The sequence below is a fragment of the Arachidicoccus ginsenosidivorans genome (assembly GCF_007971385.1).
GTDB classification, from domain to species: Bacteria; Bacteroidota; Bacteroidia; order Chitinophagales; family Chitinophagaceae; genus Arachidicoccus; species Arachidicoccus ginsenosidivorans.
This window is the reverse complement of the sequence record NZ_CP042434.1, coordinates 2,595,214-3,056,586: the sequence shown is the minus strand read 5'-3', so window position 1 is coordinate 3,056,586 and position 461,373 is coordinate 2,595,214. Positions and strand designations below refer to the sequence as shown.

At 40.7% G+C, this 461,373-nt stretch carries 375 protein-coding genes, 4 tRNA genes, 3 rRNA genes and 13 pseudogenes (1 of these 395 only partly in view); 154 read left to right on the top strand and 241 right to left on the bottom strand.

What is annotated here, in order from left to right; genetic code table 11:
- The 5 genes from FSB73_RS12185 to FSB73_RS12170 all read left to right on the top strand — a co-directional run.
- Positions 1 to 301, top strand: partial view of a hypothetical protein gene (locus FSB73_RS12185; RefSeq protein ID WP_146782454.1) — the 3' portion only. It extends 125 nt beyond the left edge of the window; only the last 301 of its 426 coding nucleotides appear in the window; its start codon lies beyond the left edge, outside the window; its stop codon occupies positions 299 to 301.
- A 92-nt stretch (positions 302 to 393) separates the two neighbouring features.
- Positions 394 to 3,549 carry a type I restriction endonuclease subunit R gene (locus FSB73_RS12180; protein WP_225973967.1) on the top strand — a complete coding sequence of 1,052 codons (3,156 nt, stop codon included), beginning with the start codon at positions 394 to 396 and terminating at the stop codon, positions 3,547 to 3,549.
- A gap of 89 nt (positions 3,550 to 3,638) precedes the next feature.
- Positions 3,639 to 3,836 carry a hypothetical protein gene (locus FSB73_RS24890; RefSeq protein WP_225973966.1) on the top strand — a complete coding sequence of 66 codons (198 nt, stop codon included), beginning with the start codon at positions 3,639 to 3,641 and terminating at the stop codon, positions 3,834 to 3,836.
- A gap of 2 nt (positions 3,837 to 3,838) precedes the next feature.
- Positions 3,839 to 4,558: a M48 family metallopeptidase gene (locus tag FSB73_RS12175; RefSeq protein WP_146782451.1), complete on the top strand. Its 720-nt coding sequence runs from the start codon at positions 3,839 to 3,841 to the stop codon at positions 4,556 to 4,558.
- A gap of 536 nt (positions 4,559 to 5,094) precedes the next feature.
- Entirely contained in the window at positions 5,095 to 5,538 is a 444-nt protein-coding gene (locus tag FSB73_RS12170) for a DUF7948 domain-containing protein (RefSeq protein ID WP_449371700.1), read from the top strand.
- Positions 5,539 to 5,668: 130 nt separating this feature from the next.
- Here the strand turns inward: FSB73_RS12170 and FSB73_RS27605 are convergent, their stop codons facing one another.
- On the bottom strand, positions 5,669 to 5,815 hold the full coding sequence (locus FSB73_RS27605; RefSeq protein ID WP_146788356.1) for a DUF4372 domain-containing protein: 147 nt from the start codon (positions 5,813 to 5,815) through the stop codon (positions 5,669 to 5,671).
- Between the two features lie 430 nt (positions 5,816 to 6,245).
- Between FSB73_RS27605 and FSB73_RS12160 the strand changes: the two genes are divergently transcribed.
- The 5 genes and pseudogenes from FSB73_RS12160 (at position 6,246) to FSB73_RS12145 (ending at position 11,675) form a co-directional block, all read left to right on the top strand.
- Entirely contained in the window at positions 6,246 to 6,563 is a 318-nt protein-coding gene (locus FSB73_RS12160; protein WP_158639522.1) for a helix-turn-helix domain-containing protein, read from the top strand.
- Positions 6,564 to 6,732: 169 nt separating this feature from the next.
- Entirely contained in the window at positions 6,733 to 9,450 is a 2,718-nt protein-coding gene (locus FSB73_RS12155; RefSeq protein WP_146782443.1) for a DEAD/DEAH box helicase family protein, read from the top strand.
- 1 nt (position 9,451) lies between these two features.
- Positions 9,452 to 10,012 carry a site-specific DNA-methyltransferase gene (locus tag FSB73_RS26695; RefSeq protein ID WP_262712320.1) on the top strand — a complete coding sequence of 187 codons (561 nt, stop codon included), beginning with the start codon at positions 9,452 to 9,454 and terminating at the stop codon, positions 10,010 to 10,012.
- Positions 10,013 to 10,019: 7 nt separating this feature from the next.
- A pseudogene (locus FSB73_RS27600) lies at positions 10,020 to 10,271 on the top strand (DNA methyltransferase); the annotation flags it as partial.
- Between the two features lie 1,077 nt (positions 10,272 to 11,348).
- On the top strand, positions 11,349 to 11,675 hold the full coding sequence (locus FSB73_RS12145; protein WP_146782440.1) for a YegP family protein: 327 nt from the start codon (positions 11,349 to 11,351) through the stop codon (positions 11,673 to 11,675).
- Positions 11,676 to 11,781: 106 nt separating this feature from the next.
- Here FSB73_RS12145 and FSB73_RS12140 read toward each other — a convergent pair whose 3' ends face one another.
- The 3 genes from FSB73_RS12140 to FSB73_RS12130 form a co-directional block, all read right to left on the bottom strand.
- A complete protein-coding gene (locus tag FSB73_RS12140; RefSeq protein WP_146782437.1) occupies positions 11,782 to 12,165 on the bottom strand; it encodes a RidA family protein in 384 nt (127 codons plus the stop codon).
- 185 nt (positions 12,166 to 12,350) lie between these two features.
- Positions 12,351 to 13,220: a murein L,D-transpeptidase catalytic domain family protein gene (locus FSB73_RS12135; RefSeq protein ID WP_158639521.1), complete on the bottom strand. Its 870-nt coding sequence runs from the start codon at positions 13,218 to 13,220 to the stop codon at positions 12,351 to 12,353.
- 259 nt (positions 13,221 to 13,479) lie between these two features.
- Positions 13,480 to 14,508 (bottom strand): NAD-dependent epimerase/dehydratase family protein, encoded by a 1,029-nt coding sequence (locus tag FSB73_RS12130; protein WP_158639520.1) that lies wholly within the window; start codon positions 14,506 to 14,508, stop codon positions 13,480 to 13,482.
- Positions 14,509 to 14,601: 93 nt separating this feature from the next.
- Here FSB73_RS12130 and FSB73_RS24885 point away from each other — a divergent pair, with 93 nt between their 5' ends.
- From FSB73_RS24885 to FSB73_RS27595, 4 genes and pseudogenes are all read left to right on the top strand, one after another.
- Complete coding sequence (locus FSB73_RS24885; protein WP_225973965.1) at positions 14,602 to 16,845, top strand: MerR family transcriptional regulator; 2,244 nt, start codon at positions 14,602 to 14,604, stop codon at positions 16,843 to 16,845.
- A gap of 69 nt (positions 16,846 to 16,914) precedes the next feature.
- Positions 16,915 to 16,987: transfer RNA gene (locus FSB73_RS12120), tRNA-Phe, on the top strand.
- 174 nt (positions 16,988 to 17,161) lie between these two features.
- The gene (locus FSB73_RS12115; protein ID WP_146782428.1) at positions 17,162 to 17,413 is read left to right on the top strand and encodes a hypothetical protein; all 252 of its coding nucleotides are present in this window, start codon (positions 17,162 to 17,164) and stop codon (positions 17,411 to 17,413) included.
- A pseudogene (locus FSB73_RS27595) lies at positions 17,388 to 17,684 on the top strand (putative toxin-antitoxin system toxin component, PIN family); the annotation flags it as partial. The gene FSB73_RS12115 and the pseudogene FSB73_RS27595, both read left to right, overlap by 26 nt.
- Positions 17,685 to 17,828: 144 nt before the next feature.
- Here FSB73_RS27595 and ilvD read toward each other — a convergent pair.
- The 8 genes from ilvD to FSB73_RS12070 all read right to left on the bottom strand — a co-directional run bounded on the left by ilvD (position 17,829) and on the right by FSB73_RS12070 (position 25,882).
- On the bottom strand, positions 17,829 to 19,514 hold the full coding sequence (gene ilvD, locus FSB73_RS12105; protein ID WP_146782425.1) for a dihydroxy-acid dehydratase: 1,686 nt from the start codon (positions 19,512 to 19,514) through the stop codon (positions 17,829 to 17,831).
- Between the two features lie 12 nt (positions 19,515 to 19,526).
- Positions 19,527 to 20,105, bottom strand: coding sequence for a Crp/Fnr family transcriptional regulator (locus FSB73_RS12100; protein WP_225973964.1), 579 nt, complete (start codon positions 20,103 to 20,105; stop codon positions 19,527 to 19,529).
- A 452-nt stretch (positions 20,106 to 20,557) separates the two neighbouring features.
- Positions 20,558 to 21,400, bottom strand: a complete 843-nt coding sequence (gene prs / locus FSB73_RS12095) for a ribose-phosphate diphosphokinase (protein ID WP_146782422.1) — start codon at positions 21,398 to 21,400, stop codon at positions 20,558 to 20,560.
- Between the two features lie 100 nt (positions 21,401 to 21,500).
- The gene (locus FSB73_RS12090) at positions 21,501 to 22,079 is read right to left on the bottom strand and encodes an NADAR family protein (protein WP_146782418.1); all 579 of its coding nucleotides are present in this window, start codon (positions 22,077 to 22,079) and stop codon (positions 21,501 to 21,503) included.
- Positions 22,076 to 22,489 carry an ADP-ribosylation/crystallin J1 gene (locus FSB73_RS12085; RefSeq protein WP_146782416.1) on the bottom strand — a complete coding sequence of 138 codons (414 nt, stop codon included), beginning with the start codon at positions 22,487 to 22,489 and terminating at the stop codon, positions 22,076 to 22,078. The genes FSB73_RS12090 and FSB73_RS12085 overlap by 4 nt, the downstream gene beginning before the upstream one ends.
- Before the next feature lie 171 nt (positions 22,490 to 22,660).
- Positions 22,661 to 23,971, bottom strand: a complete 1,311-nt coding sequence (locus FSB73_RS12080; RefSeq protein ID WP_225973963.1) for a nicotinate phosphoribosyltransferase — start codon at positions 23,969 to 23,971, stop codon at positions 22,661 to 22,663.
- Positions 23,968 to 24,657, bottom strand: a complete 690-nt coding sequence (locus FSB73_RS12075; RefSeq protein WP_146782412.1) for an NUDIX hydrolase — start codon at positions 24,655 to 24,657, stop codon at positions 23,968 to 23,970. The genes FSB73_RS12080 and FSB73_RS12075 overlap by 4 nt, the downstream gene beginning before the upstream one ends.
- A 982-nt stretch (positions 24,658 to 25,639) precedes the next feature.
- On the bottom strand, positions 25,640 to 25,882 hold the full coding sequence (locus FSB73_RS12070; protein WP_146782408.1) for a helix-turn-helix domain-containing protein: 243 nt from the start codon (positions 25,880 to 25,882) through the stop codon (positions 25,640 to 25,642).
- A 579-nt stretch (positions 25,883 to 26,461) separates the two neighbouring features.
- On the opposite strand from FSB73_RS12070, the gene FSB73_RS12065 reads away from it, so the two are divergent.
- The 3 genes from FSB73_RS12065 (at position 26,462) to FSB73_RS12055 (ending at position 32,259) form a co-directional block, all read left to right on the top strand.
- Positions 26,462 to 27,418: a TlpA family protein disulfide reductase gene (locus FSB73_RS12065; RefSeq protein WP_146782405.1), complete on the top strand. Its 957-nt coding sequence runs from the start codon at positions 26,462 to 26,464 to the stop codon at positions 27,416 to 27,418.
- Between the two features lie 328 nt (positions 27,419 to 27,746).
- The gene (locus FSB73_RS12060) at positions 27,747 to 30,905 is read left to right on the top strand and encodes a SusC/RagA family TonB-linked outer membrane protein (RefSeq protein ID WP_146782400.1); all 3,159 of its coding nucleotides are present in this window, start codon (positions 27,747 to 27,749) and stop codon (positions 30,903 to 30,905) included.
- Positions 30,906 to 30,915: 10 nt separating this feature from the next.
- Complete coding sequence (locus FSB73_RS12055) at positions 30,916 to 32,259, top strand: RagB/SusD family nutrient uptake outer membrane protein (protein ID WP_146782397.1); 1,344 nt, start codon at positions 30,916 to 30,918, stop codon at positions 32,257 to 32,259.
- A gap of 29 nt (positions 32,260 to 32,288) precedes the next feature.
- Here the strand turns inward: FSB73_RS12055 and FSB73_RS12050 are convergent, their stop codons facing one another.
- From FSB73_RS12050 to FSB73_RS12035, 4 genes are all read right to left on the bottom strand, one after another.
- Positions 32,289 to 32,621: a hypothetical protein gene (locus tag FSB73_RS12050; protein WP_146782394.1), complete on the bottom strand. Its 333-nt coding sequence runs from the start codon at positions 32,619 to 32,621 to the stop codon at positions 32,289 to 32,291.
- 347 nt (positions 32,622 to 32,968) lie between these two features.
- Positions 32,969 to 33,421: a hypothetical protein gene (locus FSB73_RS12045; RefSeq protein ID WP_146782391.1), complete on the bottom strand. Its 453-nt coding sequence runs from the start codon at positions 33,419 to 33,421 to the stop codon at positions 32,969 to 32,971.
- 253 nt (positions 33,422 to 33,674) lie between these two features.
- The gene (locus tag FSB73_RS12040; RefSeq protein WP_146782388.1) at positions 33,675 to 34,676 is read right to left on the bottom strand and encodes an AraC family transcriptional regulator; all 1,002 of its coding nucleotides are present in this window, start codon (positions 34,674 to 34,676) and stop codon (positions 33,675 to 33,677) included.
- A gap of 580 nt (positions 34,677 to 35,256) precedes the next feature.
- Positions 35,257 to 37,593: a TonB-dependent receptor gene (locus tag FSB73_RS12035; protein WP_146782385.1), complete on the bottom strand. Its 2,337-nt coding sequence runs from the start codon at positions 37,591 to 37,593 to the stop codon at positions 35,257 to 35,259.
- 727 nt (positions 37,594 to 38,320) lie between these two features.
- Between FSB73_RS12035 and FSB73_RS27590 the strand changes: the two genes are divergently transcribed.
- The 5 genes from FSB73_RS27590 (at position 38,321) to FSB73_RS12020 (ending at position 44,634) form a co-directional block, all read left to right on the top strand.
- Entirely contained in the window at positions 38,321 to 38,650 is a 330-nt protein-coding gene (locus FSB73_RS27590) for a DUF6660 family protein (protein WP_394344790.1), read from the top strand.
- A 136-nt stretch (positions 38,651 to 38,786) separates the two neighbouring features.
- Positions 38,787 to 38,948, top strand: coding sequence for a hypothetical protein (locus FSB73_RS23280; protein ID WP_158639519.1), 162 nt, complete (start codon positions 38,787 to 38,789; stop codon positions 38,946 to 38,948).
- A gap of 20 nt (positions 38,949 to 38,968) precedes the next feature.
- Positions 38,969 to 42,115, top strand: coding sequence for an efflux RND transporter permease subunit (locus FSB73_RS12030; protein WP_146782382.1), 3,147 nt, complete (start codon positions 38,969 to 38,971; stop codon positions 42,113 to 42,115).
- A 107-nt stretch (positions 42,116 to 42,222) separates the two neighbouring features.
- Positions 42,223 to 43,377: a TolC family protein gene (locus FSB73_RS12025; protein WP_146782379.1), complete on the top strand. Its 1,155-nt coding sequence runs from the start codon at positions 42,223 to 42,225 to the stop codon at positions 43,375 to 43,377.
- A 99-nt stretch (positions 43,378 to 43,476) separates the two neighbouring features.
- Entirely contained in the window at positions 43,477 to 44,634 is a 1,158-nt protein-coding gene (locus tag FSB73_RS12020; RefSeq protein WP_158639518.1) for an efflux RND transporter periplasmic adaptor subunit, read from the top strand.
- Positions 44,635 to 45,540: 906 nt separating this feature from the next.
- Here FSB73_RS12020 and FSB73_RS12015 read toward each other — a convergent pair.
- From FSB73_RS12015 to FSB73_RS12005, 3 genes are all read right to left on the bottom strand, one after another.
- Positions 45,541 to 47,091 (bottom strand): CotH kinase family protein, encoded by a 1,551-nt coding sequence (locus FSB73_RS12015; RefSeq protein WP_158639517.1) that lies wholly within the window; start codon positions 47,089 to 47,091, stop codon positions 45,541 to 45,543.
- Positions 47,092 to 47,535: 444 nt separating this feature from the next.
- Positions 47,536 to 48,825, bottom strand: a complete 1,290-nt coding sequence (locus tag FSB73_RS12010) for an alpha/beta fold hydrolase (RefSeq protein WP_146782370.1) — start codon at positions 48,823 to 48,825, stop codon at positions 47,536 to 47,538.
- 223 nt (positions 48,826 to 49,048) lie between these two features.
- Positions 49,049 to 51,037, bottom strand: a complete 1,989-nt coding sequence (locus FSB73_RS12005) for a tetratricopeptide repeat-containing sensor histidine kinase (protein ID WP_158639516.1) — start codon at positions 51,035 to 51,037, stop codon at positions 49,049 to 49,051.
- 256 nt (positions 51,038 to 51,293) lie between these two features.
- Between FSB73_RS12005 and FSB73_RS12000 the strand changes: the two genes are divergently transcribed.
- From FSB73_RS12000 to FSB73_RS11965, 8 genes are all read left to right on the top strand, one after another.
- Positions 51,294 to 51,707: a hypothetical protein gene (locus tag FSB73_RS12000; protein WP_146782364.1), complete on the top strand. Its 414-nt coding sequence runs from the start codon at positions 51,294 to 51,296 to the stop codon at positions 51,705 to 51,707.
- Positions 51,629 to 52,618, top strand: coding sequence for a T9SS type A sorting domain-containing protein (locus FSB73_RS11995; RefSeq protein WP_146782361.1), 990 nt, complete (start codon positions 51,629 to 51,631; stop codon positions 52,616 to 52,618). Before FSB73_RS12000 ends, FSB73_RS11995 begins: the two co-directional genes overlap by 79 nt.
- 52 nt (positions 52,619 to 52,670) lie before the next feature.
- Complete coding sequence (locus tag FSB73_RS11990) at positions 52,671 to 53,708, top strand: right-handed parallel beta-helix repeat-containing protein (protein ID WP_146782358.1); 1,038 nt, start codon at positions 52,671 to 52,673, stop codon at positions 53,706 to 53,708.
- 50 nt (positions 53,709 to 53,758) lie between these two features.
- The gene (locus FSB73_RS11985) at positions 53,759 to 54,592 is read left to right on the top strand and encodes a hypothetical protein (RefSeq protein ID WP_146782355.1); all 834 of its coding nucleotides are present in this window, start codon (positions 53,759 to 53,761) and stop codon (positions 54,590 to 54,592) included.
- A gap of 53 nt (positions 54,593 to 54,645) precedes the next feature.
- Positions 54,646 to 55,431 carry a T9SS type A sorting domain-containing protein gene (locus FSB73_RS11980; RefSeq protein WP_146782352.1) on the top strand — a complete coding sequence of 262 codons (786 nt, stop codon included), beginning with the start codon at positions 54,646 to 54,648 and terminating at the stop codon, positions 55,429 to 55,431.
- A gap of 305 nt (positions 55,432 to 55,736) precedes the next feature.
- Positions 55,737 to 57,035 carry an OmpA family protein gene (locus FSB73_RS11975; RefSeq protein ID WP_146782349.1) on the top strand — a complete coding sequence of 433 codons (1,299 nt, stop codon included), beginning with the start codon at positions 55,737 to 55,739 and terminating at the stop codon, positions 57,033 to 57,035.
- Positions 57,036 to 57,046: 11 nt separating this feature from the next.
- Positions 57,047 to 58,171: a hypothetical protein gene (locus FSB73_RS11970; RefSeq protein ID WP_146782345.1), complete on the top strand. Its 1,125-nt coding sequence runs from the start codon at positions 57,047 to 57,049 to the stop codon at positions 58,169 to 58,171.
- Positions 58,172 to 58,293: 122 nt separating this feature from the next.
- A complete protein-coding gene (locus FSB73_RS11965) occupies positions 58,294 to 58,908 on the top strand; it encodes a response regulator (RefSeq protein ID WP_225973962.1) in 615 nt (204 codons plus the stop codon).
- Between the two features lie 49 nt (positions 58,909 to 58,957).
- Here FSB73_RS11965 and FSB73_RS11960 read toward each other — a convergent pair whose 3' ends face one another.
- From FSB73_RS11960 to FSB73_RS11940, 5 genes are all read right to left on the bottom strand, one after another.
- Positions 58,958 to 61,426: a sugar-binding domain-containing protein gene (locus FSB73_RS11960; protein WP_146782339.1), complete on the bottom strand. Its 2,469-nt coding sequence runs from the start codon at positions 61,424 to 61,426 to the stop codon at positions 58,958 to 58,960.
- 348 nt (positions 61,427 to 61,774) lie between these two features.
- Positions 61,775 to 63,751, bottom strand: coding sequence for a conjugal transfer protein MobC (gene mobC, locus FSB73_RS11955; protein ID WP_146782336.1), 1,977 nt, complete (start codon positions 63,749 to 63,751; stop codon positions 61,775 to 61,777).
- A gap of 125 nt (positions 63,752 to 63,876) precedes the next feature.
- Positions 63,877 to 65,223: a relaxase/mobilization nuclease domain-containing protein gene (locus tag FSB73_RS11950; protein WP_146782333.1), complete on the bottom strand. Its 1,347-nt coding sequence runs from the start codon at positions 65,221 to 65,223 to the stop codon at positions 63,877 to 63,879.
- Positions 65,208 to 65,612, bottom strand: coding sequence for a hypothetical protein (locus FSB73_RS11945; RefSeq protein ID WP_146782330.1), 405 nt, complete (start codon positions 65,610 to 65,612; stop codon positions 65,208 to 65,210). The genes FSB73_RS11950 and FSB73_RS11945 overlap by 16 nt, the downstream gene beginning before the upstream one ends.
- An 832-nt stretch (positions 65,613 to 66,444) precedes the next feature.
- The gene (locus tag FSB73_RS11940) at positions 66,445 to 67,452 is read right to left on the bottom strand and encodes a helix-turn-helix transcriptional regulator (RefSeq protein ID WP_146782325.1); all 1,008 of its coding nucleotides are present in this window, start codon (positions 67,450 to 67,452) and stop codon (positions 66,445 to 66,447) included.
- A 364-nt stretch (positions 67,453 to 67,816) separates the two neighbouring features.
- Between FSB73_RS11940 and katG the strand changes: the two genes are divergently transcribed.
- Positions 67,817 to 70,096, top strand: coding sequence for a catalase/peroxidase HPI (gene katG / locus FSB73_RS11935; protein ID WP_146782322.1), 2,280 nt, complete (start codon positions 67,817 to 67,819; stop codon positions 70,094 to 70,096).
- 203 nt (positions 70,097 to 70,299) lie between these two features.
- Here katG and FSB73_RS11930 read toward each other — a convergent pair whose 3' ends face one another.
- The gene (locus FSB73_RS11930; RefSeq protein WP_146782319.1) at positions 70,300 to 70,563 is read right to left on the bottom strand and encodes a LuxR C-terminal-related transcriptional regulator; all 264 of its coding nucleotides are present in this window, start codon (positions 70,561 to 70,563) and stop codon (positions 70,300 to 70,302) included.
- Positions 70,563 to 71,039, bottom strand: a complete 477-nt coding sequence (locus tag FSB73_RS11925) for a response regulator (RefSeq protein WP_146782316.1) — start codon at positions 71,037 to 71,039, stop codon at positions 70,563 to 70,565. Before FSB73_RS11925 ends, FSB73_RS11930 begins: the two co-directional genes overlap by 1 nt.
- A 724-nt stretch (positions 71,040 to 71,763) precedes the next feature.
- Between FSB73_RS11925 and FSB73_RS23275 the strand changes: the two genes are divergently transcribed.
- Positions 71,764 to 71,910, top strand: a complete 147-nt coding sequence (locus FSB73_RS23275) for a hypothetical protein (protein ID WP_158639515.1) — start codon at positions 71,764 to 71,766, stop codon at positions 71,908 to 71,910.
- A gap of 49 nt (positions 71,911 to 71,959) precedes the next feature.
- Here FSB73_RS23275 and FSB73_RS11920 read toward each other — a convergent pair whose 3' ends face one another.
- From FSB73_RS11920 to FSB73_RS27585, 4 genes and pseudogenes are all read right to left on the bottom strand, one after another.
- Positions 71,960 to 73,990 (bottom strand): T9SS type A sorting domain-containing protein, encoded by a 2,031-nt coding sequence (locus tag FSB73_RS11920; RefSeq protein WP_146782313.1) that lies wholly within the window; start codon positions 73,988 to 73,990, stop codon positions 71,960 to 71,962.
- 1,078 nt (positions 73,991 to 75,068) lie between these two features.
- Positions 75,069 to 75,245, bottom strand: a complete 177-nt coding sequence (locus tag FSB73_RS24880) for a hypothetical protein (RefSeq protein ID WP_225973961.1) — start codon at positions 75,243 to 75,245, stop codon at positions 75,069 to 75,071.
- Between the two features lie 23 nt (positions 75,246 to 75,268).
- Entirely contained in the window at positions 75,269 to 76,489 is a 1,221-nt protein-coding gene (locus FSB73_RS11915; RefSeq protein ID WP_394344789.1) for a sulfatase-like hydrolase/transferase, read from the bottom strand.
- Between the two features lie 226 nt (positions 76,490 to 76,715).
- Positions 76,716 to 79,715, bottom strand: a pseudogene (locus FSB73_RS27585) (glycoside hydrolase domain-containing protein).
- A gap of 315 nt (positions 79,716 to 80,030) precedes the next feature.
- Here FSB73_RS27585 and FSB73_RS11895 point away from each other — a divergent pair.
- A complete protein-coding gene (locus FSB73_RS11895; RefSeq protein WP_146782302.1) occupies positions 80,031 to 80,624 on the top strand; it encodes an HD domain-containing protein in 594 nt (197 codons plus the stop codon).
- A 148-nt stretch (positions 80,625 to 80,772) separates the two neighbouring features.
- On the opposite strand, the gene FSB73_RS11890 is transcribed toward FSB73_RS11895, so the two are convergent.
- Positions 80,773 to 81,588, bottom strand: coding sequence for a DUF4249 domain-containing protein (locus FSB73_RS11890; RefSeq protein ID WP_146782298.1), 816 nt, complete (start codon positions 81,586 to 81,588; stop codon positions 80,773 to 80,775).
- A 3-nt stretch (positions 81,589 to 81,591) separates the two neighbouring features.
- Complete coding sequence (locus tag FSB73_RS11885; protein ID WP_146782295.1) at positions 81,592 to 83,913, bottom strand: TonB-dependent receptor; 2,322 nt, start codon at positions 83,911 to 83,913, stop codon at positions 81,592 to 81,594.
- A gap of 490 nt (positions 83,914 to 84,403) precedes the next feature.
- Between FSB73_RS11885 and FSB73_RS11880 the strand changes: the two genes are divergently transcribed.
- The 3 genes from FSB73_RS11880 (at position 84,404) to FSB73_RS11870 (ending at position 87,392) form a co-directional block, all read left to right on the top strand.
- On the top strand, positions 84,404 to 85,276 hold the full coding sequence (locus tag FSB73_RS11880; protein WP_158639514.1) for a sensor histidine kinase: 873 nt from the start codon (positions 84,404 to 84,406) through the stop codon (positions 85,274 to 85,276).
- Positions 85,273 to 85,989 (top strand): LytR/AlgR family response regulator transcription factor, encoded by a 717-nt coding sequence (locus FSB73_RS11875; protein ID WP_146782288.1) that lies wholly within the window; start codon positions 85,273 to 85,275, stop codon positions 85,987 to 85,989. The genes FSB73_RS11880 and FSB73_RS11875 overlap by 4 nt, the downstream gene beginning before the upstream one ends.
- A gap of 566 nt (positions 85,990 to 86,555) precedes the next feature.
- The gene (locus FSB73_RS11870) at positions 86,556 to 87,392 is read left to right on the top strand and encodes an alkaline phosphatase (protein WP_225973960.1); all 837 of its coding nucleotides are present in this window, start codon (positions 86,556 to 86,558) and stop codon (positions 87,390 to 87,392) included.
- A gap of 181 nt (positions 87,393 to 87,573) precedes the next feature.
- Here FSB73_RS11870 and FSB73_RS11865 read toward each other — a convergent pair whose 3' ends face one another.
- From FSB73_RS11865 to FSB73_RS11840, 6 genes are all read right to left on the bottom strand, one after another.
- Positions 87,574 to 88,680, bottom strand: a complete 1,107-nt coding sequence (locus tag FSB73_RS11865; RefSeq protein ID WP_225973959.1) for a fatty acid desaturase family protein — start codon at positions 88,678 to 88,680, stop codon at positions 87,574 to 87,576.
- A 396-nt stretch (positions 88,681 to 89,076) separates the two neighbouring features.
- Positions 89,077 to 89,190, bottom strand: a 5S ribosomal RNA gene (rrf, locus tag FSB73_RS11860).
- A 126-nt stretch (positions 89,191 to 89,316) separates the two neighbouring features.
- Positions 89,317 to 92,126 (bottom strand): 23S ribosomal RNA (locus tag FSB73_RS11855).
- Between the two features lie 324 nt (positions 92,127 to 92,450).
- Positions 92,451 to 92,524 (bottom strand) — tRNA-Ala (locus tag FSB73_RS11850).
- Between the two features lie 49 nt (positions 92,525 to 92,573).
- Positions 92,574 to 92,647, bottom strand: a tRNA-Ile gene (locus tag FSB73_RS11845).
- A gap of 161 nt (positions 92,648 to 92,808) precedes the next feature.
- A 16S ribosomal RNA gene (locus tag FSB73_RS11840) occupies positions 92,809 to 94,338 on the bottom strand.
- Together the 16S, 23S and 5S rRNA genes with 2 tRNA genes alongside form the textbook arrangement of a ribosomal RNA operon.
- Before the next feature lie 787 nt (positions 94,339 to 95,125).
- Here FSB73_RS11840 and FSB73_RS11835 point away from each other — a divergent pair.
- Positions 95,126 to 95,812: an alpha/beta fold hydrolase gene (locus FSB73_RS11835; RefSeq protein ID WP_146782282.1), complete on the top strand. Its 687-nt coding sequence runs from the start codon at positions 95,126 to 95,128 to the stop codon at positions 95,810 to 95,812.
- 41 nt (positions 95,813 to 95,853) lie between these two features.
- Here FSB73_RS11835 and FSB73_RS11830 read toward each other — a convergent pair whose 3' ends face one another.
- The 4 genes from FSB73_RS11830 to FSB73_RS24870 all read right to left on the bottom strand — a co-directional run bounded on the left by FSB73_RS11830 (position 95,854) and on the right by FSB73_RS24870 (position 103,075).
- The gene (locus tag FSB73_RS11830; protein WP_146782279.1) at positions 95,854 to 98,949 is read right to left on the bottom strand and encodes a glycosyl hydrolase family 28-related protein; all 3,096 of its coding nucleotides are present in this window, start codon (positions 98,947 to 98,949) and stop codon (positions 95,854 to 95,856) included.
- A gap of 64 nt (positions 98,950 to 99,013) precedes the next feature.
- On the bottom strand, positions 99,014 to 101,065 hold the full coding sequence (locus FSB73_RS11825; protein ID WP_146782276.1) for a glycoside hydrolase family 9 protein: 2,052 nt from the start codon (positions 101,063 to 101,065) through the stop codon (positions 99,014 to 99,016).
- A gap of 31 nt (positions 101,066 to 101,096) precedes the next feature.
- Complete coding sequence (locus tag FSB73_RS26675) at positions 101,097 to 101,537, bottom strand: ThuA domain-containing protein (RefSeq protein ID WP_262712319.1); 441 nt, start codon at positions 101,535 to 101,537, stop codon at positions 101,097 to 101,099.
- 2 nt (positions 101,538 to 101,539) lie between these two features.
- Entirely contained in the window at positions 101,540 to 103,075 is a 1,536-nt protein-coding gene (locus FSB73_RS24870) for a glycosyl hydrolase family 18 protein (RefSeq protein WP_262712318.1), read from the bottom strand.
- A gap of 161 nt (positions 103,076 to 103,236) precedes the next feature.
- Here FSB73_RS24870 and FSB73_RS11815 point away from each other — a divergent pair, with 161 nt between their 5' ends.
- The gene (locus tag FSB73_RS11815) at positions 103,237 to 103,437 is read left to right on the top strand and encodes a hypothetical protein (RefSeq protein WP_146782273.1); all 201 of its coding nucleotides are present in this window, start codon (positions 103,237 to 103,239) and stop codon (positions 103,435 to 103,437) included.
- On the opposite strand, the gene FSB73_RS11810 is transcribed toward FSB73_RS11815, so the two are convergent.
- The 12 genes from FSB73_RS11810 to FSB73_RS11755 form a co-directional block, all read right to left on the bottom strand.
- Positions 103,402 to 104,520 (bottom strand): DUF5009 domain-containing protein, encoded by a 1,119-nt coding sequence (locus FSB73_RS11810; RefSeq protein ID WP_225973958.1) that lies wholly within the window; start codon positions 104,518 to 104,520, stop codon positions 103,402 to 103,404. The genes FSB73_RS11815 and FSB73_RS11810 overlap by 36 nt on opposite strands.
- A 98-nt stretch (positions 104,521 to 104,618) precedes the next feature.
- Positions 104,619 to 105,494: a ThuA domain-containing protein gene (locus FSB73_RS11805; protein WP_146782270.1), complete on the bottom strand. Its 876-nt coding sequence runs from the start codon at positions 105,492 to 105,494 to the stop codon at positions 104,619 to 104,621.
- Positions 105,495 to 105,638: 144 nt separating this feature from the next.
- Positions 105,639 to 106,574 (bottom strand): ThuA domain-containing protein, encoded by a 936-nt coding sequence (locus tag FSB73_RS11800; RefSeq protein ID WP_225973957.1) that lies wholly within the window; start codon positions 106,572 to 106,574, stop codon positions 105,639 to 105,641.
- 25 nt (positions 106,575 to 106,599) lie between these two features.
- Complete coding sequence (locus tag FSB73_RS11795; protein WP_146782267.1) at positions 106,600 to 107,487, bottom strand: hypothetical protein; 888 nt, start codon at positions 107,485 to 107,487, stop codon at positions 106,600 to 106,602.
- Positions 107,472 to 107,651, bottom strand: a complete 180-nt coding sequence (locus tag FSB73_RS11790; RefSeq protein WP_146782265.1) for a hypothetical protein — start codon at positions 107,649 to 107,651, stop codon at positions 107,472 to 107,474. Before FSB73_RS11790 ends, FSB73_RS11795 begins: the two co-directional genes overlap by 16 nt.
- A 69-nt stretch (positions 107,652 to 107,720) precedes the next feature.
- On the bottom strand, positions 107,721 to 109,415 hold the full coding sequence (locus FSB73_RS11785) for a RagB/SusD family nutrient uptake outer membrane protein (RefSeq protein WP_146782262.1): 1,695 nt from the start codon (positions 109,413 to 109,415) through the stop codon (positions 107,721 to 107,723).
- A gap of 58 nt (positions 109,416 to 109,473) precedes the next feature.
- Positions 109,474 to 112,335 carry a SusC/RagA family TonB-linked outer membrane protein gene (locus FSB73_RS11780; RefSeq protein ID WP_146782259.1) on the bottom strand — a complete coding sequence of 954 codons (2,862 nt, stop codon included), beginning with the start codon at positions 112,333 to 112,335 and terminating at the stop codon, positions 109,474 to 109,476.
- A 59-nt stretch (positions 112,336 to 112,394) separates the two neighbouring features.
- Positions 112,395 to 114,104, bottom strand: a complete 1,710-nt coding sequence (locus FSB73_RS11775) for a RagB/SusD family nutrient uptake outer membrane protein (protein WP_225973956.1) — start codon at positions 114,102 to 114,104, stop codon at positions 112,395 to 112,397.
- Between the two features lie 131 nt (positions 114,105 to 114,235).
- Positions 114,236 to 114,982 carry a hypothetical protein gene (locus FSB73_RS11770; RefSeq protein ID WP_146782256.1) on the bottom strand — a complete coding sequence of 249 codons (747 nt, stop codon included), beginning with the start codon at positions 114,980 to 114,982 and terminating at the stop codon, positions 114,236 to 114,238.
- 514 nt (positions 114,983 to 115,496) lie between these two features.
- Entirely contained in the window at positions 115,497 to 117,728 is a 2,232-nt protein-coding gene (locus FSB73_RS24865; protein WP_158639512.1) for a SusC/RagA family TonB-linked outer membrane protein, read from the bottom strand.
- Positions 117,729 to 118,285: 557 nt separating this feature from the next.
- Positions 118,286 to 119,554, bottom strand: a complete 1,269-nt coding sequence (locus FSB73_RS11760; protein WP_158639511.1) for a FecR family protein — start codon at positions 119,552 to 119,554, stop codon at positions 118,286 to 118,288.
- Between the two features lie 367 nt (positions 119,555 to 119,921).
- A complete protein-coding gene (locus tag FSB73_RS11755; RefSeq protein WP_146782247.1) occupies positions 119,922 to 120,626 on the bottom strand; it encodes an RNA polymerase sigma factor in 705 nt (234 codons plus the stop codon).
- Between the two features lie 329 nt (positions 120,627 to 120,955).
- On the opposite strand from FSB73_RS11755, the gene FSB73_RS11750 reads away from it, so the two are divergent.
- Positions 120,956 to 121,189: a hypothetical protein gene (locus FSB73_RS11750; RefSeq protein WP_146782244.1), complete on the top strand. Its 234-nt coding sequence runs from the start codon at positions 120,956 to 120,958 to the stop codon at positions 121,187 to 121,189.
- 375 nt (positions 121,190 to 121,564) lie between these two features.
- Here the strand turns inward: FSB73_RS11750 and FSB73_RS11745 are convergent, their stop codons facing one another.
- Positions 121,565 to 122,587, bottom strand: a complete 1,023-nt coding sequence (locus tag FSB73_RS11745) for a zinc-binding alcohol dehydrogenase family protein (protein ID WP_146782241.1) — start codon at positions 122,585 to 122,587, stop codon at positions 121,565 to 121,567.
- Positions 122,588 to 122,876: 289 nt separating this feature from the next.
- Here FSB73_RS11745 and FSB73_RS11740 point away from each other — a divergent pair, with 289 nt between their 5' ends.
- Positions 122,877 to 124,361, top strand: coding sequence for an alpha-L-fucosidase (locus tag FSB73_RS11740; protein WP_146782238.1), 1,485 nt, complete (start codon positions 122,877 to 122,879; stop codon positions 124,359 to 124,361).
- Positions 124,362 to 124,399: 38 nt separating this feature from the next.
- Here the strand turns inward: FSB73_RS11740 and FSB73_RS11735 are convergent, their stop codons facing one another.
- The 9 genes from FSB73_RS11735 to FSB73_RS11700 form a co-directional block, all read right to left on the bottom strand.
- On the bottom strand, positions 124,400 to 124,882 hold the full coding sequence (locus FSB73_RS11735) for a DUF6557 family protein (RefSeq protein WP_146782236.1): 483 nt from the start codon (positions 124,880 to 124,882) through the stop codon (positions 124,400 to 124,402).
- A 191-nt stretch (positions 124,883 to 125,073) separates the two neighbouring features.
- Positions 125,074 to 125,835: a PA14 domain-containing protein gene (locus FSB73_RS11730; protein ID WP_158639510.1), complete on the bottom strand. Its 762-nt coding sequence runs from the start codon at positions 125,833 to 125,835 to the stop codon at positions 125,074 to 125,076.
- The gene (locus FSB73_RS11725) at positions 125,835 to 127,280 is read right to left on the bottom strand and encodes a sulfatase-like hydrolase/transferase (protein WP_146782230.1); all 1,446 of its coding nucleotides are present in this window, start codon (positions 127,278 to 127,280) and stop codon (positions 125,835 to 125,837) included. Before FSB73_RS11725 ends, FSB73_RS11730 begins: the two co-directional genes overlap by 1 nt.
- Positions 127,281 to 127,407: 127 nt before the next feature.
- Entirely contained in the window at positions 127,408 to 129,306 is a 1,899-nt protein-coding gene (locus FSB73_RS11720; RefSeq protein ID WP_146782227.1) for a RagB/SusD family nutrient uptake outer membrane protein, read from the bottom strand.
- Between the two features lie 122 nt (positions 129,307 to 129,428).
- Positions 129,429 to 129,764, bottom strand: coding sequence for a hypothetical protein (locus FSB73_RS24860; RefSeq protein WP_225973954.1), 336 nt, complete (start codon positions 129,762 to 129,764; stop codon positions 129,429 to 129,431).
- Positions 129,765 to 129,806: 42 nt separating this feature from the next.
- Positions 129,807 to 132,629, bottom strand: coding sequence for a SusC/RagA family TonB-linked outer membrane protein (locus FSB73_RS11715; RefSeq protein ID WP_225973953.1), 2,823 nt, complete (start codon positions 132,627 to 132,629; stop codon positions 129,807 to 129,809).
- Positions 132,630 to 133,142: 513 nt separating this feature from the next.
- Positions 133,143 to 134,249 carry a FecR family protein gene (locus FSB73_RS11710; protein WP_146782224.1) on the bottom strand — a complete coding sequence of 369 codons (1,107 nt, stop codon included), beginning with the start codon at positions 134,247 to 134,249 and terminating at the stop codon, positions 133,143 to 133,145.
- Positions 134,250 to 134,286: 37 nt separating this feature from the next.
- Entirely contained in the window at positions 134,287 to 134,823 is a 537-nt protein-coding gene (locus FSB73_RS11705; RefSeq protein ID WP_146782221.1) for an RNA polymerase sigma factor, read from the bottom strand.
- Positions 134,824 to 135,423: 600 nt separating this feature from the next.
- The gene (locus FSB73_RS11700) at positions 135,424 to 136,527 is read right to left on the bottom strand and encodes an AAA family ATPase (RefSeq protein ID WP_146782218.1); all 1,104 of its coding nucleotides are present in this window, start codon (positions 136,525 to 136,527) and stop codon (positions 135,424 to 135,426) included.
- A gap of 246 nt (positions 136,528 to 136,773) precedes the next feature.
- Here FSB73_RS11700 and FSB73_RS11695 point away from each other — a divergent pair, with 246 nt between their 5' ends.
- Entirely contained in the window at positions 136,774 to 137,751 is a 978-nt protein-coding gene (locus tag FSB73_RS11695; protein ID WP_146782216.1) for a helix-turn-helix transcriptional regulator, read from the top strand.
- A 16-nt stretch (positions 137,752 to 137,767) separates the two neighbouring features.
- Here FSB73_RS11695 and FSB73_RS11690 read toward each other — a convergent pair whose 3' ends face one another.
- Positions 137,768 to 138,175 (bottom strand): helix-turn-helix domain-containing protein, encoded by a 408-nt coding sequence (locus tag FSB73_RS11690; RefSeq protein WP_146782213.1) that lies wholly within the window; start codon positions 138,173 to 138,175, stop codon positions 137,768 to 137,770.
- A gap of 107 nt (positions 138,176 to 138,282) precedes the next feature.
- Positions 138,283 to 138,810, bottom strand: a complete 528-nt coding sequence (locus tag FSB73_RS11685; RefSeq protein WP_146782210.1) for a helix-turn-helix domain-containing protein — start codon at positions 138,808 to 138,810, stop codon at positions 138,283 to 138,285.
- A gap of 666 nt (positions 138,811 to 139,476) precedes the next feature.
- Between FSB73_RS11685 and FSB73_RS11680 the strand changes: the two genes are divergently transcribed.
- From FSB73_RS11680 to FSB73_RS11665, 4 genes are read left to right on the top strand one after another with little or no spacing between them, the layout of a single operon-like run.
- Positions 139,477 to 140,121, top strand: a complete 645-nt coding sequence (locus FSB73_RS11680; RefSeq protein WP_158639509.1) for a TlpA family protein disulfide reductase — start codon at positions 139,477 to 139,479, stop codon at positions 140,119 to 140,121.
- Positions 140,118 to 142,730, top strand: coding sequence for a SusC/RagA family TonB-linked outer membrane protein (locus FSB73_RS11675; protein ID WP_146782204.1), 2,613 nt, complete (start codon positions 140,118 to 140,120; stop codon positions 142,728 to 142,730). The genes FSB73_RS11680 and FSB73_RS11675 overlap by 4 nt, the downstream gene beginning before the upstream one ends.
- Positions 142,731 to 142,747: 17 nt before the next feature.
- A complete protein-coding gene (locus tag FSB73_RS11670) occupies positions 142,748 to 143,332 on the top strand; it encodes a hypothetical protein (protein ID WP_146782202.1) in 585 nt (194 codons plus the stop codon).
- 11 nt (positions 143,333 to 143,343) lie between these two features.
- On the top strand, positions 143,344 to 144,714 hold the full coding sequence (locus FSB73_RS11665) for a RagB/SusD family nutrient uptake outer membrane protein (RefSeq protein ID WP_146782200.1): 1,371 nt from the start codon (positions 143,344 to 143,346) through the stop codon (positions 144,712 to 144,714).
- Positions 144,715 to 144,760: 46 nt separating this feature from the next.
- On the opposite strand, the gene FSB73_RS11660 is transcribed toward FSB73_RS11665, so the two are convergent.
- The 4 genes from FSB73_RS11660 to FSB73_RS11645 form a co-directional block, all read right to left on the bottom strand.
- Entirely contained in the window at positions 144,761 to 145,138 is a 378-nt protein-coding gene (locus FSB73_RS11660) for a hypothetical protein (RefSeq protein WP_146782197.1), read from the bottom strand.
- 158 nt (positions 145,139 to 145,296) lie between these two features.
- On the bottom strand, positions 145,297 to 145,785 hold the full coding sequence (locus FSB73_RS11655) for a MauE/DoxX family redox-associated membrane protein (RefSeq protein WP_146782194.1): 489 nt from the start codon (positions 145,783 to 145,785) through the stop codon (positions 145,297 to 145,299).
- Positions 145,786 to 145,852: 67 nt separating this feature from the next.
- A complete protein-coding gene (locus FSB73_RS11650; RefSeq protein WP_146782191.1) occupies positions 145,853 to 146,110 on the bottom strand; it encodes a hypothetical protein in 258 nt (85 codons plus the stop codon).
- Between the two features lie 300 nt (positions 146,111 to 146,410).
- Positions 146,411 to 147,460 carry a helix-turn-helix domain-containing protein gene (locus FSB73_RS11645; protein ID WP_146782187.1) on the bottom strand — a complete coding sequence of 350 codons (1,050 nt, stop codon included), beginning with the start codon at positions 147,458 to 147,460 and terminating at the stop codon, positions 146,411 to 146,413.
- A gap of 427 nt (positions 147,461 to 147,887) precedes the next feature.
- Between FSB73_RS11645 and FSB73_RS11640 the strand changes: the two genes are divergently transcribed.
- Positions 147,888 to 149,030 (top strand): acyltransferase family protein, encoded by a 1,143-nt coding sequence (locus FSB73_RS11640; RefSeq protein WP_146782184.1) that lies wholly within the window; start codon positions 147,888 to 147,890, stop codon positions 149,028 to 149,030.
- A gap of 43 nt (positions 149,031 to 149,073) precedes the next feature.
- On the opposite strand, the gene FSB73_RS11635 is transcribed toward FSB73_RS11640, so the two are convergent.
- From FSB73_RS11635 to FSB73_RS26665, 3 genes are all read right to left on the bottom strand, one after another.
- The gene (locus FSB73_RS11635; protein WP_146782180.1) at positions 149,074 to 150,168 is read right to left on the bottom strand and encodes a hypothetical protein; all 1,095 of its coding nucleotides are present in this window, start codon (positions 150,166 to 150,168) and stop codon (positions 149,074 to 149,076) included.
- A 483-nt stretch (positions 150,169 to 150,651) separates the two neighbouring features.
- Positions 150,652 to 151,023, bottom strand: a complete 372-nt coding sequence (locus FSB73_RS26670; RefSeq protein ID WP_262712317.1) for a nitrilase-related carbon-nitrogen hydrolase — start codon at positions 151,021 to 151,023, stop codon at positions 150,652 to 150,654.
- Between the two features lie 29 nt (positions 151,024 to 151,052).
- On the bottom strand, positions 151,053 to 151,439 hold the full coding sequence (locus tag FSB73_RS26665; RefSeq protein WP_262712316.1) for a nitrilase-related carbon-nitrogen hydrolase: 387 nt from the start codon (positions 151,437 to 151,439) through the stop codon (positions 151,053 to 151,055).
- A 171-nt stretch (positions 151,440 to 151,610) separates the two neighbouring features.
- Between FSB73_RS26665 and pafA the strand changes: the two genes are divergently transcribed.
- Positions 151,611 to 153,236, top strand: a complete 1,626-nt coding sequence (pafA, locus tag FSB73_RS11625) for an alkaline phosphatase PafA (protein WP_146782177.1) — start codon at positions 151,611 to 151,613, stop codon at positions 153,234 to 153,236.
- 156 nt (positions 153,237 to 153,392) lie between these two features.
- On the opposite strand, the gene FSB73_RS11620 is transcribed toward pafA, so the two are convergent.
- The gene (locus FSB73_RS11620; protein ID WP_262712636.1) at positions 153,393 to 153,698 is read right to left on the bottom strand and encodes a MerC domain-containing protein; all 306 of its coding nucleotides are present in this window, start codon (positions 153,696 to 153,698) and stop codon (positions 153,393 to 153,395) included.
- 242 nt (positions 153,699 to 153,940) lie between these two features.
- Here FSB73_RS11620 and FSB73_RS11615 point away from each other — a divergent pair, with 242 nt between their 5' ends.
- Together FSB73_RS11615 and FSB73_RS11610 are read left to right on the top strand one after the other, a co-directional pair.
- The gene (locus tag FSB73_RS11615; protein WP_146782174.1) at positions 153,941 to 154,615 is read left to right on the top strand and encodes an SCO family protein; all 675 of its coding nucleotides are present in this window, start codon (positions 153,941 to 153,943) and stop codon (positions 154,613 to 154,615) included.
- Between the two features lie 40 nt (positions 154,616 to 154,655).
- Entirely contained in the window at positions 154,656 to 155,078 is a 423-nt protein-coding gene (locus FSB73_RS11610) for a Fur family transcriptional regulator (protein ID WP_146782169.1), read from the top strand.
- A gap of 173 nt (positions 155,079 to 155,251) precedes the next feature.
- Here the strand turns inward: FSB73_RS11610 and FSB73_RS11605 are convergent, their stop codons facing one another.
- Entirely contained in the window at positions 155,252 to 155,998 is a 747-nt protein-coding gene (locus FSB73_RS11605) for a nucleotidyltransferase family protein (RefSeq protein ID WP_146782166.1), read from the bottom strand.
- Between the two features lie 40 nt (positions 155,999 to 156,038).
- Positions 156,039 to 157,492 (bottom strand): annotated as a pseudogene (locus FSB73_RS11600) (RapZ C-terminal domain-containing protein).
- 311 nt (positions 157,493 to 157,803) lie between these two features.
- On the opposite strand from FSB73_RS11600, the pseudogene FSB73_RS26660 reads away from it, so the two are divergent.
- The 3 genes and pseudogenes from FSB73_RS26660 to FSB73_RS11590 form a co-directional block, all read left to right on the top strand.
- Positions 157,804 to 158,106, top strand: a pseudogene (locus FSB73_RS26660) (DUF255 domain-containing protein); the annotation flags it as partial.
- A 115-nt stretch (positions 158,107 to 158,221) separates the two neighbouring features.
- Positions 158,222 to 159,976, top strand: a complete 1,755-nt coding sequence (locus FSB73_RS23265; RefSeq protein ID WP_262712688.1) for a thioredoxin domain-containing protein — start codon at positions 158,222 to 158,224, stop codon at positions 159,974 to 159,976.
- Positions 159,977 to 160,176: 200 nt separating this feature from the next.
- Positions 160,177 to 160,434 carry a hypothetical protein gene (locus FSB73_RS11590; RefSeq protein WP_158639508.1) on the top strand — a complete coding sequence of 86 codons (258 nt, stop codon included), beginning with the start codon at positions 160,177 to 160,179 and terminating at the stop codon, positions 160,432 to 160,434.
- Between the two features lie 69 nt (positions 160,435 to 160,503).
- On the opposite strand, the gene FSB73_RS24850 is transcribed toward FSB73_RS11590, so the two are convergent.
- The 3 genes from FSB73_RS24850 to uvrC are packed head-to-tail and all read right to left on the bottom strand — an operon-like array spanning position 160,504 to position 162,304.
- Complete coding sequence (locus FSB73_RS24850; protein ID WP_225973950.1) at positions 160,504 to 160,722, bottom strand: helix-hairpin-helix domain-containing protein; 219 nt, start codon at positions 160,720 to 160,722, stop codon at positions 160,504 to 160,506.
- Between the two features lie 20 nt (positions 160,723 to 160,742).
- Positions 160,743 to 161,237 carry an excinuclease ABC subunit UvrC gene (locus FSB73_RS24845; RefSeq protein ID WP_225973949.1) on the bottom strand — a complete coding sequence of 165 codons (495 nt, stop codon included), beginning with the start codon at positions 161,235 to 161,237 and terminating at the stop codon, positions 160,743 to 160,745.
- Positions 161,162 to 162,304, bottom strand: coding sequence for an excinuclease ABC subunit UvrC (gene uvrC / locus FSB73_RS24840; RefSeq protein ID WP_225973948.1), 1,143 nt, complete (start codon positions 162,302 to 162,304; stop codon positions 161,162 to 161,164). Before uvrC ends, FSB73_RS24845 begins: the two co-directional genes overlap by 76 nt.
- Positions 162,305 to 162,515: 211 nt before the next feature.
- Here uvrC and FSB73_RS11580 point away from each other — a divergent pair, with 211 nt between their 5' ends.
- The 3 genes from FSB73_RS11580 to FSB73_RS11570 all read left to right on the top strand — a co-directional run bounded on the left by FSB73_RS11580 (position 162,516) and on the right by FSB73_RS11570 (position 165,193).
- The gene (locus FSB73_RS11580) at positions 162,516 to 163,223 is read left to right on the top strand and encodes a hypothetical protein (protein WP_225973947.1); all 708 of its coding nucleotides are present in this window, start codon (positions 162,516 to 162,518) and stop codon (positions 163,221 to 163,223) included.
- Positions 163,224 to 163,240: 17 nt separating this feature from the next.
- Positions 163,241 to 163,534 carry a winged helix-turn-helix domain-containing protein gene (locus tag FSB73_RS11575; RefSeq protein WP_146782160.1) on the top strand — a complete coding sequence of 98 codons (294 nt, stop codon included), beginning with the start codon at positions 163,241 to 163,243 and terminating at the stop codon, positions 163,532 to 163,534.
- Between the two features lie 63 nt (positions 163,535 to 163,597).
- A complete protein-coding gene (locus FSB73_RS11570) occupies positions 163,598 to 165,193 on the top strand; it encodes a DUF4153 domain-containing protein (RefSeq protein ID WP_146782157.1) in 1,596 nt (531 codons plus the stop codon).
- 188 nt (positions 165,194 to 165,381) lie between these two features.
- Here FSB73_RS11570 and tpiA read toward each other — a convergent pair whose 3' ends face one another.
- The 3 genes from tpiA to FSB73_RS11555 form a co-directional block, all read right to left on the bottom strand.
- Positions 165,382 to 166,143, bottom strand: a complete 762-nt coding sequence (tpiA, locus tag FSB73_RS11565) for a triose-phosphate isomerase (RefSeq protein WP_146782155.1) — start codon at positions 166,141 to 166,143, stop codon at positions 165,382 to 165,384.
- Between the two features lie 70 nt (positions 166,144 to 166,213).
- Positions 166,214 to 166,690: a hypothetical protein gene (locus FSB73_RS11560; protein ID WP_146782152.1), complete on the bottom strand. Its 477-nt coding sequence runs from the start codon at positions 166,688 to 166,690 to the stop codon at positions 166,214 to 166,216.
- 17 nt (positions 166,691 to 166,707) lie between these two features.
- On the bottom strand, positions 166,708 to 167,487 hold the full coding sequence (locus FSB73_RS11555; protein WP_146782149.1) for a hypothetical protein: 780 nt from the start codon (positions 167,485 to 167,487) through the stop codon (positions 166,708 to 166,710).
- Positions 167,488 to 167,681: 194 nt separating this feature from the next.
- Between FSB73_RS11555 and FSB73_RS11550 the strand changes: the two genes are divergently transcribed.
- The 4 genes and pseudogenes from FSB73_RS11550 to FSB73_RS11535 form a co-directional block, all read left to right on the top strand.
- Complete coding sequence (locus FSB73_RS11550; protein WP_146782146.1) at positions 167,682 to 168,836, top strand: serine hydrolase domain-containing protein; 1,155 nt, start codon at positions 167,682 to 167,684, stop codon at positions 168,834 to 168,836.
- A 241-nt stretch (positions 168,837 to 169,077) separates the two neighbouring features.
- Entirely contained in the window at positions 169,078 to 170,007 is a 930-nt protein-coding gene (locus FSB73_RS11545) for a carboxypeptidase-like regulatory domain-containing protein (RefSeq protein WP_158639507.1), read from the top strand.
- A complete protein-coding gene (locus tag FSB73_RS11540; protein WP_146782141.1) occupies positions 169,980 to 170,246 on the top strand; it encodes a hypothetical protein in 267 nt (88 codons plus the stop codon). The genes FSB73_RS11545 and FSB73_RS11540 overlap by 28 nt, the downstream gene beginning before the upstream one ends.
- Before the next feature lie 15 nt (positions 170,247 to 170,261).
- Positions 170,262 to 171,512: pseudogene (locus FSB73_RS11535) on the top strand (outer membrane beta-barrel protein); the annotation flags it as partial.
- Between the two features lie 126 nt (positions 171,513 to 171,638).
- Here the strand turns inward: FSB73_RS11535 and FSB73_RS11530 are convergent.
- The 3 genes from FSB73_RS11530 to xerD form a co-directional block, all read right to left on the bottom strand.
- On the bottom strand, positions 171,639 to 172,304 hold the full coding sequence (locus tag FSB73_RS11530) for a hypothetical protein (RefSeq protein WP_146782135.1): 666 nt from the start codon (positions 172,302 to 172,304) through the stop codon (positions 171,639 to 171,641).
- Between the two features lie 156 nt (positions 172,305 to 172,460).
- Positions 172,461 to 172,712 carry a hypothetical protein gene (locus FSB73_RS11525; protein ID WP_146782132.1) on the bottom strand — a complete coding sequence of 84 codons (252 nt, stop codon included), beginning with the start codon at positions 172,710 to 172,712 and terminating at the stop codon, positions 172,461 to 172,463.
- A gap of 44 nt (positions 172,713 to 172,756) precedes the next feature.
- On the bottom strand, positions 172,757 to 173,656 hold the full coding sequence (gene xerD / locus FSB73_RS11520) for a site-specific tyrosine recombinase XerD (RefSeq protein ID WP_146782129.1): 900 nt from the start codon (positions 173,654 to 173,656) through the stop codon (positions 172,757 to 172,759).
- Positions 173,657 to 173,740: 84 nt separating this feature from the next.
- On the opposite strand from xerD, the gene FSB73_RS11515 reads away from it, so the two are divergent.
- Positions 173,741 to 174,325: a YkgJ family cysteine cluster protein gene (locus FSB73_RS11515; protein WP_146782126.1), complete on the top strand. Its 585-nt coding sequence runs from the start codon at positions 173,741 to 173,743 to the stop codon at positions 174,323 to 174,325.
- Positions 174,326 to 174,400: 75 nt separating this feature from the next.
- On the top strand, positions 174,401 to 175,642 hold the full coding sequence (gene manA / locus FSB73_RS11510; RefSeq protein ID WP_146782123.1) for a mannose-6-phosphate isomerase, class I: 1,242 nt from the start codon (positions 174,401 to 174,403) through the stop codon (positions 175,640 to 175,642).
- 120 nt (positions 175,643 to 175,762) lie between these two features.
- On the opposite strand, the gene FSB73_RS11505 is transcribed toward manA, so the two are convergent.
- Positions 175,763 to 176,545: a L,D-transpeptidase family protein gene (locus tag FSB73_RS11505; RefSeq protein WP_146782121.1), complete on the bottom strand. Its 783-nt coding sequence runs from the start codon at positions 176,543 to 176,545 to the stop codon at positions 175,763 to 175,765.
- Between the two features lie 318 nt (positions 176,546 to 176,863).
- On the opposite strand from FSB73_RS11505, the gene FSB73_RS11500 reads away from it, so the two are divergent.
- The 3 genes from FSB73_RS11500 to FSB73_RS23260 all read left to right on the top strand — a co-directional run bounded on the left by FSB73_RS11500 (position 176,864) and on the right by FSB73_RS23260 (position 180,103).
- On the top strand, positions 176,864 to 178,492 hold the full coding sequence (locus tag FSB73_RS11500) for an acyl-CoA carboxylase subunit beta (RefSeq protein WP_146782118.1): 1,629 nt from the start codon (positions 176,864 to 176,866) through the stop codon (positions 178,490 to 178,492).
- Positions 178,493 to 179,343: 851 nt separating this feature from the next.
- Positions 179,344 to 179,937 carry a hypothetical protein gene (locus tag FSB73_RS11495; RefSeq protein ID WP_146782115.1) on the top strand — a complete coding sequence of 198 codons (594 nt, stop codon included), beginning with the start codon at positions 179,344 to 179,346 and terminating at the stop codon, positions 179,935 to 179,937.
- Between the two features lie 10 nt (positions 179,938 to 179,947).
- Positions 179,948 to 180,103 (top strand): hypothetical protein, encoded by a 156-nt coding sequence (locus FSB73_RS23260; RefSeq protein WP_158639505.1) that lies wholly within the window; start codon positions 179,948 to 179,950, stop codon positions 180,101 to 180,103.
- 51 nt (positions 180,104 to 180,154) lie between these two features.
- Here the strand turns inward: FSB73_RS23260 and FSB73_RS11490 are convergent, their stop codons facing one another.
- From FSB73_RS11490 to FSB73_RS11475, 4 genes are all read right to left on the bottom strand, one after another.
- Positions 180,155 to 180,667 (bottom strand): dihydrofolate reductase, encoded by a 513-nt coding sequence (locus tag FSB73_RS11490; RefSeq protein WP_225974727.1) that lies wholly within the window; start codon positions 180,665 to 180,667, stop codon positions 180,155 to 180,157.
- A gap of 30 nt (positions 180,668 to 180,697) precedes the next feature.
- Entirely contained in the window at positions 180,698 to 181,492 is a 795-nt protein-coding gene (locus tag FSB73_RS11485; RefSeq protein ID WP_146782112.1) for a thymidylate synthase, read from the bottom strand.
- Between the two features lie 202 nt (positions 181,493 to 181,694).
- Complete coding sequence (locus FSB73_RS11480; protein ID WP_146782109.1) at positions 181,695 to 182,741, bottom strand: nucleoid-associated protein; 1,047 nt, start codon at positions 182,739 to 182,741, stop codon at positions 181,695 to 181,697.
- Positions 182,742 to 182,968: 227 nt separating this feature from the next.
- Complete coding sequence (locus tag FSB73_RS11475; RefSeq protein WP_146782106.1) at positions 182,969 to 185,458, bottom strand: M1 family metallopeptidase; 2,490 nt, start codon at positions 185,456 to 185,458, stop codon at positions 182,969 to 182,971.
- A gap of 204 nt (positions 185,459 to 185,662) precedes the next feature.
- Between FSB73_RS11475 and FSB73_RS11470 the strand changes: the two genes are divergently transcribed.
- From FSB73_RS11470 to FSB73_RS11460, 3 genes are all read left to right on the top strand, one after another.
- The gene (locus tag FSB73_RS11470; protein WP_146782103.1) at positions 185,663 to 186,634 is read left to right on the top strand and encodes an MBL fold metallo-hydrolase; all 972 of its coding nucleotides are present in this window, start codon (positions 185,663 to 185,665) and stop codon (positions 186,632 to 186,634) included.
- Positions 186,635 to 187,169: 535 nt separating this feature from the next.
- Positions 187,170 to 188,189: a DUF4097 family beta strand repeat-containing protein gene (locus tag FSB73_RS11465; RefSeq protein ID WP_146782100.1), complete on the top strand. Its 1,020-nt coding sequence runs from the start codon at positions 187,170 to 187,172 to the stop codon at positions 188,187 to 188,189.
- Positions 188,190 to 188,484: 295 nt separating this feature from the next.
- The gene (locus tag FSB73_RS11460; RefSeq protein WP_146782097.1) at positions 188,485 to 189,045 is read left to right on the top strand and encodes a hypothetical protein; all 561 of its coding nucleotides are present in this window, start codon (positions 188,485 to 188,487) and stop codon (positions 189,043 to 189,045) included.
- A gap of 140 nt (positions 189,046 to 189,185) precedes the next feature.
- On the opposite strand, the gene FSB73_RS11455 is transcribed toward FSB73_RS11460, so the two are convergent.
- Complete coding sequence (locus FSB73_RS11455) at positions 189,186 to 190,763, bottom strand: ATP-binding protein (protein WP_225974726.1); 1,578 nt, start codon at positions 190,761 to 190,763, stop codon at positions 189,186 to 189,188.
- 487 nt (positions 190,764 to 191,250) lie between these two features.
- Here FSB73_RS11455 and FSB73_RS11450 point away from each other — a divergent pair, with 487 nt between their 5' ends.
- Positions 191,251 to 192,093: a hypothetical protein gene (locus tag FSB73_RS11450; RefSeq protein ID WP_146782091.1), complete on the top strand. Its 843-nt coding sequence runs from the start codon at positions 191,251 to 191,253 to the stop codon at positions 192,091 to 192,093.
- Between the two features lie 345 nt (positions 192,094 to 192,438).
- On the opposite strand, the gene FSB73_RS11445 is transcribed toward FSB73_RS11450, so the two are convergent.
- The 9 genes from FSB73_RS11445 to FSB73_RS11405 form a co-directional block, all read right to left on the bottom strand.
- Positions 192,439 to 193,500, bottom strand: a complete 1,062-nt coding sequence (locus FSB73_RS11445; RefSeq protein ID WP_146782088.1) for a BamA/TamA family outer membrane protein — start codon at positions 193,498 to 193,500, stop codon at positions 192,439 to 192,441.
- Between the two features lie 109 nt (positions 193,501 to 193,609).
- Positions 193,610 to 195,211 (bottom strand): peptide MFS transporter, encoded by a 1,602-nt coding sequence (locus tag FSB73_RS11440; RefSeq protein ID WP_146782085.1) that lies wholly within the window; start codon positions 195,209 to 195,211, stop codon positions 193,610 to 193,612.
- A 313-nt stretch (positions 195,212 to 195,524) separates the two neighbouring features.
- Positions 195,525 to 196,703, bottom strand: coding sequence for an ABC transporter permease family protein (locus FSB73_RS11435; RefSeq protein WP_146782082.1), 1,179 nt, complete (start codon positions 196,701 to 196,703; stop codon positions 195,525 to 195,527).
- Between the two features lie 14 nt (positions 196,704 to 196,717).
- Positions 196,718 to 197,371: an ATP-binding cassette domain-containing protein gene (locus FSB73_RS11430; protein ID WP_146782079.1), complete on the bottom strand. Its 654-nt coding sequence runs from the start codon at positions 197,369 to 197,371 to the stop codon at positions 196,718 to 196,720.
- 274 nt (positions 197,372 to 197,645) lie between these two features.
- Complete coding sequence (locus FSB73_RS11425; RefSeq protein ID WP_225974725.1) at positions 197,646 to 199,658, bottom strand: alpha-L-fucosidase; 2,013 nt, start codon at positions 199,656 to 199,658, stop codon at positions 197,646 to 197,648.
- A gap of 272 nt (positions 199,659 to 199,930) precedes the next feature.
- Complete coding sequence (locus tag FSB73_RS11420) at positions 199,931 to 200,719, bottom strand: ABC transporter permease (protein ID WP_146782076.1); 789 nt, start codon at positions 200,717 to 200,719, stop codon at positions 199,931 to 199,933.
- Positions 200,720 to 200,779: 60 nt separating this feature from the next.
- On the bottom strand, positions 200,780 to 201,673 hold the full coding sequence (locus tag FSB73_RS11415; protein WP_146782073.1) for an ABC transporter ATP-binding protein: 894 nt from the start codon (positions 201,671 to 201,673) through the stop codon (positions 200,780 to 200,782).
- 410 nt (positions 201,674 to 202,083) lie between these two features.
- Entirely contained in the window at positions 202,084 to 202,506 is a 423-nt protein-coding gene (locus FSB73_RS11410; protein ID WP_146782070.1) for a hypothetical protein, read from the bottom strand.
- 239 nt (positions 202,507 to 202,745) lie between these two features.
- Complete coding sequence (locus FSB73_RS11405) at positions 202,746 to 203,003, bottom strand: tetratricopeptide repeat protein (protein WP_225974724.1); 258 nt, start codon at positions 203,001 to 203,003, stop codon at positions 202,746 to 202,748.
- Between the two features lie 176 nt (positions 203,004 to 203,179).
- Between FSB73_RS11405 and FSB73_RS11400 the strand changes: the two genes are divergently transcribed.
- Together FSB73_RS11400 and FSB73_RS11395 are read left to right on the top strand one after the other, a co-directional pair.
- Complete coding sequence (locus tag FSB73_RS11400) at positions 203,180 to 203,923, top strand: electron transfer flavoprotein subunit beta/FixA family protein (RefSeq protein ID WP_146782067.1); 744 nt, start codon at positions 203,180 to 203,182, stop codon at positions 203,921 to 203,923.
- A gap of 102 nt (positions 203,924 to 204,025) precedes the next feature.
- Complete coding sequence (locus tag FSB73_RS11395; RefSeq protein ID WP_146782064.1) at positions 204,026 to 204,985, top strand: electron transfer flavoprotein subunit alpha/FixB family protein; 960 nt, start codon at positions 204,026 to 204,028, stop codon at positions 204,983 to 204,985.
- A 507-nt stretch (positions 204,986 to 205,492) separates the two neighbouring features.
- Here the strand turns inward: FSB73_RS11395 and FSB73_RS11390 are convergent.
- The 5 genes and pseudogenes from FSB73_RS11390 to FSB73_RS27580 all read right to left on the bottom strand — a co-directional run.
- Positions 205,493 to 205,966 carry an HlyD family efflux transporter periplasmic adaptor subunit gene (locus FSB73_RS11390; protein WP_146782061.1) on the bottom strand — a complete coding sequence of 158 codons (474 nt, stop codon included), beginning with the start codon at positions 205,964 to 205,966 and terminating at the stop codon, positions 205,493 to 205,495.
- A 229-nt stretch (positions 205,967 to 206,195) separates the two neighbouring features.
- Positions 206,196 to 206,324: a hypothetical protein gene (locus FSB73_RS26650; RefSeq protein WP_262712581.1), complete on the bottom strand. Its 129-nt coding sequence runs from the start codon at positions 206,322 to 206,324 to the stop codon at positions 206,196 to 206,198.
- A gap of 230 nt (positions 206,325 to 206,554) precedes the next feature.
- On the bottom strand, positions 206,555 to 207,310 hold the full coding sequence (locus tag FSB73_RS11385; RefSeq protein ID WP_146782057.1) for an ATP-binding protein: 756 nt from the start codon (positions 207,308 to 207,310) through the stop codon (positions 206,555 to 206,557).
- A gap of 407 nt (positions 207,311 to 207,717) precedes the next feature.
- On the bottom strand, positions 207,718 to 209,310 hold the full coding sequence (locus FSB73_RS11380; protein WP_146782054.1) for a Mu transposase domain-containing protein: 1,593 nt from the start codon (positions 209,308 to 209,310) through the stop codon (positions 207,718 to 207,720).
- Between the two features lie 291 nt (positions 209,311 to 209,601).
- A pseudogene (locus tag FSB73_RS27580) lies at positions 209,602 to 210,000 on the bottom strand (cysteine peptidase family C39 domain-containing protein); the annotation flags it as partial.
- A gap of 206 nt (positions 210,001 to 210,206) precedes the next feature.
- Between FSB73_RS27580 and FSB73_RS11370 the strand changes: the two are divergent.
- The 8 genes from FSB73_RS11370 (at position 210,207) to FSB73_RS11335 (ending at position 219,812) form a co-directional block, all read left to right on the top strand.
- A complete protein-coding gene (locus tag FSB73_RS11370; protein ID WP_146782051.1) occupies positions 210,207 to 210,728 on the top strand; it encodes a hypothetical protein in 522 nt (173 codons plus the stop codon).
- Positions 210,729 to 210,732: 4 nt separating this feature from the next.
- Complete coding sequence (locus FSB73_RS11365; RefSeq protein ID WP_146782048.1) at positions 210,733 to 211,974, top strand: erythromycin esterase family protein; 1,242 nt, start codon at positions 210,733 to 210,735, stop codon at positions 211,972 to 211,974.
- 23 nt (positions 211,975 to 211,997) lie between these two features.
- On the top strand, positions 211,998 to 212,585 hold the full coding sequence (locus tag FSB73_RS11360) for a hypothetical protein (RefSeq protein ID WP_146782045.1): 588 nt from the start codon (positions 211,998 to 212,000) through the stop codon (positions 212,583 to 212,585).
- A 1,302-nt stretch (positions 212,586 to 213,887) separates the two neighbouring features.
- Positions 213,888 to 214,655 carry a glycosyltransferase gene (locus FSB73_RS11355; protein WP_146782043.1) on the top strand — a complete coding sequence of 256 codons (768 nt, stop codon included), beginning with the start codon at positions 213,888 to 213,890 and terminating at the stop codon, positions 214,653 to 214,655.
- Positions 214,656 to 214,673: 18 nt separating this feature from the next.
- Positions 214,674 to 215,771, top strand: coding sequence for an alpha-mannosyltransferase (locus tag FSB73_RS11350; RefSeq protein WP_146782040.1), 1,098 nt, complete (start codon positions 214,674 to 214,676; stop codon positions 215,769 to 215,771).
- A 162-nt stretch (positions 215,772 to 215,933) separates the two neighbouring features.
- The gene (locus FSB73_RS11345; protein ID WP_146782037.1) at positions 215,934 to 216,734 is read left to right on the top strand and encodes an FkbM family methyltransferase; all 801 of its coding nucleotides are present in this window, start codon (positions 215,934 to 215,936) and stop codon (positions 216,732 to 216,734) included.
- 232 nt (positions 216,735 to 216,966) lie between these two features.
- Positions 216,967 to 218,799 carry an aromatic amino acid hydroxylase gene (locus tag FSB73_RS11340; RefSeq protein ID WP_146782033.1) on the top strand — a complete coding sequence of 611 codons (1,833 nt, stop codon included), beginning with the start codon at positions 216,967 to 216,969 and terminating at the stop codon, positions 218,797 to 218,799.
- Positions 218,800 to 219,161: 362 nt separating this feature from the next.
- Positions 219,162 to 219,812, top strand: coding sequence for a hypothetical protein (locus FSB73_RS11335; protein ID WP_146782029.1), 651 nt, complete (start codon positions 219,162 to 219,164; stop codon positions 219,810 to 219,812).
- Between the two features lie 217 nt (positions 219,813 to 220,029).
- Here FSB73_RS11335 and FSB73_RS11330 read toward each other — a convergent pair whose 3' ends face one another.
- The 3 genes and pseudogenes from FSB73_RS11330 to FSB73_RS11320 form a co-directional block, all read right to left on the bottom strand.
- Complete coding sequence (locus FSB73_RS11330; RefSeq protein WP_146782026.1) at positions 220,030 to 222,738, bottom strand: DEAD/DEAH box helicase; 2,709 nt, start codon at positions 222,736 to 222,738, stop codon at positions 220,030 to 220,032.
- A gap of 319 nt (positions 222,739 to 223,057) precedes the next feature.
- Positions 223,058 to 223,348, bottom strand: a pseudogene (locus tag FSB73_RS27575) (zinc ribbon domain-containing protein); the annotation flags it as partial.
- 119 nt (positions 223,349 to 223,467) lie between these two features.
- Positions 223,468 to 224,856, bottom strand: a complete 1,389-nt coding sequence (locus tag FSB73_RS11320; RefSeq protein ID WP_146782023.1) for a Fic family protein — start codon at positions 224,854 to 224,856, stop codon at positions 223,468 to 223,470.
- 1,242 nt (positions 224,857 to 226,098) lie between these two features.
- On the opposite strand from FSB73_RS11320, the gene FSB73_RS11315 reads away from it, so the two are divergent.
- Positions 226,099 to 226,257 carry a virulence RhuM family protein gene (locus FSB73_RS11315; protein ID WP_146782020.1) on the top strand — a complete coding sequence of 53 codons (159 nt, stop codon included), beginning with the start codon at positions 226,099 to 226,101 and terminating at the stop codon, positions 226,255 to 226,257.
- Between the two features lie 145 nt (positions 226,258 to 226,402).
- Here FSB73_RS11315 and FSB73_RS11310 read toward each other — a convergent pair whose 3' ends face one another.
- The 9 genes and pseudogenes from FSB73_RS11310 to FSB73_RS24820 form a co-directional block, all read right to left on the bottom strand.
- On the bottom strand, positions 226,403 to 228,979 hold the full coding sequence (locus FSB73_RS11310) for a bifunctional UDP-N-acetylmuramoyl-tripeptide:D-alanyl-D-alanine ligase/alanine racemase (protein WP_146782017.1): 2,577 nt from the start codon (positions 228,977 to 228,979) through the stop codon (positions 226,403 to 226,405).
- 128 nt (positions 228,980 to 229,107) lie between these two features.
- Positions 229,108 to 230,253 (bottom strand): alpha-2-macroglobulin family protein, encoded by a 1,146-nt coding sequence (locus FSB73_RS11305; protein ID WP_146782014.1) that lies wholly within the window; start codon positions 230,251 to 230,253, stop codon positions 229,108 to 229,110.
- A gap of 32 nt (positions 230,254 to 230,285) precedes the next feature.
- Complete coding sequence (locus FSB73_RS11300; protein WP_146782011.1) at positions 230,286 to 235,403, bottom strand: alpha-2-macroglobulin family protein; 5,118 nt, start codon at positions 235,401 to 235,403, stop codon at positions 230,286 to 230,288.
- A gap of 144 nt (positions 235,404 to 235,547) precedes the next feature.
- Positions 235,548 to 236,006: a hypothetical protein gene (locus tag FSB73_RS11295; RefSeq protein WP_146782008.1), complete on the bottom strand. Its 459-nt coding sequence runs from the start codon at positions 236,004 to 236,006 to the stop codon at positions 235,548 to 235,550.
- An 86-nt stretch (positions 236,007 to 236,092) separates the two neighbouring features.
- A pseudogene (locus tag FSB73_RS11290) lies at positions 236,093 to 237,354 on the bottom strand (adenylosuccinate synthase).
- Between the two features lie 103 nt (positions 237,355 to 237,457).
- On the bottom strand, positions 237,458 to 238,879 hold the full coding sequence (gene recJ / locus FSB73_RS11285; RefSeq protein ID WP_262712580.1) for a single-stranded-DNA-specific exonuclease RecJ: 1,422 nt from the start codon (positions 238,877 to 238,879) through the stop codon (positions 237,458 to 237,460).
- The gene (locus FSB73_RS24830) at positions 238,792 to 239,166 is read right to left on the bottom strand and encodes a hypothetical protein (protein WP_225974722.1); all 375 of its coding nucleotides are present in this window, start codon (positions 239,164 to 239,166) and stop codon (positions 238,792 to 238,794) included. The genes recJ and FSB73_RS24830 overlap by 88 nt, the downstream gene beginning before the upstream one ends.
- Positions 239,167 to 239,578: 412 nt before the next feature.
- The gene (locus FSB73_RS24825; protein ID WP_262712579.1) at positions 239,579 to 239,845 is read right to left on the bottom strand and encodes an alanine racemase; all 267 of its coding nucleotides are present in this window, start codon (positions 239,843 to 239,845) and stop codon (positions 239,579 to 239,581) included.
- Between the two features lie 23 nt (positions 239,846 to 239,868).
- Positions 239,869 to 240,288 carry a type III PLP-dependent enzyme domain-containing protein gene (locus FSB73_RS24820; RefSeq protein ID WP_225974721.1) on the bottom strand — a complete coding sequence of 140 codons (420 nt, stop codon included), beginning with the start codon at positions 240,286 to 240,288 and terminating at the stop codon, positions 239,869 to 239,871.
- Positions 240,289 to 240,419: 131 nt separating this feature from the next.
- On the opposite strand from FSB73_RS24820, the gene FSB73_RS11275 reads away from it, so the two are divergent.
- A complete protein-coding gene (locus FSB73_RS11275; protein ID WP_146782005.1) occupies positions 240,420 to 242,057 on the top strand; it encodes a beta-N-acetylhexosaminidase in 1,638 nt (545 codons plus the stop codon).
- Between the two features lie 250 nt (positions 242,058 to 242,307).
- Complete coding sequence (locus FSB73_RS11270; RefSeq protein WP_146782002.1) at positions 242,308 to 242,646, top strand: RNA recognition motif domain-containing protein; 339 nt, start codon at positions 242,308 to 242,310, stop codon at positions 242,644 to 242,646.
- Positions 242,647 to 242,884: 238 nt separating this feature from the next.
- Here FSB73_RS11270 and FSB73_RS11265 read toward each other — a convergent pair whose 3' ends face one another.
- The 11 genes from FSB73_RS11265 to FSB73_RS11220 form a co-directional block, all read right to left on the bottom strand.
- Entirely contained in the window at positions 242,885 to 245,329 is a 2,445-nt protein-coding gene (locus FSB73_RS11265) for an ABC transporter permease (protein ID WP_158639504.1), read from the bottom strand.
- Between the two features lie 411 nt (positions 245,330 to 245,740).
- Positions 245,741 to 246,031, bottom strand: coding sequence for a hypothetical protein (locus FSB73_RS11260; RefSeq protein ID WP_146781996.1), 291 nt, complete (start codon positions 246,029 to 246,031; stop codon positions 245,741 to 245,743).
- Positions 246,028 to 246,309: an OmpH family outer membrane protein gene (locus FSB73_RS11255; RefSeq protein WP_146781992.1), complete on the bottom strand. Its 282-nt coding sequence runs from the start codon at positions 246,307 to 246,309 to the stop codon at positions 246,028 to 246,030. The genes FSB73_RS11260 and FSB73_RS11255 overlap by 4 nt, the downstream gene beginning before the upstream one ends.
- 94 nt (positions 246,310 to 246,403) lie before the next feature.
- Positions 246,404 to 246,976, bottom strand: coding sequence for an OmpH family outer membrane protein (locus FSB73_RS11250; protein WP_146781989.1), 573 nt, complete (start codon positions 246,974 to 246,976; stop codon positions 246,404 to 246,406).
- A gap of 243 nt (positions 246,977 to 247,219) precedes the next feature.
- The gene (locus FSB73_RS24815; RefSeq protein WP_225974720.1) at positions 247,220 to 248,305 is read right to left on the bottom strand and encodes a BamA/TamA family outer membrane protein; all 1,086 of its coding nucleotides are present in this window, start codon (positions 248,303 to 248,305) and stop codon (positions 247,220 to 247,222) included.
- Entirely contained in the window at positions 248,293 to 249,987 is a 1,695-nt protein-coding gene (locus tag FSB73_RS24810) for a BamA/OMP85 family outer membrane protein (RefSeq protein WP_225974719.1), read from the bottom strand. Before FSB73_RS24810 ends, FSB73_RS24815 begins: the two co-directional genes overlap by 13 nt.
- A 309-nt stretch (positions 249,988 to 250,296) precedes the next feature.
- Complete coding sequence (locus tag FSB73_RS11240; protein WP_146781986.1) at positions 250,297 to 250,476, bottom strand: hypothetical protein; 180 nt, start codon at positions 250,474 to 250,476, stop codon at positions 250,297 to 250,299.
- Positions 250,469 to 251,221 carry an isoprenyl transferase gene (locus tag FSB73_RS11235; RefSeq protein WP_146781982.1) on the bottom strand — a complete coding sequence of 251 codons (753 nt, stop codon included), beginning with the start codon at positions 251,219 to 251,221 and terminating at the stop codon, positions 250,469 to 250,471. Before FSB73_RS11235 ends, FSB73_RS11240 begins: the two co-directional genes overlap by 8 nt.
- A gap of 101 nt (positions 251,222 to 251,322) precedes the next feature.
- Entirely contained in the window at positions 251,323 to 252,162 is an 840-nt protein-coding gene (locus FSB73_RS11230; protein ID WP_158639503.1) for a DUF6089 family protein, read from the bottom strand.
- Positions 252,163 to 252,241: 79 nt separating this feature from the next.
- The gene (locus tag FSB73_RS11225) at positions 252,242 to 253,120 is read right to left on the bottom strand and encodes an NAD kinase (RefSeq protein WP_146781976.1); all 879 of its coding nucleotides are present in this window, start codon (positions 253,118 to 253,120) and stop codon (positions 252,242 to 252,244) included.
- A gap of 48 nt (positions 253,121 to 253,168) precedes the next feature.
- Entirely contained in the window at positions 253,169 to 254,146 is a 978-nt protein-coding gene (locus FSB73_RS11220) for a DUF3078 domain-containing protein (RefSeq protein ID WP_146781973.1), read from the bottom strand.
- A gap of 407 nt (positions 254,147 to 254,553) precedes the next feature.
- On the opposite strand from FSB73_RS11220, the gene miaB reads away from it, so the two are divergent.
- Together miaB and FSB73_RS11210 are read left to right on the top strand one after the other, a co-directional pair.
- Positions 254,554 to 255,981: a tRNA (N6-isopentenyl adenosine(37)-C2)-methylthiotransferase MiaB gene (gene miaB / locus FSB73_RS11215; RefSeq protein ID WP_146781970.1), complete on the top strand. Its 1,428-nt coding sequence runs from the start codon at positions 254,554 to 254,556 to the stop codon at positions 255,979 to 255,981.
- A 223-nt stretch (positions 255,982 to 256,204) separates the two neighbouring features.
- The gene (locus FSB73_RS11210) at positions 256,205 to 257,545 is read left to right on the top strand and encodes a sigma-54 interaction domain-containing protein (protein ID WP_146781966.1); all 1,341 of its coding nucleotides are present in this window, start codon (positions 256,205 to 256,207) and stop codon (positions 257,543 to 257,545) included.
- An 85-nt stretch (positions 257,546 to 257,630) separates the two neighbouring features.
- Here the strand turns inward: FSB73_RS11210 and FSB73_RS11205 are convergent, their stop codons facing one another.
- Positions 257,631 to 259,310: a GH39 family glycosyl hydrolase gene (locus tag FSB73_RS11205; RefSeq protein WP_146781963.1), complete on the bottom strand. Its 1,680-nt coding sequence runs from the start codon at positions 259,308 to 259,310 to the stop codon at positions 257,631 to 257,633.
- Positions 259,311 to 259,519: 209 nt separating this feature from the next.
- Between FSB73_RS11205 and FSB73_RS11200 the strand changes: the two genes are divergently transcribed.
- Positions 259,520 to 260,062 (top strand): helix-turn-helix domain-containing protein, encoded by a 543-nt coding sequence (locus FSB73_RS11200; RefSeq protein WP_146781960.1) that lies wholly within the window; start codon positions 259,520 to 259,522, stop codon positions 260,060 to 260,062.
- A gap of 95 nt (positions 260,063 to 260,157) precedes the next feature.
- The gene (locus FSB73_RS23255; RefSeq protein ID WP_158639502.1) at positions 260,158 to 260,346 is read left to right on the top strand and encodes a hypothetical protein; all 189 of its coding nucleotides are present in this window, start codon (positions 260,158 to 260,160) and stop codon (positions 260,344 to 260,346) included.
- A gap of 416 nt (positions 260,347 to 260,762) precedes the next feature.
- Here the strand turns inward: FSB73_RS23255 and FSB73_RS11195 are convergent, their stop codons facing one another.
- Entirely contained in the window at positions 260,763 to 261,905 is a 1,143-nt protein-coding gene (locus tag FSB73_RS11195) for a TlpA disulfide reductase family protein (RefSeq protein ID WP_146781957.1), read from the bottom strand.
- A gap of 116 nt (positions 261,906 to 262,021) precedes the next feature.
- Here FSB73_RS11195 and lptE point away from each other — a divergent pair, with 116 nt between their 5' ends.
- The 11 genes from lptE (at position 262,022) to tatC (ending at position 271,286) form a co-directional block, all read left to right on the top strand.
- Complete coding sequence (gene lptE, locus FSB73_RS11190; RefSeq protein ID WP_146781954.1) at positions 262,022 to 262,414, top strand: LPS assembly lipoprotein LptE; 393 nt, start codon at positions 262,022 to 262,024, stop codon at positions 262,412 to 262,414.
- A 157-nt stretch (positions 262,415 to 262,571) separates the two neighbouring features.
- A complete protein-coding gene (locus FSB73_RS11185; RefSeq protein WP_146781951.1) occupies positions 262,572 to 263,492 on the top strand; it encodes a hypothetical protein in 921 nt (306 codons plus the stop codon).
- 13 nt (positions 263,493 to 263,505) lie between these two features.
- Positions 263,506 to 263,877, top strand: coding sequence for a preprotein translocase subunit SecG (secG, locus tag FSB73_RS11180; RefSeq protein WP_146781947.1), 372 nt, complete (start codon positions 263,506 to 263,508; stop codon positions 263,875 to 263,877).
- A 117-nt stretch (positions 263,878 to 263,994) separates the two neighbouring features.
- Positions 263,995 to 265,017 (top strand): endolytic transglycosylase MltG, encoded by a 1,023-nt coding sequence (gene mltG / locus FSB73_RS11175; RefSeq protein WP_146781944.1) that lies wholly within the window; start codon positions 263,995 to 263,997, stop codon positions 265,015 to 265,017.
- A 139-nt stretch (positions 265,018 to 265,156) separates the two neighbouring features.
- Positions 265,157 to 266,125, top strand: a complete 969-nt coding sequence (locus FSB73_RS11170) for a YihY/virulence factor BrkB family protein (protein ID WP_146781941.1) — start codon at positions 265,157 to 265,159, stop codon at positions 266,123 to 266,125.
- A 155-nt stretch (positions 266,126 to 266,280) separates the two neighbouring features.
- A complete protein-coding gene (locus FSB73_RS11165) occupies positions 266,281 to 267,645 on the top strand; it encodes an RsmB/NOP family class I SAM-dependent RNA methyltransferase (protein ID WP_146781938.1) in 1,365 nt (454 codons plus the stop codon).
- A 37-nt stretch (positions 267,646 to 267,682) separates the two neighbouring features.
- Positions 267,683 to 267,997, top strand: coding sequence for an FtsB family cell division protein (locus tag FSB73_RS11160; protein ID WP_146781935.1), 315 nt, complete (start codon positions 267,683 to 267,685; stop codon positions 267,995 to 267,997).
- Positions 267,998 to 268,093: 96 nt separating this feature from the next.
- Positions 268,094 to 268,318 carry a hypothetical protein gene (locus tag FSB73_RS11155; RefSeq protein WP_146781931.1) on the top strand — a complete coding sequence of 75 codons (225 nt, stop codon included), beginning with the start codon at positions 268,094 to 268,096 and terminating at the stop codon, positions 268,316 to 268,318.
- Positions 268,319 to 268,402: 84 nt separating this feature from the next.
- Positions 268,403 to 269,098 (top strand): endonuclease III, encoded by a 696-nt coding sequence (gene nth, locus FSB73_RS11150; protein ID WP_225974820.1) that lies wholly within the window; start codon positions 268,403 to 268,405, stop codon positions 269,096 to 269,098.
- Positions 269,099 to 269,351: 253 nt separating this feature from the next.
- On the top strand, positions 269,352 to 270,356 hold the full coding sequence (locus FSB73_RS11145) for a zinc-binding dehydrogenase (RefSeq protein ID WP_146781928.1): 1,005 nt from the start codon (positions 269,352 to 269,354) through the stop codon (positions 270,354 to 270,356).
- A 72-nt stretch (positions 270,357 to 270,428) separates the two neighbouring features.
- Positions 270,429 to 271,286 (top strand): twin-arginine translocase subunit TatC, encoded by an 858-nt coding sequence (gene tatC, locus FSB73_RS11140; RefSeq protein ID WP_146781925.1) that lies wholly within the window; start codon positions 270,429 to 270,431, stop codon positions 271,284 to 271,286.
- 134 nt (positions 271,287 to 271,420) lie between these two features.
- Here the strand turns inward: tatC and folK are convergent, their stop codons facing one another.
- On the bottom strand, positions 271,421 to 271,918 hold the full coding sequence (gene folK, locus FSB73_RS11135; RefSeq protein ID WP_146781922.1) for a 2-amino-4-hydroxy-6-hydroxymethyldihydropteridine diphosphokinase: 498 nt from the start codon (positions 271,916 to 271,918) through the stop codon (positions 271,421 to 271,423).
- 172 nt (positions 271,919 to 272,090) lie between these two features.
- On the opposite strand from folK, the pseudogene sppA reads away from it, so the two are divergent.
- The 5 genes and pseudogenes from sppA to FSB73_RS11110 all read left to right on the top strand — a co-directional run bounded on the left by sppA (position 272,091) and on the right by FSB73_RS11110 (position 277,271).
- A pseudogene (gene sppA / locus FSB73_RS11130) lies at positions 272,091 to 273,856 on the top strand (signal peptide peptidase SppA).
- Positions 273,857 to 274,143: 287 nt separating this feature from the next.
- Complete coding sequence (locus tag FSB73_RS11120; protein WP_146781911.1) at positions 274,144 to 275,253, top strand: ABC transporter permease; 1,110 nt, start codon at positions 274,144 to 274,146, stop codon at positions 275,251 to 275,253.
- 46 nt (positions 275,254 to 275,299) lie between these two features.
- Positions 275,300 to 275,806, top strand: a complete 507-nt coding sequence (locus FSB73_RS11115) for an SRPBCC family protein (RefSeq protein WP_146781908.1) — start codon at positions 275,300 to 275,302, stop codon at positions 275,804 to 275,806.
- 224 nt (positions 275,807 to 276,030) lie between these two features.
- Positions 276,031 to 276,399 (top strand): hypothetical protein, encoded by a 369-nt coding sequence (locus tag FSB73_RS24805; RefSeq protein ID WP_225974718.1) that lies wholly within the window; start codon positions 276,031 to 276,033, stop codon positions 276,397 to 276,399.
- Entirely contained in the window at positions 276,396 to 277,271 is an 876-nt protein-coding gene (locus tag FSB73_RS11110; protein ID WP_225974717.1) for a dipeptidase, read from the top strand. Before FSB73_RS24805 ends, FSB73_RS11110 begins: the two co-directional genes overlap by 4 nt.
- Positions 277,272 to 277,470: 199 nt before the next feature.
- Here FSB73_RS11110 and FSB73_RS11105 read toward each other — a convergent pair whose 3' ends face one another.
- Positions 277,471 to 278,682: a glycosyltransferase family 2 protein gene (locus FSB73_RS11105; RefSeq protein ID WP_146781905.1), complete on the bottom strand. Its 1,212-nt coding sequence runs from the start codon at positions 278,680 to 278,682 to the stop codon at positions 277,471 to 277,473.
- Positions 278,683 to 279,061: 379 nt separating this feature from the next.
- On the opposite strand from FSB73_RS11105, the gene pdxA reads away from it, so the two are divergent.
- The 3 genes from pdxA to FSB73_RS24800 are packed head-to-tail and all read left to right on the top strand — an operon-like array spanning position 279,062 to position 281,030.
- Positions 279,062 to 280,153, top strand: a complete 1,092-nt coding sequence (gene pdxA, locus FSB73_RS11100) for a 4-hydroxythreonine-4-phosphate dehydrogenase PdxA (RefSeq protein WP_146781902.1) — start codon at positions 279,062 to 279,064, stop codon at positions 280,151 to 280,153.
- An 8-nt stretch (positions 280,154 to 280,161) separates the two neighbouring features.
- Positions 280,162 to 280,776 carry an aldose epimerase family protein gene (locus FSB73_RS11095; RefSeq protein WP_225974716.1) on the top strand — a complete coding sequence of 205 codons (615 nt, stop codon included), beginning with the start codon at positions 280,162 to 280,164 and terminating at the stop codon, positions 280,774 to 280,776.
- A gap of 11 nt (positions 280,777 to 280,787) precedes the next feature.
- Positions 280,788 to 281,030, top strand: a complete 243-nt coding sequence (locus FSB73_RS24800) for an aldose epimerase family protein (protein WP_225974715.1) — start codon at positions 280,788 to 280,790, stop codon at positions 281,028 to 281,030.
- 267 nt (positions 281,031 to 281,297) lie between these two features.
- Here FSB73_RS24800 and FSB73_RS11090 read toward each other — a convergent pair whose 3' ends face one another.
- The 7 genes from FSB73_RS11090 to rsfS all read right to left on the bottom strand — a co-directional run bounded on the left by FSB73_RS11090 (position 281,298) and on the right by rsfS (position 287,771).
- The gene (locus tag FSB73_RS11090; protein WP_146781899.1) at positions 281,298 to 282,386 is read right to left on the bottom strand and encodes a mechanosensitive ion channel family protein; all 1,089 of its coding nucleotides are present in this window, start codon (positions 282,384 to 282,386) and stop codon (positions 281,298 to 281,300) included.
- A 61-nt stretch (positions 282,387 to 282,447) separates the two neighbouring features.
- A complete protein-coding gene (locus FSB73_RS11085; protein WP_146781896.1) occupies positions 282,448 to 283,470 on the bottom strand; it encodes a hypothetical protein in 1,023 nt (340 codons plus the stop codon).
- Positions 283,458 to 284,249: a UDP-2,3-diacylglucosamine diphosphatase gene (locus tag FSB73_RS11080; RefSeq protein WP_146781893.1), complete on the bottom strand. Its 792-nt coding sequence runs from the start codon at positions 284,247 to 284,249 to the stop codon at positions 283,458 to 283,460. The genes FSB73_RS11085 and FSB73_RS11080 overlap by 13 nt, the downstream gene beginning before the upstream one ends.
- Positions 284,250 to 284,254: 5 nt before the next feature.
- Positions 284,255 to 284,830, bottom strand: coding sequence for a LutC/YkgG family protein (locus FSB73_RS11075; RefSeq protein ID WP_146781890.1), 576 nt, complete (start codon positions 284,828 to 284,830; stop codon positions 284,255 to 284,257).
- Between the two features lie 366 nt (positions 284,831 to 285,196).
- Positions 285,197 to 286,486, bottom strand: a complete 1,290-nt coding sequence (gene ftsH, locus FSB73_RS11070; RefSeq protein ID WP_262712576.1) for an ATP-dependent zinc metalloprotease FtsH — start codon at positions 286,484 to 286,486, stop codon at positions 285,197 to 285,199.
- Positions 286,432 to 287,136 carry a hypothetical protein gene (locus FSB73_RS24795; RefSeq protein ID WP_225974713.1) on the bottom strand — a complete coding sequence of 235 codons (705 nt, stop codon included), beginning with the start codon at positions 287,134 to 287,136 and terminating at the stop codon, positions 286,432 to 286,434. Before FSB73_RS24795 ends, ftsH begins: the two co-directional genes overlap by 55 nt.
- 236 nt (positions 287,137 to 287,372) lie before the next feature.
- Positions 287,373 to 287,771, bottom strand: coding sequence for a ribosome silencing factor (gene rsfS, locus FSB73_RS11065; RefSeq protein ID WP_225974712.1), 399 nt, complete (start codon positions 287,769 to 287,771; stop codon positions 287,373 to 287,375).
- A gap of 152 nt (positions 287,772 to 287,923) precedes the next feature.
- Between rsfS and FSB73_RS11060 the strand changes: the two genes are divergently transcribed.
- The 3 genes from FSB73_RS11060 to FSB73_RS11050 all read left to right on the top strand — a co-directional run bounded on the left by FSB73_RS11060 (position 287,924) and on the right by FSB73_RS11050 (position 290,672).
- Entirely contained in the window at positions 287,924 to 288,676 is a 753-nt protein-coding gene (locus FSB73_RS11060; protein WP_146781884.1) for a biotin--[acetyl-CoA-carboxylase] ligase, read from the top strand.
- 123 nt (positions 288,677 to 288,799) lie between these two features.
- Positions 288,800 to 289,441, top strand: coding sequence for an MBL fold metallo-hydrolase (locus FSB73_RS11055; protein WP_146781881.1), 642 nt, complete (start codon positions 288,800 to 288,802; stop codon positions 289,439 to 289,441).
- Positions 289,442 to 289,493: 52 nt separating this feature from the next.
- On the top strand, positions 289,494 to 290,672 hold the full coding sequence (locus tag FSB73_RS11050) for a TlpA disulfide reductase family protein (RefSeq protein ID WP_158639501.1): 1,179 nt from the start codon (positions 289,494 to 289,496) through the stop codon (positions 290,670 to 290,672).
- A 259-nt stretch (positions 290,673 to 290,931) separates the two neighbouring features.
- Here FSB73_RS11050 and FSB73_RS11045 read toward each other — a convergent pair whose 3' ends face one another.
- Together FSB73_RS11045 and FSB73_RS11040 are read right to left on the bottom strand one after the other, a co-directional pair.
- Entirely contained in the window at positions 290,932 to 291,387 is a 456-nt protein-coding gene (locus FSB73_RS11045) for an FKBP-type peptidyl-prolyl cis-trans isomerase (RefSeq protein ID WP_146781878.1), read from the bottom strand.
- Positions 291,388 to 291,522: 135 nt separating this feature from the next.
- A complete protein-coding gene (locus FSB73_RS11040) occupies positions 291,523 to 292,701 on the bottom strand; it encodes an RluA family pseudouridine synthase (RefSeq protein ID WP_146781875.1) in 1,179 nt (392 codons plus the stop codon).
- Between the two features lie 211 nt (positions 292,702 to 292,912).
- On the opposite strand from FSB73_RS11040, the gene FSB73_RS11035 reads away from it, so the two are divergent.
- Positions 292,913 to 293,989: an NADH:flavin oxidoreductase/NADH oxidase gene (locus tag FSB73_RS11035; protein WP_146781871.1), complete on the top strand. Its 1,077-nt coding sequence runs from the start codon at positions 292,913 to 292,915 to the stop codon at positions 293,987 to 293,989.
- A 25-nt stretch (positions 293,990 to 294,014) separates the two neighbouring features.
- Here the strand turns inward: FSB73_RS11035 and FSB73_RS11030 are convergent, their stop codons facing one another.
- The gene (locus tag FSB73_RS11030; protein ID WP_146781868.1) at positions 294,015 to 295,109 is read right to left on the bottom strand and encodes an ABC transporter permease; all 1,095 of its coding nucleotides are present in this window, start codon (positions 295,107 to 295,109) and stop codon (positions 294,015 to 294,017) included.
- Positions 295,110 to 295,496: 387 nt separating this feature from the next.
- On the opposite strand from FSB73_RS11030, the gene FSB73_RS11025 reads away from it, so the two are divergent.
- The 3 genes from FSB73_RS11025 (at position 295,497) to FSB73_RS11015 (ending at position 298,038) form a co-directional block, all read left to right on the top strand.
- The gene (locus FSB73_RS11025; protein WP_146781865.1) at positions 295,497 to 296,483 is read left to right on the top strand and encodes a c-type cytochrome; all 987 of its coding nucleotides are present in this window, start codon (positions 295,497 to 295,499) and stop codon (positions 296,481 to 296,483) included.
- A 61-nt stretch (positions 296,484 to 296,544) separates the two neighbouring features.
- The gene (locus FSB73_RS11020; protein WP_146781862.1) at positions 296,545 to 297,030 is read left to right on the top strand and encodes a DsrE family protein; all 486 of its coding nucleotides are present in this window, start codon (positions 296,545 to 296,547) and stop codon (positions 297,028 to 297,030) included.
- 69 nt (positions 297,031 to 297,099) lie between these two features.
- On the top strand, positions 297,100 to 298,038 hold the full coding sequence (locus tag FSB73_RS11015) for a substrate-binding domain-containing protein (RefSeq protein ID WP_146781859.1): 939 nt from the start codon (positions 297,100 to 297,102) through the stop codon (positions 298,036 to 298,038).
- Between the two features lie 356 nt (positions 298,039 to 298,394).
- On the opposite strand, the gene FSB73_RS11010 is transcribed toward FSB73_RS11015, so the two are convergent.
- The 30 genes and pseudogenes from FSB73_RS11010 to FSB73_RS10880 form a co-directional block, all read right to left on the bottom strand.
- Positions 298,395 to 300,455: a glycoside hydrolase family 2 TIM barrel-domain containing protein gene (locus FSB73_RS11010; protein ID WP_146781856.1), complete on the bottom strand. Its 2,061-nt coding sequence runs from the start codon at positions 300,453 to 300,455 to the stop codon at positions 298,395 to 298,397.
- Positions 300,449 to 300,958 carry a sugar-binding domain-containing protein gene (locus tag FSB73_RS11005; protein ID WP_146781852.1) on the bottom strand — a complete coding sequence of 170 codons (510 nt, stop codon included), beginning with the start codon at positions 300,956 to 300,958 and terminating at the stop codon, positions 300,449 to 300,451. Before FSB73_RS11005 ends, FSB73_RS11010 begins: the two co-directional genes overlap by 7 nt.
- 31 nt (positions 300,959 to 300,989) lie before the next feature.
- A pseudogene (locus FSB73_RS24790) lies at positions 300,990 to 302,419 on the bottom strand (glycoside hydrolase).
- 364 nt (positions 302,420 to 302,783) lie between these two features.
- The gene (locus FSB73_RS10990) at positions 302,784 to 304,787 is read right to left on the bottom strand and encodes a RagB/SusD family nutrient uptake outer membrane protein (RefSeq protein WP_146781843.1); all 2,004 of its coding nucleotides are present in this window, start codon (positions 304,785 to 304,787) and stop codon (positions 302,784 to 302,786) included.
- A gap of 66 nt (positions 304,788 to 304,853) precedes the next feature.
- Positions 304,854 to 307,799, bottom strand: a complete 2,946-nt coding sequence (locus tag FSB73_RS10985) for a SusC/RagA family TonB-linked outer membrane protein (RefSeq protein ID WP_146781840.1) — start codon at positions 307,797 to 307,799, stop codon at positions 304,854 to 304,856.
- Positions 307,769 to 308,077: a carboxypeptidase-like regulatory domain-containing protein gene (locus FSB73_RS10980; RefSeq protein WP_146781837.1), complete on the bottom strand. Its 309-nt coding sequence runs from the start codon at positions 308,075 to 308,077 to the stop codon at positions 307,769 to 307,771. Before FSB73_RS10980 ends, FSB73_RS10985 begins: the two co-directional genes overlap by 31 nt.
- A 202-nt stretch (positions 308,078 to 308,279) precedes the next feature.
- Positions 308,280 to 308,729 carry a hypothetical protein gene (locus tag FSB73_RS24785; RefSeq protein WP_225974711.1) on the bottom strand — a complete coding sequence of 150 codons (450 nt, stop codon included), beginning with the start codon at positions 308,727 to 308,729 and terminating at the stop codon, positions 308,280 to 308,282.
- A gap of 115 nt (positions 308,730 to 308,844) precedes the next feature.
- Positions 308,845 to 309,549, bottom strand: coding sequence for a right-handed parallel beta-helix repeat-containing protein (locus FSB73_RS24780; protein WP_225974710.1), 705 nt, complete (start codon positions 309,547 to 309,549; stop codon positions 308,845 to 308,847).
- A 35-nt stretch (positions 309,550 to 309,584) separates the two neighbouring features.
- Entirely contained in the window at positions 309,585 to 309,845 is a 261-nt protein-coding gene (locus FSB73_RS24775) for a hypothetical protein (RefSeq protein ID WP_225974709.1), read from the bottom strand.
- Positions 309,846 to 309,885: 40 nt separating this feature from the next.
- Complete coding sequence (locus tag FSB73_RS10970) at positions 309,886 to 310,941, bottom strand: glycoside hydrolase family 88/105 protein (protein ID WP_225974708.1); 1,056 nt, start codon at positions 310,939 to 310,941, stop codon at positions 309,886 to 309,888.
- A 184-nt stretch (positions 310,942 to 311,125) separates the two neighbouring features.
- Positions 311,126 to 313,597, bottom strand: coding sequence for a beta-galactosidase GalA (galA, locus tag FSB73_RS10965; RefSeq protein WP_192904108.1), 2,472 nt, complete (start codon positions 313,595 to 313,597; stop codon positions 311,126 to 311,128).
- Between the two features lie 66 nt (positions 313,598 to 313,663).
- Positions 313,664 to 314,695 (bottom strand): glycoside hydrolase family 43 protein, encoded by a 1,032-nt coding sequence (locus FSB73_RS10960; protein ID WP_225974707.1) that lies wholly within the window; start codon positions 314,693 to 314,695, stop codon positions 313,664 to 313,666.
- 15 nt (positions 314,696 to 314,710) lie between these two features.
- Positions 314,711 to 316,567, bottom strand: a complete 1,857-nt coding sequence (locus tag FSB73_RS10955) for a glycoside hydrolase family 35 protein (protein ID WP_225974706.1) — start codon at positions 316,565 to 316,567, stop codon at positions 314,711 to 314,713.
- Positions 316,568 to 316,769: 202 nt separating this feature from the next.
- Positions 316,770 to 317,963 carry a DUF4998 domain-containing protein gene (locus tag FSB73_RS10950; protein ID WP_146781831.1) on the bottom strand — a complete coding sequence of 398 codons (1,194 nt, stop codon included), beginning with the start codon at positions 317,961 to 317,963 and terminating at the stop codon, positions 316,770 to 316,772.
- A 24-nt stretch (positions 317,964 to 317,987) separates the two neighbouring features.
- Positions 317,988 to 319,196 (bottom strand): DUF4959 domain-containing protein, encoded by a 1,209-nt coding sequence (locus tag FSB73_RS10945; protein ID WP_146781828.1) that lies wholly within the window; start codon positions 319,194 to 319,196, stop codon positions 317,988 to 317,990.
- A gap of 34 nt (positions 319,197 to 319,230) precedes the next feature.
- Positions 319,231 to 319,824: a RagB/SusD family nutrient uptake outer membrane protein gene (locus tag FSB73_RS24770; RefSeq protein WP_262712575.1), complete on the bottom strand. Its 594-nt coding sequence runs from the start codon at positions 319,822 to 319,824 to the stop codon at positions 319,231 to 319,233.
- Positions 319,818 to 321,164, bottom strand: coding sequence for a RagB/SusD family nutrient uptake outer membrane protein (locus tag FSB73_RS10940; RefSeq protein ID WP_225974704.1), 1,347 nt, complete (start codon positions 321,162 to 321,164; stop codon positions 319,818 to 319,820). Before FSB73_RS10940 ends, FSB73_RS24770 begins: the two co-directional genes overlap by 7 nt.
- A gap of 41 nt (positions 321,165 to 321,205) precedes the next feature.
- Entirely contained in the window at positions 321,206 to 324,319 is a 3,114-nt protein-coding gene (locus tag FSB73_RS10935; RefSeq protein ID WP_225974703.1) for a SusC/RagA family TonB-linked outer membrane protein, read from the bottom strand.
- 504 nt (positions 324,320 to 324,823) lie between these two features.
- Positions 324,824 to 325,849 (bottom strand): arabinan endo-1,5-alpha-L-arabinosidase, encoded by a 1,026-nt coding sequence (locus tag FSB73_RS10930; protein ID WP_146781821.1) that lies wholly within the window; start codon positions 325,847 to 325,849, stop codon positions 324,824 to 324,826.
- Positions 325,850 to 325,861: 12 nt separating this feature from the next.
- On the bottom strand, positions 325,862 to 327,142 hold the full coding sequence (locus FSB73_RS10925; RefSeq protein ID WP_225974702.1) for an alpha-L-arabinofuranosidase C-terminal domain-containing protein: 1,281 nt from the start codon (positions 327,140 to 327,142) through the stop codon (positions 325,862 to 325,864).
- Positions 327,139 to 327,822 carry a carbohydrate binding domain-containing protein gene (locus FSB73_RS24765; RefSeq protein ID WP_225974701.1) on the bottom strand — a complete coding sequence of 228 codons (684 nt, stop codon included), beginning with the start codon at positions 327,820 to 327,822 and terminating at the stop codon, positions 327,139 to 327,141. The genes FSB73_RS10925 and FSB73_RS24765 overlap by 4 nt, the downstream gene beginning before the upstream one ends.
- An 18-nt stretch (positions 327,823 to 327,840) precedes the next feature.
- A complete protein-coding gene (locus FSB73_RS10920) occupies positions 327,841 to 329,343 on the bottom strand; it encodes an arabinan endo-1,5-alpha-L-arabinosidase (protein WP_146781818.1) in 1,503 nt (500 codons plus the stop codon).
- A gap of 94 nt (positions 329,344 to 329,437) precedes the next feature.
- Positions 329,438 to 331,045: a RagB/SusD family nutrient uptake outer membrane protein gene (locus FSB73_RS10915; protein WP_146781815.1), complete on the bottom strand. Its 1,608-nt coding sequence runs from the start codon at positions 331,043 to 331,045 to the stop codon at positions 329,438 to 329,440.
- 19 nt (positions 331,046 to 331,064) lie between these two features.
- Positions 331,065 to 332,048, bottom strand: a complete 984-nt coding sequence (locus FSB73_RS10910; protein ID WP_146781812.1) for a SusC/RagA family TonB-linked outer membrane protein — start codon at positions 332,046 to 332,048, stop codon at positions 331,065 to 331,067.
- Positions 332,049 to 332,065: 17 nt separating this feature from the next.
- On the bottom strand, positions 332,066 to 333,082 hold the full coding sequence (locus FSB73_RS10905; RefSeq protein WP_146781809.1) for a SusC/RagA family TonB-linked outer membrane protein: 1,017 nt from the start codon (positions 333,080 to 333,082) through the stop codon (positions 332,066 to 332,068).
- Positions 333,079 to 334,179, bottom strand: a complete 1,101-nt coding sequence (locus tag FSB73_RS10900) for a TonB-dependent receptor plug domain-containing protein (RefSeq protein ID WP_158639499.1) — start codon at positions 334,177 to 334,179, stop codon at positions 333,079 to 333,081. Before FSB73_RS10900 ends, FSB73_RS10905 begins: the two co-directional genes overlap by 4 nt.
- A 573-nt stretch (positions 334,180 to 334,752) precedes the next feature.
- Positions 334,753 to 336,861: a hybrid sensor histidine kinase/response regulator transcription factor gene (locus FSB73_RS10895; protein ID WP_146781803.1), complete on the bottom strand. Its 2,109-nt coding sequence runs from the start codon at positions 336,859 to 336,861 to the stop codon at positions 334,753 to 334,755.
- Between the two features lie 98 nt (positions 336,862 to 336,959).
- The gene (locus FSB73_RS10890) at positions 336,960 to 339,008 is read right to left on the bottom strand and encodes a ligand-binding sensor domain-containing protein (RefSeq protein WP_146781800.1); all 2,049 of its coding nucleotides are present in this window, start codon (positions 339,006 to 339,008) and stop codon (positions 336,960 to 336,962) included.
- A 63-nt stretch (positions 339,009 to 339,071) separates the two neighbouring features.
- The gene (locus FSB73_RS10885) at positions 339,072 to 341,930 is read right to left on the bottom strand and encodes a family 43 glycosylhydrolase (protein WP_225974699.1); all 2,859 of its coding nucleotides are present in this window, start codon (positions 341,928 to 341,930) and stop codon (positions 339,072 to 339,074) included.
- A gap of 10 nt (positions 341,931 to 341,940) precedes the next feature.
- The gene (locus FSB73_RS10880) at positions 341,941 to 343,296 is read right to left on the bottom strand and encodes a glycoside hydrolase family 27 protein (protein WP_146781797.1); all 1,356 of its coding nucleotides are present in this window, start codon (positions 343,294 to 343,296) and stop codon (positions 341,941 to 341,943) included.
- Positions 343,297 to 344,282: 986 nt separating this feature from the next.
- Here FSB73_RS10880 and FSB73_RS10875 point away from each other — a divergent pair.
- The 6 genes from FSB73_RS10875 to rsgA all read left to right on the top strand — a co-directional run bounded on the left by FSB73_RS10875 (position 344,283) and on the right by rsgA (position 350,611).
- The gene (locus tag FSB73_RS10875) at positions 344,283 to 344,699 is read left to right on the top strand and encodes a cytochrome c maturation protein CcmE domain-containing protein (RefSeq protein WP_146781794.1); all 417 of its coding nucleotides are present in this window, start codon (positions 344,283 to 344,285) and stop codon (positions 344,697 to 344,699) included.
- Between the two features lie 79 nt (positions 344,700 to 344,778).
- Positions 344,779 to 347,235 carry a cytochrome c biogenesis protein CcsA gene (gene ccsA / locus FSB73_RS10870; protein WP_146781791.1) on the top strand — a complete coding sequence of 819 codons (2,457 nt, stop codon included), beginning with the start codon at positions 344,779 to 344,781 and terminating at the stop codon, positions 347,233 to 347,235.
- Between the two features lie 77 nt (positions 347,236 to 347,312).
- Positions 347,313 to 347,600, top strand: a complete 288-nt coding sequence (locus tag FSB73_RS10865) for a hypothetical protein (protein WP_225974698.1) — start codon at positions 347,313 to 347,315, stop codon at positions 347,598 to 347,600.
- Between the two features lie 281 nt (positions 347,601 to 347,881).
- The gene (locus tag FSB73_RS10860; protein WP_146781788.1) at positions 347,882 to 348,523 is read left to right on the top strand and encodes a Panacea domain-containing protein; all 642 of its coding nucleotides are present in this window, start codon (positions 347,882 to 347,884) and stop codon (positions 348,521 to 348,523) included.
- A gap of 33 nt (positions 348,524 to 348,556) precedes the next feature.
- Positions 348,557 to 349,063: a hypothetical protein gene (locus FSB73_RS10855; protein ID WP_146781785.1), complete on the top strand. Its 507-nt coding sequence runs from the start codon at positions 348,557 to 348,559 to the stop codon at positions 349,061 to 349,063.
- Positions 349,064 to 349,684: 621 nt separating this feature from the next.
- A complete protein-coding gene (gene rsgA / locus FSB73_RS10850) occupies positions 349,685 to 350,611 on the top strand; it encodes a ribosome small subunit-dependent GTPase A (protein WP_146781782.1) in 927 nt (308 codons plus the stop codon).
- A gap of 232 nt (positions 350,612 to 350,843) precedes the next feature.
- On the opposite strand, the gene FSB73_RS10845 is transcribed toward rsgA, so the two are convergent.
- From FSB73_RS10845 to FSB73_RS10830, 4 genes are all read right to left on the bottom strand, one after another.
- Positions 350,844 to 351,380 carry a gamma carbonic anhydrase family protein gene (locus tag FSB73_RS10845; RefSeq protein WP_192904107.1) on the bottom strand — a complete coding sequence of 179 codons (537 nt, stop codon included), beginning with the start codon at positions 351,378 to 351,380 and terminating at the stop codon, positions 350,844 to 350,846.
- A 64-nt stretch (positions 351,381 to 351,444) separates the two neighbouring features.
- Positions 351,445 to 352,368, bottom strand: coding sequence for a phosphoribosylaminoimidazolesuccinocarboxamide synthase (locus tag FSB73_RS10840; protein WP_146781777.1), 924 nt, complete (start codon positions 352,366 to 352,368; stop codon positions 351,445 to 351,447).
- Positions 352,369 to 352,470: 102 nt separating this feature from the next.
- Complete coding sequence (locus tag FSB73_RS10835) at positions 352,471 to 353,229, bottom strand: CDP-alcohol phosphatidyltransferase family protein (RefSeq protein ID WP_146781775.1); 759 nt, start codon at positions 353,227 to 353,229, stop codon at positions 352,471 to 352,473.
- A 163-nt stretch (positions 353,230 to 353,392) separates the two neighbouring features.
- Complete coding sequence (locus FSB73_RS10830) at positions 353,393 to 354,652, bottom strand: aminopeptidase P family protein (RefSeq protein WP_225974697.1); 1,260 nt, start codon at positions 354,650 to 354,652, stop codon at positions 353,393 to 353,395.
- Positions 354,653 to 355,121: 469 nt separating this feature from the next.
- Here FSB73_RS10830 and gltX point away from each other — a divergent pair, with 469 nt between their 5' ends.
- The 3 genes from gltX (at position 355,122) to FSB73_RS10815 (ending at position 358,516) form a co-directional block, all read left to right on the top strand.
- A complete protein-coding gene (gene gltX, locus FSB73_RS10825) occupies positions 355,122 to 356,681 on the top strand; it encodes a glutamate--tRNA ligase (protein ID WP_146781773.1) in 1,560 nt (519 codons plus the stop codon).
- Between the two features lie 60 nt (positions 356,682 to 356,741).
- The gene (gene proC, locus FSB73_RS10820; protein WP_192904106.1) at positions 356,742 to 357,539 is read left to right on the top strand and encodes a pyrroline-5-carboxylate reductase; all 798 of its coding nucleotides are present in this window, start codon (positions 356,742 to 356,744) and stop codon (positions 357,537 to 357,539) included.
- A gap of 95 nt (positions 357,540 to 357,634) precedes the next feature.
- Entirely contained in the window at positions 357,635 to 358,516 is an 882-nt protein-coding gene (locus FSB73_RS10815; RefSeq protein ID WP_225974819.1) for a 5'-nucleotidase, lipoprotein e(P4) family, read from the top strand.
- A gap of 82 nt (positions 358,517 to 358,598) precedes the next feature.
- Here FSB73_RS10815 and FSB73_RS10810 read toward each other — a convergent pair whose 3' ends face one another.
- From FSB73_RS10810 to lipB, 5 genes are all read right to left on the bottom strand, one after another.
- On the bottom strand, positions 358,599 to 359,642 hold the full coding sequence (locus FSB73_RS10810) for a fatty acid desaturase (RefSeq protein ID WP_146781767.1): 1,044 nt from the start codon (positions 359,640 to 359,642) through the stop codon (positions 358,599 to 358,601).
- A gap of 175 nt (positions 359,643 to 359,817) precedes the next feature.
- On the bottom strand, positions 359,818 to 360,108 hold the full coding sequence (locus tag FSB73_RS10805) for an RNA recognition motif domain-containing protein (protein WP_146781765.1): 291 nt from the start codon (positions 360,106 to 360,108) through the stop codon (positions 359,818 to 359,820).
- Positions 360,109 to 360,477: 369 nt separating this feature from the next.
- On the bottom strand, positions 360,478 to 362,604 hold the full coding sequence (locus FSB73_RS10800) for a TonB-dependent receptor (RefSeq protein WP_146781763.1): 2,127 nt from the start codon (positions 362,602 to 362,604) through the stop codon (positions 360,478 to 360,480).
- Positions 362,511 to 363,059, bottom strand: a complete 549-nt coding sequence (locus tag FSB73_RS10795) for a carboxypeptidase-like regulatory domain-containing protein (RefSeq protein ID WP_146781761.1) — start codon at positions 363,057 to 363,059, stop codon at positions 362,511 to 362,513. The genes FSB73_RS10800 and FSB73_RS10795 overlap by 94 nt, the downstream gene beginning before the upstream one ends.
- Positions 363,060 to 363,219: 160 nt before the next feature.
- Positions 363,220 to 363,909: a lipoyl(octanoyl) transferase LipB gene (lipB, locus tag FSB73_RS10790; RefSeq protein ID WP_146781759.1), complete on the bottom strand. Its 690-nt coding sequence runs from the start codon at positions 363,907 to 363,909 to the stop codon at positions 363,220 to 363,222.
- Positions 363,910 to 364,200: 291 nt separating this feature from the next.
- Here lipB and FSB73_RS10785 point away from each other — a divergent pair, with 291 nt between their 5' ends.
- Entirely contained in the window at positions 364,201 to 364,704 is a 504-nt protein-coding gene (locus FSB73_RS10785; RefSeq protein WP_146781757.1) for a GNAT family N-acetyltransferase, read from the top strand.
- Positions 364,705 to 364,960: 256 nt separating this feature from the next.
- Entirely contained in the window at positions 364,961 to 366,616 is a 1,656-nt protein-coding gene (gene rmuC / locus FSB73_RS10780; RefSeq protein ID WP_146781755.1) for a DNA recombination protein RmuC, read from the top strand.
- A gap of 85 nt (positions 366,617 to 366,701) precedes the next feature.
- On the opposite strand, the gene FSB73_RS10775 is transcribed toward rmuC, so the two are convergent.
- Positions 366,702 to 367,283: a pentapeptide repeat-containing protein gene (locus FSB73_RS10775; protein WP_158639498.1), complete on the bottom strand. Its 582-nt coding sequence runs from the start codon at positions 367,281 to 367,283 to the stop codon at positions 366,702 to 366,704.
- Between the two features lie 265 nt (positions 367,284 to 367,548).
- On the opposite strand from FSB73_RS10775, the gene FSB73_RS10770 reads away from it, so the two are divergent.
- The 6 genes from FSB73_RS10770 to FSB73_RS10745 all read left to right on the top strand — a co-directional run bounded on the left by FSB73_RS10770 (position 367,549) and on the right by FSB73_RS10745 (position 376,396).
- A complete protein-coding gene (locus FSB73_RS10770; protein ID WP_146781750.1) occupies positions 367,549 to 367,896 on the top strand; it encodes a hypothetical protein in 348 nt (115 codons plus the stop codon).
- A 335-nt stretch (positions 367,897 to 368,231) separates the two neighbouring features.
- Positions 368,232 to 369,662 carry a tetratricopeptide repeat protein gene (locus tag FSB73_RS10765; protein ID WP_146781748.1) on the top strand — a complete coding sequence of 477 codons (1,431 nt, stop codon included), beginning with the start codon at positions 368,232 to 368,234 and terminating at the stop codon, positions 369,660 to 369,662.
- Positions 369,663 to 369,697: 35 nt separating this feature from the next.
- Positions 369,698 to 370,333 carry a sensor histidine kinase gene (locus tag FSB73_RS10760; RefSeq protein ID WP_146781746.1) on the top strand — a complete coding sequence of 212 codons (636 nt, stop codon included), beginning with the start codon at positions 369,698 to 369,700 and terminating at the stop codon, positions 370,331 to 370,333.
- A gap of 481 nt (positions 370,334 to 370,814) precedes the next feature.
- Entirely contained in the window at positions 370,815 to 371,963 is a 1,149-nt protein-coding gene (locus FSB73_RS10755; protein WP_146781744.1) for a hypothetical protein, read from the top strand.
- A gap of 690 nt (positions 371,964 to 372,653) precedes the next feature.
- Positions 372,654 to 373,628, top strand: a complete 975-nt coding sequence (locus FSB73_RS10750) for a helix-turn-helix transcriptional regulator (RefSeq protein ID WP_158639497.1) — start codon at positions 372,654 to 372,656, stop codon at positions 373,626 to 373,628.
- 431 nt (positions 373,629 to 374,059) lie between these two features.
- Positions 374,060 to 376,396 carry a T9SS type A sorting domain-containing protein gene (locus FSB73_RS10745; RefSeq protein ID WP_146781740.1) on the top strand — a complete coding sequence of 779 codons (2,337 nt, stop codon included), beginning with the start codon at positions 374,060 to 374,062 and terminating at the stop codon, positions 376,394 to 376,396.
- A 370-nt stretch (positions 376,397 to 376,766) separates the two neighbouring features.
- Here FSB73_RS10745 and FSB73_RS10740 read toward each other — a convergent pair whose 3' ends face one another.
- Positions 376,767 to 377,672 carry a class I SAM-dependent methyltransferase gene (locus FSB73_RS10740; protein WP_146781738.1) on the bottom strand — a complete coding sequence of 302 codons (906 nt, stop codon included), beginning with the start codon at positions 377,670 to 377,672 and terminating at the stop codon, positions 376,767 to 376,769.
- Positions 377,673 to 377,827: 155 nt separating this feature from the next.
- On the opposite strand from FSB73_RS10740, the gene FSB73_RS10735 reads away from it, so the two are divergent.
- From FSB73_RS10735 to FSB73_RS10710, 6 genes are all read left to right on the top strand, one after another.
- Positions 377,828 to 379,189, top strand: coding sequence for a DUF58 domain-containing protein (locus tag FSB73_RS10735; protein ID WP_146781736.1), 1,362 nt, complete (start codon positions 377,828 to 377,830; stop codon positions 379,187 to 379,189).
- 22 nt (positions 379,190 to 379,211) lie between these two features.
- Complete coding sequence (locus FSB73_RS10730) at positions 379,212 to 381,329, top strand: transglutaminase domain-containing protein (protein WP_146781734.1); 2,118 nt, start codon at positions 379,212 to 379,214, stop codon at positions 381,327 to 381,329.
- A 66-nt stretch (positions 381,330 to 381,395) separates the two neighbouring features.
- Positions 381,396 to 381,812, top strand: a complete 417-nt coding sequence (locus FSB73_RS10725) for a hypothetical protein (RefSeq protein WP_146781732.1) — start codon at positions 381,396 to 381,398, stop codon at positions 381,810 to 381,812.
- 6 nt (positions 381,813 to 381,818) lie between these two features.
- Entirely contained in the window at positions 381,819 to 382,832 is a 1,014-nt protein-coding gene (locus FSB73_RS10720; RefSeq protein ID WP_146781730.1) for an AAA family ATPase, read from the top strand.
- Positions 382,833 to 382,888: 56 nt separating this feature from the next.
- Positions 382,889 to 383,398 (top strand): OTU domain-containing protein, encoded by a 510-nt coding sequence (locus FSB73_RS10715; RefSeq protein WP_146781728.1) that lies wholly within the window; start codon positions 382,889 to 382,891, stop codon positions 383,396 to 383,398.
- 26 nt (positions 383,399 to 383,424) lie between these two features.
- Complete coding sequence (locus FSB73_RS10710; RefSeq protein WP_146781726.1) at positions 383,425 to 384,849, top strand: hypothetical protein; 1,425 nt, start codon at positions 383,425 to 383,427, stop codon at positions 384,847 to 384,849.
- A gap of 102 nt (positions 384,850 to 384,951) precedes the next feature.
- Here the strand turns inward: FSB73_RS10710 and FSB73_RS10705 are convergent, their stop codons facing one another.
- The 36 genes from FSB73_RS10705 to FSB73_RS10545 form a co-directional block, all read right to left on the bottom strand.
- Positions 384,952 to 386,265 (bottom strand): cryptochrome/photolyase family protein, encoded by a 1,314-nt coding sequence (locus tag FSB73_RS10705; RefSeq protein ID WP_146781724.1) that lies wholly within the window; start codon positions 386,263 to 386,265, stop codon positions 384,952 to 384,954.
- A gap of 687 nt (positions 386,266 to 386,952) precedes the next feature.
- Positions 386,953 to 387,087, bottom strand: a complete 135-nt coding sequence (locus tag FSB73_RS26640; protein WP_262712572.1) for a hypothetical protein — start codon at positions 387,085 to 387,087, stop codon at positions 386,953 to 386,955.
- Positions 387,088 to 387,386: 299 nt separating this feature from the next.
- On the bottom strand, positions 387,387 to 387,959 hold the full coding sequence (locus FSB73_RS10700; RefSeq protein ID WP_146781722.1) for a hypothetical protein: 573 nt from the start codon (positions 387,957 to 387,959) through the stop codon (positions 387,387 to 387,389).
- A gap of 171 nt (positions 387,960 to 388,130) precedes the next feature.
- Positions 388,131 to 388,700, bottom strand: coding sequence for an outer membrane beta-barrel protein (locus FSB73_RS10695; protein ID WP_146781720.1), 570 nt, complete (start codon positions 388,698 to 388,700; stop codon positions 388,131 to 388,133).
- 376 nt (positions 388,701 to 389,076) lie between these two features.
- Positions 389,077 to 389,640 (bottom strand): hypothetical protein, encoded by a 564-nt coding sequence (locus tag FSB73_RS10690; RefSeq protein ID WP_146781718.1) that lies wholly within the window; start codon positions 389,638 to 389,640, stop codon positions 389,077 to 389,079.
- Between the two features lie 5 nt (positions 389,641 to 389,645).
- A complete protein-coding gene (locus FSB73_RS10685) occupies positions 389,646 to 391,400 on the bottom strand; it encodes a TonB-dependent receptor (protein WP_146781716.1) in 1,755 nt (584 codons plus the stop codon).
- Positions 391,401 to 391,457: 57 nt separating this feature from the next.
- Positions 391,458 to 394,502, bottom strand: coding sequence for a tetratricopeptide repeat protein (locus tag FSB73_RS10680; RefSeq protein ID WP_146781714.1), 3,045 nt, complete (start codon positions 394,500 to 394,502; stop codon positions 391,458 to 391,460).
- 593 nt (positions 394,503 to 395,095) lie between these two features.
- The gene (locus tag FSB73_RS10675; RefSeq protein ID WP_146781712.1) at positions 395,096 to 396,355 is read right to left on the bottom strand and encodes a BaiN/RdsA family NAD(P)/FAD-dependent oxidoreductase; all 1,260 of its coding nucleotides are present in this window, start codon (positions 396,353 to 396,355) and stop codon (positions 395,096 to 395,098) included.
- A 246-nt stretch (positions 396,356 to 396,601) separates the two neighbouring features.
- Positions 396,602 to 397,423: a type I methionyl aminopeptidase gene (gene map / locus FSB73_RS10670; protein WP_146781710.1), complete on the bottom strand. Its 822-nt coding sequence runs from the start codon at positions 397,421 to 397,423 to the stop codon at positions 396,602 to 396,604.
- A gap of 275 nt (positions 397,424 to 397,698) precedes the next feature.
- Positions 397,699 to 398,958 (bottom strand): preprotein translocase subunit SecY, encoded by a 1,260-nt coding sequence (secY, locus tag FSB73_RS10665; RefSeq protein ID WP_394344830.1) that lies wholly within the window; start codon positions 398,956 to 398,958, stop codon positions 397,699 to 397,701.
- 227 nt (positions 398,959 to 399,185) lie between these two features.
- Entirely contained in the window at positions 399,186 to 399,635 is a 450-nt protein-coding gene (gene rplO, locus FSB73_RS10660) for a 50S ribosomal protein L15 (RefSeq protein WP_146781706.1), read from the bottom strand.
- A 106-nt stretch (positions 399,636 to 399,741) separates the two neighbouring features.
- A complete protein-coding gene (rpmD, locus tag FSB73_RS10655; RefSeq protein WP_146781704.1) occupies positions 399,742 to 399,924 on the bottom strand; it encodes a 50S ribosomal protein L30 in 183 nt (60 codons plus the stop codon).
- Between the two features lie 111 nt (positions 399,925 to 400,035).
- The gene (gene rpsE / locus FSB73_RS10650) at positions 400,036 to 400,557 is read right to left on the bottom strand and encodes a 30S ribosomal protein S5 (protein ID WP_146781702.1); all 522 of its coding nucleotides are present in this window, start codon (positions 400,555 to 400,557) and stop codon (positions 400,036 to 400,038) included.
- Between the two features lie 33 nt (positions 400,558 to 400,590).
- Positions 400,591 to 400,944, bottom strand: coding sequence for a 50S ribosomal protein L18 (gene rplR / locus FSB73_RS10645; RefSeq protein ID WP_146781700.1), 354 nt, complete (start codon positions 400,942 to 400,944; stop codon positions 400,591 to 400,593).
- 95 nt (positions 400,945 to 401,039) lie between these two features.
- A complete protein-coding gene (gene rplF / locus FSB73_RS10640) occupies positions 401,040 to 401,594 on the bottom strand; it encodes a 50S ribosomal protein L6 (protein WP_146781698.1) in 555 nt (184 codons plus the stop codon).
- 86 nt (positions 401,595 to 401,680) lie between these two features.
- Positions 401,681 to 402,079: a 30S ribosomal protein S8 gene (gene rpsH / locus FSB73_RS10635; protein WP_146781696.1), complete on the bottom strand. Its 399-nt coding sequence runs from the start codon at positions 402,077 to 402,079 to the stop codon at positions 401,681 to 401,683.
- Between the two features lie 63 nt (positions 402,080 to 402,142).
- Positions 402,143 to 402,412 (bottom strand): 30S ribosomal protein S14, encoded by a 270-nt coding sequence (rpsN, locus tag FSB73_RS10630; protein ID WP_146781694.1) that lies wholly within the window; start codon positions 402,410 to 402,412, stop codon positions 402,143 to 402,145.
- A gap of 62 nt (positions 402,413 to 402,474) precedes the next feature.
- The gene (gene rplE, locus FSB73_RS10625; protein WP_449371699.1) at positions 402,475 to 402,858 is read right to left on the bottom strand and encodes a 50S ribosomal protein L5; all 384 of its coding nucleotides are present in this window, start codon (positions 402,856 to 402,858) and stop codon (positions 402,475 to 402,477) included.
- A 29-nt stretch (positions 402,859 to 402,887) separates the two neighbouring features.
- On the bottom strand, positions 402,888 to 403,052 hold the full coding sequence (locus FSB73_RS27960; RefSeq protein ID WP_449371697.1) for a hypothetical protein: 165 nt from the start codon (positions 403,050 to 403,052) through the stop codon (positions 402,888 to 402,890).
- The gene (gene rplX, locus FSB73_RS10620; RefSeq protein ID WP_146781692.1) at positions 403,052 to 403,390 is read right to left on the bottom strand and encodes a 50S ribosomal protein L24; all 339 of its coding nucleotides are present in this window, start codon (positions 403,388 to 403,390) and stop codon (positions 403,052 to 403,054) included. The genes FSB73_RS27960 and rplX overlap by 1 nt, the downstream gene beginning before the upstream one ends.
- Positions 403,391 to 403,495: 105 nt before the next feature.
- Positions 403,496 to 403,864 carry a 50S ribosomal protein L14 gene (rplN, locus tag FSB73_RS10615; protein WP_091396075.1) on the bottom strand — a complete coding sequence of 123 codons (369 nt, stop codon included), beginning with the start codon at positions 403,862 to 403,864 and terminating at the stop codon, positions 403,496 to 403,498.
- 83 nt (positions 403,865 to 403,947) lie between these two features.
- The gene (rpsQ, locus tag FSB73_RS10610; RefSeq protein WP_146781674.1) at positions 403,948 to 404,205 is read right to left on the bottom strand and encodes a 30S ribosomal protein S17; all 258 of its coding nucleotides are present in this window, start codon (positions 404,203 to 404,205) and stop codon (positions 403,948 to 403,950) included.
- Positions 404,206 to 404,241: 36 nt separating this feature from the next.
- On the bottom strand, positions 404,242 to 404,457 hold the full coding sequence (gene rpmC / locus FSB73_RS10605) for a 50S ribosomal protein L29 (protein ID WP_146781672.1): 216 nt from the start codon (positions 404,455 to 404,457) through the stop codon (positions 404,242 to 404,244).
- A 91-nt stretch (positions 404,458 to 404,548) separates the two neighbouring features.
- A complete protein-coding gene (gene rplP, locus FSB73_RS10600; protein WP_146781670.1) occupies positions 404,549 to 404,962 on the bottom strand; it encodes a 50S ribosomal protein L16 in 414 nt (137 codons plus the stop codon).
- A 94-nt stretch (positions 404,963 to 405,056) separates the two neighbouring features.
- Entirely contained in the window at positions 405,057 to 405,824 is a 768-nt protein-coding gene (gene rpsC / locus FSB73_RS10595) for a 30S ribosomal protein S3 (protein ID WP_146781668.1), read from the bottom strand.
- A 96-nt stretch (positions 405,825 to 405,920) separates the two neighbouring features.
- A complete protein-coding gene (gene rplV, locus FSB73_RS10590; RefSeq protein ID WP_146781666.1) occupies positions 405,921 to 406,265 on the bottom strand; it encodes a 50S ribosomal protein L22 in 345 nt (114 codons plus the stop codon).
- A 47-nt stretch (positions 406,266 to 406,312) separates the two neighbouring features.
- Positions 406,313 to 406,582 (bottom strand): 30S ribosomal protein S19, encoded by a 270-nt coding sequence (rpsS, locus tag FSB73_RS10585; protein ID WP_146781664.1) that lies wholly within the window; start codon positions 406,580 to 406,582, stop codon positions 406,313 to 406,315.
- A 61-nt stretch (positions 406,583 to 406,643) separates the two neighbouring features.
- Positions 406,644 to 407,264 carry a 50S ribosomal protein L2 gene (rplB, locus tag FSB73_RS10580; RefSeq protein ID WP_449371698.1) on the bottom strand — a complete coding sequence of 207 codons (621 nt, stop codon included), beginning with the start codon at positions 407,262 to 407,264 and terminating at the stop codon, positions 406,644 to 406,646.
- Positions 407,249 to 407,482, bottom strand: a complete 234-nt coding sequence (locus tag FSB73_RS27955; RefSeq protein ID WP_449371696.1) for a hypothetical protein — start codon at positions 407,480 to 407,482, stop codon at positions 407,249 to 407,251. The genes rplB and FSB73_RS27955 overlap by 16 nt, the downstream gene beginning before the upstream one ends.
- Before the next feature lie 61 nt (positions 407,483 to 407,543).
- Positions 407,544 to 407,843: a 50S ribosomal protein L23 gene (gene rplW / locus FSB73_RS10575; RefSeq protein WP_091396054.1), complete on the bottom strand. Its 300-nt coding sequence runs from the start codon at positions 407,841 to 407,843 to the stop codon at positions 407,544 to 407,546.
- Between the two features lie 77 nt (positions 407,844 to 407,920).
- Positions 407,921 to 408,556: a 50S ribosomal protein L4 gene (gene rplD / locus FSB73_RS10570; protein ID WP_146781662.1), complete on the bottom strand. Its 636-nt coding sequence runs from the start codon at positions 408,554 to 408,556 to the stop codon at positions 407,921 to 407,923.
- 48 nt (positions 408,557 to 408,604) lie between these two features.
- Positions 408,605 to 409,030, bottom strand: a complete 426-nt coding sequence (rplC, locus tag FSB73_RS10565; RefSeq protein ID WP_262712635.1) for a 50S ribosomal protein L3 — start codon at positions 409,028 to 409,030, stop codon at positions 408,605 to 408,607.
- A 489-nt stretch (positions 409,031 to 409,519) separates the two neighbouring features.
- Positions 409,520 to 409,825 carry a 30S ribosomal protein S10 gene (gene rpsJ / locus FSB73_RS10560; RefSeq protein WP_066209982.1) on the bottom strand — a complete coding sequence of 102 codons (306 nt, stop codon included), beginning with the start codon at positions 409,823 to 409,825 and terminating at the stop codon, positions 409,520 to 409,522.
- A gap of 266 nt (positions 409,826 to 410,091) precedes the next feature.
- On the bottom strand, positions 410,092 to 410,406 hold the full coding sequence (locus FSB73_RS10555) for a hypothetical protein (RefSeq protein WP_146781660.1): 315 nt from the start codon (positions 410,404 to 410,406) through the stop codon (positions 410,092 to 410,094).
- Between the two features lie 2 nt (positions 410,407 to 410,408).
- On the bottom strand, positions 410,409 to 410,780 hold the full coding sequence (locus FSB73_RS10550) for a hypothetical protein (RefSeq protein ID WP_146781658.1): 372 nt from the start codon (positions 410,778 to 410,780) through the stop codon (positions 410,409 to 410,411).
- A gap of 241 nt (positions 410,781 to 411,021) precedes the next feature.
- A complete protein-coding gene (locus tag FSB73_RS10545; RefSeq protein ID WP_225974816.1) occupies positions 411,022 to 411,693 on the bottom strand; it encodes an AAA family ATPase in 672 nt (223 codons plus the stop codon).
- A 294-nt stretch (positions 411,694 to 411,987) separates the two neighbouring features.
- Here FSB73_RS10545 and FSB73_RS10540 point away from each other — a divergent pair, with 294 nt between their 5' ends.
- On the top strand, positions 411,988 to 412,542 hold the full coding sequence (locus FSB73_RS10540; RefSeq protein WP_146781654.1) for a hypothetical protein: 555 nt from the start codon (positions 411,988 to 411,990) through the stop codon (positions 412,540 to 412,542).
- A gap of 74 nt (positions 412,543 to 412,616) precedes the next feature.
- Here the strand turns inward: FSB73_RS10540 and FSB73_RS10535 are convergent, their stop codons facing one another.
- The 3 genes from FSB73_RS10535 to FSB73_RS10525 are packed head-to-tail and all read right to left on the bottom strand — an operon-like array spanning position 412,617 to position 416,640.
- Positions 412,617 to 414,011, bottom strand: a complete 1,395-nt coding sequence (locus tag FSB73_RS10535; protein ID WP_146781652.1) for a hybrid sensor histidine kinase/response regulator transcription factor — start codon at positions 414,009 to 414,011, stop codon at positions 412,617 to 412,619.
- A 41-nt stretch (positions 414,012 to 414,052) separates the two neighbouring features.
- Positions 414,053 to 414,313, bottom strand: coding sequence for a histidine kinase (locus tag FSB73_RS10530; RefSeq protein ID WP_146781650.1), 261 nt, complete (start codon positions 414,311 to 414,313; stop codon positions 414,053 to 414,055).
- Positions 414,314 to 414,318: 5 nt separating this feature from the next.
- Positions 414,319 to 416,640 (bottom strand): ligand-binding sensor domain-containing protein, encoded by a 2,322-nt coding sequence (locus tag FSB73_RS10525; RefSeq protein ID WP_158639496.1) that lies wholly within the window; start codon positions 416,638 to 416,640, stop codon positions 414,319 to 414,321.
- Positions 416,641 to 417,397: 757 nt separating this feature from the next.
- On the opposite strand from FSB73_RS10525, the gene FSB73_RS10520 reads away from it, so the two are divergent.
- The 10 genes from FSB73_RS10520 (at position 417,398) to FSB73_RS26635 (ending at position 432,838) form a co-directional block, all read left to right on the top strand.
- Entirely contained in the window at positions 417,398 to 418,621 is a 1,224-nt protein-coding gene (locus tag FSB73_RS10520) for a hypothetical protein (RefSeq protein ID WP_146781647.1), read from the top strand.
- Between the two features lie 29 nt (positions 418,622 to 418,650).
- Positions 418,651 to 421,743, top strand: a complete 3,093-nt coding sequence (locus FSB73_RS10515; RefSeq protein ID WP_146781645.1) for a SusC/RagA family TonB-linked outer membrane protein — start codon at positions 418,651 to 418,653, stop codon at positions 421,741 to 421,743.
- A 19-nt stretch (positions 421,744 to 421,762) separates the two neighbouring features.
- Positions 421,763 to 423,238 carry a RagB/SusD family nutrient uptake outer membrane protein gene (locus FSB73_RS10510; protein WP_146781643.1) on the top strand — a complete coding sequence of 492 codons (1,476 nt, stop codon included), beginning with the start codon at positions 421,763 to 421,765 and terminating at the stop codon, positions 423,236 to 423,238.
- Positions 423,239 to 423,519: 281 nt separating this feature from the next.
- Complete coding sequence (locus FSB73_RS10505; protein ID WP_146781641.1) at positions 423,520 to 424,641, top strand: family 43 glycosylhydrolase; 1,122 nt, start codon at positions 423,520 to 423,522, stop codon at positions 424,639 to 424,641.
- Between the two features lie 2 nt (positions 424,642 to 424,643).
- Positions 424,644 to 425,816, top strand: coding sequence for a hypothetical protein (locus FSB73_RS10500; RefSeq protein WP_146781639.1), 1,173 nt, complete (start codon positions 424,644 to 424,646; stop codon positions 425,814 to 425,816).
- Between the two features lie 427 nt (positions 425,817 to 426,243).
- Positions 426,244 to 427,347, top strand: a complete 1,104-nt coding sequence (locus FSB73_RS10495; protein ID WP_146781636.1) for a glycoside hydrolase family 43 protein — start codon at positions 426,244 to 426,246, stop codon at positions 427,345 to 427,347.
- Positions 427,348 to 427,445: 98 nt separating this feature from the next.
- The gene (locus tag FSB73_RS10490) at positions 427,446 to 428,939 is read left to right on the top strand and encodes a sulfatase family protein (protein ID WP_146781634.1); all 1,494 of its coding nucleotides are present in this window, start codon (positions 427,446 to 427,448) and stop codon (positions 428,937 to 428,939) included.
- Between the two features lie 62 nt (positions 428,940 to 429,001).
- A complete protein-coding gene (locus FSB73_RS10485; RefSeq protein ID WP_146781632.1) occupies positions 429,002 to 429,265 on the top strand; it encodes a twin-arginine translocation signal domain-containing protein in 264 nt (87 codons plus the stop codon).
- A 101-nt stretch (positions 429,266 to 429,366) separates the two neighbouring features.
- Positions 429,367 to 430,122: a glycoside hydrolase gene (locus FSB73_RS10480; protein WP_146781630.1), complete on the top strand. Its 756-nt coding sequence runs from the start codon at positions 429,367 to 429,369 to the stop codon at positions 430,120 to 430,122.
- Positions 430,123 to 430,474: 352 nt separating this feature from the next.
- Positions 430,475 to 432,838 (top strand): ubiquitin-like protein, encoded by a 2,364-nt coding sequence (locus FSB73_RS26635; protein WP_317132877.1) that lies wholly within the window; start codon positions 430,475 to 430,477, stop codon positions 432,836 to 432,838.
- Between the two features lie 118 nt (positions 432,839 to 432,956).
- On the opposite strand, the gene FSB73_RS10470 is transcribed toward FSB73_RS26635, so the two are convergent.
- The 10 genes from FSB73_RS10470 to istA all read right to left on the bottom strand — a co-directional run bounded on the left by FSB73_RS10470 (position 432,957) and on the right by istA (position 442,101).
- Complete coding sequence (locus tag FSB73_RS10470; protein WP_146781626.1) at positions 432,957 to 433,874, bottom strand: phosphatase domain-containing protein; 918 nt, start codon at positions 433,872 to 433,874, stop codon at positions 432,957 to 432,959.
- Positions 433,875 to 433,891: 17 nt separating this feature from the next.
- Positions 433,892 to 434,890 carry a hypothetical protein gene (locus tag FSB73_RS10465; RefSeq protein ID WP_225974696.1) on the bottom strand — a complete coding sequence of 333 codons (999 nt, stop codon included), beginning with the start codon at positions 434,888 to 434,890 and terminating at the stop codon, positions 433,892 to 433,894.
- A gap of 26 nt (positions 434,891 to 434,916) precedes the next feature.
- A complete protein-coding gene (locus FSB73_RS24750) occupies positions 434,917 to 435,093 on the bottom strand; it encodes a hypothetical protein (RefSeq protein ID WP_225974695.1) in 177 nt (58 codons plus the stop codon).
- Entirely contained in the window at positions 435,077 to 436,429 is a 1,353-nt protein-coding gene (locus FSB73_RS10460; RefSeq protein WP_146781624.1) for a methyltransferase domain-containing protein, read from the bottom strand. The genes FSB73_RS24750 and FSB73_RS10460 overlap by 17 nt, the downstream gene beginning before the upstream one ends.
- A 736-nt stretch (positions 436,430 to 437,165) precedes the next feature.
- On the bottom strand, positions 437,166 to 437,885 hold the full coding sequence (locus tag FSB73_RS10455; RefSeq protein WP_146781622.1) for a hypothetical protein: 720 nt from the start codon (positions 437,883 to 437,885) through the stop codon (positions 437,166 to 437,168).
- Positions 437,882 to 438,595: an AAA family ATPase gene (locus tag FSB73_RS10450; protein ID WP_146781620.1), complete on the bottom strand. Its 714-nt coding sequence runs from the start codon at positions 438,593 to 438,595 to the stop codon at positions 437,882 to 437,884. The genes FSB73_RS10455 and FSB73_RS10450 overlap by 4 nt, the downstream gene beginning before the upstream one ends.
- Before the next feature lie 42 nt (positions 438,596 to 438,637).
- Complete coding sequence (locus FSB73_RS23250; RefSeq protein ID WP_158639495.1) at positions 438,638 to 438,811, bottom strand: hypothetical protein; 174 nt, start codon at positions 438,809 to 438,811, stop codon at positions 438,638 to 438,640.
- Positions 438,812 to 439,237: 426 nt separating this feature from the next.
- The gene (locus tag FSB73_RS10445; RefSeq protein ID WP_146781618.1) at positions 439,238 to 439,555 is read right to left on the bottom strand and encodes a hypothetical protein; all 318 of its coding nucleotides are present in this window, start codon (positions 439,553 to 439,555) and stop codon (positions 439,238 to 439,240) included.
- Positions 439,556 to 439,703: 148 nt separating this feature from the next.
- Positions 439,704 to 440,543, bottom strand: coding sequence for an IS21-like element helper ATPase IstB (gene istB, locus FSB73_RS10440; RefSeq protein WP_158639494.1), 840 nt, complete (start codon positions 440,541 to 440,543; stop codon positions 439,704 to 439,706).
- A 4-nt stretch (positions 440,544 to 440,547) separates the two neighbouring features.
- Positions 440,548 to 442,101, bottom strand: coding sequence for an IS21 family transposase (istA, locus tag FSB73_RS10435; protein WP_146781612.1), 1,554 nt, complete (start codon positions 442,099 to 442,101; stop codon positions 440,548 to 440,550).
- Between the two features lie 682 nt (positions 442,102 to 442,783).
- On the opposite strand from istA, the gene FSB73_RS10430 reads away from it, so the two are divergent.
- Positions 442,784 to 443,017, top strand: a complete 234-nt coding sequence (locus tag FSB73_RS10430) for a putative signal transducing protein (RefSeq protein WP_146781609.1) — start codon at positions 442,784 to 442,786, stop codon at positions 443,015 to 443,017.
- Positions 443,018 to 443,250: 233 nt separating this feature from the next.
- Here FSB73_RS10430 and FSB73_RS10425 read toward each other — a convergent pair.
- The 6 genes and pseudogenes from FSB73_RS10425 to FSB73_RS10400 form a co-directional block, all read right to left on the bottom strand.
- Positions 443,251 to 444,044: pseudogene (locus FSB73_RS10425) on the bottom strand (SDR family NAD(P)-dependent oxidoreductase).
- Positions 444,045 to 444,139: 95 nt separating this feature from the next.
- Positions 444,140 to 444,637: an SRPBCC domain-containing protein gene (locus FSB73_RS10420; protein ID WP_146781606.1), complete on the bottom strand. Its 498-nt coding sequence runs from the start codon at positions 444,635 to 444,637 to the stop codon at positions 444,140 to 444,142.
- A gap of 692 nt (positions 444,638 to 445,329) precedes the next feature.
- Positions 445,330 to 445,623 (bottom strand): Crp/Fnr family transcriptional regulator, encoded by a 294-nt coding sequence (locus tag FSB73_RS24745; RefSeq protein ID WP_225974694.1) that lies wholly within the window; start codon positions 445,621 to 445,623, stop codon positions 445,330 to 445,332.
- A 321-nt stretch (positions 445,624 to 445,944) separates the two neighbouring features.
- Positions 445,945 to 446,015 (bottom strand) — tRNA-Gln (locus FSB73_RS10410).
- A gap of 119 nt (positions 446,016 to 446,134) precedes the next feature.
- A complete protein-coding gene (locus tag FSB73_RS10405; RefSeq protein ID WP_146781604.1) occupies positions 446,135 to 447,037 on the bottom strand; it encodes a 3-keto-disaccharide hydrolase in 903 nt (300 codons plus the stop codon).
- A 555-nt stretch (positions 447,038 to 447,592) separates the two neighbouring features.
- The gene (locus FSB73_RS10400; protein WP_146781602.1) at positions 447,593 to 448,321 is read right to left on the bottom strand and encodes a pirin family protein; all 729 of its coding nucleotides are present in this window, start codon (positions 448,319 to 448,321) and stop codon (positions 447,593 to 447,595) included.
- Positions 448,322 to 448,713: 392 nt separating this feature from the next.
- Between FSB73_RS10400 and FSB73_RS10395 the strand changes: the two genes are divergently transcribed.
- Both FSB73_RS10395 and FSB73_RS10390 read left to right on the top strand, forming a co-directional pair.
- Complete coding sequence (locus tag FSB73_RS10395) at positions 448,714 to 449,565, top strand: hypothetical protein (RefSeq protein ID WP_146781600.1); 852 nt, start codon at positions 448,714 to 448,716, stop codon at positions 449,563 to 449,565.
- Between the two features lie 106 nt (positions 449,566 to 449,671).
- Positions 449,672 to 451,945: a GH92 family glycosyl hydrolase gene (locus tag FSB73_RS10390; RefSeq protein WP_225974693.1), complete on the top strand. Its 2,274-nt coding sequence runs from the start codon at positions 449,672 to 449,674 to the stop codon at positions 451,943 to 451,945.
- Between the two features lie 226 nt (positions 451,946 to 452,171).
- Here the strand turns inward: FSB73_RS10390 and FSB73_RS10385 are convergent, their stop codons facing one another.
- On the bottom strand, positions 452,172 to 454,163 hold the full coding sequence (locus tag FSB73_RS10385; RefSeq protein ID WP_146781598.1) for a glycoside hydrolase family 130 protein: 1,992 nt from the start codon (positions 454,161 to 454,163) through the stop codon (positions 452,172 to 452,174).
- A 370-nt stretch (positions 454,164 to 454,533) separates the two neighbouring features.
- Between FSB73_RS10385 and FSB73_RS10380 the strand changes: the two genes are divergently transcribed.
- Together FSB73_RS10380 and FSB73_RS10375 are read left to right on the top strand one after the other, a co-directional pair.
- Positions 454,534 to 455,535 (top strand): TonB-dependent receptor plug domain-containing protein, encoded by a 1,002-nt coding sequence (locus tag FSB73_RS10380; RefSeq protein ID WP_146781597.1) that lies wholly within the window; start codon positions 454,534 to 454,536, stop codon positions 455,533 to 455,535.
- Positions 455,536 to 455,594: 59 nt separating this feature from the next.
- Positions 455,595 to 457,097 (top strand): TonB-dependent siderophore receptor, encoded by a 1,503-nt coding sequence (locus FSB73_RS10375; RefSeq protein ID WP_146781595.1) that lies wholly within the window; start codon positions 455,595 to 455,597, stop codon positions 457,095 to 457,097.
- Between the two features lie 91 nt (positions 457,098 to 457,188).
- Here FSB73_RS10375 and FSB73_RS10370 read toward each other — a convergent pair whose 3' ends face one another.
- A complete protein-coding gene (locus tag FSB73_RS10370) occupies positions 457,189 to 457,569 on the bottom strand; it encodes a winged helix-turn-helix transcriptional regulator (protein WP_146781593.1) in 381 nt (126 codons plus the stop codon).
- A gap of 95 nt (positions 457,570 to 457,664) precedes the next feature.
- On the opposite strand from FSB73_RS10370, the gene FSB73_RS10365 reads away from it, so the two are divergent.
- Entirely contained in the window at positions 457,665 to 458,264 is a 600-nt protein-coding gene (locus tag FSB73_RS10365) for a nitroreductase family protein (protein ID WP_146781591.1), read from the top strand.
- Between the two features lie 293 nt (positions 458,265 to 458,557).
- Here the strand turns inward: FSB73_RS10365 and FSB73_RS10360 are convergent, their stop codons facing one another.
- On the bottom strand, positions 458,558 to 459,139 hold the full coding sequence (locus FSB73_RS10360; protein ID WP_158639493.1) for a cytochrome b/b6 domain-containing protein: 582 nt from the start codon (positions 459,137 to 459,139) through the stop codon (positions 458,558 to 458,560).
- 447 nt (positions 459,140 to 459,586) lie between these two features.
- On the opposite strand from FSB73_RS10360, the gene mraZ reads away from it, so the two are divergent.
- The 3 genes and pseudogenes from mraZ (at position 459,587) to FSB73_RS10345 (ending at position 461,340) form a co-directional block, all read left to right on the top strand.
- Positions 459,587 to 460,051, top strand: coding sequence for a division/cell wall cluster transcriptional repressor MraZ (gene mraZ, locus FSB73_RS10355; protein ID WP_146781587.1), 465 nt, complete (start codon positions 459,587 to 459,589; stop codon positions 460,049 to 460,051).
- Positions 460,044 to 460,969: pseudogene (rsmH, locus tag FSB73_RS10350) on the top strand (16S rRNA (cytosine(1402)-N(4))-methyltransferase RsmH). Before mraZ ends, rsmH begins: the two are co-directional and overlap by 8 nt.
- Before the next feature lie 26 nt (positions 460,970 to 460,995).
- On the top strand, positions 460,996 to 461,340 hold the full coding sequence (locus tag FSB73_RS10345; protein WP_146781586.1) for an FtsL-like putative cell division protein: 345 nt from the start codon (positions 460,996 to 460,998) through the stop codon (positions 461,338 to 461,340).
- Positions 461,341 to 461,373 lie beyond the last annotated feature (33 nt).

Genomic DNA, 461,373 nt, shown 5'->3' with positions numbered 1-461,373 from the left:
AGTAGTAAATTCTGATTGTTTTTTACCAACTCCATTAAGAGAAGACAGGGCAACACCTGAGGGTTTTGATGATTGTATTGGAAGGTCAGTTTCTGTTTTTGATGATTTGGATAATATGCTTAATGCACTTTTTCGTTTACCTTTTAATAAAGGAAAGAAAAAAACGATTGCTGTTTTGAAGCTTAGTGAAAAAGATGGCGTATTAAAACAAACCTTTGAAAACCCCAGTCATCACTCATGGTGGAGAACCAAAGACTTTGTATGCGAAGGTGTAACCCTTCAAGAAATTGTAATCTCATGAAACTCGAAGTTATAAAGTACCTGTATTACTACGAAGTGCCCACTGTCATGTTTTGCCAGGACGAGCGGCAAAATAACTTCATCTTCATCCTGATGAATGATGATCCTTATGAATATATAGGTAAAAAAGTAAGTGTGGAAGACATTAGCCTTTTCTTAGAAGGAAAACTGGATTTATTACCTATTTATGAAGATACAGACACTAATTTCTATTTCGGTAAATTTCATAATAATGAATTTAGTGCTGAATTATATAAAGGCGAGTATGGTAAACACATTCTTCCTGCAAAAGGTCTGGTGCTGATCAATCATCAAAATGAACTGTCTGCCAGCTTAAAAAAAGAAATTCTGAACAAGCTGATGTCCGGCTCTTCCCAATCCAAAATCGGATCAACAGAAAGAATTACGCAGAATCGTGTCGTCGATCTTTTCCAGAATGAATTAGGCTATAGGCATTTAGGAAAATGGCAAGACCGTGAAGAAAACAGTCAGTTGGAAGAAAGCATTTTAAGAGGTTGGTTATTCAATAAGAAAAAGCTGGATCCTGTTTTGGTGGATAATGCTGTACGAAAATTCCGCAATGCTGTTTATGACCAGAGTAAGAGCATGTATGATGTCAACAAGGAAGTATATACCTTACTGCGATACGGTGTCAATGTAAAAGTGGAAGCGGGCAAAAATAGTGAGGATGTGTATCTAATTGATTGGGAAAACCCTTATGAAAATGATTTTGCTATAGCAGAAGAGGTTACCATAAAAGGCATTCATAAAAAAAGACCGGATATTGTTTTATATGTCAATGGTATAGCCATTGGCGTGCTGGAACTAAAACGAAGCACCGTTTCTATTTCTGAGGGTATCCGTCAAAACCTGGATAACCAACGTCATATATTTATTAAACCATTCTTTAGTACAGTTCAGTTCATTATGGCGGGCAATGACTGGGAAGGTTTGCGTTACGGAGCCATTGACCCGGATACCAACAAAGAGAAATACTATCTGAAATGGAAAGAAGTAAATGAAGATAAGGGCAAAGCTTATCCTTACCTCTTAAAAATCACGGAAGAAATCAGAAAAAAAGCAGGTGAGCACACTTATCTGCTGGATAGGAATATCATTCAGCTACTAAACAAAGACCGTTTAATAGAAATGATGCATGACTTCATTGTATATGACCGAGGTATCAAAAAACTTTGTCGTCCAAACCAATATTTCGGTATCAAATCTGCACAGTACTTTATCGAAAGAAAAGAAGGCGGCATAATTTGGCATACACAAGGTAGCGGTAAAAGCTTAACAATGGTATGGCTCACCAAATGGATAAGGGAATATAATCCCAATGCCCGTGTTCTTATCATTACAGACCGTGAGGAACTGGATGAACAAATAGAAAAAGTGTACAATGGTGTCCAGGAGAACATATACAGGACAAAAAGCGGGAAAGATCTGTTACATACATTAAACAATACATCCCCTTGGCTAATCTGCTCCCTTATCCACAAATTCGGTGGGAAAGAAGAAACGGATGAAAATGATATTGAGGCTTATGTCACGGATTTAAAAAACAATATTCCAAGTGATTACCAACCTAAAGGAGACATCTATGTATTCGTGGATGAATGTCACAGAACACAATCCGACAAACTACACAAGGCTATGACGTATTTTATACCGGATGCTTTGTTTATTGGTTTTACAGGAACACCATTACTTAAAACGAACAAGCAAACCAGCTTAGAGGTTTTTGGTCGCTATATTCATACTTATAAGTTTGATGAAGCAGTATCGGATAAAGTAGTTCTGGATTTAAGATATGAAGCAAGGGATGTAGACCAAAAAATAGGATCTCCTGATAGAATAGATGAATGGTTCGAGCTAAAAACTAAAGGATTAACGGCAATTGCACAGGCAGAGCTCAAACAACGCTGGGGAACCATCAAAAAAATCTACAGCAGTAAATCTCGGTTAGAAAAAATCGTCATGGATATTATGCTCGATATGGAGCGTAAAGAACGATTGCAAAATGGACGAGGTAATGCCATATTGGTTTCTGACAGTATATACAATGCCTGTCGTTATTATGAGCTTTTCCAGCAAGCAGGATTTATAAACTGTGCTATCATTACATCATTTGTACCCAATCACAACGATATTAAAGGAGAAGACAGCGGAGAAGGATATACAGAGAAATTGCAACGATACGAAATCTATCGAAAAATGCTGGCTAATTATTTCAACGAAGATCCTGACGAAGCCATCAAGAAAGTAAACCAATTTGAAACGGAAGTTAAAAGCAAGTTTATCAACGAACCGGCTCAAATGAAGTTGCTTATAGTAGTCAATAAATTGCTGACAGGTTTTGATGCTCCTCCTGCTACCTTTTTATACATAGATAAGAAACTGAGAGATCACGGATTATTTCAGGCGGTATGTAGAGTAAACCGTTTAGATGGTGATGATAAGGATTATGGGTATATAATCGATTATATGGATTTGTTTAAAAGCCTGGAAAAAGCATTTAACGATTATACATCCGAAGCATTTAGCGGTTATGAAAAGTCAGATATTGACGGTTTATTGAAAAACCGTTTGCAAAAAGGTAAAGAACGTTTAGATGAAGCTCTGGAAACCATAAAAGCATTGATTGAGCCGGTAGAACCACCAAAAGGGTCAATAGAATACATTCGCTACTTCTGCGGAGAAAACACTGAAAATCCGGATGAGCTAAAGGATACCGAACCCAGAAGAACAGCCTTGTACAAACACACCATCATCCTTTTAAGAGCATATGCCAATATTGCAGATGAAATGAATGAAGCCGGTTACACAGAGAAAGAAACAGCAGAAATAATAGCCGATTGCAGGTATTTTGAAAACCTGAGAAAGGAAGTTCAGATTGCAAGTGGCGATTATATTGATTTAAAGCAATACGAACCTGCTATGCGTCATTTGATAGACAGTTATATCGATGCAGAAGCAAGCAGGACGTTAGCCAATTTTGATGATTTAAGTTTAGTAGAGCTATTGATTACAAAAGGGAAATATGCTATTGATGATTTACCCGAAAACATCAAAAATAATCCGGATACGATGGCTGAAACCATCGAAAACAACTTAAGAAAGGTAATCATTGAAGAAAGCCCAACTAATCCAATGTATTATGACAAAATGAGTATATTATTAGATGAACTCATCAAGAGAAGAAAAGAACAGTCATTGGAATATGAAAATACCTGCAACAGATCATAGAGCTTTCTTCAAAAGTCAGAAAACCGAGTACTAATAAACAATATCCTAAAACTATAATTTCCCAGGCACAACGTGCTCTATATGACAATGTGGGTAAGAATGAAGAATTAGCTTTGGCTTTAGATATTTGCGTTTTAAAAACGAAGAAAGATGGATGGAAAGAAACTCCGATCAAAACCAAAGCGGTACGCATAGCGATAACCAACGTGTTAAAAATATATAGTATTACGAAAGAAACAGATATCCACCGAATTTTTAATATTGTTAAAAGTCAGCCAGAATATTAATAATGGTACAACAGTTAGAAATAGGAGCAATTAGTATTGATGTCATTAAAAAAGATATTAAAAATATCCATTTGGCTGTATATCCACCGACAGGAAGAGTGCGGATTGCGGCACCATTAAATACGGATGAAGAAGCGATAAGGTTATTTGCCATTTCAAAACTAAGTTGGATCAAAAGGCATCAAAGAAACTTTGAAAATCAGGAGCGTATTCCGACAAGAGAATACAGGCAAAGAGAAAGCCATTATTTTCTAGGAAAACGGTATTTGCTGAATGTTATTGACTTTGAGGGTGTCCCCAAAGTACTTATCCAATCCAAAAAACACATTGACTTGTATATAAGTCCGAATGTTACTGTTGAGAAGAAGCATAAAGTTATTACAAGCTGGTATCGAAAAGAATTGAAAAAATTAATCCCAGATATTATCAACAAATGGAAAAAAATATTAAACGTTGAAGTAAACAGTTGGCAAATAAAGCAGATGAAAACCAAATGGGGCTCTTGCAATATAGAAGAGAAAAAAGTGTGGGTAAATCTTGAGCTTGCCCAAAAACCTGTAAGCTGTTTGGAATACATCATAGTTCATGAAATGATACATCTATTAGAAAGACATCATAATGAACGTTTTTTATACTATATGGACACATTCCTGCCTAGCTGGAAACAAACAAAAAATGACTTAAACAACTTGCCTGTAAGCCACGCAGATTGGGATTATTGAAGTATAAAATTTTAAATTAATACCCATTACACATGGAAAATTCCAAAGTAAAATACAAATACTACTGCGAAAACCGGCACTGTTTTGGCCGTCAATTCCCGATTATTATCGATGCCTTATCTTTCCGCTAAAAAATGTTCGCTTTTTGTTTTTTTTAGTTTCTTTTGTATGCAATAAAACATCATCCAATGCAGATTGTTTGACCTTAAACCTAATTAATATGTGCAATCATTTACTATTCTTATGCCAGTTTGCCCTACAATTTTTAACCAAGGCTAAAAGCGGATTTATTTAGAACAAGGGCCAGGTAACCGACTAAAACGGTTAATCAAAAAATGTTATAGATTTCAACCTAAAAGAAACCAAAGGGCACAACCTGTTTGTTGGATCTGGGCAGCTCATTATCAAAGGGTGAAATCTGACCTGAAAAAAAAGGACAGCCTTGCCCAAAAAACCACAAGAGTATAATACGCCTGTAGCGTTTTACTGGATGAATATGATATCGCGCAACATCCCCGGCTGCTGTTTTACTTCCCCTGGCAGGTATTTTTATTTATTTTTCCTATTACTTCGGCGGCAAAGCGGCAGAAGGGGGCACTACCAACACCACTAATTATTTTAGTAATACAACAGCCGCTTCATTTGAGAAGAAAACCTATAAGAATATGTATCCTCATATTAATTTGGTGCTGTACCATAACCTCTATGGTAGCCTTGAATATGATATTATAGTAAACCCCACTGGCAAAATAAGCGATATAAAGTTACAATATAGTGACGCTACCTCGCTACAATTGAACACTGATAAAACCCTAACCACCAAAACACCGTATGGTAGAACAAATGAAAATGCACCTGTCACTATCGAGAAAGAAACAGATAATAGCATATCAACAGCATTTGCCCTGAAAGATAATAAGCTTTCTTTTTCAGCAGCCAACTACAATGACATCATCGTTATTGATCTGACCCTTATCTAAAGTAATTATTTCGGAGACAATGACTCTGATGTATTTTACAATCAAGATTTAAATACCGATGGCACCCACAATCCTACCGGCGGAACAAGCAGCACAACATATGCGGGACCCGGGGCTAGGGGTTAAAATGTTAATGCGTACATTGGGGCAACTTATAGGTATAAGGAGCTTTTTCGAATCCCAGATGAGTTAACTGCCCCTCAAAAGCCAATAACCCCTCACATAATTCCCTCAATCCGTTGCAATAACTAAAGACACCATACAATAAACTAACCAGATGAACCCGAGCTGATAGCTACTTGAAGTTCCTGTTAGACTGATGTTTCTTTGTGGCGGAGTCAATAGTCTGCGCATGAATAAGATATAAAATTTGAGATAAAACCAGCTGTCCTGGAAATTCATTAGATTTGCCCACAGCAAATATTGATTTGGTGTTATCTCAAATTTACCAAATTTTGGGGTGGGTTTTCTAAATCACCTCATTTTCCCTAAATTTTACCCAGACAATAGTGAATAAAAATCTGTTGATTTTTTCACGGAAAAAGTAAATTTCTTAAAGAACTTGCTGCCTAAATTTCCATCAATATTACTGCTATGACAAATAAAAATAGAACATAATTGGACAGCTAGTAAAAATTTATGGACAAAACTTGTCCTTTAAATCTTCTTTTATTACCTTTGAATAAATTACATTCTAAATGCGGACGATGAAAAAGAGCATTGGAACCATTGGAGAACACTTAAGATCACTGAGAGAGCGAGAATCGCTCTCTTTAAGGGAGGTGGCAAGCCATATTGGCATCGATACTTCTTTGCTAGGGAAAATTGAACGTAACCAACGACAACCGACAAAAGATCAAATAAAACATATTGCCACATTTTTTAAAATAGAAGAAAAATTATTAATTAAGGAGATGCTCAGTGACCAATTCGCTTACCGAATAATAGAAGAAAAGGTGGGTATTGACACACTAAAAATTGCAGGCGATAAAATTGAAATTTTTAAAGCCAATAAGAAAAAATAATGATAGCTCCACTTTTAAGAAAATATTTAACCGGTAGAAAATATTGCTTAATTAACAAGTATGATGAAACTCTATTTCGCAATGATTACTCTTATTCCACTTTTTGAGCTATTGGTTCGGAGCATTGAGAATAATAGAGTTAAACAGATAAAATAGCCAAAAATTAAAAATGAGCCAAAACAAAATAAATGAAAATATAAATTGGTCAAACCTACTTATAAGCAAGGAAAAAGTGGGGTTGCAGGAATATTTAGAATTTTATAAAAACAGAATTACTCAGGAAAGCGAGAGACTTTTCGTTACAGATTTTTTATTCCCCTTGCTTGGTGAAGATAATATAAAATATGTTGTTCCGCAATATCCATTTCTTGATTCGGAAGGCAGGACAAGGCGAATAGACTTTGTATTATGGAAAGGTGATAAAAAATTGGCCTTGGAGGTAAACGGGGAAACTTACCATGCAGAAGGTGTTATTGCAAAAGAAATGTATGACGACAACCTAAACCGTCAGAATGAAATTTTAAGCGCAGGGTATTTTTTATTACGTTTTTCGTACTCGCAACTACAACACCCATTATGGAGAAAACAAGTCAGTGACAGCATAAGACGCCTTATTTACAGAAATATTCCCGAATTATTGTCAGAAAGCTTAGTTAAACCAAATCATTTGCAGCAAGTAACTTTGCAAGAACTAGATTTGCGTAGGTCTTTTGGCTGGAAGAAAGGCATTGTTGTTTTACCGACGGGAACTGGCAAAACATTTTTAGCAGCATTCGATACAAAAAACACAACGGGTAAAATACTATTTATAGTTCATCGCCTTGATATTTTAAGTCAATCGAAAGATGCTTTTGAAAAAATTTATCCTAAACAAACTTTGGGACTACTGACAGGTGATGTAAAAGAAAATACGAATGCCCGTATTCTTTTTGCTTCAAAAGACACATTGAGAAATCCTGACATCTTATATCAATACAAAGCCAGTGAATTTGATTACATTATCGTTGATGAGGTTCATCACGGACAAGCTCAATCTTATCAAATAATCCTGGATTATTTCCGACCAAACTTCTTTATGCTTGGACTCACCGCTACGCCTGACCGAATGGATAGGAAAGATATCTTTGAATTGTTCAATTATCAGAAAGTTTTTGAATACACATTAAACGAAGCAATTGAAAACGGGTTCCTTGTTCCTTACATTTATTACGGGCTAAAAGACAATATTGATTATTCGCTAATCCGCTACAAGGGTAACAAATACAACGTTAACGATCTTGATAAAGCCTTAATTATAAATGAACGTAACGAACAGATATTAAAGGAATATTTAGAAAAAGGGCAAGGATTTAAAGCGGTTGGCTTTTGTGCATCTGTAAAGCACGCAGAAGCAATGGCAAAGTTTTTCAATGCAAACGGCATTCCCTCATATGCGATTACTTCCGAAACAACAAATCGAAATGAACTAATAAAGCAATTTAGAGATAATAAGTTTACCGTTGCATTCACGGTTGATTTGTTTAACGAGGGTGTCGATTTTCCCGATTTAAGAGTTTTGTTATTTTTACGACCAACCGAATCAAAAACCGTTTTCATTCAACAACTTGGTAGAGGATTAAGGCTTTGCGGCGGAAAAGACAATGTAACTATACTTGATTTTATAAGTAACTACCAAAAAGCGAATAAAATCCGAGAATATCTTTCCAATGGAAAGGAAGAACAGATAAATCATCAAACAGGACGAATTGAAAAATTTGTTTACGAATACTCTCCCAAATGCGAAGTTCACTTTGATGCAGAAGTAGAACAAATTCTGGATGCACAAGACAAAGAAGATAGAGAAATAGTTAAAGAAGATTTAATTGCAGCATACTATGACTTAGCAGAAACATTAGGGCATAAACCGACCCAAAAAGAAATCAATGAGCAAGGCGAATTTAAAGTTGCTCGTTATTTAACAATTTTCGGCTCTTGGGTGAAGTTTCTTAGAGAAATCGGAGAGTTTACAGAAGCAAGTTATCATTTTCCGCAAGGCCTACACCTTGGGCATATATTGTTTATTCTGAAAACGTTGCTTGATGGGCGTTTAACAGGAACACACCTGGATGACAAATACATCAGAATTAGAGGAAATCTTGACGAAGGCAGAATAGGTGCCTTTCAACGGCAAACAAAATACAAATTACAGGGGTTAATGGAGCTTGGTTTAATCGTTGATGATAGGAAAATTGGTGCAAATGCCAGATATAACTTACGTCTTACGCCAATGGGAAAAGATATAGCAGAAGCTCTCATACCGTTGTTCAAAATAATTGATCTTACATTTAAGGACAAAAGCAGGGGTGAACCATCTTGGGAAATGACAGCACAACCTTCAGTATTCAACGAAAAACTGAGTGATTTCATTAAGCAGAATCAAATCGAAGGAAAACTAATTACAAAAATATTCTTGACCATGCACGCAGTTGGCTTATTGCTAAATTATCTCTATCGAGTTGAAAGGAAAGCGACGATTGCCAAGAGGAGTGTCTATCAAAATTTTTTTAGGACTTCTTTTGTTGCAAACTATTGTGATCAAAATGGCATTGAAGTTGCTACTGAAATTGGGGCAGAACATCGATGCCCATTTCTTTTCAATATCCTTGAAGCAACAGGGATAATTAAACAAGAACGAACTGAAATTATAGTATTACAGTTCGTTCTTTCTAGCCAAACAATGCAATTACGAGGCAAAGAAAGCGAACAGGAGATTTCAGAATTTATCAACAAAATGCTAAATGCGTCCGATAAGCTCTCTAACGAGGAGGTTTCCTTATTGAAAGAAACATTTGGCGAGGACTTTATGACTGAGGATTATTATTTAAAAACATTCAAAACAATAGAATAATATGGCAAACAAATCACATTTCAATGCAGGTCATATAGCAATGAACACGCTAAAAAAGAATGGTATTGGACATAGCAGTCAAATTAAATCGGAAAAGCCTGCGAAGACCTATCATGGATTATTCACAAAAGATGCAGTTGAGTTTTTAAGACAAATGCCTGATTCTTCGGTGCAATTAATTTTAGTTGACCCACCTTATAATATTGATTTAGCTCATTGGGATACCTTTGAGAACTATCTTGGTTGGGCAAAACAATGGTTAGACCAGATTCATCGAATTCTTAAAGACACCGGAAATTGTGTAATATTTGGCGGTTTTCAATATCAAGATTTGAAAAAAGGAGACTTATTGGAAATCATGCACTACGTAAGACACGACACCGATTTGCGCTTCACCAACCTTGTTATTTGGTATTACAAGAACGGAATGAGTGCGCATCGTTTTTTCGCCAATCGACACGAGGAAGCAATATGGCTTTCCAAAACTAAAATTATTTTTTTGATTTGGATTCCGTTCGAGTGGCTTATGATGAAGAAAGTAAAAAGCAGCACTAAAAGATAAACGCCTTCTGCCAGAAAGTATTGAAAAAGGTAAAAATCCAACAAATGTTTGGGAAATTGGACGACTAAGTGGGAACTCTACGGAGCGTGTCGGACACCCGACACAAAAACCATTTGAACTAATCCGCAGGTTTGTAAAGGGATTGTCTTATCCAGGCTCTTTAGTTCTTGACTTTTTCGGAGGTTCAGGAACAACAGGAAGGGTATGTATAGAAGAAAGCAGGAACTCAATCTTGGTAGATAATGACCCTGCAATGTTGGATTATTTCAAAAAACATATTCAATCAATGAATAGAAGTTTTTTTTCTGCACCGCATGAAATACATACAAACCCCAAATTAAAGGAGTTTCTGGAAGTTGTAGATAATAAAATAGAAACTGTCAGTGGATAATTTAAATCTGTGTGAGAAGGGGAAACCTTTTGATTATTATTCATATATTTAAATTAAAGAAAATAGCGACATTGAAATAAATGTTATCATTTGAGAAGAATATTTATCATTTTGTGTTTGGTTTGAGCATTAACATTTATATCATTAATTGCCTTTTCAGGTTAAGGATTAACTAAAAACGCTCGAAGTAATTAGGATAACTAAGGCTTCGGTTTTAGCATGGTGTTCAAACATCTAGCAGGCGGAGCCACAGTTATTGTTACTGAAATTGCCCATATTGAACAACTATAAAATGTCGGCAGATGTAATCGTAGAAGTCATAATGTCAGATCATTATAAGTGATGACTCAATTGCATAATAATGCATAAAAGCGGTTCCGTTTGGAAGATTCCAATAATATTATTCAGTTTATACTAATGGGCTCATCCAATTGCATTGTTCAGGGGTAAGTTGACTTCGGAGGTCCTCTTTGCATTTATGAATCCCTTATAGTTTTCTTTGATTATTATTGATTCTTGGTTTGTTGCCATAATTACTTGAGAAAGAAATTTGATCCATTCATAAATTAATTCCTGAATGGCAACAGGCCCGCTAATTATCGATAAATCTTTAACTAAATGGCAGTTTATTTGTGAGATAATCCCGAATTTGCGATTGTAGAGTAAGCTAAAATCTTCTTTAATGACCTCAATATGGAGGTAACTTAAATTGAATTGTTGCCGGATCGTGAAGAGTGAAAATTACTCTTTGAAATATTTTATTATCAATGTATTTTCGGCCATTACTACGAGACTCTTGTTTAGTTTACGTAAGATTCGTAAAACCAGCTATTTGTAAAAAATATACTCGATTTACATCTCACTTATAATCAATGGCCATAATTTTAGTCTATAATTGGAATTTTTATTAACTTGAGGAATCTATTCACTTCAAAATAATAAACAATGGGAAAGTTTGTTGTTAAAACTGGTAAGGATAATCAATTCCGCTTCAACCTGAAAGCCGGTAACGGCCAAACCATTTTGACGAGCGAAGGTTATACAACCAAGGCCGCCTGTCATAATGGAATTGAGTCAGTAAAGACCAATGCGCAAGACGATAGTAGGTATGAAAGAAAGACTTCCACCAATGGAAAGCCCTTTTTTAACCTAAGAGCCGGCAATAGCCAGGTGATTGGCACCAGTGAACTGTACGAGACCACCGCAGCAATGGAGAACGGCATCGAATCAGTGAAGAAAAATGCACCAGACGCTGAGGTTACTGTAGAATAATTGTATGCTTAAAAATAAGCCGGAGCATAACTAATCCGTATTAGAAATGCTCCGGCTTGTATTTTCTACTTAATTAGCGTAATAAATCCGAAAAAATTATCGGCAATTACCCTTTGTAAGCAATTACACTTATCTCAACATTTACATTTTTAGGTAAGGTCTTAACGGCCACACATTCCCTGGCAGGAGGGTCTTTATGAAAATATTGCCCGTAAATCTCATTTACCTGCCCAAATAAGCCCATATCGCTTAAAAACACACTCGCCTTTACCACATCTTCAAAACCGTAATCTGCTTCTTTTAAAACAGCTTCCAGATTCTTAAACACCAGATGTGTTTCTCCTGACAGATCACCGCTATATAGCTCATTGGTGCTAGGATCAATGGCAATCTGTCCACTCACATATAAGACACCACCTGCTTTGATCGCCTGATTATAAGGTCCAACGGGTGCTGGCGCTGCACTGGTATTAATAATTTCCTTTCCCATTTTGTAATTTTATAAATTCAGATAATATTTATTGGGCAAGTTAGTCCAAATCCAATAATCTACCAATACCTGACTATCTAGCGCAAAAGAGCGTTTACAGTAAAAATGCCCAATCAGTAGACTGGGCATTCTTGAATTAGAATAACAACATTATGCTGTTATAATCTCCATTGGAATAGGTTATCCTATCCGTTACTGCTGTTATTTACATCTGCTGCGCCATCTAACCCAGCGTTCGCAGTATTATTAATAGGGGCTAATAGTTCTTTAAATTTGCTTTCCTTTTTTAGTACAGGCCATTGGAAGGCTGCATTGAGGATTCTGGAAGTAACCTGATAATGATTATCTGGTGCCCAGATAAATAAGCAACTTCCTTCCTTAATCTTATTGATAATGGCATATTGCTGACCATAGGGTACTGCCGGGCAACCAAAACTGCGACCTGTTTCATTTTCATCGGCACGACGGGCATTGACATAATGGCTGCCATGCATCACAATATATCTTCTATAAATATTATCATTGATACCTGGTTCAACGCCTTTTAAGTGCATACTGAAACCAGAACCTCCGCGGTAAGATTTACCAGTAATAATAAAACCAAGGGAACTTTTATGGGAGTCTACGACATTTGAGAATGCAGTGGCATATTCACCACCGGAGCGTTTGCCATGCGAAACATAGGTATTGAATAACACTTTACCTGCTTTCAGATCTATCACATACAGACGTTTCTGCGAGCTGCTTTGGCTGTAATCTACTATGGTCAGCAAATCTGGCTTATCCAACATGCCTTTACTCTCAAGGTATTCATACCCTTTAAATGCTTTATAAAAAACATCCTTTTTTAAACCAACATCATTTAATTTGATTCTATTGTAAACAGAATCAACATATTTATAGGCCATTGTTTGACCTACTGGTTTATTAGGAAGCAGAGAAGGAAAATCCTTATCTACCGGATGCACGCTGTTTGCGCTTGAAATATTTGTTATAGGAGTCGTAAATGCACACATTACTAGGCCCACCACACTTAGGAATAAGAACTTTTTCACTATTTCCAACTTGTTTTTATGCTTCCCGGCACTGATCCCGGGAATCTTAGAAAAAAGGAATAATATCATCAATGATCCATCCTGGCCGCCCTTAAGGCACAATGGATCGCCATCTTTAATAATGTAATTTTCGGAATAAAATTGCTTTTATCCAAAAAAAAATTAAATAATCTTCAAGAATTGAGGCAAATTTAGCCGATTTTGATGGGTAGGAAGGCTAAAAATTGAATAAAATTCGAGCCAAAACTGTTAAAATCTTCTATAATTCGTATTTCTCTTTCAACAGGTTACAAGTTCTTTCTACCGTTTCTTTTATAGGCATAAAAGAAAATTCCGGTAACACTTTTTTCAGTTTTGAGTTATCGTATTCACATATACTCAAAGCAGTACGTGCCGTGTTTTTATTTAATATGGATGGTTTGCCAGTTAATTTTCCTTTCAAGTACTTGATTCTCCATACAAATTCCGCTAGCAAAGGAGTCACTTTTTTTCCCGGTCGCGGTTTACTAAAACCGTCAGCTATCAAATCAAATAAAAATTTATAGGAGATATTGGCCCCATTTATAATAAATCTTTCCCCTACTACACCACTATTCATTAAATCAATGGCAGCCTTAGCCACATCTTCGACATCCACAAATCCATGAACCCCTTCTGTATACCAGGGAAATTCGTCATAAACGGACTTGAACATCGCAGTTGAACCTATATTCCAGTCCCCCGCCCCTATTATAATAGAAGGATTAATGACAACTGCATCTAAACCTTCGCAGAGCCCCCGCCAGACCTCGATTTCTCCAAGATATTTGCTTTTACCGTAATCAGAAGCGCCATGATCATTCCACTCCAGCTTTTCATGAATGAGATTTTTAGCGCTTTTGGCTTCGCCAATAGCCGCTACAGAGCTTACATGCAGCAATTTCTGCACCCCATTTTTAATACAGGCATTAACAACATTAGCTGTCCCCTCAACATTGATCTTCATCACCTGGTCTTTCATTTTTGGATCAAATGAGACCAGACCAGCTGCGTGATACACGTGAGTTACCCCTTTTAAGGCCTTTTCCAGCGCCACTACATCCAGTATATCGCATTGTATCCAATCGATTTTATCATTTGGGCGGTCATTTGGATGATTACTTAGACTTTCACCTGGATATTCTGGAGGATTTCTGGCCAGGCCAATGATTTTGCAGGCAGTCGGATCCAACATTTGAATGATCTGGCTTCCTACCAGACCTGTCGCTCCTGTCACTAAAATTGTATTCTTTGGATTTAATTGCTCCACTATCCTGCTAAAGTTTGCACAAATTAAAGCCATTCACTCGGCAATTCTGCATAAATTTAGGGTAAAATTGTTCAGGATTATTATTTTTACAATATGCAGCAGTTGTCCCTATTTGATTTTGGTGAACAGGCACCTAAGCCAGAAAAGAAAAAGAAAGCTTCAAAAGATGGTTCCAAGCAAGCAGGCTCTACCCCTGACAAAGCATCTCCAGATGACTCTTCAACGGAGCCGTCAGCCCCTTCCTCTGAGGAACCGGCTGCCTCTTTAGCGCAAGATCTAGTGCTGGTGCAGTCAAAGGAGCAGCCTAATGAGCAAGAGCAGCAGGAACAAGGCCTGGAGCAGGCAGCTGCCATTCCCACACCTCCTGAGCAGCCTGTAATGGCAATGCAAGCGGCTGAAACTACCCTACCACCGTCACAGCTGCAGTCACAATCGAAGGATGAAGCAGCCCAACAAACAGGCTCCACAGCAATCTCAGAAGCGTCAGAAGAGGATTCAGTCACTGATGACACTGAAGTCCCTAATGATCAAACTCAGGCTAATCAGCAACCGAACCAGCAGCCAGCCCAGGAGACTAAAGAACAACCTGAAGCAAACACAGATAAAGCAAAAGAAAACGCATCCTCTGATGAAAATGAACAGATTAATCCAATTGCAGCACAATCCGATACTCCCCAACAAAATACAGTAAATGTTATTTCGGGCCAGGACCAGGACCAGGAGGAGGATGCGCAAATGACCAATAATGCTCAATCAACTTTTGAACTGACTCCGCCTCAACAAAAGCAGGAAATAAAAGCATCTGATTTGGAGCAGGAGAATGATGAATCCAAGGAGATCAATAGTGAAAAAGAACCAGCAGCCAGCGACTTTTCAAAAGACGTTCAAGACTTAAGATCCACTTCTGAATCAAGCGAGGACGCCACGGAAGCATCTACAGAAGCATCTTTAGATGCGAATGAAACTGATTCAGAAACCGAATCGGACGTAACATCCAACGAATCGTCTACCTCTTTACAGGATAGTAATAACAATAATAATCAGGCTAATGATGCCCTGAATACCGAAGGCGTGGAAAATGAATCTGTAGCGCCAGCCACACCAACAGTGCCTGCTGAAGCAACTGACCAGCCATCCGCCCCCGCCCTCACTCAACCCGCATCCGCAGACCCGGGGAAGGAACAAATTCAGACCCAGGAGCAGGAGAAGGATCAGGATCATCATATGCAGGATCAAAATGAAGCACAGGGCGATAATCCACCAGCTAGTGGCGTTGTCTTCGCTAATGAGCAGTTTGGGGTCAAAGTGGTTGTCAAAACCGTTAAGTCTGTCAAGATCGAATCCATTAAGATGCCACCTCGGCCTGTTCAGGAGAATCCGGAAAATCTGGATAACGCAGATGAATCAATTGAAAAGAAAGATGCAAGCCACGAATCAGATCATGAGCCAGATCAAAGCAAAAGCGAAGATTCGCAGCAGCTGTCCACCTCAGAAATAACCCAACAGGATCCAGAGGCTGCATTTGACACATCTTTTTCACCAGATGACTTCTCCAATCATACGGATGCTGACGGCGAATCAGAAGTAGATTCAGCCACTGCCGAAGCAGAAACAGAAGAAGTGGAGGCGGAATTAGAGAAAGAGAAGGAAGTGGAGAAAGAAGAAGAGAAAAAAGTAGTTGCTCCTTTGAACAATACAGGCTTACCTACCCTTCCTACGGTAATTGAAAATACCACTGAAACGGAGGCTGATAGCTTTGCTGATGAGGCTGCTGAACATGCTTCCAAGTCGGAAGTTTCTGATCAATTAGAAGAAAAAAATGAGAAAACACCTGATAATCAATCAAAAGAGGACTTAGACGAAGCTAAAAAGCAACCAAATACTGATAGTAATAGTGCTAAAAAGCCTTATTATATAGAGGACCAGACGGTGCCAATCAGAAAAAGAGGCAGAAAATCATTTAAGGAAATTGATGCCGAGGTGGATTTGATTAATGTGCCGCCAGATGAAGAGTTGTTTCAGAAGCAATATTATCCCATTAGTGTCGTGGCAAAATGGTTCCGAGTAAATAATTCGCTACTCAGATTCTGGGAAAATGAATTTAAGATCCTTAAACCTAGGAAGAATAAAAAGGGTGACCGGTTTTTCCGGCCAGAGGATGTAAAGAATCTGCAATTGATCTATTATTTGCTAAGACAGAAGAAATTGACCATTAATGGCGCTATCAAGCACCTGAATTCTTATAGGGAACAAACCGAGGTCAATTTGCAGCTTATCCATACTTTAAATGAATTTAAGGGATTTCTTTTGGAGCTAAGAGCTGCCACGGAAAAATAATTTTTTAAATAATTCTACCAGAATTTTGTTTTTATTGTTTTCCAATTTACATTTGCACTCCCTTACAGCGGTGCGGTAGCTCAGTCGGTAGAGCAAAGGACTGAAAATCCTTGTGTCGCCGGTTCGATCCCGGCCCACACCACAAAAGAAACGTTCGAATCAGCCTGGTTCGGGCGTTTTTTTATCGCACTTTCTTAAGCCGATTTACCAAATGGGAGTCCATCCCACATATATTGACATTTATTTTACACCTAGGCATGCACAACCTTTTATATGTCAGAAAAAAACACTATTTTAGTATAACAAGTTTTATAAAATGAGCGCCGTTAAATCCATTTCTACACAATTTCAAAACGAGCCTTCCGTTTTCGCTTTACTGGTTGACAATATCAGTCGAATGAGCCTGTCGGAACAGAAATTACTATGGATGAACCTGAATAAAAAAAACATTTCTGACCTTGCCAAAGAAATAGATAGCAGCACTAGATCTGACAATCTCCCCGAAGATGAAGTAGTCGCACTCGTTAAAGAAGCACGTACCAATGCCCGTAAAAAGAAAAAAGGTTAAACGTTTTGTCATTGACGTCAATACACTCATTACTATCTTTATCAACCGGAAGACCGATTGGTTACAAGCGTATGTGATTCAAAATGCTCTGGAAATCTTTATCGACAATAATCTTGTCGAAGAACTCGCCCGCGTCCTTGACTATCCAAAAATTAAAAAACGGCTTCCTTTGAATAAAAGATCTTATTTAACTTTGGTTCATAGTATATCTTCATCTGTAATAGCCGAAGAATTCGATGTTCAATGCCCTGACCCGAAGACGAGTACCTATATAATCTTGCACTCTGCGTCAATGCCAAACTGCTGGTTATTGGTGAAAAAGCATAGTTGGAGTGGCAGGAATCACCCGTCGAAACAATTTCCCTATCCAAGTTCAAAGAACTATTTTAAAACTTTTTTTCTTACAATATTATTATTATTCAGCTTCGAGCACTGCTCCGCTACTGGCATTTTTAACGAGCATTCTATATTGGCTGAGCCACCTGGATGTTACGGTCTTTTTTCTGGGTACAAATGCCACCTTACGCTTTTGAATTTCCTGTTCAGACAGATTTACCGACAGGCAGTAATTATCGACATCGATATGGATTTCATCACCATTTTGTATAAGGCCGATCATTCCACCTTCGGCAGCTTCAGGAGAAACATGGCCAATACAAAGCCCCCTGGTCGCTCCGCTAAACCTTCCATCAGTAATCAGCGCAACGGAACTTCCGAGCCCTTTGCCCATAATCAGACTGGTAGGGCTGAGCATCTCCTGCATGCCGGGTCCTCCTTTAGGCCCTTCATATCTGATCACCACAACATCTCCAGGCTGAACATCCCCGGCCAGAATGCCGGTGATGGCTTCTGTCTGGCCATCAAAACATACAGCCTTCCCCGTAAAGCTCCGCTCTCCTATTATACCCGCGGATTTAATAACTGCACCCTGTTCGGCTAGATTACCGTATAGAATGGCAAGGCCTCCTACTTCACTATAAGGGTTATCAATTGTCCGAATGATACTGGTATCGATAATACGGGCATCCGCTATACGCTCATAAAGCGTCTCTCCCGTTATCATCAAATTATCCATAAGCACGCCATTCCCTCTTTTGGTTATTTCTTTCATCACCGCATTCACTCCACCGGCCTTATTGATATCTTCCATATGAACCGTACTTAGACTAGGAGATATTTTGGCAATATGGGCGACTCTTTTTGACATTTGGTTGACATCTTTTAACTGAAAGTCTACCTGGGCTTCCCTGGCAATCGCCAACATGTGTAACACGGTATTGGTACTTCCGCCCATGGCCATGTCTACCGCAAAAGCATTTCTTACGGCGTTTTCATTGAGGATATTTTTCAACTTGAATTTCTCTCTGGCTGCCTGATCTTTGGCTATAGCACATATCCTCCTGGCGGCTTTCCGGTATAGTTCCTCTCTTTCAGGTGTTTGCGCTAATATGGTGCCATTACCAGGTAATGCAATCCCCATAGCTTCCATAAGGGTATTCATTGAATTTGCAGTAAACATACCAGAACAACTACCACCAGACGGGCATGCATTGCATTCTATATCCAGCAGTTCTGCTTCATTCATCTTTCCTGCTTCATATTTGCCAACGGCCTCAAAGGCCGTTGACAAATCGACTGGTGTTCCATCCTGCTTATAGCCTTTAGACATGGGACCTCCACTGACAAAAACGGTTGGTACGTCTACACGAAGCGCGCCCATGATCATTCCCGGCACAATCTTATCACAGTTAGGAATAGCGATCATAGCATCCAGTTTATGAGCGTTCATCACGCTTTCTATGGAATTTGCGATTAGCTCCCGGCTCGGTAAAGAGTATAACATACCGTCATGGCCCATTGCGATGCCATCATCGATGCCTATTGTATTAAATTCAAAAGGGACACAGCCATTTGCTCTAATTTCTTCTTTAATGATTTCACTCACCTTATTTAAGAAGAAATGGCCTGGGATAATCTCAATAAAAGAATTAGCGACTCCAATAAAGGGTTTATCAAAATCTTCATTTTTAAGTCCAGTAGCTCTTAATAAGGCTCTATGGGGTACGCGCTGCGTACCTTTTTTTACTTCGTCACTTCTCATTATTGATGTATTTTACAAGTTTGATTTGATCCTGCTAAGTGTTTCCGGGGAAATATTCAGGTAGGATGCCAGATTAACATTAGATAGCCGTTGAATGAGTTCTGGATTGTCTCTCAATAAATTACGATACCTTTCTGTGGCATTTTGCGTAATCAGCCCGCTGAGTCTGTTATTGATAACAGTTAACCCATATTCCAAAATATACACGTATACCTTATCCCAAACGGGCATTTGACTTCTGAGCCTAAAAAAGTCCTGGTGGGTTATTGCCAGTAGCTGAGATTCCTCCACGGCTTCTATATATTCAGCAGAGGGATTCCGGGAAATAAAACTGACTATGGAGGTTAAAAAGGTATGTTCAAACGCCATAAACCGGGTAGCCATCGAGAGGTTCTCATTGCTATAATACAGTCGCAAACACCCCTTATTAATAAAAAACAGCCGGCCCGCTATCTGGCCTTTTACCAGAAGATGCTGCCCCTTCTTTATGTCAACAGGTTTAAAAAGCCGTTCTGCCGGGGCTATATCCTCCTTAGAGAGCGCCAGTTTATCCCTTAATAATGTCGCTAGTTCAATATATATAGGATCCATACCACAAATTGAGATTCAAAGATGCGATATTCTACATTAAAAAGTCTTGACATAGGTCAAAATCGACTAATGGTGGCAAAATAGCATGTTCTGGCTGAAATTGGTTAGCGGAAAGATTACCAATCAAGTATACTATTCATATTATTCCAGTACCCGTGTGGGAGTATCTAAATACAAATTCATACTTTTGGGGTAGCGAAGCAGGTGATTCTAGTTCCTGTAGATTTAAGCGCATATGATTGGCCAATATTATTTTTATTTTCCACTTCTTGGGATGATGAATTAAGCTAATAAAGCACTGGATACCACCATTGACAAAAATAATTACACCGCCCAGTACTGCCTGAGAATTTTAAAAAATAATCTTCCTTTATTTTCCGTCTTTTTAATATTGAATTTTGACGTTAAGTGGAAACATTATTTCTCACAAGATTTTCATTTTCAGGCCGACATCAGAGGTATTTTTCAATGGGGAAACACTTCACACCTGCAATCTCCTTATATGAATTGGTAGTATAAATATCATCAATATTTTCAATAGTCACTCCTTTACTGAAAATACCGTGACTTACAATAAGAATAACTTTTGCCGCTCCCTTTGATTTGAGCAGGGACGCTGTACCAGCAAAAGTCCCACCACCATCACAGATATCATCAATAATAAAACAGGTTTTATTATGCAGATCGTCCGCCGTGGTTTTAAAATTGGTCAGTTCACCCGTTTTTAAATCTCTTTCTTTCATGCACTCAACAATCGATGAAGCATTCAAGTAAACGGCTAATTTATGAATCTTCTTCAAGGCTCCAGCATCAGGAGATACAAGGCAATACTGCGTCGCTGGGTGAAAATCATAATAGTGCTCTAAAGCATCCTTCACAAATTCATGATTAGTAATACTATAAGAACGGTTGAATAGTGCGTTGGTCACTTCCGAATGAGGATCGAACACCTTGACCTTCTTAAAATCACCCTGATTTAGGATAGCAGCAACAACTTTCAAAGAGAAAGGCTCTCCATCAAGCATTACCCTGTCCATTCTTGCTGCCAGTAGGTAAGAAACACAAACTTCCACATTTACAAACTCCAGATAATCCAAGGTATTTTTTACAAAAAGCAGTAAAAGCAAATCATTCGCGCTTGCCAGCCGACAAATGATTCTTAATGGAGCTCCTCTATCCAAGCCTCCAATACTATTCATATCCATTTTTATATGGGGCTGCCCATCAGGGAATATAATACGCTGGTATTTGATTGTCGACCCCTGTTCGTTTATTAGGTTTAGAATATTCATCATATTAACTTTTAAATTAATAAAAAAGGCTATCTTTTCTTGAGCGCTTACTATACATATAATATATCCCTTCCGTAGGGAATCATCAAGATATCAACCTTTATCATTTCTCATTTTCATAATTTTCTATTAATAAATCTCGTACTTCCATCAATGCAAACCCTAATAAATTCTGACCCGGCCAAAGAAGTGGATTCCTTATACGGTTATCTTCCATGGATAACCCGATTCCCCAGACCTCATCAGTAGAACTTGCTTCTGCAAGAATGGCCGTCTTAGTGGCCAATAGAATATTTAGAAGCGATTCGTTTTGTAAAAATTTACAATAATTGCCTTCTAATACAATATTATACTTATGACAGTCCCAGACTTCTTCCACAAATCCTGTTATTTTGCGACCAAGGGACTTTACATCGTCAGGATGTTTTGTGCTCATAACCTTTGCTGCGATCTCTTGGTCTTCAAATAGCCTTGCCTTTTGATATATCATCCAATGCTCTGCCGTGGGAAATGTCACGCCATTTACCTTAAATGGCGCAATCCAACTTTGGCTGAGGTAATTGCTGGTCAGCAAAGTCTCTGCTGAAGAAGAATCGGGACTAAAAAACTGAAAATCAATCGCATCGATATCCTCCTGTAATATTCTATAGCTTAGTTTTAAATACTCAATATTGTATTTCATTTTAAAAACTTTGAAAGTGTACTTTGTAAGACCTGATCAGATGGCATAATGAAGCCAGATCCAAAAAATGCATCTATTACCTGGATCCTTCCAACAATATTCATATTAAATTCCTCAAGTTCTTCTGCGGGAACCCAAAGCTCATCATGGATTTTTCCTCCAACATTTCTTACTTCATGTTTTACAAGGTAATCCTGATCCACGTCAAACATGGTCACAATGCCGCAGTTACCTGAGAATGCATCCTGTGTATTCCAATCCCGTGCAATCTGGCAAGCGTACTCCCTGTTCAAAACAGGATAAAAAATTGGCTGCCAGGATAATCTTGCCGGAAATGAGCACCAATCAGTACGGGCAATCAGTTCCAGTTCCTTCAGGCCGACTGGGCGATAGAGTGTTGTTGATTCCATTTTTCTACAATATGTTTTTTTGAATTCTTTCTCTAATTTCGGATAAGGAAACATCAGCCAACAATTTACCATCCTTAAAAACAGTCTTTAGTTCCCCCTCTGCCTCTTCAGCCCAAGTACATTGGTCCTTTAATTCCAGTTTTCCGGTTTTCTCATTTCTAAATACCTGCATCAGGCCTTTCGCTGACTTTTGGTGCCATCGTCCGTTTTAGGATCTTTAAAAATATCTCTTCCTACACCATTCACTTCCCCATAAGTCGCTTTCATCGCAAATCCAAATGTGTCCCTGGTCACGTACTCATAAGTATACGAACCTATTCCCAAAACTACATTATAACTTGCAAAGCCTTTGGCCTTTAACCCATCTAATATAGCATACTGCCGTTCTGTAGTAATGCTATCCCCATATATTAATCCAATATGGCCATCCAGTAACTTATAGCCCCTTGGAGTAATAGTTCCGCCAAACACCTCCCACATACATTCAATAGCGCCCTTATATTGCGGGCTACCGATTGGCGCATTTTCATCTCCTATTATGATCTTTACCGGATCACCACTGTCAGGTCGAATGACCACTTTCCCATCCCTGGTAAGTATCAGGCTTTTTAATGCTGGCAGAAAGACCGTTATTACTTGCCAGAAATCCCAAGTATCACTAACGATGGACACAACACCTTTGGGATAGATTTCCTCAATAAGCCTTCTGAATGTACCGAGCTCATCATCCTGCAACCCCATACACATTACGCTATGCTCGGTGGCAGGAACCGATCCGCCGATCAATTCTTTTTCGCAATCAGCATTATAATAGGATTCCAGAAAATCAATTGCTGGAATGGTATCGGTACCTGCAAATGAAAGCAAATGTGCAGCACCACTAAGCATGGCATCTTCTAAACCGCTCATACCGCGGAAGGAAAAATCATGCCCTTGCCAGGGAATAAAACTTCTATCTGCACCTACCGTTTCATCGGCGAATCTGATAAATGTTTTATAGTATTGAAATGACGTTGTAGCAGAGGTACACGGCTTCCAGATAATATCACTCAAAATGGTTTCCAGCATATTGGTCAGCCAGAAAAACTCAGGTTTCGTATTCTTAATCGTAAAAACGGGGACACGCATTGGAACCAGACTTCCTTCAGGGATGGCTTTTATCTCAAGGGGTAAGTATCCCAGATCATGTAAGGCTGCAATATGATCGTAGCTAATGGAGTCTTTACCCAGATAATGATCCATTCGTCTGGCATAGTTTGAAATTACCTTTTCTTTGGGTAATTTGAAAAAAAGGCGTTCAAATTGGTCAATAAGATATTCTTTGATAAAATACTGCAATCCGAAAAATACGATTTCTTGTACCTGTTCATTTCTTGATTTTCTTGGGGTTAGATTTGAATAGACCAAAGTTGTTCCATCGGGATACTGAAATTTATGTCCGACTTTATAGCCATCTTTTAGCAGAATTGGTGATAACATCATGATAATGTAATATTTAGATGAAAATTATTTTGTTTTAGGTCTTTATTAAAACAGTACAACTCAGGGTGTCTGTTCTTGAGGCCTTCTCTCCTTTTCCCAGTGGCAATAATATAATTTGAATCAAGAATCTTTCTTCTGAAGTTCCTACGGTCAATACTAGAATCCAGAATACATTCATATAATTCGTGCAATTCTGTCATCGTAAATTCTTCGTCCAGTAGTTCAAATCCGACAGGATCATATAATATTTTCGTTTTAAGTCTTTTTATTGCAGTCGACAGAATGGCACTGTGATCAAATCCCAGTGCAGGCAGCTCATCAACCCCAAACCAAGCTACATCATTTGCCATTGTTCCTGCTGTTAGGGTGAACAATTCAGGATTAATCAATGAATAATAGGATACAGAAATCACCCTGCCACGTGGATCCCTATCCAACCTGTCAAAACTGTATAGCTGTTCCAGAAATAAATTTGACAATCCCAGTTTAGAATTTAATATGCGCAAGCAAACATCCTGGAAAGTCTCATCCATCTGGACAAAAGCCCCTGGAAGTGTCCACCCGTTTTTATAGGGAGCGTCTTTTCTATTCAGCAATAAAACTGACAGTTGCTTTTGAGTATATCCAAATACAACTAGGTCTATTGCTACTGCGGGATTCTGGTATTGATGAAATTGCTTTTCCATTTTACTTTGCGTTATTCTGACACAAAGTAAAATTTATTTCCTGAAATCACCAATTTTATTTTATCCTGGACACATGATGCCAACCCATATAAAGTTCAAATACGGCCATCCACATCTCAAACTAACTGAAATTCAATACAAATTAATAATTACCCGCTTTTCTTATCTTATTTCCAACGGTTACACCTGGCACTTAATTCTGCCACTGCCCGATTAAACAATGTGAAAGTACAGGCATGTAGAAGAGAATTGGTGATGAAAATACGTTAGCAATATCCACAGCGACAGCTCCCTCTCAAAGGATCGCTCCGGCCTTTTAAAAAATATGATAGGCAACCTATTAATTAACGTATAGGTTTAAATATATGATGAGGGCTAAAACCAATCAAAGCAGAATCTAATATATCCTAGCCTTTTTAATCGGGAGAGACTGTGACCGCAGCTTTATTAAACCCTGACCATATATAATATTCTACGACAACAAGGACAGCAGTGGCCGATAAGCCAGGCTTTGGGAGAGATCATTATGGCATAAAATGCAAAAGCCGTCAAAGACCTATCAGATTTATTAAGCACTTACCGGTCTATTTTCTTTTCCGGAAAGCTGAAAGTTCACTACCGGGCATAAAACCCCAAATAAGAATATCCAAAATGACCGAACCTATTCTAGCAATCCAACCAAAATATGAAACGGTGGCTTAGACGCTTCTTTGGCCCAGCAGCAGAATATCCTCCGAGTAAGCCAGCTACTCCGTCTTATACCTTACTATAGATTAATATAGCAGTCAACACTACCAGAGGAGTCAAAAATTAGTCTTCTTTTGTTTCCCATCTGTTTAATATTGAATTTTGACGTTGAGGGGAAACAACTATTATCCTAAGTCTCAAGTGATTTAAGGCTCCATTTAGCAGCAATTTAGCAAGCCGAATTTAATTAAAAATTGATCAGAACTACTTCATCATGCTCCAATTAAAAGCAAAGTTAATCTTCATCGGACAATGGCGTATTAAATAACTCCTCTAATGTAACATCCATGGCATAGCTTAATCTAACCATAGTAAAAAATTCAATATTCTTCAAGCCATTTTCAATTTTACTTATGTCAGTTCTATCAATACCAGTCTCGACCTCTAAATCAAGTTGCCGAAGGTTCCTATCAAGTCTAAGCTTTTTAATTCGCTTTCCAAAGCGTTCAAGTTCATATGCATACTTATCTTCACCCATAATGGGGTGTAAAATCAAATAAAATTACAAAAAATAAAGTGGTATATAACCCACTTTTAAATTTTATTTACTATCTTTATACCAGATTTGTAATTAAATTGAATTAATCAAACAATATTTCAATAATTTTGCGATTCACTTCAAAATCTAATTTGAAGGCATTCGCATTAGAGTCTTGTAACTGAAACGTCGGAACTTTCACGCACACAAGACGATAAGTAGAATGCCTGCGTTACTGCGCGGGCCTCTCTTATTCGTGTGCAGGGCCTCCGACGGCCTCAGTTACGATAAGTTTGGCTTCGCGCTTTTTTATGAAAAAAACTTATAGACTCGTCCTAAAACCATTAAAGGATGAGAAATTTATTTTATTATATACAAACATTAAGATTCAGAAATCTGCTTTTTATTTTTAAAAACCAGTGTTGCTATTCATATGAATCAAAATTACTAATATTATTTGCCTGTAAACCAAAAAATCCAATATAGGGAGGAGATGCCCTATAAGGGATTATTTCTACATACCACCAACCTACCAATTCTGTTTTAAATATTTTATTAAACTGAATAACGAGACCATTTATGAAAAAGCTTCTATGCTTTATTGGCGGAGCTATGCTCGCAATTAACCTAACCGCACAGCAAATAAAACCCCTATCAGTTGGCGATCAGGTGCCCGACCTGACCTTTAACCATGTGATGAATTCAACCAAAACACAGTTTAAACTATCTGATTTCAAGGGCAAGTTGGTTATACTGGATTTCTTTGGAACATGGTGTGGTGCCTGTATACCGCTAGTTCCTAAGCTTAACAGCTTGCAAAACAAACTAAAAGACAGTATTCAAATAATTGTTGTTTGTGACGACATTTCAAATGAGGTGGTCTCCAAATTCATTAAGAAAAAATGGAATAGCACAACAAGAACAATCCAGCTGCCCTTTGTTCTGATGGATTCGGTAAAATTTTCACTATTCCCCCACCGCATGGTTCCCCATGAAGTGTGGATATCTCCAGAAGGAAAACTAATTGCCGCAACTGATGAAAGTCAAGTTACATTAGAAAACCTGCTTGCAGCCTACAGCAACCCTCAAATCAAACTTAAACAAAAGGTTGACCAAATGGATTTTAATAGGGATTTACCCCTACTTATAAATGGGAATGGAGGCAACATGGATCGATTAATCCATAAATCCATATTTACAAAGAAGCTAGAAGGAGTGCCCAGCTGCGCTGGCATTACACTTGATACGATCAATCATACAAGGCGTCTATATTGTATCAATTCTTCTCCAGTAAATCAACTGACAAATGTATATGGAATTTCAAGGAGCAAATTTGTCTTGATCAAAAATAACGCAGTTTCATTTATTGACACAATGAGAAGTAGCTCTTTAAAGGATTCTATGTATTGTTATGAAATAACCATACCTGATACCGTCTCAAAAGCTCATTATAAAAGTATAATGAAAAATGATCTTGAACAAAACTTAAGTATTAAGACTCAATTAAAAAAGTACAAATACCCTGCTACATCCTAAAAAAAATAGACAAACCGGATAGTCATAATACAAGCAACAACAAATATGATAAAGATCCAAATTTTACGCATCTTAACGTCAATATGAAAGGACTCACAAATATACTGACTGCCAATGGATTCTATCTAGTGTTAAACGAAACAAACTCACCAGATAATATCGAAATTAACCTGCCTAAACACCCTTATAAACAACGGGAGTTAACGATGAAAATATTAAATGAACAAGGCCTCCAGTTAACTAGAGGGATTAGAACCGTTGAATTGGTGACTATTGAAAAAAATAACCACAACTAATAAAAAACCGGCGGGTCAAACGCAATCCACATATGAAAACAATAACATTATCATTTCTACTCCTTTTAGTTGCGCTCGGTACCAAAGCACAAATTATTCAAGGAGTCGTTACCGATTCTGCTACTTTGAATCCATTAGAAGCGGTAACAATAACAGCCAAAAGCAGTAAAAGGAGCACAATCACAAATCAGAAAGGGCAGTTTAAGCTCCTGATTGCAAATACCGACACACTAATATTGAAAAGAATTGGTTATCAAACCATACAACAACCAGTTGGGTTAGATGCAGGGCCATTACAACTAAATATGGCGCCAAAAGCCAATAACCTTTCTGAGGTAATGGTAAATACAGGTTACCAGACCTTGCCCAAAGAAAGGGCAACCGGTTCATTTGAACTGATAAGCAATAAGGATCTGAATCGACAAGTTTCTGGAGACATAATCAGTAGGTTAGACGGCACAAGTAGTGTACTGTTCGACAATGGAACGCAAAGACCTCATTTGACCATTAGAGGGCTCAGCAGCATATACGGTGACAAGGCCCCTTTAGTTGTCCTTAATAACTTTCCTTATGAAGGTAATATTAATAATATTAACCCTGATGACGTAGAAAGTATAACCATCTTAAAGGATGCGGCCGCCGCTAGCATTTGGGGAACCAGGGCTAGTAATGGTGTTATTGTTATTACTACTAAAAAGGGCAATTACAATCAACCCCTAAAGGTGTCCATTAATTCAAGCATAAAAATAATGGACAAGCCCAATCTGGATTATATAAGGCAAATTTCCTCACCAGATTATATCGATCTGGAAAAATTCTTATTTGAGAAAGAGTACCGTTTTAGTGATACGGCCAATTTATTAAGACCAGCCTTTTCGCCTGCCTATGAGATCCTATTTCAGGAGAGAAGTGGGCTAATCTCCCATGAAACTGCAGAAAATGAACTTACTAATCTTGGGACACATAGTGTATTTGACGACTTTGACAAATATATTTATCAGAAAGCCTCGATGCAGCAGTATACCATAAACATTGATGGAGGCTCTCAAAAGGACGCATACCATATAGATGCAGGTTATAACAAACAGGTCAGTAATCTCAATTCCAAATATGATCGCTTAACTTTGCATTTGGAAAATACAATTAGGCCCATCAAATCATTGGAGTTAAAAACATCTCTAATGTATAACCGAACCAATACTGCTTCCGGCAAGCCTTCTTATGAAAATTTAAGATTAGGATTATACCCATATGCCCAATTTGCCAGCACAGATGGCACACCTTTAGCCATCAACCATGTCTATCGCCGTCCATATATTGATACCATAGGATCTGGTCATTTGCTTGATTGGCACTATTACCCATTGGAGGACTATAAGCACGCAAGGTCATCAGCAATTACGGAGGATGTAGTAGGCAATGTAGATTTACAGTACCGCCCAACTAAAACAATAAAACTATTATTACAATATCAGTATGAAAGACAACAAAACAACTCCAAAAACCTTAGTGATCCAGAAAGCTTCTCAACAAGGGACATGATCAATAAATTTACAGAGATTGATCCTGGAACTGGTCAGGTATCTTATAAGGTTCCCTATGGAGGTATTTTAAGTAGGGGACAGTCCATTATGGAATCAAATAGCGTAAGAGGTCAAATAAATTACCATGAAACATTTGGAGATCATGACGTATCAGTTTTAATGGGTTCAGAAATCAGGGACATTACTAATCAAAGCGATGGAAGCCTCCTGTATGGCTACGATGACGAAATATTAACATTCGGAAATGTAGATTTTATCAATCCCTATCCTACGATCATCCCAGGTTATAGTATGTATATTCCAAATGGTCAAAGTGAAAGTCAATCAAATAACAGATTTGTATCAGTATTTGCCAATGGTGCCTATACGTTTAAACAGCGTTATATATTTTCCGCTAGTGCCAGAAGAGATGCTTCTAATCTATTTGGCGTTAATACCAATGACAAATGGAATCCATTGTGGTCAGTTGGCGGTTCCTGGATCATTAACAAGGAAAAGTTCTGGCAAAGCAACACCATAAATTATCTAAAATTAAGGGCTACTTATGGATTCAGTGGAAATGTCGATCAAAGTGCATCTGCGGTGACTACTTTAAAATATTTTGGCAATGATCCAAATACAAATTTCAATCAAGCCAATGTAGTTCAATTTGGAAATCCAGATCTCAGATGGGAAAAAACAGGTATGCTAAATATAGGGCTTGATTTCGCAGTAAAAAATGATATCCTTTCTGGTTCAATAGAATATTATCAAAAGAAAGGTAAAGATCTCCTAGGATTTGCTCCAGTAGACATAACAACCACAGGCGCATCTCAAATGCTATACAATGCGGCCAATATGAACGGACATGGTTTGGACTTTTCCCTTTTAAGTACACCCATAAAAGCAGCGATAGGTTGGAATATAGCATTAAAAGGTTATATCACCCATTCTAAAATAACAAAATACTTCCTAGCAAAGGGGACTTCTTCTTCATTGGTTAGTAATGGGATTAGTATAAATCCATTGGTTGGATATCCCATATATGGTATTGTAAGCTATAAATGGGCAGGATTAGATCCACAAACGGGAGATCCACAAGGAATGCTAGAAGGAGATATTAGTAAAGACTACTCAGGTCTTGCCAATCAGGATTATCACCAGCTAACTTTTAGTGGCTCAGCAACACCTACATTTTACGGATCACTATTAAATTCAATTTCATACCAAAACTTTACGCTTAGCGCCAATATCGTTTATCGTTTAGGATATTATTACAGGAAACCAACTATAAATTATTACGATCTAATTAAAAACGGGTATGGAGATCTTGATTATTATAACCGGTGGCAACAACCAGGGGATGAAAAGAAGACTAATGTTCCATCAATGGAATATCCACTTAATAATAGTAGAGACAACTTCTATATGTTTTCTGATATTCTGGCCGAAAAGGCTGATAACATCAGATTGCAATATGTTTCAATAAGCTACTTACTTTCTAATACTAGACGTCAACATATGCCTTTCGATAACATGTCTATAACCGCCATGATTAATAATCCAGAAATATTATGGAGAGCAGGAGATAAAACTATAGATCCAGATTATCCCAATTCAATGGCTCCAACTAAAAGCTTTTCCTTGGCCTTAAAATTCACCTTTTAAAAATCACGTAATGAAACAATTAAATATATTTATACTAATAACAATATTGTTAGGTTCTGGCTGTAAAAAATATCTGGACAAAAAACCGGACAAGAAATTGGTAACCCCTTCCACCCTCGCAGACCTTCAGGCACTAATGGATAATAGCAACTACATGAACATTTATGGTTGGGGTCTCGGTGAAACAAGTGCTGACGATTATTACTTAACATATGCGGATTGGGAAACCATGGATGATGCCGAAAGAAGATCTTATATTTGGGGAGAAGATGTTACGCCAGGCACAACTAATGATTGGTCATTAATTTATAACACTATTTATACAACCAATGTGGTCTTGGACCATATCACAAAAATAAACCTTCAAAACTCTACTGAACTAGACAGGAATAATGTAAAGGGTGAAGCTCTCTTCTACAGATCTTTGGAGTTTTTTAGATTGGCTGTCAATTATGCTAATGCATATGACGACAAAACTGCCCCAATTGATTTAGGTATTCCTCTGCGAATATCATCTGATTTCAATATAAAGTCTACCAGAGCCACTGTAAAAGAAACATATGATCAGATAATTAGCGACTTATTAAAGGCCATTCCAATATTAACCCCTTATCCAGCTCATGTATTAAGGCCCTCAAAAGGTGCTGCATATGCATTATTAGCAAGAGTTTATTTATCAATGAGAAACTATGATAAAGCCGGTATATATGCTGATTCTTCATTGCAATTAAATAGTAAATTATTAGATTACAACGACCTAAACTCCAATATAAAATATTCGGTTCCTGCTTACAACGTGGAAACAATATTCTACGTAACTGGTGGAAGTGGGCCTATATTAAATTTTTGGGCAAAAATAGATTCAAATCTATATCAGAGCTATTCAACAAACGATTTAAGAAAATCAATCTTTTTTAAGGAAAATTCAGACGGGTCACACGCATTCTATGGTAATTATTCAGGTAAATTAAATTATTTTCAAGGTCTTGCTACTGATGAACAATATTTGATCAGAGCAGAAAGTCTCGCCCGTAGTAATAAAATTTCAGAGGCAATGACAATATTAAATAATTTACTAATTAAAAGATGGAAAACAGGGACATTTATGCCCTATCAAGCAAAAGATAGTGAAGAAGCAATTTCAACAATCCTAAAAGAGAGACGCAAAGAATTAGTAATGAGAGACCTAAGATGGCAAGATATCAAACGTCTCAACAAAGAAGATGCAAATATTACACTCAAAAGAATACTCAACGGCCAGGAATATGAATTGCCCCCTAATTCACCACGTTTCGCCTTACCGTTCCCAACCTACGTAATAGAAATGACAGGAATGCAACAAAACCCAAGATAAAAATAGGGGGCACATCGGCCCCCTTTTTTTTATTCATCTGCTCTTAATGTTGCACTAAATTCAATCTTATGCGCCATCGGATCTAATCCACCCAGATTTGGTTTAGTCGTATCTGAAGGATTAGGTTCTGCCGTAATTTGGCAAATAGTTGTCTGAAATAGCCCACAAGTTGCATGAGCAGGATTATTTGCATCTCCAACAGTATACTTGGCAGGGTTTGCTTCCTCGCCAGCAACACCGTTGTAATCCCAAGTTTTCGCATTAAGAAACTGCGAATGTCTGCTAGTATGCATTGCATACACCCCTGCACCAATTAACAGCATGAAAGCCACTATAGCCAGGGTAAATTTATTTTTTATCATGTTCGAGAAATTTTATATTTTTAAATAAGTGGGAAATTGCCCACAATTATTATTCTGTTTTTTGGCTCCGACAAACGAACTCACTTGCTAGTCGGAGCCTTTATCGCGATAAACCCTGATTTACCCAGATAATCATCAATTGGATTTCGTCTCCTTAAAAACTTGTTTGTTATCATCTCATCAATTATTTTCTGTAACCTTTCATAATTAAACAACCATACAAAGCATAGCATCATAGACAGATACCGTACTGCTTCTAGGGCAATCCCTAAAATCAATTCGTCCATTACTTTTATGATACTTAATTTTTGCATTATCTGGTTATTATATTTTTGAATATCTATCGCTTACATTAGCGCATTTAATAATGAATCAATTTTCTCATCTGGAACATCACCCACAATATCAAGTAAAATCAATTTGTACATCCTATTACTTGCCTTTGGAAATGCGGTCATCTCAAAAGTCGGTACCGTGATCGCATTAAACTGATTCGTTTTGAAAAACTGCGATTCAAGCGAACCAAACTCAAGTAGAACATCTGTTCCCAAATTATATAGGATAAATAATTTACCATCGGGGTGCTTAAAACAGATCTTGACTTCTTTATGCGCAATAAAATTAATTTCCCAAAATCCCCGACCGGAAATATCCACTTTTTGTAAAAGGATATCTACTTCTGGTACACTAACAGTAATCTTATCTGCAGTAGGGAATACACCCTTGGAGAGGCCTTTGGGAATACCTACACAATGTTTTACAGGCTGACCATTAATTTCTATTGCTATATTTTGTTTCATACGCTTATTTTTTTAATAAAGGCACAAAACTTTTCCAGCACCTAAAATCAGCTGTTTACGGGAGCTCGATTTAGATTCAATAACTTGGGAATAGTTTCACCTATATTATTTTCTTTCGTATTCCAAAGTTCTCAAATAGAATTATAACAAAAGAATATAGCCAAATGTTTTTATTGTCCTTAAGGAAAATCTTTTATTCGTAATATTTATCTATATATAAAACAATTAGTTACAAACTTCTCATTTAGCGTTTTTAGAAAGTATTGTTCCGTAAATCACCAGGAGTTATATTAAATTCATTGTAAAAGGCTTTATAAAAACTTGAAAGTGACAAATATCCTGCCTTTTTAGCAAGCACTTTTATTGGTTCATCCGTATTAGAAATCGCATTGAAAGTTCTTTCTAGTATATGTCTCTGCAAAAATTGCTTGGCAGCAACACCAGTTATGTCCTTAAAATTTCTTTTAAAATAGTTTGTGTTCATTTCGGCGACTTTTGCATAATAACCTGTACCCTTAAATGGTGCATCAGCAAGCATTAGGTCAGCGATAACCTTGTTGATATGTAAAGAAATCTCAGCTTGCCGTGCACTTAGCCCTCTTCTCTGGGTGATTTCAGCCTTCCAGAGAAATACATGCGCTAATAACAAAACACTTCTAAGATCCAATACATTGGGTGCATAAACATTCGTTTTAAGTGAATGCATAATGTATACGACATTGTCTAAAATTTGTTTGTCAGGATAGGTTTCCTCATTAAACAAAGCAACATCTCGGCCAGCATGGTATTCATTTAGGAAAGGATAGACTAGCTCTGGTATCAGGCTCATCAGAATTTCAAAGACCACCAACTTATAATGCATATCAAAGGTGGCATAGAGTACATCTTTCTCAAACCTAACTTTATTGTCCATAGCCATGGCATGCGTCAAATTGAGTTCATATTGCTTATGGTTTCTTTCTTTAAACAGTGATTGCTTGTAATAAATGCCTTTTTTGATTAGTAATGTTAGTTCAATACTGCGATAATCAAGAGATGCAACTCCAGTAAACCCAAGAAAGGGTTTATAATCACTGAACCAAGCGTCAAACAGCGGTCGCATAACAGCTTGAAACAATAAATCTCCAAATCCTTCTTGTACAGATGCCACCAGGTTGGCCTTCGGGATAATAAGTCCCGAATAGTTTTTTGGAATAGAATCTAACCAATTGACGCTAGGAAACCCTACGGCATTTAAGTGAAATAGCTCTTTCATGTCTATATTTTTGTCAATGAATGATACCAGAAATCACCCTGATAAAACGTGATTATGACTATGTGGCGCAGCTTAGAATTTATAGTAAATCTCTAAGCAGTAATATAAAGATATGAAATTCAAGTAAATTTAAAGCAAATAACTTAAAACTAATAGAAATAATATCGGCAATTCACTATAAATTGAATGGTTAAGTAGGATTATTGGCAAGTAAATCTAATTTTTCCCCTTATTTTTTTCATAGTACTTCCATATAAAATAAACCAACGAAGCTCTGTGTCGGGAACACAACTCGATCAGATTAAGGGTTATAATTCTACAATAAAAAAACACCTATTACCATTGTAAGCAGAATGACTCCCCTCCCCGTACAAAAAAAGAAGGCAGGGTTTTTAAATTGATACAGATTTGCTTTGGTGCTAGATTTGATAACGATTTTCCCATCAACGATTCAACTACTATCCTTGACACCGCCACTTTATACAGATCCGGGAGCCTCAATTGCTCCTATATTACCGGGCTGCGGTAATACAGGAGCCTTTAGTTGCTGAGATATTAGCCGACTTCAGTCAGGAAACAATTAAAATTTGAGTGTAACACTGGCTGTCACCTGGCGCAAGGGCTGGGGATTGGCAGTGAAGGAATGCGACCAGTATTTTTTGTTATCTATATTGTTTAGCGCTATCCCTGCACGCCATTTTTCATGCTCAAAAAAGACACTACCGTTAAAAACGGTATAGGAAGGTACAATGATTGTATTGCTCGCATCGTAATAACTTTGATCTGAATAATTGCCGCCGAAACCAATTCCAAAACCTTTTAGTGCCGATTGGGCCAGAAACTTGTAACTCATCCAGAAATTAGCGATATTTTTAGGGTTGAACTGAGTTTGCTTTCCTTCATTCGAGGACGCTTTAATATATCGGTTGTCATTGTAAACATATCCGCCTGTTACATTTAAGCCCGGAGCAGGACTGGCAGTAATGTCCAGTTCTATTCCTTTGCTTCGCTGTTTACCATCTTGATAAACAAAGCCGCTACCATCCGTCCTTAGCGCATCATTAATGTCAATGTTATAATAACTCAGGGAGGCTGCAAGCCTCTTGGAAAAACCGTCCACTTTGACCCCAGTTTCCCATTGCCTCGCGTAGGAGGCCTTGAAATTCACCTGTGTCCCGTCCGGCTGCACAGATGGACTGTTATTTTGGAAACCACTCATATAATTACAAAATAGAGACAGTACCCCTTTTATTGGTTGATACACCAAGCCAAACCTGGGAGCAGCTGATGTCTGCCCATACGGAGCAATGCCATTACGTTCATACCGGTCTACCCGCACACTAGCTAGAGCCATTAAACGATCTGTTATATTGGCAAGATCAGAGAAATAAGTAGCATAGTGTAACCATTCAGATGGATAAAGTGCCACATATCCATTTGACGAAATGGCATAATCAGCCTGTTCTTTGGTTACCGGAATAATGGTTTTTTGGATATTAATACCATCTATGAATCCACTGGAATAGGTCATATCACTTTTAGAATACAGGTAGTCCAGGCCCCAGACAAACCTATTGCGGATGCCGCCAATTGTAAAATCGCCCTGTAAATTATGCTGTATGTCAAAATTAGTCGTGGCTACTCCATATAAGGAGACACTTCTATTGATTGAGTCAATATTATAAAATGTGGGATACCCCTGGTAACTGATCACATTCTCGTTATTGACGGACAGGTTAGTCAAAGATGTCCAGTTTTTGGAAATCTCATAACTGGCCTGGAAATAGGCACGCTGTGTATTGACAATGGCATTGAAATTATCTGCATATAAGGCTGTCCGATATCCTATCGGCAGGTCGCTTACATTTTTAACGCCATTATTCATTACCAGAGAATCAAAACGTAGATAAGGTACCCTATTACCATCTTCCCGATAAAGCTCCAGATCAAAGGACAAGGTTAGCCTGTCATTCACCTTTAAAAGAAGGCTTGGATCAAAGGCATAACGATTCATATGACCAGCTGACATATAACTGTTTTGTTTATTGGCAACCGCATTAACTCTAAGCAGAGCTGTTTTTTCCGCATTTAAGGGTGTATTAATATCTGTTGTTACCCGATTTAGGCTCCAGCTGCCCATTGAATATGATACTTCGCCTTTGAAGTCTTCAAAGGGCTTTTTTGTGACCAGGTTTACGGCACCGCCGTAGGACGTGATCGCATTGCCGAACAGGGTGGCGGTCGGCCCTTTTAAAACTTCGATTCTTTCAATATTGACCGGATCAAGCGAGGAACGGCCCGCCGCAATGAAAGGTAAACCATTGCGCGCCGAAGGTTCAGATGTAAATCCACGCACGGTAATACTAACACCACCTGCAGGATCAGTGCTCGCTACGGCGCCTGGTACATTATTTAACGCCTGAGTGATATTGGTATTGAACTGATCTTGCAAAAGTTCTTTAGTCACAACGCTATAAACCTGTGGATTGTCAATATTTTTTAAAGGCATTTTAGCTACATCAAGGCTATGGTCAGTCTGGTAATTATATTGTCCCGCATTCACGACAACATCTTCCAATTGCTTAAAACTGATATCTAATTTAAAGTCTTCCTTTTGCCTTTTCCCTTCGGAAATAATAATTTTTCGTTCTTGGTTGGCAATACCCAGGCCGGATATCTTCAGTATATATTGACCAGGTACAAGATTGGCAATAATATATTCGCCCTTTTCATCAGAATTAGTCCCTTTATTTAAATCTTTTACAACTATATCCACACCGGTTGCGGCTCTTCCATCCTTGGTTGTAACACGTCCACTTACGGAACCTTTTTTTGGCTGAGCAAAGATTGAGGTAGCATTAATAACAACCAAAAAGAAGACAATAAATACACCAATTGAAGTTTGCTTATATTTCATATTATGATTTTATCGTGCGCGAAGTTCACAGGAAGGCGCCAAACAGACATGCTTAATCGGGAAATGCATTTACGCAATCGGAAATAAAATACTACCAGTTTAAAGCACTTGTTAGTAACTGGCAAAGTGATGATTTAAATTTTGAAATAGCAACGAAATTGACGAGAAATAGTTCCTTCAACTTTCTCCTATGGCAGAAGGCGACCCAAGGTTCCAACGATATTTAAAGGTTTAAACTATACCGTTCAAGAAAAACAGGTATATGGAAATTACAAAGCCCATAGAATACCTAAACGATTCCCTCCTTCCACTATCGGAGCGTCGCAAAAAACTAGCCTTCATTAAAGTCTGTTTGCAAGTCTACCAGTCCATAACTAAACAATGGGAGTTTAGAACACTATTTTCCCAATGTCACTATTGTGTGTTATATAGCCTTGGCAGGTTTGACAATTTAAACATCTATTTGCAGGGCTTTAACAAAAGTAAGGGCTTTTGTTATAAATCGAAAACTTCCTGTAGTAATAGACGCTCCCTCCTTGCAAAATATAGATAAAATTGTCCTCTTAAACTTCCCGGCTTGATTCACCTCATTCAATATATGTGAGCATGGGCATTCAAAATAGTTTTAGGTCTGACCGCCTTGGGACACCATAACTTGAAACGTAGTAGCAATTATTTTGTGCTTAAAGAATATGGATTAACTGTTTAAAGGCTATCTTTGCCATCGGTGAAGCGCATAATCTCTTTCATACTAATGGTTATTATCCTGATACTGCACCTGGTGCCGTGTTCGGATACATTTGCCTCACCCAAAAATGAGACGGCCATCAGTCAATCTAGTTGTGACCACCAGAAATCACCCGATGATTGTAGTCCGTTTTGTGCTTGCTATTGTTGCGTTACGCATACTATTGTAACAGAAACCTTAGAAATACGGTCCCTTGCAGATCCTGCATCCTCCAATTATAACGAATACGTAGAAGGTGCTTATTTAAATATGGCCTATTCCATTTTACAGCCTCCGCAACTTGCTTTGCTTGTTTCTTCCACTACCTAACAGCCGGCCAATTTGTCGGGATTTAGGCACGAATTCAATAATTATTCTTTATTTATCTATCAATCTAATGACATGACCAAGTAGTCAGTGTCACTTGATAAAATAGTTCATGCATTGCAACTCCATAAGGCATTTTATGCCCTTATGGAGGCTGTTTGAACATGGTTATTACTGGTTATTACATCCAGATTTCGCTATTACTGTTACTAGCGGTATGACTATCGTTATAGTGATATGCAATATGGTGGCAGGTAGTGAGCTGCTAAATCTGGCATTTACCGCAATGACCTTCCATTAGATATGCTATAAATCATAGATATGCTCAATAAAATCATTAAATTTTCTATACAAAATAAACTAATCATTGGGTTATTTACCCTGGCCTTAATTATATGGGGTATTTATTCCCTGGCCAGATTGCCCATCGACGCTGTACCGGATATTACCAATAATCAGGTACAGGTGATTACTTCAAGCCCTTCATTGGCTGCACAGGAGGTAGAACAGTTTATTACCGCACCAGTTGAGATCAACATGGCCACTATTCCTTATGTGAAAGAAATCCGCTCTATTTCCCGCTTTGGGCTGTCAGTGGTGACGATCGTTTTCAAGGACAATAAGGATATCTACTGGGCGCGCCAACAAGTTCAGGAGCGTATTACTGAAGCTAAGGAACAAATCCCCAAAGGCGCTGGCACGCCATCCATGGCGCCTGTGTCTACAGGATTAGGTGAGATATATCAATATATTATCCGGCCCGAAAAAGGTTATGAACAGCAGTTTGATGCCCGCAAACTACGCACCATTGAAGATTGGATCGTTCGAAGGCAGCTACTGGGCACACAAGGAGTTGCAGATGTTAGCAGCTTTGGGGGCTACTTAAAGCAATATGAAATCGCCATTGCCCCCCAAAAGCTCAGGGCAGCGGATATAACGATTGCTGATATTTTTACTGCACTTCAAAAAAACAATCAAAATACCGGGGGCGCTTATATTGAAAAAGGACCAAATGCTTATTTTATCCGCACAGAAGGGCTGGTGAGTGGCCTAGAGGATATCGGCAAGATCGTAGTAAAAGTTAATCCTTCAGGGATGCCTGTACTGGTTCGTGATGTGGCGAAAGTGCAGCTGGGAAGCGCCGTCCGCTATGGCGCCATGACCCGCAACGGTAAGGGCGAAGTCGTAGGGGGTATCGTACTAATGTTGAAGGGTGAAAATTCTAATCAGGTCATCCGTAATGTGAAAACGAGGGTCGCTAAAATTCAGCAGTCACTGCCAAAAGGCGTGGTAATTGAACCTTTTCTGGACAGAAGTACGCTTGTTAACCGGGCCATGCATACCGTATCTAAAAATCTAATGGAAGGAGCGCTTATTGTTATTTTTGTCCTGGTGGTCTTTTTAGGCAATATTCGCTCCGGACTCCTGGTAGCTTCTGTTATTCCCTTATCCATGCTCTTTGCGCTCGGCATGATGGATATATTTGGCGTTTCGGGCAATCTGATGAGTTTGGGTGCACTGGATTTTGGATTAATTGTGGATGGGGCAGTGATCATTGTAGAGGCCGTCATTCACCAGATACTGCAAAATAAACAAACGCTGAGTGGCCCAGTCAAGTTAACGGCCGTCCAGATGGACGAGCAGGTCTATGCATCTGCGGGCAAGATGATGCGTTCTGCCGCCTTTGGGCAGGTCATTATACTGATTGTTTACCTGCCGATTTTAGTTTTGACGGGTATTGAAGGAAAGATGTTTCGGCCAATGGCCGAAACAGTGGCCTTCGCCATTCTCGGGGCACTGATTCTTTCACTGACCTATGTCCCTATGATGGCCGCCATTATTTTACCCAGAAAAACAACACATAAGCGCAATCTGTCTGATAGGTTAATTATCGGACTGCAAAGGGTCTATGATCCCATTTTACAATGGGCATTACGTCACAAGATCACTATACTGGGTATTGCTGTGTTAGGGCTTGTTGTTGCAGGGGGCATTTTTTCTAAAATGGGCGGTGAATTTATCCCACAGCTGGATGAAGGGGATTTTGCGGTAGAAATGCGGCTCTTGCCTGGTAGTTCGCTTAGCGAAACGATTCATACAACAGACAAGGCGGCAAAAATTTTACTTAAAAAATTTCCTGAGGTTAAAGAAGTTGTCGGAAAAATTGGTTCCTCAGAGATACCAACGGATCCCATGCCTATAGAGGCCTGTGATCTGATGGTACTGCTCAAAGAGAAAAAACAGTGGACAACTGCGAACAACAGGGAGGAACTTGCAGAGGCCATGCACAAAGCACTTTCGGTAATCCCTGGGGTTAGTTTTAGTTTTCAACAACCGATTCAGATGCGTTTTAATGAACTGATGACGGGTGCCAAGCAGGATGTGGTGATCAAAATATATGGTGATGATCTGGACAGTCTGGCACATCTGGCTGAAAAGACTGGAAATATCGTCAAAACAGTAAGTGGGGCTGCCGATGTGTATGTGGAGCAGGTGGCAGGCTTACCTCAGATTGTCGTACACTTTAATCGTGACCAGATCGCCAAATACGGACTGAATATTGAAAGTCTTAATAGCACTGTGCAGACAGCTTTTGCAGGCACTTCGGCGGGATTGGTCTTTGAAGGTGAAAAGCGATTTGATATGGTGGTGCGCATGGACAGCAGCTTTCGTCAATCAATAGGAAATTTTGAGGATATTTTCGTACCGCTTCCTGCGGGTGGGCAGATTCCCCTTAGTCAAGTGGCCACTATTAGCATTAAAGATGGCCCTAACCAAATACAAAGGGATGAAACCAGGCGCAGGATAACCGTTGCTTTTAATGTAAGAAACCGGGACGTGCAAAGTATTGTGAGTGAGATCCAACAAAAAGTAGGTGCAGGCGTTAAAATGCCAGTAGGCTATTCGGTTAGCTATGGCGGTCAGTTTGAAAACCTGGTCAATGCCAAACAAAGGCTGTCAGTAGCAGTTCCTGCAGCCTTACTTATGATCTTCATACTGTTGTTTTTTGCCTTCAGGTCTTTAAAACAGGGGCTATTGATATTTACAGCAATCCCATTAGCGGCCATAGGTGGCGTCATTGCGTTATGGGCCCGGGGTATGCCCTTTAGCATTTCTGCGGGTGTTGGGTTTATTGCGCTGTTTGGCGTCGCCGTACTCAATGGCATTGTGCTGATCAGCGAATTCAACCAACTGAAAAAAGACGGTGTCACAAGCGTCAAAGATAGGGTGATGCGCGCAGCGCACACCCGTCTGCGACCCGTTTTGATGACGGCGACTGTCGCATCGCTTGGTTTTTTGCCGATGGCCATATCCTCAACAGCAGGTGCGGAGGTGCAACGTCCCCTGGCAACGGTCGTAATAGGAGGGCTTATTACCTCTACCCTATTGACACTTGTTGTTTTACCGGTGTTATATGTCATATTTGAGCAAATACATCTGAAGGGCAAATTAAAAAAAGAGCCATAGCTGTTATTATAGCATTTTTCTCGCTATCTGCCCTTTCTATTCGGCCTTCAACCGCTTTTGGTCAGTCTGCTTCGCTGATAGATTCCCTGCAAAGTATTCGTAATTTAATGGATACACTTCATAGCGTCAGCCTTAAAGAGGCTGTTTTAATAGCCAGCCGTCAAAACCTGGCCATGAAAGGTGCGGATCTGGATATTGCGTACAGTGAAACCTTGAAAAAAGGGTCGTTCAATCCCGCTAAAACAGAGATTAGTGGAGATTTTGGTAAAATAAACGATCCTTTAAGTAATGACAATTCCATCGGCATCACTCAGCAGTTCTCTTTTCCAAGTGTCTACGCAAGGCAGGCAGCGTTGGGGAATGAACAGGTGACCAGCAGCCGACTGAAAAAAGGCATTACCCAGGCAGACCTTGAAAAAGCGGTAAAAGCCGCTTGGTACAACCTAACCTATCTACAACAGAAAAAGCGTATGCTTGGCAGGCAAAGCAGCATATTTTCAGATTTCCTGCATATGGCGGATATCAGGTACAAAACAGGAGAAACGAACCGATTGGAGCAGATGAGTGCCAAGGCGGAAGTGATGCAGCTTCAAACCAGGGCTTCGCAAAATGATGCGGACATCATAGCTGCTCAAAACCAGCTAGCCACGCTGCTGAACCTTGATCATCCTGTTGGGGCTCTATCAGATACCTTACTACCGCGTGAAGTCAATCTGGCACTTTTAGATAGTAGTCTCCAAACGAATCCGAAGCTGCAGTTTTTAAATCAGCAAATAGCGTTGCAGCAGGCGAAGCACCGTTTAGAAGGGGCTAAATTACTGCCAGATATTCGTTTCAATGTCAATAGTCAGACGTTTAATAATGTCGGGAATGGCCGGTATTTCGTATATGGGGTGGGGTTGGCATTCCCTCTTTTTGCCCGCTCACAGACGCAGCAGATTAAGGCAGCGGGGATTTCAGTGAGCAAAGCACGTACGAAACAGGCGCTGTTTGTCAAAAACTTAAAAGGTGCTTATGTTAGCGCAACGGCGCATTTTCAAAAGTATGCCCAAAGTCTTGCCTTTTACAACAATACAGCTCTCCCACAGGCCAGGCTTATATTGAGCAATGCAAAGGCAGGCTACAAAAGCGGCGAGATTGGTTATGTAGCATATATACAAAGTCTTAACCAGGCCTTAGCAATTGAAAATGACTATCTTGATATTGTCCATCAGTATAATCTTGCCGTTATTGAACTTGAATACATATCTGGCCTTGAATAATCATTATAGAGAAAATGAAAAAATAATAAAATGAAGCCTACATATAAATATCAACATAAACAAATTTGGTCAATCGCTGTCGGATTCATAGCAGCGACTATGATAATGGTTCTATTCTCCTGCGGATCGTCCCAGGATAAGGATAACAATGCGGTATCTGCCGCCACTGAGGCCAGTAAGGAGACGGTGGCGGACTCTGGCACACTTTTGACGCTAACCCAGGCGCAATATAAGGAGGCGGGGATTCAACTGGGGAGCTTTGAAAAAAAGCCGCTAAGTAAAACGATTCATGTCAATGGTATGGTTAATATCCCACCTCAAAGTAAGATATCTGTCAGCTTTCCTTTTGGAGGGTTTATACGTAGTATTAAGGTGCTTGAGGGGGATTTTGTGAAAAAGGGTAGCTTACTGGCAGTATTGGAAAATCCGCAGTATGTGGATTTGCAGGAGGATTACTTAAAAAGTAAAAGCGCGCTTAACTATGCCCAAAATGAATACTACCGGCAAAAAGCGTTATATCAGGCCGATATAGCTGCTGGTAAATCCTACCAGAAGGCGACCAGTGCATATCATTCACTGCAAGCCTCTGTGAGTGCTACAGCTCAAAAGCTTCGCATGCTTGGCATTGCTCCTGATGCGTTAACCCCATCTTCAATACGCTCCTTGGTAAACATTTATGCTCCCGCCAGCGGCTATATTACCAAAGTTGACCTCAACCAGGGAAAATACATGGCAGCACAGCAGCAGCTATTGGAAATCAACGACACAAAAAATGTACATATAGACCTTTCCGTCTATGAAAAAGATGCCGGGTTGATCAAAGTCGGGCAAAAAGTACTTTTTATGCTACCTGGTGAAGGGGAAGATCAACTGGCAAAAATTGAACTAATCGGCAGAGAAATCAGGCCGGACCATTCAGTCATTGTCCATGCCGTACCATTAGACAGAAGCAAATACTACAATCCAGGTTCCTTTGTTCAGGCTGAGATCAGCCTTCAGGACATTCAAACGGATGTACTACCGATAGAGGCGGTGGTAAGGTCTGGTGGCAGGCAGTTTATTTTCCTAAAAAAGCAAATAGGCAGCGATTCTGCAATTGAATTTCAGATGATACCTGTTACGGCGGGTGCAGAAAGTGAGGGCTATATGCAGGTGCAAATACCGGTTTCAATTGATGATACTACTAAATCTATTGTAACTAAAGGAGCTTTCAGTCTGCTGTCTGTTTTAAAGAATCAAGGAGAAGAAGAGGATTAAGGCAGGCGGAAGCTCCAAGTATTTTTTTTAAGAAAAAAGTAATTTAATATTACCTGACCCGCAGGTTTTAGTTTAAACCTGCAGGTCAGGTATTTTACGTTATTTGAAATGTAAGCAGATCGATTACTGACTGATTTGGCCAATTATCAGGTTATTTGTTTTTATAATGGATTCCTTGGAGATTTTGAAAACTCTCGATACATTGAACAACTTTGCATCTGACATCATCCTGAATCTGGGCCATTCCATTTATTTGGTTACTTTCAGAAATACGGTTTAAATTTGGAATGGAAAATATCAATTTAACTGCCACCATATTAATATAAGTTAATACTCAAATATATGTGGAGAAGAATATTTGTAAATTTAGTTCTGGCATTTGTTGTTTTGCCAGGAATTCTTATTCTAAGAGATTATATAAGAATAGTCATTTATCATGACCATCGTTTTTTTACTGGTACATTTTGGGCTTACTTTCATGCAATGCGAAAAATGGTATTTATCGTTATGCCTTTGGTACTCTTATTGGCAATATTATTGCCATATAATATTATTGTAATGTACTACTCAAAGAAAAGGAAATCGAGCTTCTTTTTTAAATTTCGTATATTCCTTTGCATCGCCTTTTTAATTTCGTTTTACTTTTATTCTTTAGCTTTTAATCCATCACTTGACGCTACGTACTATTTGGGCGTATTTGCAATTATTGCTTTGTGCTCATTACTTTGCGTATTTGCAATCCATTACCTAGTTTACCGAAAGACACTGCTACATATATAAATGTGAGGGATGGTTGTGTCGTAATTTAAAACAGCCCAAGGAGTTCTTATAGAAACAATTTACAAATATTTCTTGGCTTAAAATTGCACATTCAAATTGTATATGCAAAGGTTTCTTTTAAAAATATTAATTAAATTCTGCCCCATTGAACACCCCATCCAACCAGGCTATTCTTTTGGTCAGATAATCCCTGACAAAATCAACATACTCCTCATGGGTCTGGGCCGTATACCAGCTTTGGTTAATATTTACCCCAAGAATATTATCCCAGCGTTTAAAATTGGGGATTTGGCTGTACTTGATATAATTATCCACAGAATCTATATATTCGGGCAGTGTCTGCAAGCTAGACTTTATGCTATTCCATCTGCTTCGTACCATTTGCTTAAATGCGGGGTCTTTTCTGATCTCATCCATCCAGTACCGGGGATCATGGGCATTTGTGAGCATCAGTTTCTGCTGTGCATCTTCCTTTCCTATACGTTTGTCATTATTAAAGCCTAAATCAAAATCCCATACTGGTCCTACATAGATTTTTGGATCTTGACTGCTCTTTTTATACATACGCATGCTCCATAGCATGTCCGGATTGCCACAGATTTCATTAATTAGGTAATAATTGACAAAACTCGGCAAATCAAAATATTGCTGGTAATTTCCTTCGGAGGTTCCTCTGGCACTAAACAGACTTTTTTCAAAGTCGCTAACGTAATCTTTAATATAATTATATTGGTCGGTGGTAATATCGTCCTCATCGGGAAACTTTATGGTGATAGGCATATTTTTCGGCGTCCGAAAATGTGAAGGTTCCTGATCTGCATATCCGTCCTCTTCTAATACATAGCCGCCATTATCCTCGTCAACAGGTACCCGGTCCTTGCCTTCCTTCACATGCTCGGTTAAGTTATAATTACCCATATATTCGCCATTTAGGAACAATTCAACGTATTTCTGCCTCGGAGTATATTCCATTTCAAAGCGGCGGCTTACTTCAAAAGCGACATCGTTTCTTAGTAAGGACTGATCTCCATAATTGGCCATAAGTGCCCAATTCTTATTGGAAGGCATGTCAAGTAAAGGGGCTTTTTTGTCTAATTTGATGCGGTATGGCTTTTTGGGCATGCCCCAGGTGGAATTTCCCCGACCTTTAATCTCCATGACGCCTTCATAGAGTAATTTCCCATTTAGCCCTTTTGTAATCCTAATTTCTCCTTCAACATAGTTATCCTTGCTGTTGATGGGCTGGCCACCTGTGGATATATAGACCGCTGGCATGCCTGTATCTGAGAATTTAACGACATAGGTATGCTGATCTCCATTTTCTGCAACTATGCTGTATTTAACCAGATGCGAGAAATCCTGCTTTGTATTGCCACTCTTTTGTTCAACACCATCTACACGCACAGATACACCTTCATGCTTAAAATCGGCAATCAGCCCAGAGATATCTGTCCCCACTAAGGTGTGGGCATATACGGTATCATTTTTAATTTCTGTGGTGATATCGTTCCATAAACCTGGATTTTCCGCCTTTGTAAAACCAAAACTAGTCAGATTATTATCTGCGGCCTGCTCAACAGGTGGTGTAACTTTGGGATGGTCTTTAGAACAGGCCAGTGTAAAGGTAAGTATTACCCCTAACAGCCACGCATACCGGGGATTGCTAATTTTTCGCATCAATCTTTCCATTTTTAAAGTCGTGCGGCTATTTCAATTATAGATAGCGTCTTTGTGGCTCCCAAAGAATGCCTGTCTACAGTAGAAATATTCGCCAGTGAAGAAGTTTTAGTAAATAACTGTTCGAACCATTATTCGTTAATCAATAAGTAACCCCTAATCCCAAAATCAGCAATTATTACTAATTTATAATATATGATAAAGCTGTTCAGCAAAATAAAGATTCAAATCCATTTAGCAAATAACCTTTCGTTTTATGTAGTTTTAAGTTGTTCTATCGAGCTTTTGGTTGCCCCCCAAAATAAGTTATGGGAAAAAAACCGAAAGAGAAGTATTAGGGCTATATGTCAAAATAAGCTGACTAGTTGATAAGGAACGGGAATAAAAGATCTGACATGTGAATGACATAGGGTGACTTTTGAGCAATGAAGCCGATTATAACACTTACTTTGTTTCAAAAAAGGTGGAAACAGCCTTATTGAACAAATCAGGAATTTTTTCTGGTGCCTCATGATCCGCACCCTTAAAGATAATCAGTTGGCTTTTGGGTATTTTTTTGGCAATTAACTCCGTATGTTTTCTTTTTACGACGTCATACTGGCCTGCCATTACCAGCGTAGGTGCTTGTATCTTTTGTAAAGAATCTGGATTAATATGGGGTTCGGTTAATAGTAACATCTTCAATCTGTAATCCATACTGGTTTTTGCGACACCTCTCGCCTCCATTTCTTTTACCTGCTTTCGAAGCAATTGATTTGTCTCGGCAGTGACGGACGCATCATTATTATATAAAACGGTCCCCATAATCGCCATTTTGTTTACTTTATCTGGATGATTCATCGCCAATATCAAGGCAATATTAGCACCATCACTCCAACCTAATATATTGACTTTTTTAAGGTGTAGTTTATCTAAAAAGGTATTAACATCTTCAGCCATCAGCTCATAGGTCAATTTTGTGCTATCGGCAGTGGATTTTCCTTGCCCTCTGCTGTCCAGGCCTACTATCTTATATTTATCCTTAAAATATTGGAACTGGTTACTAAATCGCCACATGGAAGAATTGTTGCCATTTAGAAATAATAGAGGCTCGCCTTTACCATATATTTCGTAATAAAGTTTGACGCCATTAACATCCATATATTTTCCGACTTGGGGATTGTTCCCAAACGATGGGGTATCTTTAACTCCTGAGTTATCTATAAACAAAGACTTCTTACCACTGGCAGCATTATCCAAAGATATGGACACTCTTGTATTTTTATTTATATTAGCCAGATGCCAATCCGTTAATGAGTCTTTCTCAAAACCAGCATTTTTTAATGGGATTTCCACTTTTCCATTCCGCCCATCCTTTACATATAGTTTAAAGTCATCAAAATAATAACTACCGTTTCCGTCAATTGATGCACCAATTGCTAGATATTTCGCCTTTTTGTCAACCTTGCCAGTTAATTCATAGTGACTCCAATCATTTTCTTTATGATAGACCTTGGCATTGTCATTAAACAATGGCATTTTTATAGGCTTGCCATTAGCGTCAATGGAGACAGAACTTAATAAGGCGTATGAATTATCGGTAATATTGTCTTCATAAAATATTTTGCCTTCTAAAAGAAACTCTTTTCCGCGGTACTGCTCTATATTAACAACTTGAACAATATCCTGGGTTTGACTAAATGCACTTAAATAACTTAGACAGAAAAAAAAGAAGATTAATTTATAATACGACATTTGAACTTAAACTGGGTTTATAAATTTATTAAAGGCAGCTATAAAAATACGAAAAAGATGCTTACTTTGAACTTTATACTTTCCGGATTTCCAAAACTTCTACCCTTATTACTAAATAGCACAAATTATCCCGTCTTAAAACAACTTGACAGATTTTAAATTTCATGCTGTTTTTGTTTTCTACGTGAGTCTAGCATCTATTTTAAATCAACTTAAAGTATCTTTAAATGGGCATTTCAATATAGACCGAGGTGCCTTTGCTAGCTTTGGGATTAGAATCAATATCCATTTTCGCTTTCAGATAATCTATGCGGTTAAAGATGTTCTTGTAGCCGATCCCTCCAGCTGCACTTAAAGAACCAGGATCAAACCCTACACCATCATCCTCTACGGTAATACTTAAGACTTGCTGCTTGCAAATAAGCTGCACAATGGCTTTTTTTGCACTGGCATGTTTAATAATGTTATTGACCAGTTCCTGTATGATCCGATAAATGGTTACTTTTTTCGTGCTTTCTATTTCAACGTGTTCCATGCCCACGTCATGGTATTCTATTGTCAGGGCACCGCTGGCGGTGATTAGGGTACAAAAATCACGCAGGGCGTCCCGCAATTTTTGGCCTACGAGGCTTTCTGGCATCATATTATGGGCGACGCGTCTTAATTCAAATATTGATTTATCCAGGATTTCAACGGTGCGCTCAAAGGCAGCGGCATTATCCGGGGTGATCACCATATTCTCTTTTAGTGTATTAAGGGAATATTTGGCGCCCGATAAGATCCCTCCCAGCCCGTCATGTAGATCCTTGGCCAGGCGGCTTCGCTCCTCTTCCTGGCCTTGCATGACGGCTTCAGTGGCCATTAATACTTTCTCTTGTTCCAGGGAGCTGATCTGCTGTTGCTGTAATTTCTTTTCCGTGATCAGGAGTTTTTGTTTGCGTTTATAGTTTCGGTAATACAAAAAGCCAATCACCAGTAAGGCCATGATCACTAAGGTCATAACAAGCAGGTAATTTCGTTTTCGATCAATGGATAATTGCTGCAAAGTTTCCTGTGCCTGAAGTTGCTTAATTTTGGCTGTTTTTTTGGTCGTTTCATATTTTGTCTGCAATTCCAGGACTTTACTATTGATATTCGTGTTGACAATTGCCTGTTGGGTAAGATCTGTTTTTTCATCATATTCCATGGCCTCCTTATAGCGATGTGCTGCATAGGCTATATGGGACATAACTACATAACAGGATTGTTTGAGCTCACTAATGGAGGTAGTACCGGCCAGGCTTATGGCACTATCTGCATACAATCTCGCTTTAACTAGCTGGTTTCTAAACATGTAATATAGTGCCAGGTTTAGATATCCATCGCAGATGGATTCATTATCCTGCATTTTGCGTCCCAGTAGTAAAATCCGGTCGCTATAAGGTTTGGTCTCTGCCTTTAGATTCAGGTGGTTTTGCAGATCGACTAGATTGATTAAGTCATTGAGCTCCCCATATTCTTTATGGTGCTTTTTATCAATAGTTAAGGCTTCTTTCAAAAGCGGCTCAGCTTTTTTGGGTTGTTGCATACTTTGATAGACGACAGCCAAATTTACTAAAGGAATAGCTACTTTGTCCTCTGTTCGGTATTTTCGATATATGCTTATCGCATTTTGTCCGTACTCAATGGCCTTTGTGTAGTTTTGGGTCTGCCTGAATAAGATCATCAGTTCGTTATCACACATCCCTACCTTAGCCTTTTGCCCCGTTCTTTCATAATAGTCGGCGGCCAGCAAAAAATAACGAATGGCCTCCGAAAAATTACACAGGCCGCTATTACTTACACCAATATTAAAATGCGCACGCACGAGCCTTTGAGAATCCTTGATTTTAATGGCTAAAGCCTCGGCTTCTTGATTCATGGATAAAGAAGAGTCATAATCGCCTTGTTGCACCAGGGCATCACTGTAGTCAAACAGGTATTCAATGGTGCCTATGGTGTACTTAGATTGTCTGCTTAACTGTCCGGCCAAAGCGTAGTACTTTTTTGCACCGACCAGATCATTATTTTGTTGTTCGGCAGCGTCTCCTAACGCTAAATATGCTTTTACCCGGTCACTATCTGTTTTTGTAGCAGCCAAAACCCCATTTAGACTATCTATTGTCGCTTGCCCTTTTGTCTGCATACTTAACAGCAGAACCGGAAGCATTAGTATGCTAATTACCTTTTTCATAAACATGCTGTAAAGGTGAAAAAAGAAACCCTTTCCAAATTTCCCCTTTTTGGGGGATACTTTTCGGGAAAATGGAAAATATTTTTGTTCAGCATTTAGGAAGAGATCATCGTAACGCTGCCTTCCATTTAGGGTACAGCATGGAAGAAATAGAGAAATTGCCGGGACAGTGCTCCATAGCCAATAGGTAACAAACTGATAAATAGCCGATACAAGGCTAATTCATAACTGGGCCTTAACTGATAAATCATAATATATGAAAATTTTTACGCTTTACAGATTATATATTGCCTATATAGGCCTCCTGCTGCTCCCTATACTCCAGCTTAGGGCACAACCAACAAATTCTACGGCTCCTAAGCCAGGAGACGTCAGCACGGGAGAATACGCCTTTATAGCAGCAGTCCTGCCTGGGTCTATGGGGGCTAACCAGATTTGGGACTATCAAAATCTGGTGGATAGTGCCGCAGAGTCCCTGACAAAATTTATCAGTCCTACAGCTACACCTTATTATTCAGATTTCCCCACAGCCTCACTAGCGGCAAATACTGACGACACTTTATACAGCTATTATACAATAAGCGGGGGAATTTGCTGCTGCTTGGCGGCAAGTCCGCCCAGGAGCGCTTTGAGTATGCACATCCTTATATTACCGCACATTACCCCATAACCTATGGGGATAAATACCTGGATAGTGCCAGCCTGTATCTTACCCTGCAAAGCCAAAAAGATACAACGCTTATGCTGGATACGACAGAAGTTACTGGTTATGGTACACTTAAATTACCTAAAAAAACCTATAACAATGTCTTACAACTGCGTCATATTAATGTAGCGGTCGCCAGATTTTATTTTCCGGGTGTCGGAGAGATCAAATTACCTCCTGCAGCAGATACGACATTCAGCTATTTTGTGGATGGGATTGTTTCCCCGCTGTTATTTTACAGCACTTCTAAAGGGCAGATTCAGCTGATCAGTTATTACAAGGCATCCGCCTTGCCTCTTGACTTTATCAAATTCTCAGCTACTCCAGGACGCCAAGGTGTTCATTTGAACTGGGAGACGGCAGATGAGATCAATACGAGTAATTTTAGGATTCAAAGAAGCCTGGACGGTCAGCACTATTCGGATATCCAACTTTTACAGGCAAAGGGCAAAACCCATAATACGTATCAATTCACTGATTCTATAAGTAGTCTACAATCAGCTTTTAGTGCCGATAACTCAAATAATTTACAATTAAGGGTCATTTATTACCGGATCCAGCAAACTGATCTGGATGGCCACTTTAGTTTTTCTCCAGTGGTGACCTGTTTGTGGTTAAATAAAGCGCCGATGTCGCTTTCATATTCCCTTTCCCTTTATCCCAATCCTGTCCGTAACAAACTTCATATTTCTGGAACGACTGGCCTTAGCTGGTATAGGATTTATGGCAGCACAGGGCAGCTCCTGCTCAAAGGCGCCATCCAATCTGACAATACGGTTATTTCTGTAACGACGCTGCCAGCTGGCATCTATTTTTTTGAAGCGGGTGCAAAGGATATTGTATATAAAAAGAAAATTCAGTTCATCAAAAAATAGAATAGGTGTAAATATTAAATATTTAAATAATCTCCATCCAAAATCTCAAAAAATGAAAAAGTTATATGTACTTTTAGTTGTGCTCTTCGCACTGATCTTCCATGCTGACGGCAAAGTCTGGCGTGTCAATAACACCATTGGTCTGCAGGCTGATTTTACCACTATAAGCGATGCGGTCAGTGCGGCCGCCGCTGGTGATACGATCTATATCGAAGGCTCCGCCACTTCCTATACAGGCACCACCATCAATAAAAAGCTGACAATCATCGGACCGGGTATATATTTAGGTGATCCAAACAACGGCAACAGACAATGGAACGTAAACGTTGCCACTGTCGGACATTTTGTATTTGCGCCTGGCAGTACCGGCAGCAAATGCGCAGGGTTATACATGAACAGCTATCAATACCTAAATGAGCAAAAAATTACTATTGAAAGATGTTTTGTCGAGCAAATAGTTTTCGCAAACGGCAATAATATCAATTGCGACCATGATACCATCAGGCAATGTGTTATTTACTCTGCTATTGTCTGTCAGCCAAACACCGGGACGTTTAGTGCGCAAGGAGAAATGGTGTATAACAATATTATTAGCGCAGGTATAGATTTTAGTAAAAATATGGCCAACACTTCTGTCTATTTTATTAATAATGATTTTGTCGCAAATGCAAATTCATACCGGTGTCAAAACTGTGTATTCCAGAATAATATTTTTTATAACCCGTTCTTCAGTGATTATGGCAGTAGCAATTATTTTGCCAATAATATTATAACATCGAGCACCGACGCCAGCAAAATAGCCACAGGTAATAATAATCTCTTTAGTGTTGGCTGGGCGACCATTTTTGCCACTTCCACCCCTAATATTTCCACGCCCCTTCCGGTTTTTCCCATGACGGGCAATTCATACTGGCCGGTAGCTCTCCTGCCATCGGCGCAGGAAGTATCAATGGCACGACCGTGGATTGCGGGGCTTTTGGCGGCCCTGCGCCTTATATTCTATCTGGTATGCCAAATATACCAAGTATTTATGCGCTCAGTGTTCCAGCTCAGGTTAATAACGGCACACAAACCATTGATATCTCTTTGAGCGCCGCAGCGCATTAGCCCTTACACTTTTCTGCCCTTCAATTTTAAACCATGCAATATATTCATCAAATACGCATCACCGTTGCCACCTTGTTCAGCCTGGTAGCAATAATGGTAACTGCGACAGCGCAACTAACAGGCCCGGTGAGTTTTTCTTTGCCGCCCAATATGCAGCCCGCCAATTTAACTGCCCTGGAGTATTATTTTGATGCAGACCCCGGGTTGGGACATGGCATTGCCATACCAGTTACCAGTGGCGCTACCTTTTCAATAAACCAATATAATGTAAGTATTGGGTCGCTTGCCCCAGGTATACACCGGTTATATCTGCGTGCAGAAAATTCTGATGGAAGTTGGGGGCTAACAACGGTGGGCGCATTTTATATATTATCCCCAGTGGGTCTTATCCCTCCCAATACACCTGCATCAGCTATTGTCAGCGCGGAGTGTTATTTTGATCAGGACCCTGGTCATGGGCAGGGCTCCGCCCTGCCTATACCACAGGGCACTGATGTAAACTTAAGTAATCTTGCTATTCGAGTAGATACCCTGACCAACGGCATTCACAGGCTTTATACAAGGGTCAAAAATGCCAAAGGGATCTGGAGTATTACTAGTGAAAGTGATTTTTATATAGTCACGCAGCAACAATTATTACCTGCAAATGAACCAGTGGCGGATATTGTAGCAGCTGAGTATTATTTGGATACTGATCCTGGTCCGGGCCATGGCGTTGCCATTAGTGTCCAACCGGGCAGTGATATTACTGTTCCCTCTATAGTCATTAATATTGCAGGGCTTGCCTTGGGGTACACCATATTTATGCTCGCACTAAAAATAGGGAGGGTAAATGGAGCATTACCACCAACAGTACTTTTTATATAGTACCTGTCAATTTCAGGTTTCCGCCCAATCAGCCTCAAGGGCAAATCACTGCAGTGGAATATTTCTTTGATCATGATCCTGGATTTGGCAATGGGACGATGCTTAGCGTTGCGCCAACAACAGATCTAACCAATTACCAGATCTCGGCAGATATCAGTAGTCTAAAGCAGGATTCTGTGCACACGCTTTATATCAGAACCCTGGACGGTTGGTCTGAAACTATTTCTAGTCGGTTTACCATAGGGACTGCCTTGCCTGTTAAATGGCTGACACTTACAGCTGCGAGACAACCCGGTAGTCAGGTATTGATTAAATGGACCACAACCCAGGATTTGACTGCGCTTTCTTTTAATATAGAAAGAAGCCTGGATGGTCAGCATTTTTTGCAAATAGGTCATACAGATGCCAAATCAGGGGTTCTGAATACAGAAAATAACCTGAGCTATACTTACCTGGATATCAGTGCCCCACAAGCAAGGTTGTATTATAGAATTAAAGAGACGGATAAAAACGGGCAATTTAGTTATTCGGATATCCTGCTCATTAATAATCAGGATCAGGCAGCCTCAAAATTCTATATCATTGGCAGTCCGGTCCAAAGCATTCTCAGGGTGCATCTTGGTTTGAACGTTGGACTTACTCCCCCCAGTCATCCTTCCAGCGATCCTTCTGGTGGGAAACTGCAGGTTTTTGACTTGGATGGCAGGATGGTCCTGCAGGAGCCTACAATGCCAGCTGCTATTCAGCAGCTAAATGTCTCCCGGCTCGCACCGGGTATCTATATCCTACGCTATAGGGACAAAACACAGGTAGAATCGGGCAAATTTATCAAACAATAGTAAGCAGGTCAGCAAGAATAACGACTAATGACAACTCGCTAAAAGCTCTTTTTTTGACTTGAATTCGCGAAGTAAAAATTCCCCCTTTTGGGGGAAGCGCTCAGTCGTTAACTCAGAATATATTTGTCCTATCAGATGTGGTTAGCTCCTATTATTTGCCAGGGCGATTCAGATCAACAAAAGCTGAAACTTCGCATAAATAAATTATACACTACGCACATATAGACGAATACAAAAAATAATATGTATTGAATAATTTACTTTTTATTTAAACCTCAATTAAACCTCATTTAAACCGAATAATAATGAAACCTTCATACGGATCAGCAAAAGCCTGCCTGCTTGCCATTATACTACTTTTTGGCATCCACGAAATTTCTAGTGCACAGCTTTTTAAAAAATTAAAACAAGTGGTAAAACAAACCGCCAGTGAAACGGTTCAGGACCGTGCCGCCTCAGCGGCTGGCAATGCAACCAATAACGCACTGGATCAGACGGGTAAACTTGGCGGCTTATTTAAAAAAGGCGAAAAGAATAACAATAGCAATAACAATAAGAAAAACAACACCAAGGATCTCAATGGGGCAAGCGGCACCACAGGTGCGCCTATTAAAGTTTCTATGACTGCTTATGAGAATTATGACTTTGTCCCGGGGGACACGGTGCTGTTTGCTGATGATTTCTCAACAGATCAGGATGGGGAATTCCCTAGCCACTGGGATCTGAAAAAGGGCCAGGCAGTTGTTAATAAAGTGGCTAATACGACTGCTTTTTTACTAACGGATGGCAATTACTGTCAGGTAATGCCCAGGATGAAAACTCCAGATTATCTCAGTCAGGCTTTTACCATTGAATTCGATACGTACACGGATGGGGAAGGAAATGAAAGTCCCATCGTGTATTTATCTTATATGGATAAGAATGGCAATAGTGAGGAAGGAGAAATAAGCTTTAACCGCGGCAGTGAGGAAAGTGACCGGGGCGATCTGTCTATGAGCAATTTCCCAAATGGCCTCGACGCTGACTTCCCGGAAAAATTAAAGGCGGGTTATATCAATAAATGGCACCACTGTGCCATTATATACCATAACGGCCAATTAAAATGTTATGTAGACCAGTTTCGGGTAATCAGCGTTCCAAATATTGGTTGTAACCCGACTGCCTTTGGATTTGAAGGCATTGGCCAGCAGGACCATCCCATTGTAATTGCAAATGTCCGGCTAGCATCTGGTGGCCAAATGAATATGATCGGGAAAAAATTTACGGCGTCTAAGATTGTCACGCATGGTATCACCTTTGATGTAGATAAAGCGGACATCAAAGCCCAAAGTATGGGGACGCTCAATATGGTCGTAAAAATAATGAAAGATAACCCGGATTTACACTTTGAAATAGATGGCCATACTGATAATACGGGGCAGCCTGCGCACAATCAAACCCTGTCTCTTGATCGGGCTACAGCGGTTAAAACGCAACTGGTTAAAATGGGCATCGACGGATCAAGGTTGACGACAAAGGGATTTGGCGATACCAGGCCGATTAGTGATAATGATTCCCAGGAAGGTAAAGCCAATAACAGAAGGGTTGAATTTATCAGAAAATAGATAAATCTAATATGATGTGTAATTGCAAGCTTATCCTACTTTGTGCCATTTATTTTATCGGCGTATCTGTCAAGGCCCAAAATTATGCCCAGTGGCCAGCTGAAAAGCCAAGAACGGGCTTTATTGAAAATGCACAAAGTAAACAAGTGCGGCTCCAAAACAGAACCCGCCCACAGGTAATCGCCATGCAGGACAAAATGCGCGCTTTTTTTAATGAAAATATGGAAGCCTTGTCCCAAAAAACCGGGTGGCTGGTGGTCGAATTAGATGAGTTTTGCTCAGATGGCAATGTTTATCATAATGAGGATGGAACTGTCCAGGATGTCCCTTTTAATAAATGTCCGCCTGGCAGCTTCAATATTACCTATCAGTTTATTGCAAACAAGGATTCTCTGGCGGCCTGGAAAATATATCAATCGAATTTTCAAAAGGCGGATGAGCAAAGTCAGCAACAGCGAAATAATGATGTCCAGGACATTACTCAAAGTCCAAAATATAAGCAGTATCAGGATTCAGCAAAATATTACATGCATCTATATACGGCTTATGTACAAAAACACCAGGATGAAGGTGTTGCTTTATTTACCAAGGACACACATCCCAAATATTACCAGCAAAAGCAGATGGAATTTATGGATAAGGCAACTGCCCTGACAGATGGACAAGTTAAGGCGGCTGGCGTAGATCAGCTGGAGGCAAACGGTGCAAAAATTGCCCGCAGGTTCCGTAATCACAGTATCGTTACCGTTACTTTTGAGGTCAATGCCTATAAAGAATACGCTGTAGATGGCAGTCTGGGGCCGATAGAATATACCACTACTCCCTTTTTAAAAAGTCCTGCCACCTTATCGAAATTGTATACCACTGGGCGGGATCAAACAAGTCAGGACCTGCTAAAATGGGACCACATCCTTTTAATAATGATGGGTCAATTTAATTTGCACCCAAATCAATATGGCGGATATGAGGCAGCATTTATGCAAAATGGGCAGAGTGATCTTTATACGCCCAAAAAAGTGACTTGCGGCCAAATCCAGAATATTTGCATCAAAATAAGCGGTAGCAAAGCGCATATCCAAAGACTAGCCGCTTTATTGGATACTAAAAACTATAACAACGTGATTTACAGCAAATAATTTTCTTTATACATTTAACCAAATAAGCTAAATTAGCAGTACGTAAGTATTACAAGACTATATCCTCTAATGATATTCAAAAAAACCCATATTTTGCAAATTCCAGCTACGAATTGTCAGCAATGATAAAAGTAATATTAACAGAAGATCATCCGCTTGTTGTTGAGGGGATAAAGGCTATGCTGGATCATCAGCCAGATCTGACCTGTATGGCTACCTGTGGCTCAGCAAGCGCTTTGCTCGGCCTGCTAAAAACCATGCAGCCAGATATTATACTAATGGATATCAATTTGCCTGACACAAGTGGCATTGATCTTTGTAAAGCAGTGAAACAGCTGTATCCTGCAATTGGCGTACTGGCTCTTAGTATTAATAACCATCCTTCGGTCATACGGCAAATGATGGATAACGGTGCTGATGGCTACTTACTCAAAGATGCGGAAAAATCAGAAATTATAGCTGCCATTAAGGCCGTAACCAAAAATAACTGCTTTTACAGTCATTCGGTCACCATGACCCTGCGCAATGCAGATAACCACCCCTTACCCTCTCTTACGCGCAGGGAAAGGGAAGTGCTGGAACTTATTTCTGACGGGTTTACCAACCGGGAAATAGCCGAAAAGCTATATGTCGACATCACAACCGTCGATTCTCATCGCAAAAATATGTTGGCCAAATACAACGTCAAAAACACTTCTGCCCTGATTAAACTGGCTATGATCAATCATTTGTTGTAGCAACAAAGGGGAAGTCAAAAAGTTTTCGTAAAAATTATTTTCAACCATTTTATTTCTTCTCGCTACTGATCACCAGGTGCGCATCAGGCAATCCTTTTGCATGGACCGTTAAATGGACATCCCCCTTTGCTGCCCGCTCACTTTTAATCACCACTAAGGCTTTTCCTTTCCAGGCTTTGCGTGAAGTAGTATTATATGGAGCCGGGTCTTGCAAATTGGCATTATCCACTCCTATGATGGATCCTGGTCCTTTAATATCAAAAGAAAGCAAATTGTCGGCACCTGGCTGAATAACCCCGTCTTTATCAACAAGTCTTACCTGTACATAGGACAAATCCTGCCCATCCGCTGCAATATGATCCCGATCCGCCTTTAAAATGATCTTGGCTACCTTACCAGCCGTTCTAAGTATCCGGGCATCAAATTCCTTCCCATTTTTAACGCCAACCGCTTTTAATACTCCTGCCTGATAAGGCAGGGTAAATATGGCCTTAAAAGCGGTGGAATCGTTGGTTGATTTTTCCCCGATTAATTGATCGTTAAGATATAACCTTACTTTCGGATAGTTGCAATAGACTTCTACATCTATGTTTCTACCTTCAAATCCAGGCCAGGTCCAGCTCTCCCAAGTGGGCCAGACGGCCCACTGAGTCAGCTTAATCTCTCCAGTTTTTGGGCTGGGCTCCCTGACTGCTAAGTAGAGCTGCTCTTTATTACTGTATAATAGACTCCTGTAATAAGAGATCGGTTTTCTATTGCCCATCAGATCAATGTCTCCACAGTAGGATCCATGCCAGGGAAAAAGAATCCCCTCCCAATGCTCTGCGGTCGGCTCTCCGGGATAATAATACCGACCAATACCGGATTCTCCCAGATAATCCAGTGCAGTCCAAACAAAATCACCAATAATATAGGGATGGGAATTAACCAGCTTCCAATTATTGTATGCGTCTCTTGGGTACGACTCTGTCTGCACGATAATCCGGGAAGGTACTCTTTCGTGATCTGCCTCTGCCCGGTGCAATTGATAATTATAACCAGCCACATCATGCACTGCCATCAATGGATCAAAGATTTGCCAGTCTTTATCCCAGGTGGTCATGGCAGAAGTGACTGGTCTTGTAGGGTCCATTCGTTTAATTTCATCAGATAGCATTTTGGCGGTTTTAACCGCTTGAGGTTCTTTGCGTTCAATAATCTCATTGCCAATGCTCCACATGATGACACTGGGATGACTCCTATCACGAAGTACCATGGCATCCAGGTCTTTTTTCCACCACTTATCAAAATACAGGGCGTAATCATATTTGTTTTTATCGGTTCGCCATCCATCAAAGGCTTCATCAATCACCAAGAGTCCTAATCTGTCACATGCATTTAAAAAAGCGGTCGATGGGGGATTATGGGCGGTACGTACGGCGTTAAAGCCAGCCTTTTTCAGTAGTTCAACCTTTCTTTCCTCGGCCCTGTCATAGGCCGCTGCACCAAGGCAGCCGTTATCGTGGTGTACACAACCGCCATTAAGTTTTACCACCTGTCCATTAAGTTCAAAACCTTTATTTGGTGTAAATTGGATGGAACGGATGCCAAAGGGTTTTTCTACTATTTCAACAGTTTGGTTACGCGACTTTGCTTTTTGCCCATTTGTTGTAAGTTTAATCCTTGCCGTATATAAGTTGGGGGATTGTAATCCCCAAAGCTTGGGATGTCGCAGTTTAACTCTTTGTATAATAGCCGTATCTTTTCCAGGAGCTAATTTAACTTCCTGCGATTTGTCCGTTGCTACCTGTCTGTTAGTTGCATCCATAATATTCGTTCCTACGATCACTGTGTGGGCTTGCTTATCCGTATTACTTACGCTTGTTTCAATTTGGACGGTGGCCACTTCAGGCGAAACTTTCGGGGTCGTAACATATACTCCCCATTGCTTAACATGCACTGGATCCTCCAAGGCCAGCCAAACGTGTCGATAAATACCAGATCCCGAATACCACCGGCAATTTACCTGACTGGCGTTATCCACTCTAACCGCTATTAAATTATCGCCGCCAAAATTAAGATACGGAGTCAGCTCATAACTAAACCCAGTAAATCCATAGGGATGTGTGCCTAATGAATGCCCATTGATAAAGACTTCGCTGTTCATATAGACCCCTTCAAAATAAATAGACAATTGTTTACCCTGCCAATCTTTGGGGACCTTGAATGTTTTGCGATACCAGCCAATTCCTGTCGGAAAATACCCTCCGGCATTGCCGGAGGGATTATTTCTATCTATTTTGCCCTCTATGCTCCAGTCATGGGGTAAATCCAATAATCGCCAATTATGGTCATTAAAATGAACACTTTGACCTCCTGAGTGTTCTCCAAGGGCAAAATGCCACCCATCGTCAAAGCGTTCATACCCGGATGCCTTTAGGTGATTTTGAGCACTTACATGCAGAACAGGGGCACAACAAATCAACAATACGGCCCAAAAATATCCACAACCCACCAAAAGATTATTACGGCTTAACATACATCAATTATAAGAAGTTAATCAAATCATTTTCCGAGCTCAGATGCATTCATTCACGGCATAGATAATAATATTCAAAAGATCAAAAAGGCACCTGTTGTTCAAATATATTGTATTTTAGACATTAAATAATATTTTTTGCGGAATAATTAACGCCTGACGCCTAGATGAAAAGGCTAAAAAATACCTCAAAATGCCTCCAAGCATGCTGTCGGCATATTGCTAGCTAATAGGTTGCTTCCTTTATTGTCTCAAAATAATGGCAGCCACTTATTTTATGGGTAAAAGGCCAAAATATACTGCCTAATCCAAAGGGTGTATTATCACCGCCCATTATTTCTATTTATTTCAGTCCATTATTAACTTAGACAAGTCTGCAGAGGCCATTATTCTTTCCATTTCTGTTTCAATAATTAACTGAACATCATTTTTAATCTGCTGATAGCAATTTTGTACGTCCTCGGCCTTTATATTTCTGATTTGAGGTATGGGTTGATACTGATCTTCCTCTGCTTTAATCCTTTTATGATCATTTTGGATCTCTGCATGGAACATCTTTAGTTTTATTTTCTCTTCTGGGTTGTCGGCTACAATGCCGACCATCTCGCCAGAGGAGAGCGTGGCTATTTTAGAGGCCGGGATTGCAGCGTCCAGCTGCATAGACCGGCTAAACGAGGTATCCATGGAATTTACAGACATACTGCGTCTATCCTGCATAATACGGCCAAATCTGTCAGAAAGCAACTTTGCGGTATCTCCTGTCACCTGACCCGCTATAATATTGCCGACAACATTAGCGATTACATCTGCCTGATCCCGGCCATAATCTTTACGTAGTTGCGAGAAATCCTGCACACCCAGGCAAGTAGCCACCTGGTTACTTCTGGCAGTAGCGATCAGGCTGTCCATGCCATTAAAATAAATCGTCGGAAACTCATCAAAGATCAAACTGGATTTTAGCTGCCCTTTTCTATTGACCAGTTTGATCATTCTGGAGGTATAGAGAGATAATACGGCTCCATAGACCTGCTGCTTCATATAGTTATTGCCTACGCAAATAATCTTTGGATCCTTAGGATTATTCAGATCCAGCGTAAAATCACTGCCGGATAAAACATAATACAAGTGGGGAGAACTGAGTCGGGCCATGGTTATTTTGGCAGAGCCTACCTGTCCCTCTAATTGCTCCATGGCTTTATTGGTAAAAGCCGTCACAAAGGGGTTGATCAAGACCTCGATTTCTGGTTCACTGCGCAGTACAGGGAACAGCTTTTCATAGTCCACCTGCATCAGCTCAATTACATGGGGCAGTGTACAATAAGCACCGTCTTTATACTTTCTAAGGAACCAGATGATGGCGGTTACAAAATTGATGGGTGATTCTACAAAAAAGTCTCCCGTCTTCCTTATCCACTCCCTATTCAGACCTAACATGATCGTACGGGCAGATTCTGTTGCATCCATAATATCGGTCATGGATTTGGGGTCCAGCGGATTACAGCGGTGCGTGAAGCGCAGATCATCAAAATTGATCATATAAAACTTAGGGGGCACCGGATACTTATCTGTATTATCTAAGATGGTATTGTAGGCAATCTTTGTCAGGTCATCAAATTTAAAGTCATAAATAAACATGGTAAAACCCTTTTGAATATGTTGAGTGATCACATGGCGGATCACAAAATAACTTTTGCCGGACCCTGGTGTACCGGCGACCAGGGTTCCCCTGAACGGATTGATAATATTGATCCAGGATTTTCGACTTTTGCCATCCAGTTGATAGATGGCTGGCAAATTGATGGAAAAAGGGCTGCTGCGCAGCCTTTCTTCCTGCGGGAAGCTTTCCTGCAGTTGATTGAATACGTCCTTTTCCAGCTTAAGGGTGATAAGCCTGGTTAGCTTAAGACCGCCATTTGCTATTAGCAAATAGCCTATGCCAGTTACGATCATATACATCGTAGCCAGGTTATTAAACCGCATATCCAAATATAAAATGAACCAACTACCCCAATAACAGATCATGCCCACAAGCAATATAATCGCAATGGATTTTCCGCGTAGGGCATCGCTTTTTTTGCCTTTTGTTCCTATCATCCCAATAATTAATAAAACCAGGGCCGTACACTTTGAGGTATTAAAGCCTGACAGGAAGGACATTTTACAAAAGTTAATGACGAGCCTTTCAACAATCGGATAAGTCAGATGCCACTGTTTAAAAGCATCATAGAAATAAAAATAGAAATGAAACAGCAGTACCACCATACTGGCCCCCATGATCATATTATTGATTTTCCTTAACGCCTGTGTATTTTCTCCGGTTTGCATAATTTAAAAATTGAATGGTATATAGAAATTTAGTAATAGCAGAGCGCTCCGATTGCCCTTAATATCCTTAACGTCTAATTATCTTTTATCCTTATAACCCTTTTTTCTCTCTAATTCAGTAAATCTTATCGGGAAATGCTAAGCTTTGAAGATCTATTTTTCTGGCTGAGCCGCAATTGTTTTTTGGCACTAGCCAGATAACCATCTTCCGGGTCTTTGTAATCATAATACAACCTGTCCATAAAGGTCATGGTCACCGGTAATTCACTGGCCGGATAGTTTTTTACTTCCGTTGCCGCAGGGGTCGTATTTAAAGCTGTATTTACATCACTACTTATCTGTTGGCTCGTCGCTTCGTTTAAAGAAAGGTGACTGACTACTTGACTCCCTATATTTACCCCACCTTCAACCTGCACCCTAACATCCTTTGCCTCAGTCAGCTTTAAGAAGACCGCTGCCCGGTACTTTTCGCCTAACGTTTCGTCTGTAAAGACTGCGCAGGCTGCATTGTCTATAAAAACTGCATCAAAGATTTTTCCATCGGGGTTTTTCCTAAATATTATGCGCAGTCCATATCTATGCAATAGCGCTTCCATTTGCGCCTTATCAGCGCACTCAAGCGCCTTATCCAATACATACCTCATTCGTTGCTTATTGGGTCCACAAAGGCCCAGATTGGATGCAAAACGCTTTTCGAGGTTATTTAAGGTTGGTTTGCCATAGATATTGCTCGCTTTAACGGGCACCCCCATTGTTCGATAGTTTTCATCCAACAAGCGGTACATCAAGCCGCCCGCTTCAAACATCTTACTTCCCGGGCGGCCTCTGTTGGCCAGAACACCAAACTGATTGAGGACTAGATTGAATTCGGGAAGTGAAGTGCATTTGTATTTTCTAAGCACTTCGGCTACGATCACAGCAATAGAAGTAGCCACCTCTGCCTTGCCATAAACGACTCTTTCCAGTCGCCCTGATTGCAGTCTTAGTACCTTTTCTTCTTTTTGAGCACCCGCTATGACCAACCCGTACTTTTCTTCCAGGTCATTGCTCACATTAAAGGATTTTCCGCCTTTATAGCCAAAGGCGTCTAATCTCTTACCACCATCTGCAATAATGACTGTTGGCACATGTATATGAGGATGACCGGCATCAAAATGCCGGTAAACCAAAAAGGGTTGCCCTTCGAGGCCCATCAGATTCATATAATCATTGGCGATCTGGATCAGTTTGCCATCATCCAGTAAATCCCGGTCAGAGAAATTAAGGGTAATATGCAAAGCATTTTTCTTGCACCTAGAATTCTGGCTGGTCAGTTTATCAAATACCTCCAATTTAGTTTTAAAATCCAATTCTTCTACAGCCCACGGAAATCCTCCAGCGAACAGCAATTTTGCATCACATTTTTCAACTTTTCCTTCATTATATAACAACACCTCTTTAATGGAGGAAACGGATTCTATTTTGGCAACCATATATTCGCAATTTTAGTCATAAGATGAAAAAAAGCAGGGCCTACCTCCTCCAGTAAATGATACTGCTGCTCAATTACTTTGGCTTCCACCAGTACCAGTTCTGAGAACTGTTCCTGGCTAAGGCGGATAACTGCCTGATTCATGCTAATGGCAATTAATTGAAGGCTTTTGCGGGAAGCAGCAAGGTCCCAGAGTATTTGATCCATTGTAGCATCACGGGTTTCAATTATTATTGGCTTATTGTCCAATATATGCCTTATAAGCGCACTCATGGTTTTAAATTTTGATCGCTCAAGCAATCCTTTATAAGCAGCGTATTTTTCGTGGCTTAGACCAATCCGAACTGTAGGTTGCCATTGTCTTTTTTTGTTTGCTTTTTGATCATTCATTGTTTATCTGATTTAGGATTTTATAATAGTAATATCATGATGCTTCAAGTAAGGTAATCTGGGCTTTACCTGAGCAGCCTACGCACTGGGTATATAGTGTCCTCTGGCACTAGTGCCAGAGGACACTATATACCCAGTGCGTAGAATAGGGATGGATTATTTGCACTCAGCTTCTCCTGACAATAAGGTGTTTTTTTAATTACAAGTTCTGGCACATCCAACCTTCAATAAAAGCCGTACAGCTTGAAGTGTCAAGAGGAAATTTGAAAACTTATGGAAACTTATCAGGCACCTAGCGTTTATATATAATAGTTTAGAAGTTTAGCCTAGAGATATAGGTGGTGATACTTAACGAAAACATTGCAAGGAGGTACCCTGTAGCAAACAGGCTATTGCGTTATAGGTATTCTTTTCCTTAACTATATGTATAAGTATAAAGCCAGATACCAGGTATAAAGCTGAGTACAATTGTAAGATTTAGATATGGGGCGTCAGTACTCATAATTCCAGGCCATGGACGCTTGAAAAAGATTGGAGCATTTTAGGTACTGTCTTCCAGGGTGAGGGACTGCAACAATTGTAAAGTTAGGATACATGGGTCTCTTTGTTTATAAAGTTTGATAGATATATTAAAAGGCTAAAAGAAGGTGAAAGGAGCCCAACAGTAGTTATTACCCTAATTAACCACCCTCTGGCACCCACTTTTTTTTAGCACGTCTAATGTCTACTTATATTCCCCAAAAAAGGTATCCAATAAGTCATATAATAAACAGCAATATTTTATTCGCTACTTTTCAGTTAGTTAGATATAATCCCATATAAACAAAACGTATTATTTGATGATCATTAATTTTCTATATTTTAGTGGAGCAATTTCGTAATATTTTTTAAATTCCTTGGTTAAAGATTTTGAGCTTATAAAGCCAGTTGCATAAGCGATGTCTTTTATGGGCTGATCCGTATTTAAAAGCAAATAAAGGGCATTGTCCATCTTTGCGGATCTCCAGTAGGCAAAAGGCGTTAAGTCATAGGCATTTTGAAAATGCTTCCTCAAGTCAGTTTCACAGATATTAAGATACTGTATTGCATAATACTTTGTATTCTCATAAAATTGAATATCCCATAAGAGGGCCTGCCTGAGCGTTTCGAGCCCTACTAGCACCCTTTTTTGCATTTTATCGAGCCCCTTTTTCCCATTTAATTGCCTTTTGTATAAAAAGACCTGGATTAATAACATGCGGCCAAAATACTCCAAAACCTCTGGATCTCTATCCTTCCTAAGCGCATACCTGGCCATTTCATCAATGGCACGGATAATCTCAGGACTTGGCCTGACATCATCGGCAAAAAGTCGCATTTGCCGATTTGCTTCATATTCATTTATGAATTGACCAATAATTTCAGGGTCCACATCTATGATTTGTTTCAGGGCTTGTATGGTGTAATGTAAATCAAATGTCCTGTGACGCATACCCTTGATCAATTTTACTTTACTGTCCATGGACAGGGTATGCGATAAATTAATGTATTGAGCAAATAAATAGCGCATTGGATGAGGCGCGGATCTTTGTTCCAGACCACCACTCATGATACAGTTTAGCTCAATACTTCTAATGGGGGCCCTGGCTCTGGCTATACCACTGGCAAAGATATTGTAGTTGCCATCCCATAAATTAAATGTTGGCACCTGAATGTTTTGATAGAGTATATTACCAAAGCCGCCTGTCACGCAAACCTGGTTGCTTCCGCCTATAATAGGCCCGTTATACCCTGCATAAGCGCCGCTGTGCCATAAGACATCACTTGAGCCCTCAAACATTAAATCAAAGAGTGCTTTCATACCTGTATAAATTTTAATCGCCCAACGGACTTAATTAGATAAAACCTCAGTAGTAAAAGTTGTCCTTTAGGACCAGAGATAAACCAAAATAAAGTAAAACGCTACGTAAATATATGATATTCAAACAAAAAAACAAGGAATGCTGTTATTTTTAAATTCCCATTTTCGTTAGCTACTACTTAAAATGATCGTCATTTTTAGTTCCTAAGTACTATAGATAAAATCTATGCTTCATAGTATTTATCTATATTTATTAACACTTTTATTCATTATCTTTATTATCCTTATTTGTTCTAGGTATGGATACAACAGGTATCCAATCGCAAATCAGCAAAAAATTCACTCACCGCTAAACTTAATCAAAATGGAAAACCAATCAAACGATCTTAGCAAATGTCCCTTTCATAATGAGGCATTAAAACACAATGTTGCGGGTGGAGGTACCCATAATCACGATTGGTGGCCTGGCAGACTTAATTTGCATGTACTGCGACAACACAGTAATCTCTCCAATCCATTAGATGACAATTATGATTATGCAAAGGCATTTGCAAGCCTGGATCTTGACGGCTTAAAAGCCGATCTCAGGGCACTTATGACCGATTCTCAACCTTGGTGGCCAGCTGACTTTGGCCACTATGGCGGTCTGATCATCCGTATGGCCTGGCATAGTGCGGGAACCTATAGAGTGGGCGATGGTCGTGGTGGAGCCGGCCAGGGACAGCAGCGGTTTGCACCGCTCAACAGTTGGCCGGATAATGTAAGTCTTGATAAAGCAAGAAGACTGCTCTGGCCAGTGAAACAAAAGTATGGACAACAAATTTCCTGGGCGGATTTACTGATTCTGGCTGGCAATGTCGCACTGGAATCCATGGGCTTTAAAACTTTTGGCTTTGCCGGTGGGCGCGAAGATGTATGGGAGGCCAGTGATGAAGTCTACTGGGGATCTGAAAAAACCTGGCTAGGCGGTGATGTGCGTTATGCCCATGGTTCGCCAGGAGTGGAAGAGAATCACGCTGTTTTACCCTCTGATGACGATGCGGATGGTGATACGCATTCCAGGAATCTGGAAAAGCCCCTGGCTGCCGTACAAATGGGTTTAATATATGTCAATCCAGAAGGACCGGATGGGAATCCGGATCCCTTAAAAGCAGCCAAAGATATCAGAGATACTTTTGGCCGTATGGCCATGAATGACGAGGAGACGGTAGCACTGATTGCAGGCGGGCATACCTTTGGCAAAACGCATGGAGCGGCACCAGCCACCCACGTCAGCCACGAACCAGAGGCTGCCGAGCTGGAAATGCAAGGCCTGGGCTGGAAAAGCAGCTATGGATCCGGTAGTGGCCCCGATGCTATCTCCAGCGGACTGGAAGTCACCTGGTCCAAGACGCCTACTCAGTGGAGCAATAGTTTTTGGGAAAACCTCTTTGGTTTTGAATACGAACTGACCAAGAGTCCTGCTGGTGCGCATCAATGGGTGGCCAAAGACGGCCCGGAAATAATCCCCGATGCATTTGATCCCCAAAAAAAGCATCGGCCTACTATGCTTACCACCGATCTGTCTTTAAAATTAGACCCGATTTATGGCAAAATATCCAGACATTTTATGGAACATCCAGATGAATTTGCGGATGCCTTTGCCCGGGCCTGGTTTAAATTAACCCACAGAGACATGGGACCACGTACCCGGTATTTAGGTCCAGAGGTCCCCGAGGAAGAACTGATCTGGCAAGATCCTATTCCCGAGGTAAATCACCCTTTGATTGATCAAAATGATATAGCAACGCTCAAACAAACCCTTTTAAATGCCGGATTAACTGTATCTGCTTTGGTCACGACTGCCTGGGCCTCTGCTTCAACTTTTAGGGGGTCTGACAAACGAGGCGGAGCGAATGGTGCACGCATTAGATTAGCACCACAAAAAGACTGGATCGTCAATAATCCAGTTCAGCTGCAACAAGTATTAAATAAATTGGATGAAATCCAACAAGCATTTAATAATACGCAAACGGATGGCAAAAAAGTATCTCTGGCGGATCTAATTGTCCTTGGCGGCTGCGTCGCCATTGAAAAGGCCGCAGCAGATGCTGGCGAAAACATTGAAGTACCTTTTACGCCTGGCCGCATGGATGCCAGCGCTGACAAAACTGATGTGGATTCCATTGCATATTTAGAACCACTGGGTGACGGGTTTAGAAATTACCGCAAAGAAGGCATCCAGGTATCCCAAGAAGAACTCTTAATTGATAAGGCACAATTATTAACGCTTACGGCACCAGAATTAACGGTGCTGATCGGGGGGATGCGTGTGCTTCAAACGAACTTTGATGGTTCCAATCACGGGGTTTTAACCCAAAGGCCTGGCGCACTCACCAATGATTATTTTATTAATTTACTGGATATGCGTACAGCATGGAAGGCCTCAACAGAGAACAGGCAATTATTTATCGGCAGTGACCGCGCCAGTGGGCAGGCTAAATGGACAGCCACCCGGGCAGATCTGATATTTGGCTCCCATGCAGAACTTCGTGCTCTTGCGGAGGTATACGCCTCATCAGATGGCCAACATAAGTTTATAAAGGATTTTACGGCCGCCTGGAATAAAGTCATGAACCTGGATAGATTTGATTTACATAGATAGGCCTGACAGCAACGATTATTTTCAGCAGGATTTAGAAAGGAAAAGGACGCACTAACCGAACCAAGGTTGCGACGCTTTATCATTTATTCTTCTTGCGTTTTTAAATTGCTAAAAAAGAGGCCACTAATAAAGGGTAGAATTTTTCTACCCTTTATTATGTCTAGAAACTGCCAAAAGATTCTAATTAATCCTAAAATTCAAGTTCACTTAACGCCAAGTCCTTTTTGGGAAAAAGCCATCCAGAATATCCAAGGTAATTTCAAAGCTGGGATATAAACAATAAGATTATAGTTCTTCATTTTTGGAATAACTAGATTATATTCTTTGGCAAGCATCGATAATTCCAAAATATTATTCAATTTCAATTTGTTTAAGACCCGCACCTTATAGGTGCTCACCGAAGAAATACTTAAGGATAATTCACCAGCGATTTCTTTAATATATTTTCCTCGTAACAAATTATTCATTACGTCAAATTCTCTTTTGATAATAAAGAAAATGGATTGGTCTTTTGTCCATTATCACACTCAACATTCATTTCCAAAAAATCGTTTTCGCCTCTAAAATAGCGTTTACCGTCTATAATATGCAAAAGCGCTTCCTTAAAGCGATCCACCATCTCAAAAGCACAAATGTAACCATAGGCGCCAATATCTAAATACCTCGGAGCCAATATTTCCGGCGCGCCTGGCCCAATAGCTAAAATCCTGATGGATTTATTTACGGCTAAAGCCTCTTTGATTAATTTGAATGTGTTTATTCCATTCATATTGGTGCTGCTGATGACCAAATCATATTTTTGGTTTTTGAGTTTATCATAGGCTTTTTTTAGGGATTCAGCAAAACCGATTAGGATATCTTCTCCCAGCACCTGCCTTGTTAAGAATTCTAATCCATAAAGAGAGGGAAAATCTTTCGATGCAATTAGAATGGAAATGGACATACTAATAAGGGAATAAAGGATAATCAAATATAATTTACATATAATGCCTCAACCAACCACAAACCTTGGTCTGCTCAGTTCACTTCATATGGACGCAATAAAGCGACCTAAAATAAGCCGACCAGAATTTAGTGGGGAGCTAAACTTGACAAAAAAGCAATATCCTGTAATATTCAAATGTATTTAAACATTGACCCTCAAAATAATTTCTTGTTGGTAATTTTAAAGGGATAATAGAATATGCTGTTTTTGAAATTGCACAAATTCTTTTGCATAGCTGAATCAGCAGGCTGAGTATTACTATCTTTCAGGCAGAAGCGTCTCCTCCTTCCCTTTTAATTTAAAGATATCTTTGTCGCAATAAGCAAATTTAAGTTCTTTCATAACATACGTTCGTTCGTAGATGTAAGCCTTTTCAAGTGTCATTGACCGGTCTGTTACTCTACTAAATCCACCTTCCAAAAAATAAATCAATACCCTCAAAATGCCATCTCACACGAATAACGACCACCAGCCAAACATGTTTGACCCGTTAACATGCGCAAAGGTAATTAATAAAAACCGCAGGCTATGTAGTATATTTACGACACAAACAGATAAATATTACAACTTTATATATCTGTCAAGATTCTCATTTTTTGTTCACTTTCGAGCAACTGAAACAAAGCTGTATTCGCATAACAATTATGTAAATAAAGACAAGGCAGCACATCAATTTAAGGGGATGACGGAGAGTATTTCACTAAAAATAGCAGAGGGCAAACTTCATCATATAGGCAGCGGATACGATACATCATTAAATAAAAAACACAATCTTCTTGGCACAAAAAAAGGCGGTATTTTTCAATACCGCCATTTAATTGTTCATTAAAACGAATCTAATCTATCCATGCTAGTCATTATCTAGCAATAAAAGCATGTTATTTTTTAATTAATTTAATACGCTGACTGCCTGATTTGACAAAATAGATGCCTTGCGCTAATCCCTGGACATTAAGATTTACGCTCTTAACGCCTGGTTGTACCCCTTGGGTCATTACATTTCTACCACTTACATCATAAATATATATGATACTAGCTGGATTCATGATGGTGATATGGTCTCCTGCTGGATTAGGATAAACGCGGAGGCTATTTAAAATGCCATTTAAGCTTTTAACAACTGAAAGGACATTTTCTCTGCCACTCAAATCAACCTGTACCAACCGGTAGTAGGCAGTTTGTTGCAGAGGATCAGCATCCACCAGCGTGTAATTAAGCTGGCTAGTGCTATTACCCGCATTGCCTAAACTGTTTTTAAACCCAATTGCTTTCCAGGATTTACCGTCTGTACTTCTTTCAGCTCTAAAACCTTTATTCTGCGATTCAGTAAAAGTAGACCAACTCAAAATAGCTGTTTGCCCTTTTCTTACCACATTAAAATCCTGCACACCAGATACTGGCAAAGTGGAATTAATACTAATTTGAAGTTTTCCGGTATTGGTCGTACCGTGTCCGTTATCAACTGTATAAGTAATTTCATCTAAAGGACCAGAAAAACTTCCATCAGGTTCAAAAGTAAAACTACCATCTGGATTAACATGTAAATTACCTTTGCCTGGCAGCTCGATATCCGAACCATTAGTAGCGTCAACGGGGTACTGCTGACCACCGATAGTCACCTCAGTTACGACAAAGCCTGCTGCATTATCATTGCCGTCATTATCCAGGACATTGCCGGTTACAGTACCTCTTTCAACATTTGCAACGTCATCAACCGTGCAAGGAAAAGCATAAATTTCGGCGTTCACACCATCTGCTGATTGACAATTACCGTTACCGATCGTGATATTATTATAAACACCGGCAGCAGCACTGACATCAGCCTTCCCTGCAGTAATCTGAACATTTTGCAAGGTGCCTCCCTGATAAGCCAGATCATACACCCCGTCATCCACACCGGTAATATTTAGGTGAATTATACCATTACCACCGCAGGTTGTTGGGGCTTCAGTAGCAGCTTGTCCACCCTCCGTATTCAGGCTAATCACAGGATTATCAATTGCATTGAGCCCATATCCTTTACCTTCCATAACAGTCGGTCCAGATACTTCCTGAGTGACCGTAATTTTATTCTCGGCATCTGGATGCCATGGAATAGCATTAAATTGCGCTCCAGCCATTAATTCTACAGGATAGAGCTCACCTCCTGAGCTTTTTACGACAAACATTTTAATGGACCCGTCTGGCAGTATCTGCACGCGCACAGTCGGATGTGCTTCATCGCCTTCTAACTCCCAAATGCTCCTGCCATTCTCAAAGTCTTCTCCATCCTGATATTGAATATTGACCCCACTAGTACCATCACTTTGGAACTGGATTTCCTGGGAAGCTAAATCTATTCCGTTAATTTTCATGTTAAAGGAGTTGTCTAGCTTGTAAATATCAAACACAAAACCATTAGAGGTCGCTGGTTGGGTCATAGCCTTTGTAATCACCGTCTCAGAGCTAGTCTGATCAGTCCAGGAAAAATCATTCCCGTTGATGGGGGTTGAGCACACTTCGTCATTAATCGTAATGGATACTTGGGCAGTAGCCGTATTCCCTCTTTTATTACTAATGCGATAAGTTAACTGATCATTACCAGTGTAATCAGCTGCCGGCCAATAGTTGATAATGCCCGTGTTTGGATTGATTTCGGCGGTACCATGGCTTGGATTCGCCTCAATAGTGGTTTTGTTTGCAACATAGCCAGCGTCATTGGCCAGCACTTTGATGGTCACCGGCATATTCTTTCCGGTGGTAGCCGCGTCATTGGCCGCACTCGGCGTCTGTGCAAATGCCACAGTTCCGAGTAGCGCAAAAGCCATTAAAAACGAGGCGCTTTTTATAAAGGTTTTTGTTGATACAAAGCCGCGGCTTTTAACATCACCGCTTGCCTGTTCATGACATGTGTAAAATTCTCTTTTCATGTATTTGTTTTAAAAATTAAAAAAATGACCTTTCGATTCAATATTTATAGTTGGTTAGCTTTTATAAACTTCTTTAAGATTATTCCCAAATGATATCTTTTCAATATTCCTGCATAACGATATATTATGGTTTGCCAGGTCAATAAAATAGGGTTGATAAAAGCAGATTAAGGCTTCTATCTTCATATTTAAGTATTTAAATAATTCATTTTCCCTTTAAATAAATAAAACGATCCCTTAGGACTAAGGGGCTCCTTACTCCTGCATTCAATATTATCACTTAAGGAATTTCCGGCCAGACGCACCAATTAAAGTTTTGGATTGGGAAAGCCAATTACTTTCCGGCCGTATCGTTTTAAATTATTTAATAAACTATCAGATTGTCCTATTTTTACTCATATTATTTAAACCAATTCTCTTAAAACATTTTGTAAGGCTTCCTGTCAAAATAAATTCCTTAATTCAATAGTTATTATTGCCTAGTATAAATTATATATCTGTAATATTTGAAATTTACAAAAATATCTATATCAAAAATTGTGGCGCAAAAATACATATCAATTCTACAAATCCTAGTAGCTATTTGACTACAAAAAATAAAACAACAGTTTCAAACCATAAATTTCATTTTTTTTATATTAATTAAGCAGTGGCATTTTAAGATTCCCAATGGCCACCTAATTTTGGGGTTGTTCAGGCAGCTTTTATGTATTACAAAAAATAATGATTAATTTAATCAATTTTAGTTAATACATTTTAAAAAGTATAAAACCATCATCTCTTCTCACAATAAAGAGCAAAGAAAATGCAATTATCTTATGGAGCAGCCAGTCCACAATCCTACTACTCAGTGGAATTTAAGGTCGCAGTCTTTAATTGCAGCCCTATTATTTACGTTATCTTTGCAATCAGGGCGCTATTTGTTAATATTATTTCGATGGTATCGAAGGCCGTATCATCAAATAAATAAAAGGATTCTGTCTTCTAAAAAAACTGGGGCCTTCTTTTTACCATTACAATGATAAAAAGAAGGCCCCAGTTTTTTTACGTCCGTTAATAACCAAAAATAATTATGCTCCTATAAGTCATCAGGATAAAGGACTGGCTCGCCTGAGCTTTTGATGATGGCCATTTGTGCCTGCTGCCGTTTTAATTGTTTGGTCAGTAATTTTGCAAGCTTGCGAGTCAATTTGGGTCTTGCGCTTGCCAGATCATGCTGTTCTTTTATATCTTCTTTTAGATTATAGAGCTCCAAACGAGCATATTTCTCAAAATAAATCAGCTTCCAGTTTCCTTTACGAATGGCACAAGTCCAGGAACAATCCTGGCTTTGAGCTCCCCCACCCAGCCGTTGGGAAAATTCCAAACCAATTCCCTTTGATTATTGACTTTTTTAGGGTTTTTAAGATAGGGCATCATGCTTTGTCCGTCTATTTTTTGTACAGTACGGTAATTTTTTATGCCTGCCATTGATAATATAGTAGGATAAAAATCCTGTATAATAACTGGCTGATCAGAGACGCTGTTTGCTAGGGTCACGCCGGGCCATTTGATCATCATGGGTTCTCTGATGCCGCCTTCATATAGCGATCCCTTTCCATTGCGCAGGGGATAATTCTGGGTATTATCAGCACCTTGCCTTGGCGCATGGGAGAATCCCCCATTATCAGACATAAAAACGACAATGGTATTTTGATCCAGGCCTTTTTCTTTAAGATAGTCCAATAAGTCGCCCAGGCTTTTATCCATGCCCTCAACTAATGCTAAGTATGCAGCCTCAGGCTTTGTATAGCCCGCATCTAAATATTTCTGCACAAAACGTTTATCTGCGTTGTAGGGTAAATGCACCGCATAATGTGCCATATACAAAAAAAATGACTTTTGTAGTGCTAATGCGGTATCCATCGCTTTTTTGGCTTCAATCGTCAGATCCTCTGTTAGAAACGTAGGCGTTCCCCAATATTGTTGCATATTAGGAATATCAGCCCTTACATTAAAATGATCCGGGTCATACCCAAAATCAGCCTCCGCCAGATAGGAAGCCGGATTCCCGGCGGCACTGCCTCCAATATTTTTTACAAATCCAATATTCAAGGGATCGGCACCCGGAGTCTGATATGCACCAAAATGCGCCTTCCCGCAGTGAATGGTATAATAACCGTTTTGGCGAAGAATCTCAGGTAACGGTGTAGCATAAACACTACGGCTATCCCCGGGTACCGGGCTCAGGCCATTGACATTCCAATCCGGTGCTTTCAACAGGGAATCCTTTGCGTCTACCGCTTTATCCTTAAACATGGTCCAATTGGTTACCCTATGTCGCCCGGCTGACATCCCAGTCATCAGACTCACTCTGGATGGGGTACATATTGAATTGGCATAGGCATTGGTGAATTTTTCAGCGGTGGCCGCAAACGCAGCCATATTGGGTGTCCGGAACTTTCCATTCTGGGCAGTAGTACTGTCCCAGAACGGAACCGATGTATCTTCCCACCCCATGTCATCCACCAAAAAAAGATAATATTCGGCCGGGAAGGCTTTATTTCAATTTTTTGCTTTGAGTTTTGATCGGAGGACTCGATGACCCGCTGTGCCTGTACGTTTAACGTCAGCATAATCATTAAAGTGCAGCCTACCACACACCTAAAATTTCTGTTATACATTTTTGGCCAGTTTAATATTATAATATAGTTCATTTTGTTTTACAATTATAAAAGATACATCCTTACTGCACTTCCAGTAACCACCCCTTACCTGGTTTCACTTCAATTGCACCGGTACCCTTAAATGCTTTGCCTGGCTGAAAATCCTTAATATCACGGGCTACAAAACTGATTTGTTCTGCTGAAATCCCCAATTTTTCCCAGTTTAGCTTTAAATGTACAGTTGTTGCCGCTGTGTCCCAGCTGGCGAGTGCGATTAATAATTTATGCCCATTTCTATAAGCTGTAGCCAGCACTTTGTCATTATCCGTCGTAACGGCAGGATTTTTTCCCAATACCCATACATCGATGCATTTTTGATCCCAAAATGATCCAGTTCCTCCCAAATAGGTTTGGGATTACAAAGTTTTCCATCTGTTGGACAACCGTCCCGGTTGGTCATCCCATATACCATGCCCGCCAGGGATTCCCACCACTAAAAAGCATATCTCCCATTAACCCAAAAGGGATGCCTGAGGTTTCCACCAACCAGTTATCAGGCTGCATTTTTTCATAATGAAAATTCTCTCCGAACCATAACTTATTGATATAAGGGAAAAACTCCGTATACTGCGTTGCCGGGCCTTTTGAAAAATCGGTATTAGAATGCAGATCAATCATGCAACCCGGTTTGACCATATCCATGACTTTGCGCATTCTTTTCAGCATATCCCTGTCATAGGCAACATCATCCAAATAAAGTCCATCAATGCCTACATTTTTAACAAGCCAGCGAAGTCCCTCCACATAATAGTTATACCACCTGGAATCACCACTGGTTTTAATAGCCGCATCGCAGGCTTCATACCCGTCAATCGGTGTAAACCATTGTACATCATAATGGCTTACTAAATGCTCCCTTAACCATGGATAACCTCCACCAGATCCATCGCTGAAGATCTCCGTCCCCAAACTTCTGAGTGCCCATATTTCTGCGCATTGGTTAGAGAGTTCACGGATCGTATAATAAATCTTGGTTTTAATGCCCAATTTATGGAAATGGTCGACAAAAGCCCGCATGCTATCCACCATAACAAATGGATAATTTATATAAGGATTAATCCGGTTGGCGTGGTGTACATTAATAACATTTACACCTGCTTCAATATCTTTTTGTCCAGGAAATGGATTGCCGTAATTTTGATAATATCTGTTGGCAAACTGAGCAGATGTATTTAATTTTTGCACCGGAGTAAGCAGTAGTGAGAATTCAAGGGTCAAAACGCTGTCCTTTTTAAATAATTCTTTACCCGTATAGGTGGAGGTACTTACCAGGTTATTGTAAGTCCTGATTTTAAAACCACCATTATTGTTATTATACCAACTAGGCGGCGGTGCAGGATGATATAAGTTCAGCATGGGGCCATTATAAGTAGCTCCCAAAAACTTACAATAAATACCTGCGTTATAGGTCCCAACCAAAAGGAATTTTGAGGTCCACGCCACTTCCAATCATATGAGAAAGGCGTGTAACCTCCATTCATACCAAAAGGCTTTCCGCTTCCCATACCCATAAAATAGGTTGCCAACTGCTTATTTACTGGAATTTGTAAACTGATATCATCCATTGCAGCATCTTTTCTTGCCCTGATAATCACTTTATAGCCTAGATAACCGTCGGATTCCATTTGTCCCTGATAACTTACCCCAAAGCCGCTGTTTTCATAAGCAGTCTCCCATGCGACTTTACCGGAAGCCTGGTGAGTAAAATGAAGTTTCTGGCCGGGCACAACTACTAGCTTGCCCTGCTTTTCTATTCCTTGCATGGACAGATCAATAGGACCCGAAAGCAAGTTTTCCCCGCCGATAATGATATCTTTAGGCAACCCTAAAGCATTGAGCTGAACAGTGCCAGTACCTGCTTTTATGGTCGCAGTGCTTTTATCGACCAATAATGGACGGCTTTCAGCCGTATTGTGATCATCAATACCAAGGCGAGAATTCAACCACCTAAGCCTGGAAAGCCGCCAAAGATCCTTATCTCCTCGGTCAGCAAGCAGTTTGCCCCGAACATTTAATTGCACATTGACAAACCGGGCAGCTCCAGCTGCATCCTTGACCTCCACTGTGAAAGTATATTTTCCAGGATGCGCTTCTTTAGGTATATCCACACCCAACCACAAGGGTTGTACATGGCCTTTGGGTACATGTACTTTTTTGACAAAATCTTTTCCTTTACTATCTACTCCCTGCGTATTAAAACAAGTTATTTTAAAAGGGGCATTTTTATAGGAAACCTGAATATCTGAAAGACTATCCGTGCTAGCAAAAACACCAATCTGAAATACATAATATTCATTTCTGTCGGCCTCTACCGAGAAATGATTGTTCCCCGCTCTTGCTGGACCTTTTTGGATCCACCTTAAGGGCAGATCATCAAACATCTTTATCGGATGTTTTCGGTCCTCAAAAAAGAGTAAAAACGGATCCTTATATTTTGCAACAAGTGCTTCAACTTCCCTTTTCTTTGCGACAATTTCCATGGGATAAAAACTATCAAATGCTGTCCTAGCCTGGATGACAACATTGTGCGCAAGCGGCAAACGCCTCTTAGCTGTTAACCCAGCAAGCTTTTTAAGCCATGCATCATCAGCCTTTGGCTGGTGATGCAGATAATCACCCTGGAAGCCCCCTTCCCACTTATGACCGGACCAAGGCATATAATAAACATAATAAATACCACTGCCACTAACCGGGTCAAACACAAAGTCCCCTGTTTCTCTGTCCAGGTGGTTTATTTTGATATTATTTATTTGTTTTCCTGTACTGTCTGTAATTATCACGACCTTATTTGCCGCATCTTTATCGCGTCTGCGCCAATCAACTTTGACTTCAACAGCATGAGATGTGAAAGGGACATCTACGGCCAGGCGGTGATTCCCCAAACTATCTTGCCACAGCTGCCCGGCAACCTCAAACTGAGGTGTTTGCCCCTGAACCGTTCCTATTAACCCCGCGAGGCACCCAATCAATAAAGCGACTGAAGTAACACAAAAGGAAGGAAGTTTCACCCAAATATTCATATACTATAATTTTGTTATTTTCTATTTGATCGTTTGTAATACCTGCATTACAACAATTTAAATTTTGGAAAGAGTAATTCGTATAATATGTAATACATATAATAAAAATAGCCAAAAACACTCCAAATTACTCAAAATACATATAACTCTTATACACAAACGATTGCCTTAATTGTATTTGCTCCAAATATTTGCCTATACGCTTACAAAGGACAGACAAAGGACAGACGCGGAGCATTTCCAACTATTTTAATTTCTCCGAATGACTACCTTTGCCAGACTTTTGTAATTTTTTCTACCTAAACCCCACTGAGGATGTATCCAAAGGATTTATTGCAACAAATAGCGTTCATCAAAGAAATTGATAAGATTAAATACATTGAGCGCAGAACCAAACTCTTCAACAGTGACAGACGTGAAAATGACGCCGAACATAGCTGGCATTTAGCACTTATGGCACTAGTATTGGCCCAACACGCAAATGAGCCTATTGATATATTAAAAGTAATTAAAATGTTGCTCATTCATGATCTGGTAGAAATAGATGCGGGTGACACATTCCTATTTGATACGACAAAGAATCATGATAATACGGAAGAAGAAAGAACTGCCGCCGCAAGAATATTCGGGCTACTTCCAGAGAAACAGGCAGAAGAATTTAAAGCCATCTGGGAAGAATTTGAAGCCAGGCAAACCGCAGAAGCCAAATTTGCCAGATCTATGGACAGATTAGAACCTTTGTTACAAAATGTATCCAATAAAGGAGGCACCTGGCAGGAATTCAATGTCGGATATAGCCAGGTACTTCAAAAACAAAATGTGCATGAAGCGATCTCCACCACCATTGATCATTATGCAAAGGAATTAATTCAACAAAGCGTGGAAGCTGGCATTCTGAGAAAAGACTAATAACTTAAAAAAATCCCTGCAACCTAAAAATGGTAAGCAGGGATGGCACCATGATGATAATGATGATGATGATGGCCATTTAAAGTTCAAACTCCTAAAGATTATTAACCAAGGCCAGGAATATCCGCTCTTTTCATCCATCTGAGCACTATTGAACCTCTATATTTTGAGTTTCTGTGGTATGTGCACTAAAGTAACCCAGCACCGTTGGCATTATGTTGGTCGGCGGATTTGAAGGGGTGACACCACCTCCCGGCCCACCAGAACCTTCTGAAGATTCCAATGTGAACCAATAGGTATAAATAGGCAGATCAACACATTGCATTTCTACCCTGACAGAATCACCCACCTTCACTTTAATGTCGTCATCATTAATCTGGAAATAGTAGGTAACCTCCCTCCCATCCGTTAAACGGTCACTAGTCGTATATACCTGTTTGATCAGCGTATCATTTACATGCAGCAAAAAACGATATTGGTTCTGTATATTTATTGGATCCTTGAACTTTATGGCGATGCGTCGTTCGTTTTCATCGTCACTGATTTCCTTTTTCTGCGCCAAAACACTATCAATTGGAATAAAACCCGGCATCTGGGAACTGGCTTGGTAGGTTTTCCCATCAGAGATGACGGTCAAATAATAAATTTCGCCCGCGATTCCTGCAAATGAATCAGAAGTATAAACGCCGGGACGAGATTCCTTAAAAAGGTAACTTTTCCCATTATTACTTCGTACACTTACCTCAGCACCACTCACTGGAGGGTATTCATTTGGCTGCGAAAAGGATACATTTTGTGTCAGGTAAATCACCTGAGCTTCATTTTTATTAGTAATATTGGCCTCAATCACCAGTTTGCCGACGTCATCTCTTAAATTAAGGTCCACAACACGCTCGCAGGCACCACTCATTAACACGATCAACAGTATCAAAACGGGATAAATATTTGTTTTTTTATTATTCATTATTTAGAATTTAAAGTTCCAGGTTATAGATGGAATAGGTACAGGAAATAGACTAGTTTCAACCGCCTCAGTCGTATTGGGTTTCGTTTTGCTATCGCGGAAGGTAATTATATAAGGATCGTGGCTAGCGTATACGTTATAAATACTGAATGTCCAGCTGGTTTGGTAATTTTTATGTTTTTTCCCTTCCAAGGTTGCGCCAATATCTAAACGGTTGGTTGCCGGTAACCGATAACCGTTTCTTTCTGAATACGAATAAGTCGTGTTACCACCAATGCTATATTTACCAGTCGGATAAGACACAGCATTGCCTGTACCATAAATAAAGGAGGCTGAGAATGACCATCTTTTATTCAATTTGTAAATCCCTACTATGGACAAATCATGTGTTCTGTCTTGGCGGGCAGGGTAATATTTGCCATGGTTAATCGCAGCAAAACTACGCTCTGTTCTGGAAAGTGTATAACCAATCCACCCATTTAATCGTCCATACTTCTTTTTTAAGAATAGTTCGAGCCCGTAGGCCCTCCCATCACCATAAGTCAGCTGAGACTCAACTTCTTTATTAGCGATAAATTCTGCTCCATCTTTATAGTCAATTTGATTTTGCAACCATTTGTAATATAATTCAGCAGAAAACTCAAATTGACCATTTTTAAATTTACGAAAATACCCTGTCGAAATCTGATCTGCAATCTCGGGTTGGATATTCTCGCTACTCATAACATAAAGATCATTAGGGGAACTACTAGTAGAGTTACTTAGCAAATGAATATTTTGTGTATTTCTATTATAGGACAGCTTTATCGAAGAAAAGTCATTTAGTCGATAGCTGGCAGAAAGGCGAGGCTCAAGATTCAGATAAGATTTAACCAATTGTCCGGAAGTATAATCTTTGCTACTAATAGTAGAACCATCTGGATTGTACTTAGTGAATGTACCAGGCCCGACAATAAACATATCAGAAAGCCGGATACCGGCCAATACATTTAAGCGGTCTGTAGCCTTCCAATGGTCACTTAAATAAGCCGCCGTCTCAAAACCATAGCGCCTTTGAACATGCTGATCATTAAAGCTCGAGCTATCAGTCGAACTAATATCACCTGGTGCAATTTTATGATGTATTACACTAGCGCCTAATTTAAATGAATGGCTGCTATTAAGTTTATACTCCAAATCCTGTTTAAAACTCAGATCTTCAATTTTTGAAGTAAGGTTAAATTCATTACCGTTTTTTAATTGCTCAACTGTATAATTATAATTATTATAAATAAAATAAGTATTTGAAAAGAGTCGACTATTAAAAATATGATTATACCGAAAAGTACCCGCTACATTACTCCAATGAAGACTAAATAAATCCCTGACACCCATTTGATCCTTACCATAATACCCCGAAAAGTAAATCCCATTTTTATCATTAAATTTATAATTAGCTTTGACATTCAAATCATAAAAGTACAAAGAGCTCTTTTTAACCGCAGTATCTGAGGACAATTTTAAAAATAGGTCTGCATAGGTTCTTCTGCCACTCAACATAAAGGATCCTTTATTTTTCACAATTGGCCCTTCCAACTTTAACCTGGAGGCAATTAACCCTAATCCGCCTTCCAAAGTAGTTTTTTGGTTATTACCATCATTCATTTTAATATCCAACACGGAGGACAACCGCCCACCATATTGAGCTGGCATACCGCCTTTATACAGGCTCACATCTTTAATAGCATCAGAATTAAACACCGAGAAAAAACCAAAAAGATGCGCAGCATTATAAATTGGAGCGCCATCCAACAAAATAAGGTTTTGATCTGAGGCGCCTCCTCTAACATAGAATCCCGCATTACCTTCTCCCGCAGATTTAACCCCCGGCATTAAGGAAATCGTTTTTAAAACATCTCTTTCACCCATAATAACCGGAACCATGTTTGCTTGTTTCATGTCCATTTGTATCAGCCCCATCTGAGGCGAACTTACAATATCCTTTTGCGTGCTCGCATGAACGACCACCTCACTTAAATTTGTCTTTATTGCCAGGGCAACACCCAGTGTTGTATCTCTCAAAACTTTAATTCGTTTAGTTACCTCTTCATAGCCCACATAACTGAAGATAAATGTATATTCCCCTGGAACGACAGAAAGGCTGTAAAATCCATAACTATTGGTGATTGTACCACTATTCTTAATGCCAGCAACCCTGACAGAAGCCCCAATCAGTGTTTCTCCGGAATTAATACCCGTAACTGTTCCGCTGATGGAAACCTTTTTTTGCGCCTGACTTAGCAGCGCAGCAAAGAGCAAGAACGATAAAATAATATACTTGTGCATTTTTTTTGAATTGATGATGTGCGTTTTTATGCGACAAAACTAAGCGGCGCAATCAACCGAAATTTGTTTTTTCTACCAAGAGGGTGCTATTTTCTACCAAATACTAAAAGCAGCCAATAGTCAATGTTTAAACGAGATAACCATAGTTTTTCTTTAACAAATTTGCCAATTGTGTATTAAAGGATTAAATTTTGTATAATAATCTAGCGCTTTGGTATAAAAAGTCACGAGATAAAGACAAGTATCATTTAATTTGCACTCAACTAGACAGATAATATTGATACAAGCAGCGATTACCAAATAGATGAACAAACAATCAAAACACCCCTATTGGGTCGTAGATTTCCTGATGGAAAAGCGATTTCGGGTCCAAAGACACTTACTCATATGGCTGTATCTCATTTATACAGAGGTATTGTGTCACCAGGCTGATGACGTCTATACAGGAAATATAGACGAATACAGGCTAATCGGAAAAATAATGCTTTTTATGGCCATGGTATATTTCAATATGTACGTCCTTGTTCCTAAACAATTATATAAAGACAAATATTTATCTTATTTAATATCCATCGCAATTACAATCATAGGTTCATTATTACTCTTTGATGTTACATTTGGATACTTTTTTAATCAATATAAATTACCCAATGTCCCACCAACCACTTTGTTAGATTCACTGGATAGTATCAATATGGTCGGGGTTGGCGTTCTTTCCTCCACATCAATAAAATTACTTCAGAAATGGAAGCTAAATGCTTCCCGAATATATGATCTTGAAAAAAGCGCTTTACAAGTAGAATTGCGGGAACTCAAAAACCAGATCAATCCGCATTTTCTATTTAATATGCTAAACAATGTAAATGTACTCACTCTAAAAAACCCTCAAAAGGCATCCTTAGTCGTATTAAAATTATCTGAATTTCTTAGATATCAATTATATGAAACGAGTAAGCATCACGTTAGCCTCGCATCAGAAATATTATTTTTGGAGGACTTTTTTGCATTAGAAAATATAAGAAGAGATGATTTCTATTATTCTATTTGCAACCAGATACCAGATGAACTTATGGAAAGTAAACTACCGCCAAACCTGTTTCTCATTTTTGTAGAAAACGCAGTAAAACATAGTTCAGATCCAGATTGGCCATCGAGCGTTGAATTAAAATTTTTTCAAAACGAAAATAAACTTGAGTTCCAATGCATCAATACCAAACCGAAAGATCCTGCCTACTTCTCTACCAACGGACTGGGCCTGACAAACGTAACCAGAAGGTTAAAATTAATTTATGGCGATGATTATAATCTTATAATCAATGATCAAGTAAACAAATTTGAGATAAAATTAAGCATTCCTTTATGAACTGTATAATTATAGATGACGAACCCCTAGCAAGAGAAGGCATGTTATTGCTTTTACAAAATATACCTGATATAGAAGTATTAGGCGTATTTAACAGCGCAAAAAAAGCCAGTGCTTTTATGGAAAAAGAAAAGGTCAACCTTATTTTCCTGGACATCCACATGCCAGCAATCAGTGGTCTGGAATTCGCAGTATCTATACCCAAAGAAACACTAATTATATTTGTTACCGCTTACACGCAATACGCAATAGATAGTTATGAATTTGACGCAATTGATTATCTGATAAAACCTGTAAATAAAACCCGGTTAGAAAAGGCAGTGAAAAAGGCATTTACCTACCATAGCCTAGTCGACCACCAAGGTTCTACCGAATCCATTTGCAGTGATTTTGTTTTAATTAAAGCCGATCGTCGCTATCATAAAATCTTTTTCCAAAACATATTATATATTCAAGGGCTGAAGGACTACGTAATCATTTTTCTTGAAGGCAAAAAAATAATCACTTCCATGAACCTGAAAACAATCCATGGCTACTTACAACCTAATAAATTTTGCAGAGTCAGTAAATCCTTCCTTGTCAATATTAACCATATTGATTGCTTTGATCACCATAATATATATATCCAGGATGCAGAAATACCTATTGGCGACGTATTTAGAAAAGATTTCCTGGAACTATATTTAGGAGGCGGATTTACAGATAAATTATAATCATTTACTATGCAGCTAAGCCATTATTACTATTCCAGGCTACTAAATGGGTTCTATTGAGATTTCCTAATCCAAGCACCTGTCTATATATAAGTCCATTCTTTTGGGCTCAATGTCACCAAAATGACGCCTGAAGCTTCAACCTAAAGTCAATATATCATCGCTTTAAATCCGAGGAATTGTCACTCAAATATTACAAAGTGAAGATCTATACAAATACAAAATAGGCCAATATTGCTTCATTGAAATCTAAAGCCCTTCTTCCCCGCATCCGATACGCAATCGTTTGCCTTAATTGCGTTACAGGACAACTATCCTCATTTTAAAATAATAACTTTAACAAGCGGGAATAGCGATTTTCATCATTTATCTGCATCCTTCAAACTGTTATTTCTCTGTAAGAATAGACAGTCAGCGTATCAATTCATGATTTTTCTAATATTTTAAACCATTCAAAAATTATGCTCCAACCAAAATCAAGCAAACGCACACACTACGCTATCCAATTAATATCAAACCGCTATAAACAGGTTATCATTTGTTTCGTATTAATCATCCCCTTGTTATTGTCCGCACAAGTAAAAGGCGTTAAACACGTAATCCTAATCGGCGTGGACGGAATGGGAGCTAACTACCTATCAAAAGCCCAAAACATTCCTGTAATGCAATCCATTATGCAACAAGGCGTCTCCACCATGCACGCCCGCTGTGTACAGCCCTCATCCAGTGCTGTAAACTGGGCTTCCATGGTAATGGGCGCAGGCCCATCACTTCATGGATATACTGAGTGGGATAGTAAAAAACCAGAAATTCCATCCAGACAAATAGACCACTACGGTATGTTTCCAACCATCTATGCATTATTCAGAGATCAGCAGCCTCCTTCCAAAATCGGCGTTATCTATAGTTGGAGTGGTATCGGCTATCTTTTCCCTAAACAGGCTGTCAATAAAGATGATCATACAAATAACGATAGCCTTACAGCAGACCATGCAGCAAAATACATCCAGGCAGAAAGACCGGATTTTCTTTTTGTCCATTTTGATGGTGTTGATGAAGCAGGACATGGCATAGGTTGGGGAACCAATGCCTATTATCAAGCAATTCAGGGCATAGACAGTTATATCGGGCAAATAATAAAATCCGTTAAAAATGCAGGTATAGAAAAAAATACTGTAATAATTGTTACTGCAGATCATGGTGGTATCAAAAAAACACATGGTGGCAAATCCATTCAGGAAATGGAAATACCATGGATGGCTTTTGGGCCAAAAATTAAGCGAAACACCATACTGAATAAAAGCATTATGACCTATGACACAGCTGCCACTATAGCCTATCTATTCGGCTTAAAAACACCCCAAGTCTGGATTGGAAGACCTGTACTTGAAGCGGTTAAATAGCCCTTGTGCAATCTTCTTTCAAATTGACGCTTATTCGTTAAAATAGAAAATAAACTACAGTTAAAAAGTCGCAATAAAATTGCGACTTTTTAACTGTAGTTTATTAAGCGTCAAATTACCGCCCCTACCATCAATTACCTTACCATGCCATGCTTTTCAAGGTGGAACTTACCAATATAAATCAGGGTCTTTTACCCAACCTTTTGAGCATTCTAGCGTGTTCTAACAGTGCTCTAAGAAATGTGGGCTGCAAATGATAAGGTAAGCCATATTGTTTGGCTGTCGCACGCACAATAGGTGCCAACTTTCTATAATGTACATGGCAGACACCTGTAAAAAGATGATGTTCTATTTGATAATTAAGGCCGCCAATAAACCAGGATAAGATCCGATTATTGGGCGCAAAATCAGTGGTATTGGCTACCTCATGAATCGCCCAGCTATCTTCCATCTGACTTTTGCCTTCTTTTAATACAGGCATTAAAAATGCTGAGGATTCCATTACATGGGACGGCTGAAATACGCATGACAAAAACAGCCCAGCAGCAAAGTGCATAAGCAGAAAGCCTGCTATCACCCAATACCAGGCAACACCAGCAAATAGTATTGGCAATACCAAAATATAGCTATAATAAAATAATTTATATAATGTAATCCGGAAAACAGCTTGCGGCAACGATACTTTCTGCTTTATCAATAGATCATGTTGTTTATAACGGATCACCTGCAGATAATCTTTAGCTGTCATCCAAAATAGCGTCATCATCATATAGAAAAACCAGGCATACAAATATTGATACCGATGAAACCAATAATATTTTTGGTTGGGAGACAGCCTAAGAAAGATTATACTATCAATATCTTCATCAAGACCTGCCACATTGGTGTAAGTATGGTGCAGTACGTTATGTTGAATTTTCCAAGTTACGGTATAACCACCGATGACTTCTAGTACATGACTGATAAAATTATTGACCTTTTTATTCCTTGAGTAAGTCCCATGATTGGCATCATGCATAACAGCAGTCCCAATACCACACATTCCAACTGCCATTAATAACCAGAAGCCCAAAAACAGCCAAATACTGGATGCACCAAAACCCAATACAATACAGCAATATGGCAAAAAATAGAGCATCAACATAATTACCGTCTTCACATACATTCTTACATCAGCATAGGAAGACAGATGATGCAATTCAAAATAATCGTGCACCCTGCGAACCACTGTATCATAAAAGCTATTCTCCCCTTTTGGGGCAAACCGGACAATTGGTAACTTCTCCATCCTTGAACATTTAAACCTAAAATAGTGGCCACAAATAACCTGCCCGAATAAGTATAAAACGACCTGCAATCCCGACCTCGACCATTAAAAAAAATGTTCTGTGCAGCTCCGCTTTGCAGTAACAAGGTTTATAATCCTTTAGATCAATCAACATTCCGCATAAATTGCAATTATAGGACTCCTAAGATTTATATTCGTCTTAAATTTTAACATAACACAAGCTAGCCGTTTCTCTAATTCTCTGCTTTCAACGGTGGCACAAAATAATCTATCTCACCCGTTGTACAATTTCCTCTATTTTAATCCAGGTCAAGCTACCAACTATCCCTACTCCTTCCTTCCCATATGGGCATAAAAAAAGTCTCAATAATTGCTTATTGAGACTTTCTTAAATAAATATGGCAGCTACCTACTCTCCCAGGGATTATACCCAAGTACCATCGGCCATGAGGGGTTTAACTTCTCTGTTCGGTAAGGGAAGAGGTGAAGACCCTCGGAATAACCACCATAAATCGGTCGTGTGCTGTCTTCAGCTCATGGTTTTAACCATTAGCTACACACTTAAATAAGGTCATATTGGAAAAGCTCAACTTTAGAGCAACTATAAATACCATTTCCATGCATTTATAGATTTAAAAAATAAAGCTTACGGGCAATTAGTACTACTCGACTTTGATGTTACCACCTTTACATCTATAGCCTATCAACGTCATCGTCTCTGACGACCCTTAAAAGTAAACTCATCTTGAGGAAGGTTTCACGCTTAGATGCTTTCAGCGTTTATCCTGGCTGTACGTAGCTACTCAGCACTACACCTGGCGGCATAACTGATTCACCAGCGGTACATACGACCCGGTCCTCTCGTACTAAGGTCATGTCCTCTCAATTTACTAGCGCCCACCACAGATAGAGACCGAACTGTCTTGCGACGTTCTGAACCCAGTTCACGTGCCACTTTAATGGGCGAACAGCCCAACCCTTGGGACCTTCTCCAGCCCCAGGATGTGACGAACCGACATCGAGGTGCCAAACCTTACCGTCGATATGAGCTCTTGGGTAAGATCAGCCTGTTATCCCCGGAGTACCTTTTATCCTTTGAGCGATGGCCCTTCCATACAGAACCACCGGATCACTTTAGCCGACTTTCGTCCCTGCTCGGCGTGTCTGCCTCACAGTCAAGCACCCTTATACTAATGCGCTCTATGTACGATTACCAACCGTACTGAGGGTACCTTTGCAAGCCTCCGTTACTTTTTAGGAGGCGACCACCCCAGTCAAACTACCCACCATGCAATGTCTCCTTATTCAGGATTAGGTTCTAAGCAACAGAAGGTTGGTATTTCAACGTTGACTCCACACACACTGGCGTGCATGCTTCATAGTCTCCCAACTATCCTACACATCGGTTGCTCAAAATCAATGCAAAGTTGTAGTGAAGGTTCACGGGGTCTTTTCGTCCCGTGGCGGGTAACCGGCATCTTCACCGATACTACAATTTCACCGGGCTCGTGGAGGAGACAGTGTTCAACTCATTAGACCATTCGTGCAGGTCGGAACTTACCCGACAAGGAATTTCGCTACCTTAGGACCGTTATAGTTACGGCCGCCGTTTACTGGGGCTTCAGTCAGAAGCTTCGCCCTGAGGCTAACATCCTTCCTTAACCTTCCAGCACCGGGCAGGTATCAGGCTCTATACGTCATCTTTCGATTTTGCAGGGCCCTATGTTTTTGTTAAACAGTTGGTTGAACCTATTTACTGAGACCATATCGCTATGGTATGCTTTATCCCGAAGTTACAGCATTAATTTGCCTAGTTCCTTCTCCACGGCTCACCCGAGCGCCTTAGAATACTCATCCCGTCTACCTGTGTCGGTTTGCGGTACTGGCTGCATATCTCGCTTTTCTTGGAACCACTTTTACACTTTCGCTTCCCCCGAAGGTTCTGCTCAGCGACCTATTCCGTCAGGACGCAAGTGCCACGGCGATCCGTCACTTTCATTGATATGCAGGTGAAGGAATATTAACCTTCTTTCCATCAGATACCCCTCTCGGGTTTTCCTAAGGACCAGACTAACCCTGATCCGATTAACGTTGATCAGGAACCCTTAGACTTTCGGCGTTAAAGTTTTTCACTTTAATTATCGTTACTTATGCCTACATTTTCTTTTGAAAACACTCCAGCAATGGTCGCCCATCACCTTCAACGCAGTTTTCAATGCTCCCCTACCAATATACACTCATAGTGCAATTTTAGGACTTCGGTTCACGTCTTGATGCCCGATTATTTTCCGTGCAGGACCTCTCGACCAGTGAGCTGTTACGCACTCTTTAAATGAATTGCTGCTTCCGAGCAAACATCCTGGCTGTTATAGAAGTCCCACCGCGTTTATTCAACTTAGACGTGGATTGGGGACCTTAGTCGCTAATCTGGGTTATTTCCCTCTCGGCCACGGACCTTAGCGCCCGTAGCCTCACTCCCGGAGATATGTGTTAGCATTCGGAGTTTGTCAGGGTTTGGTAGGCGATGAAGCCCCCTAGCCCAATCAGTAGCTCTACCTCTAACACACTTCTTTTTATCCGAGGCTGTTCCTAAAAACATTTCGGGGAGAACGAGCTATCTCTCAGTTTGATTGGCCTTTCACCCCTATCCACAGGTCATCCCAAGACTTTTCAACGTCAACGGGTTCGGTCCTCCATTTTGTGTTACCAAAACTTCAACCTGCCCATGGATAGATCACAAAGTTTCGCGTCTACCCCCACTGACTGAACGCCCTATTCGGACTCGCTTTCGCTACGGCTCCGTTATTTAAGAACTTAACCTCGCCAGTGAGGAGTAACTCGTAGGCTCATTATGCAAAAGGCACGCCGTCACATCTTAATGATGCTCCGACCGCTTGTAGGCGCACGGTTTCAGGTACTATTTCACTCCCCTGTTCGGGGTACTTTTCACCTTTCCCTTACGGTACTGGTTCACTATCGGTGTCTGAGGAGTATTTAGCCTTACCAGATGGTGCTGGCAGATTCACGCAAGATTCCTCCGGTCCCGCGCTACTCAGGATACTGCTCGTCCGTATTAATTTCCGCTTACAGGATTTTCACCTTCTATGATGTAACTTTCCAGATACTTCTGCTTGATAATACTTTCTAAATGCAGTCCTACAACCCCAGTGAGGCACGCCTCACTGGTTTGGGCTCTTCCCTGTTCGCTCGCCACTACTTAGGGAATCATTGTCTTATTTTCTTTTCCTCCCGGTACTTAGATGTTTCAGTTCTCGGGGTTGGCTCTCTTTGCAGAGTGATATGTCTTCAACATACCAGGTTGTCCCATTCGGAAATCTACGGATATAACGCTCGTGTGCAACTCTCCGCAGCTTATCGCAGCTTACCACGTCCTTCTTCGCCTCTCAGACCCTAGGCATCCACCATGCGCCCTTATTCGCTTTAAAAAATTTAGAAATTGTAGTGATGTTACCACCACTATGTGTTTGAGTCTCTATATCACTATAGAGTCTCGTTACTCTTATTGTTTTTGCTTTCCCAATATGTCAAAGATCTTTATCTGCTCTCAACATAACGTAAAACTTATTGCTAAGCCCATCCGTTACTCCAGCACATCTGTTTGTGTTGTGAATCTGATTCCACCACCGCTGTTGTTTTTCTTTGATTAACCCTTTAATCAAACAACCCGGTAACACATCTAATCTATCTTAAAGAACTATGCGCCTTTTTAATTGCGCGGTTTTTATCTCTTAATCCCTCTTTTTTAAATGTGGAGGATATCGGAGTCGAACCGATGACCCTCTGCGTGCAAGGCAGATGCTCTAGCCAACTGAGCTAACCCCCCATTTCTATACCTTTCAGCATAGCACTTCAGAAATCATCCGAATTCTTTGTAGTCCCGCCCAGATTTGAACTGGGGACCTCTACATTATCAGTGTAGCGCTCTAACCAACTGAGCTACGAGACTGTGTCGCCAATCTTGAGCCTTTTTAAGTTGGCCGTCAGTGCTATCTGTTTTAAAGAACTAATAATTTTAAAAGGAAAAAAAATAACAATAAGTCAAACCATACTTCTTTGAGCTCTTTACTTACTTGCGCAAGACCAGATCTCTTAGACGCGTCGCTCTAAAAAGGAGGTATTCCAGCCGCACCTTCCGGTACGGCTACCTTGTTACGACTTAGCCCCAATTACCAGTTTTACCCTAGGCAGCTCCTTTCGGTTACCGACTTTAGGTACACCCAGCTTTCATGGCTTGACGGGCGGTGTGTGCAAGGTCCGGGAACGTATTCACCGTATCATTGCTGATATACGATTACTAGCGATTCCAGCTTCACGCAGTCGAGTTGCAGACTGCGATCCGAACTGAGAAAGGGTTTTTGAGATTCGCGCCTTGTCGCCAAGTGGCTGCTCTTTGTCCCTCCCATTGTAGTACGTGTGTAGCCCTGGGCATAAAGGCCATGATGACTTGACATCATCCCCTCCTTCCTCGCGTCTTACGACGGCAGTCTCATTAGAGTTCCCAGCTTTACCTGATGGCAACTAATGATAGGGGTTGCGCTCGTTGCGGGACTTAACCCAACACCTCACGGCACGAGCTGACGACAGCCATGCAGCACCTTGCTTCATGTCTATTGCTAGAAAATACCCTTTCAGGTACGGTCATTCGCATTCTAGCCCAGGTAAGGTTCCTCGCGTATCATCGAATTAAACCACATACTCCACCGCTTGTGCGGACCCCCGCCAATTCCTTTGAGTTTCATTCTTGCGAACGTACTTCCCAGGTGGATTACTTAATGCTTTCGCTCAGACGCGCACTGTGTATCGCGCACGTCGAGTAATCATCGTTTAGGGCGTGGACTACCAGGGTATCTAATCCTGTTTGATCCCCACGCTTTCGTGCATCAGCGTCAATTTTCGCTTAGCCAGCTGCCTTCGCAATAGGTGTTCTATGTCATATCTAAGCATTTCACCGCTACATGACATATTCCGCTGACCTCAACGACATTCAAGACCTATAGTATCCAAGGCAGTTTCCGAGTTAAGCTCGGAGATTTCACCTCAGACTTACAAGTCCGCCTACGCACCCTTTAAACCCAGTAAATCCGGATAACGCTTGCACCCTCCGTATTACCGCGGCTGCTGGCACGGAGTTAGCCGGTGCTTATTCATAGGGTACCGTCAAGCTCTATAGATATAAAGTGTTTCGCCCCCTATAAAAGAAGTTTACAATCCAGAGGACCTTAATCCTTCACGCGGCATGGCTGGTTCAGACTTGCGTCCATTGACCAATATTCCTTACTGCTGCCTCCCGTAGGAGTCGGGCCCGTGTCTCAGTGCCCGTGTGGCTGATCATGCTCTCACATCAGCTAATGATCGTAGGCTTGGTGGGCCGTTACCCCGCCAACTACCTAATCATACGCGCGACCATCCTCATCCACCGGAGTTTTAATATCTTAGTGATGCCACTCTGATATATTATGGGGTATTAATCCGAATTTCTTCGGGCTATTCCCCAGATAAGGGAAGGTTTCGCACGTGTTCCGCACCCGTTTGCCGGTCGTCAGCTAAAATATTGCTATTTCACTGTTACCCCTCGACTTGCATGTATTAAGCCTGCCGCTAGCGTTCATCCTGAGCCAGGATCAAACTCTCCATTGTTAATGTATTGTTTGAACTGACTAAATTTCTCTCGAAAAATAGGCGTCAAAATTTGTTGTCTTTTTCAACGCTTCGTAGTGTCTTCCTTACTGTTATTTTTAATTTCCTTTCAAAGATCTTTATAGACATAAAGCGTTTCCACTTTACCCCTATTTTGCTATACTATAAACCCTGCGGTTTATCGTATCGGCTAGTTAATCCCCCTGCTCCCTCTTTCCTATTAACCTCCCGGTTAACAGCCCTGCTGCTCAGCAGATTGGCACCGCTTTTTTTAGTGACGATCTTTACCGTCTGGCGGAGTGCAAAGGTAGTAAACTCTATTTTACTAACCAAATTTATTTAAGTAGATTTTTTTATTTTTCTTTTCAGCTCACGTCTTACAACTTATTGTTAACCATTTGCTTAGAGACTAATCTTACCGTAAGAGCTGACCGATTCAGTTTGCTTTTTCCGTTTCGGGATTGCAAAGGTAAGCGGAATTTTTACTCTACCAAACTTATTTGATATCTTTTCTGAAATTATTTTTGAAGTAGCAATGTTTATAAGGGTTTCAGCAAAGAAAAAAAAATAAGGCAACGAGAGAAACATTATTTATTCCCTCTATTTTAATCCATAAATCACCCTTTTTTCTTTAAAACATTGACCACTTTACCTGAAAAAGAAAGCGACCTTTTAGGAATCTATCGGTGATTTTCTGTCCTGTAAATATAACCACATTATAAGTTCTAACTAAGTGCTGTACCTTTAGCAATATAAAATCGTCATTAATTGCAATTCAATCAAGACCATGAACAAAAAAACAGAACAAATTTTTGTAATGATCCCAGGTGGCTGGCATGGAGGCTGGGCTTTTGATTCCATAAAAGAAAGACTTGAAAAATTAGGCCATAAACTATTAGCCTTAACCTTACCCGGCCTTGAAAGTGACACTTCAAATCAAAAAAAACAAATAAACCTGGATACGCATATTCAATATGTAGTGGACCTTTTGACAGCGCAGGATCTTCACAACGTAATCTTATGCGGCCATAGTTATGGCGGCTTGGTTATTACAGGCGTTGCCGATAAGATCCCGGAAAAAATACATTCGCTTGTTTATATAGATGCCTATATCCCAGAAAATGGTGATTCCTGCTGGAAACTCACAAGCGATATTTACAGAGACCTCTTTGTCCTAGGAGTAGGCCATGACGGATTTACGGTTGCTGTGCCCACAGGCACAGAAACCCGAAGAATGCCGCACCCCATGGCCACATTCCTGCAAAGCATACGGTTAAACGGTAACTATAAGCAAATTTGCAACCGGACATTAATATACGCCAGCGGCTGGGAAGCAACCCCCTTTAAAAATCAATATGAAGCCAGGAAGAATAGCCCGGATTGGCATATTGAAATAATCAATTGCGGCCATAATATCATGAAAGAGGCACCTGAAAGACTTACAACGATCCTGCACGAGCTCGCAGAAGCTTAGATCGTAGTGCTAATTTATATCCCTGGTAATTAGCTCAGCTATTAAAGGTCACTTAACAGATACAGCCCATTGTAGGTACTTATGACAAGTTGCTTCCCGTTTCGCCCTCCAACACTTATTCCCGTAATTCTCTCGGGCAGTTTGATATGGCGGACTAACTTGCCAGAAGCGTTATACCCATATAAGGTACCGTCTGCGATCCATACAAGGTCGTCGGATTGTGGTACAATAGAGAAACTGCCCCTGGGTGCAAAAGGCGTTAATCCGGAAACAAAACCCGCCTGATCTACCTGCAACCGATAGGAGTATTCATTATACTCATCAGTAACATAAAGTGGCTGGCCTGGTACCGCTCTGGCCAGCGAGGTCGATCTGGCCAGATCATAAACAACGGGGATAATCGTCTGACCATCTGGTGCAACCCAGCAACTATCCGGGCGTGCTACCACCACCTGCTTGTAATCATGAAAATCTCGCCACCGGTGGGCTGGATAATAAGCCCGGGCAACCGGGCTTATGCTACCCATAGCCACTTTTTTGCATAAAGTAATACTATGATCAGGATCCTCAGGATCCAGACTATACACTAAAGTCCCAAATCCTGAATTGCCCCAGCCGCTAAAGGAGGTTCCACCCGCATCGGCAGGGTTTTCAAACTGCTCCTGTTTACCATTTATCAGATACCCATCCATGGGCACATATTTGAAAACGACTAAAAGATGATCCGCTTTATCACAGGCCAGCGATAAAGGCTCCCAGGGATAATCACCCAGTAAAGTTACCAGCCCAGTTTCGGCAGACCATTTATAAATGCGCTTTTTGCCCGAAGTGCAGAAATAAACATTCCCTTTACTATCTCTACAGAGCCCTTCGGGCATTTCAAAGCCATTTGCCAGTAGTCTTAGTATTCCCTTTTCCATTCCCTCTAATCTTAGGTCGCCATCACCTAACTTTCGGGTATTACGCATAATTCTGGCAGTCTGCGTATTGGTTTGGGTATTTACGAGGTGCAGAGAAGCTAATTCCCAGGGCATCACATACACCTGCTTATTGATATCATACAAACTATGACTGCTGGTATATTTGGTCTGGGCATAATTATGCAGATTTAAAATCCGGATATCCTGCGCGTTGGCTGTTCTGATGGCATAGGGATAGGGTTGATTTACCCGGATAACCCTAAACATATATAAATTGGCAAAAGTTATATTAGCGGTATTTTCTATCATCAGCGGCTGGCACTGGGTACTTTCCCTGCTTTCTTCCTCTGTCTGCATGGCGTAAACCTTCCAGTTCTTTACATTATTGAACCGAACTTCACTTCTTTTGTGGTGCTCAATAGACATCGCATAGATCCTGCCTGGCGTATGGGTGTTAGAGATATATACCCCGCCGGCCGCATAAGTGCTGGCTGACCAGATATTTTTAAAAACGCCGCCGCCATTTCGTGTCACCCAAAGGCTCCAGTACTGACGGTCCCACAATACCTCCTCACCCCGACCATAAATATTACCCGTTTCTGCATATAGCGGGCTGCGCATGGTGCCATGACCTCCAATAAACTTAATGTCATTAACCAGGGAGCCGGCTGCGGCCTCCCACTGCAAAGCGACCGCTCTGGTATTGCGTTTTGCGGTATTCAGTCCGATGCCTGTAATTATATTGTGGCCGCCTCTTGAGGACAGCACCATAGGCACCGGCCCTCCAAATCCACTAAAATCAGCTGTATTATCCTCCAAAATAATCTGCGTGGCAAAGGGATGCAGCCCAATGAGCATAGTACCCGGTTTCAGCTGTAGGGTCTTGGAGATCCGGTAACGTCCCTCAGGAAAATAAAGCACCGCAAAACTGTCAATTGCCGCCTGCAACAAAGCAGTCTCATCTTGCTTTCCATCTCCTTTGGCGCCCAGTGTCTTTACATTGACCCATGTTTTTACCGCTGGAAGTGGTGCAATATCGGTTTGAAGATTGGTATTAAACGAACTTAGAGGCACCATATCTATATTTACATCCTTTTTATTTATCTGCCTTTCACTTGCAATGGCATTTAGGCTATCCATCACCAAACCTGCAGTATAGCTTTTTACCAGATATATTGGCGAGGCAGCCGTTACAGGCAATAACGCCTGATCTTTAGCCGTAAGCAGCGCTGGCACATTTTTCAATCTGATACCCCTTAAATTGACCTGGGTTTCAGGGGTGCTGGCCCAACCGATCTGAATGGCCGTATCCGAAACATTCTCCAACACACAATCTTCCATATAGAGTTTTTCCCAGAATCCTTGATCCACATCAATGACTATCGGCACATTTTTAGCCTGGAGCCTGACTATGGTAAGACCAGCCTCCTGGGTTTTTATAGCTGCCTTTCGCTGCCCCTCAAAATAAGTATCCAGCATCATATATTGCCATCCCGGAGAGGCCTTCGTGGTAAAAATGCCATAATCCCCTCCGTAAAACCGAACGTCCTGAATCTCATTACCCACATCAAAGATGCCGGCCTTACCCTCTCCAATAGCCATATCCACATGTTCCACAAAGCTATGCTGCGCAAAATGCGTCCTGAGTGCAACTGCGTTATGATTCCCTTTGCCAATTTCAAGGTTAATATTACTCATGCCACTGTAAAAAGTACCCGCTCCCGCGTCCGATATATGTTCTTTGGAAGAGATCCCGGAGGTAAACCAGAACATATATGCAGCCTTACCTTTATCGGATATAATAGGCCTATCAAAGCCAGGAGCATTATTTTTTAAACGAATCACAGGCCTATGGCTTCCATAGCCAATTAACCGGATGGCAGCCGGGATATAGATTGTCCCGCTAATGAGGTAAGTTCCTTCAGGGATAAAAACAATACCAAAATTCTTTTCCCTTTTTAGCTTATTGATCGCCTCCTGCAAAGTCAGGGTAACATCTGTCTTGCCATCCGCGCGGGCTCCTGCTCCAAAGTTCTCTGTTGTAAAATAATAAGCCGCCGTATCCTTAGGTGCTGTCAGGTAATAAGAACCAGCAGCCCCAAAAGCCGTATTCGGCTTTTGGCGACCGCTCATCTGCCTGGCTGACTGACTCCAGCCGGCCGGAGAGATAAAAAGCATAAACAGTCCAGCCATAATATGGTTTAATATCATTTTCATATCATCATTATATTTAATCCTTAAATCAATATATTACTAATTGCGCTCTCTGATCCAGGGGCCATTAATGGCTTCCAAGGGCCGTCAGTGCCTGCAGGTACCAGGCGGCATGTGGCAGCCACTGTTCCGTCCAGCGCCATTCATTGCCCTGATCTTCCGTCCTAAAGGCAATCCCGGTGCCATCACTATTTAACCCGGTAATCCCATTAGAAATCCCACCCGTCTCACTGCCATGACCATAATTTGAATGCATATAGGGCACATTTTTATACCCAAACCCGTATAAAAAGCAAATACCGTATGGATTACAACCTGTAATCCAGGAAAGATGATGCAGGGCTGCTGACTTAAGGCGTCCCCGCAAGCCAGCAATCTGAATAATTTGAGCTTCAGCCTGCCCGCCCTGCGGTTCTAAAAGGACGCCGCCCGACAGAGCCGCCGTAGCCAGGGAGGCCAGACGGGCATTCTCCCCCTGCCACCACCAGCCACTTTCATTTTCATGGGGAATAAAAAAGCCTGTTTCCAGCTTGCCTTTATACAAAAATTGCTGCCTCGGATAATCAAAAGGATTGACCACTGCATTACTAATGGCCAATTGATGACTCAATACATCCCGGATGATATTAATGGCTTTATTCCTATAATTAGATTCCTTTTCCATATCCAAATACCGGATCAGACTGACCACCGGCATACCTGCATCGCTTGCATGCCAAAAAGGCCTCGGCGTGGCGTTAAGGATCCGAACCCGAGTCTGTGTCTGAGTCATTGTATTCACCCCCTGGTAAGGCCCGTCCGCTCTCAGATATCCATCAGGCATATACCGCGCACATAATCTTCCAGCCCAATGCCTAGCCTCGTGGCGGTAAAATTTATCTCCAGTCGCCTTCCAGAGTTCCGTGGCGGCCATCAGCGCACAGTAATCATCAATTATATTAGGCACCCCATCATCATCGTACCTGTTGTTAAAGCTTAATAAATGTTGATAAGCACGCTTTGCCCCGTTAAGGTAGTTAGTAGCTGTAAAATGGCCATTTAACTTCCAGCAGCTGATCCTGGCAAGGGCCGCAATGGCCACACCGGCACCTTCCCTAAAGGCGCATCTATAATCAGTAGTGGTAACACTATTGGCCTCCAGCCCTACGATCTCTCTAAAAGCAGGATCCTTTTTAAAATAACTGAATACCGTCATGTAGAAAAAATCACTGTCAGATAAAGACCGCAGTAGATAATCAGCACCCCAGAGGCTCTCTGATTGAACACTGTCCAATAAATACCACTGTTTGAGCGACGGTGCCAATTTCTCCGTTGCCTGAACCAATGACCAGGTAACCAGCGGTATTTGTTGGGGACTCATAAAATTGGTATAGGCCAGATGAGAAAAATACTTACTGACATCTCCAGAGGCGTCGCACCAGCCCCCGCGCAGATCTACCCGTCTGGTGCTGCCTTTAAGCTTAAGGTGCGCATCAGCTGCCCATTCTATAGCTGTATTGGCTCTTTGTCTGCTAAAATAATTAAGTAGCGCGCCAATACCCTTGTGGACAAAAGCTGCCTTATCTAATACCCTGAAAACAGCACTAGAAAAACTTTTTGGACCAATCTTCACAACTACCTGATACTTACCTGGTGATTGCAAAGACGATACATCCAGCACATAATACCGGCGATCCTTAAACCACTGAGTGATCATTACTGGTTGAGGCATCGCACCCGTCAGTACTTTGGCCATCGATTTGCCCGCACCTGTCGATCCACTCAGCACAGGATAAACCCGGTAAACAAAAAAGGAATCCCGTTGGCCATCAATATCTTCTTTCCATATGGATGCTGGCCATTCAAAAATCACATTTTTGGCCCCTTGACTGATATAGCCAAACTGATCCAACCTGAAAACAGGTGGCTCACTAACGGCTATGGTTTTAGCTGGTGGCCCTTGCAAAGTAATCACTCTCGGGCTGCCGTCCACTTGTAAAAAGCAAGTGATTCCAAGGACACTCATAATGACAATCTTCCTATTTAACCCATTTGCCCGCTTTAATGCTTCATACTGCCAGCGGTGGCCTGCAAAACAAGCGCACGTCATGCGTTGTAAAAATATAAAAAGACGCGCCATTTATTAATGATTTTAAATAACAATAAATTTTTTAAGGTTGGATCTGCTGAACTTGCAATTCTACCTTGGAAATAGGGTCTGTATGGATCGGCAAATCCGGCAAAGCAGATTTAGCGCCCAGCCAGAACAATGCATTTAACAACATCCGACACTCTGCTTCCCTGGAAAAGGTGTGGGATAGCGTGGCATTGCCTGGGCCATATTTATGTTCATAATCCATATCGTTATGGCCCATATTTACATACACCATATTGTACTTCTTATTGGTCCAGACCACCGGGTAATCCCCTTTGTGCCATATCTCAAATAACTTGGGACCGATTCCCAGCGGGAAGCTGGAAGAATCAATACTTAGTAAAACCTCCAAATTTGGATTATCCCTTAGATTATGTTCCCATTTATACCATTCATTGGGGGCTGACTCAAATAAAGCGGGCAACAACCTGGTTACCGGATGCGTAAGTTGATCCACTTTTAAAATGGCGCTGGTGGGTCGCCAGGTATTCCCTTTATATAAACCACAACCCAAAAATCATCATAATACCAGTCCCAAATATGCTTTTGGTCATTAAATGCACTCACATGAAAACCAATAAAGCCACCACCATGGTTCATATACCTTTCAAAACCAGGTCGTGCACTGGCAGGAGGCACATTATCCAAAAACAGCACCACCTGGTATTTTTTCATATAGTTGCTGTCTTGCAATAAGGACCAATTTTTCGTGGAATCATAACTGAATCCAAATTCTTTACCCGCGCTTGCCAGCCAGCCGTTGGCCTCATGGGCAAAACTGATATGCGCCGGATCAAAATCAGCCGAATAAAAGGCCAGCACAGAGAAGGCTGGGCGCTTTGCAGGCACCTGGGCAATAGCTGGCTCTGTTTTTAATGCCTTTGAGGTACGCATACCCAAAGATTCAAAGACCGTCTTTTGCAAAACCTTATCGGGAGCGTCAGCTGCATAATCCCAATACATTGCCCCTAAGAGATGGTGCGCTCGGATATATTGCCCCTTAATATCAATAGAAGCCGCATTTTCATAATTCATCAAGATCCGGCCGGTATCATCCGTTAAATAAGGCGCCTTGGCACTGTCATCCCAGTGATGCTGATAGCCTTTGAGCTCAATAATCTTCTTATAATCCAAATATCCTGGCAGCGGCGCCCGGCCATGTCCATAAAAAGGGATCCCCAATACCAGCTTACCGGCCGGCATGCCGGCCTTCACATGCAGCCTGACAGCCTCATCTGCCGTCAAATGCGCACTCATAGAAGATCTGAACAGTCCTGCGTGATGCCTGGGGGCACCAGACATATCATAAGCCATGATATTGACAAAATCAACGATAGGAACAATGGCCTTAAAATCGATGTAACCTGCACCAGCCGACGAGGCCAGGGTCAGCAACTTATCCTGCCCGATAGCCCCACGCAAGTCCTGCATCAACAAGGTAAAATTTTTCGTATCTTCCGGTGAGGCGCTAATCTTTGCGCTGGAGCTGGTCGGGTATTCCCAGTCAATGTCAATACCATCCAGATCAAAGGCCTTTATGATTCTTTCACAATCCAGGGCAAAACTATTTCTGTGGGTCGCACTTGCAGCCATTTCACTAAAGCCGCCACTACCCCATCCGCCGATAGATAAACAGACTTTTAAGTCAGGCTTTTGCTTTTTTAAAACCACGATGGCCTTTAGTCTGTCAGGATTGGCAATACGTACCCCATTAAAAGTTTTATTGACATGCCCAAAGGCGTAATTAATATGTGTAAGATAGGTAGGATCAGGCAGTATCGTTGACCAGGACGTAACATAAGCCAGCGCCACTTTAGGCTGCGACTGCGCCCTTAAGACAATCAGACTATCCTTTGAAGTCCTGAAAAAAGCAGCTGCCTTAGCCTTTGGCAGGAGTTCAAACAGTAAAAGCAGTAAAACCAATAGGCTGCTAATACCCTTAATATGAATATGCGGATTACTACCTTGTCCACTGCTACGTTTAAAGTGCTGCATTATAATTACATTTTTAGATGTGTTAGTAAACCAAAAACAGGCTTCAAAACAGTTTTTTCAGATATCCATTTAACGCATTAGGAATGTCTGCTGCGACTATTGAGCCTAGGATTATTAAATATGCCCAATTCTAATGCCCCTAATCAAAATACAAGTGGCAGGTGTTTGTAAATAAAAGCAGGCCAACGACCAAGCTAACGACCAGGCTAACGACCAAGCTAACGACCAAGCTAACGACCAAGCCAACGACCAAGCTGACTGAACCTAAAAACCATCAGAAAGGAGGCGCAGCGGCCATAGTTACAGCCACTTGGTTACTGCTCTGGTCACAGGCGAAGCCGGATATGCAGCACTGCCAGTAACCGGGCATAAAATAACATAGCGACGGCCCAAAGCAAGGAGCCACCAATCACCCAACCCACCCACATAGGCTGCTTATAGAAAAACAAAGGCCAGCCAAAATACCAGACTACAAAATAAATCATATCGGGTGCCAGATAAGTGGTCAGGGCGTTGCGCCCCGTCCATCCAAATGGCCTGGCCCAGAATCTCTTCCCCTTGATATCTATAATATAATAAAGTCCAGCTAAAACCAGCATACTGACCCCGACACATACCATAGCCCAACTGGGCGTACCGATAATTTTAGAAAAAATAAACCAGTGCCTGAGTCCAAATCCCAGCACCAGACAAAATAGTCCCAATAAGGCCAGCCTGCTGACAAATCCACTACCTGCAAAAACCTCACGTTTGAGCAACATTCCGACAACCAGACCGGCCAAAGTTAGCGTAGGTACATTCCCGCCAAGCCAGACACCCAATATATCCACTAACCAGCCCTGACCCATAAAATCCAGCAAGCCAGAAAGACCAGCGATATTCAGCAATAAGGCCAAAAGCCAGAGCAGCACACAATACAGGATTTTACGCCCCGCCAATACATAAGTTAAGGCTGCTGCAAGGTATCCCCAGCCAATCAATCCAAGGATTCCCCACCAACCATGACGCAGCCAGGTAGGGTGCTCCGGGGTTCCACCCCGGAACTTCCAGATCAAGCATATTAATAACAGAAAACCTGCTGTCTTTAATAAAACGATTAAAACACCCTTTCTACCCAGTGGCTTGTGTAAAAAGCCGGCTCCTTTATTCCAGATAAGAAAGATGGATGTATAAAGCAAAAAAAGCCAGACCAGCTTACCCATACCTGTCAGCTCCTGATTGATCCTTTCACTGCCATTCAAGATCAGCACACCAATCACAAGTAAACTAATTGTCCTGACCAAAATATGCGCCAGCAATTGCTTCATTCCAGCCCCTTTTTTTCTTCGTGCCTCTATTGCAAATGGCACAGATACCCCTACTATAAACAAAAAGGCCGGGAAAACCAGATCTGCTAGTCCGATGCTGTTTTCGTTTGCACTGGCATGCACCAACCAGTGCGGCACCCCGGTTCATACAGGTCATTGACAAATAGCATGAGAAAGATGGTTAGTCCCCTCATTACATCTAAGGAATCTACTCTGGAAGTGATCGTTTTCATGGGCTAATCAAATACATTGCCTTTCGGGTCACGTGACACCAGCCACCTGAAAGTATTTACAATAAGTTTATTTTGTGTGGCATCTGTAAAAATAGCACCCCCATGCCCCATATTCATATATACCATCCGGTAACGCTTATTGGTCCAGACGACTGGATTATCCCCGCTTCTTAAAATATCTTTTAAACCCAGGGGATAATTTTCGGCGGACAAAGAAACCAGCACCTGAACATTACTATCCAGTCTTGGACTGGGTTTCCATTGATACCACTCATTGCTGGGCGATATAAAAGTAGCGGGCAAGGTCTTGGTAACCGGGTGACCCGGCAAATCCACGACCAGTTTTGCCGGTACCGGCGGCCAGCTATTGGTATAGAAAACAGCGCCGCCTAAAAACCGGACAAACCAGGGCCAGTGGGTGGTTCTATCATTATATCCTGCCACATGAAAACCCAGCCAGCCGCCCCCATTTTCCATATAACCTTCAAATGCCTCGCGCTGCTGATCCGTATGGGGAAAATCATTAAGCATTACGATCAGACTATACTCACTTAGTTTTTTCGTGCATAAACTTTGCATATCCGAACTGGTATCCATATCAAACTCTCGCCCCTGCTGTAACTGTTTAAAAAAAACAAGGGCAGTATTTTTAAAGTCCACATGATCGGGCTCTACCGTATTGGAATAGAGCATAAGGATTTTAAATTCAGGATAAGGCGGCCGCAGGGTTCCCAAAAGTTCATCGGCAGCGTGAACCTTCATCCCTGTCAGGAGCATAAATGCCGCCATCAGAAAAACACACCAGCCATGGGCACATACACCCGTCGATTTACCCCGTAAAATCCTGTTTTCAAAGTTTTGTCCAAAAGATCTGATCATAGGGTTGTTTTTAATAAAAAATGTCGTTTATCAATTTATTAAACGCATGACCTATTCGCTTATACCTATACATTTCCAGCAACAATTCTAGGCGTATCTCCTTATCTTATCCCAAATTTGCTACCTGACCAATGCATATCCCCGTCAATCAGTAAAACCATGCATCGGCTTTTTACCGGCCGTCCAAAATAGTGCATTCCAGAACAGGCGTACATAATCCGGGTTTTGCCATAAACCGGGACCATGCCCCATAAAAATATAAAGATTACGGGCTTTTACCTTTGTATTTGTCCATATCACAGGATGCGGTCCATGCATTTTTATATCCGTATCTGGCCGGTAACTGGACTCATCTACGGTGGCAAGTACTTTTATGTAGGGGCCAGGCACCTGGTCATAGGTATACCACTCCTCCTGACTAACTAAAAACCTGGAATGCACCCCCTGCATAACAGGATGGTGTGGCGCCTTTACATCCACATAGGCTGAAGCAAAATCCGCAATATAATTTTTAAAACGAATGCCCCCCATAAACCAGCTAAACCAATTCCACATCGGATAACCATCAAATTCACCTAAAAGCGTCGCATGATGAAAACCCAGCCAGCCCAGACGCCCCTTGGTAACAGCTGACCTAAAAGCCTGCATCGAACGCTGCGGCCAGCTATAGGGTGGATAATCCAGCTGGATAAACAGCTGGTATTTAGACAGCAAGGCCGAATCGATCAAATCAGCGTTTTGTATATAGTGCACGCTAAAGTTTTGCTGTTTTGACCACCGGTTGAGAAATGCCGTGGCCGCCTTGGAATAAGCCAGATGATGCCCACCGTTTTCATAAAGCACCAGTACCGCAAAACGCGCTGTATCCGGTGCCAGTTGTCCACTAGCCTTTATATGGCTCAGCATTTGCGTATTATTAATACTGCTTTGGCTGTTGCTACTCTTCATTGACCGGCCAAAGGCGATGTGTAGGGCGGTCTGTAAGGCAGTAGTCACAATAATTGTCAGCAGCAGCCTCCGGAAGAAGACAGGCAAATCTGCCATACATTTATGGACTATAATCCTTCTAGACTGCTGCATCTTTACTTATTTTAAAACTTTAATATTATTGTACCCTTCTAAAATCAATATCAGAAGCCAGGATGCCATCCGTACCCAAACTGACACCACCACTTTTAATGACAATATACACGGTACCGGCACTGGTAAATTTAACCAAATTGCCACTTCCTGAACAAGAAATTGTCGCCAGTGCCCCGTCAAAAGGAGCTTTACCACATCCAGACCAGGTATTTAAGGACAACCTTTTGATGTCTGAAGGATCATTGGTATAGTCTACGCCCTGAACAGGCGCCTTGGACGCCACATAGACTTCATACCAGGTATCGGTCGCGCCTGAACCTTTTACATGCAGGTTAATTGTATAGGATTTACCCGCCTGCACCTGTACCGCCTGAAAAACCCCCTGATGGCCATTATTACCCCCGGTGGCCAAAATAGACCCATCAGGATTTATGGTAAACAATACATTGTCATTATCCGCAATATGCAGGATCTGCCAGGCCGAAGGATCAATCAGATTGGTGGGCGGGATGGCTTCATCCAACAAAGAATCCACATTAAAATAAACAACCATTTGCCGCATGGTATCATTAATGGAAAACTTAGAACTGCTTTTTAATTCCAGCGCAATGGCCACTGTCTGGCCTACGTAAGCAGAGAGTGCCTCAATTTTTACTTTTGGCGCAATATGCCCCTGCATGATGCCGTCCTGATAATGCATCCCAATATTTGTCTGAATACTGTAAGCATCCGCCGCCAGTGCTACCGTGCCAGCAGGCAGGGTGCCCGTTGAGACGAGCGCTGGAATAAGCGCATCACTCACACCAGCTTCCACACTAAAAGCACTGGTATCGCCAAAGCCGCCTCTAAATACAGAGACCAGAAAATTAGCCGTTTTATCTGTGGTATCCAAGGTCATCTGCCCGTCCACCAGTCCCGCAATAATATTTTTTGACCGGCCACTTCCGGTATATAGACCTTCCCATTGGAACTAGTCTTTACGCCCTGCAGAAAATCCTGTTTACAGTTCAGTGCGATGAGCATCATGATCAAACAGGCCCCCAGTATCTTAAAAGTTATATTTTGCTTTTTCATCTGTAAATTTTATTTAATTAATCCTTCTTATATCCGGACAATGCAGTCAACATTTAACTGTTTGATGGATTACCAGCCCGCATTTTGCGTCCAGCCGGTTTTATTGATCTCAGATTGCGGAATCGGAAACCAATACATTTTATCTGAAAACTTGCGATTTTCAAGTTTTTTCACGCTGTAATCCAGCGTTGTCCCTGTTTTGGTAATCACCATTCTATTCACCGGTTGATTGAAAGTAGTCCCTTGTTTCCAGCGGCGTACATCCCAGAGTCTTTGTCCTTCAAAACCCATTTCTACCCTTCTTTCATGTTCAATGGCAGCCTCATCCAACTGCGCTGCACTAAGTGCGGGCATGCCCGCCCTTGCCCTTACCAGATTTATGGCTTCCAGGGCAGTCATGCCATAACCTTCCGGATCAGCATCAGCCCCATAAGCATGTAGCATCGACTCCGCATAATTCAGCAGGATACCTCCATATCTAAAATAGATCCAGGCGTGATTGGCCGTGGTTCCATTGACCAGGTCAATGGAAGGATTGACCCATTTTTTCAGGTAATAACCCGTCTTGGTCGCATTGAGTTTTGGCAGACCACTATTGCCGCCCGTATAGGTTTCTATCGTATTTCCGGAAAAGGACGCCTCATTATACAAGACCTCAGCTTCCAGCCTTGGATCTCTGTTGGTATAGGGATCTTTGGCATCCATAGGATTGGACCAGCTAAAAGGTCTGGAGCCGGTAACCGCACCGTTGACGTCTTTAGTCAAGACCTCAAAAGCGTCCACAAAATTCTGAGTCGGTGTCAGGCTCTTGCCATTAGCGTTCTGGAAAACAATCGGAAAATTATCCTCCTCCAACCAGTTGATCGCCCCGTAGCGCTTATAGAAAATCACTTCCGGTGAACTGGTATTGCCTGAACCAAATAAATTGGCATAATTACCATCCAGCTGATAGCTGCCCAGCGCAATTACATCGTGCGCTGCTTTGGCTGCCTGTGCCCAGCTCTGGGTAGCACCAGCTTCCTGGAACAGTGGACTGGCAGCAAATAGCAACACTTTAGATTGCAGGGCCTTTATGGCACCATAAGTTACCCTGCCCAGATCATACCAGCTATAGGCAGACATATCCACCGGGATAATGGCCGCCGCAGAGTCACAAAGGGCATTAATGTATTTTATGCACTCATCCACCGAACTGCGGGTCTGACTTTTCCAGCTTGCCTTATCATTATAGTCCAACGGTGCCGTTAAAATCGGCACCCCACCATAATGGCGTACCAGATCAAAATAAAAATAAGCTTTTAAAAAATAAACCTCTCCGGAAAGAAAACGTACATTATCACGGGCATTAAAATAAGCCGTGGAATCTGTCGAAGTAATTCTGTCTCTTAAATAATCAATGTTTATGCGGCTTCTGTTTTTCAAAAATAGATTGGCCTGCTGAATCCCCTCAAAATTACGGGTCCAGCTGTCATCCAGATTGGTATACTGATCCCAGGTGCCGTCATTGAATTGCTGAGACCGGTCCGAGACGCTTGTTTCCTCTGCGTCATCGCTGGCAGCTTCCAGATCCAGATCAGTGAGCCCGTTGGGCAGGTAACTATAGGCGTTCCAGACTACCTGTTGTGCATATCCGTAGTTGCTATAAAGCTCATCCACAGATACATTCGCCTGGACATTATTGACATCCAGAAAATCTTTCTTACAGGCAGTCATATAAGTCAGGGCTAGTGCGGTGCACGCTAAAATTATATTTTTCTTCTTCATGACCTTTTCTTTACTTTTTAAGCAAATTCCAAATAGCTGTTGCCATTATAATTTGCAATTAGAATTTAACATTAAAACCAAAACTGACCACTTTGGTAAGTGGATAGCCCATCGACACATTTTCTGCCTCCAGGTCGGCTAATTTATCCCAGGTGAATAAATTTGTCCCGCTGGCAAATACACGGATTCCTTCCAGGCCCCGCAGCCATTTTTTCACAGAAAAAGTGTAGCCCAACTCAAGAGAACGCAGTTTTAAAAAATTACCATTGCGCATCCAGTAATCCGCCATCTGATCATTATTTGGATTTTGCAGCGTAGACAATCTGGGAGAAGTCGCTGTAGCGGCCGTCTCTGGTGTCCAGTAATTCTTGGAGAACTCCGTGATATTATTATTACCGGCAAAAGGATGCGTATAATCATAGGCAGCACCTAAAAGGGTTACACTTCGGTTCATTACTCCTTGCAAAAAAGCATCAAAATCAAAATGCTTGTAGGTAAATCCCAGATTAAAACCCAGGGTGATTTCCGGGATGTCCGTATACCCAATGGGCTTCATATCATATTTATTAATCACGCCATTACCATCCAGATCCTTAAATTTCAGATCACCAGGATGCAACTGACCGTAAGAAGAAACTGCCAGCCCTTGTTTTAAATTACCTTCTGCGTCAAAATCGTCCTGTCCATAATAACCATCAAAGAGCAATCCTCTTGTTTGGTTAATCGGATAGCCTTTGTCATATAAATAATCAAAGGGCTCTGCGTCTTCCGACTTTTCCTTGATCTTGTTGCGTGCATAGGCAAAAGAGCCACTCACAAAGTATTTAAAGTCATGGTCTTGATTGCGGTAAGTAATAACGGCTTCCAGGCCGGTATTATCCACCACCCCGCTGTTGGTAAAAGGAAGGTTAAAACCGGCAAAGGCGGGCACATCTGCACTGGCCACTTCATAAATACCACTTTGATGCTCATCAAAAAGATCTATGGTGGCTTCCAGGTGTTTAAATAACCTTACATCCACCCCAAGATTCAAAATAGTCTTTTGCTCCCAGGTGGCATCCGGATTGGCAAACGGCCCTTCAGTCATGCCGCCTTTGCCCGCATTATTGCTGCCAAAGATCCAGCCGGATGCGCCCACAGCGTTTTGCCTGTACAAAAACCGATAATCTTCATTAATACTTCCAGTCGTCCCATAAGAGGCGCGCAGCTTAAGAAAATCCACTGCCTTACTGTTTTGCATAAAAGGCTCTGAACTCATGACCCAACCAAGACCGATAGACGGAAATAATCCATAGCGGTGCCCTTTTTGAAAATCAGCGGAACCCATATAGGCCGCACTGACATTCAGGATATACTTTTGGGCATAATCATAAGTAAAATTACCAGTCAATCCCTGGGTATGCACTTCATAGGTCTGTCCATTGTGGGAATAATTCTTTTTCATGGCCAGCAGCATACCGGTATAATGGTTCAAACCAAAACCCCGGTCATAATTCAGCCCGAGCTGAGTCGTATTACGGTTCCAGTGGTTCCCGCCACCATCATTGGAACTCTGAGAGATGCTGCCAATCTGTTTATAAGTCGGCTGACCATCGCCGCCCAGCACCGGCTGATCATCGGCGCCCTTTAATATCTCATAAGAAGGCACTGAAAACAAGGTCTGGTAAAAACCTACATATTGATTGTTGAAAGAGACACCCCCCACCAGGTTTAAGCCCTGGGTCAGCACATCTAGTTTTTGCCTGAAGGTAAAATCAGTCTGCAGGGTTCTGGTATGGGCACTATAAATCCCGTTTTGCTGCAAAAGCTCTATCGGATTAAAGGCATACACCGAACTATTACCCCAGCTACCATTGGGGTTTTTAACCGGAAAGGCCGCAGCCGGCACCCGCATCAGGTTGGTAAATAAGGAAGAGGCAGTAAAGCCGGCCGGCGTTTTTCGGTCTTCTGTAATACCAGAGATATTGGCCTTCACCAGTAAGTTCTTTGTCAGATCGATCTCCACATTGGCCCTCAGATTTAATTTATTGTACTGGGCATTGGTGCCAAAATCCTTATCGATGGCCTGCGCATTTTTATACAGACCGATATAGTTGGTATAATCCATCAATACAAAATAACGGGCATGGCGATTACCGCCTCTGAAAGAAAGATTATAATCCTGGATATTAGATGTAGGATTGAGTAATTCTTGATACCAGTCAACATTGGGATGATAAGGATCTCCGCTTTTCTGGTACAAGGTCGGATCCGGATATTTCTCAGGTAATCCATCATTTGCCAGCGCCTCATTATATAGCCTTGTATAATCGTAAGCATTCATGACTTTTGGCAGCTCAATCGGACTTTGGATGCCGTACCTGCCATTGATCACCAATTGATTCTTGTCCATACTCTTGCCTTTAATGGTGCGTACACTGATTACTCCGCCGGCTCCTTCCAGTCCATACAAAGAAAGGGAAGCGGCATCTTTGAGCAAAGTCACAGAAGCGATCTCATTGGGTGATAGGGCGCTCAATGCATTTTGGTCCACCCTAAATCCGTCCAGCAAAATAATCACCTGATTGGTATTCCAGCTGGAGCGCCCCCTGATATACATGGTCGGGCTATCGTAACCCGGCTCACCGGATCCGGTGACAACTGTCAGACCTGGAATCCGGCCTTGCAGTGTATTGAGCAGGTTACCGGTAAACATCCTGTTTAAATCTTTGCCATCCAGTGTATAAGTGGAGGCGGTACTGCGCCAGGCTTTTTCCTGACGCAGCCCCAGATCCACCTGGGTAAAAAGAGTACTATCCCCTCTAGTGGAGTCCGGCAGAGTGGCGCCAGTAATCATCTGCGCATGGGCCTTTAGGCCTATGCCCATCAGACAACCAGCCGCCAGCCATTGAATATATTTATATTTGGATAAAAAGTTCATTTGATTTTATTTAGGTATAAAAGCAGATTTAACAAAGTCATGACCTGAAAGATGCAACATTACCAACCTGGATTCTGTCCATTCCAGTCAGCGCCATCTCCCAGATAATTTTTACTGACTTCATTATTGGGGAAAGGCACGTAGTAGTATTTTACCGGAAAGACCCGGTTAATAAAGCTGACCTGTTCCCAGCTTCTTTTAAGCGCACCGCCTACTTTTTTGGCCGTGGTAACTACCCCATGCAAAGTGCCGTTGAGCACCTTATTTGCCTCCAGCCACCGGTTCAGATCATTGTATCGGAATCCTTCATAAGCAAATTCAATGGTACGCTCATTTTGTATCGCCTTTCTGAAATCCAACTGGCCGGCTGGATGCTTATCCGGCATACCGGCTCTTTCGCGAATCAGATTCAGATACTGGGTTGCCTGAGCCGTGGGGCCGGAATATTCATTGATTGCCTCTGCATAACTCAGGTAAAATTCTGCCAGTCTGAATATCGGCCAGGCAAAATGATTGTCATTCATATTATCAATACGCGCTACAAACTTATAAGTCTCCATTGCGTACCCGTCTACCCCGGCATCACTGGAGGAGAGATTGCCATCCGCATAACCGTCGCCACCTTTATAATAGGCCAGGGTACCCCGGATACCATTATAATGCATCCCGTCATAGGCCACCGTTTGATAAAACCTCGGATCCAGATCCAATGCCTGGACATCTGTTGGAAAATCAGTTCCAGAAGCCGGCAAGCTCCATTTAGACCCGTCCGCCTTTTCATACTGCTGCATAAACTCTACGGGTACATTATTTTTTACCCCCCAGGAAGCCAGTCTAAGTTTGGAAGAAAGATATGTGCCCCAGAAAAAATCACTGGAGGCCTGATTGGCCGTATTAACTAAAATCAGCTCTGAATTGGCATATACATTGGACACAGCTTCATAATCTCCCAGGGTCGCATAAGTATCACCCGTTGTCTTAGGATGACCGGTATTATACAGGGCTACACCAGACTGGGTCGCATGGTTGATAACATCCAGCGAAGCCTGGGCGGCCAGATTCCAGCGCTCTTTATTATAATCAGGATAAGCCAGTACAGAGTCACGTGCATCCCCATAGCGCGCCTGCGTGATGGCGCTTTTCATATCAGCAGGTGTGTTATACAAGGGGCTAGCTGCGTATAAAAGCACTCTGGCTTTAAGTGCACGGGCGGCAAGGCTGGTCACTTTGCCATAATCCTGTGGGCTTCTGGTAGGAGGTAAAAGCGTTGCTGCACGGTCACACCAGTCCACAATACTATCCACAACGGTAGCCACCGCACTTCTACGGATATTTAACTGTTGGGTACCATCAAGGGGCTCGGTGACCAGTGGAATCCCTCCATATAATCTGAAGAGTTCAAAATGTTGCCAGGCCCTGCAAAAAAGTGCTTGGCCTTTGACATCGCTGATCCAGGTCGGGTCAGCGTCCGTTACCGCATCTATATTCTTATAGACCAGATTTGCCTGGCGGATGCCTTTATAATGCCCGCCGTAACCGCCTTTATCAATGGATGCGTCCGGGCTTTCATTACCCGTATTATAAGGACCGGCATTAATACTGGAGCAGGCCCAGTCGTATGTCGGATGCAGGATATATAACTCATCCGTAATGGCCTCGGGACGGCACTGATAAGGGTCATTCATCGGAAAATAGGTTGTGATACAAAGATTATACATTTGCGCCACCGCATACTGCGCCTGATTTTTTGTGTGGAAAATCGTATCCACTGTAACGGCTCCCCCTTTGGCTTTTCCAGAAAGTCTTTATTGCAACTGCAAACAGCCATAAGCAACAACACAAAGGCAGGGATAATTGTATATATGAAACTTTTTTTCATGTTCAAATAAGATTTTGCTTTCTAAAAATTGATGTTCACGCCTATGTTGTACGTCTTAGTGAGCGGATAACCAATATTGCCCAGGTTCTCCGGATCTCCCCAGATCTTATTAGGCGCCCAGGTATAGAGATTGTCCCCACTTAAAAATAACCGGGTGGATTGTATCCCCATTTTCTTTAAAAAGCGTTTATTGAATGTATAGCCAATAACCAGATTCTGCAGGCGTACATAAGAGGCATCGATCAAAAAGAAAGTATTACCAGCATAGTCCGCCCCGGAGCCAGCAGCCTGTTGATTATAGGCGGCGATGGGAAAATCAATCCGGTCACCACTATTATACCTTTCCAGGGTAAAACGGTTGGCATCTACACCGAACAGGGATTGCTGTTTATTAAAATGTAGCTCACTCATACCGCCTCTGGCGACACCGGCTACACCGGCAAATAAAGCCGACACATCAAAACCTTTATAATTAAATCCTACGGTGAGACCAAAATTATAAATCGGATCACGGGTTTTGCCCGTTCTAACCCGGTCTTTATCATCCACCATACCATCACCATTGATATCTTCCAGCCGGATGGAACCAGGTTGCAGGGGCACCCCGGCATAACCCAGGTCTTTTTGATAGACCGGATCTCCATTTAAATTCGTATAGGGTTTGCCATTTTTCAGTGCCAGCACAGGCTCCGATAAGATAGGATTGCCATTGCCATCAATGGCATAAAGATCCGACCAGGACGTATATAGCCCTTCTGCCTGCAGCAACAGTTGCTGTCCAACCGGACGCCCGGTAGCCGCCTGATATTCCTGGCCTTTTAAAATGGGCTCATCCTGGAAAATGATCTTGTTTTTATGGATGGCACCATTAGCTCTTATATAATAACTGAAGTCACCGATCTTATCGTTGAACTTAAGTTCCAGATCATGTCCCAGCTATCCACTGAGCCTAAATTGTATGGCGGCAGATTGGCCTGCACAATACCCGGTATGGTTTGCCGGTAAGAAAGAATGCCGGTTCTGTGGTTTTTAAAATAATCGTAGATAATGGACAGCTTGTTTTTAAACAGATGTAATTCCAATGCCAAATCCAGATCCTGAGATACTTCCCAGGTCACATTGGGATTTCCCAAAACGTTTTCATCTGCTCCCTGGACATAGTTTCGGTTGTCCAGATCCCCAAAATTGTAGCCTCCTTCGTACTGCCAGGTGTCAGGTAAATACAGGTATCTGGCACCTCCGATATTGTCATTACCGACCTTTCCATAAGAGGCGCGGAGCTTTAAGAAACTGACAATATCATTTTTAGGATAAAAAGACTCATTGGAAACGATCCACCCAGCAGAGTAAGAGGGGAAAAAACCAAACCTTTGTCCTTCCGGAAAATTCTCCGATCCGTTATAGCCCATATCGAACTCCGCAATATATTTATTGGCATAAGCGTAATGCACCCTGCCCGCCAAACTTTCATAGGCGTGCGGTAAGTCATACTCCAGATTAGGATCATATTTTTTTCTTTACTACCCAGTGCGAGCGCAGAGATCGTATGTTGACCAAACTGACGATCATAATTAATGGAAACTTCCCCATAAAGCTTGCGCCATTTACCATTATAATAATCTCCCCATCTGGAAGGCGGCGTCGGATCGTTTAATTGCACCAAAATAGGATCCAGTTTATCGCCACTTGGATTTTCTCTGATCCCGTACCATAAAGGTTTATAGTTGCCACCCGCCGCACTGGAAAAATAACTGTCATAGGAACCCAGCGCTTTGACGGATAGTCCCTTGGTCAGTTTATCCAACTGGTATTTAAAAATCACTGAAGAGTTCAGGATACTATTATTGGTAATATTATAACTGTTAGAGTTTTCAATGGCATACATCGGATTGAGCTGGTCATTCTGGTTATTAAAGGGAACGACGTATTTGCCATCTATCATCCCTGGCGAAGCCAGGGGGGTAGACCAAAGAATACGTTTTTCCCAGGTATACGCATCATTATCCATACCGCCAATCTGAACGAACTGAGCGGCCAGGTTAACCGATACCTTAAAATCCTCGGTCACATCAAAATCAAAATTTCCTCTTAAGTTGTAGCGGTTTTTGCGGAACTCCATCTCATCTGGAAAAGTGAGATAATCCGTTTTGAACATGCCGCCCTGGATTAGATAACCTAAAGAGACAAAGTACCGCATGAATTTAGTCCCTCCCTTAATGTTAGCATTGGCCTGACTCATCTGCGTAGACTTTTTGAAAATCTGGTCTACCCAATTTACATCCGGATGAAAATAAGGATCATAATACGGATTGGTCTGGCCTCCCGGTAACTTGGGTGTATGGGCATTTTTATAATAGTTCAGATCTTCGTCTGAATAATAGATATTGGCTTCCTTTTTCCAGTTCGCATTGCGCTTTTGAACAAAATCATCCCATGAATGAATATCCGCATCATTAGCATGATTGATCCAATAGGTTTCAAAACTTTGTTCATTGAGCAGTGTCGCATATTCATAGGAATTGACAAATTTGGGAATATTGGTAAACTGCGTAATCGCCGTCTGACCGGACAGGCTGATCTGGGGAGCCCCCACTTTCCCTCTTTTGGTGGTAATGAGAATAACCCCATTGGCTCCTCTTACCCCATACACAGCCGTAGCAGAAGCGTCCTTTAAAATACTGATGGATTCTACCTCATTGGGATCAATATCATCATAAGTATCCCGGGCAATACCGTCTACCATGATCAATGGGCCGGTTTGCCCCGTATAAGTACCTATACCGCGAATGGTCAGTGTCGCCCCGTCAGAACCGGGTTTACCAGAGTTCTGAAGGGCGACCAGTCCCGCCAGTTGGCCTTTTAAGGCCGTACTGATATTAGGAACAGGCGCCTTGACCAGTTCGGCTCCCGATACCGTTGAGATTGCAGCAGTCAAAAATTCTTTTTTCTGCGTGCCATAGCCAATGACGACAATCTGATCCAGATCTGTCGGCTGATTTTTTAATATGACAGAAATACTTGTCTGCCCATTGACTTCAATTTCCTGGGAAAGCATTCCCACATAGCTATAGACCAAAGTAGCGTTTTCAGGAACCTGATCTAAGGAATACATTCCCAGATCGCTGGTAACAGTACCATTCTTTGTGCCTTTTACCACGACTGACACGCCGCTCAAGGGTTTGCCAAGACTGTCTGTAACAACACCGTGAACCGTTATTTTCTCAGGGGCTGCCTTTGTAATGATCGTTTTTCTCTTGACAATAATGGCCTTATTGGTAATTTGATAGGTAAATGGCTGCTCTTTAAAACAGATGTCTAAAACATCGGTCATATCTGCATTTTTTACAGAAATGGTGACAGGTTTTGCGCCTTGCAGCACTTCATTGGTATAGACAAACTGGACACCGTTTTGCTTCCAGATAGCATGGAAGATTTGCTGAATCGTAGCATTTTTCTCCTGCAGCGTTATTTTTTGGGCACTTGATTTTGCGCTAAGTTGCAGTGCAGCAACCATTATTATGGCAAATAGTTTAAAAAATCGTAATATTTTGGTAATTACTCCGCCAGGCAAGTCATGTTTCAGTCTAAAATACATAGCTTTGCTGTGTTTGGGTTTAATAAATAATAAAGTCAGGTCTAATTGGTTTTATTGGTAACATAACCTAAATGCTGCCGTTCCGGGGTAGGAGCTGGAACGGCCTTTTTATTTTTGTAGCACCAGGGCCGCTGGTAGTCGACATCCCTGAAACTAACGGGTAAATGTTCCAATATTTTTTCTACGCGCTAGCGGTTTAAAATGGCTGTATTTGCATTTTCATTTTAATCATTTTTTTGTGTTTGTTTAATAAAAGAAAAATCCGTTTATATAAATCATTTATGGAAAGGAGTCTTTTGAAAAAATTATCTGCTTTCCAATGCTTCATACACTTGTTACATCCCATTCTACTTTTTACTTTAATGGTTTACTGGGCAATTTATATTTGCTAAACTAAATATGCTTCACCTTTGCACAACAAGCACTGACTTTTATCATGAATCTTCCACCCGCCACTATTGGCCAGCCAGTATTTACTATTTTCCACTCAACACCTCAATGGTTCTGCCCGTAATTTTAAAATGAACTTTTTCGGTCGCCTCCAGCATCGACAGGATTTCATGAATATCATTGTCTCTGTTCATAATAGCAGAGAACAAATCAGTAGGCTGCTTGCCTGCATAATGAACATCGATATCATACCATCTGCTCAGGGCCTGCATAATGGAGACAATATCCATCTGATCAAAATAGAACAGCCCGTTTTTCCAGGCAACTACTCTATCCAGATCAATATTAGATTTTGTAGCGAGGCTACCATCAATGGCCATCGTTGCCTGTTGGCCGGGAACAATCATTAAAGAATCGCTATGATAAATCACCCGAACAGATCCTTCCAACAAGGTGGTCCTGACCACGGGCTGATCCGGATAGTCACAGATATTAAAGTGCGTACCTAAGACGCGAACATTCATCCCTCTTGAGGTCTCCACAATAAAAGGATGCTTCGCATCCTTTGCTACCTCAAAATAAGCCTCTCCAACCATAGAAATGATACGGTTGGCCCCCGTAAACCGGGTTGGATACTTTATTCTTGAATCAGCATTGAGCCAGACTTTTGTGCCGTCTGGCAATACCAACTGGTATTTACCACCTCTGGGGGTCGTCATGGTATTATAGGCGATTATTCCCGAACCGGTGGCATCTGGCGCCGTGGATTCATTTGCCGTATAAATTAATTGCCCGTTTTGAACCTTGTGAATGTCTACCCCATTTTGATCAGCCAGTACTCCATTGGCAGCACTATCAAGCAGGATTTTTTTACCGTTAGCGAGCGTCAATATCGCTTTATCCTTACCTGGAACAATGTTATAATCCACCGACGGATTCTTGGCCATTTTATGGATAACGGATTGCCTGCCTTTTTGAATACTCAAAGTAATAAGTACCCCCAAAGCGCAGACTAAAAGGATCACAGCCGCCCTGTACCAATAGATTGAACGCCCGTTTTTAGCTGAAACCTTTAACACCTTTGGTGGTTCACTTATTTTGTCCGACTCCAGGACCTTGTCAACAATGGAGCTGTATTTCTTGGGTGTTTGCTTGTATGCTGATAATAATTGATTGATCTGATGCTCATCTTCACCTTCAGTAATCCCTAATAATTTATCAAGGACTTGTTGTAAATCAGCTCCATTTTGACCACTTAGACCCTCCAGCAACAAATTTAGCTCCTGCTCGGTCGCCTGACCTGCCAGTGCCTTTTGTGCCAGCGATTCCCAATATGTATTATCCGGTGCGGTCATTATAAATATTAATTCTAAAAAGAGGCTTGAATGTAACTTGCAAGAACTTGTAAGATTCCTCAAGCACATTGCAAGACATTGCAAGACATTCCAAGATATTCCAAGATCTTCCCCCTTTTAGAAGTAGACAGCTAACGGGCAGTAGCGTACCAATGGAAAATAAAAAAAATACAAATTAATGGACATCTTAAACATGATTCATTGACAATCAACCAACAAAGAACACCCTCCATTCAAGATTTTTAATAAAAAAAGCAATTGAGCCAAAAAAACAAGCAGTCTTTAAAAAGGGAAAACCTGAACACGCTCAAAGAATTCAATGGGTAAGAAGTTAGGAATAAAGGAAACTGTCCAGCCAATGTAAACATCAACCTAAAAGCCATGTCAGCAAATACAGCAGGCTCACCAGAATACCTTTTTCTTTGAGCAGGCGCCTGATCATTTTTAATCCACGACTAAGCGTATTTTTGACGGTCTGATTGGAAAGGCATAAGTCGTTGGCAATTTGCTGAATATCCATGCCTTCTTCCCGGCTTAACCGGTAGATCTTTTGTGTCTGAGGAGGTAACTGCTGAATAACTTCTTTTAGTATCCTGGCAGTCTCTTTATGAAAAATTTCCTTTTCTATGGCATTGAACTTTTCTGAAGGTGGCGCCGCAGTAGCCATGATATCCGTATGTCTTTGCACAACCTTTTTATGCTTCAGATGATTGAAGCAAATATGATAGACAATCTGCATGGCCCATTTACGGGGTTGCTCCACCTCACTTAATATGTCTCTTTTTAACCAGATTTTCAGAAAAGTATCCTGTAAATAATCAGGTATTAAGGAAGCGTCACCGGTGACCCGTTCAATAATATAACTAAACAAAGGTGTATACAGCGTAAAAAGTTTTCTAAATGACGCCTCATCTCCATTTGCCACTTTGTCAAAAAGAACTCTTTCCTCTGTCTGCATTGTTAACAGCTCCCTACCATCCAATAGATTGGCATCCGTATTCCTTATTTGTTCAGAAACGGGTGAATCAATTAAATTTGAACCATTTAGATCAATATGAATGGACTTTATCACGACAGAAAGAAAACGTTTTTAACTTGTTTGTCATTAACCTTCTAATAACAAAAAACAATCAAATTTAACTTTATTTTTTATTCAGCCAAATAAATTTGTATTCTTTCCTTTTTTGCGATCCTCCGTTATTTTGCAAAAATTGCATCAATTCGCTTGATTTTCAGGGCAGATATTAACTCAGATCTTTTTTAAAAAAAATACTTATTTTAAAAGGTAAAGCAGAGAAATCAGATTTGTTTAGCCGCCTTAAGCCCTTCTTTTTTTGGATGGATATTTGGGATATGATATCAGTTATTGAACAAACTATTTTTCAATCTAAAATACTAGTTATGCAAACAGATCATTTTACAGTGCCTTTTATGCGCGCAGGCAATCGCTATACCGTTCAGGTGCATACTGAACCTTCAACTGATGACGTGGACACTTACATCTGCCATTTAAACGGGGAAAGAATTACCCAAATAAGAAAAGATGTAGGGCAGTGGAAACAACTCTGGGGAGAATTAAATGAAACGGAGATTAATCAAATAGGAGAAGCCATTGATACAGAACTGGCCAGATAGTGTCAATTGCTGTAGGTAAGAATGCAAAATTGGGCAATTAGGCCACCTTAAATTGGAAACCAGGTATAATCTCCATTTTCTTTAATCATTACTGTCCGGTTAACTTTGATTAATATTCTTTGAAAGCATTGATTTTATTGAGTTATAGAAGATTTTTTATGGTGACAATTTGAATTGGCTTAATTTAAATTGCTAAAACTCATTAAAACAGGTATTATGCAACTTCCCGAATTGTAAAGAGAGTCAATTCCACAATTCCCAATTACGACTACCACTAACGAAACAAATAATAAAACGCATAGTAGGAATAATACTATTTTTCTCATTTGTCCAATTTTAACCAGAAAATCAACGGTGAAAAGTCCTAAAACAAAACTACTTTGAAAAATCAACAAAAAGCTTAATTACTTCTCCTGGCCTAGCAGACCAATCTTGCATTGCCTGGCCAACCGCTGCAGGCGCAAGTTTGCTGGTGATCAGATCCTCTAAAGGCAATTTACCGGACTCCATGTAATTCATGACCGCCACAAAATCTTCAGGCAGTGCATTTCTGGACCCTCTAATATCCAGCTCCTTTTGTACAAATAACTTTGTACTGAAGGCCACTTCGTTTTTAGCATAGCCAATATATACCACCCTACCTGTAAATGCGACTTGCTCTATAGCCGTAACATAGGTGGCAGGGCTGCCAACAGCCTCAATCACCACATCCGGACCCTGGCCCGCCGTAATAGTTCGCAGGCATTCAGGCAAATCATCCTTTCCGGCATTAATGGTATGCTTAGCACCGAGTTTTTTGGCAATTGCTAATTTATGATCATCCAGGTCAACTGCAATTACCCTGGCGCCTCTTAAAGCAGCTCTTATAATAGCCCCTGCCCCGATCATGCCACAGCCAATGACCAATACCGTATCAATATCCGTTACAGTACCTCTGGCCACTGCGTGGAACCCTACGCTTAAAGGTTCGACAAGTGCCAATTGTTCTTTATTTAATTTTTCATTGATCAACAACTTTTCCCAAGGTAAGATAATATACTCTTGCATAGCGCCACCACGCTGCACACCCATGGTTTCATTATATTGACAGGCATTATATCTTCTACGTTTACAAGAGGGACATTTCCCACAATGGGTATAAGGATTGGCGGTAGCCAGTTGACCCGTTGTAATATGTGCAGGAACCTGGCTACCCACCTCAACAATTTCAGCCGAGATTTCATGGCCAGGAATAACCGGATATTGCACAAGCGGATTCAGTCCCCTAAAAGTACTAAGATCCGTACCGCAGATACCAATATAATGAACCTTTAATAAAACCTCGTTTGGTTTTATGGATGGCACATCGACCTTTATTATATTCACTTTGCCTGGCGTCTCAAACTGCAATGCATTCATTATTGATACAATTTTGCCAAAATTAGCCAATAAACAATTTGTCTATTGCTAAGATATTGGCATTTAATGTTCAATATTTATCTTTTTACGCAATTTTGTTCATCACCTTCCTTCAGATCCTTGATGTATTAAATTACCCGCTAACTATTTTCACCAGGTAAGCACTACTAAAAGCTGGAAAATTCATCAACAATCAATATTTTTGTCTCAACGTACAAGTAATTCCATAAATAATTATCATACAGCCAGTTAAACAATTTATCAACAATTGGCTTCAATAAATTTACCGATGAAGAAAATTCTTTTACTGGCAGTCTCTTCTCTACTATTGACCATAGGATTTGCGCAAACTTATGCGCCCAATTGGCAGTCGCTTAATACCCGTAAGATGCCCGGTTGGTTCCATCAGGCTAAATTTGGGATCTTTATCCACTGGGGACTATATTCAGTGCCTGCCTATGCCCCCGTACTCTCCAACAGCGGATACGATTATTCAGAATGGTATTGGCGGCGGATCCGCCGCGACCATACCGAAGGTCCCGAGCAAAATGAGGCCTCCCGGCAGTTATTTACGGACTTTCATAACAGGGTTTATGGCAAGGACTTCAAATACGAACAATTTGCTCCTTTATTCAAAGCAGAGCTGTATGATCCCCATCAGTGGGCCCAGTTGTTTAAAAGTGCAGGAGCCAAATATGTAGTACTGACCTCCAAGCATCATGAAGGGTACTGCCTTTGGAATAGCCCGGAGGCGGACAGGGACTGGGGCCGCCCATGGAATTCCGTTACTGGAGCACCTAAAAGAGATTTACTGGGCGACCTGACAAAAGCCGTACGTGCCGAAGGCCTGAAAATGGGTGTCTATTATTCCTTATACGAATGGTTCAATCCACTATGGCTTACTGACAAGAAAAAATACGTGACTGAGCATATGCTGCCCCAGCTCAAAGAGCTGGTTAATCAGTATAAGCCTTCCATTATTTTCGCAGACGGAGAATGGGATCTGCCCGACACAGGATGGCACAGCCTGCAATTCCTATCCTGGCTATTTAGCGAATCTCCCGTAAAAAATGAAGTTGTCGTCGACGACCGCTGGGGCAGCAATACCCGCAGCATGAATAATGGAGCCATGTATACCACCTCAGAATATGGAAGCGGTATGGACAAAAGCATTACCTGGGAACAGTGTGAAGGAATCGGTCATTCCTTTGGTTATAACCGCAATGAGCAGCTCAGCGACTATAAAACTGGCAGAGATTTGATCCTGATGCTCGTGGATATTGTTTCACGTGGCGGTAATTTATTATTAGATGTTGGCCCTACCGCAGATGGCAGAATTCCTGTAATCATGCAGCAAAGGCTTACTGAGATCGGCAATTGGCTGAAGATCAATGGAGAAGCCATTTATGGCACAGAAGCTTATACCCACCCCTATCAATGGAGCAAAGGCATCGTTCCGGGGAAAAAACAGGGTAATTACATGAACGGGTATAGCACTGCTGAACTCACCAGACCCAAAAAAGATACCGCACACATAGAGGCCTTTTATACCACAAAAGGAGCAGATTTATACTGTACATTACCTGCCTATCAACCAGAACTTAGACTTACCGGTGTCAAGGCCCCCAAATCAACTGAAGCTGGATTATTGGGCACTGATATCAAACTGCCCGTAAAGCAATCAGGTAATGACCTGGTCATAGACCTTTCTCATTTGAAAGCAAATGCGTTACCAAGTAAAATTTTTACGCTCAAACTTACAGGTGTCTTATAATAAAAAAAAGAAGTATCCCTCTAAGCTAAATCTCTCAATTACCATCTAATCCTAGGCTTTTTAAAATAGCGTTTATTGGATTTAAAGATATGCCTGGATCGTTCCCATTTATGTACAGGCCGACTGAATCCACTTAAGCATTTATTGACGGCTCCTTCAGAAAATCCAAAGAAAGTCATCTCATAAAGGCAAAGGCCTGTAATAGTAGCCGCTCCATATTGTTCAAACAACCCATCAGCCACCTGGAGCCCCATAATCACCTGCCAGGGAAGTGAAGCCATGGCGTAAACAACTTCATCTGCAAAAGGAATAATGAATACGTGGATGTATTTACTACTTTTATCCTCTACAGCCTCCATTCCAACCTGCTGTTTTGTGGCTATTGGTGATAGTGCCCTGGCACTATTAAAAACCTTAAAATAACCCCGCAAATTTGACTTTTGATCCGGGTAGTATTGCAGGATTTTTTCTTTGACCTCTGCCCAAGTACAGGTAATAAAACAGTCATACAGCATTTTCATATGCCAAAATTATAAAATTCCTTGACTACTTTAAAATTTACGATCGCAAAGTTTAAATCCCAGATTGCATTTTAGCCAAAGCCATTCAATTCTCTCATTCAAAAAATAAACTAATGCTGGCATAGATGGTATGGATTTAAATCCATACCATCTATGCCAGCATTATTATGACCATTATAAAATAGAAAACCTTACTTTTTTCTGCTAAATAGATTTTCGGGGGCTATGGGCTCCTTTGAGAAGCCGGGTCCACTCCACGATAATTGAAGTAGTGGTATATGATCTTTAGCTTCCGTTATTTTATTTACTTTCCTAACATCCTTTTGATTATAATACAACCGCACGGGATGCAAGCCGGCCTTTAAAAATACCTGAGCCGTTTTTTCTGTGCCCGGCGTATAACCAAAATCCGCATCAATTAGTTGCATGTCATGCAACTTCACAAAGGCGTTAGACTGAGCGCTCAAATAGAAGGTATAATTGCCATCTGTGGGTGCCTTAATATATCCTTCCAGCATCAGTAGCCCTTCACGACCAGATTGAACGGCTTTTAATCCCTCTAACTGAATGGTAGCAATATGCCCGCGCTGAGTCCCTTTGAGCGCAGAGACCTGGGGAATCCAGCTGTAATGCCCCTTGTAAAACTGCCAATTGAGGCCACCTTGGATCGCTGTGGCATGAACTGCGGGTACAAGTGCACTGTCATAAGGCCGTTTTGCCCATTTCTCTGGCCTTCTTGACTGTAAGACCTTCGCTTTAAAATAAGTCTGCAGATCGCTTACAGTTCTGAAGCTAGCGGATGCTGGTGCCGGGCTATCCAGCTTAACTGGCAGCGTTGGCGTCAGCGCCAGGTTTCGGGTCTGCTGCGGGTCACTTACAACATTATAAATTTCAAAGTTATCCGATGCAGATTTTACATTATATCGCACCGCTACAAAACTATCGAGTCGCATTAGTTGCATCTGTCCTCGAACCCTGCCCCTGTGTGCGGGAGCAAACTCTTTAAAATTCGGTGTTTTTCCAGGAAAAAGTACTCGTTGTATATCTGACTAGGCTGCTGCTGGCCTTTTCCAGTCAGCTCGGGAAGTAAAGATACGCCATCCATTCTCGCTGGCGGTATCGCTCCAGCTGCCTGTATAAAAGTCGCAGCCCAGTCATAGGAAACACTGGGTTTAGTGATCACGCTGCCGGCTGGTATATGTCCAGGCCAGGCGGCAATGACCGGCATGCGGACACCTCCTTCCCAGTCGTCTCTTTTGATCCCATCAAAAGGACCATAGCTGGCAAAAAAAGTGGGTTCGACATGCACATAACCTTTTGGCAGGTAATCTTCAATGGAAGGGCCATTATCCGAAGTAAAGACAATAATCGTGTTATCTTCAATCTTTAAATCCTTCAGTAAAGCCATCAGATCTCCCACGCAATAGTCAATTCTTCTGTTTGACATGGCGTACCTTTTATAGGTATCCGGCCAGGGCACTTCCTTTGTAGCCGGATTATTGTCGTCATCATAAGTAGCACTGGCATAATCTGGATGGATATAGCTATCTGGTGTGCCGGTGGCTGTATTGATCATATGGCCCGGGGTGCCCAACCACTTTAATCCACCGTGGAGTCCTTGCCCCTTTGGATAGGCCTGCGTAGGCAACTCTAAAACAGCATGCGGGGTCTCAAAGGCTAAATACATAAAAAACGGCTTATCCTTATCTTTGCCCTGTGCTTGCTGATGGTCAGTAATCCATTTTTTGGCATACGCCGTCCAAAGATCGGGTGTATAACATTTATCTAACTCAGGGGTGATATTCTGGCCATGGTCCCATACTTCTACTTGCTGGTGGTTTGGAAAATAAAGAGCTTCTTTAGGATAATGCTCATGGCCATCCATATGGCGCATGTAGCCGAAAAACTGATCAAACCCTCTATTTGTTGGACGGGCATTCCAATCGTCCCCATCCTTATCCCAGGGCTTTGAGCCCTGGAGTCCCCATTTGCCGATGGCAATGGTTGCATAACCTAAAGACTGCAGGGTGGAAGCCATGGTATAGTTACTGTCAATAGCTCTGTCAAATTCATTATTGCGAACATTGGAATGACCCTGACTAACGCCCAACATCAGCGATGCCCTGGAGGGAGCGCATACGGGTGCAGCAGCATACTGCTGCGTAAAAATGGCACCACTTTCTGCCAACTTATCCAGATAGGGCGACCGTTCATACGGTTTGCCCTCCTTGGCACGCTGCTTTTGAAAAAATACGCCAACATCACCATAACCCTGGTCATCAGTCAGGATAAATATGATATTGGGCTTTTTTTGCTGGCCATAAAGTTGATTTACTTTAAGTATCCCAGCCATGCCCATTAAGCACAATACACTGCAAATTCTAATAGTACGCTTCATTTACATAGATTTTAGTCTCACAATTACATATTAAACAAGAATTTAAGTAGAAATTTCCACTAATTAAAAAAACAAGAAGGAGCTACCATTTTCAATAAAATTGGTAGTTCCTTTTGTATTTCTATAATTACCAGCCTTCATTTTGATCCAGCGCAGGATTTAAGGCAATTTCATTGGTTGGCACTTGATAAAGGTAGTATTTATCCAACCAACCTTTGCCGGATTTAACTGGATCATTGTACAGGAATCGGTACCCTTCAGTCATCCCTGTATTATCCGCTTGTTTAGTATTCATATTCAATAAATTACCAGTTATAGCGGACTTTTTAACCCACATGCCATAATCCTGGCGGTTTATGTACCAGGCAGCTTTGTTCCACCTTCTGACATCGTCAAACCCAAAGCCTTCCCCCATCAGTTCAACCATTCTCTCTCTTCTGATTTCCCAAAGTACAGGGTCAACACTTTGATCTCCGTCTGGATCAAAATCAGCACCAATACTCGCAACGATCATATGTGCCACTGCTGCCCTATCCCTAAGTTTATTAATAGTCTCATCTGCTACTCCCTGCGTAAATTGCCCCATTTCCCACATACATTCTGCATAGTTTAGTAGGACCTCATCTATTTTAAAAACTGGTTTATCAGAAGTATTAAGTGGCGAATTATTAAAACTTGTCTCCCACTGATCATAATACTTCCAAACATAATATCCAGATCGGCAAGATACAAAAGCCTTAGTATCAGAGGATGTTCCATCCGAAAAGTTGGGCACAGACCCCAAAACGGTTGCAGACCAATTCTGCGAAGGCAATCGTTTCATACCAATTCCAGGATTTGAACAACTCAAATTAGCACCCATAATATCAATATATTCTCTATCTGCAGGATCGGCAGTATAAGACCATCCTGGCGCATCTCCAGGCGTGCCACTTACTTTAAAGGGGGGCATAACAGTTTGATACAATCTCGGATCTCTGTTCCTGAAGGTAGAATAAGGCGTCTTATCTCCTGCATAGGTGGTATTAGCCACATTATGAATCGGCAGCCCGTTTTGAGACAAATACATATCTACGGTATGTTGTGGCATTTCAACATAATGAGAGGATGTGTGCTCAATATATGAAGAATTACAATAATAATTGGTATTGGCAAAATACTCTTTATATAAGATCACCCCAGGAATACCTTCCAGGCTTTCAGTTGTCCACATTTCACCATAGCCTGATGCAGGAGAGCCATCAGTTCCTGTATAAAGCGTAGGATATATTGCCATCAGTTCCTTAGATGCACTAGCACATTCCTTAAGGTAATTATTATAGTCCCCTAAGGCATGGTATTTTCTCCATGTGGCCTCTCTAAGAGTAAACCTGGAGATTACAGCAAGAATGCAATTTTTGTTGATGGTATTACCTCCATCCTGAGAAGAGAAATTTCCAATATTTGCTTCTGCCCATTTTAACCTAGCCAGGATACTATCGGTGACCACTAACCTATCCACTCTGGGGCCGTAAGCTAGTTCGGAAGAAGTTCCAAGCGTTGTATTGACCCAGGGAATATTGCCAAAACGGTTAACCAACTCCATATACCAATAGCAATAAAAAAAATAACCAACCGCCTTCCAATGGTTTCGCTCATCTACAGAAAGATTGCCATCATTGATATGATCTAACATTATATTAATCCTTCTGATATAGGTAAAATCCCAACCATTTCCTGAAACGGCATCTGCAACAGTTTGCCATGCATAAGGATTTTGCTGGCTTGTGCCTTTAAAGGTCAAATAATTGGCATAATAGTCGCCCCGATACTGTGCATTTTCGGGAAAACCCGCCGTAACAGAAGTCAAGATTGTCCCGTCAGTAAACATCCCATAGCAGGGGTACATATAGGATTTAAAATTATCATAGGTTTGGAAAGCCGTGCTTTCCGTTGGTGAGGTCAAGGGAAATTTTTCCAAATAATCTTTAGCGCAAGATCCCAGCAAAATCACCATTAAGCTAAAAACCAAGCATATATTTTTCATTTGTTTCATCTTATTTTACTTTAAATATGCAGTGTTCTGACATTATTCACTATATTGAATTGACAAAAACACCTGGGTAACCGAATTGTTTGCTTCTACTCTTTTTGTAACAGAACTTTATTTTACAACGTCAAATTCAGACCAAAAGAAATCGTTCTATAAAAAGGATAAGACCATGAAAGTGATTCTGGATCAAAACCTTTGGGTAGAGAAGTAAACGTGGCCAGATTTTCTACATCCACAAAAAACCTCAGTGAAGTGATTTGCGCCTTTTTTAATAAAGTCTGTGGAACTGAATAGGAAAGCGTAATATTTTTTATCCGCAAATAAGAAGCGTCCTGCAGGTACTTATCAGATACCCTTGTATTGGAGCCAACATTTTCCATTTGGCCATATATTCTATAGTATTTCGCGTTAGGATTTTTTGCCACCATATAATCTGGGCTGGCCGGATCCATGCTTTTAGGTTTCCAATAATCGGTCTGATTATAATATAATGGTTAAAACACCGCATCATTCGCTCCTGAACCTGCAAATGGAAAAATGGATTGGCCAGATATCCAGTAATCTCTCTTTCCAATGCCCTGAATCATGATATTCACATCAAATCCTTTATAATTTACGCCCAAATTGGCACCGTATTGATATTTAGGCATTGAATTTCCTATAACTTTTCTATCACCAGGGTTTTTCAAAGTACTTAATCCCGCATCAATTTGATTGGAGCTGTTCTCGTCATCCATCAAATTTTTAAACTTGACATCACCCGGTTTAACATTATATCCTTTTATGGAAGTCACGCCATCTTTCAACGTCCAATTATTTACATCTGAAAAGTCATTTACGCTATAATATCCATCAGCAACATATCCCCAGATTTCACCCCATTTCTGCCCAACATAGTAATCACTAAGCAATCCAGAGGTATTGGTGTTATACTTTGTAATCCAAGAACTGCTATTGTATAGATTCAGGCCAAGACGATAGCCAACTTGGCCGATTTTATCTCTCCAATTAAGAGATAGCTCAATACCTCTAGTTCGCATATTGGCCGTATTTTGCAAAGGGGCTGAGGCTCCTACGACACCTGGTAATGGTGTCCCAGCTGATAACATATTTTTGGTATCTCGTTGATACCAATCAAACACCCCCGAGAATTTATTCTTAAACAGGCCAAAATCCAATCCAATATCTGCAGAAGTAACTGTTTCCCAAGTAAAATTATCACTTACTAATGCAGGAGTGCCTATAACCGTTACCCGATCTTGATTAACTGCCCATACATTTGACTTAGCCACATCCATAGTAGGTGTATATGCATATGGAGCGATATTCTGATTACCAATTGATCCATAAGACGCACGTAATTTTAATTCATTAATCGCTTCTCTAAGCCCATCCATAAAACTTTCCTTTGCAATCTGCCATCCAACAGATACTGAAGGGAAAAAACCAAAGCGGTGATCTTCTGGAAATTTAGAAGATCCGTCATAGCGTCCGTTCAGCTCCAGTAAATACTTATCCTTATAGCTATAGTTGGCCCGATAAAACAAGCTCCTTAGCGAAAATTCGCTATATTCATCATAATCAGTTACCGTTCCAGTAGCTCCTGAAAAAGAAGGTATGGAAATTAATGCCTGTCCTTCGGCATTGTTACTGATAAATTCATAATAACTGGATTCCTGGGCAGCACCACCCATAAGTTTAATATGGTGATCCCCTAAATCCTTTTTGTAAGTCAAATAAGCATTAAACGAATTATAATCAGTATAATAACGTGATTTAAAATAATAATCTGTACTTGGGACAGTCGTAGCGGCCATCTGAATAGTGCTATAAGTCCATTGGCCAGAATAATAAGACGACTCATTATCAGTCTTATTATAAGTATACTCAAAGACGCCTTCCAGATTCTTCAATGGCTTAATGATGGATTTAAAAGATAAGCTAGGCGTATTGGTTATTAATGTACTTGGATTAGAAAAGAGAATTTTATTCTTGGGCGTAAAAATAGGTACATCAACATCACTGTTTAGCAATAAGGAAGCAGGCATATCTCCTTCTGGATAATAGGAGACTAGTCTTAGACTATATAAACCACCGGATTCATCTGTTGGCAGACGTTTGGTCGATTGGGAATATTTTATATTCAATTCCTGAGTAAACCACTTAGTAACATCAGCCGAAACATAAGAATTAAGTGATAGGCGCTTATAAAAGTCCTTATTGGTAATTAATGGGCCATTTTCAGAATTATAACCTCCTGATATCCTGTATCTAACCCTATCTGTTCCGCCAGAAACCGAAATATTATGTGATTGCAACAAACCGTTATTCAAAAAACTGTCCCAAAGATTCTTATCATGTAAGTAATAAATATCATTTGAAGGATCTACATAAATACCATCACCTATCAAATTAAAGGCAGACGGATTTTTCTGGTAATCTTTTAGATATTCCAGCCATTTAGAAACACTCTGAGAATTAGCCCAGTACTTATCACTTAGACCAGCATCTAAATATGCGGTTAAATAATTTTCTAAAGAGGCTTGAACCGGAGAACCTAACGCTTTTTCCGACCCGAAATTATTATTATAATTTATTTGAAAAGGCGCATTAGGCCCTGGATGCTTTGTAGTTATTAATATAACACCGCCAGCAGCCCTGGCACCATAAATTGCAGAGGATGCCGCATCTTTAAGGACTGTAACTGTTTCAACATCCTGCGGGTTCAAGGAGCCTAGATCTCCAGGCACATTGTCAATCAGTACAAGCGGATTCCCACCATTAATGGATAAAGGGCCACGAATATTAAGCGAATTACTATTTTGGCCTGGCGTAGAAGATCTGGTGATTTGTAATCCTGGTATTGCTCCTTGTAAGGCGCTGGTTGTATTAATTACCGGCCTGTCCCCCAAAACGTCTTCCATTTTTATTTGCGAAACAGATCCCGTCAGGTTTTCCTTTTTTTGTTGACCATAGCCAACCACAACTACATCATTGAGACTGTTTGCCAAGCTTACCATAGTAATGAGAATAGAAGTCATCTTGCCAGGCTCAAGTACACTACCACTCAATGTCTGTTTCTGGTAGCCAATTATGCTAAAATTAAAATTATAATGGCCAGGCCTAAGGCCATCGATCCTAAATTTGCCCAGGCTGTCAGTAATTGCATGAGCAACGGTCTGGTTATTTTGTTCTGCCTCAACAGTAACTCCATGTAGTGGAACCCCTGCTCCATTATTTACGATCCCTGTGGCTCCTGTGCTAATTTTTTGCCCATATGTCTGATTAGTTAGTATGGCAACCAATAATATGCACATGATACATATTCGATTTTTCAGTTTTCTTGACATAGTTAAATTGATTATTGTTTGATAGTAATACGTTTAAAAAACATCTATCCCGTAATCAGTCTTGATTTTTTTTTAACATACAAGAAAACACATCCCATCAGCCTAACTAAACCCTTATATTACTTACATACAAAACATTATACTATTTTATTTTCATAATGTAATAATTTAAATACTAAAATAATTGAAACTAGCGAGCCAATATTGTTAATAAGCTTTGTAAATATGTATAACAACATATTAAATTCAAATAATAATAATGTCCAACATATTAATTAACTATGCATCGTCCCTTTTTTGAGGTTTTGCCGCACACCTAAAAAGATACTTCTTTCTTACTACGTATTTTTTACGCTGGCAACAAAGATCTTAGCCCAAAATTTTCTAAACATAACAAACAATCATCTTATATGTCCACCTCAATTATACTCATTTTACATACTATACTTTGGCAGGAAAAATTGACTTTAAAAGATTTACTTATTGTAAAATAAACTTATTATTTATCGTATCTCGGATAAGAATAAGATCATTCATGGCTGCAATATCTGATAGTACTTTTTTTGTGGTCATCCCGTCATTGACGGTACCAATAAATTTAATATTTTCTACACGGTTGGTAGGATAGGATATTTTAACTCCCCGCTTTTCCGCAAGAAAATCCAGAACCTGCGCTAAGCTAACATCATTAAACTGAATTCCATTTTGGCCCTCCTTAATAGCCTTTAATATAGATTTTGTATTAGTGTTCCTGGATTTAGGGGCTACTTGAACAATGTCCGTGTTCATTTTCCTGGCTCTTTCATTTGTATTTTCATTTTGGGCAGTTGGGTCAATAACTGAAAACTGTTTATCCAACCTACTATAAGCAATTTCATTACCCGGCAATAAATAATAATCCTTCCCATCTGCCGTTTTCTTATCCGTAGATCTGACGACAATCTTTCCTTCAAGTAATTTCACAGCTACTTTTGTATTATTATTTTGTTCAGTGACCTTAAAAATTGTCCCCAACGCTGTTGTAGCGACTTCACGACAGTAAACGGTAAAGGGTCGGTTTGCATCCCTTTGTACTTTAAATATAGCTTCTCCAGTTAAATAAATATCCCTTCTTTCCCCCTTTAATCCCGTTAAAAACCTAATACTACCTCCTGGTGATAAGCGTACCTCTGACTTATCAGGAAGACTTACAGATTTTACAGCCCGCTCCTTATTGGTTAGAATTGTATACGGTGATGTAATAGGATCGGCTGTATTTTTAAGTGAAATTTTTGGCTTTTGAAAATAAGGCATTAAAAAGTAAGTAGAAAAACCTAGTGCAAGACAAATCGATGCCGCTATAATTATTCTTCTAATTAATCTAAAACGTCGTAAACGAGTATCCGGTACCTGCGTCCCTAATTTATTAAGAAATTGGTCAGTGTATTCATTTCGTTCCAATAACTTTTCTTCATAGTTTTCCCATTCTGATTCATCAAAATACCTTTCAATTTCTTCAGGATGCTCCTCAAAAAATTGCTTAATCTCTTGCTTTTCAGTTTCCGAGCAAGTATCACTATAGTATTTCTCAATCAATTCTTTAGTCACTATTCAGCCTTATATGTTTAAGATAAATTCTTTTCAACTATATCGTTTTTACGAGTCCTCGTATGTATCTGATCGCGAGTTGAATATGTTTATCCACGGTTTTTACTGAAATGGACATCTCCTGGGAGATTTCCTTGTAACTGAGATCTTCTTCCCTACTCAGCTTGAATACCTTCTGCCTAACTGGCGGTAACTTCTCTATTGCCTGTTGAATTATTTTATGCGTATCTTTCTCATCCATAATATCATAGCCACTAATCATGCTAATTTTGAATATATTTTCAGATACTTTAAATTGTTCCAAATGTTCCTTGTTTCGACCTTCCTTACGAAGCTCATCAATCATGAGTGTTTTGGCAATTTGAAAAATTTGTGTAGACAACTTCAGATCCACATTCAAGCTTTCTCTATATTTCCAAAGTTTAATAAAAGTTAACTGAGTTATCTCATTAGCAAGGTATTCTGATTTTGTCTTATTGAAAAGAAAGCCAAACAATTTACCACTAAATAAATAAAACACTTCATTAAAAGCACAGTTATCGCCAGCTTTTATTTTCACTATGAGAGGATCCATAATAGAAATGTTTAAATTAATAGGATTAAGGCAATATACCACCGCCTAAACTGTCTAAATTTATGATAATTTCCATTGAAATAGCAACTTTTATTTACGCAATGGTTTGCGCAAATTATTTTAAAAAGAATATTTTAATGAGCCTAAAACAACCTTCAGGAGTTCTAATTATAAATTTTAAACTAAACCACTATACAATCAGTGAATAAGGTGAATATGTATAGTCATTTCATTTTAATCACATGATTTGTTATATAAAAACATCTAAATCTAAAACTGAGTATGCTAAATCAATGTAAATAAGCCGCTTGCGCACTGTCGTATGAACTTGGTATAAATCTAGTCTTCAATTAGGTAAGAACTTTTGCCCTCATATAAGCAGGCGAATGCCCGTCACTGATTATATCCAGGCAGCCACCTGAGGAACGGCACAAATATGCGTATTATTGAGTAATACTCCTCCATTTTATTTTTATTCCCTACTCAAATTTAAATATATGTAAATAAGGATTTGCTTCTTATCTAAGCTTTGTCTTTGAATAACAAACAAAGCGCCCCGTGGTTTTCGGGACGCGTACTCACAAGCATGAACATGTCTCATTAGGCAGTTTGGGACGGCTTAAACCCAATACAAACCCGCTGTAATTGTTCAAAGTCCTTTTCATCCTGATTATAAATATCCGATAGACAGGTCGGCCTAGATATGCGTCGATTAAAGCCAAGGCTGTCAGATAAAGCCTGGGCTTTATCTACAGCTAACTCTTTGAACTCATAACGGGCTATCAACCTGCCTTTTCTAAGTAATGCGGTATCTATTTTGGAGATGTCTGTGTTAAAGGTGCAGATCACCTGTATGTTTAAAAAGTCAGAAATCAGCCCATCACAAATATTTAGGATAGAAGCCACCGGAGAAAAGAGCCTACCCTCTCTGCTTTTAACCAAGCTTTCCGCATCCTCAATCACAAAAATGCTATTGCTGTTTTTTATTAAAAAAGTCATCAGGGAAGGTTCCCCAATCTCCATGGCAATACTAGGCGGCATAAATATGACCCTTTTATTGATAGAGGCAATCAAATGCCTCAAATACGACGTTTTCCCGGTTCCGGGTGCGCCATGTAGCAATACGAGGCCTCTTTCTTTATGTCCATTTAGCTTTTCCTGGATGATCTGGTCAATTTTTATAAAGTCATCATTGTAATGAGTAGCAATATCCAAGTTCAGCAGATGTATCGGAACCTTTTCTGTTTCCAACCTGCCATTTTCATAGAGCATTATATACATTTCTGGAAGAGATACAGGTTCCCGCTGAAACCGCTTCAATTTTTTAATCAAATACCCAACTTTTTCAGCATTGGCTCTTTGATAATAAAACGTCACTTCATTATCTATAATATCAAAATAAACCATGATTTCCCCTCTTAAACAATAAAACACCTCCAAAGAGTCCTTCCTCGCAAATTGAAAGTTCTTTCTATATTCGTTTACTATATCCGAATAATAATGTTTGGCAAACCATTTAGCCCCGCCAACTGCATCCATATCATACATGATGGTTTCGCTGGGAATAGCATTATAATGTGCTACATATAGGTGTAATGGTTTTAAAAAATCCTCATATTCGCTGGTTAGCGCCTGCATAAGTGCTCCCTCAGACACCGGGGGCGTTTTCTGCCCCAAATAATCAATCACACTGCTTTGTTCCATCCTTTATTATTTTTGGTGCTACAAAGCTAATAGTACACCTCTGCCAAAAACAGACGCAGAAATAGAAAAAACTTAAAAAAGATGGTTAATTAATAATAGCGGGATCATCCTAGAATAAAAATACCCAGGGTTGCCCTTGGAAAACATAAAAAAGCGGCAATTCAATTAAATATAATTTTTAATTTTTCACCTTAAAACATTTTTCTTTTATCTTTATGGCACTCATAACGAACAAATTAACTATTTATGTCCACTAAAAAGAACCAAAGCTATAATGTCATTACGCAGCTTTTCAGATATAAACACAGTATAAGTTCTGCAGAAATACAACAGAAACTAGCCGACAATGATCTGCCTAATTCAGAGCGAACCGTACAGCGACTGTTATCCGACTTAAAGAATATCGGTCTGGATTTTGAATATAATCCCCAAAACCGAAAATTTAAATTTAATCCCTCAGACGACGATTATCAAACAAAACTAATAGGTTTAATGGTGGCTGCTGACTTTATGCAGTCAGTAGCAGCCTTCCCAACAAATACCTTACAATTTATTGAATTTGATGACAGAGTGGTCGCGAAGGGGTCCACTTTCCTGCCAGATCTATTTAAGGCCATTACTACAACAAAATGGATTGAAGTGACTTACCAGCGCTACGAAAATGATCATCCCAAAACACATTTGGTCGCACCACTCTTCCTTAAAGAATTTAATTATCGCTGGTATCTATTAGCAGTCATTAAAACAAAAGGGCCAGGCAAAACAAATATGCCCTTACTATTTGGCATAGACCGCATTGTCAACTTATCCCTCACCGATCAGAGTTTCAACAAAATTAAATTACAAAAATTATCTGATTATACCGCATGGACTAAAGGTCATATAGAAAAGCCTATGGATCTATTTGATGATGTCATAGGTGTAAGGTTCACCCAGGCACCTGTCCAAGAGGTCATCCTAAAATTCCACCCGGACCAGGCACCTTTTATCAAAAGTCAACCCTGGCACAGCACCCAGAAAATATTAGTAGAAAATGAACAGGAGTTCACTATAGAGATTTGCGTAAGACCAAATGACGATTTACTCACCATGATTTTATCCCAGCATGGCAATGTAGAGGTAATCGAACCCAAGGAACTCAGGCAATCTGTCATTGACATGCTACAAAAAAGTCTGGACTTGTACGCACCAACTAAAACAACAAACAAGAAAAATAAAAGGTGAAGAAAATGACTTAAATCTACAAATCATTCTCACTTTTTAAAAAACCTTTACTGGCGAGTATCTCCTTCAGCAAATTAATTTCCTCATAGGCAAGTTCCAAGGCTCTTAAATAGCCATCAGCACAAAGCACACCTGCCTTACCACCAATTAAATTGTCATTATAATTGTTGGAATCATTTGCAAAAATAATCGGGTGGGGTCCATTAAGGCTCAAGACCTCTTCTAAGGAAATGCCATAAAGATTACAGAACTCGGCTATTGTCACTAGCGAGACGGATTTGTGCTTACCGCTTTCAATTTTACTAAGGGTAGCATGAGAATACCCCAATTTCTCTCCAAGCTTAACGAGACTGGTTTCATGGTATGTGCGCATATTACGTAAATTACTGCCCACCTTGTGGAGTAAAGCATCGATATCAATCATATGACTAGAATTGTGTACAAGATAAAGATACGAATTCCGCAGCAATTATTAAAGCACAAAAACAAGTGAAAATTAACCAATCAAAAAAAGTCACGAAACTAAAACAGCTATGTATCCTTTTTATAGTAAAAAGAATTATTACGCCCAATTTTCTTTAAATAAAGATGACCACCCTTCACGAGTCTCTTTAAAATTGAAGATAAATTTTTAGTTTCCGCATTATATTTATGCTTTTCTATAAAATAAGCGCATACCTCTTCCGTCGTTTTTAATTCAGAGAACCACCCATCCCTAATTAAATCTAACAAATACTTTTTATATTTTGGTCTGGAACTTTCTTTAACTGGCATAGTGGATAATTTATTAAAAGGTTTAAGCTTCATTGGAAAATCAAATACCTCCTTCGGAGTCATTTCTAAAGCTACACATACTAAAATTAAGGTTGTCAAGGAGGAGCCAGTGCCAGCCAAAATCTTTTTGACGGTTGCAGGAGCCAAATTTGCAATATAAGCAACTTCTTCACTTGATAACCCCTTAGCCTCCATAATAGTATTAACCATTTTGCCAACGGATTTCAGGACGTCGTTCACATTTGGTGGCGAACTTTTTGGCTTGGTAGGTTTTAATTTTGCCATATACAAAAAAAATAAAGTTACTGACGACACTAAATTATTTTATATTTTATTTTGTCGTTAACGTTAAAGTTTATACATTTGAGCCACGAAATTGCCACAAGATAAATTAGTTAATTGAAACATATGAAATTAATCAAAATTTAATCAAATATAATATCATTAATTTTATATTTAATCTATATTAAATTATTTTTCAATTACTAATTGAAAAATAACAAATGTAACCATAATTAATAATTGTAGCCAAAAAATTAAATACAAATAGTTTTATATAAGATTAGGTCATTTTATATCCATTTTAAAACATAAATATTTACAATTTATATTTTTTCATTTTTACGCTTTTATTTCATTATTTTCAATACAGAAGCAGTGTAAAGCACAAATAATTATATTTAAACCGGCATTTTAAACCGTATTAATTCAACAAAAATGTCTCCTGTCAAATTTTAAGGCCAAAAAATAAGTATCGGCTTGTCAGAAACATTTGCCTTCAATGTAACCCACAATCGCATTGAACCAATTGAAAGAAAATAATAATATGAAAATTAATAAACGAACAATATAAAATAAGTAACCAATATGATTTCGCTTGATCATATCGGCCAAAGAGATTAAATGCACCTACCAATACACAAGTGTAGGGCAAAACAATGTAAACTAATTATGAAAAAGATTTTATGCTTGCTTGGCGGAGCTATGCTCTGCACAACACTTTTTTGTCAAAAAATTGAGGTTACAAAATACTATATAGATGATAGGATCCCAGATATTCCATTGATTAATATAGTAAACTTCAAAGATTCCATTACAACACTGAGCGCATTAGGCCAAAAACTCATCATATTAGACTTTTGGGGGCCACATTGCGGTACCTGCATTGCAATGTTCCCGTTAGAAGAACAATTACAGAAAAAATTCAAGAACGATCTCCAATTTTTATTAATCAGCCCAAATTCAAGGGATGAAGTCGAATTATTTATTAATAATTGGAACCAGAAACATGAACAGCCATTCACCTTACCCAGTATAACCGCCGGCACTTTATATAACAAGCTTTTTTGGAAATATTATTATCCACATTATGTCTGGATCGCTCCCAATGGCACCATCATAGCCCAAACCTCGGACACACAAATCAACGCAGAAACTATCGCAGCCACTATAAAGAATATTAGGATGGAAGAAAACAAAATAAAAAATGGTAACCGAAGCGACAAACCAGAGCTATTACAAAAATTAAAGTTGACACCTGCCCAATATCAATACTTTAAACCAGCCATTGCATCATTTTTAAATAAAGCCAAATGAAATTAAAGCAGTACCTTTTACTTTTTGCCCTATATTCCACCGTTATAGTAAGGGCACAGAATCAAAAACAAATAATAACGGGCACTGTCACATCAGAATCCGGTACCGTTATTCCTGACGCTACTGTGCTTGCCATAAAAAATAATATCTCCGTTATATCAGGGAAGAAAGGCTTTCACCTGGAGCTACTTTCCCTCCCGGATACACTATTAATTACTAAAGTAGGATATAAACCAGCTAAAATAGCCATTAGCTCAACAACAACTAATATAAAATGCCACCTTGAAGAAAGTCAAAACGAATTAGAAGAGGTTACAATAAATACTGGGTATGAGCAGATAAAGCCTAATCAAACAAATGGCTCCTATACAGTTATTAGCAACGAGCTTTTAAATGAACAAACAGGTCCAAATATCCTTGATCGGTTAAAAGGGGTAACAAGCTCATTATTAGTAAGTACAGAAAAAAACTTGACCAACCCTCAAAATACAACCAATATCTCAATACGTGGTTTAAGCACTATCAATGGCCCCTTGGATCCCTTAATCGTATTAGATAATTTTATTTATGAAGGCGATATCAATAATATTAATCCAAATGATGTAGAAAGTGTTACGGTTTTAAAGGATGCCGCAGCCACCAGCATTTGGGGAGCCAGGGCAGGCAACGGTGTCATTGTAATTACAACAAAAAAAGGAAAATTTAATCAAAAACTTAAGGTAGATTTTAGTTCAACTTATACAATTACAAATAAGCCCGATTTATATTATAACAAACAAATATCCTCTTCAGATTATATTGATTTTGAACAGTTTCTATTTAATAACGGTTATTACAATACCAAACTAAAATCAAAATCAATGACGGCATTAAGTCCGGCCGTAGAAATCTTCAACAAAAGGCGGGAAGGAAAAATAAGCGCAGAAGACTCTGCGAATCAAATCAATGCTCTAAAGCAAATAGACAGCAGGGATCAATTCACAAAATATTTTTACCGAAAAGGCCTATTACAACAATATGCACTTAACCTTAGTGGTGGGAGCGATAATCTTGCCTGGGTAATTTCCGGCAATTACAACAAATCAGTTGGCAATCTTAGAAACAAAGACGATAAGGTCAATCTCAGATTTGATAATACTTATAAACCATTTAAAAATGCACAGCTCAATGTAGGATTATATTACTCTAACACGTTAACTACAAACGGAATGCCTAGTTATGAAACTATAACAACCATACCTACCTTAATCCAAATTCCATATTTGAACCTAGTGGATGAAGACGGGCAAGCGGTTGCGACAACTCATGTACTAAGGCCAGGTTACACAGACACAGCAGGCGCAGGGTATTTAAAAGACTGGAATTACTACCCATATACGGATTGGCAACACTATTTACAAAAAAATAGAACAGAGGATTATACCGCCAATTTAGGATTTCAATACAAGATATATAAAGATATAAATATATCATTCAAATACCAATATCAAAAACAAAATATTGACTACCATAGACTTGGGGATACTCTGAGTTATTATACTAGGGATCTAATCAACAGATATACACAATTAGATAGAGCCACTGGCAATATTGAATATATTGTTCCCGTTGGCGGCATCCTTTATAAGGGTCAGGCGGAGATAAACAGTCAAAATTTTCGTGGTCAAATAAACTATAATCATCATTTTGGAGCTGACCACATTTCCTTTCTTTTCGGTGCTGAGGTAAGGCAAGTCCAAACTAATGGTAGTGACCAGTTTTATTATGGCTATACTGAAAATCCGTTAAGGATAGTAACAATAAATCCCAATTTATCCTATCCTACCTTTATAACAGGGGCAACTAGAGGTTTAAACACCCAAGGACAAATCACAAAAACAACGAACAGATTTATATCACTTTTTGCAAACGGATCATATTCCCTAAAACAAAAATATATACTATCTGGAAGTCTAAGAAGAGATGGATCAAACATATTTGGTGCAAGTACCAATGACAAATGGACACCCTTATGGTCCATCGGAACAGGCTGGATAATCTCGAAAGAAACTTTTTATAAAAACCAACTACTACCCTATCTTAAATTGGCAGTAACATATGGCGTAAGCGGAAATGTCGATTTATCAAAAACGGCTCAAGCCATTGCCGCATCAAGCAATAGCAGACTAACCCAATTACCAGTATTGGACATTAACCAAATAAACAATCCTTCTTTACAATGGGAGCAAAGCTATCAAACAAATGTAAGATTAGAATTTTCGTCAATAAACAATGCACTTAATGGATCTATTGAATATTATCATAAAAAAGGTGTCAATTTGTATGGTGCAACTCCATATGATTATTCTGCAACTGGCAGAGGTACAACAATAACAAAAAATGTTGCCAATATGGCAGGAAACGGAATTGATATTATATTAAACTCCACCTTAATAAAGAAAAAAATACAATGGAAGAGCACTCTACTAGTAAGTTACAACTTAGCTAAAACCACCAAATACAACGATCCAAACAATACAATTTCTGCATATGTCGCAAAACCTTACCGCATAAATCCTGTTGCAGGTCAACCATTATATACAATGATCGCGTATAAGTGGGGGGATTAGATGAAAATGGAAATCCAATGGGTTATCTTGGCAACGACAAAAGTACAGATTACACCGCAATAGCTAATGACGTGTATTATAATCCAGAAAACAATAATTCTATAAAAATATTCGGATCCGCCAACCCGACCTGGTTTGGAGCTATAAATAATACCATAAATTGGCGTAATATCAGTCTTAATTTTAATATCATTTATAAATTGGGTTATTATTCTTTAAAACAAGCATTAAGTTACAGCGGACTGGCCATAAGAGACGCAACTTACGGAATAAATTACAACCAAAGATGGATGAAGCCTGGAGATGAACAACATACCAGTGTGCCATCTTTAATATATCCATTAAATGTAAGCAGAGGCTCTTTTTATCAAACTTCAGAAATAAATGTAATCAAAGCAGATCATATTAGATTACAGTACGTTAACCTTTTCTATAATATCAATAAAATAAGTAAAAAGCAAAACTGCACCTTACAACTATTCATAAATGCAGCCAATTTAGGCATCTTGTGGCGCGCCAATAAAGACCATATAGACCCGGATTCCATCAAATCTATTCCTGCCCCGAAAACATATACTTTAGGAATTAGGTTACATTTTTAAAAAATAAAAGAATGAAAACAAACAAATTAATTTATAGAATCTTATTCACTTTACTCGTGATGAGTATATTGTCCTGCAACAAATATTTAGATAAAAAGCCAGACGAGAGATTAGTCGTACCAGAATCATTAAAAGATCTACAAGAGTTGCTCAACAATGATGTCCGCATTAATACAAGGACGCCAGAAGCAGGAGAAACATCGTGTGATGATTATTTCATACCCGAATCAGCAATTGAATCTAAAAATGAACCACGACCTCAATTTTATTATTGGGAGTTAAAAAAATTAGAAAGTGGTGGCGATTGGTCAAACACACCAGTCGCAATATATTATGCGAATTTGGCATTGGAAGGCATAAAAAACATTAAGACAACACTTGACAATAAGCAGCTCTATAATAATGTAAAAGGCTGTGCACTATTTATTAGATCCTATTATTTTCTAAGCCTACTTTGGGATTATGGCAAAGCCTTCGACGAAAATACTTCAATCAAAGATTTGGGTATTATGCTACGGACATCTAGCGACTTTAATGTCACCTTCAAGAGGTCTTCAGTAGAAGATTGTTATGATAAAATAATAAAAGACACAAAAGAAGCAGCCAAGCTCCTTCCAAGGGTTCCACCAATCGCAACAAGGCCATCGAAAGCAGCCGCATTTGGTTTATTAGCGAGAACTTACTTATCCATGAGAGATTATACAAATGCATTTTTATACGCAGATTCATGTTTAAAAATCAACCACACTTTAATAGATTATAATCAAATTCCCGAATCTAAAATATCCTCCACAACCCCCTTTGGAAATTTCAACGAAGAAACAATATTCTATTCCTTATTTTCTGAGAGCTTAGGACTGATACATTATACTACTCCTGCCTACATCGATACCATACTCTATAGTCATTATGAGCCTAATGATCTCAGAAAAACAGCATTTTTTGAAAAGGACAATTCAGGTTATTCATATTACAAAGGATCCTATACAGATAATAACTTAAGAAATATATTTACAGGTATAGCAACCGATGAAATGTACTTAATCAGGTCTGAATGTTATATTAGAGCAGGAAAATTAGCTGAAGGAACTGGAGACTTAAATTATTTATTATCAAAAAGATATCAAACGACTTCTTTTATACCACTTAAATTCTCCAATCAAAAAGATGCTCTAGCGCGCGTTCTATTAGAAAGAAGGAAAGAATTGATTTATAGAGGTTTAAGATGGATTGATATTAAAAGATTAAACAAGGAAGACTACAATATAATTCTTAAACGCAAACGTGATGGAGAAATCATAACATTACAACCAAATTCAGATTATTATGCACTACCCTTCCCGGACAATTTGGTTAGAATTATTGGGATCCAACAAAATTAAAATTAGGGTAACCAATGGTTACCCTAACAATATTCATCATGCATTTTTAATCTTGATTAGAATAAGAAGCTAATGGTTCCACATCCGAAACATAATAAACATTCCCAGAGCCGTCAGTCTGAAGATTAATGTTTGACTTCAAAATTGGATCTGTACCAGTCGCATCCACATCCGTGGCAGGTGCAGTAATTGAACACGCCTTCGCATCTCCAGAACATGTTGTTGGGTTCTCAGTATAATGCCAATTGCTCAAATCCTCCACTGATGCTTGAGAATAATCCAATGGATTATCTGGTGAATATATAAAAGTATATTCTTCATCAGGATTATTTACTCGTGCATTTAAATGTGCCTTGGCTACACCTGCCAGGCCCACCCCAATTAAAGCTGCAATAACTGGAGCGGTAAGATATTTCTTTTTCATATCTTGTTCTTATTTAAAAATTTGAAAATAATAACCATTCGCTAAACCGCCCCAAATCATTTATATCAGCGGCCGCTATTTACACTAATGCTTACTCTATTTATCACGGGTTTTCAGCTTCCTTCCCGTTAAGGCCTAATACATCAGGTAAGCTCCACTTACCTGGCATGAATATTCAATTTTTTATATCGGTTAAAAGTCCACAGTCCAAATAAAGCCAGGATTGTGTACACAATATTAAATATCAGATGGGTTTGCCATCCCATGCGGCTCAAAATGCCGCCACAACTACAAGGAATACTGCCAAAAGCACCACTTAAAGCCAATGCAACATATCCCGTAAAACAAATCATTAAGACTGAAGACAACCAAAGCCCTGCCTTCTTTGTATAATTACCACATATTAAAAAGGCGATCAACAGCTCAAAAATGGGCAATCCCACAGCTAACCCAGAAATTGACCAGGTAGGTAACGGTTGTCTTTTTAATTGGATCAGAAAATCATGATAACTCAAAAGTTTACTAAATGCAGCGTATGCCCAAAGAAGTGTAAGTAGCCCACAAATAATACTGATGGTTATTTTCATCCTGTTCAGCCTTTTTTGGCTGGGATAGGCTTCTGCGACATTTATGCGTATTAAAGACATAACAAAATAATTATTCTTATTCAATGTGTTCAGGATGCAAAACGCTTCGGGACAAACTTTTTAAAAATTACAACTCGATCGGCATCAAAAGTCCATTTTCTACAATCCAACGCTGCCTTGGTAAAAGAATACCAGAATCATTCAGATAATAATCTGACTCCACCATCCCATTACTTTGTAAGAATTCAGCCTTTGGCCCTTCCATCAAATTAACCGGATTTGGAAAATAATTCGATCGAAGCAAGAGTTCCAATAGCCACATTTCACTTTGAGGCCATAAACTATCTACCCATCCAAAAGTCATTATATAATCTGTCCTTTCCATTTTTACCTTTTTTGTGGCAAAACCCCGGTGACAGATATCACCAGATATTGCCAGATATTAAAATGCGTATTTGTGCTGCTTCTTTAATCATATTGTATAATTATCTTATGGTCTTACTTATATTTTTCCCCTCTTAGTTTCTTCTTCTTAAAAAGTCATCAGAAATATTTAGACTAAAATAGATTGCACAGTTATTTCAAAATGACCTTTATTATTTTGTTGCTGATGTAAAGATGAAACAATAAATTAATAAAAAAATCAGGCAATTTGTTCTACAAATCGCAACCTCATAAATATATCTCATTGATTATCAATATCACAAATTCTACCTTGATCAAAATGTTCCTGTGCGCTAACTTTATGATACTCTTTATATTGCTTTAGGAAATAATCAAGTTTGACCATTCCTACTTCTTGCATCACCTCACGTACACTCAAAGCATCGCCCCTTAAAAAAAATTCTTTTGCCTTTTCCATTCTTCTAACTTTCAAATATTGTTTGGGAGCCACTGCGAAAAGCCTTTTAAATCCCGAGCAAAATCGATTGGGATCAATACCTGCCTCAAGCCTGGCATCCGTCACCGAACAATTGCTGTGCTTATAATTTTCCAATAAGTAGGTACGGGCATTAAAAAACTTTTCAACAGTATCAAATGCGAATGGCATTCCCGGTTCTTTCCTATACTCTAAAAACAGAAAGATCAATTTGTCAATTAAATTGTCCAGTAATTCAAGGTCCAACTCGTCTTCATTGACAAGTGTATAAATTTCAACTATAATCAAATGCATTTCATTGGTAGTGACCCTTGGATAGGCTAATAATAAAGTATTTGCGTTGACCATCACATCCTCTACCATTCGTTGCATGACTGGATATTTCCGGGCAAACTCTTTTAATCTTTCCAAAGAAATAGCTATATTCAAAATCTCAAGTGGCTCATTCGTATCAATGATGGCATCATTGATAAAGCCATTATAAACTTGGAAATTATGTTTGCCAGCCATCACATGTCTCCAATAACCGTCATCCTTATTTAATTTTTTTATTTGAAACTTAGCCCTTCCTCTTATACAAAATTGAAATTCTATCCCACCAGATGGAGAAACGCATCTGAAGGACCGGGACCCCGGCCCTTTTACAAAATACTGACCTCTGTTCAATGCCGACTTATTGGCGTTAATCCACTCAAACAACATTGTATCATTTTGGGTCTGAATATGCCTTTTAAGGGAGTGCTTCCATCCTCGATTGATATATTTCTTTGGAAACCCCTCCAATAACGGAAACGGTTTTGGTTTTTTGCCTCCTTCTGATAAGCCGCCTTGTGGTAAAATAGAAAACTCTTCCATAACAGATACTTTGGATTAAGATTAAGATTAAGATTAATTTAAATTAATAAAATGTACCCCTGTTTAAAAAACAGTAAAGATTTAAAGGAGGGTTATTATTATTATTATTATTATTATTATCATCATATGATCCAATTCTCCCTTAAAGTGTAAAGTTAATGAACAAAAAAATGGGGTACAGGAACTTAAGCCATAAAAAAGGTCGATTTAAGGCCCCAAAAAAGTGCCTATATTCCTACTTATAAAAAATAATTTTACGGCTGTCGTCATATCAATCCTGCCTTTGATATTCGGCTGAAATTCTCAAAATTTACTCAAAACGTCTCAATCTTGGTGTTTACTACGTTCTTATTTAGTAAGTTATGATTGGTTTTACTATTATTGTATTCTATACATTATCTCATTAGAGAAATATAAGCATTATTTAATGGCAACAACAATTACTTCAGCGATTATAAATACACCCTGCGCAGCAGCTCCGACATCTGAGCTACTGAAAACTCGTACACATTACATGGCACTTGACGGATTAAGAGGTATTGCCGCAGTAGCAGTTGTTGTTTTCCATTTTATGGAATTTATTATTCCAGATTACGCCAACAGCTTTATCGGACATGCTTATCTTGCTGTGGACTTCTTTTTTTGCTTGTCAGGTTTCGTGGTAGCTTACGCTTATGACAGCCGCATTAAGCGTTTAGGCATCGTAGAATTCTTTAAATTACGATTGATCAGATTACAACCTATGGTTTTTATAGGCGCAATAATCGGACTGTTGACCTTCGTATTAGACCCTTTCCATAATTTCTTTATGCAATACGGCATTAAAGACACCATAGCGATGTTTCTTAGTTCCGCATTTATGATCCCACATCCTGCCATGCCAGAACGGTACAATAACCTGTTTTACTTTAATCCACCAACCTGGTCGTTATTTTGGGAGTATATTGCCAATATATTCTATGGTATTATTCTTTTTAGACTAGGAAAAAGGTTACTGGTAACTTTAACCGTAGTAGCAGCCTGTATACTTATTTATACGGCCCATAAATTTGGTAACCTAAGCATCGGCTGGGGAGCAGAGAACTGGGTCGGTGGTGCTGCCCGGTTATTTTTCTCCTTTCTGGCCGGCATTCTGGTTTACCGTAAGGGCTGGCTCATCCAAAATAAACTCGGCTTTCTAGGGCTGGGTATTTTACTTACAATAGCCTTTTTGGTTCCCTACGTGGATACGATCAATTGGATAACAGAGCCCATCATTGTAATCCTCTATTTCCCCTTTTTAGTAGCCTTGGGGGCTGGTGTTACCATCTCCCGTAATTCCAAACCCATTTGTAAATTCCTGGGAGATGTGTCCTATCCACTATATATGATTCACTATCCATTCCTATGGGTTTTTCTGAGTTACCTGGAAACGCATCACCCATCCATGGGACAGTTATATGTTCAGATTCCGGTTATTACCTGCCTATTGATCGGATTTGCCTATCTTATCCTTAAAGCACTGGACGAACCGCTGCGTAAATACATGAAAGGTCGCTTAAAAAAAGACTTTAAATTGTCCCAAAAGTAAGTGCTGCATAATGCCCCATCAAGATCTATCCACCTCCATTCATTCACTTCAAGTCATCCTTCTCATCACGGCATTTTTTTAAGGCTACATTTCTGAACGCTTCAAAAGTATGACCATACTTTTCTTTAAACTTACGACTTAAGTATTTTTCACTAAAACCAAACGAAGAATGGTGATCTCCGAGTGTCATTTTCTTCAGCGTCCCCACTTTTACTTCCAGTTCAATTCTTGCCGCTATTTGAATAAGTGCCTCATCCAGCCGAATATCACGCGGCGACATTCCTGTGAAAAATTTCAATCCTTCTCTTATTTTATCCACATGCATCTTTTTGCCATCTGCATATCGCTCATTGGACGTCGAAGCCTCAAAGATTTCGCTAAGTGTCATTATTTCCTTGTTGGAACCTCTTATTTTCGCTTCTATATTGAGCAAAGTTCCAATGTCATCTATTGAATAATTAAATTTTGTTTTGGGTAAATCATTGGTAACAAATTCTTCTAAGTAATTCATTAAGATGTTTATGGTTGAGCTTTCACTAGCTTTACCTCCCATGAGGGCCTCAATAATCCTATAGAGTTTATGGCTAAGCGATATACTGCCATTGGCAATTGTCGAAAAAAGCTGACCATTCTTTTTTTGCTCAATAATTTCCAGTATCTTATCTAACTCGGAGTGGGTTGGACTCATTTTTAATAAAAGCAGCTTATCTAAATGAATATCTAAAGTCATTACTGGATTCTCCCGAAACACAACTATATTCTTAACATGCTTATAAACAATTAGGTTATGATCTCCTGCCCCAACCTTAAGCGTCTTATTATCGTTTAATTCATAAATCACTGTCCCTTTAAGGGTCATACATGCTTCAATCCCGCTTTCATCAGATTCACAAATAAATTTCAAGGTATCATTGGTGACATTATAATAAGATAGCACAACTGGGTACGGACCAACCATTATTAGTTGAAATATTATAAGCACCCCTTTATCCTGTATATAGGCACATTGAGCTCCGGGAATTCTTAATACATCTTTAGTTATGTCTTTTAAATCCATCGGCCAACCAGGATGTATTTCTAATAATCTAAATCTCCCATTTTCAAAGACTTTTACTGTAAATGAAAACATTTCCTTCATAATATATTTATTTAATGATTAATGATTCAACAATTGAAATCTGCAGTTGCTATTGGCATACAAATCAATAGCAATTAATTGATCTCAGCATACGATCAGGTATCTCCCAAGCAAGTTTCTTTGAAAAGCAAATTTTAAAATGGTTGGTATATTGGAATGATTTTCGCATAATGTAAGCTAAGTTAAAGAAAAATAGCTAATTACAGAAACATTATATATATGCTTTATAAAAATCTATCTTAATCTATCCAGATCTCTCCCCCTTATGAACGGTCACCATAGTGTGCAATTAAAATTAAAGTCTCTATTTTCTGGCATCATTGTTTGGCAGTTTACTTGATTAATATTTAAAAACAACAAAAGTCCTGATTGTATTTGTTCAAATTTGAACAAATACAATCAGGACTTTTGCTTTTTATAATTTTAAATAATCGAAGTGAGCAATTTTTTTTACGTCTGATTGACGCAAAAAATTAAACCGCACTATTTGATTAAAAATTGATCCGCATCCGTGAGAAAAGGAAACTGGTCTCTGATTTGATGAAGATTTTCTTTTTTTAAGGTGATAGATTTAATTTCTTCCCGATCCTCCGCTTCATAAAGTGGATTCCCTAAAGGGTCCAGTATAACGGATCCCCCTTTATAGACAATATTATTACCATCAATACCAACTCTATTAACAGCAGCAACATAACACATATTTTCAATGGCCCTTGCTTTTAATAAAGTAGACCAGGTACTCTGTCTTTTTTCCGGCCAGTTTGCTACGTTAATAAGTAGGTCATATTCAGGTTCACTGCCCTGCATTTGTTGTCTGGTCCATACCGGAAACCTAAGATCATAGCAAATCTGCAAATTGATGCGCCAGCCTTTAACGCTTGCAATCAGCCTTTTTTGGCCAGCCGTATATTTTGCCCCTTCCCCCCATAAGCGAAGAGATGCCTTTTATCGTAGGTTCCGATTTCTCCATTGGGTAACATCCATACCAGCCGGTTATAAAAGTCCTCTCCATCCCTGATAACAAGGCTTCCGCCTATAATTACATTTTTTGAAGCGGCCAATTCTCGCATCCAATTAACGGTAGTGCCATCCATTGTTTCTGCTACCTTTACAGGTTCAGATGTAAAACCAGTATTAAACATCTCCGGTAATAAAATAATTTCATTAGGAGATGAAATACCATTGATTTTCTCTTCCAGCATCTGAAGATTTTCCTGTTTTTTCTTCCAGAATATTTTTGTCTGAATCAGTGATAATGTTATTGAGGACATAGTTGTACTTGTATTTTTCTTTGTTTTCAGATAACGGTTTTTCAAAACCTAAGTTACTCAAAATATTGCACTCTGGTAAATAAATTAATTATAACGTAATATTGTATCTTAGCCATTACATTTACCTTTCAACCGTGTTTATATTTTTATAAAACCAAAGTCAAAATATTTATGAAAAAGCTCGTTTTATTTTCTCTTTTACTGGCAGGATTTCTGTCCGGCAATGCCCAATTAAACAGGCCCAAATTAGTGGTAGGCATCGTTGTAGACCAGATGCGCTGGGACTATCTCTACCGCTATTATGATTTATATTCAGACGGCGGCTTTAAAAGAATGATTAATGAAGGATTTAGCTGCAATAATACGTTGATCAACTATCTTCCGTCTTATACAGCGGTGGGACATTCTTCCATATTTACAGGGTCCGTTCCTGCCATAAATGGAATCACAGGCAACAACTGGATTTATACGAATACCGGTAAATCAACTTATTGTACCGATGACGATAGCGTCCAGACAGTCGGTGCCACTGGCACCGCTGGTCAGATGTCACCTCGCAACTTACTGTCTACAACCATTACCGACGAATTAAGACTGGCAACCAATTTTGAAGGTAAAGTGGTGGGTGTATCTTTAAAAGACCGTGCTTCAATTTTACCTGCAGGTCACAACCCGACAGGTGCTTATTGGCTGGATGATCACTCCGGGCATTTTATCACCAGTACATATTATAGAAAAGAACTGCCCGGCTGGGTAGCCGGCTTCAATCAGCAAGGACTGCCCGGTAAGCTGATGAGCGGTCTGTGGAAGCCTTTACTGCCGATTGCAGCATATAAGCAAAGCACCAAAGATAACGAGCCCTGGGAAGGGATACTTCCCGGCGCCAAGGAGCCCGTATTCCCCTATGATTTAAAAGCAGCCTATGCCAAAGACAAGGAATCGCTCAGGCAAACACCCTTTGGCAACACGCTGACCTTAGAATTTGCCGAAGCTGCGATTGACGGGGAACAGTTGGGCCAGGACAATACAACTGACTTTTTAACCATCAACTGCGCTTCTACCGATTATTCCGGTCACCTGGTCGGCCCCAATGCCATCGAAATTGAAGATGTATATCTGCGACTGGATAAGGATCTGGCTACGTTTTTCAGTTATCTGGACAAAAAGGTCGGCAAAGCCAATTATCTTGTCTTTTTGAGCGCAGATCACGGCGGAGCCAACGCAGTTGGCTTTATGCAGCACAATAAAATGCCAACCGGCTATACAACAAGCCTCAGAGATGGCCTAAATAACCACCTTCAAAAAGCGTTCCAGGTGGGAAAACTGGTCACTAGTTTTTTAAATGAACAGGTTCATTTCAATCGCCAGTTAATTGAAACGAGCAAACTGGACCTGGACGCCATAAAAAATTCCACTATAGCTTATCTTAACCAGCAGCCAGAAATCGCCTTTGTCATGGATGCATCCAAGCCAGGGAGTGCTGGCATACCAGGAGTTATCAAAGAAATGATCATTAATGGGTATAACAAAGATAGAAGCGGCGCCATTAAAATCATCTATAAATCAGGCATGATGAGTGGGCATTATAAAACCGGCACCACCCACGGCAGTTGGTACGCCTACGATACGCATATCCCGCTTATTTTTATGGGTTGGAAGATTCCCCATGGCAGCACCAACAAGACGCTCCATATAACAGATATTGCACCAACGCTCGCGGCATTATTACATATCCAGATGCCGAGCGGTTGTATCGGTGATCCGATTACGACTATTACCGACCAGGTAAACGAGTAGTAATGCTCTTTTTCCATAATGGGATTCTTATGCTGATGGATTACACCCTCCACAGTTAGCATTGAAAAAGTCTTTTTTCTTGCCTCATTTAGCTTGTGGTTAAGAAAAAAGGCTTTTTTGCTTTTATATTAAAATTCAAATTATCTGTTAGGGGAGTTATTCAATCGTTGTTGTATTGGGATGCCCTGCTGCTCTGCAGAGCCTAAAATTATAATAATGCCCCCAGACAATAAAAGTGACTGCCGGAATGAGTAGCAAAACAGAGTAATCATGCCAGATTTCTTTGGCAAATAAAAATAAGATGCCAATGGAGAATAATATAATCGGCGTATAGCTACGATGATGTTTACGGAAGCCGTGAGATAAGGCATAGGCCCCTACCGCAAATGCAAGGAAAATCATAAAATATTCAAATCCCTTGTTTTCGATAATATTTATACCAAAAACAGGCAGGGAAGTCATGATCAGTGGCAATAGGGCGCAGTGTATCGCACAGGCCAGTGAGGCCCTATACCCATTGCATCCCAGTTGATTTTAAAGCCCATTTGTTTAAATGATTTATGCAAAGATACAACTTTGCAACAAAGTTGCAAACCAATGTTAACCCAAAGACAAATCAGGCGGCAACCCGCCTTGTTTGTCGTACCTTTGCACTCCAAAGGAGCTGTTGCCCCACGAATAGAAACAAATTAAACTTCTCAGTAATGTCTATTGTTAAAAAGTATAAGAAACTGATTGGCTATACCCTGTTTTTTGTGGTTTGTTGTATCGTATTCTGGATACTTTTATTTGCCGGAACGGACAATTGGAAAACAAAACTGCCGACCCTTAGTACGGTTCAGCCTTTTTCCTTTACCAATCAGGATGGCCAGCCTTTCACACTGCAGGATATGAAAGGTAAGGTATGTGTTGTAAACTATTTTTTTACAACTTGTAAAGGGATTTGTCCCAAGATGAATCATAATATGGATGAAATCTATAATACGTTCAAGGATGAGAAAGACTTTATGATTGTCTCTCATACTTGTATGCCGGAAGTAGACACTGTTGCCCAATTAAAACATTACGCTGATTCCATTGGCGTGAATGATCGTAAATGGGTATTTCTGACAGGCAGAAAAGACAGTCTTTATTACCAGGCCAGAAACAGCTATCTGGTGGATGACAATAAGAATCCGGTTCAAAGTATTGACGACCAATTCATTCATACACAATTCTTTGCGCTGATAGACAAAGATGGTAACGTTCGTGGTGAGATTTTTGATGGATTACAACAAAAGGACCTGGATAAATTAAAGGCAGATATTAAAATTTTGTTGAAGGAACGCCCGGGTGGTAACAATAATTTCAGCAATAACATATTCGGGAATAATATGTAAATTTGTAACAGGTATCCTGCAAAGGAATTAGGAGGTGATTATGCAAGAAGAGATTATAGAAAACATATTAAAATCAGCCAATCTGAGTGTCACTGGCAGCAGAAAAAAGATTCTGAATCTTTTTCTGGCCTCAAATGGTGCACTCTCTCATGCAGATATAGAACAGGAAGCAGATGAAAAAATGGATCGGATCACGATCTATCGGACATTGCAGGCTTTTGTTCAAAAAGGAATTATCCATATTATTCCAACTACGGATAACTCAATCAGATACGCCCTTTGTAAGGATGAATGTTCTGAAGGCCATCACCATGATCAGCATGTACATTTTGTCTGCAACGAATGCCATACCACTTATTGTCTGGAACAAATTAACGTCCCCCATGTTAAATTGCCTTCCGGTTTTACGCAGGATCAAACAGAGGTAATTGTAAACGGACTTTGTGCCAATTGTCACGCCTAATTATCCCTAAACCAGAATTAACTTTCTGAAAGCCAATAAAATATAATTTACATTAAGATCTTCAGCTGACTTAGCCTTAAACGCAGGCCTTTAACGCTACTTAAAAGGCTGCAATGCACTGTTATTAATAATTTTGAGCTACTTACACTACTTTTCTTACTGATCTAAACTTTTCAGGACGCAAATACCGCTGCTGCAGCCGCTAATCTCTCTGGTGTTCCGGTATCCATAAACCTTGCCCCTGTATGATCAAAATAACCAATCGGGCAGGTTTTACTAAGCAAAAGATAGCCGTCAATAACAGAAAAAGGTGCCCGGGTGTCAAATTCGGTCACTTTGGCTAAATGTTCAATTATACTGGTCTGCAAACAATGTATGCCGCTGAAGGCCATCGGCTGCATGGAATTTACCTGACGCGTGATTTTCCTTTCTCCAGTAGTCATATTCTCCCAACCGGCCAATAGGCCGGTTGGCTGATCAAATAACAACCTTCTGCTGGAACTTCTTTCACTCACAGCAAGCGTAGCCAGCTGTCCGCTGCTTTTATGGATGCTGATCAGTTCCTGTAAGGACAAATCTGTCAATACATCTGCATTCACAATCAGGAAATCCTGTGAATTTTTAAAATAACCATACCCGGCGGCCTTCATAATGGCCCCTCCGGTATCCATGAGTAAGTCACTTTCATCAGAGATCTCAAACCTACTACCCCAGCCCTTATTTTTCTCCAGGGCCCAAATAACCTGATCTGAAAAATGATGTACATTGACAATAACATCATATATGCCCGCTGCCTGCAAGTATTCAATGGTAAGACGAAGTAGCGGCTTACCACCAACCAATGCCAGCGCTTTGGGGTGACTTAGGGTCCAGGGTTTAAGCCTGGTGCCCAGACCGGCTGCTAATATGAGTGCTTTCATGGCGGGGTGGTTATTTTTATAATAACATTGAAAATTTTATCTATCTGACCCAGTTGTCCTTATTGGTATGGGTGATCACAACTTTTACTTTGTATTTGTTTTTCAAGTACCTGGCGGTCTGCTCAGCGCTATACACACTTCTGTGCTGCCCACCGGTGCAGCCAAAATTGATTTGCAAGTGTGCAAAATCCCTGGAAATATAGTTTTCTACAGAAATACTGACCAGATCAAATACACTGTTTAAATATTCATTCATTGCGGTACGCTGCTGCAAAAATCTTGAACCGGTTTATCAAGCCCGGTGAGCTTTTTAAAGGCTTCCTGTCTTCCTGGATTTAGAATACCCCTGCAATCAAAGACAAAACCACCTCCATTACTGCTACTATCCTTGGGTATGCCCTTTTTATAGGAGAAGCTATTGATTTCTACGACCAGCGGTGTATCAGGGGTTGCCTGTACAGCAATAAACTTGGTCTTTGTTTCAGGGCCGGTAATTAATCCAAGGATTCTTTCAAACTCCGGCAGTTCAATGCCGATCATATTATTTTGCGTGAATTTTTTCAAATTATCCAGTGCAATGGGAATGCCGGCCAAAAAGGCCGCCTTGCGCTGGAATAATCCCCTGAAACCATAAGCACCCAATACCTGCAGCAAACGAATCAGCACAAAGCCTTTAAATTGATTTTTAAAGGCATTTTTATCTACCTTATTGGCGATCAAGGCATCTACCTCATCAATATAATAATCCAACAACGATTCCTTCCACTTTTTAGGTAAATTAGCCTTGGCCTGCCATAAAAGCGCAGCTGCATCATACTGCAGACCGCCGTTCATTCCGCCCTGATAATCGATAAAGTAAACGGCTTCATCTTTTATCATGATGTTGCGGCTCTGAAAATCACGGAACATAAAATACTTATAACGGCTCTGCCCTAAAAATACGCTGAGCACATCAAATTCATCCAGGAGTTGCTGCTTATTATAGGGCAATCCCAAAAAGTCCAGAAAATAATACTTAAAGTAAAGCAGATCACTCAAAATGGCCTGTTTTCCAAATTCTGTCGAAGTCAGGCAAAGTCGGTAATCGACTTTGTCATGACCTTTAATTTGCAGCCCAGCCAAGGCGCTGAGGCTTTTTTGGAATAAGGAATATACCCGGTCACTATGCCCTTCCGTTTCCAGTAATCCGGCAAGAGAAGTCGACCCAAAATCTTCCTGTAGGTAAAGCAGATAGTCGGGCGACACCCCATAGATCTCAGGAACAGGTAAATCCAGCGACCTGAAACTCTGTGTGAAGGCTAAAAAAGTCCGGTTCTCCTGTTCATTATAGTTATAGGTGGCAATACAGCTTTCCTTTTGCTGTTCATTTAGGCTCTTATCACCATACACCCTGAAATACAACCGGTCACTACCGCTCTGAGGCAGTTTTTCTATCCTTTTGGGCAGGTGTCCATATACCTCTTTATACAGGGATTCAATCTTTTCTATAATCATAGCCCCAAAAGTAAACAAATCAGCGCAAAATTCACTTGAGCCATGGCTTAGACAGCAGACTATATATTACAGGTTCTATGCACGCATAGCGATTGCTCTTATTGCTATAATAATTTTGACATGACAGGGTGTCTGCAGAAGAAAATTAAATAACGTAGCTTCGTGCAGCAAAATCACATAATAAATACAGTTAAATCCAACCTATTTAGTATAAAATAAAAGGTAGGCTGTATTCAACTGTTCAATCAAAATAATCATTCAATCATGTCAGAAAGGCCACAGCATGGTTCTGTTAATCCCCCAACCATCTTATCTCAGAAACCAGCCCTTATTTACTACAACATGCCTATAACCCGGTAGCGTGGTATCCCTGGGGCGAGACTGCACTTGAGCGTGCACGCACTGAACAAAAGCCGATTTTAATCAGTATTGGCTATGCAGCCTGCCACTGGTGCCATGTTATGGAAAGAGAGAGTTTTGAGGATAAAGAAGTGGCTGCTTATATGAATGAACACTTTATTAATATTAAAGTAGACAGGGAGGAAAGGCCGGATCTGGATCATTTGTATATGGACGCCGTCCAGGCTATGAGCGGCCAGGGCGGCTGGCCACTCAATGTATTTTTGCTGCCAGATACCCGCCCTTTTTTGGGGTACTTATTTTCCGCCAAAAAGGCTGTACCAACGCCCTTCCTGGAGGGAAGTACTGTCCAGTGTCCATCAGGCATTTATGGAAAAACAGCCAGATCTTACTGCCCAGGCGGAAAACCTGATCCGGCATCTGGAGCAGCAAAATCTGCCTTTGAGCGTAAAACCCAAAAACACCCAAGAAAACCTACGCGAAAATCACGATGAAAATCAAGGCGAAAATCAAGGCGAAAAATCTAATGAAAAGACGACGGTAGAAAATGATGGTGCTGGATTAAATAATAGACTTAAGGCAGGGGCAGCAGATATCCCCGGCCAGGCCAGCCAGATCCGCGCAGCGGTCATGCAGGCCGCCGACACAATATGGGGCGGCTTTGGTCGGGCACCCAAGTTCCCACAGACTTATACTATCAGGTATTTACTGCGGGATTATTATTATACCGGCAATAAGCAAGGAGTCAGTCAAGCCTTGCTAAGCCTGGACAAAATGTTGCAAGGCGGCTTGTATGACCAGATTGGCGGCGGTTTTGCCCGTTACAGTACAGATGAAAAATGGCTGGTGCCACATTTTGAGAAAATGCTCTATGATAATGCCTTATTGTTGGAAGCCTTGGCTGAGGCCTGGTCTTTAACAGGCAATATGGTCTACCAAAGAATTATCCGTCAAACCATCGATTTTCTTTCAAGGGAGATGCGCCATAGCGGAGGCGGTTTCTATGCTGCCCTGGATGCAGACAGCGAAGGGGTTGAAGGCAAATATTATGTCTGGCAGAAAAGTGAGATTGAAAAGATTCTGGGAGAAGAGCAGGCGGAACTCTTCTGCCTGGTCTATGACGTAGAGGAAAAAGGCAACTGGGAGGATACCAATATTCTCTGGCTCCAGCAAAGTATAGCGGAAGTAGCTAAATCCATCCGGATTCCAGAAGCGTCCCTTTTAAGAGTACTAGACCAATGTAAGGTCAAACTATTAACCGAAAGAAGCAAAAGAGTGCGCCCCGGCACCGATAATAAAGTGATTCTTGGCTGGAATGCGATGCTGATTACCGCACTTTGCAAGTGCGGTGCAGCCCTTGGTGAACCTTTATTTATTGAAATGGCAGAAGATTGTTATCATTTTCTACAGTCTCATTTAATCCCGCAAGATGAAAATGAAGGAAGCTGGCGACATCACTGGAATAAAAAAATTGGCGCTGCGGAGGCTTTTTTGGATGATTACGCGTCACTCATCCAGGCGTTGATCGAACTAAACCAAGTGACTGGGAAAACAACATATCTTCAAAGCGCCGCAGCGCTTACAGTCGAAGTAATCAGCGGATTTAGCGACAAAGAAGGTCATTTCTTCTATTATACAAAACAGGCAGCAGGTGCACTGGTCAGAAAAATAGAAACTTACGACAGTGCCACGCCTTCGGGCAATGCAGTTATGGCAGATAACCTCTGGCGCCTGTCCATTTTACTGGACAAAACTACCTGGCGGGAAAGAGCAGTATACATGACACTCGCCATGGAGCCTTTAATGCAGCATTACCCAACTTCTTTTGGTTATTGGGCCACCCTTTGGCAAAAAATTGCCTTTGGCACACCAGAAATTGCCATTATCGGGGATAACGCATCGGCGCTAGCTAGTGAGGTGCTGCAAAACTACCTGCCCGGGGCTGTTTTGCAGTTTAGCCCGGTTACAGTAGCAGATCTGCCATTATTAGCGGACAAAAATGTTCCAAAGGGGCAAAGCTTTATTTATCTTTGCCAGGATTATCATTGTAATCAACCTGTAACAGAGGTGAATACATTAATGGATAGTCTGGTTAAAAGTGGCGTGCACCCTGTATTGACCTAAGCAATCCTTGGAGAATTGAAGAAAGAGCATTTGAGGGAAGAGCAGCTGGGGAGGAAGACAGAATTGGCGCACTGCCTTATTAAATGACCACTTAAACAACAGATTTAAATACGAAAAGCATATTTATTAAAGTCTAGCGCAGGCCAAAGGCCTGCGTACCGGATTCATTTAAAAGCTTCGACGCAATGAAACAATACAAAATGCCCTTCATATTAGGTTGTGTCGCCTGGATTTTAGCAGGCCTGTCTCTTATTATAGGGATAATCGACCTTGTGCAAAAAGGCTTGAATAAAAACAGCTATTTTGCAGCTATTATCTGTATCGGTGCAGCACTTTCCGGCGTAAATCTGCTTAGATTACACCGTCAACTTAAAAACAGAAAGCCACCTGTAAATAACCCGACTAAAGAAGAGGGGGGCAATTCCAAGGCAGATTCCGATGAAAATCTGACCAATTAGGTTATTGACTTGTCGATTGATTTGTCGCTTGATTTGTTGACTAAATTGTAGATTAAATTGCCTCAAACATCAGGGATGAAAATATTGCCAGATTTTGGCCGCCTTAGAGATGCCGACTTCTGCCGTTAGCTCCCTTTCTGTTAGCTGACGAATCTGTTTAACAGAGCGAAAGCGCTTTAGCAGTTGACTGGCAGTTGCCTCACCAATGCCTGGGATGGCTTCCAGTTCATTTTTGAAAGTCCCTTTGGATCTTTTGTTGCGGTGAAAAGTAATCCCAAAATGATGCACTTCATCCCGGATTTTTCGGATCAGATTAAGGGAAGGGCTATCCCAGGGTAACTTGAGCGACTCACTGTCTCCTGGAAAAAGAGTTCCTCTTCATTTTTGGCCAGCCCGACCAGGGTCATTTTCCCCTGCAGTTGTAACTCATCAATGGCCTTCATTGCAGCACTTAACTGTCCTTTGCCGCCATCAATAATGACTAGTTGCGGCAAAGGCAGCTGTTCTTCCTTAAGCCTTTTATATCTTCTGAACACGGCCTCTGTCATGGTGGCAAAGTCATTAATCCCTTCTACCATTTTTACATTAAAATGCCGGTAATCCTTTTTGCTGGGTTTGCCATTTTTAAAGCAAACCATAGCAGATACCGGATAGGACCCTTGAAAATTAGAATTATCAAAACATTCTATATGTATGGGTAGATTGGGTAAGGATAACTGCTCCTGGATCATTCTAAGCGCCCTTTCATCATCTGCAGATACTTGCGCTTCAAGCAGTAAGGTCTTTTTCTTTTTAAGTTCCATCCGGAAGTAATTGACGTTTTTTTCGGACAGTTCCAATAATTTTTCTTCTCCCCTGCCTTTGGAACCGTAATCTTAATAGAATCATCCGGATAATCCAGCGGATTTGCCACAACGATTTCCTTATTAATGCTATTAAACTGCTCCCTTAAATTGGCCATGGCAAAAAGCAGCACATCCTGCTCGCTTTCTTCTATCTGGGCTTGTAATTCTACGGTATGCGTGTGGATAATGGTACCGTGTTCTACCATTAAGAAATTAACGTAGGCAATTTCTTCCTGTTTCCAGATGGAAAATACATCAAGACTGCCCAGATGCGCGTTGACAATGGTGGATTTAGCCTGATAGTTTTCCAGATCAGCAATCTTTCTGCGAACTATCTCTGCTTTTTCAAAAGCCATATTGTTTACGTGCGCCATCATTTCCTCTTTAAAATGCTGTACCACTGGCGCCAGATTGCCTTTAACGATTTGACGGATTTGCTGAATGCTCTGGTCATAATCCTCTTTTGTCTGCAGGCCCTCACAGGGGCCTTTGCAGTTCCCTAAATGATATTCCAGGCAAACTTTGAACTTGCCTTTTTCTATATTGGATTTGGTCAGATTAAGCTTACAAGTTCTGAGTGGTATATTTTCTTTGATCAGATCCAGGATTTCCCTGACCCGCCATACATTGGTAAAGGGGCCGATATATTCTGAGCCGTCTTTGATCTTATTTCGGGTGAGATAAATCCTTGGAAAGGGTTCCCTTTTAATGACGATATACGGATAAGTTTTATCGTCCTTAAGCATGATATTATACTTGGGCTGAAACTGCTTAATCAAGGAGTTTTCTAGTAAAAAAGCATCCTGCTCAGTATCCACAATCGTAAATTCGATGTGCCGGATACGTTGCACCAGCTCATGGGTTTTATAATTACTGAGCGTTTTATTAAAATAGGAACTGACCCGTTTACGCAGGTGCTTGGCCTTGCCTACATAAATTAATGTGCCTTCGGCATCAAAATATTTATAGATGCCGGGTTGCTTGGGAATAGTGGGTGCGATCTCTAAAAACTCTTCGGAAGTCATAAAGCAAAAATACATAAATACCGGCAGGGAACATGGATCAGGAAAATCAGGTGCTTAACAGTTGCTGTATTGTTGTTGTATTATTGTTGAATTTGCTTTTTGTATGGGCAAAATAGGGGGTTGAACCGTCCTAAATTAAATTTGTTTGTTGTCATCTTTTTATTTTACTTTGTACCACAAAGTACTTTTAAACACTTTTAACGGGCTTTTTATGGCAGCAAAACAGTTGGGCAATGAGCCTAATGATAAAGTTTCTATGAACCGGGGCAATTATCCAGAAAGTCCTCTGGACAGGCCACAATCAGGGCAACATAAATACGAGGATGACCTGAGTGTTATCCGCTCCATGATGGAGCGCTCTTCCAGATTTATTTCTCTGAGCGGTCTGTCCGGCGTAGCCGCCGGCCTGATTGCACTTTTAGGAGGGGGTTATGCGCTCTATCTGGTTCATAGAGAAGGCAGAGGTTATCTGTCCCATACGGCTATGGCTTATACCACCGGTTTTTTTACGCAACTTTTCGTTTTGGCCATTGTGATTCTAGTGCTGGCGGTCGCAGCTGCTACTTATTTTACAGTGCGCAAAAGCAAAAAAGCAAAGCTCCAAATCTGGACAACTACGACCCGGCAGTTATTATCCAGTTTATTGGTTCCCCTTTTTATTGGTGGTGTGGCCTGTCTGGCGCTGCTTTTTCACGGGCAGACGCAGCTCATGGCACCAGCCACGCTGATCTTCTATGGACTGGCGCTGATGAGCGCCAGTAAGTATACTTTTCAGGAAGTATATTATCTGGGGCTATTGGAATCCATTTTGGGGTTGATCAGTTGCTTTTTGGTAGGTTATGGACTGATTTTCTGGATCATCGGTTTTGGATTGCTTCATATCACCTATGGTATTTTGATGCAAAGGAAATACCGTTAAATTTGCGCTGGCAAGTCATGATTAATATTCAATCCCTAAATAAAGAATTTGAGAGCCGGGTACGACTGGGGATCATGAGCATCCTTATCGTCCGAGACTGGGTGGAATTTAAGGAGCTCAAATCCCTATTAGATATCACGGATGGCAACCTGGCCAGTCACGCTGGTGCTCTGGAAAAAAATGGATACATCCAGGTGCATAAAGAGTTTGTGGGCAAGAAACCCAGGACAACTTATCAGGTTACGGCCCTTGGCAAAAAGGCCTTTACGGATCATCTGTCTCAATTAGAAAAGCTCATGCGGCAAATATAATTTTTTTTGTTTTTTTACTTTGCAATTCAAAGTACTTTCAATCACATAATAAAAATAAAAACAATGCATCTCAAAAGAAAATTAACGCTCTTTTTCGTGGGGCTGATCAGTTTTATGATCCTGTTTTATTATCATGATCCCGGCGGTAATGTGCTGATATTTTGTGCACTTGCCTGGGGGTTAGCCGTTTACAGTCAGGGTGGTTTTAAAGTTTATAGAAAAGACGGCGGCTTTTGGCTACTGAGTTTAGCGATGTGGATTACCGCCGGCGCCTTTACTTTTTACGGTGACCCTGGTTCCATGGGGGCCCTACTATTAAGTTTTTATACGCTCGGCGTTTATATGACGGACAAAAAATTTCACCCACTACTCTATCCCCTAATGCTGGCCTATAGCTTTGGTTCATTTATTGTCCGGATATTTTTTGTGGAACGCTGGATCCCCAAAAGGAAAACGAATGCCCAAACGCCATTTAATGAAGCAGTGACGGATCAAATGGGCTTTGCCATGGATCCTGGCGCCGAGTACGGTGATTCGGGCCGTCCCGAGCCAGCTGTGAGCTGGTTCAAAACATGGTTGCTACCCATCATCATTGTCTTAATTTTTTTGATGGTATATATGGCCAGCAGCACGATGTTTTCAGAGGTATTGACAAAACTGCTTCCAAATTTAGATTTTACCGTATTATTTGCACTGGCGATTATCGGATTTATCTTGTTGTTTAATTTTATGTATATCCTACCCATCCCCTGGCTTTATACCATTAATGAAAAGGTGCTGAGTTGGGATAAGGGATCAGAGATGACTGCGGATGTCCAACAAAAACGGCTGCATCCATACCGAGCCGCCCACCAAAAAGGGGCGATCATCACACTAAGTCTTTTAATTGGCCTATTAAGTTTGTTTTTGCTGGTCTACGGGTATGAACTGTATCAAGGGATCCATGCAGCCAGGCTCAGCAAAGCCATCCATGAACAGGTAAATTCCATAATATTGTCCATTGTGATGGCTGTGGCTGTGATTATGTATTACATCCGCCCGGCGACTCAACAGCAAATGGGTTACAACAAAGGACAAAAAAGCACTGCAAGATCTGCATACAATGGCGGGGAGCCGGCACTTTTACATAGACTGGCCTATGTCTGGATTATGCTAAATATTCTTTTGGTCATATCTGCTGCTTTGCACAACGCCGCATATATCGGACGCTATGGTCTGACGCTGCTGCGCATCGGGGTATATATCTTTTTAATTTTATGTATTGTCGGGCTTTATTTTACCTATAGAAAAATACGTGATGCAGCCAGCGCCGCTTGGCTGGTGGCCATTATGTTTAAGGTATTTTTAGGCACAATTGTACTCAATAGTATCATTAACTGGGGCGCCATTATCACGCGCTATAACCTGACTTATATGGCTCATCCAGATTTGCAATATTTAAGAAATCTGGATTACAATACCCATGTTTTGGTTCCTAGCTTACTAAACGATCCGAGGTATAAAAGTGACACAAAGCTTACGGAAGAATTGCAAAATAAATTAGACTGGGACGTATCCTATACCCATAAAGATATACTCTCTGTGGCCTGGTATTATAAATATGTTACTTGGCAATCAAATAGAAATAAAAGTGAATGGGCACCTGCCAAAGCTCAGTAAAGTAAACTGGGGTTGATTACCGCACATTTAAATGTCCGGTAACCAACCCCAGTTTTATGTAACTTGTATCTTGTATCCTGTCAGGTTATCCTGTCAGGCATTATTTAATTTTTTTTCCTTTGGCTAAAGGAAAAAAATAAATATTGATAAAAATATTTATATATGTGCAGCCCGCCAGATTCACACCGCTAATTTAATGCATCAATAATGGCGACAAAGTCATCAGCTACCAGGGATGCACCACCGACCAGGCCACCGTCAATATCTGGCTGACTGAAGAGTTCTTTTGCATTACCCGGTTTTACGCTGCCACCGTAGAGTATGGAGATCTGATCTGAGATGGCTTGTCCATATTTGCTGGCAAGGTGCTCCCGCAGAAATTTTTGAATTTCTTCTGCCTGTTCACTACTGGCGGTTTTACCGGTACCAATTGCCCAGATGGGTTCATAAGCGATGATCACTTTTGTAATTTGATCTGCACTTAAATGAAATAAGGACTCTTCCAGCTGGGTAGCCACAAATTCATTTTGTTTACCGCTTTCTCTGATTTCCAGGGATTCTCCCAGACAGAAGATGGGGGTTACGTCATTGGCTAAGGCAATATCCACCTTTTCTGCCAAGAACTGGTTGGATTCTCCAAAATAATCTCTTCTTTCAGAGTGGCCGATTAGGCTGTGATAAACGCCTACGGATTTAATCATTTCTACAGAAAGTTCTCCTGTATACGCTCCTGACACCTTGGAGTAAATATTCTGGGCAGAGATGTAAACGTTTTGTCTGTCTCCCACGATTTCTTTGGCAGCCTGCAAGTAAGGCGCCGGTACCGCAAAAATAACCGCATGACCCTCCCGTACAGAAGTGGACTTGGATAAAATATTACTTAATAGATCCTGGCCCTGTTGCAGGGTCAGATTCATTTTCCAGTTTGCTGCTGCAATTTGTGTACGCATAATTAATTCTGTTCAATTTTTGTTTAATCAATTAATAACTGAGATGATGAAAATCAGGGTTGCCAGGGCTTTAGCCCCGCCTCCTGGTCTGCTCAAAGATATGATTCAAAATCTGAAATTCCCCATCAAAGAGATCCACTCCCTTAAAACCAAGCCAGGTTTTAATATGTTCAATCGCCTTTTCTATCTGATAATCAACAAGATTATCTCCATTGCCCCAGGAAAATGGCGCTACGAGTTTTGGGGGGATTTCCAGGCCAAATAAATTGCAACAGGTGCCGATGCTGGAGCCGGTTGTTAGTTGGGTACCCACACCGATACGGGTGAAATCGCCAACCAGTGCCCCGAATTTTTGCCCTACCTCTCTAAAACCTTTTGTCTCGTAATCATATACCCGGACCTCACCTCCGGTATTTTTTACATTACTGCCACCACTGCCGGCACCAAAATTACAATAGGCACCAATAATTGAATCTCCTATATACCCTTCATGGCCTTTGTTGGTGCCACTATGGAAGATACTGTTTTTAATCTCACCGCCAAGCACACAATTTTCACCAGTGGCTACAGGGCCATAGATCCTCGTCCCATTTTAAGTACAGTTCCTCCTGCTAAAAACAAAGGTCCTCTAAGCATACAACCCTCCATCACTTTCACGCCCCTGCTTAAATAAATGGGGCCATTTTCTGTGTTCAGCAAGGACATGCTGATGTGCGCCCCTTTTTCTATGATAACAGGATGCTTCCCGATCACTTGGTTAGTGTCATCCAACGCTTTTAAGTCCAATTCATATTCATCTTTCAATAGCTCAATCGTCCAATCTATATCTGCTTTAAGGTGTTCCAGAAGATCCTTTGGATATTCATAATAATTTCTTCTGGGAGCCTCACTCCACTGAATTTGCTGGGGGGCTAATAACTTTTCCAATGCCTTATTGGGATCTGGATCTTCAAACAGCGCTTCTCTTACGGCCTCCACGGCAATTCTCTTATTGAGCAATACGGCCATTATTTCTCTTTCCGGCCACTCTTCTGTCGACTTACTCAGCAGACCGACACCTTGACTCGTGGGCTTGGTCGGGCAGTCATAAAAAATAGTAGTCGCGCAGATGGGTGCCCTCCCACAATAAATCAGAAAATCGCCCGCTTCCAGGTAATCCGGCATAAAGCTGGTGCCTAGAAAGGATTCAGAAATTATAAACACTTCACCGACGTCAAAATTCAGCGCATTCCATTTGTCCAGCAAAGGAATGCCACCAGACAACAGGGAAACGAAAGGCTTGTTCGTTGTAAGCGGAGCGAATCGCCGACGTAGGGATGGAGTTTCAAATAAAAATATTGCCATAATAACCTCTAAAGTTCCTAAATACAACCATAAACGGCAAATTTTTATGCAAAATGCGCCCAAGTGGGTTTCGCAGTAACAGGAACTTACTCAAAAAATGCTAAAAAAATCTTATTTTCCCCCTCTGGCGTAGAACTTGTTAACGAGCGACTATATTTCTATTATTTTTGTCCGAACTCAAAAAATCAATATTTGTGAAAGCACTTTTCCTCTTTTTTGCATCCGCTAGTATGTTAATGTCCTGTGGCGCAACCAAGGACAAAAAAAAGCCTCAAAAAGAGCAAAAGGAACCTGAAACGGGTCTCTATCCTGCCGACTCCTCTTATTTTAGAAAACTGACCGATGGCGAAAAGCAGCATTACAAAAATGAAGTGGAGACAGAATTCCATAAGATCATGGGGCCTAACTTCAATGGAGAGGTCCTGGTCGCTAAAAATGGGCAAGTTGTATTTGAAGAATATAAAGGTATTGCTGATTTTAGGAAAAGGACGCCTATAACGCCTCGTACGTCTATGCATCTGGCTTCTATTTCCAAGACTTTTACCGCAATGACCGTATTGCATCTTTGGGAAACCGGTAAATTGTCTTTGGATGATAATCTGCAAAAGTATTTTCCTAAACTCCCTTATTATGGCATTACCATTAAAATGCTGCTCTCTCATAGAACCGGTTTGCCGAACTATGTTTATTTTATGGAAAAGGGCTTTGATAGATACAGAAAAGCGACCAACCAGGATGTTATTAACTATATGATGGTAAATAAGCCTAAGATCACTGCTAAACCAGATCGAGCATTCCAGTATTGCAATACCAACTTCCTGCTTTTGGCTTCCATTGTTGAACAGGTGACCAAAATGCCTTTCCCGGAATATATGAAGGACAGCGTATTTAAGCCACTGGGCATGAACGATACCTATATATTCTCCATTAAAGATACAGCGACCTACAATCCAACCTACAGTGGCAATCGGCCTTTCCCTATGACCAATGTGGATTGTACCTATGGCGATAAAAATGTTTACAGTACGGTTAGAGATCTACTCAAATGGGATCGAAGCCTTTATGCGCATACATTCCTAAAGGCATCGACCTTGAAAATGGCATTTACCCCGCAGAGTCACGAGCATCCCTCCATGCACAATTATGGACTGGGCTGGCGCACTTATTTTAATCCAAGAACCGGTGATTCCATTATCTACCACAATGGATACTGGCATGGGAGTAATACGGTTTTCAACCGTATTATCCAGGATACCGCCACCATTATACTATTGGGTAATAGGTATAGTCCCAATAACTACAATGCAAAGAAGTTGACCCATATTTTTACCGGGCATAAGGATTATTAATACCACCAATTATTGTAGCGATCAGGATCCATATACAAGGGCAGGCTGATCAGATTCAGTTTAAAAACCTTAAAAGGCTGGCAGCTAGCAAAATGATGATCATTTTGCTAGCTGCCAGCCTTTTATAGCCAAGTACGCCCCTAAATAATACAACAGCCCGACCGAAATTCTTATAATTTACTGTATAACAACACATTGAATTAGAGAAAATAAGTTAAATTGTCATACAATAAATTCAACATTGCATCCCACAATTAACCGTAATAAAAAATACTGGCGCATTGTATGCGGTCTGCTTCTACTGTATATTTTTATAGGAAGGGGCGTATTTGCCCAAAACACACTAAACATAAAAGTAGCCGATAAGACTTCGGGAGGCGCCTTGCCGTATGTAAATGGCCTAATCCTACAGGATAGCACGCAGCTTTCCCAAAAGTTCATTACTGATAAGGCAGGCAATTATCAAGTTCAAAACCTTCAACCTGGAAACTACAGGGTATCGCTTTCCTATACTGGTTACCTAAAAATGGATACTGCAATCCAAATAAGCAATAGTAAGGAGCAAGAACAAGTTCCCAAGCAGGGTCGCGCGCAGCAGCTATTCATTTATCTAACGCCAAAGTTTAGTCAATTATCCGCCGTCAAAATCAAGGCCCAGAAACCTTACCTGGAAATGGATAAGGGCAAATTTATCCTGAATGTGCAGCAAAGTGCACTCGCCAAATCAAGTAGTGCCTGGGACGCCTTAAAATACGCCCCTACTGTAATCACCTCCAGTGCAGGCTCTCTGACAGTTCTAAATAAACCCACCGTCGTATATATTGATGGCAGAAGGGTGCACCAGTCAGGGGAGGCCTTAATGCAATATCTACAGGGAATCCCTGCCAGTAATATCGATAAAATTGAAGTAATCGGCCATCCAGATGCTTCTTACGCAGCGGACATCTCAACTGTCATCAAAATTTCCACTATTAAGTATAAAGATGACGGCATAAAAGGTAATATAACATTCAGGGGAATAAAAGCCAGTTTTCTCCACAAATACATAAATGGCACTGTAAATTACAAAAAAGGAGCGCTATATCTCCAATCAGGCTATGGTTTTGGTTACGCCAAAATAAAATCATTAATAACTATGAAAAATTGGGCCAAACCGGATCCGTCTGGATGATTCCACAGCAATCCATTAGCAGTACAAACACTAACAGATTTTACACGACCTTGGGCTATGACTTTAATAAAAATAACAAACTCACCTTTTATACAGATATTACCTCGTCAACAAATCATTTCAATTTAAAAGCCAATAATGGAAATTTTACAGATGACCGGTCAAATGACAGCATTTACCGATTTAATGCAAAAGGTTCCAATAAAAGCATTTCTATCCAATCACAGATGACTTACTAAACTAATTTTGATGAAGGTAAACAGCATCTGAAATTTGAATTGGAATATTTTCATAATCGTCAAAATAATCTAAATAAATATTCCAACGACATCTATGATCTTCTAAAAGCGGGATACATCTCGGATTATAATAAAATGGATGTGCTGCCGCAAAGCGTAAATACCTGGGTCGGCTCCATCACAAATACGACAAAATTATTGGGTGAGGATTTTTCCTACGGGCTCCGTTTTTCCCAAAACCAAATACTAAATGACGATTCTACCTATGACAATTCTACTATTCCCCTTCAATTACTCGCTTCACAGAAAATAAGTTACAAGGAAACTAATTATGCGGCCTTTACAAGTTGGCAAAAACAAGTCAAAAATCTATTCATTCAACTAGGCTTACGGATTGAAAACAACAAAATTGACTCCCGAAGTGATTCATTGAATGGGGTGGTGAATTATAACTGGTTCAATGTTTTCCCCAACTTGCTATTTCAGTATTCTAAAACAGCCAGCAGTTATTGGATTTTAAGTTTCAATAAATCATTTAAACGCCCCGACTATTCATTATTGAACCCCTACCAAAGGCTTACGGATAATAGTTCAGCCAAATTTGAAGGTAATACGCACATACTTCCGCAGAAAAATTTCGATATAAGTCTGGGCTGGACTAATAACAATTCCATCACCGTTTATTCAGGCTTTTTGATCTATAAGGACATGATCAGCACACTTTATCTAAAGGATCCTAGTTTTGCAGTACTTTATCAAAAGTACGACAACTTTTATCTACAGGGATCCTATTTAACGGCGACTTATGCAATCAATATTAAAAACTGGTGGCGCTCCAGCTTTGACGGTTATGGCCTATTTTATAAAACAAAATACAAGCAGATCAAGCCAGGTAGGACCACACCCCTTATCAGTCTGAATCTAACGAATGATTTCACAGTCAATTCCAAATTACAATTAGGGATAAACGCGTATTTTAAACCGACTTATTCTGATGGTTACTATACTCACTATCAGCAGGGAAATATCAATATAGCTTTAACAAGAAAGTTAGGTAAAGAAATATCTATCAGCATTTTTGGCAATGATCTGTTTAAAAATGACGGATACAAGGAAAAAGCTTTATACGACATCTATTATAAAGAATCCGGTTACATGGACAGTAGACAGGTCGGCATTAGTATACTTTGGAAATTTGGAAAACAGAATTTAAAAAATAGAAAAATCAATCCACTTGAATCTGATGCCTCTAAAAACAGATTGTAGCAAGTCAATATGGTTTCTACCTTATGTCATTTAACAAATTTAGGTTTGCAAAAAAGGTGTATGATTGCCCTGAATTTTTACCATGCGTTCAACTCCAAGGGGAAATGCATTTCATCCATATCTTGATTAATCAATCTCAATCAAAGACGTACCCGATATCCTAAACTTCATTATTTTTATTGCGTCGTACCCTGATAACAAAAAGGGTATTTGACCTACTGGCAAAATTTTATATCCTCGTTTTTCTTTCACATTCAACCACCCGGGAAAAAACTCGCCCACATAGTTGACCTTAATTCTTTCTATTTTTCGGGGGTTACCTCCAAAGATGGAATCAAAAAAAGGCGAATAGCGAATACTGTCATTATTAATTAAAATTTCAGAACCCCAAAACAATTCTCCCTTTTTATTTCTGGGCATTAAAAACGGCCCCTTGTTAAATTTCCTAATCATACCTGTTGTATCCTCAAAATCATTTTTTTCATATTTAATTTTGGTTGGGATTCCTTTCCTATCAATGTCATTTACTAGGATTAATAAACTATCCCTAACTTCCCATTTGCCCTTAAAGAATTTACTGAGTAATCCTATTGTATATTGATAATGAAATGATTTATCTCTATACAATTTTAATTCCTGAAAATCTTCAAACTCAGAATGAATATAAACTTTCCAAATTGGCTTATTTCCTGAAGATCCATGATTTATTTCATCGAGACGTACTTGGGCATTAAGTTGAAACCCAAATAATAATCCCAAAATCATTACTAAATAAAATTTATTAATTATCATTGAGGTTTTTCTAAATTTTTTTGAAATCTAAAGGGGAAATTATTAGAACTGAATTTTTCATTTAATTGATTCATTGCATCAAACATTATACGGATCCTGCAACTTTTCGGGACTCTACTTATTGTATAATATACAAACAAATACTTTATAGAAAGTTCATCCATTTTGCTGTTGATTAATTATTTTTTTCAGAAACCTTCTCACAAGGATATAAACAATCCAAAATAAAACAATAGCACTTGTAATATCAAATATTTTAACAAAAGCAGATTCCTCAATTCCCGCACTCCATACATATTCATTTATTAAGTAAGGAAATAAATTAAATGGGCCAGGCCATATTACAATGAACAAAAACACAACCGCAATTTTTAGCCCAGTTATTATTGAGAAAAGTGTTATTTTCATTTATTATCTTAAATTCTATTTTTAAAACAACTTTCTTCCCCCAATCACTTAAAAGCAGGATGAAACTTTTCGAGTGTCGATTTTAAAAACTGCTTATCCAAATGCGTATAAATTTCAGTAGTGGTAATACTCTCATGTCCCAACATCTCCTGTACAGCTCTCAGATCAGCTCCGCCTTCCACCAGATGTGTGGCAAAAGAATGCCGGAGCGTATGGGGAGAAATGTTTTTTGTAATGCCGGCAATGTTGGCCAGTTCCTTAATAATCAAAAATACCATAACCCTGGAAAGCGGCTTACCCCTTCTATTTAAAAAGACAAAATCCTCGTAGCCTGGCTGAATAATGCCAGTTCTTCTTTGCCCCTGTTCATAGATATTCAGATAATGCATGGCTTCCCGGCCAATGGGGATTAAACGTTCTTTGTCGCCCTTGCCGATTACCCGGATAAAACCGGTATCCAAAAAGAGCCAACTCTTGCGTAAGCCAATCAGTTCACTTACCCTCAGCCCACAGCTATATAGCACTTCCAGCATGGCTTTATTCCTGTGTCCTTCCGGCTTGCTGAGGTCAATGGCGCCAATCATAGCTTCAATCTCATCAAAGGAAAGTACATCAGGTAGTTTCCTTCTGGTTTTGGGCGCCTCCAGCAAGGTTGTCGGATCTGCCGTAATCAGGTTCTCGGAAGTCAAATACTTATAGAATCCCTTAATCCCAGAGATCAGCCTTGCCTGGGAAGTGGGCTCGAGTCCTATTTCTGCAACGAACCGAATAAAACCCTGCAGGTCTTGGAGCGTTATGGTCTCCGGTGCAGCTTTTTTTCCTTGTAATTCTAAATAACTGGTCAGTTTCCGTATATCGCGCAAATAAGCCTCCACTGAGTTCGGGCTCAGTGAACGCTCCAGCTGCAGATAAGCTGCAAATCCTTTAATAGAAGAGTCCCACATTATTGGCAAAGTTATTCCAAAATCTTAGGTTTGTAGTACTATTCGAACAATTGAAGATTCACTCGTTGTTTTAACCTGACAAAAATGGAAAAAATAGACTTAAAGGCCTTTGCCATAAAAGCAGAGGAAAAGAAGAAGGGATTTAGGAGGTTTGTGACCAAAATTGAAAACCAGCCACCTAAAAACCTCAATGAACTGGCTATTGAAACAGATAAACAGGTCTGGCAGGAGATTGACTGTACGACCTGTGCCAATTGTTGTAAGACCATGACGCCCACTTTTACACCTAAAGACATAAAACGAGCCGCCACCTTCTTACACATGACACCGGCCACTTTTAAAGCAAAATGGCTGATCAAAGAAAAAAAGGACACAGATTGGGTCAATCGGTTACAACCTTGCCAGTTTTTGGATCTGTCCACCAACCTTTGTACCATCTACGAAGCAAGACCAGATGATTGTGCTGGTTTCCCGCACTTGGCCAAGTTGAAGGTCAAAGATTATATCCATATCCACCGGCAGAATATGACCTATTGCCCGGCTACTTACCGGTTTATTGAGTTACTCAAAGAGAAACTCCAGGGATACCCAGCAAAAAAGAAACTTACAGGCTTGAAAGTCGTAGGAAAGGGTACAAAACGAAAAACCCCGGTCAGGCTGGGTCAGTAAAAGCCCAGGTTGGGTATAGTGGAAGAAGCTTTGTACTTTTGCGGCATTAAACCATCATTTTATCTAAATTAGTTTATGTCCGGTAAGCACATTTTTCTCCTAAAGGGAGTTGTCAGAAATTACAGTTGGGGCGGAGAAACCTTTATTCCCCGTTTATTACATGTAGAAAACAAGCAGCATGATCCATTTGCGGAGTATTGGATGGGCGCTCACCCCTCAGCACCATCTTCCTTAACAATAGACGACCAGCAGTGCCCTTTAAACGAACTGATTGCAGCTGATGCAGACAAATATATTGGCGCTGCCGTACTGGATAAATTTGGTGAGCTCCCCTATCTTTTCAAGGTCCTTGACGTAAAAGAGATGCTCTCCATCCAAGTACATCCATCAAAAACAGAGGCTGAAAAGGGATTTGACATGGAACAAGCTTCTGGTAAATCCATATCTGATCCAACCAGAAACTATAAAGACCGCAATCATAAGCCAGAGGTTATGGTGGCACTCAGCGATTTTTATCTACTGCACGGATTTAAAAAAGAGGAATTACTCAGACAGACCCTGTTGGATACCCCTACCCTTACACCTTTATTGGCTGAATTTGACCGCAACGGCTATAAAGGCCTTTACCAATACGTTATGGAGTTACCTCAGGATGAAGTAGACAATTTCCTGCAGCCATTGGTACAAGCTGCCCTGGCTACTGAAGCAACTAAAACCGAGCCCGCTTACTGGGTTAAAAAGCTATACCCCAATGGTATCCCTGAAAATCAGGAGCTTAATAATATTGACCGTGGTATTTTTTCCATCTACTTTTTTAATATCGTTTATGTAAAACCTGGCCAGGCCGTTTTCCAGGGCGCTGGTGTTCCACATGCCTATCTGGAAGGGCAAAATGTCGAACTCATGGCCAATAGTGATAATGTATTAAGAGGTGGATTAACCCCAAAACATATAGACGTGCCTGAGTTGCTCAAACATACCACATTTGAAGGTATTGAGCCCAATATCATGAACGGAGATCAACTGGACAGTGCCACGTGGAACTACCCTTGCCCTGTTGGCGATTTTGGGATTCAAAAAATAGATCTGAAAGCTGCCGGTACCGCAAATAGTACTAGCAACTCAGGGGAAATCATCCTGGTCATGGATGGCGATATCAGCATTAAGGATTCCAACGAGCCGCGGATGGAAGGTATTGATCAGAGCAGCCTGCATCTATTCAGAGGGGAAGCCTGCTACATCCTGCCTGGCACGGCTTATACCCTGGGAAGCAATGAAGGTGGACAAGCCTATAAGGCCTTTGTTCCCCAGAATTAAAGCACAAATTGGCTATGATTAAGCTGTAGCCGCCTACTCATTATCACATAAAACACCCGGTTTTAAATCCCAAAAGGGAATTAAAACCGGGTGTTTTATGCTTTTTTAAACTTTTTATGCCTAGTTCAGCACATTATAATCACCTTGTAGATCTACGCCAATTAAAGGCAGTTCATGGTGCTGCTGAAAATAATCATAAACGGGTTTTAAATTAGCCGTAAAGTGTTGCTGATCTACATCATTAAAAGTGTATTTTGTGTAATAGGCCAAACTCTGCTCATTATCAAATCGAACGGGAAAAACATGTACCGGGATATAATCCTGCCCATTTAACCGGGCAGCTGTTGCCATGAGGTACACTTCATCGATCTGGTCATTTTGAAGAGGTATACAGCCCACGGAAACACAGTTTCCGTGGATATAAATACCACCACCGGGTTTTATCTTATCACTTAATAGTTTATCAGACTCATTGGGATAGTTGAGTTTTAAAGACAGGTGATATTCACTTCGTGGGTTAAAGGCAGAGATATAATAAAAACCTTCAGGCACCTGATAATCACCCTCTATTCTTTTGGGGCCGATTGTACCTGCCATCACACAAACCTTATACGTTTTAAACAGCTGAAAAGGCTCTTTATCGCTGTTACGGGCCCATACCTCTAACTGGCTGTCATATTTAAATGACCGGATATAAATCTCCCTTGCAGGCCAAATCAGGCCTTTTTTGCTGAACGCTTCCCGCAGTACGTTTTCTTTTTGTAATAACTCTGTTGTAATACTGGGCGATGCCTGTGTTTGCTGCGCAATTGGCCCCTGTGCAAGTACCTCGCCTGGCAAGACACTCAATCCTATAACCATTACAGATACCAATACAATTAAACCCGAAAAATATCTTTTCATTTAAAATGCATGATTTTATAGTCCTGTCAGGCTGGTTGTCCATTCTACTTTAAACGCAATAAGCCTGACCATACAATCAAAAATACACTATTTAAGCAGTTCCCAAAATCCAGCGGCTGTATTTTGGGTTTTATTTTGGGAATTATGGTTTTAATGCGATCGCATCAGCCTAGGATCAAAGCCATAAAGAGACATGTGTAATAATAGAGATCCGCGGGTTAGGACACGTAAATACCATAAAATATTTTTAAAAATATGCTATTAAGTAGGGTACATATAATAATTAAGCCCTACCTTTAAAACTAATAATCGTTAGTAATGGATTTGCAAAAAAATAAAAATGAAGACTGGATGCGCCTTTTATCCAGTGAAGTAAAAAAAAGGCGTGCAGAAGTGATGCTCGGTGGTGGCAAAAAATCCATCGAAAAGCAGCACAGTAGAAATAAACAAACAGCCAGGGAACGAATTGACTACCTGATTGATAAAAATACAACGTTTCATGAACTGGGCAGCTTTACTGCTTATGAGATGTACAAGGAATATGGAGGTTGCCCCAGTGGAGGGCTTGTATCCGGTATCGGGGAAATCTCTGGCAGAAAATGCATGATTATCGCCAATGACCAGACAGTTAAAGCAGGTGCCTGGTTCCCGATAACGGCGAAGAAGTTTTTAAGAATGCAAGAGATTGCCATTGAAAATCACTTACCTACGATCTACCTGGTGGATAGCGCAGGTGTGTTTTTGCCTTTGCAATCCGAAGTATTCCCCGATAAGGAACATTTTGGTCGGGCATTTTATAATAATGCCCGTATGAGCGGGATGGGTTTGACACAAATATCTGCAGTACTGGGCGCTTGCGTCGCAGGCGGTGCATATCTGCCTATTATGAGTGATGAGACACTTATGGTGGAAGGCGCAGGCAGCATTTTTCTGGCAGGTCCTTACCTGGTAAAAGCGGCCATCGGTGAGGATATTGACGCCGAGACCCTGGGTGGCGCCGCCACCCATAATGAAATCAGCGGTATTGCCGATTATAAGTTTGCCACTGAAAACGAGTGTCTAGACCAGGTAAAAAGGATTATGGCTAAAACGGGAGGCCATCCAAAAGCAGGTTTTGACAAAGTAAAAGCCTTACCCCCAAAAACAGATCCTGCCACCCTTTATCAAACGCTTAGTGAAAACAACAGCAAACCATACGACACATTGGATATCATCCATGCATTGGTCGATGATAGCCAGTTTGACCAATTTAAGGAAGGTTACGGCAAAACCATTGTCTGTGGTTATGGACGTATTGACGGATGGGCTGTAGGTATTGTTGCCAATCAAAGGCTGATTGTCAAAAGCGCCAAAGGTGAAATGCAATTAGGGGGTGTGATTTATGGAGACAGTGCAGATAAAGCGGCCCGCTTTATCCTAAATTGTAACCAGAAAAAAATCCCACTTGTATTTTTACAGGATGTAACAGGTTTTATGGTAGGCAGCAAAAGCGAGCATTCTGGCATAACTAAAGATGGCGCTAAACTAGTACAGGCTGTTGCCAATAGTGTTGTTCCAAAAATTACCATTGTGATTGGCAACAGCTTTGGAGCTGGTAATTATGCCATGTGTGGTAAGGCTTATGACCCAAGATTTATCTATGCGTGGCCTTCAGCAAAAATTGCAGTGATGGGTGGCAGCCAAGCGGCAAAGACTCTCCTGCAGATCCAGGTCGCTTCTAAAAAAGCAAAAGGAGAAATCGTCTCAGAAGCCGAGGAAAATGCATTACTTGAAAGGATCACTTCTAGTTATGAAGAGCAGACAACGCCCTATTATGCAGCTGCAAGACTCTGGGTTGATGAGATTATTGATCCCGGTGCGACTAGGGACAAAATCGCCTTGGCCATCAGTTGCGCCAATGAAAACCCAGATTTTGACCCTTTAAGACTGGGCGTTTTCCAAGTTTAAATATTGTAGCTTCCCCCATATTGGAGGATAGGCGGAATAAAGGTTTCGCCCCAAAATACGCTTTTAGTAAAGTGTTTTGATTATGATGACTCGACGACCATCTGTTTTGAAGGGGATTCTATATGGGATTTGTATCAGGCAGATATTATAAAAGGAATATATTTTTATAAGAAAAAATAGACAATCTTATCTCCTTGCTCAGTTCATCTTCTCATAGAAAGAGGCAAAAACCTTAGTGAGAACAGGTTCCGATTAATGGGGGTGAACAATATATTAATTGTAAAAGAAGATCTTAAACTGGACCGCCCAGAAATCCATAAATTGCACGATATGGGAAGAAAACGGATTGCGCCCCCAATTTCTACAGTCAGCCTTTACATAATCAGTTTAGAAGAGTTCGAACAAGGCCAGTAACAATTATATTCAGAGTTTCTGACCTCTTGTGAAGTAGAGTGATGGTAAAATTCGAGAAGTTTAATTTTCCTTATAAGTAGAAATATGTTATTTTTCAGCCACCAATTGGTAACCCAGCCTCAAAACTGTACCAGGGAATATTTTTTTAGTTTCATTTAAGACCTGACATAGAGGTGTATTATACCCTCATCAGCGGCCGATGCCACAAGTGTTAAACAGATTGATCACTCAAAAATAAAACCAAATACTCAAAAAAATGCATTCCCAATCTATTTATAATAAATATGAATATAACTGCTTAAATTTCATACCACCCTAGCTTCCAATTATTCCAACTTGTGACATGCAAAAATTTCGTCCGGCTGTGTAGCGTTCTTGAACTCCAACTACGTTTATGCATAAAACAAACCTATACCTTAACCTTTCAAACCCTGCTTATGCAAAATAGTTGGTTAAAAGCTTGTCTGCTCTCTTTATTTGCTGGATACGCTTGTGTATGCTTTGCACAAAGCCCCACTAATAAATATAATAACCGGATCCCAGAACGTTACTGGTCAATTGATTTAAATGCAGGCTTGATAATTATGCCCAATAAGACATCTTCTGCTTTGTTTGGGACAAGGCCTACACTCGGATTTCAGGAATTATTTACCGCAAATTATGCTTTTAACGGTAAGTGGGCTGCCTATGCATCCATAGGCAGTAACTATTATCAAAACCATAGGCCAGACATTTTATCCACTTCTTATGTTGGTTTGCAAATGGAAGATATCATTGAAGCTATTTTTAGCCCTTTTGAATTAATAAAACCTACCGTCAATGCAGGCGTTATGTACCGCATTAGGTTAAATAAATTGGAAATCCTTCCTAAATTAGGTTTAAGTTATACGACAAACGATTGGGGTAGAGACCGAATGCTAACGATAAAAGACAATGGCGTACACATTCATTATAAAATGAGTGGCACCGTCCCAGGTATGCAGGCAGGCTTAAAACGCTCATTATTGGGTATCAAAAAAAGGTTATCTTAATTTTGGATTAATGGCAGAATCTCCTTTGCAAAAACCGAACGCATCAGCTACGTATCTGAGAGGTAAAGAAGTCATGACAAGCACCCGTATAAAATCAGCCGCCTACGGTCAAAATCTAAATGTGCAGTTCGGCTATGGATTTGCCTTTGCCAGAAGATATCAATAAACGCTTGTCCTAACCCTCCAAGCAATATCTTGGATCTCTTTTTCTGATTTGTTATTTTTTGCGGGTCCAGGTCTCAAAGACATAACCATAAGGATTTTTCTCATCCGCTTCATGTGGGTAGCTGGCCACTTTATTCCATTGTTTGGGATCGAGTTCAGGAAAATAGGCATCTGCATCCTCAAAAGTCGCATCTATTCGAGTCAGATAAACTTTACTTGCTTTTGGCAGGAGTAATTTATAAATCTCGGCTCCGCCAATCACCATAAGCTCATTATAATGATGTTCCTGCGCCATAAAAAGGGCATCATCGAGTTTATTTACCACAACAGCACCTTCTGCATCAAATTGCTTATCCCGGGACAGAATAATATTCAATCTACCGGGCAGCGCCTTACTCTCTAATGCCTGAAAGGTTCTTCTGCCCATCAGTACAGGTAATCCCCAGGTCTGATTTTTAAAATATTTAAAATCTTCCGGCATATACCAGAGCATCTGGTTGTTTTTACCAATGGCATTATTTTTTGCGGCGGCTACAATAAGGGTAATATTCATAGATGTGGACATAATACAGCGGATATTTTAATATGAGTAAGTTTAAACAGCAACAGCTCCTTTGATATGCGGATGCGACTGATAATTTTCCAGGGTAAAATCCTCAAATTTAAAATCAAAGAGCGACTTAACCTCCGGACCTAGTTTCATTGTAGGTAATGGATAAGGCGTGCGCGTTAACTGCAATTTTACCTGCTCAAAATGATTTTTATAAATATGCAGATCCCCAAAGCTATGGATAAAATCACCCGGTTTAAGCCCTGTGACCTGCGCCATCATCAGGGTAAGTAGCGCATAGGAGGCAATATTAAAAGGTACACCTAAAAATGCATCCGCACTTCGCTGATACAACTGGCAACTTAATTTCCCATCTGCTACATAGAACTGAAAAAGAGCATGACATGGACTAAGGGCCATTTTAGGTAAATCCGCCACGTTCCAGGCATTGACAATAATTCTTCTACTGTCTGGATTGGTTTTAATCAAGTGAATGGCCTCGGTAAGCTGATCGTAAATTTTACCATCTGCCCCTTCCCAGCTACGCCATTGCTTGCCATAAACAGGCCCCAAATCCCCGTTTTCATCTGCCCATTCATCCCAAATAGACACTTTGTGCTCATTGAGGTATCCCACATTGGTATCTCCCTGCAAAAACCAGAGCAGTTCGTAGATAATACTTTTTAAATGCAGTTTTTTAGTTGTTACCAGCGGAAAGCCTTTTTCCAGATCAAAACGCATCTGGTAGCCAAACACACTGCGCGTCCCTGTACCGGTACGATCAGACTTATCGGTTCCATGATCCATTATATGTTGTAAAAGCCCTAAATATTGCTGCATAATCCTAATTATTATCTGTATCTATTTTATATAATAGTAAATATTCTCAATTGACCGGTAGTTACCAGCGGAGAATTTCCTCTCCCATCATCCGAGCCAAAAATACACAAATTCAAATTGTTTTAGCCCGTTTTGGCCTGATTTGATAAACAGTTATCCATCAAACATTTACCTTTTTCGTTATCCATTTATCCATCAACTTCTAACTTTCCTCATCATAATAAAGTTTATAATAATGTTTACCGCTTACATCATCAAAGCCTTTTTCCAATAAGTCTCTGCGGGCATGTATATAAACATGGAAGTTTTTGTCCAGTTTCAGGACGGATTTAAAGGATTTAGCCTGCTTTTTTACAGCAGCCAGATTAATATCGAAATTTTCCGGGGTCTCAAATTCCCGGGATTTTTCGTAATTCTCCTTGTAAGCCATAAAGGTATCAATGACCTCCTCATGGATAATGACGTCTTTGGTAAATTCCTGCAGGTCAAATTGCTCATTGGTTTTAAAATAGTCCATGGAACGCTCCACCAGTTCCAGTTGATCACTTTTAGCCACCTCAAATTTATCAGGATATTCCTGGGTGAAAAACTGTTTACAAAAACCTAAAAGCTTATCTGTCTGGTGGTAAGCATCGCTGTAGGGAGTAACCTGCAAAAATTCATCGATCCAGTAGCGGGTGTCGTTTTGTTTATTGGTCACATCAACGACCAAAACGACATACCCTTCCTGTTTCCCCCTATTAAAAATCAAACAACCCTTATCCAGTTTATTGATATTCACCCCTTCCTCTGAAGCTACCTCCAGGTTATCTCCATGTGGGAACACCTTTAAAAACGGTTGTTTGGATTCACTTTTAAAGATACCGACCGCTTCTACAAAATCGCTGTCTATTGGCACCTCTCCAAAATTAGCCACATACAGTTCCCCTTGCTTTACTTTGACATGCGTGCTCTTGCTAAACAGAAACTGGGCAATATCATGAGAGACCTCCAAAAAAGACTTTTTGTCCTCAAAAATCCTACCTGCATACTGATAGAGTTCATTGAGTTCCAGATCACTGACATGGGTAAAATGATACCGTTCATTTTCATTAAAATTACTCAAAAAGTATTTGGTGAGCAGTTCTCTGACCTGGGTATCATTAAGCGTAAGTGATGCACCGGAGAGCTTAAGCTGCTCTCCTCTCGTTGGATTGCCCACCTGATGTACAATTACACTGCGCAGTTCTACTTTTTCAATTGCTGTCATGGGGCGAAGATAAGTTAAGGCAGTAAATCCAGAAAATACTGGGTATAAAATCAATTACTGAACGGCTCCCCCTTTTTGCAACCAAGGCTTGCCATTAAAGTATAAAAGGCATTTCTTTTGAAAAGAAATGCCTTTTACTTTAAGAACACTTTATTTATTTCTTTAATACACTCTGCTACTTCCAGAGAGTTCATCTGTCACATAATGCTCCTGATGATTTAAATTGATTATTTAATCTGTGATTTCAAATAATCAATTTCCTGCTGATCAGCCTTTTGGTCAGCAGCCTGTGCGTGCGCCTGTGTCTTTTTGGTCAAAAGTTGGGTCAAGGCTTCATTGATCCGGTCTTTAAAAGGCGGATACATAGCGGCGATCTTTTCCCGGAGTTCCACCACAGCGTCCGTCATTTTCTTAAAATGATCCGGATCTTTGAGGTTATTCATATAAGAAATCATATCAAACAGGCCACTTACTTTTTCCTGTCCCATAGGAAGGCCGGTAAAATTTTTATAGATCTCATCAAAATCAGCATCGGATTTAGTTAGTATAGTCAGTTTCTGTACGACTGAGGCAAGTCTGCCTTTGGCATCCTTTTCCATTTCAGGCAACAGCGCCATGGCGGCAGTCTGATCAACTTTAGCCAACCCCTGTAGTGATGCACCGGCTACGCTATAAGAAGAATCGTGAACACCTGCTTCAAACAGCGGTTTATAGGCCGGATCACCGGTAAAGGACAGTACATCCACAGCCGCCGCCCTGACAGTTCTGTTCGCATCATTTTGCGCGATCTGCTGAATCTTTTTAAAGTCCTCCGCTGCATAACTATTGGGATTGGTCTGCTGCAAAATATCCTTTCTGATACCATAATAAGGATCATTTAAAGCGCTCATCAGAAAATCTTTCGCTCCTGGCTCATCCAGATGATCTGAGGCGTAATCAATGGCTTCCTTTCTATCCACATAATTGCCTCCCAACTTATACTGTGCGATAAAAGCCTTTAGGTCTTTATGATCCGTTTTTTCAGCTAGAAGAATCTTGTCGCCATCAACATTGACCATTTCAGGTCGGCCACTGACGGCAAAACTAAACAACTGACGCTGATGACGCATCCATACAGAATGTCTTGTCTTTTTACCCCCTTGATATATATCGATATCAATAGGCAATTGGAAGATCTGTCCGGATTTTTGCTGTTGTTCAATGGCAACAATCATTTTATTGGCACTAGAGTCATATACATAACTGATATCCAGTACCGGATGCCCCGCCCCAAAATACCACTGGTTCCAAAACCAGTTCAGATCCTGACCCGTCACTTGTTCAAAGGCCAGACGCAGCTGGTGTGCCTCTCCAGTAGAAAATTTGTGCTGGTTCAAATACAGGTTCAATGATTTGAAAAACGCACTGTCACCTACATAATGACGCAGCATATTCAAAACCCGGCCGCCTTTGTTATAGCTAACCGCATCAAACATATCTTCTTTGTCCTTGTAATAGAAACGCACCAGATCCTTATCAGCACTGCCACTATGCAGGTAACCCTGCATTTCATTATAGGCCTGCGCATCACCAGCATCCTTGCCATATTTATAGGTCTCCCACAGCTGTTCGCTGTAATTGGCAAAACTTTCATTAACAGTCAGGTTACTCCAGCTCTCAGCTGTTACCAGATCACCAAACCAGTGATGGAAAAGCTCGTGGGCGATTACATCTTCCCACCTGTTTCCATCGCTAAGCTCCCGGGCATTTTGCTGAGCAGATTCCTGATGCAAGGTGGCTGTTACATTTTCCATGGCACCGGAAACATAATCTCGGCCTACGATCTGATCATATTTTGGCCAGACATAATCCATCCCTAAAATCTTGGAGAAAAAGCCGATCATCTCTGGCGTATTGCCAAATATCCTTCGGGCCACATCCTTATAGGCCGGCTCTACGTAATAGGCCACTTCCTTACCTTCATACTGGTCTTTAACAATGGCATAGTCGCCCACACCCATGAAGACCAGATAAGGCGCGATTGGCATATCCAGTTTCCAGGTATCCGTGCGGGTACCGTCACTGTTTTTTTGCTGGTGGGTGAGAAGACCATTGGACAGGGTAACATACTTGGATGGCACCCGCATGGCGATCTCAATTTTAGTTTTCTGATCCGGCTTATCGATTGTCGGGAACCAGACACTGTTGCTCTCGGTTTCCCCCTGGGTCCAGATCTGCGTAGGCTTGTCCTTTTCTGTACCCTTTGGATTGATAAAATAAAGCCCTTTGTCATCGGTTATTGCCGCACTACCATGGGATTTAATCTCATTGGGTTTGGCGGTATAAACGATATATACGGTATAGTCTTCACCAGCCTTATAGGTTTTATCAAGCTGTATATGCAGCTTTAAACTGTCCTTATAAGTATATTTAAGCGGGAATTGCCGGGTCCCTTTGACCAGCGCAACACTTGTAATGTCCATACCCTTGGCATCGAGAGTCAGGGTATCGGTTGGATAAAAATGCGGCTGCAGGGTTATCCAGGCCTTGCCATACAGATAGCTTTTGTTATAATCAAACCTTACATCCAGTTTGGTGTTTTGGATGTCATTTATTTTGGGGAAGGAGGCCCGGTATTCTTCCTTCCAGGCAGTATCCCTGGATTGCTTATGGATCTGTGCATGTAAAGGTGCCTGCATACATGCAGTAGCCAGTAAAGCGATAAACAAATTTCTCATGAATAATTGTACTTTGTTTGGGCGTAAAAATAGGTATAATACTGAAAATTATCTCGAAGATTATGCGTAATTTGCATAAAAGAAGCGCTGTCGCTCATAGAGACAAGGTAATGATGGCACTACCAGCAAAAGCTGGCCCCTAAAATTTCCCTTTAAAGCTAACAGTTTCTTCGTTTTCGGATACGATTGCTCAAATTCTATATTATGAAAAGAATATATTCTATTTTTATTGCATTAGCAGTCATCCTGCTTTGTAAGGCAACGGCGGTGCAGGCTCAGCATAGCTTCCAGATAATGCCTCTTGGCGTCTATGGTGGCAGCGATGAGGGGAACCTTTCTGCCTATTTGATTGCCCCCATACAGGATACCGCCTTCATCTCATTGGATGCAGGCACCATTCATGATGGACTAAAGGCTGCCCGCAGGCGGCATTTTTTCAAAATGACGCCTACTGAATTCCAGCGGCGCAGGATTAAAGCCTATCTGATCTCTCATCCCCACCTGGATCATGTATCCGGGCTGATAATTAACTCACCGGAAGACAGCCGCAAAGATATCTATGGATTGCCCTTTACGATTAATACGCTTAAAACCAAATATTTTACCTGGACCAGTTGGGCCAATTTTGCGGATGAAGGTGAGCAGCCGGCCCTGAAAAAATACCATTATGTCCGGCTAAAAGAAAAACACCCCACGGATATCAAAGGCACCCACATGCAAGTCACTGCTTTTCAGCTAAGTCACGCCGTTCCTGGCAGAAGTACAGCTTTTTTAGTTCGTAGCGGACAAAATTATTTTTTGTATTTAGGGGACTGCGGAGATGACAGTATAGAACAAAGCCATAAAATGCAGGATTTATGGACGACGGTAGCGCCTATTTTGCAATCAGGACATTTAAAAGGGATTTCTATAGAATGTTCTTATCCGGACCAGCAACCAGATCGTCATCTCTATGGTCATTTAAAGCCAACGTTACTTATGCGCAACCTGTCCTTACTGGACAGTCTGGCGGGAGGTACCGCTACGCGGCACCCCATTAAAGACCTACCAGTGATTATTGCGCATATAAAACCAGCAGGGAGCAATGAACAAAGCATTCATAAGGAACTCCATCAACAAAATACGTTGGGCGTCCAACTGATCTTTCCTAAAAGAGGCAAAAAAATACTGCTATAAAACCTCTCATTAAAACAGATAATATATCATTTTCAAAAAACCTAACCTCTTTCGATTTCATCTAATTGGCAAATAAAGCCAGCGGACAGAAATACCAACATCTGAACACCGGAATTTTGGATCATTGCACTACCGGGTTATCTTATCTATCAGGCAGCGCTAACTGATTGAATTTTTAGATAACGACTCACCTACCCTTCAAAAAAAGTATTTTTGATGAGTAGCTTTACGTTTATACTCCTTTCACATAAAAAAAAGCCAGGAAGGAAACAAACATCCAGACATAGGCCCTTTGGATTCGGTTTTGGGATTAGTGTTCGGTTTTGTACGCCAGTTGTATCAGGTGTATCAAAACCGGACAGTTATAAAGAAGGATGATTTCTATAAGCGTCTGATTATCATCTTTTTAATATATTGGCCTTTGTTTGGCACATCCACCTTATAATAAAGAATTTTTAAGCAATTAAATCTTTCAATAAGTATCAGGTATCAGGTATCCTAATCTACATCCACTCATTTAAAACAGTTTCAAAAAATGAAAAAATTACAATGGGCAATATTTAGCGCAGCAGTCATTGCCATTTCTCTTTCCTGTATCAGTGTAGAATCCAATGGCGTTCATTTAAATGGTCAAAGTAAAGCAGTCAGCCTCATGACCAAAAACTTTGATGCGAGCACTATTAAAAATGTAAAGGCCATTACCAGTGGCGGCAATATTACGATTGACGGAGATGCAACTGGCCAGGCAACAATTGAAGTGCTGGGCAGGGGCAATAATAACAGAAGTTATACCAAAGAGGAAATTATGGATATCCTCCACAGAGATTATGAATTCTCCGTTGGCAAACAGGGCAACACGCTGCAGGCCATTGCCAGACGTACAAAATCAGGTAATTGGAAAAACGCCGTCAGTATTTCTTATATCATCCACGTCAAAAGAGAAGTAGCGACCGAATTAAAAACCAGCGGCGGCAATATCCGTTTAAGTAATTTAAAAGGAGATCAGGACTTCGCCACCAGTGGTGGCAATATTAGCTTCAATGGACTTTCCGGGCAAATTCAAGGAAAAACAAGCGGGGGTAATATATTGGCTGTCGACAGCCGGGGAGAGATTCAGGCAAAAACCTCTGGCGGGAATATCAAAATGGAAAATCTTAACGGAAACGTAGACATGCGCACCAGCGGCGGCAATATCAAGGCCACTGCCGTCAACGGCCACTTGAATATCTCTACCAGCGGCGGCAATATTAAATTAGCAGATATTGACGCCACCGTAAAAGGGTCTACCAGCGGCGGAAGTATTGATGCCAGTTTTAATAAGTTCCAAAACGAAGTGTCACTCTCTACCAGTGGTGGAAGTATCGATTTAAATGTACCTAATGCGGCTAAAATGAATTTTGAATTGAGTGGTTCATCAGTAGGCGTTGGCCAGGCAAGTCAACTTCAGGTACAAATCAATAAGGCAAAGGATCACGCTACTGGCACTATTAACGGCGGCGGCCCTATGCTCAGTGCCCATACCAGTGGTGGTTCAATAAAGATCGCCTTTAATTAAATGGATTAATCTTTTGGATGAATACTGTGGATCGTGATTGATGTTGGGCAGCTGTAAAGCCTAAGATGTTTAAACGCAATAGGGCCAAAATTCCATTGTCTAAATTAGCTGCAGCTGTCCTTTATTCGCTAAACCGGTTCTGGATGTCTTTCTTTTTTACCTCTTTCAATGGCTTATTTACATTTTAGTTAGACAGATCAATATTTTAAATGCCAGGAAAATTAATTGCAAGTGATTGCTACTCATTTGACTTCGCTGTTTTTAGATGAATACATTACCATTACCATTAACATATTTGAATTTTAAATTAATTTGGTTCTGGTGGCTGTTGGCAAATATGAGTATTGGCCTTTGTTGTGCAAGCTGTACGGCACCGGTGCATTATCCCATCTACGCAAATTTAGCAATCCTGGCATTTGTCGCTCCTGCCATCAAAAAGCCAGATTCAACAGCGCCTTATAATAAAATTGCCAATTGGAAAATGGAATTTACAGAGCTTGACCACTCCTATAATAATCCCATTAGTAAATCGCATGTAAAGCAGATTAATATAGCCTTACACGACCAAAAGAAATGGGGATCCGGCTTGATATCAGGAATCTATCCGGCACCGCTTTTAATATTTGATGAATATATGACCTGGAGTATATTCTCCTTATATTGTTACGACCACCTCAGTCCCGAAGAATTTGCCCAGGAAGAGCAATATATAAACCATTTTATGGAAGAACATCGGAAATTTCACAAGTTCGAGGCATTTAATAGGACTTTGCTAGAGCTATATAAAAAGAAAAGTTCAGGTCAGCGTGTACAAGATTTATATCCTGCCATCATCTCGTGGTGCAAGCAGCAGTAAGCAACACATCTTTGTCTGGAATGTGATATTTTGTATAATTTGACTGAATCCTATTTTTATATGCTAGTTATATCGTAAAAAACCTATTTACACCAATACTTTCCAAAAATTCTTACTGCTCATCAATCCATCAATCCTTATCAATACTGCTCCACCTCATACTCCTCCACCTGCCTGGTCTTTGATGAAAAAGAAATACCAACGGCTATTTTCTTTCTTGGATCTACAGCGTAGGGCGTAAGATAACCCCTTGCTTTTAAATCTACTTTAATCTGTTTCAGTGCCTCAGCAGCAGTGCCATCCAGTTTTAATTCCAATACATAAATATACTGAGCAGTCTTGACCAGCACATCACATCTGCCCTGGGCACTGTGTACTTCACTATAGACTTCCACGCCTAGCAGCCTGAAAATAAGGGAAGTCTGCGCATGAAATATAGACTCAGTATCGGGTCGCCACAGATCATAAGGCGTCTTGGCAATTATAGCATTTAACCCGAGAATCATGGCTGGCATGTCTCCCTCTCTAAGCGCATTTTTAATGACATCCATCTCAGCCACGGAATCTACGCCTTCCATACCCCTGTAAGCACCCAGTAGTCCATCTAGGAAGCTGGACTTTACCTCCAGGTTGGGAAATCCCAGGTCATAGACCTTTCTGTTTGGAGAAATGTTTTTAATCGTCAGATACCCTGTCTGGAAGAGCAGGGCGCCCATATTGGGATTAACCGTATTAAAATTAGATAAGGACTGTTTGCCCATTTGATAGGTTTCCACATCATACTTCCACTCCTTTTTAAGTAGCCTGATCAGAAATGTAGGTGTTCCTGTTTCATACCAGTAAGGATCGAATTCAGGATCAACCATAAAATTTAGTAGTGAAAATGGGTTATAAACCCAGGTTTTCATATCCCAGGTGTAGCCATCATACCAGTCTTTAATCTGTGTTAAGATATCTGGCCTATCTTTTTGTAAGGCTGCAATTTCCTCAGAAAAATTTGCCTCAAGTTCCTGCTGCGTGATTCCTATTAGTCCACCATATTGAGGTTCTAAAGTGATATTATCTAAGTTATTCAGATCAGAGAAAACACTCACCTGGCTAAATTGACTGATGCCGGTGATGAGTAGAAAGCGGATATACGTATCACTGCCTTTTATGATTGAATAGAAGTCCTTCATTATAGAACGATTAGCGTCAGCCAACTCAGGCTCCTCCAAAAAGTCAATGATAGGTTTGTCGTATTCATCTATCAAGATTACAACATTTCCCATAGTCGAGAGCGATTCTATCAGCTCCTGGAACTGTACTTTGATACTATTGCCTGTTAATATAACACTATACTTTTTAGCAACTTTATTAAGCCCATAGGTAATAGCTTTGCTAAGACCTTCCTCTTTATATGGCAATTTCGAAAAATCAAAATGAATCACCGGACTGGTCTGGGCCCAGTCCCATTTGTCATAAATCCACAGGCCTTCAAATAGCTCTTTTCTGCCCTTAAAAAGTTCTTCAATCGTATCCACCAGTAAACTTTTGCCAAATCGCCTGGGACGGCTTAGAAAATAATACAAATCCGTACTCACTATCTTATGGATAATCTCTGTTTTATCAATATATAGATAGCCGCCCTCCCTGATTTCCTGGAAGCTTTGCAAGCCAATCGGATATTGTTGTAACATATAGCGAAGATACGAAGATTCCTCCTGATTTTGACGCACTTTAGTAAATAAGGTTATGGTCGCCCTTGAGGCACGAGAGAGCGCCTAAACCTTGAATTAGACTAAACCGCTAGGGGGATTTCGCACTGATCTATGGAGTTTTCGTTGCTCCCTTTTTGGTTTCTCTGTGGTCCTTGCCAAACATATTGTATCTGAATATGCTGAGTGCCATGCTCATTTGAATAGATTAATAAAATCAACATACCTCCGGCTAAAGCGCAAGGGTTTGCCCTCGGAGCTTAATAGCCTACTATTACCTGCTACGCATGTCATAGTAGGCTATTATTTACAGAAAAAAGGCTCGGCTACTTACTTGGAAAGTGGGACTATTAAACAAGCGAAGTCGACCGGTGGTTTCAGACCAAATAGAGGTGACAATGATAATTTGACTGGTACCACAAATAAGATTTAGTCAAATTTTCCTGCTTTATTACCACGTTTATCTAAAAAATTAAGTACTTTCCAAATAGCAAACCCGCAAAGCAACATGGCAATAAAAACTTATATACAGAAAAGCACCTCAGGAAATATCAAAGCCCCTTTCCTATTAATCATTGGTGTGGTTATAGGATTGCTTGGTTTGCTTTCTATGATTGGCTGCCATAATAAGCCAAAGCAGGTTTTCACCTACAAACTCCAGCTGAACATGACAGAAAAGGTGCTTGATACCGCGAGGATTTTGTCTTTTAATTTTAAATCCAACGATTTCAAGGAAAAAGCAGGTTTCAAACTGGTGAGCAACCTAACAGTAGACAGGCAAAACCGCACCATCAATATCCTATTAAGCACAAAAGCCAATACACCTCCTTCCAATGCGCCTTTAGAGACCGCTGCTACACTGGACAGTCCTAAAATAGGCGCTTATAAATTAAGGATTCATTTTAAAGATCAAATCCTACCGGGAGCGCTTACAATAAATGAGCATAGTTATCTACTGAATCTTAAGGATAATTCTTCCATTTCTACAATAGCAGATACCTTAAACAAACTACCCTTAAAATCGATTTTCGGGACGCTGCATTACTATAGCCCTGAAGCCGCCCCCACCATTGATAAATTTATGGCTAGCCTTAAGTCGCTCGGCGCAAAGAAGCAAAGTCACTATCCGGGCAATTACCATTTTTTCACCATTAATCCAGATGGACAAATTAAACAGACCAAGGATAAAGGTTACGCCTATACCAGGCATTTTATTTTCCAGTATGATAGCAATAGAGCAGCGCTTAAAGCTTTGGTAAAGCGCTTTGCTTTTGCACATTCAATGCAGCTTCTTATTACCCTCAGAACTTACGACGGTGCAATCTACAATATATGGTCATTCGGCAAATAATATCTGTAGAAAATCTATTTAGATCTTGTTCTTGTTCTTGTTTTTGTTTTTGTTTTTATTCGTAAACGAGATAATTATTGATTTCCAATTGCAGCTTTGACTCAAAGAAGACGGCAAGACTTACAATAAACGCTCCGTCATCAAACAATCCTCCAAAAATGATCTTTACCCGAGCGCAGCACTATCTCAAAGCTACTACTACTTTAGCACATTTCTCCATGAGCATACTTGTGACTTAAAAATTCACCCATTTGTTCCTACCTTCAGCATTATAAAAAATCGGGCAGACCAGAAAGTTTCGTTTCTAAAATAATCCTTTTGAAAATTTGAGTTCAGGCAGGCTGTTTAAAAAGCCTCATCCATGGAAAAATAAAATCCTGAGAGTCTGCCCTCTCCGGCTCTTTTTTCACCGAACCCATAATCAATTCGCAGTGAAAGGTCTTTATTCAGATCAAAGAAATACCGAATACCTGCCCCATAATTAGGCTTAAAATGATGAATTGTCAATGGCTGGTCACCAAATACAGTACCGCCACCACCAAATCCGACAATCGCAAATCGAGGAACGAATCGGTATTTAAGTTCCGTTTGAAAGGCAGCCATATTTTGGTCCCGAAATCTGCCCTGATAATAACCCCGCATTATATTTTCACCGCCCAACTGGGAAAGTAGATAAAAAGGCACCGTGCTGCCATAAATACCTTCATAAACCCCATTGAAAGCTAAAACGACCTTATCAGAAAGGGATTTAAAATACCGGCCATCAAAAGTCATTTGCCAGCCTGTATATTGCTGGCCACTAAAAAAATCAGGCGTATAATTCACTTGTAAATTGCCATATAACCCATTGTTCGTATAAGTTACCTTATCTCTGGTATCATAGGACTGGCGGAGCCCAAAATAGATTCTTTTGCCCCCTGATTTACCAAAATAGGAATTAGCAGAATAAATACCAGCTGGATCAGTGCCTTCATTTTTAAAATATTCAAATCCAGTCTGCAGCCCCAGATAATAATGGGAAGCGACCCGTTTATCCGCAGCAAAGGTCAGCCGGACTCTTTTTTCATTGATGGATTCTTTGTCAGATTTCCAGGTATTGGCCCCTATTCCATAAAAGCTATAGGGAAAATCCCAGTATCTTAACTCCGAACTATAATGATATTTATTATCCCGGCTCCAGATATCGGAGACGATTTTCGCTTTGGATTGATTATGGGTCGTGTGGGTGGCCATAATATTAATGGTAGACACCCTGGTTACAGTATCCAGCTTATCCAGGTAAAAAGAATAAAGGGCAGCTACGCCATACTCTAATCCCGTTTCAGGGGACATGGAAGCCACGGGAAACGGGAAAAAAGTGTTCTTTTTGACCGTATCCTTGTCATTGGAAAGGAACTTATGGATCATTTTATCCATAAGTTTTTTTTGCCCCATGACTGGAGCCGACATAGTAATTGCTGCAAACACCAATAATCCTATAAAAAACCAATTCCGTTTTAATACCATTCAATAATTTTTAGCGCACACCACGCATTAATTTCTTGATCAGGGAGGCGCAAGCGATGAGCAGTATGCCAGCGATGAGTGAATATATGGCCATTTGCTTATATCCTTCCGTATAACTGTTCAAACGCTCAAAATTCTGCTGGATAATCTCTCCAGCAGTGGCCATATGAGCCGCTTTGGCCGGCTCTGCCGCAGACATGCTGGCACCCAGAAGCCCAGCTCCATACTGCCCGTAAGCACTGGCCAGAAACCACATCCCGATCATCACCCCTTGTAACTTTTTGGGTGACAACTTCGTAACAATAGACATGCCAATAGGTGAAAGACAAAGCTCTGATATGGAAATGACAAAATAAGCCAGGGTAAAAATACCCAGAGAAGTAAGGCCTTTATCATCTGCCGTAAAGCGTAAGTAATAGAATAAATAATAGGAAAGTGCCATCAACAAAAAACTAATCCCAAATTTATTGATCGTATTGGGTTCTTTTTTATGTTTAGCCAGATACAACCAGAAAAGCCCCATTATAGCCCCAAAAATACATACGAAAAATGAGTTGGCTGAGTTATTGACAATATTCGGATCGATCGTAAGAAAGCCCAGCATGGTATGGTGCAGGTTTTTATCTGCGAAGATGGCTAAAGAACCGCCCGCCTGTTCAAAGAAGGTCTCAAAGACAAAATAGAAGAAAATAAAGATAAAGGCGGCTACCAGTTTAGGCTTCGCACCGGCTTCTTTTTGGCGGAATAACTCAAAAAGAAAATAAAGTACTGCTACAACGGCAAGGGAATACATAAATACCGTCGTAAAATTCTCATTTTTAATCAGGATCAAAATAAGCGGGATACTGGCCAAAGCCCCAACATAGACGAGATATTCCTTCCACCAGCCATTTTTCTTTACTGGTTTTACGTTCGCCTCTACAATTTGTTGAGTCTGCTCCATTTCAACCAAGTGGAGATCCTCTTCTGTACCGGGTTTATTACCGATGGGCTGAATATATTTTTTGGTCAGCAGAAAGGTCACCAGCCCTATGATCATGACAGTTCCTGCTGCCATAAAGGCATAAGCCCATCCGTAATCCGGGGATTTACCCAGATATACGCAAAGTGCACCACCTAGCAAGGCGCCCATATTGATACCGGAATAAAACAGGCTAAAACCGGCGTCCCGCCGGTGATCCCCATCTTTATACAGGTATCCCACCATGGAAGTGATATTTGGTTTAAAGAAGCCCGTACCAATTACACTGAAAGTAATCCCTATATAAAAAAAAGTGTGTGGATTGGTGGCGATAATAAAGTTACCGGTGATCATCACAAGGGCACCAAAAACAAGAGACCTTTTGAATCCAAGAATCTTGTCTGCAAAAAGTCCCCCAACAAAAGTAAAGGCATATACAAAGGCCTGAATGGTCCCATACTGCAAATTGGCGCTTCGCTCAGAGAGCCCCAGGCCACCGGTCACCTGATCCACCATAAAGATGGTCAGGACACCACGCATACCATAAAAGCAGAAACGCTCCCACATTTCCACCAAAAACATGTACCAGATTTGTTTTGGATATTTTCCTTTGAAATTCTGAATTTGTTCTAACGTTAGTTGTTGTGCCATTGTATATTTTATAATTTTTTTGCGTTGTATGAACCTGTTTAATGGCCTCCAAAAAAGACATTACGAACACCCGTTCATAAAACAACCCGCCAAATATAATATTAAATTTTCCAAATAAGGGCCCTGAACCCCTTGAAACAGTTATTAATAGCGCTCAATTGATTTAGAATTTAGGACCCTAAGGTCCTAAGATGGTGCACCGGCAGCCAAACATTATAATCACTACAGCGCTAATATACAGCACATTATGTTTTAGCAAGGCCCTTATAATTACCTTTTTAAATTAAAAAGATGATTATATGGAGCCCGGTTTTTAAGTGCCTGCAATTTGCCTTTTGATCGTTCTAACGTGAACCCACCAGAGAATCAGTAGTACAATTACGGCCCCTACCATCGTATACAAAGAGATGACAGGGCTAATCGTCATGGATTCATGGGCGAGTAGGCCAGAAAGCAACCACTGCAAGATGGATAATATGACAAGGACGATAATCGCTATAACAATATTAGCCGGATAGAAGGTTTTCATAAGAAATTTACGCAGTTGGCCAGGTGAGGCCCCAAGGGTAACCAACAGGCGTATTTCTTCTCTACAACTGGCAATGGTTAGCTCTATGAAGAGACTGAAAATTAATAACGCAAATAAGAACATGGCCAGACCAGTAAAGCCGGACACCTGAACAACAAAGCCTACGATCTGCCGGTATTTACTAAACCGGGTCTTTTCCATATCGGTAGTCATATGGTGGCTGTCCAGATATTCAATTAGCTTAGGATTGCTGGGATCATCTGTTCTGATAATAACCCTTGAGGCCCCTTTTGGCGGTTCTGTGGCAAAATTCTTATTGGCCCATTCCATAAAAGCCTGTGGTACCAAAATAGAAGAGATCCGGTCACTGAATCCCGCTACCTTGGCATAGAACGACTTTTGGCCTGTAGGTGTCTGAATATCGATGCGGATCGGGATGCTTTTAACCAGTTCATGGGAGAGCTGAGGCAGGTTTTGCGACTTCGCAAATCCAAAGTTATACATATCCAGAAACTGGTTCGGGATAACAATGGGAATAAACTGTGTCTGGTCATCCCATTTCCAGTCGCCTCCTGTTATATCCAAAAATTGATCCGGCACGCTCTCAAAGAACATATCCGTATAAAAAGGCATGGCACTGCCGCCGCTGGCGGCTACCTTAAAGCGGCTTGGGGTAACAACCCCAACCGCCTGAATAAACGGCTGTTTTTTCAAATCTTCAATATCCTGATTTGTCAGATTGGTATTGCCGGCATTTTGATTGGTGACTACTTTATTGATGACCAGAAAATTGGCAATACTGTCCTGGGCGCCCCCTCCTTTTAGTAATTGCCAATAGTTCGCTTGCAGCTGAATCGCGGCCAGGATCAGCAGCAGGGCAACGGTAAGTCCTACCATCGCCAGTACATACCGAAATCTTCCGGCGCCCGTCTTTATGATCTTTTTTAATAATGTATTGAGCATATATCGTGGATTACCTATAAACTGAGATAGGTATTGTAATTAAAAAATGAGTCTTCTTCCAAATCTGTCAGCACCAAGCCTGCACCTCGCTTATCGCATTCGCTATCAATAAGCGCTGCCGCCTTTTGGGCATTGTTCTGATCCAGATGACTAAATGGCTCATCCATGATCAGCAAACTAAATGGCTGCACCAGTGCCCTGATGATGGCGACACGCTGTTGCTCCCCATAGCTGCAGATACCGCAAGCCTGATCCAGTATATGATCAACCTGTAAAGTAGTGGCCATTTCCTGAATGACTGTATCGGGATAATAAGGCTCTTTGGGCTGCAAAACCCGATTTAGTTCAATATTCTCTCTGGCTGTCAGGTGTGCAAATAAACGTAAGTCCTGAAAAACGACACTGATCTCGCTTTGCCGGTAACGAGCCACTTGATCAGCGTCCAATTTGTTTAAAGCTTTGGTATCCCAATGAAGCGTTCCGGTATAATCAGCGCGCAGCCCATATAGGAAATGCACTAGTGTTGTCTTACCGGTGCCGCTGGGTGCTTTAATCTTCACCTTTGTGCCCGGACCAAAGTGTACTTTACTTTGCCAGACCTGGGACGGGCGCTTCTCCAGATTTTCCTTTAAAGGAATGGGTATTATATTTTCTAGGGTAATCTCCATAAAACAAAATTACAGCAAAGATCAGTTCATAAATACTAAGCAGGCAAATATTGTCAACAGCCGTTTTCTGAGGCCTAATATTCCCTTAATTCTGTAGCAAGCTAGTTTATTTTCATAATTTGGCCATAGGAAGAAGGCTTTTTTAAACAAAATCTCAACCCTCCATAAAAGTCAAAAGCAAATTACCCAATCCTGATTGGATAATTTGCTTTTGACTTTTTTCTTATGATATTTATGATATTGCTTTAAAGTTGCCTTTTATGACTGCTTTTATTTATTCCAATACACCTAATTCTGCTATTGCTGCAGGTTTTCCGTCCACCGTATGGATGGCTTCCAGTTTAATAAATCTGGCACTAACCGGCGTTGAGAAATGAACAGACTGTAACACTGGATTGGCTTTTATATTGGAAAATTCTCCACCAGCCACCTTTCTCCACTGTTTCTGGTCATTACTAATGAAAACATTGTATTTATCAATAGCACCGACACTACTTGTAGGTGGCAAATAATTAATCCCTAAAACGGTCCTTGATTTTCCCTGGTCCAGGATTATAGTTGCAGATCCCGCATTACCTGCCTGCCAAACAGTTGCCGGTTGATTATCCGTTATATTAGCGACGGCTGCATCCACTGGATCTATTATTTTCCAGTTAGAAGTACTCGTCTGGGCATTATTTTGACGACCCTTCTCAGCCTCAGATTGCAACTGCTGGACGAGTGCTGGTTGACTAAATAAGCTAATATCACTCAGTGCCGGACAAACGGGGCTGGCAATGATCCTGACCCGTATCTTCCCAGTTGTTATTTTGGCCGGTAGCCTTAGTAGACGATTGGAACCAATGGAGTTCGCACTGGCGACGGTTTTCCAGTTACCCTCTAACCAGGCATCTACAGCTACAGAGTCTATGCGCTGTCCGAGTTTCGTATTTTCCTTTAACCGGATTACATCAAAGGTTTGCTTACCTTTTAGCTGAACCGTAACGGTTGGTGTATGGACGGCGTCATCGGTTGACCAATAACTAAACTGATCCTCGTCAAACAGATTTTGCGGTCCATAATCCTTTTTATCTCCCCCTCTGACGTTGGTGGCAGTGGCGGTAGCGCCACTGGCCAGATCTTTAGCAAAGGTTTCTTTTAAGATGTCACCGAACAATTTTAGTTGGATAGAATCTGTTTTATAGACCAGTCCGTCCTGATCGGGCGGTACATTAAGCAGCATGGAAGCACCTCTGCCGGCAGAGAGAAAATAATGATCCCAAAGATTTAAGGCAGTGCGTACCTGATTATTCTGGCTGGCATGCCAGAACCATCCTGGTCTAATGGAAAAGTCCACTTCTGCCGGCATCCAATATTTTCCACCTCTTGTACCATTGGTAGACAGTTCACTTTTAATAGTTCCATTGGAAGGGGCTTTACCCGGTATATTAGACACGGGGGTAAAAGTCTGCCAGCAAGGTTCACCGGCATAGCCTCTTTCATTTCCTACCCAACGCAGATCGGCACCGATATCCCCAAAAATTAGTGCCTTGGGTTGTAATTTTCTTTCCAGGGCCCAGACACTGGGCCAGTTGTAATAAGTGGAACGATCAATATTTCTTCTTTCTCTGGCTCCCCCATAATAGCCGTCACCTCCATTGGCACCATCATGCCAGATCTCAAAAATGTCGCCATACTGCGTTAAAAGCTCCGTTAACTGCGCCCTGTACATCTTTACATAATCCTCACTACCATAGCTGGCCGCATTTCTGTCCCATGGTGAAAGATAAACGCCAAACTTAAGCCCGTACTTTTTACAAGCCTGCTGGATTTCTCTGACAAGATCCCCTTTTCCATTTCTAAAGGGGCTTTTTGTTATATTATGCTCGGTTGTCTTAGTCGGCCACAGACAAAAGCCGTCATGGTGTTTACAGGTTAATATGACTGCTTTAAACCCACCTTGTGCAATACTTTTGACAATCTGATCCGCATCAAAGTGTTTAGGATTAAATAAGGCCGGATCCTCATCTCCATAGCCCCATTCCTTATCCGTAAAGGTATTGATGCCAAAATGGATAAAGGCATAGACATTATTTTCCTGCCAGTTGAGTTGATTCTGGGTCGGTAAAGCGCCATATGGAGCGGGTGGCTGGGCTTTCTGTGCACAGGAAATGCCTGTTGCAGTCATCGCCAGGCCAATCAAGAGCGCCGAAAATCTGGAAATTCCCTTTCTATCATTTCTGGCAATACGGGCATTTTTGCCAACCGGCAAAGATGCCCTGGAGGAAGTACTGTAATACGGATTCATAGTAGAGTGCTTGTGTAATAAATAAGTTCGCTTCAAATTGTCTTCATGGATGTAGCTGCAGTAACAGATAATAACGAACGGATTATCATCCGGCTATTGCGATTTGAGACGCCAAAGGAGTACTTACATCCAAACCATGAAATTACATTACTTATTTAAGACCATTTGCACAAAAGTTGGCAGAAACTATGCGTATTTTGGCCATAATTACTGGCACAAACACTGCCTACCCGCAACAGTTTTTTATTCAATTGATCTCTGAACCTTAACCGCTACAGATCCTGAGTTTTAAAGCGTTTAACCGTGATCCAATAGAAAGCCACAATAAAAAAGATTGTCATAATAAGCAACCAGGTTCCATCAGGTGGCGTGATCAGCGACTTAGTCACCTGCTTGAAAAAAGGCATCGGAATAAGTTCATCGGAGCTCTTAACAGGCATATAACTACCGATACCTCCCGCATACCTGTCCAATAAAAATGAAATCAGTTTTTTTATAAAACCAATGTAGATCAAATAAATAGCAATAGACAGACCTGATTTTTTAAGTAAAGTACCCAGCAGCAATCCACCCAACGTATAAGTAAGTGCCTGCAAAAGGAAATACAAGATATAAACTGATCCCGTCAGGCTAAAGCTGCTGCCTGCTGTAAGCCCTGTAACAATGGTAATCAGTACCACTACAATCGTTGACAGAATGCTTAGAATAACTGCCATAAAGATCTTGGTCAGGGCAAATTCAGTTCTACTCATACCGTCAATAATATTTTGCCTGTGGGTTTTAAAATTATATTCATTGGTAATGAGTATAACCATCAAAAAACCAGGCAGAAATAAGACATAACTACTGACATAGGATACCGCCTGCCATACATCAGGAAAGCTAAATGGACTACCCAGAAGTAGATCCAGGCCCCCCTTGCTTTGCATGGAGGTAACCACCTTGAGCTGATAGGTAATATAATTGCTGCCAATAAGACAAAGCACAAATAGCCCGATCAACCACCAGAAAGTACGATAGTTTTTCAATTTGAGCCATTCAATGGAGAGATTTTTCAACATATAATAAGATTTATAGTAGGACACACCTACATAGAGGATTATTGTAAAAGCTATGAAGGATTAATGGGTGATTTCTAAAAATCTTGCTTCCAGGGAGGCACGCTGTAAGGCAAGGTGCGTTAATATAACGCCATTTTCAAAACAATATTGGTTAATCGCCTCCAGGCTGGATCGGCCCAGATCTGCATGCAGCAGAATCTGTTCATTTTGCCATTCCAACTTACTAAAGCCCGCAATACCAGGCAATATATCTGATAGTTTTTTCAAATCTACGCTACGTAGAGCAATAACATCCTCACTAGCCAACACCTCACCTACACTGCCACTGGTCAGCAGTTTGCCGTTTTTGATAATGGCTACATGCGTGCAGACTTTTTCCACTTCATCGAGCAGGTGACTGGCCATCACCACCGTCCTGCCTTCTACGGCCAGTCCTTTAATCAGGTTTCTGATTTCAGCAATTCCGTTAGGATCCAGACCATTGGTGGGCTCATCCAAAATCAGTAGTTCCGGATTTCCTAAAAGAGCAGCACCAATAGCGAGTCTTTGTTTCATACCCAGGGAAAAAGTACTGAACTTACTATTTTTTCGAGCCAAAAGCCCTACCCGTTCCAGTACCGGGTCAATCTCCATCGTACTGACCCCTTTAATCAAAGCACTGATTTCTAAGTTTTTATAGGCTGATAAATAAGGATAAAAGTTGGGTGTCTCTAGTAGGGTGCCTGTTTTCTTTCTGGCCTGTTCGTGGTCAGGACTATTTAATAAGGTATACTGCCCACTATCTGGGCGCAGTACATCGGTTATAATCCCAAGCATGGTGGTTTTACCACTTCCATTAGGTCCGAGTACTCCATAGATACTTCCTTTGGGTACTTCAAAAGAAACGTCACTGAGGGCCTGCAGTGCGCCATAACTTTTAGAAAGATGCTGAATCGATAATACAGTTGTGGACATGGGCATATTATTTTTCTGATAGCTAAAGTTCAGATAAATAATACACTTCTTTATATAAATTTCTTATATATTTTTATTTTTTTGATGGACGGTCAAATGTCAGGATGCTTTGAAGCTTATATGTTTATTGTCAAAGACAGTTTCTTTGAAAAGCCCGACACTTAATGCACTCAAGCACTTAAAAGCGAAAATTGTTCAATCGTTTATCAAGCTCTGTTGGCAGCTTAATTATGGCAAGCCTACATCTAAGTAAACTTATTAAATCACAATAACTTACGTCTCTTTACGCCATATTGATTGTAAAATAAAACAGCCTGGCACAAAATCCCCCAACATTAAAAGAATTTAAGGGTAATCCTGGCGCCAGGCTGTAAATTTTTCTCACTTACTTTTTGTGGTACAGACACGCATTAGATAACGGTCGTTCCAACAACCTCTTCCAGATAGATCTTTGTCATCTGGTGAAAATGGTTCTGTAGCTGGTGTACAAAATGTACATTGGGGTCTTTGCGAATATCTTCCCGATACCAGATTTCTACTGATGAAAAATCATTTTCCCGGGGAATGACCATTCTAAAGGCATTTTTCTTGTACTTGACTGCACCATCTGGCAAAATTTCCCTGTCAAAGCCGAAGCGCCCCATTTCTGCGTCGGATAAGGCAATGCCAAATACATTTTCAACTTCATACCAAAAGTCCTGTTTTCCGTTTTCTGTAATAACACGTACTTTCTTTTCGTCTGGTGCTGTTTCTGCGACAACGCCTCTTCTTTCCACTTCTTCAAATACGGCTATTACAAAATCACCCTGTTTAAGTTCCTGAATTTTAATCATAGCTTTTGAATTTAATGTATGCTCAATTTACAACATTTTTTATTCAACAACTAAAACAGGCAGTAAAAACATTCAAAAAATTTATTATAAAGTGGTCACAAGGCTTCAATTGCCCCACCCGAAACCCAAAAGCAGTGGCAAAATAACGGATAATTTAAATAGGCTATCCGGTTCCATAGATCCGGATAGCCTATAAATTCGTCTCCTTTTTCGTTACTTTATTCCTCCGTTTGTATACCTTATTCGTAAATCAGCTCATCCAATGCAGATTGTAGTTCATTATAGGCTCTTTTCTCTCCGGCTTCCTTTGCCTGCTCCATTCCTTTTTCGTACCACTGTATGGCTGTTTGCGAATCTCCTGTTTTTTCCAGTAGTTTACCCAATTGATAGTAAGAGCCTACATAAGCAGGGTCATCTGCCAGCAGGTCCTGCAAGGTCTGGATCGCCCTTTTATCCTCTCCTATTCTTTGCAGTTCCATGGCCAAAGCATGCCTCAAAAGCTGTCTTTAGCATTCTCTTTCAGCATCTGCTGCAATTGTTCCATTCTATCCATAGAACAAAATTAGGCCTCTACTATGAATATTTACGGAATTCGTAAGCCTAAATTGTAGTTTTGTACTATATTTGAGACCATCATTTTAACAATTTTTATAATAAATAGTTTTTTATCTACATGAAAATTTTAGTTGCGGTAAGCAAAGCACCTGATACAACCGCCAAAATAACCTTTAAGGATAATAACACGGTCTTCAACGAAGACGGTGTCCAGTGGATTGTCAATCCATACGATGAGTGGTATGCGCTCGTGCGTGCAATAGAATTAAAAGAAGCGGCTCCTGATACGATTATTCACCTGGTAAGCGTGGATGAAAGTGGTGCTGATGTAATATTACGTAAAGCCCTTGCACTTGGAGGCGATGAAGCCATCCGTGTAAATTGCAAGCCCACCGATAGCTTTAGCGTAGCCAGCCAGCTGGCAGCTGTAGCCAAACAAGGGGGGTACGATCTGATACTGACTGGTAAAGAAACCATCGACTTCAATGATGGCGCTGTACCAGGTATGCTGGCAGAATTACTGGAGATTCCCTGTATTGCTGTCGCCACCAAATTAACGGTTCAGGATGGTCAGGCGACCGTTGTTAAGGAAATCGAAGGCGGTGAGCAAACTGAACAGGTTAGCTTTCCCGTTGTCATCAGTTGTGCCAAAGGAATGGCCAAACAACGTATGGCTGGGATCCGTAACGTGATCGCTGCACGTTCAAAAACCATAAAGGTCTTGGAACCAGTCAGCGTAGATCAACTAACAGAGGCCGTAAGTTTTGAACTCCCAGCAGCCAAAACCGGTGTCAAAATGGTTGAAGCAGGACAGGAAGCCGAACTGGCACGCCTGTTACACGAAGAGGCCAAAGTGATCTAAATGGATCTGGATAATCTCTAGGTAATCTAATGAATAGAAGAGGCCCTCTATAAAAAGTTGGTTTCAATTACTTTAATAACATTATCAACACGAATTTAATACATGTCAGTTTTAATATACATTGACCATGCAGATGGTCAGATAAAAAAATCAGCACTGGAAGCCATTAGCTACGGCGCCGCACTTGCAAAAAAATTAAATACAACAGCAGAAGCCTTGGTGCTGGGCAAAGTCAGTGAAGATCTGGCCTCCTTAGGTGCTTATGGGCTGTCTACTGTTCATCAGGCGAGCGATGAAGCTTTTGATAAAGCAGACGCAGGAGCGTTGGCTAAAGCAGTGGCTGCCACTGCTAGTGAGTTGGGTGCAACAGTTGTTATTTTTGCAGCCAATGCCAATGGTATTGCCATTGCGCCTAGAACAGCAGTAAGACTTAAGGCGGGTCTCGTTAGCTCCGCTGTCGCCTTACCTGATACAGATAATGGTTTTACCGTAAAAAAAGTGGTCTTTTCCGGTAAAGCTTTTGCCCATGTAAAAATCAATACGCCTGTTAAGGTCATTACCCTTACCGGTAATAGCTACCCCGTTGAAAAGACAGAAGGGACAGCTACCGTTGCGGCTTTAGATATACACCCTGAGACTAGTAAGATAACGGTTACGGGTGTCCAGATGGTTGAAGGCGAAGTACCGTTGACAGAAGCAGATATAGTGGTCAGTGGCGGACGCGGTCTGAAAGGCCCTGAGAATTGGAATTTGGTCACAGATCTGGCTCATGCGCTGCATGGCGCCATTGCCTGCAGCAGACCCGTTGCAGATGATGGTTGGAGACCGCACCACGAACACGTTGGTCAAACAGGCATCCAGATAGCACCCAATCTATACATCGCTATTGGTATTTCTGGCGCCATCCAGCATTTAGGCGGTGTAAACAGAAGTAAAACCATTGTTGTTATTAACAAAGATCCGGAAGCTCCTTTTTTCAAAGCAGCAGATTACGGTATCGTAGGTGATGCCTTTGATGTAGTACCTAGGCTGACAGAAGCGATCAAAGCGCTAAAAGGATAATTAGTAAATCATATCATCAGCTACCTGATTGCCCGCTAAACGGCAAAGTGCTGATGGATGCATCGATTAATAATAATAAGATGAAAGGCAGGAACTCTCCAATATATAGGGTTGCCTGCCTTTTTATAGCTTGTATTGGTATATTGAAAAATTCAGCATTGCAGCCATGCAAAAATAAAATTTCCAGTTCGAACATTAGGAATAATACCAACAGCCAACTTTCGGTTTATTTCATACATTTCACATATAATCCTTATTAGGAATATAAGTGACGTAGAAAAGATTATAAAATTATACTATCACAATAACTGCAATCTTTTAAAACTTCAAAATAGTCACTAATTCTTCAATTGCACCATCTCAAAACTAATCATTATCCAAGCTGATGACGGATATTAAATTAAAGAAAAAATAATTCGCTCATTAAATGTATAATATTGTTGCATTTATCAAATATGTAAATATTCGTCTACAATAAAACAACCAAATCAAAATTAGTTTGCACACTCACTCATGTTTCAAATATTTAATATTATCAAAAAGGCGTTCAAATAGTCTTCTTCTTTGCGTAATAATTTCGACGGATCCGCTTATCCCATGCTTATATGTTAATTTTTTTCCATAATTAGTTCTAAGGCCGGATTCTAATTTTACAAAAATCATGTAATATCCCACTTTACCCGAACTAGTCTGCTCAACATTAGTTGCTAAGGAAATTGACGCAACAACACCTCTGACGTACCCAAATTCAAGATAAGGAAAATCTTTTAATTTAATAATAACACTTTGCCCTATTTCCACTTTTCCTGCCCCAGAATTTTCCGACAAAAGAACCTGCCCATAATACTTGTCATCGGAAGGAATAATGCTAAATAATTCTTCTCCTTTACTAATAAACTCACCATCGGACCAAAAACCCAAAAACTGAATTACTCCTGAAAAGGGTGCTTTAAAAACATAATTTGCTTCCCATTCATTCATCTCATCAACTAACCTATTATATGTCGATATAATCTGTAACCTCAGTGACCTATTATTTTCCTATTTTCTGCCCCTAATTGAGAAAAAGCAGATTTCAGTTGATCCAAAATTTTATAATTTTCAATCTGTTGTAAATTCTCATTTTACTTACACAGTTCTCAAATTACTTACACACCCTTCCTTCCCTGCCAATTTGACACATGATTATTCCCTGCAATGGTGCCTATGCCTAAGGAAACCCTGTGGGCGATAGCCCACACATAAAAGCTAATGCGCGCAGCGCATGCCTTGACTCTCCACCTTCTTCTCCATCATGCAGTGGCGTAGCCCTGCATAAAAAGGCATGGGCTACGCCCATACCTTTGATTTCTTTTTGCTACTTTTTCTTTAACGTAAACACCTTTAAGTCAAGTAATTATTTTTAAGATATTGACTTAAAGGTGTTATCTTTGTGGTGTTGGAAGGAAGCGGAACCGGGCAATCCTGGGGAGGAACCCGATAGGAATACTTTCAACCACCTATGCATGGAATTGCCATTTCCTATACTATTGAGGTGGGCGTGGCACTGCAATTTCAAATACTGTCGTTTTATGTCCCAGATTTACCTTGGGCCTTTGGCTTGCCTCGCCTTGATTCACCATTTAAAACTATGAACTGTGCGCTACCACGTAGCCTATCTAAGAATGATTCGCCTAAGTTTAAATTCTCCTGGAAGAGGTCGTACCATTTATCGAAAGGTATTGCGGAGGTGAAGATTGTTGAGGTGGTCCCATTTCTTGCTTCCATAATATCGTATAACGCAATAAGAATATCCTCTTCAAGTGGTATGAGCCCGATGTCGTCTAAAATCAATAATGATACCTTGGTTAGCTGATTAAGCAGCTTCAGGTAAATACCTTGCAGCTTTGCATTCCTAATCTCTTCGATGAGTTTATTCATGTTATAAAACAGCGTTTTATGCTTGGTGGCACAGGATTGGTAGCCTAGAGATAAGGCCACATAAGTCTTTCCAACCCCCACCTTACCAGTTATTACCAAGTTGGTTTTGTTGTCCAGGTAACCACCTTCGCATAAATGTTGCCATTTTAATTTTGATAGACCATATATTTCCGAGCAATCTATTTTCGACGGATGAACATATTGTTTAAGCTTTGACGTTTTAAACAGTAATTCTTGACCCCTTTGATCACGTGCAGCCAATTCAGCTTCTAAAAGATTACCAAGTACAGTGCTAATGTCGTCATGATTAATCTGGTTTTGATTATTCAGCATGCTTGTAAATGTGGAGTGCATTCCTTTTAACCGAAGGCGCTCCATATGATCCAGTATTTTAGTTGGATTCATACTGTAAATGTTTTAAATATTAAAAGATTCTGGGCCACGCAGATACTCCGTATCCTGCATATTCCCTTTTTTTTGATTGTTGGACGGCCTTTTGTACAGACTTGGTCCATGTTATTGCGTAAAATGTTTTTTACAACCTCGCAGTTCGATTTAGAGCCCATTAAGCCTCTTTTGCAGGCGTTCTCAAGCCTGACACTCCCATAAGCAATTTGGAGGCTTAAAAGAGCTCTGGCGCCATCTAAAATGCGTTGCTCCATTTGACCGTATACCACTAATTTCTCAAGATAAGTTGCCACACTGGGCCCTATTTGCAGAGCCTTTTCATAAAGGCCCTGCAATTCCGCTCTACTAATTGGGCTCAAAGGGGTTCTTGTTGTAAGATTATTTATATCCATGGCCTTACTTGTCTACCTCCTTATCCTTTTATTGTTGTTGGCTTTCTTTTTCTCCTTTATTTTCTGTAAAGCATCATAGAATAGATCTCTTTCATTCTTTAAAAGGAGTTCAACCTCTTTGAAGGAATGCTTATTAAGCAATAAGGCTAACTGGCAGGCATTCTCTAGCCGCACCGGACCAAACTTTCTTTTTGAGCCTAGATTTAGCAATCCCTGGCAGGTACGGTACGCATGGGATGGATGGCTGTGTGAAGAAAAAATTTTTTCTATGAGCCAAACGGTATTGCATCCGAACGGTTTTGCCATTTTAAGATAATCCTCCTGTGTCCAACTATTAATTTCTGTCTGGGCTTTCAGGTTCGCAGGCAAATGCTCTACGTCCGTAGTCTGTGATCCCCTTTCCGGATTGCGGGAATGGCTTGCAACCCATTTAAATAAATCATAGATTTCTACCACCTTAGCGGTGTATAGTATATCCAGACGTTTACCAATGTATTTATGTGGAACACTGTAACGGCTTTTGTCTTCACCCAAAAGAACATAACAGTCCTTACTCACAGTGACCCTAGTGACCTTCTGTAATTCAAAACACTTATCTGGTAAACTGCTTAATTTAATTTGCTCCTCCTTAAGGAACAGTTCACGGCGGCTATATTGTTTACCGGTCAGCCGTTTATTATTATGGGCCTCCAATAACGCTCTTACAGCAGTCTTTAATTCTTCAAAGCTATAGAATATACGATCTCTTAATACTGCATGTATTCTACGGTATATGATATTCACATGTCGTTCTATACCAGCCTTATCGCGGGGCCTTCCAGAACGCGTCGCAGCTAAAAATATGCCATAATGATTGGCCCATTGAATAGCAGAATCTGTAAATGTAGGCTCGTATTTATCCGCGCATTTTACCAATTGAGCCATATTGTCTGTTAATAATTTGAGAGGAGCTCCTCCCATGTAGTCAAGGCAGTTATTCAGTGCTTGCAAAACATAATGAGTTCTCGCATCCGGTAGTATTTCAACAAAAGAATAAAGACTGAAGCCAAGAATTGCAACGAATACGGTACATGGCACTCTTTTGCCGGTCTGCCTATCAGTATAATACAATTTATCACCTGCAAAATCAATCTCCAACACACTTGCGGGGTCAGGTCTAGCATTTGAAAGGGTCGGTTTTGTAGCCCCCAGATTGTTGGCTATGATTCGGCAAAAGGTCGGATAACTGCCACCCGTTATTTCTTCAGAATCGTAAACAGGATTCTCAGCTTTTAACTCGTCCCAAAGAATTGTCCTGTCGACTCCAGTACGTTTCAGCTCTTCTTGATAATAATCCAGATTAGACAAGATTTGGCTACGAAACTCATTAGGCGAGTAAGAGCCACTAGGCGCCTTCCCATAAAAAAACTCAGAAAGAGCCTGGTCGCTCATCTCTGTCAGACTAGCTTCACTAAACCTAGAGTTTTTAATCTTTTTTTTAATTTTGCATATTGCGGAAAAACTGACTTCGCCTGAAATATTTTTTGCAATCGCACGGCTAGAATTGCCTCCAAATAGTGCAATAACTACCTGGCGCAAAATCCCAATAGGAATCCTCCTTGACATTTGTTACCTTTGTTTTAGATATGAATTAATTTAAAAGCAGGGAAGTCTCACGTTCCTTGCTTTTTTTGTTAATGCCAGCCATCAGTCAAACTGAAGGACTGCCATTTTTATCAATGCAAAAGTGGAACAAATGATTTAAATAATGAAAATATTATCAATTTAAATTATGCCTAAATTATTGCATGTATGTTGCTTGTGAAGTATTATTGGCAGACCGCGCGCAGGAAAATAACAAAAAAAAGGAACTTATACATATTACATATTCATATAATATATGTATTTAAGATCACATTAAAGCCAATTAAACATTAACCCATTGGGTGAGCGAATAAGGAAGAAATTATTCAGGAAGAATACCTGCAATAATGTCATATCGTTTACAAATTTGGGTTGATCTAGGTGTGTAAGTAATTTGAGAACTGTGTAAGTGTTGTGAGAATATACACCTTTGGCTGGATCCGAAATAAATATGCTATCTCTATTAACATTTGTTTTATAAACTACAACAAAATGATTATGTTGCCAGTGTAAAATTGCTGGAAGCGGTACCTTAGTTATGATATCATCAACTGAACATTTGAATGATATGCATCTAAGACCTATATATTCAGCAGCATAACTCAAATCTAACAAAGAAACACCCTCTCGAGTCAGACCGCACTGACTTCTTAAAAATTGTAAACTGTAATATTTACCATAATATTATGCAATCATTTTGATACAAGCAGGTCCACAGTCCATCAAATCTAATTGTCTGTCACACGGGAAAGTTCTAAACATAATTTATTAGCTTTCAATTTAATGTTAAACTTAATACAAATTAAGTAAAAATAAGCATATTTTTTATTTTTAAAATAACTTTATTAAATTATCTTTAACATATAAAAATTGATGATATGAAAAAAAGAAAAATTAAACTGCCATTTTTTAAGATTGAAAACGAATTTCCAACTTTATTGAGTCCTGAAGAATTAAAAACAATAGTTGGCGGCCTTTACGATAATGTTAATAATGAAGAGGATTTTATAAACAATATCAATCAAATGGTTTCTTCGGGGATGTTGAATTATTATGGAACGGGCAATTACGATTCAGGTTTCCTTGATTTTGGTGATTCAGGTTCGGGAGGCTCTGGTTCTTCATTAACCTTTGGTTCCGAGTTCATGATTGGATCTGGCACCCCTTATATAAATTTTAATAACGTTGCGCCATTATTTGAATTTGGCTCTAGTACAGGTAGTGGGGGAAGCACTCAACCTGGCCCATTAATATATAATTTTGGAAATGGTGGATCTGCGACTTTCACAGGTGCGGGTGGGACTGATTATAAAGTTAATGTCAATACCAGTGACGGAAAGAAGTTTGGAGTTGAGTTCAAAAATGGCAAATGGAAACTGACTATAGGAATTAATTTATAGTAAAATGTTTAAATATTTTACTATTTTAATAGTTTTATCTACTGCTGTACTTAATTTAAATTTGATAGCTTCTTACAAATACAAACACACTGATAAACAAGCGGATACTTGCATCGTCAATCTCAATTTACGTGGCAACTTCAAACGGGTAAAAGAAATATTTCAATATAAAATACCAAACAATATTAATTTACTTGGTATTGGCGAGGTTACTCATGGTGGATATGAGCCTATTAAATTTAAAGTCGAGTTAATAAAATATTTAATATCTTGTAAGGGCTTCAATACATTATTACTGGAATATCCAGATTTGGGAGTTTTAGGACGCATAAGAGGCTATATCAATTCTACAAATATTCAAGCTCAGGAGAAAAAGACACATAGTTGCGCGGTAATAATTAGGGGCATGTCTCTGTTGCCTCGGTTTTATCAAGATATTTTAATAGAATTAATAGATTGGATTCGCCTTTACAATTTACATCATAAAACTCAGGTTGGGATTTATGGCATTGATTTTTTATACAAAGCGGACTTCTATAACTATTTTATTAAAAATTATATAGTAAAAGTTGATTCTTCAATCGCTTACAAATTACAATCAAGTTGGGCAAAAAATAAGTCTCCTGATATCATCAAATTTAAATATATCAAAGCATATTTTACCAAAAATGAAAATATTTTCCACTTAAAAAATTTAAATATTTCACATATAACTCTTGAATTAAATAACGAGTTAAACAGATTAAAGTATTTATCATTAAAATGGCAAGATGAAAGTTTAAATCTTAAAATGCATCCCGAAGTAAATTTTAGAGATAGCGTCTTAGCTGAAAATATAAAATATTTATCCTCAGGAAAAAAGGCAATAATATGGGGTCATAATAATCACATTATTAATAAAATCGGCTTAACCGGAGGATATTTGAAAACCTGTTATAAGGATAAATATTATTCAATCATTACTGATTACTCATTATTTGCCGAGGTAAATGTTGGTGATCAAAAATCAGAAGATAGTGGTAAAAGAAATTACATAATAAAAACAATACAAGCTTTTAAAAATTCAACATCTTATAAGTTGTACAGTTTATTAGGGATTTCCAATTGCATTATATTTAACAAATATTTTACCAATAAGCAGATCTTTTTAAATGAAATAGATCTCATGGGGCATCATTATTTAACACAAGTCGATGATAATTCATTCGATGCAATGGCAATTTTTGATACAATAAGCACTAGGTAATCTTTTACACAATTAAAAAAAAAATGAAAGCTAAATTTATAAATTTAATAATTTTTGTTCTAGTACTTATACCAACAATAAATGCTCAAAAAGTTATTCGGAATCTGGGCTTCGAAGATTTAGATGTAGTAGGAAGGCTAATCAGTTGGGAAATAAGGAATCCAAACAATACCTATCAAATTAAAATTGACACTACTCAATCACATACTGGAAAGGTCTCATTATTACTTCAATCAAGTATCCCAAATGCCCAGAAAAGGGGAGCTGCTAATGCCTTTTCATTAATAAAAGCACCAAATTTAAATCAAAAAAGTTCAATAAAGATTACAGGTTTTATCAAAACCGAGGAGATAGAAGACGGCACTGCCTTTATAGGCCTACAATTAAATGGAGCAAAGGGGACATTAACTGAAGTAAATACTGAAAATAAAAATATTAGAGGAAATACACCATGGACTGAATATTCAATAGAGTCACCAATCAATTCAGACGTTAAGTCAATTTCATTTGGTGTTCAAATAACGGGGAAAGGGAAAGCCTGGTTTGATGACTTTAATGTTACAGTAGATGGTGTTAACCTTGGTGAAAATATAACTTTAAAAGATTTATAATTATAACATATGAAACAAATTCCAACCTATATAATCAATTTAGAAGAACGGAAGGACAGGCTTAAAAGCGTCCTGAAACAATTTGAAAACCGACCTGAATTTAAATTGAATATCGTTACTGCTGTAAAAAAAAAGAGGTAATGTTGGGCTATGGGAAACAATACAAAACATAATCAAGTTAGCCATTAAAGAAAAAGAGGATTATATTTTAATTTGCGAAGATGATCATGAATTTACTCACTTTTATAATGACACTCATTTTTTAATTGAAATTAAAAACGCAAAAGAAAAAAGTTATGATATTTTATTGGGAGGCATAAGTTGGTTCCAAAATGGCGTACAATTGACATCGAAATTATTATGGTTAGATCTATTTTCGGGAACTCAATTTATGATAATTTTCTCCAAATTTTATCAAATACTTTTAAACTTCAATTTTAAAGTATCGGATTCTATAGACTATGTGATATCTAAATTAAGCAAAAAAATATATTGCATTACACCTTTTATTTCAGTACAAAAGGATTTTGGATATTCAGACGTAACACAAATGAATAATGGTACAAACAGAGTGCACAAATTATTTATAAATAGTGCAATTCATGCAAAAATATATGACAAACTCACAAATTATTATAATTTTCGCATTAAATCAAAGAATAACTGTACAATACCCGATAATTTATACACATTAACGCATATTTATTAAAACCCGATTCAGATTGGAATAACAATCATGTAAAAGAATCCTTTTTAGGGAAAAAGGAATTCAAATTAAAATTTATAAATAAAAACTATGTCGATCCATTAGGGAGAAGGAAGGCAATCTTTAAAATAATTAATGACGCGACATTAAATAATGATGATGCAATAATTATTTTTAGCCAAAATCATAATTTTACTAATACATATGATAAATATAAATTATTTGAATCTATTTTAATGCCAATCTGCTTGGGTGTGATATATTGAGTGGAGGAGCATTCGGATATAATCTTGCGCTGCCTATAAATGAAGATTTATTTTGGGTTGACCAATTTTTTCTTAGTTCATTTACTGTAATATTTAAAAAATTCTTTAAAATAATAACCGAAAAAGATGAAATTATAAGTGATTGTTTTGAAATTAGCTGTTCCCAGTTAACTAGTCAGAAAATGCTGATGTATCCATTTATCTCGACCCCCAAGTCACCATCAAACATAATAGTCTCCTCCAAATCTTCAATCGAAATCAAGTTAGATGATTTATTTAAAATTTCAGAGTCAAAATTAAGCAGTTACAATAAAATAAAATTCCCTAATAGTGGCACCTAATATTATTCATTTTATTTTTGGTTTAGAAAAGGATTTCGGCAATAAGCCATTTTCAATTATTCATTATTTAGCAATTAAATCGGCTAAAGTAATAAACAATCCGGATAATATCTTTTTCTATTATAAATACTTACCAAACGGATATTGGTGGGATCGAATCATCAAGGAGAATATGGTTAACTTAGTCAAAATTGATGTCCCAAATAGTATTTTTGGCAATAAATTATACCATTATGCTCACAAATCTGATGTGCTAAGATTGTTGATTTTAATTGAATATGGAGGGAACTATTTGGACATTGACACGATATGCATCAAAGCACTCAAACCGTTTTACTTTAATAGTTGTAATTTAGCCGCAGAGGTCAACAGTGGTATCAATTATGGCTTGTGCAATGCAGTTATTATTGCCGAAAAGGACTCATTATTCTTAAAATATTGGTTATCAACATATAAATATTTTAGATCTAAAGGTCAAGACTGTTATTGGGGAGAGCATTCAATAATTATACCATACAAGATTTCAAAAATGTTTCCGAAATTGATTCGAGTTTTGCCCTCCTGGTATTTTTTTTACCCATCCTATTCCGATAAAGACCTAATTTCTCTTTTTAAGTATAAAGTACCAATTACCAACTCATTCATCATTCATTTATGGGAGAATCTATCATATGAAAAGTATTTAAGATTTTTGGATGAAGATGAAATAAAAAAAATTGATACAACATATAATTTAGTTGTAAGACAATATTTGTAACAATAAAACTAAAGTCGTATGCATATTTTTAACACAACAGGCGAACATGAAATTAATTTTGACCTAGATCATGAAACTATAAGAATGTTACGTATTAATTGGCAGCATTTTTCTAAAAACGTAAATTCTTATCCAGACTTGTTTGAGGGGAAAGGAATAGTTATTTGCGGAGGTGGAATCAAATTTTTTACTTGCGCCTGGGTCGCTATTAGGCGACTTCGAACTTTAGGCTGTACGTTACCAATTGAATTATGGACAGGTAAAAATGAATACATTCCAGACTGCCCCATTTTTATGGTTGCCAACAATGTCACTTGGGTTAAAAGTACCGATTTTAATGGTGGAGCGGAAATGGAAGGTTGGATGTTAAAGCCCTTTGCTATATTAAATAGTAAGTTTAAAGAAGTCATCTCTATTGATGCAGATAATATATGTGTAAAAAATCCAGAATTTTTATTTGAGCTACCTGAATACAAAATGACAGGTGCACTATTCTGGAAGGATTATTGGTACACAGCTCGTGATAATCCCATTTGGGAGATAATGAATGTTCCTTACTCATTAACTAATGAAGTGGAAAGTGGACAAATGGTATTGAATAAAGAAATGACTTGGCAACCAATGAATTTATGTTTATATCTAAATAAGTATAAAGAAATTTATTATTCATTATTATTCGGTGACAAGGATACATTTAGATTTTCGTGGCTGGCTCTTGGTTATGATTTTCATTTAATTAACCAAGAACCGTCGTGTTTAGGTTTTAATGAGAATGGAACCTTTAAAGGTATAACAATGATTCAATATGATACGTGCGGTTATCCTTTATTTTTGCATAGAAATTTGATAAAATGGGATAGGACAGATACAAATAAGTTTTTATGGCAAAATTTCAAAAAATTTAATTCTTTAAGATTCCCTAAAGAATATATAAGTTCTTATTGCAACACTAACAAACATTATTTTATTGATTTTGGCGGTCTTTATGAAACATACGATTTTGTAGTACACTTTGGAGACATTGAAGCTCATTGTTACGACTTGTTGGAAGAATTAAGAACCGAATCATTTTATAAAGATTTTATTATTAATCAAAATATTAAAAATAGAATTTAATAATTTTATTATGTTATCAAATGAAACATTAAAAGTTATAGAAGGGTTTAAAAACTATCAAAAATATATTACACAATAAGCAAAAATGCACAACATAATTCTGAGATTGATGTTTATAAATTATTCTTGTATTTAAAATTTCTCAGTTCAAAAATAAAGCGCATGGTCTCATTAGAACTATTCGGCCCTAATGCCTGTGGAGTATATTATGAAACTAAAAATGGACAAATTATTTCAGATTTAGACGATTCTGAAATATCTAATTTTTTGGGGTTTGAAAATGGATATGGATTACCCCAATTAAATTCAATTTCATGCTACCTTAAAACTAATGACATTCTTTATGTGTTAGGTGCTCATATAGGGACGATGTTGGTTCCCTTATCAAAAAAGTGTAAATATGTTTATGGCTTTGAACCCAATCCTATTTCATTTAATTTGCTAATGGCAAATATGAAATTAAACAATATAAACAATGCTACAATCTTTAAAAAAGGAACTTTTTACAAAGACACGACTTTATCATTTTTACAAAACAAGGCAAACTCAGGAGCCTCTAAAATTAAACCAAGAATTTCTTCGTATATCTACAATTATGATAATCCAAATAACATAAAAGTTGAAGTTGTAAACCTTGACAAACATATTTCTAATAATAATTTAAAATTTCCAGATTTTTTAATTATTGATGTTGAAGGTGCTGAATACTTTTCCCTATTAGGTGCCAAAGAATCATTGAAACATTGTAGAGTGCTTTTCATTGAATTCACACCGCATCATTTAAGAAATGTTGCTAACGTTAAACTGGAGAATTTCACTAAACTAATTTTAACATATTTCAATAATATGCAGTTGTTAGGCGAAGACAATTATTATAGGAAAGGTGAGATTCAAGATGTTTTAAATAATTTATTTGAAAATAATATTTCCAATGATTTAATCTTTTTTAAAAATATCGAGTAAGTGTAATTATTCACCACATTCACTTTTGTAAGTAAGTGAATAATAAAAATACCTATTACCTTCAAAATAATGAAATCCCAAAAACTTTAAAGTTATTCAATCCAATTATAAGCAGTACGTCTTCCTCAGCTCTAAAAAGTCTCAGGCTCAATTTTAGATCAATTTTTACTTACAAACGTTCGTATTTAATAAATTATTTCCTACCTTGCCCTTCGTAAAACAAGGTATAGGTATGTCCTTTAACGATTTTAATAATCCTCAGGTGGCAAGTTTGCCACCCCATCTCAGGCAATATATTGTGCCTCAACATTATGAAAGATATACACCTATAGATCACGCTGTCTGGCGCTATGTAATGCGCCAAAACTACAGCTATCTTAAAAAAGTGGCCTACTACCCATATATTAAGGGACTGGAGCGGGCTGGTCTTAGCATTGAGCACATACCAGATCTGCAGACGATGAATGATAACCTGGCCGCAATTGGCTGGGGGGCTGTTGCTGTGGATGGATTTATTCCGCCGGCCATATTTATGGAGTTTCAGGAATATAAAGTTTTGGTGATCGCTGCTGATATCCGCCAACTGGAACATATCGCCTATACCCCTACACCTGATATAATACATGAATCCGCTGGTCACGCACCCATTATAGCAGATCCGGATTATAATAACTACCTGAGTTACTTTGGCGCCATTGGCGCCAAAGCACTGTTTTCTTCTATGGATTATGCCCTATACGATGCCATCAGAGCCTTGTCCATATTAAAGGAAGTGCCTGGAACTGATCCTAATAAAATTGAACAGGCAGAAAAGCACCTGGATGACTGTTTTAAAAATTTGGGCGAACCTTCAGAAATGGCATTACTTAGTAGGCTACACTGGTGGTCGGTGGAATACGGCTTAATCGGCACCTTGGAGGATCCAAAGATTTATGGCGCTGGTTTATTATCCTCCATCGGAGAAAGTGTCAGCTGCATGCAAGCAGATGTTGAAAAAAGATGGTATACGCTTGAAGCAGCCGATCAGCCTTATGATATCACAAAGGCTCAGCCGCAATTATTTGTAACCCCTACTTTTCAGAATCTGATTGACGTTTTGGAGGCTTTTGCAGACACCATGGCATTTAGAGTAGGTGGCATGCCGGGGCTGCAAAAAGCCATTGAAAGTAAAAATATAGCCACTGCAGTCTATAGCTCCGGGCTACAGGTTAGTGGTATTTTCACTGAGGCTGGTGGCGCTCTGACACTACCTCAACCAATAGAAAAAAACAGTTCAGTTTCCCAACCAACCTTTATCCGCCTAAACGGTCCCGTTTCAATCAGCTATAAAGACCATGAGCTGGAAGGCCAGGGAACCGCTACACATATGGATGGCTTCAGTTCACCGGTAGGGAAACTCAAAAACCTAAATAAACCACTGGAAGATGCCGATAGCATTACCCTAAAAAAGCTCGGTATATTTGCCGGCAACAAAACGACCCTTTCTTTTACGAGTGGCATTGAAGTTAGTGGAGCAGTAACGGGCGTTACCACAAAGGATGGCAAAAATTTACTCATCCATTTTAATCAATGCACTGTCACTAATCGCCCAAGCGGTCAAATATTGTTTGAGCCCAACCTAGGAGCATACGATATGGCCGTAGGTGAAAGGATTATTTCTGTATTTAACGGACACGCCGATAAGAAAAACTATCCCCTGGATGTAAAAGCGCCAACAGATGAGCCCAAGATCCATTACGATTCAAAAACCATAGCCAAACAAGGCATTTATGGACAGATCCGCGATATCCGAACGCTGAAAGAGAATAAATCAGCCCTGCAAAACCTGCCAGGTCTTTGGGAAACCCTGAAACAAGACCATCCCGAGGATTGGCTGGGTCCCCTGGAAATCCTCGAATTAATGCTACATAACGAAGTATTTGAACAAGCAAGTAAAGACATACGGAGCTATTTAGAACAAAAGGCCGCGACAAAGTCAGATCTGACCAAGTTGATTGAGGATGGCCTGCAACTAATAGACCAACCGGATATTAGTCTATACGTACATCCTGAAAGAGAAAACTGAAGCGGAAAAGAAAGAAACATACATTATTGGTATTCAACAAATTACAATCACATTATGCTACAAACAACCACAAATTTGGCTAGTAGCCATCTTAAAACGGCAAAGTACAATTCAAAATAGGTTCTTTTTGGCGCCATTTTAGCGCGGGCGCTGCTTATTTTTACACAAATAGGCAGCGCTTTTTATTGATCTGCTCCGCGGATTCTGCTATTATTCTCCCTCATTTTCCTGCTGGTCATTCTCCATAAAACCCAAGTAATCCACAGCCTGTGCGAAACATAATTATAATGAAACTGTCAAAATGCATTAATTTCACGCTAGCAGTATGTTAGCCACCATCTTTTCACCTAAAACCTGGTAATATGGAAACAAATGCAAATCCAAACAAAGAGCACTTCGCAGATTTTAAAGAATCCGGTGAAGCCGCCAAAAAGTTTCTGGCCGAAGGCTTCGGACCACTTATAAAAAAAGTTTTTTGCCAACCGTTGGAACTCAATCAGGAATTTAAGCAATCCGATGCGCAGGTCAAATCCATAGTGCTTATCTTACTGGCTGGTATCTTGTATACCCTGCTACCTTATCTGCTGGTAGGTTCTGCCAGAAGGTTTGTAGGTTTTCGTTTTTTTTTACAGATCGGCATTGCTGTTATGATTGCACTGATCTTTATCGGCCTACTTACCTGGTGCATTAAAAAGATTCATCATAAACAAACAGAATTTCAAAATGAGCTACTTACAGGCGCTTTATGTGCACTGCCGCTACTGGTTCTGCTGGTTTTGATTTGCCTTTTGAACCTGTTTTTTTCAGGGTATAATTTTATGGGCGGCTTTGGTTCATTTTTCAGCGGCAGTTGGTCGACCATTTTTAGTGTCTACGCCTTTTTCCTAATGATCACCATCGTCTTTCAGAGCCTGCGAAGTGTCTATATCAAAGCAAATACAGCCTGGTATCTTTCCCCAGCTATTGTCATGCTGGGATTTTATATGGCGGTAAAGATTGTTCAATGGGTTTAATGGCTTATTGAAAGGAGTCCGACACCTAATTTGGCACTGTATTTTGCGCCAGTGAATTTTCTAGTAATTTCTTGTATTTTCTTTTATTCTAGTGCTTTCCTGTATTTTATGATCATTCACCTTCCGGTTTTATGGCAGGGTGATTAATAAACCTTATGTGGGTTGAATTTCCGTAGGAAATTCAACCCACATAAGGTTTATTAATTCGTTTAACCTATCAAAGTTTCGGTAATTTAAAGCGCATCACAACCTCCCCAGTTTGCTTATCTATTTCTACTTTCTTATTCTCCAGCCCCATCGCGTTTCCTGTTGCCATTTGTAGAAGACCGGATAAGAATTCCATTCCATTGTTTAAGACTTTTTCCAAGGCTTCTGAGGACTGGCTTGCGGATCTGGTTTCACTAGATTTTGCACTCCCATGTGAGTTGTCTTTGGACGCGGCGACATCCCTCTGTTCTAATATTTCATTTACCTCATTTACCGCATCTATTTGCTCAGCCACAACCTCGTCAATACTGTCAATGGTCGCTTCAGGCTGCTGCTTCTCCTGCTCTGTCTCTGCCTGTTCACCGTTTGGCTGCTCTCCTTGATTTAAAGCTGCCAACATTTGTTCTAATTCTACCAGGAACTGTGCCTTGCCTGTATTGGAGAAATCAACAAAATCAGGACCTTTGGCTGTGCTTAAGACACCATCAAATAAGGATTGTTTTAAATGCAGGCCAGCGGCGATACTAATTTCAATGGAATTTTGCGTAATCAGGTTTATGACCGTTAACTGTTTATTTTGCTGTCCAATACGGTCAATACGTCCAATTCGCTGATTTTTTTTAGCAGGATTCCAGGGAAGTTCAAAATTAATGACAGTATCTGCGACCTGCAGGTTCAAACCGCTTCCCCCTGCCTCTGTAGATAAAAACACCTTACAGTTCTCATCGGTCTCGAACTTCTTCACCAATAACCCTCTGTTTTTAACAGCAACCTTACCACTTAGTTGTGCATAACCGATACCGTTGCGCTGCAACATTTTTCCGATCATGTGCAGCATTTGCGTCCACTCAGAAAAAATAATCACTTTTCGGGTGGAATTTTTAATATCTATTTTTTCAAGCAGGATATGCTCTAATTCATCAAGTTTGGGTGAGTCTTCACTTTCTTTGTCAATCAGGAAACTGCTGTCACAGACCATCCGCATATTTGCCAGTAACAACATCAGTCTTTGCAAATCAAATTGACTGATAAACTTTTTATGCAGTATCTGAGACACGCCTTTCGCAAAAGATGCGTGATAATCGGCCTGTGTGGGACTCATATTAACAGGAACAGTAATTTCCGTAACATTGGGCAGTTCTTTGAGCACATTTGCCTTTTCCCTGCGTAGCAAATAAGGCTGTAGGCGCTCTTTCAACTGGTTTAGATTATAGTAACCCGTAATCTTGTCCTTTTTGATCTCATCAAATAAGCAATGCTGATAAGAAAATTCCCATAAAGGCGTTAATAAATCAGGCTCCACAAACTGCATGATTGAATACAAGTCTGTCAAACGGTTTTCTATGGGCGTACCGGTAATCGCCAGCGCATGCTTTTTCTGGATCCGTTTGATATTCTGTGCTGTGATTGTCGAAAAGTTCTTAATGCGCTGCGCTTCATCCAGAATAACAAAATCCGGCCCCATTTTATTGATGTCCAGCAGATCTCTTAAAACTGACTCATAGTTGGTAATCACAAAATAAGCATCACTTTTCAGATACAGTTCGCTGCGCTCCTTGGGAAGCCCTTCTATGACAATGGCCTTTTCTTTGGAAAATTTTTCTATTTCTCTTTTCCATTGCTCTTTGAGTGAGGCAGGGCAGATAATCAAACATTTTTTGAACCCGAAATATTTCTTTTTTAGAATGGCGGTGGCAATGGATTGAATCGTTTTCCCCAGACCCATTTCATCTGCTAAAATCGCACCCTCTCGAAAGACAGCAAATGCGACACCCTTTTTTTGATAAGGAAATAACTTTGCCTTCATAAAATTAAAATCCAGCTTAGCTCCTTTACTGACCTCTTCAAGCAAGGCATCATCCCAGGCTTTTTGCACTTTTTGTTCCACCTCCGGCCTGATCTTTATCTTTGCAAATCGTTTAGCCTCTTGCAAAAAGCCACTAAAAGCCTTTACCTCTTGTGCTGGCAACACTTTTTTACTACCGAAGTATTTTTTGATCAGCTTTTCGGCGGCTGGCGTTAAAGGGTGCGGATAGTGCCAGGTAATCTGGTAATCGTTTAAGGGATCCAGATAGATTTCTACAAACGGATAGGTTTTGTCCATTTTTTTGAAGACCCTGGGTTTGGCTTTTATGGCATCAAAAGCATACATAATATGTTTAGTGGTGCCCAGTTTATTGGTGCGCAAATCCATATTATCGATATAGCCCGTTTGCGATTCAAAATCACGGAGCGTTATCTTAAATTTCACACCCCGCTCATTAGTCAGTATATGCTCCCCATATATATTGTCCGCAAATTTTATGGAATATTCAGCTTTTAAGGCCTTATCCCGACGCTCATCCATTACACGCTTAATCATCCCTTCCCGGGTATACATTTTACCACTGGACTTTGTTTTGGGTGCGTCATTTTTTAAAATAAACTCAACTTCCTTTAAGGCGGCTACTGCCTCCGGTGTCCAGGCGACTTCCTTTGTTTTATGCGATGGATAGATCCTGTCCTCGTTAAAATTAATCCTGATTTCTGTATCAATTTCCTGCAATTCATCTTCCTGATCAATGGAGGATATCAGAATATCCCAGTAATTCTTACTGTGCGTCAATACTTGGCAACTAGCCAGTTCATACAATCTGACTCCCTTTGCATATACTTTTGCCTCGCTGTGCTTATCTTCTATTTCGAGCCTTTTTAGATGCTCCTGTACAGATGTGATCACGGTTTAATGTATTTATACGATTCTATAAGTGAATCAAATGTACATGAGAATGACCAACGGGGATGGGATGTTTAAAATTTGTGGAAAAATACATAACAACTAAAGATTTGCAGGTACTGCAACACAATTAACCCCTTACGACTACATTCGAATATAATGCAGGCACCTCCCTTGCGCAATCCTCAAACATTTTAACTAGCTCTTTAATATACAACAGGGTAAAGCCACTTGATTCCATAAAATGGACATTATATAAGGCTGATTATCTACATTTTCTCGTCCTATAGCGGGCAGATCCGCTCCCCTGAAGGAATTTTGTTTACAATTTAGTCAACATATCCTCGCCTTCTATGCGAGGGTATTTCATTGCCTTAGAGAAATCCAGGACAACCGGGCCATGGGCAGACCTGCTGCAGCCTAATTTGGTGATGTTTAATGCTGCTTTTTTGTCCGCATGGTCACCGTGACAACAGCTGCAGTACACAAATTCGCATTGAGTTTTCGGACCTGCCTTTTCAATATGTCCACATTTATGACATCTTTGGGAAGTATTGGCTGGCGGTACCAAAATAACAGGTACTCCGGCCAGCTTAGTCTTATAGATGATAAATTGGCGTAATTGAGGTAACTGGCTGGTACAATTGCATAATAATTTGAATAAGAATTATTGGAAAAATTGTATCTATGACTAAAAACTATCTTTAGCATTTAGTTAATTTGTATTCGGACTTAACCCTTTTGCCAACTTTCCTTCCAACTTTTGAATTCTGAAGGGCTAATATAATATCGTGCAAAGCTGCCTTCATGAAGAGAGATAAGCTCTTGTTCCACTAATTCTGAGAATTTAGACCGATCCTCTTCCATTATATTTATGGCAAATTGGCGAATGCTTTCAGATGCTTGTTTTGAAGTATTATTTGCTGTTACTATTTTGTTGATAATTGTTCGTAGTTCATTTCGATATTTTAATCGAAACTCATCTGGTTTTCCAATAGATTGCTGGACTGCTGAATACCGATCAGAGGATTTCTTGTATGCCCAGATAAAAACATCTTTCAACAGCTCAATTCTATTTAATTCATATACACAAAGTAAGCCGTAAACGTAAATGTCATTTGGTACGTCAATAAATGACAAGGGGGCCAGATTTCGTTTGATAAGGGGTATATTTGCTGCTAGGCGTGATACACGTTTGTTGACGTCGTCGAATGGTTGCAAATATGGCAGGTGCACCATAACGAAAAACATTTGTTCATATGGGTCTTTTATTTGTTGAGCTTTATTAAGCATTAAATTAAACATCTCTTCAATAGACTGTGGTATACCTAAAGGAGTAAATACAGATTTATTAATGCCAACTGAAATGCGTCGAAGTCGACCTGAAGCGGTTGGGTCCGGTAATAAGTTGTCTGAAAGTATTCCATGCAGGCTCAGAATGGTATATCGATTTATGTTAATATCTTCATCTTCTGCATTTTCCACTAGAAACTCAATGGCACCTTTATGATTTAAAATCATTTGGGTTTCTGTGTTGGATTTCTCGTCGGCGGACTTACCTAAAAGAATTAAACGTTCTGTTTCTAATAATGAATATGTGTTCCCTTCCATTCTACTTGAATTCCATGAAAGGTCTATTAGTAGTCGGTTTAGAATTTCTCGTGCATAGGTGCCAGCTGGGTATTTTAGCTGGTTGGTGTTACCCAGATCTGCTAACAATTTTTTATCTGTTTCGTTTAAGTAGCTATCTTGGTTTGGAATATAATTTTCAAGAAACTCTCTATGATATCCAACAGGAGTTCTTTGTTCAATCGGTTTGCGGATGTTTTCTAATATTTTTTTTGACTCCTCACTTAGTGGTATTACGTTTTGGCTCTTTTCTATTTGTTCTTTAGAAATCCCCTGTTCTTCGGTTAAAAAGTAACGGCTTGATCGCCCAGCTTTTCGGGATGTAATTTCTTTATTTTTTTCTAAGATTTCTAATTTTCTTAATATAGTTCTCCTGCTTATATTTAAATTGCTTTTTTCAAGGATATCCTTTATCTGTGCACCATTCGGGTACTCCTTTATTACCGCCTTTATTGCTTTTAATATATTTAATTCATTGTTAATATTTTCCATATATTGGCTTTTTAATAATGCGAAGATAGCCATTTTTTGGCGTAATTAGCTCATTTTTGGCGTGATTAGCTCATTTTTGGCGCAATTAGCTCATTTTTGGCGTAATTAGCTCACTTTTGGCGTGATTAGCTCACTTTTGGCGTGATTAGCTCACTTTTGGCGTGATTAGATACAATATTACAGAATTACTATATTTGAATCATAATTTAAAAGGAAAATGGCGCTCAAGCTAACTTGAATAAGCGCAGTTGTATACGAAAAAATAATTTGGTAATCTAATTAGCCCTTGTTTCATGGATTCTACGAAGTCATATTTGAACATTAGTTTAGTAACTACGTGTGGTTGTTCTCTGGTCCAAATATTTCAATTTTCTTTATATATGATGCAGAACATTTGAAGAATCTTGCCTGATTATTTTATTGCCAACTATAGTTTAATTTTAATTATAATCAACTTATCAGAGCTTTAAACTTCCGCTTCGATTTTTACCGTAATTTTCCACTTATTACGGGCGACTTTGAAAATTTTCAAGCAGATTTCCAAATAGACCTCATTTTAAGTTATCTATTTCCAGTCACTAGCCACCGGTTATTAATCAAAGAGTGTCAAGGGTTTAATACGGATGTCAGGCAATCCTTTTCGTTATCTTTAATCAGTTTATTTATATTGTTTTTATCAAATAACGATGTGCTTAAGATTCCTAAAGTTTTATAAACCGATAATTACAACTTCAATTTACTATGAATTATAGAAATTAGTGTATAAGTAATCATTGCAATATAAACTTGCGTCTTCACTGCGTTTTCCGAATACCTCCAAAAAGATTTTACTTTTAAATACTGCTTGATGAATTTAAAAAACTATGTAAAGTTTTACGAAATTATTTCAGGTGCCCAAAATCTGATTTAGCTATTAGACCCACAGACACAAATACAATGGCTCATATTCATTAGGTGTTATTGTCGTACTGGGTCGTAAATACAATCAGGTATCAGTTGAAGGCAAGGGGCATTTCTTCATACTGGACGGAAATTTTAAGAATTCGTAATACGCAAAAGATTACCACTACTACCGGGCATAATCAATATGGTGATTTGATAGCCGTCGGGAAGTGCTCCCAACCAAACAAATCATTAAAAACAATATATGATACATTACATTATAAAAGCATACCCTTCACAAAACGAAAATCCATAGTACACAAACTGGAAACCTCAAAAAACCAAAGACCCAGCTAGTCTATGCTTAGACTAATTAGTCTGCAAGTTGGGTTAAAGGAAGCGGCCCTCGTTAAAGATTATCTGAATTTTGCAAAACATCAGGGGGAAAGGGAAGTTGCCATGACCATGCAAAACTGGGCTGCAATCTTTAATCCATTTCTGCAAATAAATCAAGATTAGCTATTACAAGATCAGTAAATTTCCCACTTTACATCAAGACTTCGCATATGACGACAACGATGGTTATGACTATGGCTGTGGCTGTGAATATTGACTTTGCCATCGTAATTGCCAGGATCCTTCAACCCCGTCATTCCCCTTGACTTTAATCTTCTACATAAATCCTATTAATTCTTTGTCCAATAGAGGTAAAGACCTCATAGCTTGTGGTGGCACTGGCAGCGGCCATTTCCTGGACAGGTAGTTCAGCGCCAAAAATTTCCACTTCGTCCCCTTCTTTCGCCTCAGGTGCCTGATTAATATTAATCATAGTCATGTCCATGCATACATTGCCAATGACAGGGCATCTTTTTCCATGTAAAAGTACTTTGCCGTTGCCATTGCTTAGTAACCTGCTAAAACCATCTGCATACCCGATTCTTATGGTGGCGATCCTGGTTTTTTCTTCCACCTTGCCTTTCCGGTTATACCCTACCGTTTCTCCAGCTGCTAATTCCTTAATCTGGGCAATGGTGGCTTTGAGTGTAGCCACCGTTCTGATGGGCAAATTTTCGTGGGTGGTATTGATCCCATACAGCCCGATGCCCAAACGAACCATGTCCAATTGAAACTGCGGGAATCTGGCAATGGCCGCCGTATTGGCAATATGTCGGATAAAGCTATATCCTAAAGCCTTTTCTAACTGGTCGCATCCTTGCACCAATAAATGACCTTGCTTTAAGGTAAACTGATCATCTGCCTCGTCCTCACTACTGGTAAAGTGGCTGAAAGCAGATTTTACATATACGCTGCGCTGCTGACTTAGCAGCGCAGCCAGTTTTGGAACTTCTTTAGGATCAAATCCCAAACGGTGCATCCCGGTATCCAGCTTTATATGGACCGGATATTGGCTCAGCCCCTGGCTATTTAAAAAATCTATAAACTGTTTTAAGATCCTAAATGAATAGATTTCTGGTTCTAATTGATGCGAGATCAAAGTCTCAAAACCATATTCATCTACATTCATGACCATAACAGGCACGGTAATACCCCCATTTCTTAAAGCCACACCCTCATCCGCGTAGGCCACGGCCAGGTAGTCAATATGATGATACTGCAGCACGCTGGCCATCTCTAAAAGACCGCTGCCATAGGCAAATGCCTTTACCATGGCCATCATTTTAACGCCAGGTTTTAGTAAAGAGCGGTATAATTTTTGATTGTGTACAATGGCTGTCAGGTTAATCTCTAATCGGGTCTGATGTACTTTTTCCTGCAACAGGTTAAAGATCCTTTCAAATTGAAACCGTCTGGCCCCTTTGAGCAAAATGGCTTCGTCCTTAAAACGACCCGGTTGAAAACTGCTGGTAAAAGCCACTGTGCTATCATATTGCTCCAGGACGGGCACGTTTAACTGGCCGGCTGCATTTTTCCATTCAGGGCCGATGGTAATTAACCGGTGTACCTGTTTATTATGGATAATGCCCGCCATTTGCTGATAGGCAACTTCCTTTTCATGTTCCTTTAATCCTGGAATATCGGACAATATCAGGGTCTTGGACGGCAATTGCTGGTTTAATAAATCCAGGGCCACTTGAAGGGAATGCTGATCCAGGCTATAACTGTCATTAATCACTGAGCAACGGTTAATAGCCGGCAGTACCTGCAAACGCATATCAATGGCCGGTAAAGCAGCTGCTTTTTGTGCAAAAACATCCAGATCAAGCCCCAGATATTTGGAAACTGCCAGACAAATACCTGCGTTTTGAATGGCTGCACTGTCCGTAAAAGGGATATTAAACTTAAATGAGGAGTTACCTTCCTTTGTCCCCTGAATCTCTGCCGTAATGCTTGTTGTTTGTTTTTGTCTATTTTGTACCTTTTGATCATTTTGTTCCAGTGCAATATCTGACAACCTGATATCTGCACCTTTGTCCTTCCCAATACGCATAAGCCGGGTGGCACTATTTTCAAAAAAGACCGTGACCTCCTTTTTAATCCAGTCATCCTCGCTGTTGTAGAACAACACCTGTGCATTTTTAAAAAGCAGGAGTTTTTCTACTAATTTCTGCTTTTTACTTTCAAAGCCGCTATCATGCGCGTCACCAATATTGGTCAATATACCAATAGTGGGTCGGATAATTTCCTGCAGCTTACGCATTTCACCTACGGTAGATATCCCCGCTTCAAATATACCCAACTCATCCTGCTCATTCATTTCCCAAACGCTTATGGGGACACCGATTTGGGAATTAAAACTTCTGGGGCTGCGCACAATGCTGAACCTTTCTTCCAACAAATAGTTCAGCCACTCTTTCACAACCGTTTTTCCATTACTGCCAGTAATGCCAATGACCGGATAACTAAATTGTCTTCTATGAAAACCCACCAGCTTTTGAAGCGCCAGGGTCGTATCGGTTACAAAAACCAAGTTGGCCTCAGGCATCTCATTTATATACGGCTCTATTTGCAAACCAGCGCTATCCTGCAAGACAAAATTTCTGACGCCATTTTCATACGCTTGCCAGACAAAATCTTTCCCATCTCTGCTGGCCGTTTTTAAGGCAAAAAACAGCGAAGTAGCCGCAAAACTAATTTTGCGGCTATCTGTTGCCAAATGTTCAATTCTATCCTCTGGCCGTATAATAAGTTCCCGGCTGGACTTATACGCTTTTCCCGCTGGCACATCTAAAACGCCCAGTTCCTTAAATACCTCAACTATTTCAATAATTGAATATGCCATATAGATATCAAAAAATAATTAAAACCAATAACGAGAATGACCTATCGGACACTTCCCATTCTATCACCAATTCTATGACCCATTAATCTGCCAACTTTATGCCCAACTTTGTCATTAAAGTCCCCAGGCTAATTAGCCTGGGTTGCCTTTATACTGACGCCTTCCGTATGCGTAGCGAATGAAGGAGCATAAAAAGACTCTATAGTGGCAGTGCCGGCAGCAAAACTGCCCGCATGACTTACATGAACCGGATACTCGATAACGTATGCCCCTTTACTTATATGATCAAAATACAGATCTGTAGTCATATCGCTGATGGCCTGATAATAAGAAAGGCCGTCCTGATACGCATACCCACTGATATTTTGGTCAGGCTGCACACCAGCTGCGCGCATTTCTCTAAGATGCAGATAATCCATACCCCTGTCCAAGTGGATAATTAGTCTGGAGACCAGCTTATCCCCCACTTGCAGTATATCAGTAGATTTTAAAGCCACCAGCTGTTTGCCACTCGTAGTATTTACTTCTTTATACAAAGCCTTTTCAAGGGTGATACCAGTCGTCTTTGGGGCCTGCTCAACTGCCTTTATAGGACTAATGTACTGCCAGTAAAGACCGCCATATACCGGCACCGGACTGTTTTTACCGGCACCTTTTAATTGAAGGGTGACTTTACCCATATCTGGTGTAATATCCTTGCCGGCTATTTCATAACGAAAATATCCAGTGCCGGCCTCTTTTGTAAGATCTGGTTTCAAGTGACCTATTTGTACGTTTACTTTTCGATCAGAGGTCAGCTCGCCTGGAGTGGCATCAATGATGGCTACGCAGGCATCAATGGTGGCTCTTGTTGCCGGCCAGTGATTGACCTGCTTTTGACCAATCAGATAACGCTGCAATTCAGATAAATAAGCCTGCCACTCAGGATGGGTGCTATAACCCTGGCTACTCTTTCCAACTTCCGTCAACAGACTAATGGCCAAAGCCTGTGCAGGCAAAGCGCTGGAAGACCAGTTATAATAGTCTTCGCTTTCTTTCCAATACCTGCCGATACCAGCCTTTAGGATCGACCTATTCAGCACGGCGCTTAGCCCCGTGTTTACGGCAAAGCCCTGATCCCCCATGCGGTACTGGGTGGCTGCGATCATTAACTGCAGGTAGTTAGATTTTTGCTGCCAGTTTTGTTTTTCTGCCTGCAAAAAATGCTGCTGCACGACGTCTAAATTGCCAGGATCGCTATTTAAGCTTAAAGCATATAGATAGTGAATTTCCATTGCACTTATTGGATAGATTGTATCCAGTTTACTTAAATCCCCTTATTAGCCTGTAGCCGGATACTATCCGCCTTTATCTTTTCTTTCCACTGTGCATAGCGCATCTGATAATAACTGTTCAAATAACCGCTCGCCCTTTGGGCGATATCTGCCAAAGGCAGGGAAAGCGACACATCCTTTAACTTACTACCGGTGAGCTGGTTTATGCCACTTAAGACCCACTGAGTAGATAAGACATCGGAACGGCCACCGGAGAACCAGCTAAAACCGCCATCGGGTTGCTGTAATGCCAATAACTGACTCACCAGGGCCCGCTGGGTAGAATCCATTTTATCCTTATCAAAGAATCGCACCAGCGCCTGGTGGCGTTGGGTTTCATTTTGCGCCTCCATTACCCAAGGGGTCTCGTCCAGTAATATGGATTTTAGATCCGCATTTTTTTCCAGTTGAGATAATAAGGCATTTTTATTTTCTGGTAAACTAGCGTCACTGGACCAGCTGTGAATCACGCGACTGATCTCGGGGTATTTATTCACAATATAATTACCCATTGCTTCAGCATATAGCTGATAGATCACCTCCATGCCTCCCGGATTTTTACCTGGATGCACTTCAGGAAGTGCCATGACTACATTCCAGATTGGATTTGTCGTCATCTCAAATATCAGTTTCTTGTTTTCTTTTTGATTATTGCCTTTATTATCCTTAAGTGCCAGTAACTTGTCCATGGTAAAACTGGCCTTCCCATCCCCATCCATATAGATGGGAAGGGTTTCTGTAAGCAGCATTTTACTGGTAATCACCGGCAAAACATTCTTTTCAGCATCGCTATATTTACCGCCCTCAGCTTTAAGGGTAATATCTACAGGACCTGTAAAGCCTTCCGGCACCACTAAATCAAAACGAACAGGGATATTACTATTGGCCTTTACCATAACAATTTTACTGTCGCCCACCTTCTGGTTCACGTCATTTTTATCACCGCTCTCAGCAGCCAGGAAGTGCAGTGGTTTACCAGTGGCCGGATCCTGCAACTCGATGGAAACGTTCGTTTCCAAATCCTGCTGGCTTAAATTGATCACCTTTGTAGATAAAGTCAGGTGATCGCCGCTTCTGACAAAGCGCGGCATATTCGGGCTGACCATCAGTGTTTTTTGTGTGACCACATTTTTGGTACTGTACACCATATGCAGATCCTTATCATAAGCCAGGTTCATCCATTTCCAGGAAGTCAGGGCATCGGGCATCTGGAAATCTATGCTGTAATTTCCATCTGCATCGCTATGCACGGCAGGGAAGAAAAAGGCGGTTTCTCTAAAATCAGTACGTACAGGATGCGTCGTATTATCCGGCTCGGTGATAATGGTTACACCGGCGCTAAGAGACTGTACTTTTTCCTTTTTTGTCCCGTATCCTACAGCCACTACATCATTTAGCGCTTCAGGGGCTGCGACGCCAGCAGCGCGACCTGTGAGTTGGACGCCTCTGAGCATAACGCGGCCCATTCTGACAACTCGATTGTTACTGGCCAGCCAGTCTTTAAAAATTAAGTGATTATAGCTTTCATCTGAACGATAGCTCAGCTGAGAGGGATGATGGATCGCCAAACTTTCCTGATGGAAGGCCGCCATATTCCCCCAATCAGAAGTAATCAGGCTGCCCCCGCCCTTCATTGAGGGTATAGACCAGTAATGAGGTGCGAATTGATCCAGTGAAGCGTCATACATACCCGAGAGCAGTTCCATATTTTTTAAACGCTGCCCCCCTTTATCAATGTGTAAAGTCCAGTGTTCTTGGCTGCCGGGCAAGGTCTTGTCCCGGTAGCTTTCATAAACGATTTTAGGCTGGGTAGTCGTATCTTTTAGACTAGCCGTCATGCTACCCGTATATACCCTGTTATCCCTGACAAAACTATAATCGATCCGTGCACCATAGATATCCGCATCTGTCAGTGTAAGCGGCAAACGCGTAGGCGCCTCACCTAAGACCACCTGGCCATATTTAAGATCCTGTCCGTTTTTACCCATCCGTGTCACTGAATAAATGACCGTTTGATTTTTCACGGCCGAGCCCAGTGTCAACCCCGTGGTTTCACCGGCAAGCACGCTAGTGCTCCCTTTTTCCAACCAGTTGTAAAATGAAGTAATGTCTGGCGCTTTGGGATTATATAGATACACATACCGTTTATCTGTTATGACCTGTCCGTTTTCGCCGGGAGCCTTTGCTTGAACCAGGTACCAACCAGGCTGCAAGTTTTTATGAAGCGCTACTTTACCTTCGGGACGAGTGGTCAGCTGCTTAGTGAATACGACGGCGCCTCTTTTCCAATGATCTTTTTCGGCTTCATTCATATAAGCATCATGTGGAAAATCATGGACAAAATCTACGGAATCCATCACCGATAAGTCCGGCGTATGCCAACTTCTGCTGCGCAGCAGCCTTGAAGGAGGATCAAGAGCAGTAATGGAGAGGGTTACCGCTTGCGGGGTAAATCTGCCGTCAGCTGTTTTGGTTTGCAAAAGGATCGTATCCAATAAATTATCTGGCAACTGCTCAGCAACGTTTAGTAAAATATTAAAAGGTTGTGCACCCAGAACAATAAGGCTATTAGCTGTTCTGGTTTCTCCGTTTTGATCCGTACAACTGGCCTCTATTTTAAAATTATAATTGGGCATAAAGCGGAGTTCTTCTTTATTTGCGGCGCTGGCCAGGAAAGTGAACTGAAAATGACCTTTATCATCTGTTTTTACAGTGCCATGCGCTACGGCCGATTGACGGTTTGGCGGCAAGTAGCCAAACCACCTGTAAGGGAAATACACCTGCCTGTTTACACGAATAGCAACCCCTGCATTTGTGATGGGATATCCACTATAAGCCATCGCTTGGCCACGAACCGTAATACTGTCGCCCAGTTTTACCGCCTCCTTCAAAGTGTCAATGGCCACAAAATAAGTGGGCCGTTTATACTGTTCAACCCTGAAGTAAGCAATCCCACCCATATCATCCGCAGTAAGTTGATAACTACCTGGTTTATGGCCCTGGGCCAAGTTAAATACACCCGACAGCGAACCAAATTCATTTACCCGCAGTGTCACCGAATCGAGCTTCTGACCAGCGCTTACAAGATAAATTTTATGGGCCGAGTTTTCCGTCAATAATTTTCTACCTCTTTGGTCCGGGTATTTAATAGTGGCAATTCCCTTAAACTGCAGCTGTTGACCAGGCCTGTAAATACTGCGGTCTAAATAAAAAAGCATCTCTTTTTCGCCGGAATCTGACTCATCCTCAGTATCAGCGTATTGATCGGGTTTATAAATATTTACAGCACTGGTGATGGTATCTCCCTGGTAGGTGGCCAGCATCATTTGATTATAAGAAGGATCCTCATAGCGGATCATTCCCTTGCTGTCGGCTATAAGGGTCGTATCTGGAATATAGACGAATTGACCATTTTCCCATCTGCGTTCATACAGGGTCGCTTTTACACCACTTATGGGCACACCCGTGGTTCTATTGACAAAAAACTGCTCCCCGCCATGGGTGATAAAAGCCAGATCGGTTACATTAATTGTCGCTGCCCCCAAAATACTGCTTTTAGTAAAAGCGGGATCTGTGCTGACAAGTAAGCAATAAGCCCCTTTTTGCAGTGCCGGAATTTTTATTTCTGCGCTATGGCTTTGGTAATCACCTGTCTCAGGCAATTTTTGGGAAAAAGATATGAGTGGCTTGCGTTTAATCAAAACGTTCCAGACACTATCCGTAAAATTAGTATACTCCATCTTATTGGCTCTTGGAAGCACTCTAAAATAGAGTTTTGTCAGATTGCGAAATTCTACCAAAGCCAAAGTGGACTTATGCGGCTCATGATAAGCAGCCAATTGTATATTTAAGGAAGGCTCCGTAATCTGCTTTTGGAAATTCAGTAGACCCGCTGCGCCAGGTGGCAGCATGTTTTTATTTTTTGTATTACCGGCCTTTTTGATGGCCTGGTCAAGCTGACTTTTAAAACCCTTGATGACATCCAGTGCCTTCAGGTAATCATAGTGAAATTCCAAGCCAAGCCCTTCAGACGGCTTATAGGTCTCTGCGCTCCAGATGTAGGTTGCTGCCAGCTGAGAAGCACCAGAAAGTGCTGCATCGGTGCCTGTGTAAGCCTTAATGGCCTGCGTTAAAGCATCCTGGTAAAGTGCTTTTTTGTTCAGTCCTTCCCCCTTGGCGCCAGCATTTGGGGCAGCCAGGTCATCAGTACTATTATTATAGGCCCATTCCAGCCTTGCCATATCCAGATCTCCTAAGGCCGCCTTTTGCAGTTTATTTTTTTGATCATTATTTTGCTGCTTTAAATGAAACTGCAATAATTTTTGGTAATACCCCAGCATGAGCCAATCTCCATTCAAAGAATCACTTTTGTCTGGACTGTCAAAGGAATGCCCCACAAAGTCTGCTGCGCTGGCCAGTAAATAAGGATCGTTTAAGGTATAGGGGATTTCTGTATCTGCATTGAGCGGACTTGAGCGATAAAAATCCATGGCATCCCAAACCAACAAATCAAAGACAGTAGGCCGCAATATTGACTTTTGATGTGGGGTCAGCAGGGCTTCATACTGATTATTGGGTGTTTTTTTAAGGAGCATTTCTGGTGCCAGGGCCGCGCTGTAGAGTTCATGGATTTTCAAGGCATAGTCTGCCTTGGTCCAACTGTCGATTTTTGATTCATCTGCCACACCGCCTACAATGGCCGTTCTTCCATTAACCTGATACCTATTTTGTTCATAAAGCGCGATAAACGCTCTGGCTTTCAATACCGTCAGGATACTTTTTTCTACAGGATCCTGGGCTGTCCGGATCAGTGAATCTGTAAAACCAATATAAAAGCCGGGCGCTTCATCCGTCCTTTGCTTTTCGAGCAGCAGCCGGAAAAAGGCAGCCTTTAAAATATAATCTCTTTTTTGCTCTTTTCTGGCCACAACAGTCAGGGTATCCAGTAAGGCCATTGCCTCCTTTGTCTGCCCGGTTCTGGTCAGTTGTTCGCACCGTAGCCAGCGGCCACTTAGTGACAGACTATCTGTAGGGCTTTTTTGTGCCCAGGTGGCAGCAGTGGAAAGAATGGTTACACATAATATAAGGAGCATGCGGTGTGTCTTTTTCATCTTAAGTGGGTTTTACTATGGATAAAGGTAGTTTTTCTTTGAGATGCAAAAAAACAACTGATTACATAAATAAAAAAAAACATTCAATTATAACTAGGTTATAATTGAATGTTTCTTATAAATTCTTTGGGAATTCAGGGCGGTTTAGAAGTCGTCTTCGTCTTCAAAATCGTCGTCAAACAGATCTAAATCACCGAAGTCATCCTCCTCAAATTTAAAGTCATCCTCCTCCTCCAGCTTCTCCTTTTTCTTTCCGCCGGTGGATTTTTTAGCACTTTTAGATTTAGGGATGTCAAACTCCTCGAAATCTGGATCCCAGTCATCGTCAGCTTCAACGTCGTTCCAATCATCATCCTGATCATCAAAATCCTCTTCGTCCTCATCCTCATCGTCTTTTGACGCCTTGGAAGACTTTTTGGGTCCTGATTTCTTTTTACCCTTCTTTTCGTCTGCATCGAAAAAGGTCAGATCTTCATCCAGATCATCCTCTTCTCTATCCAGATCCTGGTCTTTTTTTGTTTTAGATCCTGTACCCTTTGAAGGATCTTCTACTTTTTTAGCAGGCAGCTTTTTATTTGCGCCCTTGTCAGATTTTGTTGCCATAATTCATCAAGATTTCTACCGTAAAATTTCAAACAGATTTCCAATCAAACAAATTTTTTTTCAATTATTTTTTCGGGCTAATGTTTTTACAGAGAAATGAGCTGGTCTCTACCCGGACCATTGGATACATACTTGATTGGTGCACCCAGATACTCATTTATAAAATGGATATACGCATCCATATCTTTAGGCAGTTCAGCCGCTGCCTCAAGTTAGATGTGTCCGTATTCCAGCCTTTAAAACTTTGATATTCAGGAGTTAAAGGCGATTTTTCCATCTGAAGCGGAACTTGGGTCGTACTTTGCCCATCGATATTGTAAGCGGTACATACATCCAGGTTCTCAAATTTATCCAACACATCGGCTTTGGTCATGACCACCTGGGTCACCCCGTTGATCATACAGGCGTATCTAAGGGCAACCAGGTCAATCCATCCACAACGGCGTGGACGCCCGGTAGTGGCGCCAAATTCGCCACCTATCTGACGCAGCTGCTCCCCTGTTTCATTTTCCAGTTCTGTGGGAAAAGGACCGCTGCCTACACGCGTACAATAGGATTTGGTTACACCCAACACCTCTTTAATCTTCTGCGGTGCCACACCCAGACCGGTACAAACACCCGCAGAAATGGTATTGGAAGAGGTAACATAAGGATAGGTACCAAAATCAATATCCAGCATGGCTGCCTGCGCACCTTCTGCCAACACTTTTTTGCCGGCGGTAATGGCATCATTGATATAATATTCAGAATTGATAATCTTAAAGGAACGGAGTTTTTCAATTGCTTCGAAAAATTCATCTTCCCAGGCAGAGATATCCTCTGTAAAATTAAAATTATCCAGTAAACGCTGGTGCTTTAAACGTAGTTTTATATACTGCGAGGTAAAATTCTTATTCAAAAGGTCGCCCACGCGCAGCGCATTGCGACCGGTTTTATCCATATATGCCGGGCCGATCCCTTTTAAGGTAGATCCGATCTTGCCTTCCCCTTTTTGCATTTCAGAGGCCTTATCCAAAGCCCTGTGTGTGGGAAGAATCAAATTGGTACGATGGGATAAAAACAGGTTTTTCTTTACATCAATGCCAAAGCCCTCGACGGTATCACATTCCTTTTGCAGGATCACCGGATCCAAAACAACACCGCCACCGATGATATTTTGAGCGCCCTGATGGAATATACCAGATGGAATCTGATGCAAAACGACTTTTTTGCCTTCTACATACAGTGTGTGCCCCGCATTGGGTCCACCCTGAAACCTGGCAACAATATCGTAATTAGGTGCAAAGTAATCAACTATTTTTCCTTTTCCTTCGTCGCCCCATTGCAGGCCGAGAATAACATCTACCATTATTTGTTTAAATTGATTAAAAAGCAAATGTAAGTCTGATATTCCAAAATCAGAATTTAATTTTCTGCGAAGATTATCCTAGTCGCTGCCCGTCTCAAGGCTATCAACAGTTCGTTTTTGACGCCGCAAAATCAATCACAGTCAATTGCAGCGTCCGGCTATTATTCCAGTGATTTTCATCTATTTTAAAGACCAGGTCAATTTTGGCAGGTTGCTGCAGCAACTCAAATTTATCCGCCAGGCCAAAGCCGATTCCTGTAAAATGATACCTCCCCTGGCGAACCACAAAACGAATATGTTTATCCTTGACAATTTTTGAATGCCCCGTATTTTCCACACCCCTGGCTATAAAAACAGGCGTTCTGTTTTCTGGTCCATAAGGGCGCATCTGCTGAATAATGTTATAAAAAGAGAATTTGATGTCCGAAAAATTGATTTCAGCGTCAATCAGCACCTCAGGAGACAAATGTTCTTTTTGCAGATTTTCTGCTACGATCTTCTCAAAAGCCTGGGCAAAGGGAACTACCATCTCTGGCAGTAGGGTCAGACCGGCGGCTGCAAAATGCCCCCCATAGCCCAACAGATACTCCCTGCAGCCATGTATCGCTTCGTACAGGTTAAATCCTGGCACACTTCGCGCACTGCCGCAGACAACTCCTTCTGATAAGGTAAGGACAACAGTCGGCCGAAAATAAGTCTCAATAAGCCTGGAAGCGACGATTCCAAGAACGCCTTTATGCCAGTGAGGCTGATACAACACCGTTGTTCTACGCCCTGCCATCTCTGGATTGGCCAATAACAACTCCATCGCTTCTATGGTAATCTGACTATCCGCCTCTTTTCTGTCCGAATTATCCGCATGCAGCTGCTGGGCAATGGCTGCTGCTTTCTCAGGATCTGTGGCGGTAAAAAGCTCGACCGCCTTTTTGGCATCATCCATTCTACCGGCAGCATTGATTCTGGGTGCCAGCATAAAGATCAGATTCTGCATATTGATCTCTTCCACCTTTTTGTCGGCAAGGTCCAGCAATGCTTTTATGCCTACTGAAGGTTGTTCATTAACCCTTTTAAGGCCATAAAAGGCCAGTATCCGGTTTTCACCAGTTACGGGTACAATATCGGCCGCGATGGCCGTGACCACGAGGTCTAAATATCTTTCATAGCTTTCAGCCTCAAGTCCCAGTGCAGTAGCCAATGCCTGCATTAACTTATACCCAACACCGCATCCGCAGAGTTCCTTATAGGGATAGCCACAGTCCGGCTGTTTGGGATTAAGGATGGCTACCGCAGGTGGCAATACCGCATCCGGCAAATGGTGATCGCAAACAATAAAATCAATCCCCAGGCCTGCTGCATAGCCAATCAGATCAGCGGCCTTAATACCGCAATCAAGGGATATAATCAGTTTTACCCCTTCTGCGGCAGCAAAATCGATCCCTATTTGAGAGACCCCATAGCCTTCTTTGTATCTGTGCGGTATATAAAACAGCACATCCGGATGAATGGCGGATAGAAAATTATACATGCTGGCAACCGAGGTTGTCCCGTCCACATCATAATCCCGTAGACCAAAATCTTTTCTCCATCGTTTAGCGCCTTAAGGACTCTACTCACCGCTTTATCCATATCCTTCATCAGCATCGGATCATGCAGATCTGCTAAAGACGGCCGGAAAAAGGCGCGTGCTTTTTCAAAGGTCGGATAACCTCTTTGCACCAGCAGCCTGCAAAGTACCGGGTTGATTTTCAGTACTGCGTGCAGTGCACGCTCGTGCACCGGGTCTGTGGGTAATATTGTCCAGCGTTTGTCCATAAAAATTTTGGGCAAGTAAGATACGTAGTTTTTGGCTAAATCGCCAAGCGACTCAGTGATTAATATACGGGCGGTAGGTGTCCTATCCAGGCGCACGGGTGTTGGAAGGCAATGTCCCGATGATTTAGTATCGTTTTCTCTACAAATGTATATACGTTTATATACGGGTTACTCTATTAGCTCCTCTACCGGTTTATAGGGTGAATATTCTGATGATTTTGGCTAAAAAGAACTTGTAATATAATACCTGCTTTAAATATTATAAATAAGCATATTTATTTTCTTATTTATTTCTGGTTTTTTTCTGGTTTAGTATTGGGCAGGTGATTTTTGATTACAAGTAGGCGACTTTTTGGTTAACAGCCTTAGCAGCCACCTTACTATGGCGGCACGACCTTCGTTATGGGTGACTTTACCTATAATTTCTTTTGCCAAAAATGGCCGATCCGACTCTGACCATGGTGGATCCTTCTTTAATGGCCCAACCAAGATCACTGCTCATGCCCATGGATAGCTCCAGTTTAGTGTCAACAGGCAGTAATCCTTCCGCCTGGCCTTTATCTTTAAAATCTCGCAGCAGGCTATAGCTTTTTCTAACCGGGATTTCCTCACTACTAAAAAGGCCAATGGTCATGAGCCCCTTTACTTTTAAACGGGGAAGCCCTTTTATTGTTTCCATTAGCCGAAGCGCTTCCCCAGGTTTTACCCCCGATTTACTCTCTTCCCTGAGGTATTGATTTGAATATAAATATCCAGATAGCGGTCTAACACCTCTAATTGTGCCGAGAGCTTTTCTGCCAGAGAAGTCCTGTCAACGGATTGAATACAAGTCACATAATTTAAAATCTCTTTGATTTTATTGGTCTGCAGATGTCCTATAAAATGCCTTTCACAATGAACATCCTGTAGCTCGGCTGCTTTTTGTTGGTATTCCTGTACTTTATTTTCTCCAATCAGGCTTTCTCCAAGCGCAATGGCCTTGCGAATGATTGCGGGGGCTACCGTTTTTGTCGCCAGCAGTAAGCGAACTTCCTGCTCCTGGCGGCCGGCCGCCAGGCAGGCCGAATGAATCTCACTGTGTACAATTGCCAGATTCTCTTTGATATGTGCGTTTTCTTCCATGGATAATTTGTGTATTCAGGATAATTAGGCACCAAAGGTAAAAATTTAATTTTGAGCAAAAAACAGGTCTTAAGTCATACTTGTTAAGACCAGACTGCTTATATTTGGAAGTTCACACCCAATTTATCACTATGAAGCATTTAATTTTAGGTGCCCTTAGCCTGTTTATGCTAGGGCAGGTGATGTCTCAAGACATCCACATTATTCCGGAACCCGAATCGGTAAACCCTAATGGTCAAAGTTTTGTCCTTTCCGCCAGTACCAAAATTCTGGGCTCAATGCCGGAAAAAGCCACCAATTCCATTCATTTTTTCTCCCAGTACCTCGCTTCTTATTATAAGTTTCAGCCGGCGGATGCAAATAACGCTGCTGACAGCAAGGGCAATGTTATTTACTTTCAGATGCAGGCACCGGCTCAGGGAGATACCATTGGTGCTTATACGCTGCATGTCAGTAAAGACTCCGTCATTATTGCTGCCGCCAATGAGCAGGGGCTGTTCTATGGGATGCAAACCTTGATTCAGCTGTTGCCAACAACCGTTTCCAGTGCCTTAACCATACCAGGTGTGGACATCCAGGATGCGCCCCAGTTGGGTTACAGAGGTATGATGCTGGATTGCTGCAGGCACTTTATGCCGGTAGACTTTGTCAAAAAGTTTATTGATTATCTGGCCCTGCATAAACTCAACCGGTTTCACTGGCACCTGACAGATGATCAGGGCTGGAGAATTGAAATCAAAAAATACCCCAAACTCACCCAGGTCGGCGCCTGGCGTAATGGGACGATTATCGGGCACCATCCCGGTACAGGCAATGATAACCAGCGTACTGGCGGTTATTATACCCAAGATCAGATTAAAGAGATTGTGCAGTATGCTGCAGACAGGTATATCACAGTTATTCCGGAAATAGAAATGCCCGGGCACGCTTCTGCTGCCATTGCTGCCTATCCTGATCTGAGTGCTTTCCCCAATCAGTCTACTGAGATTGCCAGTAATACACCTTGGGCAGGCCCTACAACAGGTAAACAGGTCGAGCAGACCTGGGGAGTATTCCCGGATGTCTTTGTGCCTTCTAATAATACCTTTAGGTTTTTAGAAAATGTACTCGATGAGGTAATGGCGTTATTTCCTTCTAAATACATCCATATCGGGGGTGATGAATGCCCAAAGGATTATTGGAAGAAATCTGATTATTGCCAGCAACTCATGAAAAATGCCGGACTTGAAAATGAGGAGCAGTTGCAAAGCTATTTTATTAAAACCATTGAAAAGTATGTGGTCAGCAAGGGCCATCAGATCATAGGTTGGGATGAGATACTGGAAGGCGGGCTTGCACCTCAGGCAACCGTTATGAGCTGGCGCGGTCAGCAGGGCGGTATAGAAGCGGCCAAACAAAATCACCATGTAATCATGAGTCCAAACGGGTATTTCTATTTTGACCATGCGCAAAGTAAACCATCTGATTCTCTGACCATTGGCGGCTTTTTGCCGATCAGCAAGGTCTATAGTTTCCACCCTTACCCCGAGGCACTGCCAGCCAATCAACACCAGTTTATCCTGGGTGTGCAGGCAAACCTCTGGACTGAATATATTGCCAGTCCGGCTAAGGCTGAATACATGATTTTCCCCCGTATCAGTGCATTGAGTGAAGTAGGTTGGTCCAAGCCTTCTGTCAAAAATTATGACAACTTCAAAACCCGCTTACAAACTGAATTACAGCGCTATCAGCTCTGGGGCGTCAATTATTGCAAGAACTGGGATCAATAATGGAGTTCATACGGCTATGGGCTCACGATACAACAGTGCCAATCCTTATAACCTATTGGGAATAAAGGATTGGCACTTGTTTTTGGGTTATGCCCAAAAAAAATAGCAGAAAAGTTGCTGGATTCAGAAATAAGAATATCTTTGTATAGTAATCGACAGTTTTTTCAATCCTTTTAACGGACGTTTTTTACGTAATTGTTTTGGGCTTTGGGCACTGTTCTGACATTTTTAACTAGTTCAAAAAATTAAAATGAACATTTACGTAGGAAACTTAAGCTGGAATTTAACCAGCGATGATTTGCAAGAATTATTCACTCCTTATGGTGAAGTTATCTCTGCAAAAGTTGTCACTGACAGATTTAACAACAACCGTTCTAAAGGTTTCGGTTTTGTTGAAATGGCTGATGATGACGCTGCTAATGCCGCAATCTCCGGTTTACATGAAACTGAAGTTGATGGTCGTAAGATCGTAGTAAACCAGAAGCAAGAAAGCGCTGACGGTGGCTACAAAAAAAGAAGCTTCGGCGGCGGCGGTGGCGGTGGATACCGCGGCAACAACGGCGGTGGTGGTTACAGAAACAGCTACTAATCCGACTCTTTTCTCACAGGATGCTCGGTTTTAAATAAATCGTTTAAAAAACACATCCGGTTTGAAATCATAAAATTTAGCGCCTTTTATAGTGTCAAAACTATAAAAGGCGCTTTTCTTTTATTGCTGATTCATTGTCTTCAAATTATCTTTAAAACCTTATCATTTGTCAATGCTTAAAAAGGCACATGATTTTATATGCAAGGCAGTAAAGAGTAGGTTAGCTTTTGCGGCTAACCTACTCTTCTTTCAGACTATTTAATGGATTTGCGCGGGCAGTTCTGTAAGTTCTCAGCCATAATACGAGCATGGCTATCCCCAGCATACCTACCCCACTAATACAAAATATCCACCAGCTAATAGGCGTTTTAAAGGCAAAATCATAAAGCCATTTATGGGAAAAATACCACCCAATGGGTATAGCGATGACTGAAGCTATAAGGATCAACCGAAGCAGGCTTTTAGAAAGAATCAAAATAATCTGCTGGACGGATGCACCCAGCACTTTTCTAATACCGATCTCCTTTGTCCTTTTATTGGCCATAAAACTAACCAGCCCCAATAAGCCAAGGCAACTGATAAAAATCGCCAGCCCCGTAGCCCATTTAAGCAAGGCTGCTAAACGTATATCACTTTGATATAGGTTACGGATCGTCTCATCCAGGAAGCTGGCCTCAAAATCCTTGTACGGATAGATTTGCTTAAACGCCTTTTTAACTTTGTCCAGTGTAGCTTTCCACTGAGCGGGTGTATTGCCTGACATGGCAATGGCCAGCGTTGGCGCAAACCCGCCATTGCCAGCAAATACAACGGTTGGATATATCGGGTTATGCAATGACATGGTCGTAAAATCTTTTAATACCCCTACAATTCTGGCCGAATCGCTGGGACCGCCGCTAATTAGTTGCCCAACGGCTTGATTCGGGTCATGTAAGCCCATTTGCCGCAATAAACTTTCATTGATCAATACATCTGTTACAGCGGCACTGGTATCTACCCGAAGATTGGAACCAGCCACTAATTGCAAGCCAAAAACCGGCAGGTAGGCGTTATCTGCGCTACGCACATGTACATCATCAAATACTTGTTTATCCCCCTTATTGAACCATGTTACCGCCGTACTGCTCCATCCAGAAGCTATTGGCGCTTTGGTACACAGCGTCATGTTTTCAATTTGCGGTATATGACTTAGTTGCGCTACCAGTACACTGCTTTTGCTGGCATGCATCTTGGTAAAATCCGGAATAAAGACAGATGCAATGGCGCGCTTTCTAACACCGATGTCTTTATTTAGTTCATAATGGATTTGCTTTCCGATTACACAAACAATAATCAGGAAAACTTGCGCCAATACAAACTGCGATACGATCAATATCTCCCTTATGCGCCCACTGCTGGTTTTACCACTACTGGTCATCTGGTTTTTCAAAACGGCAGCTGGTTTGAACCGGGTTAGAACCAGCGCGGGATATAAACCCGCGAGCAGTGTTACGAGCAGGATAAGGACTATTAAAAACAGCAGCATGGAAGGTCGTAGCATCTCCAATACGCTTAATCCACCAGGAATAAATCCGGCAAACACGTGTAAAAGTAATGGCACAAATAATAAGGCTAATACTGCAGCAAAAGTTGTGATCAGTAAAATTTCCGACAACAACTGGTAAATAATTTGCCGGTTACTACCGCCAAAGGTCTTGCGGACACCGATCTCCTTGGCCCTGACAGTAGACTGTGCAGTGGATAAATTGATAAAATTAATGGCCGCCAGTAAAAGCAGTAATATGGCCAGACCAGCCAGATTCCTCAGCGTACTTTTACTAACCTTTCCATCCAGATCTGTATTGAAGTGTATATCAGATAAGGGCTGTAATCTGCCAGATTGTACAGATTTGGGATCCGCGCCTTTTTGATGGGCTAAATAGAGTTTTCTAATTTGTGCATCCACATTAGCAGCCTTAACACCCTTTTGTAAGCGAATAAAACACTGAGAATTGCCATCTACATTGGTCCAGTTAGGCGTGCTGAAAACCGCATTTAGCAATGAGGTTTTTGTAAAAGTACTAAGGGAAATAAAAATCTGATTTCCAAAATCCGTATGTGCTTTTATATCCGCCACAACGCCTGCAATCACCGTACTTATTGTATCCTGAAAGACCAACCGCTGGCCAATCAGCGCCGCTGCTGACCTGTCAGGAAAAAACTTTTCTGCCACCTTTTGGGTGATGACGACTGTGCCTAGCTTTTCCAGTGATGCGGGCGAGCCTGCAAGCCATTTATGGGGGAAGATTTTAAAATACTGATCATCTGCCCCAATAATACCCTGTACATTTTGAAAAATGCCTTTTTCTCCCTGCAAATGCGCATCGGTCGTTACAGTTGTATTGTAAAATGGATCAACCAGAAACTGCGACATCACATCAATACCGGATACTTTTTCTTTTATGGCTGCAGGCGCCAACAAGGATATGCCATAATTGCCGTCACCGCCGCTAAAAGATGTATAGACCCGGTAAATCTGATCGCCCTGGGGCTCCCATTTATCGAAACTATAATCATATCGAACAATCAGGAAGATAACAATAGCAGCACTGATACCCACTGCCAGACCAAATATATTAATGGCGGTAGTTATTTTATTTTTGCCAAAATTTCTAAGTGCGAATTGGAGGTTTTTAATAAACATAGCCTGCATGTATTAAAAGACAATTAAGAAATGACTTACTGTTCTGGTATACAAGATTGTGCTTATTTTCTAACTCACTAAAAATGAATTGATTAAATAAATATGGGCAAAAATTGTGTATCAAAAACGAACACCAGGTGTTCGTTAGCGCACAGTTTGTCTCGTTATAATAAAGCGTATACGTTCGCCTCTACCAGCAACCACTCGCCTATCCTTTGGAAAGCTTATGAAAATCGCCCCTACACCTCCACTCCAACAAAAAAAGAACGCAAATAAAGAGCGGCGCTACTTTAAAGTAGCGCCGCTCTTTATTTGCGTTTATAAACCTCGTAATTATTGAGGCCTTGTTTTAAAAATATTCCTACGTGTTTTTGTGAATGCATTTGCATTAACACGCATCGAGTGGGTCATTTATTGCCCTGCACCCGTCGAATCAGCCGTCGGTGCTTTCAGGTCAATTCCCAGCTTTTTGGCTACCGGATTAAACAGGTTTACAATAGTCTTATCATCACCATAAATTACATCATCTGGCTTGATAACCAACGTAATTTTCTGTGCTTTAACTTCTTCCATCAATACTTTTTGGACTTTGTCATATAAAGGCTGAGACAGTTCTGCAAATTTCTGACGTTCAGCATTCTGAACGATCTGCTGCCAGTTAATCAGCTGCCAGGCATATTGCTGACGCTGCTGATTGATCATATCCAAGACTGCTTTGGATTTTTTAGATGCAGAATCTGCTTTATAAGTACTGTCTGTACGATTATATTGATATTCGATAGCATCTCTTCTGGGCCCAGAGAATCCTTTTCAAATTCCTCAATTTTCTTTTGTACATCCTTGTATTCAGGCAAGTGACCGACAATGACGTCATAATCAAATACACCGACTTTTAATGCAGGCGAAGTCTGTGCCTGTGCGTTGCTGGTAAAAAAGCCTAGTGCCATTACCGCCAATAAGGAGAAAATAACCTTCTTCATTCTTTCTTTTAGTTTTTGTTTTTTATTGTTCAGGGCATACCAACGCCCGAAAATTTTGAATGTAAATATAGTAACTTAAATTAGTTTGCCAACTTTATTTTGTTTTAACACCCATGGCCTCCAAAATCAAATCACTCTTGTTGAGTTTAGGGTCAGAAAAAATAAGTTGTGTTCCTGCGCTCTTGTCTAAAACAAAATCCCAGCCATACTTGACAGAAAGCTGTTGGATAATGCTATATATCTTATTTTGAATAGGTTGCACAAGTTGTGCCCTTTTTTTAAATAACGCACCCTGATAGCCAAAATAGCTTGTTCGCAAATTGCGAACCTCGGTCTCAGCGTTTTGGATTTGCAACATTCTTTTAGCTTTTAACTCATCGGGAAGCATATATTGTTCCGATTTATAGTCATTTCTCAAAGAATCTGCGTAATGGCTGGCACTATCCACTTGTTTTTGCCACTTTGCCGTCATGAGCTCCAGCGTTGTATCTACACGTGCATATTCCGGCATTTTACTGAGCATATAGTTCATGTCCACCACTGCATAGCGCTGCGCGCCAGCAGTGAAAACCGCTCCGATACAAAACAGTAGCAGAAATATAGATTTGAAAGACCTGCTTTTACGTATTAACCTACTTTTACTTTGACTGCAAACTTTTCTAATCATAACATAACGTCTGGTGTTGTATTAATTTCTAAGCTAATTTTTAAGCCCATAATCAGCCGGCATTTTGCTGCATTTTTGAAAAATGCCTAAAAAATGCAACAGACTTAAAATTTATATCCTAAAAACGCTACGCTGCCGTCATGTATTGTATATAGCGGATAAGCCGAATAATAAGCTCCTGTTATCCCCTAGTATATAGGTTCATTCAGCTGATCTATCTCGGGATACTACTCGCGGATCCCATTAATCTGGTTCATAACCTAACATAAAGGTAAACCGACCGGCTTTACCCAGTCCCTGTCCGGAACGCAGACGGTCAATACCAATACCGTAGTCAAAGCCTAAGAGGCCAAACATAGGCAGGTAAAAACGTGCACCTACACCCACATCACGACGGAGCTGGAAAGGATTATAATCCTTGAAAGAATACCAACCATTGGCTGCCTCTGCGAATACCAGACCGAAGATCGTACTCGCCTGGCTGAGTGAGAGCGGATAGCGCAGTTCCAGTGAATATTTGTTGAAAATCGTAAAATACTGTGTCGCACCGGACTGATCCGGGTTATACCTTGGATTGGAGGTCTCATAGACCGGATAGCCTCTTTGAGAGATAATATCATAACCAAGTAAGGCATAGTTATTACTCATCCCTGCATCCCCTAACTGGAAACGTTCAAAGGGTGAAACAGGCATATCAGGATTGTATTTACCGAGATAACCCATTTTGACGGAGGCTTTCAGGACAAACTGTTTTTTGTCTTCCCCGTGCTGCGGGCCGATCGGCACATACCAGTCTCCGGTAAAGCGGTATTTCTGGTATTCCACGAATTTGTATTTTTTCGCGGGATCAGTAGCCGTTTCAATGGACTTATCAAAATAGGAGAACGGCGGGGTTAACTGCGCATAAGCCATAATACTAGATCCGCCAGTTGGATACTGTGCACTATTCACAGAGTTTCTGGAAAGTGTCAGTCGCAGGTTAATATTATTGGATACCCCATTGCGATAATTGGGCAAATTATACTGATCAATATAATAATTATGTAACTGATAACGGGTATAGTTTATCTGGGCACCGATCTGAAAATAAGGATCAGGCCAATTTAACCTTTTACTCAGTCCCACACTGATACTGGTGGTACGAAAAGAGGCCGTATCCCCCTGATCATCCCACTGACCGGTATAATAGTTATATCCGTTTCTGAACTTACTGTCCGCAAAACTGACGCTAAGGGCATTTTGGTGTTTTCCACCCAGCCAGGGCTCTACAAACTGTACGCTATAAGAGCGGAAAGCCTTACCATTACTCTGGAAGTTCAGTGACAGCATTTGTCCATCACCGGTTGGTAACGGATCCCAGCCTTTCTTATTAAATATATTACGCAGGGAGAAGTTATTAAAAGTAACCCCAGAGTACCTGTCAGACCAATACCGCCACCAAAACCGGCACTTAACTGCAACTGGTCTGCTGATTTTTCCACCAGGTTATAGGTCAATTCTACCGTACCATCCGCCGGATTGGGTTCCGGTACCGGATTCATTTTCTGTTCATCAAAGAACTTAAGCACACTTAACTCGCGCAGCGACATCATGATGTCGCTTTTACTGAACTTGTCACCTGGCAAGGTTCTAAGCGCACGACGGATGACGTGTTCATTGGTTTTGTCATTGCCCACAATATTGACCCGGGTAAGCGTCGCCTCTGGCCCTTCCCGCATATTCATGACAAAGTCAATTGTATCATTGTAAACAGTAGATTCAATGGGTTCTACCTGGAAGAACAGATAGCCGTTATCTAAATAGAGGTTGGAGATACTCATGGCATCCTGACCACCACCGATGCCCAGTTTATCATTGAGTAATTCCTTATTGTATATATCCCCTTTACGGATATCCAATAAGACATCCAGCAATGAATCCGGGTATTTTGTATTGCCTACCCATTTAATATTACCAAAGTAATATTTGTGTCCTTCACTGACTTTAATATCTACATTGACATTGCCCTTCTTGGTATAGTAGATGGAATCCTTAACGATCTTAGCATCTCTATAGCCTTTGGAGTTATAATAATCAATTAGCTTTTGTTTGTCTTCCTGATATTTTTTCTCATTGAATTTAGCCGATACCAGTGGATTGATGTGGACATAAGGGCTGATCAGGTTTCTGGTCTTGGTATAGGTCAGATAACCATGATCCTGCATATAATCTTGCCAATCGTATTTATAAGGTGTTCCCCATCCTGAGGTATCAAAACTTTCCGTTGTCGGGTAAAAAGTAAGACGGGACATTTCTTTGGTGCCTTTCATCTTCTTTTTGAGTTTAAGCCCGTCAATGGCCGTATTGCCGAAAAAGTCAATTTGATTGACTTTTACTTTGGTTCCTTTATTAATATTAAAATAAAGTAATACAGAGTTGTCAAAAGTAGTGTCCTTGCGCTCGATAATATCAATGGCTACCCGGCGGAACCCTTTTTCTGCATAATAAGTACGGATCGCATCTACTGCGTTCATTTTCATGTTTTCCGTGAGTGCGTGGCCTGGCGTAATACCGCTTTTGGTTTTCAGTTCATCGGCCTGGGTCTTACTAACCCCCTTAAAATAAAATTTGGTCACACGAGGCCTTTCTGTTACGTGAAGTTCCAAAGAGATTTCATTGCCCTGGATCTTAGTAACATAATAAGTAATATCACTAAAAAAGCCCTGACTCCAAAGCGTGTGGATACTTCTGGGTAATTCATCCCCGCCCGGCAGTGTAATAAAGCTACCCACTGTGATGCCGGAGGTGGCTTTCAGTAGGTTGGTATCAAAGCTAGCATTTCCCGTAACAGCAAGTTCAGCCACTTTGTATCGGACTGGATTACTTTGGTCCAAGGCGGATTTCAGGTCCTGGTTGGTGGAATAGAGCACCCGCTTGGTCGTATCGCTATTGTCTGTATTAATTTGTGCTTGTATCTGACCGCTTAGTAGGATTAATACCAGCACCCATATCAATTGACTCGATTTTCGCATTAAATTTTAAATTGCTGTTTTAAAGTTTCCTTTGCTTTAATATTTTTAATTCAGAGCGGCTGATTTGCAGCGGTTTGTTTGACAACTTACGCCGTGACTTAGCCCCCTTTTACTTTACACTTTACTAAATCTCTTTTCTTTATTGCTCCAATAACCTTCTGGACAACTGTCCCCCTCTCTACGCCCAACCACACCACTCAACACATCTGCTCTCCGCTGATTGCATTTTATATTTCGATATATAATTTGCCCGGCCAAATGATATATTCTCGCTTTCAGCCAATAAATTATATATATAAGCGTGGCAAATTAGCGGTAATAATTAAAAGTCTTTGTTAAAAAGCCGCTTATTTTTACCAGCGCAATTTTCCGGGAGGATCCCTGCTGTTTTCCGGTTAAAATAACTGCTTCACCTCTGGCAAATACTTTGTACTGATCTACTTCCCTGTTCATTCCCTTAGGGCTATACAGGCAGACACTTTCAGCCATTTTTTACCTGTTCACCGGTTCTGCCAAAACGCCTTTCTCTGGTCTGATATGCGCCAATAGCCGTCAAAAATGCCTCTTTGTTAAAATCCGGCCATTTTATATCGGTAAAATATAATTCTGCATATGCCAGCTGATATAACAGGAAATTACTGATTCTGTTTTCTCCGCCTGTCCGGATCATTAGCTCAGGATCGGGATAGTCTGCCGTGGTCAGATAACGCCCGAGTAAGTCTTTTCCAATGTCTTCCGGCTGCAGTTTCCCGGCAGCGACCTGCTGGGCTATTAGCCGGGCAGCCCGGTTGAGTTCCCAACGGCTGCTATAGCTGAGCGCCAGTATTAAATGAAGCCCTGTATTGCCAGCTGTTTCCGCCAAGGCTTCCTGCATCTCCTGACGGGCATCATCTGGTAACATTTCCAGATCACCGATAACATGGAGCCGGACATTGTTTTTACATAGATCCGGCACTTCTTTGCGTACAGTCTGGATGAGAAGTTGCATCAACCCGGCTACCTCCGCGGATGGGCGATCCCAATTCTCAGTACTAAAGGCATAGAGCGTCAGATATTCAATACCGAGTTCAGTGGCCGCTTCTGTCACGGTTCGTACACTTTGTACACCGTGATAGTGTCCATAAAGGCGGTCTTCCCCCTTTTCCTGGGCCCAGCGTCCGTTTCCATCCATAATGATGGCAACATGGCGGGGCAGCCTGGCCGGGTCAATCTGATATTGCAAAGACTTTTCCATTGATTTTATTAAAAATAAGGGGGCAAAAGTACAAAAATAATCCGAGCATTGCTTGGTTGGTTCTAAGGCCCCAATTTAGCCTCCCCCATCCCGCTGTCCGGCTAATAGACCATCGGGCAGTTGCAGGATCCAAAATTAAATGAAAGACCTATTTGCAAGGTCAGATACCGGTCGCTGGCCAGGCTATTGCCTCTTTGCCAGCCTTGCATTCTGGGCTTGCCGTCCAGATTTCTGTCCTGCAATTCAAGTGCCTCAGCTGCCTGGCCAGGGCTGCTCTTATAATTTGCGGGATCAAACGCTTCCTTTCCAGCGTAGGTCGTACTGACATCATCCAGATAATCTGTTTTTGTGAAACGGTATGTCGCTTCGGCGAAAATATTCAATTTAGGGCTAAGGGCCTGCCTGACACCGACAGACAGGGGAAACACCATGGCCAACGGGCCATATTTTTTGCCATCATGCGGAGTTGTGCTATTCTGCCCTTCTGTGCCCAGTTTTCTGAGCTTTACTTTTTCTCCCTGATCTGTCTTGGTATAAGGATCCGTGTAAATGCCCCCGATACCCAGGCCCACGTAGGGCGTAAAACTATGCCCTGCTACGCCCGGGGCGTAACGGAAAAAATTAAAACTGCCGGTCAAAGTAAGTTCCATTACATTATTGGTAAAATCCAGCCCCCGACCATGGTAGGCATCGGATTGATTATCTTTATCGCTGGCAGCCAGATGGATATAATTCGCACTAAGCCTCATGGCGATATAATTGCCCATATACCGCTGGTAGAAAAGACCGGCGCTGTAATGAACGGGGCTTAAGCCCCCTTCTGGATTCAGATCCCCAAAATAATGGGCAGTTCCCAGCCCAATGCCTACTTCTGCCTGCGGCTGATACTGGTAACTAGCAGATTGTGCATGAAGTCCTACCCCCCACAAATCAAAAAACAAGTCAGTAAGGCCTGTCTTAGCTGTATTAATCTGAATTTAATTGTCAAATGACGATTTAGGTGAATGCGCATATTTATTGTTAGTTTCTTTTGTCGAACCCCCAGGAAAGCTTGCTGCGCAGGGTGGACAAAAAGCTGTTTTCCTTAAAGCGGATCAATTTGATAGTAAAGCTTTCTCTTCTGATGGCCAGTTGCACACTGTTAGCGACCACTTCGCGTCGGGCATCCAGGGTACAAAGAAAATCACTTGCCCGACTTTCTACCTCAAAAGATATGACATTATTGTCCGGTACGATTATGGGCCTTGTATTGAGGTGGTGCGGAGCAATGGGGGTAATAACCAGGCTGGCAGAGTCCGGAAAGATAATCGGGCCGCTACAGCTCATGGAATAGCCGGTACTGCCGGTAGCCGTGGCCACAATCAGTCCATCTGCATAATAAGAGTTGATAAATTCCCCATTTAGAAAGGTCCTGACCACAATCATGGGGGCAGCATCTCTTTTGGTAATGGTAAAATCATTGAGTGCAAAGGGCGTACTGCCAAATAAAGGAATGGCCGCATCCAGGTGAATCAGGGTTCTGGAGTCTATAATATAATTCTGATTGATCAGCTCCCCCAGCACCAGGGAAAACTCTTCTCTGCTGGCTCCGGTCAGAAAGCCTAACCGGCCAAAATTCACCCCCAGAATAGGTATATTTTTATCCCCTACCAGGGTAACCGTATCTAAGATGGTGCCGTCACCGCCCAGGCTGATCAGACAATCAATATCACTGTTTAAATTGCTGCCATCTGAAAATATCCCGATACCTGTAAACCTTCTGGCGATATCTTCAAATTGTTCAAGCAGTCCTTTGTAGATAACGACACCGATACCTTTTAACGTCAGCTCCTCCAGTAAGGAATCGATATCCTGGCTATATTCAGCGGGTAAAATTCTTGCATAAATTGCAACTTGCATAGACGGTGTGGGATTGATCCTATTGCAAATGTAATCAATTTATATGGTCTACATACGTGCATAACCGGTTTTAAAAGGCATACTGAAGCCGACGCCGATCATACTTTTCACCTGCAAACCGGGACTGTCCCCAGTCGGGCCAAACAGCCTGACATCATCATCATAGATCAGATCAAGGCTATAGGATGCAGAAAGAAACCGATTGATCTTAAAACTTAGATTATTGCTCATATCCAGGTCCACATTCTGCGGCTTCTCAGAATAGTCCGAGAACAGGTTTAGGTTGGCCCTATAGTTTACATTCTTAATAATGTCCTTCTGGTAGTTTATCGTTGCAAAAGCACCAGGTGCAAAATGGTAACGGTGCCCCTTATCCAGACCATACAGCCCCAGGGCGGCCAGTTTTTTATTCAGGATGACCGTCAGACGCGTAGTGAGCGGAGAGGCAAAAATGGATAATTCTGGCTTAGGTTTATAATCAAGACCCAGGGAAATCACCGCATAGGCCGGAGACATGAAAGAGGAGACCAGCGAGGAGCTATCCTTTGAATAATATTGCCGGCCATCAAAAAACTGGGAACGACCATTTAATAGTAAAGAGGCGTTAATCTTGCCGGCACTGTCGAGTTTGATGCCATATTTGGAGGTTCCTGCAATCCGGTCGTCATTTTTTCTACCACCCGTGGAGGTCGTCTGGACATAGCCAAAATTAAAATCAACATTGGTATCCCAGGAATGTTTGCCCTTTCGGTGATATAAAAAAGCGTTCACATAAGAGGTCAGTGCCATGGAAAAGTCCTCGCCCCCGGCTGCCCAGTTCTTCAGTGAACTCTGCGATAAATGCAAATCCCCCCTGCCGCCATATTTCCACTTCCAGGGGATGGTATCGGTTGATCCCTTTTTGACCGTAACAAAGATTTCTGAGGGAAGAGAGCGGACAGGAATATCACTTTGGGCAAATAGGGAAGACCCTACTGCCGTCATCGCCAGTAATAAATAAATATGTTGCTTTATTCTTGTTCTCAAAGTTAACTCTAGAATTTTAGGGGTTGCCAGATCGGCATCTTACCAGTCTGGTAACAGGCTTTTGCCTGTTTAGCCGTTTACTGTGATGCCCCGTTCCACTTGATTACTTTTGACCGTTTTTATTGCTCAATTCATTTCCAAGTTTCAGCATTGTTATGCTTTCGATATTCGCCGATCTAAATAGTTTAATAATAACTCATTTAAAGATCAAATTATATTATTCAACTATTTCTTAATAGCTGTCCAGTAGTATTATTGTCCTAAGTCTATCGATCCAATCGTTATGGGCTCAAAAATAAATGACTCTCCACTCATTTTGGGTTTAAATTAGCCAAAATTTTCCAAAATATCTGCCATTATGACATTTGCTGATTTTTTAAGTACTTTTGCAGAATAAATAATGGTGAATGGAGACTTTAAAACTGCAAAATAAAGAAATTAATGAACTCAGACAAGGTGAACCGTATACGCCACTGGCTGGGGAAGAGAAGTATAATAAAAAATTCTATATAGAAAGCTATGGTTGTCAAATGAATTTTAGTGACAGCGAAATAGTTGCATCGATTCTTAATAAGGAAGGCTTTGGGGCTACCCGTGATGCCGAGCAGGCAGATTTAATTTTTGTCAATACCTGTTCCATCAGGGAAAAAGCCGAGCAGACCGTCAGAAAAAGACTCACAGAATTTAAAAAATATAAGCAAAACCGTCCGGGTGCGCTGGTAGGCGTATTGGGCTGCATGGCAGAAAGGCTTAAATCTAAATTTCTGGACGAAGAAAAACTGGTTGATCTGGTGGTCGGACCGGATGCTTATCGCAGCTTGCCTGCACTGGTGGAAGAGGCTCAGACAGGCCAAAAGGCCATCAATGTGCTCTTAAGCCGCGATGAGACTTATGCAGACATCTCACCGGTGCGGCTGAACAGTAACGGGGTCACTGCTTTTATTTCTATTATGCGGGGCTGCAATAATATGTGTACTTTCTGTGTAGTACCCTTTACCAGGGGACGGGAAAGAAGCAGAGAGCCCTTATCCATTGTAGCGGAAGCCGAGGATCTTTTTAGCCGGGGATTTAAAGAAGTCACTTTGCTCGGCCAGAATGTTGACAGCTATAATTTTATTCAGGAAGACACCCAGGATGTCATCACTTTTGCCCGGTTATTAGAAATGGTGGCTAAGGTAAGTCCGGAACTTCGGGTTCGTTTTAGCACCTCACATCCAAAAGATATCACAGAGGAAGTGTTAACAACCATGGCTAAATATGAGAATATCTGTAATTATATTCATCTGCCTGTTCAAAGCGGCAGTTCCAGAATACTGCAACTAATGAACCGTACCTATACCAGAGAGTGGTATATGGCCAAGGTGGACCAGATTCACCGCATCCTGCCGGATTGCGGCATCAGCAGTGATATGATCGCCGGTTTTTGTACGGAGACAGACGAAGATCATGAAGAAACTTTATCTATTATGCGCTATAGTCAATATGACTATGCCTATATGTTCTACTACAGTGAGCGTCCGGGTACCCTGGCTGCACGTCGATATACAGATGATGTGCCTTTGGAAACCAAAAAACGTCGGCTCCAGCAAATTGTCGACCTGCAATATGAGCTCTCTTTTGAAAGCAATAAAAAGGACGTAGGTAAAACCTTTAAGGTCCTGATTGAAGGCGAGAGTAAGAAAAGTGAAACAGACTGGATGGGCAGGAATGCACAAAATAAGGTCATTGTATTCCCCAAAGGAGCATATGGTTTACAAAAAGGAGATTATGTATGGGTAAAAGTGGATGCATGCAACAAGGCCACCTTAAAAGGGCAGGTCACTGAGCAGCCTTAACAGTGGCTTTGACCCTAACCCTGCAGTATGTATTGGTGGGTACACATCATTTACGTTAAGATAAATTTTTACGTAGTTGATAAAAATGTAAGTAGCCCCATTACTTCCCGAACCTATATTTTTTGATGCAAAAAAAGATGTGCGCAAAATCCATCCATTATATTATTCAGCAAATATTTAAGTAAGTTAAGCGCACTTTATTCAAAACCGGAAACATCGAACCATGGATTTACAAACGGTCAAAAACAGATTTAATATCATCGGAAACTCCCAGGGGCTGAACTACGCCTTGAACGTCGCCGTTCAGGTCGCAGCCACCGATTTGAGTGTGCTGATTGTCGGAGAAAGTGGCGTCGGTAAAGAGGTCTTTTCCCAGATTATTCATGCACTTTCTTCCAGAAAGCATAATAAATTTATTGCCGTCAACTGTGGCGCCATTCCGGAAGGCACCATAGACAGCGAATTATTTGGGCATGAAAAAGGCGCCTTCACAGGTGCCGTAGACAGCCGAAAAGGCTATTTTGAGACCGTCAGCGGCGGAACGATCTTTCTGGATGAAATCGGAGAAATGCCTATCGGCACACAGGCCCGCCTGCTCAGGGTCCTGGAAACAGGTGAATATATACGGGTCGGGTCTTCCAAAGTGCAGAAAACAGATGTCCGGGTTATTGCCGCGACCAACAGGGATTTATATGAATTTACCCAGAATGGAAAATTCCGGGAAGATCTTTATTACCGTTTAAGCACAGTTCCTATCCGTGTTCCGGCACTTAAAGACAGAAAAGATGACATTAGTCTTCTTTTCAGGAAGTTTGTTGTGGATTTTGCGGAAAAATACAGAAAGCCACCCCTGCAACTGGATCCCCAGGCCATGCAGCTGCTTATCAGCTATCCTTGGCCGGGCAATGTACGTGAACTTAAAAATATCGCCGAACAGATTTCCGTATTAAGCAAATCCAATGTAATCTCACCTGAAGAGATGCAGCAGTTCTTGCCTGAATACCATAATAACCGTCTGCCGGTTCTGGCGCAACAGGTGGGTCAAAATAACAGCAACGAGTTTATCAATGAGCGGGAGATTCTCTATAAACTCTTCTTTGATATGAAAAAAGATGTCAACGAACTCAAAAAGATGCTCGGTGAAATCCTGCAAAATCCAGAAATCGCTAATTCCCTAAATGATTATACCAAGGAAAAACTTTATCAGTCCTTAAGCGAACACGAGGCCGCCTCACAGGCGATTAAGCCTTACTATGCCAATGCAGCACTGCCAGGCAGTTTTCATGAAGAACCACCCCATCAGACACCAAATCACAATCATCAGGGGCCTTCTGGTAACGCCCATCCTGCCCATCCGGTCATTCTAAATGCGGACAGGGACGCTGAACAGATCCACAGCCATGAAGAGGTAGAAGAAACGTTGAATATTATGGATAAGGAAAAGGAACTGATCACCAAAGCCCTCAAAAAGCACAGAGGGAAACGAAAGGATGCCGCCTATGATCTGGGCATTAGCGAAAGAACACTATACAGAAAATTAAAAGAATATCATATAGATGGATAATCTAAAATGTAAGCCATCAGCAGATTCGATACCTTTTGATCTGCTGATGGCTCAAAGGGATTGCACCTCGAATTATTCAAGGAATCTACAAATTATCCTTACCATAAAGGCATAGTAATGCCACTGCCTGTCTTTGCAGCGTGACCGGGATTTTAAAAGCACCTTTATCTGATTGAATTTCCTTGGATACACTACAGGTAAGTTGCCCCGTCTTTGTTAGTTCAGCTATTTGTGTTGCACTTGGATTTTGCGGCGATCCCATTTTTTTCCATAATGCGTAGGCATTATTATGCTTACGATCAATGATATAAATTTTTAATGCAGCGCTTTTTGCATGCGCCCCATTAACAGTAACCAGGACTGACCTAGCCGGGCTGGTTGTATCCTTATCGTGATAATTCCATAAAAGAACACTGGCAGATTTATCCGTCCTGGATGCCAGCACGCCTATGTCTGTTTGTGCTCCCCGAACACCCGATTTCAAAATATCCTGAAGCGCATATTGATGATCACTCTGCGCAAATACCTGCCTTGTACCCATTTTGCCAAACATCCTGAATACATTTAATACAGGTTTATCCACGCCATTAGTGGCCAGGTCTCTGAACCCGTAGAACCAGGGTTGATTTTCAAATTCGAAAGCCCAGGTCACCGCGCCGATCAAATGCACATTATAGCTCACCGCCAGTTCATGAATACGGGCAAAAGAAGCTGCCGTATAACTCGAATACATTGTACCATTGCGGTAGGCATTTTGCGGATCTGTCGCCATCCCACAGGCAGCACATCCCTCCGGGTCATTTTCTCCTAAGATGACCGGTAAATCTTTTAAAGCGGGATACTGTTTGATCACCTTAAAATTGTTTTCAACATTATGCAACTGACTTGAAATGCCCATGACAACGGTGCCGTTTTTCAATCGGGGGCTGCCCTTTGCATGGAATAGAATGGCGTCTAAAGGAGCGCCAATTTTTCCTGTCGCATAGTTTCTTCCAAATTGGCAATGCTTTAAAAAAGCATCCAACCACTTCATCGCACCACCTGTGGTATTTGGACCACCTATACGTGCTGTCGGCAACGCCCTTTTGACTGCACTGGCCGTATAGTCATACAATTTGAAAAATTCCTCCTGGGTGCCTTTCCAGTAATACCCGTCAGCTTCATTCCAGACCTCCCAATACCAGCTTGACACCTCTTTGGCCCCATATCGACTGACGCAGTGTTTAACCCATTGATAGATAAGTTCTGCCCATTTGTTATAGTCCTTTGGCGGATAGGCCCAGCCGGTTATAATATCACTGTACTTATCTCCTGGCTTCCAGTGGTGTCTATATGGTTCAGGATGCGAAGAAAGGGCTTCAGGCATAAAGCCTATTTCAGCCAGCGGTTTCATGCCTCTTTTCACATAAGTATCAAAAATACTGTCCACGATATTCCAGTTGTATACTGGATTTCCCTGGCTGTCCTCCGTATAAATGTTTGTACTTCCCCATTTTAAGGCAGCAGTGCCATCACCGGTCACCAGCAAACTATGGGTACGAACATAGACCGGAACGGGACTCAACTCAGAAAGCTCCGTCAATAATTTCTTCCCATCTTTCATATATGTATAATTTGGTTCATCATAACCAAACCACGACCAGATACGGGGCAATTGTCCTAATTCCTGACTTATATTTACATCCACCTTTGCTTGTTGACCATACCCTACCTTAAAAATAACGAGACTGCCAATCGATAGCAGGCCGATAATTAGTTTCTTCATAAATTGAATGGGTTGTACATTATTGATATTTTGTTTATTATAATTCAACTGTGTTTCATAACAAAGATGAAAAAAAAATTATAAATAACATTATTAATATTAATATTTTTTGAAATTCCATAGATATTCGTCGCCCAAAATTGATTCAACCCTGTACATTTGCCCATATAAATCGGGTGTCAGGCAGATCATACTGAAATTTTAAATAAATGGCAGACAATTCATTAGTAGGGGATCGTATCAGACTAATCAGGAAGTCGCAAAAAAGGACTATCCAGGAGGTGGCAGATACTTGTCAACTGTCCAAAAGCATGATTTCCAAAATTGAGAACAACAAAACCATGCCTTCCGTGGCGACACTGGTTAAAATCGCCACCGCTTTAGGAACAACCATATCAAGTATTCTGGAGCAGGATAACAGCCGAAATACCATTTTCACCAAGAAAAAAATGTCGCTGGATAAACTGGTCAAAACGGAAAAAGGATACCATATATACCCATTTGCATCAGAATTTCAAGGGAAAAAAATGCAACCCTTCCTATTTGTTGCCCGCAAATCTGAAGTTATTGCCCACCAGCTAACGCATGAAGGAGAAGAATTTATTTACGTGATTGAAGGTGCGATGAAAATGCAAGTAGGTGACACCGAATATTTATTAACCGCTGGAGATTCTTTGTATTTTAATGCCTTGCAAAAGCACGGCATTTTACCTACAACCGAAGAGGTAAGGTATCTGGACATCTTTTTATAACCAGCCATGCTACTGTCCTGCCTTTTTGCTAACATTTACACGGCTTAACTAAAAAATATTTCGTATATTCAATTATTCAAAATTAAAGTTAAACCATGGGCACACGTGAGATTCTATTAATACTGGTTTTGCCAATTCTGGTTTTTATGATTTTCTCCTCCTTCAAAATGATCGATCAGAAATTGCAGGAGAAAAAATTATCTAAACGCTCCAGTATCTTTTATAAATATGGCGTCATTTTATGTCCGCTATTGGCTTTTATTGTCCTTAAATTGCAAAAATAAGTACAAGATAGCTATAACCGATCATTCGCTAGTATTTCCAATCTAGCGCGGATAAATACATCCGCTTACTTTTGAAGATATTAGGTATTGATACCCTTTTTGCTTTCAGCTATGAAGTTGTTCAAATGCATGGCCACCCGGTCATACTTAGCCCATAAAAGCATTTTACTTAACCAGTACACTTCAGCATTGGTGATAACCTATTCGGTATCCCTTCTTTCTATAAGCAATTCTCATCTACTATATAACGCGCTGTATCGTTTTAAATAAATTGACAAAAAAAGCAGGAAGCCTGGACAATTATCCATCCGCTTCCTGCTTGTTATTTCTTTAGTGTGTTAACTTTATTTAATCCAGGCAAATATTAGATAGGAATGCCCCGGAAAATAAGCACACAGGTAAGTCGCTGCCTTTGCTTATGATTTTGCATCAGAAGCGCTCTTTTTTAATTGAATATTACTTAAAACTTCAGCCAGTTTTTCTTCCAGCTTGTCTCCTCTTAAGTTGTGGCCGATAATTTTACCATCCTGGTCGATCAAAAAGTTGGCAGGAATGGCTTTCACACCATATTTACCAGCTGGCTCAGATTTCCAGCCTTTCAGATCAGAAACCTGTGTCCAGTTCAATTTATCATGGGCAATGGCTTCTTTCCACTTAGCGCCATCCTCATCTAAAGAAACCCCAAGAATGGTGAAGTTTTTATCTTTGTATTTATTGTATGCTTTTACAACATTTGGATTCTCTGCTCTGCAGGGACCGCACCAGCTGGCCCAGAAATCAACCAGTACATATTTGCCTTTAAAGGAAGACAGACTAACCGGATTTCCATTAACATCATTGGCGGTAAAATCAATTGCCTGTTGGCCAATAGCCGTCGCCTTCATGGTTTCCAATTGCTCGGCGATTTTCACGCCTGAAGTTGAATGCTGTAAAGAGGTGTCCAATCCGGTAAACATTTTATTCAAATCTGCATATTCTGTAGAATAAATCAGGCTTCTAAGCAGATTTATGCTGACATAACTTTTAGGATGCTGGTTAATGAAAGTTTTAGAAGCCGCTTCTCTTTGATCATTCAGGTCATTCGCTTTCTTTTCAATGGCCGCAACTGCTGCGGTATCATTTTTCATGCGCGCCGTCTGATACTGCTGAAATAAAGAATCTTCCTGAGCATTGAGCGGCTTTAGATCCGCCTGGAAGGTATCCCACTCTTGTTGCGTAGGTGCACCCGTGATTTTCACACTGCTAAGTGAATCTACATTGCCTTTAATATTAATAGCTGCATTCTCTACATATAAATTAAAGCCTCCTCTTCTATCCTGCAGATAGATAGAGGCCATCTTAGGTTCTTCTGCTTTCCCTTTAAAAGTAAATTTCCCATCAGTGACCTTCGCAGAGTCTACCACCATAGAATCTCCTGCACTGGTTCTAAAATAAATCAGGGAATCCTTCAGCCCGGCAATATCCCCATTGATTGTATAGCTGTCTTTTGGTGCCTGGTTACAGGCAAAAAAGCCCAGCGTCATGGCTGCCATAGCCCCTGCAATAACACGTTTGTTCATGCGATTTTTTTAGTTATTTATTGATTAATTTCGTGAAGATAGAGAAAATAATGTGTTCAATAAAAGATTCTGTTCATTATTTTCGTTCTATATTCGTCACTTAAACCGTTAAGTACATGCGTGTCCAGGCTCGAGCCTTATGGCTTTTATTTATATGTTTTGTCTTCAGTATCAGCTCTTGTGGCATTTATACCTTTAATGATGTCAGTATACCACCAGAAGTAAAAACGATCAGAATCGGCTTTATTGAAAACAAGGCACATTATATTAATCCAAGTCTTAGCGCACAATTAACAGACGCATTTGTTAAAAAAGTGGCCAGCCAGACCAAATTGACCCGTATTGATGATCTAAATGCAGATTATGTTATCAACAGCGTCATACGCCAGTACGATGTCACCACCTCTGGTGTCAGTGCCTCTAATCAGGCCAGCCTGAACAGACTGACAGTAGGCCTACACATGACGCTAATAGATAATACAAAAAAGAAACGCACGAATACGACGTAAGTAGTACTTTTGATTTCAGCGCCAATCTTTCATTGCAACAAGCAGAAACTTCCCTGATGAGTCAAATACTGAAGGATATACCAGATGCGATGTTCAATAAAGTATTTTCCAACTGGTAACCTAAATAAATGGTGCATTTGAAGTAAACCTTTAGCCTATGCAATCAGAAAAACAATTAATACAAGCTTTCACGGGAAAGTCCTGCTTGCAGGACAGTTCCGCCCACCAGTGGGCTGAAATTACGGCAAAATACCCTGCTTTTACTCTGGGACATTATTTTAGGGCAAAAAAGCAGCTAACAGAACAAAAAGCGAATCCAGCAGCGGACAAACAAGCACAAAATCGCAGCGCTCAACAAGCCGCTGCCACCCATTTTAATGATATCCTTTGGCTGGATTATTTACTTAAACAAGATTTTTCGCCAGTTGAGGCTATTCAATCCACTAAACAGGCGCCTGTTTTAGAACCGGCAAAGTCGGGTGACAAGGTGCACTCCGCTCCTTTCCATACAAATTCAACAAACAATGAAGACCAGACGCTTGAACCCCTAACCGGCAACGCAGCAGTGCAGGAGGTTATACCAAATAGCGTAGCTGCCACCACAAATGAAGTGGAAGTGGAAGCACCTGCGCCGCAAAGCAACCGCCTTACCGCCGTACTCAGTGCGCAGCTTGCGGATTTTAAAAAACCGTTGAAAGAGGATGCCCGCTTAGAAGTTGAGCGTGAGCCACTTTATAAAGTGGATTATTTTGCTTCTCAAGGTATCTCCATCCTAAAAAATCAAGATGTTTTAGACAAAAAGGTACGCAAATTCACGGACTGGCTCAAAGAAATGAAGCAGCAGACACCAGATAACAATGGTGTGCCAAAACTTAATACGACCCCACAGGAAGAAGCCCAGGCTGCCCAGAAAGCGGAGGCTTCCCTAAAAATAGCGCCTATTTGGACCGAGTCCATGGCAGAAGTGTTAATCAGCCAAGGCAAATCAGCCCAGGCCAGGGAGGTTTACCAAAAATTAAGTTTGTTATATCCCGAAAAATCCGCTTATTTTGCATCCAAAATCGATTTATTACAATAATTAAATATAATTTATGGCTTTGCTTTTCTTCATACTGGTCGTTATCGTGTCAATCGTACTGGCCTTTTTTGTGCTGATTCAGAATCCAGAAGGTGGTGGACTTTCCGGCTCCATCGGCGGTTTTTCCAACCAGATTATGGGGGTAAAGAAAACTAATAATGTACTGGAAAAAGGTACCTGGTTATTTGCCCTGATTATAGGCATTATGTGCTTATTTTCTGTGGTATTATTCACTGGATCCCATGGCGGAGGCGGTGCACTGGACAATCTGAATACCAATGTAAAAATGCAGACAACCCAGCCAAGGGCGCAAAGCGCAGCACCTGCGGCCGAGGCCCCTGCCAGCCAGCCAGCTGACCAACCAGCTGAAACACCTGCTAAATAAGTCATTACAACTCCGAACAATATTCAGGTCCCCGCCTTTAAAAGGCGGGGATTTTTTCGTTAATTTGCACATGGCACGCCCCTTGAAGGTCATTTTGGGTAGCTTTAAACTTTTACCATGAAAACAATCGGCAGGATTTTTACTTTTATCATCATCGTGGGCGGGATTATTTTCGCTTACCTGGTCTTTGCCCCCAATACGACCTTTAATGCCGCGAAAAAACACTTGTATATACGCCCGGGCTCGGAGCCGGCATCTCAGCAGATCGTAAAGCAACTTCAAACGGGTAAAATCATTGATAATGTCAAAGTCTTTGATTTTCTGGCACCTAAGATGAATGCATATAAAAACCTGGTGCCAGGCAGACTAACCGTACCCAAGCACACAAGTGTGTATGGACTGATCAAAATCCTGAAAGCCAATAAACAAGATACGGTTCATTTTACCATTAAAAGAGTTCGCACCAGAGAAGGGCTAGCCGCCATGATGGGTCACAATTTGATGACAGATTCTGCCACTACTTACATGTACCTGAGTAATAATGATTCACTCAGGCAGTTTGGCGTAGATACTTTTACCCTCAATACTTTGCTTATTCCCGGCACCTATAATCTTAAATGGGAATACACAACAGGCCAGGTGCTGGCGATTTTCGCTGCCGCTAAAAAGGGCTTCTGGTCCAGAAATAACCGAACAGCCAGGGCAGCCGCACTGGGCCTGACGCCAGATCAGGCCACAACCCTTGCCTCCATTGTAGAGGATGAAACCATGAAAGACAGTGAAAAAGATACCATTGCCAGCGTTTATCTGAACCGGCTTAGAAGCGGTATGGCCCTGGGCGCGGATCCGACCATTAAATATGCCTTAAAGGATTTTGATATGAAAAGAATTTTGAATCAGGATCTTAAAGTTCAATCTCCTTATAACACTTATATCAATAAAGGCTTGCCGCCCGGTCCTATCTGCACGCCGGATAGTGTTACCATTGAAGCAGTATTAAATGCCCCTAAAACCGATTATATGTATTTTGTGGCCAAGCCTGATTTTGGCGGCTACCATAATTTTAGCAGGGATTATGCCCAGCACCTCAAACTGGCAGAGCAGTTTCATGACGCCCTTGACAAAAAAAACATCAAATAAGCAGACGCTGAACTGATAGGACACAAAAAGCGTTTAAACATCAATATTCACCTACCCAACGAACTGATTTTTGACACCACTGGAAACCAAAATATTAAACTCAAAGCCACTTAGGCTCGTAAAAAAATGGCTTAAAGCCATGCGGGTACCTGGTGCCCCATCCGTCAATTTCTATGAGGTCATAAAGCTCTTTGTAGAACAGGTCAACAAAGAAGGGCTCAATGTAAGGGCAGGCGCGATTTCTTTTAACCTGTTAATCGCCATCCCAGCCTGTCTGCTGTTTATTTGTACATTGATTCCCTATCTGACCAACTCCACCATGTTCTATAAAGAACTGCAGCAGTTGGTGTTAAGCCTGACCCCTAACGTGGGTGCCAGATCACTAATGCTGAAATTTCTGGAAGATATTTTCAGTAAAACAAAAAATGGCCTTTTATCCCTTGGTTTTATCTTTGCAATCTTCTTTTCCTCTAATGCCATGATGGGCATCATCCGAACCTTTGACCGTTCCTTAAAAGAAAGAGCCCAGACCAATTTTATTAAAAAGCGCTTAAGAGCGATGCGCCTGACCATGATATTGTTTTTAATGTTTTTAGGCACCATGATCATTTCTATGGGTCAAGGCATGTTTTTCCACCGGATCATGGCTTTACTGAATATCCACAATGAAAGAGTACAGAGCCTGATCCGTAACCTAAGATGGATCGTTATTGCAGCTTTATTCTTTTTCAGTATTTCAGTGATTTATAAATATGCCCCCACCCTGGAAAAGCATAAACGCAAAAAATTATTATCACTGGGCTCCGTTATCGCCACTGGTCTGTTAATTGCCAGTACCTCTCTTTTTTCATTCTGGGCACAGAACTTTTCCAATTATAGTAAATTCTACGGTACCATCGGTTCAGTCCTGGTGATTATGATGCTCTTTTTTGTAAATTCATTTGTGCTTTTAATCGGTTACGAGTTAGATCTGAGTATTGAATTTTTGAAGGAAAAACACCGCAGCGAACTGCGTCAGGCCGAGGAAAAAACACAAATGTCAGCAGTCGCATCAGAGCAGCAAAAAAACTTAAGTGGATCAGATCTGCAGCCAGACCCCTCCACCTAAGTTCATAAACCGACTTGCAAAAGCGGCCGTCTAAACGCAATTGAAATTTAAAAACATGTAGCTTCCTGCCCTCAACAGGCATACTTTTTAAAACAGGCAGTCCCTGTCCAATAGGTGCCAGGGATTTCACCGGCAATTTCTGCTACCTTTACCCTATGGATATCAATAAAATCATTGACCGTCATAAACAGACCGTCTCAAATTTACTTTTAACCTATGACGGCAAAGAGCCGCTGCACCTGTATCTTAAAAAATATTTTGCCGCCCATAAAAAGCACGGTTCCAAAGACAGAAAAGTGATATCTGCCATGATCTACAGTTATTTTAGATTGGGCAAAAATGTACCGGCGCTGCAAAATCTTACAAACCAACCCGCTGTCGACCTGTCTGAACTACTTGATATCAGCAATTATATATGTAACAACCAAAGCCTTACTCAGCCACTGCGCTCAAAATTGCTGGAAGCAATTGAAAAAAAAGATCCCCAGGCTAAAGATAATAATCATGGAGAAGGAGAAGAAGCAGCAGCACATACCACAGCGGGGGCAAATGCTGATAACCGCCTGGCAGATGCGAAATTACCGATCGAGCGTTTTAAACTTATGCAACAGGTATATCCATGGCTGCAACTTCCCTTAGTATTCCCTTTTACAGCTTCGCTCTCTGAAGGACTGAACCGACTTGAACTGGCGGGAAGAATGCTTAGCCAACCACCTGTATTTTTAAGAATTCGCCCTATGAAAGGGAACGCCGAACAGGTAATAAAAAAACTAGTTGATAAACAGCTTACTTATACACTTTATGAACAGTATACCCTGTCCTTGCCAGCAAGTACGCCTGTACAGCAATACTTAGCCATTAATAAAGAAGTAGTGATCCAGGACAGCAGCTCACAGTCTATGGATCAGTTTATGCGCCTTGCCCTGGCAGGACTTAAAAATAATAATACATCAACCGTAAAATCGAGCGCCGATGTTATAAGGGTATGGGACACCTGTGCTGCCAGCGGAGGTAAATCCATTTTGCTGCATGATCTATGCTATGAAAGCGGACAAAAATTAACCCTGACCTTAACAGATATCAGGCCCTCCATTTTAAAAAACCTGGAAATTAGGCTTAAAGAAGCCGGCATTGCGGGATACAAAAAAGAGGTGCTTGACCTGCTAAGGCCAGCTCCCTTGCCTTTTAAGACTGATTTTGACCTGGTTATTTGTGACGTGCCTTGTTCAGGCTCCGGAACCTGGGCCCGTAATCCTGAAAACATCCGATATTTTGCTAAGGATTCGATCCAGGATTATTATAAACGGCAAATCGGTATTGTCAGTAAGGCCTGGGAGGCGGTACGTCCTGGCGGTTATTTTCTGTATATGACCTGTTCGGTCTTCCAGCAGGAAAATGAAGCGGTTAGCCATTTTATTGCAACCAACAGTGGCATGGAGCTAATCTGTCAAAAAGTAGTCCTGGGACAAGTAGAAAATAATGTTTCTATGTTTGGCGCTTTGTATACTCGAAAAAAATAGTGTTACTTTGCATTGAGCTCTTGGTCAAACAGTTTCTATGCAAAAAACCTATAAAATATTAGCGTATCTTAAAAACAAGTACGTCATCGCCGTACTCGTATTTTTGGTGTTGATCATTTTTTATGATCGCAATGATATTTTTGTCCAGCTTGAAAGGGCAAAACAGGTCAATACACTGCATCAGAGCAAGGCTTTCTATCAACAAGAGATTGAAAAAACAAATAAGGAGCTGAACGCATTGGAATCCAGTCAGTCCGCTGTACAAAGGTATGCCAGGGAGCATTTTTTTATGAAAAAGGATAATGAAGAGATCTTTATTGTAGATTCTGTCACAGCTGAAGCCGCTCATTAGCCATCTTAAAAATCACTTTTTTGTGCGAGATGAATTTAGGGTTTCAGACAATATCCAGTCTTTTGTGGCGTTTTATTAAGGCACCAAATAAGTGATATGACACATTTTTACCCTTCTTTATTTTCTTTTTATCTACTCGGTACAAATGATGGGCGCCTGAAAAGAAAACAGCCCACCGCTGCTTGTAAAAACCAGCAGCAGCCCACGGTTATTCAGCCAGCGAGGTTATTAACGAGTCCCCTGCAAACGGGCCGGATCCATGAAGAGGGGCCCAAAGCGGCAACCCTGTTTTTTCTGCACAAAAACAATTTTTGGACCTGATTGAGCAATTAAACCTGTTTACGCCTTGTCAGGCAACCCTCAAAAGCATTTTAGCTTACGCAACGGGCAAACCGACAATGGGTGATGACAAAGCAGCCGTTGATCAGCATAAGGATAACCATTATGACCCGAAAGGAACGCTATCAGTTTGTAATTGATTATTTTGAACAGCATGCTCCCAATGCGGAGACGGAACTCCTCTATGATAACCCCTACCAGCTCCTGGTAGCAGTCATTCTATCCGCTCAATGTACAGATAAGCGGGTCAACCTGACCACGCCGGCTATTTTTCACAAATATCCCACACCTGCAAAACTCGCCGAGGCTAGCTTTGATCATCTATTTCCACTGATCAGAAGTATCTCTTATCCCAACAACAAGACCAAGCATCTGATCGGGATGGCAAAAATGCTGATGGAGGATTTTAATGGTAAAATCCCCATGACCGTGCCTGAGCTCATAAAACTCCCAGGAGTCGGCAGAAAGACCGCCAATGTGATTACATCTGTTGTAGACCAGCAGCCCAATATGGCGGTCGACACGCATGTATTCAGGGTGTCCGGCCGCATCGGCCTGACACTCAAAGCCACCACGCCCTTGGCTGCAGAAAAACAATTGATTAAATTTTTCCCTAATAACCTGATTCACAAAGCACATCACTGGTTGATCCTGCATGGCCGTTATGTCTGTGTCGCCCGAAAGCCTAAATGCGGCATTTGCGGTCTGCGTCCTGCCTGTAAATATTATCAGGCGCACCCATTGCCGGCGACAGAGGCATAGATGCATACCAATCCTGCCTGATTGTATGAATACAGATAATTTATAGCAGTATGCGCATTGAAGCAATAATACGCACAGTATAGCATGGCCAGCAAATCTTTGCTATGTCTTTGCTATTTGCTGGCATTGTTCATGACAGTATATTCACTCATTTTAGGCGCCTGCTAAAAATAAGGTAAACCATAGGATGCACGTCAAAGCTTGCATGCAAGCTCTCGTATATTTTTGTACATTTGGAATCTAAAAATTGTACATGGAAGCAATCGTATTAAATGCAATTGACGCCCCTTTAACCTTGCAGGAAGTGCCCATCCCTGAACTTGGCGCAGATGAGGCGCTGGTAGAATTAAAGGCGGCCGGAATGAATAAAAGGGACTGGTGGATCTGGAAAGGGCAGTATGCAGGGCTAAAATTCCCGATTATATTGGGTTCTGATGGCAGCGGAATAGTTAAATCCGTCGGCAGTAACCTGCCAGAAAGCTGGCAGGGACAAGAAGTGATCATCTATCCTGCTGCCGGCTGGGGATCATCTGAGGCGCACCAAAGCAAAGATTTCCAGATACTGGGGCTGCCAGTCAACGGCTGCTATGCCCAGTACGTCAAAGTAAAAAGCGATATGCTCTATCCCAAACCGGCTTATCTTGATTTTAAACAGGCCGCCGCTTTCCCGGTGGCAGGCCTTACCGCCTATCGGGCCTTATTTGTCAGAGGCGGTTGGCAAAAGGGCGAAAAAGTGTTGATCAGTGGTGTAGGCGGAGGCGCCGGCACATTTGCCCTGCAATATGCCCTGGCAGCTGGCGCAGAAGTCTGGGTAACATCCGGCAATCAGCAAAAGCTTCAAAAGGCGATTTCGCTGGGTGCCAAAGGCGGGGTTAGCTATAAGGAAACAGGCTGGGCAGAAAAGCTGCAAAGTCAGGCAGGCTCCTTTGATGTTATTATTGACAGTGCGCTGGGCGAGGGATTTGCAGATTTGGTTTCATTAGCGGGTCAAGGCGGTAGAATCGTCTTTTTTGGCGGCACGGCAGGCAATATTCCCCCACTCAATGGCCGTACGGTCTTTTGGAAGCAGCTCAGCATTGTTGGCACGACCATGGGCTCACCCAAAGATTTTGAGCAAATGCTTAGCTTTATGCAGACCCACCAGATTCAACCTGTCATTGACGGGGTCTATCCACTTGCCCAGGCACAGCAGGCCATGGAACGCATGAGTCAAGGCGGTTCCAAGTTCGGCAAAATGGTTTTAACCATAGGTTCTTAATTTACGGCGGGAAAACCGCCGTTGGTAACCAATTGATAAGTACATTTGCTCCTCAAAGTTTTAAATCATTTCATGATACAACGGTTTTTCAAGCGCAGAAGTAACGGATCCCAGGCAGAAATGGCCTTTATTGACCATCTGGAAGAGTTGAGATGGCATATTTTGCGTTCCCTGGTCGCAATTCTGGTCCTGGCTGTGGTGATTTTCTATTATCACGGCTGGTTTTTTGCCAATATTATTGCAGGGCCGATCAATCCAGACTTTATCAGTTACAAGGCTTTTTGCAAATTGGCTGAATGGACACATGTAAAGAGTCTTTGTATGGATCCTGTAAATGTGGACATGCAATCCACCACCTTTGGTGGCCAGTTTCTGGGAACATTCACCATAGCCTTTATCGGGGGCTTTATTGTTGCCTTTCCCTATATTTTCTGGGAATTCTGGAAATTTGTCAAACCTGCCTTGAAAGAAAGCGAACTGAAAAATACCGGTGCGGCTATTTTTTGGGTCTCTTTGTTTTTCTTTATCGGTGCAGCATTTGGCTATTTTGTGTTAGGGCCCTTCACTTTTAACTTCCTAGCCGGTTTCCAGATCAGTGATTTACCCATGATGACCACCAGGCCTACCCTGAATGACTACCTGAATAACCTCTGTAATATTGTTCTTGGATGCGGACTGGCTTTTGAGCTGCCCATATTCGCCTATGTATTTACACGCATGGGGCTGATCACACCTAAATTCTTGAAAGAGAAGCGGCGTTATGCGATCGTTATTATCCTGATACTCGCCGCCTTTATTACGCCAAGTCCGGATTGGATCAGTCAGACACTGGTTTTTATCCCGCTGATGTTATTATATGAAATTGGCGTTTTGGTCTCCAAACGTGCCGCCAGAGAATTGGAAGAAAAAGATAAAGAACTCTGGAGTTAGTTGAATCAACGGTTCTAATACAATTTATCTTAAAAGCCGTCTTAGTGATCCTACACAGTCATGTGGAATTACTAAGACGGCTTTTCTGCAAATACGGCCAACAATCCTTGGCATATTTGACTTTTTTTATGCTCCTATTCGTCCTGAGCCAACCTGGTAACCTGCAGGCTATCCGGACACTCCTTAAGTAAGGCGTCAATGGTCTTTTTAAGCACAGGATGCACCAGTTCAGGTGAAAGCTCCGCCAGCGGATAGAGCGTAAAATTTCTGGTATGAAGTAAGGGATGTGGCACCTTTAAATCTGGCGCTGTGCTGTTGATAATCTGATCATTATAAAACAACAGATCTATATCGATCAGCCGGGGGCCGTTTTTGATTTTGCGCACTCGACCCAGATCCTGCTCAATCTGTAGCATAATGGTCAGCATGTCTGCAGCGGACCTTTCAGACTGAATAATCAGCACCTGATTTAGAAAGTCCGGCTGATCTTCCAGCCCCCAGGCCGCCGTCTGATAAAGAGAGGAGGCCGCTAAAACCCGCCCTATCCGACGACTTATTTCTGATCTGGCTCGCTGCAGATTTGTTTTTACTGCCCCTAAATTACCGCCTATCAGCAAATATGCTTTATTCATATATTATTTTTTGTCCTGCAGGTCTTTCAAGGGGGAATGACCTAACTTTGGGTGTACGTAATTTGAGTATCCTTGCATACCACTTAACAGAGACAAAAATACAAGACCTGCGCCGTCTGACACGACAATTTTTTGTGGAGCTGACAGCTGGGGGTCACCTGAAATTTCTTATATGGTTAAATTTTTGAAGTTATTCGTTGCCGTTTTTATTTCCATGCTGGTCTGCGGCTTTTTATTTATTCTAATTGCTATTGGGGTTGTTTCTATGGCCAGCAGTAAATCAGAAGTTAATATTAATGACGGGTCTATTTTGGTGCTGGATCTCTCAAGGCCAGTCAAAGATTTTGAGCAGCCGAGTATCTCATTTAGTCTGAATGCAGACAAGCTGACCTATTCTCCGCCTAATTTATATGAAGAGCTCAGTATGATCCGCTATGCAGCGAAGGACAGCCATATCAAAGCCCTTTATATCAAAGGATCCGAAAATGTCAATGGCTTTGCTGCCAGCCAGGAGCTGCGCCTGGCCATCGAAGATTTTAAAAAGAGTGGCAAAAAGGTCATCGCCTTTTCGCCGACCATGACACAGACGGCCTATTTTGTCGCCAGCGCAGCTGACAAAGTATATGTCAGCCCTGAAGGCGGGCTTGATTGGGCAGGAATGGTCGCACAAACCGTTTATTTTAAAGGGCTATTGGACAAACTGGACATCCACCCGGAAATTTTCTTTGCCGGCAAATTCAAAAGTGCAACAGAACCGTTCCGTAGTGATAAAATGAGTGACGCCAACCGATTGCAGATCAATGTCTGGCTGGGCGAGATCTATGGACAGGTTTTGCAAGGTGTGGCAAAGAGTCGCGGTCTGGATACTGCGACCTTGCATGAGCTGGCTAATGAGGGTAAAATCCGCAGTGCTAGCGACGCCCTGCAAAATCATATGGTGGACGGTTTATTCTATGCCGATCAGGTAGAAAATGAACTTAGAAAAGCTACCGGCAAAAGCGAAAAGAATGATTTGCATCTGATCAGTCTGGATAAATACAATAAAGGGGCTGATTATAAGGATTATTCCGGTAAAGACCGCATTGCCGTTTTGTATGCCCAGGGAGAAATTGCCTCCGGATCAGAAAATGAAGGGATTCAGGGAGAGCGATATGTCCATTTAATTCAAGACATCCGAAAGGACAGTTCTATTAAGGCGCTGGTAATCCGGGTGAATTCTCCTGGGGGCAGTGCCCTGGCCAGTGATTTGATCTGGCGGGAGATCCAGCTCACTAAAAAAGTAAAACCGGTAGTTGTCAGTATGGGCAATATGGCCGCATCCGGCGGTTATTACATTTCCTGTGGCGCCGATTATATCTTTGCAGAACCGACGACACTTACCGGATCGATCGGCGTCTTTTCTATGATGGGAGATGCATCAAATTTCTTAAAAAACCGGCTGGGGATCACTTTTGACGCCGTTAAGACCAGTCCCCATGCCGATTTAGGCTCCATCGCCCGTCCGCTTACCCCGTAGAACGTAATTGGATGCAGGCCTCCGTAGACAGTGTCTATCATACTTTTACCAGCAGGGTGGCTGCAGGCCGGGATACCTCCATTACTTATATTGACTCCATTGGGCAGGGACGTGTCTGGACAGGGTTACACGCCCAAAAGATTGGCCTTGTGGATGCCATCGGCGGTCTGGATGACGCCATTGACTACGCTGCTAAACAAGCACATAGCACATCTTATCGTGTCAGTACCTTCCCTGTGAAGCAATCCATTTTAAGTCAGTTGCTTAATAGCGATGACAATCGGGATGAAGACATTAATCTAAAACTCAAAGCCACGGGTATTTCTCCAGAACTGGTTGATTTTATTGACCGAACCAGGGAGTTGAAGGCAATGATGAATCAGCCACAGGCAAAAATGCCCTATGAGCTGAAAATCCGTTAACACAAGACTGGATTTTAGTGCTTTACCGTTTTTCACCTTATTTGAGGTATTTGAGTAATTTGAGTAATTATAAATTTTGGTAAACTGCCGGCTAGCGCCGGCAGTTTTTTTGGGTAATTTAGACAGGAATACACAATTCCCCCTCATCCTTATTACCTTTGCGGAGCATTTTGCCATCAGCCTGGACGAGGTCTGGATGAATGGCAAAGCAATGTATAAAGCAAAGTAAAAAGTATAGTAGCGGATAGGGCCAGATCTAACTGGCATCAAGAAAAGCTGGTAATTATATGTCTAAATACAAATACAGTCAGATTAAAGCAATGCTGGCTATCGCAAGAGGCTCATTTAAAGCATCTTTGCGTTCCCCTTCAACCGTCATTTTCAGTATCGGGTTTCCCCTGGTTTTTATACTGGCATTTGCCTTTTTAGGTAATGGTTCCGGTCCCAGGATTAATATCGCCATTCACGCAGGCGCTGATACCACCAGTGAAGTCTACCAGGCCTTAAAAACAGCACCCGGAATCCGGATCAAAAATGAGCATGGGGAAATATTAAGTGAAGATTTGGAAAAAGGTCGGATTACCGCCATCGTTAATATCCAGAAAACAGGCAAGGAAAATCCCGCGTACCTATTAAAACTCACCACTTCTGCTGCTGTTAATCCCTCCACAGTAGAAGTGCTGCAATCCTATTTGAATGCACAGGCAGATGCCTTGAACAAAACCTACTATCCGCACAGCGTGGCGGTGGTGGGCGTCAGTGAGCAGATAGAGAAGCTACCTGGTAGAACCTACCGTACCATTGATTTTATCCTGCCTGGTCAGTTAGGCTTTTCTTTATTGAGTGCCGGTATTTTCGGGGTGGCCTTTTTATTCTTTAACCTCAGGCAACAACTGGTTTTAAAACGTTTTTTTGCCACACCAATCAGCAGAACCTTTATTATTTTAGGAGAGGCGCTTAGCCGGGTCGTCTTTCAGTTACTGGCAGCCATTGTCATTATTTTAATAGGCGTCGTCTTCTTTAAATTTACCCTGGTGCATGGCTGGGTTACCTTTTTGGAGATCATGATTTTGAGTTTTATCTCCCTGATCGTTTTTATGGGTTGCGGTTTTATCGTCAGTGGTCTGTCTAAGTCCGAGAGCACGATTCCGCCATTTGCCAATATTTTTACCCTGCCACAGTTCCTTTTGGCGGGCACCTTTTTCCCAATTGAGAATTTTCCAAAATGGTTACAGCCTCTTTGTAATATATTACCTTTGACACATTTTAACAATGCAATGCGTAATATCTCTTTTGAGGGCGCAAGTCTGATCAGTTGCTGGCCGGATATAGCCAACCTACTCATTTGGGGGGTCATCGTATACGCAATTGCCATTAAAGTATTTAAATGGGAATAAAGCAAGCATCTAATTAAATAAACGATATTGTCTTAAAAGCTCACGCATGAAGTACTTAAAATTAGCCTTATTTAGTATTGGTAGCCTGTTTTTGCTGATCACTTTAATTGGTTTGCTGTTCCCTTCCAGGGTAACGGTCATCCGTTCTGCGACCTTTAATCAGCCGCTTGATAGCGTTTATCCCTTATTAAATAATATGAATAACTGGCATGAGTGGTTATTTGACAGTACCCATCCCGCAAAACTGCTTACGGAAAGTGCCAGTGGGCCAGGTGCCGCCATGGAGATCGGCTCCAGCAAGATTACCATTACCCATGACAGCGCTTATTACATTGAATCCAAATGGCACGGCACTCGTTCCAATGACCAGATTTGTGGCTGGCGATTAACCCAGGACCCTAATACCCCTGGCACCATGGTGCAGTGGCATTACACCCAACACCTGGATTGGTATCCCTGGGAAAGAGTCGGTGCGGTGTTAAATGAAAAAATTCTGGGACCTTCTATGGATAGCAGCTTTGCCCGTTTAAAAAGGCATTTTGAGCTAGAGTAGTATAAAATACACAAAGACTTCTACTAGTACTAGCTGATTTAATCTTTATATCTGTATATCTTTATAACCTCTGTTTATCTGTTTATCTGTTTATCTTTTTAACTGTCAAGCATTTTTAATAAAGCCGCTCAGATTGTCCGCTCATCGGCTAAATTACCCAATTAGTCGATTTGTTTTCCAAATTTGCATCCGTCATATTACCTTAGAAACAAAGCAAGTATATCATGCAAATAACGCCCACCTATTGGTCAAGACGATTGTTTATTCAGTCATTGTCAGCAGCTACAGCTGGCTTATTATTACGGCCGCTGGCAGCCAATGCAACACCTGGTGGATTGGATCCCAAAATAACGGACATTGTCCGTGCCACCATTGGTATTGATACGCACAACCACATAGACGTGCCCTTGCTCAGTGAGGAGTTACCTGGACCGGATATCGCTTTGGCGAGCGAGATGCAAAAATCCGGGTTATCTGCTATTTGTATGACCTTTGCAGTCGATTATGTAAAATTGACCTATGAAGGGCAGGCCTATGAAAGATTTTTAACAGGTCTCAAAGCTATGGATGAAGTGCTGCAAAAAATGCTATGACCCGCTGCTTAAATACCGCGGATATCCTCAAGGCCCATAAAAGTGGACAACCAACTGTTATTCAATCTGTTGAAGGAGGTCATTTTTTGGAGGGCAAGGTAGACCGCCTACAACTTGCCTATGACAGAGGGCTCAGACATCTGGGCCTGTTACACGATCATGACGCATCCACTCCTCTTGGTGATATTTTTACAGAGCCGCCCAGATGGGGCGGTCTGACTAAATTCGGCGCTTCGGTTATCCGCGAATCAGAACGGTTGGGCATTTTGGTTGACCTTGCCCACGCCGACGATAATACCACAAATGGCGCCCTGAAAGTGGCTACCAAACCGGTGATCATTACGCATACAGGACTTAATACCCGTCTGGGTAATAACCCGGCAATGGCCAAAATGATGCTACCCAGACTCATCAGCAAGTCACAGGCAAAAATCGTGGCCAGTCAGGGAGGCGTGATTGGTGTTTGGACGCATTTAGCGGATAATGCTCAGCAGATGGCAGATAATATAAAAGCCATGGTAGATGTGGTGGGAATTGACCATGTCGCCATTGGCACGGATACAAAACTGACGACACCTTACCATTCACCCAAGGATCATTTTGAGCAACACGACAAAAATAAGCAGGTTCATCCGGCAGTAATCAACGGCTCAACCAAGGAACCGAGAAAAAGCAATCATCAGCACCGGCCTTCAGGTGAAACAACCACCAATAGCCTATGGCCACCCTTAACAAAAGGAGGTGCAAGTGGATTTTATTATGAATTAGTTGCAGCTTTATTGAAAGCTGGTTATGATCAAAAGGCCATCGGGAAAATTGGCGGAGGAAATTATCTTAGGGTTTTTGATCTTGCGACGGCAAAGCAAGCCTAAAGAAAAAGGTAGTTCTGCAGTATAAAATCAGACAGATTTGAAGGATGGTTATTGGTGATGGATGGCTTTTTTAAAAAATTAGCTAAGGTGGATGGCCTCTATTATCCTGGCGGGGAGCCTGGACGGGTTCTAGGCAGCCCATTACCGGCGCCGCGATAAAACATTTTCTGACATAATTGCCTGGCTTTCGTATAACCCCTTATCCCACCAGCACCTCTCCCAGCCCCTTTTTATCACTGGAGCTGATCATGGAGTCAAAATTCAGGTAATGCCAGTAGACATGACTAACCGGTGCATGGCGTTGCAAAAATAAGATAGCCGCATCATAATTAAATTCTGGGCCTACGCAAAGCACCCAGGCACGTTTTTCACTTTTTTGAAGCGGTGTGGCCATAAGTGCTCCCTTAGCCGGCGTATAATGCAAAGAAGTTCCGGGCGCATATTTACTCCAGATATGACCTGCCTGCCTGGCAGAGGTTTCATCACCGAGTAATTCTATACTGGAATAACTGCTGAGATCCGGCGCCCTTCCTGCGCTCTTTTTTCGCTTGCCCGCCTGAAGGATACTGGCAGCCACACTCATCAGATACCGGCCGGCAATGGCGGCTTTTAAAAAACCGCGATAGATGAGTCCCGTCCATCCCTTATAATGTTTATCCACGAACAAGATCATGGCCTTATAGAAATTCTTCAGATGATTCACGCTGCCTTTTTGTGCACTTTCGCCCTTAAAATGGATAATGGATACATTGCCCAAATAATAGTTCTTATAACCGGTCTGTTGAAGGCAATAGCTTAGATCGATATCCTCCCCGTACATAAAATATCTTTCATCAAAACCTTTACTTTGCTTGAGTAAAGAGGTCCGGGCCATCATAAAGGCTCCGGCAAGGACTTCAACTTCATGGATTAAATTCTCATTGAGATAGCCTAAAGCATATTTACCAAAATGCCTTGATTCAGGAAAAAGCTTGGAGAGCCCACAGAGTTTATAAAAAGAGACCAGGGGTGAAGGAAATGCCCGCTTGCTTTCTGGCAGAAACCTGCCGCTGCCGTCCACCATTTTAACACCCAGCGCCCCAACCTTGGCATTGCACTCAAAAAAAGCCAGACAGCTATGAATGGCACTATCAGAGACCAGTGTGTCTGGATTGAGATATAATACTAATTCACCCTTTGCCACCGACAGTGCCAAATTATTGGCTCTGGCAAAACCCGTATTTTCTGGATTGGCAATAAAATGCACCTCCGGAAATTTTTCTTTCAGGTAGTCCAGACTGCCGTCACAGGAACAGTTATCCACAACAATTACCTCTGCTTCCATCCCCTCAATCGCACTTGACAAGGAAGCCAGACAATGTGCCAGGAAATACCGGACATTATAATTGACAATAATGACACTTAGTTTCAATACAGTTCCATTTTAGTATATACCCATTCAGTTATAGTTTTCCGCTACTGCCTTGTTGCTAAAGCAGGATTTGATCTTGCCTTCTCGCAGCCTTTTTATTCTCAAATCGCGCAGTTTCTTATGCTTTAATCTCCCTGCAGCAGAATAGCTATTTCCGTGTATATATTTATTGTTTGTTTTTCTGATCTAATAAGCTCGTATTTCTTTAAATCTCAATTAATAACGCTAAACCAACCCAAAAATTACAAAGCAGCACAGGATTTAACATCCTCCAGACGGCTGCTTTTATCCTAAAACGGCCAATTAGGTTTAAATGTTACATATAGCTACAAAAACTTCCTGAAAAGTGGTACATTTACAGGGTAAAAACAATTTTGGAATGAGTCAGGAACTTTTTAAACCTGTTATTGGATTAAGTTGTGGCGACTTGAATGGCATCGGCCTTGAGATCATCATTAAATCGCTGAGTGACAATAGAATACTTGATGTTTGCACACCAATTATCTACGCAAACAGTAAATGTCTTAATTTCTACCGCAAATCCATTCATGAAAATAATTTCCAGTTTTCTATTATCAGAGAGGACGGAAAATTGAATTTTAAACAGGCAAATCTGCAAAATTGCTGGGAAGAAGAGGTGGCTATTCATCCGGGGCAGCTTGAACCAGCCGTGGGCAAATATGCTTTTTTATCCCTGGAAGCTGCCGTTAGTGATTTAAAAGCCGGCAAAATTCAGGGGCTGGTAACCGCACCTATTCATAAAAAGACCATTCAGTCTGACAGTTTTCATTATAGCGGCCATACGCCTTATCTTAGAGATAGTTTTCAGCAGTCTGATGTCGTCATGATGATGGTCGCAGAAAATATGCGCGTTGCTGTCGTAACAGAACATATCCCCATCAGCGAAGTTGCTCAGCATATTACCAGTGAGGCCATTATGGGCAAACTGAAGATCATGCAAAGCAGCCTGATCAGAGATTTTAATATTAACAAACCTAAAATTGCTGTTTTGGGCCTGAATCCCCACAGCGGCGATGAAGGGTTGATTGGTGATGAAGAACAACGAATTATTATCCCCACCATTAAAGAGGCCAAGCAAAAAGGAATCCTGGCCTTTGGGCCCTATAGTGCGGACGCCTTTTTTGCACATTCGTCTTATCAAAAGTTCGATGCCGTTCTGGCAATGTATCATGACCAGGGGCTGATTCCTTTTAAATCACTCTCCACCGGTGAAGGCGTTAACTATACAGCCGGTCTCCCCATCGTGCGCACGAGTCCTGATCATGGAACCGCCTTTGACATTGCAGGTAAAGGCATCGCTAAATATGAATCCTTCCTGGCCGCCCTTTATAAGTGTGTGGATCTGATCCGGGAAAGAAAATTCTTTGATGAAAACCATGCCAACCCGATGCAAAAAAGAAGCTCCAGGGTACTGGCCAATCTGGAAGATGAAAAAGTTTCTGACGAATAACCCCCTTTATGTACACATTACAGAACGAGCAATTAGAAATTAACTTATCCGCCAAAGGTGCGGAAATCCAAAAGATATATAATAAGGAAACCGGTCTTGACTATTTATGGAGCGGCGACCCTGCTTTCTGGGGCAAACATAGCCCTGTATTGTTCCCTATTGTAGGCAGTCTGAAAAACGACAGCTATCAGTATAATAACCAGACTTACCACCTCTCTCGTCATGGCTTTGCCCGTGATATGGAGTTTTCGGTACTGGCCAAAACGGATACCAATATTACCTTTTCTTTACAGCAGACAGCTGCCACACTGGAAAAGTATCCTTTTTATTTTGAACTCAGGATCCATTATGGTATTGCTGAAAACAGGCTGCATGTCCAATATGAAGTACTCAATCAAGACGAGAAAACACTTTGGTTTTCCATTGGCGCACATCCGGCTTTTAAGGTGCCGCTAGTCAACGGAACAACTTATGAAGATTATGTACTTAGCTTTAATGAGTTTGAGAATACGGCACGTTATCTGCTGACCTCTGATGGCCTGCTGGCGGAGGACCCACAGATTTTCCTGCAAAACACAGATGAACTCCCCTTAAAAAGTCCCTGTTCTACGAGGATGCCCTAGTCTTTAAAACCTTGCAATCCAGCTCCATCAAGCTGGAAAGTGATAAAACAGCGCATGGGCTGACTTTGGATTTTAAAGGATTTCCATATATGGGAATCTGGAGTGCCAAGGATGCAGATTTTGTGTGTATAGAACCATGGCACGGTATCACTGACAGTGTGCAGACTACAGGTAAATTGGAAGAAAAGGAAGGAATATTATCCATTGGTGCCGACGATACCTTTACAGCCGCCTGGACGGTGATGACTTGGTAAGTAAAGTAAATCAGGAGCTCCATTATACGGGTGCTTTATGGTGAAAAGCCAGGCATCTGTATGATAAACTTGTCAAGAGACATTTTCTCAACCGAGTAGTTCGTAAAAAAGAGTTATTAAAGCTATTGAATGACCTTAAATAAGAACCTTTTCAACTCATTTAATAAGACTTTCGAATAATGATTAACGCTTCAAAAAATCTTACTCTTTTGCTATTTTGAGTTTCCCGGCAACTTCCAATATAGTCATCGCCACTTAATTTTTAAATTATTTGTTCAGGTCAGCTATTATGAGGACTTGCTGTAAGCCGAGCGCTTCCATTTTGGTGATGATATCCAGATTTATTTTTTGGTTCAGTGCGCAAAAATCAGCGTAGGCCATGGTAATGGACACAAAATATTCCATAAAAACAATGTGACCTTGATTGCCGGTATTCTTAAGAAAAATGGTATTAGAGGTAACCACCGCGCCTTGGGCTGTGATAATCTCCTTGATTCCCTGCACAAAATTTTCAAGCTGACCTGCCGTTGCTGCTGGTGCCAGCCGGATTTCCTGCCTGAACCTTCTAAAGGTTTGGTTACTGACATTTTCCAGCTTATTGCCTGTTAAATCCCTGTTAGGAACACTGGCCAGTGTTTTTGTATCGGTCCTGAGCACGGTTCTTCTAAGGCCGATTCTTTCCACATTACCACTTGTACCATTTACGGAAATATAATCTCCGAGTAAAAAGGGCTTGTCCAGCAAAATAATAATGGAACAAATAATATTTTCAACTGTGTCTTTGGCAGCCAAAGCCAGGGCTGCTGTAACCAGCCCAATACTGGTAGCAAAGGAAGCAGCGGTAATATTAAAAAAGCTTTTGAAGATGACCAGAATACATAAAACGACCAGAATTGCCCGAACCAGATCAGACAGTAAAGAAGTCAGCTGTATCAAAGACCGGTCTGCGCTTTTACTAGCGGATCGTTTAAATACTGTTGCTACCATATGCACGACACCAATCAGCATATTAAAAAACAAAAAAATCAATAGAGCCATGGCTAGCTTATGAACAATATCGCTAAAATGTAATTTAAAGACGAAAAAATCCAGTGCCCTGGGAAAATACAGGTTATTTAAGGCAATAAAGGTGATTAGCCAAAAAAGAAACCGGCTCAGTGGCCTTGCTAGCCGCTGACTGATCGTCTCTTTAAAATTACGATGATCTACTTTAGTCAGATAGCGCACACTGAACCAGGCAACCAATTTGGAGATCCCTTTGGCAAACAGGATCATAAAAATAATGATGCCAAAGGCGATCAGCCATGAAGCAGCGCTGTTGCTTAGGATCGTATATTGTAACATATTATTTGCCATAGCCTGCGTAATATTTATACGTAAAGTAACAAAAAAAAATAAATGAAACCTTTCAGCAACTTTACCGCGTACCAATAAATAAGGTGCTAAGCCCTGCGTCTGTCAATAGGAGCAATTTACCAGTACTACCTATAAAAAGTGATTGGCGGATAGTGCCTAAACCGCTGCTGGCGGCATCCGGTAGATTTTCCTGCAAAGGTGCTGCAGCGAGTCGGTTAGGATCCATTAGCCATAGCTGGTCTTTACCTGCTACCTGGATCCTGGCCGTCAGAATCCCATCCGTTACGCTTACATCCCGCAACCCTTTAACTGGAATCTTTTGCTTCAGTGCCCCGTAATAATCAAAAATGTACCAACCATATCCAGGGTCATAGGCATATAATAATCCGTCTCTATCCAGTAAACGAACCGGATCCAATCCATCGTCAAATACCTGCCTGAGATCGCTGGATGCAAAAGTAACTTTGCCCTGTCCGTTGACTTTTTTGATCCTTGCTTCTTGCTTGTCATAGACCCAGTATTGATTATCATAACTGGTGGCGATGGTCTGCGCTTCCCAGATACCCGCTTTTCTAAGATCAATGGTATTGACCGGACTCAAAAATCTGTCCAGTACGACAATGGTTGCATAATCTCTATAGTAAACAGCCAGCTTTAGCGGATTGGATACATCTAATTCCGAGAGCTGCCCGTAGCTGCTGATATTGTCATAATGATTAATACTGTCCCCTTTTTTATTATACTCGGTGAACTGGCTCCCATTAGTACCCAGTAAAAACAGATTGCCTAACTTATCGAGTTCAACATGTTTAAAATGTCCGCGAATGGCAAGTGCAGTTTGTGTGGGTATTACGCCGGAGTCATTTAATCTTTCCACGTGTTCGCTTTGGGCGCTACCTGTTACCGGGACAACCAACAACTGCAAAATCAGTAACATGCAAATAACCATAAAAGGATTGCAAAATGCAGCCTTTCTATACCTATGTCCATAGCGGCACTTTTCCTTCCCCAACCTAAGTAAGGTTGTTAAAAGGGCGGCGGCATCTATCCCCTCGGTATGCTTACTAATATTTACTGCTCCCATTTTTGAAGTTTCATTTGTACTCCATCAAAACTGCCGTAAGTAAAATGCGTGATCCAGTCTCCCAGATTAATATACTGGCTGTCTTTTTCAAGACTTTCCAGGATAGGATAATGACGGTGTCCATAAATAAAATAATCAAAATGCTCTTGGGTTAAGACCTCTTTGGAATGCAGCACCAGCCATTCACTTTCTGCCCCCATCCAAAGTCCATCTGCCGATCCGGTCTTGGCCCTGCTTTTTCGGCTGAAGTAATTGGCAAGGCCAATTCCTACATCCGGATGCAGTTTTCCAAACAACCAATTACAAAGCGGGCTACGAAATACCTTTTTTAAAAACTTATAGCCTTTATCGCCAGGGCCTAAGCCGTCCCCATGCGCTATATAAAAGCGTTTATCGTTGGCGGAAAAACTTTGCTGCTGAAAATACACTCGGATACCCAACTCTTTTTCAAAATAGTCTTTCATCCACATATCATGGTTGCCCACAAAAAAATGAATCGGTATACCTTGATCTGCCATACTGGCTAGTTTTCCAAGCAGTCTTACATAATTTTTAGGCACTACTTTTTTATACTCATACCAAAAATCAAACATATCCCCCAGGATAAAAAGTTCCGCTACTTTGTCTTCAATGAAGTCTAAAAAGCGAAGAATCTTTTTTTCCCGGATCAGACTACTTTTATAATCCGGCGCACCCAGATGAAAGTCAGACAAGAAATAAATCTGTCTGTCTGGCCGGGCATCATTTAATTTTATAGTATGCAGTGATTCTTGTGTCATAAACTTTACAACTGATCTTCTACGACAAAACAATAGACTTCTCCTGGCCCGTGTATACCAACAACCAGGGTCTTTTCAATATCAGCGGTCCGGCTGGGGCCGGTCGCAAGTGTGATAAGAGAGGGCATATTTTTTTGACCCTGCTGGATAAAAGTCAGTCCTTCTTCTATATCATAAACCAGTTGACTGGTATAGGCAATACAGATATGAATGGGCGTATATACACTGGTGGTCCTGCCACTGCTTTGGCGGGTACTCATCATGATACTACCCGTTCTGGCTATTAGTTTCTCACATCCTGTGATGGCGACCGGCGCCCCCGCCTGCGGGCTAAATTCCAGTCCCCTAAAATCATGATGCTGTAATAAATCGATCAGGCCTGCCTCCCTGCAAAAGATTCTGGGCCAGTTTCTATGCTGTTGCAACCCGTTTAATTTGGCCACCAGCTCCGCTTCATCTATGCAATAAATGAACTGTCCCTGCACGGCAGAAAAATTCTCTGCAAATAACACCGTCAACTCTTCTGTTTTAGGAACGATCACCTGATCACGGGTCATGCTTTGCTTCTCCGGGAATGGCATGGGAGTACTCTGTGAAAGTGCCTTTTTATTCTGTTTAATATTTGTTCTTTGGCCGTTACAGTTTTCATATATTGATTTCGGGTCTGCTTGTATGTACTTCTTACTACCGGTGGCCCTGCAAAGCAGGGCTACCCACTTGTCTTGTTATCTTTTAATTCCTATGTAAAGATACTGCGCTTAATGGAAAATGCCTATCGACAACTTCAAAAGTGGTCAGATAGGCATTTTCTTTATGGCGTACAAAATATAATTATGTTATATTTTATTATATTATATTATATTATATTATATTATGATACGCTTATATTCTTCCAAGCTTCATGCTTAGCTTATTTGCTAAAGCATGCGGATCAATTCCCCTATTACTTAAGCAATAGTGCTTTTATTTTGCTGCTCATCACTGGAAGCAGAAGGTACCTGTTTGATGGATCCGTCATAAGGAGGAACGCCTTCACTAAGTCCGGCGGGCTGCGGATCTTCCTCTTCCGGTTCTTCATCATGCGGTCGTCTGCCAATTAAGGCTTCTACATCACTTTTAAAGAGCACTTCTTTTTCCAATAAGGCTTTGGCTAGTTTTTCCACTTCACTCTTCCGTTCGGTAAGTAAGCCCAGTGTTCTTTTATAAGCCTTTTCCACCAGCTCTCTTGCCTGCTCGTCGATCAGTTTGCCGGTCTCCTCACTAAAAGGTTTTGTAAACTGATTTTCCTGCTGCGGATCATAATAGCTCAGGTTGCCCACTTTTTCATTCATACCGTAAACGGTAATCATGGAATAAGCCGTACGAGTAACTTGCTGCAGGTCATTGGAAGCACCTGTAGAGATCTTACCAAAGAAGATTTGCTCAGACGCCCTTCCGCCAAGGGTCATACAGATCTGATCCAATAGCTGGTCGGTATTATAGAGATACTGCTCTTTGGGTGTATATTGAGCATAGCCAAGTGCCGCCGTGCCTCTGGGAACAATGGTTACTTTTAATAAGGGGTAAGCATGCTCCAAAAACCAGCCACAAATCGCATGGCCTGCCTCGTGATAGGCAATGATTTCTTTTTCGTGGGGCGCGATAATCTTGTTTTTCTTTTCCAGACCTCCGATGACTCTATCAATGGCGTCATTAAAATCGTCCATATCCACCCCTTCCTTGCCTTTTCTGGCAGCGATCAGGGCCGCTTCATTACAGATATTAGCAATATCCGCACCGGCAAAACCCGGTGTCTGCTCTGCCAGTTTATGAATATCGAGTGACTGGGATACTTTAATCGGTTTTAAATGCACCCTAAAGATATCTTCGCGCCCTTTGACATCCGGACGATCTATAGAAATCTGACGATCAAAACGTCCCGGACGTAACAGGGCACTATCCAATACATCTGGTCGGTTGGTGGCTGCCAGTATAATGATACCGCTGTCGCCGCCAAATCCATCCATTTCCACCAGGAGCTGATTTAAGGTATTTTCTCTTTCATCATTGCTCATCATGGCATTCTTGCCTCTGGCCCGTCCGATCGCATCAATTTCATCAATAAAGATGATACAAGGCGCTTTTTCCCTGGCCTGTTTAAACAAATCACGTACACGGCTAGCACCGACGCCTACGAACATTTCTACAAAGTCCGAACCGGACATGGAGAAAAACGGCACTTGCGCTTCGCCTGCCATGGCTTTTGCCAGCAAGGTCTTACCCGTGCCGGGGGGCCTACCAAAAGGGCCCCTTTCGGGATCTTACCCCCAAGATTGGTATATTTTTTAGGACTTTTGAGAAAGTCCACAATCTCCATAACTTCTACTTTAGCCTCATCGAGCCCCGCCACATCTTTAAAAGTGATATCCATTTTGGAACCTTTCTCAAATAGCTGGGCTTTGGATTTTCCGACACTGAAGATGCCACCGCCGCCTCCGGCGCCGCCCCCCATGCCGCCGCTCATCTTACGCATCATTAAGATCCAGATGAGTGCGAGTCCCACCAAAGTAATCAGGGTACTGAAAATTGGGCTGCTCCAGAAATTATTATCGCTGACGGTTGTCCAGTCAGGCTGTTTGATCTGAGGATTGGCTGCCAGAAAATCGTTTAACTGTGTCTGAAAGGCCTTAAGGTCGACCACCCGAAACTGAAACAGCGGCTGATTACTGTAATTGGCCGGATCTACTATGCGGCCTTTAAAGGTCTGTTTATAAAAGGGCTTACCCAGGCTGTCTTTATTGACATAGACCCTGACATATTTTTCCGCATTATCGACCAGGTCATATTTGGTAACATCGCCTTGTGCGAGTAAATCTTGCGTAAATGTGGGCTGTGTGATGGTTACCATATCGGGGCTGTTCTTAGCAAAAAAGCTATACCCGATGATAGCAATAACAATCAAACCATATATCCAGTAAATACTTGGGCCTTTTGAAGGTTTTCGGCCATTATTATTTGACCCGAGGCCCCTCCGAGGTTTGGTATTCTTCTTTTGTCGTTGTTTTGTGCCATAAATGATTGAAATCCTGCAAACGCTATTGCAGTTGTTTATGTAATTGCTCGATTATTAACATATAAGGAGGGTCATGATTCATATTTGTGCTCAGGCGCATCACACCAGAGTTCTTCCAGACTGTATAATCGTCTGGCCTCCGGCAACATGATATGCGCCACAACATTCACATAATCTACCAGTACCCAATTCAGGGACCCTTTGCCTTCAGCATGAAAGGCGGACTCTCCTAAATTCTCTTTTACCTCTTTTTCTATAAAATCTCCGATCGCCTTTACCTGTGTTGTACTGTCTGCCTCACATATGATAAAGAAATCAGCTACAGCTTCCGGTATGTTTCTTAGGTCCAGTGAAAGTATATTTGACCCTTTTTTAGCCTGGATTGCACCAATGATCGTTTTGATCAATTTTGCATTTTTTGCCAGTCTGGTCACTTTTCCCGGAGTTTCCTGTGTCGCTTTTGTCGTCAATATTAAAATTAGATTAAATTAAAAATAGTTTAAATTGGTTAAACACCACTCGCTAACCAGAATTTTAACTTTTACCTGTTATCTGAAATCGGAGCTGATTGACCTATCTTCGCAAAAATAGTAATTCTTTTCGCTTATTTTACTGAAAATCCATGATTGGTAATCCCTTAACGATTCTGAACGAAGTAGAGAGTTCCAACAACTATGCCACCGGTCTGGCCATACATGGATTGGCACACCATGGTCACGCAGTCCTGGCAAGGTTTCAATCTGCCGGCAAAGGTCAGCGGGGACGCACCTGGCAGGGCGCCCCGGGCCAGAACATCGCCCTGTCAGTCGTTTTAGACATGAAGGGGGTCTCACTTACAAGGAATTTTGAGCTCAGTATGGCTATCTCTTTAGGCGTTTATGACTTTTTCAGTCATTTTGCCGGAGAAAAAACCCGGATAAAATGGCCGAATGACATATACTGGTCAGACAGAAAGGCAGTTGGTATTTTAATAGAAAACAGTATAAAAGGACAAATCTGGCAGTGGGCTGTTGCCGGAATGGGCATAAACATGAATCAGGGCGCTTTTTCAGGGGAAATGGAAACAAAAGCTGTTTCGCTTAGACAAATTACGGGCAAAAACTACGATATTGAACAGTCCACTAAGACATTATGTGGTTATTTGGAAACGCGCTATCAGCAATTCCTGCGAGATCCTGAAGGACTGTTAACCGCTTATAATCAAGCCCTCTATAATAAGGAGCAGATCGTAAAAGTAATTTATAAGGAGCAGCTTTTGCAGGTGACCATTCAAATGGTGGATGCTCAAGGAAGGCTCTGGATCATCGGAGCTCCGGTGCCTTATTTTCAATTTGGGGAGATTAGTTGGGTAATTGATCATGGCAGGCCTGCATAGGGCATTTGTTTGGTTAGTCCCGCTACATCTGAAAAATCCAAGCAAAAAATATTAAACATTATAATATACATAATACAATTAAATAATAAGTAAGTAGTTAAGAAGTCAAATAGTTAATAGCCTATGTTTACAATTGAAATATTTACCTTTAACCCGTTCCAGGAAAACACCTATGTGCTTTATAATGAAAAAGGCAATGCCCTGATCATAGATCCGGGCACTTATTTTCCGGCTGAAGTGCAGACCATGAAGGATTTTATCTTAAGAAGAGGCCTTAATATAGTGGGCCTGCTTAACACCCATTGCCACCTGGATCACGTATTTGGCAACAGCTGGGTAGCTGCGGCGCATCAGCTGACGCCTCAGATTCACCCGGACGAAGAGCCTTTGCATGAGGCCAGTGCAGGAATCGCAAATCAGTATGGGCTTGATTTTGAAGCCTATGAAGGTGCGTTTCAATATATTCATGAAGGCGACAGGATACATTTAGATGAGGATGAGTTGGTGGCCATCCTGGTACCGGGACATAGCCCGGCCAGTCTGGCATTTTACTGCCAGCAACAGGATTTTGTAATAAGTGGAGACGCTTTATTTTATGAAAGCATAGGCCGGACAGATTTACCAGGCGGCAATCATCAGCAACTTTTACATAGTATTAAGGAAAAATTGTTCAACTTGCCTGGGCAAACGCAGGTCTATCCGGGACATGGGCCGAAAACCTCTATCCAACATGAAATGCAACATAATCCATTTTTAAAGCCTTAGTCCCCAAATCATTAAAAAAGTAAAAATTATTTTGAATCAATCTAAACCATTTATGTATTATAGAAATTTAAGCTTTGTCTGTAGTCTCTTTTGTCTGATCTGTCTGGCTAGTTGTGCACAGGGTACAGGTTCTCATGAAGGGGTCAAAGGTGGCGATTTTTCTGTATCCGGAAAACTTACCCACGCCAAAGCAGCCAAAGTGTATTTAAAGCAAATTAATTTTGCAACCGGTTCACCGATCATGCTGGACTCTGTCAGTGTTACTAAGGACAGTACTTACAGCTTCAAAACAACCAAAATTAAAGGACAGCACCTCTTTGTTATCCAACCCGCGGAAGGCTATCCCTTTTTATTTATCAATGACGCTTCAAGTGCCACTTTAAATATCAATGGGGATCACCCCATGACCCCAGAGATTAAAGGGTCTGTTGCCACAAGTGGCCTATATCAATTTTTAGCGACCTACAGAAAGGATGATTCTACTATTGTTGAGACATTCAGGGCATTGGATGCCAACCATAAGCTGAGCGCCCCCACCGCAAAGGATGATTCTATCAGAGACGCTTTGGGTACGCAAAGGGATCAGCAAATCATCCAGATGAATAAGGACATAGAGCAATTTACAGCAAGTACACCCTCTCCTGTTGCTGCTTTCTATGTGCTGAAACTTATGGCTCCCCGTTCCATTCAGCCGGAGGCGTTATTTCCTATTACGCAAAAAGCCAGTGAAAGGTTCCCGGAAGATGGCTCCCTAGCCGCACTGACCAGTCAACTTAAGGTAAGCCTGGCTTCTAATAACCCTAATAATTATCCCTTAATGAATAAACAGGCTCCTGATCTTGAAATGCAAAGCCCGGACGGTAAGGATATTAAAATCAGTGACTTTAAGGGTAAATACTTATTGGTTGATTTTTGGGCCAGTTGGTGTAGTCCTTGTCGGGCAGAAAATCCAAATGTGGTAAAAGCTTACAATCAGTTCAAAGACAAGAACTTTACAATTCTTGGCGTCTCTTTGGATAAGGATAAAGAAGCCTGGACAAAGGCGATTATGCACGATCACCTGACCTGGAATCATATGAGTGATCTAAAATACTGGAGCAGTGCCGCAGTGGGCGCCTATCAGATTAGCGGCATTCCCTTTAATGTTTTATTAGACCCAACAGGGAAAATTATCGCTCAGAACCTTAGGGGCGAAGACCTGGAAAACAAGCTCTCTGAAGTCCTGAAATAAAGACAGTTAACTAAAAACATAGAAAGGCAGCGGTATTTCTACAAAGAAATGAGCCGCTGCCTTTTATTTTATACAATTGCCTACGTTCTATCAATAAAAATTAAGAACTGAAAGCCTTTGTAAGATTTGTAACTAACTATTTATTTTGTAATTGATTATCAGGGGAAAACGTTGGAAAATTTTTACAATGTCAATATTTCGCACCTTATTTAATTCACTTACCCTGATTTCCTGATAACCGTTTCTATCTACCTAAACCTTAAGGCATAATAATAGATGATTTACCTGGAACGATGTCTACCAGTTCAATATCGAAAACCAGATCTTTACCTGCCAGAGGATGATTGGCATCCAGTACAACTGAATCTTCTTTTACTTCTTTGATCACTACCTGGAAAGTCTGTCCCTGGTCATTGCTCATCTGAAGTGGCATACCGACTTCAGGTGTCATATCCGCTGGAAACTGGCTTTTAGGAAATTCAACGATCTGATCATCAGACACGGGGCCATAGGCCTGTGCTGCCGGGATATTAACAGTTTTCTTTTCTCCTATTTGTAATCCGGTAACCCCTTCGTCAAAGCCCGGGATCACCTGGCCACTTCCTACTTCGAATTCCAGCGGTGCACGGCCTTCACTACTATCAAAAGTGGTTCCGTCGGTTAGCTTTCCGTGATAATGTACTTTTACTTTATCACCTTTTTTTGCTGTTTGCATACTGATAATTTTTTAAGATAAGCCTGCAATGTAAAATTTAATTGGCAAACGGGGCCTTTCTGAGCGCCAAAATTTAAAAAACAGCCCTCATTTGCAAGATTTTTCACCCTTTATTAAGGCTAAAGGTCTTTTCTTTTACGACTCTTCCAAAGGCCGGTGCTGAATATACCGGGTCCATTTATCAATCAGCCCCGTCATATCTGCTGGCAATGGAGAATCAAAAAATAACCGCTCCCCTGTCACCGGATGTACAAAACCCAGGGTTTTGGCATGCAGGGCGCATCGAGGACAAATTTCAAAGCAATTATCCACAAATTGTTTATACTTCGTATAAATCGTGCCTTTTAAGATCCGGTCTCCCCCATATTCATGGTCATTAAATAATGTATGACCGATAGATTTCATATGAACCCGGATCTGATGGGTTCTACCGGTTTCTAGGATGCACTCTACAACACTAACGTAATTAAGCCTTTGCAACGCTTTATAATGGGTGATAGCATGCTTGCCCTTATCCCCTTCCGGATAAGTAGTGAACATTTTACGCATCCTTTCATGGCGGGCAATATGCGCATTAACAGTCCCTTCTTCTTCCTTCAGGTCTCCCCAGACGACGGCTACATATTTTCTGGTAACGGTGTGTTCAAAAAACTGCCGGGCCAGATGCGAAGCGGCCGCAGCGGTTTTGGCAAGGACAATCAAACCCGTGGTATTCTTATCAATTCTATGCACCAGACCGAACCTGGGCAGCGACTCATCGTTGATCTCTGGGTTTTGTTGTAACAGATGGTAGGCCACTCCGTTTAGCAGCGTGCCTGTATAATTGCCCACCCCTGGGTGGACGACCATATTGGGCGCCTTGTTGATGACCATTACCGCATCATCCTCATAAACGATATCCAAATTTAAAGGCTCGGGCTTGATCTCTGAATACTCAGGGTTGGTATAATGCAACCAGACGACTTCATCGCCCGGGCGAACTTTGTAATTGCTTTTAACCGGTTTGCCATTGACAGTCAGAAAGCCGGCGTCGATCCCCTTTTGAATCTTACTACGGGTCGCATATTCAATACGGGCCTGCATCCATTTATCAATGCGCAACGGTTGCTGGCCGCCGTCAATGATATAAATTTTCTTCTCATAAAGATCCTCCTGATCATTTTCAGCACCGGACACTTGATCCCCGTCCTGGTCTGCATTTTGACTATTATCTGCTGCCACGGCTGCAGCTGCATTTAGATGCGTATCAGTTGCTGGACTGTGTGCAGGCTGGCCTTGTTTCTGGTTCTTATCTGATATGTTAGATGCTGTCATTTGGCAAAGATAGCCTAAACCCAGATCTTTAAAAATTATAGCCAGGCACCTGGATTCAGGCTACTTCCTTTCTTCCTTGTCACTTGCACAACTGAAATTTTGGCTTTTCCCTTTATCTTAAGCGAAGTGTAAATGCTTATTTTTGAACTACGCTGCCGGTTTAGGTGGCAAAATTTCTAATACATTACTTAATAAACACATATATTATATTATGTCAACCTTATTTTCTCCCCTGACCCTTGAACGACTGACCCTTAAAAACCGACTGGTGGTGGCTGCGATGTGCCAGTATAGCGCTGTAGATGGTTTTGCCAATGACTGGCATTTGGTTCATCTTGGTAGTCGCGCTGTCGGCGGTGCCGCGCTGGTTATTACCGAAGCAACATCCGTCAGTCCTGAAGGCAGAATTTCTCCAGAGGATCTGGGCATCTGGCAGGATGGGCACATTGAAAAATTAAAACAGATTACAGATTTTATACATAAACAAGGGGCACTGGCCGCTGTCCAGTTGGCTCATGCTGGCAGAAAAGCCAGCACGATGGCACCCTGGAAGGGCAGGACTCAATTGACACCTTCTACTGGCGGCTGGAAAACACTGGCGCCATCTGCAATCCCTTTTAATGATACGGACGATGCGCCGCTGGCGCTATCGTCCTCTCAGATAGAGGCATTAATCGAAGCCTTTGCTCAGGGCGCCAGAAGAGCCGGGGAGGCTGGATTTGATGTTATTGAAATTCATGGTGCCCATGGGTATCTGATCCATCAGTTTCTCTCTCCTTTAAGCAATCAAAGAACCGATGAATATGGCGGCAGTTTTGAAAACAGGATCCGTTTTTTGCTGGAAGTCACAATGGCAGTAAAGTCGGAGCTTACGGCTAAGCAAAGTCTTTGGGTCAGACTCTCTGCGACCGACTGGGCAGATCAAAAGGGTGGATGGACCGCAGCAGAAACCGTACAGCTTTCCGCTATTTTAAAACAACAGGGCGTGGAATTAATTGATACGTCTACAGGCGGGTTGATCCCAGGCGTTCAGATACCGGTGGGTCCTGGTTATCAAGTAGCATTTGCAGCAGCAATAAAAAAAGAAGCGGGCATTAAAACCGGTGCAGTTGGCCTGATTACCGATGCGCTGCAGGCAGAAGCGATCTTAAACGAAGGCAGTGCGGATGTTATTCTTATGGCAAGAGCCCTGCTTAGAGATCCTTATTTACCACTCCACGCTCAGATGCAACTGGATGGGAATGCAGATTATCCCATTCAATACGAAAGAGCGAAACCGCATAAATAAACCATAAATTATCAATAAAAACAGATCAGGAGGCAGTAGTGATGGCTGAGCTGTCCGTGGCATCTCTTAGCCCATTACCCAATAAATTAAAAGCCAGCACCAATAGCATAATGGCAATTCCCGGGATTAAGGCCAGGGCAGGATTACTGGTAATTATAAAATTATAGTTCTCCTTAATCATCAGGCCCCAGCTGGACATTGGCGGCTGAACCCCTAGTCCCAGAAAGCTTAACCCTGCTTCTATGATGATGGCTGAAGCAAAATTGCTGGCAGCGATTACCATGACCGGGCCGATGATATTGGGCAATAGATGCCTGATAATAATCCGGCTATTGCTAAAGCCGAGTACCTGAGCTGCTTCTATGTATTCCAGGGATTTCATGGCCATGATCTGGCCCCGCACAAGCCTTGCCACACTGACCCAAAGAGAAAGCCCCACGGCAATAAAGACCTGCCAGAAGCCCTTTCCGAGTGCCAGCGTCAAAGCAAAAACTAATAATAAAGTCGGGATGGACCATACAACATTAATCAGCCACATAATCGCATTATCTGTTTTACCGCCAAAATAACCAGCAACTGCCCCAAGGAAAATACCAACGGTAAGCGAAAGCAAAACAGCCACAAGCCCAACTGCCAGACTGACTCTGGTACCCAATATTAATCTACTGAGAATATCTCTGCCAAATTTATCGGTACCTAGCCAAAAAGTGAGTTGCACAATGGGCTGCGGGGCTAAGTCATCTTGATTATAAAAAGCTTCCCGACTAACATCCTCGTCAATAAATTCCTCTACATAATACGTATCGCCTTGCACATTCACTGAAGAAATAGGGATATACTTATAGCTGTCTGGTTTGCCATTTAAGAGCTGCCTAAAAAAGCCCGTACTGACTGGCTGTTTACTCGTCTTTACCTTAATAAAGGACATTTGAAACTGCGGCTTTTTATTGGCAATGGCAGGGATCATTCTGTTGGCATCAGGAGAACCGTCGGGGGCTAGAAAATAGGCAAACACGGCTATAAAAATAGCAGCCAGGATAACTACCAGCCCAAATATGGCTCCTTTATTTTTAAATAAGCGCCCGAGCATCTGCCTAACCGCTCCTGAATTGCCTTCCATAAAATGAAGATAGCAATTTTTACTGCAAGTTGATTTAAAACTGAGAGGGATATAAACAAAATATGACAGAATTATGGTCTTAAAGGTCCATTGTGGTACTACTAGCATTAATAAAACCTTTGTCTTTACTTTGCTAACCTCCTCCTTCCAAATAGGCCATAGCAGTTTGATTCTATAACCAAAAGTTATTGTGCATTACTTATTTCAATAGCGCTTTATAGCTTCATACCGGTAAATTTGCCAAATCAATGTTTGCAGGAGCACGGCCATTATCTATTGAGCTATCCAGCAACTTTGCAACAGTACAATTAATAACTAAACAAGTCCTTGATCGATTAATCTACCTGAATCTCCTTCAGGCCGATATCTGAAAAGGCATCATTTCTTATGAAAGCAAACTGGCTTATTATTGCGATAAGCGCACTGGTCGCGTGTATGCTGATTAATGGCTGGCGGACAGTAAAAAAACAAAGCACACAACTGGACCAAGTCAAACAGCATTTTAGTGCATCGCCCGATGATACTGTCTGGCGCGGTCCCGCGCCCACGCAGATTCCATATTACAGCAAAAAAAATGGTCCATTAATCTATTACGGGTATGAACTTATTCAAAATACCGCTTATTATTTGGGACCGCACGGAAAAGTGGCCCAAATAGCCAATGGCCTGAATTGTCAAAACTGCCATTTAGATGCTGGTACCCGGCCTTTTGCTTACAATTTTGGAAAAGTATTTGCAACTTATCCTATGTATCGGGCCAGAAACGATAAGGTCCAGACGTTGCAAGACCGGATAAATGACTGTATGGTCAGAAGCATGAATGGTCAACCGCTGCAAAGCACTTCCAAAGAAATGCGGGCAATCTATGCCTATATTGAGTGGCTGGATAAGGATATACCTAAAGGTTATATAAAAGGAGGCACCCAGGTAAAAACCATTCCTTTTATGGATACTGCCGCTAATGTCAGTTCGGGCAAACAGGTATTTATCGCCAAATGTCAAATCTGTCATGGCAGAGACGGTCAGGGTCAGTTAGATCCTTCTGGGAATGGCTACACTTATCCGCCCCTTTGGGGAAAGCAAAGTTATAATGATGGCGCAGGGATGTTCCGGCTCACAAAAATCGCAGCATTTGTCTTTAACAATATGCCTTATGGCACCAATTATCACCATCCCGATCTGACGATTGAGCAGGCCTGGAATGTGGGCGCCTTTGTCAATAGTCAACCCAGACCCCACTATGACGCAAAAGCGGATTGGCTGGATCTCAATAAAAAGCCAATGGATTACCCTTATGGGCCTTATACAGATCATTATGCTGCATTTCAGCACAAATATGGCCCATATAAAGCAATGCTCCGTAAAACTAAATAAATTAAAATATATTGCCCATCACAATAAATACAATTGAGTAACTAAATAAAAACAAAAAACAATGAAAAAACTTTCCACGATCAGCCGAACACTTTTTACAGTATTGATCCTGTCGGCCACTTTACAGGCATCTAATGCGCAAGCTATTTCTAAAAAGCTACAGCAAAACAGAGATTTTACTGGCGCCGTAGCACAAAAAGATGCTTATAAAGCAATATATATGATTGATGTAAACGATCCTTACGTCATTAATAAGACGCTGCGCAATATCAGCAATGCCTTAAAAGATCCCCGATTAAAAGGGAAATTGGAAGTCGAACTCGTGGCCTTTTCTGACGGAGTTGCCACTTATCTAAAAACAAGCCCTTATGAAAGCCAGTTAAAAACGTTGATCGAAAAAGGGGTAATTGTCGTCCAATGTGCCAATACGTTAAAGGAAAAAAATATGAGTCGCGATCAGATCTTTGACTTTGTAGGTCTTGTACCCAGTGGCAATGGCGAACTAATCCTGCGTCAAGCAGAAGGCTGGTCTGTTATTAAACCCTGATTCAATTCAATCTAACACAATTCAAAACAGCTCAATTTTATAAAAACAAACCTCAACAAATAATTTACGATGAAAAAAGTAATTTGCACACTCTTTTTATTAGGGAGTGCTATAACCTGTTTTGCCCAACACCAGGCAAATAAAAACCATGAAATCAATCATGATTTTGATCCGCCCTGGAACACACCGCCTAAAAGCAGCGTGTTGTTTACGATTGCTGGAATCGACAACGTGCCTGACCTATACGGTGACATCAATGATCCGCAACTAGTGGTTTTCTTCGCAGGCAATCAGTATATGTGTATTGATAGTCTGGTTAAAGCATTCAAGCAGCAATATCCAGTCTATAAAAGAATATTTATCGAGACATTGCCTCCTGGTATATTAGCGCAGTCAATCAGGGGCGGAACCATAACGATTGGCAATCTAAGAATCACACAAAAACCAGATGTGTATACTGCAGGTCGAAAGCGTATTAGCCAGGAAATGGCCTACCTTAAGGATACGGTAACCTATACACATAACAGATTGGCTATTATGGTCGCCAAAAACAACCCCCATCATATCCAAAGTCTTACCGACCTTGGCCGGGAAAACATCCGGGTCAGTATGCCCAATCCTGCCTGGGAAGGCATTGCCGGTCAAATTCAAACTGCTTACGAATTAGCAGGAGGGCCGGCGCTTAAAAATAAAATTATGGTTCAAAAAGTAAAGGCCGGAACAACCATACTTACCAAAATCCATCACCGAGAAACGCCCATCAATATTATGGAAGGATACTCGGACGCGGGACCCGTATGGCAAAGTGAAGCCTTATATCATGAAATGCTTGGTCATCCGGTAACCATGATCTCTATTTCCGATAGTCAGAATGTTACTGCCTCCTATGTGGCAGGGATCCTTAAAAATGCGCCCCACCCTAAGGCCGCTAAAAGATTCAGGGATTTCCTAGCCAGCAAAACGGCAAAGGATATCTATGCCTTTTACGGTTTTGAAAATGACAAGTAAGCAATAAAAACCAAGTCACAACCGTAATTTTATATATGTATTTATAATACAATATCTGTTATTATTATTCAAATAATAATAGCAGATATTGTATTATCATGTATTCTCAGTTATTTATTAATATGTAGTTCTGTGTTTTGGAAAACCGTAGTGCTTCTGTATTAAAACTTATTTTTTTGTAAAGCTTAAGTTGAAAGTGCATGCTAATAATTTAATTTACTGGACTCTTATCGAATTATAACCTGACACTCGTTTCGGATTCATCATGATCTTTCAATTAGATAACAATTCAGTACACCGCTCAAAAAAGCTTCCATCGCAATTAATAAAATATCAATTATGACAATACTTATTGTTTAATTATGGCCACCTCTCAATAAATACTTCACTGATTTTAGCCCTCCGCCTGGCGCTACTTGTTGTATTTTGATGGGCACTTCAAATTCTTTTTTGCCAGGCTCACAGGCAATATAAGCCCTGAGCCTGCCAAGGTAGACCGACCGGACATTTGCACCGTATTGTAGGCTATCTCTGACATTGCCATTTTCTAGACCAACCAGCTTGCAGTTATTCCCCACTTCTACCTTAAGCAGTGAATGGTCAGATTGAACGGTATTACCAGCATTATCCACAATATTAATATCCAAGGCATAATATTGTGGTTCACCATTTTGCAAGACCAACGCATGGGATTTAATATCAATATGATCGGGCTGGCCATAGCTAACAAGGCTATCTGTTAATATCTGACCATTACTGCTACCTGCCTTTACAGCCAAAGTACCTTTCTGATAAGGCACTTGCCAGACAATTACATGCGTTGAATCAGTTTGCCCTTTACTGCCAAGTGAAACACCATTCAAATACAAGGTCGCTCTATCGCAATTTGTATAACAATATACATTGACCGAATCTCCTTCCTTATAATTCCAATCAGGACGGGCCATAGAATGTCTGCTGTTCTTTAAATCTATATGGCGGCCATTACGCCGCTGGATCCTTGAAGTGCCTAAATAAACCATAGGTTGTTTAGACCAAATGGACTGCCTGAAATAAAATTCCGGTTTTTTATACCCCGCCATATTAATCAGGCCTGCCTCATTGCCATGATCTGGCCACCTGCCCGCTTCACCCAAATAATCAATGCCAGTCCATAAAAACTGCCCCATAACAAAAGGATGCTGCGATACTGCCTGCCAGGCAGCGTACCCATGACCATTCTCGCTGCCATAAATAATTCTTTTTGGATAACTATCGTGATCCTTCTCATATCGATATTCCTGATAATTATACCCTGCCACATCAAGCACATCTGTGTAACCTACTTTATCGCTGACCATAACAGCAGCCAATCCGGCAGTGACGGGCCTTGACGGATCCAGTGAATGCGTAAGCGTAGATAATTGCTTGGAGATCCTTCCCAAGGCTTCAGCAGAGGGGTGCCCCTTCATATAACCGGATCCATAAATCTGCGGATAATGGCCTTCATTTAAAACTGGATTAGAATAAGGATCGTTTGGATAATCAATTTCATTACCGATGCTCCACATTATAATTGAAGGATGATTTCGATCTCTTTGAATCATATCCGTCAGGTCCTGTCTCCACCACTGTTTAAAATCTGAATGATACCCATCAGTTCCGGGCGTCCCTTTATTCCAGCCAGCAATCCATTTATGTTTTCCTAATTCCCACTCATCAAAGGCTTCATCAATCACTAAAAACCCTAACTTGTCGCATAAATCATATAAGCGTGTCGAATGAGGGTTGTGCGTCATCCTTATTGCATTACAGCCTACTTGCTTTAATAGTTCCAGTCTTTCTTGCCAAACAGCCATCGGTACTGCCGTTCCAAAACTACCCGCATCATCATGAAGGCAGACACCTTTTAATTTTAGATTTTCTCCATTTAAGAAAAAACCTTTATCAGAATCAAAACGAACAGTACGTATACCTACAGCGGTTTTAAAGTACTCCTGCTCATGGCCATTTACAATTAAGCTGGTGATCAAGGTGTATAAATAAGGGTGTTCAACCGACCAAAGCATTGGACGCCTAACGATCAAACTATCAGTGATTGATGCGCTTCGGTTTGCTGCCGAAATATCTGAAACACTTTTTGAAGTTTCTGTTATTACTTTGCCAGCACTATCCAATAATTTGTATGCAATACGCAAATTAGGTGTATTTGTACGTTCATTTTTTGCTGATACGTTTGTTAATTGCTTAAAATTATCTACAATATCTGTATTCACTTTTAAGATTGCCTGATCACCTGCCACAGCCTTTGTTTCAACGTGAACACCCCAAATTGGTATATAAACATTAGGGGTTTTTACCAGATAGACATTGCGGTAAATCCCCGATCCTGTATACCATCTGGAATCTGCAAAAGCCGAGTGGTCTACCTTTACCAAAAGTTCATTAGACCCACTATTTTTAAATAAGGTGTCAGCTCATAGAAAAAAGAAACAAATCCGTTAGGACGCCTACCCAACAGATGCCCATTTAGCCAAACCTTGCTATGCTTATAAATACCCCCAAAATAAATAAAATATTTACCGTCTGGGTATTGCTTATTTAAATTAAAGGCTTTTTTATACCAACCAATACCGCCAGGAAGATAACCGGTCGCACTGGCCCATTTTTGCGAAAATGGAGCAAGGATGCTCCAGTCGTGCGGTAAATCAACTGGCTGCCAATCCCCGGCTTTTATAGTAACGGCACCATTGGCACTATCCAGATCTCCTTTATGAAAAGACCAACCATCATTAAACAATTTGGCCCCTTCAGGCAATTGAGCAAAAACAGACATCACCAAAAGACAAGCAAAAAACGTACAAAACAATTTTAGCCTGTAATTTTTATAACCCTTTGCTAATCCAATCTTTCCTTCCGAAAAACACCTTTGTTGAGTCATCTTGATTAAATTTATCTGTTAGTGCAATTAGCTACCTTAAAATCCCTGTTAAAGTCGTAACGGAGGCTGGCTGAAGCGCGACTTCCTGTCCACTTGCCAGATTAAAATGTTGTAGATTAAACCGATCTGAGGTAACGTATTTATCTTTTAAAATGAGTCGCCTATTCTGCAATTGAAGCTTTTTTACCGTATGGGTATTATTCACTGCGACTATAACCACCTTCTGGCTTTTTTGGTCTTTAAATGCGCTTATAAGCAAGCTGGAATCATTAGGTTCGCCATTTGATATATGAGTACCTATACGGATATATCCAGGACGAATAAATCTGCTGTAATTCCCCAATGCCCAGAGCATTTTACTTTCATAATATTTTCCAGTACTATATGTCTTATCCACATAGATCAAGCCGTCTTTGTAATCATAAGCAGAAAGAGCCAACCACCAATGCCAGGCACTGGCATCTGCATAACAAAGATCCATAAACACAACTTTTGCTAAATACAGTGCCGAGGTCATCCCAAGATCTCTGTGGTTACCGTTAATTTCTCCATGATTGTCTCCTAAAATGCAATACTCACTCATCCAATAACCCAGATCCTTTTTGCCAGATGCGACTTTTGCAGTATTTATGGCTGTCCTTATCTTTTCTCTTTCTGCCATCCCTTTTATCATTGGAGCCGTCGTAAAATAACTATGTGCAGATACGCTATGAGACATATGACTAAGTCCAAGTACACTATTTGCACCATCTGGCATAAAAAACTGTTGAATCTGGCTTCCTCTTTCGGGCTTATTACCATTGGAATATAAATAGTCAATTTCTCCGGCCTCAGCAATAGATAATTTCGTTGGTAAATGAGCTGCTTCCAATTGTTTATTAATGGTACGGCCAAGTTCCACTATTTCATTATTTCTATAAGGACTGCCCTCCTGCCCCCATCACTCCAATCCCATTGCGGTTCGTTAACGGGGCTAATATAATTAAGCAACACACCTGCGCTTTTCTTTACACCTTCTATTACTTTTATAAGGTAAGCAGCAAAATCATTGTATTTATCACTCATCAAGTTGGTTTTGCCTTTAGTCGCATAGGTCAGATGATTGGTCGTCAACTGATAAGGAGCACTATTACAAAAGCCAATAAAGTCTTTAACGCCTCTACGATGGGCAGCCTTCAGAAACCAGCGTTGTCCCGCCGCTTTTGAAAAATCATAGCTCCCATCCCCGTTAAGAAAACTCTCGGCTCTACGCCATGGGTCTTTAATACCACTTTTATTCCCTTGCTCAGTGCTGCCTGCACCAATATTAAATCGCCACGCGGACAAACCAATCCCCATTGGGCTTCCGTCCTGGTCTAATCTTTGGCTGAATAATAAATCAGCAATCTTACTTTTTACTTTTTCATCCCACAGACCCACATATTGACATGCCCAAGCATCGCTGGCACCAAAATTATCCATCACCTGGAAAGTTTGGTCACCAATGAGCTGTAAATGAACTATATCACCTGTGCTGTCTGTCACGGTTTTGGCAATAGGTTTTGCCAAAACTGTGACAGACAATATTGTCAGGCTAACAAACAATGTGGCTACACCAGAAAACATTTTTTTGTAATGAAATATCGCATCTTTCTATTGATAATTTTAAAAGCCATAAATAGGCTCATTATCCAAATCCAGCCCAAAGCAGTCAAAACCGATGAACTCAACCCTCAAATCCATTATTTATCGCCCAATGTAAAATTACCTTATAATATTCAATCACATGGGTCGAGAAAATACTATAAGGTAATAAATGATATAAATATAAAAATTAAACTATGGGTTACTCTGCTCCTTTCCCCGCCTCTGTCGGCCATCCAGGGTTTTGATAGATGGGAGAAGTACTTGCATCACCATTTGTACTTTCCGTAATGATGAAATTCTCTGCGGCAATAGGGCTCAAATAATGAGCCATTGTCCATCTAACCCCATTATAACCAGTTGAGGAAGCTAGGATTTCGTAAGGTCTGAGATATTTGCTTAAAGAAGGGTCAGAAACGACTGCCTTAGAATTTGAAGAACCATAAATCAACTGATCGCTTGTATACCAATTTTTAATTGGCCCCCAGAGTTTAAACCCTTCTATATGGGCCGGATTAGCAATTAGTTGATCCAAGGAGCGCCAACGCTTAAGGTCCATAAATCGTAAACCTTCTGCCATCAATTCATCCCGACGTTCTCTGCGAATATTATACAGTGTTGGACCTACGAGCTTGCCTGCTGAATAAGCACCCCAATCAGCCGTCTCTTTGGCCATAACGGTCGCCGATATTGTTGCATTTATATCTGTACTTACTTTGGCTCTTTTCCTTATTGCCTGCCAATATTTCATAGCATCCGCATCTAAACTACCATTTCTCTCATAAGAAGCTTCAATATAATTCAAATAGGCCTCGGTTGCCCTAAAAATAATACAACCTGTATAACCTTGACCATTACCTGCATGGGCACCATCATAATTTAAACCCTTTCTGATAGCATATCCAGTCGTATACTTCTGTTCTGCATTTGAAGACCATATTTGTGGTATAGGCTCGATTACAGTAGCATGATCACCCATCGAAGCATTCAATAGAACATTAGTATCTCCGGGTTCTTTTAAAAACAATTGCAACCTGTCATCCCTATTAGCTTTCAAGGACTCAATTGAATCATCGCCCTCATAACCACTTCCAGCTGCATAAATGGGTAACCCGTTGGCCATTAAAAAACTTTCTACCATACTTCTAGTCGTACCAACACCATCATTCCCTAATTCCTCGTACACTTGAACATTATGGGTTAACCCAAGTGCCTTGCTATATTGGCGCCAAAGTAGCACTTCACTATAACCAGACATGTCCACAGCACCAAACATACTGAAATATGGATTTTCATTATTGGGAGATTGAATTATACCAGTATTGCTGACAATAGGAACCGCATCAGCTACTATCTTTGCAGAACTCATCGCTTGTTGAAGAAAATACTGGATTTCACCATCTATACTTCCAGAAGGGAATTGATAATTAGCATTATAATCTTTTGCTGCGCCAGGCCAATTAGGACCATTAGGCACAAAAGCTGTTCCCTTAAAATATTTAAGCCATGTTCCTTCATAAAGCGCCACCCTGGACTTAAACAATTCTGCACAATATTTAGAAAGTCTATTTTTGGAACCTCCGTCAGGCGATTCAACACCCATTAACAAAGAAGCAGAATCCAAATCTGAGAGTATAAACCTTGCAACTTCTGTTGATGGCATGCGTTTACTTTCCTGGGTAAGAATTTCTTTATCATCGGGTAATGTATTTCTTACAATTGGAAAATCTCCTAATGCCTGCAATTTTGTAAAATATACATAAGCCCTTAAAAAATAAATTTCTCCAATGTCTTGCTTTATACTGCTTTCGTCCCCTGAGATAGTTCCAGCCTTCCATTTAGGCAGGACTGTTTCCAAAAAATAATTTAAAGGATAAATAGAACCAAAATCCCAATCGCCCCCAGTTGCGCCCACAAGCCATAAACCTGGAGCATACTTATTATCCATGGACATTCCAGCCATATTATCAGTGTTGGCATCTGTACCAAATGTGCCGAAAGTCCACTGTGAATGCCCGGGTAAAATATTTGGATATTGTCCAAGAACATATGCCTGTAACTGAGATTCATCATTTAGATAATCCTGTGGCGTAATATTGGACAACGGTGCTTTATCCAAAAATTTTTTACAGGAGGAAATTGATACGATTACAGAAACCATGGCTGCAAATACAACCCAGTTACTATTTTTAAAAAGTTTTTTCATTGATCTTAATTTTTATGCGCGCAGAAAATCAAATATTATGTTTTCTTATTGTGCCTTACTTATTTTTTAGAAAGATAAACTTACCCCGCCAGAAATTGTTTTTTGCAAAGGATATACGTCACCGCCTGAACCTCCATCTACGGTTTCTGGGTCAAACATTTTAGCCATTTTTGTCCCCGTCCAAAGATTTTCTCCTGTCACGTAAAAACGCACATTAGAAATGCCCCATTTCTTCACTAATAATGCAGGAAGGGTATAGCCAATCTGCAGATTCTTTAATCGGATATAGGCTGCACTTTGCAAATATTTTGTTTGAACCTGTAAGTTTTTATTCGAGAATAATGGACGTGGATAATAGGAATCTAAATTCTGCCCCATCGGGTCATTAGGATCTGCCCTGAAATAATCTTCATGTTGTACAAAGCCTGCAGCCCACCATTGACCGGCGCCAGTTGCTCCCCAGAAAAACGGGCTTCCCTGCCAGTAATCTCTTTTCATTACACCTTGGAAAAGCATATTAAAATCAAATCCTTTCCAACTGGCATTTGCAGAAAATCCAAATGTATAGCGTGGAGTGCTATTACCAATCACATGGAGATCTCCGGAATTAATTGAAGTTCCATCACCTGTACTCAATTTCCCATCATGATTATAGTCGGCATACATTATGTCTCCCGCTGCCCAATTTGATCCCAATGAACTTTGTCCACCATCCAGGGTAGCCAAATGTTTATCCATCTCATCTTGCGTTTTAGCAATACCGATTGTAGTGTAACCCCAAATCTCACCTACTTTTCTTCCAGGAATATAAGTACTTAATAATGATGTTGGATTAGGATACTTAGTTACAATAGTCTGATTATCGGCTAATTGAAAATGAAGCCCATAAACAAATCCATTTTCCAAATGGTCATTCCAACTCAATTCTGCCTCAAACCCATAAGTTTTTAAGTTGGTATTATTAGTCGTTGGAACTGCAGTTCCCAAAATCACCGGCAATTCAGGTGCGGGACCCACCATATTCAAAGTTTTGCGCGTGAAAATATCAAAGGAACCGGTAAGCCTGTTATTCAGTGCTCCAATATCCAGACCTAAATCATAACTTTTTATACTTTCCCAAGTTAATGTAGAGCTAACCAATCCCGGGGCAGATGCTGTATTAGGTTTTCCTCCGTTTAATAACCATGAGCCACTAGCCGTGCTAATTGGCATGGTAACATAGGTTGGATACCAATTGTTTGTATTTTCATTACCCAGCTGACCATAAGATGCCCTAATCTTAAAAGTACTTAGCGCTTTATTTAAAGGAGCCCAAAATGCTTCTTTTGCAACATTCCAACCAACTGATAATGAAGGAGAAAGCATCCACCGATCATCCTCTCTGAACCTGGAAGATCCATCATATCGAAGATTGGCTTCTAATAAATATTTCTCCATGTAATTATAGTTCAACCTTCCAAAAATACCTGCTGTTGACCAGGCTTGATATTGGCCGCTTACGGATGGGGTTATGGGCACCCCGTTTGGATCCGTGCCTGAAGTGGTATTAATTGTGGAAATGGCAGGAACAATAATGCCGTTTCTCTGAACACTTACGTCTCTATATTTAGTTGATTCAGACTGAAACCCGCCCATAATTTTAAAATTATGCTTTTGATTAAAGCTCTTATTATATTCAGAGTATATATTAGTATTGAAATAATCTTCTTTATAACCATACTCATAAACATTCGAGCTATTAGAATAAACATAAGGGTTGCCATTTACGTCATGATTATAAAGTTGCTGTGCATCCCAATGACGAAATACAATTTTAGATCGGTAGTCACCGATGGCATATATTTTCCAACCAGTAATTGGCTCAATGGTTAATCGAAGTTGCTGATAATCCCAATCCGTTTGCGTGTTATCTTTACCCCCTTCTGCCATAGCTAGCGCCGGAGAAGGTGACGAAAATAAAAAGCCATTCGGATCATACAATGGCAGTGTTGGCCAACCTTGTCTGGCCAAATCCTGATAGAATCCATTTGTTAAGGCGGAAGGTCTTTGATAACTTTCATGGAGATAGCGATTACTATAACCAATATTTACATAGTCGCCCACTTTTGTATTGACCTTTACAGTTCCTCCATATCTGCGGTAAAAATCCTGATTAAACTGCATTAAACCATTCTGTCCCATATAATTCCCTGACAAATAATAAGTAGTGTTCTCATTTCCTCCACTAACACTTACATTATGTTCTTGAGAAAACGAACTGGGCCTATACATCGCTTTGTACCAATCTACATTGGCATTACCTGAGCCATAGCCATCTGCCCAATATTGAGGATTATTTGGATTAGGAATATCTGAAGCAGTAATAGTGCCTTCTTGATATTGCTTGATACGCGCAAGATGCGCAGAATCAAAAGCCGCGCTACTTCCTCCATTCACATTTGCTGCATTGAGGTATAATGCCCAGGTATAAGAATCCATTTGTTGAGGCAATAAAACAGGCTTTGCTGATCTAAAGTTGTTATTATAATTGACTTTAGTCTTCCCATTATGTCCTTTTTTCGTTGTTATTAAAATTACACCAAAAGCCGCCCTGCTACCATATATTGCGGAGGCTGATGCGTCTTTCAATACGGATATACTTTCAACATCCTGAGGATTAATGGCGGTTACCGAGCCTTCCATTCCATCAATTAACACTAACGGAGAGGAAGAGGAGGAACCAATAGTTCCAATTCCCCTAATATTTATACTGGGCGAACTCTCCAAGGAACCATTATTCTGGGAGATATTTAAACCTGGAACCAACCCTTCGAGCGCCTGCGACAAGTTTTGTACTGGCCTGTTTTGTAAGTCTTTCATATTAACCGTACTTACGGCACTGGTTAGATCCACCCTCTTTTGTGTACCGTAACCCACGACGACCACATCGTTCATAGAAGTTATCGTACTTTGGTGTAACTGAACACGAATCAAGTCTTCGGTTACCGCAAACGTTTGAGATTCAAATCCAATAAGGGAAAATACAAGACTATCCCCAGGGCAGCTTTAAAGGAAAAACGTCCTGAGCTATCTGTAATATCTCCTGACTTACCCTTTTGCGCTGTCACTGTTACATTTGACAGTGGACTTCCTAATTGGTCTGTGACTTTACCATGAACAACTTGTAAGGTTTGCGCATGCAATTGAACCATAGTAAAAATCAACAAACTAAAAACACATAATACGGTAAGAGGCCATTTACGGTTAAATCCCCTAGTAATAAAAATCGAACCATTCCTATTTTGTTTCATTTGATTTCAATTGTAAAATGTTTATAAATCCTTAAGCATTTATTAATAAAATTCAAAACAACTTCATTTTTACGCTTATTTGGGGGTAATTTTGTAAATAAAGGGGGACATTTTAGGTTATATTAACCTATTCTAAACTTATCACACGTAACAAGCGTTAAATTTTTAGGAATTCAAATAACGGACACTTTAAACACCCACCCTATTTGTCCATTCTATTGAAAAAGGACTGGATTGCCAGTTTATTTACAAAATGACCTTCAGCGGCTCCTTCCCCTATCTTCTTTTTTATTATTAAGCCCGCTAGTTGTTCAAAGCCATCATAAGTAACTGATTTTCTATATTTTGAATAAAAATTAGCAGCGTCTTTTACATTTACATTTCCGTCGGGTGGTAATGAATCGTATTTTCCTAAGTAATAATTATTTAAAAAGTAGTTGCGCGAAGAATGGTTCATTTTAAAACTACTTTCTCCACTAGCAGAAAACAAATTTTGCTTAATTATAGTACTGTCAGCAAATCCATTCCACGAATCAGCTTCCAACATTGTCCGATCAATACGCGCATTTTTTACAGAGGTTTGATGGATAATATTATGTTCAATTGTCGTGTTTTGAACAGGGCCAGCAACATGAATTGAAGGTGAAAACATTTTACCCGAACGGGCCGGTTTAGGCCGGATGCCGTCATTAATGCTGAGATTATATCGAACGACTGAACCAATATTGCCTATATTGTATGGATAATGGGAACCCCATCATTACAAATCAGTACCATCCCACCATAATTATCGTGACTGTAATTATACTGGATCGTGGTATTATTACAATTATAATCTGCATCAAACCCTGGGCATCCCACTGGTTTTTCTGCCCACTGACTTCGTTGAATTGAATCAAGGTATTATCGCAACTCCATGGCCAAATACCTGCAGCGGCTTCAGATGAGGGAAGAATTTCCGGACAATCCCGCATCACATTATATTCAATCAGTGCGCTATCGCAGCCAATGGGAACAATACCATCACCCGGCACACCTTCCAAAAGATTTTTTCGGACGACTATATGCGTGTTAGGATGCCAGTTATCCCTTCTATAGGGAGCGTTCCAGATAATGCCATTTCTGGCCGTACGCCGGATAACACAGTCTTCAATTAATAGACTATCGAAAATGGATATCTTATTGCGCCATTTGTTTTCAATTTGAATACCACTGCCTCCTCCTTTTGACTTTATGAGGCTGCCATTGACATCATGAACATATAGCCCTCTGAGTATCAGACGATGTGAAACCCCATAATCTTGACAAAGGAGTTTAACTCCTGTTCGGCCAGCCAACCTAACAGAACCTTTATTGACGATTTCAAGATCCTGCAAGGTGATATAATCAGAATTCTTGATTTCTATTGTGTATAAAGCATGGTCAAGTGCAATAATCTGCGGCTTGTTTCCTTTTCCATAAGTATCAAACACAATAGGTAGTGCTGCTGTTCCCTGAGCCTGAATATTTAAATTTCAAAAAATACTGTCCCTCTTTTCAGCAGTACACTATCCCCTGGCTTCAGATCGATCTGACTGAGTTTGGATAAATGCTTCCAGGCATTAGATATTGTACGACCACTATTCGCATCATTTCCCTGAAAACCATCTATATAATAAGTTCTTGGACTTCCGGCTTTTTCCCTATCCGAAGACATCTGCGCAATACTAAAATTTATTACCCCAAATCCGAGTAACGTTAAACCATAAACGATCAATTTCTTTTTCAACACTATAGTTTTAAAGGATTAAGCGAGCCTTTCTTATTTATTAAAACGATTTCAAGTGTTTGTACCTGGCTGCGGCAGCGAGCAAAAATGCACCCACCCCGAAGTCGGCAGTTGATTGCTTATCTACTATTTGCCCTGGAATGGCCCTGTCTCCAATTGGTTGAACATAACCTACAGTACCGTCAGGTTGCAGCGCAATATTTTTAAGGTAAGCCCAGCCTTTGTTTGCCACCATTTGATAGGTAGTCCCACTCAAAATCCCATCATTGATTCCTTTTTGCATACCATAAACGAAAAACGCCGTTCCGCTTGTTTCTGGACCAGGAGCAAATTTTCCGTCCAGTAAGCTCCTACACCAATAACCTTCTGGCTGCTGCGCAGCCGCCACAGCTTTAGCCATTGACTTAAAACGACTGAGATATAATGCTCGATGAGGCGCATTTTTTGGAAGGTCGGCTAACATTTTAGCAAGTGCAGCAAAGACCCATCCATCTCCTCTGGACCAGAAATCCTTTTTAGCATCGGGCGTTTTATGTTTGGGATATACATAACGGGCATCCCGGTAATAAAGGCCAACCTCTGCATCAAACATGACACTGTCCGCATAGGAAAAATATTCAAATAGCTTATCCAGATACCTCCTGTCATGCGTTACCTTATAAAGCTTAGTCATAACAGGCATTACCATATAAAGTCCGTCGGACCACCACCAATAATCATTTTTAGACGTGCTCATTTCATATTCGATGACTTCTTTCGCACGGGCAATTTTTTGTGGATCTTGTTGCTTATCCAAATTATATAGGTCAATATAGGTTTGAAAACAAACCTGCCAATCGCCAAATAAAACATGATCCATGGTTTCACCATAGTTATATTTCCAATTGGCTTTATCATTGGAAGTGGCCCCTTGCCATTGATTAAAAATAGCCCAATCCGTGGCATATTGAATATAGGTCGATTTTCCAGTCACTTCATAAGCGGCCATATTCCCTGTTTGATACGCTGCATGATCCCAAAATGCACGCACCTTTGCAGAATGCGCCGATTGCCAATGATCATTTACGCGAATAATAATTGCCCTAACGCTATCCACCTCAGAGGTTTTGGCTGATCTAAATTGGCCAGCAGCTTGAATAGAACAAGTTACGCCGCCAAACGTCAAAACGAGGAAAAATGCCCTTATCAAAAATTTCCTAATATGATTATTCATCTTATAAAATATTGATAGTTAAATAATTATATTAAGCCTTCATACCTATTAATCGATTAAAATCATATTATTTAATCGGTGCCGTATTATTTATTTGCTTTAATTCTATATTCGAACTTAAAACATCGGATGCAAAAGCCTTTAATTTTATAGTACCGGAATTTGTACCGGAGCGAATAATCACTTGTGCCCGGCCATTAAATAAGCTGCGATGCCAATTATGCCTAACATCTTTATCATTTTCATGGCTGCTCGGATCACCATTACCCACTCCAACGATGGCCGCATTTTCACCTTCTAGATCAAAATAAACCATATTAGAGGCATCAGGCACTTCTCTACCTTGTTTATCTACTGCACTTACATTGACCACAACCGCATCTTCGCCGTCTGCTAATAAAACATTTTTGGAAGGAGTTAATTTGATTTGATATGGCCGACCAGTGGTTTCCACTGAATAGGTCACTTTCTGGCCATCTTTATAACCGATTGCCTCCAATTTACCAGGTTCATATTGAACTTTCCATTCTAAATGGCCATTAATCGGCATTTTCTTTTTCCCCAGACTTTTACCATTCAAAAAGAGCTCAACGTCATCAGTATTTGAGTTCACCCATACTATTTTCTCTTTTCCCTCTTCCCCTTGCCAGTTCCAGTGAGGCGCAATATGCATAACCGCTGAATCACTCCACCATGCATTATAGTAATAGTAAACCGTTTTGGGAAAACCGCACATATCCATTATTCCGAAATGAGAATTGATATTAGGCCACTTATATGGCGTAGGTTCACCTCGGTAATCAAATCCCGTCCAAGCAAATCCACCCATAAACCAATCTCTTTTGGCGGCAAAAGACCACCAGGTCTCCGCTGTTGAGGCCCATGGAGGGAAAACACTATCATAATCCGGCACATAACATCTTACAGTATCTTTTATGTAAATGCCCCTAGTACTGACTGTGCTGGCTACCTCGGTGCCAATTACAGGCTGATCAGGATGTTCCTTATGGTAATTGTCCGCACCATTTAAATTATAATTGAATCCGCGAATTGGAATTACTTCATTGACTCCATGATAGACATTTCCAATATTAGCCGCATAAGTAGCTGTTCTTGAAGGGTCCAATTCTTTTTGGAGTAGAATCTGATTTAAAGCGATCCTTTTGCCAATATCTGTACGCTGTGTATAATGCTCCTCATTGCCTATAGACCATAAAAAAATAGAAGGATGATTTCTGTCTCGCAAAATCAGATCCCTAAATTCCTTTTCATACTCTGAGCCGCTAGTCAAAAGGCGTGTCTCATCCATCACCAGCATACCAAGACTATCGCAGGCATCTAAAAGCTCTGGTGTAGGCGGATTGTGGGTCGTGCGGATGGCGTTACTGCCCATTTGTTTTAATAACCCGATTCTATAATATTGTAAATAATCCAATAAGGCCGCACCAACACCGGCATGATCCTGATGATCACTTGTTCCTTTTATCTTAACCGATTTACCGTTTAAAAAGAAGCCTTTGTCTTTATCAAAAGCAAAAGTTCTCACGCCAAACCTGACAGGAACACTGTCTACCACCTGGCCATTTTCACGAACCAATGCGACGGCTCTATAAAGATAAGGGTTGTCCAAATTCGATAGCTGTGCATTGGGCAGAAGCAGACTATTATTATAGCTCTTTTGTTCATTTATATCCAGCGCCAAGGGGATCACTTTTGAATGAACAAGCACTTTTCCTTCTCTATTTAAGATCAAGGTTTCAAGTGTTCCTTTTACTGCGTGCGTGTTTTTATTGATTACCTCTGTCTTCAAAATAACATTCGCATCCTTTCCCTTATTTTCAGTACGCACATATAACCCTCCCTGGGAAACAACATGTAAATTATTGTACCGATTCAACCATACATGGCGGTAAATCCCGGCACCTTCGTAAAACCATCCTTCGTAATGGGTCGCGTCAACACGAACCGCTATAACATTTTTCTTTCCAAATCGTATAAAATCAGTAATATCATAGGTCGCACTGGTATAACCACTATAATTGCCCCCAACATAATAGCCATTTACCCATACTTTGCTGTCCCGGTAAATCCCATCAGTTCTTAACTCAAATCTTCCACCGGAATCTGCCGGGTCAACCTCAAATTCTTTGCGATACCAACCGATACTGTTTTGCGGATAATGCCCACCGATCGCCTTATATCCATGTGCATTCTGATCTCCATTATCCATATAATCAAACGGCAGGCCTACGGCCCAATCATGTGGTAAATCAACCTTTTGCCAGTTACGATCATTAAACCGAATAGCATAAGCCGTTCCGTTTGCGCCACCTGCTTTAGAAAAACTAGTTTCATTAATCCCATAATTAAAATCCAAGGTTGGACTAGCAGCATTGCCTAAATGAAATTTCCAGTCCGCATCTATTTTCCTTTCATTTCTGGTAATTACATTTTGTCCATACACATTAATACCGCTCAACGTTAGTAGAAGGGCAGCAAATACCATCCCTTCCCTTTTTATATTTTTAAAGAATTTCATGGATGCGCAACTATTTTTATTGATTTAAAATTGAAAGAATAGATCCTTGTATCCAAAAGATTATAATTACTTAAACCGATACTGGCCTTTAACTACCAGAGAATCACCCGTCATATCCACTGAAAACAAATGCGGGATTCTAATATAATGGCCATTGACATCTTTGTGGCTATGCACAGCCATCAGCGTTTGTCCATTTAGCGTTTTAAACAACATACCATGCCCATAGTTAGGCGGTGTTACTGGCTTTACCTGTTGTTTCCAGGGCCCTGAAAGTTTACCACTTTTTGAATAGGCAACTCCCTGTGTATATACATTATAAACCCAACTGGTCCAAATAATCCCTAGCCTGCCGGTTTGTGTCCTGAAAACATAAGGACCATCCGTCACTCTATTTGCCTGAATTTTTCCGTTTATCTTTTCACGACTCCAAGGTGATTCACTGGCTTTAAAAAGGGTGGTTGGTTGTCCGACAGTTCCAGATAAATCGGGTTTTAACCTGATCTTATCAACGGTCCCGTTATTATTTTGAACCCACTCATGACAATAAATCATCCAGGGATCACCAAGTTTGTCTACCCAGAAGGTTGCATCGAGCGTGGATAAATTCGCTGGAAGATAAACAGAATCACCCGAAGGAACAGGCTTGTAAGGCCCTTCTGGGTCATCACTGACCAGAATGTGGCAGGCTCTGCGCACAAGCGCATTTCCATTAAAATGACCGATGACTTTTTTGGCATTGGTAAAGGTGGCAAAATAGTAATACTTACCCTTATAATAATGGATTTCAGCAGCCCAGATCATTGGATGTGGTCCCATCCATGAACTGGAATCCGTATGGGTCACAACAAATGGGCCATCCCAGTATTGTAAATCCTTACTTTTCCACAAAAGACCGCCAGTCCCCGTCATATAATACATATGTGTAATAGAATCGGCTAGAATAAAGGGATCGCTAAGCCTAATTGAATCTAGCGGCATATGCTTTCTGGGAACGATTCTTCTTTGAGCAGAGGCGCTCCCGTTTAACATTAATAAAGTAACCAGAACCAGTCCCCAAAAATTAGCCTTTGCGCCGCAAAACTGTCGACTATTCATATTTTGAACCTCCGATTATTTTTGTAAACTATCCAAAATAGGGTGATTAATAGCATTGATAACGCGCTTGTCATCATTCAACTCTTCCAAAACTGTCACCTCGTTGTCCCCCTTTTTCAACCATTCTTTAGGAACATAAACGGTCTGTTGGGGTCCGACCCGCCAATAACGTCCCAAATTATGTCCATTGACCCACAAGACACCTTTTCCCCAACTTGTCATATCGAAATAGGTGTCCGCTACATTTTCCAATTTAAAGTTGCCTTGAAGCAATACCGGCCCTTTATTATTTGTCGTCGCTGTCTGCCATTTAAAATTGTCCAATGTTTTGAACGGAAATCCATACATGGACCATCCTTTCAATTCTCTTCCACCCAATAGTACTTTATGCGTAATGCCTTTATTGTTTTTCAACAAGTTAGGCCCAAAATTGATTCTGCCTAAATTTTCAACAAAAATATCAAGCGTATCCCTACCTGCCGGTAAATGGATATTTAGGGAATTTTGTCCTAGTCGTCGATCTACTGTTCCTTGCGGTTGCCCATTGACCATAACGACAGCATAATCTCTTAATTCATCGATTTTTAAAGTGCTGGACTTATCGCCATCTACGATGGTCCGGTACAGTAGATATCCGTAAGCCTGGTGTAGATTTTCAAAGGTTACTGGCGTATCAGCGATTATGGGTGCAGGAAGCGCATCCAATAAATAAGTATGCTTTGTTAATTGAATATCATTAATGGCCATGGTTGGCTTACTGGCCGGAATGGGTGGCAAGGTTTCGCCTGCCGGTAAATGTTTTGCAATCACGGAGCGGAAGATTTTGAACTTCTCAGTCGGGTTACCAGCCTCGTCAAGCGGTGCATCATAATCATAACTGCTGATCTGCGGCTCATAAGGCGTACTGTCCTTATAATTGGCTCCATTCATAAATCCTCTGGTAGTCCCTCCGTGGAACATATACATATTAATAGACAAACCTGAACCTAACACAGAGTCCAGCTCTGTCGCATATGATTCAGGTGCCACTCTGTGGTGTTTGGTGCCCCACCAATCAAACCAGGCTGGATACCATTCAGCGATCAAAAACGGTCCTTTCCCATTATGGTACTTTCTAACAAGGCTTTTAACAGCCTCCGGCTTCACCAGACCATTGACGGCTGGAAGCAATCCTGGAAGGTAACCATTTGGAAGGTCGCCTGGAGGATCACAAGTATATAACAATCCATCAAAGCCAGCACCTCTGAACATCTTTTCATTTAAGGCCAGGTAATCCTTATCCTTTCCATAGGATCCGTACTCATTTTCAATTTGGATCATTAAGATATTTCCACCATGATTTACTTGTAAGGGCGCCAGCTGTTTACCTACGGCATCAATATATTTTTTATATTCATTAAGATACTGAGTCTCAGTACTTCTGACGACGAGTCCCTTTTCATTTTGTAACCAGTAAGGATAACCTCCAAATTCCCATTCAGCGCACACATAAGGGCTTGGCCTAAGGATGACCCATAGCCCTTCTTCTTTTGCTTCTTTTACAAATTCTGCGATATCGTTATTGCCTGTAAAGTCAAACACCCCCTTCTCTGGCTCATGCAGATTCCAGAAAACATAGGTACTTATTGTGTTTAACCCCATCGCCTTGGCCATCTTTAGCCTTGCTCGCCAGGCTTCTCTTGGCACTCTGGGATAATGAATCTCCCCAGAGATAATCTGAAAAGGTTTCCCATCCAATAAAAATGCAGAATCGCCTAAGGCAAAAGAATGTTGCCTGCTAGCAGAATTACATCCTAATCCCATAGTCAATAGTAAAAATCCTCCACAGGCCATAAGCATAAAGCCTAAATACCTTTTTAGCTTTTCTTTCATAGATAAAATAATTTTCAAGAACACCCAATTAATGAGCAAAACATTAAATTTAATACTTATATATAAATATAACAGTAACAAAAATAGCCACGACCCAATGGCACAGAGGGGGTCAAAACGGTAGAAAAGGGGTATTTATTCATAAATACCCCTCTGTTCTCAACACTACAAACAAAATGTTCCAATTAGAGACAATTCATTCTTATTCCATTTTTGTGAATTGTATTTTTTTGACTTTAAAATAGGAGCCCACGTCCGGCATATTAGCGACAAATCCAATAGCCACCGATGTTGTTTTGTCCAAATGAAATTGGAGAGATTCCCCAGCAGTTGTAATCCTTGTTGCGGCAATGGACTCACTTCCTACTAAATCAAAGTCAGGCAATTCATCTCCTTGAGCAACTGCGGCATAAATGACTCCAGCAGATCCAGCCTCAATTCCACTTGGCGTAAAAGTATAATCCCCGGGAGGCAATGTAGTTTTTTGGTAAATCTTTCCATTTGGGACGGCTCTCAATCCCCAACCTGCCTCAAAAGACAAAACACCCACTCCACCACGCAATTCATACCCTCCATATTTGTTGCCGCCTGCATTTTTTGTATCGTCATTAGTAATCCAATTTTCAAGCACTCCCCATCTGCCACCATCCCATTCTGCATGTGTAAATTGATCCCCTAAATTTAACAAATAAACAACAGATGGACCAGTGGAAGTAAATGCGGAATAAAAGGTATCTATGCAACTTGTATCCGGCAAAAATAATGTACGGTATTTAAATTCTGTACCGATTGCATAATCAGGTAATACAAGACTCGTGCTGTCTATAGGAATAAATAAATTATGGTTATCACCACTTTGGTCCTTATATTCCACTTCGGTTGCAAAAACACCGGAAGTTCTGTCCATACTTCCAAACAACAGCGTGGTTGTTAAATCTCCCGCATAAAGTTCCTTTTTAGAAATAGGACGATTGCCAAGAGATGCCTGATAACGATCTCCATAGGCTGTGCCAACTGCATAAACAGGAATGGAAGCATTTCCAAGTTTGTCATAAGTCAAAATCTCAAAATTATAGACATTGTCCTCCAAATTATTAATAAGGTATTTTAGCGTATCTACCCCCTGCGTTCTATGTACACTTATCACAGCAGAATCCTTTTTGGAATTCCAATAAATTACACATTTATCAATTTTAGGATCAGACAGAAATAATCCCTTTATGAGCACCCTTTTATTTCCTGAAAAAATTTGAAGAGAATCAATTTTACCTGTGTATGAAATTTCTCCACTTTTGACATACTTTTTATATTCATCCATTTTAGAACAACCAGCAATTACAATCAATATTGCTAATAGCATGATTATACATCTATTATATCTCATATTATATTTCATAAAATCAATTTATTGGTTAATTATTTATCTAGGATCGCCATATACCTGTAATTCTGCTATTCCCATATATGTCGTTCCTCCCCAATTTTTAATGGATCTGATACGGATATACTGCACCTTTGGCGCACTTATATCAATATCCCAATTAAATCCATTATAAGCGGTTTGATAGTCCTCATCATTTTGTTCACCAAAAGGCAAACCGGAGGGTTTCGTCGCATGATAATGACCAAGTAAAACCCAATTATCAAGACTGGCATCCGTAGGTGGTGTGCTAGACGGCCAACCATAAATCTCAAAATCTTTAAGGTTACCAAGGTAATAATAGGTTCGCCCATTATAATATTCTGGATAATCCCAAATAACAACACGACTAAGCTTTACCTTGCTTCCTATATTAATTGTGATCATCGCAGGATTTAAATCTGCAGCTTGAGTTTGGTAAACTTTGGGCCAATTAAGAATATCTCCGTCCCACATTCCATCCATGGTTGTTTTTGTATTCCATGGTGCATCTCCTGGTAAATGTATGCCAGAATACTGCGATTTAGGAATAGCCGTTTCATACAGTGGCTTAATATCTGTAAAAAGCGTATCTGTGTAATTCAACCAGCGATCTCGTATCGTAATTGCAAATTTATGCTCATTAGTATCCAATCCTCTATAAGTATAACCAATAGTATCTGTTGAGGTATAAATACTGTTAGGGCTAATTTGCCATTCACCATATTGATCTTTTTCCATAATTAAAATAGCAACATCACTCCTTTCCGAATTCAATGCATCAATTCTAACTCCTCCAAAAGCAGCCGTCGCTTTCAAGCTCTTAAAAACATCCCAAATTGAAGATCTTAAAGGTTTTATTTTAACTACAACTGAGTCGGAAGCAACCTCACTACGGTTTACAGCATACAATGTAACATTGTGTTCCAAAGTGTCACTATAACCTTCTATCGTCAAAGAATTATTATAATAAGAAGCCTTAGCTTCCATTTTATTTCCATTCTGTAAAACGTAATTCGCTTTTACATATAACAAATCCTGATCATCTGGTAACGCATAAGTAATTATAGCGCCTCCTTTTCTATTCTCAATGTTAACATTTGTAATCATCCCCGGTGGAACAGTGCTATTTTCCAAAGGAACCGCAAATCCATCATTCTTACAGGAGCTTAGGCTTAGGAATGCTAAAATTCCGGATATAAGCCATGCGCCCAATATATTAATTTTCATAATTGAATATTTAAGTATTATTAAATCATTTATCTTACTGCCAACCTACATTTTGTACAAGATTAGGATTCTTAATAATCTGATCTTCAGGTATTGGCCAAAAATAATCCCTGGGTGCAACAAAGGTCTGTTGATATACAGTCGATATCTGATAATAAGACGGTGCATCGCTACCATAAATATTCCAACCAGTAATAGGTTGATTTAATTCCTTGGCAGCCTCTTTCCATCTTCTTAAATCCCAAAATCTACTCCCTTCAAACGCCATTTCTATACCTCTTTCCTGATGAATAATTTTCCTTAGTCCAACTTGAGTTTTATATTCACTTGGATTATTAGAGAAATCATCCCAAGATTCTTCAATACCTTTCAGACCAGCTCTGGACCGAATTTTATCTAAATAAGTATAAATATCACTGGATGGTCCATAAGCTTCATTCATGGCCTCTGCATAAAGAAGATATACATCCGCAAGTCGTAATTCTGGCCATGGATATGCCTTATACGTAGCACCCGAAGAACTCATGGTATGATTCCAATCAACCAACTTCTTAATATAATATCCCGTTACATTAAAAAAGAAAGCATGTCTAGCACCGGCAGTATTTCCATATTTACCGTTCAACACATAAGTGCCTTCATCAGAATTTGTTGGACTGCTATACATATACCATACCCCCCATCAAATCCTAGATCTGCATAGAATCTCGGTTCACGGTCGAAATTAAGCCTCGCTGTTTGATATCCTTCTCCAATATTAAAACGTTCATCATGCGTAGCAGTCCTCATGGCGGTTAGGTCCGAAAAATCCAAGGTCTTATCTTCATTCAGAGGAACTCCATTCTTAGTATAAAATAATTCCGCAATCTTTAAAGGAGCAGACATGATCATATGCGCATTATTAGGATCATCACCAGCCACCAAAGGAGCCATACATTGCAATTGTAAATCGCTGGTCAAACTATTAGGATTTCCCCAAATAATTTCCGAATTCCACCTCTCACATACTGCTTGGCGAATGCTCAATTGCGTCATTGTTGTATCAGTCAATTCAAACGGTGATTGTTTAAATTCATATAATTTACAGCCCATTGATTCGGCAGAATCAATAGCCACTTTAGCAGCAGCGGCTGCCTTTTCCCATTTATGGACATCATAGCTTTGATTAAAAAAAGGTTTCCCTTCTTGATTAACAAATCCACTAAAATCAGTATTCCCATTAAACAGAGGGCTCGCAGCCATCACTAGTAACTTAGCCTTTATGCCCAATGCAACAGATTTAGTAACCCTTCCCGCCTCTGTCACATTATCAGTAATTAATGCCGGAAGTTTCGCTGCGGCTGAGTCTAAAAGATTAGCAATATAATTTACACATGAATCAACAGGTAGACGCTTAACCCTAACATCGTCTTCAGGGGCGTCAACAGGCAAATTTTTATCGATTATTGGTATTGGCCCATACATTCGCAACAAATAATAATGATAATAGGCTTTGAGGAATTCGGCTTCCCCAATCCAGCGCCTTCTTTCTGATGCAGTTATATCAGGTACCTGATTAGGATCCTTCATATTCTCAATAAAGGTGTTACACTGACGAATGCCATGAAATAGATTATAACTATCTCCCGGTCCCCCACCTTCATAATTTCCAACCCATGCATCAAAATAGGAATTTGAAATTCTTTGATTGCCTCTAGCAATTTCAAAGGCATAACTCGTTATAGCCGTTTGATAAGGAATCCACATTTCATCCCCGCCCAGCATACCGACATTATAATGTTCATTGCCATCCTGAGGAAGATAAGAATAACAGGTAAAAAGATATTTTTCCGCCTCATTGCGCAACCGAAAAGCATGATCAATCGTTGCCACATCATCTGGCACAATATCCAGAAATTTTTTGCAGGAAAACGCAGTTAAAAAGATTAACGCAAAAAGAAAATAATTTATCGCTTTATAATGTTTCATTGGAATTAGTTTTTCTCGTTCTTGAATAAAAATGGAGCCAATTAAAGATTGAATTGAATCCCCCCATTAACTACGATCTGTACTGGATAACCGAGACCATTGCCACCCATTTCTGGATCCCAAAGTTTAAATTTGCTCCAAACTGCCAAATTAGTCGCACTTAGATAAACTCTTAAATTTTTCAGGACATGCTTCCTTGTTTTACTTTCAGGTATTGTATAACCCATTTCTAGGCTTTTAAATCTTAAAAAAGCCCCATTTCTCATCCACCATGTCGACGGCTGATTATTATTCTCAATAAATGTCGAACCTAGCCTTGGCCATAATGCATATGAGTTGCGATCCTCCTCAGACCAATGACTGTCTGCGATAGCCGTTAGTAATCCATTCTGAGCTCCACCATTTATTACAAATGGCGAAATATTTTGAGAATTTATAAAAAATGATTCCCGGCCTACTCCTTGAAAGTAAATACTCAAATCAAAAGATTTATACCCAACAGTTCCTCCAAATCCATAAACAATCTCGGGAGTAGTCGGATATCCAATAGGAACTATATCCAATTCTGAGATAACACCATCACCGTTCATATCCCTATACTTAATATCTCCCCCCATATAAGTCCCAAATTGCTTTGGGGAATTGGCAACTTCCTGATCATCTACAAATAATCTTTCTGCGATGTATCCAAAGTATTGAGAAATTGATTTTCCTTTACGATATAAATAAGCTTCATTATCTGGATATGTATTTTCATCGTATTTCAACACTTTGCTTGTGGCATACGTAAAGGTACCTCTTAAGGTAGACCACCAATCTCCCCAGTTTTTGTTATAATTAAGTGAGATGTCAATACCCTTGCTTTCTGCTTCTCCAGTATTAGCAGAAGGAACCGCATCCAATCCCATAGTAGCCCCAATGTAGGACCTGGTTTGAAGAATATTATATCTGCGCTGAACATAAGCATCCACCACCAAATCTATGGAATGAAGTAGTGACATATCCAACCCTAGATTAATCTGCCTTGATTTTTCCCATGTAATGTCGTAATTGGCGTATCTTGAAATTGAGACGCCATTTCTATGGTAACCAAAATCACTTCCAAATGTGGACCCATAAGTCCCATTATCCAAATTCACATTTGACAGATAGAAAAATCTATCATTTATGTTGCCTATCTGATCATTACCCACCCAACCCAGTGTTGCACGTAATTTCAAATTATTGATTACATCCTTTAATGGTGCAAAGAATTTTTCACTTGAAATTCTATACCCAATACCAACAGAAGGAAAGAAACCAAACCGGCTATCTTTGGCAAATCTTTCAGATCCATTATATCCGAAATCAAATTCAGCCAAATATCTGTCATCAAACCCATATGTTAACCTACCGGAAACACCTTCATTACGCTGTGGCAACGACGACTGAACACTCCCAGCATTGCCCGTTTCATAATTAGAAAGATAATAAATCAACATCCCCGAAACATCATGTTTCTCGCCAAAACGATGACTATAATTAAATGAAGCTTCACCATACATTTTTGAATTAACAGTTTTATCGCCTTCGTCATAGCCTAAATACTCAGTGCCAACCGTTCCAACAGAATTAGTTCCACCATCATTAAGTACATTTAACAGGATATTACCGGAGGCTGGATCTACCATCGCTGAATAATAGAAGGGATTATAGGATCTTGAAACCTGAAAATAGCTATACCGTTGCAAATAACCCATCGCCCTGAAATTTAATCCTGGCAACAAAAATTTTAAATCTTGTTTGATCTCAAGTTGCGGCTGCATTGTTGATGTCTTGTAAACCTGATAACCTTTAACCATTTCCGCATAAGGATTCGTTAGCAATGTTGTACTTCCATAGCCGGTAACAGCTCCTCCAAATAAAGGATGTTTTATATAGGGAGACAAGGATGCAGGATATACCGCCGGAAACATCACCGGGTTTGACCATATTGCCCGGTTAAATGTGGCTGCCCCTCCGCCAATCGGGCCTGTATAATCATCAAATTGGCCATATACGCGAATTATACCTTCAGTAGTAGATGATAAATCAATATTTACATTGCTTCGTAAAGAGTAGCTTTGGAGCTTGATATTATTATTAAAATTATTAATTCCATCAACTTTCAATACACCATTATCAACATTATAGGTTCCTGCAACATAATATTTCATCTTTTTGCTTCCCCCGCTTGCACTCATGTTGAAGGCTTCATTTACCGTATTCTTTTTAATTAGTTGATCAATCCAATTGTTGTTTGGATACAATAATGGATTATCTCCTGCAGCAGTATGTTCAATTTTAGATTGAGTATAAGGGAGAACAGCATTAGGATTTCTGGTTAAAGCTGCCTCATTTGCCAACTTCATATACGTAATATTATCCGTTAACCGGAAATTTCTGGTATTAGAGGAGGATCTAACTTCAGATCTAAAAAAATATTTTGTATTCCCAGCCAATCCAGACTTTGTCGTAATCAATACTACTCCATTTGCACCTCTTGCACCATATACAGCAGCTGCGGTAGCATCTTTTAATACTGAAAAAGTTGCAATATCATCTGGTTGCAATCTGGCCATATCTGTAGCAGAAGATTCAATCCCATCAATGAGAATCAAAGGATTAACCTTTCCCGTTCCAAATGTCCCTAAGCCACGTATAAAAAAATCAGCGTTATCTGCACCTGGTTCACCGCTCCTTTGAAAAGCAATCATTCCCGCTACCCTACCAGCGAGCATGGTGGTCAGGTTACTTGTTGGCCCTTTTAGTTCCTTTGGATTAATACTGGTAATTGAACTCACCATACTTGCCTTCTTTTGCGTTCCAAAACCAACAATAACTACTTCATTCAGACTACTATCCGTACTTAGAATCAAGCTTACCGGAATATTGTAACTACCTTGTTCATTTGGTTTATATTTTGATAAATCAACTTCCTTAGGAACAAATCCGATAAAAGAAAACAGCAAATGTGCGTCTGAATTGGCCTTTATTTTATAAAACCCTTTATCATTTGAAGTACCACCTAATGCAGTGCCTTTAATTTGAACAGAAACACCGGACAGAGGATCTCCCTTTTCATTGGTAATCAACCCGAAAACATCCACGCCTTGTGCACTTAGCAAGTTTCCCATTAAACATAAGCATATAAGAAATAGCAATTTTCTGCAATATTTCTTTCGTAAAATTGATGTCATAAACTGTATTGTTTGATAAATAAAATATAATACGTCTGCCAGTGATGCAGCCAAACTAGTTGTCTATTTACGCCCTATAAAAAATTTAAAAAAGAATTGGTATTTCCAAATCATTAATGGAAATCCATCTGCGCGCCAAATAAAATCGCTTGAAATTGTTAAGGCATTTAATTTTCAAATACATTACATTAACATTTAAGGCAAAACTAAATGTTAACATAGAGGGAGATGGGGGGTATTTTGGGCGAAAAAGAGGGAAAAATCTGGATTTGTGGCAATATTTTTTATAATATATTGTTAATGTATAAAAATCATGCGCTTTGTCCTTTAATGGATTTTTTACCCTCTAGTTTATCCCTATTTAATGAAGGCAACCGAAAATCCATAAACAAAAATCCTCCATTCGAAGAAAATGGAGGATTAAATAAAGATTATTATGACTTAACGAAAATTACTCTTTACAATTGGCCAGCCTTCTTCATCCCATTGAAGTTCTTCCATAAGCAATCTTGGCCGGCCGTTTTTCTCTCGGTCATACCCATGAAAAATAATAAAATCATTCCCGCCAAAGGTATAAACCCCACAATGGCCAACGCCTGGATACCTTTTATTTCCCGTAACAACAGGTGAGCCGCCACCCTCTAGCATGGGTGTCCCACTTTTATCTATATAGGGCCCCGTAAGACTTTTAGATCTGCCCACCATTACCTTATAATTACTATTTATTCCACGACAACAATAATCAAAGGAGACAAATAGGTAATAATAAGCTCCTTTTTTAAAGATAAATGGCCCCTCTATTGCGCCATTTCCAGCGGCCGTATCACTGGCAGCTGATTTTCTGGGTCTTCTGGCCAGACTATACCAAGACTGTGGCTCATCAATGGCGGAAAGGTCATCTTTTAATCTGACAAGTTTAATCCCATTCCAAAAAGAACCAAAGCAAACCCATGGATGATTGTTTTCATCAAATACCATATTTGGATCAATGGCATTCCAATCATCCCTGCCAGGCACTGATTGTATCAACTTGCCATGATCCACCCATTTATAATCTTTTGAGCCGAGATCAAGCGTTATATTTTCAGCTAGCCCTATACATGATGTATTCTTTCCGAAAGCAGAAACTGAATAGAGTAACCAATATTTACCATTATGAAAACATATATCAGGCGCCCAGGTATGCCCTTTATAACCAGGAACAGCCTTTACCGCCCACAAGGGCGGAGTTTTAAAGACAGGCGCCAGCCTTTTCCAGTTCACTAGATCAGAAGTAGAAAAACATGTGATGCCCTGACCAGTGCAAAACAAATAATAGGAGCTATCTTGTTTAATCATAACAGGATCATGTACACCATAAGGCCCTGCCATTGGCATCGTCTGGCCAAAACCATTAACAGTAATCCAAACCAAACAATTGAAAATCAACAAAAACCGAACAGATTTTACTTTACATAACGCTTTCATGATCGATATTTTTTATTTTAAAGCAATATGCACAACCGTGAAGGAATAGGGCGCTAAATCCAAGTTCAGCGTATTGCCCTTTTCGTTCATATTTTTATTTACCGGAACAATCGCTTCTGGTTGCTGTAATGAATTGCAAGTTTGCAGGTTACTATTTTGAAGAATAGTAAGACTAATAATATCATTTGCTCTTTTGATCCCTTTCAAATCAATTTCATGATGTTTTTGATCCTTCGAAACATTGACCAACTTTAAAATTAATTCATGGGCAGTTTGATCCAAGCAGGCAGTTGCATAAAGACTGTCCTGTCCTGCAATAGATTCACTATTTAGCGTAATAGGTACGACTTCAGTCCCTTTATTAGTCGAGAATAATTTTTGAACATAATAATTAGGCGTTCCATAAGCATGCAGGTTATTAAACCAAATCAGGTCCGGCGTCCATTGCCAGGCGTCAACATGGGCCAATAAGGGCGCATAGGAGGCCATCTTAACTACAGCCGCATTGCGTTCAAGTCCAGTCATAAAGGCGGCCTCTGAAAGTGCACATTGCCAATTATTTTTATTATCCGGGCTGGCAATTTTATCACTTTGCGCAGCATATTCTCCTGCAAATATCTTACTGCCATCCCTTGGATAATCATCATATCTACGGGCATTCGCTAAAAACCAAGCTGGATTTCTGTAATAATGTTCATCAATAATATCTGCATGCATTTTACGCAGTCTGGTATTCAGATAATCAAACCTTTCGCCACTGGGATCCGTACCAGAGCTATTAACAAATTCAATATTCGGGTACTGTTTTTTTATGGCAGTTGTAAAAATCTTAAGCCGCGTAATATACTGAGGTCCCCAATTCTCATTTCCTATCCCCATCATTTTAAGATTAAAGGGAGCGGGATGCCCCAATTTTGCTCTTAACCTACCCCATTTTGTCTGCACACTGCCATTGGCAAATTCAATCAAATCCAGTGCATCTTGTACATAACTCCCTAAATCTGTTGTATCTACAGTTTCAGCACTATTAAATTGACAGGCCATGCCACAATTTATGATAGGCAAAGCTTCGGCGCCGATATCTTCGGCTAACTGGAAATATTCATAAAAGCCTAACCCAAAGGACTGAAAATAATCTGGTGTCTGTTTATGCGCAAACTCAGTATTCCAGCGGTTCATAATCACTTGCCGTTGATTGGTGGGCCCAACCGTATTTTTCCATTGATATCTATTGGCAAGGTTGCGACCTTCTACAATGCATCCCCCCGGAAATCTGATAAAACCAGGTTTCATATCTGCCAAGAGTTGCACAAGATCCTTTCTAAGTCCCCCGGCCTGTTTTTCCAGGTATCATGGGGAAATAAAGAAAGCATATCCACATTATAAGTTCCCGCACCTTCGAACCAAACAACAAAATGTGCCTTTTCATCTGTAGATGCACAAACAAAATCAGCTTTATAAGACTGCCAATTCGCACCTTTAACAGAAATCGATACGCTACCCAAGGCCTTTTTGTCCGATCCGATGAGCTGTCCATGGATTATACCCGGGCCACCCTGACTCATTTTGGCTTCCACTGAAAAAGTATAACCTACACCCTGTTTAACACCCATCCCCCTAAACCCTTCGTTCTCAATACCAATGGGCTTTTGATCTGCACCAATCTTAATTTCAGCAAATCTGGGATTTTTAGGGGTCTCCTTGGAGCGATTCAAGATCAGCACGTTCTCGTTATTTCCTTTTAAAACTTTCCAGCCCATTAGCGGTTTGGTAAATTCAAAGGATCTGTTTTTAATGAGTTCCGCATATAGCCCTCCGTCAGCACCAAAATTTATATCCTCAAAGAATATCCCCCACATGGTCGGTTGTATCTTAGCTACCGGCTTATCAGCCTGAACAATTAACTTGCTTTGGGCAATCGCTAATAAATAAAAGATACACATTAATCCTGCAGTAATCATTCGCTTCCACATAATTCTAATTTTAAAATGTTACTCAAATTTATAATTTTTACCCCAAATGGCTGTCCCGGCATTATTGAGTCCCGTAAACAAATACGTAACTGGTCGACCTGTCTTTTCCCAATCATGTCCATTATGAACCATCACTTTATCTGTCGTTCCATCACTCCAGCTAATTTGCATTACCGGAGCGTTATAGGTCCAAGTTCCCGTTCTGGAACCATTTTTAACACTGCCGTCTGACATTATGTTAAGCGTAGTAGCTACCTGTAGGTCAGCAGAGGTCTGTTTGTCGCCATAACCTGGAACGACCGAATAGTTCAAAACAATAAAATCCCAGGCACCCGTAAGATCACCTTTGGTGGCTGCATCATTATTTTCCCATGCATATCTTTCAGGAGAGGCCACTGGCCAACCATCCGCCGTCCAAAATAATTTCCTCACCTGTAGATCCATAAAATAAGGATCCACACTTGGTCTGCCTTGATGAGCTATAAAGTACTGACCGTTATCATCATCAAAAACACTAACATGCGATACCCCTTGCCAGCCTCCATGACCTGTGAACTTATATGGTGCTGTAATCATCGGGCCATGATCCATATTGGTATTAGCGTCTGCTCCATTAAAATCATAAAAAGGCCCTATTGGTTTATCCGCCCGGCAAACCCGCGTATTATATTTTGTTTCCAACCAGTCATAAGCAATAAAGAGATAATATTTCTTTTGTGCCTTATTATAAATAATCTCTGGCGCTTCAATATTGCCATTATAATCACCACCAGTAAACCCTCTGTTGGCAATTCGGCTCCCTCTATCGCCTGAGCTGGCCGCAAGGCCTGTTTCGGGATCTAATTTTAGCACATAAATACCATCCCAGGCTGATCCATAATACATATAGTACTCACCCGATTCAGTGGCAATAACTGTAGGATCAATGGCATTCGTTTGAATAGAGGCATCATCAGCGGAAGTAACCACAAGCCCCTTTTCCGTCCACGGACCAGTGGGCGAGCTGGCTGTCGCTAGTCCAATAGCACTAAGCCTTGCCGTAGAAGAAGACAATGCGTAATAAAGTCTGTATTCAGATCCGACTTTCATAATATAGGGAGCCCAGATACCATCATTGGGTGTGCCTCCCTTTTGTTTAATATAATTTGAGGCTAAACTCGGCAGGCCACTAAAGACCCAACCCACAAATGTCCACTGTACCAGATCCTTGGATTTTCTGATCTGAATGCCGGGTCTAACTGAAGTGCCATATGCCACATCCGTACTATAGCAATAATAAGTGTCTCCAAATTTCTTAATTGAAGGGTCATGCACATTATAGGATCCCCATTTGGTATAATAATCAAAAGAAGCCACGTCCCCGTAAGTATCTTCAATCGAATTAATATCAAAATCCGTTTCTGGAGTAGTTGTCGTTGTGGTATCCGGCTCAGCTGGTGTCTTTCCAATCGAGTCACCACCATCCTTTGAGCAGCCGTAAAACAACAAGGCAGCCAAAAAGATTGTTAGTGTGCGTTTCATAATAAGTAGCTTTATTAAATTCAAATTTTCAATAAGGATAAAGCGACACCCGCTTATAATCGTAAACGGATGCCGCCGTCGGTTGGTAGAAAAATTAATTAGCGGAGTTCTTGGAAAGATTAGGATTGGTATCCAGCTCTCCCTGAGGCACCGGCAGATATTCATGTCCAGTTACATAAGTATTAAATTCACTGTCATGGCTTTTCAGCAAAGACAATTTATCTGGATTGGACAACCACTTCCAGCGCATGATATCAAAAAACCGGATTCCCTCCACCCCAAACTCAAGCGCTCTTTCATGCGCAATCTGATCGCGCATTTCCTCTTTGGATAGTCCCGGTTTAGTCGTGGCAAGATCAGGCAAATCCGCTCTATCTCTTACCATTTGAATATACTTATATACATCACTTGTCGGGCCATTTATTTCATTGAGCGCTTCTGCATAGAGTAACAAAATTTCAGAATAGCGCATAAACCTGTAATTGATACCTGAGCCCGGAACTTTCCCGTCCCCCTCAATGGTGTGCCCTGGTATTCTGGCATAGGTATATTTAGCTATATAGATGTTGTTATTAGAGGCATCCAACTTATTGGTCTCATAAGGCTTTTCCCCAAATATGGTATTGGATCTGCCATCTCCATCCGTATCATATTCCTTTTCGTAAGTGACCAGTGTCCAGTAAAGACGGGGATCTAACTTACCATCTTTACAACGCTCCTTTTTAAACTCACTATACAGCCATTGAGTCGGGTGAAAATCACCCCAAGCACCATATTGCGTTAGCCCATAAGGAAAATCCAGTGCGGATCCTTGTGTCCAGGAGGAAAGAGAGGGTTCCACCCAATTCGCATCCACACCAAAATCACCAAATTGAATTTCAAAGATAGATTCTGTATTATTCTCATTGGTCATGGTAAAGTTGTCCCCATAATTTGCAACGAGCTTATAAATATTCGCATCGATTATTTTCTTGAACTCCGCCGCAGCTTTGGCATAATCACCCCTGATCATGTACACCTTGCCCAAAAGCCCGGTCGCAGCTCCCCAGGTGGCGCGGCCTTTTTGTCCCTGATCCTCACCTGTTACATTATCATAGGAGGTAGGAAGCATAGATTGCGCCTTAATCAGGTCTGATTCTATGGCTGTCCAGATGGAATCCTCAGAGGCGGAAGCAGGGAAATATTCACTTTGATCCAGCGGTTTTGAAAGTACCAGCGGACACACTTGGTAGTTCTCTGCCAGTTCATAGTAAGCAAACGCTCTAAGAAAATAAGCTTGCCCTAGTAACCTGTTTTTATAATCATCATTACTGAAAGTGACATTTGGGGCATTATAGAACACCAAATTGGCCTTAGCGATCATCTGGTAAAAATCGCGCCATATCCAGGACTCTACATCATAACCACCCGCATAATCGGCTTGTACCGTAAAATTACCAGTGAGAGGGTAAATAGTCCAAGGCGATTGCGAGTTCACATCATCCCCACGTACATCTACTAGTGCAGGTAGCGTCCTTGCAAAAGTACCATCTACTAATAATAAATTATAGGTCGCCACAACCCCCTCGGCGATATCACTCTCTGTTTTCCAGAAATCTGCAGAGGTTTGTGCATTGGGATCCGTTACTGCTAACTTCTTGTCACAAGACCCAAATATAACGGCAGTCATCACCGCTAAAGATATATATTTGAAAAGTTTCATAAAGTTTATATTTAGGAGGTTATTTTAATGTAAAGTTGAGCCCTACCATAAAAGTTCTGGGTGTTGGATAAGAGGCATAATTAAAGCCAGGATTCCATACACCACCGGCAAAATCAGGATTGTAATCTTTCAAGTCAGAAAAAGTATATACATTCTGGCAGGTAACATAAGCCCGAAAAGAAGAGAAAATTTTCCTTGTTGGAACCGTGTAACCAATGGATATGGTAGAAATCTTGGTATAAGCGCCATTTTGAAGCCACCCTGGACGATCAGAGTCGCGCCCATTGCCATTCTCATCTACATAAACGACCCGTGGAATATTTGTCGTTGTATTATCTGTACTCCAGCTATTTAATATATCTGATGACCAGTTCAGTCCACCATCAGAATGCATCAGGGAACGATAAATGGCATCATCTACCAGGAATTTGCCCACACCGTTAGCCATAATGGAAAAATCAAAATTCTTGTAAGAAGCCATAAAAGTTAACCCATAGGAAAAATGGGGCAATGCGCTTCCCAAATCCCTCCGGTCTGAGGCGTCAATTACATTATCTCCATTTAAATCCTTGAATTTTATATCACCAGGCCCGGTTCCAGCCGACTGAAAGGGCGCATTATTCACTTCATCTACAGATTGAAAAATGCCCTCATAAACATATCCGAACTGCCGACCAACTTCCTGCCCTTCCTGTGTTCTGGCACCGGCACCATAAATAGGTTGACCATTGTTGCCAAGACTAATGACCTTATTGGATAAGGTGGACCCATTGGCCGAGATATCATATTTAAACGCATGTTTATGATTATGATAGGTTGCCGACAACTCTAGCCCTGCGTTATCCATCGTTCCTGCGTTTACCGTTGGCGCACTATTGAGTGAGCCCACTGATAACGGTATATTTACGCCAACCAGCAAATCAGAACTTCTAGACTTGTAATATTCAGCAGTAAAATCCAATTGATGATCAAAAAGGGTCATATCCAGACCTATATTGGTCATTTTTTTACTTTCCCATTTTAAATTATCATCCACAACCGAAGGCTCACTACCCCATAAACAACTGCATTATTAAAATTATAGACATAATTACGGTTGACTGATTGCAAATAAGCATATTCTCCAATATTTTCATTACCAAGCACCCCATAACTGGCTCTTAATTTTAATTCAGAAATTATGTGCTCATCCACTTTAAAAAACTTTTCCTTATTGATTTTCCAACCGACAGAGACAGAAGGAAAATAGCCAAACCGATTTGCCTCACTAAATCTGGAGGATCCATCCCTTCTAATGGTTGCGGACAATAGGTATCTCTCATCATAATTATAATTAATCCTGCCCAAAAGAGAGGATATATAGTGTTGACTACTATAGCTGGAACTCACGGTGCTCTCTCCATTAGCCAGTTCCATTTTATAGGGCTCTGCAAAACCTTCGGCATGCCCAGTAAGCGTATTATAATTGTCATTTTGGTAGGTCTGCCCCGCCGTCACTTCCAAATTGTGTTTACCAAACTGGGCGGTATAGGTCAGAATATTCTCAATCAGTGCGGTGGTGTAATTTCTGTAACCTTCATCCAGTTTCGCAATGGTATTGGTATAGAAAGGCGTAAAATCAAAAGTAGGTACCCAGTTAAAATCCTTCGCATAGGTCTTATCCCAGGAAACATTCAATTTGTATTTGAGTGATTGGTTTTTAAGCAACAAAAGCTTACCAAAATCAACCTCCCCTGTTCCGCTGAGCAACATACGGTCAACATTCGTGCTTCTTTGTAACATATTATTCATACCTACCATATTAAGAGAATACATTTCACCCTGTGTCGTTGTATTATACGTACCATAACCGGATGTCGTAGATGCATCGTATACAGGCATAGTCGGGATCATTGTTAGGATTTGAAGCACCATAGGCGGTTCTGATCCAAAAAAACTGCCTACCTGATTGGTCGTATTCAGCGTATTTTGGTCAGAATGCGAATAAACGCCTGAAAGATTAAATTTTAGGATGCCTAGTTCCGTCGTATTGGTCATACGAAGTGTATATCGATTATACTTGGGCCCACACCAACAAAGGTTCCCTGCTGATTATAATAATCCATAGAAATATTATAAGTCGAATTTTCTCCACCACCAGACAAGCCAAGGGCATGATCTTGGCGCATGCCGGTTACAAAAGTGGCATCTTGCCAGTCCGTATTTAAAGAGTCAGCAGAGATATAATCAGCTGAGCTTGGGTCATTTCCGCTCCACAGTGGCTGGCCTGCATTTACTCTGCTCATATTATTTATCTTCTGATAATCAGAAGTGCCAAGTACGCTAATCGTCTTTGGAACATTATCCATACCGACATACCCTGAATAGTTAACCTTTAACTTTGAATTTTTTAATCCATGTTTGGTGGTAATGATGACTACGCCATTAGCCGCCCTGGACCCATAGATTGCTGCAGCAGATGCGTCTTTCAATACCTGCATACTTTCAATGTCACTCGGAGAAAAATCTCTGATGGTTGTTCCCACAGGCACGCCATCCACCACATATAATGGCGAGACATCACCAAAAGATCCGATGCCACGGATTCTTACAGTAGGGTCCGCCCCAGGTTCACCATCAGAGGTTACATTCACCCCTGCGACCCTACCCTCTAGCATGGTACTCATATTGCTGTTAGATACCTTTTTAAGGTTATCTACGTCAACAATGGATACCGAACCAGTCAAATCACTTTTTTTCTGAGTACCATAACCCACGACAACCACATCATTTAGTATGGCCGCCGCATCGCTTAATAAAGTTACCTTAAAATTAGCCCTTTCTCCAACGGCCAGTGTCTGCGTCTGATTGCCTATTAAGGAAAACACCAGGCTATCTGAAGTGGAAGCTTCCAATTTAAATGCACCATTTTCATTGGTTACCGTACCGATTGTGCCGTTTTTAATCTGAACCGAAACATTAGCTAAGGGCGCACCTTGCTCATTGGTTACCACCCCTCGTACCACATGGCTATTTTGCGCCATTAATTGACTGCTGACAGTTACAAGCAACATAACAGCGAGTAGTCTGGAAAATATCCTACACAGGCCGGTCGGCCCCGCAAAGGACAATAACTTCGTTACATTTTTGTTCATAGTAAGGTTTTTAAAATGTTGACAATAGTTCTGTACATCAATTCGTCCCTGTGGCCGAATTTCAATCATTATGTGTTACAATGACATGAATGCAGTTGAGCGGTAGACCAATGAGCTTATCAATTTACATCGTAGCATTCCAAATCGTTCCACACGTCCTCCGGTTGAGTCAGAAAAGCAAGGAAAAATTTGCATTGTCATATTCACACTTTTAGCAAATGTAGATTATACAATTATTAAAATAGGGGGTGTTTTGTTTTATTTTAGGGTGTATTTTGATAATTATTAACATCTCAAACCTACATCACTGTTAATCAATTTAATTTTTTAGCGCTTTCAAATGGCAATTACTAATGGTATCAATTAAATTTTATGCTAGATTTTCATGGAATGCAAAATTTACTTAAATAAAACTCAATCTAAGCGTATATAGTTCCGCTAACAGGTCAGGTGCCTGCCAAATTTTAATACTAGGTGCAATAATTCTTTATTAGGTACCCTTGGACCTTTTAACCAATTTTACCCTTTCCAACATCCGCAATTGTTAGCCAAGTATCCAGAATCTAAATATTACTATTCTATAACCCGTTTTCTGGTATAAGTCCCGGCAAACGGCTTTCTGAACTTTTTAATATAAGCTGAAGGCGTCATATTAAAAAGTTTCTGGAACTGCGACCTAAAATACTTTACATCACTAAATCCAACAATAAAAGCAACCTCATTGACATTGTTATGCGTATTTACAAATAGTTCCGCAGCTTTTCTTAGACGGACAAACCGAACAAAACCTGCTACAGAATATCCGGTGAGTCCATGTATTTTCTTATAGAGGCTGGAATGACTCATACACATCTCATCTACCAATATCTGTACTTTAAACTGATCATCATCCAGATGCTCTTCCACTACTCCAATACAACCATCCAGAAAGGCCTTATCTTCCTGGGTCAATTTAAGCTGATTATCCTGCAAAGTGATCTCATTATAGAAATACTTCTGCAAGCTGCTTTTTGCCTTTAGCAGATTACTTACTCTTGCCAGCAGCAACTCCTTCTCAAATGGCTTGGTAATATAATCATCTGCACCCACCTCTACACACCGCAACTTAATATCCGCTGATTCTTCTCCTGTCAGAATAATTACCGGAATATGACTTAACCCTTGATCAGATTTGATTAACTGACAGATTACATCTCCTGTCATTTCCGGCATAATCAGATCCAATACAACCAAATCAGGCACCTTTTCTTTAACGAGCTCCCAAGCCCTGCTGCCATTTTCTGCGAGGATTACTTCATGACCTTTAAATAAACTGCCTACAAATGCCCTTATTTCAGCATTATCATCAGCAATCAAAATTGTCTTTCGGTCAGAGAATAGTTCAATGGGGGCTTCCTCATTATTCTCTTCCTGAAAACCGTTTCTATTCGTTTTGCCTTTGTGACCCGATGCTCGTCCAAAATCTTCACTAACTGCGTCCTGCTCATCCGCGCTGTCCGTGCTTTCAATTATATCCTCAGCCAGCCCTGTATGCTTTTCTTTAATTTCAGAGATATCCACCCCCTGAAAATGCGCTTTTCCTTTGGGTAAAACAATCTTAAATGATGTACCCTTGCCTACCTCACTATTGAGCGTTATATCACCATGGTGCAAAGTCACAAATTCTTTTACCAAAAACAAGCCGATACCAAAACCAGCCTTGGCTCTTTGGGTCGTATCATGCCTTTGATAAAATTTCTGGAAAACTTTTTCTTTTTCTTCTGGAGGTATCCCTTTACCGGTATCTTCCAGCTGAATCACTACTTCTCGTTCACTAGCCGCTAATTTCAAAAGAATGTGGCCATCTTTTTCCGTGTATTTAAATGCATTGGAAATCAGATTAAATAAGAATATCTCAATTTTCTCCGCATCTCCATAAATGATCATATCAGATGGATCATTGTCCGACAGGGCATTATCCGACACATCTTCCTTTGTTTGCTTTTCCGCATTTTCTGGTGCCTCAAACCGGTAATCAATATTTTGAGACCTTGCCTGATAGGCAAAACTGTCAAAAACCTCCCGGCAGAGTTCTCCAACATCCAGTTTACAAATATGTAATTGCGTTTCCTCCCGGTCCGCCTTCCTAAAGAGCAATAACTGACTAATAAGCCCCAGCATTCGTCTGGAGTTTTTATAAGCAGTTCTAATGGTTTCAGGCTGACTGGTTTCATCCGCATGGGCCATTAATTCTTTGATCGGATTAATAATCAAGGTCAGCATGGTTCTGAACTCATGCGATATATTGGTAAAAAAGGCTATTTTTCGCTCATTGAGCTCTCGCTCCGCATTGGCATTGATACGGGTGAGCTTCATTTCATAAAGAAGCCTTGTGCGACGCTGCCTGTATTTTTGATAAGCATAGATCAGACCGCCAATAGCCATGAGGTATAATAAATAAGCCCACCATGATCTATACCAGGGTGGCAGTACATGGATCTGCAAAGTACGCTCAGTAGCAAGCAATGGTTTCCCATCCGGTTGCAAGACGGCAAGATGCAAAATATAATCTCCTTCATTTAATCTGGAATACGTAATATTATGGCTATTACCAATACTAATCCAACCTTTATCCCACCCTTCAAGAAAATAGCCATATTGTACACTGCCCGGCGCGTCATAGTTCAATCCCGCAAACCTCACTTGAAAATTTGCCTGATTAAAAGGTGTGGTAATGGAAGTAAAATCAACCGGAGAAGCTCCCTTTTGTAATAATCCAGTTTGTTCTACCGGTACATTATTTACTTTAAACCGGTTACCAAAACTTTTACAGAGCCGACGACTTTATTGACTGATTCCGGTGCAAATTCATTAAATCCGGCGATCCCTCCAAACAAGAAACTTCCATTACTAAGTGCAAGTGCCGCATTATAACTGAACTGGTTACTTTGCAATCCATCATGGGCGTGATAATTAAATATTTTTTTCGTGTCCGGATCAAATACACTCAACCCATTATAGGTACTGCACCAAATCCGGCCTTTTTTGTCTTTGAGCAGATTAAGGATGGAATTACTGGAAAAACCATCATCCATCGTATAACTTGTAAAGTGCTCCGAATTGGGGTTGTAAAGCATCAGTCCTCCCCCTTCAGTTCCAACCCATAACCTGTTTTTATCATCTTCCAAAATGGCTCTGACGGGATAACCGACATGCACATATTCATGGTGCTTATGAATGGTATCCAGTTTAATCAACTGATCATAATTGCCCAACCATATATTCCCCGTTCGGTCCTCATATATCGTATGAATATTAATCAGGGTCGTATCATATACCTCAAACTTATCCTTTTTTCGGTTAAACTGAAAAAGAACATCTCCGAGCGTTGATCCCAACCAGATCCTGTGATGGCTATCCTCAAAAAGTTTCCAGAAATTCTTGGCATAGGTATTTCTATAAGGATTAAAACAAGGATAATGCTGAAACTGATGACTACCTGGCGCTAGTTTATCAATACCGCCATTAAAAGACGCTACCCATATATTATCTAGGTGATCGCGAATAATACTTACTATATAATTTCCACTAACAGAACCTGGATCATCCTGATGATGCTGATAATTTTTAAATAGGTTTGTCTTAGGGTTCCAGTAACTAATACCGCTGCCATCTGTACCGATCCAGACATTATGGTTCTTATCTTCACAGAAAGAAAGAATAAAATTACTCGCCAGTGAATTGGGATTAAAATCATCTTTACGGATGGTTTTAAAGGCTGCATTCTCCGTATGTAATAAACTAACCCCTCCTCTTAAAGTAGCGACCCATTTCCTGCCCTTTTTATCTTCGTAAACACTATAAACGGCTGCACTTTTTAATTGATTTTTTTCCCGACCTTGTTTTATAAACCCAAAACCGCCATTTGGATCAGCACCATTGGCCAAAACAGCCACCCCATTTCCATCCGTGGAGACCCATAAGATACCTTTTTTATCCTTTAATAAATTGGTGATATTGCAACGAGCTAACTGCCTACTATATTCGGTTACCGTCTTTTGCCCCAGGTTATAGGTAAATAAGCCTTCTTCTGTGCCTATTAATAATTGTCCCATCCTAGGTTCATAAAGCAGCCTGGTGGCCACCGGCAGCGTTGAAGATATTTCCTTGAATCCACGGACGGTTGGGTCGAACTGATATAATCCTTTGTCCTTAAGGAAGACTACATAGGATCCATTCACATAAGGAGCTATTGCCGTGACATTTAAACTTGCATTCCCTGATAGTAAGATTTGACTGAAGACGCTTTGCCCTGCTGCTTTAAACAGCAGACCATAATTTTCGGTAGCCACCAATACATTGCCTAAACTGTCAGCCAGCAAATCTTTGACCCGCGCCCTTGTCTTTAATGAGCGGTTTTCACCTTGTGGCAAATAATAAGCAGTATGGAATTTAAAATCCTGATAATCAAATCGGGCAAACCCCATCTGGGTTCCAACCCAGATATTGCCCGGGCTACCTTCTTTTATAACAGTGACATGGTTATTGATAAGGGAAAAAGTGTCACTCAATTTATTTCTGAATACATCAAAATTTGCCCCGTCATACCGGTTTAGTCCGTCATAAGTCCCCATCCAGATCAGCCCATAATGATCCTGCATCAGACAGGTCACTGCATTATTGGATAGCCCGTCTTCTACCCCTATGTTGTCAAATGAAAGGGTATCAACGGCCGCACTACTTATAGGCGTAGTTTCTTTGCGCTGACAATAGACCGAACAGCAGAAGCATAAAGACAGCATTGCCGTTAGACCCAAATAGAATAATATGTAAACTGACTTTCTGAACATACATGCGCCTTTATAGCCTATTGTTATATTCGCTTATTCAATGATTATAATTATCGGATATCATTATAAGGTAGGTACCACTGGTTTAATAGTACCATCCTGGTTAAATTCCAGTTTATCTATACAAACCTCCCGGTGATAGCCAGCCGCCGCCCCCATATGAATACCGGTAGGGCGGTGAAACCTATGATAGACTATATACCACTCATCTTTTCCAGGAACCTGTATTACTGAATTATGGCCAGTCCCATAAATGCCTTTTTCGGGACTTTTTTGCAGAATCAGGTTATGTTTTGGAATGGTAATAGGACCATCAGGACTGTCTGCATATCCATACCTGACCCGATAATCCGGACTTCTGGTGTCATTTTCTGACCACATAAAATAATAGCGGTTATTTCTGTAAAACACATAAGCCCCTTCCCTAAAACTATGATCTGGCGTGATGACTTTCAATGTGCCTTTTTTGAAAGACGCCATATCTGGGTTTAACTCTGCTACTTTCAGATAGCCATTGCCCCAATAAAGATAATCTTTTCCACTGACAGGATCATGGAAAACAGCCGGATCTATGGCCTGTCCTCCTTTAGTCTCCTTCTCAATCAAGGGTTTACCACTATCCTTAAATGGGCCGGTCGGATTATCTGAACTGGCCACCCCGATCTGCTGTCCTGCTACAAAATAATAATAGTATTTATAGCTATTGCCCTTTTTCTTTTCAATAATGGTTGGTGCCCAGGCATTGGTGTGGGACCAGGAGACATTTTTTTTCAGATCCAAAATAACCCCTTCATCTTTCCAGTCCTTTAAATCAACTGAACTGAAGGCTTTAAAATAAGTCCCGCTCCAGCCCGTAAATCCATCGCTTGTGGGATACAGATAATATTTATTTGTTTTATGGGAGTACATAATATCCGGGTCTGCATAAAACCCTTTTATTACAGGATTATGATTATTATCAAAGGGCACATAACCGGGATCTGTCCCGGCAGAAGTCATCTGGATTTTCTGAATCGTACCATCGGGGTTATAATTTAAAAATTCTGAACAAACTGAACGACTGAAACTTCCACCATCTGGCTGCATGCCGCCATTGTGGTAAATAAAATACCACTGGTCTTTAAAATCAACGATTGCCTGGTGATTGGTATTGCAATTACCTGCCAGTTCATTAATAATGCCCTTATACGTATATGGCCCTTCAATATGATCGGCCATGGCATAAGCCGTTTTCTCCGGGAATCCCGTTGAATAACTCAGGTAATATTTGCCTTCATATTTATGCACCCAGGCAGCTTCCGTAAAGTCAAAGCCGTCAAAGGTCACTTGCTTTACCGGACCATCAATCTCGGTCATATTTTGCTTTAGCTTTGCATAATAACACTCTCCATTTCCCCAAAATAGCCAAGCCTGTCCGTCGTCATCAATAAAAACGGTCGGATCCAGACAAGCCCATCCGTGGGAAGAAGCAAAACAGTCTTTATTGGTCAAAAGGGGTTTACCAATAGCGTCTTTATAGGGTCCTTCAGGCCTATCGGCCACAGCTACACCTATGCCCGACCAATTGGTACAAAAATACCAGTAGTATTTACCATTTCGTGGTATTACCTGTCCTGCCCATGCGGCCTTACTTTTAGCCCAGGAAATATCTGCTGATTTTAATGGAATAGGATACTCGGTCCAGTGATGCATGTCTGTGGTGGAAAAAGCCAGCCATTCCCGCATATGATAACCCTTTTGACCACCAGCTGCATCCCTGCCAGTAAACAGCCAAAGGGTATCGCCCAACACCAATGCCGCCGGATCTGCAGTAAACTCATGGGTGATGATCGGATTACCATTGGAGCTAAAATGGTAAAGATCTCCTTTGGCTACTGGTCGCAATAGATCTGCTGGCACACCTTGCCATTTACTTTGCAGGCGTCTGGCCTCTGCTCTACTGATGCTGATTACACTGCCATGTCTGGGGTTAAAATCTTTGGTAAAATAGGCAGGGGTATCCGAAAAATGATCCAGATCCGTTGACTTTTGATAGGCATACTTACCCACGCCGTATAGATCATACATAAGCACATACTGGTCAGCGTGATTCAATTTAAAAACACTGGACCCTTCAACACTGGTGTCCTTATCTGCGAACGCATCCACATAACCTGGTAATTCCTTCCAGGGCCCCCAAAGATTGTTACTGGTGGCTTGTTTGATCCCATTTTTAATCTCTTTGCCCGCTGTATTTTTCGTATTGCCTTTAAAGAAAAAATGGTACAATCCACCCTTAAAAACAATATCTGCATCAATGCCGCCGTATTTGGGACTAAATAATAATTTAGGGGCTGATTCAAAGCCTGAAAAGTCTTTATTGGCATACGCTGCATAAAAATCAAGCTTTTCATTGCTATTGAGTCTTACTGTAAAATAAACCAGGTATTTATCCTTCTGAGCGTCATAAATCGTCTCAGGTGCCCATACCCACTTTACATCACCGAATTTTTCCGGATAAGCCTTCGCCAGATCAATAGCGTGATGCGACCAATTCAATAAATCATTTGAGTGCATCAGCACGATACCCGGATTATGGCCCCAACCGTTTTTAACTGTATTCATATCGGTCGCCACCAGGTAAAAATCCTTGCCACCGGCTCCTCTTAAAATATGTGGGTCCCTGATACCTCCCGTCAAAGAGATACTGTCAGAGCCAATCACTGGCTTATTATTATTTAAGGCTTTCCAGTGAACAGCATCCTGGCTAACTGCAAAACGCAGCGCTTCCTGCTCATGGCCTCTGCCCTCAAAATAGGCAAATAAATAGCCATCTCCAGCACTGGTTACATCTTTGGCTGACTGAGCGAATAGAACTGTGCCGCTACATAGCAAAGTCCCCAAAAACAAACAATTGATTATCAATAGTTTCAACAATCTCATAGCGGTTTATTTATTTTTTAAGACTATATAATTTGCAGGCGTGCGCAGCCAGGTTGACCGATATCACTCCCTTTTTGCGGCCCTCGTTTTTACCGGTCCAGACATTTGTTACGCTTACATTTGCCGTTTTAAGCCCCAGTTGAGCAAATGGCACAGTCACCATTAAAGGATCGGCACTATCCGAGATATTAAATAAGGCCAGGTAATGTTCCCCTGTTTTGGCATTTACCGAAGTCACCGCCAGCCGGCCGTCTTTTTGAAAAAGCTGCCTGACTTTGGTTCCGTCCCGGTGCATGGCCAGTGCGGCTTTATTGGTCAAAAGGCTACTGGTAAATTCGTCCAGACTTGGCAAGTCACCGCCAAACATAAGTGGAGAGCGGAATATTAAAAAGAAACTCATCAAAGAATACTGTTCCTCTTTAGTAAGTCTTGTCATGCGATCAGTCCCCCTTTCTCCTCTTATCGCAATCCTTCCAAGTGGAATCATATCACAATCCGGCCAGTTACCTGGCTGGATATAAGGATACCACTGCTCAGCTACTTTCATCAGATGAGTGATATGGGGCCAGGTGTCCCAGACATCATCCACCATACGCCACATATTGGCATTTTGAGCCACACTAGCTGCGTCAGCAATGGGCGTTTCTCCAGGAGAAGTACTAAAAACAATGTGCCTTCCTGTCCGGTCGATGGCCTTTCTGATCATTTCAATTTCTGCCTGATGGTAAGGGCGGGACAAGTCATCTACTTTAATAAAGTCCACGCCCCAGGAGGCATAAAGTTCTAATATAGAATTATAATAGGCCTGGGCACCTGCCGCAGTACTATCAATAGTATAATTGTCTTTAAGCCAGACACATTGGCCTTTTGGACTAAAGATCTGATCAGCAGTATAGGCAGTTCCCTTAATAGGCATTTTTCTAGCAACGGCTTCTGTGGGCACCCCACGCATAATATGGATCCCAAATTTTAGCCCCCTGGCATGAATATAATCCGCCAACGGCTTAAACCCTTTTCCATCTCCAGCAGAAGGGAATCTATTTACCGCAGGAATATAACGTCCATACTGGTCCAGATTATAAATTGCATCCTTTTGATTGTATCCCCCTGCCTTATCATTAGATACATACCAGCGAATGTCTACGACAATATACTGCCAGCCAGCGGCTTTCAAATGACTAGCCATATAATCTGCATTCGCTTTCACATCGGATTCAGTCACTGTGGGGCCGTATGCATCCCAGCTATTCCAGCCCATCGGTGGCGTCTTTGCCCAGGATTTGAATGTAGATTGCGCATGGAGCGCTTCTAGGCCCAAGGTGGCACCCATTAATAATAATGCAGTAATCAATACGTATTTTCTCATTGTCAATAATTGCCTGTGTTAATCAATTTAAAGCCAGTATATCTATATCAAAACAAGTAACGCTCTAGTGATCAGTCCGTTTTATGCATTTAGAAAATATTTGTACAATTGACAAATATTAATAAATCTTAAACGAGCCCTTTTTGCAAGGAGGTATGGCACCGCCCTACAAACATCGCCTGATCATACATGAACCTATAATCAATCCTATATATATTTTTCCAAAAAGTTCAGCCGCACCAACTAGGTGCGCCGCTGCCGCACTTTGTCAATCAAACCACCCACCATTTTCCTTTCAGAACAATCACTGTTAAGGTTCGGTCGCAATTTCGAAGATATACAATATTTGTACAATTGACAAATATTAACCATAAATCCCAAAAAATTATTTAGCCCTCTATACTTTTGCTCTTTTGACAACAACCTTAATTTCAAACCTGCTAACGAATAAACTCATTCTTTCTCAATAGTTTAACAAAACATACCTAACAGCACAGAAATCCGGATCACGTGTTTTATTGCCAATCATTTATCGGGCCCCAAGAATTTGATCTTGATGCAGCCTTTATCAATGGCCATTTGATTGTCATATCTTTCAGAAACTATCTTTAGCAACAGAAACTTGGCCCTTATAGTAAATGGGGATTTCCGGCTATTAAAATAATGTCGTAGTCGCCTTAACAATCAGCGTATTGCACCGTTTTAATCCACAAAAAATTCATTTTGTGGCAATTAACCACCAAAACTTAAGTATACTTGACTGATTTTCTACTCATTGCATTAATTAGTGGCTATACTGAAGATTTGTCCATCAAATACAACAGGTTACCCCATTTTAGTATTGAAAATCAGGTATTTCTCCACTCATTCAAGGATTAGTTAATTCGCCGCTGTATATGGGCATTTACAGGTATACAACACATTTTTGCCTTACCTTTGCGCCAGAAAATCAAGGTTTGGGACCATTTTATTAATTCTATTCAGATATGAAGAAATTAAATATCGTTGTGTTGGTCGTCATCGCAGTTGTAATCGCACTACTGATCAGCCAATTAGGAGACTTCTCTACTTATGAGACCATCAAATCAGCCAGAGCAAAAGAAGGCAAGACAGTGACGGTTATCGCCAAGCTGGATAAAAATACCTTAAAATATGATCCGGTTAAAAACCCCAATTATATGACCTTCCAGGTAATCGACACTTTGGGTGATCGTATGCCAGTAGCCTATTATTACGAAAAGCCGACAGATATGGAGAAAAGTGAACGTATTGTCCTGAAAGGTAAAATGGACAAAGACGGCATTTTCCAGATCCGGGAACAAAGTGGCATCCTGCTTAAATGCCCCTCCAAATATAAGGATGATCCTAACGCCATGAAGCAAGACTTCAGTGCCAGCAGATAGCATTGCAGTAAACTTCCATAACTTTTCAGGGAAAAGTTAAGCAGATTCATTTCCATTCACAGTTTTATTCAATCCAGACATGACCTATACAGGTGAGCATTTATTACCCGGCCAATTGGGACACTTAGCAAGTATTGTTTCCCTGGTGGTCTCTCTTATTGCAACATTTGCATTTTTTAAAGCTAACCGGGCTGTCATCCTGGAAGAAAAGAAAAGCTGGCTGCGTATGGCCAGAACAGCTTTTTTCATAGAAGCATTGGCTGTAGTAGTCACCATCGGCTGTCTTTACTATATTCTTTCCAATAATCTCTTTGAATATTATTACGCCTGGAGCCACTCAGACAAAACCCTGCAGACTGAATATATATTCTCCTGTCTCTGGGAAGGCCAGGAAGGCTCCTTTTTACTCTGGACATTCTGGCATTGCCTGTTAGGTATCATTATAATTGCCAAAGGAGGAAAATGGGAAGCGCCTGTTATGACAGTAGTGAGTTTTGCCCAGTTCTGTCTGGCAACCATGATCATCGGCGTTTATGTATTCGGACTTAAAATCGGCAGCGACCCCTTCTTACTGATGCGGCAAAAAGGCATTTTAGATAATGCACCTGTTTTTATCGACCAGGCAACTGGTTTATTTAAACAGGACTACCTCAAATATCTCAAAGATGGCCAGGGACTGAATGCAACCCTTCAAAATTACTGGATGGTCATCCACCCGCCGATTCTCTTCTTGGGATTTGCATCTACCACTATTCCTTTTGCCTATTGCTTCAGTGGCCTTATGAATAAAGACCATAGCTGGACAAAACCAGTCCTTCCCTGGGCAGCCTTCAGTGGTGGTATCCTGAGTTTAGGGATTATGATGGGTGGGGCCTGGGCCTATGAAAGTTTGAACTTTGGTGGCTATTGGGCTTGGGATCCTGTAGAAAATGCTTCTATGGTACCTTGGCTGATTATGGTGGCAGGGATACACTGTAATCTGGTGTTTAATCACTCCAAGTACTCGCTTAAGACAACCTATTTGTTCTATATTTTGTCTTTTAGCTTTGTGTTGTATTCCACTTTCCTTACCAGAAGTGGCATATTAGGTGATACATCCGTGCATGCTTTTACCGGAGCAGACATGAGTGCACAGCTGATTACTTTTATTCTGGTCTTTTTCTTACCGGCGATCTATTTGTTCTTTAAGAACAAAAGCAGCATGCCGACGCTTAAAAAAGAAGAAGAATTATATAGCAGAGAATTCTGGATGTTTATTGGATCGCTGGTACTTTTCTTGTCGGCCTTGTTGATTATCGGCCAGACTTCAATGCCTGTATTTAATAAGATTTTCGGCACCAAGATCGCTCCCCCTGAGGATCCCAAATTTGCCTATAACAAAATACAAATCTTTATAGCATTTGTGTTGGGTATGCTGACGGCTATTACGCAGTTTCTTAAATACAAAAAAACAGGCAAAAAAGACCTCAAAAGGCTGTTAGTGCCAACGCTGATCGCGCTGGCCCTGACAATCATTTTCTGTCTGATAATAAAAATTGATTATTATACCCATGGAGCAGGCTTCCTAGTCGCTCTTTATCTGACGACCTTTGCTGCGATCTACGCCATTGTAGGTAACTTTAGCTACATCTTCGCCGTGCTGCGTGGAAAGATTAAAACTGCAGGTGCCAGTGTTGCACATATAGGATTTGGCTTATTGCTGTTTGGCGTATTAATTTCTTCCAGTAAAGAGCTGATTTTAAGTCATAATACAACCGGCATCACCTTGTTTGAGAAAACCAAGGATGAAGATCCGGCTGAGAATATTACTTTGTTTAAAGGCGTGCCCATTGATATGGGCAGGTATATGGTCACCTTTGTCGGTGATTCAATGAATACCAGGGACAAGCAAAGAGTTTTTACGGTTCATTTTAAAGGGAAGACCAATGGGGAAGAATTCACTTTGCACCCTTACTGGCTGAAAAACAACCGCCAACAGGAAGGATATGGAGCGACCCCGGATTCTAAACATTTTTGGAATAAAGATATTTACACTTACGTATCCTCCTGGCAAAAAGAAGGCATGGATACCACCACCTTCAGGCCAGCTGAACTGGCTGTGGGCGATACAACGTTTTACTCAAACGGGATGATTATCCTAAACAAAGTAAATGTAACTCAATCGGCCGCCACTAAATCCGGCAATGATTCCTCCATGGTGATGGGGCTAGATATGACCGTTGTGGCAAGAGATGGCTCTAAGTTCCCGGCCAACCCTAAAGTATTGATCAATAAAGACAAAGCAGATGTTATTGCTGATACGGTACTAGCGCAAGGCCTGGTCATTAAATTCAATAAGGTGTTAAATGACAAGAACGGTAAGCTGGAAATCGGCGTTAAGGAAAGCAATTCCTTAAATGATTCGCTGACCTTAAAAGTCATTGAATTCCCGTTAATTGGCGCTGTTTGGCTGGGTGTAATCGTCATGGTAATCGGCTTTTTTATGAGTGTTTACCAAGGCTATCGTAAACTTAAATTATCGAAATCGACACGCTAGTTCATTAAAAGGGACTTACCTTTGAGTAGAACAGCCTCATTTAATGAGACTTTGTAGCGGACCAAAAAAGAAAAGCAATGAAAAAGAAACACATACCTACAACAAAGTTTTCTACCAAAAGCAGAGGAGTGCTTTTAGGTGTTTCCATGCTGTTTTGCCTGCTAATTCTCAACCTTTCAAATCTGATGGCACAATGCGCGCTCTGTACGAAAACCGCGCAGCAACTGGGCGATGGCCCTGCCGCCGGTCTGAATAAAGGTATTCTTTATTTAATGGTGATCCCACTGGGCATTCTTTCCATTATAGGTATAAAATGGTATAAAAAAGAAAAAGTTACAAGGACAATGGAGGATGGTGAGCAGTAAGAAGCTACCATTAAAAGCCCTAAATAGAACTGTTCAATTTACGTTTGTCTTTAATCGCATATTCTACCTGGATCTGTAACAGCATTATCTTCAGAACCAGATTTTGGGCTCGTTCGTCCAGCTTTAATTTTTTGGGGTTATTGGAGGAGAAATCAGTAACCCGCCGCCTTTCCGGCATCAAAGATTGTTGCCTCAATTTAAATATTACTACCGGAAGAAAAATGAATAGATAACTCACTTAAACCCAAATAGCCATAATTTGGTGGTTTTGCTAAAAAATAATGACCAAAGAACAAAAAGAAAAAATAGGCCATTCGAGTATTTTGTTGGCAACCAATATCCCAAATCTCGATATATCTAAGCTACTCAATCTCATTTATCTAATGGATGAGGTCTCCGTTAAGGAGCGAGGAATTCCGTTTTTCGGTTTAAGTTACCAAATTTGGCAATCAGGCCCCGTAAACCAAGAATTGTATATTGACCTCCATAATGGCGCAAAATTTTTCAGTGCTTATTTTATGGTTCGGCAAACCCTAAACAGCCCTCGAATCATTGCACTGAGCAAGTTCAAGGATGATGAATTCAGCGATAGCGATATTGACATACTTGAAAGACTAAGCAAAAAATTCAAATACATTTCCGCCAAAGACCTTGCAGTAATAGCGAAACGCCCCTGCTCTTTATGGTATAGAAAAGCCAAAGAAACAGGCGTGCTGGACTTATTGAATCAAGGCATTGCAAACTGCTCTGAAATAGATTTAAACCTTAGCGACCTGCTATTGGGTCAAGAGGAAAAAATATCAAGTACAAAGAACATAAAAAATTCCAAATGGTTTTTGAAGCCCTTTCAAAAGCACATTAAATTCTACCAACTGGGTTGTTACTGGCATTCCCGCTATCAACATATTTTCCTGAACAGCTAAGATCGTGATACCAGCATTATCATTATCTTTAGCATGATGCAAAGAGCAAATTATTCTTTTAGAGAAACAAGCAGACTTTTTCGACCAGCATTCCTGTTTAGTTTCCTGCCAGTATTTGTAATCATGGCCTGGCTCTTTTTTGATCAAAGAGCCAAACGTGATAATTTAGGCGTGATTCTAAGTATAGTGATAATCGTTATTTGCATCGCAGCCCTTTGTTTTATGTTTCTTCTAAAACTTACGACAACAATAACTGATGAAGGTATCGCATTCAAATATGCACCAACCATGCGCCAATTTAAGATTTACCCGTGGGAACAGATTGCGTCTGTCAGCATTGTCAGTTATAACCCTATCCAAGATTTTGGCGGCTGGGGCCTGAAAAAGAGCAAAAAATATGGCAAAGGCTATACCACTAAAGGAAATAAAGGTCTCTGGATACAACTTACTGATGGGCAAAGCATTTTATTATCCGTATTTGCAACAGAAAATATAAAAACAATCCAGCCGCATTTCCTAGCTAAAAAATTACTTCAATAATTCGAAAATATAGTTCTGCATAATTGTATTTTTCATAAAATTCAAAAAACGGAATATGGTAATTATATATTTATATTTATATACATCCCATTTCTGCCCCTCCACTCTTCAAAAAAGCCTCACCCATCCCTTTCAATTGTAACACTCGAGCAAAAAACCATAATAATTCGTTACTCAATTATCAAATAATCATAATAATTCTTTATTCAAATATCATATAACCATAACAATTTGATATTCCAACATAACAATTACAATTACAATATATTGATATTCAAACAAAAGCATTAAATTTCATAACCAAAAGTAGCGCCATGCCCAATTCACTCCACCACTTGATGACCCTTCTAATTCAATTCTCTAAGTTTGGGGCTTGGAAAGTAGAAAAGGGGCGGGCGCATTTTGGGAGGGATTTTCAATTAGCCGTTAATTGTAAACAACAGCACTGCTGTTTACAATTCATGATGCCCCTCATATAAAACCATGTGCTATCCTCAAAAAGTCCCCTTAAGTGCTCCTTAAAATTGCCATAACCCTAGGGAATTCCTTTATTTTCCGCAACCTGGACACATTTTCAGGCAATTGTAATATCTTCGTATCCATAATAAAAGCTTACGTCCATTGCAAGCGATCGTCTATAAATCTACCGGTAGTTGGTATATCGTCAAAACGCACGATGGCAAATCCTATCGTGCCCGTATCAAAGGGGCCATGAAGCTGGACGGCATTACCTCCACAAACCCGATCGCGGTAGGCGACAAGGTAGAAATCATTACAGACACCGAAAGCGAACAGTCCGTGGTGATCACGGAGATTAAAGAAAGAGATAATTATATTGCCCGGGTCTCCCCACACAATAAAAATCAGCATCATATCGTCGGTGCTAATCTGGACCAGACGCTCTTATTTGCCACATTACGTAATCCAAAGACTTCCAGCGGGTTTATTGACCGGTTTCTGATATCAGCCGAAGCCTTCCACGTACCAGCCATCCTGGTTTTTAATAAAATTGATATCTATCGTAAAAAGGAAATCGAGCAATTAGAGCTTTATACCGCATTATATAGCAAAATTGGGTATAAAGTCATGCTGATCAGTATGGAAACCGAGCAAGGTCTCACTGATTTAAAATACCTGCTAAAAGACAAAACGACTTTGATTAGCGGCCATTCAGGGGTGGGCAAATCCACCTTTATCAATGGCGTCCACCCCGAAGTCACCTTAAGGACAGGCGAGGTCAGTGGCTGGAGCGGCAAAGGCATGCATACCACTACTTTCTCAGAGATGATCGATCTACCTTTTGGCGGTAAGGTCATTGATACACCTGGTATCCGGGAGTTTGGGGTGCTGGATATTTCTAAACAAGAGCTATCCCATTATTTTCCAGAAATGCGCGCCCTGCTGCATAACTGCAAATTCAATAACTGCCTGCACCTGGATGAACCAGAATGCGCAGTAACCAAAGCTGTCATACAAGGGGATATCTCCGAAGAACGCTATATCAGCTATTGTAAGATTATGGACAGCATTTCTGAGGTCAACTATTGATAAAAATAAAGGATCTTGTGGGTAAGAGACTACTTATCTGTCCATTCAGCCATTTGAGCGCAACTTTATAATATGCATTACCGCTTTTGGTCAAATACACAAAAACAGCCAGGTTAGGCCCTATCCGTTTCATATAATAGTAATCTTACCTGGCCGTGGCTTATGAATTATGAATTCCTAAAACTAAAATTTGCGCAATCGGGGTAACACGAGCCCCCCAAAAACCGGCTGCTTAACCTGGATTGTTTTCATCGCTGCTGCCCTCTTGATACCAACTGGTATACAGCAGGTAATTATGGGCAATTCTTTCAATCTCGCCCTCCAGCAAATCTGGAGAAATTTCCCGGATTTTTTTGGCAGGGACACCCGCATAAATACATCCTTCTTCTACAATGGTATTTTTAAGTACCACAGCTCCGGCTGCAATAATAGAATTCTTATGAATAATAGCCCCGTCCATAATCACGGCACTGATACCAATCAGCACATTGTCATGAATATTACAACCATGAATCACCGCATTATGACCTATGGAGACATTATCTCCAATGGTGGTAGTTGACATCTCATAGGTACAGTGAATCACCACATTGTCCTGGACATTCACTTTATTGCCGATTCTAATTGAATTCACATCACCTCTGACGACACTGCCGAACCAGAAGCTACAATCATTGCCTGTTTTTACGTCACCAATTAATGTTGCCGTCGGTGCGATATAATTATTCTGACCGAACTCGGGTGTTTTCTCTCTTACGGTAATTATCATAATTGAATATTTTGCATTGATGGTTGTGCAGCTCCGGCTATCGGTGTTGCTTTTCTATTTATAATTATTGCTGTCCCAGTTCCTTATTAATGGCATCGAGCACTTGCTTTTCAGACCAATCCTGTGGTAAAAATTTCTGACCGGTTACCTGCTCAAATAATTCTATATACCTTTTGGAGATCTGATTGACCCAGGCGTCGGTCATCTCTGGTACAGTTTGCCCCTCTTTGCCCATAAAATTATGCTCAATCAACCATTCCCTGACAAACTCCTTACTTAATTGTTTTTGCCTTTCACCTGACGCCTGGCGGGCTTCAAAACCTTCTTTATAGAAATACCGGGAAGAATCCGGTGTATGGATTTCATCCATCAGGTAGATCTTTCCATCCAGTAATCCGAACTCGTATTTTGTATCTACCAGGATCAGCCCTTGTTTGTCGGCCATTTGACGTCCCCTGTTAAAGAGTGCCAGCGAATAGGCCGCAAGTTCCTCCCACTGCTGCGCACTGCATAGACCAGTAGCAATGATCTGTTCTTTGGAGATATCCTCATCATGACCTTCCTCCGCTTTGGTAGAAGGAGTGATAATTGGCTGAGGAAAAAAATCATTCTCTTTTAAGCCCTCAGGCAATGCAACGCCGCAGAGTTCTCTAAGACCGCTATTATATGTTCTCCAGGCATGGCCGGTCAGATTACCTCTGACGACCATCTCAATTTTAAACGGTGTGCAGGTTCGTCCTACTGAAACATTGGGCGCAGGCGTAGCCTGCAGCCAATTAGGACAGATATCACGGGTGGCATTGAGCATATACGCAGCCACTTGATTTAAGACCTGACCTTTATAAGGGATGGGCCTTGGTAGAATCACATCAAAAGCAGAGATACGATTGCTGGCCACCATTACCAGGCGGTCAGTCCCAATATAATAGACATCTCTTACTTTGCCTTTGTAAAATCCGGATTGCTCTTTAAAATGAAACTGAGGCATAAAGGATTAAATATTAGTGTGTAAAAATAACGGAATTGTTTTAAATTCTGATGTCGATTGTGTAAAACGTTGGTTAAACATCAATTTATTTTGCAGGCCGGTTCAAGGTTTACGTAACATCATAACAGACAGCACAATATAGACTAAAAAGACCAGCGGAACAGCCAGCCAATGCAGCCACAAACCAAGGATGATCGCAAGTATAATCAACAAAAATTTTGGCCAGTTCTGGACAAAAGACAGATTTTTAAACTTCAGGCTCATCATGGGCAGTGTAGATATCATCAAAAAGCTGACAACGGCCACTACTGCGTACCAGAAGTAGGGCGCCTTTAGAAGTTCCTGCATGCCGCTAAGCTCCGTATTGATATAAATCAGCGGGAAAGCAGCAATCAGTATGCCGCCGGCCGGGATAGGCAGCCCCTCAAATTCAGTAGAAAAACTAGTCCCCAGATTAAATCTGGCCAACCGGTAAGCACCGGCTAGCGGCACCAATAGCGCCGGCAACAAATACCAGTAATTTATTGCGCTGTTACTTCCCCCCGTGCCCGTATAGCTGATCAGTAAAAATTCATATAAGATCAGCCCCGGGGCCACCCCAAAACTCACCAGATCGGCTAAAGAATCTAATTGCTTTCCCATCTCAGAAGTTGCACTTAACAGACGAGCAATCAGCCCGTCCAGAAAATCCACCACTGCGGCCAGGCAAATAAAAAGCGAAGCCACGCACATCCTGGCCACAGTCTCTTCAGCACTACTGCCAGCAGACAGACCTGGCAATCCCTGCAGGATCTGTATCACCGCCAGACTACCAAATACCAGGTTCAGTAGCGTAAAACAATTGGCTATGTGTTTTCTCATTCAAAATTTTTTGGATGGCAAAATTACAAATAAATACGCTGGAAATACCCAAACTGACCTATGGCCAGCTTCGCCCAAAGCCTCCCTGCCTTAAAAAGCGAATAGCGCTTAGGAGGCACGGCTAAATCGGCTTACCTGCTTTTCATGTATTTTTCAATCTCTTCTATTGTAATTGGAATATTTTCATCAGATCCTTATTGCCGCTTCTGGTGAGTAAATAATTATTCTCAATACGGATGCCCGTCTTTTCTTCAGCGATGTAAATGCCCGGCTCAATCGTTAATACGGCACCGGCCTTTAAAGGGACATACTTATCATGTACATCATGCACATCCACCCCTAAATGGTGAGAAATACCATGGTAGAGATATTTTCGGTAAGCCCTGTTTTTGGGATCTTCATTTTTTACATCTGCCTTTGTCAAAAGACCAAGCTTAATGAATATTTTGGTTGCCTGCTCCCCTACCTTTTCATGATATTTATCCAGGGTAATGCCTGGCTTCAGGATGGACGCACAGTATTTATGCAGCTCCAGGCAACCGTTATAGAGCATTTTTTGCCTTTTGCTAAACACACCACTGATCGGCACCGTACGGGTTAAATCCGCATTATAACCGCCATAACGAGCCCCAAAATCCATGAGTATTAATTCCCCGGCCTCACACTTTTGGTTATTATCAATATAGTGCAGGATTCTTGCCCGGTCGCCGCTGGCCAGAATACTGGGATATGCTTCACCACTGGCACGGTTAGAAATGAATTCATGAAGGATCTCCGCTTCTATCTCAAATTCAAATACACCCGGCTGAATAAATCCAAGTATTCTTTTAAAGGCTTTATCAGTAATATCAATGGCTTTTTGAATAACGGTTACTTCCTGCGTAGTTTTAACCATTCTAAGACTTCGGGTAATGGCGGCTGCTCTTAAATATTGATGCAACGGATACCTCGCCTTCATCTGAGCGATAAAGCGGTAATCCCGGGTAGGCACCCCTACAACTCCCTTATCATGCTCATTACTATTAAGATAGATATTTTCTGCAATATGAATGATCCCCGGTAAATAACTGTCCAGTTCATCGAGCCAGATCACTGATTTAATGCCAGAAATCGCCTGGCCCTGCTCAACACTCAGCCGGTGACCAATCCATTTTTCCTTAAGTTCACTTGGACGCACCAGCACGAGCACTTCTTTCCAGGCAGGATCCGGATGATCTGGAAAAAGCAGCAACATCGTATCTTCTTGCTGGATCCCGGTCAACCAATACAGATCACTATTTTGAACAAATCCAAGCGTGGCGTCCGCATTGGCCGGCATCTCATCATTACTGTTGAAAATCGCTATACTGTCCGGCTTCATTTCTTTGACAAAGCGTCTTCTGTTTTCTGTAAATAAAGCGCTGGGTAAGGGTAAATGTTTCATGGTAGAATATTAAGTCTTCTGTAATCCGGAGCAAAGTGCCGTTAAACAGCATCAAAATTGTAAAGGTAATCCATCTAAAATTGCCGTTCTTTTCAACCTTATTGCCTTTAATTTTGATTTGCAACCTTTGCCTTTGGGTCCGTTTATTTTATTCTATGATCAAATCTAATTTTATTAATTGCAATGTACAGTATATCCCGCAAAATTGATGCGAGATCCCTGTCAGGCCTTGCCTGACAGGGTCAATCTTAACATTGTCCTGAACCTGTCAGCTGGTATAAAGCCCACCAGATTCTACAATACAGCCAATTTTTCCCTAATTCCAAAAAATTATATACCCTTCCGACTATTATCCATCTAATTACCGCCATTTTTCCTGCTTTTTACCTGCTATTTTATGGGGTTCAATTTGACTGGTAGCTTCCGACCAATCATCTTATCTTTGTGCCTTATGGATAACATAGACAATATGACTAGTACAAATAGAAAAGTAAGAACAAGATTTGCACCCTCTCCGACAGGGGGGCTTCACTTAGGCGGTGTGCGCACTGTCCTGTTTAATTATCTGTTTACCCGGCAACATAACGGGCAGTTTATACTTCGTATCGAAGACACAGACCGGACACGCTTTGTGGAAGGCGCCGAAGCGTATATATATGAGACCCTGGCCTGGTGTGGGCTTAATCCTGACGAGAGCCCTGCCATCGGCGGTCCGTTTGGACCTTACCGTCAAAGTGAAAGAAAGGCGATCTATGGCCGTTACGCCGAGCAGCTGATTCGGGATGGATATGCCTATTACGCTTTTGATACGCCAGAAGAGTTGGAAGCCATGCGTACGCAATATAAAACAGCAGAAAACCCTTCCCCCAGATATGACAGCACGCTACGAGGGAAAATGCATAACTCACTGACGTTAAGTTCGGAAGAAACTAAAAAATTACTGGACGCCGGCACAGCTTATGTTATCCGCCTCAAGGTCCCCGAAAATGAGACCCTTCGTTTTACCGATATGATCCGCGGAGAAGTCGTATTTAATAGTTCAGAAACGGACGATAAAGTACTGCTTAAAGCAGACGGCATGCCCACCTATCATCTGGCGGTGGTCGTGGACGATCACCTGATGGAAATCACGCATAGTTTCCGGGGAGAAGAATGGCTACCCAGTGCACCAGTGCATATTTTGCTCTGGAAATACCTTTTTGGTCTGGAAAATATGGTGACCTGGGCCCATCTGCCGCTGATTCTAAAACCCGATGGCAATGGCAAACTCTCTAAAAGAGATGGAGACCGTTTAGGTTTCCCGGTATTTGCCATGAACTGGACAGACCCAAGAACCGGCGATTTTACAAAAGGTTACAGAGAACTTGGCTTCCTGCCGGAGGCTTTTGTCAATATGTTGGCTGTTCTGGGCTGGAATGACGGTACAGAGCAAGAGTTGTTTTCTATGGAAGAATTACTGCAAAAATTCTCTGTCGAAAAAATCCACAAAAAGGGCGCTAAATTTAATTATGAAAAAGCACTTTGGTTCAATAAAGAATGGATCAAAAAACTATCTGCCGACCAGTTAAAACCGCAGGTTATTTACTGGCTGAAAAATGCCGGCATTGACATCAGTGGCAAAGAAGATCAATTGCCTGGCATTATCGAACAGGTAAAAGATCGCTGTACCCTGCTCAGCGATTTTGTAGAGCAAACATCCTTTTTCTTTCAGGCACCCGAAAAGCTGGATCTGGATGCAGTCTTGAAAAAATGGAATGACCAGAAAAATAGTTTCTTTATTGAGCTGATCCGCGGTTATGAACTGGCCACCGATTTTACGCCAGAAAACCTGGAACACAGCTTTAAGGAGCTTGCAGCTGCCAGTCAATTGAAACCTGGGGAGCTGATGCTACCTTTAAGGATCATGCTGGTAGGTGGAAAATTTGGTCCCCATGTTTTCGATATCGCGGCGGCTATTGGCGCAAAAGCAACCATCAGCCGTATTAAATACGCGCTTAGTTTATTGGAAAACCATTCAAAAGATGCATAACGCATTGAAAAAATAATCAACTGTCTACCTTATCCAAATTACTCATAAACAAAATTAATCATGTCTAAAATTGCCATTATTGGCGGCGGAAATCTTGGATCCGCCATCGCCGAAGGGTTGCTCAGCAGTGGTTTTACCACCCCTGATAATCTCTATGTTACCCGAAGAAACACCAGCCTTCTGGAAGGCCTGAAAGCAAAAGGAGTGCATGTGCTCAGTGATAACCAAAAAGCAAGTGCCAGCGCAGATTATATCATTTTGGCTATTAAGCCCTTTCAGGTAAGTGAAATCATCCATGAGATCAGCCCGGTACTGGAGGGTAATCGCCATACCCTGATCAGTGTAGTCACCGGCGTATGGATCCAGGACCTGGTAGAATTAACTGCAGGCAAACTGCCTATTGTCCGGGCAATGCCCAATACCGCTATTGCCATTCAGGAAAGTATGACCTGTACCTGCATGCATAAGGTCACTGAGACCCAGCAAAAGTTCGTTACCGATCTTTTCAACCAACTAGGCAAAACCGTAGAAATTGACGAAAAACTCATGGATGCCGCCACAGTGCTGGGCGCTTGCGGGACTGCCTTTGCCATGCGTTATATCAGGGCCAACATCCAGGGCGGCGTAGAAATCGGTTTTAATGCCAAAGTTGCAGCGGTTATTGCCGCCCAGACCGTCAAAGGGGCTGCTGATTTACTATTGCAGCACCACACCCATCCGGAACAGGAAATTGATAAAGTAACCACGCCCAAAGGATGTACCATCGCTGGTCTAAATGAGATGGAACATAGGGGATTGAGCTCCTCCATTATCCGGGGCATTACGACCAGCTACAAGAAAATTGTAGAGAAAATGTAGGCATTATCAGATGGCTTAACCCTGTTGTGGCCGTATCGACCTGCATCTGCACCAACAGAACAATTAAAAACCAGTCAATACGATAACAGCAACTTCTGGCAAAGCTTTTAAAAGAAAAGGAACATGATAAAAAACAAATATCCATTAGTCTTGCGGCACTGATCCTGGCTGCTGCAAGTAGTTGTATCACCATAAAAACAAATGGACACGAGCCGGCGACTGCCGCTTCCAGGTCCACTTCGGCCGCCCTGAGCCCTGATCAGCTGATCGCCGGCGGCAAATTATTTACAGCCGTCTGGATGCAAAAATCTGCTGAATACAAAGCGCTTTGTCTGCAGGCATTTCAACTGGCAGATCTTAGACTCACCCAGATACTGACTTACCAAAAACCAATGAGGCCACTGGCCATTGTAACAGACATTGATGAGACCTTTTTAGATAATAGCCCCTATGCCATCCATCAGGCTTTACAGGGCAAGGATTTTGATCCAGCCAGCTGGAACGAGTGGGTAAATCAGGCCAGTGCAGATACAATCCCTGGAGCATTTTCATTTTTTCATCATGCGGCTGCGCAAGGTGTCACTGTTTTTTATGTTACCAACAGAGATCAGGCAGGTAGAGCAGCCACCCTTAAAAATCTAAGAAAATTCAATTTTCCCAATGCAGATGACCAGCATTTGTTAACCATGGCAGCCACTTCCAGTAAGCAGGCACGAAGAGATAGCATCTCCGAGCATTACACCATTGCATTGCTATTGGGAGATAACCTGACAGACTTCTCTGCCTTATTTGACAACCATCCCACTGCGGCTGAACGGACCAGTGCAGTACTAAACCATAAGGAGGCTTTTGGAAAGAAATTTATAGTGCTTCCTAATCCCAATTATGGCGATTGGGAAAATGCGCTTTATCAATACAAACATTTGAGCCCTGCTCAGAAAGCTGCTGCCTTTAAAAAGGCAGGCAAAAGCTATTGAAGCTGCGCTAATCAATCTACAACTTAAAGTATTTAATTGATAAACCAGGTCAATTTTCAGCCACATTTATTTTGTCCGTGGTTTATAGTTTACCTGGTTTTTTGTTCTTTTTGAATGGCGTATAATATTTTTCGTAGAACTGCTTTTTGGCGTCCCGATAACTACGAACCCCACCGATTTTTTTCAACAGATAAATATAATACCAGGCAAAGTCTATCTGGAAGGGCTTAAAGCCACTTCTGGCACTTCTGGGATACAGATGATGGTTGTTATGCCATTCACCGGCAACAATACCCGGCCATAATTGGTTCACAGATTTATCATCGGTATTAAAATCAGTAAAAGCACGTTGTTTGTCCTTTCCTTTTCCATGCCCTTCGTAATTAAAGGTACGAACACCAATAGCCCAGAAAGCGGCAGCACCAAAAATAGTGCATACCAGCATGAATCCTCCGATCAGATAACAGACGGTTAACCAAAAAAGCCAGTTAAACAAGGTCACCATAATTGCCCTGCCAGGATGGACATAAGAGCCCCAACGCTTATAACTTGCATAAGAATTACCGGTAACACCGGTATGGTGCATCATTTGACGCACTTTTTCATAATCCTTATCAGAAAGATCTTTCGCAATTGGCTGATGATTGACATCGGCCAAGAAACAATAAAGAAAACCGCCATTGGCATTATAAGGATCACCAGGCTGGTCTGATTTTGCATGATGTACATGATGAGAAATCACATAAATTTCTTCAGGGATCATCTGTATAGTCAAATGCTGGGTGATAAAGCGCCAAAAATTGTTTCTAAAAGTATAGGCTTTGTGTGTACAATAACGGTGATGCCATATGGTGCCATGTGTGCCCATAATGACCATACCGTAAATAAAGGCAATAAGGAGGGTCCACCAATTTAAATACAGCACCAGAAATAATATAAAAAAAGGTACCAAGGCTACAACTTTTATCCAACTGAAAAAAGGGAGCCAGTTTTTGCGATCCTGTGTAATATTCAGGCGGGAAAAAAATTCTTTAAAAATCTGTAGGGTTGATGGCTTTGAAAAAGAACCATCGGGCGTGCGCCAGCCATATACAGGTGGCTGTAATACATAATCTAAAAATGGCATAGGGAAAATGGAGTATTAAGTCAGCAATAGCGCAATCAAATCATCATAATAAGCCTCAACTGACATCCTTAATACCCAAAATGAGCCTTTATCCAAGGAAAATATATTGATTTTAGATATTGCGTCAATTTAAAAATAAAAGCCAGGCAGCTTGCCTGGCTTTTACAATAAAATATTACCAGCGGCTTTTGCCGGCATATGATCCAGAAGGTTTGCTACGTTCTTCACGTGGCTTGGCCTCACTGACTCTCAGTGGTCTGCCATCGACAGATCCACCATCCAATGATTCGATTGCTTTTTTTGCTGCTTCGTCATCGGGCATTTCAACAAATCCAAAACCACGGCTTTTGCGGGTTTCTCTGTCAAATACAATTTTGGAAGAATCTACAGTGCCGAATTCCTCGAAAAAGCCTCTCAGGTCATCATCATCGATCTGAAAGCTAAGGTTTGAAACATAAATGTTCATAAAAAATAATTAATGATAAATAAAATCTAAGAAATGACAGAGGATGTCAAAGGAAGAGATACTGAACTATTAAATTAATGAGTAAGATATCGTCCGCGTACAATGCGCTGTAAAAACCTAAATATGAACGAAGGTACATTAAACATTTCCAAACAAGGAAATTCTTTTTTCAGATTACGAGAACAATCTGACTTTATTTTACTGTAGCGCTATCACTATCAGTGGATTCGGTGGATTTGGATTAATAAAATAATTTCAAAATTTATGGGAAAATTGGCTGTTTTGTAAATAAACAGGTGCTTTTGGCCTGCATAAAAAGCAATAAAAGCCAAAAGCACCCATCCACATTACCATTATAATGGTCAGTTATCAGGCTCCCTTTAAGGAAGGCGATTTAAAATTTAAGGGTACCACCACTTTAAAGCTGATATTTCTGCCCATATTAAAAATGCCCGGTTGAACCCCCTCAGGTACAGTAGGATTATCAAAGTATTTAAGCCGACTCATATTGGACTGGTAGTTCTTATCGAGTAAATTGGTGGCTTCAACATATAAGGAGAATAATTCTTTCCCTTTTTCTGACATCACCTTACCGCCCAATCCAGCGCCCAGAAGATTATAACCAGCTGTATAGGTTTCGGTGCCGTAGGCAGCGAAGAATTTATCCTGTTGGTTATAATGATCCAGTGCACAGAACACATACAGGTTCTTAAAGGGACCAAATCCTTTATTCCACTCTCCTTTTAATTCAGAGTGGGTATGCAGTGGTGGAATAAATGGCAGGTATTTTAGACTATCTGCCACTGCTGCGCCCGTTCCCAGGTTTGTACCATAGGTCAGCGTCAGGGAATTGGCAAAATGCAACCATTTAAAAGGATGTACATCCACATTAAATTCTCCCCCCATTATTCGGGCTTTGCTCTGTACATAAGTAAACTTACTATATTGGCCCTGAGGATCACTATTACCGCTGGCATCTACCCTTTCCGGATTGCCGTTTTCATCCACGATCTGTTGCTGATAGATATAATTCTCTATATGATTCACAAATACCTCAGCACTGGCGGTCAGCTTGGGTAATGTAAGGAACGCCCCCATATCCCCCTGTACACTGTATTCAGGTTTAAAATCACTATTACCTACGTGATAAATCTGGCTCCCCGGATCCGCCCCATTGGCAGAGAGCTCTGCAATGCTGGGCGATCTGAACCCTGTGGATACGTTCGCCTTTAACAAAAAGGCAGAAGAAAAGTTATACGTTGCGCCCAGGCTGCCTGAAGGTCCATTAAAATGCTTGTGCATGGCAGCAAACTGCTGGCTGACATTTGGCTGATTTAAAGGATCCTTTCCTGTGTATAAGCTGGGGAAGGTTTCATCTGTATTATCGATATAAGCAGCCTTACCATTAAATGAACGGGTATCGTATCTGGCTCCTGCTGATAAATCCAATTTACCCAAGGTTCTTTTAATCACGAAAAACGGTCCAAAATCAAATTGGTGATAGGCAGGAATCGGAAAATCCGTCCCATCACCAAAACCGTTGTCCTGATACATACCGTTGACGCCAACTGTCGCTTCGTAGCCTGCCCCCATCACAAAATTATATTTGGCATCATAAGTATAGGTCTGGAGTTCCAGGTTCAGACCAGGCAATTCAGGTCTGGACGGATGTGTAAACTCTCTTCTGTGGCTATATTGGTAGCCTAAATTGAGTAAAAGGTTTCCAGAACCCAATTTAATATTACTTGTATTGTAAATGCGATAAAGTTGCACTTTTTGATGGAGCGCCGGGATGGTATAGCTATTTAGTACGGAGGCCGGAACAATCTCTCTTTGCTCATCCTGTTCAGTGGTTTGCCGGGTAAAAGCCCTGGTAGCAGAGTCCCTACTACCATCTGGAATGGCCTGCTTATCATCATAAAGGGTAGCATGCAGATAGCTATAGCCCCATTTTTTGTTCAGCCCCAGCATGATCCTGGCATCCCTTTCCATAAAATTGGTTCCATAGACCCTGCCGTCATGTGCATTTTGGTAATTTTTGGCCGTTTTGGCAGAAGCAACGGCGCCCCAGACAACACCGCCTTGATTGCCCTGTAAGGCAACAGAACCGTTCCAAAGACCGTTATTGGTGCCATACACACCTGTTACCGTTCCTTTTATTATTCCTTCCGCTACAGTAGGCGCTGTAAGCAGGTTCACGACACCACCAATGGCATCAGGACCAAAACTCAAACTAGCAGGGCCTTTAATCACCTCTGCATTGTTAATCGCATTTTGATCTACCTCAATACCGTGTTCGTCGCCCCACTGCTGGCCTTCCAGACGGATACCGTTTTCAGCCGTTACTACCCGGTTATAGCCCAGCCCTCTGATAAAGGGTTTAGCGACATTTGGGCCCGTCGTTACAGCGCTGACTCCTGGTACGCTGGCCAGCTCTGCAATGACATTACCTGAACCAGCATGTACATCCATATAAGTTTTGCTGACTGCGACCATGGGAACGGGGTCTCTTTTAAGGTAGTTGCCTTTGAGAGGCCCGTTACAATCACCTGATCCGCTTCTACCCAGGATTCCTGCATGGCCACATCAAGTGTCTTCGGCTGGTCAAAATTTAATTTCTGGTTCACTGCCCCATAGCCAATGGCAGCAACATGAACCAGATAGATTCCTTTGGGCAGTTCCTTAAAAGCATAGTGGCCATTTGCATCTGAGACTGCCCCAATTTTCAGATCAGGGATCGTAATGGAAGCGCCCACAATCGGAGCCCCCGTTTTTTTATCGGTTATCACACCTTGGAGGGTTCCCGATTTAAACACATCTTCCGAACTGGAAGTATGGTTATTTATGACATCATTTCTAGTCGAGGATTTGGGCGTTCTGGCAATAACTGCCGTTGTCGTGCTGAATAATAAAACCATGATGGATAATGAACTACCCAGTTTATATTGCATGTCTTACTCTTTAATACCTGATGATAACCTATATAATATTGATAATCAACATAACAATGATATATAGGATGATTTGATATGCAATAATACGTTTACTTTTGCAACATTATTGCATTATGCAAAATGATACAATTTGCAACAATGTAACAAATGTCAGGTCTTAAATTTCTGCAAATTTTATTTGAAATACAGCAGCAAAATGTTGTTTCATACGCGATTTAACCTCCTCAATATCCACAGGACGGCCGAGTTCCTTTTGTAAAGAAGTCGCTTTTTTGCCCTGGATCCCACAGGGAACAATAAAATCAAAATAGGACATATCTGTATTGACATTAAAAGCGAATCCATGCATCGTCACCCATCTGCTGCAACGAATACCCATGGCGCAAATCTTCCTTTCAAAGCCTTTTTTATCCGGATCCAGCCAGACGCCTGTCTCGCCAGGGCTTCTATCCCCCTTTAAGCCATAATCTGCCAGTGTACGGATCATGACTTCTTCCAGGCTTCTGAGATACCAACCTAAATCCGTTTTAAATTGTTCCAGATCTATAATTGGATAACCCACTATCTGACCCGGTCCATGATAGGTAATATCCCCGCCCCTGTTTATATGAAAATATTCAATCCCTCTTTTTTCCAGGGACGCTTTTGATATAAGTACATTTTCTTCATGGCCGCTTTTCCCCAGTGTATATACATGATTGTGTTCCACAAAGAATAGTTCATTTTGGATTTTATCCGCCTGACCGGCTCTTTTAAGATCCGTTTTTTCCAGGAGCTTCGCCTCCTGAAAATCCCAGGCATCCTTATAAGACATCCTGCCCAGATCTTTAAAAACAACTTGTTTCATCCGGCAAAAATACGGCAATTCACCAAATACCCCACATCAGTAAAATCCAACGGCGTGGTAACCTTTAAGAAACCAAAGCAAGTAGCACTAATTATTTTTATAAATTTGTACCGACAAATCACAAAATCGCTTTTCGATTCCATGGGATTTCTTTACAATTGTTATGGTTTTAGCGCCGTAATGCAGGTCATCTTTGCAAAAAGATTTTATTAATATGATGAATTAGCATTGCTGATAAATGGTAACAAAAGCGAAACGCATTAAGGTTCCGACATATAAAAACACAAAGTCATGCATATAGAAAATAGCACAGAAAAAGATATACCAGAAATTTTCAGACTGTATAAGTTAGCCACTGCACTGCAGAAAGAAAAGTTTCCAGAAAACCAATGGCCAGAATTTGACCGACAGCTCATTGAAACTGAAGTAGCAGAAAAAAGGCAATTTAAAATAAACATTGACGGTAAGGTTGCCTGTGTCTGGGCCATTACCTATAGTGATCCGGAAATCTGGAAGCAGGATGATGGCGTATCCTCCATCTATATCCATCGAATCGCCGTGAACCCAGATTTCAGGGGGAACAATTATGTAAAACTCATCGTGGAGTGGGCCAAAAACTTTGCTCAGGATAAAAAGTTTATCAGGATGGACACCTGCGGTGAGAACCTAAAGTTAATTCAGCACTACCAAAACTGTGGATTTGAATTTCTAGGTATTAAAAAACTGCAACAAGCAGTGAACTTACCTGCCCATTATCAAAATGCAGATGTCTGTTATTTTGAAATCAAATTGTAAGAAATAAAGCAGATCAATTTTTTGATTAATGAATAATTATTGAAAATGGATCCAAATTTACTACAGGAGCATTTCAGGATGCTCCTGTAGTATTGTGCAACATAATAGTGCTTGCTATTCAGGCATTACACCCGTCTCACTAAGTCGAATACGAAACAGACGATAATACACCCATATAAGCCAAAACAAATTAGCAAATAGCACCTAAATTTCTTATTTTTGTTATTGATTTTTCTGATTTAATAAAACAGGGACAATGGGAAATTTTACTATGTGGCTGGTATTATTATTAGGATTCATTATCGGAGCGATACTGGTCTATTTATGGATGCGCAGCGCTTGGACTTCAAAGTCTGTTTATCAGCGTCTGGCGGACAAAAACCGACAAACTGAACAGGACCAGGCAGTGCTTACAGAAAAACTAAGTCAGGAAAAACTACAGGTCGTCACTTTGCAAAACGATCTTGCAGCACTAAGAGCAGCTCAGGAAAGGCAACTGAGTGAAAGTCGGCTCCTGCACCAAAATATATCTAAAGCCGAGGCAGGTGTACAGGCCCTGCAAGAACGGTTATCAGAGGCTACTACTGAAATCAATTATAAGAACCAGCAAATAGACCGCTTGCAGGAAGCCATTGTAGAGCTACGTTCAGATAAGGCTACCCTAACCGCCCAAAACCATTCCTTACTAGATAATCAGTCCAGGCAAGAAGAGCAGATGCAGGCGTTAAATCAGAAAGCCCATCTGGAGTTTGAAAAAATGGCTACGGAGATTTTAAAAGACCGTACCCAGAGCTTTACAGAGGCCAATAAAAACAATCTGGATCAACTGCTGCGACCCTTAGGTGAAAATATAGAAGGATTTAAAAAGATTATCCGGGAAACACATATTCAGCAAACCAAGGATCAGACCGAGCTGGGGACAAAAATATCTGAACTTATCCAGCAAACCAATCAGGTCAGCGAACAGGCCAATAACCTGGCGACTGCCCTGAAGGGGCAGGTCAAAAAGCAAGGCAACTGGGGAGAATTGATCCTGGAAAGCATTCTGGAGCAATCAGGCCTGGTTAAAGACCGTCAGTACTTTTTACAGGCTACGCTGAAAGATCCCAGTGGAAAACAATTAAGACCTGATGTCTTAATTAAGCTTCCCGGTGCCAGAACAATAATTGTAGATTCCAAAGTATCTTTATTGGCCTATGACCGTTACGTGGCCGCAGATACAAAAGAAGCTCAAAAATTGGCGCTCAAAGAACATCTGCAATCCATGTATCAGCATATTGATCAGTTGCATGGTAAAAACTATGACCAGATTGAAGAAGCACTTGATTTTACCATGCTTTTTGTACCCATTGAGCCAGCTTATTTATTAGGGATTCATGAGGACCCTGCCTTATGGGGCTATGCCTATAGCAAAAGAATTCTCTTGATCAGTCCAACGAATCTGATTGCCTGTCTTAAACTAATGGATGATCTCTGGAAAAGGGAAATGCAAAGTAGAAGTGCTCTGCATATTGTCAAACAAGGTGAAAAGATTTATGAAAAACTCATTGGCTTTACCCAATCTCTGGAAGCAGTAGGTGACCACCTGGGCAAAGCCCAGACAACTTATCAGAAAGCCATGGGACAGATGATGACCGGCAAGGGCAACTTGATTGACCAGGCGATCAAATTAAAATCTATGGGCCTCAAATCCTCCAAATCCTTTTCTAAAACATTGCTGGAGGGCCTAAGTGAAGAACTGGAAAGCACCCAGGAAGATCAAAATGAAGTGGAGAAACTGGAAGCGCACGCATCACAAACCTCTACCTCCCAGCGCTCAACAGTAACGACACCAATATCCGACAAAGCGCAGCCGGAAAATTCCGAGGAAAAAACAGGTACACATGACTTCGATAATACGGAGCTCTCCTAAAACTGATCGGATAAAACTAAAACTGGCTAATTAAAGCTTAAGGATATACGATTTATACTACTTCATTAAAACCCAGGCCTTTTGATCATGGCATGACTTTAATCTTATAGGCAGTTAGTAACCCAGGTAGCCCATCCATGGAAAAACTCGCTCCCTTGATTTGATTGTACTGCGGATGGATCTGGTAGTGGATAGCGCCTCTAAAATCAGCCTTTTCCAGATTGGTCTGGTCAAATTTTGCATCTGTCAGATCCGACCCCATAAACTGCGCCTCCTTGAGTACGGCTCCGCTAAAATCAACGCCTCGGAGCGAACAGTTTTGAAAAATTGCCTTATGCAACTTCAGATGATAAAAACTGCAATGGTCGAGTTTGCAATCAAAAAAACGCATTTCCAGTCCAAAAGTATGGCAACTATCAAACAATATACCCGCCATCTTACAATCCTTAAACTGTACTTGCTGGAAAATCGTTTGTTGCACACTCACCAAGGAAAGATCGCAATGATCAAACAGACAATCATAGTATTTAAGCCCTGAAAGTTTTGTTTTCTGAAAATTACTGTCAGAAAACACACAATTTTCATAGATGGCATCTTCAGTCTGCCAAAATCTGTCCGGCTCCATCACCCGTTCAAAACGCTGATCTTGTAGTAATTTTTCAATCATAAACATTTTTTATTTTTATACATGACTGATTAACAAAGAACAGTATATTAATTTTATTCATTTATAATCTTTCTTATGAATTATTTTGTAAAGCATGTCTTTTTTGGCACAATAATTAATACTAATGTAGTATATTTTATTGAGGAAAAACATTGTGTAGGTGGAGAATATAGTGCGTTTAGGTTTTTCCCAGAAGACCCCAAATTGAACTCGTCACCCTTGTAGCCGTTTAATAACCAACAGGTTACATACATTTGGAAAACTTATGGCCATTATTCTGGACGATCTCCGAGCAGATGCATTTACGTCGGTTTTGCAAGGAGGCTCACAAGATCACAAAACCGCATTCAACCTATTGGAAAAACTCCATAACACAGTAGATACTCAACCTCAGGAAAATACGAAAAAAATGATAGAACTCGTCATTGATGAAAAGACTGGCACTATGGTCGTCAGTGGCGCGAGTGGACCTGTAAAAATTTTCAATAGCTCCCGAAAACTCTTATTAATAAAAACAGCCCAAGATAAACAAGCTGCCTTTAAAATCAGCCATCTTAAAAAAGGAAGATATCTATTGGAAGCTGAACACCAGTTTTTTGAATTTGTCAAATAGTTGATAAATTTTTTATGCATGCGAACCGAAAAAGCCGGCACCGAAACCAAAATTTCCTTGCTGGCTTTTTTTTGTCCTTTCTGCACCGTACTTATTTAACGTGTATCGGTTTCATTGGGGAGACCCGTAATGACTTTTGAGTTCTTTCCTGTTTACCCTTCTGCTGCGCTGCCTGCTTATCCCCTAAACAGGGTATTTTTGTCTTTACAAGCACTTATTATGGGCTTTCTTATTGGTTTAATGCCTAAATAACCGGAAATTTGAATTCAGATGAATTCAGGCTTTCATTTATTTAGTTATTTTTTAGCCATTTCCTAAATCTGTATTTACTTTTGATGAAACTGTCTGCCCATATAACCCGAAATGTACCCAGAAAGTCAGTTTACACCAGACTTATAGCCTTGAGCTGGCTATTTGCAGGTTTATTTTTATTGTGCCAGCCTGCCAGTGCGCAAACCCATTATCTTGACAGCCTGAAAAAGGCTATCCAAAGTCCAAGTATCACAGACTCCGTAAAGGCTTCCACCCTCCAGGAAATCGGCTACCACCTGGTGGACTCTGATCCAAAAGAGGGCAGAAAATACTTTTGGGCGGCTTATCTGCTTTGTGCCAAAAACCAATGGGTGACAGCCATGGGGTCCTCCGCTGGATATATGGGACAGAGTTTTTATACCAGCAATGAATTTGACAGTGCCTTTCATTACCTTGATCTAGCCCGCAAGGCCTTTGAAAAGGACACGACGCCAAGAGCTGGAGCCAACCTGGGTGTTATTTTGAATATACAAGCCAATATTGAAAAGGCGCAGGGTAAATATCAGGCAGCCATCGAGCACTACCTGGCCTCCAACGAAGCCGTCGGCAAAGTAGAGTCCAAAGAAAGAGCCATTAATCTTGGCATCGGATACATTAATATTGCCCTTGTTTTTAAAGAAATGAAGCAATACCAAAATGTCATTGATTATTGCAAAAAGGCGATCAATTTATTTGATAAGGAGGAAAAAAAGCTAAGTGATTCCGCCTACCTTAAAATCTTAAATGGCGCACGTCTGCAAGGCTCCTTATATATTGCTGATGCATATATTAACCTTGGCGCATTGAGTACTGCTGGGCAGATATTGGATAATCTCCAAAAAGCAGTGAAGGAGGTTAATAGCCATGATTTAAGTGCATTTTATTATACGGAACTAGGGAATTATTACAAAGCAGGTGCCTTTTGGGGCAAAGCCCAAACCGCCTATAATCAAGCACTGAGCTTTGCAGCTAAAATCGACAGAAGGAAGACAGAGCCACTTTTGGCGCTGGCAGAAATTGCAGCAAAACAACAAAATTATTCAGCCAGTACCGTCTATGCCAGATCCGCACTAAGCACCCAGCGTGCCCACATCAAACCCAAAGTAAAAGCCCAGGCCCTTAAATTACTCGCTGAAGCATTACTGGCAAATAAACAATACCCGGAGGCTGCCAGGCAATTTCAGGCCTATGCTACACTTTCTGACAGCCTAAATAGCGCTCAGGCAAAAATCAAAATCAATGAGATCGAGAATAAATACCAGAACAAGCAAAAAGCAGATAGTATATTAGTGCTGACCAAAAACAGTCAGATGCAGCTGCTGGCCTTGCATAAAAAAGAAAGCCAGAATATTTTTATTATTATTGCTACTTGCCTGTTACTACTGACTGGTTTGTTGTTTTACCGTAATCTCCGGCACAAACATTTACTGCTCAAAAATCAGAAGAGTTTCAGCATCAACAAATTCTGCAATTAGAGCAGGAAAGGCAGCTGATCGCTGCCCAGTCTCTGATGAAAGGTCAGGAACAAGAACGCAGCCGCTTAGCCAGGGATCTTCATGATGGCGTAGGTGGCTTACTATCCGGTGTAAAACTTCGGCTCTCCTCCATGAAGGGTAATTTTTATCTGCCCGAAGAGAGTGCAATATCCCTGCAGGGCATTATCGGCCAACTGGATAATTCGATTCAGGAACTCAGAAGGGTATCACATAATATGATGCCAGAGGCATTAATCAAATACGGCCTTAAAGAAGCGCTGGAAAATTATACCGATTATATTCAAAGCTCAGGAGCCCTACAGATCCAATTACAGTTATATGGCCTTGAGCACAGGTTGAACCAGGATACAGAAATTATTTTATATCGTATCGTCCAGGAGCTATTGACCAATGTTATTAAACATGCCCAGGCCACCAACGTACTCTTACAATTTATACGAAATAATGACCGGTTTACCCTCACTGTAGAAGACAACGGGAAAGGTTTTGATAAAGACCCAGAGGGTGCAAAAAATGGCGCTGGCTTAAGTAATATTAACGCCAGAGTGGCCTATCTCAATGGCAATATGGATATCAATACAGCCCCGGGCAAGGGCTGTTCTATAACCATTGAGGGAGCAATCCGGCAAAATACCCCTGGCGGGTCATAAATTCCAAGAACACTTCTGATAAATATACAGTAGCCATATAGCCTAAAGCCGCGATTTTAAAGACAAAGCTTTGGTTTATAACCCTTTGTTCTTTAATTTTATGGGTGAATAACGCAGGATATGCAGATGCACTACCTTAAATTAGCGCATCCATCACCTAAAACAAATACATGATTGCCGAAAAACACTTTAATTTTCGATATAATAATACCAAAGCACTCTGGTGGCTACTATTATGTTTTGCGGATATTCCACTAATAGTCATTTTGCCACGCAATACACCCTTCCTACTATTTATGGCCGTATTATTTGTCCCTATCATTGTGGCATTTACCATAATTATTAAAAAGTCAAACTAAAAGAAGAAATAACCCTAACACCTGATCACCTTGTATCCAAAAGATTTGGTACAGCTTATTTTAAAGATATAGAAGGCATCTCCACTTCAGCCCTTCTGGCAAAACCCAACCTTAAAATCCAAATGCGTAATGGAGACCGCCTGCGTTGGGTACCAGTCTCTAATAAAACAGGCGATCCGGATTATGAAAACCTAAAGGCTTTCTTTGAAGCTTTTACTGAGGCCATATTAGCCTTTAGTGAACCTACTAACAATAGCAACAATAATAATATTATAAATCAAAAGGCCATTCAAGATAAGATGGCCACCATGAACCTTCCCGGCACACCCGACCAGCCGTTGTCTGATTTAAAGGGCCAAACAGGTGCTTTTGCCTCAAAAAATAATGCAGATAAAACCACCGAATTATCCTCAGAACAGAAAGCATCCATTGACTATACGAATAAAGCCAACTTGCGGGAAGATATTCAGGCCGTTAAAAAAGGAAACAGCAAAATTAGTAAAGTAGCCATCCCTTTTGGCTTGGCACTGGCTATTTTTATGTTCGCAAAAAACTATTTTGGAGATAAAATAAAAGAACACAAGCGAAGGGAAATCGCAAATATCTTTCAAGGCAGCCGGGATTATAATAAAGAGCTTAATGTAAAAACCCGGGAATTTATCCTTAAATATCAAAAAGAGAAAGGCCCCTTTTTCTTTTTGACCAATGATACCACTGCCGTATTGCATTATTTACCCAAAATTGTCCCTCCAGATAATTATGACGGTCCCCTCAGCTATGTTTTTGAAAGCGACAGTTTAAAAAAACTACTGAATAGTCCTGATTCTATGCAGTGGTATATGGCCGTTCAATCAGCAAATGGCGAGGTATATCCCCTCACCAAAACGCTACTAAACACAAATGACAGCACAGACACCTATGTCTACTTCTCTGAAGTCGTTCCAGAGATTAAACAACCCAACCCCGATTATTACGATAAGCAACAAACACCAGATGTACCTGACTCGCTGCCCACCCAACTTACTTTTGTTGTACCACTTTATTCAAAAAACACCATTGAAAAAGACCTGGAGCACGGCATGCTAGGCTACAAAATGTTTTTAAGCCTGCTCACCCACCACCCCAAAACAACAAAGTTTTATATGGCGGCCCGATACGGAGAAGGCAAGATGGATGCAGCCTTATTCGAAAAGGTGGCCAACACAATTAAATCCGATTTACATAAACAAGGAGCACCGGCAGGTATTTTGAAGTATAGCAACGTCAATTGACCTCAGAACATTAAAAGTTTGACCACCGTCCTGGGGCTTAAAAATTCCACGATAATAGTCAAATTAAACACAAACGCAACTATAAAATCTTAGAAATTGATATGAGGAATACAATCACGAAACTTTTTTAGACATTTCTTGTTTTTTTTCATTTTATGCATAACAATCTTATTGTTATGCCTTAACTTTACGGGCGAAAGGAATTAATTTTCAGACAGTTTCAATTCTTTTCTAAAAAAAACAAAGACTAATTAAAAGATCAATAATTGAAACCGGTTATACCTGTTCAATCCAAATAAAAGGGAGGCTAATAATGCACATAAACAACACTAACTATCACAAAAACAAAACTTTAAACATATCTCTTTTTTATATTGTCAATTACTGTCAATAACCGCTTTATTTTCGTGTTGTAAACGAAGTCAAAATAATCGTTTGAATATCAAAGCAACAAAACCCTTTGCTGGATATCAAAATTGAATAACCCTATCTGTCGGTTATTTTGATGCTTACTCCACTGACGCACAACCTACAAGCAACATGAGAGGCATATTGTTCCAATACCTGAACAATAGACCTAATGGAATAGGTATATTTTTTTAATCAGATGAATTAAGAAATTATATTTTTTGCATGCTTGACAAATTGAGTGCGATAACAAGAATAATTGAGAAGATCAAAAGATTTCCCGTGACTTTCGAAAGTATGCGGGACTGGATCCGGTATGAGAATATCGAGATATCTGATCGAACCTTATATAGATACCTGGAAGAAATTAAGAACCTCCCATTAAATGATGGTAGGATTATTACCATTGACGGCGACTATAACAAAAAGACCTGGAAATTTGAATTTGACAAAAGCGCCCATGAATTTGGGGAAAGCGATATAAAAAGCTTCTTATTGTTAAAGAATCTGGCTCCCGGGGCTTTAACCCAGAAGCGCCAGAATTCTATTGACAAAATAGAAGAAGTCCTTTTTAAAGCGCAAAGCAAAAGCAAGTTTGAATATCATATGCAATCTTTGCCTCAGGCACAGATTAAGACATCCAGTTTCAATGAGTATGTTTATAATGAGCAGGAACAGCAGTATTTAGACACGCTTATCTGGGCCATGCAGCATAGCCGCAAGCTTAAAGTAATGGAAATCTCTCAGGATGTCAGGTATCCGGCAACTTTACCCAAGTTACCGGTCGTAATGCTTCCTATGCAGATACTTTACCATAATGGTAGTATTTATGTGCTTTTACTAATAGAAAGTACATTGGATCTGGTCGTTTATGACCTGTCAAGGTTCAAGCAATTTGATATATTGGAGAATATTTTCAGTACCCAAAAGTTTATGGATCATTTTTACGCCCAGGCCAGTAAAAGGTTCGGGGTGGCTCCAAATATTGATAATGAGATCTATGATATAAAACTGGAGTTCAGCTGCGGCGCTGGCACTTATATTAGTAACCGATTCTGGCATTGTACACAGCGTTTTGGTCAAAAGCCGTCTGGTAAATGGGAGATGCGCATGAACACAGGAATCAATGCCGAACTTGTGGACTGGGTCTTTGGATGGGGCAACCAGGTTAAAGTCCTAGGACCAGACCTGCTCCAGGAAAAGCTAAAGGAGAAACTGGTCACCATGATGGATATCTACCTGAATCTGACCCAATGAAGCATTCACCTTAGCTGATATCAGTATAAGCAAACAGCAATAAATGAAAGAAAATTAAAAAACCAATACAACAAGATTAAAGGCGAAATTTTCAATTATTAAAAAGCGCATTTAAAACATTTTAGCGTCAAAAAGGAGTAAAAATTAACTAACAAAAAATTATTGTTCAGTGCTTTGGGTAGTTTTTAGATTGCCATCTGAGATCAAAACCAAACACATAAAAAAGAATAGTATACTCTAACATACAATCTATCAATTCATTATCACCAGAATTATGAAATCAACCATAGTTCCGGTGCTTTTTGTGCCTGCTCAATTCCCATTTTTGCCATATAAGTTCCTAACTACCAATCGCATTGTCAATAGTTGACAATGCGCCGACTAACTTTACACTTCAATCATATTCATAACAGCAAAATTTCAATCGTACCATGAAAACATTTTTACTACAAAATCCCAAACGAATACTGGCTATCGCTGGCCTCGCTAGTATTTGCGGATTATTCGGAACGGCTAGTGCACAGTATACAGGCAGGATTTATGCAACTGTTCAAAATTTTAGTGCGGATAATACTACAGTTGTAGTGGTCCCTACTGAAATTTCAACTGTTACTAACCCAGGAAACGCAATAACTTCCTCAACTCTTCAAGATTATTCAACTCCTAATATTACTTTAGGTTTACTCGGAACAACAGTAAGACAATATTTACAGTTCCGGAATCCAGACAACTCCGTACGAACATTACCAACTGGAACAGTTGTACACATTAAATTAGGAGTTTCTGCAGGCTTATTAGGACTTGACGTAGCCGGACTACTAGGCAATACAACAGTGGGATCATTCACGGACCTTAGCGGAACTCCAGGAAATGCCGATGCAACAAGAACACCAGGACCTTCAACGTCTGGCGGAAACACATTGGTTTCATTATTATCTGGAGCAGGCACAGATGAACTTGCATACGTTACAACGGCTCCATCAAACGGTATTTATTTAGAGCTAAAAGCCCCCCTTGCTGGCGTCGCCTATTCAGGAGACTTATTTCATGCATATATCTACGGCGACGTACCCACATCTCCAGGATGTCCCAAAACCATTGACTGGACTTACAGCACAGCGGCTAGCCCATTAGCCTCAACAGTTGGCGACTTAAGCACAATTACGCATCCCGAATATGCGGTGGATCAGGATCCCACTACTGCAGCAACACTTAATCCAATCAATGTTTTAAATACGACTGTATTAAATTTAACTTTAAATACTCCAGCAAAAGTTGGCGATTCTATCAGAATTTTACTCAATAATCCTAATGCAGGTCTTCTGGATCTTGCAGCATTACATGGTATGGTTATCAAAGCATATGATGGACCAAACCAAGTTGGCGCAAATATAGACGAAACATCCTCATTATTAACCCTACAATTATTTCCGCAAAGCACAACAATTAGCGAAATCACTGCAGCAGTAGTTCCAACGGGTGGGCAAACGTCAACCACTTTTGACCGCATTTCCATTCAAATTGGCGGTGTTGCAAGTGTTTCATCTTTATTAGGAAATGGAAGTATTAATATTTACGGTGCTGATGTTTTAGTTGCTGCACCACAACTTAAAGATGGCGAAGCAGACCAGTATGCATATGCAAACACTTCTGTTAATTTGAATTCTTATGTAAATGCTAATGGTACAGATGGTATTGTTTGGTATGATGCAGCCGAAGGTGGAAATATAGTTACCTCTCCTGTTACCCTTACCGCAAATAAAACTTACTATGCTGCTTCTGAAAGGGATGGTTGTTCAGATGCATCTGCCAGAACTGCACTTAATATGAAAATTGCTACAATTAGCAGCTCTGACTTAAGTAGCGGTAATGCCGGTACACCATATACAGGTAAACTAGATATCACTGTTGCTACTAATCCAAACCTTCCACATACTCCTATATACAAACTGCAAAATATTACAGGAGTATTCACAAGTGGTACCGTAAAAGTCAACTTATCCAAATCTGATATTTTTAATAGGTATGCAATGGCAGCAATTCCAGCCATTTATGCAGCAGGACCTCTAGCTTCAATTAGCACCACTGCGTTTGCAGCAATACCTGTTGATAACGGATTAGACATTGATGAAGATGGTAATGTTACAGGTACACCCGATGCTGAAGGTAATCTTCAGATTGAAGCTGATGTATTTGACCAGGCTAATAACCTGCCAGCAGGTCATATCTCTAAAACACTTTCAATCGGAGCAGCCCTTCCAGTTACCCTCACCAACTTCGACGTTAATCTGGATGCTAACAAGAATGCAGTAGTAACCTGGACCACAGAATCAGAACAAGGCAGCATCCGTTTCGATGTACTTCGTTCTAATGATGGCACCAACTTCTCTACTATCGGTTCTGTAGATGCAGCAGGTATCTCTACCAAGTCTATTGACTACTCATTTACGGATCATAATCCAGGAGCTAAGAGCTACTACAAACTGAACGTTGTTAAAAATGACGGCATCAAATCTTCAAACATCGTAAGCATCACAGGTGGCAGAGTAGCAGGATTCTCTATCAATCCAAACCCAGCCAGCAATGATATCACCATTACTGGTCTGAGCGATATCAAAACTGTCAGCATTTATGACGCAAGTGGACGTTTAGTACAAACAGCAACCAATAGTCATATAAGTGTTCGCAACCTATCTCAAGGTATCTACTTCGTAACAGTAGTAACCAAAGATGGTAATAAAGTTAACAGCAAGTTTATTAAGAAATAAGAATAAAACCTGTTATGAAAAGGGGCTCTTCATTTGAAGAGCCCTTTTTTTATTACTGGACCAGTATGTTAATCATTATTATTATTATTATTATTATTATTATTATTATTATTGGGGTATATTCAACCAGATTTATAATAGCGGCTACCATGGCTTTAGTAATCGTGTGCACCAAAGTGCTTCTTTTGAATTCAGCAAAATCCTTATTAGTCCAGTCTACGCAAAATCTTCCGCAATTCCCATCTCCTATTCACTTCACTACTGTAGTCAACTATAGACTTTGCCCTTATAGCAATTAAGCTCAATTCAGTAGTATCCTGAACCTCGTATGTAGATTCTTATTTTTCCAGGGCTTGTCCTAACTATTCTTCTACACCTCTGCTTTTTTGATGATATAGATCACCGAGCTGTATTTCTTTGCATCTCCTTCAGCCTTTTTGTTAGAACTAAGTCCTTCCCAAAACGCTCGGAACAAATTCCCTGTCCCGTTGCGGTATTTTTCGCTAAGCATACTGACATAAAAGCTGTCAAATTTCATGGGAAGCATTTTGGTGACGGTTAAACCGTGTTTTTTCATCAAAACCTCCATGCTTTTTGGGGAAAAATGCCATAAATGCCTAGGTACATCCCAGGCCGCCCAATCCCTGCCATAGTACTTGGCATCGTAACTGGTATAATTGGGGACAGCGATAATCAAGGTTCCGTCTTGCGTCAATAACTTTTTAAAGGTGTCCAGATAATCATGCAACTTATGAACATGCTCTAAGACATGCCAAAGCGTTATGACATCATAATGATCAGCTGACAGATTAAATAGATGGCTTAAGCTCTGTAATTCAACCTGATAGTCTCTGGCAGCATTATTTCTGGCATCCTGATCCGGTTCCAGGCCGGTTACTTTCCAACCAGCACCTTGCATAACGCTGGCAAAAGCACCTGTACCTGCTCCTACATCCAACAAATAACCTTCCATCTGGCCGGAGGCCTGACGGACTAGTTGTAATTTTTGTTGCAAGGTTCTTTTACGTACAGCATGATACAACCGGTTAACAACCCCCTTTTTGGTGTTGCTATGAGACACGTATTCGTCTGACTTATAATATTTTCCGATAAATTCTTCTGCCGGCACCGCTTGTGTAAACCTAAAAGAGCAATCTTGACAGCTCCAAATCTCAAAGGTTTGTTTGGATACAGTGTGATCCTTTGCCTCCAGCGCTCTGCTGACGGCATTACTTCCACAAACCGGACAAACCCTATGAACAATTGTATTTTCCATAAAAATGCTAAGCGGTCGGACCGCCTCTTTGGGCAAAGGAACAAATTAAATGTGATATATTGTGCGTTAATCACCAGACAAACCTATTAATTTTGCAAAATATAAAGGGGTAAATAGGTCATTGATTATTAATGCGCTAACTTCACGGTAGATTTATGCAGCATAAGGTCTCCATAAGAAAGACACTCAAGCAGCTTGGGTTTTACGCACCCGTTACGGGTTATTTCTGCCTGTTTTTAATAGGCTCGGCGCTGTGTTTTGTCTGGTTGAAGGCCCAACCCAAATTACCAGACACCCCTTTTCAGGATGTATTTGTCCTCTTATTAAAGATTACTTTATATGTCAGCATTGCCTTTTTAGGCCTATCTCTGTTGAGTGTTATCGTTTCCTGGATCTATTTTTATATCAATAGAAAAAGGGGCAAAGTCCAGTTTCATATAAAGACCCGGCCATTTGACACGCCTTATCAACCCATAGAATTAAAGCTGCGCCCTATCCTAAGGCCCATACTGGGTTATATTAAGCTCCGCTTTGTATACGATAATGGCACTTTTTCTGATAAGATCCAACTCGTAGAGGATGAACATGCCAACTGGTTTAATCAGCAGCTGGAAGGATTCTACGACTGGAAAATAGAAAACATACAAGAATATCGAATTTCTAGTGTTATCGTCTACTTTGAGGATTTTTTGCAGTTCTTTTCCATGGCGATTAACCTGGCCAGTTCTGAAAGATTTTATACACCGCCAATCAATGGTCCGCAGACCAGTATTTCCGCGACGCACCGCAATACAGAAAAACGAGTACACAGAATTGAGCGTATGCGCCGGGTAAAAGGGGATCTTTTTAACTACAAAAAGTTTGAAAACCAAGATGATATCCGTAGAATCGTCTGGAAAATCTATGCAAAAAACAGAGAGCTGATGATCCGTACGCCGGAGATCCTGGAGCCATATGCGTCGCATATGCACCTATACGTATCATTTTACTCAGCCTACATGGATGCCCATAATGAGATTACGGATGAACCTTTGCTCAATTTTTATAAAAATAAAGTCTGGAATATCTATCAGTCTATCAAAAAGGAACATGCAGATCTTAGATGGGTATCTGACCAGCCTGAAAAGGCGGTCACATTCGACGGTCACCCAATTAAGGAAGAAGAGATCAAGCATCTGATCGCGCTAAGTACCTGGCAGGGGACAAAGGATATTCTAAACTTTGTCAATACCAGACATGCAGCGGTAGTGGTCATCTCCTCTCTGACAGGTATTGAGCAAGTACAGCAATTAATTGAAGAGTATGGTCGGGAGATCACTTTTATACTGGTGCCTTTATCTTCCTGTATTGGCAGACAAAGGCTTTCCAGCTGGCTTTCCTGGTTCTTTCTGCAGGCAGAAAAGGACAAAAGAGCCAGATATCAATCCAGATGGGCATTATCCTCTCTTAGAAGACAGCTGGTGGCTAATGAACAAGCACTCAGTAAAATCATTAAAACAATACCACAATTAAGTTAAGTAGCAAAGAAAGCAACCTACAATGCACATAGAAAGAGCACATAGTTGGAAAAAATTGGGCGTGCAGTGCCTCCTTTTGGCACTGCCCACCATCTTCTTTGCCTTTATGGTACTGTTGAAACTCAACGCCAATTATGTCATCCTGCAAAATCAATGGATCTATCAAGGTGTTTACTTTTCTCTAGGCATCCTGTTATCACTTATTTTTTACAGCTGGCGATTCAGATTTATCAGTACTGCGCTTGTGCTGGCACTTTGCTATTATTTAGGATATCAACTTTTAAAGCAAGTCGCTGTAGGGGAATTTGACATGTTCTTCTTCTCCGTTCAATACCTGATATTTGTTTTTATCTTTTCCATTGGCTGGTTGGTCGGTTTTGGGTTTAGCAGGTGGCGTTTTTTCACAGTGGTCTGGGTGTTGTTTTTACTGGCTATTGAGATTATTATTGTCAGCAAAATCACAACGGTTACAGCAGGGGCTATTGCACTGGGCTTTATACCCGTATTACTTTACACCTTCTATATTATCTATGCTTCTGAACTGATCCGTAATTTAAATGAGCACCAGTCCTCCTTTAGGTGGTATCTGACTAAAAGAGTCAGCGGCTTTTTCGGGCTGATTATTGTGATTTTTGCGATCATTTTTTATACTTTTAGAAAAGATTTTACCGCGATAGAGAATGCCTGGAAAAAAGTAGAATCTCATTATAATGATGAGAAGTCCAATAGCCAGCGCATGACTAAAGTGAACCGGGACGGGACACTTAGCAATACCGGCAAAATGCCGCTCAGTGGTTCACTGAGCAAGACCAAACAGCTGGTATTTGTGGCGCACCTCAATAATTTCTTTGCAGATGGCACTACCCAGAATCCCTTATATTTTACAGCAGATTATTATACCAGATTTGATAGCACCACACAGACATTTGCGACGGATACGACCAGGCCTTATAATGACCTGTTTAACCCGGATCCATCACAGATTTCTCTGTTTTTCACCAAAACAGACAGTACCGCAATAAAAAACTCGCTGGCCACAGTAAACAGAAAAGTAGTAGAGGCCGATGTATATAAAGTAGCCCTGTCGCCACACGATTATCTGGCGCCCAGTACAGCCTTTTCTGTACAACCTATACCTGTACCCTATGAGTATGCTAGTCAATATACGGCCGCCTACCATGCAAAAATGTGGGTCAGCAATCTAAATAGCGCCTATTTTGTTTATAACCCGGCTGGCAATACCATGCTGGAGGATTTTCAGAAAGCGCGGTATGACGTTTTAAGGAGAGACACCGGTTATAATGGTATTGACAGCAATTTCCTGGCTTATTATACCCGGATGCCGCAGGGTAAATCCTATCAGCAGATACGTGATCTGGCAGATACTATCACCAGCTCAGATACGACCACCATTGATAAGATGCTGGCTATCCGCGACTATTTTTTAAGCAAAGATGAGTTCGGCCAACCATTATTTCAGTATACCGACAATCCAGGAGAACCAGGACTTCCCGGCGCCAATAAACTGGACTACTTTCTATTTACGAACCGCAAAGGATATTGCGCCTACTATGCAGGGGCTACTTTATTTATGCTTAGGGCCCTGCACATTCCCTCCAGAATTGCGACAGGCTTTCTGACAGTGGACAGAAGTAGTAAAAATCCCGGCTGGTATTGGTTTTATGAAGATCAGGCACATGCCTGGGTCCAGGTCTTTTTCAAAGATTATGGCTGGATTGATTTTGACACCACCATACCTGATGTAAATACACAACAAGCGCCTCAACCTGACGGCACGCCGCCACTGGGCAGTCAAAAAGTTGCCTTTGTTGGCGACGGCACTATTTTAAAGGTAGATACCATCAAAAAGCAGGTATTACTCTCAATTAGTAAGATTCTTTATAAGGATAAAAGCTTCCAGACCAATCAAAGTCCGGATATCCGGCTTGGCGTAGCCTTTGCCAAGGTATTTGCAGATACCGGGACGGTAAAATTGACCGCGCTTGAACAAGGCATGCATATCACAGCAGCCTCTTACGATGAAAAGCTGGCCCACCTCGGGTTTCAGAAGGCAGCAGATACTGCCGTCAATATCTTAAGCAGGTTGCCCCAACCAGTTTCCATCGACGAGATAAAATAATCAAGGAGGAAAAACACCACCCCTAGTAAAGATGCCGTTCGCTCCTATCTGCATGGCTTTAACTGGTTGACGATACTTATAACGCTAGCCACCATTGCCATTGTCCTGATGATTTTAATCATTTTGTTACCATGGCTGATCTGGCGCTTTTTTAATTTCCGCGCCAGAAAAAACCTGCATTACAAACAACGGGCTATTTTATATCTGCTCAACCAGATGGGTTATCCAAGGGACTTTCATAGCCCTGAAGACTTTGCCCAACAAATAGATAAACGCTTTGGCACAAATCTTAGTTTATTTACCAAGGTGTACCAAAAAGAAAAATATAGCCATACAGCGCCCAGTCAACAGGAGATAGACCAGGCAGCGGCCACTTATAAACCTTTTATTAAGGCCGTCAAAGCACATATCCCCTGGAAAAAGCGCGTTGTATTGTTTTTGAACTTTTATCATCCCTTACATTTTTTCATTAAAAATCATTAGGTGAATATGGAAAATGACATAATTAATATGGAACAAAGTACACCACAGCCACCTGCCAGTGTACAAAATATAGAAAGACTTATTCAAAATATTGAACAGGTCATCAAAGGCAAAACCAAGCAAATCAGGCTGATACTAACAGCGCTTATCGCTGGTGGACATATCCTGATGGAAGACAATCCGGGTACCGGCAAAACCGTGATGGCTAAAACACTGGCTAAAAGCATCACGGGTACCGTGGGCGGGCAAGCCGTATTTAAACGAATCCAGTTCACACCGGATCTTTTGCCGATGGATTTAATCGGTTCTTATATTTTTGATGAAGCAAACAGGGATTTTACATTCAAAAAGGGACCTTTATTCTGTAATGTGCTTTTGGCAGATGAGATTAACAGGGCTTCCCCTAAAGTCCAATCAGCTTTACTGGAGTGTATGGCCGAAAAACAGATTACAGTTGGCGAAACAACTTTCCCGCTGGAACGCTTATTTTTTACCATGGCCACTCAAAACCCCATTGAGATGGAAGGGACTTACCCTTTGCCAGCAGCTCAGTTAGATCGTTTTTATATTAAAATCCATTTTGGGTATGTGGATGATGATACAGAACTACAAATTTATGAGGAGTATTTAGCCATTCAACATAATCAGCAGGTCGTCTCACAAGTATTAAGTATAGACGAGATTCTGGCCTTGCAACAATCAGCAGAAAAGGTCTATATTCATCCGGAACTGCTGGCAGCTGTCCGTAATATTGTTTCTGCCACCCGGATCAATGATGAAATCATCCTGGGCGCATCCACCAGAAGCGGGATTTCTTTTATTAAATGCCTGAAAGCTTATGCGCTGATCAACGCCCGTGATTATGTAACAGAGAATGACTTGCAGATTCTGACCCATCCTGTCTTAGATCACAGAATCCTTTATAGAAATAAAGAAGCCAGGGCCAAACTCTTGTATCAAATCCTGGATATTGAAATGGATCGTCTTAGTAAACTTAATTTGACAGGTAAGGATAAGTGAAGACTAGAAGAATCCATATAAGGTTAATTATAGTCATCTGGTTACTCCTCAGCCTGATGACTGCCGGACGCTTATGCGCCCAGCAGCATCAGGCCGCCCGGTATGAGATTGATGCCGAGCGCATGGACGCGCAGCTCACCGATGATGATGCGCTGACCAAAGGCAAGGCATTTCAGAAGATGGACAGTACTTATTATGTCGGGTATCTTTATGAAGGATATTTTAAATATAATCACAGTGCAGACTATCTTGGCTATAAAAATGCGATTCCGACCCTTGAAAAAGCAAGAGAACTCATAGAAAAGCAATACAACCCACAATTTAAAAGATTATTTACCAGTCTGGAATACCTAACCAGGTATTATGACCGGTTCCAGGATTATTATACCATCTGTAATGCCCTGAAGGAATGCTATGATAATATAGAAATGCCGGATTCTGTCATGTCTTTGCTGAATCATCTGGCCTCCTATAATTTTAAAAAGGATTTTTTGGTATATACTACCACCGGGCATGGACCTATCACAGAAACAGGATCTTTACATCCGCCACCCATCCCTTTTTAAAAAACTCCGTCAAGGAAAATGAACAGATGGCTTTCAAATACTGTTATGACGGCCTGAACTTTATTCATAAAAACCAACGGATCAACGATGAATGGTTTGGGCCAGACCAGGCCTTGGCAGATGAGTTACAGATCTACCACTATCTGGCGCTGCTTCATTGTTATAATAAGAATTACGACAGTTGCTTTCACTACTACCAGATTTTAGCCAAATATGGCATGATCTCCTGGAATAACTATGCAGGATTTCAGGCGGAGATTGGTAATTTTAAAAATGCGCAACAATTCTTCCAAAGAGACTTATCCATTAGCTACAGTGGTGAAAACGTACTCAAGGAGCCTTATTATTACCTTCCTGAATTATACGTCTATGCAGGCCGCAGTAAAGATGCCATTACAATGTGTGATCAGATCATACAACAAAACGGCTCGAGACCAGGTTTTGGTTGGTATAATCTGGCACTTTGCAGATCTTTTATATATGACGCCCAGCTGGACAGCGCACAATATGCGCTGAATAAGGCCGCGGAATTTAAAGAATTACATATCGGTACGACGCTCACCCAGGAGCAATATGAATTTACAATTAACTTATTAAGAGTCAATTTACTAGATCACCAAATTGAGGAAATTAAATTTCTGAATAAAGGTTGGTGGTATTCACCTACGACACTTTACCGGTTAGGTCAGCTAAAAGCCAAAAAACTAATGGCAGCCTATAACGTCTGCATTAACCTGGCCTACAATCCGGATCGTTTCAGGATGGTCTATGATCTTTTTTGTTCTGAAGCGACCACAACTTTTGACGAAGGCTGGTATTTAATGAAAGACTTTAGCCCTAAGTATTTTGCGGAAAAGTACCATGATTACCAACAAACGGACAAAAGAAAGAATATTCAACGTTATTTTAAACTTTTTGAAGCCAAATTCGATATCCAGGGCGGCCAATATACGAAAGCCAGAACTATTTTGGAGAACCTGATTCAGACAACAAAACTCGATACACAAAACGAGAAACTCTTTTTAGGAAGGTTATATGAAGCTATTGCCAAAGTCTACGATAAAGTAGAAAATAAAGGCAACCGTGATTTCTATAACAATATGCTATACACTACATATCCTCAGCTGGTTCCGTTTAGCGGTTTAAAGATGAGGTTCAATTTAAAAATAACTGGAAAATCTGACCACACCATCAGGAAAATACTTGACGACCTTAATGACTTAAATATTAAATGGGTTTTCAATCAGCAGGTTCCAACCGTGACTTTAAATTTTGAGAAAAGAGGAGAAAAATATCAGGCCACGATTAATGTCACTAGTGTTGACGGAAAAGTAATTGTAGACCAGGCAGGGCTGATCTTTCAAAGACCCGAAGGGGTAGCTGGAGAATTAGGCCTGAGAATCTTTAATAAAGGAGGTTCTCTGGTGTATAACCGCATCATGACAGATTAAATATTTGTCAGCTTAATCCATAAGATAATTAATCTAAAGAAATGCTGACAATTTTCAATAAATCCGACATTCACGATTTCATCACCCTTGCCCTCTTATCATTTATAATTTATTTTCAATAACAGCTTTTTTATATTCCGTCAATGCCCTTAGCCTGGCAGCCTTATGGTCAACCATTGGCTTCGGATATTCATTTGTACCAAATTCAGGAATCCATTGCCGAATATATTTTAAATCACTATCAAATTTAAGTGCCTGCGTTTCGGGATTAAAAATTCTAAAATAGGGAGCTGCATCACAGCCACATCCTGCCACCCATTGCCAGTTTCCATTATTTGAAGACAAGTCATAATCATTCAGCTTAGCTGCAAAATATGATTCACCCCATCGCCAATCTATTAATAAATCTTTCACCAGAAAACTAGCGGCCACCATCCGTACCCTATTATGCATATACCCGGTCTGGTTAAGTTGACGCATTCCCGCATCTACAAGGGCAAAACCTGTTTTTCCAGCACACCATAATTCAAATTCCTGTTCATTATTACGCCAATTTATAAAATCATATTTGTTCTTAAAAGAGCAATCAATTACTTTAGGATAATGATAGAGAATCTGCATAAAAAATTCACGCCAAATCAACTCTGATAGCCACGTATTATTATGGTCCAAAGCAAATTCGACACATTTGCGAATACTTATGGTCCCATATCTAAGCGCCATGGCTAGTCTGCTTGTCCCATTCTCAGCAGGAAAATCCCGTCTCTTATCATAGTTATCAATAATGGTAGGGTTTAATGAAGGTTTGACAAAGTTTATATCAGTCTTTTGAAAACCGATATCGGCCAAGGTGTGAATATTTTTAAAACTTTGCCGATACAAGCCGCGCCAATTCATCTTTTTGGCCTTGTAATCTTCCCTACATAGCTGGTGGCGCCAATTTTTGGCATAAGGAGTATAGACAGTATAGGGTGTACCATCATTTTTTAATATATCATTCCTATCGAAAATTACTTGGTCTTTAAAGGCTTTAAACACTACGGCTTTTTCTTTACAATATTCAGCAATATCAGTATCCCTTTTTATAGCCGTCGGTTCGTAATCTCGATTGCAATAAATACCTTGAATATCATATTGTTTCAATAGAGTTTTGAAAATATTAAATGGCTCACCATAAAAAGTACAAAAAGTGCTATCCAACTTTTTGAGGTCATCATTAATGTTTTGCAGTGCCTGATGGAAATAATCTACTCTCCTATCCCACTTACTGTCCAATTTATCCAATATGGTACTATCAAAAATAAAAATAGGTAAAACGGGGAACCCGGTATTCAAGGCATGGAATAATCCTGTATTGTCATCCAATCGCAAATCCCTTCTAAACCAGAATATGGTAACTGCCTCTCGTTGCTTCATTTAAAGTAATTTTTATCAAATCATTTTTTAGTAACAAATAATCAGGCATTAAAATTGTCAAAGTTAAATATTTTACTGTTACTAGGTTAGCCTAAATCAATCTCTTTGCCGGTTCATACCTTTCAATCCTTCTTTAAAAGCTATTTGTTTTCTCACATTTTTCCACATTTTTTCTATCACTTTATTTAAAGAGTTTTAATTAATTACCAAATATGAAAAATTAATATCATTGCATTCAATATTACAGCCGCATTGCCTAATAATGAACAAAAAATATACCATGAATCATAAGACATATTTCAAAGGCATCGCTTTTGATTACCTCATTTCTGCCATTTCAATACTAGTGTTAATGCCAATCATCCGTCTATCTAATGCCCCAAAGTCAGTGGAGGCTAAAATATTGTATCGGATTGAGCATTTTTAGAAATTAACATGAATGTTGTGTGGTGCAAATTGAGGAAAGCCTTAAGAATCCAAAAATCAACAACTTGGTCGAATGAAAAAATGAAATATTCAGTTCTGGGGAGCTTTAATTTCTCCCCCCTGCAAAAAAAATCAAATGCTTTATATTTTCATATCTTAATGCTCAAAGGGTGTAAAATCGGCCAAAACTTTACAAATTTTTCGAGTTCTGGCCAAATATAAATGATATATACTCGGCCAAAACTCAGACCAAATAATTACTTATGGCCGGGTATATATCCAATCTTTAGACTTTGCTTCATAACGCAGGCCATCATCAAAATTACGGACGGCCATCGCGTCAATACCAATAACATAAGTAAATGCAGTAGTAGAACCAGAACCGGAAAAATCCACAGAATTACTTACAACCTTTAATTACATATAGTAGGAACTATGGCCAAATTGTGGCTTTATACAGAAAATACTCTTACTCAATCTAACACCAGCCTTAATTGGAATCTGGACAGCGTTTACTTTTGCGGGTTAGGTGACAATATCCCGGAAAATAAATATAGCTAATCTGAAAATTTGCAGCAAGAGTTTTATTAAAATTATAAGCATATTTGATCGTCGCTCCAACTGCCCACCAAAGAACTTTGACTTGACCAACCTGGCTCTTTAGGTGCTTATCCCGCCAATTAGCGTTCAAATAACTATTGCACCTCACCTAGCGGTATTTTGTAAGCTATCCGTAGCCCCATATACCCTACCGTTGCTTCTTTGGTCATCGCCTCATACCTGAGGCTAACATCAAAACTTTTACCCACAAAAGCACCTATAGCCATCGCATATGTAAAAGGTGTTATGGAAGAAGCGCCAAAACCTCCATTGATTTTATCCGGTACATTCCCGGATAAAGAGCTGATGCCACATGCTGGTTCAAAATAAATAATACCCGTTTTTAATCTTATACCTGCCTTCAAAAAAAATTGATCAGAGTTCACTTTCGTGCCATCCAGATTATGGGCAAAAAAATGTAAGCCCCCAATTTGCGTAGTGGTAGCGAGCATGTCATTTATGTTATAGACATATTTAAGCGAAAGGCCTGCACCAAAGCTTGCACTCTTCGTGTTTTTGGCATACAAGTCCCAGCCATTCATGGGTAATGCACCTTCTAGTCCTATACTTAATTCGGATCTGCGTTGTAGGTCAAAATGTGATTGGGCTTTTAATCCGGTATATACCAAGCAAGTCAACGTAAGTAGTATCGGTATCTTTTTCATCATCAAATTAGTCTAAAATACAGGTTTAATTAAAATAATTCTAGCCATATAATTAAAGTGAATAAAAGCAACATTAATTTCTGATAGGAAATTTCCCAATAAGCCGATCTCAATAAACAACAAAAGCCACTTGCATTTAGAAGTGACTTTTTGCCAATATATTAATATCATAGCCTATCTGCCAAAAGGTAGAGAATAAGCCAGTCTCAACGCCAAAAATCCAACAGTACCATCTTTAGACATTGCTTCATACCTAAAGCCAATATCAAAATTACGGCCGGCCATCGCACCGATACCAATTGCATAAGTAAATGCGGTATTTGAAGTCGTATATGAGTTATCATCCCCAGCAATTTTCCCTTTTTCGTTTAATGAACTTAAACCAAACTGAGGTTCAATATAGAAGCTACTCATACTAAATCGTACACCTGCCTTAATTGGAATCTGGCTTATGTTTTCCTTTCCGATACCCAAGTCATTACCAGGAAAATAAATATATCCCGTCTGGAATGTCGCAGCGATCGTTTCATTAAAGTTATAGGCATATTTAATCGTAGCTCCAATACCAAAATCGGCCAGTTTTTTTGTTCCCCCTGCATCTGTGTAAGCATCCCAACCGCTGGTAGGTAATGCTCCTTCAATACCGATACTGAACTCAGAACCAACTGGACGCTCATAAGATTGGGCTTTGGTGGCAGTAGATAACAGGAAGCCTGCACCCAAAAGCAAGAATAGTTTTCTCATAAATAAGGTTTTAAAAATTAAGATGTTTTGTAAAGGTAAAGAAACTTTTCATATAACAAACAAATAACCTTTATAATTACCTGAAAACAAATAACCCAAAAATTGGACAAACTATTCCAATTTATACTTCACACATGGAGCATTTAATAATGAATCCAGTTGCTTTGATTTGTAAAAGATCAGGCAGTCAACCATATAGGGCGATTTCCCATAGGTGCCTTCTGCCTTAGGCTCATTAGCAAATTGTGATTATTATATCTGCTCAAATTCCCCCCCGGCCACACTACCTTATACTAGGCCGGTTTTCTTCCAATCTTCGTTGGAATATAATCTACTCGTAAGATTTTGACCCATATAATTACAGGAACGCACTTTATTACAGCTTGTCTCCATAGACAGAATACAAAATAGCAGCGATGGCCACTACCAGCAAAATAAGCGCATATACCCACCAATAATCCTTTGTCTTTTTTGCCGCCAGCATCGCTTTCATCTCCTCGCTGGAATGTACCTCTTCACCTACCTTAACATCATGTACATCGCCTTCATGGATCACAGCCCCCGCTGTTACAGGAGCTAGATAGTCCTGAGAAACATTCTCACCCACTAGCTTGTATACATTATTTTCAATCTTCAATGTGCCTATTCCCACCAGCAAAGCTTCTTTATTCTTGTTAAGTTGGCTTTTAATCTGATCAATCAGCAATGCTACCCCATTTTTATCTACCCCTTTTTTCTCTGCAAATGCCTCAAAACTTTCCATCAGACCAGCATCCGTTTTGGGAGAAAATCCCAAAACCTCTCTTACCGGGCGGATCACCTGACTGGTATACTCATGAAAGGCCGGTTCTTGCTGTAAAACAACTGTACCGAGTTTTCCTAAAGGAAGTTTACGGTATTTAATTAAAAAAGGCTGGAATAATGAAGATTCTATTTGCATCGTGGTTATTTTTTCAGTTGACCAAAATTAAGGATAATACCACCCATAATATTTGCCCCAATTGTCTGGTAGTTATAGAAGCGTTGATATTTATTGTTCAGCAGGTTATTTACCTGTAACCAAAGACCCACATTTTTAATAATATCCACTTCTGCTCCGACATTCCAATCTGCGGCACCGCTCAGCTTTTTATTACCGGCAGATGGGTCTTTATAATAACCCCCTGTCCAGATATCCAAATCGCTTTTTAGTAATACAGCAGGCAGGATTCTCCAACGCAGCGATCCGTTCATCTCTATGGGAGACATGCCCCATGCCTGCTCAGTTGCCTTGCTATAATTATTCAAGGTTACACCTGCCAGCAATGAAAAACTCTGTTTGGCATTAAAACCCAGTTCCCCGTGGAACCGTAAATTATTGATATCGTCGCTAATCACATCAAACAAATTATCATCCTTTCTGTTTAAAAATAAGGGCGCATCTTTTTCATTCAGATAAGCTACGGTTGCATTAAAAGTCAGGTGATCTCCCGCAGTTCCTTTAAAACCTCCATAGATTTCAGAGACACGCGTGTAATCAAAATCCTGCGGGATCGCAATCCATGGGTTAAACGTCGTTAGAGAACGGTAGGTATTCTTATTATAATATCCTTTCCAACCCGCCATGGCAATAAAGCGTTCATCCCGCATTTTTGCTTCTAAGGATAGATTGGGCATTAAATGAAAATCACTATTGTAAAAAGAAGGAATAATCCCCAGATTCATTTTAAAGTCAGGTCTGTTGATTTCTATAGACGGACGTATTGTAACCAGATTATTATTAATCGACAAATCCTGCTTTTTAAAGCTGCTGACATCAATTCCAGCACCTAATTTGGCCACAAAAGTTTCATTCAGGCGTTTACTAAAGGGTGCATCAATCGACAAAGTGGACTCCCGGCCATCATGATTGTCCCCAAATGCATCAATGCCGATCGTTGGATGGTAATCAATCCCAGTTGCATTTTTAAACTTATTGGATAGACCCAGCTTGATGCCTACGTCATGATAATTACGTTTCAGGCTGTCTTTATTATAGGGCTGATTCGGCAATAAACCACCATATGCATAGGTCTTATTATTATTGAAATAGGCCCTGGCATCCAGCTCATTTTTATCACTGACCGCAAATACCCCGCTGGCTTCAATACCTGTTTTGCCAAATTCCTGCAATGGCAGATTTCCTTTAGAGGAAGTATGTTTGGCATGAATCGTTACGGCAGAATGATAACCATCCCCCAGAGAAAAACCACCCTCTAAATAAGGCGTAGAATAATTGCCATAGCCTAGTTTTACAAAATCAGCCTTCCGCCAAACTGATCCGGTGTCAATATTTACTGCAAGTGGCCTCAAAAAGGCTGGATTATAAGTAAAAGTCAGATTTTGTGCCGGCACATTATAATTTAACGGCGTCTTTTCCGGTGTAGGAAGTGCCGTTGTTGAACTAAAGTTGATCTTAGAGGCCGGTTTTAAGGAAGGCGTAAAATCAGAGGTTACCGTAAAGTTCTTCCCTCCCTCCAAAGGTACTGTGTCCTGACTCGGTTTCTCGGTAGGCGCCTTTTTAATCGCTTTTTTAACCACCGTTTTTTTCTGTGTCGTCTTTTTTCTTCGACGCTGTGCCTGCGCATTACTTATACCCAGACAAAGTGCCAGCAGTAAAATACCGATCCACAGCGGCGCCTTTTTATTACTCAAGCTCTTATATTGAATGCTATCTTTCATGTGTTTAATGTAAGTGTAAACAATTTTAATGTTACGGACAAATTAGCCACTAAGGCCTTATTCCACCCGGCTCTTTTTCTTTTTCTGCGCCAGCACCTGATCCAACTTCGTTTGCGCTTCCTGCTTAAGTGTCGGATCTGTTGCATTTTCAACAACACTTTTCAAGGTAGCCTCCGCATTAAAGAGATCATTTTCTTTAAAGTAAATCTCGCCGAGCAAAATATAGGATTTGGTGATCCAGTAATCGTAGGAACCTGACTTGTTAATTACATCAAAGGCTGCCTTCTCGGCCTCTTTGTAATTCTTTTGCTGCACCAGCATCTCTGCTACGCTGTATCTCGCCTGGGCAGCATATTCAGATTTCCCTAAACTGTATACTTTTTTATAGGCTGTTGTGGCGCCTTCCAGATCTCCCTGCTCCTGCAGATTTTTGGCAATAATTGTGTTGGAGATTTGTTTGTCGTCATCTGCGATGCCTTTTTGCGTCAAAAGATCCTTTGCATTCGCATCTGCCGCGGCCCATTGTTGTAATTTATATTGGCAACGTAACAAACCCCGCATACTCTCCAGACGGTTATCTGCTGAAGTGGCAATATCTTTCAGCTGCTGATAATAGGTAGCTGCTGTTGAATAATCCTTTTTATCAAAATAATAGAGTCTGGCTGCCTGCAATACGGCATCCTCCGCAAATTGATTAGGCGCCTTTTGAGCAACCAGATCATAATATTTAAGTGCATTGTCCGTGTCTTTACGCTGCCGGTAGAGACCTGCCAGGTAATAGGCCGCATCAATGCTATGTTGTCCCTGAGCAAAGGATTTTAGATAATTTTCAAAACCACTGATCGCCGCATCAAACTGCTCATCACCATAAGATTTGAATGCGGAGATATAAGACAGGGAGTCCTGCTCGGTATAGCTGACCTGTTTGCCATTTTGCTGCATAAAGGTCAAATATTTTTCCGGCTGGTGTTCATTGACAAAGATATTACGCACATAGGCAATGGCTTCATTACTTTGTGGGGCATTCGGGTAACGTTTGATCAACTCCTGGAAACTTTGCAAGGAGGCATCGTTATTGCCCATATTAAAATAAGTGACTCCTAAGTTCAGATAAGCATCCGGCTTTAAGGCCTCCTGATCAGCACTTAAGACCTTTTGTAAAGGTGCAACGGCTTTAGAAAAGTTTTCGCTGGCCATATAGGCTGCGGCCATCTGCAGATTGGCCTCTGCTGCCAAGGAAGAATTACCGTATTGCTGATCAAAGGCCTGCAAATAAGCGACCTTGTCTGCCACCCTGCCATAAGCGCCTGCAATCACTGCTTTCTGGTAATAAGCATAATCTGCGGCAGGCAGGTTTTGGCGGATAATATCATCATAGATCGTCGATGCCTGGCTATAGTTTTTCTGCATAAAATAACAGTCAGCAGATCTCAGATAGGCATCTTTCTGAACGCTGGTAGAACCACTGCTAGCAGTAGTGGCTACTTTTCTAAAAGCATTTAAGGCCTTATTATAATCTCCGGAACGCATATAGGCATACCCCAATGTGTAATTAGCATCTGTTTCATTGACCTCGCCATAGTCAACCGGACGCTGAAGATACCTGTTCAGCGATTCTATTGCGCCACTGTAATTCTGGGATCGGTACGCCAATTCTCCCTTCCAGAAATAAGCAGGCTGTACTTCCTTTTCATTATAAGGTAAATTAAAAATTCGGTTAATCATTGCCCCTGCCTGGGTGACATTCTGGTCATTGATCAATTCAACAGCCCTGCCATATAAAATTCTGGGGTAGGCTCGTTGCACAATTTCACTTTGTGCGCCACCCAACGATTGGATCAATTGAAGGGCTTCTTTATAATTATTCGCATTGGATAATACACTTACAAGTAACTCTTTGGCTTCCTGATTATAAGAAGACTCGGGATAAACCGTAATGAATTTTTTAAGCTCACTAAGCGCCACATCCTGATAACCCAGTTCATAAGAAAGTTTCGCATAATTAAAGGTAGAAATTGCCTTTTGCTGCTGATTGGCACTATTTAGTGAGCAAAACAAAAAGGCATTTCTGGCACTGCTTTTATCCCCCGTATGCAGATAGGCATCTCCTAATAAATACATACTGTTTTGCGCCAGAGAATCCTCCTTACCGCCTAATTCTTTCAGCCCTTCAATCGCTTTATTCCATTGTTTGTCCTGATAATAACAATAAGAAAGTTCATAAAGATCTTCCCTTTTGACTTTAGCACTTTTGGTAATATAATCCTCTAAATAAGGCAACGCCTTTGCATATTGACCTTGTTCAAAATAAATATGACCAGCCAGTTGTTTTAATTCTGTTTCATAATACTGGCCACCATCCTTTAGAGAAGATTCCGCATAACGCAGCGCCTTTCCTTTCTGGTCCTGAAAATAATAGATCTCTGCAATATAATATGGGACGATCTTACTGTAACTCGGGTTATCCTTTACTATCTGCAAAGAACTGAGTGCCGCATCATAATCCTTCCTATAAAACTCGATAAAACCGTAATAATAATTGGCATCGATATAATTAGGATTGGAAGGCATTTGACGGATCGCATTAAATAAAGGAGCCGCCTCCTCAAATTTTTGCATCGTAAACAGACAATAGCCCTGATGGAACTGCAGTTTGGCAGTTTCTTCATTACTCAGATTGGCCGTTCCTGCTTTCTTATAATAATCCAGTGCTTCCTGGAAGTTTTCCTTCCTAAAATAATATTCTCCCAGCTGAAAACTAAGCATCTGTACCAGTGGCGTACTATGTTCAAAATGGATAAATTCTTTGGCTGGTTCTTCCGCAGAGGCCTGGTTCAGCATTAGCGAACAGGATAAAGTATAAAAACGCGCTTCTACTGCCCTGGTTTCAGGGATATTACTTTTATGGTAAGGTGCAGAATAATTAAGTGTTTTAAAAATTGGGTAAGCCAGGCTGTATTGCCCTCTAAAATAAAGATCCTTTGCCTGTTTAAATTCGGCGTCAGGATCCGTATTAATTTTAGTGGCCTGTGCCTGTAGTTGAACTGTGCAGCTAGCGGCCGCCACAACTGCCAACCCAACAAATTTTATCGAACGACTCATATTAAAATTTTAATGCGAAAGTTAAACAAATAGTTTGCCTAAAACTATAAGAAATTTCTAAAATCCATATAAAGATACTGGTAGCCGCCCAGCTACCGCAAATAATTGACCAATTGTGCATAATAATAGCATTAGATACGGATTTTACGCAGTTATCCACATTCATAGACCCGCCAGGAGCAGATGAGGTTTAATGGATTGCAGCTTTGTTAAGATGAATCAAGCATTATTTAAATTATTTTTCAAGACATTAATGTGCTAACCCTTTACATAACAATGAATTCACATTTGTTTATTTAAAAATATATCTTTTCGTTTAATTGATTGTCAGATTGTGACACTGCCCATAATAACTTTGGTAATAATTGCAATCAGGGCGTATGCTGAAAACCCTTTAATAGAGTAAGCATCATTTAGTAAAACTTATTAAAATGGATATCTTAAACACACTTCTGAGCCTGTTGGCTTCTCTGTTAGGCGGTCTGGGCCTGTAAGGTTCTAAACGACTTTTAACCTACAACAAGACACAGCCCCTGCCTTCTAAAAGAACGCAGGGGCATTTTTATGCTCCAACGACAAATAAACCCAGTATGCTAATTGGTTTCTGTGGCCATGTTTGCAATATGGCTGGCAGCGGCAAAGCCGCTGGCCCAGGCGTGCTGAAAGTTAAACCCTCCGGTAATGCCATCCACATTCATGACCTCACCTGTAAAATAAAGCCCCCTATGTAACCTGCTTTCCATGGTTAGCGGATCCATTTCAGCGAGATTTATCCCGCCACAAGTGACAAATTCCTCTTTAAAGGTGGTTTTTCCACTAATCATATAAGTATCTGCCACCAAGTGCTGAATCAATTTATTTTGAGCGCCTGCCGGCAATTTAGACCAATACAGGTTTTCCTGTATGCCAGCAGCATTTAAAAGGTAAGCCCAGAGTCGTTTTGGCAATCCAAAAGGATTTTTTTCACCCATAGGACGAGCCGCATGCCTTTCTCTGATGGCCTGCCAACTATCTCGCAACTGTTGTTCTGGCCAGGCTTCACCTAGCCAGTTAATCAGTACGGAAAACTGATAATTATTTTCAGCCAACCACTCCGCACCCCAAGCAGAGAGTTTAAGTACAGCAGGTCCACTGAAACCCCAATGGGTGATCAATAAAGGCCCTGATTGCTTGAGTTTGGAGCCAGCAATGCGTATGGTAGCATTATCCACACTGACACCCATCAATTCCGTAATAGGATGTTTGCCCAGGTTAAAGGTAAATAAAGATGGCACAGGCCTGGTGATGGAATGGCCCAACTTTGTCAAATACTGATAATTTTCCGCTTTCATAAGGCCCCCGGCAGCCACACAAATATAATCTGCGGACAAAGTCTCTGACTCACCAGCAAGTTCTATTTGCCAACGGCCCTGCTTTTCCTCTTGGGCTGCCAAATGATTTAGTGAAAGTACATTTTGATGCAAACGAATATTAACGCCATAGGCATCTGCTTCCTTTTCCAATGCATCGATGATAGAACTGGATTGATTGGAGACGGGAAATACACGCCCGTCCGCCTCTGTTTTTAAAGGTACTCCCCGCTTTTCAAACCAGTCTACTGTATCCACAGGACCAAATTGATGCAGTGTTCTTTTCAACAGCCGGGCGCCTCTTGGGTAATTGCCGGTAAATGCAGCAATGGGCAGATCCCTATGGGTGACATTGCAACGCCCACCGCCACTGACTTTTACTTTACTTAGGGTTTTACCCGTTTTTTCCAGCAAAGTAACTTTGAGTCCAGGGCATAAACGAGCAGCGTTCACTGCACAAAAATATCCGGAAGCCCCTGCTCCAATGACCACTAAATACGGCATAGACGGGATTTAATTTCTATTACTAATTGATTATCAATAGGTAAATAAAAAAAATGTTCATTTAGCCTAATTCAATAAGAAATGGTAACTTTGGTATGCATGGTACAGTTTTAATTCCCTTTAAATTATGCAGTGCCATTCTGGTATCTGTTATACAACCCAAGTTTGCAGCTTCTTCAGAATGCTGTTTACGCCTGTACCATGCTTTTTTAATTTTCTGATTGCAACACTTGCTGTTTGCGTCAGCTATTTATCCTCTTGGAAATCTTGATAAGAAGTATTCAAATTGCTATTGGTACGCTCAGCGGCCTCAATAATTGAATAATCGGACAAGATCAAAGCCTTCCCTTCTTTCACACAGACATTATGTTCAAAATGTACAGAGGGCAGCCCGTCTTTTGTTTTAACGGTCCAACCATCTTTCTCTGTAAAAATATTGCGTTTGCCCTGATTGATCATCGGCTCTATCGCAATGGTCATATTTGTTTTTAACTTTGGCCCGGTGCCTCTTCTGCCGTAATTGGGCACATTCGGCTCTTCATGCATGGTCTTACCTAATCCATGACCCACCAGCTCTCTAACCACGCCATAACCATATTTACCTGCTGTATGGTTCTCAATAGCATAGGCTATATCACCGATCCGATTACCGGTCACGGCCTTCTCAATGCCTTTATATAATGATTCTTTGGTCACTCGTACCAGTTGCAGATTTTCGGGGGTGGATTCTCCCAAGACAAAAGTATAAGCATGTTCTCCTACATAACCGTCTTTGGTAATTCCCAAATCAAGTGATACGATGTCTCCGTCTCTTAGCGGGTTATTATCGGGGAAACCATGTACGACTACATCATTTACTGAAGTACACATATTATAGGGGTAACCGTAATAATTATAAAAAGTTGGAATGCCACCTTCATCCAAAATCATGTCCTTACACATTTTATCAATTTCTAAAGTGGTCATGCCTGGTTTAAGGATCTTGGCAACTTCTGCCAGTATGCGGCTGATCGTAGATGCATTTTGTTGCATAATGGCTACTTCAGCATTGGTCTTTGTTTGGATCATGAATTACAAATATGGTAGATTTTAAAGAGAAGTCTGTTTAAACAGACTCATCCGCTTGCTGATCATCCTTTTAGAGATGATAAGTTAGCTAAATATAGCACAAAATTACTCAATTAATGACAATTTTAAACAGTTCCATTGGCCGGTAGGCCTAATGCCCCGTTAATTAAACAAAAATCAGCCCCAAACCGCATCAAAAAAGCTGGCCTGTCAGATTCTTAAACGAATCCCACAGGCCAGCCTATACTCTTTATTACTAATAATCTGACAGTTAATTAGATGCCGCTACCTACATGACTGCGGCCATGTACTCTTGCGCCACCACTCATCAGACCGTCATATTGACGCATGAGCAAATGAGTTTCAATCTGTTGTAAGGTATCCAAGATTACAGCTACCATAATTAACAGGGAGGTTCCTCCAAAATAGTAACTGAAGCTCTGTTGAACACCCAGCATCTGTGCAAAACCAGGTAAGATACCGGCAATGGCCAGTGCAACGGCACCAGGGAAGGTAATACGGTCCATGATGGAACCGATATAATCCGCTGTGGGTTTACCCGGTTGAACACCTGGTATAAAGCCATTGTTTCTTTTTAGATCTTCACTCATCTCTTTTGGATTGAAGATAAGCGCCGTATACAGGAAGGTAAAGGCTATGGTCATGCCACCGTAAATCAACATATACCAGCCATTTGTATGATCACCAAATATATTTGCGATGGACCCCTCTTTATCCAAATCAGTGAAAGAAACCAGTGTAGGTAAGAACATTATCGCCTGCGCAAAGATGATCGGCATTACACCAGCAGCATTCACTTTTAATGGGAGGAACTGGCGGGCACCGCCCACTTGTTTGTTACCCATCAATTGTTTTGCATAAATTACCGGAACTTTTCTGACACCTTCTACTAATAATACCAGTGCCATATTAATACCAATGTAGAATGCAATTTCAATTAAGAAGATAAGTAAACCTCCACCCCCTTTTACCTGTTTGGACTGGAACTCCTGAATGACCGCCTGCGGCAGGCTGGACAGAATCCCAATCATGATGATGATAGAGATACCATTTCCTAAACCTTTATCCTGGATTTTTTCACCCAGCCACATAACAAATAAGGATCCTGCGGTTAATACAAACAGTGTAGATACGAAGAAATAGGGTTGATAAGCAGGGATCAAGGCTACTGCGTAAGTCGGACTCTTCAATAAAGAAATATAAGCCACTGCCTGGAAGGCTGTTACGATCACCGTTAGATAACGGGTAATCTGGTTGATTTTCTTTTGTCCGCTTGAACCTTCCTTTTGAATCTTCTGCAGTTGCGGCACCAATACGGTTGCCAGCTGCATAAAGATAGAAGCAGAGATATATGGCATTACCCCTAAGGCCAGAATACCAGCCTGAGAGAAAGCACCACCAGCGAATGTATCAAACATCCCCAATAAGCCATTATTTTGCGTCTGAGCAGCCGCAGCAGAGATCTTATTCGGGTCTATCCCCGGGATCACCACATGCGCTCCAAACCTGAACACCAGAATCAGCAGTAACGTGAAGACGATCTTCTCCCGTAATTCCTCAATGCTCCAAATATTTTTAAGTTCTGGATTAACTTTTTCATTCCTTTTCGATAGTTAATATTTAGTTCAAGCTATTAATTATAACCAAGACTAAAAGTGTTGTGAGCGTCTAAAAGTTAGGACAACGCAATTTAAGACAAAAAGACGCATCTTGTAGGATGCGTCCGGAATTTATTTTTAAATTAGTTTAAAACTTCAACCGTTCCGCCTGCAGCCTCAATCGCTGCTTTTGCTTTTGCACTGGCTGCGTGAACTTTGAAGGCCACTTTAGAGGCAATCTCACCGTTTCCGAGGATTTTCACCTTATCTGTTCTGGAAACCAGTCCATTTACATACAGGTTCTCTAAAGAGAATTCTTCTAATTTATATTTTTCTACCAAAAGTTCAACCTGTGCCAGGTTAAATACTTTGAAAGTAACGTGTCCAGGGTTTTTGAAACCACGCTTAGGAACGCGGCGCTGAATAGGCATCTGACCACCTTCATGCGCAATCTTGCTCTTATAACCAGCACGGCTTTGACCACCTTTGTTACCTTTTGTAGAAGTACCACCTTTACCGGAGGCTTCACCACGTCCAAGACGTTTGTCCTTGTGTACCGCACCTTTTGCGGGACGTAATTCGTGTAATTTCATTTTACTTGATTTTTATACTCAACGGGGAATCGCCCCTCGCTTTTATTAAAGTGCAGCAAAAATATACATTAATTTTAAACTGCAAAATCTTTCTGTCTGTGACGGATTAGAGCTTTTCAACTTTCACCAGGTGGCTAACAGCCTTCACCATTCCCTCGATCTGCGGAGTCGCTTCAATTTCACGGGAAGCGTTCATCTTTTTCAGACCTAAAGCTCTGAGAGTCAACTTCTGACGTTCTGGTCTGTCGATTGCACTCTTAATCTGTGTTATTTTTATCTTTGCCATCATTTTGAGGTTAATGAAACGTACTGTCCTGCAATAACGTTTCCTGCTTTAAATATATTCCTTGATCAGGTTTAAATTCGATACCGATTTTCTCGCCTAATCAATGCTTAAGTATTACCCGTTGAACACTTTGGAAACTTTCACGCCACGCTGACGGGCGATATCCAGTGGTTCACGCAGCATAGTCAGTGCCTTAACGGTTGCCTTTACCACATTCTGCGGGTTGGCAGATCCCAGGTTTTTAGATAATACGTCAGTCAGACCAGCACTTTCCAAAACAGCACGCATACTACCTCCGGCGATTACACCGGTACCGGCAGCTGCTGGTTTGATCATTACTTTCGCAGCGCCAACTTTAGCATGTTGTTCATGAGGAATAGTACCTTTATGGATAGGAACTTTCACCAGGTTTTTCTTGGCATCTTCAATTCCTTTTACAATGGCTTCCTGAACTTCTTTTGCTTTACCTAAACCCTGTCCTACGGTACCTGCGCCGTTACCAACAACAACAAGTGCGGAGAAACTAAAAGTACGTCCACCTTTGGTTGTTTTCACAACACGGTTAATAGTAACAACCTTTTCTTTTAAATCAGAATCAGCTGCAGGTTTTCCTCTTTGAATATTTGTATTAGACATTGAAATCTATTTACTGTAAACTAAATAATTAAATTAAAATTGTAAACCACCTTCTCTTGCACCTTCAGCAGCTGCTTTGATACGGCCATGGTAAAGATTACCACCGCGATCAAATACAACTTCCTTAATGCCTAATTCTTGTGCTTTACGTGCCAATGCAGCACCAGCTAACTTGGACTTTTCAGTCTTAGTGCCGGATTGTGCAGTGATATCCTTATCTCTTGTAGAAGCTGCAGTGATGGTTACACCATCTTCATCGTTGATTAACTGCAGATACAAAGAAGTATTACTTCTGAATACAGACAGACGAGGTTTAGCGGCTGTACCGTTGACCTTCTTACGGATACGATAACGGATCTTTTGTTTTTTCTGTAATGTGTTGCTCATTTTACTGACATTTATAATTCTCCGATACTGCCGGAAAACATATTATAATTATATGGAAGTATGGGATAGTCACGCTATCCCATACAGATAAAATACTATTTACCGGCTGCTTTACCTGCCTTACGACGGACAACCTCTCCAACATATCTGACCCCTTTACCTTTGTAAGGCTCTGGTTTACGCAGACTGCGGATTTTAGCAGCTACCTGACCTAAAAGCTGTTTATCATGGCTTTCAAGTTTGATCAAAGGATTCTTCCCTTTCTGCATTTCAGTAGCAACTTTCAATTCCTTGGGCACATCAATAACGATGTTGTGAGAATAACCTAAAGACAGATCTAAAAGGTTACCCTGATTAGTCGCTTTATAACCTACACCCACCAGTTCAAGGTCTTTGGTGAATCCTTCAGAAACACCTTTTACAAGGTTATCCAGGATAGAGCGATACAGGCCATGTAAGGCTTTGTGACGAATCTGCTCAGTAGGACGAACTACTTTCAGTTCAGTACCTTCTATCTCAACTTTGATTTCACGATCAACGGCCTGTTTCAATTCTCCTTTAGGACCTTTAACAGTAACTACATTTGACTTGTCAACAGTCACAGTTACGCCTGCAGGAATAACAATGGTTTTTTTACCAATACGAGACATACAATAATTTTTAAAAAATCCATAAATAGCTCCTGAACCGGTCAGCTGTGTATGTCCAGCTTAATGTATTCAAGACCCAAAAAATATTAATAAATGTGGCAAAGCACTTCGCCACCTACATTCTCAGCTTTTGCTTGTTTGTCAGTCATTACACCTTTTGAAGTGCTGATGATTGCAACCCCCAACCCGTTGATCACTCTTTTGAAATCAGCTGGTTTAGAGTACTGACGCAGACCTGGACGACTTACACGTTCTAAAGCCTGGATAGCCGGACGTTTTGTTTCAGGATCATATTTCAAGGCGATTTTAATAATACCTTGTTTGTTGTCATCCTCAAATTTGTACTTCAGGATATACCCTTGCGCGTACAGAATTTCTGTAATACGCTTTTTCAGGTTAGAAGCAGGGATTTCCACGATTCTGTGACCTGCCATTTGAGCATTACGCACCCTTGTCAAGAAGTCTGCTATAGGATCTGTTACCATTTGTATCTAAATTAATACGATTGTAAAATTGATTAAAACTTTAAGACGCTTAGCGTCTATTGATTACCAGCTGGCCTTTTTAACCCCTGGAATCTTACCGTCTAATGCCATATCTCTGAAAATAACTCTGGACAATCCAAAATAACGGATATAACCTCTAGGACGGCCAGTCAGCTGACAACGGTTTTTAAGACGAACAGGAGAAGCGTTTTTTGGAAGTTTGTCTAAACCTGCATAATCACCAGCTTCTTTTAAAGCCGCGCGCTTAGCTGCATATTTTGCAACCATTACTTCGCGTTTTCTCTGTCTGGCTTTGATAGATTCTTTTGCCATAATACTTATGATTTATTTATGAAGCAAAGAAGAAACACTCCCCTGCTCCTAAATGGAATAAATTAATTGCTTTGCTCTTTTTTGATATTCTTGAAAGGCAGACCCAGTTCTTTCAATAATTCGTAAGCTTCTTCATTGTTAGTTGCAGATGTTACGAAAGTTATATCCAAACCAGTAATCTTGTTAACTTTATCGATATCAATTTCTGGGAAAATGATCTGCTCAGTAACACCTAAGGTGTAATTACCGCGACCATCGAAAGCTTTATCACTGATTCCTTTGAAGTCACGTACACGTGGCAGAGATACAGCGATCAAACGATCCAGAAATTCGTACATTTTCTCACCGCGCAGGGTCACTCTCGCACCAATTGGCATTCCCTTTCTCAGTTTGAAATTAGAGATGTCTTTTTTGGAGTAAGTGGTTACAGCACGCTGACCGGAGATAAGCGTTAACTCATCAACTGCAATTTCAACTAATTTTTATCAGCTACTGCTCCGTTTACACCGCGGTTTAAACAGATTTTTTCCAATTTAGGCGCCTGCATTACAGATTTGTAAGCAAACTTCTTAACCAGCGCAGGTACCACCTCTTTGGTGTACTTGTCGGCCAATCTTGGTGAATATTTTTGTGTGCTCATTATTTAATTGCCTCCCCGGATTTTTTAGATATACGTACTAATTTACCATTGTCACGAGTGCGCTTGATTCTGGCTGCAGCGCCAGTCTTAGCATCCCACAACTGTACATTGCTAATGTGAATAGGTGCTTCAACTTTTACAATACCGCCTTTGGTATTTGTAGCCGAAGGTTTGGTGTGTTTGGAGACGATATTAACACCTTCTACCACAACACGACCTTTGTCGATAATTACTTGCAATACCGTGCGGGGTTTCTTTAGGTCTTTATCATCGCCGGCAATGACGACTACTTTGTCCCCTTTCTTGATATTGTATTTAGGTTTAAATCTATTGCTCATATTTGTATGCTTAGTGCTTCAAGCGAATCCGCTAAAAGCTAAACTAAAAAATTTTGTCATTGTGGACCGGTAAATTAAACGATCCGGTACGGGAGCTGAATTTGCTTAAAGAACTTCAGGTGCCAGGGAGATGATTTTCATATACCCTTTATCACGCAACTCACGGGCAACTGGCCCAAAGATACGCGTCCCACGAGGTTCGTCAGAGTTGTTCAACAAAACAACTGCATTGTCATCAAAACGGATATAGGAACCATCTTTACGACGTAATTTATTCTTGGTTCTTACGATAACGGCTTTAGAAACGGTACCTTTTTTTACACCACCTGCAGGGATTGCATCCTTTACAGTGATGACGATCTTGTCACCGATCTTTGCATAATCCTGACCGGAGTTACCCAGAACACGGATGCAAAGTACTTCTTTAGCTCCACTGTTATCAGCTACACGTAGCCTACTTTCTTGCTGAATCATTTTATTTAGCTTTTAGCTGAGATTAATAGTCAATTAATCACAATCAATTTTATTATTCAAAAGGAAACCGCTGATCCGAAAACTTATTTAGCTTTCTCAACAATCTCAACCAGTCTCCAACGTTTTGTTTTGCTCAGGGGACGAGTTTCCATGATCTTAACAACGTCACCGATACTAGCTTCGTTCTTTTCATCATGTGCATGAAACTTGGTCGTCTTCTTTACAAATTTACCGTACATAGGGTGCTTAACCTTTCTTTCAACCGCAACTGTAATGGTTTTAGTCATTTTGTTGCTGCTAACCACACCTACTCTAGATTTACGCAAATTTCTTTCGGTCATTTTACTTAATTTTTCATTGCCGCTGAAGGCAACATATTATTTTACGCTAAGTTCTCTTTTTTTCAATTCGGTTTTCACCCGAGCGATGTCTCTTCTGAAAAGACGGATGCTCATTGGATTTTCTATTGGAGAAATAGCATGAGCGAATTCCATTTTTTTCAAACGAAGTTCATCTTCCTGAATGCGAGCCTTCAGGTCTTCTACAGACATGTGCTGAAGGTTTTTGTTAAATTCTACTGCTTTATTAGGCATTAGTGATGAATTTTATTTTTTTATAAATACTATCGGTTTGTAAAGTGTCGTCTCAGACTGTCCCTAAACTTAACCGACCGGACTTTTGTGATTATAAATCTCTGCGCGTTACAAACTTAGTTGCAATGGGCAATTTAGCAGCAGCGAGTTTCATTGCGTGCTGTGCGACCTCCTGTGAAACACCGTCACATTCGAAAATAATACGTCCCGGTTCAACAACTGCAGCCCAATATTCAGGGTTACCTTTACCTTTACCCATACGTACCTCAGCAGGCTTCTTTGTGATGGGTTTATCAGGGAATATTCTGATCCAAACATTACCTTCACGTTTCATAGCACGTGTCATTGCCTGACGCGCTGCTTCAATCTGACGGTTGTTCAACCAAATAGGTTCAACCGCTTTAAGAGCGTAAGATCCGAAAGAGATAGTTGTCCCTCTTTTTGCAACATTTCTAATGCGCCCTTTCTGTGCTTTCCTGTGTTTTGCTCTTTTTGGCTGTAACATCTTATGTAATTTGATCTTTTATAATGTGCTAATAAGCTAATGGTTCCTTTTGCTGTACTAGCACATTAGCTAAATAGCCTTATTAGCTAAATAATTAATTTCTTCTGTCTCTTCTGTCGCCACCGTGAGACCTTCTGTCTCCTCTGTCTCTTCTATCACCTCTGTCATTACCATGGCTTCTTCTATCTTTAGAATCACCACCGGCAATTACATTTGGATTCAGATCTCTTTTGCCTAATACTTCACCTTTACAAACCCAAACCTTCAATCCGATTTTACCATATACAGTCTGTGCAAAAACACTTGCATAGTCGATATCCATACGGAATGTATGCAGGGGAACGCGACCTTGTTTGAATTCTTCAGAACGGGCAATTTCTGCACCACCTAAACGACCACTGGCTTTAACTTTTATACCTTCAGCACCCATACGAAGTGCAGAAGCTACCGCCATTTTGATAGCACGTTTGAAGTTGATACGATTTTCAATCTGACGTGCGATTGTATCGCCGATGATTGCTGCATCAATTTCAGGGCGGCGGATCTCAAGGATATTGATCTGTACGTCCTCTTTATTTGTCAGTTTTTTCAATTCTTCCTTGATACGATCAACTTCACCACCACCTTTACCAATGATGATACCTGGCTTAGAAGTATGAATAGTAACAATCAATTTCCCTAAAGTACGCTCGATGACAATTTTGGCAACACCGCCTTTATTGATACGTGCAGTAAGGTAGGTACGGATTTTATTATCTTCAATCAGACGATTTGCATAGTCTTTCTTGTTACCATACCAGTTGCTGTCCCATCCACGGATGATTCCTAATCTGTTACCAATAGGATTTGCTTTTTGACCCATATTGTTGATTTGAAAATTCGAAAGTTTGATGCTGTCGCACTTTCAATGTTTATTTGTTTAATACGTAAGGAATATATCCTTACTAATTTACTTCAATTATGCTTTTGTATCCACTACGATGGTTACATGATTACTGCGCTTACGGATCTTGTGACCACGTCCCTGCGGTGCAGGACGCATTCTCTTGATTGAACGCCCACCGTCAACATAAATAGTTTTAACCACCAGGTTTGCATCAGCTGCATTCTGACCATCATTTTTCTGTTCCCAGTTAGAGATGGCACTCTTCAGCAATTTAGCCAGCGGCTTTGCATTGTGCTGTGGATGAAATTCCAGGATAGAAAGAGATTTCTCTACTTCCATACCACGGATTACATCTGCTAACAAACGCATCTTACGCGGCCCTGTAGGATAATTTTTTAATTTAGCTACTGCTTCCATTTTCTTATATTTTTGTGTCAGGTGCTGCCTGACTCAATTTTTTATAATTATTTTTTGCTACCTGCGTGACCTCTGAAGTTTCTGGTTGGCGCAAATTCACCGAGTTTGTGACCTACCATAAATTCTGTAACATAAACGGGAATAAATTTGTTTCCGTTATGTACTGCAAAAGTCTGTCCCACAAAATCAGGGGTGATCGTGGAGCGACGGCTCCAGGTTTTGATTACCGACTTTTTTGTCTTGCCATCAATGATCGCCTGAACTTTCCCTTCCAGGTTAGCATCTACGTATGGGCCTTTTTTAATTGAACGAGCCATAATTTATATTTGTTTGTTTATTTGTCCCTGATTTTCACAGGGACCATTTTAACAGATTGAACTATTTGTTAGATAATTTTCTACCGTTGCTTCTCTGAATAATCAGTTTATCAGAACCTTTCTTCTTACGCGTAATTTCACCTTTGGCGTATTTACCAGTACGAGAACGTGGATGTCCACCAGATGCGCGGCCTTCACCACCACCCATTGGGTGATCCACAGGGTTCATTGCAACACCTCTTACGCGAGGACGAATACCTTTCCAACGGTTTGCACCGGCTTTACCAGCACTCTGCAGACTGTGGTCACTGTTAGAAACAACACCTACAGTTGCGTAACCATCAATTAATACTTTTCTTAATTCACCAGAAGGCATTTTAAGAACAGCATATCTGTCTTCCTTATTGCTCAGCTGAGCAGAGGTACCGGCACTTCTTGCCAGTTTAGCACCCTGACCAGGCTGTAATTCAATATTGTGAATGGTGGTACCTAAAGGCATGTTTCTCAGCTTCAACGCATTACCCAGTTCAGGAGCAACACTGTCGCCGGAGATAACCGTAGCACCCACTTGCAGTCCGTTCGGAGCAATGATATAGCGCTTTTCACCATCAGTATATTGTAACAATGCGATAAAAGCGGTACGGTTCGGATCGTATTCAATAGAAACTACTTTAGCTTCGATGTTTGCTTTATCACGTTTGAAATCAATGATACGGTAGTGTTTTTGTGTCCACCACCTTTGTAACGCATTACACGACGTCCCTGAGAGTTACGACCAGCTTTCTGGTGTTTTTTCTCGAGCAAACTCTTTTCGGGTTCGTTGGTTGTAATTTCTGCGTAAGCATTTCCAATCTTCCAACGGGTACCCGCGGTCATTGGTTTGAATTTCTTTAATGCCATTTTTATCTACTTTTATGCGAAATTTTCAGCTTCGCTGACTATAATTTGTGAATGTTTAATTTTAAACTGTTCCGTAAAGATCGATTGTATCGCCTTCAGCTACAGTTACATAAGCTTTCTTGTAAGCAGGCTTTCTACCTTCTACATATCCGGCTTTGGTAAAACGGGTTTTGTTTTTAGCTGGGACAACAATTGTATGTACTTCTTTTACAGTTACACCATAAAAGGATTCAATCGCATCTTTAATCTCCAGTTTGTTCGCCCGACGATTTACACGGAAAGCAAATTTGTTCAGCTTTTCGCTTTGTGCATTTGCTTTTTCGGTAAGGATGGGTTTTATTAAAACTTCTGTAAGTTTCATCTGTTTATTTTTTTATTTCTGTCTGACAGACGTTATGCCCTAAGGCATACATGATTCAAATTCTAATAGATCTTAAGTTAAGCTGCTGCTTCCTCTTTATCAGATAAAAGCTTTGCTGCATCTTCAGTAAATACAACTACGTCTGCATTTACAACATCATAAGTATTGATGTCAGCCAGTAAAGTACTACCTACTTTTGGCAGGTTCCTCAGGCTCAGGTAAACGTTGTCGTTGTATTCTGGTAATACAAATAAAACCTTTTTACCAGCTACATTCAGATCAGCTAATAATTGTACGAATTGTTTTGTTTTAGGAGCATCATAAGTCAGATCTTCCAAAATTACAATGGCACTTTCTTTAGCTTTATGAGAAAGAGCACTGACTTTAGCCAGGTCTTTCACTTTTCTGTTCAGCTTAATAGTGTAAGCGTGTGGTTTAGGTCCGAAGATCGTACCACCACCTTTATATAAAGGGTTACGGATGTTACCTTTACGGGAACCACCGGTACCTTTTTGTTTGTGTAATTTGCGGCTGGAACCCTGCGCTTCAGCACGAGTTTTAACCTTATGCGTACCCTGACGTCTTGCAGCTAAATACTGTTTAACGGCCAGATAAATCACGTGGTTGTTCGGTTCTGCACCAAATATTTCCTCAGGCAACTCAACGGATCTGCCTGTAGATTTTCCTGTTGTATTTAAAACTTCTAATTGCATTTTTAATCAATTTGGGTAAAGAATTGGTTTAGTCTGAATTCTTTACTTTTATTTTTGGATGAAAACTGTTGAGCCGATATGACCTGGAACAGAGCCACTAATTAAGATATAGTTCTTTTCAGGGAAGATTTTAACGACTTTAAGGCCTTTCATTTTAACACGGTCATTACCCATACGACCAGCCATTCTCATTCCTTTAAATACTCTGGAAGGGTAAGAAGAACCACCAATAGATCCTGGAGCACGGGAACGGTCATGCTGACCGTGGGAAGCTTCACCAACACCAGCAAATCCATGGCGTTTTACAACACCCTGGAAGCCTTTACCTTTGGTCGTACCAACAACGTCAACAGACTCTCCTTCAGCGAAGATGTCAACTGTAATGGTTTCCCCAATATTTTTTTCGATGGAATAGTCGCGAAATTCTTTAACGATTTTCTTAGCAGAAGTGCTTGCTTTCGCGAAGTGGTTAATGGCAGCTTTGGTTGAATTCTTTTCTTTTTGTCGCCTACAGCTAACTGTAGCGCACTGTAACCGTCAGTTTCCTGATTTTTGATTTGGGTTACAACATTGGGCTCTGCTTCAATGATAGTAACAGCGATCTGCTTGCCTTCTGGGCCGTAGACGCTGGTCATACCAATTTTCTTTCCAATAATTCCTTTCATTTTTGCGGTTTTTTGCCCCGCGTAGGTTTTGGAGACAATACTGAATGAAGCAGTATTTCAATCTCTGTCATCATCGACCTTTTCTGTTGACGTTTAACTATTAAACTTGAGAAGTACCGATGACAAACAAACCTCGAAGGGCCTGTTTTATATTTTACAGTTCAAACAATAGTAGTTTGAATATCTTTTTATCAGAGCTCTTTTCTTGTCAAAAGACAATTGAGAGATGACTAAATAATTTTATAAGAGCTTGGGCTAATTATACTTATATAAAATATACTGCCCTCTTTACGTTATCTTACGCCTTGATTTCAACCTCTACACCAGAGGGAAGATCCAATTTGCTAAGTGCGTCTACTGTTCTGGAAGAAGAAGTGTAGATATCCAGCAGACGTTTGTGCGTTGCTAACTGGAACTGTTCACGACTCTTCTTATTCACGTGCGGAGAACGCAGCACAGTGAAAATTCTCTTGTGCGTAGGCAAAGGAATAGGACCTGTTACTACAGCGCCTGTTCCACGTACGGTTTTAACTATCTTCTCAGCAGATTTGTCTACTAAGTTGTGATCGTAAGATTGTAATTTTATTCTGATGCGTTGAGACATAATATAACACCCAATTTTTTATTGGGATTGCAAAGGTATGTTTAGTTTTTGAATGGACAAACTTTTTTTTGAAAATTATTGATTGGAAGCGCAAAATAGGCTGCTTTGGCACTGCTTAGTCAGGTTCCACGGGCCCTTTTAACACCAAAGTGCCCCATCGGCTTATGCAGATTCAGCAATTTGCTGAAATCAGATGTATTAGCATAATTTCATTTAGCACTCTAATAATCAATATTATAGCAGTTTTTTAAAAAGAATTAACGCTGCTAAGAAGCGAGTATGCTTAAAATTTGTCTTTTGAACCATGCTGTTCTGGCTAAGGCAATTCTTTTATAATCAAATTTTGTCAAATAGGCTTTATTGTAGTGCTTTTTCATGTTGAAATAGGCATAGAACGTATCAAATTCCCCGCTTCGCAAAGCCTCAACAATGGGGTTTAAATTAAGATCATTCTTTATACATTCTTTAAATTCAATATAATGGCCCCTGGCGATGCCTATTTCTGCCACGATATTAAACAATTTTTCCTCCTTTTGCTGCGTGATCTCGGCCTTGTAAGCTGCGAGATCAAAGCCTGGCAAATCTAGTTCAGCCAGATTATCGGGATGGTACAGATAGTTTTCAAAGGTATAAAGGTCAAGAATCTTGTATGTAGGATGTTCTTTTTTATCTTCTTAATTTCATCACTTCTTAGGTAGTCTCTGTCTCTGAGTCCGAATTTCTTGGAATCTGCCTTGACCGTCAAAAAGACTTCTCTGTTATTATTGGCGGGAAGGAACAAATACCCCTGCTCACCGAGTGCTTCGTTAAAGTACTCATCATTTTGATTTTCAACCACAACCAATTTGTAGCCTTTGAAAATGGATTGAATGGTCGCTTTTGGTACTGCAATTTCGTAAACATCCGCTTTATCCTTGCTCAGTGGCAGCAGATGTTGCCTGGCGTCAAAGTTCAATAAATCGAAATCAATAATGGCTGCCTGGTGACTACTGCGTGCAAAGTCTATGAATCCTAAGGCATGGGAGGCGGTCCAGAGTTATGAACTGTCTGGAATCCACTTGTTGAGTATTTCCTCCAAAAGATTGAATTGCAGTGCGGTATTTAAATGACAATCCATCTCGTCTATATAAATGACCGCGTTTTTATAATACTCCTGCCTGACAATAAAATTGATCAGCAAGGTGATGATTTGCTTCTCACCGTGACTTAGGAGGTCGTAATTGATTTTCGAAGTACCCTTTTTTAAAAATCAGTTTAGCAGCAGAAGTGTTCGTTGCATCTTGAAATTCCGCAATCTGGATGGTTGTCGATGGATCTCCACCAAATATCTTTAAAAGGGAACTGTTCAGTGGCGCAATAAAATCGCTAAAGATTTTAAGCGTATCAGCACCGCGGCCACTAAAGACCGGCTCACGAAGTGCATTATTAATTTGTTGTATATATTGATATACATCCGTATTGAACCGGACATCATTTTCAATAAAGGTCTTTGGGCTGTCCAGATCTCTTGCGATTGCAGCGCTATTCGCTTCACCCGTCAAGTGTGGAACGATTCTGTTACTGCTTCTGCCAATAAAGCGTTTTATCAGGCTTTCTCCTTCTATTAAATCATTCCCTTTTTTGTATATAGCTCCGCCACCTATAATTTCGATCCGTACCGATTCTGGTAAGCTGCCATCCTTTCTATAATAATTGCGGGACGCTGACTCGTTATAAGGCTGAGGCTTGGTCACGCCAAGTGCCATCCAGGTAAAAGCGTCAAATAAGTTGGATTTGCCTGAACCATTTGAGCCAATGGCAAGAACCAGTTTTGCAGATGAGGGAATTTCCGATATAGTCAAATCCGTAAATCTTTTGAAATTCTGTATGCTTATATTTTGATCCTCATTTGCTTCTTTTTAATAAGAGGCAAATATCCACAAAAACCTAAATGTAAACATAATCAAAGTCGCTAATCTTCCTATTACACAGCATTTTAGCGATTCTTAGCAGGTTTATTTCTCTTTTCGATATCTTAATCAAATAAATCTCGCTTCCTATTTTGGCCGCGTACACGATTTAAAACCTAAAAATTCCCTATGAGAATAACATCTTCGTATGTAAATAATTTTGGAGGCTAAAGGTCTTGTGTATAATTTCATAATAATTTTAATGTATAAGATATGAGAAAACACCTCCTTTTGTGCTGCCTTACAGCCATTTTATTGAACATGGCAAGTGCGCAGGATCTGCCACGGCCTGCCGCTGGTAAGTCCCTGGTTATTTTTGAAAGGCCCCCGGTTACAGCCCTCGCCGTTCAAATCAGATTATTTGATTCGACCACCTATATAGGCCTTATGGGCGCCGGTGGTCACCTGATCTATGAATGTACACCTGGGATAAAGCTTTTCTGGGCTACCGCCGAAAACAGAGATTTCATGCAGGCTGATCTGGCACCAGATCAGGTTTACCTGGTTCAGATCTTGGCTGTTACGGGCGCCTTACAGGCAAGGGTTAAACTTCAGCCCTACAATCCAACAAAGAAAAATGCGGAGAAGATTAAAAAGCAATTTATCAAGCGCATTGATAAAGGCAAGGAGAAGAAAATCGGGGCAACGCTTGCAGACGAAACGCCCGAAAGAACTGAACAGGCTATCCAAAACGGGATGGAGCGGTACCAGACTTTAAAAGATAAGGAGAAGAAAATAACGCAGTTAACTGCAGATATGCATATATAGCAATTGTAATGCTTCTTTTTCCTATTTCCTATCCCCCAATCTCCTACTCCCCAGCTGAAATCTGTACCAATATGTTAGATTTCAGCTGGGGGGATCCTGGCGTTTTCCCTGAATTTAGCGGGTGTTTGGCCATAGGTTTTCTTAAACACCCTGCTGAAATAATTTGGATCACTATACCCACAGCCGTAGGCCGCCTCGCTGATGGGCATATCGTTTTCAAGCATGACTGCAGCCCTTTTTAATCGGTATTCGTTTAATAACTCTGTTGCACTTTTGTTCATGATTTTCTTTAGATTTAAATGTAATGAGGTACGGCTCATATTTAATTCCCTGGCCATCAGTTCAATTGTAAAGTCAGCATCAGAAAACCGCTTTTCGAGCAGATCCGTTAATTTGGCTAAAAATTCTTGATTTTTATTATTGGAGGGTAGGTTATCAATCGCCAGCTCGCTGATATTAATCACATGCTCCCTTAATTTTACCCTGGATCGAATCATATTTGTTACCAATAATTCCAGTTCTTTAAGATTGAAGGGTTTTCCCATATAGGCATCCGCACCAATATTCAGTCCGCCGACCCTTTTATCATCGGATTCCCACTCAGAAAGTAAAATAATAGGGATATAACTGAGTTTAGGATCATTTTTAATTTCCCGGCACAGTTCAAGTCCGTCCATTTTGGGCATTTTCACATCACTTATGATAATATCCGGCAAAGATTTGGTCATCTTTTTGAGCGCCGCCATACCATTGGAGGCGCAGGATACATGATAAAAATCAGAGAAGTGACTTGTTAGAAATACCAATAGCTCCTTATTATCTTCTACAATTAACAGCGTATATTTTTTCTTCTCTAAAGGTATTGAAGCCTGCAGATGCGTAGTCACTGCTTCAGGTTTCGTCTCCTGGAGAATTAAGGCACCTGGTTGTTTTTTCTTTTTAGACGGTGTGGTGTCAGATTTTAAGACGACTGGCAACTCAATGGTCACTTTTGTGCCCTTGTGCTCCGCACTTTCAATGGCAATCGAACCATCCAGGTACTGCACCAGGCTATTGACAAGCGCAAGACCAATACCACTTCCCTCCTCGCTTTGTAGGTTTTTATAAAATGGGTTAAAAATATTTTTAAGCTCCTTTTGGGACATACCAAGGCCCGTATCTTCTACACGGATCTCAATAATGGCACTTCTGGCATCAGATGTATCTTGCTTTTTACGGATATATACCGCAATAAGACCATCAGTGGTGTTTTTAATAGCATTGGATAAAATATTAAACAAAATTTTCTCCACCTTATCCTGATCAAAATAACAAGGCAGTTCCATCAAATCCGCTTCGAATTCTAATCTTGTATTTTTGCTTCTGGCAATGGTATCAAAATAAGCCGTGGTCTGTTTTAAATAGCTGATAATATCTCCATAACTCAGATCAATACTGTCATGGCCGGTTTCCATCTTTCTGAACTCCATTAATTGCTGGATCAGCTTAAAAAGGACGGATGCGCTGTTTTTTATATTGGATAATTCTGTATTCTTTTGATCTCTACCCCTTTTTCAGTAATCAGCTTTTCTATAGAGGCTAATATGAGCGTTAGCGGTGTTTTAAATTCATGGGAGATAAAAGTAAAAAAGTTCAAACGATTTTGGGTCAGCTCTTTTGTTTTTTCCTTTTCAATACGTTCAATCTGGACTTCTGTTTTTTTCTGGTGTAAAAACTTAATAAACCGGGTATATAGCCAAATTAATAAAAGTAGTAATAGAAAATACAACAAATACGCTAGCTTGGTCTGGTAAAAAGGGGCATTACGGTGATCTCAATAGAGCGCTGGACGCTTTGTGGAGCGCCATCGGCCGTCAATGCCATCACATAAAAAGTGTAATTACCCGGTGATAGATTTGTATATGTAATACTATTCTTTCCGCTGACATAATTCCATCTGTCCTCAAACCCCTTTAAGTAATAAGCATAGTTCGTACTACCTGGATTGGCATAATCAATCGCTGCGTAATTAATGGTAAAGACATTCTGATTATAGCTTAGCTTAATGTGATGGGTATAATCAATTTGTTTAGGCAAAACCGAATGGGCAGAAGGAATAACTGTTTTATTAAACAACTGAAAATCAGTAAAAATCAAAGGAACCAAGGGGTGTTTAGCCGCTATTTTTTCTGGATGAAAAAAGCAGAGCCCATTGATGGAGCCAAAATAAAGGCTTCCTTCGCTGCTTTTCAGGTAGGACTTAAAGTTAAACTGATTGGAAGGAAGCCCATATTTGTTATTGTAATTGGTAAAATGGGCTGTGGCAGGGTCATACTTGGAGAGTCCGCGGTTGGTAGTGAGCCACATATACCCGGCACCATCTTCTAAAATACCGTATACGTTATTATTAGGTAATCCATCGGCCGTCGTAAAACTTTTGAAGGTATCTGATTTAAAATCAAATAGCATGACACCGCCGCCCAGGCTTCCGAACCATAAATCCTGTTTGCTGTCCTGATATAAACTAATTACTTGATTACTGGTGAGAACAGGATTCGGGCCGTCTGCGCTATAGTGATTAAAACTGCCCCCTATTGGATTATATCTATATATGCCGGCAAAACGGGTGCAGAACCAGATATCTCCGTTTTTATCTTCCGTTATGTCATAAATAAATTTATTACCGAATACTTCCGGTCTGAAACGGCTAAAATTTCCTGTTTGGTAATTAAAAATGTTTACGCCAGCCTGGTTACCAATCCAAAGTGTCCCTCTGCTATCCCGGTAGATGGCATATACATTGTCACTTGAAAGTGAATTTGTATCACCTGGCTTATTGGTATAAATGGTTGTTTGCTGGGTTTTCAGATCAAATTTATGCAAGCCACCCAAAAAGGTTCCTACCCAGATATTTCCATAACCATCTGCGTGGATCGCATGTACATTATTAATGCTTAAATAAAAAGGACTGGTCGTTTTATTGATATAGGAATAGCTGTCTTTCAAGGGGTTATAAATTGTTATGCCGCCATCTTCTGTACCAATCCAGATATTTCGGTTACTGTCCTCCATCATTTGACTGACCGCCTTGCCAGAAAGTCCTTTTCCATTATCCTGAGCCATTATCCGCTCAAAGGCGTAAGTATTGGAGGGGATATAATTAATACCGCCGAAATAAGTACCTAGCCAGATGGAACCGTCTTTTGCCAAAAAAGCTGAATAGACAGCCTTATCATTTAGCTTTTTGGGACTATTGTCGAAAGATTGCCCGTAATTCTCTGACTTACCCGTACTTAATTGATAGGTATATAAGCCATTCTCTGTACCAATATAAAGTAAGTCCTTGTCGGTGCTGGTAATGGCTCTAACCGTATTTACTTCTCTGCTTTCTGCATGCGAAAAATGCAGCCTAACAAACGCTTGCCGGTCATTATCAAAATAATACAACCCGTGGTTGGTACACAGCCAGATAAAACCGCGACCATCCTTATACATATTAAAAACATCAAAATTGCCAACGGCCAGAGGCGCAAAGGTATGGGCATCAAAAGTCTTCCAGACCTTTCCTTCCTTATCGATGATTTCCAGCTTATTACCGATACTAATCAGAAAACGATCAGGACTCAACTGCTCCATCGCCCGTACTGCAGAATTTTTTGGGGAAATCAGTCTACTGGTATTCCCTGCCAACTTAAAAAGGCCATTAGTGGTTCCTACATAGACATTTGCAGCCGATTTGAACAGACATAGTACCGATAAGCGCGCTAAAAGCGCTTGACTTCTGGCAATCTGATCCGTTTTTTGGTCATAAATATATAATCCGTCCTCTGTTGCAATATAAATACTGTCCTTCTTGCATAATATGGCAGCTATCTTATCAGGAGAAACCCCAGGTAAACTGTCTTTAATATAATAATTTTTGATTTGATAGCTATCATATCTGTTTAGCCCTTCCCTGGTTGCAAACCACATTTGCCCTTTTTCATCCTGGCTGATTGCATATACCGTATTATGACTCAATCCTTGATTGGATGTCAGTTTTCTAAACTGGACTGACTGCCCATGATTGGCCGCTACAAAATACAGCATAGAGAGGAGTAATAAAACAAGGAATTTCATGGATAGAACATATTTATCGGTAATCAACATTGCTAATTTCAGCAATATTTTACAATGAATAAATAAATATATAATTATTTTTTAATTTTTAAACATAAGTCTGGCTTTTTTAAACATAAATCCTGATTATCTCTTTCAATTTATGATACGCGTCAGTCCATTTGGCAAAATCACCTACGGTACAACCTTATTTAGCGTGCGCTAAATGCCAATGAGCCCCCATTTTACCAGTAGCAGAATCAGCTGTTTCGGGCTATCCATTGGTATGTTCATTCGCTATTAAATTCATAAACTACTCTAATTCACCGACTTGTCAGCACAAACTTTCTTTGAATGTCCGCTATTGGGGTCTATTTTGTATAATAAGCTACACCCTATGCTTGCTATCACCAATTCTTCGAGCGCTTAGGCAAATTAGCTTTTCTGATCTATAAAAGAGTTGAATTCGCTTTATGCATTAAGTATACTTCTGGATAAAATCCACCAAAAAAAGGTTCAAAGCCATTTAAAAAGGGTGGTTAATTCAACACAAATAGCTGATCCTTGAAAATTGATCAAGTTTTAAACAATTTTCAGGGTTTATTTAACAAGTGTGCTAATATTTACTGTTTTCTCTAACTAAAATTGCTTAACAATAATCGCCACTTTTAAAAAAGCTAATTATTCATTCCATTCACCGGATTTCAAAAGATTAATTAAATAATCATTTTTTGCCACAGGCTAAATCAGCTCCAAATGCTAAACTAAAACCACAAAGATGAAAAATGTGTCAAGATTGTTTTTTTCGCTGCTCACCCTATCTATGCTCTTAACTGCGTGTAGTAATGCCAAAAGCCATATTACGGTGGCAGCACCAGATACACCTGATTCTACTGACTACAGCTTTAAAATGGGTGTCAACCTCAATGAGCAGGTGGATGTAGCGGATATGCAGGATATCCAGGATTCAAAAACGAAATGGGTCAGATGTTTTGTTGAAGTCATCGACCTATATAAATCCGGCACCTTGAATACGGATGCTAAAATTGCCGCCTTCAATAGCTTAAAATCAAAAGGATATAAAACCGCCCTCAGTCTTAAGTTTAATTTCCTTAAAAATGGATTCCCGGCGGTAAATTCTGCAGACTGGAATGGCTATCTCAGTTTTATCAATACGCTGCTAGCCAAAGTCATGCCTTACACAGATGTTTTGATTGTGGGAAATGAGCCCTTTATTGAATCGGCTCCTTCTACTTGGGATGAACCACTGAATAGTTTTTATAAGCTTGCTTGTGACCAGGTCCACACCTATTTTGAACAAAACAATATTAATAAACCTATTTTTCTGGGTGCCTTTGATAATATGTATCAGTCGAGCCTGCAAACAAATGCAGGTTATTTGAAGCTACTGGCATTTGCGAAAACCACGTCCTATCTGTCTGGCATTGATTTGCATATTCACCATACGACAGCAGCGGAGATGACCAACGCCTTGAGCTTTGCCAAATCTAAAATCAGAGAAGACCAAAAAATGCTGGTTACGGAATTTTCGCTCATGAAATACTGGCGTTCCTATAACAATACGGCCATTGCCCCTGCTTTTATTGCAGCGGCGAACGCCAGCTCAACCGATGACATCGATCCACCCCCGGCAGACGTCACTAAAAATTATCAATATATCGATTATGCCTTAAAAAATCCTCGGCCTGCTCAGGAGTGGTATGCTTTCTGGGAAAACTCTCCTTACCTGCAGGCTAAAAGCAGTTATTTATGCGATGCCTACCATGCTTTTAAGGCGGCAGGAAATGTATTTCTCAGCTTTTATGCCCTTAGACAATCCTATCCAGTCGGTCAAGATTTTACCGTCAATACAGCTCCCTGGGTGTTGAATGCGCTGTTTCTTAACAGATCCGTTCGCCAAGTAAATGGCCGCAATCAAAAATCCTATAGTTTTTTGGATCAGTTTCAAAAAATAGCCTCAAATGAAAATCCCTGCGAATAACAATTATTAAAAACAAAACAAATTTTATTATGAATCAGTCGATTATAAGACTAACTAGTAGACTGCGCACCCTGCTGCTTTCTTTATTTGCGCTGGCCGTCTTTAGCGGACTAAAAGCACAGCAAGTAAGTATTAGTGGCCAGGTAACCAGCATAAAGGGTGATCCCCTGCAAGGCGCTACTGTTACCATTAAGAATACAAAAACCCATACGCTGACAGACCAGGAAGGCCATTTTACTTTAATGGCAAACAATAGCAACGCCACGTTGCTGATTGAATTTGTGGGCTATAATAGCAGGCAAATTGCCTTAAACGGACAGCGCTCAGTCATTATTCAATTAGAACCTGGCGACAAATCACTTTCTGATGTCGTCGTTATTGGTTATGGCAGCGTTAAAAAAGGTGATTTAACTGGCTCGGTCGCTTCTATCAAAGCGGATGATTTGACCAAGGGGACCAATGTAAATATGCAACAAGCGCTACAGGGAAGAGTTGCGGGCGTACAGATTTATCAAAAAAGTGGAGAACCAGGCGCCGCCATGAGCGTCCAGATCAGAGGAATCACGTCTATAACCGGCAATAACGCTCCTTTATATGTGATAGACGGGATGCCCGTCAATGACGCATCAGCTATCGGATCTGCCAGTCCGGGAGGAACGACAAATAACCCGAACAACAGAAATCCGCTCAACACCTTAAACCCTTCTGATATAGCCTCAATTGAAATTTTGAAGGATGCTTCCGCAACGGCCATTTATGGTTCCCGCGGTGCCAATGGCGTTGTTTTGATTACCACCAAAAAGGGTGCATCTGGAAGCTTAAAAGTAAATTATAACGGCTCCTACGGCAGGCAAGAGGTCAGTCATACCCAGCGTTATATGACGGGCGATGAATATACCAAGACGCTCAACGATATCATCGCAGAGGGGAATCTCAATACCAGTAATTACCCAGAAGTAACCGGAGAAAATTACAATACAGATTGGCAGCAGTTACTTTTTAGAAAAGCCACAATTCAATCACATGACGTCTCTTTTAGCGGCGGTACACCTACCTCCAAATATTATGTTTCTGCTGGATATTTTGGTCAGGATGGTGTCATGTTGCATTCAGGCACAAAACGTTATAATGTTAACGTCAATCTGGAATTAAGTGTCCCTTATAAATACAATGTCGGCGTCAGTCTGGCAACTTCTTATATGAAGGACCAGTATAATGCCACTGGCACAGGTCTTAATGATAACGGTAGTGCCTTATATATGGCCCAGAATTATGATCCGACTGCACCGGCTCTAAATGAAGACGGTTCTTATTACAGATCCCCTTTAATGGCGCCCATGGACAATCCGCTGGCTGTAATCAATGGCCAATATTCCAATGGAGAGACCTATCGGACTTTCGGCAATTTACATGCTGAATACTTTTTTGCGCCGACCTTTTCAGCCAAAGTAAGAGTAGGCGCCGATATCAATGATGAACAGCGGTATTTCTGGATAGACCCTTCCACGCTCACAGGTGCTTCCTATAATGGATATGCAGATGTCCGGGATGGCAAAAGAGGCTATTATCTGTTAGAAGGGACGCTGAACTATAATGAGACTTTTGGCAAACATAAAATAAATGCAGTCGCGGGTGCAACTTATGAAAAATATACCTCCAGCTCACTGGTGGCTAGCGCCCGTTCTTTCGCCCTGGCTGACCTCACCTATTATGCACTTGGCACAGGTGATCAGACCCTGAATGAGGTAGGCAATGGCAAGCAGGAAAATATCCTGATTTCCTATCTGGGAAGAGTCAATTATTCCTATATGGATAAGTATCTGTTAACTGCCTCCATCCGGGCCGATGGCTCCGCCCGGTTTGGGCCGGAAAACAGATACGGCTATTTTCCCTCAGCGGCTCTTTCCTGGAAAATCAAACAGGAAAATTTCTTAAAATCAGTGGATGCCATAAGCGATCTAAAGTTTCGGGCCAGTTATGGTGCTATTGGCAATCAGCCTAACTCGAATTACCTATACTTGTCCACCTACTCAGCCGGCCGTGACGCTGTCTTTGACGGACAAAGGGTTTCTTCTATTCAGCCTTCCAGAAGCCCCAATGTCTATTTACAATGGGAATCAGCCCGTCAAACGGATATAGGCCTGGATTTTAGCCTGTTTCAGTCAAAGCTATCTGGTACTATAGACTATTATAATCGCAAGACCTTTAATCTGCTATATAATATTCCTTTACCGCTTAGTTCCGGATTCGGTGCACAGACGCAGAATGTAGGAAGTATGCGAAATACGGGTTTTGAGTTTTCGCTCAACAGTAAAATAATAGACCATAAAGACTTCTCGCTCGATGCGAATTTTAATATCAGCACCTTGCAAAATAAAATACTGAGCCTGGGTGGCCAGGATCAGGTGATTATTTCTGGGCCCGGTAGTATAGGTGACTATTCCATCTTAAAACCAGGAGAATCCATGGGCTCTTATTATGGGTACATCGTAAAAGGTGTTTGGCAAACAGGGGATGATTTCTCCAAAGCGCCTGCCGGCGTCCGCCCGGGGGATTTAAAATACATAGACCTGGACAACAATCAGGTCATTGATGGCAATGACCGGGTGATCCTCGGTAATTCATTACCGGATTTCTATTATGGTTTTCAGTTCAATGCCCGATATAAGGACCTTTCTCTAAACATCGCTTTTGAAGGTTCTCATGGCGCAAAAATGCTGAACAGTAGCCTGGTGGATTCTTATTACCCGGTAGATTTCAGAAGAAATAAACTGGCCGAGCTCTACCTTAACAGATGGACACCAGATAATCCCACCAACGAATATCCTTCATTTATCCCAGGCGATGTTCAGGGGCTGAAAAATGTTACCAATAAAACGGTGGAAGATGCCTCTTATCTGAGGCTCCAATCTGTGCAGTTATCCTATAAACTACCCTTGCCTAAAATAAAATATATCAACAGTGCTTCTATATTCGTCAGTGGTCAGAATCTATGGACGATCACTAATTATTCAGGTTCCGATCCGGCAGCCAACGCAGTGGGCAGTAACATCAACCGGGTCGATTATAATACCTACCCTATGACAAGAACCTTTACAGGCGGTCTCAATATCCAGTTTTAATCAGTTTAAAATCGACAAAATGAAAACATTATTTAAATATATACTTCCCTTAGTAGTCATAGCCAGCCTTGGTTCTTGCGCAAAGGATCTTGATGTCACCCCTTATTCAGAATTCGCGCCAGGCAATGTACTAACCTCAGAAAGTGGTATTAAATCGCTGCTTTACTCTGCTTATGCACAACAACAAACCCAGCAAAACTCTCGGTTTGTAATCAATAACTCAGAAATGTGTACCGATATGGCCTTTAACTCAGGTGGTGCAGAAAACGGGCAATTGGTACAAATTATTAATTTCACCTGGGATGCGACACTGGGTACTTTCCAGGCCGACATCTGGGCACCCAATTATCGCTGTATCAGAGATGCCAATGGTGTCATCGAAAACATCGACAATGTCAATACAACAGATGCCAACAAAAAGCTATATAAAGCAGAAGCCCGGGTACTTCGGGCCTATTCCTATGCCACGCTGTATGGATTTTTCGGCCCCGTTCCGCTAAGAACTTCTACAACACAGCCAGGCGACCTCGCCCGGGCTACGGATCAGGAAATGAAAGATTTTATCGAAAAAGAAATCACAGAATCTGTGGCGGATTTACCCGATCCAGGCAAAGAAGAGGCATACGGACGATTTAATAAAGGGGTTGCCTATGCAATTCTGGCAAAATTTTATCTGAATACCAAACAATGGCAGAAATCTGCTGACGCCTGCCAGCAGATCATGAATTTCAACTATTATTCCACCTCGCAATATCCCTTTAAAGATTTATTTCGCGTGGAAAACGAAGGCATGACCAATAAAGAAATGATACTGGTTTTACAATGTAAAAACGAAGTAGGTTTTGGGAACTGGTTTATGGCCGGCGCGCTGCCTCCTGGTTTTAAAAGTACGCCCCAGGTGCCTGACTTTAATTATCAGTCTACCATGTCCAATTTTGCTACACAATATCGGTTAAGAACAGCCTTTGTCAATACCATGGCAGCTAATGATAATAGGCGTTCACTTATCTGCAGCAGTTATATTAATAATGCTGGCGCCACTGTAAATATCCTAGGTGGAGATAATGCTCGCAGTTTTAAATATTGGGATAATACTACAATCGGAAATAACAGTGGCAATGATGTACCGATATACAGATATTCCGATATATTGCTTAGCAGAGCAGAGGCATTAAATGAGCTCAGCAGTACCCCTCCAGCAGAATGCTTCACTCTGATCAACAAAATCAGGACACGGGCCGGACTGCCAGATCTGACACTAAATGATGCACCCGACAAAAAAAGTTTTCGGGATGCCATATTCAGGGAGCGTGGCTGGGAATTTATCTCTGAAGGCAAGAGGCGTGAGGATTTGATTCGACAGGGCACCTTTATTTCCTCAGCCATCGCCAGAGGCGTCCCGGCAGCACAGGCCACCACGGATAAAGTCTTATTTCCGATCCCTCAATCAGAAATACAGGCAAATAAACTATGTGAGCAAAATCCAGGGTATTAATAACAGCAAGAAATCTGGCTAAGATAAGCAAAGTAAGTAGCATTGGATTTATAAAAATGGTAATTTATATCCAATGCTATTCTTCCAATTCAATCATTCGCTGTTGCCAACAAAAAAATAAATGTTCCGTAAAATCCACAACAAACATTATCCTATTGGAAAAACATAGAATCACTCGCCAACCACAGTATCCAATCGTAAGAAAGACACAAATGGCCAGTCATAAAGCAATATTCATAACTTCTATACGCAAGCATTTTTTAATTACGCTCATAATATTCATGGCCATTTTCTGTGCTGCCTGCAGCTCAGGTCATCAACAAGCCAAAAGAAAGCCGGTCTACAGTAACCCGACAGCACCTGTAGGAGATTCTTTGCTTACTGTTCCTGCTTCCGTAAAACCGATATTAAATGTGTGGATGCGAGACACTTACATTATGCTGGGACCAGATAGCAATTATTACATGACTGGCACAACAGCCAGCCCCGGACGTATTTTTAATGGCGCTACCCACTGTTGGGATTACAATGATGGCATTTATTTGTGGCGCTCCCCGGATTTGAAAAACTGGACAGCACTTGGCAGGATCTGGTCTTTTGACAGCGACGCAGCCCCTTGGCAAAAAAAAGGCAGGCCAATAAAACCGGGAGCCAAATCCCTTAACGGGGATGTACTGGATTCCATGTACAGAGCTGTCTGGGCTCCGGAATTGCATTATATCAAAAGCCAACATACATGGCTCATTGCTGCTTGTTTGAACGGTGGGCAGGGCTCCTTTGTACTGGAAAGTGTTTCAGGGAAACCTGAAGGGCCATATAAGAATATAGATGGCAATCAAGATAAGCCTATATTTAACAATATTGATTTAAGTATTTTTGAGGATACAGACAGTAGTGTTTACCTGGTTGGACACGATCATTATATCGCGCCAATGAAAAAGGATCTCAGCGATATCGCAACACCATTTAGAAAACTTAAAGAAACGCCTTATAAAAAGGAACCATATATCGAAGGCGTTTGGCTGGATAAACATAACGGTAAATACCAACTGGTTCAAAGCGTCTGGTCTGTTTTAAAACCAGACAGCTCTTACTCTTATTTGAGGGACGATAAAAATGATATTGGTTTATATAGCTATGATGTTGTCGTTTCTGAGTCGGACAGTATATATGGCCCCTATGGTCCCAGATATCCGGCCATTCTAGGCGGAGGACACAACAATTTCTTTAAAGATAAGCAAGGAAAGTGGTGGTCAACGGCGTTTTTCAATCCCCGTGGCATCATGGCCGGGCATTTCCAAATTACCTGCCGGCCTGCGGTCATCCCTCTTAAATGGGATAAAAATAGGATTAAGCCGGATATTGATGCAGCTAACAAATTTTATTCAACTGTAAATCCATAAACATGATCCAGATTAAATCCATTATTTTAGCCATGCTGTTTGCGATAACATCGATGGCCGTTTATAGTCAACAGTTAGGTCTTAATTTTAACCACAACCCAGAGAATATAGATTTTAAATATGTGAATAAGGTACACCCAGACTGGATCAGAACAACACCCAGGATATTGGATTATGTAGACGGGCAGTTAAGCGTTCAAAATAACCCAGGAATTAAAAAGATTATACGAGCGGGGAAACAAGGCTATAAAATAGTCTTTGGGTTCAGATGGGATTTTAAAAAGCGGCAGCTCTTGCTTCCAGCACCTGGATCGGCCCGGGAAATACGCTATTTTAAAATGGTAGACAGTATCCTTGAAAAAGTAGGTCCTTATGTGCGACTATTCGCGCTGGGCAACGAGCCTAATTTAGAAACCATGGAAAGTGATCTGCAGTATAATCAGCGCCACGAAGTTCCCCTGATTATATTTACCAACCGTTTAATGCAGCATGTTTTAAAATTCTATAAACAACATTCAGGTTGGGAACTGCCAAAACTATATGCGGGTTCCCTGCCTGCTCTATTTGAACGTGCACAGCAACAAAAACCTGGTGTTTTTGAATTGATTAAATTTGCACAAAAAAACAAGGAGATCAGTGGCCTGGCAATCCACTTACATATAGAAGACACTTTGGAAATAGCTGAAGCATTTAAATTTGTACGATCCTTAATGCCACATAAGCCAATCATTGTTCCTGAATTTTCACTTTTCAGGTTGTATAATAAGCATTTTAAAGATAGCATCGGCAGCAGTCCGTCTGGGGCAGAGTTCTTGCAAAAGTATCATCTTTCACCAGACCTAAAAGTCTATCAGTGGCTAACAATGGCTAATAATAAGCAAGTGCCGTATACCGAATGGGCAGATATGTTTACGTCACAATCATGGTACCTGCCACATTATCTTTGGGCGTACTACAGATACTTTACGCAAAATGGTGTCATTTTGGCCACTTATCCTTTATTGCAACAAGGTTATAGCAAACGGGTAACACCTAAAACCCCTTCCTGGTTTTTAAATCCCTTATTTATTCAAAAAACATTTGGCAAAAATAATAATGGCGACTACTATACCAATCCGCTGGTATACCAGGATTTTATGCAGCTACTTGAAATTGGCAAATCAAGCCTTGAATAAAAATTAAAATAAATCCAAAAAAGTACTTTTAAGTATGGTTAATACTAAAAGCAGTCAATTCCTTGTTAATAAATGGCAGTCAATGCAATACATACATAGCTCAGCGTACTAATCTTTACATGCGTTTTTCAGACAACTCGATCCCATTTTTATTAGGACGTAGTTTTAGGTCTCGCATAAAAACAAAAATTTATCCAAATCATTTAGAAATGCATTTAAATAATAGTAATTTTATAAACATAAATTATAGGGCTCTTAGAAGCGGCATGCATCGTTTTACTTGCATTCAGATGGAGTATTTGTTTGGGATTTTTAGGGTTGGTAAACTTTTCCATTGGCGCATGGCTGCAAATAAATTTAAGGGAATCCGATCCGCAACAACAATTATCTGATCATTTAACAGTGCTAAATTTTAAATAAATCGATTATGCAACAACTTAATTTTTGTTCAAAAATAATGGGGCGCAGTTTTATTTTTCTGTTTTGTATTTCTTTGTGTATGACAGCAGCGGCGCAGCACAACGCTGGTGGTGCAAAGACATATACCAATCCAGTCTTAAATACTATTTTTGCTGACCCATCCATAATTAAAGCGCCCGATGGCTGGTATTATGCCTACGCAACCCGTACCTGGCATGAAGAAAAAACAATGATTCATTTGCAGATTGCAAAATCAAAAGATCTTGTACACTGGCAATACCTTCCAGATGGTATGCCTATTAAACCCACATGGGCGGACAGCACAAGTGAATTCTGGGCACCGGATATACAATATGATGCTCATAGCAAAACATACTACCTTTATTTTGCCTCAGGACATAATGGCACGCGCAATCATTGCATCGGTATTGCCACATCTAAGTCACCGGAAGGTCCCTTTACGGATATTGGCAGGCCACTGGTCTGCGGCCGTTCCTACACGCATATAGATCCGATGGTGTTTCATGACCCCGTCACAAAAAATTCCTATATATTATGGGGGTCTGATCATGCGCCTATTCAGATGCAACAATTGGACGGGTGGACAGCCCTCAAAAAAGATAGCGCCCCAAAGGATCTACTCATTGCCACGGATAAAAAGGACAATTATGATAACATGATAGAAGGCCCTTGGCTAATTTACCGAAAAGGTTATTATTATTTATTCTTTTCGGGAGATAACTGCTGTGGTCCAAAGGCTCATTATGCCGTTATGGTGGCACGTTCACATAATGTACTGGGGCCATATAAAAAATTTGAAGGGATAGACGGTTCGGGTAATGGCGTGATTTTACAAAAAAATACCCACTGGGACGCCCCAGGTCATAATGCGGTTATCACCACAAACCACGGAAAAGAGTATTGGATGCTCTATCATGCTATTGATCCTAAAAGCCGATTCCAAAGTAAGAAAAGTCCAGTAGGTTTAAAATTTGATAAAAGGGTCATGCTACTGGACAGAATCTATTTCAAGAACGGATGGCCCAGAATCAAGGGTAACAGTCCCTCTTTTTCGCCTGAGCCGGCTCCCAGGATACTTCGCAGGCCATAACTGGCAACCCTATATACTTATTCCATATTAAAAGTTACTCAAATGCAAATAAAAAATTCAATCCTATTGTTGTTGACGGTAGTCATCATAGCAAGTTCGTGCAAAAACACAAAAAAGAGCAGGTTCAAACAAAGCCTAATGTTATTGTCATATATGCCGATGATTTAGGGTATGGCGATTTGAGTTGCTATGGCGCTACTGGCGTAAAAACGCCAAATATCGATTATCTGGCTGAACATGGCCTCAGATTTACAGATGCACATAGTACGGCCTCGACCTGCACACCCTCTAGATTTTCCATGTTGACAGGTAGTTATGCTTTCCGTAATAATGCAGCCATCCTGCCCGGAAGTGCCCCTTTATTAATTCGTCCGGGCACGCCTACCCTACCAGGTATGTTTCAAAATAATGGCTATCATACGGCTGTTATCGGAAAATGGCATTTGGGTTTAGGTAACGGAATGCCTACCTGGAATGATTCACTTAAACCCGGGCCTTTAGAGATTGGATTTAATTACGCCTTTATCGTTCCGGCAACTCTTGACAGGGTTCCTACCGTATTTGTGGAAAACCACCATGTAGTTGGACTGGAAAAATCAGACACCATTGCCATTAGTTATGAACACAAGGTGGGTAATTTACCTACAGGCCTTGAGCATCCTGAAATGACCAGAATGCTGGCAGATTCGCAGCATAGCGGAACAATCATTGACAGTATCAGTCGCATTGGCTTTATGGCAGGAGGCAAGGCCGCATGGTGGAAGGATGAGGACATCACCGGGCGTGTTGTAAGCAAAGTAAAAGCCTATATCCACCAAAATAAACAAAACCCGTTTTTCCTGTATTTCGCGCCAACCGATGTCCATGTACCACGTGCGCCCAATGCCCGATTTAAAGGGGCCAGCAAGATGGGGCCAAGAGGGGACGCCATTGCTGAATTAGATTGGTCAGTAGGTGAAGTGATTAAATACCTGAAAGAAGAAGGATTAACTGATAATACACTTATTATATTCAGTAGCGATAACGGCCCCGTATTAGATGATGGCTATCAGGATCAGGCGGAAGCCTTAGTAGGGACAGATCGCCCCTGGGGACCCTTCAATGGCGGTAAATACAGCGCTTTTGAAGCCGGCACAAGGATGCCGACCATTGCTTATTGGCCTGGCAAAATTACCAGAGCTGTCAATAATGCGCTATTCAGCCATGTGGATCTTTATGCCTCACTGGCTGATCTGATCGGCCATAAATTATCCCCAAATGAGGCACCCGACAGTTATGATATGTTACCAGTAATTCTGGGTAAGTCTGAACATGGCAGGGACACAATGCTTGAGGAGTCTTATACCTTATCGCTGCGCGCCGAAAACTGGAAATACATTGCCCCGCAAACTTCTCCCACGCCGGACTGGATGAAAAATAAAAAAATCCCCACTGGTCTGAGTACTACACCACAATTATACGACCTTACCACTGATACGACAGAACACAACAATATCGCAATAGAACAGCCAAATCGTGCCAAAGCAATGCAAGCGGCCATAACCCAAATTATGGCCAAAGGCACAAGACCCGGTTATCAAGCGAAGCAATAATAAACAATACTTGTATCTGAAAATAAGCAAAACCAAGTACTATTCGAAACAATTAAATTAAAATGATGGAAAGAAGAAATTTTCTTAAGAATACAACCATGGCCGCAATCGGACTGTCCACCCTGCCGCTGTTATCCAAAGGTAAAAGTAACTCTACTTCCCATATTGAACTACGGGAGCCCTATCAGCCCATTACGCCTCAGATAAAAATTCCCAGGGGGCCGTTTATCTTCCCGCCAAGGCCTATAACACCTGGCAGCAATGGAAAGAATATGATCACGACATCACTTTACGTGATTTTGGTTATGCCAAAAGCATCGGTCTGAATTCCCTTAGAATTTGGCTCAGTTATGAATACTGGCTGGAAAACCCAAAACGACACGAACAGTGTCTGGAGCAGCTTTTACAGGCTTCAGATAAAATGGGTTTGAAAATCCTCCTGGCTCTTTTTGACAGCTGTGGGGTAGAAAACACGCCAGAAGCCAGAAAAGACAAGAATCCAAAGACAGCGGTTGCGGTGATGTCTCCCGGATTAACCATCAGTCGAAATAAGGACCGCTGGAAAGAGCCAGAGAAGTTTGTCAATCGTATAATGGATATTCACTCGGATGATAAAAGATTATTGGCCATTGAAGTCATGAACGAACCACCACTAGCTAATAACCGACTAGCCATGTCCAGGTATCTATTTAAGGCAGCAAGACGAAAACAAAGAGGCATTCCTCTTACCATAGGATCACTGCCAGGCATGCAAAATTGGGGCAACTTTATGGACCTGGATATTGACATCTTACAGTTCCATAATAATTATCCGACCAAGCTCGCTGCATTTAATAACGATCTTACTATGGCTAAGGAGATTACTGAAGTGCTTGGACGGCCTGTATGGATTACGGAGTGGCAAAGATTACGGCCGGCGGGCAATGGCTGGAACCAGCACAAATTGCCCCAAAATGAGCTCTTTCCAGACTTCGCAAGTTTAGCCCCTCATGTCAGAAAAGCTGAAATCGGCAACTATTTTTGGTCTTTGATGGTCAAACCCGCTTATCTGACACCACAAAGAAATATAGGCACCATCAATGGGCTTTTCTATGAAGACGGTTCTGTTTACAGCCTGGCAGATGCCAGGGCCATTGCAGATAATCCGAATTTTATGGCCAATGAAAAAAAGAGAGAAAAATAAGTTCAATCCATATAGCCCAAAATACAATCTTGAAAACTCCAGTCAAATTAAAGGCTGGAGTTTTTTATAGATAACTTCATAATAGTTACCACAAAGTGCATTCCCAATTATGAGATACACCCCATTGGATAAGCCGTCTAAAAGAATCCTGAAATTTATTTGTATCAGGTGATCTATTTTATCCACCAGATTAAAATAAATTCAAGCTATCTGTGGCCAAAATGCAGGCCTTGCCCAGTACATTAAATTATAAATTAATTTATTGCTATCTTTACAATGAGGCAACACGCCATCTCCAGCTTTATTTAATAAACCTAAATTTACTTTCCATGAGAAATTTTTACTTCTTTTTATTTCCTTAAGTCTCACTGCCACTTTTCTACAAGCGACGACAATTAAAATCAAAACACCTGATGGTCAAGTAATTAGTATAGATGAACCCGCAAGTAATTCTATCCAACAATTGACGCATACCATCCAAGTCGCCACTGGTTTTCCTATGGAGAATCAGTTGATTGCTTATAATGGAAGTCTTTTGAATATCGGAAGAACACTTGAGGATTATGCCATTGCTGAAAATAGCTATCTTCAACTTATTATCGCTGCAAATCCAAGCCCAACAACTGACAATGTGTTATATGTCAACCAAAAGGTTTCCGCCTCTAGTGATCAAAGTGGCTCCAGTTGGAATAATGCCATAACAGACCTTTCAAGTGCTTTATTATGGGTAAGGCAACAACAGGATGCCGGGACGGTTAACTGGACGGATACGAAGCCTTTAAAAATATATATCGCACAAGGCACCTATTATCCAGTATACAATGCAAACGATGACCACGCAACTGAACCTGGACTATGGCAAAGTGCTTTTGTATTGACCCAAAACGTTCAGTTAATGGGCGGTTTTCCATCAATTGGCAACCCAGATATCTATGCACGAAATTGGACAAAATTCCCAACCATATTAAGTGGTGATCCCTTAACACCTAGTGACAATAGCGATAACGCTGGACATATTGTAATAACGGTAGATACAGAGGACAGCGCTATGCTGTCAGGACTTACTATTACTGCAGGAAGATCATGTGGTGCCACCATGTTAGTTGGCGAGCAGTATATCGAACCATATATCGGCGCAGGGATGGTGTGCATAAATGCAGCGCCCACCATTGAAAATGTAATATTTAAAGATAACAAGGCCATTGGCGGGGATGGACCAAATCCCATCAGTGGTATTGATGGTATGGGCGGCTTTCCCGCCTATGGCGGCGGCATGTATAACGAGATGGCCAGCCCAACGCTGATCAATGTTTCTTTTATATCCAATCAGGCAATAGGCGGAGATGGCAGCAACGGATTAAATGGGGATATTGGGGAAAATGGAACCGCTGGCATCAATGGTGGTAATGGAAATAACGGTGGAAATGGTGGCAATGGAGGCCCAGGTAGCGATGGGCTCGGCGGCGGTTTATATAACAACGGCTCTTCACCAAAATTGATTGGCGTTGTATTCTATGACAACCAAGCAATTGGCGGAAATGGTGGTCTTGGCGGAAATGGTGGTTTGGGAGGTGCCGCCATTGCAGGACAACCCGACAATTTTGGCGGGGCAGGAGGCAATGGAGGTTACGGAGGCAATGCAGGTTCAGCCAGCGGGGGAGGTATCTATAGCACAAAAACCGGCATTGTAAACATCATTAATTGTACGTTTAGTAAAAATAAGGCAATAGGGGGGCAAGGGGGCCAAGGAGGCAATGGCGGAGTCGGCGGCTCGGGAGATTTTTTCGGCAATGATGGCCCTACAGGGGCCTACGGAATCAATGGGCAGAGCCTTGCAGGGGCATTGGCTGATTATACTGGTAGTAATATTCAAAATTCGATTCTATTTGGTAATAACGCAGGCACCTCTCCACAAGCAGCAGGAATCAACACGACTAGCTTTTCCTACTGCTACATTAATGGTAATGGCTCCTGGCAAGCCACGCTGGGCGCAGATGGCGGTCATAATATTATTAGTCTAGAAAATCCTTTCACCGATAATTCTTCAGGTGACCTAACTTTAATTACTGGAAGTCAAGCTATCGACCATGGTAATAATACAGCAATTATGGCCTTTTTTACGGTAGACCAGTTAAATCACCCACGAATAAATAACAGTTTCGTTGATATAGGCGCCTATGAGTTTGGAAATTATACCGTTCCAGTGGACTTGCTTTATTTTAAGGCAGCAGGCAGGCAAAATAAAATACATCTGAGCTGGGCAACAGCTACTGAATCTCAAAATGTCCGATTTACAATCGATAGATCAAATGACGGCATAAATTACCGTAAATTAACGTCCATTAAGGGAAGTGGCAATAGCGCTAATAAATCTGAGTATGAATGGGATGACCTGCAACCAGCAATAGGCTTTAACTATTACCAGTTACAACAACTGGATGCCAGTGGTCATATCAAAAACTTAGGGGTAAGAACAGTAAATTATTCAAAAACCAATCATATAGTCTCCTTATTCCCTAATCCGGTTAAAGACCAGTTGCACATGATCATGCCAATTGCCTCAGTAATCCAAATCTACAATTCAGTTGGTAGAAAAGTCCTAGAATTTCAGGGCAAACAAGGAGATAATACTTTACAAATCAGCAATTTACCTTCAGGGGTCTATTTTATTGAATCCCAGAATGGAAAAGATTGGTTGAAATTTATAAAAAAATAAAACGAATTAGTAGTATTAAGCTTACGCTAAATGGCATACTTATTTACAATAAATCCCCGAACGCTAAACCTAAGGCTTAAGTTCGGGGATTTGTGTCTTCATAAAAAATAACAGTAGGTTAAAACGAACCATAATACACTTGAAAACAAGGTAGCATTAACTCTTTACGCCACATCTCTACCACTTGGTCTCTGTCATCCAACACTAAGGATACAAAATATTTATTATGTATATGAGTGGAGAACATATCTCTTTTGATATAGCTATCTTTGCTATAATTTCCAGTGGGACGCATCCAAAGAGCATCATAAGGAACCTGATGTTTTTCAAGAAAGCGAACCGTCTGCTCCCTGTAAGCATCTTCCCGACCAGAAACCAGTAGTACCTGATGGCCATTTTTCTTAAAAAAGTTAATTGTCTCAGCCACTGCCTTGTTCAATGTATCTTCCTCGCACCGGGCACCATCAAAAGGACTTCTGTCACCAATGATGGCCAAGGTCCCATCTAAGTCACAAATAATAGCTTTGGGTAAATTAGCATCTTGGGCCCTAACTTTATTGACCAACCGACTTCGCTCCCTGAATTGCAAATCATACTTTTTAAGCAATTCTTCCAAGGCCGCCATGTGATAGGCGATGGCTTTTTTAGAAATATGCCTCCCGCCTTCCCGGGTACGTTTTTCACAATTTTCAATTAATCGTTCCAGCGGCAATTCAAATACTTTAAAACTTATATCCGCCATATGCCCAAACGCTTCAATATACTGTTCAATATATTCAAATTTAGTATGTGTGGCATCCGCAATGACACTTAGTTTTCTGAGTAACAATTTATGGATGCCAGCAAACATCATATCAGTTAAGGCCTCTTCTAACTCATCAGACAGGAATTGATCAGAAAACTGCATTGCCCTGAAATCATCCCTGCTAAGCCTTACCCAATTTTGGTGCATCCTGGTGTGATATTTAGCAAATGTGGTCTTACCACTTCCGGGCGCACCTACCAATATTAAAAGTTGTGGATTTTTTCTACTCATTATTCATATCGTTTTAATTACAAGGACGGATCCAATTTGCTTTCCGTTTCCTCCTGTAGAATTCTATCTAACATCAAATTTCTATAATAATAATTTTCTGAATCAATCTCTGAATAAGGAATCTCCAAAAGACGATAATTAATCATCCAATCATTCATTGAACAGTCCAATTTTCTGCTGATCTTTCTTTTTCTAATCTGCAATTCTAAATCCCTTTGAAAGTCAACTCCATAGATCATTGTGAGGTAATCATTATTACGAACCTTTAATGCCGGCGGTAAATCATTTAAAAAGGCCTTTTGAGCTTTGATAACAATACCTTCTTCCATACCAGCACATAAGGTACTAAACCAATCATAAACAGGTGCTAACTGCTCCTCCAAAGTCAGCTCAGTGTCAATGTGCAACTCCATCATCAGATCATCATTAACCAGTCTGTAGGTCAGGTTATCATTTGGAATAACCTCTTTGCCATCCGTATAAATGAGTTTTAGGATATTAAAGGGTTTAAAATAAAGCGCACCTTCCTTACCGTAATGATGAATTTGCCTTGCATATACTTGTATACCGTTTTCATAACTAGATAAATCTGGCAAATCAAAATGACCAATAGCTTCCATTTGCCTTATTTCATGGGACGGATATTTCTTTTTGAAGGCATTGCCAGACAAAACTTCTTTATCACGAAAAAACCCATTATACACTTGCGCCGCTTTGACTGCTTCAATCTTCTCTAAAATAGTACTGGTTTTGAAATACGCCAACCTTTTTTGGTGCGCTTCTAAGTACCCTTCAAACTCCCTGGCAATTAAGTTACTTCCCATAATATGCCAGGGCAACAACTCAGCTTGTATGATTGCCAATTCCAACCCATTCCAGTCAAAGCGGTTATACAAGTTTTCACAAGTCTGCCTTGCTTCTGTCAAATCAATATAATCAATCTTATACCCATTTCTGCTGACAAAATAAGTTTCTTCCTTATTTTTATGCAGATAAATATCACAGTACGAGCCCATATACTTTTTCTGAAAGACCAGATCCTTTACCCCCTTTCAACATAAAAACGCGCTCCCTCGTAAATACTCTCAATTTCTGATCTATCCACCGATTTAGGCGCCGGGGAAATGGTCGGGGAAAAAGCAGCTATTTTATCCTTACACATCCAATCAATCCTGGATCGGATTTTCCTTAAGGCTACTTCTTTATCTTGATGATTCATTTGTCATTTTTTTAATGGTTGCTAATTGTGTGGGCTGCACACCATTTATTTGATCGCCAACCTGGTCAAAGACTACCTGGCAGTCACTCCTTCCTTGCAAAACAAGCGTCATAAAGTCCTGAAATTCAACCTGTGTAAACTCAAATTGGTGATCAATATGCCTAAAAGCAGCAGCTTCCCTTTGATTTAAATCGTTCTTCACATTTCTTCCATAATAATATTTATTAAAATCAGCATTTGGCGTAGAGATGATCAGCTTATCAAAATTAAAATTTAATGCTGATCGTATGAGCATTACGGCATCCTCAATACTGTTATGTTCTATTACTTCACTAATGATGATATTTAATTTTGCAGACTTATCTACATGGTTAAGATCTGTACTGAAACAAAGATTTTCACTTTCCAATCGGTGCATAATACTTTGGCCCAATCTTTCGAGCCTTTGTTCCTTGTCGACCCCATAATACATGGCCTTAAGCCCCATATTCATCAGGCGTTTATAATAGGAAAATTCCCCACAGCCTATATCCAGCACCGGCAGTTCAATACCAATGGATTCTGTAATAAAGCGAATCCTGGACCGCTGGGTATCCTCATTTGTGAAACTCGCCGTTAATCCCTGAGCGGCCAGATACTGCTCAAATATTGGTTTGACCATCTGGAACTGTGTTTGGTTCTTCACCGCCCTTTTGATAAACAGATAAAACACAAAATACGGCACCTCATTCAAATTTGTCAGGACCCTTATATATTTTTCAATCATTGAATTATCAATAAATGTATCATAACGATCCTCATTTGTTAAATGCGTGAATATGGCCACCAGATTCAACAAATTAATGGCCTCGAAAACACAATTACCTGAGACCGTCAATGTATAATTAGCCCCTACATTGTGCTCTACGCAAATTTCAGAAAAGTACTTCTCCAGCAGAAAGCTGCCATTGCGATACCAATTAGAATTAATATAGAATACAGGCACTTCTATCTGACAGGAAATCACGTCAATTTCTCCTCTTGTTTTATTCAGCCAACTCACCGCTTGATTTGAATAGCTTTCTTTATCTTTTAAAAGATGTCCGAACAGTTCAGTGCAAATATTAAGTATGATTAGAGGGTTGCACAGGCTTTGATAATCCAATTGGTTGGAAGGGTCATTCGTATAACTTTTATGTTGGTCGTGGAATAGAACTTCATATTTAGTTTTTGAAGCTACATTGCCAATTACAATGCCCTCTTTTAGCGTTTTCGCATATAACCCCTGATCGGTATCTGGATTTTTATGCAGAATGTCTGCCAGATAATTATTTTCTGATAAAATATTAATAATCATATCTTCTGTTTTCAATAAAGCAAAGTTGCAGGTAACACAACGCAGTCAATTTGCGTAGTAAAATTTATTTTGATTTTTTATTTTTATGGGCCCGGCTAGTCAGCATCAAAATTCAGTATAGGCAATACGGATAAATAACTGCTAGTCTTTCCAAAGACCATTCGTATCAAATCTAGCAACCCCTCATTTAAATTTATAAAGTGCAAAACTAAGTAATCGACTTTAATGCATCGCCAATTTTAATAACTAAGACATGATTGTAATATTTACTGAATAATACAGCACACCAGATTGATATTCAATACTTATAACGCACAAGAAAATTTTCGGCTTATCAAAATTTTGTTATACAGCACCATTGCTAATACTTCCTCAAAGCAACAGGCAAGCTCACTGATCATTTGCACTTTTTTATAGGCTAATCAGAATATCCACCTTTGTAAGCAAAATGTCGGTCAAATGCATATGTCAATCCAGCGCTTAGCCGCCGGACAATTCAAGCGATGAATACTCACCTTGAATCCTGTCAGTTCATATCCAAATGAATCAAAACACTACCATATGCGCAATAGCCTATATAATTTGTGATAAAATAAATGCAGCAAGGGCCGCTAATTTCAATTCTACTTAAAATCGTGTACCATCCAGTATCATCTGGAGTTATCATTTTCGTGCCTAGAAGCCCTGTTTACGTTTTCGGCTTGATTTTAACAAAATTCGTCAGATTCAACCTTCATTAAAACAAATCTTCCAATTTTACCTCATTTTCAATTAATTCCAAATAATTAGCATCATGACTTACGCCAAATGAGGAAATCATAACAATTAGCACTAATTTCTTCGTTTTTGATTCTTCAATAAAACGCGCTCTTTTATTTCTGAGTTCAATGGCATACTTTTTATCAATTGTAAATACGCTCTCTGAAAATTTTATTTCGCATAGATTAATTATAAAATCTCCCCGTTCTATAAGCAAATCAATCTGTGCACCATCTTCAAATTTACTCCTACTTTTCCAAGATGAAGAACTCGTTTGAATGACACGAAGTCCTAGTGCCTCTTTAATTTTATCAATATGTTTAAAACAAATTCTTTCAAATGCAAGTCCACTCCAACTCTTCCAACTTGGTCTAGCCGAAATCTTCTGCCAGCTTTCCATGCCACTATGTTTTTTATTTTCCATAAACTTCAAATAAAACAGGGAAAACTCATCATTTACCTTATATAGACTATTTGCTTTCTTTAGGCGATAAGGTCTATAGGATGCAATAAACCCTGAAGCTTCCAATTCGTCCAACAAAACACTTAATCCGCCTCCAGAAGACATTTCTAATGCATTTGCAATTTCCGATCTTGAAAGTCCGGTTGTATTTTTCGCCAATAATTTGATAACACTTATGTGCTTAGCAGAATCATCAAATAAAGATTGGCAAAGATTTTCGAATTCGTCAGTCAACGGCCCGTCTGGATCAAAGCACAACCTGTCAATTGCCTGCGCAGCGCTTTCTCCTTTTTTAATAATTTAAGATAGGCGGCGATTCCTCCAATGGCCATATATATTTGAGCAATTTGAAAATATCCCAATTTTATATTTTTCGAAGCCAAAAATTCCGCTGTTTCCCATAAAGTAAAGGATTTTAAATTTATTCTCTGGGTAATCCTATTATGTAAGCCTCCTCTGTTATGAACAATATTACGAATCATCCATGCCGCAGCTGATCCACAGATAATCACTATAAGATAGTCTTGTTTATTGCCCCAACTATTCCACCAATGATCAAATGCAGACAAAAATCCTGATCTAGGTGTGTTTAACCATGGAAATTCATCTAAAAAAACGACCTGCTTGCCCTTGTGCGTCATAGCTTTAAATTCAATATGCTTAGATAACTGAAAAAATGCATCTCTCCAATTATTGGGTGCCGTAATCGCCATGGTCGATCCATACTTAACTAAGGCCTGGCTAAAATTTGTCAACTGCTTCTTTAAGATGCCATTATGTTCTCCCACAATTTCGAAAGTCAATTCCTTGTTCATCACCTCCCGAACGAGAAAAGTTTTGCCGACTCCACGCCGACCATAGATGGTTACAAGCTCTGCCTCTTCGGATTTGAATAAATTTTGTAAAACACTCGCTTCTCTTTCCCTTCCAATCAAATTTTTCATAATAGTCAAACTTTCAAATCTTTAGTAAAAGATACTATATCTTCAATCATCCCTAATAATCAATTTTTTGGCAAAATATAGTGGTCTTATATCTCTGTAATCGGTAAATAACAATGTACCAGTTTCGGTAAATAAGGATGTACCACCTTTTGGCCCTTCATGTGACATAAAGATATCTCTGCAAATATAAGCAATTGCGACAATATGTTTTCTCATGTGAGAACTTTTTTTAGTAATGGTATAAGGTAGAATCGCATTTTACAATATATCACCTGTTATAGATATGCTTTGAACAATATGCCTAAGAAAAACCTAGGGGGCGATAGCCCACACACTAAAACTAATGTGCGTAGCACATGCCTTGAATCGCTTAGGTCTTCTTGGTGAGGCAGTGGCGAAGCCCTGCAAAAAAAGCATGGGCTCCGCCCATGCCATTGATTTCTTTTTGCTACTTTTTCTTTAAAAAAAACGAAAAAATAAGTAAAAAAATAAAGCTAGTTAATTTGCCGTAATTCAATAATAACGTACCTTTGAGTCATCAACACGAAGCGGACCCGCGCTCTGCAGAGGTGCAACGTGGTAGGAATACTGTTGATTTCGAAGCATACATTAGTTACTACGCATTGCTGCTGTTTTTTCATTCTAAATGACAGGCCATTCATATTGATTAGGGTGTCTCATGGGGGCAATCTGGTGAGTAATACGGCTTTTAGGCCTGTTTATTAGTAAAGGACTCATACCGCCTCTGACTCGGTTAAGAGCCATTTTTGAGGTCATCCAGTAACCTTTTATGGCCTTTCGCCTGTTCTTCAGAGGAGAGGTTTCCAAGTTGTTTAACTCTATAATTAGTTCATGAGCTGCTTGTCTATTGATTTTCAATTTATTATTCATCTCATTCATACTATAGTCGTTTGAAAATACAGACACAAAATCTTTTGATTGGTCTGCAACATTCATCATTTTTTGCTTTTTTACTGACTGGTGCAAAAGGAAGATTGTAAATTGGTAAATGTATAATTCCAAGGACTTTTTGCTTGTGTTTATAGGACTTACAGCGTAACTTTGCTTTTCAGGTGCAATGCAGACACTGGCAAACCTAGGAAGGGAGCTAAATAGAAATAACATCTGACATTGGCGTATAAAAAAGCCCTCTTAATAAGAGGGCCATTCTTTGATATGGGGAGGGGCTATTTAATGAGAAACCCTCCCTTTTACTTAGCCTACGCTGACTTTCTCCCGCTAGATTAATAATTTCTGAATGATGCAATATTCTATCAAGTATTGCTGCTGTGAGCACCTCATCCCCTAGTTTTTCTACCCAATTTGATGGGGATTTATTGGTTGTGATTATGATAGATGCACTTTCGTAAATTTCATTTATAAAATGGAAAAATGCATTGGCTTTGCGGGAATCGGGTTCAATCATCATTATATCGTCTATTACTACTAAATTAGCCTTTAGTAAGCGCCTATATTCAATAGCACAGGATCTGTTGATGTCCTTTTTGATCAGTGTGGTTGTCAATGCGTCCATTTTTCTAAAATACGCCTTATATCCGCTTTGAATAGCATGGTGACATAGCCCTGCCGAGAGCATGGTTTTACCGACTCCTGGAGGCCCCATAATGATCAAATTTATGGACTGGTCAACCCATGTAAGCTCCTTTAGTTGCGATAAGGCAATTGGTGATATACCTTCAACCAGTGAACAGTCAAACTGAGCCAGGTCATGCCTATTGGGTAGCTGGGCATTTTTGATCTGCGCCTCTAAATATTTCTTTTCCTTTTCACCTAACATTTTACCGAATGTTCGTTCTAAGAACTGAATATAGCTTATGTTTCCAGATGCACACTGGTCGGCCTCCATTACAATCCATTCGCCAATAGCGGGAACCCTAAGCTGCTTACATTGTTCATCTAACTTCTGTGTCTGCTTGATTTTGCTCATTTTCTTATTTAAATTTTTTATCATATTCGTTTATATCTCTTTTAACTGGACTAGTGGTCGCCTTGGCTTTTACAACACTATTAAGGGGGACTATTTTGCCCGGAATCTTTATTGGCTTCACTTTATTGGCTTCAATCGATTTAAGCATGTCAACAAAGAAGGTGTATCTGCATTGATTACTATCCAGGCATTCTTTAACTGCCTGGCCAATAGTTTCACTTGAATAAGGCGCTAGGGCGCCCGTTATTCCAGTGATTTGATCCCTGATATACCTAGGGTAGGCTTTATGGATTATATCCAAAAATTGGCCCGCTAAATGCTTATCTGGAAAGAGTGCCAGTGCCTCTTGCTTTAATACGGCTATTTTTTTGCTGGTATCTCTTTTGTGATGAGTGTTAATAACCTTCCTTACATTTGGATCTGTTGGGATCGCATGTGTCCATAATCTTTCATCTTTATCATCTAGCGTTGCTCTGATAATCAGCTTCTGGTCTTTGTTACATACCAAAACGTTTACAACACCGCTCCCGTATGTCCCGGACGGAACTGAGTAAAGAACGCCTTTGTAGCAAATTGAATTATCTTTCCTAACTAAACGTGGCTCGTAACTACTTGCGCTGTTGAGTGGGGTGAATGGGCGTAAATGGTCTAGTTCAATTGCCCACTCATCCTTTGGTAATTTGCGGGTTATACTATGGATAGTACCATTGGCCGTTCTGGCAAGCCAGGCTTCCGCCTCCTCCTGCAATACTTCAATTGATTCAAAGATGCGACCATACAGGAAGTTATTTTTTACATACTTTACAGAATTTTCTATCTTGCCCTTAGATTGAGGGTCCGATTTCTTACAGAAGTGAACTATTAATTTAAGTGATTCTACATATCCTCTGAACTCATTTGTCATTATCAGTTCTCCCTTATTTTCCGAAACCAGAAAAACAGAATCCTGGTCATAAACAAGCAGATGAGGGATCCCCTTTAAATATTCAAATGCAAGGTTGTGAGCATCAATTGCAGATTTAGCGGTAAATGGTGCTTCGATAAAATACACATACTTCATTCTAGACCTCGATAATACAATTACAAAGAATCGTACTTTCTTACGGCTTCCCTCTTTTGTAGTCATATAATATTCACCAAAATCTACCTGAGCCTGCTGGCCATATGGCAATTCCTCAACCATCATCATTTCTCGAACTGATTGAACAAGGGGAATATTATGCTTCTGCCTAACGTAATGAACAAAATTATACACCGTCTTGGGGGCTACCTTGGGAAGGTCTGGCTTATTTTCTTTTAGCCAATCATGTACTTGGGCAGTCGAAGCTGCTGGTGCTTTACGCAGGCGGGATACCACATAATCCTCATAGCGTTCAAGTATTTTGTTTCTGACTTTTGGAGTATTGAGGAATTTAGAAAACTCCTCTTCGGACATGGCTAGGATACTTTTTACAGTCCTCCTGTCAATGCCTAAGGTCTTACCTATAGACCTTAAGCTTACTTCTTGCTTTCGCAATTGTTTGACTTCGTAATACATAATCTTCTTTTTTAAATTCATATTCGTGATTTTGATGAACCACAAATATCTTGATTATTAAATGATTATGTCAAACGAAGGGCTTCTCGTTACCGAAATGGTACATCCTAATTACCGAAATGGCACTTTTCAATTACCAAAGTGGTACATGGAATACCGAAGTGGTACATCTTGATTACCGAAATTGATCAATTCTCATTACCGAAATGGTTTTTTCGTTACTGAAATGGTACTTTTCACTTACCAAATTGGTACATAGAATACCGAAATGGTACATGTTAATTACCGAAATGGATCAATTCTGATTGCCGAAATGGTACGCCTTATTTGCGATAAAGTGGTACATTGTTGCTTACTTATTACAATCTCGCCAAAAATAAGTTATGTTCTACATTTTGGCTAAATATACTATCTTATAACTCGCCAAAACTTAAAATTTTTATTGATTTTGGCGAGTTATAATCATTTATACAGCATTTTCTTTGGGAAAAGTTACACAAAAACTGGTAATTGTACATGGCATCTGCTATCCATTTCATAATGCTTATCCGCCCTATTAATTTTAGAGGACTCAATTTACTTAAGCAATAACTTAAGCCATCAATAAAGTCTAACCTAATAAAACCAATAGGCCAATATTTTGAGCACAGGCATCCTTCAAAGGTGTTCAAAAATTTGATGTACCTTTATAAAAAGACTCTGTATGGAAGAAGATTCAATAACAGACAATTGGAAAATAATCTTTAGTTCACATTCCGCAATGGAAGTGCAAGGGGCAAAGAATTATTTAGAATCAGAAGGCATTACAGCCCACCTGCAAAATGAACTTGCTGCCCAGATCTATGGAAATGCTGCCGACAAACCTAAATTATTGGTAAAGGAACATGATATTGAAAGAGCTTCCGCCATTTTGATCGATGGAGGTTATATAAAATAGTTGAATAAAAAACATCCATAAAATCCAAGGGATTCATTTCAAAAAAAGAGGCGGATCGCCTCTTTTTCAATTTACTGCATTAGAGAAAAGCTCTTCTTGAATCAATTTTTACCGGATTAAAAGGCGCAGGGCTGAATTAGCAAAATACACTTTGGGTTTTATAAAGATTCATTCACCTAAACAGAATGGAATGAAGAACCCAGTGCTGAAAATATCCATTTATTGATTAATTTTTAAAATGCAGATTTGATCACGCCGCCATCGGCACGCAGCGCCGCACCATTTGTGGCCGCTGAAAGCGGACTAGCGATGTAAGTTACCAGGCTCGCAATTTCTTCCGGCTTGATAAACCGCTTAAGCAATGAAGTGCCTCGCATGTTTTGGAAAAACACTTCTTCCATTTCCTCAAGGCCTATACCTTGCTGTTCAGCGGTTGCTTTCATGAAATTTGAAATGGCTTCCGTAGATGTTGGCCCTGGCAAAACAGTATTCACGGTGACTGCTGTTCCAACGGTCATTTCTGCTAATCCACGAGACAAACTTATTTGCGCAGTTTTGGAAACCCCATAATGTATCATCTCGGCCGGGATCTGAACAGCCGATTCGCTAGAAATAAAAATGATACGCCCCCAGTTGGCATTTAGCATCTGCTGTATATAGGCACGTGAAAGACGTACTCCACTCAATACGTTCACTTCATAAATATCAAGCCAATCTTCATCCGAAATATCTTTAAATGCTTGGGTTGTGCAACACCAGCGTTATTTACCAAAATATCTACTGCTGGATATTGCTGAATAAGCATATTTACCTGATCGACTCGTTTTAAATCTGCTACCGCTCCATAGATATTTTGGTTACCGGATTCGGCTTTTATCTTCTCAACCGCCGTCTCAACACGTTGCTTACTTCGTCCATTAACAATAACTTTTGCGCCTTCATGCGCCAGTGACGATGCTATTGCAAAACCTATCCCAGCAGTTGAGCCGGTAACAAGAGCAGTTTTTTCTTTTAATTGTAATTCCATAATTTCAATATTCTAATTGATTTTATTAATTATTTTCAAATTCGCTACCTATCAAAAGACGCAATGCCTCTAACAAAGATCAATCTTTCTAGGATTTATTCGGTTGCAACATTTGCCTCGGCGGCAACTTTCAGCCGCTCAAGCCATTGTTGATGGTAGGCGTAAAGGCCACCTGGATGCTTGTGACCTAATAAATTTACGAACCATTCCCCCTGCTGTGTTTCTTCAGTCAGAACGTGAACACCGTTCTCAGTTGGTGTGATCACCCAACCATGGTAAGCGGTTGAACCAGTCTGGTCGCCGTCAACGGTCGTTTTCCAGGCCAATCTATAATACGGTTCAAACTCGGTTATAGTCAGATACATCAGGTATCCAATCGTAACACGGGTCCATTTGATACCTAATTCCAATTCTTTTTTATCTCCTAATATATTTACCTGATCTTCAGGCGGGAAATAGTTCACCCAGTTCTCTGCGTCCACCAATAATTTCCAAACCACCTCTACCGGAGCATTAATATCGATATCATTCAGCGCATAAATGGCGGATATTTCTGGACGCTGATCATCCGGCCAATTTGTTTTATTATACATAACGTTTTTTTCCTTTATTTTACGGCAAAGTTCCGTTGACATTTACCATCATAAAAGGACATTTGAACGAATTTGTAGGTGACAAATGTCACTGTAAATGCAAATTGATACCTATTCTCATGAGCAATCGCTGTAACCTGATCACCATTAAAGCTTTTCTATTACAGTAAAATGGATATTTTTTGTGGTATTGCGTTTTTATATTGTCATTCCACTCCTTATCTATTGTCTTATACAACTTTGAGATTCACTGGTACTGGCACCTGCAGAATCATGTTAAATATGTTTAAAATTTTACATATTTATTAAATATCACCAATTCGCATTGAATGGTCAAAAATAGAGCTCGAATGTAGCCATCGAATTTACTTCTCCTGGATTCCATAACAAAATCAAAATAATAAATCATTTTACTTTTGCAATCTGGCTCCTGATCCGGCTTAATGTTTCCCTGGACAAGCCAAGAAAAGATGCAATCATATGAAGAGGTACACGGTTAAAAATGTCCGGATAAGATTTTATAAAATTTGTATATTTTTCTTCAGCAGAGTCACTGATATTGCTCAAGATCCTGTTTTGACTGACATCATAACTCCTGGCTTTTAATTCATCCCTGAAAGTCCTAAAATTTGGAAATCTGCTGACTAAATGGTCGAAATCATTTTTTTCGATCAATAAAAGTTCACAGTCTTCTAATGCATCAATATTGTTTTGGAAGAAATTCCATTATTATAACTCTGCTGATCGCTGATCCACCAATTTTCCACTGCAAACTTTAATATGTGTTCGACGCCATCCTCACCAACTCTGTACAACCGAAGACACCCTTTTACCACAAAACAGTTATAATGACATACATCACCCTCCTGCAGAAGATATTGCCTTTTGCGTAATTTTTTGTTGCTGGTAACCGCAAATACCTCTTCTAATTGCGCTTCTGTCAAACTGGCCTTCTCCTTTAAATATGCTGCAAACTTTTCAAACATTCACCTCACTTTCTAACAAATCTATTGAAAAATACCCAATTGAAAAGGCCTATTACAAACTTGTAGTTTAGTGACCAAATTTTCATCAGTGCTTATATTACACCACAGGCAAATACGAAGCTTTTTTTAAAGGACAGCCAAGAGAAGGAAAATATACACAAGTCCCGATACTCTATACAAATTCCGTGATTTTTAAAAAGCGAGCGAATTGGAAGTTAGAATTTATAAGCTTTAACCTAAAATCAAGGCATTCCTGAATAAATTATCGACGATGATATGAACAAAAAAAGAGGCTAATTGCCTCTTTCTCAATTTATTTTGTTACCCGACCAGGACTCGAACCTAGACAAACAGAACCAGAATCTGTGGTACTACCATTATACTATCGGGCAATTCAGGAGGGCAAAATTAAGCACTTTTAGTAAAAAATCATAATCATAACGTAAAAATATTTTTAAAATGCAATTTGCGCATCCTTAACGGAATAGGCTTTCCCTGGAATTAGCATTATTTACTTCGCAGGCGTGATTGTTATATTTCTAAACATGATTGGACCATGATCCCCCTGAAAATAAATGGGGCCGGGTGCCCCTTCATCACTATCCAAAGCTCCACCTGTAATACCTGGTATTTCACGGTTACAAATAATCATTTTGCCATTGGCTACGACGGTCAACATTCTGCCTATCAAGGTAATATCATAAGATTGCCATTGATCCGGCCCCTTAACTGGCATTTCGCTTGGCGGCAAAAATCCATAAAGCCCCCCAAATAAATGACTGTTGGGTTCAATTGTAGCTGGATTATCAATAATCTGCACCTCATAACGCCCTCTGAGATAAACACCGCTATTGCTGCCTTTACTGTACTTAAATTCTACATGAAGCTTAAAATCTCCAAATTTCTCGTTGGATATCAAATTCGCACCAGAATGTGGGCTTATTAGCACTCCGTCTTTGACAATCCATTGATTTTTAGTACCTGATATATGCCAACCCTCTAAATCTTTTCCATTAAATAATCGAATTTTTTTGCCCCAGGCAATTTTTTTTGATTCTTTTAGCGAAGGAGCTCTGACACCTTTAAATGAATGGTGACTGCCATTTGGATAGACAATCTCCCCTTCTATATGATCTTTAAATAAATGGCCTTTTAATGTCAGATTATTACCGCTACTTTCCCATTGTGGTGGGATACTAAAATCAAAAGCCCCCTTGTCAAATCGAATCTCAGAAATCGGTCTAGCACTACCACCCGAGGCGACAAATCGTCCCACAAGTGTTTCAACACCGGACACCTCAACTTCCAACCAGGAAGCCGCCTGATGCCCGTTCTCATCCACGGTTAGATCCCATCTGCCAGCTAGTGAAAAGGGATGCATCGGATTTGTATCTAAAGGTTTTACCTGAGCCATTATTAGATTACTTAATAGCAGACCAAAACATAGAAATAAGCAGCAAAATGTATGTTTGTGCTTTCTTTTAGAAAATCTGATCAACGGTAGAATTGAATTTAATAAGAATCTCATGGGTTTATATTTGATAAATATTTAATAACTAAAACTGTATAAAACTGCCATTTTTGACCAATTGCATATATAATTTACTAAAGGTAAATAAGTTCTTGGGAAAATGAAGCGTTTTTATAGCATTCATCGCAGATGCGGATAGCTGCGCAGCGGCAAGTAAAATACATTATGTTTATTAATCAATATGGATAAAGCACTAAGGTTAAACGGAAGCAATTCAATAAAAACCCCGATTTCAATTCCTCGGTAAAACATATTTATAATGGCAATGATTAAATTGAGATTACAGTATAAACCTGAATTACTCTTTCTCAAACATAAGATTAGGTTAAGGTTGATCTCGTACAGACAACTGCTTTATTAGAGGATGGGATCTGGATTAGAATTTATCCCGATAAATCTTGCCATTCAGACTTGTGCTTAAACTCCTACCATTTCAATTTACCACCTGGTCGCATATTCAAATATCAAAAGAACGCTGTCCTGTTCAAGGGATTCCATCTGAACCTGATCCGTATTCCAAAGCATTAACCCGTCTCTGCTTTGTAATAATCGTCCTTCTATCTCAAAAGAACCACTCACAACATAAAACAAGGTTTTATTTGCATCCCTTTTATGCGGAAAATAATTAAAATCTTCTCTTGCTGCATATTTGCCCATGCTCATTTTTTTAAAGGTCCCAGAAATGGCTGGATGACCGATTGCATGTATTTCCAGTAATTGTTTGCGTATATTCTCTTTGGTTAGGTCAAAATAAATAAATTGGGTCATTTTGGAGAATGTTGCCATAGCCTCTGTTGACAAAATCAAATAATTGCTCAATTCATCTCTTTGCGGATTGGTCATCTTAATCGTATCCTCTGCATCTAAATCTAAAATATACAAAGTTCCAGGTTTAATAATATGCGGTTGCCCTTTATAATTGACATTAAGTCGGCCACTTAGTGGTATTAAGTAGGTTACCTGGGATTGTCTGGCCACATACTCTGTACTATATTTTGCTGCCAGCGTTTCATCATTAAAATGCAGTAGCGGCTTGTTTAAGGCGGAGGTATGTTCAGACGGCCCGTTAGATAATACTGGCAGGCTCCTATAAAAGGACGTCTGCGGCCCCTTTCTAAAGGCCTTGGGATAGAATTTACCGTTTGCGATGGTTAATGGGAAAGACATTGTATCCAAATTTATAGTTAGGGTTAAGTATATTCTATCAGGAAAATTTCTTTTCCTGAACGCCATTTTGGAATAAACTTACCTCACAAAATTTATGTTTTGATTCATAAATCGACAAACCCTGCCCTTGTGTCGTCAAAAACCCCATTTTATGAGATTGTTAAGAAATCCTGAGCGCTTCCTGTACCTTCCTTTCCTGGGGCTCCAATCTGCGTTTATCGTCATCTTCAGGAATGTATTTTTCAATGGCAAAAAGTAACTCGTGCACCCATTTACATATATGACAAAAAAAAGAAGATACAGCAATTCAATAACTTAGATTATCTTCATTCTACAAAACTTTATGGACGCCAAGCGCCATAATCTATCAGCAATTTATATTCTTATTACCGATGGCACCAAACGGCAACAAACAAAAGCATAAATCACCTTATAAGACTGCCTACCAGAGGGCCAAAGTCAAGGCCATTAGGCATCAATGGCCTTCTGCTGCCGCTACTGGATTAGTACCCGTCCACCGGTTAATAAAAACGATGCTCAAAAAGCAGGAAGATTTACAAATACTTCAAGGAAAAAACCCTGAGATATTTAAAAGGACAGCATCAAAAAAACTCAAATCTACCCCTCCGCAAAATGGTTATCCTTTCCGGCAAACTTCCAAAAGACGGCCTCCCGGCTGGCATTTGACACAAAATAGAAATGACAGCAAAACAAGATCCCCCTACAGTTTTGTATATACCTTTCAATTTATCGCCGCCAAGGCACAGGCTACCTATATTGTGCAAGCCTTTTATTATGAGCCAGTAGATACTTTTATGATGAAATTTTTCAATAGCAGCCACAAAAGCCTGAATAAATATGCTGTCAGGACAGGAAGCGGAGATTTTCCCGCTATTTTACGAACCAATTTTGATATCCTGATGCATCTGCACAAGCATTTTCCAGAGTCCAGCTTTGGATTTATCGGGGAACGTAGTTTTTTCAAGGATAAATCAACGGGGAACACTTTATTGGAGCCCATGGAAAATAACCAGCGTTTCCGGATTTACCAGCTTTTTTTGCAACAACCTGCACGCAACAGTTGGCTGAAAGAAAATTTTAAAAACTATTACTTTCAAACTCTCAGTACCTTATTGTTACTCAATAAGAAAGCCCTTGATTCACTGGCACCTCAAAAAGCAACAAGTCGGATCTTGAATTTTATGGCAACTGCTTATCCACAATTAAATTATTCCGACCTTTAGACCTATTTAAATCCATTCAGTCCACGTTAACACTGAATCAATCGTTAATAATTTCAGGAAGATTCAGGAGGAGCTTATTTTTAAAGCCTTACAAATTGAGCTAAAAATGCACGTAAACATTATCAAGATCAAACAAACCTTTGCTTTGGGGTGTCTGATGGGAAGCCTTTTCGGGCCAACGATAACAAAAGCCCAGACGAAACAGCAGGATAACCTGCAATACTTAAAACCAGAAATTGGCGGAGTTGGCAGGCTGCTGGTTCCAACAAGGCCTACCATCCAACAGCCCTACCAGATGATCCGAATGACTCCGGACAGATCAGATTATCTGGACGACCAGATTAACAGCTTTCCTTTACAATTAGTTTCACACCGGCTGGGACAGGTATTCCCCATAAAACCGAGTGCGGATAAACAAGTCACCAAAGATAGCTGGAAGGAAAAACTGGCCTATGATCAGGACCTGGAAATCCGCAATCCCTGGCATTACCATAATTATTTCCCTCAGACTGATATTGAGATGGATTTTGTTCCCGGCAAGAAGACCGGCATTTTTAGTTTCACATTCCCGGAAAAAAGTCCCAGGCAGGTGCTTTTTGGATCCTATAATCATTTACCTGATCACTGGCGCTTCAATAGCGACGGCACATTGGAAGGCGAGCAATTGTTCCCGGCAGAATCAGGGATGCAACCAGTAAAAGTATACTTATATGGCAGGTTTAACGCACCAGCTTCTTATTATACAGTTAGTGGCGCTCCCATTAAATCAGGTACAGAGATGGATGGAAAGGGAACCAAGTTCAGCGCCCAGTTCACTTCCTCCAAAGCATCATTGGAATTTAGATACGCGATCTCATATATCAGTTATGATCAGGCAAAACAAAATTACCAATTGGAGTTCAAAGAAGATCCCACTTTGCAACAGTTTGCCGCCACTGCAAGAGCCCCATGGGCCAAGGCTTTTAGTCAGATTCAGGTAGAAGGTGGCACCATCGAACAAAAAGAAAGTTTTTATACAGCGCTGTATAGATGTTATGAACGCATGGTCAATATCAGTGAAAATGGTAAATACTATAGTGGATACGACCATAAGGTTCATCAGGACAAAAGGGATTTTTATGTGGATGACTGGGCCTGGGATACTTATTTAGCGCTGCACCCTCTAAGAACGATTCTGCAACCTAAAACCGAACAGGACATGCTCCAGTCCTATGTTAGGATGTATCAGCAGAGTGGCTGGATGCCTACTTTTCCGGTTTTATATGGAGACCATGCCTGCATGAATGGTTTTCATAGCTCTGTTTCATTTTTGGATGCCTATAATAAAGGACTTCGGGATTTTGACGTTCAAGAGGCCTACGCCGGCATGCGCAAAAATTCCGCAAGTGCCACCATGCTACCCTGGAGAAACGGTCCGGCTACGGTGCTGGATAGCTTTTATTACCGCCATGGTTATTTCCCGGCACTGCACCCGGGAGAAAAAGAGCCTTATCCTTTTGTCAATAGCTTTGAAAGAAGACAGGCAGTGGCTGTTACTCTGGGAACCAGTTATGATGATTGGGCCGTTGCCCAGATGGCTAAGGCGCTAGGCAAATCCGCAGACTATACCCATTTTATGGAGCGAAGTAAAAATTATAGAAATCTCTGGAATGCAGATAAACAATTTTTTTTGCCAAAGGACAGTGCCGGTAACTGGATTGAGATTAATCCAGCCTTTGATGGCGGTCCGGGAGGCAGGGACTATTATGACGAGAATAATGGCTGGACTTATATGTGGCAGGTGCAACAAAACATTCCTGACCTGATAAAGCTAATGGGTGGAAAAACAGGCTTTGAAAACAGATTAGATGAGCTGTTCAGAGCTGGTCTGGGTATGGAGAAGAAGTTATTCTGGGTCAAGTTCACGGATGCAACCGGCCTTGTAGGTCAGTTCTCCATGGGCAATGAACCCAGCTTTTTTATTCCATATCTGTATAATTTTACAGATGCCCCCTGGAAAACCCAAAAAAGAATCCGCGTCTTACTCAGCACCTGGTTCCATAACGACATTTTTGGCATTCCGGGTGATGAAGACGGAGGCGGTATGTCCGCCTTTGTGGTATTCTCCTCCATGGGTTTCTACCCCATTGCGCCAGGCAAACCTATTTATACGATCGGAAGCCCCCTATTTACAAAAACAACAATACATCTGCAAAACGGCAAAGACTTTACCGTGTTGGCACCAGGGTCTTCCAAACTCAATAAATACATTCAGTCAGCCACTTTAAATGGAAAAGCATTAAACACGCCCTTTATTACCCATAATGATATTATCAATGGTGGCACACTAAAACTGATCATGGGTGACCGGCCCAATAAAAATTGGGGGGTTGCCAAATAACTTGATTTTCAACAGTTATTTTATTCTATTGATATTCATGTTACAGGCAACAATGTCACAATAAAACTAGAGGAGCCGTTATGATTGCTTAAACAATTACATAACGGCTCCACTGTTTTTATTTAGTTTTCTTAGTCAGCCAGCATATTTTTTGAAGACCCTGACGTGGCCTGATTCGTATATTCATTATCCTTGCTCAAATAACCCCGCATCAAAAAGATCTAACTCATTTCTTTGCAGGATCATAGATCGCCACACCAACCATTGAATCAGCGCAGCCATAATACAGATACCATTTCCTTCCATAATAAGCCATACCTTCTAAAAATACTGTACCGTCTTTATATTGCCCGGTACGCTCAAAAGGCTCCTCAGGAACGAAAAACGGTTTATCCAACCGACCAATGAGCTTTGTAGGATCTTTTAGATCAAACAATACCTGCCCGCCACAATAGGCACCGCCTGGATAGTTAGGATCACCCTTTTCTCCTTTATCATTTTTCCCATTGTAAAGCAACAGAATACCTTTATCCGTAATAATGGCTGGGGGGCCGCATTCTGTAAGTTGACTATCAAAATGCCCTGCCCTTGGTGCAAATAACCGAACCAAATCACCTTGGTCATCTACCAGTGGTGTCCAATCAATCAGGTTATCGGAGGTTGCCAGATTTACAAATTGTTCGCCCCAATACATCAGATAATGGCCGTTTACTTTTTGGATATACTGGTGGCCATGCACAAGTCCTGTTACAATAGAGGCAGATTTCGTGGCCACGCGTGCAAACTTGCCTCCATATGCCTTTTTAAAGGCTTCGCCATGTTTTTTCCAGTGTATCAAGTCTCTGGAAGTAGCAACTGATAATCGCGGCAACTTATGATCCCACTCTGTATACATCATCACATATAATCCGTCCTCAGTTCTGGCCACCCTAGGATCTTCACAACCGCCTGGCCAGTCGTGGGGTTTTCTATTATCATTTGCCGGATACAAAACCGGAGTGGCCCGTTTTTGTAAGTGAATGCCGTCAGTAGAAGACGCATAACCTATTCTGGAAGTATGGCCACCGATTTTTAGTTGCCCTGACAGATCCTCTGCCCTGAATAACACAACGATCTTACCATCCTTAACAGTGGCAGCAGGATTAAAAGCCGCACCCGATTGCCAGTGCACCTGCTTTCCGCTCATCGGATCCTTAAATACGGCAGAATTATCTGGTTGCAACAGCGGGGTTGCAGGATCTGGCCTTAAAAAGGGTCCCATGGTCCAGTCTGGCAATTGCTGCTGATCATTATTGTTTTGCGCATCAAAGCTACATTTAACCAGCACTGGAAAATGATCAGACAACAACATTGCTCTTGATTTATATTGATGCACCTGACCAGGGAAATTATCCGAGGCTGCACGTGCGGCGTCTGCCTTGGGTTGAAGTCGATATGTTTCTGTTAAAACCCCATAACGGCTAGGCTTAAAACCGCCTCCTAAGAATACATGATCTATCCGGCTGCTGGTATACGCATTGGTATTAAAAGCATTGATTGTACCATTAAATGCCATTTTGATCGGTGCTGTTTCAAAGGCATCTTTCATTATACCATTGTCATGCATGACCTTATAGCTGGCGCTATGCTGATCTACATTAAAGTCGCCAGTCAGCACAAATGGCTTGTTTCCTGCTATCTTTTTAATTTCTCTGGTAATTAGTAGCGCACTTTGTGATCTGGCCTTTATGCCCACATGATCAAAATGCGTATTAAAATAATAGAACTCCGTACCCGTCTGCTTATCCTTAAAGGCAGCCCAAGTGCATATCCTGGGTAACACGGCGTCCCAGCCCTTATTGGGATGATGCAAATCCGTGCCTGATAACCAGAAGGTGCCGCTTTTGAGCACATCAAATTTGTTTTTCTTATAGAAAATAGCGGCATATTCACCTTTTTGCCTACCATCATCTCTGCCAACGCCTACATAATCATAAACTTGCAATCTATCTTTTAATTCTGTGAGCATATGATGCAATCCTTCCTGTGTACCTAAACAATCATAATCATAGAAGCGGATCAGTGCGGTTACTTTATCCTTTCTGTAAGGCCACGCATTTATAGAGTCGCCTTTATTATCATAGCGCAGATTAAATGAACCAAATGTATACTGCTGCGCAAATAAACTACTCGCTAAGCTTACAAATAGCAATAAGAGAATGACCGAAAATTTTCGCATGAATCTTTATTTAGTTTGATAAATCAGTTTCAGTGGCCAAAGGCCACTGAATAGTCATAAGTATGTTTCCAAAGATATTTTTTTGCCTGGTTACAAAAAACTCATTAAGAATCTGTTTTGAATTTGCCTTTTAGCAAATCCTTGTTTTTTCGCATTGCGTAAGCCAAAATTCCCGATATCGACAATGAATTCCGAGGTCATGTTATTACTTCGCAGCGCAATCAGCGTAAATAAATCATGATCACTGATTGAACCCTCATAAAAGTTCATTTTAGGGAATACAAATAATGCAATTTTAGTACTGATTACCAATAAAATATAACTCTTTACAGAACCGACCTTTTCTGATTTTTTTTAAAACTACAACAAAATGACCTTTTGGACGCAAAGTAAAAATGCGAGTCTACAGCAATATCAAATAGGTAAATCATCTATAAAACAACATGGTTTTCACTTTCTGGGGTCCTTCAGAATTAGCCTTTTAGCACTGGTCATGCTATTGGGCTGGCAATTAAGCGCCCAGGCACAAAATCAACCTCCCATTTCCTCTAGCCCTGCCACGGAGCAACTCACTCCAAATAACCCAAGCCCGAATACAGTTGCAACCGCTGCTAATCAAGTCACCAGTACAACACATCAGCCCGTTGCAGCAGGTACCGGTTTTCTGGCAGGAACGGTGTATGCCAGCGATGGCACGCCAGTACCTGGTGTTACTATTGGGCTTAGCGGAACACGAGTTCAACGCATTACCAATAAGGAAGGCTATTTTATTTTAAGGGCACCGGCTGGTAAGTACAAAATGCTGGTATCTTATACAGGATCCAGAACGTATGAAAGCTATGTCAATATTATAGCAGACGATACGGTTCATTTGGAGCCCATCCATTTAACAGAAGATATTCATAGTCTGTCAGAGGTAACCGTCAAAGGCCGGCGCAACCGGTATGGTAACAAAAACTCAATTTACGTTATGCGCCTTCCTATCTCAGATATGGAAAGCCCCCAGGTTTATACTTCTATCGGCAGTAAACTCCTGCAGGAACAAAATCTGACTTCTTATCAGGATGCCTTTAAAAATATTTCTGGATCAGGTGTTCCTTCCACAGCCAATAATGGCCGTGTCACTATGAGTTCCAGAGGCTTTAAGGTACGTAGCCAGATTATCGACGGCGTATCTGGTTATACTATGACTGACATAGACCCCGCCAATATAGAACGAATCGAGGTCATCAAAGGACCTTCCAGTTCCTTATTTGGATCGGGGCAGGGGGTAGTACGACATCATTTGGTGGTGTTGTCAACATTGTTACTAAAACGCCTTATGATGGTCTTGGTGGCTCCGCCAGTTATACGGGTGGCAGTTACGGTCTGAACCGCATTACTTTTGATGGGAATACTCCACTCAATAGTGACCATACCATATTATTCAGGATGACCGGAGCGCATAATGACAATAAATCCAATCAGGACGCTGGCTTTTTGAAAAGTACCATGCTCGCCCCTAGTCTATATGTTCAGGTGAATAACCGGGTTTCAGTAAACGTTAATACGGAGTTCTTCCATAGAGATGCGACAAGTCCTTATTGGATGACACCTACCAGCAAGACCATTTACAAGAGAGCACCAGATTTACCAATTAATTATGATCTCTCCTTTACCAATAATGATGTGTATTTCACGGCAACTCAGTTTAACGTAAATGCACAAATCAAAACACAGATCAATAAACAGTGGCTAAGCCAAACCAGTGTGGCACACACTAATAATGACCTGACCGGCCCCATGCTTTCATTAAACGGTGTTACGGACTCGACCTTAACACGTTCAATTTCCGGAGGGGTGCAGAATTTTCAGACATTTCAGCTACAGCAAAACTTTATCGGAGACTTTAAGATCGCCGGTAAACGCAATAGAATGGTACTTGGATTAAATTATTTGGATTACAATGACAATTCTAATACTGCCTCCTTTAATATGGATACGGTGAATTTCATTCACCCTGATAAGTCCTATTATAATTTTAACAGGGCAGCCGTGGACAGCAGACTAGCAGATGCTGCTTATAAGAAAAGTGCAGGAGATCAGAAATCCTATAGTGCCTATGTAAGTGACGTATTCAATCTGTTGGAAAATCTGAACCTGATGGCCAGTTTAAGAGTGGACCGTTTTGAAAATGGTGGTAACCATAATCAATTGACAGGAAAGACGACCGGAAAATACGGCCAGACAGCGCTTTCTCCTAAATTTGGCATTGTCTATCAACCGGTTCTAAATAAGGTATCCTTGTTTGCAAATTACCAGGATGGCTTTAATAATGTGGGTGGAACCGATTATGATGGTAATAGCTTTAAACCAGAAAACGGTAAGCAATTTGAGGCAGGGACCAAACTGAATTTGCTTCATGGTCTACTTACAGGTACCCTGAGTTATTATTACATAAAAGTAGAAAATACCTTGAGAAGTGATCTGGACCATGACGGTTTCTCTGTACAGGATGGCACACAGGAAAGTAAAGGTTTTGAAGCAGAATTAACCAGCAATCCACTACCCGGTTTAGATATCTTTGCCGGTTATGCCTATAATGAAAGCCAGTATCTTAAAGCAGACGACGGATTGAAAGGTACACGACCAGACGGAGCAGGTCCTAAAAATACAGCGAATCTTTGGGCAAGCTACAAAATCCTTAAGAGCTGGGCTAAAGGCTTAGGAATTGGCTTTGGGGGTGTTTACGGTACCAGGTTGGATAATTTAAAACACCTGACCGGTTTTGAGGTTCCTTCCTATCTGGTAACTGACGCCAGTTTATTTTATGAACGTTCAATGTACAGATTGACACTTAAGGTAAATAACCTTGGCAATGAAAAATACTGGAATAACCGGCTGCAGCTACAACAAATGCGTAACGTAACTGCCAGCATCACGATCCATTTTTAAGGATTAGAAACTGGTTAAACATTAAATTGAGATTTGGAGTCAATAATGCTTAAAACATTATTGGCTCCTTTTTTTGGGAATCATCCCATCTTTATTGCTCTATTATACTGCACTCCAAATTTTCTATATCGGGAAATTCTTCAATTCGCTCCTGACGGCTAGCCGCCTTTTTTCCCCAGGCAGCAATACCGGTTAACACCGGTATGAGTGTTCTGCCAAACTCCGTCATTGCATATTCTACCTTGAGCGGTTTATCTGTAAATACTTTTCTGGAAATCAATCCATCTTCTTCCAATTCTTTGAGCTGCAGGCCTATAGTACGTTCGGTTACCATGGGCAATTCCTTTCTGAGTTGATGATACCTTTTAGGTTTAATCAGATGCATAAGGATGACAGCCTTCCATTTCCCTCCAATGAATTTCATGGTGAGGCTAGTGCTACAGGGATATTCTTTGTTTTCTATACGATACATCGGCTACTATACATTTTGACAGATATTGCAAATATAACATACTATACTTAATTTTGCAGCAATAAATTTTATAGTAACAATAAAAATGCAACCTAATGAGTTTTTTAGCATTGGCCGAAGCCAGATATTCAACAAAAAAATACAATGCGGACAAAAAAGTCCCCATAGAGCTTATTGATCAGTTAAAAGCGATCCTTAGGCTGAGCCCTTCCTCCATTAATAGCCAGCCGTGGAAATTTGTATTTATTGGTAATGAGCAACTTAAAAGTAAGCTTGCAGCAGCCTCCTATTTCAATGAGGCTAAAATAAATGAGGCAAGTCATCTGGTGGTATTCAGCGCCGCCGATGATATTGAAAAGTTTGAGGAGCAGATTCAGCAGCATCTGCCGAAGGGATCCATTGATTACTATCACAATTTTGTCAAACCCACGGGTAGCAGTCAAATAAAATCCTGGATGAAAAACCAGGTATATCTTTCCTTAGGGTTCTTTTTATCTGCAGCAGCGGAAATGGGGCTCGACAGTACACCGATGGAAGGCATCCAGGTAGATGAGTATAGGAAGATCCTGGGCTTAAGTCATCACCAGCCATTATTTGCGGTTGCCTTAGGCTATCGCCATTCCCAGGACGGTAATCAACCCAGTTTAAACGCCAAGTCAAGGCTCCCCGAACCAGCGGTTATTGAATCATTCTAAGACTATGGTTAACTCAGCAGGATCGCAATCAAAATGTCAAAAGAAATCTTTTTTTAGTGTGACTAAGTGGGCATTTATGGTTTTGACCCAAGACTTATGGCAATAAAGGTTCTTTGCGGTCCTGCTTTTTGAATTTATATTTTACGTCGTTTTTAAACAAGCGTCTGCAAATGTGTTGGTGGAGATAGCTCGCTTGCTTTAAGCCTTACTATTTTTAATACCTTCAAACTCAATGGAACATATTGGGAACGCCTCATAAAAAGAGTCTGTCCTTTTACGCCCTTGCCATAGATTCATCCTCCATGAACCATCCTAGAAATAATGCCTTTGTCTTTGCCCAGTTCTCCTATGACAAGACCCAATAAATGCAAAACAATAAAAGTTACCGCGTAATATAAGGACTGCACATGCACGAGCTTGGCTATATGATGTACTTGCTGCCAGGCCGCAGTTCTAGGAGACCACACCATTAGCATTCCGGTCAGCAGAGAAGTTGCAAAGCAAATATAGAAAAGCACATAAATGATGGATTTGAGCCGTTCTTTTGCAATCAGATGCTTTTTGAATGGACTTTTAAAGGTGACGCCCTGGAATCGAAAGACCAACATTCGGATTATATACAGCCCAATCAATACATAGCCGGCCCATACATGCCAGCGCCACATGGGATATCGAATAGCCTTACCAATCTTTGCGGCATCCGCCTTGGTAAGCGCTATACCCTTTTCAGACAACTTCGCGGCAAGAATCTCTCCCATCTGGGTTTTGTTCATCCAATTTTGTCGCAGCAGGACGGTTAAAAGTATAAAAAGAAAAACACCTGCTATCAGCCAGTGTAGAATTCTGTGGGCACGGGTATAAGAAACGGACTTCACTTTACTAATAAACTGTTAAAAAATAATAGAAATACTATGATGAGAACTTCCTGCCAAAGCTAACAAGCGCCACCCAAAAAGGATTTCGAGATGCGGAAAATCTCTAAATTCCTACATTTTGCAGTTATCCACAGACCGCCTATTGCTTTTAGGCCCAAAACAATGCAATTCGCCCAAATAGTGATGGATATTAAGGGTTAGCGATTTAATCATGGCAGTTGGTTATGGTTATCCACACACTATCCACAGGTTATCCACAATAATAGCAAGCTTATGCACCACAGACGCACAGGGCATAATCCTAAATATCCTGTAATTCCCTGCTGGACAATGTTTGAGGCCCACTACCACTGTGGATAAAATAGCTCTTGCATTTTTTGGGTTAAAAGTGGGAAAAAGTGTTATTTTGTGGTAGAAAGTTCCAAATAACAACTTGATCCAACCGTAATGGTGCATTTTTTAGGCGAATACGAAGTAACACTCGATGCAAAAGGTCGTTTCCTTTTGCCTGCCGGATTTAAAAAACAAATCCCGGAGGAGTCAGCACTGCGTTTTATCGTCAACCGCGGATTTGAAAAATGCCTTACGCTTTATCCCATGCAAAGCTGGGAACCCATGTTCGCCAAAATTAGTACACTAAATGATTTTGACCCAAAAGTCAGGGCTTTTAGAAGACAATTTTTAGGCGGTGCAACAGAAGTCGAAGCGGATACAGCAGGCAGATTGCTGCTCCCTTCAACACTTCGGGATTTTGCCGGATTGACAAAAAATGTAATTCTGGTGGCCGCAGTGGATAAGATTGAAATTTGGGACGCAGACACTTACAAAAAGATCTTTGAAGATTTCTCGGCAGATCACTTCAGTGAATTAGCACAGGAGGTCATGGTAAAAACGGATCCCAAAAATGATTAGTCAACAAAAAGCATATGACTATCACTTACCGGTTCTGTACCAAGAAACCCTGGAAGCACTTCAAATCCGGCCAGATGGCGTCTATGTTGACTGCACATTTGGCGGGGAGGGCATTCCAAGGGAATTCTGGAAAAATTAGGACCAAAGGGCAGACTGATCGCTTTTGATCAGGACAACGATGCCCAGGCTAATTTGCCCAAGGACACCAGGGTGCTATTTATCCCACAGAATTTCAGGTACATTAAACGCTTTTTGCGTTTAAACAATTTACCTGCGGTAGATGGGATACTGGCTGATCTGGGCGTCAGCAGCCATCAGTTCGATGTGGGAGAACGAGGTTTCTCCATTCGTTTTGATGGGCCGCTGGACATGCGCATGGACCAAAGAAGTACAACCACTGCAAAACTGGTTCTTGAAAGTTACTCAGAACAGGAACTTTTAAGGATTTTCAGTCAGTATGGAGAGGTTTCTAATTCCAAAACGCTGGCAAAATACATTGTGACCAACCGGACAGCCGGTCATTTAAAAACCGTGCAGGCTTTTAAAGACTTTCTCCATCCAATGGTAAAAGGCAATCCGAACAAATATTTTGCACAGGTGTTCCAGGCGTTAAGAATACAGGTAAATGAAGAGCTCGTCGCCTTGCAGGATTTGCTTGAGCAAATCCCTGAGGTGCTCACAGCAGGTGGCAGAGCCGCCATCATTACTTTCCACTCACTGGAGGACAGAATGGTGAAGAACTTTTTTAAAAATGGAAGATTTGACCAGCAGGAAGACCATCCATTTTTAAACTCAACCTTTAAAAACCCTTTAAAAGTAATAACCCGCAAACCTATTACCGCCCAAGCGGAGGAACTCAAAGAAAACAACAGAAGTAGAAGTGCAAAATTAAGAGTAGCAGAAAAAACAGATTTATAACCGATATATAACCTTTAACCTGAATCATGATGCAACAACAAGAGGAAAAACATACGTTTAGAGCATCATTTAAGAAAGTCGTCCGTTATGACTGGATTACTGGTAATATCGGATACTTTCTGTTTTTGGCTATGTTGACGGTATTATATATCGCCAATGGCCATATGGCCGATAAGGCTATCCGTGACATCAGTCGCACAACCAGGGAAATTAAAGATCTCCAGTTTGAATACAAAACCCTCAAAAGTGAATTGATGTATCAGACCAGAGAATCGGAATTAGTAAAATCAGTCGAACCATCGGGACTCAAAATCAGTGAAATCCCGCCTGTTCATATCAAATTAGAAACAAGAAAACCTAAGGCAAATTAATACATGGAAATAAAACGCGACATATTATGGCGT

Bases quoted from the DNA above. Each gene is read 5' to 3' on its own strand.
- FSB73_RS12180 (WP_225973967.1), top strand. From the start codon at position 394: ATGAATGATGATCCTTATGAATATATAGGTAAAAAAGTAAGTGTGGAA.
- FSB73_RS12175 (WP_146782451.1), top strand. From the start codon at position 3,839: ATGGTACAACAGTTAGAAATAGGAGCAATTAGTATTGATGTCATTAAA.
- FSB73_RS12160 (WP_158639522.1), top strand. From the start codon at position 6,246: ATGAAAAAGAGCATTGGAACCATTGGAGAACACTTAAGATCACTGAGA.
- FSB73_RS12155 (WP_146782443.1), top strand. From the start codon at position 6,733: ATGAGCCAAAACAAAATAAATGAAAATATAAATTGGTCAAACCTACTT.
- FSB73_RS26695 (WP_262712320.1), top strand. From the start codon at position 9,452: ATGGCAAACAAATCACATTTCAATGCAGGTCATATAGCAATGAACACG.
- FSB73_RS12145 (WP_146782440.1), top strand. From the start codon at position 11,349: ATGGGAAAGTTTGTTGTTAAAACTGGTAAGGATAATCAATTCCGCTTC.
- FSB73_RS12140 (WP_146782437.1), bottom strand. From the start codon at position 12,165: ATGGGAAAGGAAATTATTAATACCAGTGCAGCGCCAGCACCCGTTGGA.
- FSB73_RS24885 (WP_225973965.1), top strand. From the start codon at position 14,602: ATGCAGCAGTTGTCCCTATTTGATTTTGGTGAACAGGCACCTAAGCCA.
- FSB73_RS12115 (WP_146782428.1), top strand. From the start codon at position 17,162: ATGAGCGCCGTTAAATCCATTTCTACACAATTTCAAAACGAGCCTTCC.
- ilvD (WP_146782425.1), bottom strand. From the start codon at position 19,514: ATGAGAAGTGACGAAGTAAAAAAAGGTACGCAGCGCGTACCCCATAGA.
- FSB73_RS12100 (WP_225973964.1), bottom strand. From the start codon at position 20,105: ATGGATCCTATATATATTGAACTAGCGACATTATTAAGGGATAAACTG.
- prs (WP_146782422.1), bottom strand. From the start codon at position 21,400: ATGATGAATATTCTAAACCTAATAAACGAACAGGGGTCGACAATCAAA.
- FSB73_RS12090 (WP_146782418.1), bottom strand. From the start codon at position 22,079: ATGAAATACAATATTGAGTATTTAAAACTAAGCTATAGAATATTACAG.
- FSB73_RS12085 (WP_146782416.1), bottom strand. From the start codon at position 22,489: ATGGAATCAACAACACTCTATCGCCCAGTCGGCCTGAAGGAACTGGAA.
- FSB73_RS12080 (WP_225973963.1), bottom strand. From the start codon at position 23,971: ATGATGTTATCACCAATTCTGCTAAAAGATGGCTATAAAGTCGGACAT.
- FSB73_RS12075 (WP_146782412.1), bottom strand. From the start codon at position 24,657: ATGGAAAAGCAATTTCATCAATACCAGAATCCCGCAGTAGCAATAGAC.
- FSB73_RS12070 (WP_146782408.1), bottom strand. From the start codon at position 25,882: ATGGGTGAAGATAAGTATGCATATGAACTTGAACGCTTTGGAAAGCGA.
- FSB73_RS12065 (WP_146782405.1), top strand. From the start codon at position 26,462: ATGAAAAAGCTTCTATGCTTTATTGGCGGAGCTATGCTCGCAATTAAC.
- FSB73_RS12060 (WP_146782400.1), top strand. From the start codon at position 27,747: ATGAAAACAATAACATTATCATTTCTACTCCTTTTAGTTGCGCTCGGT.
- FSB73_RS12055 (WP_146782397.1), top strand. From the start codon at position 30,916: ATGAAACAATTAAATATATTTATACTAATAACAATATTGTTAGGTTCT.
- FSB73_RS12050 (WP_146782394.1), bottom strand. From the start codon at position 32,621: ATGATAAAAAATAAATTTACCCTGGCTATAGTGGCTTTCATGCTGTTA.
- FSB73_RS12045 (WP_146782391.1), bottom strand. From the start codon at position 33,421: ATGAAACAAAATATAGCAATAGAAATTAATGGTCAGCCTGTAAAACAT.
- FSB73_RS12040 (WP_146782388.1), bottom strand. From the start codon at position 34,676: ATGAAAGAGCTATTTCACTTAAATGCCGTAGGGTTTCCTAGCGTCAAT.
- FSB73_RS12035 (WP_146782385.1), bottom strand. From the start codon at position 37,593: ATGAAATATAAGCAAACTTCAATTGGTGTATTTATTGTCTTCTTTTTG.
- FSB73_RS23280 (WP_158639519.1), top strand. From the start codon at position 38,787: ATGCCCTTATGGAGGCTGTTTGAACATGGTTATTACTGGTTATTACAT.
- FSB73_RS12030 (WP_146782382.1), top strand. From the start codon at position 38,969: ATGCTCAATAAAATCATTAAATTTTCTATACAAAATAAACTAATCATT.
- FSB73_RS12025 (WP_146782379.1), top strand. From the start codon at position 42,223: ATGGATACACTTCATAGCGTCAGCCTTAAAGAGGCTGTTTTAATAGCC.
- FSB73_RS12020 (WP_158639518.1), top strand. From the start codon at position 43,477: ATGATAATGGTTCTATTCTCCTGCGGATCGTCCCAGGATAAGGATAAC.
- FSB73_RS12015 (WP_158639517.1), bottom strand. From the start codon at position 47,091: ATGCGAAAAATTAGCAATCCCCGGTATGCGTGGCTGTTAGGGGTAATA.
- FSB73_RS12010 (WP_146782370.1), bottom strand. From the start codon at position 48,825: ATGTCGTATTATAAATTAATCTTCTTTTTTTTCTGTCTAAGTTATTTA.
- FSB73_RS12005 (WP_158639516.1), bottom strand. From the start codon at position 51,037: ATGAAAAAGGTAATTAGCATACTAATGCTTCCGGTTCTGCTGTTAAGT.
- FSB73_RS12000 (WP_146782364.1), top strand. From the start codon at position 51,294: ATGAAAATTTTTACGCTTTACAGATTATATATTGCCTATATAGGCCTC.
- FSB73_RS11990 (WP_146782358.1), top strand. From the start codon at position 52,671: ATGAAAAAGTTATATGTACTTTTAGTTGTGCTCTTCGCACTGATCTTC.
- FSB73_RS11985 (WP_146782355.1), top strand. From the start codon at position 53,759: ATGCAATATATTCATCAAATACGCATCACCGTTGCCACCTTGTTCAGC.
- FSB73_RS11975 (WP_146782349.1), top strand. From the start codon at position 55,737: ATGAAACCTTCATACGGATCAGCAAAAGCCTGCCTGCTTGCCATTATA.
- FSB73_RS11970 (WP_146782345.1), top strand. From the start codon at position 57,047: ATGATGTGTAATTGCAAGCTTATCCTACTTTGTGCCATTTATTTTATC.
- FSB73_RS11965 (WP_225973962.1), top strand. From the start codon at position 58,294: ATGATAAAAGTAATATTAACAGAAGATCATCCGCTTGTTGTTGAGGGG.
- FSB73_RS11960 (WP_146782339.1), bottom strand. From the start codon at position 61,426: ATGTTAAGCCGTAATAATCTTTTGGTGGGTTGTGGATATTTTTGGGCC.
- mobC (WP_146782336.1), bottom strand. From the start codon at position 63,751: ATGCAAACCGGAGAAAATACACAGGCGTTAAGGAAAATCAATAATATG.
- FSB73_RS11950 (WP_146782333.1), bottom strand. From the start codon at position 65,223: ATGGTTGCCAAAATAGAATCCGTTTCCTCCATTAAAGAGGTGTTGTTA.
- FSB73_RS11945 (WP_146782330.1), bottom strand. From the start codon at position 65,612: ATGAATGATCAAAAAGCAAACAAAAAAAGACAATGGCAACCTACAGTT.
- FSB73_RS11940 (WP_146782325.1), bottom strand. From the start codon at position 67,452: ATGAAAGCACTCTTTGATTTAATGTTTGAGGGCTCAAGTGATGTCTTA.
- katG (WP_146782322.1), top strand. From the start codon at position 67,817: ATGGAAAACCAATCAAACGATCTTAGCAAATGTCCCTTTCATAATGAG.
- FSB73_RS11930 (WP_146782319.1), bottom strand. From the start codon at position 70,563: ATGAATAATTTGTTACGAGGAAAATATATTAAAGAAATCGCTGGTGAA.
- FSB73_RS11925 (WP_146782316.1), bottom strand. From the start codon at position 71,039: ATGTCCATTTCCATTCTAATTGCATCGAAAGATTTTCCCTCTCTTTAT.
- FSB73_RS23275 (WP_158639515.1), top strand. From the start codon at position 71,764: ATGACGGAGAGTATTTCACTAAAAATAGCAGAGGGCAAACTTCATCAT.
- FSB73_RS11920 (WP_146782313.1), bottom strand. From the start codon at position 73,990: ATGAAAAGAGAATTTTACACATGTCATGAACAGGCAAGCGGTGATGTT.
- FSB73_RS11915 (WP_394344789.1), bottom strand. From the start codon at position 76,489: ATGGGGTGGGAAGATACATCGGTTCCGTTCTGGGACAGTACTACTGCC.
- FSB73_RS11895 (WP_146782302.1), top strand. From the start codon at position 80,031: ATGTATCCAAAGGATTTATTGCAACAAATAGCGTTCATCAAAGAAATT.
- FSB73_RS11890 (WP_146782298.1), bottom strand. From the start codon at position 81,588: ATGAATAATAAAAAAACAAATATTTATCCCGTTTTGATACTGTTGATC.
- FSB73_RS11885 (WP_146782295.1), bottom strand. From the start codon at position 83,913: ATGCACAAGTATATTATTTTATCGTTCTTGCTCTTTGCTGCGCTGCTA.
- FSB73_RS11880 (WP_158639514.1), top strand. From the start codon at position 84,404: ATGGCCATGGTATATTTCAATATGTACGTCCTTGTTCCTAAACAATTA.
- FSB73_RS11875 (WP_146782288.1), top strand. From the start codon at position 85,273: ATGAACTGTATAATTATAGATGACGAACCCCTAGCAAGAGAAGGCATG.
- FSB73_RS11865 (WP_225973959.1), bottom strand. From the start codon at position 88,680: ATGGAGAAGTTACCAATTGTCCGGTTTGCCCCAAAAGGGGAGAATAGC.
- FSB73_RS11835 (WP_146782282.1), top strand. From the start codon at position 95,126: ATGAACAAAAAAACAGAACAAATTTTTGTAATGATCCCAGGTGGCTGG.
- FSB73_RS11830 (WP_146782279.1), bottom strand. From the start codon at position 98,949: ATGAAAATGATATTAAACCATATTATGGCTGGACTGTTTATGCTTTTT.
- FSB73_RS11825 (WP_146782276.1), bottom strand. From the start codon at position 101,065: ATGGCGCGTCTTTTTATATTTTTACAACGCATGACGTGCGCTTGTTTT.
- FSB73_RS24870 (WP_262712318.1), bottom strand. From the start codon at position 103,075: ATGCAGCACTTTAAACGTAGCAGTGGACAAGGTAGTAATCCGCATATT.
- FSB73_RS11805 (WP_146782270.1), bottom strand. From the start codon at position 105,494: ATGATCAGATCTTTTGGACAAAACTTTGAAAACAGGATTTTACGGGGT.
- FSB73_RS11800 (WP_225973957.1), bottom strand. From the start codon at position 106,574: ATGCAGCAGTCTAGAAGGATTATAGTCCATAAATGTATGGCAGATTTG.
- FSB73_RS11790 (WP_146782265.1), bottom strand. From the start codon at position 107,651: ATGAAAAAGCAAAATATAACTTTTAAGATACTGGGGGCCTGTTTGATC.
- FSB73_RS11785 (WP_146782262.1), bottom strand. From the start codon at position 109,415: ATGAAGAAGAAAAATATAATTTTAGCGTGCACCGCACTAGCCCTGACT.
- FSB73_RS11780 (WP_146782259.1), bottom strand. From the start codon at position 112,335: ATGAACTTTTTATCCAAATATAAATATATTCAATGGCTGGCGGCTGGT.
- FSB73_RS24865 (WP_158639512.1), bottom strand. From the start codon at position 117,728: ATGGTTGCTGCACTGCAACTTAGCGCAAAATCAAGTGCCCAAAAAATA.
- FSB73_RS11760 (WP_158639511.1), bottom strand. From the start codon at position 119,554: ATGACCGCACCGGATAATACATATTGGGAATCGCTGGCACAAAAGGCA.
- FSB73_RS11750 (WP_146782244.1), top strand. From the start codon at position 120,956: ATGCAAACAGATCATTTTACAGTGCCTTTTATGCGCGCAGGCAATCGC.
- FSB73_RS11745 (WP_146782241.1), bottom strand. From the start codon at position 122,587: ATGAATGCATTGCAGTTTGAGACGCCAGGCAAAGTGAATATAATAAAG.
- FSB73_RS11740 (WP_146782238.1), top strand. From the start codon at position 122,877: ATGAAGAAAATTCTTTTACTGGCAGTCTCTTCTCTACTATTGACCATA.
- FSB73_RS11735 (WP_146782236.1), bottom strand. From the start codon at position 124,882: ATGAAAATGCTGTATGACTGTTTTATTACCTGTACTTGGGCAGAGGTC.
- FSB73_RS11730 (WP_158639510.1), bottom strand. From the start codon at position 125,835: ATGCGACTCGATAGTTTTGTAGCGGTGCGATATAATGTAAAATCTGCA.
- FSB73_RS11725 (WP_146782230.1), bottom strand. From the start codon at position 127,280: ATGAAGCGTACTATTAGAATTTGCAGTGTATTGTGCTTAATGGGCATG.
- FSB73_RS11720 (WP_146782227.1), bottom strand. From the start codon at position 129,306: ATGAAAAATATATGCTTGGTTTTTAGCTTAATGGTGATTTTGCTGGGA.
- FSB73_RS24860 (WP_225973954.1), bottom strand. From the start codon at position 129,764: ATGGATCCGGCCAGCCCAGATTATATGGTGGCAAAAAATCCTAACGCG.
- FSB73_RS11715 (WP_225973953.1), bottom strand. From the start codon at position 132,629: ATGTGCATATTATTGGTTGCCATACTAACTAATCAGACATATGGGCAA.
- FSB73_RS11705 (WP_146782221.1), bottom strand. From the start codon at position 134,823: ATGGATCCTCTCATAGTGAAAATAAAAGCTGGCGATAACTGTGCTTTT.
- FSB73_RS11700 (WP_146782218.1), bottom strand. From the start codon at position 136,527: ATGGAACAAAGCAGTGTGATTGATTATTTGGGGCAGAAAACGCCCCCG.
- FSB73_RS11695 (WP_146782216.1), top strand. From the start codon at position 136,774: ATGTCCACTAAAAAGAACCAAAGCTATAATGTCATTACGCAGCTTTTC.
- FSB73_RS11690 (WP_146782213.1), bottom strand. From the start codon at position 138,175: ATGATTGATATCGATGCTTTACTCCACAAGGTGGGCAGTAATTTACGT.
- FSB73_RS11685 (WP_146782210.1), bottom strand. From the start codon at position 138,810: ATGGCAAAATTAAAACCTACCAAGCCAAAAAGTTCGCCACCAAATGTG.
- FSB73_RS11680 (WP_158639509.1), top strand. From the start codon at position 139,477: ATGAAAAAGATTTTATGCTTGCTTGGCGGAGCTATGCTCTGCACAACA.
- FSB73_RS11675 (WP_146782204.1), top strand. From the start codon at position 140,118: ATGAAATTAAAGCAGTACCTTTTACTTTTTGCCCTATATTCCACCGTT.
- FSB73_RS11670 (WP_146782202.1), top strand. From the start codon at position 142,748: ATGGGTTATCTTGGCAACGACAAAAGTACAGATTACACCGCAATAGCT.
- FSB73_RS11665 (WP_146782200.1), top strand. From the start codon at position 143,344: ATGAAAACAAACAAATTAATTTATAGAATCTTATTCACTTTACTCGTG.
- FSB73_RS11660 (WP_146782197.1), bottom strand. From the start codon at position 145,138: ATGAAAAAGAAATATCTTACCGCTCCAGTTATTGCAGCTTTAATTGGG.
- FSB73_RS11655 (WP_146782194.1), bottom strand. From the start codon at position 145,785: ATGTCTTTAATACGCATAAATGTCGCAGAAGCCTATCCCAGCCAAAAA.
- FSB73_RS11650 (WP_146782191.1), bottom strand. From the start codon at position 146,110: ATGGAAAGGACAGATTATATAATGACTTTTGGATGGGTAGATAGTTTA.
- FSB73_RS11645 (WP_146782187.1), bottom strand. From the start codon at position 147,460: ATGGAAGAGTTTTCTATTTTACCACAAGGCGGCTTATCAGAAGGAGGC.
- FSB73_RS11640 (WP_146782184.1), top strand. From the start codon at position 147,888: ATGGCAACAACAATTACTTCAGCGATTATAAATACACCCTGCGCAGCA.
- FSB73_RS11635 (WP_146782180.1), bottom strand. From the start codon at position 150,168: ATGAAGGAAATGTTTTCATTTACAGTAAAAGTCTTTGAAAATGGGAGA.
- FSB73_RS26665 (WP_262712316.1), bottom strand. From the start codon at position 151,439: ATGTCCTCAATAACATTATCACTGATTCAGACAAAAATATTCTGGAAG.
- pafA (WP_146782177.1), top strand. From the start codon at position 151,611: ATGAAAAAGCTCGTTTTATTTTCTCTTTTACTGGCAGGATTTCTGTCC.
- FSB73_RS11620 (WP_262712636.1), bottom strand. From the start codon at position 153,698: ATGACTTCCCTGCCTGTTTTTGGTATAAATATTATCGAAAACAAGGGA.
- FSB73_RS11615 (WP_146782174.1), top strand. From the start codon at position 153,941: ATGTCTATTGTTAAAAAGTATAAGAAACTGATTGGCTATACCCTGTTT.
- FSB73_RS11610 (WP_146782169.1), top strand. From the start codon at position 154,656: ATGCAAGAAGAGATTATAGAAAACATATTAAAATCAGCCAATCTGAGT.
- FSB73_RS11605 (WP_146782166.1), bottom strand. From the start codon at position 155,998: ATGAAAGCACTCATATTAGCAGCCGGTCTGGGCACCAGGCTTAAACCC.
- FSB73_RS23265 (WP_262712688.1), top strand. From the start codon at position 158,222: ATGGAAAAACAGCCAGATCTTACTGCCCAGGCGGAAAACCTGATCCGG.
- FSB73_RS11590 (WP_158639508.1), top strand. From the start codon at position 160,177: ATGCCCTTCATATTAGGTTGTGTCGCCTGGATTTTAGCAGGCCTGTCT.
- FSB73_RS24845 (WP_225973949.1), bottom strand. From the start codon at position 161,237: ATGGAACTTAAAAAGAAAAAGACCTTACTGCTTGAAGCGCAAGTATCT.
- uvrC (WP_225973948.1), bottom strand. From the start codon at position 162,304: ATGACTTCCGAAGAGTTTTTAGAGATCGCACCCACTATTCCCAAGCAA.
- FSB73_RS11580 (WP_225973947.1), top strand. From the start codon at position 162,516: ATGGCAGCAAAACAGTTGGGCAATGAGCCTAATGATAAAGTTTCTATG.
- FSB73_RS11575 (WP_146782160.1), top strand. From the start codon at position 163,241: ATGATTAATATTCAATCCCTAAATAAAGAATTTGAGAGCCGGGTACGA.
- FSB73_RS11570 (WP_146782157.1), top strand. From the start codon at position 163,598: ATGCATCTCAAAAGAAAATTAACGCTCTTTTTCGTGGGGCTGATCAGT.
- tpiA (WP_146782155.1), bottom strand. From the start codon at position 166,143: ATGCGTACACAAATTGCAGCAGCAAACTGGAAAATGAATCTGACCCTG.
- FSB73_RS11555 (WP_146782149.1), bottom strand. From the start codon at position 167,487: ATGGCAATATTTTTATTTGAAACTCCATCCCTACGTCGGCGATTCGCT.
- FSB73_RS11530 (WP_146782135.1), bottom strand. From the start codon at position 172,304: ATGATAATTAATAAATTTTATTTAGTAATGATTTTGGGATTATTATTT.
- FSB73_RS11525 (WP_146782132.1), bottom strand. From the start codon at position 172,712: ATGAAAATAACACTTTTCTCAATAATAACTGGGCTAAAAATTGCGGTT.
- xerD (WP_146782129.1), bottom strand. From the start codon at position 173,656: ATGTGGGACTCTTCTATTAAAGGATTTGCAGCTTATCTGCAGCTGGAG.
- FSB73_RS11515 (WP_146782126.1), top strand. From the start codon at position 173,741: ATGGAAAAAATAGACTTAAAGGCCTTTGCCATAAAAGCAGAGGAAAAG.
- manA (WP_146782123.1), top strand. From the start codon at position 174,401: ATGTCCGGTAAGCACATTTTTCTCCTAAAGGGAGTTGTCAGAAATTAC.
- FSB73_RS11505 (WP_146782121.1), bottom strand. From the start codon at position 176,545: ATGAAAAGATATTTTTCGGGTTTAATTGTATTGGTATCTGTAATGGTT.
- FSB73_RS11500 (WP_146782118.1), top strand. From the start codon at position 176,864: ATGGATTTGCAAAAAAATAAAAATGAAGACTGGATGCGCCTTTTATCC.
- FSB73_RS11495 (WP_146782115.1), top strand. From the start codon at position 179,344: ATGCAAAATAGTTGGTTAAAAGCTTGTCTGCTCTCTTTATTTGCTGGA.
- FSB73_RS23260 (WP_158639505.1), top strand. From the start codon at position 179,948: ATGGCAGAATCTCCTTTGCAAAAACCGAACGCATCAGCTACGTATCTG.
- FSB73_RS11490 (WP_225974727.1), bottom strand. From the start codon at position 180,667: ATGTCCACATCTATGAATATTACCCTTATTGTAGCCGCCGCAAAAAAT.
- FSB73_RS11485 (WP_146782112.1), bottom strand. From the start codon at position 181,492: ATGCAGCAATATTTAGGGCTTTTACAACATATAATGGATCATGGAACC.
- FSB73_RS11480 (WP_146782109.1), bottom strand. From the start codon at position 182,741: ATGACAGCAATTGAAAAAGTAGAACTGCGCAGTGTAATTGTACATCAG.
- FSB73_RS11475 (WP_146782106.1), bottom strand. From the start codon at position 185,458: ATGAGAAATTTGTTTATCGCTTTACTGGCTACTGCATGTATGCAGGCA.
- FSB73_RS11470 (WP_146782103.1), top strand. From the start codon at position 185,663: ATGAAAAGAATATATTCTATTTTTATTGCATTAGCAGTCATCCTGCTT.
- FSB73_RS11465 (WP_146782100.1), top strand. From the start codon at position 187,170: ATGAAAAAATTACAATGGGCAATATTTAGCGCAGCAGTCATTGCCATT.
- FSB73_RS11450 (WP_146782091.1), top strand. From the start codon at position 191,251: ATGGCAATAAAAACTTATATACAGAAAAGCACCTCAGGAAATATCAAA.
- FSB73_RS11445 (WP_146782088.1), bottom strand. From the start codon at position 193,500: ATGATCCATAAGTTCCTTTCCAATGACAAGGATACGGTCAAAAAGAAC.
- FSB73_RS11440 (WP_146782085.1), bottom strand. From the start codon at position 195,211: ATGGCACAACAACTAACGTTAGAACAAATTCAGAATTTCAAAGGAAAA.
- FSB73_RS11435 (WP_146782082.1), bottom strand. From the start codon at position 196,703: ATGCTCAATACATTATTAAAAAAGATCATAAAGACGGGCGCCGGAAGA.
- FSB73_RS11430 (WP_146782079.1), bottom strand. From the start codon at position 197,371: ATGGAGATTACCCTAGAAAATATAATACCCATTCCTTTAAAGGAAAAT.
- FSB73_RS11425 (WP_225974725.1), bottom strand. From the start codon at position 199,658: ATGAATCCGTATTACAGTACTTCCTCCAGGGCATCTTTGCCGGTTGGC.
- FSB73_RS11420 (WP_146782076.1), bottom strand. From the start codon at position 200,719: ATGTTGAAAAATCTCTCCATTGAATGGCTCAAATTGAAAAACTATCGT.
- FSB73_RS11415 (WP_146782073.1), bottom strand. From the start codon at position 201,673: ATGTCCACAACTGTATTATCGATTCAGCATCTTTCTAAAAGTTATGGC.
- FSB73_RS11410 (WP_146782070.1), bottom strand. From the start codon at position 202,506: ATGATTAAAATTCAGGAACTTAAACAGGGTGATTTTGTAATAGCCGTA.
- FSB73_RS11400 (WP_146782067.1), top strand. From the start codon at position 203,180: ATGAAAATTTTAGTTGCGGTAAGCAAAGCACCTGATACAACCGCCAAA.
- FSB73_RS11395 (WP_146782064.1), top strand. From the start codon at position 204,026: ATGTCAGTTTTAATATACATTGACCATGCAGATGGTCAGATAAAAAAA.
- FSB73_RS11390 (WP_146782061.1), bottom strand. From the start codon at position 205,966: ATGAATGAATGGGAAGCAAATTATGTTTTTAAAGCACCCTTTTCAGGA.
- FSB73_RS26650 (WP_262712581.1), bottom strand. From the start codon at position 206,324: ATGGGCGTAGCCCATGCCTTTTTATGCAGGGCTACGCCACTGCATGAT.
- FSB73_RS11385 (WP_146782057.1), bottom strand. From the start codon at position 207,310: ATGAATCCAACTAAAATACTGGATCATATGGAGCGCCTTCGGTTAAAA.
- FSB73_RS11380 (WP_146782054.1), bottom strand. From the start codon at position 209,310: ATGTCAAGGAGGATTCCTATTGGGATTTTGCGCCAGGTAGTTATTGCA.
- FSB73_RS11370 (WP_146782051.1), top strand. From the start codon at position 210,207: ATGAAAAAAAGAAAAATTAAACTGCCATTTTTTAAGATTGAAAACGAA.
- FSB73_RS11365 (WP_146782048.1), top strand. From the start codon at position 210,733: ATGTTTAAATATTTTACTATTTTAATAGTTTTATCTACTGCTGTACTT.
- FSB73_RS11360 (WP_146782045.1), top strand. From the start codon at position 211,998: ATGAAAGCTAAATTTATAAATTTAATAATTTTTGTTCTAGTACTTATA.
- FSB73_RS11350 (WP_146782040.1), top strand. From the start codon at position 214,674: ATGCATATTTTTAACACAACAGGCGAACATGAAATTAATTTTGACCTA.
- FSB73_RS11345 (WP_146782037.1), top strand. From the start codon at position 215,934: ATGGTCTCATTAGAACTATTCGGCCCTAATGCCTGTGGAGTATATTAT.
- FSB73_RS11340 (WP_146782033.1), top strand. From the start codon at position 216,967: ATGTCCTTTAACGATTTTAATAATCCTCAGGTGGCAAGTTTGCCACCC.
- FSB73_RS11335 (WP_146782029.1), top strand. From the start codon at position 219,162: ATGGAAACAAATGCAAATCCAAACAAAGAGCACTTCGCAGATTTTAAA.
- FSB73_RS11320 (WP_146782023.1), bottom strand. From the start codon at position 224,856: ATGGAAAATATTAACAATGAATTAAATATATTAAAAGCAATAAAGGCG.
- FSB73_RS11315 (WP_146782020.1), top strand. From the start codon at position 226,099: ATGCTTAGACTAATTAGTCTGCAAGTTGGGTTAAAGGAAGCGGCCCTC.
- FSB73_RS11310 (WP_146782017.1), bottom strand. From the start codon at position 228,979: ATGGCATATTCAATTATTGAAATAGTTGAGGTATTTAAGGAACTGGGC.
- FSB73_RS11305 (WP_146782014.1), bottom strand. From the start codon at position 230,253: ATGGAAATTCACTATCTATATGCTTTAAGCTTAAATAGCGATCCTGGC.
- FSB73_RS11300 (WP_146782011.1), bottom strand. From the start codon at position 235,403: ATGAAAAAGACACACCGCATGCTCCTTATATTATGTGTAACCATTCTT.
- FSB73_RS11295 (WP_146782008.1), bottom strand. From the start codon at position 236,006: ATGGCAACAAAATCTGACAAGGGCGCAAATAAAAAGCTGCCTGCTAAA.
- recJ (WP_262712580.1), bottom strand. From the start codon at position 238,879: ATGTATAATTTTCTATCCGCCATTCATCCGGATGTGCTGTTTTATATA.
- FSB73_RS24830 (WP_225974722.1), bottom strand. From the start codon at position 239,166: ATGGACAAACGCTGGACAATATTACCCACAGACCCGGTGCACGAGCGT.
- FSB73_RS24825 (WP_262712579.1), bottom strand. From the start codon at position 239,845: ATGGAAACAATAAAAGGGCTTCCCCGTTTAAAAGTAAAGGGGCTCATG.
- FSB73_RS24820 (WP_225974721.1), bottom strand. From the start codon at position 240,288: ATGGAAGAAAACGCACATATCAAAGAGAATCTGGCAATTGTACACAGT.
- FSB73_RS11275 (WP_146782005.1), top strand. From the start codon at position 240,420: ATGAAGCATTTAATTTTAGGTGCCCTTAGCCTGTTTATGCTAGGGCAG.
- FSB73_RS11270 (WP_146782002.1), top strand. From the start codon at position 242,308: ATGAACATTTACGTAGGAAACTTAAGCTGGAATTTAACCAGCGATGAT.
- FSB73_RS11265 (WP_158639504.1), bottom strand. From the start codon at position 245,329: ATGTTTATTAAAAACCTCCAATTCGCACTTAGAAATTTTGGCAAAAAT.
- FSB73_RS11260 (WP_146781996.1), bottom strand. From the start codon at position 246,031: ATGATCAATCAGCAGCGTCAGCAATATGCCTGGCAGCTGATTAACTGG.
- FSB73_RS11255 (WP_146781992.1), bottom strand. From the start codon at position 246,309: ATGAAGAAGGTTATTTTCTCCTTATTGGCGGTAATGGCACTAGGCTTT.
- FSB73_RS11250 (WP_146781989.1), bottom strand. From the start codon at position 246,976: ATGATTAGAAAAGTTTGCAGTCAAAGTAAAAGTAGGTTAATACGTAAA.
- FSB73_RS24815 (WP_225974720.1), bottom strand. From the start codon at position 248,305: ATGCTGTCACTGAACTTCCAGAGTAATGGTAAGGCTTTCCGCTCTTAT.
- FSB73_RS24810 (WP_225974719.1), bottom strand. From the start codon at position 249,987: ATGCGAAAATCGAGTCAATTGATATGGGTGCTGGTATTAATCCTACTA.
- FSB73_RS11240 (WP_146781986.1), bottom strand. From the start codon at position 250,476: ATGGCTGAAAGTGTCTGCCTGTATAGCCCTAAGGGAATGAACAGGGAA.
- FSB73_RS11235 (WP_146781982.1), bottom strand. From the start codon at position 251,221: ATGGAAAAGTCTTTGCAATATCAGATTGACCCGGCCAGGCTGCCCCGC.
- FSB73_RS11225 (WP_146781976.1), bottom strand. From the start codon at position 253,120: ATGCAAGTTGCAATTTATGCAAGAATTTTACCCGCTGAATATAGCCAG.
- miaB (WP_146781970.1), top strand. From the start codon at position 254,554: ATGGAGACTTTAAAACTGCAAAATAAAGAAATTAATGAACTCAGACAA.
- FSB73_RS11210 (WP_146781966.1), top strand. From the start codon at position 256,205: ATGGATTTACAAACGGTCAAAAACAGATTTAATATCATCGGAAACTCC.
- FSB73_RS11205 (WP_146781963.1), bottom strand. From the start codon at position 259,310: ATGAAGAAACTAATTATCGGCCTGCTATCGATTGGCAGTCTCGTTATT.
- FSB73_RS11200 (WP_146781960.1), top strand. From the start codon at position 259,520: ATGGCAGACAATTCATTAGTAGGGGATCGTATCAGACTAATCAGGAAG.
- FSB73_RS23255 (WP_158639502.1), top strand. From the start codon at position 260,158: ATGGGCACACGTGAGATTCTATTAATACTGGTTTTGCCAATTCTGGTT.
- FSB73_RS11195 (WP_146781957.1), bottom strand. From the start codon at position 261,905: ATGAACAAACGTGTTATTGCAGGGGCTATGGCAGCCATGACGCTGGGC.
- lptE (WP_146781954.1), top strand. From the start codon at position 262,022: ATGCGTGTCCAGGCTCGAGCCTTATGGCTTTTATTTATATGTTTTGTC.
- FSB73_RS11185 (WP_146781951.1), top strand. From the start codon at position 262,572: ATGCAATCAGAAAAACAATTAATACAAGCTTTCACGGGAAAGTCCTGC.
- secG (WP_146781947.1), top strand. From the start codon at position 263,506: ATGGCTTTGCTTTTCTTCATACTGGTCGTTATCGTGTCAATCGTACTG.
- mltG (WP_146781944.1), top strand. From the start codon at position 263,995: ATGAAAACAATCGGCAGGATTTTTACTTTTATCATCATCGTGGGCGGG.
- FSB73_RS11170 (WP_146781941.1), top strand. From the start codon at position 265,157: ATGCGGGTACCTGGTGCCCCATCCGTCAATTTCTATGAGGTCATAAAG.
- FSB73_RS11165 (WP_146781938.1), top strand. From the start codon at position 266,281: ATGGATATCAATAAAATCATTGACCGTCATAAACAGACCGTCTCAAAT.
- FSB73_RS11160 (WP_146781935.1), top strand. From the start codon at position 267,683: ATGCAAAAAACCTATAAAATATTAGCGTATCTTAAAAACAAGTACGTC.
- FSB73_RS11155 (WP_146781931.1), top strand. From the start codon at position 268,094: ATGACACATTTTTACCCTTCTTTATTTTCTTTTTATCTACTCGGTACA.
- nth (WP_225974820.1), top strand. From the start codon at position 268,403: ATGACAAAGCAGCCGTTGATCAGCATAAGGATAACCATTATGACCCGA.
- FSB73_RS11145 (WP_146781928.1), top strand. From the start codon at position 269,352: ATGGAAGCAATCGTATTAAATGCAATTGACGCCCCTTTAACCTTGCAG.
- tatC (WP_146781925.1), top strand. From the start codon at position 270,429: ATGATACAACGGTTTTTCAAGCGCAGAAGTAACGGATCCCAGGCAGAA.
- folK (WP_146781922.1), bottom strand. From the start codon at position 271,918: ATGAATAAAGCATATTTGCTGATAGGCGGTAATTTAGGGGCAGTAAAA.
- FSB73_RS11120 (WP_146781911.1), top strand. From the start codon at position 274,144: ATGTCTAAATACAAATACAGTCAGATTAAAGCAATGCTGGCTATCGCA.
- FSB73_RS11115 (WP_146781908.1), top strand. From the start codon at position 275,300: ATGAAGTACTTAAAATTAGCCTTATTTAGTATTGGTAGCCTGTTTTTG.
- FSB73_RS24805 (WP_225974718.1), top strand. From the start codon at position 276,031: ATGCAAATAACGCCCACCTATTGGTCAAGACGATTGTTTATTCAGTCA.
- FSB73_RS11110 (WP_225974717.1), top strand. From the start codon at position 276,396: ATGACCCGCTGCTTAAATACCGCGGATATCCTCAAGGCCCATAAAAGT.
- pdxA (WP_146781902.1), top strand. From the start codon at position 279,062: ATGAGTCAGGAACTTTTTAAACCTGTTATTGGATTAAGTTGTGGCGAC.
- FSB73_RS11095 (WP_225974716.1), top strand. From the start codon at position 280,162: ATGTACACATTACAGAACGAGCAATTAGAAATTAACTTATCCGCCAAA.
- FSB73_RS11090 (WP_146781899.1), bottom strand. From the start codon at position 282,386: ATGGCAAATAATATGTTACAATATACGATCCTAAGCAACAGCGCTGCT.
- FSB73_RS11085 (WP_146781896.1), bottom strand. From the start codon at position 283,470: ATGGGAGCAGTAAATATTAGTAAGCATACCGAGGGGATAGATGCCGCC.
- FSB73_RS11080 (WP_146781893.1), bottom strand. From the start codon at position 284,249: ATGACACAAGAATCACTGCATACTATAAAATTAAATGATGCCCGGCCA.
- FSB73_RS11075 (WP_146781890.1), bottom strand. From the start codon at position 284,830: ATGCCATTCCCGGAGAAGCAAAGCATGACCCGTGATCAGGTGATCGTT.
- ftsH (WP_262712576.1), bottom strand. From the start codon at position 286,486: ATGGCAGGCGAAGCGCAAGTGCCGTTTTTCTCCATGTCCGGTTCGGAC.
- FSB73_RS24795 (WP_225974713.1), bottom strand. From the start codon at position 287,136: ATGGTAACCATCACACAGCCCACATTTACGCAAGATTTACTCGCACAA.
- FSB73_RS11060 (WP_146781884.1), top strand. From the start codon at position 287,924: ATGATTGGTAATCCCTTAACGATTCTGAACGAAGTAGAGAGTTCCAAC.
- FSB73_RS11055 (WP_146781881.1), top strand. From the start codon at position 288,800: ATGTTTACAATTGAAATATTTACCTTTAACCCGTTCCAGGAAAACACC.
- FSB73_RS11050 (WP_158639501.1), top strand. From the start codon at position 289,494: ATGTATTATAGAAATTTAAGCTTTGTCTGTAGTCTCTTTTGTCTGATC.
- FSB73_RS11045 (WP_146781878.1), bottom strand. From the start codon at position 291,387: ATGCAAACAGCAAAAAAAGGTGATAAAGTAAAAGTACATTATCACGGA.
- FSB73_RS11040 (WP_146781875.1), bottom strand. From the start codon at position 292,701: ATGACAGCATCTAACATATCAGATAAGAACCAGAAACAAGGCCAGCCT.
- FSB73_RS11035 (WP_146781871.1), top strand. From the start codon at position 292,913: ATGTCAACCTTATTTTCTCCCCTGACCCTTGAACGACTGACCCTTAAA.
- FSB73_RS11030 (WP_146781868.1), bottom strand. From the start codon at position 295,109: ATGGAAGGCAATTCAGGAGCGGTTAGGCAGATGCTCGGGCGCTTATTT.
- FSB73_RS11025 (WP_146781865.1), top strand. From the start codon at position 295,497: ATGAAAGCAAACTGGCTTATTATTGCGATAAGCGCACTGGTCGCGTGT.
- FSB73_RS11020 (WP_146781862.1), top strand. From the start codon at position 296,545: ATGAAAAAACTTTCCACGATCAGCCGAACACTTTTTACAGTATTGATC.
- FSB73_RS11015 (WP_146781859.1), top strand. From the start codon at position 297,100: ATGAAAAAAGTAATTTGCACACTCTTTTTATTAGGGAGTGCTATAACC.
- FSB73_RS11005 (WP_146781852.1), bottom strand. From the start codon at position 300,958: ATGACTCAACAAAGGTGTTTTTCGGAAGGAAAGATTGGATTAGCAAAG.
- FSB73_RS10990 (WP_146781843.1), bottom strand. From the start codon at position 304,787: ATGAAAAAACTTTTTAAAAATAGTAACTGGGTTGTATTTGCAGCCATG.
- FSB73_RS10980 (WP_146781837.1), bottom strand. From the start codon at position 308,077: ATGAAACAAAATAGGAATGGTTCGATTTTTATTACTAGGGGATTTAAC.
- FSB73_RS24785 (WP_225974711.1), bottom strand. From the start codon at position 308,729: ATGTTTTCACCTTCAATTCATGTTGCTGGCCCTGTTCAAAACACGACA.
- galA (WP_192904108.1), bottom strand. From the start codon at position 313,597: ATGAAATTCTTTAAAAATATAAAAAGGGAAGGGATGGTATTTGCTGCC.
- FSB73_RS10960 (WP_225974707.1), bottom strand. From the start codon at position 314,695: ATGAATAGTCGACAGTTTTGCGGCGCAAAGGCTAATTTTTGGGGACTG.
- FSB73_RS10955 (WP_225974706.1), bottom strand. From the start codon at position 316,567: ATGAAAGAAAAGCTAAAAAGGTATTTAGGCTTTATGCTTATGGCCTGT.
- FSB73_RS10950 (WP_146781831.1), bottom strand. From the start codon at position 317,963: ATGAAATATAATATGAGATATAATAGATGTATAATCATGCTATTAGCA.
- FSB73_RS10945 (WP_146781828.1), bottom strand. From the start codon at position 319,196: ATGAAAATTAATATATTGGGCGCATGGCTTATATCCGGAATTTTAGCA.
- FSB73_RS10940 (WP_225974704.1), bottom strand. From the start codon at position 321,164: ATGAAACATTATAAAGCGATAAATTATTTTCTTTTTGCGTTAATCTTT.
- FSB73_RS10935 (WP_225974703.1), bottom strand. From the start codon at position 324,319: ATGGGAAACTTGCTAAGTGCACAAGGCGTGGATGTTTTCGGGTTGATT.
- FSB73_RS10930 (WP_146781821.1), bottom strand. From the start codon at position 325,849: ATGAAAGCGTTATGTAAAGTAAAATCTGTTCGGTTTTTGTTGATTTTC.
- FSB73_RS10925 (WP_225974702.1), bottom strand. From the start codon at position 327,142: ATGAAACCTGGTTTTATCAGATTTCCGGGGGGATGCATTGTAGAAGGT.
- FSB73_RS24765 (WP_225974701.1), bottom strand. From the start codon at position 327,822: ATGTGGAAGCGAATGATTACTGCAGGATTAATGTGTATCTTTTATTTA.
- FSB73_RS10920 (WP_146781818.1), bottom strand. From the start codon at position 329,343: ATGAAACGCACACTAACAATCTTTTTGGCTGCCTTGTTGTTTTACGGC.
- FSB73_RS10915 (WP_146781815.1), bottom strand. From the start codon at position 331,045: ATGAAACTTTTCAAATATATATCTTTAGCGGTGATGACTGCCGTTATA.
- FSB73_RS10910 (WP_146781812.1), bottom strand. From the start codon at position 332,048: ATGACCAATATAGGTCTGGATATGACCCTTTTTGATCATCAATTGGAT.
- FSB73_RS10905 (WP_146781809.1), bottom strand. From the start codon at position 333,082: ATGACCAATACGACGGAACTAGGCATCCTAAAATTTAATCTTTCAGGC.
- FSB73_RS10900 (WP_158639499.1), bottom strand. From the start codon at position 334,179: ATGAACAAAAATGTAACGAAGTTATTGTCCTTTGCGGGGCCGACCGGC.
- FSB73_RS10890 (WP_146781800.1), bottom strand. From the start codon at position 339,008: ATGTTCAGAAAGTCAGTTTACATATTATTCTATTTGGGTCTAACGGCA.
- FSB73_RS10885 (WP_225974699.1), bottom strand. From the start codon at position 341,930: ATGAGATTGTTGAAACTATTGATAATCAATTGTTTGTTTTTGGGGACT.
- FSB73_RS10880 (WP_146781797.1), bottom strand. From the start codon at position 343,296: ATGAGAAAATACGTATTGATTACTGCATTATTATTAATGGGTGCCACC.
- FSB73_RS10875 (WP_146781794.1), top strand. From the start codon at position 344,283: ATGAAGAAATTAAATATCGTTGTGTTGGTCGTCATCGCAGTTGTAATC.
- ccsA (WP_146781791.1), top strand. From the start codon at position 344,779: ATGACCTATACAGGTGAGCATTTATTACCCGGCCAATTGGGACACTTA.
- FSB73_RS10865 (WP_225974698.1), top strand. From the start codon at position 347,313: ATGAAAAAGAAACACATACCTACAACAAAGTTTTCTACCAAAAGCAGA.
- FSB73_RS10860 (WP_146781788.1), top strand. From the start codon at position 347,882: ATGACCAAAGAACAAAAAGAAAAAATAGGCCATTCGAGTATTTTGTTG.
- FSB73_RS10855 (WP_146781785.1), top strand. From the start codon at position 348,557: ATGATGCAAAGAGCAAATTATTCTTTTAGAGAAACAAGCAGACTTTTT.
- FSB73_RS10845 (WP_192904107.1), bottom strand. From the start codon at position 351,380: ATGATAATTACCGTAAGAGAGAAAACACCCGAGTTCGGTCAGAATAAT.
- FSB73_RS10840 (WP_146781777.1), bottom strand. From the start codon at position 352,368: ATGCCTCAGTTTCATTTTAAAGAGCAATCCGGATTTTACAAAGGCAAA.
- FSB73_RS10835 (WP_146781775.1), bottom strand. From the start codon at position 353,229: ATGAGAAAACACATAGCCAATTGTTTTACGCTACTGAACCTGGTATTT.
- FSB73_RS10830 (WP_225974697.1), bottom strand. From the start codon at position 354,652: ATGAAACATTTACCCTTACCCAGCGCTTTATTTACAGAAAACAGAAGA.
- gltX (WP_146781773.1), top strand. From the start codon at position 355,122: ATGACTAGTACAAATAGAAAAGTAAGAACAAGATTTGCACCCTCTCCG.
- proC (WP_192904106.1), top strand. From the start codon at position 356,742: ATGTCTAAAATTGCCATTATTGGCGGCGGAAATCTTGGATCCGCCATC.
- FSB73_RS10810 (WP_146781767.1), bottom strand. From the start codon at position 359,642: ATGCCATTTTTAGATTATGTATTACAGCCACCTGTATATGGCTGGCGC.
- FSB73_RS10805 (WP_146781765.1), bottom strand. From the start codon at position 360,108: ATGAACATTTATGTTTCAAACCTTAGCTTTCAGATCGATGATGATGAC.
- FSB73_RS10800 (WP_146781763.1), bottom strand. From the start codon at position 362,604: ATGGTCGCAGTCAGCAAAACTTATATGGATGTACATGCTGGTTCAGGT.
- FSB73_RS10795 (WP_146781761.1), bottom strand. From the start codon at position 363,059: ATGCAATATAAACTGGGTAGTTCATTATCCATCATGGTTTTATTATTC.
- lipB (WP_146781759.1), bottom strand. From the start codon at position 363,909: ATGAAACAAGTTGTTTTTAAAGATCTGGGCAGGATGTCTTATAAGGAT.
- FSB73_RS10785 (WP_146781757.1), top strand. From the start codon at position 364,201: ATGCATATAGAAAATAGCACAGAAAAAGATATACCAGAAATTTTCAGA.
- rmuC (WP_146781755.1), top strand. From the start codon at position 364,961: ATGGGAAATTTTACTATGTGGCTGGTATTATTATTAGGATTCATTATC.
- FSB73_RS10775 (WP_158639498.1), bottom strand. From the start codon at position 367,283: ATGATTGAAAAATTACTACAAGATCAGCGTTTTGAACGGGTGATGGAG.
- FSB73_RS10770 (WP_146781750.1), top strand. From the start codon at position 367,549: ATGGCCATTATTCTGGACGATCTCCGAGCAGATGCATTTACGTCGGTT.
- FSB73_RS10765 (WP_146781748.1), top strand. From the start codon at position 368,232: ATGAAACTGTCTGCCCATATAACCCGAAATGTACCCAGAAAGTCAGTT.
- FSB73_RS10760 (WP_146781746.1), top strand. From the start codon at position 369,698: ATGAAAGGTCAGGAACAAGAACGCAGCCGCTTAGCCAGGGATCTTCAT.
- FSB73_RS10755 (WP_146781744.1), top strand. From the start codon at position 370,815: ATGCGTAATGGAGACCGCCTGCGTTGGGTACCAGTCTCTAATAAAACA.
- FSB73_RS10745 (WP_146781740.1), top strand. From the start codon at position 374,060: ATGAAAACATTTTTACTACAAAATCCCAAACGAATACTGGCTATCGCT.
- FSB73_RS10740 (WP_146781738.1), bottom strand. From the start codon at position 377,672: ATGGAAAATACAATTGTTCATAGGGTTTGTCCGGTTTGTGGAAGTAAT.
- FSB73_RS10735 (WP_146781736.1), top strand. From the start codon at position 377,828: ATGCAGCATAAGGTCTCCATAAGAAAGACACTCAAGCAGCTTGGGTTT.
- FSB73_RS10730 (WP_146781734.1), top strand. From the start codon at position 379,212: ATGCACATAGAAAGAGCACATAGTTGGAAAAAATTGGGCGTGCAGTGC.
- FSB73_RS10720 (WP_146781730.1), top strand. From the start codon at position 381,819: ATGGAAAATGACATAATTAATATGGAACAAAGTACACCACAGCCACCT.
- FSB73_RS10715 (WP_146781728.1), top strand. From the start codon at position 382,889: ATGACTGCCGGACGCTTATGCGCCCAGCAGCATCAGGCCGCCCGGTAT.
- FSB73_RS10710 (WP_146781726.1), top strand. From the start codon at position 383,425: ATGGCTTTCAAATACTGTTATGACGGCCTGAACTTTATTCATAAAAAC.
- FSB73_RS10705 (WP_146781724.1), bottom strand. From the start codon at position 386,265: ATGAAGCAACGAGAGGCAGTTACCATATTCTGGTTTAGAAGGGATTTG.
- FSB73_RS10700 (WP_146781722.1), bottom strand. From the start codon at position 387,959: ATGATGAAAAAGATACCGATACTACTTACGTTGACTTGCTTGGTATAT.
- FSB73_RS10695 (WP_146781720.1), bottom strand. From the start codon at position 388,700: ATGAGAAAACTATTCTTGCTTTTGGGTGCAGGCTTCCTGTTATCTACT.
- FSB73_RS10690 (WP_146781718.1), bottom strand. From the start codon at position 389,640: ATGCAAATAGAATCTTCATTATTCCAGCCTTTTTTAATTAAATACCGT.
- FSB73_RS10685 (WP_146781716.1), bottom strand. From the start codon at position 391,400: ATGAAAGATAGCATTCAATATAAGAGCTTGAGTAATAAAAAGGCGCCG.
- FSB73_RS10680 (WP_146781714.1), bottom strand. From the start codon at position 394,502: ATGAGTCGTTCGATAAAATTTGTTGGGTTGGCAGTTGTGGCGGCCGCT.
- FSB73_RS10675 (WP_146781712.1), bottom strand. From the start codon at position 396,355: ATGCCGTATTTAGTGGTCATTGGAGCAGGGGCTTCCGGATATTTTTGT.
- map (WP_146781710.1), bottom strand. From the start codon at position 397,423: ATGATCCAAACAAAGACCAATGCTGAAGTAGCCATTATGCAACAAAAT.
- rplO (WP_146781706.1), bottom strand. From the start codon at position 399,635: ATGAAATTACACGAATTACGTCCCGCAAAAGGTGCGGTACACAAGGAC.
- rpmD (WP_146781704.1), bottom strand. From the start codon at position 399,924: ATGATGGCAAAGATAAAAATAACACAGATTAAGAGTGCAATCGACAGA.
- rpsE (WP_146781702.1), bottom strand. From the start codon at position 400,557: ATGTCTAATACAAATATTCAAAGAGGAAAACCTGCAGCTGATTCTGAT.
- rplR (WP_146781700.1), bottom strand. From the start codon at position 400,944: ATGAGCAACACATTACAGAAAAAACAAAAGATCCGTTATCGTATCCGT.
- rplF (WP_146781698.1), bottom strand. From the start codon at position 401,594: ATGTCTCGTATTGGTAAAAAAACCATTGTTATTCCTGCAGGCGTAACT.
- rpsH (WP_146781696.1), bottom strand. From the start codon at position 402,079: ATGGTAACAGATCCTATAGCAGACTTCTTGACAAGGGTGCGTAATGCT.
- rpsN (WP_146781694.1), bottom strand. From the start codon at position 402,412: ATGGCAAAAGAATCTATCAAAGCCAGACAGAGAAAACGCGAAGTAATG.
- FSB73_RS27960 (WP_449371697.1), bottom strand. From the start codon at position 403,052: ATGAGCACACAAAAATATTCACCAAGATTGGCCGACAAGTACACCAAA.
- rplX (WP_146781692.1), bottom strand. From the start codon at position 403,390: ATGAGCAATAGATTTAAACCTAAATACAATATCAAGAAAGGGGACAAA.
- rplN (WP_091396075.1), bottom strand. From the start codon at position 403,864: ATGATTCAGCAAGAAAGTAGGCTACGTGTAGCTGATAACAGTGGAGCT.
- rpsQ (WP_146781674.1), bottom strand. From the start codon at position 404,205: ATGACCGAAAGAAATTTGCGTAAATCTAGAGTAGGTGTGGTTAGCAGC.
- rpmC (WP_146781672.1), bottom strand. From the start codon at position 404,457: ATGCCTAATAAAGCAGTAGAATTTAACAAAAACCTTCAGCACATGTCT.
- rplP (WP_146781670.1), bottom strand. From the start codon at position 404,962: ATGTTACAGCCAAAAAGAGCAAAACACAGGAAAGCACAGAAAGGGCGC.
- rpsC (WP_146781668.1), bottom strand. From the start codon at position 405,824: ATGGGTCAAAAAGCAAATCCTATTGGTAACAGATTAGGAATCATCCGT.
- rplV (WP_146781666.1), bottom strand. From the start codon at position 406,265: ATGGAAGCAGTAGCTAAATTAAAAAATTATCCTACAGGGCCGCGTAAG.
- rpsS (WP_146781664.1), bottom strand. From the start codon at position 406,582: ATGGCTCGTTCAATTAAAAAAGGCCCATACGTAGATGCTAACCTGGAA.
- FSB73_RS27955 (WP_449371696.1), bottom strand. From the start codon at position 407,482: ATGGCATTAAAGAAATTCAAACCAATGACCGCGGGTACCCGTTGGAAG.
- rplW (WP_091396054.1), bottom strand. From the start codon at position 407,843: ATGAAACTTACAGAAGTTTTAATAAAACCCATCCTTACCGAAAAAGCA.
- rplD (WP_146781662.1), bottom strand. From the start codon at position 408,556: ATGCAATTAGAAGTTTTAAATACAACAGGAAAATCTACAGGCAGATCC.
- rpsJ (WP_066209982.1), bottom strand. From the start codon at position 409,825: ATGTCTCAACGCATCAGAATAAAATTACAATCTTACGATCACAACTTA.
- FSB73_RS10540 (WP_146781654.1), top strand. From the start codon at position 411,988: ATGAGAAAACACCTCCTTTTGTGCTGCCTTACAGCCATTTTATTGAAC.
- FSB73_RS10535 (WP_146781652.1), bottom strand. From the start codon at position 414,011: ATGGAGTTCAGAAAGATGGAAACCGGCCATGACAGTATTGATCTGAGT.
- FSB73_RS10525 (WP_158639496.1), bottom strand. From the start codon at position 416,640: ATGAAATTCCTTGTTTTATTACTCCTCTCTATGCTGTATTTTGTAGCG.
- FSB73_RS10520 (WP_146781647.1), top strand. From the start codon at position 417,398: ATGAAAAATGTGTCAAGATTGTTTTTTTCGCTGCTCACCCTATCTATG.
- FSB73_RS10515 (WP_146781645.1), top strand. From the start codon at position 418,651: ATGAATCAGTCGATTATAAGACTAACTAGTAGACTGCGCACCCTGCTG.
- FSB73_RS10510 (WP_146781643.1), top strand. From the start codon at position 421,763: ATGAAAACATTATTTAAATATATACTTCCCTTAGTAGTCATAGCCAGC.
- FSB73_RS10505 (WP_146781641.1), top strand. From the start codon at position 423,520: ATGGCCATTTTCTGTGCTGCCTGCAGCTCAGGTCATCAACAAGCCAAA.
- FSB73_RS10500 (WP_146781639.1), top strand. From the start codon at position 424,644: ATGATCCAGATTAAATCCATTATTTTAGCCATGCTGTTTGCGATAACA.
- FSB73_RS10495 (WP_146781636.1), top strand. From the start codon at position 426,244: ATGCAACAACTTAATTTTTGTTCAAAAATAATGGGGCGCAGTTTTATT.
- FSB73_RS10485 (WP_146781632.1), top strand. From the start codon at position 429,002: ATGATGGAAAGAAGAAATTTTCTTAAGAATACAACCATGGCCGCAATC.
- FSB73_RS10470 (WP_146781626.1), bottom strand. From the start codon at position 433,874: ATGAGTAGAAAAAATCCACAACTTTTAATATTGGTAGGTGCGCCCGGA.
- FSB73_RS10465 (WP_225974696.1), bottom strand. From the start codon at position 434,890: ATGGGCTCGTACTGTGATATTTATCTGCATAAAAATAAGGAAGAAACT.
- FSB73_RS24750 (WP_225974695.1), bottom strand. From the start codon at position 435,093: ATGAATCATCAAGATAAAGAAGTAGCCTTAAGGAAAATCCGATCCAGG.
- FSB73_RS10460 (WP_146781624.1), bottom strand. From the start codon at position 436,429: ATGATTATTAATATTTTATCAGAAAATAATTATCTGGCAGACATTCTG.
- FSB73_RS10450 (WP_146781620.1), bottom strand. From the start codon at position 438,595: ATGAAAAATTTGATTGGAAGGGAAAGAGAAGCGAGTGTTTTACAAAAT.
- FSB73_RS23250 (WP_158639495.1), bottom strand. From the start codon at position 438,811: ATGAGAAAACATATTGTCGCAATTGCTTATATTTGCAGAGATATCTTT.
- FSB73_RS10445 (WP_146781618.1), bottom strand. From the start codon at position 439,555: ATGATGAATGTTGCAGACCAATCAAAAGATTTTGTGTCTGTATTTTCA.
- istB (WP_158639494.1), bottom strand. From the start codon at position 440,543: ATGAGCAAAATCAAGCAGACACAGAAGTTAGATGAACAATGTAAGCAG.
- istA (WP_146781612.1), bottom strand. From the start codon at position 442,101: ATGAATTTAAAAAAGAAGATTATGTATTACGAAGTCAAACAATTGCGA.
- FSB73_RS10430 (WP_146781609.1), top strand. From the start codon at position 442,784: ATGGAAGAAGATTCAATAACAGACAATTGGAAAATAATCTTTAGTTCA.
- FSB73_RS10420 (WP_146781606.1), bottom strand. From the start codon at position 444,637: ATGTATAATAAAACAAATTGGCCGGATGATCAGCGTCCAGAAATATCC.
- FSB73_RS24745 (WP_225974694.1), bottom strand. From the start codon at position 445,623: ATGTTTGAAAAGTTTGCAGCATATTTAAAGGAGAAGGCCAGTTTGACA.
- FSB73_RS10405 (WP_146781604.1), bottom strand. From the start codon at position 447,037: ATGGCTCAGGTAAAACCTTTAGATACAAATCCGATGCATCCCTTTTCA.
- FSB73_RS10400 (WP_146781602.1), bottom strand. From the start codon at position 448,321: ATGTCTTTCCCATTAACCATCGCAAACGGTAAATTCTATCCCAAGGCC.
- FSB73_RS10395 (WP_146781600.1), top strand. From the start codon at position 448,714: ATGGCACCAAACGGCAACAAACAAAAGCATAAATCACCTTATAAGACT.
- FSB73_RS10390 (WP_225974693.1), top strand. From the start codon at position 449,672: ATGCACGTAAACATTATCAAGATCAAACAAACCTTTGCTTTGGGGTGT.
- FSB73_RS10385 (WP_146781598.1), bottom strand. From the start codon at position 454,163: ATGCGAAAATTTTCGGTCATTCTCTTATTGCTATTTGTAAGCTTAGCG.
- FSB73_RS10380 (WP_146781597.1), top strand. From the start codon at position 454,534: ATGACCTTTTGGACGCAAAGTAAAAATGCGAGTCTACAGCAATATCAA.
- FSB73_RS10375 (WP_146781595.1), top strand. From the start codon at position 455,595: ATGACCGGAGCGCATAATGACAATAAATCCAATCAGGACGCTGGCTTT.
- FSB73_RS10370 (WP_146781593.1), bottom strand. From the start codon at position 457,569: ATGTATCGTATAGAAAACAAAGAATATCCCTGTAGCACTAGCCTCACC.
- FSB73_RS10365 (WP_146781591.1), top strand. From the start codon at position 457,665: ATGAGTTTTTTAGCATTGGCCGAAGCCAGATATTCAACAAAAAAATAC.
- mraZ (WP_146781587.1), top strand. From the start codon at position 459,587: ATGGTGCATTTTTTAGGCGAATACGAAGTAACACTCGATGCAAAAGGT.
- FSB73_RS10345 (WP_146781586.1), top strand. From the start codon at position 460,996: ATGATGCAACAACAAGAGGAAAAACATACGTTTAGAGCATCATTTAAG.